We start from the raw sequence: 448567 nt of genomic DNA on the forward strand, positions 1-448567 counted from the left end.
AACCAGGCCAGCGAAGCGGCGCCGGTCGCCTGCGGGGCGGCCTGTGCGAGAAGGACGGTCACCAGCGCGCTCCTAGTACTTCAAGAGGTTCGCGTCGTCCACCGACGACGACTGGCGGGTGCGGAAGATGGCCGTGATGATCGCGAGCCCGACGACGACCTCACAGGCCGCGACGACCATCACGAACAGGGCCATCACCTGGCCGTCGAGGTTGCCGTTGATGCGCGAGAACGTGACCAGGGTCAGGTTCACCGCGTTCAGCATGAGCTCGATGCACATGAACACGACCACGGCGTTGCGCCGCACCAGGACGCCGACGGCGCCGATGGTGAACAGCAGCGCCGAGAGCAGCAGGTAGTACTCGGGCCTCATCGGTGCTCCCCGGTGTCGGCGGCCTCACCGGAGGCGGCGGTCCGGTCGGGTGCGGGGCGGCCGGTCAGCGCGTGCGCGTCCGGGGTCGTCGTGTCCGGCACGTCGACCGCGACCGACTCGATGATCTCCGACAGCGACTCCGGGGCGATCGAGCCGTCGGGCAGGATCGCCGGGACCGCGACCGAGTTCGCCGTCGCGTAGACGCCGGGGCCGGGCAGCGGGGAGATGCGGGCGTGCTCGCCGCGCAGCCGTTTCAGCACCGTCGCGCGCTGGCCGATCTTGGTGTGCTGGCTGCTCTGCGAGCCGGACAGCACCATCGCGCCGAGCGCGGCGACCATCAGCAGGGCCGCGGTCAGCTCGAACGCCAGCAGGTAGTCGGTGAAGATCAGCCGGCCGAGGCCGGGGACGTTGCCGTTCCACCCGAGCCCGCCCTGCGCCAGCCCCGCGGGGGTGACGCTGGTCAGGCCGCGGGCCAGCCCGCCGACCAGGAGCGCGGCCAGCGCCACGCCGAACACCAGCGCCGCGGCCCGCTGCCCGCGCAGGACCTCGATCACCGAGTCCTTGGAGTCCCGTCCGACCAGCATGAGGACGAACAGGAACAGCATCATCACGGCGCCGGTGTAGACGATGATCTGCACGAACCCGAGGAACGGGGCGGACTGCACCAGGTACAGCACCGCGATCGAGAACATCGTCAGGACCAGCAGCAGCGCGGCGTGCACCGCGTGCCGGGCGAAGACCAGGCCGAGCGCACCGGCCAGCGCAACCGGTCCGAGGATCCAGAACGCGACCGCCTCGCCGGTGCTCACCTCCCCGGCCGCCTGGGCCAGGACCGCGGCGGCCGTGGTCATCGGGCCTGCTCCTTGGTCTGGTCCTGGGCGGCGGCCCCGGAAGGCGATGGCACAGCGAGCGTCGGGCCGGAGACGTAGTAGTCCTGCTCGTCCTCGCCGAGGCGCATGGGGTGCGGCGGCTGCTCCATGCCCGGCAGCAGCGGGGCCATCAGCTGCTCCTTGGTGTAGATGAGGTCCTGCCGGTTGTCGTCGGCCAGCTCGTAGAAGTTCGTCATCGTGAGCGAGCGCGTCGGGCAGGCCTCGATGCACAGGCCGCAGCCGATGCACCGCAGGTAGTTGATCTGGTAGATCGCGCCGTAGCGCTCACCCGGCGAGTACCGCGCCTCCTCGGTGTTGTCCCCGCCCTCGACGTAGATGGCGTCGGCCGGGCAGGCCCAGGCGCACAGCTCGCAGCCGACGCACTTCTCCAGCCCGTCCGGGTGCCGGTTGAGCTGGTGGCGCCCGTGGTAGCGCGGTGCCGCCGGCGGGAAGTCCTCGGGGTACTCCTCGGTGACGACCTTCTTGAACATCGTCGAGAAGGTGACGCCGAAACCCTTGAAGAAGTCGAACATCTAGCGCGCGTCCTTTCCGGCCGTGACGGCCTTCCGACGCTTCGGGGGTGAGTCGGGGACCACCAGGTCCAGCGGCGGGACGGGGTAGTCCGACGCCGGTTCGACCGGCGGTGCCTCGGTCTGCCGGTCGGGCAGCAGGAACGCCACCGCCAGCACGACGGCCAGCACGAAGCCGATCAGCGACAGCAGCAGCACGTAGTTGTCCGAGCCGGTGTTGACGAAGGCCCGGATGCCGAAGATCGCGACGATCCAGACCAGCATGACCGGGACCAGGACCTTCCAGCCCAGCTTCATGAACTGGTCGTAGCGGAACCGCGGCAGCGTCCCGCGCAGCCAGATGAACACGAACAGGAACAGCAGCACCTTGATGATGAAGGCGACGAACTGCATCCAGCCGTAGGCGTTGAGGAAGCTCAGCGGCCAGGGCCACATGCCGCCGCCGAGGAACAGCGTCACCGCCATCGCCGAGACGGTCACCATGTTCACGTACTCGGCGAGGAAGAACAGTGCGAACTTCAGCGACGAGTACTCGGTGTGGAACCCGCCGACCAGCTCCGACTCGGCCTCGGGGAGGTCGAACGGGGCCCGGTTGGTCTCGCCGACCATCGCGATCACGAAGACCACGAAGCTCGGCAGCAGCAGCCAGAAGTACCAGCCCGACGCCTGCGCCCCGACGATCGTCGCGGTGGACAGCGAGCCGGAGTAGAGGACGACGCCGACCACGGCCAGGCCCAGCGCGATCTCGTAGGAGATGACCTGGGCGGCCGAGCGCAGCGCGCCCAGCAGCGAGTACGGCGAGCCCGATGCCCAGCCGCCGAGCACGATGCCGTAGACGCCGATCGAGGAACAGGCCAGCACCACGAGCACGCCGACCGGGACGTCGACGAGCTGGAGCACCGTCGGCTCGCCGAAGATCGTGACCTCGCCGCCGAACGGGATCACCGAGAAGGCGACGAACGCGGGGATCGTCGAGATGACCGGGGCGATGAAGTAGACCTTCTTGTCGGCCATCGCCGGCATGATGTCTTCCTTGAACGCCAGCTTCAGACCGTCGGCGAGGCTCTGCAGCCAGCCGCCGGGGCCGGTCCGGTTCGGGCCCGGACGGTGCTGCATCCGGCCGACGACCTTGCGCTCCCAGTTGATCATGAACAGGGTCAGCACGACGCCGAGCGCGAACAGCCCGACGACCTTGATCAGGATCAGCCAGATCGGGTCGTCGGCGAGCAGCGCCTGGGTGTGCGTCAGCTGGTCCACCGGGGTGGGCGGCACCTGGGACAGGTTCACGACGCGCTTCCGTTCCCGGCCGGACCGACCGTCACGAGGTCACCGTGGCCCACCCCGAGCGTGGGGCGGACGTGCGAGCCGGGCGAGCAGGCCGGCAGCCAGACGACGCCGTCGGGCAGGTCGGTCAGCGCGACCGGCAGGGTGATCGCCCCGTGGTCGGTGCGGACCGTCGCCTCGGCACCCTCGACCAGCGCGAGCCGCTCCGCGGTGGCCGCGTTGACCTTGACGTAGGGCCGCCGCGCCGTGCCGGCGAGCGCGGGCTCGTCGATCTGGAGGCTGCCGTCGTCGATCATCTGGCGGGAGGTGGCGAGGACCGCCTGGCCGTAGCCGGGACGCCGGGGCCGGCCCGCCGTGTGGTCCGGCGCGGCGGCGCCGGGGCGGCGCGAACCGAGCCGCTCCAGCTCCCCCGCCGCGGCGGCCGGGGTCTGGGTGAACAGGTCCGCGTCCATCTCGACGCCGAGGGTGTCGAGCACCCGGCAGTCCGGCAGCACGCCGGTCGCGTCCAGTGCGACGGCGAACTCGCGGCGGCGGCCCTCCCAGTTGACGTAGGCACCGGAGCGCTGGGCGTCCGGGGCGACCGGGAGGACGACGTCGGCGAGCTCGGTGACCGCCGAGGTGTGGATCTCCAGGCTGACCAGGAAACCGACCTCCCGCAGCGCGGTGATCGCCGCCGTCGGGTCGGCCATGTCCTGCGGGTCGACCCCGCCCACCACCAGGGCCGCGAGCGCCCCGCTCGCCGCGGCGGCGAGGATCGCGTCGCCGTCGCGGCCGGGCGTGGCCGGCACGGGGGCACCCCAGACCTGCTCCAGCTCGGCGCGGGCGGCGGCGTCGGTGACGAGCCGGCCGCCGGGCAGCAGGGTGGGCAGCGCGCCCGCCTCGACCGCACCGCGGTCCCCGGCCCGGCGCGGCAGCCAGCCGATCGCCGCGCCGGTGCGGGCGGCGAGCGCGGACACCGCCGAGTACAGGCCCGGCGACTCCGCGGCCCGGTCCCCGACCAGGATCACCGCACCCGGCTGCTCCAGCGCGGCGACGACGTCGGCGCCCGGGTCGGCGACGACCGCGGCCTCCGCGCCGGGCACCGCGTGCAGCACGGTGGCGCCGGTCTTCTCCGCGCCGTAGCTGGTGAACGGACCGACCTGGAAGTGACGCAGGCCCTTCTTCCGGTACGCCTTGCGCAGGCGGAGGAAGACGATGCCCGACTCCTCCTCCGGGTCGGTGCCGACGGTGAGCACGGCCGGGGCGTTCTCGATCGCGGTGAACGTGACCGAGTCCTCGGGCGTCCCACCGACGACGTGCGCGGCGAGGAACTCCAGCTCCTCGTCCGAGTGCGGCCGGGCACGGAAGTCGATGTCGTTGGTGCCGGCGACGACGCGGGCGAACTTGGCGTAGGCGTAGGCGTCCTCGACGGTCAGCCGTCCCCCGGGCAGGACGCCGATCCCACCGGCCGAGCGGGCCGCGAGCAGCCCCTCCGCGGCGACGGCCAGCGCCTCGGTCCAGGAGGCCTCGGTCAGGGTGCCGTCCGCGCGCCGGACCAGCGGCCGGGTGATGCGGCCCTGGCTACCGGTGTAGCGGAAGGCGAACCGGCCCTTGTCGCAGAGCCACTCCTCGTTGACCTCCGGGTCGTTGCCGGCGAGGCGGCGCAGCACGGTCCCGCGCCGGGAGTCGGTGCGCATCGAGCAGCCGGAGCTGCAGTGCTCGCAGGTCCCCGCGGTCGAGCGCAGGTCGAACGGGCGCGACCGGAACCGGTAGGCGGCACTGGTCAGCGCGCCGACCGGGCAGATCTGGATCGTGTTGCCCGAGAAGTAGGACTGGAACGGCTGGTCCTCGGCGATCCCGATCTGCTGCTTCGCCCCGCGCTCGAGCAGGTCGATGAACGGGTCGCCGGCGATCTCCTCGGAGAAGCGCGTGCAGCGCTGACAGAGCACGCAGCGCTCGCGGTCGAGCAGCACCTGGCTGGAGATCGGCAGCGGCTTCGGGAAGGTCCGCTTCTTCTCCACGAACCGCGAGTCCGCCCGACCGTGCGCCATCGCCTGGTTCTGCAGCGGGCACTCGCCGCCCTTGTCGCAGATCGGACAGTCCAGCGGGTGGTTGATGAGCAGCAGCTCCATCACACCCTGCTGCGCCTTGTCCGCCCGCTCGGAGGTGGCTTGCGTCTTCACCACCATCCCGTCGGCGACGGTCATGGTGCAGCTGGCCTGCGGCTTCGGCATCGGCCGGCCGCCCATCTCCACCTCGACCAGGCACTGGCGGCAGGCGCCGGCCGGATCGAGGAGCGGGTGGTCGCAGAACCGCGGGATCACGATGCCGAGGCGCTCGCAGGTGCGGATCAGCAGCTCGCCCTTGGGGGCGTCGACGACCTGGCCGTCGATGGTGAGGCGGACGTGGCCCTCGGGGACGGGTGTCTCCGTCGTCTTCTCGGGAGAGAGGGTCATGCGGTGGCTCCCGTGAGCTCGGCCAGCTGCTCCGGGCGGTCCACATCGGGCTGCTCCGCGATGAGGTCCAGGAACTCCTGGCGGAAGTACTTGATGGCGCTGGTGATGGGGCTCGTCGCGCCGTCGCCGAGGGCGCAGAAGGAGCGGCCGAGGATGTTGTCGCAGACGTCGAGCAGGGTGTCGATGTCGGTCGAGGTGCCCTCGCCACGCACCATCCGCTGCAGCACCTGGACCAGCCAGTAGGTGCCCTCGCGGCACGGGGTGCACTTGCCGCAACTCTCGTGCTTGTAGAACTCGGTCCACTTCATGACCGCCCACGGCACCGAGACGGTCTCGTTGAAGACCTGCACCGCGGTCGTCCCCAGCATGGAGCCGGCCTCGGCGGCGCCCTCGAAGTCCAGCGGGACGTCGAGGTGCTCGGCGGTGAACAGCGGTGTCGACGAGCCGCCCGGGGTCCAGAACTTCAGCGGGACCCCGTCCTTCATCCCGCCGGCGAGCTCGAGGAGCTCTCGCAGCGTGATGCCGAGCGGCGCCTCGTACTGGCCGGGCCGCTCGACGTGCCCGGAGACCGAGTAGATCTTCGGGCCGGGCGACTTCTCCCGGCCCATCGAGCGGAACCAGGCCGCGCCGCCGTTGACGATGGCGGGGACGCTGGCGATGGTCTCGACGTTGTTGACGACGGTCGGGCAGGCGTAGAGCCCGGCGGTCGCCGGGAACGGCGGCTTGAGCCGGGGCTGTCCGCGACGACCCTCGAGCGAGTCGAGCAGCGCCGTCTCCTCGCCGCAGATGTAGGCGCCCGCGCCGGCGTGCACCACGATCTCCAGGTCGAACCCGGAGCCGAGGATGTCGCGCCCGAGGTAGCCCTTCGCCTTCGCCTCGCGGACGGCGGCGCGCAGCCTGCGGATGCAGTGCAGCGCCTCGCCGCGGACGTAGATCGCGCAGAAGTTCGCGCGGATCGCGTAGCTGGTGACGATGCAGCCCTCGATGAGGGCGTGCGGGTCGGCCATCATCGTCGGGATGTCCTTGCAGGTACCCGGCTCGCCCTCGTCGGCGTTGATGACCAGGTACTTCGGCTTCGCGCCGGGCCCCTTGCCGCTGCCGTCGTCCTGCGGGATGAACCCCCACTTCATGCCGGTGGGGAACCCGGCACCGCCGCGGCCGCGCAGCCCGGAGTCCTTGACCAGCTGGATGAGCTGGTCGGGGTGGGCGGCGAACGCGGTCCGCAGGGAGGTGTAGCCCTCCAGCTGCTCGTAGGTGTCGATCGACCAGGACCGCGGCGACAGCCAGCGCCTGGTCAGGACGGGTGTGATCGGGTCCGGCTTGCGCACGGGCTCGGTGGTGCTCATGCGATCACTTCTTCTCCGGTAGCGCGGGCATCGCCGGCGGCTCGTCGGGCAGCGCCGGAGCGGTCCAGCCGTTCTCCTGGGCCATCCGGGCCCCGCGCACCGACTCGATCGCGCCGGACGGACCCTCGACACGGGCCGTCGTGTCGACGCCTCCGGCGTCGTCGGTGAAACCGGCCAGCTCCAGCTCGACGGTCCGCAGGTCGGTCAGCGGCGCGCCGCGGGTGGGCTGCGGGCGCTCACCGCGACGCAGTGCCTCGACGAGCTCCACAGCGGACTCGACGGTCTGGTTGTCGAAGTACTCGTAGTTGACCTGCAGCACCGGGGCGAGGTCGCAGGCCGCGAGGCACTCGGCGTGCTCGAGGGTGATCGATCCGGTGGTGCCGGGCTCCCCCGCGGTCTCCTCGTGGCCCAGCGGGCGGTCCTCGGTGCCCAGCTGCGTGCGCAGGCGGGCGTAGATGTCGTCGCCGCCCAGCGCCGCGCACAGGGTGTTGGTGCAGACGCTGACCAGGTGCTCGCCGCAGGGGGAGCGCTTGTACATCGTGTAGAACGTCGCGACCGCGGACACCTCGGCCGTGGTGAGCCCGAGGGCCTCGGCGCAGTAGCGGACGCCGTCCGGGCTGACGTAGCCCTCGACCGACTGCACCAGGTGCAGCAGCGGTAGCAGCGCCGACCGGGACTCCGGGTAGAGGGAGATGATCTCCGCCGTGCGCTGCCGGGTCAGCTCGTCGAAGACCGGCGAGACCGGGCTCTTCTCCTGCGGGGGGACCGTCATCGGTCGCAACCTCCCATCACGGGGTCGATCGAGGCGACGGCCGCGATGACGTCGGCGACCTGGCCGCCCTCGCTCATCGCGGGCATCGTCTGCAGGTTCACGAAGCTGGGGTCGCGGACGTGGATGCGGACCGGGCGGGTGCCGCCGTCGGACACCGCGTGCACCGCGAGCTCGCCGCGCGGGGACTCGACGGCCGCGTAGGCCTGCCCCGGCGGGACGTGGAACCCCTCGGTGACCAGCTTGAAGTGGTGGATCAACGACTCCATCGACTGACCCATGATCTTGCGGACGTGCTCGAGGGTGTTGCCCATGCCGTCGCTGCCGATCGACAGCTGCGCGGGCCAGGCGACCTTCGGGTCGTCGACCATGACGCGGCCCGGCCCCAGCTCGTCGAGCTTGGTCACCGCCTGCTCCATGATCTTGAGCGACTCGTGGATCTCGGCGACGCGCATCCGGTAGCGGGCGAAGCAGTCGGCCTCGATGGCCGTCGGGACCTCGAAGTCGTACTGGTCGTACACCGAGTACGGCATGTGCTTGCGCAGGTCCCAGGCGAGCCCGGCCGAACGCAGGATCGGGCCGGACGCGCCGAGGGCCAGACAGCCGTCGACGGGCAGATAGCCCACGCCCTCCAGGCGCTGGCGCCAGATCGGCTGCCCGGTGAGCAGCCGGTCGTAGTCGGGCAGCCGGGAGTTCATGACCTTCAGGAAGTCGCGGACCTTGTCCTGCCAGCCCTCGGGCATGTCCTGGGCCAGCCCGCCGGGCCGGATGAACGCGTGGTTCATCCGCAGGCCGGTGAGGAACTCCAGCAGGTGGAGCACCTCCTCGCGCTCCCGGAAGCCGGAGGTCATACCGGTCAGCGCGCCCAGCTCCATGCCGCCGGTGGCCAGCGCGACGAGGTGCGAGCCGATCCGGTTCAGCTCCCAGAGCAGCACCCGCAGGTGCTCGGCCCGCTGCGGGACCTCGACGCCCAGCAGCTTCTCGACGGCCATGCAGTAGGCGCCCTCGTTGAACAGCGGGGACAGGTAGTCCGCGCGGGTCACGAAGGTGACGCCCTGGGTCCAGGTCCGGTACTCGCAGTTCTTCTCGATACCGGTGTGCAGGTAGCCGATGACCGCGCGGCCCTGGGTGACGGTCTCGCCCTCCAGCTCCAGGACCAGGCGCAGCACCCCGTGCGTCGACGGGTGCTGCGGGCCCATGTTGATGACGATCCGGTCGTCGTGCTCGACCTCGAGCAGGTCGTCCCAGTCGCCGCCGGTGACGGTGTAGACCGTGCCCTCGGTGGTCTCCCGGACGGGCGCGGCGTACGGGTCGGTGCCCGTGGTGGGGTCCGCGTCGGTGCCGATGCTCGTTCCGCGTGCGCTGCTCTCGGTGGTCACGAGTAGGCCCTCCGCTCGTCGGGCGGGGGGATCTCCGCGCCCTTGTACTCCACGGGGATGCCGCCCAGCGGGTAGCTCTTGCGCTGGGGGTGGCCGTCCCAGTCGTCCGGCATGAGGATCCGGGTCAGCGCGGGGTGGCCGTCGAAGACGACGCCGTACATGTCCCAGGTCTCGCGCTCGTGCCAGTCGGCCGTCGGGTAGACGTCGACGACGCTGGACACGGTGGGCGGGTTCGCAGCGTCTCCGATGTCGAGGGCGACCTCCAGGCGCACCCGGCGCCGGTAGGTCATCGACAGCAGGTGGTAGACGACGTGCAGCGGTCGGTCGACCGGCGCACCGTCCGGCGCCGAGTAGTCCACACCGGACACCCCGGAGCAGAACTCGAAGCGCAGGCCCGGGTCGTCGCGCAGGGTGCGGGCGACCTCGTGCAGCCGGGCGGGCTCGACGTAGAGGGTCATCTCGTCGCGGTCGATCGTGACCTGCTCGATCGCCGAACGCGGGATGCTGCGTTCGTCGAGGGCCGCGCCGAGCTCGTCGGCGAACTCGTCGAACCAGCCGCCGAAGGGCCGCTCGGCCGGTGCCGGGGCCCAGCCGGGCAGGCGCAGTCCGCCGTAGCCGGAGGTGTCGCCGGAGCCGCGGACGCCGAACATGCCCGAGCGCGTGCGGGTCTCGGTCATCTTCTGGGCGGGGCGGGCCCCGCCCAGCGCGTCGGACGGGGTGGCCGCGTCCTCGGGGCCGGCCAGGTCGCCGGGGGCCTCGCCGCCCGCCGCCCGCTGCTGCTCGGCCGCGGCGCCGCTCTCCTGCGACGACGAGTGCGCGCCGCCGGTGGGCTCGGTCCCGTCCTTGGAGGTGCCGGTCGGCTCGGTCACGTCGCGTCACCTCCGCGGGCGGCGTCGGCCAGCGACGGCAGCTCCATGGTCTCCCCCGGCGCGAGCGCGTTCGGGGCCGGCTTGGGCTGCGAGCCCGGCTCCAGGTAGTTCGGGACGTCGGGGGTGTGCGTGGTCTTCAGCGCGCCGAGCCGCTTGTGCTTCGGCGCGTACTTGACCGACGACGGCACCATCGGCGTCCGGTACCCGGACTCGGCGAGCTCGGCGGCCCGCTTCGGGCCGAGCGGCTCGTCCATGATCTTGGCGTGGATCTTGAGGATCGCGTCGATCAGCATCTCCGGCCGCGGCGGACAGCCGGGCAGGTACATGTCGACCGGCACGACGTGGTCCACGCCCTGGACGATCGCGTAGTTGTTGAACATGCCGCCGGAGCTGGCGCAGACGCCCATGGCCAGGACCCAGCGCGGCTCGGGCATCTGGTCGTAGATCTGGCGCAGGACCGGCGCCATCTTGTTGCTCACCCGGCCCGCGACGATCATCAGGTCCGCCTGGCGCGGCGAGGCCCGGAAGACCTCCATGCCGAAGCGGGCGAGGTCGTAGCGCGGGGCGCCGGTGGTCATCATCTCGATGGCGCAGCAGGCCAGGCCGAACGTGGCGGGCCAGAGCGACGACTTCCGGGTCCAGTTGACCAGCTTCTCGACATTGGTCAGCAGGACGCCGCTGGGCAGGTTCTCCTCGAGTCCCATGACGGCCTCAGCTCCACTCGAGCCCGCCGCGACGCCACTCATAGGCGTACGCGAAGGCGATCGTGGCGATGTAGAGCGTGATGGCCACGAACCCGAAGACGCCGACCGCATCGGCGACGACGGCGTACGGGTACATGAACACCAGCTCGATGTCGAACAGGATGAACAGCATCGCCGTGAGGTAGTAGGCGACCGGCACCCGACCGCCACCGACGACCGGCTGCGGCGAGGGCTCGATACCGCACTCGTAGGAGTCCAGCTTGGCCCGGTTGAACCGGCGCGGACCGATCAGCGGCGCGGACGCGACCGAGAACAGCGCGAAGCCCGCCGCCAACACGAACAGCAGGACGAGCGGGAGATAGGGATCGAGCATTCCTACACCTTCGTTGTCGCGGCGCCACCGTCGTTGGTGGTGATCGACGAGCCGGTCGCGGCGACCCTATGTCCGGCCCCCTGTGACCAAGAACCCAGGCGAGCCTTACCTGGCACGGGGTGCAGGTCACATGTGATCCGCATCCGTGCAGGTCGGCGCGCTGCGGGCCGCGTGACCCCCACCACCCTTGTGAAAAAGTTCACGAACTGCGCGAGCAGTGTAGGACGGTGCCGCGGTGATCGCGTGGGCGGATCGGGCGATGCTCGGGGAGTCCTTGCGGCGCAACGGGGCTCGACACGGTGTCACCGGGTGGTGACGATCGGTCCGCCCGGCCCGACAAGCCCCGGGGCGCCCCGCCGCGGCCCGGACCCGGACCCGGCCCCGGCCCCGGCCCCGGCCCCGACGCCCTACTACCGCGGTATTCGCTTACCCGGTAAGCGAATACCGGTCCCCTCCCCTGCCGGGTTCCTCGTCGCGGCTCCTCGTCGGGAGGGCGGATCGAGCACGTCCGTCCCACGAGGTCCAGGGGAGATCCGGGGGGCGCGATTCCGTGACGCGGCGCGGTGGAGAGTCGGCCTACCTCGGACCGGGCCCTGGAGCCAAGGGAGTGTCGGGAGAACTCGCTTACCTGGTAAGCGAATCCGTAGGTCCCGGTCCTCAGAACCCGGCGTCCAGGGGGGATCCCAGCTCCAGGGGCCGGCCTGCAGAGGGCCGGCCTGCAGAGGGCGGGACGGCAGAGCGCGGGACGGCAGAGCGCGGGACGGCGAGGCGGAGCGGGAACGGCGCGGCGGGGCGGGGCGGGGCGAGACGGGGCGAAACGGCGGGGCGGGGCGGGGCGAAACGGCGGGCAGGACCGGCGGGGTCAGGCCGGCTTGTACGCCCGGTGCAGCGCGACGGCTCCGAAGGTCAGGTTCCGCCAGGCGGGGCGCTCCCAGCCTGCGTCGGCGATCTTGGCGGCGAGCGAGGGCTGGTCGGGCCAGTCCCGGATCGACTCGGCCAGGTACAGGTAGGCCTCGGGGTTCGACGAGACCGTCCGGGCGATCGCCGGGAGGGCGTGACCGAGGACCGCGTTCTGGTAGAGCACGCGGAAGGGGGCCCAGGTCGGCGTCGAGAACTCGCAGACGACCAGGCGGCCTCCGGGGCGGGTCACGCGGGCCATCTCGTGCAGGCCGGCGACGGTGTCGTTCACGTTGCGCAGGCCGAAAGAGATGGTCACGGCGTCGAAGCTGCCGTCGGCGAAGGGCAGGTGCAGCGCGTCGGCGGCGGCCTTCGGGACGTCCCGGCGGGCACCGGCCCGCAGCATGCCGAGGGAGAAGTCCGCGGCGACGCACCAGGCACCGTCCTTCGCCAGCTCGACGGTCGAGACCGCGGTGCCCGCGGCGAGGTCGAGGACCTTCTCTCCCGGGCGGAGCCCGAGGGCACGGCGGGTCTGGATCCGCCAGTAGCGGTCCTGGCCGCCCGACAGCGCGGTGTTGGTCAGGTCGTAGCGCCGGGCGACGCCGTCGAACATGCGGGCGACGTCGGTCGGGTTCTTGTCGAGCTCGGCGCGGGACACGGACACAGCTTAGAGGTCGCGCGGATTGATCACAGCTGGGTCGCGGCCGGGTGTCGATGGTGAGGGGCGGGCACGGGCCTGTCGATCATGAAGTTGTTGACTCTTCGTGATCGTCTGGAGGCCGCGTGCCCGCCCTGCCATCATGGTTGACCGAGCCGTTGTGGGACCAGTTCGCCGCGCTGCTGCCGCCCCGGGTCGAGTTCGATCCCACTCATCCGTGGGGCTGTCACCGCCGCCGGATCGCGGATCGGGTCGTGTTCGACAAGCTCCTGCAGGTGCTGCGGTTCGGCTGCCCGTATCAGGGCGTCTCCGACAGCACCTGCTCGGCGACCACCATCCGCGATCGCCGTGACGAGTGGATCCGGCTCGGGGTCTTCGCCCAGCTACGCCGGATCGCCCTGGACGCCTACGACCGCATCGTCGGCCTGTTGCTTGACGACGTTGCCGTCGACGGCGCCATCACCAAGGCCCCCGGCGGCGGTGAGGTCGCCGGACCGTCACCGGTTGACCGGCGTAAACAGGGCATGAAGCGATCGGTGCTCGTCGAGGGCCATGGCATCCCACTGGGCCGGGTCCTGGCCGGGGCACACCGCCACGACTCCCCGCTACTGGGCCCCACTCTCGACCACCTCGACGCTCTCGGCCCGCTGCCCGACGACATCACCGTGCACCTCGACGCCGGCTATGACTCCGGTAAGACCCGCGACACACTCACCGAACGGGGCCTGCACAGCGAGATCGCGCGCAAGGGCGAGAAAGCACCGATCCAGGCCACCCAACGCTGGCACATCGAGCGCACCAACGCCTGGCACAACAGCTTCAACCGGCTGCAGCGCTGCTACGAACGCCGCGAAACCGTCGTCGACGCGTTCTTCGACCTCGCCGACACCATCATCACACTCCGTAGCCTGATCCGGCAGGCCTGGACCACGCACCGCTGGGACAGCCGACCACACCGCCGCCCATGATCATCCATCAATCCGCGCGACCTCTAAGAACGATCAGGCTGAGAACGATCAGGCCGCGACGATCAGGCCGCGACGCGCTCCGGCGCCGCAGCGCGGAGCACCTCGCCGTAGTGGGCGAGCAGCTCGTCGCCGACCGCGGTCCAGGTGCGGCGCAGCACCGACTGGCGGGCGGCCAGGCCGAACTCCCGGTTGCGCTGCGGCTCGCACAGCGCCGCGACCGCGGCGACCAGCTCACGGTCGGCGGCGTCGGTGGCCGGGTCGCCGGGCGCTCCGCCGTCCGGACGGGGCGCCACGAGGTAGCCGGTGCGGTCGGGCAGCACGAGGTCGCGCGGGCCGCCCGCGTCGGGTGCCACGACCGGGACGCCCGAGGCGAGCGCCTCCTGCACGGCCTGGCAGAACGTCTCGGCCTGTCCGGTGTGGACGAATACGTCGAGGCTCGCGTAGATCTGCGCGAGCTCGTCGCCGCCGCGGTGCCCGAGGAACGCCGCCGACGGCAGCCGCTCGCGCAACCCGTCGGCGCTGGGGCCGTCGCCGACGACGACCAGCCGCGTCCCGGGCAGCTCACCCAGCACGGCGAGCCGCTCGACCTGCTTCTCCGGGGCGAGGCGGCCGACGAACCCGATGAGCCGCTCGCCGTTCGGGGCCAGCCGGCCGCGCAGTGCGTCGCTGCGCCGCGACGGGGTGAACCGGCGGGTGTCGACGCCGCGCGCCCACTGGTGCACCCGCGGGACACCGCGCTCGCGCAGCGCCCCGGTCGCCCAGCTCGACGGTGCGAGGGTCCGGTCGGCCATGCCGTGCAGCCGGCAGGTCCAGCGCCACGCGGCCCGCGCGGTCAGCCCGAGCCCGTAGGCGGAGGCGAACCCGGCGACGTCGGTCTGGTAGATCGCGACCGTCGGCACGCCGAGGCGCCGCGCCGCCGCCAGCCCCCGCGCCCCGACGACGAACGGCGCCGCCAGGTGCACCACGTCGGGCCGGAACCGGCGCAGCGCGGTCAGGATCCGCCTGCTGGGCACACCGACCGGCATCGAGTTCACCACCGGCAGCTCGACGGCCGGGATCCGCACGACCGGGATCCCCTCGTGGGAGTCCGGCTCGCCGGTACCCGGCGCGATCACCACGACGTCGTGACCCCCTGCCCGCAGGTGCTCGCACACCCGCAGCACCGAGTTGGTGACGCCGTTGACCACCGGCAGGAAGCATTCCGAGACGATTGCGACGCGCACGGCCGGAACGGTGACGGGGTCGGGACAGCGGGTCGGGTCCCTGGCGTGATCAACCACCCAACCCTGGGAGAACATCGGGTGGGCGGGTCACGAGTTGGCGCGTCCGGCACAAGGTGGACACCCGCGCGTCGTCGCCGGGACATCACCCGCCCGGACACTCGGGTCGCATGACGGCCGTGCCCCACACCCCGCCACACACGGTGCCACCCCTGGTGCCGTCCCCCCGGCCGGTGGACCCGGCACTGCTCTCCCGTGCCCTCGAGACCGCGGGCCGGCTGGCCAACGACGCCGCCGAGGTGATCACCGCGACGCTGGGTCGCGAGCACACCGGTTCCCTCGACGCCTCCGCCAAGGCCAACCCCTTCGACTGGGTCACCGACACCGACCGCACCCTGGAGCGGCACACCCGCCGGGTGCTGGCCGCGGAGTTCCCCGGCTGCCCGGTCGTCGGCGAGGAGTTCGGCGCCGACGCCGGTGCCGACACCGCGCCGCTGCGCTGGGTCGTCGACCCGGTCGACGGGACCGCGAACTACGTCGCGGGCCTGCCCTGGTGCGCCTACAGCCTGGCCCTGGTCGACCGCGACGGCCCGGCCGTGGGCGTCGTCGCCGACCCTGGCCGGGGGCAGATCTACGCCGCCGCCCGCGGGCGCGGCTTCCGGGCCAACGGCGTGCCGGTGCCGGAGCGGCGCACCGCCCGGGTCGCCGGGTCGCTCATCTGCGCCGAGGATCCCGAGCCCGGGTTCGTCGAGCGCGCCCGCGCCGCGCACGTCGGCGTGCGGGTGCTCGGCTCCGCCGCGCTGGCGATCACCCAGGTCGCGCTCGGCAACGCCGTCGCCGCGGTGCTGACCCGCTACCACGAGTGGGACATCGCCGGGGCGCTCTGCCTGGCCACCGAGGCCGGCGCGCTGGTGCTGGGCCGCGACGGCCGGTCGACGCCGCTGCCCGAGGGCGGGCTGCTCGTCGTGGCGCCGCAGGTCGTCGCCGAGGTCGGGGCGCTCTGGCGGGGCTGAAGCACGACATCGCCGCCCACCGCCCGACACAGTCGGGCGGCGCGGGCCGGGTCGGGCCGGCGGCCTCAGACGGTGCCGGTGCGGGCCCGGCGGCGGCGCAGCCACACGTACAGCGGCCCGAGGAGGACCCAGCCGCCCGCGATCAGCCCGGCGATCGGGAGGATCCCGTCGACGGCGGTGCGACCCGCGACACGCACGTGCGTCGGGTCGGCGGTGTCGTACTCCACGTAGATGTTCTCGCCCGGGGTGAGCCCGACCGGGTAGGAGATGCCCGCGGCCGGGGTCTGCAGCCGGCCCTCGTCGTCGACGAAGCTGACCAGGGTGCGCCAGTAGTCCGAGCCCGGCAGGACGGTCGCGGCGGTGGTGCCGCGGTTGCCGTCGATCGCCGCGTCCTCCAGGAACGCGCCGCCCAGCGCCACCAGCGCGACCAGCGTCCACACCAGCGCGACGACCAGGACGATCTCGGGCAGGTGGTACCGCGTCCGGCGGAGCAGCCGGGCCGCGACGGCCGAGGTCTCGGTCAGCACATCGCCGGTGGGACGGCCGCTCGGACTGGTCACGGGACCCGATTCTAGGAGCGCCCCGGCACTCGGGTGTGTCCGGTGCCTCGCCCCCTCACGCCAGCCTCCCGGGCGGAGGTTGCCTACTCTCGAAGGGTGACCGTCGCACCGGCCAGCACCGCGTTGCGCGTCCGGACACGCCCCCTGCGACTCGACGGGCGGCTGCTGGACGCGCTGCCCGCCGACGCCGGGGCGCTGTCCTGGGTGCGCGACGGCGAGGGCGTGGTCGGCTGGGGCGAGGTCGCCCGGTTCACCGCGTCGGGGCCCGAGCGCTTCGCCGAGGCCGACCGCTGGTGGCGCCGTGTGGTCGACCGGCTCGACGCCGGCGCCGGCTACGACGACGTCCGCCTCCCCGGCACCGGCGCCCTCGCGTTCGCCTCGTTCACCTTCGCCGACGGCTGCCCGGGCTCGGTGCTCGTCGTCCCGCGGGTGATCGTGGGACGGCGCGGGCACCGCGCCTGGATCACCGAGATCACCACCGCCGACGCCCCGGAGACTCCCGGCAGGCTGCCGGTCCCGTCGCCGGTGCGTCCCAGCGGACGGCTGCGCTACGCCGACGGCCAGGTCTCCGCGCACCGGTACCGGGCCGCCGTCGCCTCGGCGGTCGGGCGGATGCGCGACGGGGAGCTGGAGAAGGTGGTGCTCGCGCACGACCTGCTCGCCGTCGCCGACCGCCCGCTGGATCCACGGTTCCTGCTCCGCGGGCTGGCCCGGCGCTACCCGACGTGCTGGAGCTACGCGGTCGACGGCCTGGTCGGTGCCACCCCCGAGCTGCTGCTGCGGCTGCGCGGGCGCACCGTGGAGTCGCGGGTGCTGGCCGGCACGATGTGGCCCGGGTCCGGACCGGACGCCGACACCGCGGGCGCGCTGATCGGCTCGTCGAAGGACCGCCGCGAGCACACCTACGCCGTGGACTCCCTCGCCGAGTCGCTGCGCCCGCTGGTGGCCGAGCTGCACGTACCGGACGCGCCGACGGTGCTCACCCTCCCGAACGTCTCGCACCTGTCCAGCGACGTGCACGCCCGCCTCGACCCGTCCCGGCCCGCGTCGCTGCTGACACTGGTCGGCGCCGTGCACCCGACCGCCGCCGTCGGCGGCACCCCGACCCCGGACGCGACGGCGCTGATCTCCGAGATCGAGGGTCTCGACCGCGGCCGCTACGCGGGCCCGGTCGGCTGGGTCGACGCCGAGGGCACCGGCGAGATGGGCATCGCGCTGCGCTGCGCGGAGCTGCAGGGACGCACGGCACGGCTGTTCGCCGGGTGCGGGATCGTCGCCGACTCCGATCCCGACGGCGAGGTGCGCGAGGCCGCCGCCAAGATGCGCGCGGTCCGCGAGTCCCTGGAGGGCTGAGCCCCGACCGGCCGCAACCGCGGGCCCGGAGGGCTCAGTCGAGCGCTGCGGCGAGCGTGCGGCGGAGCCCGGCGTGCGCGTCGCGCAGCCCGTCGCGGCGCGCCGCGACCCGGACCAGCCGCCGTCCCGAACCCGGCCGGGCCGCGAGTTCGCATGCGTCGCCGCCCCAGTCGGTCGCCGCCCAGCCCGCCGCCCGGGCCAGCGCGACGACGTCCACCCCGGTCGGCGTGCCGAAGACCCGCTCGAAGGCGTGGGCGTGCGCCGGGCCGCCCTGTTCGAGCAGGTGGAAGATGCCGCCGCCGTCGTCGTCGAGGACGGTGACGGTCAGGTCCGGGGACGGCTCCCCCGGTCCGACGACCAGCCCGGTGGTGTCGTGCAGCAGCGTGAGGTCGCCGAGCAGCAGCGCCGTCGGGCCCGGGTGCGCGAGCGCGGCGCCGAGGGCCGTCGACACCGTCCCGTCGATGCCCGCGACGCCGCGGTTGGACCGCACGGTGAGCCCGGGGCGGGGCACGGCGGCCAACGCGACGTCGCGCACCGGGTTCGACGAGCCGAGGACGAGCTGCCCGCCGTCGGGCTGGGCGGCGACCAGGTCGCGGGCCAGCCGCAGGCCGGGCGCACCCGCGGCGGTGCCGTCGTCGAGCGCGGCGTCGAGGGACGTGGCCGCGACCTGGTCCGCGTCGCGCCAGGACCGCACCCAGTCCTCGGGCGGGGACAGCGCGGGCAGCGCGCCGACGGCCCGGACCGTGCCGGCGACGTCGGTCCAGGGAGCGCCGTCCGGGCCGGGGTCGGCGAACACCGCCACCGACGGGTCGGCCAGCAGCGCGGCGACCCCCCGGTGCAGGGTGGGCCTGCCGAGCACGACGACCTGGGCGGGGCGCAGCCCGGGGCGGCCGAGCAGCCACGGGCCGGTGCGCAGCGCGTGCGGCCACCAGCGCGAGGACGGCTCCGCGACCAGCGGGGCCCCGCCGAGCAGCGCGGGGTCCGGCGCGGGCCCGCCCGCCCCGGCGACGACGAGCGTGCGCGCCCCAGGGTCCAGTTCCAGCGGCGGCAGCGTGCGGACCGGGCGGGACACCGCGGTCCACGGCGCGCCACCGGGGCGCCCGGCGGGCAGGTCCGCGCCCGGCGGACCGGCGTCGTGCTGCCCGGTGCCCGGCCCGGCCGGGTCGTCGTCGGGCACGAGCGGGTCGGTGTAGGGCAGGTCCAGGTGCACCGGGCCGGGGGCACCCGCGCCGGCACCGGTGGCCGCGGCGAGCATCCGCGCGACGACCGCGCGCCAGCGCCGCGCCTCCGGCTCGGTGCTGCCCAGCGGCACCGGCAGCGCGCCGGCCCAGCGCACCGCACCGCCGTACAGACCGGACTGGTCCACGGTCTGGCTGGCGCCGGTGCCGACCAGCTCCGGCGGCCGGTCCGCGGTCAGGACCAGCAGCGGGACCCCCGAGTGCGACGCCTCCAGCACCGCGGGGTGCAGGTTCGCCACCGCCGTCCCGGACGTGACGACGACCGGGACCGGGCGGCCCGACGCCAGCGACAGGCCGAGCGCGAGGAAGCCCGCGGCACGCTCGTCGATGCGCACGTGCAGCCGGACCGTGCCGCACGCGTCGGCCCGGGCCAGCGCGAACGCGGGTGGTGCGTTGCGGGATCCGGGGCACAGGACCGCGTCGGTGACACCGGCTCGCGCCAGCTCGTCGACGAGGACGCGCGCCTGCGCGGTCGAGCCGTTCACCCCATCACCCCTCGCGACGACGGTACCGGCGCGGTGACCGCGGTCCGCACCAGGCCGGTACCGATCCGGCCGGAACCGGTGAAATCGCCCCACGAGGGCCCTACCGTGACGCAGGCGCAGAAGTCCGTCGATGGGGAGGGACCGTGTCCGAGCCCGGCAGGCCGGAACACCGCGGGTCCCGGGCGACCAGGACCGCGCCGCCCGGGGACCTGATCCGGTACGTACCGCCCGAACCGCGTCGCGCCCCGGCGGGACGCGGTTCGCCGGGCGTAGAACGGGGGCGTAGAACGGGGTCGACCCGTCGCTCACCCCCGGGAGGCCGGAGACGTGCCACGCACCGACTTCACGATCAGCACCCCCGACGGCGACGCCGCCGCCGTCCTGCACACCCCCGACGGCGACGGCCCGTGGCCGGGCGTGCTCCTCTACCCCGACGCCGGCGGTGTCCGGCCGGCCATCCACGACATGGCCGCACACCTGGCGTCGCTGGGCTACGCGGTGCTGCTGCCCGACGTCTACCACCGGCACGGCGACTGGGCCCCGTTCGACTTCGCCACCGTGTTCTCCGACCAGCCCGAGCGGGAACGGCTGATGGGCATGGTGCGGTCGCTGACGCCCGAGCTCGTGGCGGTCGACGCCGAGGCCTGGGTGACCGCGCTGCTGGCGCGCCCCGAGGTCCACGGCAGGGCGGTCGGCACCACCGGCTACTGCATGGGCGGGGTGATGAGCCTGCGCACCGCGGCGACCCAGCCGGAGCGGGTCGCGGCCGCGGCGTCGTTCCACGGCGGCAACCTCGCCACCGACGACCCGACCAGCGTGCACCGACTCGCCGACCGCATCCGGGCCGAGGTGTACGTGGCCGGCGCGACCGACGACTCCTCCTTCCCCGACGAGCAGAAGCAGCGCCTCGCCGACGCGTTCTCCGCCGCCGGGGTGTCGGCGACCCTGGAGACCTACCCGGCCGCGCACGGTTTCGCGGTGCCGGACGCCCCCACCCACGACGACGACGCCGAGCAGCGGCACTGGGAGGCCCTGCACCGCCTCTTCGGGGCGAACCTGTAGGGGTAGCGTCTGCGCTCGACATGAGCGCGACCCTTCACGTGACGGGCCTGGCCGCGGGCCACGGCGACCGCCCCCTGTTCTCCGGGCTGGACCTCGTCGTCGCACCCGGCGACGTCATCGGGCTGGTCGGTGCCAACGGCGCCGGCAAGTCCACCCTGCTGACGGTGCTGGCCGGCTCGCGGCCCGCGGACGACGGGTCGCTGACGCTGGCCCCGCCCGACGCGACCGTCGGGCACCTGCCGCAGGAGCCCGACCGGCGTCCTGGGGAGACGGTCGCCGGGTTCCTGGCGCGCCGGACCGGCGTCGCCGACGCGCAGGCGACGATGGACGCCGAGGCGGAGGGGCTGGCGTCGGGCACCCCCGGCGCCGACGACCGCTACGCCGCCGCGCTGGACCGCTGGCTGGCCCTCGGTGGCGCCGACCTCGACGAGCGCTCCGGGGAGGTGCTGCGCGAGGTGGGCCTGGCCGTCGGTCCGGACGCCCCGATGACCGGGCTGTCCGGTGGGCAGGCGGCGCGGGCGAACCTCGCCGCGCTGCTGCTGTCCCGCTACGACCTGCTGCTCCTCGACGAGCCCACCAACGACCTCGACCTCGACGGCCTGGAGCGGCTGGAGCGGTTCGTGGGCGGCCTCGCCCGGCAGGGCACGCCGACCGTGCTGGTCAGCCACGACCGGGAGTTCCTGGCACGCACGGTGAACCGGATCGTCGAGCTGGACCTGGTCCAGCAGCGGATCGACGTCTACGACGGCGGTTACGAGTCCTACCTCGCCGAGCGCGAGGTGGCCCGGCGGCACGCCCGCGAGGACTACGAGGAGTACGCAGGGAAGCTCGGGTCCCTCCAGCAGCGCGCCGTCATGCAGCGCAACTGGATGGCCCAGGGCGTGCGCAACGCCCGGCGCAAGACGAAGGACCCGGACAAGAACGTCCGCGCGCAGCGCCAGGAGTCCAGCGAGAAGCAGGCCGCGAAGGCCCGGCAGACCGAGCGGGCGATCGAGCGGCTGGAGGTGGTGGAGGAGCCCCGCAAGGAGTGGGAGCTGCGGATGGAGATCGCCTCCGCGCCCCGGTCCGGGTCGGTCGTCGCGCGGGCCGACGCCGCCGCCGTGCGCCGCGGTGACTTCGCGTTCGGCCCGGCCACCGTGCAGGTGGGCTGGGCGGACCGGGTCGTCGTCACCGGTGCGAACGGGGCGGGCAAGTCGACGCTGCTCGGGCTGTTGCTGGGGCGGATCACCCCGGACTCGGGTTCGGCCGGTCTCGGCTCGGGGGTGCTGGTCGGCGAGATCGACCAGGCCCGCGGGGCCTTCCTCGGGGAGGCGACGCTGCTGCGCGCCTTCGGCGAGCAGGTGCCGGACTGGCCGGAGTCCGAGGTGCGGACGCTGCTCGCGAAGTTCTCCCTGGGCGCCGACCAGGTGCTGCGGACGGCGGCGTCGCTGTCGCCCGGTGAGCGGACCCGCGCCGCGCTGGCGCTGCTCCAGGCACGCGGGGTGAACCTGCTGGTGCTCGACGAGCCGACCAACCACCTCGACCTGCCCGCCATCGAGCAGCTGGAACGGGCGGTCGAGGAGTTCGACGGGACCGTCCTGCTGGTGACCCACGACCGGCGGATGCTCGACACGGTGCGCGCCACCCGCCGCTGGGACGTGCGCGACGGGACCGTCACCGAACTCTGAGTCGCTCCGGGACGACCGTGGCCCCACCGGTGTCCGGTGGGGCCACGACGCGCGGTCGGGGTGGGGTCAGGCCTGCGGGGCGTCCGCAGCATCGGGCTGCTCGACGATTGCGAAGCGCAGCTCCTGCTCGCCCTGCTCGGTCGCCACGGGCTGGACGTCGAGGACCTTGTCGTCCAGCAGCTGGGCCGCGGCCGGCTCGAGGAAGACGGTGATGCCCTCCCCTCGCAGCACGGTGTCCTGCGCGTCGCCCGCCTGCGCGAGGGCCAGCTCCAGCCCCTGCGCCGGGTCCGGCGCGGAGATGCGCAGGCCCCCGTCCTCGGGCAGCTCGGCGTCGGTGCTCAGGGTCTTGATCGCCTCGGCGGCGTTCTCGGTGATCGCCAACATCGTCCCCACCGTACGGACGTGTGCGCCCACGTCCACCGGGTCGCCCCGGGGCGGGCCCCCGTCGGGTGACGACCGGCGCCGTGCCCACCGGAAACATCCGGAGTGACACGCGTCACCCTCCCCGTCACGACGACGGCCCGGCGCCCCTGCGCGAGGGTGCCGGGCCGTGGTGTCGCGGGGCGCGGATCAGCCGAAGTCGTCGGGGTCCGGGCCGATGCGCTTGCCGGTGTGGAGCTTCTCCACCGCGGCGATGTCGTCCTCGCTCAGCGCGAAGTCGAAGATCTCGAAGTTCTCCTTGATGCGCTCCGGGTTGTTCGACTTCGGGAACACGATGTTCCCGAGCTGGATGTGCCAGCGGAGCACGACCTGCGCGGCCGACTTGCCGACCCGCTGGGCGATCTCCGTCAGCTCGGGCGCCTCGAGCAGTCCCTTGCCCTGGCCGATCGGGCTCCACGCCTCCAGCGCGATGTCGTGCTGCTGGAGGTACTCGCGCAGCTCGCGCTGCACCAGGCGCGGGTGGAACTCGATCTGGTTGACCGCCGGGACCGTGGAGGTCTCCTTCGCCAGCCGGTCGAGGTGGTCGGTCTGGAAGTTCGAGACGCCGATGGACAGCGCCTTGCCCGCCTTCTGCGCGTCCTCGAGGCCCTGCCAGGTCTCGACGTAGCGGTCCTGCTTCGGCTGCGGCCAGTGGATCAGGTAGAGGTCCACGTGGTCGAGGCCGAGCTTGGTGAGGCTCTCGTCGAGCTTGCGGACCGCGGCCTCGCGGCTGTGCCCGTCGTTGTTCAGCTTGGTGGTGATCCACAGCTCGTCGCGCGGGATGCCAGAGTCGGCGACGGCCTTGCTGACGCCCTCCTCGTTGCCGTACATCTGCGCGGTGTCGATGTGCCGGTAGCCGAGGTCCAGGGCCGCCTTGACCTTGTCCGCGGTGTCACCGGGCTCGATCTGGAAGACACCGAAACCCAGCTGCGAGATCTGCCGGCCGTCGTTCAGCTTGATCGTGGGAACAGTCATGTCCGTCGGCTACCCGCACCGGCGCACGCTCATACCGGCCCGTGGGATCCGTCTCTGGCGGGAATGCGGGCCCGGCTCAGCGCCAGACCCGTGCGACCTCGGCGGCGACGTCCGCCGCCTGCGCCCGGCCGGCCCGCGCCGACGCGGGGCGGCGGGCCGGGTCGAGGGGGTTGCGCCCGAACGCCCGGCGCGAACGCCGGTCGGGCTCGACGACGGCGACCCGGGCCAGCGCGCCGAGCGCCTCGGCCTGCACCCGCGGTGTCCCGGCCCCACCGAGCCCCAGGGAGAGCGGCGCGATGACGACGACCCGGCCGTACCCGGCGGCGAGGTCGGCGTTGGCGGCCGAGCGGGCCCCGCCGTCGATCCAGCGGGTGCCCGCGGCCGTGACCGGCGGCCAGACGCCGGGCACCGCGCAGCTGGCGGCGACCGCGGTGGCGAGCTCGACGCCGTCGTCACGGCCGAAGGCCCGGAACGCGCCGGTGTGGGCGTCGACGGCGGTCACCCGCAGGTCCCGGTCGGCAGGCCAGTCGGCGCCGTCCAGCCGGGACCGGATCACCGCGATCCGATCCGCCTCCGGCACCGTCTCGGCGTCGAGGGCGAGGCGGCCGATCCGGGCCCGCACCCGGGTCGCGTCGCGCGGGCCGGCGAGCGCGGCGAGACCGTAGCGGACCGCGAGCCGCAGCCCGAGGGTCGCGGCGATCTCCCCGGACGGCGGGGCGAGCTGGGTCTGCGCGAGCGCGGCCGGGTCACGCCCGACCGCCAGGTTGGCGCCCACCACCGACCCCGCCGAGGTCCCGACGACGAGGTCGGCGTCCCGCAGGTCGACGCCGTCGGCGAGGAGCCCGGCCAGCAGCCCGTACATCCAGGCGATGCCGGTCAGCCCGCCGCCGCCCAGCACCAGCGCCCGTCGGTCGTCGGACATGGGTCCTCCTCGTCGGCGCCCTGCATGATCACCACGGGTGAGGGGTCCGGTTCCGGATCCGGCACCGGGCCCCTCACTCCCGACGATCACCCTCGCAGGGCGCGGTACGCGATCTGGGCCAGGTGCACCGGCTCCCGTTCGCCGGCCTGGCGGACCTGGGTGCGGCAGGAGTAGCCGTCGGCCAGCAGGGCCACGGACTCGTCGGCGGCCCGGACCGCGGGCAGCAGGGCCCGCTCGGCACACGCCATCGAGACGTCGTAGTGGCCGTCCTCGAAGCCGAAGTTGCCGGCCAGACCGCAGCAGCCGGAGTCGAGCACGGTGGCGTCGACGCCGAGTGCCGCGAGCACCGCGCGGTCGGGCTGGGAGCCCAGCTCGGCGTGCTGGTGGCAGTGGATCTGCACCAGCGCCGCGCCGTTGCCCTCGCCCGCGACGGCGGACAGCTCGTCGGCATGCCGGGCCAGCAGCTCGGCGAAGGTCGACACCTGGTTCTTCAGGGCCTTCACCCGGGGCTCGTCGGGCAGGAGCTCGGCGGCGTCGCTGCGCAGCGCCGCGGTGCAGGACGGCTCCAGCCCGACGACCGGGATCCCGGCGTCGAGCGCCGGGCCGATCGCGCGCAGGCTGCGCGCCAGCACCCGGCGGGCCGCGGTGACCTGGCCGGTGGAGGTCCAGGTCAGGCCGCAGCAGACGTTGCGCGGGGGCAGCTCCACCCGGTACCCGAGCCCGGTCAGCACCGCGACGGCATCGGCGGCGATCTCCGGGTCGAAGTGGTCGGTGAAGGTGTCGGTCCACAGCAGCAGCGGGCCGCGGCTGCCGGGCGGAACACCGAGGTCCGGCACCGTCGACATGGGCAGCCCGCGGGCGGCCTGGGCGGTGTAGGTCTCCCGGGCGATCGGCGGGATGGCGCGGCGGGCGTCGATGCCACCCGCCTTCTTCGCGACCTTCGCCAGGAACGGGACCTGCGCGAGCCGGTTCAGCCCGTCGACGGCCGCGGCCGGCAGCACCCCGACCGCGCGCAGCCAGCGCGGGAGCGCACCCATCGAGTAGTGCGTGCGCGGGCGCAGCTTCCGGTGGTAGCGGTTCGCGAGGAACTCGGTCTTGTACGAGGCCATGTCGACCCCGACCGGGCAGTCGGACTTGCAGCCCTTGCAGGACAGGCACAGGTCGAGCGACTCGGCGACCTCGTCGGACTGCCAGCCGTCGGTGATGATCTCGCCGTTCGCCATCTCGAACAGCAGCCGGGCGCGGCCGCGGGTGGAGTGCTTCTCCTCCTTGGTCACGTTCCAGCTGGGGCACATCACCCCGGAGCCGGTGTCGACGGCGCACTTGCCGACACCCAGGCAGCGCCGGGTCGCCCGGTGGAAGCTGCCGCGGTCGTGGCCGAAGGCCAGCTTCGGCTCGTCCGGCATGGTGGGCATGCCGAGCTGGACGCGCAGGTTCTCGTCCATCGTCGCCGGGCGCACGACGCGACCCGGGTTCATCCGGTCGTCCGGGTCCCAGATCCCCTTGAAGTCCTCGAAGGCGGTGATGATCTGCGGCGGGTACATCCGCGGGAGAAGCTCGGCGCGGGCCTGGCCGTCGCCGTGCTCGCCGGACAGCGACCCGCCGTGCGCGACGACGAGGTCCGCGGCCGCGATCATGAAGTCGCGGAAGTTCTGCACACCGGGCTTGGTGAGCAGGTCGAAGTCGATCCGCACGTGCAGGCAGCCGTCGCCGAAGTGGCCGTAGTAGATGCCCTTGCGGCCGTGGGACTCCAGGACCTTGTCGAACTCGCGCAGGTAGGCGCCGAAGCGCTCCGGCGGGACGGCGGCGTCCTCCCAGCCGGGCCAGGCCTCGCCGCCCTCGGGCGAGCGGGTCAGCAGCCCGGCGCCCTCCTCTCGGACCTTCCACAGCGCGGCCATCTGCTTCGGCTCACCGACGACGACGGCGCCGGTCGTGTAGGCCTTCATCGCGTCGACGACGGCCTGCGCGGCGGCCTCGGCCTCGGCGCGGGTGGCGCCGCCGGTCTCGACGTAGAGCCAGCCCTTGCCCTCGGGCAGCATCCGGCTGGTCGTCTCGTCGGGGCGCAGCGCCCGCAGCGAGGCGATCAGCCCGGCGTCCATGCCCTCGATGGTCAGCGGCTTCTGCTCGCGGACGATCATCACGTTGTCCGCGGCATGGTAGGCGTCCGGGAAGCCGAGCACGGCCAGCGCACGGGCGGGCGGGGACTCGACCAGGTCGACGGTCGCGGACAGGATCGTCGCGCAGGTCCCCTCGGTGCCGACCAGTGCCTTCGCCAGGTTCACGTTCCCCGGCACGAGCTGGTCGAGGTTGTAGCCCGACACCCGCCGGGTCAGCTCGGGCACGTGCTTCTCGACGTCGCCGGCGACCCTCGTCCCGAGTGCGCGCAGCGCGTCCGGGATCGCGCCGGTCTCGGTGCCCTCGCCGCCGAGGACGATCCGCTCACCGCGGTAGGTGAGGACCTCCAGCTCGCGGACGTTGTCGACGGTCTTGCCCCAGGCCACCGAGTGCGAGCCGCAGGCGTTGTTGCCGATCATGCCGCCGATCGAGCAGCGGTTGTGCGTCGACGGGTCCGGGCCGAACGTCAGCCCGTGCGGCTTGCCGGCGTCGCGCACGGCGTCGCAGACGGCGCCGGGCTGCACGGTCGCGGTGCGGGCGTCGGGGTCCACGGACAGGATCGCGTCCATGTGCGTGCGGAAGTCCATCGCGACCGCGGTGTTGACGGCCTGGCCCGCGATGGAGGTGCGGGACCCGACCGGCATGACCGGGACGTCGTGCGCGCGGCACACGGCCATGGCGGCCTCGACGTCGGCGGCGTCGCGCGGGGCGATCACGCCGATCGGGACGCCCCGGTAGTTCGAGGCGTCCGCCGACCACATCGCACGGCTGCCCGCGTCGAACCGGACCTCCCCGCCGATGGCGGCACGCAGGTCGTTCTCCAGGGCGCGGTACGCGGTGGTCGAACGCGATCCGCCTTCGCTCCTCGCGGTGGTGGGACGCGCGGCGCTGTCGGTGGTCACGGGGCTCCTCTCGGCACGGGCTCCGATCCACGGGAACTGCTCGTGGCCGGCGCCGTCACGACGCTACCCGGGTCACCGACAACTACCGCTCCCGCCGGCGGCGAGCCGAGACCGGGAACTCTGGGCCTGGGCTGTACCTCACCGCGTTTCCCCGAGTCTGCTCGGAGGTACGGATGACGACGCCTCGCTCCACGAGCTCTCGAAGGATCGCGGAGCCGCGGTGGACGTCCACGTCGAACAGGTTCTGCACCGTTCTGTTGTTGATCGACCCGTACTCTTGGACGTGCTCGACGATCTTGCGGTCCCGCTCGTCACTCGGGGCTCGGTGGTACGCGACGGCGGATCCCAGCTCAGCAAGCACGGGGCCGCGGAGCCGGTAGTTGGGCTGCCTCCGATGAGCGGTCCCCTGAGTCGGTTCCAGAACGGCGGCCTCTCCCTCCGCCAGCCGGCGCAGCAAAGCCTGCGTGTCGTCGAGCGAACGCTGGATGACAGATGCCACGGCGGAGGCCGCGACGCTGCGCCTGCGGCGAAGGACGGCGAGGATCAGCAGGACATCCAGGTCGTCCCGCCGCTCCGGACCGAGTTGGTTCACATACCGTGCGACCCTCATATTCGGCTGATCGGAGACGAAAGTCACCGAGACCTGGTCGCGGTCCTCCGTGATTCTCGGGGGATTGCGGCCCACCCTGAGCATCTCCCGGTACATGCGGTCCACCCCGAGCCCCACCTGCTCCACCAGCCCGAGATGGCGGAGCGCTCCGAACAACGATCGGAACCGGGCCCGGTGAGGGTGACGCAGGATGTTCTCCGGAGTCACGCCCGCCACAAGGGGACCGGGCGAGGTGATCGTCAACCAGTCCGGCGAATGTTCGACCTGGATGGGTCGGCCGGTCCGGTGGTCTCCGTGAGCCACTGCGTTCATGACGGCTTCACGCACGGCGGCCATCGGAAAGTCCTGGACCTGCAGCTGTTGTCCACCGGTGAGATTGAGCGGTGTAGCTGTGAGCCGCAGCTCGATGGCCTCGAGCAACCGTTGCATGGCCACCAACAGCGGTCCGTGCAGGTGCAAGATCGTGTCAGCCTCGCCGGAGGCGGCCTTGCGGTGCTGATAGACGATCTCCGGCTGCGCAGAGGCCTCCCGCCTGCCGAGGAGTACGACTCCGGCGTTTGACAGTCGTCCGCGAGCAGTCAGCAGACCAAGTCCAGACAACAGCTCGCGGTCGTCGGACGCGCGCAATGCGGTGGCGCCGTCGGTCGGCACTGCCTGCAACAACTCTCGCACCCGGACCAGGGCCGACGGATCCGCCACCCCTGCGGCCACCCTGCTGGAGCGGGATGACCAGTCCTCCCCTCGGCGTTCCTCCCGTAACCGGCCGACGTCCTCAGCCGTCATCGGCGGGCAGTCCGTTCCTCGGCGCCAGCAGTAGCGTCCCGTCGATGTACTGACGACCTCGATGCCCTCGGGCACGTCGACCCGAAGCAGGTCGACGCCCTCGAACGTCAGACGAGTCACCACGACGTCCAACGAGGGCGTTGTCCGTTCGTAGATTCCGTGCCGGACCGTGTCCGGGTCCATACTCGTTCCCACGATCCCGGCTGGGCCGGCGATGTCGTCAGCCACTCCGAGGACCAGAGTCCCGCCGGTGGCGTTTGCGAAGCAGACAGCTGCCTCGGACAAGTTCACCAGGGTGTCCTTCAGCTTCCCGGACGCCTGCTTGAAGTCCAGGGTCGAGGTCTCGAGCTTGCGAGCAGTCGTTCCGGACCGCACTCGTCGGAGGGCTTGCTCTACCTCGTCCGCCACTTTCGTCTCCCTTTTGGTGAACCACCCATGGGTAGTTCACCAAAAGTAGCAGCAAAAGTGGAGCGGCTCGCTGTCGACGAGCTCCCGTCGGAGCCCCTCCCGCCGTCGACGGGAACCCGGTTGCGTGATCCGGATCGCCTCGGCACGCTGCGCCGATGCCCCGTGACGAGCTCGCCGACACCGTGGTGCGTACCTGGGGCCCGGCGGGCGCGACCTGGCTGGCCGCCCGGGACCGGCTGCTCGGCGACCTCGCGGGCGAGCTGGACCTGGAGCTCGGCGCGACGCTGCCGCAGACCTTCCACGCGGTGCGCGCGGTGACCTGCGCGGACGGCACCCCGGCCGTGCTGAAGGCCGGCGTGCCCGACGGCCACCTCGACGCCGAGACCGCCACGCTGCGCGCCTGGGACGGCGACGGCGCGGTCCGGCTGCTGTGGGCCGACCCGGCCCGCGGGGCGCTGCTGCTGGAGCGCGCCGAGCCCGGCACCGAGCTCACGGCCGTGCCCGACGACCGGGCCGTCGAGGTGATCGGCGGGCTGCTCGCCCGGCTGCACCGCGCACCCGTCCCGGCGGGGCTCGACCACGTCGCGGTCGAGCGGGCGGCGTTCGACGCGCACCTGGCCCGCCCCGACGCGGTCCTGCCCCGGCCGCTGGTGGAACGGGCGGCGGCGGTGTGGACGCAGCTGTGCGGCTCCGCGGAGCGCGAGGTGCTGCTGCACGGGGACCTGCACCAGCACAACGTCCTGGCCGCGACCCGCGAGCCGTGGCTGGCGATCGACCCGCACGGCCGGGTCGGCGACCCGGGCTACGACTGCGGGCAGCTGCTGTACAACCCCCTGGACGCCGACCCGGCCGAGCTGGCCCGCCGCGCCCCGGGCCGGCTGGAGCGGCTCGCCGACGCCGTCGGGATCGGGTGGGACCGCGCGGTGGCGTGGGGGTTCGCGGTGTGCGTGCTGTCGGAGGTCTGGGACGCCGACGGCGACGCCGGGTGGGCCGGCCCCGGCCCCGCGCTCGCCGTCGCACGGCGGCTGGCGCCGCTCGTCGCGGACTGAGTCCTTACAGTGCGGCCATGACCGTCTCCGAGACCTTCGATCCGGACGCGTGGACGCCGGTCGACGGGTTCGACTTCCGCGACATCACCTACCACCGCGCCCGGGGCACCGGCGCGGTCCGGATCGCGTTCGACCGCCCCGAGGTCCTCAACGCCTTCCGGCCGGGCACCGTCGACGAGCTGTACCGCGCCCTGGAGCACGCCCGGACCAGCTCCGACGTCGGCGCGGTCCTGCTGACCGGCAACGGCCCCTCCCCCAAGGACGGCAAGCGCGCCTTCTGCTCCGGCGGCGACCAGCGCATCCGTGGCCGCACCGGCTACCAGTACGCCTCCGGGGACACCGCGGACACCGTCGAGCAGGGTCGGGCGGGGCGGCTGCACATCCTGGAGTGCCAGCGGCTGATCCGCTTCATGCCCAAGGTCGTCATCGCCGTGGTCAACGGCTGGGCCGCCGGGGGCGGGCACTCGCTGCACGCCGTCGCCGACCTCACGATCGCCTCCCGCGAGCACGCCCGCTTCAAGCAGACCGACGCCGACGTCGGCTCCTTCGACGGCGGCTACGGCTCGGCCTACCTCGCCCGCCAGGTCGGCCAGAAGTTCGCCCGGGAGATCTTCTTCCTCGGCCGGACCTACAGCGCCGAGCAGATGCACCACATGGGCGCGGTCAACGCCGTGGTCGACCACGCCGAGCTGGAGACCGAGGCCCTGCAGTGGGCCCGGGAGATCAACGGCAAGTCGCCGCAGGCCCAGCGGATGCTGAAGTACGCGTTCAACCTCGCCGACGACGGCCTGGTCGGCCAGCAGCTCTTCGCCGGCGAGGCGACCCGGCTGGCCTACATGACCGACGAGGCGGTGGAGGGCCGGGACTCGTTCCTGGAGAAGCGCGACCCGGACTGGTCGCCCTTCCCCTGGCACTACTAGGTCCTCACTCCGCGGTCGGGCGCGGCCGGGGCACGGGGACCGGCCGCGCCGCGGCGCCCCGCGGGCCGCTCTGCTGCGGGACCGCGACCGCCGGGTGCTGCGGCACCGGGGCCGGGGCGGGGGCCGGCACCGGGGCCGGAGCGCCGACCGGGCCGGACGGCAGCTCGAAGGCCAGTGCCGCGAGTTCACCGGCGTCCGCACGGTGCCCGGAGCCGGCGGGCCGACGGCAGCGCAGCGAGCGCGGGCTCCCGGTCGGGGACGCGTCGGCGGAGGCGGTGTACGGCATGGTGAGCTCCTTCGAACCCGTGACCGGCGGGCGGGTGCGCCGCCGCTCTCACCCCCTGAGTCGGGCGGGAGGCCGTCCGCGTTGCACGTGCCCTACACCGTTCCCCGAATCTGATGAAAGAGGCCGTTCGGACGCTGCTTCCGGTTGCGTGCGTCACGGCAGACAGGGTTGACAGCATGACTGTGCGCGCACTTCCGGTGGACGGCTCCGCGGAGTCGGTGACCCGGCTGGCCGCCGCGCTGCGGGCCGCCCTCCACGGCACGGGGCCCGCGGTGCTGCCCGTGCGATCCGGGCCCGGTCCGGATGTGGGCGCCGGGCAGGCCGACATTGGGCACGCCGCCGCGCTGCCGGGGCCGGTGGCGCGGGCAGCAGCCGCCGGGGAGCTGCCCGACGGGCTGGTCGCCGTCGTCGCCACGTCGGGATCGACCGGGGAGCCCAAGTACGTCGCGCTCACCGCGGACGCGCTGCGGGCCTCGGCCGCGGCAACGCACGCCCGTCTCGGCGGCCCGGGGTCGTGGCTGCTCACGCTGCCCGCCGAGCACGTCGCCGGGGTCCAGGTGGTGCTGCGGGCCCTGCTCGCGGACACGGCCTGTGTGGTCCAGGACGTCCGCGACGGCTTCCGGCCCGACGGCCTGGCCCGTGCGACCGGGCGGATGGCGCACGGCACCCGGCGCTACACCAGCCTCGTCCCGACCCAGCTGGCACGGGTCCTCGACCACGGCGCCGCCCCGCTGTACGCCCTGGCCGGGTACGACGCCGTGCTCGTCGGCGGGGCGGCGCTGGACCCGCGGCTGCGCGAGCGCGCGCTCGCCGCGGGGGTGCGGGTGGTCACCACCTACGGGATGAGCGAGACCTGCGGCGGCTGCGTCTACGACGGCGTCTCGCTCGACGGCGTCGAGGTCACCCTCGACCCGGCCGACGGTCGGGTGGTGCTGGGCGGGCCGGTCGTCGCCGGCGGGTACCTGGGGGCACCGGAGGCGACCGCGGAGGCCTTCGTGTCCGACGGAGGCGTCCGCCGGTTCCGGACGGGGGACCTCGGCGCGCTCGCGCCGGACGGGACGCTGACCGTCCTGGGCCGGGCCGACGACGTCGTCAACACCGGGGGCGAGAAGGTCGCGCCGGCCGCGGTGGAGCGGGCGCTCCTGGCGGTCGACGGCGTCCGCGCGGCGTGTGTCGTCGGCCTTCCCGACGACGAGTGGGGTCAGATCGTGGCCGCACTCGTGGTGCCCGCCGCGGCCGCCCCGGACGATCACGCCCTGCGCGCCGCGGTCCGCGCGGCCTGCGGTCGTGCCGCCGTACCGCGGCTGCTGCTGCGGGCCGACACCGTGCCCGAGCGCGGGATCGGCAAGCCCGACCGCACCGCCGTCGCGGATCTCCTGATGCGGGCACGCTCCGCCTGACCGCTCACCCAGCGGAGTTGTCGGTCACGTTCAGCAGTGGGATCGCGCCGTTGCGTCACGGTCTCCACCACCCGATCCGCGTACACACCTTGGAGTTGGTTCACACAGAGTGCGTTGCGTGCGCCCGTGAAATCGAGTGTGCTACGACCACTGGCGACTCAGAACCCACACCCATCACAGGGTTCCCCGTCGTCACACGAGTCACAGCTATCAGCGGGGGTTGTCCATGCGCAGCATCACGCGGGCCGGGCTGCGGGCCATCGGTCTGCTCGCCGCGACCGGCGCGCTCTGTGCCGCCGCCACGGTCCCGGCGATGGCCGACGAGCCGGGCACGACGTGGCAGCCGGAGCTGAGCGAGGGCACCGGCAACGGTGTCGTCGTCTCGCCCGACGGGGCCCGGTTCGACCGGTCGACGGCCTTCGGGGCCCCGGCGGACGAGGGGGACACGGAGTCCTCCGCGGACCCGGCCGAGGTCGTCCCCACCGGGCTGCTGACCCTCGCTCCGCACACCCTGGACACCCCGACCCGCGAGGTCGACTCCCGGCTGGTCGCGGACACCCCTCACGGTTCGACGGCGTCGGTCGACGTCCGGGGCAAGCGGGCAGGCGGCGGCTGGACCGAGTGGATCCCCGCCGAGGGCTCCCGCACCGAGCTGCCGGAGGCCGTCACCGAGGTGCAGGGACGCCTGGTCCTCACCGCCACCGGCGCGGCCGATCCGACCGTCCGGGAGGTCACCCTCACCGCGACGCCGAGCGCCGGCGCCGAGGGCGAGCCGCTCACCGAGGCCGCTCCGCGCAGCTACTCGGTGTTCGCGACCCGCGAGGGGCTCGTCGGCGGCACCACCGCGAACGGCCACAAGATCGTCAACCGGGACCGCTTCGTCGCGCTGCCGTCGCGTCGGGCGCTCTCGGCCAACGGCAAGACCGACTACTCGGTGAAGGTCTGCGCCCCCAACGGCCGCTGCGCGATCGCCCCGGTGTGGGACATCGGCCCGTGGAACACCAAGGACGACTACTGGAACCCGTCGAACGAGCGCCAGATGTGGAAGGACCTGCCCCAGGGCGTGCCGCAGGCCGCGGCCGCGCGCAACGGGCACAACGGCGGCAAGGACCAGTTCGGCCGCAAGGTCGCCAACCCGGCGAGCATCGACCTGGGCGACGGCATCTTCTGGGACGTCCTGGGACTGAAGGACAACTCGCAGGTCCAGGTCGACTACCTGTGGACCGGGTCGCAGCGGCTGTCCGCGATCCGCACCGAGGGCGCCCCGGACGTGCAGATCCTCGCCCGGCCCGAGACCGGCGCGGAGTCGGTCGGGATCGCCGTCGACGCCACCGAGGTGCCGGTGCAGTGCACCTCCGGCGCGTTCGTCCGGATCGGCGACGGCCAGTACCTCCCGACGACGGCGTTCGCCGGGCTGCCGGGCGACGTCCCGGCCTGCGACGCCCCGGCCGCGCCCACTCCGTCCGACGCCTCTGCCGCCGGGCCCACGCCCGCTGCGCCGTCCGCGCCCGGCGCCTCGGCTGCGCCTGGTGGGTCTGCTGCGCCCGCCGCGTCGGGTGGTTCCACTTCTCCCGCCGCGTCCGGCGGCACCGCTGCTCCCGCGGCGTCCGGCGGCACCGCCGCTCAGGCGGCCGCCGGCTCCGCTGCTCCGGCGGCGCCCGCCGGGCCCGCGGCCTCCCCCGCGCCCGGCGGGTCCGCGACCTCCCCGGCACCCGGCGGGTCCGCCGGGGCAGCCGGCTCACCGGCTCCGGCCGCTCCCTCCGCCCCGGCAGGCGCCGCACCGGCCTCCCCCGCACCGTCGCCCTCCGGGGCGGACCGGCCGGGCACCGGGGCTCCGGCCGCCGGCGGGTCCACGGCGGGCACCCCCTCGCCCGGGCCCACCCCCACGCCAGCGCCCACGAGCGACGTCCCCGACGGCGCCAGCCAGGCCGCCCGCGTGATGCCCGGCTCGGCCCAACGGGCGCCCTCCGGCACCCCCTGACCTCCCGGGTCCGCAGCCACCCCCCTGGGCCGGTCCTCACACCCGTTGCAACGGGTGTGAGGACCGGCCCAGGGGTGTGGCTGTGAGGTGGGACGGTTCCGGCGGGACGGCGGCGCGGCGGGATAGGTTTCCGGGGTGGCCACCACGGCAGAGTGGGTCGAGGGCGCGCGGCCGCGCACCCTTCCCACCGCGATCTCCCCCGTCCTCGTCGGGACCGGCGCCGCGCTCGGCGCGGGCGCCGTCGCTCCCGGCTCCGCACTGCTCGCCCTCCTGGTGGCGGTCGCGCTGGTGATCGGGGTGAACTTCGCCAACGACTACTCCGACGGCATCCGCGGCACCGACGACGAGCGCGTCGGCCCCCAGCGCCTGGTCGGCTCCCGGGCCGCCGACCCGGCCACCGTGAAGACCGCGGCGTTCGCCTGCTTCGGGATCGCGGCCGTCGCCGGTCTGGTGCTCACGGCGGTCTCGGGCCAGTGGTGGCTGCTGCTCGTCGGGGCCCTGTGCATCGTCGGGGCCTGGTACTACACCGGCGGATCGCGGCCCTACGGCTACGCCGGGCTCGGCGAGGTCGCGGTGTTCGTGTTCTTCGGCCCGGTCGCGGTGCTGGGAACCATGGTGACCCAGGCCGGGCGCGTCGACGCCGCCGCCGTCGGGGCCGCGGTCGGTGCCGGGCTGCTGACCTGCGCCGTGCTGGTCGCGAACAACCTGCGGGACATCCCGGGCGACCGGGTCGTCGGCAAGCGCACCCTCGCGGTGCGGCTCGGGGACCGCGGCACCCGGATGCTCTATCTCGCGCTGGTGCTGGTGCCGTTCGTCGTCGCGGTCGGTGCCGCGTTCGACCGGCCCGGCGTGCTGCTGGCGCTCCTCGCACTGCCCGCGGCCGTGCGGCCGGTGCGGATCGTGCTCGGCGGGGCACAGGGCCCCGCGCTCATCCCCGTCCTCAAGGACACCGGCCTGCTCCTGCTGGCCTGGGGCGTGGCCGTGGCGGTCGGGCTCGCGTTCGGCTGAGACCGGTCCCGGCACCGCCGGCGGATCGATCCGTCCCCGGACCGAGGCGCGCCGTCCGCACGTCGGAGTACGGCCGTCGGCCGTGCCGGGTCGATCCGTCCCGGGGGGCCCGCGGGCCCACACGCCGGAGCGCGACCGGCAGGCGGGCCGGGGCGTCCGACCGTCAGCGGGCCGGGCCGTCGGCCGCCGACGGGGCCGGGTCGGACCCGGCGGACGCCTCAGCGCCGTCAGCGCCGTCAGCGACCGACTGCGACGCGGCAGACGGGAAAGCGCCCGACGGAGACGCGGTGGACGGAGACGCGGTGGAGGGTGCTCCGGTCGCCGACGGGGACGTGTCGGCCGACGGAGAGGCCGGCTCGGCGGGTGTGACCGGGGTCGGCGGCGGGCCGACGTCGCCGCGCAGCTGGGCACGCAGCGACGCCCGCTCGGACGACCGGCGGGCCGTCGACGCGGCGATCGCCCGGTCCAGCCGCTCCCGCAGCCCGCGGAACAGCACCATCGACAGCGGCAGCGCGACGACGAGCGCCACGAGCAGCGCGACGAGCCACGGCACGCCGATCAGCGCGAGGACGACCGTCATCACGGCGAGCAGACCGAGCCGCGCGAGCGTGTAGAGCGCCACCGTGGTGGCCAGCCCGGGCTCACCGGCACGCTCCCGCGCCGCGGCCTGCGGCGGGGTCGGAGACGTCATGGCCACCAGGGTACGGGCCGGACCGGCCGGGCCGCGGCTGCCCGGTTCCGCCCGGGCCCGGCACGGACGTCCGGATCGCCGCCACCCCACCGGGTGGCGGTCCCTCCCCGGATGCCCCCGGCTGTCCGGTTCGACTCGTTCACCGGCTTTGCCCTTTAAGAACCCTTTACCCACACAACACCGTTCGAGTACCCGGGGTCTGTGGTGTCACGATGGCCCGGAAAGAGAGAGCGGTACCCGGCCGGATGCCTCCGGCGAGCACCGTGACACATACTCCACGTGCACTTCGGGAGGATCCCCATGGCAGCTCCGACTCAGGCACCCGAGCGACTTCTCACCCCGGGTGAGGTGGCCACGCTCTTCCGCGTCGACCCCAAGACCGTGACCCGCTGGGCGTCGGCCGGGCGGATCGGCTCGATCCGTACGCCGGGCGGACACCGCCGGTTCCGCGAGTCCGAGGTCCGTGGCCTGCTGGCCGACCTCACCAGCGAGGCGAACAGCGGCTTGCGCTGATCCGGACCACGCACATGGGGTGAGGGTCTCGACTTCACCCGTACGTCAGGCCACCTTCGCTAGGCTGGACAGCGGAGGTGGCCTGATGTTGTTCTTCCTGATCCTTCTCGTCGGCGCGGCCGTGGTCGCGGTGCTGCTCGTGCGGACCCTGCGGTCCGAACAGGTGGTCTCCGACCGCATCCCGCGCGCGGAGTTCCCCTGGTCATCGGGCCAGCGACCCGAGAAGCCACGGGCGACCGGCCCCGACGACGACCCCGACTTCCTGCGTGAGCTCGACGAGAAGGTCCGCAACCAGGAGGACCCGCCCGAGCGTCCCTGAGCGGGTTCGCACGGCCGGCACCTCCACCAAGACGCCTTTACCGAAGGGCGGTCCCCCTGACCGGGCGGACCGCCCTTCGGTGTCTCCGCTCACATATCGGGCGTCGCCAGGCCCGTCCGTGGCCCGGGATCAGACCGGGAAGCCGTCGGCGACGGCCGCCGCCAGCTCCAGCAACGCCGTGCGGGTCGCCTCCTCCAGGCGGTCCAGGTCGATCTCCGCGCCCTCCTCCAGGTGCGGGTCGAACGGCACCTTGACCACGGCCCGGCACCGTCCCGAGAAGTGCTCGGCGACGCGGTCGAGGTCCACCCCGCCACCGGTACCCCGCCGGTAGACGGTGTTGATGACGACGACGGCGTTGCGTACCAGCGCCCCGTAGCCGTGCGCGTCGAGCCAGTCCAGGGTCGCCGAGGCGCTGCGGGCCCCGTCGATCGAGCCCGACGACACGACGACGATCTGGTCGGCCATCCCCAGCACGCCGTACATCGCGGAGTGCATCAGGCCGGTGCCGCAGTCGGTCAGGACGAGGTTGTAGAAGTGCTCCAGCAGGTCGACCGCGCGCCGGTAGTCGTCCTCGCTGAACGCCTCCGACACCGCCGGGTCCTGCTCGCTGGCGAGCACCTCGAGCCGGGACACACCCTGTGAGGTGTAGGCCCGGACGTCGCTGTAGCGGCGGACGCGGTCGGCGTCGCGCAGCAGGTGGCGGACGGTCGCGGTGGTCTCCAACGGGATCTTCTGGCTCAGCGTCCCGCGGTCGGGGTTGGCGTCGACGGCCACCACCCGGTCGCCACGGTGCGACGCGAACGTCGCCCCGAGGGTCGCGGTGACCGTCGTCTTCCCGACCCCGCCCTTGAGACTCAGCATCGCGATCTTGTGCGAGCTGATCAGCGGGCGGTTCGCGCGGGCCACGAGGTCGCGCCGGTGCAGCTCCGCGGGGCTCTCCCCCGGGTTCACCAGGCCGCCGGTGAGCACGTAGACCCAGCGCCGCCATCCGCTCGTCGGCGGACGCCCCGCGCCGCCGTGCCCCATGCGCGACGGCGCGAGGTCCAGCCCGCCGTGCGGCTCGTCGCCGCGGCGGTGCTGCGCGGCCCGGGCCTCGATCGCCTCGGGGGCCGTCCAGCGAGGCCGCTTCACCCCCGTCTGCGGGCGGCCGCGCGGCGGGGTCAGGGTGCGCTGGGGTCCGGTCTCCGCGGACTCGTCGTCCCACGCCGCGCGCCAGGGACGGTCCGTCTGACGGGGGCGGCGGTCGTCGCGGGACCGGTCGTCACGGGACCGGTCGTCACGGGAACGATCCGTCCGTGGGGTCCCGGGCCGGGCGGGGGGCGTCGGGGCGGCTCCGGCGGGCTCCCGTGTCCCCTCGGTGGGAGCCGCGGCACCACGTCCGGGTGCTGCCGGCTCGGCGTACGGCTGATACCCGCCCCGCGCCGCGCGGCCACCGCTCTCCGTGGGGTCCGCGGGCCCCGGACCCGCAGGATCCGCGGGCGCCGGACCCGCGGGATCCGGGAGCGACCGAGCCGTGGGATCCGGGTGCGACCGCCCTGTGGGATCCGGGTGCGCCACGGCGGTGGGCACGACCGGTCCGTCGTACCCGGCGGGCGCGGAGCGGTCCGAGGAGTCGTATGCAGCGACCGAGGAGCGGTCCCGGGAGTCGGCTGCAGCAGCCGAGGAGCGGTCCGGGGAGTCCGGGTCGGCCGCCGAGGAGCGGACCGGGGAGTCGGGCGCGGCCGCCGGGGAGTCGTCCCCGGACGTCGTGGCACGGTCGCCGGCGTCGGCGGCCGTGCGCCCCCCGGACCGGTCGGCACGCCAGATGAGGTCCGCGTCGGGGTCGTCGTCGGGCACCGCGGAGGCGGGCACCGCCCACCACGGCTCGGAGTCGGTGCCCCCGGCCCGGTAGAGGCCGGTGTCGTCGGGGCCGTGGTCGTGCACGCCCGGGTCCGGGGAGGCGTCGTCGCGCCGGTGCCGGGGGTCGCCCGCGGAGGCCTGGGCGGGCTCCTCCTCGGCATCCGCGGCCGCCGAGGAGCCGGCGGGGGAGGTCGGGCGCGGGGTCTCTCGCAGGGCGGACAGGTCCATCCCGTGCGGCGGGGTGGACGGGTCGATCTCGTCGACCAGGTCGTCGTCGATCTCGGGCAGCTCGCTGCCCCACGCCGAGCCCGCCGGCGGGGTCTGCGTGCCGATGGCCGCGCGGCCCGGGGCGGGCGCCGACGCGGCGCGCTCGGCGGCCGTCGGGGTCCGCGGCGGCGTGTCACCGGGCTCGGCGGCCGGCTCCGCAGCGTCGTCACCGCCGGTCCGCCTGCGCCGTCCGAAGGACCGGCCGGGGGACTCCGTCGTGGCCCAGCGCTCCCGCACGTAGCGGCCCACCGACCCGTCGGGCTGCTCGCCGGAACCGTTCTCACTCACGGGAAACGACGGTAGCCGGGCGGAACCCGGTGGTCGAGGCGCCTCACACCCCCGCGTACGAGTGCAACCCGGCGACCACCATGTTGATGAAGAACAGGTTGAACACGATCGTGGCGAAGCCCGCCGTGTTGATCCACGCCGCGGCGCCGGAGTTCTTCCACCCCGCGGTGGCCCGGGCGTGCAGGTAGGCGGCGTAGAGCACCCAGGCGACGAAGGCGACGGTCTCCTTCGGGTCCCAGCCCCAGAACCGGCCCCAGGCCGCCTCGGCCCACACCGCGCCGGTGATGATCCCGAAGGTGTAGAGCGGGAACGCGAGCACCGTCACGCGGTACGCCAGCCGGTCGAGCGACTCCGCCGACGGCAGCTTCGCGGCCCACGACGCCGGCTTCCCGTTCCGCTTGACCAGGAACAGCAGGCTCGCCACACCGGGGACGAGCAGCAGGCCGGAGGCCAGCGTGATCGTCGTGACGTGGATGATGATCCAGTACGACTGCAGGGCCGGGACGACCGGCGCCGCGTCGAGGTAGAGCACGGTGCCGGTGACGAACATCAGCAGCACGACCGGCGTCAGCACGAACACCCCGGCCGGGCGCAGCCCCGGGTGCCGGCGCACGAGCACCAGCCACGCCCCGACGGCCATCAGGCACAGCGCCGAGGTGAACTCGTACATGTTGCCCAGCGGCCACCGGTAGGCGGCGAAGCCGCGCAGCACGATCGACCCGAGGTGGGTCAGGAACGCCAGCACCATCAGCGAGATGCCGATCCGGCCGTAGCGGTCGGCGCGGGAGCGGCGGCCGTCGTCGGAGGGGGGCTCCTCGGGCGCGGCGACCGCCGTGGACCCGGCCCCGACCGGGGCGGGCTCCGACTGCCGGGCGGAGGCCCTGGCGACGCGGCGGGCCGCGTACTCCAGCGACGCGAACACCAGCGCCAGCAGCAGCACGACGAGCGTCGCCTGGAACAGGCGGTCGCTCCACATCGCGGTGATCGGGTCGACGAGCATCTCCGGTTAACCGTCCTTCTTGTCCGTCGGGTCGAGCAGCTCGGTCGCGAGCCGGTCGAACTCCTCGCCGTAGCCTGCCCGGTCGGTCCGGGCCAGACCACCGAGGGTGATGCGCGCGCCCCCACCGTCGCGCGGGGTCACCCGCACCCAGAACCGGCGACGCGTGACCGACAGCGACAGCGCGAGGCCGCCGACCATCAGCACCGCCGCGGCCAGCACCCAGGACTGGCCGGGGTCGTGGCCCACCTGCAGGTTCACCCACGGGGTGACGCCGTCGAACCGGACGACCGTGCCGTCCGGCAGCCGGGTGGTGTCGCCGATCCCGAGCCGCGCGGTGGCGACGGAGCGCAGCTCGCCGTCGTCGATCTTGCTCTGGTCGACGCTGAAGATCGACTGGCCGCGGCCGTCGTCGATGCCGAGGTCGCCGAGGAGCACGTCGATGTCGGCGGTCGGCGACCGCAGGTCCGGGTGCACCGACACCAGCCTGCCCTCGGGGTCGACCGCGCCGGTCGGCGCGAACGTCCCGGTGACGGCGATCTGCGTGGTGCGCCGCTGCTCCGGGTCGGTGATGCCGGGGCGCTCGAACTTCGTCGCCCCCTCCGACAGCTGGGTGCCGGACTGGTCGACCGGACGCCACTGGACCTCGCCGGTGCGGCTCTGCCCGTCCGGCCAGGTCACCGTGAACTCCGGGGCGTAGCCGTATCCGGTCAGGTAGACGCGGTCGCCGTCGGTGCGCAGCGGGTGGTTGACCGCGATCTCGTAGGGACGCCAGGTGCTGACGCCGTCACGGACGTCCTGCCCGGTCTGGTACCCGACCGAGGCGCCGAAGGTCGACGGCTGGCCGTTCGGCAGCCAGGTGCCGTCGAACCGGTCGACCTTCACGCAGAAGTCGTTGAGGTCGGTGCCGTCGACGCGCAGCCCGGCGCGGAAGCTGTCGTAGCCGAGGATCGAGCTGTTGCAGAACTCGCTGCCGTCGGCGCGCACGATGACGTCGCCCTCGTAGCCGTACATCTTCCCGCCGGCCAGGCCGAGCAGGATGCCGATCAGGCTGAGGTGGAACACGAGGTTGCCGGTCTCGCGCAGGAACCCCTTCTCCGCCGAGATCGTGCGGGAGCCGTCGTCCTCGGTGCGCTCGACGGTGCGCCAGCCGCGCAGCAGCCGCCGGGCCCTGGCCAGCTCGTCGTCGACGCCGGCGGTGGTGTCGCCCTCGGCGTGGTGCGGCAGCCGCGCCAGGTTGCGCGGGGTCATCACCGGGGGCTGGCGGACCGAGCGCAGGTACTCGCCGGTGCGCGGGAACACGCAGCCGACCAGCGAGATCATCAGCAGCAGGTAGATGGCGGCGAACCACGGGCTCGCGAACACCTCGAACCCACCGACCGCGTCGATCACCGGCGCGATGGTCGGGTTGTCGCGGTAGAAGTCGTCCACGAGGAACGCGTTCAGCGAGCGCTGCGGCAGCAGGGCCCCCGGCATCGCCGCCAGCGCGAGCAGGAACAGCAGCACCAGCGCGGTGCGCATGCTGGTCAGCCCGCGCCAGGTGTTGCGCAGGAACGCCAGCGCGCGGACCAGCGGCCCGGGCCGCTGCGACGACGGCGGTCCGCCGTCCGGTGTCGACACGGACGGCTGCGGTGGGGCCTGCGGCGGGGAGCTCATCAGATCGGCGGGGTGAATCCGGCGATCGAGACCTGCAGCGCGACCAGCCACTGGGACCACAGACCGGACACCAGCAGCGCCCCGACCGCGACCAGCAGCGCTCCCCCGGCGATCTGCACCACCCGGGTGTGGCGGCGCAGCCAGCCCAGCGCGCGCACCGCCCGGGTCGCGCCCAGCGCGATCAGCACGAACGGGATCCCGAGCCCGGCGCAGTAGGCCAGGATCAGCACGATCCCGCGCACCGAGCCGCCCCCGGTGCCCGCGGCGACGGCGACGACCCCGGCCAGCGTCGGTCCGATGCAGGGCACCCAGCCCAGGCCGAAGACCGCTCCCAGCAGCGGGGCGCCCGCGAGGCCGACCCGCGGCGTCCAGTGCGAGCGGTACTCGCGCTGCAGCGCGGGGATGGCCCCGGCGAACGCCAGCCCCATCACGATCATCACGACGCCGCCGATGCGCTGCAGCAGCGCCTCGTTGTCAATGAGGACGTCGGACAGCCACACGACGCCGACCATGATCGCGCCGAACACGACGGTGAACCCGCCGACGAACAGCAGCGCGGCCCCGGCGACCCGCCAGCGGCCGTCGTCCCGGGCCGGTGCGACGGCGGCGGCCACGGCGCCGTCCTGCCCGCCGTCCCGGGGCACGGTCGCGGCCCCGCCCCGGCGGGCGGCGGCGCGGTCGCCCGCCTCGGCCGGGGTGACCGGCGGGGACTGCGCTCCGACGAGCCCGGCGAGGTAGGCGAGGTAGCCCGGGACCAGCGGGACGACGCACGGCGAGGCGAAGCTCACCAGGCCCGCGGCGACCGAGACCAGCACTGCGAGCAGCAGCGGCCCCGAGATCGCCAGCGTCGTCGTCGCGTCCATCGCATCCCAGGGTAGAAGCCCTGCTCGGGGTGCCGCGCGGCGGGTTCTACAGCGTGTAGTTCACCGCGCGGCGCGCGACCGGCCGGTCACCAGGGGTCAGCGGGACGAACCGGCCCGCGGCTCGGCGGCCAGCCGCGTGATGAGCGGCAGCAGGTCGGAGCTGCCGACCGGGACCAGGAACACCGCGGCCACCCGGGAGTCGCGGTCGAGCACGATCGTCGAGGGGACGACGTTGCGCGGGTAGCCGTCGAGCCGGGCCAGGGTGCGGCCGGGCGCGTCGTAGATCGAGTCGTAGGTGATGCCGCGGTCGGTGACGAAGTCCAGGGCGGCCTGTCGGTCGTCGCGGACGTCGATCCCGAGGACGACGGCCTTGCCCTTCGCCGCCTCGGCCACCGCCTGCAGCTCGGGGGCCTCGGTCCGGCACGGGCCGCACCAGGAACCCCAGATGTTGATGACCCGCACCGTGTCGGGGAAGTCGCCGATGCCGACCTGGGTGCCCTCCCGCAGCAGGCTCTCGCCACGCAGGTCGGTGATCGTCTGACGGCTCTCCGGCGGGTCGTAGGTGATGCGCACCTGGCCGCCCGGGGCGACGAACTGGAAGTCCTGGCCCGGTCCCCCGCCCGCGGCGTCGCGGCCCACACCGCAGCCGGCGACGAGCAGCAGCAGCCCGAGCAGGGCGGGCAGCAGGCGGCTCATGCGCCGGTCACCATCGCGCCGCTCGGGCCGGCCGGCTCGGCGTAGCGCAGCCCGGTCATCCGGGTGCCGATGAACTCGATGCTGGTCAACGAGGCGAGCGCGCACTGGCGGCGGCGCGGGTCGTGCCAGAGCCGCTGGCCCATCAGGTAGCGGCGCAGCGTCCAGATCGGCAGCTGGTGCGACACGCACACGACCTCGCGGCCGGGGGCGAGCGCCCGTGCGGCGTGCACGGCGCCGAGCATCCGGTGTGCGATCGCGATGTAGGGCTCGCCCCAGGACGGGGTGAACGGGTCGCGCAGCTGCCGCCACACCTGCGGGCGCTTGAGCGCGCCGTCGCCGACGCCGAACCGCTTGCCCTCGAAGAGGTTGCCGGACTCGATCAGTCCCTCGTCGGTGTGGATGTCGACGCCGTGGGCGTCCGCGATCGGGCGGGCGGTCTCCTGCGCGCGCTGCAGCGGCGACGCGACGACGGCCGCGACGTCGTTGCCGTCCAGGTACGCGGCGACGGTCTTGGCCTGGGCCCGGCCGTGGTCGGACAGGTGGTAGCCGGGGATGCGGCCGTAGAGGACGCCCTCGGGGTTGTGCACCTCGCCGTGGCGCAGCACGTGCACCACGGTCACCGGTCCCGACGCGGGCGGGCTGGTCCGGTCACCCATGGTCAGACCCCGTCCGGTCGGGTGGCGGCGGCCGCGGCGCCCGCGGCGGCGGCGAGGCCGGTCTCGATCCGCTCGAAGGCCTCGTCGTCCAGCGCGGTGGAGACGAACCAGCCCTCGAAGGCGCTGGGCGGCAGGTAGACCCCGTGGTCGAGCATGGCGTGGAAGAACGCCGGGTAACGCCAGGTCTCGGCGGCCTTGGCACCCGCGTAGTCGGTGACCGGATCGGCGGTGAAGAACGGGGAGAACATGGTGCCCGCGTACTGGATCGTGTGGGCGACGCCCTCCCGGTCCAGCGCCGCGGTCACCATCGCGCCGATCCGGTCGGCGTTGGCCGCCAGGGTGGCGTAGACGGCCTCGTCGGCGTGGCGCAGCGTGGTGAGCCCGGCGGCGACGGCGACGGGGTTCCCGGCGAGCGTGCCCGCCTGGTAGACTGGCCCGGCCGGGGCCAGGTACGACATGTGCTCGGCGGACCCGCCGAACGCGGCGGCGGGCAGGCCGCCGGACATGACCTTGCCGAAGGTGTAGAGGTCCCCGGCGACGCCGTCGCAGCCGAACCAGCCCTGACGCGAGGCCCGGAAGCCGGTCATGACCTCGTCGATCACCAGCAGCGCGCCGTGCTCGTGCGCGAGGTCGCGCAGCGCGGCGTTGAACCCGGGGACCGGCGGGACGACCCCCATGTTCCCGGCGGCGGCCTCGGTGATCACGCAGGCGATCTCCGGGCCGCGCTGCTCGAACACGGTGCGGACGGCGTCGAGGTCGTTGTAGGGCAGCACCACGGTGTCGGCGGCCTGGGCGCCGGTGACACCCGGGCTGGTCGGCAGGCCGAGGGTGGCGATGCCGGAGCCCGCGTCGGCGAGCAGCGCGTCCACGTGGCCGTGGTAGCAGCCGGAGAACTTCACGATCCCCGTGCGACCGGTGATGCCGCGGGCGAGCCGGATGGCGCTCATCGTCGCCTCGGTGCCCGAGTTGACCAGGCGGACCTGCTCGACAGGGGTGCGGTCGACGATCTCGGCGGCGAGATCGATCTCGCCCGGGGTCGGGGTGCCGAACGACAGCCCCTGCGACGCCGCGGACCGCACCGCCTCGACGACGGCCGGGTGCGCGTGCCCCAGGATCATCGGCCCCCAGGAGGAGACGAGGTCGACGTAGGTGGCGCCGTCGGCGTCGGTGAGGCGGCAGCCCTCGCCCGAGACCATGAACCGCGGGGTGCCGCCGACCGAGTTGAACGCCCGCACCGGGGAGTTCACCCCGCCGGGGATCAGCTCGGTCGCCCGCTCGAAGAGGCGGGCCGACTCCTTCGGTTCCGGGTTGCTCACGGTGGTCCCTGCGCTTCCGGTGCTCACGGGCCCAGTCTCGCAGCCGGTGTCAGGACCGGCTCGCGGCCCCGAGCTTGCGGGCGGCGTACCACTCCTTCGCCGGGCGACCGAACAGCAGCGCGACCCCGGCAGCGGCGACGCCGACGACCAGCACCGCGAACACGGGCTGTCCGCCGATCAACATGATCAGCAGTAGTGGGATCCCGTAGAGCACGAGCAGCACGATCAGCGCGATCCGCGCCCCGGCAGCACCGAGGAACGCGGCGACCGCCAGCGCGATCCAGACCAGTGCCAGCACCAGGAAGACCACGCCCATGACCCGCACCGCCTGGCCGAACTGGGCCATCGTCATCCCGGACGCGGCCAGCGCGGCGTCGAACTCCCCGCGCGGGATACCGGAGTCGTTCAGCAGCGACTCGTTGACGGTCACGAACAACGAACCGATTCCGGTGACCACGAACGGCACCGCCGCTGCGATCAACGCGACGAGCGCGGTCACGACCTGACGAGGCCGGGCCGGACGGCCCTGTGGCCCGCTGCCGAGACCCGCCGGGGGCGGTCCCCAGCCCGACGCGGTGTTCGCCGGCGCGGCGGGTGCCTGCTGCGGCGACGGCGGCGGCATGGAGCCGCCGTGCCAGCCGTTCGGGTACGGGTTCTGCGGGTACTGCGGGTAGCGCCCCGTCGACGGCCCGGGCCGGTAGTACTGCGGGGCGTCGTGCTGTCCGGGGTCGCTGCTCACGTCGTCCACGGTAGCCGTGCCGGTGTCCGGTTTGCCACGTTCGGCGGTACCCGACGGCGCGATTCACTCTTCGCCGGACGCCCGGCGCCGGGGCCGAGCTCGGGATCGGGGCCCAGGGTCTGCGAACTCGCTTACCGGGTAAGCGAATTCGGAGAAAGGTGGCCTCGCCGGCGCTTCCCCGGGCCGCCCACGGCGGACACGCTCTCCACCGCGCGAACAGAAGATCGTCCCGACGGTGGCGGGATCAGCCCCGGTCGAGCCAGGACGCGACCTCGGTGGCCCAGTAGGTCAGGATCACGTCCGCGCCGGCGCGGCGGATCGAGGTCAGCGTCTCCATGATGGTCCGCTCGCGCTCGAGCCAGCCCCGGGCGACGGCGGCCTCGACCATCGCGTACTCACCGGAGATCTGGTACGCCGCGACGGGCACGTCGGCGACGTCGGCCACCCGGGCCAGGATGTCGAGGTAGGCCAGGGCGGGCTTGACCATCACCATGTCGGCGCCCTCGTCGAGGTCGAGCGCGAGCTCGCGCAGGGCCTCGCGCGCGTTGCCGCCGTCCTGTTGGTAGGTCTTGCGGTCGCCCGTGAGCTGCGAGTTCACCGCCTCGCGGAACGGGCCGTAGAACGCCGAGGCGTACTTCGCGGTGTAGGCGAGGATGCCGGTGTCGGTGAACCCGGCCTCGTCGAGCGCGGCGCGGATGACGCCGACCTGGCCGTCCATCATGCCGCTGGGCCCGACCAGGTGAGCGCCCGCGCGGGCCTGCTCGACACCCAACCGCGCGTAGATGTCCAGCGTCGCGTCGTTGTCGACGCCGCCGTCGGCGTCCAGCACGCCGCAGTGGCCGTGGTCGGTGAACTCGTCGAGGCACAGGTCGGACATCACGACCAGGTCGTCGCCGACCTCGGAGCGCACGTCGCGCAGGCCGACGTTGAGGATGCCGTCCGGGTCGACGGCGCCGGAGCCGGTCGCGTCGTGGTGCTCGGGGACGCCGAACAGCATCACGCCGCCGACGCCCGCGGCCGCCGCCTCCGCGGCCGCCTTGCGCAGCGAGTCGCGGGTGTGCTGCACGACCCCGGGCATCGAGCCGATCGGGACCGGCTCCGTCGCGCCCTCACGGACGAACATCGGCAGCACCAGCTGCCGCGGACGGACCTCGGTCTCGGAGACCAGCCGCCGCATCGCGGGGGTGGTCCGCAACCGTCGGGGACGCTGCGCCGGAAAACCCATGCGGACCAGGCTACGACCGCCCCGGACACACGTCGGCCCCGCACCACCTCGGAGAGGCGGTACGGGGCCGGACGGGGACGGCTCAGCGGCAGTGCCGATGCGCCCTTCGCACGCTCAGCGGCGGCGAGCCTTCACCTTCTTCGGCGGCGGCAGGTTGCCCTCGGCGCGCAGCTTCGCGGTGTGGCTGGCCAGCGCGTCGACCAGGGTCGGGACGCGGGACTCCTCGGGCTGCACGTCGACCCGCAGGCCGAACTCGCGCGCGGTCTCCGCGGTGGCCGGGCCGATGCAGGCGACCAGGGTCCTGGCGTGCGGCTTGCCGGCGATGCCGACCAGGTTCCGCACCGTCGACGACGAGGTGAAGCACACCGCGTCGAAGCCGCCGGTCTTGATCGCCTCACGGATCGGCGCGGGCGGCGGGGCGGCCCGGACGGTCCGGTAGGCCGTCACGTCGTCGACCTCCCAGCCGCGCTCCTGCAGCCCGGCCGACAGCGTCTCGGTGGCGATGTCGGCGCGCGGGAGCAGCACCCGGTCGACCGGGTCGAGGACGTCGTCGTGCGGCGGGAAGATGTCCAGCAGGCCCTCGGACGTCGAGGACTGGGCCTCGTCGATGTCGGGGACGAGCTCGGGCTCGATGCCGAACTCGCGGACCTTCTCCGCGGTCGAGCGGCCGACACAGGCGATCTTCACGCCGGAGAAGGCGCGGGCGTCGAGGCCGAACTCACCGAACTTCTCCCAGACGGCCTTGACCGCGTTGGTCGAGGTGAACACGACCCACTGGTAGCGGCCGTCGACCAGGCCTTTGACCGAGCGCTCCATCTGCGCGGGCGACCGGGGCGGCTCGACGGCGATCGTCGGCACCTCCTCCGGGATGGCGCCGTGCATCCGCAGCCGCTCGCTCATCACGCCGGCCTGGTCCTTGGTGCGCGGAACCAGGACCCGCCAGCCGTAGAGCGCGCGCGACTCCCACCAGGACAGCTCGCCACGGCGACCGGCGGCCTCGCCGACGGTGAGGACGAGCGCGCCCTCCAGGTCACCGCCGTCGGCGGCGATCCGCCCGACCGACGACGAGATGGTCCGCTGGGTGGAGGTGGTGCCGCCCGCGGTGATCGCGACCGGCGTCTCGTCCGGGACACCCTGAGCGGTCAGACCGGCGGCGACGTCGCCGAGCAGCGCGCTCGTCGCGTGCAGCACGACCGGACCCGGGCTCGCGGCCAGCGCGGCCCAGTCGACGCCCGCGCGGACGTCGGCCTCGACGTGCGCCGACCCGAGCGCGACACCGGCGTAGGCCGGGACCGCGGTCGAGGACGGGACGCCCGGAACCACGTCGAACGGCGTGCCCGAGGCGGACACGGCCATCGCCTCGGCGACGACGGCGTCGTTGGTCAGCGGGTCACCGGAGACCAACCGGGCCACCGAGCGGCCCTGGCCGGCCTCGCTGAGCAGGTCGCTCGCGATGTCGGCGGGCTGCCCGACGGCCGGGCGCACCTCGGCGCCGTCCGCGGCCAGGGCGAGGATGCCCTCGGGCACGTCCGGGTCGGTGATGACCAGCGGCGAGCCGGCGAGCACGTCCCGGGCACGCACGGTGAGCAGCGCCGGGTCCCCCGGTCCGCTGCCCACGAAGGCGATCCGCCCCGAGGTGTTGGCAGGTCCTGTCATTGAAGAAACTCCCGAATCAGCGGTTGGCGGGACCACCGGGACCTGCGGGGCGCAGGTCCTCGGCTCCCAGGTCGAGAAGCTCGAGGGCGACCGCGGCCCCGATCTTCTCTGCGTCGTCCATGTCTCCGGTGGCGGAGGCGCGCACCACGTCGCCCCCCGCGATGTCCCCGATCCCCAGCGCGCCGCGCAGCGACAGCCGGTCGACCGCGCGGCCGTCGTCGTCGAGGTCGGAGACGACCTCGGCGAGCGCGCCGACGGGGGTCGTGCACTCGGCCTCCAGCCCCGCCAGCACCGCACGCTCGGCGGTGACGGCGAAGCGCACACCGCTGTCGTCCAGCACCGCGGCCAGCACCGCCGCCAGGTCGGTGTCGGCGGTGCGGCACTCGATCGCCAGCGCGCCCTGGGCCGGGGCGGGCAGCATCTGCAGCGGGTCGATCAGCTCGTCCGCCTCGTCGACGCGGCCCAGCCTGCGCAGTCCCGCGGCGGCCACGACCACCGCGTCCAGCTCGCCGGACCGCACCTTCCCGATCCGGGTGTCCACGTTCCCGCGGATCGGCAGCACCTCCAGCCCCAGGCCGAGCGCGTGCAGCTGCACGGTCCGGCGCGGGGACCCCGTCCCGACCCGGGCACCACGGCCCAGCTCGCCGAGCACCCGACCGCCGGTGACCAGCGCGTCGCGGACGTCCTCGCGCTCGGGGACCGCCGCGATCGTCAGCCCCTCGGGCTGCGCGCTCGGCAGGTCCTTGTACGAGTGCACGGCCACGTCGATCTCGCCGGCGTAGAGCGCGTCGCGCAGCTGCGAGACGAACACCCCCACCCCGATCTGCGGGATCGGCGCCGACGAGCGGTCACCGCTGGTCGAGATGGTGACCAGCTCGCACGGGTGGCCGGCGGCGACGAGCCGGTCGGCCACGGTGGTGGACTGCGCGACCGCCAGCTTCGACGGCCGGGTGCCGATCTTCAGGACGCTCACGAGATCTGCTCCGGGGGACGGGACCCGATCGACGGGGTGACGTCGAACGGCACGGTGGGGTCGCTGAAGCGCAGGGCGGCGGCGACGTCGCCGCCGTCGACGCTGGCGTCGGCGCCACGGACCGGGGCAGCGACCGCGGCGGCGGCCTGCGGGTCGAGTTCGAACAGGGTGCGCAGCGCCGCGGCGTAGCTGTCCCCGTCCGGGCCCTCGGCCAGGCGCTTCACCTGGACGGTGGGGGTGTGCAGCAGCTTGTCGACGACCCGGCGCACGGTGCGGGAGAGCTCCTCGCGGACCCGGGCGTCCAGATCGGGCAGCCGCGAGTCGAGGCGCAGCAGCTCGGCGTCGACGACCTCCGAGGCGCGCCGGCGCAGCGCGGTGACCGTCGGCGTGACCTCGGCCGAGCGCTGCCCGGCCAGGTACTGCTGGGCCTCGGCGTCGACCATCTTCTGGGCCACGGCGACCGAACCGCCGTCGGCGACGTCGAGCAGCCGACGCTGCAGGGTGATCAGGTCGACCATGCGCACGCCGGCCAGCTCTCCGACGGCCGGGTCGACGTCGCGCGGCAGGCCCAGGTCGCACACGACCAGGGGGGAGGTGCGGCCGTTCAGTGCCTGCGCGACCGGCTCGACGTCGACGACGTGGCCGATCGCGCCGGTACAGGCCAGCAGCAGGTCCGCGTCGCGCAGCTCGGCGGCCAGGTCGTCCATCACCGCGAAGCGCGCCGTGGTGCCCGGGTCCGCGTGCTCCAGGATCTTCTCGACGAGCCGCTCGCCGCGCTCGGCCGACCGGTTCAGCACGACGATCTCGCCTGCCCCGGCGCGACGCAGGTGGGCCGCGGCCAGCGCGCCCATCGCGCCCGCCCCGACGATGACGGCGCGGCGCCCGGCCAGACCGTCCCCGCCGAGCTCGCGGTCGGCGTCGCGCAGGGCCTCCGACACGACCGAGGCACCCGCCTCGTCGATACCGGTCCCGGCGTGCACCCGCTTGCCGACCCGCAGCGCCTGCTGCACCAGCTCGTGCAGGACCTTGCCGACGGCGCCCGCGCTGTCCGCGGCGGCGTAGGCCCCGCGCAGCTGGCCGAGGATCTGCGACTCGCCGACCACCATCGAGTCCAGGCCCGCCGCGAGCGCGAACAGGTGCTGGACCGCCGAGCCCGCGTAGTGCACGAACAGGTGCTCGGACAGCTCGCCGATCGGGAACCCGGCATGGGCACCGAGCACGTCGGTGACGTCGCCGAGGCCGCCGTGGAACGCGTCCACGACCGCGCAGATCTCGATCCGGTTGCACGTGGAGAGGACGACCGCCTCCTCCACGTGCGAGCGGTCGAGCATCTCCTCGAGCAGCTTGGGCACGTCACCCGGAGCGACCGCGAGGCGCTCCAGCACCTCGACCGGAGCGCTGCGGTGCGACAGGCCGACCACGAGGACGCTCATGGCTCTACGACACCACCGATTCGTTCGTCTTGTCCGTCACCGCGGCGGCACCGGTGTGCCGTCGCGCCACGTGGAACGCGAGGACCTGCAGCTCGACCGACAGGTCGACCTTGCGGACCTCGACGTCGTCCGGGACCGTGAGCAGCACCGGAGCGAAGTTGAGGATGGACTGCACACCCGCCGCCACGAGCAGGTCGCAGACCTTCTGGGCAGCCGGCCCCGGCGTCGCGATCATCCCGATGGTGACGCCGTCACCGGCGCACACCTCCGGGATCTCGCGCGCGTGCCGCACCCGGATGCCGTTGATCTCACTGCCGACGAGGTCGTCGTCGACGTCGAACAGGGAGCTGACCGGGAAGCCCCGGCCCGCGAAGCCGGAGTAGCCGGCCAGGGCGTGGCCCAGGTTGCCGACGCCGACCAGCGCGACCGACTGCCGCTGGTCCATGCCCAGCTCGCCCTGCAGCCGACCCTGCAGCGAGGCGACGTCGTAACCGACGCCGCGCACGCCGTAGGAACCCAGGTAGGACAGGTCCTTGCGGAGCTTGGCCGAGTTGACCCCGGAGGCACCGGCGAGCTCCTCGGACGACACCGTCTCGACGCCCGCGTCGCGCAGCTCACCGAGCACGCGCAGGTACACCGCGAGCCGGGACACGGTCGCCTCGGGCACCGGGCGCGCGGGGCGCTCGCCGGTGCTGTCGGGCGCGGCGACGCCGGACTCGGGCGGCAGGGTCACGGGCCGTCCTCCTCGGGCGTCGGTCGGCGGGCGGCCGGGGTCCCGGTGGCCGTCCTGCTCACGGGGGCTTGTCCGCGGGCGGTCGGTCATCGAGACTGGGCGTGCTCCGTTCGGGGATGTGCAGGGGCCGGTCGTCGGCGTGCTCGCGGCACGCCCGCGAACCGGCCGGGCGGGCCGGACGGGCTGCGGACGGACGAGACCCGGCGTCCTCGGCGCCGCAGGGGCACCGTGCCACCGGGACCGGCGACGGGAACCCACGGTAGCCGCTTGTGAAGGCACGCACAAAGTTGCGATCTTGGTCCTCTCCGTGCTCGACCCCGCCCCTGACCTGGAGCTACCGGTGATCGACGGGCAGGAACCGCTCGTCGTGCGACGACCGCCACGTCGTTCCCCACGACACCACCGTCACGCAGTCCTGACGACCGCTCGTGACACAGCTCTCCGCGCGGAGGGGGCCCACCGGGATCCAGGTCGGCGCCGCCCTTCGCCGTCTCTCAGGTCACGGTGACCGTGCGGGTCGGCCAGCCGGTCGCCGCCCCCGGCAGCGGGGAGCGGCGCTCGGCGGTCTGGACGACGCCGTCGCCGTCGGTGGCCCGGCACACCAGGGTGTACCCGCCCGGCGGCAGCTCCAGCTCGGCGCGCCACTGCCGCCAGGTCGCCCCGCCGGCGGGCACCGGCGCGAGCTCGGCGGTCACCCAGGACCCGGACCCGCCGCCGTCCTGCACCCCGACCTCGACCCGGCGGATCCCCCGGGGCACCGCCCAGGCGGTGCCGGTGACCACGACCCGGCCGGCGGGCACGCTCGCGTACGAGGCGGGCGACTCGATCCGCGCGGCCGTCTCCATCGGTCCGGGCGGGGCCCACCCGCGGGCGCGCCAGTAGTCGGCGCGCGCGCCGAACGTCGTGAACTCGATGTCGGTGACCCACTTGGTGGCCGAGACGTAGCCGTAGAGCCCGGGGACGACGATCCGCACCGGGAAGCCGTGCTCGGGCGGGAGCGCGACCGGGCCGTCGGGGCCGGCCATCGCGACCGCGAGCAGCGCGCCGCGGGCGGGGTCGAGCAGCAGCGACGACGGGCTGCCCGCCGTCCAGCCGTCGGTGGAGGTGGACAGCGCCTGGTCCGCGGCCGGGTCGGGCTCCGCGGCCGCGAGCAGCGGCGCGAGCTCGACGCCGGTGAACCGGGTGGTGGAGACGAGGTCGCCGCCGACCTCGTTGGAGACGCACGCCATCGTCACCCAGCGTTCGACGAGCGGGCGGGCCAGCAGGTCGTCGAGGGTGAGGGTGAGCTCGCGCCCGACCCGCCCGTGCACCCGCAGGCTCCACGACGCCGGGTCGACCGACGGGACCCGCAGCGCGGTGTCGATCCGGTAGAAGTCGTCGACGGCGGTGGTGAACGCGGCCGCGCCGGGCACCTGTGCCCCCGCGGGCAGCGCCGGTGCGGCCGCGATGCGGCCCTGCGCGGCGAGCGTCCGGATCCGGGCGGTGAGCGCCTCGCGTGCGGGCCCGATCCGGCCCGAGGGCAGCAGCGGCGCGGCGGCCGTGGCCCCGGTGCCCAGCACGACCCCGCCCGCCCCCGCCAGCGCGGTGGTGCGCAGGAACCGCCGCCGGGTCAGCGACGACCGGACCGGCCGCCCGTCGGGCAGCGTCCCGTCCGCGGTCGGGGCGGGGATCCGGGCCGCCAGCGCGTGCAGCTTCCGGAACACCGTCACCGCGACGACCGCGGCGGCACCCGCCGGGACCATGTCGAGCTGACCGGCGCCCGACGCCGTCGCCGCGGCGACCACGCCCGCCAGCCCGAGCACCGCGAGCCCCCACGCACCGGGCCACGGTGAGCGGCGCGACAGCGCCCCGAGCCCGGCCGCGGCGAGCGCCAGGACGACGAGCACCCCGGCGACGACGGTGTGGCGGCTGCCGATCCCGGCCCCGACCGTCGCCGCACCGGCCAGCGCGGGCGGGGTGAGCGCCACGACCTGCTCGGCGACGGCGTTCACCGGCCCGGCGGCCGGGGCGACCAGCAGCGCGAGCGCCTGCCCGGCGCCGACGCCCAGCGCGGCCGCGGCGAGCCCGGCCAGGGCGGTGCGGGCGGGCGGCGCGGGACGGGCCGGCCGCGTCCCCCTGCCGGCCGGGCCTCCGTCGGGGAAGGCCCGACCGTCGACGGTGGAGGCCGGACCGCCCGGGGCCGGGCTCACCGCCGGGCCAGGTCCGCGCGCAGGCGCTCCTCGTCGACCCGGAACGAGTCGTGCTCACGGCCGTCGAGCAGCACCACCGGCACCTGGTCGCCGTACTCGGCGCGCAGCTCGTCGTCGGAGTCGACGTCGACGGTGTCCCAGCCGGTGTCCGTCTCGGCGCACACCCGGGCCAGCACCTCGGCGGCGTCGTCGCACAGGTGGCAGCCCACCCGGGTCAGCAGTCGTACCCGCATCTCACATCCTCGCCAGTGTCCTCCGGGCGATCTTGCCCGTCGGGGTGCGGGGCAGCTCGTCGACGAACGCGACGACGGCGGGCCGCTTGAACCGGGCGAGCCGGGCCGCGCAGTGCTCGGCGACCGTCTCCTCGGTGAGCTCGGCGCCCGCGACGGGCACGACGACCGCCTTGACCGCGGCGCCGGTCCGGTCGTCGGGCACCCCGACGACGGCGACCTCGGCCACCGCGTCCAGCTCGGCGACGACCTGTTCCACCTCGCGCGGGTAGACGTTGAAGCCGTTGACGATGACCAGGTCCGAGGACCGGTCGACGAGGTGCAGGTCGCCGTCGGCGTCGAGGTAGCCGACGTCGGCGGTGACGAACCAGCCGTCCTCACCGGGGCCGCCGCAGCCGTCGGGCCAGTAGCCGGAGAACAGGTTGGGGCCGCGCAGCGCGATCAGGCCGGTGTCGTCGGCGGGGTCGGAGTCGTCGTCGTAGTCGAGGTCGTCGAGCGGGTCCTCGCCGCGCGGGGCCGGCTCCGGGTCGCGCCGCGGCAGCGGCTGCCCCGCGGGGTCGACCAGACGCAGCTCCACCCCGGGCAGCGGCCGGCCGACCGAGCCCGGCTTGGCCGGGCGGCCCAGGTCGTTGCTGGTGACGACGGGCCCGCCCTCGGTGAGGCCGTAGCCCTCGTGCAGGTCCAGCCCGCTCGCCGCGCGGAAGTCCGTGAGCCAGCTCGCGGGCAGCGGGGCGCCGCCGGAGGTGCACAGCCGCACCCCCGCCATCGCGGCGCGCAGCCGCTCGGGCCCGAGGTCGAGCAGCATCCGGAACATCGACGGCACCCCGGCCACGACGCTGACCCGCTCCTGCACGACCGCCTCGGCCAGCCGGTCCGGGGAGAACCGGCCGGGCAGCACGACGGTCGCGCCGGTCCAGCAGACCTGCAGCAACCCGGCGGCGAGCCCGTAGACGTGGAACAGCGGCAGCGCCAGCAGGACCCGGTCGACCGCGTTGACCGGTGCCGGGCGGAGCTCCCCCGCCTGCTCGCGGTTGGCCAGCAGCGCGCGGTGCGACAGCCGCACCCCGCGCGGACGCCCGGTGGTGCCGGAGGTGAACACGACCAGCGCGATCCGCTCGGGGTCGGCGGGGGCCCGGTCGACCGGGGCGTCCGGGACCGGGGCGGCCAGGTCCGGCGGGCCCAGCAGCGTCGCGCCGACGCCCTCGGCGCAGCCGGCCGCGACGGCGTCGTCGGGGCGGGCGACGACCGCGACCGGCCGGGCCTGGTCGAGCACGACCTCCAGCTCGCGGGTCACCGCGTCTGCGCCGAACGGTACGACGACCGCGTCGGCCCGCAGCGCTCCGAACAACGCCACGCAGTAGTCGGCCCCGTCGGGCAGGCCGATCGCGACCCGGTCGCCGTGGCGGACGCCCGCCGCACGCAGCCGGGCGGCCTCGGCGGAGACCGCCGCGTCGAACGCCGACCAGGTCAGGGTGAGCGGTGCCGCGCCGGACAGGTCGCGGACGGCGTCGTGCCCGGGGCGCTCGGAGGCGTTGCGCGCCACCAGGTCGGCGAGGTGGGTGGGCCGCTCGGGACGGTGGCCCGGCGCGGGGTCGGAACTCGGCACGGCGGTCTCCATCCTCGGACCCCGCCGGGGCGGGGTCGGCTCGTCGGCACGCGTCACGGCCAGTGTTCCAAACCCGGCCGGGACCGTCGCGCCCCGAGGGACCGCTCACCGCTGTGTACGCCACGTGTCGATTCGGACACGCTTCGCGCACGGTTCGTCCACCGCGCGTATCGGGCCGCTCGCCGGAACGGCACGCGACGAGAGGCGGCGAGTGCGCTGCGCCACTCGACAGACGTCTATGCTCCGCCGCTACATGTAGTTCAACGCGTGAACCGCCGGTTCGTCGCGCGACTCACCCGAGGGAGTGGCATGCAGCTCGACGCCAGCGCGCCACGGTGCACACCGTGCCGCGCCGCGCGGGACGCGCCGGCGGTCCCCGCCCGCCGGGTCGCCCGCCGAGCCGTACCCCGTCCGACCCCCCGGGATCCATGACCCGGCCGACGCGACCGCACCGGCTGCTCCGACAGCAGCGCTCCGAGACCATCCCCGAGACCGTCCGTCCGCCCCGGGCCCCCGAACCCGGCGAGGACAGACCCGACACCGTCCGCCCCCAGCCGGACGGGGAGGTGTCCATGACTTCAGCGACCTCTGCGCCGTCCCAGCCGACGGGGCCGATCGCGTCCGCTCCCCTGGTCGACGCTCCCCCCACGTACCCCGCAGGCCCTGCGCTACACCGCCCGGACGGCCGGACCACCCGGTCGGGTCCGCCGGGCCGTACCGAGCAGGACATGCCGATGCCACGACGGGCACCGCAGATCTCGCAGGAGCTGCAGCGACCGGAGGCCGACCCGGCCGACGAGGCCGCCCGCGCCGTCGAGGACGCGAACAGCTCCTGGGCACTGGTCGAGGCCTGCCAGGCCGGCGACGTGGCCGCGTTCGGCGAGCTCTACGAGCGCTACCACGACGTCGTCTACCGGTACGTGCTGTTCCGGATGGGCGACCGGTCCTTCGCCGAGGACGTGACCCAGGAGACCTTCGTCCGGGCCCTGCGCCGGATCTCCTCGGTCAGCTACCAGGGCCGCGACATCGGGGCCTGGTTCGTCACCATCGCCCGGAACCTGATCTTCGACTACGTCAAGTCCAGCCGCTTCCGGCTGGAGCAGACGACCTCGGAGATCGTCGAGCTGTCGCCCAGCACCGGTGGCCCCGAGCAGCAGGTGCTCGACATGGCCACCAACGACGAGCTGCTGGCCTCGATCGCCAAGCTCAACTCCGACCAGCGCGAATGCATCCAGTACCGGTTCCTCAAGGGCCTCTCGGTCGCCGAGACCGCCGAGCTGATGGACCGCAACGAGGGTGCGGTCAAGGCGCTGCAGCACCGCGCGGTGCGTCGCCTCGCACAGCTCCTCCCGGACGGCCTGCGGTGAGCGGGTCTCCCGCCGGAACAGCCGGAACGCGAGAGGGTGTGTCGATCACTGCGCCGAACGCACTACTCGATGCGGTGAACGGTTGGAAGGCCGTAACCTCGTCCGCAGTCGGTCGTTGTACCGACCGGCGCGCACTGACGGCGCCACACGCGCCGACGAGCAGCGCGAGACTGCAGTGAGGACGGACGGCATGCCCAGGGCATGGGACGACGGGTATCCCGGCGACGACGGTTTCGACCGCGCGCCGGCGGGTGCCCCTGCATCGGAGGAGCTGGCGCACGAGATCGCGCTGGCCGCCGCGCTGGACCGTTCGCGGCGTGACCTCTCGCCCGATCCGCACGCCTCGGCCCGGATGCGGGCACGGCTGTTCGAGGTGCTGGCCCAGGAGGGCGTCGGGCAGCAGTCCGGCGGGCCCTCGTTCGGCGGCCGGTTCGACCGCGTCGACCCGGCCGACCTCACCGCGCCGATCGGCCCGCCGATCGCCGACGACCTCGACTGGGACGCGGTGTCCAACCGCCGCGCCGCCGGCGAGCACGCCCCGGCCGCGGACGACCCGACCGGTCGCGGCGGCCGTCCGCGGCGTGGCCGCCACGTGCTGCCGTCGGACCACCCGGACCACCCCGAGCAGGTGAGTGCCCCGGCCGGACCGGCCCGCGACGCCGAGGCGGGGCCCGGCCGCGACGACTCCGCCCGTCCGGCGTCGTCCGGCGCCCGGATGCTGGACCGCCGTCGCCCGAGCGTGCGCAAGCGCTTCGGCGTCGTCGTCGGCGGGTTCGCCGCGCTCGCGGTGATCGCCGGTGTGACCTCGACCGTCAGCCGCGACGCCCTGCCCGGCGACGCGATGTACGGCATGAAGCGCGCCAGCGAGAGCGTCGGCGGGGTGTTCACCGTCGGCCAGCAGGCCGAGGCCGCCCGCCAGCTCGACCTGGCTCGCTCCCGGGTCGACGAGCTGGAGAGCCTGGTCGCGCGGTCCACGCCGCCGTCGCCGGACGCGGTGGCGTCCGCGATGGGCGACTTCGACCGGGCCACCAGCACCGGCAGCAGGCTGATGCTGGCCGGCGCGGGCACCGACGGCGCGGACACCTCGCGTCTGGCCGAGCTGCGGACCTGGGCGGCCGCCCAGTCCGGGCGCATCACCCGTCTGCAGTCCGACCTGCCCGCCGAGAGCCGCGGGGAGACCTCGGAGGCCATCCGCCTGCTGGACCGGGTGCTGACCCGGGCCGAGGCGCTGCGGGCCGGCACCGGCTGCGCCGCGGACAGCGGCGGCACGGTCGACGACCTCGGCCCGGTGCCCGGCGAGTGCCGCACCGCGGGTGGGCCCTCCGCGGCCCAGGCCGTCGAGCAGTCCGCACCGGTGACGCCGTCGGAGTCCGCGACCGGCACGCCGTCGCCGACCTCCGGTCCGGCCACCTCGACCTCCCAGACCCCGACCACCTCGGGGTCCTCGCAGGACGGCGGTGGGCTGCCGCTGCTGGACGGCGGTGGCTCGGCCACCTCCGAGAGCGGGTCGAGCAGCTCGTCGGAGCCGTCGGCGGAGCAGAACCGCCTGCTGCCGCCGATCACGATCCCGCCGCTGCTGCCGGGCCTCGGCCCGGTCACCCTCGGCTGATCCAGCCCGGAGACCACGGGGACGGGCCCGGCGCCCGGTACGTCGACACGTGTCACGTACCGGAGGCCGGGCCCGCTCCCGCGTTCCGGCAGTAGGCTGGGGCCGCGCCCCGATCCCCTCGGGACGCGAGACGCCGTCGCACCAGGAAGGCCGCCGTGGTGAGTGATCCCGGGTCCGTCCCCCCTCTCGACCAGAGCGGGACCCGCGAGTCTCACCCGCCCATCGACACCGGGCTCTCCGAGGAGCCGGGGGTGCTGGAGCGGGCGACCGCGCTCGACTCCGCGCAGCGGGCGGGGCAGGCCTCCGCCGCTGCGGCCGTCGCCGCCGAGGCCGACGACCACCCCGACGGCCCGGAGGGCGGGGACGGCGCCCCGCCGGACCTCACCGCCGCCGCGTTCTTCGACTGCGACAACACGATGATGGTCGGCGCGTCGATCTTCCACTTCGCCCGTGGGCTGGCCGCGCGCAAGTTCTTCACCACCTCCGACCTGGCCGGGTTCGCCTGGCAGCAGATCAAGTTCCGGGTCGGCGGCCGGGAGGACAAGGGCGGCATCGCGGGGCACCGCGACACCGCGCTGTCGTTCGTCGCGGGCCGTCCGGTCGACGAGGTCGTCGCGCTCGGCGAGGAGATCTACGACGAGCTGATGTCGGACCGGATCTGGGCCGGGACCCGGGCGCTGGCCCAGATGCACCTCGACGCCGGCCAGCGGGTGTGGCTGGTCACCGCGACGCCGATCGAGCTGGCCCGCATCATCGCGCGGCGGCTCGGGCTGACCGGGGCGCTGGGCACTGTCGCGGAGTCCGTCGACGGGCTCTACACCGGGCGGCTGGTCGGCGAGATCCTGCACGGTCCGGCGAAGGCGCACGCGGTCCGCGCGCTGGCCGCGTCGGAGGGTCTGGACCTGCGTCGCTGCACCGCGTACTCGGACTCGGTGAACGACGTCCCGATGCTGTCGGCGGTCGGGACCGCGGTCGCGGTGAACCCGGACTCGGAGCTGCGCGACGTCGCGAAGGCCCGCAACTGGCAGATCCGCGACTTCCGGACCGGCCGCAAGGCCGCCAGGATCGGGGTGCCCTCGGTGCTCGGTGCGGGCGCCGTCGCCGGTGCGGTCGCGGCCGGGATGGCCTACCGCAAGCGCTGACCCGCCCGGCCGCTCAGGGTGGCGGGGCCCCGCGATAGCGCTCGGCGTAGCGGCGGGCGGCCTCGGCCCGCTCGTCGGCGGTGGCCTCCAGCCGCGTCGCGCGGGCGGTGCCCGCGGGGTAGCCGGCCTTCACCACCCGGTGCTCGACGGACTCCTCCATCACGAACAGCGCGTACTGCAGCGACACCAGCCAGCCGAGCAGCAGGGCGCTGAGCCGCAGCCACAGCGGGCCGGGGATCACCAGGGCCAGCGGCACCGACAGCAGCGTCAGCACCGCCGCGGTGCGCGCGAAGTGGCGCAGGTGCCAGGTCCGGCAGGTCGTGTCGTGCAGCACCCACTCGCGGTACCGCGCGGGCAGCCGCCCGCCGGCGGCGTACCACAGCCACCGCAGCGGGTCCGGCCGTCGGATCATCCCAGGAACACGTTGCGGCGCTGGGACAGCAGCCGGTACAGCGTGTGCTGGATCGTCTCCCGGACCTGGTCGGTCAGGTTGAACACGAGCATCGGGTCGTCGGCGTCGGACGGCGCGTGGTCGTCGGTGCGGATCGGCTCGCCGAACTCGATGTACCACTTCGACGGCAGCGGGATCAGCCCCGCCGGGCCGAGCAGCGGGAAGGTCGGCGTGACCGGGAAGTACGGCGCGCCGAACAGCCGGGCCAGCGGCGCCAGGTCACCGATCTTGGGGTAGATCTCCTCGGCGCCGACGATCGAGCACGGGATGATCGGGACCCCGGTCCGCAACGCGGCGGAGACGAACCCGCCGCGGCCGAACCGCTGCAGCTTGTAGCGGTCCCGGAACGGCTTGCCGATGCCCTTGAACCCCTCGGGGAACACCCCGACGAGCTCGCCGGAGGTCATGAGCCGCTCGGCGTCGGGGTTGCAGGCCAGCGTCGCGCCGGCCTTGCGGGCCAGCGAGCCGGACACCGGCATGGTGAACATGAGGTCGGCGCCGAGCAGCCGCAGGTGCCGGTGCGACGGGTGGTCGTCGTGCACCGCGACGGTGGTCATGACCGCGTCGAGCGGCAGCGTCCCGGAGTGGTTGGCGACGATCAGCGCGCCACCGGTCTCGGGGATGTGGTGGGTGCCGATGGTCTCGACCCGGAACCAGCGCTTGTAGAGCGGGCGCAGGGCGGGCAGCACCATCGCGTCGGTGAGCTCGCGGTCGAAGCCGAACTCGTCGATCGGGTAGTCGCCCGCGAGCCTGCGGCGCAGGAACTCCAGGACCTGCTCCAGCGCGGCCTCCCAGGCCGGGCCCTCGGTCTCCTCGGGCTCGGCCGCGGAGGGGACCGGCGCGGGTCGTGACGGCTCCTCCGCCCGCGCAGGCCGGGCAGGCCCCCGGTTGCCCCGGATCGGGATCACCCGCGCCTCGGCCATGCCGTCGCCCTTCCTCGTGCCACCGCGGCCGCCCGGCCGTCCCTGCTCGTGTGCCCGCATGCCGCCGTCCCGGCCCGTCACCGCAGCGCCCGGGCCAGGCCGAGCACGCCCCGTTCGATGGAGGCGATCCGCTCCGGGCCGAGGACCGGCGCCAGCGCCTTGCCGCGCACGAAGTCGTCGAACGCCTGGGTGGTGGTCCACCGTGGTTCGAAGCCGAAGTCGTTGATCAGCCGGGTGAGGTCCACGACCCGGCCGAAGTTGAGGAAGCGCATCTGCTCCGGGGAGAAGTCCACGACGCGCGCGCCCCGCAGCACCCGGCTGACCGGCCCGACCGCACCGCTCGGCACCGGGACGGCGATCTTGCCGGCACGGCGGATGGCCTGGGACAGCATCAGCACCCCGTGCGCGGCGACGTTGAACACGCCCGGCAGCTCGTGGGTGGCGGCACGCTCCAGCACGGCGAGGCCGTCCTCCTCGTGCAGCAGCTGGATCCGCGCGTCGTAGCCCAGCACGGTGGGGACGACCGGCAGCGCGAAGTAGCGCGACAGCACGGTGTCCATCCGCGGGCCGATGAAGTTGGCGAACCGCAGGACCGTGGTGGTGACGTCCGGGCGGCGACGGCTGAACCCGCGCAGGTAGCCCTCGATCTCGGCGGCGTCCTTGGCGTAGCCGCCCGACGGCAGGTCCTTGGCCCCGATGGCCTCGTCGAACACGGCGGGGTCGCGCGGGCTGGAGCCGTACACCGCGGTCGTCGACTTGAGCACGACGCGGCGGACGCTCGGCGCCTTCTGGCACGCGGCGAGGAGCTGCATCGTGCCGATGACGTTCATCTCCTTCATCGTCGCGCGGCCGCCCGACGATGCGGGGCTGGCCGAGAGCGACGCGTGCACGACCGTGTCGACGCCTCCGGAGGAGATGACCTTCGCGATGAGCGGGTTGCGGATGTCGGCGCGCACGAACTCGGCGCGGCCCATCCGCTTCAGCAGGTCCCGGGGCGGCGGGACGGTGTCCACACCGAGCACCCGGTCGATGGACGGGTCGGCCGCCAGCCGGGCCGCGAGGTGCCCGCCGAGGAAGCCGCTGACCCCGGTGACCAGCACGACGTTCGGGGTCGGCCGGTCCATGGGCGCTCCGTTCACCGGGGGCTGACGCGAGATCGTCCGATCGTAGACCCGCCCCGTCACACCGGGCAGGTACGCGGACACGTGAGGTGCGCGACGCGTCCGACCGGGGTACGGACCGCCACAACGACACCGGCCGCGCACCCGCCGGAGGGCGGGCACGCGGCCGGTGCGCGAGTCACTTGCCGAGCTTGCGGCGCTGCACCCGGGTCTTGCGCAGCAGCTTGCGGTGCTTCTTCTTCGACATCCGCTTGCGGCGCTTCTTGATGACCGAGCCCATGTGGGTGCTCCTCCTGTGTCGACGCAGATCGTCAGCGACCGCTCCACCGGGTGACCTCGGAGTGGGCCGCCCGCACGATCCGTGCACGTGGACACGAGGCGCGGGCCGGGCGACGCCCGCCGGAGCGGGCGACGACGCGATGCGACCGGTGGGGGTCGGCAGCCGGTTCACCAGTCTACCCGGGCGTACCGGCCGTCACCCCACGGGGGATCAGCCCGCGTCGAAGTAGGCGTTGCGCAGGTAGTCCTCCACCGCGCGCTGCGGCACACGGAACGAGCGACCGACCCGCGCAGCGGGCAGCTCGCCCGAGTGGACGAGCCGGTACACGGTCATCTTGGAGACGCGCATCATCGACGCGACCTCGGCCACCGTCAGGAACTGGACCTGGGACGACCGCAGGGGCTCGGGTCGTTCCGCCGCCATGGGGCACCGCCTTCCTCCCCCGAGAGGGGTTCCCCGGTTCGCCCGGTGGTGGGGGATGCAGGTGCAGTCTACCGGGGCGGATGTGACGATCGGTCCGCCAGAGGGGGGCTCGATCGTGCTACGGCACGGCGCGTCCGAGTGACTTTGCGTCATACGATGCGCTGAACGAGGTACCGCTGGTCCGGTCAGCCGCGACCGAGCGCCACCGAGCGGTCGTACGCTGCGGTGACCGCGTCGGCCAGTGCCGTGCGCAGCCCGTGCCGCTCCAGCTCGCGCAGGGCGGCGGCCGTGGTCCCGGCGGGCGAGGTGACGTTCTCCCGCAGCACCGCGGGGTGCTCGCCGGTCTCGCGCAGCATCCGCGCGGCGCCGAGCGCGGTCTGCACGGTCAGCTCGGTCGCGTCCGGGCGGGTCAGGCCCAGCCGGACCCCGGCCTCGATCATCGCCTCGGCGACGAGGAAGAAGTACGCGGGCCCGGAGCCGGACAGGGCGGTCGCGGCGTCCTGCTTCGCCTCGTCCAGGCGCAGCACCGCGCCGACGGTGGACAGCAGCGTCTCGGTCTCGTCGAGGTGCGCGGGGGTCGCGTGCGCACCCGGGGAGATCGCGCACATCGCCGCGCCCAGCAGCATCGGGGTGTTCGGCATGACCCGCACGACCGGCGTGCCCTCGGGCAGGGCGCCCTCGAACAGCGAGGTCGGCAGGCCCGCGCACAGCGACACGACGAGCGCGCCAGGCTCCAGCACTCCGGCGACCTCGCCGAGCAGCGTGACGACGTCCTGCGGCTTGACGGCGACGACCACCGTCCCGGCCCCGCGCACCGCCTCGTCGACCGGGGCCGCGGTCACCCCCAGCGACGCGGTCAGCTCCTGCGCCCGGGCCGGGGACCGCTCGGCCACCACCAGGTCACCGGCGTACCGCCCGGCCGCCAGCAGCCCGCCGAGCAGCGCCTCGCCGATCCGTCCCCCACCCAGTACCGCGATCCTCGTCATGGGAGGAGCGTAGGAACCCCTCAGCCGGCCTGTGGGGCCAGGGCGAGCTGGCGGGCCTGGCAGACGGTGCGGCCGTGCGCGTCGACGACGGTGACGTCCTCGTCGAACTGCGCGCTCGACACCCCGCCACCGGCGGACGGGCTCGCCACGGCGCCGGAGCGGGACTCGACCCGCAGCCAGCCCGGAGCCGGGCGGGCCCGCAGCAGCGCGGTGAGCTGCACCGTCGGCGCCCAGCCGAGGGAGCCGCCGAGGTTGAACACCGTCGGGGGCAGGATGTCGCCGGACATCAGCGCGAACAGCACGTCGGGCTCCTCCCCGCGCGGGCGGACCCAGCCGGCCATCTCCGGCGGCCCGGTCTCGCCGCGCAGGAACGGCAGGGCACCGCGCGGGTAGCGCAGCTCGCAGGCGGCGGCGAGGCCGCGCGCGCCACCCTCGGCCGAGGCCGGGTCGAGCGCGTCCGGGTCCGGTTCGACGGCGAGCGCAGAGCCGTCGTCCAGGCGCGGGGCGTCGGTCGGGAGCACACCCGCGGTGACCGTGGAGTGCAGCATGAGCCGGCCCTGCTGGTGCAGGCGGACGGCGACCGTGGACACCGTCCGCCCGATCTTGAGCGGGTCGGTCGTGATCTCGACCGGCCCCAGGTCGGGCGCGCGCAGGAAGTCCACGGCGACGGCGAGCGGGTCGGGTGCGGGGGCCTCGTCGGCCGCGAGGCGGGCCAGCCCGGACTTCGCCATGAGCACCATCAGCAGGCCGCCGAACGCCTTGTCCCCGATCGCCCAGGTCCCGTCGAGCCGGGCGCGGAACCGGCCGTCCCCGAGGTGCTCGATGTCGTGCGCGTCGGCGAACGGCCGGACCGTCGTACTGCTCATGCGAGCATGTTACCCACGGGTAGGAGCGATGGCGGACATCGTCGGCGTGAGGTGCAGCCGGGCGAACAGCAGCGACTCGGCGAGCAGCCCGGTGCGTTCCTGGCGGGTCCGGCAGCGCCGGGTCGACACCTCCAGCACGACGGTGCCGCCGTCCGCGGCGAACCGGGAGTCGGCCAGGCGCTCGCACACCTCGGCGCACGGCTGCGTCCCGCGGCCGGGGACCAGGTGTTCGTCGCGCGGGGCTCCGGAGCCGTCGGTGAGGTGCAGGTGGGTGGGCCGGTCGCCCATCCGCTCGGCGAGGTCGAGCGCGTCGACCCCGGCCGCGGCGGTGTGCGACAGGTCCAGGGTGTACGCACCGAACCCGATCTCCGTCGGGTCGTGGCCCAGCGCGTAGGGCACGGTGCTGATCGCGCCGCGGGTCACCGGGAACATGTTCTCCACCGGCAGCGTGACGTCGTGGACCTCGTGGGCGCGGGCGACCTCGTCGGCGAAGACCCCGGCGTAGCGGCGCTGCCAGCGGAACGGCGGGTGCACCACCACGGTGCGCGCGCCCAGCCGGGCGGCGACCTCGACGGTGCGCCGCAGCCGGTGCACCGGGTCGGCGCCCCAGACCCGCTGGGTGACGGCCAGACAGGGCGCGTGCACCGCGAGGATCGGCACCCCGTGTCGGTGGGCGAGACGCTCGACCGCTCGGGGGTCCTGGCTGACCGGGTCGGTCCAGATCATGAGCTCGACGCCGTCGTAGCCCAGCTCGGCGGCGATCTCGAACCCGGCGGCGACTCCCTCCGGGTAGACCGAGGCCGTGGACAGCGCGACGGGTGCCGACCCGGTCGGGTCGGCGACGGGCGGGCGCGACGGTGTCACGAAGCGTGGAGTCGTCGCGCCGTCGCTCATCGTTACCGGTCCAGCAACACCAGGATCGCCGGGGACACGGTCAGCAGCAGTCCGACGAGAACCGCGAACAACGTGGTCTTCAGGTCGTCCTGCCGCAACAGGGCCCGCACACCGAGGACGAGGCCCACGGTGATCAGGACCGACGCGGCGATGGCGACGAAGGCGAGCGAACTCCACAGGTAGCGGAACAGCACCCAGATCGCCGCACCGGCGACGGCGCCGCCGATCCACTGGGCGATGACGACCGCCCAGGCCTGGCCGGTCCCCGCCGCACCGGCCGGGGCGTCGTCGTCGAGGCCCGCGGGCGGCTGCGCACCGCTGTCGGTGACGGCGTCGCGGCGCCCGGAGCGGCGGCGCGGGGGCTCGTCGTCCTCGACCGCGCCGGCGGCGAGCTCGCCGTGGTCCTCGTAGTCGTCGTAGTTCTCGTAGTCGTCGTGGTCGGTGTAGTCGTCGTGGTCGGTGTAGTCGTCGTGGTCGGTGTAGTCGTCGTGGTCGGTGTAGTCGTCGTGGTCGGTGTAGTCGTCGTGGTCGCGGTCGTCCTGGGGGCGCTCGGGGGCCAGCACACCGGTGCGACCGCCGTCGGCGGAGCCGGGCCCGTCGTCGTACCCGGCGGGGCCGTGCCGGCCGTCGTAGCGGGGGTCGGCGTCGTAGCCCCGGTCGTCGTGGCCCTGGTCCCGGTCCTGATAGCCCTGCCGGACGTCGTAGCCCCGGTCGTCGTAGCCCCGGTCGTCGTAGCCCCGGTCGTCGTAGCCCCGGTCGTCGTAGCCCTGCCGGTCGTCGTAGCCCTGCCGGTCGTCGTAGTCGTCGGCGAACGGGTCGTAGGCGCCGGTGGGCGGGCCCGCGTCGGCCGGACGCGCACGTCCGGTGGGGCCGTCGTGCTCGTCCTCCAGCGGCGGGGCGCCGAACTGGGTGGGCGGGCCACCGTCGTCGTCGGCCGTGGGCGCCGGGCGGCGGGTGCCGAGCCGGCTGGTCGGGATCTCGTCGGCGACGCCGTCGGCCGTGCCGGGCGGGGGGCCGTACGGAGCGGACGGGCGCGGGGCGTCGCCGCGGGGTCCCCAGTCCTGGGTGGCGGGGCCGTCGTCGCGGCCGTAGGGGCGGCCGTTCGGCGGGCCCTGCGGCTCGGGGGCGAACGGACGGGCCTGCGTGGCCGGTCCGGGGCCCGCGGCCCACTGCCCGGGGGGTGGGCCCTGTGGCCTGCGGGGCGGGGCGCCGCCGAAGACCGCGGCCCCGTTCGGGCCGCTGCCGTTCGGAGTGCCACCGTGGGCGGCACCGCCGTTCGGCGCGTTGCCGTTCGGCACGAACGGCTCCGGCGCGCGCCCGGTCGAGCCCTCGGAGGGGTCGGGGCGGCGCGCGGGCGGGAACGAGGGGTGGTCGAGGGGCGGCGGACCGTCGCCGCCGCGCGGGGCGAACCCGCCCGCGCCCTCGGGCGGGCGGACACGGTCGGCGGCCGCCGGGCGTCGCGGCGGGGCCGCCACGTCGGTCCGCGCGGGTGCCGCGGACGACGGGGCGCCGGGGCCCTCGTCGTCCTCCGCGGCGCGACGACGGCGGCGTCGTCCGGGCTGCTGGCCGCCGTTGGCGGCCAGGAGCTCCGCGACCGTCCGCTGGCGAGGCTCTCCGCTGTCCACACTCATCACGACCACCGTGCCCTGTGCGTTGTCAAGGGTCCAAGCCCGTCCGGGGTTGTCTGCGCCGAGCGGTCGTCCCCGTTCGTCCCATCGAGCATGTCGAAGCGCCGGAGGATCACTCCCTCGCGCAACGCCCACGGACAGATCTCGAGTTCGGTCACGCCGAGGGCGTCCATCGCCGCCTGGGCGACGACCGCCCCGGCGACGAGCTGGTGCGCCCGGCTGGCGCTCACGCCGTCGAGCTCGGCGAGGTCGGGGCCCGACATCCGGGTGATGAACGCCGACAGCTGGCGCAGACCCTGCGCGGTCAGCGTGCGGCGGGCCCCCGGCCCGGCGCTGGACGGCGCGGCGCCGGCCAGCCGGGCCAGCGTCCGGAAGGTCTTGGAGGTGCCCACGGCCCGGTCCGGGCGGCCCGCGGCACGCAGCCGTCCGGCGATGGGGGCGATCTCGTCGCGGACCCGTTCGGTCAGCGCGGCGACCTCCGCCCGCGACGGCGGGTCGGAGGTGAACGCGTCGCGGGTCAGCCGCCCCGCGCCGAGCGGCACCGACGCGGCGACGTCGGGAGTCTCGTCCCGCCCGACGGCCAGCTCCAGCGAGCCGCCGCCGATGTCGAGCACGAGCAGCCGCCCGGCCGACCAGCCGCACCAGCGGCGGACGGCGAGGAAGGTCCAGCGGGCCTCGTCCTCGCCGGGCAGGACCTCCAGCGCCACCCCGGTCTCGCGCTGCACCCGGGCGAGCACCTCGGCGGAGTTCGTCGCGTCGCGCAGCGCGGAGGTGGCGAACGCCAGGAGGTCGTCGCAGCCGGCGGCCCGGGCGGTGTCCCGGGCCCGGTGCACGCTCTCCAGCAGCGCCTTCACCCCGTCGCGGCTCAGGGCGCCCTTGCGGTCGAGGTGCTCGGCCAGACGCAGCTGGTCCTTCTCCGACGACATGGGCTTCGGATGGGCACCCCGGTGGGCGTCCACCACCAGCAGATGGACGGTGTTGGACCCCACGTCGAGAACGGCCAGGCGCACCCGGTCAGGTTACCGAGCCGTTATCGACCGTCGGGCAACCCCTGGCTCACACGTCGAACTTGTAGCCGAGCCCGCGCACCGTGACCAGGTGCTTGGGCGCCGAGGGGTCGCCCTCGACCTTGGACCGCAGCCGCTTGACGTGCACGTCGAGGGTCTTGGTGTCGCCGACGTAGTCCGCGCCCCACACCCGGTCGATCAGCTGGGCCCGGGTGAGCACCCGCCCGACGTTGCGCAGCAGGTACTCCAGCAGGTCGAACTCCTTGAGCGGGAGCGCGACCTCGTCGCCGTTGACCGACACGACGTGCCGCTCGACGTCCATCCGCACCGGGCCGGCCTCCAGGACGCCGGTGCCGCCCTCGGCCTCGCCGCCGGCCTCGCCGCCGCGGCGCAGCACCGCGCGGACGCGGGCGATGAGCTCGCGCGCCGAGTAGGGCTTGGTGACGTAGTCGTCGGCGCCGAGCTCCAGCCCGACCACCTTGTCGATCTCGCTGTCCCTGGCGGTCACCATGATCACCGGCACGGCGGAGCGGGAGCGCAGCGCCTTGCAGACGTCGGTGCCGCTCATACCGGGCAGCATCAGGTCCAGCAGCACGATGTCGGCACCGTTGCGCTCGAACTCGCTCAGCGCGTCGTTGCCGTTGGCCGCGACGGCGGTGGTGAACCCCTCCTTGCGCAGCATGAACGCGAGCGGGTCGGCGAAGGACTCCTCGTCCTCGACGATCAGCACCCTGGTCATCTCATCCTCCGGTTCCGGCGGTCTGGGGGGAGCTGCCGACGGCAGCCTCACCGTGCGGGGCGCCGCCGATGCCCATCCGGGCGGGCAGGCGCATGGTGAAGGTCGATCCGGTGCCGGGGCGGCTCCACAGCCACACCTCGCCACCGTGGTTGGCGCAGACGTGCTTGACGATCGCCAGGCCGAGCCCGGTGCCGCCGGTGGCCCGCGAGCGGGCGGGGTCGACCCGGAAGAAGCGCTCGAAGACCCGCTGCTGGTGCTCGGGGGCGATGCCGATGCCGCGGTCGGTCACGGCGATCTCGATCGAGCCGTCGACCGCGCGCCGGCTGACCGACACCGACGAGTCCGCCGCGGAGTAGGCGATCGCGTTCTCCAGCAGGTTCGTCAGCGCGGTGACCAGCAGCGTGCGGTCGCCGTCGACGACCAGCCCCGAGTTCTCGTCGGCGGTGATCTCGACGGCGTGCGACTCGGCGGAGTTGCGGCTGCGGGCCAGCGCCTCGGAGACGACCTCGTCGACGTCGACGGCGGCCAGCGCGGGCAGCCGTTCGGCACCGGTGAGCCGGGACAGCGCGATCAGCTCCGAGACCAGGTTGCCCATCCGGGTCGCCTCGCGCAGCAGCTTGTCGCCGAACCGGCGGACCTCGCCGACCGCGTCCGGGTCGGGCTCGCCGCCGTCGGCGCGCTCCAGGCCGTCGAGGCTGTCGAGCAGGGCCTCGGCCAGCAGCGCGACCGCGCCGACGGGGGTCTTGAGCTCGTGCGAGACGTTGGCGACGAAGTCGCGTCGGGTCGCCTCCAGCCGGGCCACCTCGGAGGTGTCGACAGCCTCGACGAGCGCGAAGCCGTCGCCGAGGGAGCGGATCCGGGCCTGCACCGCGACCGGGCCGCGGGGCGTGCGGTCCAGCGGCGAGAGGTCGACGGTGTAGTCGCCGGAGGCGAGCAGCCGGTCCCCGCCCTGCACCCGTCGGCAGGCGGCGAGCGCGCGCGGGTCGAGCCGCTCGCCGGTGACGGCGCCGAGCGCGGCGGCCCGCCGGTTGTGCAGGAGCACCTCACCCCCGGCCCCGACGACGGCGAGCCCGGAGCTCGACTGCCGGAACGTGCGGTGCAGCAGCTCGCCGAGGGTCGGGCCGTCGACGGCAACGGGGTCCGCCGGAGGGCGGCCGGTGCCGGGGCTGGTCCGGCCGTGCGACGACCGTCGCGCCAGTGCCACCCCGGCGGCGAGACCGAGGAGCAGGGCGAGGGCCGAGATCAGCCACGCGAGCGTGGTCACGGGTGCATGGTAGGCAGCCGGGGGTACCCCCTGACCAGCGCCGGACACCGGATGGTGACGCCCGCGACCCCTTCGCGCGACACTGTTCGGTCCCCGTTCACCGTGGGTTCAGCGAACCCCGCCCCGACACCCCCAGGGTCACCTTGGAGGCTGAGAGCGCCACGAGGGTGACCCTGGGAGCACGACGGGATAGGCGCGGTCAGCGCCCCTGGTTCGCCACCCCGGCGATGGCCTCCTGCGCCGCGGCCGGGTCGAGGTAGCGCCCGCCCGGGTTCGTCGGCGCCAGGTCGTCGTCGAGGTCGTAGACGAGCGGGATGCCGGTGGGGATGTTGAGGCCGGCGATGTCGGCGTCGGAGATCCCGTCGAGGTACTTCACCAGCGCGCGCAGCGAGTTGCCGTGCGCGGCGAGCAGCACGACCTTCCCGTCGCGCAGGTCCGGCACCACGGCCTCGGTCCAGTACGGCAGGAACCGGTCGACGACGTCGGCCAGGCACTCGGTCAGCGGCGCGTCGACACCGGCGTAGCGCGGGTCGGCGTCCTGGGAGAACTCCGAGCCCTTCTCGATGGGCGGCGGCGGGGTGTCGTAGGAGCGGCGCCAGAGCATGAACTGCTCCTCGCCGTACTGCTCCAGGGTCTGCTTCTTGTCCTTGCCCTGCAGGGCGCCGTAGTGGCGCTCGTTGAGGCGCCAGTCGCGCCTGACCGGGATCCAGTGCCGGTCGGCGGCGTCGAGGGCGATGTTCGCGGTGGAGATGGCACGACGCAGCAGGGAGGTGTGCACGACGTCCGGCGCGACGCCCGCCTCGGCCAGCAGCTCGCCGCCGCGGCGGGCCTCGGCCTCGCCCTGGGAGGAGAGCGGCACGTCCACCCAGCCGGTGAACAGGTTCTTCGCGTTCCAGTCGCTCTGACCGTGACGCAGCAGTACGAGGGTCGGCATGGCGGACAGCCTGCCACCTACCCGCGGGAAAGGTCTCCGAGCACGTCCCCGAACGTGTCCACCAGCACGTCGACCTCGTCGTGGGTGACCACCAGCGGCGGGGACAGCCGCACCGTCACGCCGTGGGTCTCCTTGGCCAGCACCCCACGCCGGGCGAGCGCGACGCACACGTCGCGGCCGGTGCCGATCCGCGGGTCGACGTCGACGCCGAACCACAGCCCCACCCCGCGCACGGCGGTGATCCCGGGCAGCGCGCGCAGCCGCGTGTCCAGGTGCGCACCGAGCTCGCGGGCCCGGGCCTGGTACTCCCCCGTCGCCAGCAGTGCGCACACCGCGGACCCGACGGCGGCGGCGAGCGGGTTGCCGCCGAAGGTGGAGCCGTGCTCGCCGGGGCGCAGCACGCCCAGCACGTCGCGCCGCCCGACGACGGCGCTGACCGGCACGATCCCGCCGCCGAGCGCCTTGCCGAGGGTGTAGAGGTCGGCGCGCACCCCGGACAGGTCGGTGCACAGCGTCGCCCCGGCCCGGCCGAGCCCGGACTGGATCTCGTCGCAGACCAGCAGCACGTCCCGCCGCTCGGTGAGCTCGCGGACCGTGCGCAGGTAGCCCGGCGGCGGCACCAGGACCCCGGCCTCGCCCTGCACCGGTTCGAGCAGCACCGCGACGGTGTCGTCGGTGAGCGCGGCGGCGAGCGCGTCGGCGTCGCCGTAGGGGACGCGGTCGAAGCCGGGGGTGAACGGGCCGAAGTCGTCGCGGGCGACCGGGTCGTCGGAGAAGGAGACCACCGTCGTCGTGCGCCCGTGGAAGTTCCCCGCGGCGACGACGATCCGGGCCGCCCCCGGTGCCACGCCCTTCACCCGGTAGCCCCAGGCGCGGGCGATCTTGACCGCGGACTCGACGGCCTCGGCGCCGGTGTTCATCGGCAGCACGGCCTCGGTGCCGGTCAGGGCGGCGAGGTCGCGCTGGAACCCGGGCAGGCGGTCGTTGTGGAACGCCCGCGCGGTCAGGGTCAGCGTGTCCAGCTGGGCGTGCGCGGCCGCGGTGAGCGCGGGGTGGCGGTGCCCGAAGTTGAGCGCGGAGTAGCCGGCGAGCGCGTCGAGGTAGCGGACGCCGTCGACGTCGGTGACCCAGGCGCCGTCGCCGCGGGACAGCACCACCGGCAACGGCGCGTAGTTCGCCGTGCCGAACTCCTCGGCGAGGGCGATCTGCCGGTCGGTGCCCGCGACCACGGCGGTCACGACCGCAGCTCCAGCGTGGCGCACTTGATCCCGCCGCCGCCGCGGCGCAGCTCCGAGGTGTCGACGCCGACGGTGCCGAACCCGCGCTCGGCGAGGTCGGCGGCGAACTTCTCGGCCTGCGGCGCGTGGACGACGGTGCGGCCGTCGGAGAAGCAGTTCAGACCCAGCACCGACGCGTCCTCGTCGGAGACGATCACCGCGTCCGGGAAGCGGAACCGCAGCACCTCCTGGGATGCGTCGTCGAAGGCCGCCGGGAGGTAGGCGACCGCGCCCGGCCCGCCGGCCGGGTCGAGCACCGCGAACGCCGTGTCGAGGTGGTAGTAGCGCGGGTCGACGAGCTGCAGGGACACGACCTCGCGGCCGAACACCTCCGCGGCCTCGGCGTGCGCACGCGGGTCGGTGCGGAACCCGGTGCCGGCGTAGACGGTGTCGCCGACGAGCAGCAGGTCGCCCTCGCCCTCGTTGACGTGGCGGGCCTCGTGCACGGCGAACCCTGCGGCGCGGAACCACGCGCCGTACGCGGGCCCCTCGGCGGCGCGCTCGGTGTGCCGGAACCGGGCGGTCAGCGCGGTCCCGTCGATCACGGTGCCGCCGTTGGCGGCGTAGACCATGTCCGGGTAGCCGGGCAGCGGGTCGACGAGCCGGACGTCGAACCCGAGGTCCCGGTAGACCGCGTGGAGGGTCTCCCACTGGGCCAGCGCGAGCCGGGTGTCGGTCGCCTGCTCCGGACGCATCCAGGGGTTGATCCGGTAGCTCACCGTGAAGTGCTCGGGGCGGCACATCAGCACAGAGGTCATGTGCACAGCATGGCGCGCACACCCCGTGCGTTTCCCGGCATGGAGCGCACGATCCGCGCGTGCTGCATCGGTTCTGAGCCGGATCCGGGCGCACCGGGCTAGCATCCGGCGTCGTGGACGGGATCGACGCGATCGACCGCAGGCTGCTGGACCTCCTGCGGGTCGACGGCCGGGCGAGCTGGGCGGACCTGGGCGGGCGGGTGGGCCTGTCGGCGTCGGCGGTGCGGCGCCGGGTGGACCGGCTGACCGCCCGCGGCGTGGTGCAGGGCTTCACCGTGCAGGTGGACCCGGACGCCGAACGGACCCCGGGCGTGGCGGCCTACGTCGAGCTGTTCTGCCGCGGCACGGTCGCACCGGCCGAGCTGCAGCGGATGCTCTCCGCAGTGCCCGAGGTCGTCACGGCGGGCACGGTGACCGGGGAGGCCGACGCACTGGTCCTGCTGCGCTCGCGCGACGTGCAGTCCCTGGAGGACGCCCTGGAACGGCTGCGACTGGCGGCGAACGTCGACCACACCCGCTCGGCCGTCGTCCTCACGTGGCTGGTCACCCGTTGAACTCGCCGGGGCACGGGCGTACCGTATGAGTTGAGAGTTCAACTTCTTTCGATGGAGACCGGGATGCCCGTCCAGCGCCTCAACCACGCCGTCCTCTACGTCCGCGACGTCGCACGCAGCGTCGACTTCTACCGCGACACGCTCGGCTTCCGCCCCGTCGTCGAGCTCCCCGGTGGCCGTGGCGCGTTCCTGCAGGCCGAGGGGTCGACCAACGACCACGACCTGGCCCTGTTCGGGATCGGCGCGCAGGCCGGGGCCTCGCAGGCGGGTCGCGGCACCGTCGGGCTCTACCACCTGGCGTGGGAGGTCGACACGCTCGGCGAGCTCGCCAGGATCGGTGAGCAGCTCCAGGCGGCCGGGGCGCTGGTCGGCGCCTCGGACCACGGCACCACCAAGGCGCTCTACGCGCGGGACCCCGACGGGCTGGAGTTCGAGGTCTGCTGGCTGGTCCCGGCCGCCCTGGTCGACGGCGCCGACGACCACGACATGCGCATCGAGCCGCTCGACCTCGCGGCCGAGATCGCCCGCTACGGCGCGGACACCCGCGGCGGGATCGGCGTCTCGGTCCCGGCCTGAGGCCCTCCGACCCCGGCCCGGGTCACTCCGGTTCCGGCGTGCGGCGTTCCGATCCCGGCCCACGGCGCTCCGGTTCCGGGTGCGGCGTTCCGGCCCCGGTCCGAGGCGCCCTGGTCAGTTCGGCTCGTTGAGGTCCACCCGGTAGCCCGAGCGGGCCGAGAACTGGGCGGTGACCGAGAACCGGTCGCCGCGGACCAGGGTGTGCCGCCACTCCACGGGACGCCCGGCGGACAGGCCGAGCCGCTCGATCGACAGCGCGGCGACGCCCTCGTCGATGCCGAGCAGCTCCCGCTCGCCGCGCCCGGGCAGCACCGCCCGGATGTTCTCCATGCCCCCGTCGACACGGATCCCGCAGCGGCGCCGGTACTCGGGGTAGATGCCGGTGTGGGTGAAGTCGACGTCGAGCAGGGGCGCCGCCAGCTCCTCGGGCAACCACACCCGGTCGACGGCGAGCGGCTCGGCGTCGGCGAGCCGCAGCCGCTCCAGGTGCACCAGCGGCGTGGACTCCTCCAGTCCCAACCGGGCCGCGACCACGCCGTCCGCGCGGACCTCGAAGGTCCGCACCACGCTGCGCTGGGTGCGCCCGGCCGACTCGACCGCCACGTAGAGCGAGTACGGCTCGTCGAGCGGCTGCTCGATCTCCGAGCGCACCGTCGGGCGGGCGACCCGCCCCCGCCCGGCGACGACGGCGCCGTCCTCCCGCAGCCGGCGCAGCGCCTCCCGCACGGTGTGCCTGCTGACCGCGTAGTCGGCGGCCAGCGCGAACTCGCCGGGCAGTGCCTCGTCGAACTCGCCGTCGGACAGCCGGCGGCGCAGGTCCGCCAGCAGCTGCTGCCACAGCGGCATCGCGCCGTTGCGGACCAGTGCTCGCGCCGTCATCGCCCACCCCCTTCGCGCGTGATCACCGTAGGCGAGCGCCGCGGGCTCACCGCACGGCGGCCCGCGTGTGACGCCGGGTGAGCAGCACGCCGACACCCACGACGACGGCCGCGATGAGCCCGGTCATGCCCAGTTCGAAGCGCGAGCCCTCGCGGGCGGCCATGTAGACGAGCACCACCGGGATCACGACGATCACCGCCCAGGTGAGCACCGGGTAGGCCCACATCCGCACCGGCATCGCGACGCCGTCGCGCTCCAGGACCCGGCGCATCCGCAGCTGGGACACCGCGATGACCAGGTAGACCAACAGCGCGATCGCGCCGGAGGTCGCGAGCAGGGTCGTGAAGACCTCCTCGGGGAAGGCGTAGTTCGCGATCACCGCGACGAACCCGACCAGCGTCGACCCGAGCACCGCGAACCGCGGCACACCCTGCGAGGTGGTCCGGTTGACCAGGCCAGGGGCCTGCCCGCGGCGGCCGAGCGAGAACAGCATCCGCGAGGCGGTGTACAGCGCCGAGTTCAGGCAGCTCGCGACGGCGACGAGCACCACCACGTCGACGATGAGCTTGGCCGACGGCACGTCCAGCGCCTCCAGCGCCGCCTGGTACGACCCGACCGCGGGCAGCCGCGGGTCGTTCCACGGCACGATCGCGACCACGAGCAGGATCGAGGCCAGGTAGAACACCGCGATCCGCCAGATCACCGAGCGGGTGGCCCGGCCGATCCCGCGCGCCGGGTCGCCGGACTCCGCCGCCGCGATCGTGACGATCTCGGTGCCCATGAAGCTGAACATCGTCACCAGCACCGCGGCGACCACCGCGCCCGGCCCGTTCGGCAGGAACCCGCCCTCGGACACCAGCCGGGACAGCCCCGACACCGACGAGTCGTCGCCGACGAACCCGGGCAGCAGGCCCAGCACCGCGAGCACCCCGACGACGATGAACGCGATGATCGCGACCACCTTGAGCAGGGCGAACCAGAACTCGAACTCGCCGTAGTTGGCGACGGAGAACAGGTTGGTCACCGTCAGCAGCACGGTGACGGCCAGCGCCCAGCCCCACTGCGGCACCCCGGGCAGCCACGAGTTGAGGATGAGTGCGGCGGCCGTCGCCTCGACCGGGATGACGAGGACCCAGAACCACCAGTACAGCCAGCCGACGGTGAACCCGGCCCACGGCCCGATCGCCCGGTCGGCGTAGGTGGAGAACGAGCCGGAGTCCGGCTGCGCGGCCGCCATCTCGCCGAGCATCCGCATCACCAGCACGACCAGCGTCCCGGCGAAGAGGTAGGCCAGCAGCACCGCGGGGCCCGCGGTGGCGATCGCGCTGCCGGAGCCGATGAACAACCCGGCGCCGATCACCCCGGCGATGCTGATCATGGTGACGTGCCGGTCGCGCAGCCCCGCCCTCAGCTCGCCACCGGCCTCCGGCCGGTGCGCGGTCTCCGTCATGGCGCCTCCCCCTCCTCGGTGCCACAGCCGGCGGTGGCCGGTGCGATGCGCAATGGTCACCCGGGCGTCGCCCGTTGTCACACCCCGGGGAGGTCTCCGGGGGTGACGCCTAGCCTGGGCGGCATGGGATTCAGCGCGCAGCTGCGGGAGTCGACGGCCGCGACCTGGGACGCGGCGGTGGGGCACCGGTTCGTCGAGGAGCTGTGGTCCGGCGCCCTGGACCGCGGCGTGCTCCGGCACTACCTGGAGCAGGACCTGCAGTTCGTGGACTCGTTCCTCGCGCTGCTCGGCGCCGCCGTCGCGACGGCCGACCGGCCCGGTCCGCGGGTCCGGCTGGCCCGTCAGCTCGGGCTGGTCGCGGGCCCGGAGAACGACTACTTCGAGCGCTCGCTCGGTGAGCTCGACGGGAACGCCGAACCGGAGCGGGCCGCGCCGACCGTCGGGTTCGTCGACCTGATGGGCGAGGCCCGCGACGCCGGGTACGCCGAGACCCTGGCGGTGCTGGTCGTCGCCGAGTGGCTGTACCTGGACTGGGCGACCCGGCCGGGCGCGGCCACCCCCGACGACCGGATCTCCCGCGAGTGGATCGAGCTGCACCGCGGTGTCGAGTTCGAGGAGTGGGTCGCGTTCCTGCGCGACGAGCTCGACCGTGCCGCCGACCGGCTCGACCCCGCCCACCGCGAGCGGGTCGCGGCGCTGTTCGTGCGCGCGGTCGACCTGGAACTGGCGTTCTTCGACGCCGCCTACGCCGGCTGAACGCGGACGACGGCCTTCACGATCTGCGCCCTGGCGACGACGACGCCGGCGCAGACGGCGGTCACCGAGGTGAACGCGGACCGGCCGGTGCGCCGGTCGAGCGTTCCGCGGAACGCGACCTCCCCGCCCCGCGGGGCCTGAGCGGGCAGCGTGACCGCGGTGGACACCGACACCGCGTGCTCGGCCTCGGTGAGGTGCGGCAGGACGGCGAGCAACGCCCCCACCTCCAGCCCGACGGCCAGCGCACCGGCGTGCGCACCGCCCGCGCCGCCGTCGGCGAGCTCACCGATCTCGAACGCGACCCCGGCAGCCGGGTCGGCGTCGTCGACCGGCCGGGCGCCGAGCGCGGCCTGCAGCGGGACGGCGAGGACGAGTGCGACCCGGTGGGCCAGGGCCGGGCCGGTCAGCAGCGGTGCGGTCACCGGTCCGAGTCTGCGCGCCGGGGGTGATCGGGCGTCGACGTCCGGATGACGATCCGGGGAGAGCGGCTGCGAGGATCGCCGGCATGGGAGGCAACCGACGGGCCGTGGTGGTCGGCGCCGGGATCGCGGGCCTGAGCTGCGCGCTCCGGCTCCGGGAGCGGGGCTGGTCGGTCCGGGTGCTGGCCGACGTGCCGGTGGAGGCGTCGACGTCGCACCTGGCCGCGGCCGTGTGGTTCCCGACCCGGGCCGGGCCGCGGGACAAGGTCCTCGACTGGGGACGGCGCACCTTCGCCGAGCTGGCCCGTCAGGCGGCCGACGGCGTCCCCGGCGTCGTGATGCGGGAGTCGCTGACCCTCTACCGGGCGGAGCCGGAGCCGCAGTGGTGGGCCGACGCCGTCGGCGAGGTCCGGCCGGCCCGGCCCGACGAGCTGCCGCCCGGCTACGCCCACGGCCTGCGCTTCGCGGTGCCACTGGTCGAGATGCCGGTGCACCTGCCATGGCTGGCCGCCGAGGCGGGGCGGCGCGGGATCGCCCTGGAACGCCGGCGCGTCACCGCGCTCGACGAGGCCGGGCGGGACGCCGACCTCGTCGTGCACTGTTCCGGGCTGGGCGCGCGCACCCTGGTCGGCGACACCACGGTGACCCCGGTGCGCGGGCAGATCGTGCGCGTCACCAACCCCGGGCTGACGATGTCGGTCCGCGACGAGATGCACCCCGGCGGCCGCGCGTACGTGCACCCCCGCGCGCACGACTGCGTCCTCGGCGGCACGCTCGACGACGGCGTCTGGGACGCGACACCCGACCCGGCCGCCGGCGAGGCGATCCTGCGGCGCTGCCGCGACATCGTCCCGGCCCTGCGCGACGCCGAGGTCCTGGAGCATCTCGCGGGCCTGCGCCCGGCCCGCCCCGAGGTGCGGCTGGAGGCCGAGCCCGCCACCGCGACCCGCCCGCGGGTGATCCACGACTACGGGCACGGCGGCTCCGGCATCACCCTGTCCTGGGGCTGCGCCGACGACGTCGCGGATCTCGCCGACGCCGCCTGACCCCGGTCCGGACGTCCGCGGACGCCCGCTCGAGGCGGACGACCCGCCGTCGACGGGCAGGCCGCGGCGAACCGGCACGGAACCGGCGCCCGAGCCCGCCGGGTGATGATCGGGGGCCCTCACACGATGCAGAAGTCGTTGCCCTCCGGGTCGGCCATCCACAGGTGGTCCACATGGGGAGAACCTGGGGACAGGTGCTCCTCGACGACCCGCGCGCCCAGCGCACAGAGCCGCCTCGCCTCCGCGCCCAGCCGCTCGCCGCGCAGCTCGTCCGGCAGGTGCCGGCCCCCGGAGACCTGCAGGTCCAGGTGCAGTCGGTTCTTCACCGTGCGGGGCTCGTCGACCCGCAGGAACGAGATCCGCGGGCCCGCGCCCTCCAGGTCGCTGATCGCGGCGACGTCGCCCCACTCGTCGGCGGGCACCTCGTGGTGGGCCAGCCACGCCTCCCAGGTCGCGAACCCGGTCGGTGGCGGGGCGGGGGCGTAGCCGAGCGCAGCGCTCCAGAACTCCGCGAGCAGGTGTGCGTCGGCACAGTCGACGGTGATCGTCCAGGGAGTCGCCATGGGTGGAGGCTACGGCCGGACCCCGACGGTTCCGCGGCCGCGCGAGTCGCGCCGATGCCCGGTCACGGGGTAGCTTTCCGCTTCCGATCACCCGGTGCACCGGTGGAGGGCGAGTGAACGGTCAGCCTCCCGGCAACGGGGTGCGACGCCTGAGCTTCCGCATGGAGTCGGCGGCCGACGTCGAACGGTTCGTCGCGGAGTTCTACGGGGGCGCGGTGGTGCTGCCGGCGGGCGACGGCCGCGACTTCGAGGTGGGGAACGAGACCGTCGCCGCCCCGGGGTTCTCACTGAGCGACCTGTGGGTCACCGCCGAGATCGACGCGATGGTCGACCCGGTCGAGAACGAGTTCGTCGTCGATCTGGTGCAGGGCGGACGCATGCGCCTGGACACCGAGGCGTACGGCACCGTGCTGCTGCAGCCCGGTGACGTCGGGGTGCTCCCGCCCGAGGGCCGTTTCCGCGACCTCGCCGAGGACATCGACCTCGACGTCGTGGGCCTCGACCCGGCGGCCCTGGCCCGCTGGGCGGGGCAGGTGCACGGCGTCGCGACCGACCGGGTGCGGCTGACCGGGATCACCCCGCTGAGTGAGGAACACGCGCGCCGCTGGGCCGCCACCGTGGTGCACGTGCGGGACCGGGTGCTCGGCAACCCGATGCTGCTGGACGGGTCCGTCGCGCTGGACGAGGCGTTCGGACTGCTGGCGTCCCGGTTCCTGGAGACGTTCCCGAACACCGTGCTCGACGAGGTCACCCGCCGCGGGCCGGCCCGCACCCCGGCGCTGCCCGCCCGCCTGGTCCGCCGCGTCACCGAGCACCTGCGCGCGCACGCGCACCGTCCCGTCGACCCGACGGAGCTGGCCCGGCTGACCGGGGCCCCGGCCCGGACCGTGCTGGCCGGGCTGCGCCGGGCCGGGACCGACCCGGCCACCGTGCTGTGGCGCGCCCGGCTCCACGGCGTGCGCGACGACCTGCGCGCGACGGGCGACGCGACGGCGGTGGAGCGCATCGCGGGCCGGTGGGGCTTCGTCCGGCCCGGCGGGTTCCGGGTGGCATACACCCGCGCCTTCGGCGAGACCCCGGAGGAGACCGCGGGCCGCTGACCCGCCCCGTCGCACCGGTACGGTCGCCGGGTGTGGATCGAGCTGGCGCAGCGGCTGTTCGACGTCGTCGAGCCTGCCCGGCCGGCCTCCCCGGACGACGTTGATGCCATCGGCACCGAGCTGGGCCACGAGGTGCCCCCGGACCTGCGGGCACTGCTCCTCGAGACCGACGGACTGCACGGCCGCCACGGCGCCGCCCTGGTCCATCCGGCCCGTCGGATCGTCGACGACAACCTGGCCCTGCGCCGCGACCCCGGCCTCGCCGAACTCTACCTGCCCTTCGACCAGCTGATCTTCTTCGCCGACAACGGCGGGGGCGACCTGTTCGGCTTCCCGGCACTGCCGAACCGCCCGGAGGTGGTCGTGTGGGACCACGAGACCGACTCGCGCCACCGGGTCGCCGGATCGCTGCGGGACTACCTCACCCGTCGGGCGGGCGGCGACGGCGACGACTGGTACCGCCGCTGACCCACCACCCCTCGGAGAAGTGGTCACCCGCCGCCCCGACCGCCCGGACGACGTCGATCAGTACATGAGCGCTGTCCGGGCAGCCCTCGACAGCACTAAGAGGTCGCGCGGATTGATCACAGCTGGGTCGCGGCCGGGTGTCGATGGTGAGGGGCGGGCACGGGCCTGTCGATCATGAAGTTGTTGACTCTTCGTGATCGTCTGGAGGCCGCGTGCCCGCCCTGCCATCATGGTTGACCGAGCCGTTGTGGGACCAGTTCGCCGCGCTGCTGCCGCCCCGGGTCGAGTTCGATCCCACTCATCCGTGGGGCTGTCACCGCCGCCGGATCGCGGATCGGGTCGTGTTCGACAAGCTCCTGCAGGTGCTGCGGTTCGGCTGCCCGTATCAGGGCGTCTCCGACAGCACCTGCTCGGCGACCACCATCCGCGATCGCCGTGACGAGTGGATCCGGCTCGGGGTCTTCGCCCAGCTACGCCGGATCGCCCTGGACGCCTACGACCGCATCGTCGGCCTGTTGCTTGACGACGTTGCCGTCGACGGCGCCATCACCAAGGCCCCCGGCGGCGGTGAGGTCGCCGGACCGTCACCGGTTGACCGGCGTAAACAGGGCATGAAGCGATCGGTGCTCGTCGAGGGCCATGGCATCCCACTGGGCCGGGTCCTGGCCGGGGCACACCGCCACGACTCCCCGCTACTGGGCCCCACTCTCGACCACCTCGACGCTCTCGGCCCGCTGCCCGACGACATCACCGTGCACCTCGACGCCGGCTATGACTCCGGTAAGACCCGCGACACACTCACCGAACGGGGCCTGCACAGCGAGATCGCGCGCAAGGGCGAGAAAGCACCGATCCAGGCCACCCAACGCTGGCACATCGAGCGCACCAACGCCTGGCACAACAGCTTCAACCGGCTGCAGCGCTGCTACGAACGCCGCGAAACCGTCGTCGACGCGTTCTTCGACCTCGCCGACACCATCATCACACTCCGTAGCCTGATCCGGCAGGCCTGGACCACGCACCGCTGGGACAGCCGACCACACCGCCGCCCATGATCATCCATCAATCCGCGCGACCTCTAAGGTACTTCTCGACGTGCCGGATCACGGCCGTCAGTAGGAGAACAACTGGATCAGGTTCCCGCAGGTGTCGTCCACGACCGCGATCGTCACCTCACCGGCGGGAGTAGGTCGTTGGACGACGGTCGTGGCGTGCTCCGAGACGAGCCGGTCCACCTCGGTCTGCACGTCGTCGACCTCGAAGGCCGCCAGCGGGATGCCGTCCTCGACCAGCGCCGTCTTGTAGGTCTTCACGGCCGGGTGCACATCGGGCTCGAGCAGCAGCTGCGGCCCCTCCGGGTCACCGGGGGCGGTGACGGTGAGCCAGCGATGCTCCCCGATCGGAATGTCGTGCTTGATCTCAAATCCCATCACATCGCAGTAGAACCGCTTCGCCTGGTCTTGGTCGTCGACATAGACATTGCAGTAGGACACCTTCGCCATCACGTCGCTCCTGGAGGCTCTGGCCAACGCTGCGCTATCTCACGCAGCGGGCGGGTATCGATGTCGTGGAACTTGTAGCGGCCCTGCCGTCGGACGGTGACCAGTCCGGCGTCCTCCAGAACTGCGAGATGCTGGGAGACGGCCTGCCGGGTCGGAGAAAAGCCCCGTTCGAGTAGCGCGCCACAGAGCGCGAACAACGTCTGTCCATCGGTCGCCGTGAGTGCATCGAGCAGCGCGCGCCGAGTGGGATCGGCGAGAGCCCGGTAGATGTCACCCACGTCCGGGACTATAGGCAAGTAGCAACTTGCCTGTCTAGAGCGGCGGCGGGCCATGCCCGGCGACTCCACCCACGTCGAGCACGGCGGCGGCGTCCTATCGTGGCGGCGGTGCCCGACCTGCAGCCCAAGCTGTACTACGGCCAGCCCGGCTACGCCCGTGGCGGCCCGGTCCTGGTGTTCTTCCGGAACGACGAGGGTCTGATCTCGTTCGCATTCACCGAGAAGGCGGCGTTCTCGACGTCGTCGCCGCTGGTCGGGTCGGGGTGGTTCGTGAACGGGATCTCCGCCGACGCGGAGAAGACGATTACCGCGATCGTGCAGGAGGCGACCGCCTGAGCCGGTCGGGAGCGCGCCGCACAGGCACGGCCGGATCTCAGGAGCGCCGGATCGGTGAAGCGCTACTCGATGTCGGCCCAGACGACGAAACCGCTCGTGCCGAAGACGACGTTGATGCGGTCGAACCGGCAGTCGTCCTCCCGCCACGCGTCCCGGGTGACGTCGCGGAACGCCCACCCGAGCGCCCCGGCCCACGCCCGTGCCTCACGAGGCGTGAGCCCCAGGAACTCGTCCGCGGTGTGCGTGGCCACCGTGAGAGTGTGGAGCGCGAGCGGCGGAACGGCCAGCGGTTTCGTCCGTCCACACCAGACTGCACCGTTCTGGACACCCCCGGGGCGCCCCGCACCGCCACAGACGACGGGACGGCGCCGTCCCCGCGTCCCCGCAGGTGACAACGCCGTCCCGGCCGTTCAGAAGGGTCAGGCCTGCTCGGTCTCCCGAGCCCGCAGGTCCTTCCGCAGGATCTTCCCCGCGGCCGACTTCGGGATCTGGTCGATGAACTCGACCACGCGCACCTTCTTGTGCGGCGCGACCCTCTCCGCGACGAAGGTCATGACCTCGTCCTCGGTCAGGTCCCCACCCGAGGACTGCTTCACCACGAACGCCTTCGGGACCTCCTCGCCGTCGGCGTCCTTGACCCCGATGACCGCGGTGTCGGCGATCTTGTCGTGGGTCAGCAGCAGCGCCTCCAGCTCGGCGGGCGGCACCTGGTAGCCCTTGTACTTGATGAGCTCCTTGACCCGGTCGACGATCGAGTAGACGCCCTCGTCGTCGACGACGGCGATGTCGCCGGTGTGCAGGTAGCCGTCGGCGTCCTTGGTGGCGTCGGTCGCGGAGTCGTTGTTGAGGTACCCGACCATCACGTTCGGGCCCTTCACCCACAGCTCGCCGCGCTCGCCGACACCGACCTCCTCGCCGGACTCCGGGTCGACCAGCTTGCACTCGATGTTCGGCAGCGCGAAACCGGACGAGTTCAGGTCGAGGTCGCCGCGGTCGTCGGGCATGCAGTGGCTGACCGGGGACAGCTCGGTCATGCCGTAGCCCTGCAGCACGGTGCAGTTCAGCCGCTTGGCGACGGCGCGGCCGAGCTCGCCGTCCAGCGGGGCGGCACCGGAGAAGATCGTCTTCACGCAGGACAGGTCGAACTTCTCGACGATCGGGTGCTTGGCCAGCGCGACGGCGACCGGCGGGGCGATGTAGAGCCGGTCGACCTGCAGGTCCTGGGTGATGGTCAGGAACTGTTCGAGGTCGAACTTCGGCATGGTGACGACGGTGGCGCGCGCGTGCAGCCCCTGGTTCATCATCACGGTCATGCCGTAGATGTGGAAGAACGGCAGGAACGCCATGATCTTGGTCTCGCTGGTCACGTTGCCCATGACCTGGATCTGGAGCAGGTTCGCCACCAGGTTGCGGTGGGTCAGCACCACGCCCTTGGCCAGGCCGGTGGTGCCGGAGGAGTAGGGCAGCACCGCGGTGTCGGTCGCGGAGGTCGTCAGCTCGGGCGCCGGGGCGCCGGAGCTCACGAGGTCGCGCAGCGAGTCGTGGCCCTCGGTGGCGTCGATGGTGAGGACGACGTCCTCGGACAGCCCGGCCTCCTTCGCCCCCACCACGGCGCGGTCGAGGAACGGCGAGACGGTGATCACCATCTTCGCGCCAGAGTCCTTGAGCTGGTGGGCCAGCTCGCCGCCGGTGTACATCGAGTTCGCGCTGGTCACGATCCCGTTGGCACGCAGGATGCCGTGGAACAGTGCCGCCCACTGCGGCAGGTTGGGCGCGAACAGCGCGACGACGTCGCCCTTCCCGATGCCGCGGGCGGCGAGCCCACCGGCGATCTTCTCGACCAGGCCGTGGAACTCGGTGTAGGTCAGCTGGTCGCCGGTGGTGCCGTCGACGATCGCCGGCGCATCCGCCCGGTCGCCGAAGCCGTCGGCGAACAAGAACTCGGTGAGCGAGACGTCGGGGATCTCGACGTCCGGGTACGGGCTGCGCAACGACAAGGGTCGCTCCTTCGCGAGGTCCTACGGAACAGAGGCGACGCCGATCATCGCCCATGAGGGGCGGCCGTGCCAGGACCGCACCGCGGGACCGGCCGGGGCGGTCCGGTCCCGCGGAACGGGCCGGGACCGCTGCCGGACCGGAAGGCCGGTGGCGAGGTGCCGTGCGGGGCCCCGTCGGGCCGGGTGACCCCGCCGCTCACCCCTCCGGTCGTGGCTCCGTCCGTGGCTCCGCCTGCGCCTCCGGCCGCGTCTCCGGCCGTGGCTCCGTGCGACGCAGCAGGTGGTGGGCCAGGGCTCCGACCAGCGCGGCCATCGTCACGCCGCTGCCCAGGACGAGCCGCAGCGTGACCGGGAGCGCCTGGTAGACCGTCGGCATCAGGACCGGCAGCAGCCCGGCCGCCAGCGCGAGCGTCGCCGTCATCAGCGCCCGGTCGTCGCCGAGCCCGCTCCGGGCGACCATGCCGACGCCGAGCGCGGCGACCATCGCGAAGACCACCACACCCGCGGCGCCGACCACCGCGCTCGGCACGGCCGCGACCCAGCGGGCGACCGGGGCACACACGGACAGCACCACGAGCAGCACGGCCGTGCCGACGGTGACGTACCGGCTGCGCACCCGCGACAGCCGGACGATGCCGATGTTCTCGCCGCTGGTGACCATCAGCGGTCCTCCGAGGAGCCCGGCGAGCACCGAGGTGACCCCGTCGCCCCGCACGGTCCGGGTGACGTCGTGCCGGCCCACCGGCCGGTCCACCGCCTCGGCGGTGAGCACCGTCTGTCCGGCCGCCTCGGCCATCGCGCCGATCGAGAACAACAGCAGCGGCACCATCGCGGGCAGCAGGAGCTCCGGCGCGCCGAACGGGAACGGCTCGGGCAGCGCCAGCAGCGGACCGGGCGCCGGCGGGGTGATCCGCCCCGCGACCGCGGCCACCACGGCCCCGGCGAGGATGCCGAGCAGGACCGCGAGCCGGCTCAGGCCACCGGGCAAGACCCGATGGGCGACGACGATCGTGCCCACCGTGACCGCGACCAGCGCGAGCGCCCACGGCGACGGCCCCGTCGGGGTGTCCGACACGAGCCCAGCGTTGATCTTCACCAGGTTGACGCCGACGACGACGATCATCGTCCCCAGCACCACCGGCGGGAAGAACCGCATGAGCCGGGTGAACACCGGCGCCAGCACGACGACGGCCAGCCCGGTGACCACGACCGCGCCACTCGCCGCGGCCGGTCCCGCTTCCCGCGCGATCTGCGCGAACAGGGCCACCGCCGCCCCACCGGGCAGCATCACGAAGGGCAGCCGGGCCCCGATCCCGAACGGACCGATGGACTGCAGTGCCGTGCCGATCCCCGACACCAGCAGCAGCGCGGCGAGCAACCGGGCCCCGGCGGCGGCGTCGAGCTCCAGCGCGGCGGACAGCAGGAAGGCCGACGAGACCGGCCCGGCCACCATCACCAGCAGGTGCTGCACGGACAGCGGCGCCAGCACCCGCAGCGGCACCCGCTGCCCGGTCGGGTCGACCGTCGGCGCGCTCACCGGTCCAGCCAGGGCAGCTCGTCGGGGGCGTACCGGTAGGCCCGGAACAACGCGTTCGACGGCCCGGGGAAGTTCCGCCGGACCCGTTCGTCGGCGTAGGTGCCGATCTCGGGGAGCACGTACTCCCAGCAGACCCGGCCCTCCCCCGTCACCTCGAACAGCCTGCCGAACCCGGACTCGGTGATCAGGGTGTTGCCGCCCGGCAGCCGCTGGACGGCTCCCATGAACGGGGTGAAGAACGCCTCGGGCTGCGGGTCCCGCCAGCTCCACACGACCTCGTGCAGCTCGGGGTCCAGCTCGACCACCCTGCTGAAGGGGACGCTCTCCCCCGGCCGGAACACGCCATTGTCGAAGACCAGGACGTTGCCGTCCGGGAGCTCCTGGGCGTGGTGCTGCTGGGACACCGTCCCGGGCGCCGACCGGCGCAGGACCTTCCCGCTGGCCCGGTCGATCACGATCACCGCGGAGACCGACCGCAGGCTGGCGAGCACGGTGCCGTCGGCCATCGGCACGACGCTGTTGATCAAGGGCCAGTGCTCGCGCGGGTAGTGCGCCCCGAGCGGGTACTCGTCGGGGTCGAGGTGCTCGGCGGCGTGCCAGCGCCACGTCTCGGTCCCGTCGGCGTCGACCTCGGTGATCACGTCGGCGTACACCGCGCCCGCGTGCTCGGTGCCGGGGACGCCCCCGCGGACCGCCGCCGAGGCGGCCGGCCCGAGCTCCTCCAGCACCGTGTAGAGCACGCGGCCGTCGCCGAGGTGGTGCGCGTCGTGGTGGGCGAGCGGGTCGCGGTGCTCGCGCACGACGGTGCCGTCGGGGGCGAGCTCGGCCATCACCCCGCCGCGGTACTTCTCCCAGAACGGGAAGAGCTCCGGGCCGTCGGGATGCACACCGTTGTACGCCAGGTTCCCGTTCGGGAGGATCCGCGCGTGTCTGCCCGCCCGCCACGGTGGCCGCCACTCGTGAACGACGGTGCCCGCCATGTCCACCAGCCGCACCAGGCCGGTCTCCGCGCCACCCGCCGCCAGCGGCGTGTACAGGGTGTACCCGGGGAACGCGTGCTCCGGGTCGTGCTCGATCAGTCCGGTGCGCCGCCGTGCCAGCGTCCGCTGGTCCATGAGAACCTCCATCAGGGATCAAACTTTTGACATCAAAAGTTTGATCCAGTCCGAGCCGGGAGACCAGGCCCGTGTGTGAAAGGTGTGTGACATGTCAGGGCCTCAGGTGGGCGCCGTCGTCCGCGCGCTGCGCAGGGAGCGCCGTGCCACCCTCGCCGACGTGGCCGCGGCCAGCGGCCTGTCCGTCCCCTTCCTGTCCCAGGTGGAGAACGGCAGGGCCGCGCCCAGCATGCGGTCGCTGCAGGCACTGGCCGCGGCCCTGGACACCACCGCCGTCGCGCTGCTCTCGGCCGCGGAGGAGGCGGGCCGGGTCGACGTCGTCGCACCGGAGGACAACGCCATCGCCGACGGGGCGGGCCGGGTCCGCACCCTCGTCCGCGGGGATCGGCACCTGCACGCGCTGGAGTTCACCGGCAGCACGGGCCGCGCCGGGGACTCCTTCCGCCACCCGCACGACGAGCTGCTCTACGTCGTGCGCGGGACCGCGCGGGTCTGGGCCGGCGACGAGGAGTTCGAGCTCGCCGCGGGCGCCGCGTTGTACTGCTCCGCCGGTGTGGACCACCGCTGGACCGCCCTGACCGATGAGACCACCGTGCTGCTCGTGGGCATCAACGATCGGGCCAGGGTGTCGCTGCCGGCCGGCCCGCCGCGGGCGACGGACCGCCCGTGAGGGTCAGTCGTCGAACAGGTGCTCGAACGCCGTGAGGTTCGCCGTGGACTCGCCGTGTTCGGTACGCCAGGCGTACTCGCGGCGGATGGAGGAGGCGAAGCCCAGCTCCAGGAAGGTGTTGAAGTCGCCGTCGGCGGCCTCCAGCACCGATCCGAGGACGCGGTCGAGCTCGTCCGCGGTGACGGCGTGCCGCGCCAGCCGCCCGACGAGGTGGATGTCCCCGACCCGGTCCAGGCAGTAGTGCACGCCGTAGAGCTTGGCGTTGCGCAGCAGCATGAACCGGTAGACGCCCTCGTGGTTCTCGTCGGGCCTGCGGCACACGAACGCCTGCACCGCGAGGGTCTGTTCGCGCAGGATCAGCCAGGTCTGGGTCTGGAGCCGGGCCTCGCCGGGGAGGGTGACCAGCCACTGCCCTGGTCCACGGTGGACGTACTCGGCCCCGGAGTCGGCGAGCGCGGCCCCGATCCGCTGCTCCAGCTCGCTCATGCGTCCCCCCGTCGCCGCGCCGCGAACTCGGTGCGGGCCTCGTCGTAGGCGCCCAGCAGGGCGTCGGTCGTCCGGTCCCAGGAGAAGCGGTGCGCGTGCGTCGCCGCGGTCCGCCCCATCTGCTCGCGACGGCCCGGGTCGAGCGCGAGCTCGCCCAGCGCGTCGGCCCAGTCGGAGATGTCGTGCCCGGTGACGAGCAGCCCGGACCGGCCCTCGGCGACGGCGACCGGCAGCCCGCCCACCCGGGTCGCCACCACCGGCGTCCCGCAGGCCTGGGCCTCCAGCGCGACCAGCCCGAACGACTCGTTGTGGCTCGGGACGGCGACGACGTCGGCCGCCCGGTAGACCGTCACCAGCTCGTCGCCGGCCCGCGGCGGCAGGAACCGGACCAGATCGGTGATCCCCAGCTCGGCGGCCAGCTCGTGCAGCGAGGTCGGCTCGGCCAGCCCGGACCCCGACGGCCCGCCCGCGACGAGCACGACGAGGCGTTCACGCAGCCCCGGTACCCGCGCGACCAGCTCGGCGGCGGCGCGCAACAGCACGTCGGGGGCCTTCAGGCGCTGGATGCGCCCGACGAACGCCAGCACCACGGCCCCGGCCGGGAGTCCCAGCTCGGCGCGGGCCGCGGCCCGGTCGCCGGGCCGGAAACGGTCGGTGTCCACCCCCGGCGGGATGGTGACGGTGCGGTGGGGGTCGGCGTCGTAGAGGTCGAGCAGCTGCTTGGACTCGATCTCGGTGTTCGCCACCAGCCGGTCCGCCTCCGCGACGACCTGGTCCTCGCCGATCACCCGGACCCGCGGCTCGGGGGTGTCCCCGGCGGCGAGCGCGGCGTTCTTGACCTTGGCCAGGGTGTGCGCGGAGTGCACCAGCGGCACCCCCCAGCGGTCCCGGGCCAGCCACCCGACCTGGCCGGACAGCCAGTAGTGGGAGTGCACGACGTCGTACCAGCCCGGGTCGTGGCGGGCCTCTGCCCGCAGCACCCCGGCGGTGAACGCGCACAGCTGGCTCGGCAGGTCGTCCTTGCCGAGCCCCTCGAAGGGGCCCGCGGCGACGAACCGGACCGTCGCGCCCGGCTCCAGCTCGACCGTCGACGGCTGCTCCGACGACGTGGCGCGGGTGAAGATCTCCGCCTCGACGCCGCGGCGGGCCATCCGGATCGCCGTCTGTGCGACGTAGACGTTCATCCCGCCGGCGTCGCCGGTGCCGGGCTGCTCGGTCGGGGAGGTGTGCACCGACAGCACCGCGACACGTCGGGGCAGTCGTTCACTCACCCGAGCATCCTGACACGGCGCCGGAGCGCCAGCGCAGCCACCAGCGCCCGCAGCGGGTCGGCGGCGTGCCAGTCGTCGCCGCGGCCGGGCCACGCCGGGACGGTCACCGTCCCGCCGTCGTGGAGGTCGACGACCAGCTCCTCGTGCCGGTGCAGCCGCCCCGGGGGCGCGGGTTCCCCCAGCGCGGCCAGCGCCGCGGCGACCTCGGGGTCGGCCGTCCACGGGCCGGAGGTGCCGGTGCCGCGGGCCGTCCCGGCGACCCGGTCCGAGGCCAGCGGCACGTCGAGCAGCTCCGCGAGCGCGGCCGGATCGGGCCCGCCGGGGACCGCGGGCACCGCGTCCAGCGCGGGCAGCACCCAGGGCGCGTCGAGGACGACGGCGCGGTCGGTCGGCGCGACCTGCCCGGTCACCGTGCGGACCCGGTCCGGCGGGTCGACGTCGTCGAGGTCCACCCGCCCGTCGGCGACGGCCGCGGCGAGCGCGGCGTAGGCGGCCGCGGCGACCTCCCCGCTCACCGTGCGGGCCGGGTCGGCCAGCCGGTCGAGCAGTTCGACGACCTCGTCCGGCCCGTCGACGACGACCCGGTCCCGGACCCCGACCGCGGTGAGCACCGCGTCGTCGACGCCGGGCAGGGCCGCGACCTCGTCGTAGAGCCCGGCCAGGCCGGTCGCCGAGCGCAGCCGCCACGTGCTGGGGAGCCGGCCGTCGAGGCGGACGTGGCGCGACAGCCACCAGGCGGTGTAGCCGGTGAGCAGCGCAGCCCGGGTGTCGCGGTCGGCGGCGAGCAGGGCCAGCGCCGCGGGCCAGCGGTCGTCGGCGACGAGGTCGAGGTCGCGCACGGCGGGCGGGGTGTCACCGTCGTCGGGGTAGTGCTCGCCGTCGTGCAGTACGTCGGGGTCGAACGGGACGACCGTGAACCGGTCCAGCACGCCCGCGGCGACCAGGGCGTCGCGGGACACGTCGGCCCACTCCGGCCCCAGCACGCCGACCGGGGCGTCCGGGTCGAGCAGGTCCCGGACGGCGGCGTCGGGCAGGACGAGCTCGTCGGCGCGGGCGGGGCGGCCGTCGTCGTCGGTGAGCGCCAGGGACCCGAACCGGGGGTCCGGCGCGGCGGCGGGGGTGTCGAGCAGAGCGAGGACGGCACGGGCCGCCGCGGTGGTGTCCAGGCCGGCCTCGGCGTCGTCGACGGACCGCTCGACGGCCGCGTGCAGGGCTGGGGCGTCGAGCAGGGTGTCGCGGTCGGCGTCGGCGGCACCGAGACGGCGCAGCAGCGGGTGGACGGCGTCGGGGTGGGCGATCCGCAGCTCGGGGAGCGCCGTCACGGCGGCCGGGGCGTCGCCGTCGGGGAGCAGCACCGAGGCGGGCCCGGGCACCAGACGACCGTCGACGAGCGGGACGGGCAGCGCGCCCAGCTCGGCCGCCAGCCCCGGGACGGTGTCGACGGCCGGGGCGAGGGCCGCGTACAGCTCCCGCCACCAGCCGGGAGCCGCTTCGACGCCGGTCAGCCGCTCGGCCAGCGCGGCCGCGCCGATCCGGTCCACGCCGAGCGCGGCGGGCGGGACGACCCCGGACGCGACGAGCCGGGAGAACGCCGGGTCGCACGCGGCGAGCAGCTCCGCCACGCCGTCGCCCGGGACGTCGAGCCACTCCGCCCGACTCGGCGCGAACAGTCCCGCGTCGTCCTCCCCCACCCCCGGTGCGGTGCCGGTGGGGGATGCGGCGGCGGGGAGCCACGGGGTGTGGGTGAGGGTGGTGAGGAGGGCGTCGCGGAGTCGGCCGTCGAGCGGCGAGCGCGGGAAGCCCGGCTCCGGCACCAGCCCGGCGCGCTCGGCGGGGTCGACCCGCCGGACGAGGTCGGCGTAGGCGGCCGCCGCGGCGTCGACCAGCACGTCGACGGCCGGGTCGTCGGCACGGATCCGGCGGCGGTCCGGGTCGAGCGGGAACGGCGCGATCAGCCGGGCGGGCAGCGACAGCTGCTCGGCGCTGCGGGTGGGGGCGTGCAGGACCTCGCCGTCGTCGGGTCCGTACGGGGCGGGCCGGTCGCCGCGCAGTCGCAGCGCCCAGCGGACGCCCGCGTCCCCGGTGACCAGCAGGTACCCGGTGTCCCCGACCCGCACCCGGCCGTCGCCGAGGTCGGTGCGGGCGACGGTCACCGGGCCCGCGGTCACCGACTCCAGCCCCGGGAGCGCCAGCAGCAGGTCACCGGCGGTGCGGGCGAGTTCGTCGAGCAGGTCGCGCGGGTCGATGCCGGGTACCGGACGCAGCCGGACCTCGGTGGCGAACCCGGGCGGCGGCGGCTCCTCCTCCGGCGCGGGCCAGGCCAGCCGCAGCACCGGCACCCGGGCGTCGCGGGCCAGCTCGGCGGCCGCCTCACCGCCCAGTGCGGCCACCTCGACCGCGGTCCGGGCGGCGGAGAACGCGACGCCGCCCGCGGCGGTCACCAGGCGCGGCGCGGTGCAGACGGCGAGGACCGCGGCGAACCCGACGCCGAAGCGGCCGGTGGTGCCGGCGGTGTCCCGCTTGGCCGAGGCCCGCAGCGCGGCGAGCGCGGCGACCCCGGCGGCGTCGAGCGGGGCCCCGGTGTTGGCGACGCGCAGCTCACCGTCCACCACGACCGCCCGGACCCGGCCGGGCAGGTCCGCGGCGAGCGCGGCGTCGGCGGCGTTCTGGAGCAGCTCGGCGACCCAGGTGTCGGCGTAGCCACCGCGGCGCAGGTCGTCCTCGGCGTTGACGTCCTCCCGGAACCGGGTCGGCGACGACGACCAGGCCGTCAGGACCCCGTCCCGCAGCGCCGCCGTGCCGAACGGGTCGGTGCCGCCCGCGACGCCGGTGGAGCTCAGGACCCGACCGGCTCGAGGTCGACGCCGTCGTCGTAGACCAGCGCCGAGACGTGGACCGGGGAGCCGGACGGCTCGGTGACCGAGGAGTGCGCGCCACAGCCGAACTCGACGGCGACGACCTGGGCGTCGGCCGGGGAGGAGCCGTTCGCGCAGACCCCGAACACGCCGTGCAGCGACCCGGCGAGCGGCACCAGGAACCCGCAGGTCCCGCAGGACGCGGGCGCGGACCGGGCGAGGTCGGCGCCCGGGCCGCGCTCCCCGTCCTGCCAGCGTTCGGCGGCGGCGATGCGGCCCTCGTAGGACAGCACCCGTTCGCGGCCGAGCCCGACCTCGCGGGCGAGCGCGTCGACGGCCGGGTCCCCGGAGTCGACGTAGCCCGGCACCAGGCGCGGGTCGTCGGCCGGGGTGGGCAGCAGGTCACCGGGCTTGAGGTCGCCGGGACGCACGCGCTGGTCCCACGGCACCCAGTCGGGGGCGACGAGCGCGGTCGAGCCGGGCAGCAGCACCGACTCCGAGACCGTCACCGGCCCGTCGTCGGCCGCGGCGGCGACGGTGACCGCCCAGCGCCAGCCGCGGTAGCCGGGCAGGTGCGCGGCGAAGGAGTGGGTGACCGAGCCGTCGTCCTCGACGGTCGTGCCCAGGTGCGCGCCGACGGCGGCCACGGCCGCGTCGGCCCCCAGCTCGTCGGCCGCCTCCTCGACGGCCGCGGCCCGCGCCTCGTCCACCGCGTCGAACAGGTGCGACGGCGCGGGAGTCACCCTGGGCTGCGGCGTCTCCGCCCGCTCGTCACCGCAGTCGCCGACCTCGACACCCACCTCACCAGTGCTCACCTCACCAGTGTGCCACCCGCGCCCGGGCATCCTGGGCGGGTGCCCGCCCGCGCGCTGCTCCGCCGCCCGTCCGTGACGGGCCTGCTCACCCTCCTGCCGGCCCTCGTGCTGGCCCTGGTGGCATGCGGCGCCGCCGCCCCGGCGCCCGGGCTGCCCGCCCCGGGCCCGGTACCGGTGGTCCGCCCGCAGGTCCTGGCCGAGATCCCGCACGACCCGCAGGCGTTCACCCAGGGCCTGGAGCTGCGCGACGGCACGCTCTACGAGGGGACCGGCCGGGTGGGGCGCTCGCAGCTGCGCGCGCTGGACCCGGCGACGGGTGCGGTGCGGGCGGCCAGCCCGCTGCCGCCGGCCTACTTCGGGGAGGGCATCACCGTCGTCGGGGATCGGATCTGGCAGCTGACCTGGCAGGACGGGGTGGCGGTCGAGTGGGACCGCGCGACGCTGCGGCCGCTGCGCGAGGTGCCCGTCGACGGCGAGGGCTGGGGGCTGTGCCTGCTCGGCGACCGGGTGGTGCGCTCGGACGGCGGTGACCGCCTGTTCTTCCACGATCCGGCCGACCTGGCGCCGACCGGCTCGGTGGCCGTCACCCTGGACGGCGTCCCGGTGACCCGGCTCAACGAGCTGGAGTGCGTCGGGGACCGGGTGTGGGCCAACGTCTGGCAGACCGACGACATCGTGCGGATCGACCCGGCGACCGGGGTCGTCGACGCCGTCGTCGACGCGACCGGGCTGCTGCCGGCCGGGCAGCGGGCCGGGGCCGACGTGCTCAACGGCATCGCCCACGTCGACGGCGACGAGTACCTGCTCACCGGCAAGCTGTGGCCGACGACGTTCCGGGTGCGGCTCCCGGTGCCCCCGGCCTGACGCACGCTGCGCCGGCCGGGTGACACCACCCGCCGGGATCGCCTGAACCGTCGGTGCCCGCCTGCACAATGACCGGGTGGCACCGAACCCGTTCCGCAGCCGCCGCCGGGCGGCCGCGTCGAGACGTGGCCGGGATCCGCGCACCACCCCGGTCAGGGCTCCGGCCACGACCCCGATCGCCTCGGACCCGGCGCTGCGCCGCGGGCGCCCCGCCGGTGCCGCCACCGACGAGCTGCCCCGCCCCGGCCCGGCCTCCGTCCCCCGCAGGCCGACGGTCACCCGGGTCGCCGTGCACCGCACCCGCGAGCTGGGCGGGCGCGCGGTCGCGCTGTTCCGGCGCGCCGCGACCGCCGACGGCGCCGACCGGTCCGGGCTGACCGCGCTCACCTACGCCACGATGCTGACCTACGCGCTCGACGCCGCGGTCGCCGTCGCGCTGGCGAACACGCTGTTCTTCGCGGCGGCGACGGCGGAGTCCACCGCGAACGTCGCGCTCTACCTGGCGATCACCGTCGCACCGTTCGCGCTGGTGGCGCCGGTGATCGGTCCCGCGCTGGACCGGTTGCAGCGGGGCAGGCGGATCGCGATGGCGGTGTCCTGCGCCGGGCGCGCGGTGCTCGCCGTGGTGCTGGTGTTCCACCTCGACGACTGGCTGCTCTACCCGGCCGCGCTGGGGATCATGGTGCTGTCCAAGTCGTTCCTGGTGCTCAAGGCGGCCGTGACCCCGCGGGTGCTGCCCTCGACGATCACCCTGGCGACGACGAACTCCCGGCTCACCACGTTCGGGATGGCCGCGGGCGGGGTCGCCGGGGCCGTCGCCGGCGGGGCTGCGCTGGTCGCGGGCGGGGCCGGGCCGCTGTGGTGGACGGCGCTGCTCGGGGTCGCCGGCGCGGTGCTCTGCCTGCGGATCCCCCGGTGGGTCGAGTCGACCGCGGGCGAGGTGACAGCCGCGGTGCCCGCCGCCCGCCCGGGCTCGCGCCGCTCCCGCGTCCCCGCCACCCGGGCGGTGCTCGTCGCGCTGTGGGGCACGAGCACGGTGCGGGTGCTGACCGGGTTCCTCACGCTGTTCGTCGCCTTCGTGGTGAAGGCCGGGGCCGAACGGTCACCCGACGGCGACCCCGCCGGCCAGCTGATGGTGATCGGGATGGTCGGTGCGGCCGCCGGCGTCGGGCTGTTCGTCGGCAACGCGGTGGGCGCGCGCAGCCGCTTCTCCCGGGTCGAGCCGGTGGTGCTGGCCGCGGCCGCGGCGGCGGTACTGGCCGCGGCGACGGTGGCGCTGCTGCCGGGCGTGCCGACGGCGGTGGTCGCGGCGCTGGTCGCGTCCACGGCGAGCGCGCTGGCGAAGGTCTGCCTCGACGCGGTGGTGCAGCGCGACCTGCCCGAGCACGCGCGGGCGTCGGCGTTCGGGCGGTCGGAGACCGTGTTGCAGCTGGCCTGGGTGCTGGGCGGCGCGATCGGGGTGCTCGCCCCGCACGACACGTTCCGCACCGGGTTCGTGATCGTGACCGGGGTGGTGGCGGTGTTCGCGCTGCAGGCCGCCCTGGTGCGCCGCGGCACCTCGCTGGTGCCGGGGCTGGGTCCGCGCCCGGCCGCCGTCGCCCGCTGAGGGCCGGCCCGCCCGCCGGGCCCCGGTCCGTACGCTGGTCGGCGTGATCACCCGCCCCCGACCGCGCCCCCGCCGGTCCGCCGGTGTGCTGGCCGGGACCCTGGCCGCGGCCACCCTCGTCCTCGCCGGGTGCGGTGGCGCGGCCCCGACCGTCACGTTCGACGTCGGCGGCACCGCGCTGGTCGCCGCACCCACCCAGTTCTGCGACACCAGCCTGCAGAACTGCCAGGACGCCCCGAACGCCCGGGTGACCGCGCCGGTCCCGCCTGGGACGGAGGTCCGCATCACGGTGCCCGAGGAGGTCTCCTCCGCGCCCTGGCAGGTCGCCTACGCGTTCACCCGCGGCACCGACCCGACCCCGGTCCAGCAGCGCAGCGCGATCGCCGCGCCGGGCACCCGCACCGACTTCACGCTGTCCCTGCCCGAGCCGGGCGACCGGCTCGTCACCGCGCAGGTGCAGGTGTTCGGGGCGCCGCCGTCGATCGACCCGGAGAGCACCGACATCCAGTTCCCGGTCCGCGCGACCTGGGTCCTGGTCGGCGAGCAGGGCTGAGCGGGCACGGACACCGGTCCCAGCGGCACCGATCCGGGTCTCAGCGGCCCGCGCCGAGCAGCCGGGCCAACGCGGCGTCGGAGTCGGCCTGCGCGTCGCGGTCGTGGGTCGAGGAGAACACCAACAGCTCGTCGGCGCCGGTGCGGGTCACCAGGTCGTCGAGGCGCTCGGCGACCGTGTCCTCGTCGCCGACGACGGAGCGGGCCAGCGCCCGGTCCACGGTCTCCCGCTGGCGCCGGGTCGTCACCCGCCGCGGGTCCGGCGGTTCCAGCGGCGGGAACTCGCCGGTGGTGCGGGCCGCGGCGTGCGCCCACGCCTCGGACAGCGCCAGCTGCGGGTCCCCGACGAGCACGTCGACGGACACCACGAGGTGCGCCGCGTCCCCGGCCCGCTCGCGGTAGTCCGCCAGCGTCGCCGGGTCGTCGAGCACCGGGCCGCCGACGACGACGGGCAGGCCCAGGTCACCGGCCATGGCCAGGCCCGCCCCGGTCGCGAGCAGGAACAGCGGCACGGCGTGCTCCAGCCGCGGCCGGGCGGTGACCGGGCCGCTGCCGTCGAGGTAGGCGCGCAGCTCGTCGAGGGCGGCGCGGAACGCGGCGTCGTCCGCGGCCCCGGCACGCAGGGCACGGCGCACCGGCTCGGTGAACCCGGGCGAGCGCCCGATCCCGAGGTCGATCCGCCCGGGGTGCAGCGCCTCCAGCAACGCGACCTGCTCCGCGACGACGAGCGGCTGGTGGTTGGGCAGCATGATCCCGCCCGAGCCGACCCGGATCCGCGACGTCGCCGCGCCCACCGCGGCCATCAGGACCGGCGGGCTGCCCGACGCGATCCCGGGCACGGCGTGGTGCTCGGCCACCCAGAACCGGTGGTAGCCGAGCTGCTCGGCGCGCACCGCGCGCGCCACCGTCCCGCGGACCGCGGCGGCGTCGGGCTCCCCGGCCCGCGTCCGCGAGCGGTCCAACATCGACAGGCGCACACCCGCCCCAACACCGCCCGCCCCCGCGACCATTCCGCCCCGCCCCGCCCCGCTGCGGCCCGGCGGGGCGGGTGGGTCAGCCGTCCAGGTCGCGGGCCACGGCCCGCACGGCCTCGGCGGCCAGCTTGCAGGTCTTGCGGTCGGGGTAGCGCCCGTGCCGCAGCGCCGGCTGGATCTTGTTCTCCAGCAGCCCCATCATGTCCTCGATGAGGCCGTGCAGCTCCTCGGCCGGGCGGCGGGTGTTCTCCACCGCGGACGCCTGCTTCTCGACGATGCGCACGGACAGCGCCTGCGGACCGCGGCGGCCCTCGGCCATCCCGAACTCGACCCGCTGACCGGACTTGAGCGCCTCCACGCCGGACGGCAGCGCCGCCTTGCGCACGTAGACGTCCTCACCGCCGTCCTGGGAGAGGAACCCGAAGCCCTTCTCCGCGTCGTACCACTTCACCCTGCCGGTGGGCACCGTCGTCCTCGATTCCTGCTTGCTGTGTTGCTGCGTGCACGACAAACGCGCCCGGGCTCCCCGGACGCGCCGTCCCCGATGGTACGCCTGGGAACCCGTCCGGGGTCAGGCGTTTCGGACGTTCGCCGCACCCTCCAGGTCCAGCAGCCCCACCGACTTCTCGCGCATCTCGACCTTGCGGACCTTGCCGGTGACCGTCATCGGGAACTCGTCGACGACGAGCACGTAGCGCGGGATCTTGTAGTGCGCCAGCTTCCCCGTGGCGAACTCGCGCAGCGTGTCGGCGGTCATGGTCGCCGCACCGTCGCGCAGCACCACCCAGGCGCAGAGCTCCTCGCCGTAGCGCTCGTCGGGGACCCCGATGACCTGGGCGTCGACGACGTCGGGGTGGGTGTAGAGGAACTCCTCGATCTCGCGCGGGTACACGTTCTCCCCGCCGCGGATGACCATGTCCTTGATCCGGCCGGTGATGTTGAGGTAGCCCTCGTCGTCCATCACGGCGAGATCGCCGGTGTGCATCCAGCGGGCGCGGTCGATGACCTCGGCGGTCTTCTCCGGCTGCTCCCAGTAGCCCAGCATCACCGAGTAGCCGCGGGTGCACAGCTCGCCGGGCTCGCCGCGCGGCAGTGTCCGGCCCGTCTCCGGGTCGACGACCTTGACCTCCAGGTGCGGGTGCACCCGCCCGACCGTGGACACCCGCCGTTCGAGGGTGTCGTCGGCGCGGGTCTGGGTCGACACCGGGCTGGTCTCGGTCATGCCGTAGGCGATGGTCACCTCGGTCATGCCCATCCGGTCGACGACCTGCTTCATCACCTCGACCGGGCACGGCGAGCCGGCCATGATCCCGGTGCGCAGGGTGGACAGGTCGTAGGAGCCGAAGTCCGGGTCGTTGAGCTCGGCGATGAACATCGTCGGCACCCCGTAGAGCGAGGTGCAGCGCTCCTGCTGCACGGCGTGCAGGGTCGCCTTCGGGTCGAAGCCCTGCGCCGGGACGACCATCGTCGCGCCGCTGGTGGAGCAGGCGAGGTTGCCCATGACCATGCCGAAGCAGTGGTAGAAGGGCACCGGGATGGCGACCCGGTCGGCCTCGGTGTAGCCGCAGGTCCGGCCGACGTAGTAGCCGTTGTTGAGGATGTTGTGGTGCGACAGCGTCGCGCCCTTCGGGAACCCGGTCGTCCCGGACGTGTACTGGATGTTGATCGGGTCGTCGGCCGTCAGCGACGCCTGGACCTGCGCCAGCTCGTCGCGGCGGGAGGCGTCGCCCGCGGCCAACGCGTCCCACTCGGGCGATCCGGTGATCACGACCTGCGTCAGCTCGGGGCAGTCCGGCCGGACCTCGGCGATCATCTTCTCGTAGTCGGAGGTCTTGAACGACGACGCTGACACCAGCGTCGAGATCCCGGCCTGCTTGAGCACGAACTCCAGCTCGTGGGTCCGGTAGGACGGGTTGATGTTGACCAGGACGACGCCGATCTTGGCCGTCGCGAACTGGGTCAGCGTCCACTCCGCGGTGTTCGGCGACCAGATCCCGAGCCGGTCCCCCACGGTGAGCCCGGTCGCGAGCAGGCCGGTGGCCAGGTCGTCGACGGCGGCCCGCAGCTCGCGGTAGGTCCAGCGGCGCCCGGTCTGCACCTCGACGAGCGCGTCGTTGTCCGGGACCCGGGCGACCGTGCGGTCGAGGTTGTCGCCGATGGTGTCGCCGAGCAGCGGGGTGTCCGAGATCCCGGACGCATAGGACGGGACGGCGGGGGTTCCGGCGGGGATCACGACGTCGTACTCCTCGGGTGGCTCAGTGCTGGTCGTCACATCCTCACCCCGGACGACGCGGTTGCCAACACCCGTCGGCATCACGCGACGTCACGACGAGGACAGGCGGCGCCTCCCGGACTCGGCGACCTTCGCCGCCCCGCGCCGTGCCCCGTGGGCCGCGCGGCGCAGCGGCCGCGGGGAGGGCTCGGGCCAGGGCCCGACCGGCACCAGTACCCGTTCGGCCGGGGCGAACCCGGCGGGGTAGCCGGGCACCCGCCAGGTCCCGGCCGGCGCGTCCGGCGGCAGCCACTCCGGCCGCCACATGCCCAGGGCGAGGTCCAGGTCGGCCAGCCGGGGGGCGAGCTCGTCGGTCAGCTCGGTGCGCAGGTGCTCGGCCCACAGCCGTACCCGCAGGTCACGCACCTGGTGGCCGGAGGTGACGAACGCCGTCGACAGCTCGGTGTCGGTGCCGCGCATCGAGCGGGAGAAGAAGTTGGCCGACCCGATGGAGGCGAAGACGTCGTCGACCAGCGCGAGCTTGGTGTGGACGGTGAGGTCCTCGATCCGGTGCATGATCACGTTGCCGCGGTCGCCCGGGGCGAGCTGGTCGATCACGCCGCGCTGGACGTCGCCGGTGACGCGGCGGCGGAACTTGTTCACCCCGGCGTCGACCGGGTCCTTGCGTCCCGAGCAGACGAGCACGACCTTCACCCCGCGGGCGGCGGCGTCGCGCAGCAGCCCGTAGAGCCGGAACGCCCGTCGCCCGCCCGGGACCTCGAAGAAGTACTGGTCCTCCAGGTAGACGTAGCGCCGGGCGCCGCGGATCGCCGCGGACAGCGTGTGGAAGACCTCCTGCACGCCGTGCCGCGGGAGCACCGTCCAGTGCCGCCGGTAGAGCATCCCGAAGTGGTCGATCTTCCACGGCCGCAGCGAGCGCAGGACCTGCACCGCGGTGCCCGGGGAGGGGTACGGCGGGGCCGGCGGCGACGGCGGCAGGTCGGCGACGAACGGCTCGGGGTTCATCGGCTCCCAGTCGGTGGGGCCGACCATGAACCGGCGCGGCGGGAGCGTGGCGGCCTCGGTCCACCGGCCGCGGTAGACCTCCCACACCCGGGCGGCACCGGGCCCGCGCAGCACGGCGGCACCGTCGTGCCAGCCCCAGCGCTCCTCGCCGATGGACAGCCGGTCGTGCGGCTCGGCGTCGAACCGGTTGGCGGACAAATCCAGCCCGCCGACGAACGCCGTCAGCTCGCCGCCGACGTGGGTGAGCACCACCTTCTGGTGGTGGCAGCCGATCCCGGAGCCCGACCAGTCGAGCAGCACCCGTCCGGCCAGCTGCGGGCGGCGGCGCAGCTCCAGCGCGGCGAACGCGTTCGCCCGGAACGGCCCGATCGCCACCCCGGGCACCGAGCCGGAGAACACCGCCGCGGTGAGCAGCACGCGCAGGTCGACCCCGGCGTCGACGAGGCGCGCGAAGCGGTCGGCGAGCGCTTCGTAGCCCTCCTCGTCCGGAGCCAGGCCGCGCAGGTCCATGTCGGGTTCGAGGTTCAGGCCGGTGACCAGCACCGTGTCGCCGGGCCCCGCCCGGTCGAACAGGTCCCGCAGCCGGGCGAAGTAGTCCACGCCGTCGACGATCGGCTCCCACTCGGTGTCCTCGACGAACGTGGGGCACTCGGCGGTGGCGGGGGCGAGGTAGCGACGAGCGAGGGACGCGAGGTCGGCGGGGGGCGTGCCGGGCATGCGCCGGACGCTATCGGGGTCACCGGGGGTCGCGCCTATCCTGCGGACATGGCACGCCCTGGCACGGTCGACCGGGTCTCCGCAGCGATCTCGGCGGCGGGGGCGGTGGTGGTCGGCGGCTGGTTCGTCGTGGCCGGCGTGCAGGCCGGGCGGGCGATCCCGTTCGTGGCGGCCGCGGTGGCCGTCACGGTGTTCGGGTTCCTGGCCCGGCGGTCGTGGCGGCTCGCGCGACAGGCCGAGTTCGCGCCCGCGGTGCCGGCGACGGAGGTCGTGGTACCCGGCGCGGGTGGTGCGGCCTCGACGCTGCCGGACGCGGTGCGGGTGGTGCCCGCGCTGTCGGCGGAGGGCCGGGAGCGGCTGGACCGGGTGGTGGACGTACTGGTCGCGGCCGCGGTGCTGCCGGCCGGGGTGGTGGACCCGGACCGGATCGCGGCGTCGGTCGCCGACCGGGGCGAGCCGGTGACCAGCGGGACCGTGCTCGACGCACTCGACGAGGCGGGCCCGGACGGCTGGGACGGGTTGCTGGACCGCCGTCCGGCGCGGGACGGCGCGCCCGACCTCTCCGGAAACCGCGGACCTCGCCTCGCGTGGCTGTGGACCGACCGGACGGTGTGGGTCGCGGCCCCGTCGAACGACCCGGCCGAGCTGAACGACCTGCTCGACCAGCCCGCGTACGAGCTGTGGGAGTGGGCCGACGAGGCCCGGATCGACGGGGCCCGGAGCTAGAGCCCGCCGGTCTGCAGCAGCCGGTTCGGGGTGCCGCCGGTGTCGCCGCCGTCGATCTTCCCCGGGACCGCGTTGTCGACGATCCACTTCTTGACGGTGGTGGCCGGGGCGTCCCCGCGGGCCTGCTTGTAGAGCGCCGCGACACCGGCCGCGAACGGCGCGGCCATCGAGGTCCCGCTGTAGGAGGCGGTGCCGCCACCGGGGACCGGCGCGACGATCCGGGTGCCCGGCGCGTAGAGCGCGACACAGCGGCCGGTCGAGGAGTTCGAGGCGCGCTTGTCGTCGATCGTCGAGTTCGCGACGACCAGCACGTCGTCGATCGCGCGGGGCAGCGCGGTGCAGTCGTCGCCGCCGGTGTTGCCCGCCGAGGACGCCGCGAACACCCCGGAGTCGATCATGCGCTGGACGGCCTGCTGGAGCATCGGCGAGCCGCCGTAGCTCCACGACATCACCGCGACCGCGGGGCCGCGCTTGTTCTTCGACACCCAGTCCAGACCGGCGATCAGCGACGACAGCGTCCCGGTGCCGTTGCAGTCGAGCACCTTCACCGCGCGCACGTTCGCGCCCGGTGCCACGCCGTAGTCCGTCGACGCGGCGATCCCCGCGACGACCGTGCCGTGCCCGTCGCAGTCGGTGTCGGTCCGGTCGATGGTGTTGAGCTCGAGCTTCGCCCGGCCGCCGAACTGCGGGTGGCTCGCGTCGACACCGGTGTCGAGGACGAAGACGTCCACCCCGGCGCCGGTCGCGGTGTGCCGGTACTGCCCGTCCAACGGCAGGTTCGGCTGGTCGATGCGGTCGAGCCCCCAGTTGCCCGGCGCCTGCTCGGCAGTGGCGAGCGGGACGACCGGCGCGTCCTGGTGGACGGCCTGCGGGTCGAGCGGGGAGATCGTGCGGTCCTCCTCCACCCCGACGACGCCGGGCCGGTCGCGCAGCTCGGTCGCCTGGGCGGGGGTGAGGTCCGCGGCGAAGCCGTGCACCACGCTGTCGAAGGTGGCCGTGGGTTCGACGCCGACGGACTCGGCGGCGGCCCGGGTCTGTCCGTCGGTCGCCGTCTGCACCAGGTATCCGGCAGGCGCCGACGCCGCCGTCTCGGTGGCGGACGCCGTCGGTGCGAGAGGAACACCGAGCGCGACCGCCAGGACACCGGCAGTGACCAGTCGGGCGGCGCGGGGACGCAGGGGACTCACAGACAGCGACGGTATGCGCCTGTGACGCCTGATGCGAGAGACACGATGGTGGTCCGGGTGACACATGGGACCACCCGGGTGACGGAGTGTTTCGGCACCGGGGGTGCCGGGCACGCCTGCCGACCGGGGTCCGGCAGGGCACCGAGCTGCGCGATCAGCGGATCGGTCGCTGCTCTCAGGCGTGCCGGCCGTGCACGGCGACCTCGGTCGCCTTCACCGCGAACCACACCTCGTGACCGGGTTCGACACCCAGTTCGGCGACGGCGGCCGGGGTGACGTCGGCGGCCAGCCCGGCCACCCAGTCCGGCCCCCCGGCGACCGGTGCGGCCCGCAGCCGCACGGTGTCCCCGCGCGGCTCCAGCGCGGCGATCCGGACCGGGAAGACGTTGCGCGGACTGCCCCCGGGCCTGCTGCCGTGCACCGCCACCGCCGACGGCGGGAACACCGCGACCGCGGGCTCGCCCGCGGTGACCTCGACCGCGCGGCCCTGGATCTCGGTCCCGTCGGCGGTGCGCACCCCCGAGCCCTCGGCGGTGCCCGGCACCAGGTCCAGCCCCGCGATCCGGGCGGAGAACGCGCTCCGCGGACGGGCCAGGACGTCCCGGGCGGGACCGGACTCGACGATCCGGCCCCGGTCCAGCACGACGACGCGGTCGGCGAGCACGAGCGCGTCGAGCGCGTCGTGGGTGACCAGCAGGGCGGTCTGCTTGCCGTCGGCGATGACCCGGCGCAGCAGGGTGCGCATGGCGGGGGTGGCGTCGACGTCGAGAGCGGCGAGCGGCTCGTCGAGCAGCAGCAGCCCCGGGCGGGGGGCCAGCGCACGGGCCAGCGCGACCCGCTGCTGCTGCCCGCCGGAGAGCTGCGCGGGCCGGCGAGCGGCGAGCCCGCCGACACCGACGGCGTCGAGCAGGTCACGGGCCCGGGACTCGGCCGCGGCACGGGGCGTGCCCTGGGCCCGCGGCCCGAACGCGACGTTCGCCAGCGCCGACAGGTGCGGGAACAGCAGCGGTTCCTGGGCCAGCAGCCCGACGCCGCGCCGGTGCGGCGGCACGAAGGTCCCGTCGGCGGTGTCGAGCAGCGTCCGGCCGTCGACGCGCAGGTGCCCGGCGTCCGGACGCAGCAGCCCGGACAGGATGCCGAGCATCGTGGACTTGCCCGCCCCGTTCGGGCCGAGCACCGCGAGCACCTCGCCCGCGGCGACCGACAGCTCCAGGTCCAGGGCGAACCCGTCCCGGTCCAGCCGCGCCCTCATGTCCACACCGGGCTCCACCGTGTCGCCGCCGCTGCTCATCCGCGGCCGTCCAGACCCCGCGGTCGCCCGACGACGATCACCACCAGCGACACGACCACCAGCAGCAGCGACAGCGCGACGGCCCCCGCGACGTCGGTCTCGCCCTGCAGGTAGACCAGCAGCGGCAGGGTCCGGGTGGTGCCCTCCAGACTGCCGGCGAACGCGATCGTCGCACCGAACTCACCCATGCAGCGGGCGAAGGCCAGGACCAGCCCGGACGCCAGGCCGGGCAGCACCAGCGGCACGGTGACCCGGCGGAACGCCAGCCCCGGCGACGCGCCGAGGGTGGCCGCCGTCGCCTCGTAGCGCTCCCCCGCGGTCCGCAGCGCACCCTCCAGCGACACGATCAGGAACGGCATCGCGACGAAGGTCTGGGCCAGGACCACGGCGGCCGTCGAGAACGGGATGAAGATCCCGAACGCGGTGTCCAGACCCTGCCCGACCAGGCCGTTGGCGCCGAGCAGGAACAGCAGCGAGAGTCCGCCGACGACCGGCGGCAGCACCAGCGGGAGCAGCACGACCGAGCGGATCCCGCGCATCAGGCGGGGCAGCCGGTTGATCCGGCCGCGGGCCAGGACCACCGCGAGCGGCCCGCCGAGCAGCAGGCACAGCGTCGTGGAGATCGCCGCGGTCAGCAGCGACAGGCGCAGCGCCGACAGCGCGGCCTCGCTGGTGAGCAGGCGGGGGGTCTCGGCCCAGTCGGCCTCCCAGAGCAGGCCGAGCACGGGCAGCGCGATCACGGCGAAGCCGATGCCGGCCGGGATCCACATCCAGACCGGCAGGCCGACGCCGGTGCCGTGGCGGTCGGCTGCGCCCTCGCGTCGCCGGGTCGGGGCCGGCGCGGCGGCGGTGCCGGCCCCCGGGATCACAGGTGTCCGCCCGGCGTCTCCACCACCACGTTCGTCGACTTGATCACCGCCACGGCGAGCGCACCGGGCTCGAGACCGAGCTCGCGCACGGCCTCGCTGCTCATCAGCGACACCACGCGGTGCGGCCCGCACTGCATCTCCACCTGGGCCATCACCGTGTCGGCCAGCACCGAGGTGACCAGACCGACCATCCGGTTGCGGGCCGAGCGCTGCACCACCGAGGGGTCCGGCGGGGCGGTCGCGTGGTCGCGGGCGAACGCGGCGAGCGCGGCACCGTCGATGACCTTGCGGTTCGACGCGTCGGCCTGCACCGGCAGCGTCCCCGCGTCCACCCAGCGGCGGACGGTGTCGTCGCTGACGCCGAGCAGTCGGGCGGCCTCGGAGATCCTGAAGTGCGGCACGGTCGCGATACTAGGGTCGCGCCTGCGGCGAGGCCACGGCGGACCGTCGACGCACGACCTGCCACCCGACGACGGCGTGTGGTCTGATCCTCGGCGTGGACTTCGCACCCAGCGCCGTGGCCGCCGACTACACCGGGCGCATGCGCGCCTTCCTCGACGAGCGCATCCTGCCGTCCGAGGCCGCCTACGACGCCTTCCGTGCGCAGCGGCGCGGCACGCCGCAGGAGTGGGACCTGCCACCGGTGGTGGAGGAGCTGAAGGCCGAGGCCCGCGAGCGGGGCCTGTGGAACCTGTTCCTGCCCGACGTCTCGGGCCTGTCCAACGTGGACTACGCCGCGGTGGCCGAGGTGTCCGGCTGGTCTCCGGTGATCGCCCCCGAGGTCATCAACTGCCAGGCCCCCGACACCGGGAACATGGAGACCCTGCACCTGTTCGGCACCCCCGCGCAGAAGCAGGAGTGGCTGGAACCGCTGCTGGCGGGCGAGATCCGCTCGGCGTTCGCGATGACCGAGCCGGACGTCGCCTCCTCCGACGCCACCAACATCCAGACCCGGATCCGGCGCGACGGCGACGACTACGTCATCGACGGCCGCAAGTGGTGGATCTCCGGTGCCGCCGACGAGCGCTGCCGGATCTTCATCGTCATGGGCAAGACCGCCGCGGACGACGACACCGTGTCGAACCACCGCCGCCAGTCGATGATCCTGGTCCCGCGCGACACGCCGGGCCTCACCATCGAGCGGCACCTGCCGACCTTCGGCTACCAGGACCAGCACGGGCACTCCGAGCTGCGGTTCGACGGCGTGCGGGTGCCCGCGTCGAACCTGCTCGGCGAGGAGGGCGGCGGCTTCGCGATCGCCCAGGCCCGCCTGGGCCCCGGCCGGATCCACCACTGCATGCGGCTGATCGGCATGGCCGAGCGTGCCCTGCACCTGATGACCGAGCGCGCACGGTCCCGGGTGGCCTTCGGCGGGCCGCTGGCCGACCAGGGCGTGGTGCGCGAGCAGATCGCGCTGTCCCGGATGGAGATCGAGCAGGCCCGGCTGCTCACCCTGAAGACGGCCTGGCTGATCGACGCGCACGGCGCCAAGGGCGCGGCGACCGAGATCGCCTCGATCAAGGTCGTGGTGCCCCGGATGGCCTGCACGGTGATCGACCGGGCGATGCAGGTGCACGGCGGCGCGGCGATGAGCGACGACACCCCGCTGGCCTACTTCTACGCGTGGGCGCGCGCCCTGCGCTTCGCCGACGGACCGGACGAGGTGCACGTCCGCTCCGTCGCCCGGCAGGAGCTGAAGGCCCACCGGACGTAACTATGTGACTAGTTCTTCGACTAGGTACACGGTGACTAGTTCCGCACCTGCGACGACGTGGCCGCAGCCACGTCCGCGGGTGCGGAATACCGGTCTGAGCTGCGGAAACCCGCTCTGGGCGAGCGTCGCCGTCGGCGGCTAGCCTCGGCCCCATGACCACCCAGCTCGGCCTGCCGTCGCTGCGGGGCGGCACGTCCCGGGACCCGTCCCGCCCGGCCGACCCCCGTCTCGTCGACGGGTTCGGACGGGTCGCGACCGACCTGCGGATCTCGCTCACCGACCGCTGCAACCTGCGCTGCACCTACTGCATGCCCGCCGAGGGCCTGGACTGGATGCCTCGCTCCGAGCAGCTGACCGACGCGGAGCTGAACCGGCTGATCGCGCTCGCCGTGCGGGACCTCGGTGTCGAGGAGCTGCGGTTCACCGGCGGCGAGCCGCTGCTGCGCAAGGGCCTGGAGGACATCTTCGCCGCCGCGTCGGCGCTGGAGCCCCGTCCGGACATCTCGCTGACGACCAACGGCATCGGACTCGCCCGTCGTGCCGAGGCCCTCGCGGCGGCCGGGGTGAACCGGCTCAACGTCTCGATGGACACCCTGCGCCCGGAGCGGTTCGCGCAGATCACCCGGCGCGACCGGCTGTCGGACGTCATCGACGGGATGGCCGCCGCGCAGGCCGCGGGCCTGGCCCCGGTGAAGATCAACGCGGTGCTGCTGCGCGGCGTCAACGACGACGAGGCCGCGGACCTGCTGGAGTTCGCGCTGGCCCACGGCTACCAGCTGCGGTTCATCGAGCAGATGCCGCTGGACGCCCAGCACGGCTGGCGTCGCACCGAGATGATCACCGCCGACGAGATCCTGGCGCGGCTCGAGGAGCGCTTCGTGCTCACCCCGTCCGACGAGGACCGCGGCGGGGCACCCGCCGAGAAGTTCGTGGTCGAGAGCAGGCTGGACGGAACGAGCATCGGCACCGAGAGCAGGCTCGACGGAACGAGCATCGGCACCGCCGGGGGCCCGGCCACCGTCGGTGTGATCGCCTCGGTGACCCGCCCGTTCTGCGGGGCCTGCGACCGGACCCGGCTCACCGCCGACGGCCAGGTCCGCACCTGTCTGTTCGCCACCGGCGAGACCGACCTGCGCGCCATGCTCCGCGGCGGCGCGACCGATGCCGAGATCGCCGACGTCTGGCGCGACGCGATGTGGGGCAAGAAGGCCGGCCACGGCATCGACGACCCCGGATTCCTGCAGCCTGCGCGCCCGATGAGCGCGATCGGAGGATGACCATGACTCTGTCCCTGGAGACCAGGACCCTCACCGTCCGGTACTTCGCCGCGGCCAAGGCCGCCGCGGGGACCGGCGAGGAGACCGTGGAGCTCCCCGCCGGCGCGACGGTGGCCGACGCCGTCGCCGCGCTCGGCACCGCGCACGGCCCGGAGCTGGAGCGGGTCCTGCTGCGCTGCAGCTTCCTGCTCGACGAGGTGGCGGTGCGCGACCGCTCCGCCGTGGTGGGCGGGGCGGCCACCCTCGACGTGCTCCCGCCGTTCGCCGGCGGCTGAGCCCGACGCGTCCCGCCGCGGTGTCCCCCGAGGGCGTTCGCCCGGGCCGCTCAGTCCTCGGGGACGGTCGCGACCCGTCCGGTCGGAACCCCGCCGGCGCAGCTCAGGGTGACCCGGACGTCCGGTACGTCGTCGCCGTCGAAGACGACCTCGGCCGGGCCGATGTCCTTGTCGTCCTCGCGCTCCCAGCCCTGCGCGGGGTTGACCGAGACGATCCGCGGGGTCGCGCCGTCGCAGCGGGCCAGGACGTTCCCCGCGGCCCCGGCCTGCACCACCGCGGGCGGGGCCGCCACCGGCGCCGTCGTCGGGGCCGGTACGGGTGCCGGTGCAGCAGGCGCGGTGGGGGTGGCTGCGGCGGTGGCGGAGTGCTGGGCCAGCCGGGCGTCCACCTGCTCGGCGCTCAGCGGCTGTGTCTGGGTGCCCGCGAGGTCGCTGCCGATGCTCCCGACGGCCGTCAGGCCCAGGAGCAGGGCGCCGGCGGCCGCGGCGGTCCAGAGCGCGATCTGCAGGACGGGGCGGGTCGGTCGTTCCACGCGCACAGCATGCCCCGGACCCCGGTTAACGGATCCCTAAACGGGACACAAGCGACGGCTGGGACCCACCGCGGGCGCGGTCACGGCGGATAGGTTCTCCCCCCGTGGCCCAGATCCTGATCGTCGAGGACGACCCCGGCATCCGCGGTGCCCTCATCCGCGGGCTGACCGAGCGGGGGCACGCCGTCGACTCCGCGCCGACCGCGATGGCGGGGTTGGAGCACGCCGTCGGGAAGCGGCCCGACCTCGTGGTGCTCGACCTCGGCCTGCCCGACATGGACGGCACCACCATGCTGCGCATGCTTCGCGGTGCCAGCACGGTGCCGGTGATCGTCGCGACCGCCCGCGACGACGAGACCGAGATCGTCTCCGTGCTCGACGCGGGCGCCGACGACTACCTGGTCAAGCCGTTCGCGGCCGCCCAGCTCGACGCCCGGATCCGGGCGGTGCTGCGCCGGCTCGGCGACGGGGCCGGCGACCCGACGGTCGTCGTCGGCGGGCTGTCGGTGGACCCGCGGTCGCGGCGCGCGGTGCTCGACGGCGCCGAGCTGGAGCTGACCCCGCGCGAGTTCGACCTGCTGCACCACCTCGCCGCCCGCGCCGACCAGGTCGTCGGCAAGCGGGAGCTGATGACCGAGGTGTGGCAGCAGCCCTACGGCGGCGCCGACAAGACCGTCGACGTGCACCTGTCGTGGCTGCGCCGCAAGCTCGGCGAGACCGCGCAGGCCCCGCGCTACCTGCACTCGGTGCGCGGCGTCGGGGTCCGGCTGTCCGCGCCGTCGGCGCCGTCGGGAACCGGGCCGGGCACCGCCTGATGCGGCGGCGCATCCTCGTCCTCGTCGGGGCGACCGTGCTGCTGGTGCTGGTCGCGTTCGCGATCCCGCTCGCGACGCTGATCCGCTCGGTCGCGGAGAGCTCGGCGGTGTCCGCCGCGACCGTCCAGGCCCAGGTGCTGACCCCGGCCGTCGCGGGCGGCGACCGGTCGGTGCTGGCCCCCGCCGTCCAGAACGCCGACGGCCGCGACGCCTCCGACGTGTCGGTGTTCCTGCCCGACGGCACCGTCCTCGGCGCGCCGGCACCGCGCAGCCCGGTGGTCCGGCTGGGGCTGCTCGGGACGAGCGCGTCGACCGAGGCGCCCGGCGGGCGCGAGCTGGTGTTCGCGGTGACCGGTGCCGCCGGCGGCAACGCCGCGATCCGGGTGTTCGTCCCCGACGCCGAGCTCACCCGCGGTGTGACCCGCTCCTGGCTGCTGCTGGGCGGGCTCTCGCTGGTGCTGCTCGCCGGCGGGCTGCTGGTCGCGGACCGGCTGGCCCGCACCCTCGTCGACGCCGCCACCGACCTGTCCGGGGTGTCGGAGCGGCTCGCGGCCGGGGACCTGTCCGCGCGCGCCGACCCCGGTGCCCCGGCCGAGCTCGGCGTCGTTGCGGGGGCGTTGAACGGGCTGGCCGGGCGGATCTCGGAGCTGCTGCGCGAGGAGCGGGAGAACGTCGCGGACCTCGCGCACCGGGTCCGCACCCCACTCACCGCGCTGCGCCTGGACGCCGAGGCCCTGCGCGACCCGGACGACGTCGCCCGCATCTCGGCCGGGGTCGACGGCGTCGCGCGGGCGGTCACCGGCGCGATCGAGCAGGCCCGGCGACGCGGCGGCGGCACGACCCGCAGCACGGACGCGGCGGCCGTCGTCCGGGAGCGGGTGGAGTTCTGGCGGGTGCTGGCCGAGGACACCGACCGCTCGGTGACCCTGCACCTGGCCGACGGCCCGCTGCCCGTGGCCTGCGCGCCGGGTGACCTGGAGGCGTGTGTGGACGCGCTGCTGGGCAACGTGTTCGCGCACACCCCGGACGGGACGGCCTTCGGCGTGGAGCTGACGGCGCGCCCGGGCGGGGGCGCCCGGATCGTCGTGCACGACGACGGTCCCGGCCTGCCACCGGGCACCGACCCCACCTCGCGCGGGGTCAGCGGAGGCGGCTCGACGGGCCTGGGCCTCGACATCGCCCGACGCACCGCCGAACAGGCCGGCGGATCCCTGACCGTGACCTCACCCCCCACCAACGGCCTCCGAGTAGACCTGACCCTCGCCCCACCACCACCCCCCTGACGACGAAGTCACCCGCTCCCACAGGGGGTCGTGCGTCCCACACGGGTTCGGGTCCCGTGTGGGACACCGGAACCCGTGTGGGAGCGCTCAGTCGGGGGCGAGCCCGGCGCGCCAGGTCGGGGTGGCGGCCAGGTGGGTGGCGCCGACGGCTTCCTGGGCCAGGCGTGCACCTGACGCGAACAGGTCGCGGACGGGGCCGCGCAGCGCGGGATCGAGCCACTCGACGTCGGCGTGGTCGACGCTCGACGCGGCCGCCGGACGGCCGTGCTCCAGCAGCGCCCGGTACAGCCCGGTCGCTGGCCACACCGGCGGCAACCCCTCGGCGACGGCCAGCTCGCCCGCGCGGCGCGGGATCCGCAGCCCCGCCGCGTCGAGGTCGCCGAAGTACCGGATCGCGGAGTACCGGACCTCCGACGGCGGGGCCTCCCGCAGCGCGAGCACCGACGCGGTGAACGCGTCCCCGGCGCCCCAGGCGACCCCGCCGACCGCACCCGGCTCGGGTCGCAGCGCCCGGAGCAGCGAGTCCATCGTGTCGGCGTTCTCGACGACGAGCAGCACCGGCCCACCCCCGGGCAGCGGCTCGCGGTGCAGCGGCGGGACGACCCGGCGCGCCCGCAGGATCGCCAGGGAGAGCGCGCCGGGCAGGCGGCCGTCGAACGCCTTCTCGTCGCCGGTGATCTCCAGTGCGCGCTCCCGCAGCGGGACCTCGACCGCCCGCGCCGCGTGCCGGAACAGCCACTCGTTGACCTGCAGCAGCGTCGGCGACGGCCGGGGCAGGTCCGCCGCCCAGGACAGCTCGGCGTGCCACGGGGTGCGGTCCTGCGGCGCCGGGGCCGGGGCGGTACGCAGCAGCCGGACCGAGTTCGGCAGCGGCGGGCTGCCGTCGTCGGCGCGGTCGGTCGGCTCGATCACCCCGGCGGCGGTCAGCTCGGCCAGGACCGCGGCCAGGTTCCGCCGGGTGTCGACGCTGCCGACCATCGTGGGGTCGGCCCGCAGGAAGGCCGCGCGCACCGCCGAGCGCGGGATCCGGGTCCGCCCGGAGGCCCGCAGCAGCTCCGCGAGCCGTTCCGCGACCGGCCCGAGCGCAGCCCCTGCGTCCCCGGGCACGGTCATCCTGCCGATCCCGCGCCGTCGCCTGCGCCGGCGCGGCCTGCCCCGCCGTTGCGTGCGCCGGCGGGGACCACGGCCTCGGGGCGCCGGTAGACCCGCGCCGCGGTGATCCGGCCGCCGGGGGCGTCGGCGTCGGGCACCGACCGGGTGACCCGCTCGTCGACGGACAGGTACTTGCGTCCCGCGCGCAGGTCGGCGTCGTTGCGGAGCCGCACGAGCAGCGGGAACGACGACAGCGCGCCCGCGTCGAACAGCCCGGTCGTGTAGACCAGCTGCACCCCGAGTGCCTGCGCGACGCCGAACTGCAGCTCCAGCAGGTAGCCCGCCGACGCGCGCCCGATCGGGTTGTCGAGGAACAGCACGCCCGCGTGCGCCCGCCTGCCCTGCCCGCGCTGGTGCGCCCGCAGCGCCGCCATCGTGCAGTACAGGACGATCGCCGCGGTCAGCTGCTGCCCGCCGGAGAACACGTCCTTGATCGCGGAGACGCGCAGCCGCTCGGTTCGCAGCACGGCGTCGGGCTTGAGCATCTCGACCCGGACACCCTTCGGCATCGCCGCCCTGACCCCGCGCAGCAGCATGGACATGCCGTCGCGCCGGTCCTTGGCCTTGCCGCCCGCCATGCCGGTCGCGGTGCGGTCGACGACGGCGCCGAGCTCGTGGCGCAGCGCCGCGTCGGGCAGCTCCTCGAACCGGATCCGCAGGAACTGCTGGCCCGACCAGTCGCCGAGGCCCTCGGGCAGCTGGGACAGCCGCTGGGCGAGGCGCACCGTGCGCAGCGCCTCGCCGACCATCCCGGACAGCCGGGTGACGATCCCGGAGCGGTGCCGCTCGATGTTGCCGAGGTCGTCGTCGAGGGACCGCAGCCGCGGGCGCAGCGCCGCGATCCACTCCGCGGCGAGGCCCGGCATCTCCGACCGGTCGACGCCGGCGATGTGACGGTGCACCGGGGAGGTGAGGGTCGCGAACCGCGGGTCCTGCGCGAAGCGGGCGACGGCGTCGACCCCCTCGCGGACCTTCTTCTCGGCCCGCGTCCGCTCCCCCGCCGCGTCCCGGACGGCGTTCTGGTGGCGCTTGAGCGCGGCCTGCGCGGCTTCGACGTCGCCGTCGAACGGCACCCCGGACGGCTCGGGCGTCTCGTCCAACGAGGACACGACCAGCCCGAACCCGCGGGCGAGGTCGGTGGCGGTGCGGTGGGCGTCCTCGGCGGCGGCCCGGGCCCGACGACGGCGTTCCAGCTCCGTGCCCGCCGCGTCCAGGTCCGCCGCGGCGCGGGCGACCAGCTCACGGCCGTGCTCGGCGTCGCGGGGCGCGTCGTAGGGCGCGCAGTCCGCGGAGCGCCCCTCGGCACCGTGGTCGATCGGCCGCTCGCCGCCGGTGAACCGCTCCAGCTCGCGACGGGCGACGGCCAGCTCCGTCGCGGCGTCGGCGCGGCGGCGTTCGGCCTCGTCGTAGGCGGCCCTGGCCTGCTCCGCGGCGGCGCGACGGCTGGCGGCGTCGGCGCCGTCGGGGGTGTGCAGGAACGCCGTCGCGGCCTCGACGACGGTGCGCGGCAGCCCGTCGACGGCGATCCGGCGCTCCCGCGCGTCGGCCTCGGCCCGCTCCAGCGCACCGTGCAGGTCGGTGTCGACGGCGGCCGAGGCGTAGGCGTCGCGGGCCCGCTGGAACTCCTCGCGCAGCTCGGCCAGCGATCCCTCGGGGGCCCCGTCCGGCTCCGCGGTCGGGTCGCCGATCTCCTCGGGGGAGACCGGGAGCGCCGCGGCCTCGTCGCGCAGGGTGGTGCCGATGCCGCGCTGCCGATCGCGGGTCTGCTGGGCGTCGGCGGCCTCGCGAGCGGCGCGGTCGGCGGTGGTCCCGGCGGCGTCGGCCTCCTCGCGGGCCCGCGGGGCGTCGGCCTCCCCGGTGCGGATCCGCTCCTCGTGCGTCGCCCGGCGGGAGAGCTCGGTGCGCAGCGCGGCCAGCGCGTCCGCCCGGCGACGCGTGTCCCCGGCGGTCCGTTCCAGGCCGGGCCGGTCGGCGGCGAGCCGGTCGGCGCGCTCGTCGAGGTCCTCGACCGCGGCGCGGGTCGCCTCGTGCTCGGCGACGGCCGCGGCCCGTGCGGCCTCGGCGATCTCGGCGGCCTCGGTGAGGTCGGCGAGGGTGGGACGACGGTCGCGCAGCGCGGCGAACCGGTCCCGCAGCCTGCGGTCGTCGTCGAGGACGGTCTCCAGCTCGGCGAGCCGGGCGGCGCGCTCGGTGGTCTCGGCGACGAGGCGGACCCGGACCTGCTCGGCGGCCTCCTCGTCGTGCAGGGCCGGGTTGGGCGGCACGACGAAGTCGATCCCGGGCGCCGGGTCGGCGTCGGCGCGCAGCGCGGCGGTGGTGCCGACCGCGACCAGGCAGGCCGGCAGCAGCCGCGCGGAGTCCAGCCGGGTGCGGGCCCGCTCGGCGTCGCGCGCGTCGTTGAGCAGTACTCCGCCGGCCAGGTGCGGCAGCCGCGCCAGCACGGTCTCCCGGTCGGGGGCGGGCAGCTTCGCCAGGTAGCGACGCCCGGACCAGGCCGTGATCCCGGCGGACTCCAGCACCGCGAGGACGTCCTCGATCTCGGGCGGGTCGGGCAGCAGGCCGCCGTCGCCGAGCGCGGCGAGCGCGCGTTCGTCGCGGCGCTGGTCGCCGTGCAGGGTCGTCCGTTCCCGCTCGGCGCCGCGGATCGCGGTGGTCAGGGTGTCGACGACGAGGCCCGCGTCGGTGTCCGGACGGATCTCGTCGAGCCCGAGCAGCTCCGCGGGTCGGGTCTCCCCGGCGAGCGCGACGGCCTCGGCCTCCGCCGCGGATCGTGCGGCCTCGGCGGTCGCGGCGTCGGCGCGGGCGGCGGCCGCCGCGTCCTGTGCCGCGGTGCGGCGGGTCTCGGCGGCCCGGCGCTCCTCGCGGATCGCCGCGGCGGCGGTGTCGGCCTCGGCGAGCGCGGCGGCGCACCGCTCGGCGTCGATCCGGGCAGCCGCCGCCTCGTCCTCGACGTCGGCGGCGGTCGAGCCCGCCTTCAGGTGCCCCGCCTCGACGGCGGCCGCGACCCGGGTCTCGAGCTCGTCGAGGGCCTCGCGGGCGGCGCCGGCCGCGCTCTCGGCACGGGCGGCGTCCGCGGTGCGGGTGACCTGCTCGCGACGGGCGGCCGCCGCGCGCTCCTCGGCGTCGGCGCGGCGGGTCTCCGCGGCGTCCGCGGCGGCGTCGGCCTCCGCGGCGACGCGGGCCAGCGCGGCCGCGAGGGCACGGGCCGCGTCCTGCCGGGCCGCGAGCGCGGGCCGGGACTTCTGCTCCTCCTCCTCGACGCGGGCGCGCAGCCGCGCGGCCTCGGCGGCGGCGACGCGGTGCGCCAGCACCGGTTCGACGGCGTCGCGGGCCATCGACACGGCCGACGCGTCGTCGCGCTCGCGGGTCGCCTCGGCCGCGATCCGCTCCGCGGCCTCGACGGTGAGCACCGCGGTGAGTCTGCGCAGCTCACCGACGGTGTCCTGCAGCCGCTCCGCCGCACGGGCCGCGGACTGCTCGGCCTCGACGGCGCCGGCGGCCTCCTCGGCGGCGGTCACCGAGCGGGCCTCCTCGGCGACCCGGCGGGCCGCGATCCGCGACGCGGTCGCCGCCAGCTCGGCGCGCGCTGCGGTCTCGGTGTCGCGGGCCGCGGTCGCGGTGGCCTCGGCCTCGACCATCGGCTCCAGCCGGGACAGCGTGCCGTCGACGAACTCCCGCTCGGTCTCCAGCTCCTCGCGCTGGGCGAGCCGGTCGGCGTACCCGGCGACGAGCTCGGCGACGTTCTGCGGCTCCGCCGGGTCGAGCACCGCCCGCAGGAGGAAGTCGACGAACGCCTCGTCGGAGGAGAACGAGAACGCCTCAGCGGCCTCGCCCTCGCCGGCGTTCATGGCGCGCTGGTAGCGGAACAGCTCCGGGTCCAGCCCGACGTCGACGAGGTGACGCGTCCAGTCCCGGTGCCCGGTCTCCCAGGCGAGCTCGGCGTCGGGGTACTCGCGGTGCGCGGTCTGCAGACGCTCCCGGAACGCGGCCAGGGTGACCCGGCGGCCGTCGTGGGTGAACGGCAGGTCGTCGAGCCCCATCCCGGGGACCGGCCGGAAGGAGTACCACGCGTCGGCCAGCTTCTCCGGATCGGTGGAGGCGACGTGCCCGCGCCACTCCGACACCTTCCCGGTGACCAGGAGCCGCCCGGTGCCGACGTGCATCCACTCGCAGACGACGTGCGCCACGTCCTCGGCGAGCACGAAGTTCTCCAGCACCGTGGTGCTGGTGGTGCCGACGACCTGACGCCGCCCCGGCAGCAGCACCGAGAAGATCAGCTTGAGCAGGACGGACTTGCCGCCACCGTTCTCCAGGAACAGCACCGACGCCGGCGACGGCCGCCGCGGTGTCGTGCGGTCCAGCGCGTCCGGGGCGAACAGGTCCTCCTGCACGGCGACCTTCACCGGGGCTCCGACGCCCCGCAGGTCGAGCGCGACGTCCTGGTAGCGCGCGGCGGTCGGCCCGACGGAGAACAGGCGGACGCGGGTCAGCTCATACATCGCGTTCCTCCGTGGGTTCGTCGGTCGCCGGAGGGTCCGCCCGATCCGTCGGGCCGGGCTCGTCCGTCGCGCCGGCATGCGCTGTCGGGCCGGCATCCGTGTCCCCGACCGGGACCCCCTCCTGTGCGGAGTCGCTTACCGGGTAAGCGAGTTCCGCACCGGCACCTCCCGCATCGGCACCTCCCGGTGCGCCATCCGCCACCACTCCGTCTCCCCCGGCACCCTCCCGGCCGAATTCGCTTACCCGGTAAGCGAATTCCTGCGGGACACCCGTTCCGTCGAAGCCGTCGGGATCACCGGCGCCGTCGAGGACACCGGCCCGTTCGGCGCCACCGGCGCGTTCGGGGCCACCGGCGCCGTCGAAGGCACCGGCCGGGCCGCCACCCCGTGCAGCGGGCGACGGTTCGGCGGACTCCGCCGGCCCGGACGGCCCGGCCGTGCCCTCCGCACCGGCGCCCGGCGGGTCGAACACCCCGTCGTGCTCGGTCACCAGGGTCCCGGCGGCGGTCGCGGCGGGCAGGACGTTCAGGGCCAGCAGCTCGTCGAAGGCCCGCTGGGCGGCGAGCTCCCGCACCTGCACCTGGTAGCGCGGCGTCGTCCGGTAGGCGCCCTCCGCCCCGACCGGCACGAGGAAGCCCTGGTCGGCGAGGAACCGCAGGGCCTTGCCGACGATCCCGCGGGTGGTGGACTCCCCGACCCGGCCGTCCTTGGTCGCGGTGGCCTCCGGACGGCGCTGCCAGACCCGCCAGACCTCCTCGAGCTGCGGGGCGTCGGACTCGGGGTCGGCGGGACCCGCGGCACGCTCGTTCAGCACCCGGCAGGCCTCGCGGACGGCGCCGTCGACGAGCTCCACCGAGACCCGGCCGACGTAGGAGTCGTCGCCGAGGTCGTCGGGGCGGGGGAAGGCCAGCGCGGCGACGGCGAGGTGCGCGATGCCGTGCAGGACCTTGTCCGCGCCGCGGTTGGCCAGGGCGGTGCGGCGGGCGTACTCGTCCATCCGGATCTCGAAGACCGAGCCCTCGGTCGCGGCGAGGACGATGCCCGGTCCGGTGTCGACGGCGAGCACGACCAGGCCGAGGCCGGAGGCTACGCGCTGCACGGTCGTGCGGAACTCGTCGTCCTCCCGGTAGCGGCGGACCAGGTCGGCGTAGTCGGGGTCGCGTCCGGGCAGCGCCTTGGGTCGCATGCCGTAGCCGACCAGGCGGGCCGCGGTCTCGGTGTCACTCATGTCTGCGCCGTCCGTCGGTTCGTCTGTCCACCCAGCACACCGGCCCGCGCCAGCAGCAGGTCGGCGCCGCCGAACTCGGGGTCGTCGAGGACCGTCCCGTCGTCGACGGCGACCAGCACCGACGGGTCGCCCTGGGTCCGGGCCGTGGCCACCGCCGTCCCGACGGCGTGCACCGCCCGCAGCGCGACCAGCTGCGGCAGGTCCGCCCCGGCGGCGCGGGCCGCCGCGAGCGCCGCGGACAGCCGCACCGGGTGCTCGATCTCGTCGGGCAGCACGGCGTCGGCGGCAGCCCACGTCTCCACCCCGAACCGCTCGCGCGGCTGCGGGGCGAGCTCCGGCTCGGGCACCTCGGCGCCGAACGGGTCCCGGTCGCTCGGCGGCGTCAGCAACGTCTCGACCAGCCCGCCCAGGCTCGGCACCGACGGGTTGCGCACACCGGCCCCGGCCGCGAAGTAGCCGGTCACCGGGTCGTGCGCCGCCTCGACGGTCAGCGCCAACGACGGCCGCAGGAGCTGCCCGAACACGTCGACGGCGGCCCGCTTCGGCTTCCCGGAGAACTGCTGGCGATCCTGCTCGGCGCGGAACGCGGCCCCCGCCTCCTGCAACCGCGCCTGCAGCTGGGTGTGCCGCTGGATGCAGTCGTCGACGACGGTCACCAGCTCCGCGGCCTGCCGGCGGCGCCCCGGCTCGGTGGCCTCGTCGCGGGCGTCGGCGATGTTCGCCTTGATCATCGTCTCGGCGCGGTAGCGGGACTCGATGTGGGTCAGTGCCTCGTCGAGCAGCTGCGGGACCGCGTCCAGCCAGTCCACCGACCGGACGTCGCGGCGGGTGGCCTCCAGCTTGCGCCGCAACGACTCCGCGTACTGCACGGTCCGGTAGCGGGCCTGCTCGGCCGCCAGCCGGGCGTCGCCGAGACGACCGCGGACGATCAGCGTCTCCAGCTTCGTCTCGGCCGCCTCCTGGGCCGACTCGACGTCGGTGTCCAGCGCCCCGACCAGCACGTTGATCGCCTCGTCCGAGGCACGCAGGTAGATCCCGCCGTCCGGGGCGGCGACCTCGACGAGCAGCTTGAAGTCGAACCGGCGACGCACGTAGTGCCCCTCGTCGTCGGTCGTTCCGTACTCCACGGCGAACCCGCGGTCGATCGACCCCACGTTGATCAGGTTGTCGATCACCCACTGTGCGACGCGGACGTACTCCGACCGCGGGGCCCCCGGCACCTGCGCGCCGACGAACGGCAGCAGCCGCCGGACGACCTCCGCGTGGTCCGCACCGTGGTCGAAGTCCATGGCCAGGGTGACCTGGTCGATCGCCTGCAGCCCGATCTCGGCCATCTGGTAGCCGGTCGCGTCCCAGTCGAGCCGCCCCTTGCGGGCGTCGAGGTCGTGCAGCGGCGCCGTGCAGGCCAGGGCCTTCAGCCGGCGCGCCACTCCCTCGTCCGGGCTGATGGTCGACACCCCGACGACTGTAGTTCGACCGCTCCGGGCCCTAACGCCGCCTTAGGGCTCACGCAGCGCGACCTTGGGGACGGCGACGGCACAGTTCCCACCGTCACCGGGTCGCACCGACCCGGACCAGCCGAAACCCCCGGAGGAAGATCATCGTGCGTACCCCGCTCACCGTTGCCGCCGTCGCCGCCACCGGCCTCCTGCTCGTCGGCGGGGGCACCGCCCTCGCATTCGGGGCGGGTGGTGCCCCCGACGAGCTCGCCGTCGTCCCGACCGGCGCCGCGATCGCGCGCACCGCCGACCTGCTGCCCCCGGAGCTGCCCCGCACCGACGCCACCGCGCCGACGACCGCCGCTCCTGCGCCCCCCGCGCCAGCGGTCGACCGCGCCGCCGCCGAGCGTGCCGCCCTGGCCGCCGCGGGCGGGGGCCGTGTCACGAAGGTCGAGTTCGACAGCGACGACCGGGACGACCGGGACGACCGGGACGACCGGGACGACCGGGACGACGACCGCGACGCCGGCGACGACGACCGGGACCACTGGGAGGTCGAGGTCCTGAACGGCACCATCGAGCACGACATCGACATCGACGCCGCCACCGGCCAGGTCCTCGACCACGACCGCGACGACCAGTCCGACGACCACCGGAACGACGACCGCGACGACGACTGACCCGACCGCACCCGGCGCGGCACGGTGCCGCCGTCCCGACCGCACCGCCGGCCGGGGTGGCGGCGTCCGAGCGCCGGGCCGGTCAGTCCCGGCCCGCGCTCCCGTCGGCCGCGGCCAGCACGGTCGACCGCAGCAGCTCCCGCTCCCCGGACGGGGCGACGGCGTCGAGCAGCTCGTCGAGGGTGTGGCACAGCGTGTAGTAGCCGCTGAGGAACGACACGGTCCAGCCTTCGCCGAACGCGCGCACGTCCACGCCCCGCACCACGTCGTTCACCGCCCGGGCCGCGGCCCGCCGCCGGGGCAGCCCCACCAGACGCACCGCGTCCGGGTCCGGCGCGGGAGGCGGGCGCGGCGCACGCGGGCGGCCCAGCCACGGGTTCGGCGCGCTCACCGACCCGCCACGAGCGACGAGTACGACGGCCGGTCCGGCGCCGCCTCCGCCGCGAGCAGGGCGTGCGCCACGGCCCGCGCCGTCACCTCCGCCGCGGCCGCCTGCAACGCGAACACCCCGGTCGCGTCCGGCGCGGACCGCGTTCCCGTGGCCAGCGCGAACGCGCAGTCGCCGTCGCGGATCGTGTGCACCGGGGAGATCGACCGGGCCAGGCCGTCGTGCGCCATCGTGGCCAGCCGGGTGCAGCCGACCTTGTCCAGGGCGGCGTCGGTGCCGACGACGACCAACGTCGTCGCCGTCCCCAGCGGGCTCTCGTGCCCCGCGTACAGCTCCGCGAGCCGCTCCGGCGGAGCGAGGGCCGGAGCCACCCCGACGGTGAACTCGCCGGGAAGACCGTGCCGGGCGCCGTACACCGCACCGGTGGCCGGGTCCGCAGCCGCACCGCCCGAGTTGAGCACGACCAGGGCCGCGATCGTCGTCCCGGCGGCGGAGCCCTCGGTCAGCACCGCCGACGCCGAGCCGACGCCGCCGCGCAGCCCGCCGGACACCGCGCCGGTGCCCGCCCCGACCGAGCCCTGGACGACCGGCCCGGCGTGCGCATCGTCGTAGGCGGCCGCACCGGTGTCGGCGGTCGGGCGGACGCGGACGTCGCCACCGCGGCCGAGGTCGAACACCACCGCGGCCGGCACGATCGGCACGACGGCGCCGGGCACGGGGAAGCCCTCGCCGTCGCGCTCCAGCCGGGCCATCACCCCGGAGGCGGCGTCGAGACCGAACGCGCTGCCCCCGGACAGGGTGACGGCGTGCACCCGCTGGACCGTCGCGACCGGGTCGAGCAGGTCGGTCTCCCGGGTGCCGGGCGCGGCGCCGCGCACGTCGACACCCGCGACCGCGCCGCCCGGCGGGGCCAGCACCACCGTCGTCCCGCTGCGGGCGCCCGGCCCGCTCACCGCCGCGTGCCCGACCCGCAGGCCCTCGACGTCGGTCAGCCCGTTCCGCTCACCCGCTCGCACGGCACCATCCTGCCCCGCAACGCCACGGGCCGGCACCGCGGAACGCGGCACCGGCCCGGAAGAACCTGCGGAGGACTCAGCCCTTCGAGTCGCCGCGCAGGCGCTTGACCAGCACGAACAGCAGCACGAGCGCACCGATGCCGCCCAGCACGGGCGCGAGGCGCTTGAGCACCGGGGCACCCGCCGAGTCGAGCAGGTCGATGGCCTCGACCGGGCTGCTCTGCGGCTGGTAGGGGCGCTTCACCGGTGTGGGAGCGGCCTGCTCACCCGGAGCCGGCGGGACCGCCGGGATCGGGCTGGTCTCGTCGGCCGCGTGCTTCGGGCCGGCACCGTTGGACGACGCCCCGCCGGGCCCGGTCAGCTTGTCCGCGACGCAGCTCGAGAACTGGCCGATGATCTTGTCGGCGACGTCGGAGATGACACCCCGGCCGAACTGCGCCGGACGACCGGTGACGGTCATGTCGGTGACCATCGTGACCGAGGTCTTGTCCGGGCCGTCGGCGACCATCGTGCCGGTCACGATGGCCTTGGCCGTGCCGTTGCCGCGGGCGTCGCGGCCGGACGCGTCGATGACGACCTTGTGGTTGGCGTCGTCCCGCTCGATGTAGGTGCCCTTGCCCTTGTAGGTGAGCGAGATCGGGCCGAGCTTGACCTTGACGGTGCCCTGGAACGAGTCGCCCTCGTACTCGGTGAGGGTCGCCCCGGGGAAGCACGGCGCGATGAGCTCCGGGTCGTTGAGCGCCTTCCAGGCGTCCTCGATCGGCGCGGCGATCGTGAACTTGTTCTCCAGCTGCATGTGTCTTCCAAGCCTCCTCGAACGAACACCGGCGCCGGTCCGGGAACCCCGGAACCGGCGCCGGCGTCGGCGTGCTTCTGGTTCGTCAGCCGGCGGCGGCCAGCACCGCACGACCGGTGAGCACCTTCGCCAGGTGCTCACGGTAGTCGGCGGCGGCGTCGGCGTCACTCGGAGCGGAGGTGCCCTCCAGGGCGTGCTCCGCCGCGGCCTTCGCGACGTCCGGACCGGCGGACTTGCCCACCAGGGCCTGCTCGACACCGGTCGCCCGGATCGGCGTGCTGCCCATGTTGGTGAGTCCGACGCGGGCCTCGGTGATGGTCCCGCCGTCCACCTTCAGCGCGACGGCGACGGCCACCATCGACCACGCCTGGGCGACCCGGTTGAACTTCTCGTAGTGGCTCTTCCAGCCGGTGTACTTCGGGAACCGGATCATGGTGAGGATCTCGCCCTCGCCGATGGCGGTCGTGAAGTAGTCCTGGAAGAAGTCCTTCGCCGTGACCAGGCGGGTCCCGCCGGAGCCGAGGATGACGAACTCGGCGTCCAGGGCCAGCGCGGCCGCACCGAGGTCACCGGCCGGGTCGGCGTGCGCGAGCGCACCGCCCAGCGTGCCGCGGTGGCGGACCTGCGGGTCCGCGACGGTCTCGGTGGCCCGGGCGATCAGCTCGACGTGGGTGTTCACCAGGTCGTTGCGCATGACCTCGTGGTGGGTGGCCATCGCGCCGACCATGACGTACTGGTCGTCCTCGCCGATCCGCTTGAGCTCGGGGATGCCCCCGAGGTCGATGATCGTGCTCGGCGCGGCCATCCGCAGACGCAGCACCGGCAGCAGGCTCTGGCCGCCCGCGAGGATCTTGGCGTCCTCACCGGCCGACTGCAGGGCCGTCACGGCCTCCTCGACCGAGGAGGGCCGGACGTAGTCGAACTTCGCCGGGATCACTGGACCTCTCCCTTGGGGTTGTTCGGGTCGATGGAGCCGAGGCCGGCGCCGGGGGCGTGGACGTCGCTCGGGGTCTCCTGCGGGTTCCTGCCCTTGGCGACCTGCAGGGCCCGCCATACGCGCTGCGAGGTGGTCGGCATCTCGATCTCGTCGACGCCGAGGTGGCGCACCGCGTCCAGCACACCGTTTAGGATGGCCGGGGTCGAGGCGATGGTGCCCGCCTCGCCGACGCCCTTCACACCGAGCGGGTTGGACGTCGCCGGGGTGGAGACCGTCTCGGTGGTGAAGCTCGGCAGGTCCGCCGCGGACGGGATCGTGTAGTCGACGAACGTGGCGTTGACCAGGGTGCCCTGGTCGTCGTAGTTCGCCTCCTCGAACAGGGCCTGCGCGATGCCCTGGGCGAGACCGCCGTGCACCTGCCCCTCGACGATCAGCGGGTTGATGACGTTGCCGATGTCGTCGACGCAGACGTACTTGCGCAGCGTGACCCGGCCGGTGTCGGTGTCGACCTCGATGGCCGCCAGGTGCGTGCCGTGCGGGTAGGAGAAGTTCTCCGGGTCGAACACGGCGTCGGAGTCCAGCGACGGCTCCATGCCCTCCGGGTAGTCGTGCGCCATGAACGCGGCGAACGCGATCTCCTGGATGGCCTTGCCCTTGTCGGTGCCCTTGACCGTGAACTGGCCGTTCGCGAACTCCAGGTCGTCCTCGGAGGCCTCGAGCAGGTGCGCGGCGATCTTCTTCGCCTTCTCGATGACCTTGTCCGCGGCGTTGACGATCGCGACACCGCCGACGACCAGCGAGCGCGAGCCGTAGGTGTCGAGGCCCTTCGGCGCCACCTGGGTGTCGCCGTGCAGGATCTCGACGTCCTCGAACGCGACGCCCAGCTTGTCCGCGACGATCTGCGAGAACGCCGTCTCGTGGCCCTGGCCGTGGGCGGAGGCACCGGTGGTGACCTCGACCTTGCCGGTGGCGAGCATCCGGATGCTCGCGGCCTCCCAGCCGCCGGCGCCGTAGTCCAGCGAGCCGAGCACCCGGGACGGGGCGAGACCGCACATCTCGGTGAAGGTCGAGATGCCGATGCCCAGCTGGACCGGGTCGTTGTTCTTCCGGCGCTCCTCCTGCTCACGGCGCAGACCGGCGTAGTCGAACAGCTCCATCGCGCGCTGGGTGGCCTGCTCGTAGTTGCCGGTGTCGTAGGTCAGGCCCACGACCGTCGTGAACGGGAACTCCTCGTGCTTGATCCAGTTCTGCTCGCGCAGCTCCATCGGGTCGCGGCCGAGCTCGACGGCCAGCTCGTCGAGCATGCGCTCGACGGCGAAGGTCGCCTCGGGACGGCCGGCACCGCGGTAGGCGTCGGTCAGCGTCTTGTTGGTGAAGACGTTGGAGCAGGTGAACTTCAGCGCGGGGATCTTGTAGATCGCGTTGAACATGAACGCGCCGAGGATCGGCACACCCGGCCCGACCAGGCCCAGGTAGGCACCCATGTCGGCGTAGAGGTGGACGTCGAACCCGGTGATGGTGCCGTCCTTCTTGGCAGTCATCACGAGGTCCTGGATCTGGTCCCGGGCGTGGTGCGCGGTGAGCATGCACTCGCTGCGGGTCTCGGTCCACTTGACCGGCTTGCCCAGCTTCTGCGCCAGCAGGACGCAGAGCATCTCCTCGGGCAGCACACCGATCTTGCCGCCGAAGCCGCCGCCCACGTCGGGGGCGATGACGCGCAGCTTGGACTCCGGCACCCCGAGGGTCACCGTGGTCATGGTGCGCAGGATGTGCGGCACCTGGGTCGCAGCCCAGATCGTCAGCTGCTCGCCGGTCGGGTCCACGACGCAGGAGCGGGGCTCCATGAACGCGGGGATCAGGCGCTGCTGACGGAAGCGGCGACGGACGACGACGGAGTCGCTGTCGGCCTCGGCGGCCTTGATGGCCTCGGCCACGTCGGCACCGGTGCCGGCCGCGGCGGAGTCGAACACCCAGGTCGCGGAGACGTTGGTGCCGAGGTCCGGGTGGACCAGCTCGGCGCCGTCCTGCGCGGCGGTCTCCATGTCGAGGACCGGCTCGAGCGGCTCGTAGTCGACCTCGACGAGTTCGGCGGCGTCGCGCGCGGCGGCGGCCGACCGGGCGACGACGACGGCGACGCCCTCACCGGAGAAGTTGACGCGGCCGACGGCGAGCACCGGGCGCTGCGGGGCCTTCTGGTCCGGGGTGATCGGCCACGCGCAGGGCATGCCGACCTCCTCCGCACCGAGGTCGGCCGCGGTGTAGACGCCGAACACACCCGGGGCCTTCTCGGCCTCGGACTTGTCGATCGAGGTGATGGTCGCCCGCGCGATCGTCGAGCGGACGACGGCGATGTGGACGGTGCCCGGAGGGGTGATGGAGTCGGTGTAGCGGGACCGGCCGGTGATGAGGCGCTGGTCCTCCTTGCGGACCCGGGCCTTGCCGATCTCGCCGGTCGTGGTGGGTTCGGCGGTCGTCGTCACGTCAGTTACCTCCCGCGACCGGGGCGGCCTGGCCGGAGGGCGCAGCGGCGACTCCCGGCTTCATGTTCTTCGCCGCGGTCTGCACGGCGCGCACGATGTTCTGGTAGCCCGTGCAGCGGCAGAGGTTGCCCTCGATGCCCTCGCGGACCTCCTGCTCGGACGGGTCGGGGTTGTCCCCGAGCAGGTCCACCGCAGCCATGATCATTCCCGGCGTGCAGTACCCGCACTGCAGACCGTGACACTCGCGGAAGGCCTCCTGCACCGGGTGCAGCTGACCGTCGCGGGCGAGGCCCTCGATGGTGGTGACCTCGGCGCCGTCGGCCTGGACCGCGAGCACCGAACAGGACTTCACGCTCTGTCCGTTGAGATGAACCGTGCAGGCACCGCAGTTGCTGGTGTCGCAGCCGATCAGCGTCCCCGTCTTGCCCAGCGTCTCCCTCAGGTACTGCGCGAACAACATGCGGGGCTCGACGTCGTCGGCGTAGTTCACGCCGTCGACGGTGACCCGGACCTCTGTCATGAACTCTCACTCCTCGTACGCGACCACGCACGCTCCGAAGCGCGGGGGTCTGACCGGGGACTCCGTCCGAGGAACGCCGTTCGCCGTCGCCTGACTCGCGACCACGCCGGCGCACCCGGAAAAGTTGCCGCACGTCTCGTGTGGCGGCGCCCACATCACACTCCCGATCTTCCTGGGGTGCAAGGAGCCCGGAGCGGGAGGAGCGGAGGTCGGATGGCGTGTCGCCGACGTCACGGCGACAGCCTGTCGCGCGCAACCGCAGGCGCGGAGAACGCAGGCGAGAGCCGCCCGCAGAAACGGATCCGTGACGCAACACGAATCACCCGTTCAGACCAGCCCGGACGGAGTGGTTCCACGTCGCAGGTCAGGGAAGCCTAACCTGTGTCAACGTCGGGCGCCAGGGCCGGCCGGACGCAGCGGGGCGGCGGTCCGGTGCTCGACCGCCCCCCACCACAGACCCGCCCCGTAGGCGAGGTCGTCGAGTCGGTGCGCCAGCAGGTGCAGCAGCGGTCCGGTGCGGACCCGCGGGTCACGGTCGCGGTGGCGCCACCAGTCGGCCAGCCCCTCCGCCAGCGCCGCCACGACGACCGCGCGGCGGGCCCGGCGCGACACCAGGCAGCCGAGGGCGGCGACCGGCCAGAAGTGCCGGGTCAGCGCCGACGCCGTCTGCCACAGCGCCCCGGACAGGCCGAGCGCGGTGAGCAGCGCCGCACCGCGCCGCGGCCGCTCGAGCCGGGGCAGCGCGCGGGACAGCCGTTCGGTCGCGACGCCGGTGACGACGGCGGCGAGCGCCGTCGCCCCCCGCCGCTGGACGAGCAGGAGCAGGCAGACCGCCGCCGTCCACGGCGAGAGGATCAGCGGCGGGACCGCGCCGGGGTGCCTGCATGCCAGCGGCGCCGCCCCGGTGCCGTAGAACGCCTTGCGCCGCAACCACTCCCCGGGGTGCGTGCGGTGGTCGTGGGCGACGCGGGAGACGGGCTCGAAGCGCATCGCCCAGCCGGCGTCGTGCAGGCGCAGGACGAGGTCGACGTCCTCGGCGACGTGCATCCGCGGGTCGAACGCGACCGGTCCGACCGCCGACACCCGCACGAGCATCGCCGCGCTCGGCACGTAGGCGACCCGGGACCGCGGCACGACCAGCGCCGCGTCGGGGCCCAGGTCCAGCGACGACCGCACCGCCTCGTAGCGCCCGACGGCCCCGCGCAGCCCACCGCCCCGCTCCGGGTCCAGCGCCACGATCCGCGGTGCGACGAGGCCGACCGCGGGGTCGGCGAGGTGGGCGAGCAGTGGGGGCAGCCAGCCGGGTTCGGGGACGACGTCGGAGTCGAGGAACACCACGAACGGGGTGGTCGCGGCGGCCAGGCCGGCGTTGCGGGCGGCTGCCGGGCCGCGCGGGGTGGCGTGCCGCAGCACGGTCCCCCCGACCCGCTCGACGGCGCGGCGCAGCGGTGCCGGGTCGGCGGACCCGTCGTCGACGACGATCGGGCCGGCCACCCCGGTCCCGGCCAGCGCGGCGAGGAGCCGGTCCAGCGGGCGGTCCTTCACCGGGACGACGACGGTGACCTCGGCCGCGGTGACCCCGGCCGGTGCGTCGGTGAGGGGGTGGGCGAGCCCGGCGTCGAGCAGGGTGCGGGCCAGGGACCGCTCGGTGGGGCCGGTGACGACCAGCGGGCGCCCGGGGGCGGGCAGCAGCGCGCGGGCCCGCGCGGACAGGTGCACCAGCCGGGGCGGGGCGCCGCCGAGCAGGGCCGCCCCGCCGTCGAGCCGTCGGGTGCGCCGGTCGAGCACGACCCGGAAGCCGTCCGGGAGCCTGCGGTCCGCCGGGCCGGCCGGTTCCCCGGTGGACGGGCGGTCGGGGTCGGTCCGGGCGACGGTCACCTGCGGGAGCCTTCCATCCCCGGGCGTGGCCGGTCGACACCCGCACCTGCCCGATCGGCGTGGTCCGCCCGGGCCCGGCCGGGGCAGACTCCCGGACATGTCCGAGGTCCTCCCCCGCTACGGCTCGGCGACGCTGGCCGACGTCCTGCCCGCCCTGACGCACGCGATCGGCGCCCCGCTCGACCAGCGGCCGCCCGCGTTCGTGCTGCCGCAGGCCCGGGCCGCGGTGCTGCTGCTGGTCGACGGCCTCGGCCACGAGCCGCTGCGCGCCCACGCCGACGACGCGCCGGTGCTGGCCGGGCTCGCCGATGCCGGGCCGCTGACCGTCGGCTTCCCCTCGACGACGCCGATCAGCCTGACCTCGCTCGGCACCGGGCTGCCCCCGGGCGCGCACGGCACCCTGGGCCTGCGGTTCCGCGTCGACGGGGAGCTGCTCGACGCGCTGGGCTGGTCCTCGGGCCGCCGGGACCTGCGGGAGACGCTCGTCCCGGAGCGGGTGCAGCCGGAACCGACGGTGCTGGAGCGCGCCGCGGCGGCGGGCGTCGCGGTGCGGTCGGTGTCACCGCTGGAGTTCCGGACGTCCGGGCTGACCCGGTCCGGGCTGCGCGGCGGCGAGTACCGCGGGGTCGCCGCGCTCGGCGACCTGGCCGTCGAGATCCTCGCCGGCGTCGAGGGGCCGGGACCCCGGCTGGTCTACGGCTACCACGCCGACCTCGACAAGGTCGGCCACCTGTACGGCCCCGGGACGCCGGCGTGGCGCTGGCAGCTGCGCCAGGTCGACGCGCTGCTCGGGATGCTCCTGGCCGAGCTGCCCGCGGGCACGCTGCTGGCCGTCACCGGTGACCACGGCATGGTCACCGTCGACCGGACCGTCGACGCCGACACCACCCCGGCGCTGACCGACGGAGTGGCGCTGCTCGGCGGGGACCCGCGCGCCCGCCACGTCTACACCGGACCCGGGGCGACGGCCGACGTGCTCGCCGCCTGGCGGGCCGTGCTCGGCGACGACGCGTCCGTCGTCACCCGGGAGGAGGCGGTGGCCCGGGGCTGGTTCGGCCCGGTCGCCGACCGGGTGCTCGACCGGATCGGCGACGTCGTCGTCGCGATGCACGGGACGGCAGCGGTGGTCCGGACCGAGGCCGAGCCGTTCCTGTCGACGTTCCCCGGCCAGCACGGCTCGTTCACCACCGCCGAGCAGCTCGTGCCCCTGCTCTCCCACGCGAGCTGAGCGGCACCGCGCTCACCCGCCCGCGCGCACCGCCGGTTCCCAGTCCCGCTCGACGACCCGCACCAGCCCCCGGTCGGTGATCTTCACCTGCGGCGAGACCGGCAGCGTCATGGTCGTCAGGCTCATGAACGGGTTGGCGTGGTCCCAGCCCCACTCGCGCACCGCGGAGCGGATCTCCCGGGCCGCCGCGGCGACCTCGTCCGCGGGGAGGTCGGACATGACGCCCCCGATCGGCAGCCTCAGCTCCACTGGCGCGGAGTCCTCTCGCACCAGGGCGATCCCGCCGCCGGCCGCACGAACCCGGCCGGCGGCCTCGGCGAGTGCCCCGGCGGACGTGGCGACGACGGTGAGGTTGTGACTGTCGTGTGCGTAGGTCGTCGCGAAGGCTCCGGGCGTGGGGGCGAACCCCAGCACCGGTGCAGTCTGCCGCGACGCGGCCCCGGTGTGCCGTTCGACCACCGTCACCACTGCGCAGCGGCCCTCCCACTCGACGACACCGTCGCGCACCGGCAGGACGATCTCGTCCGGCTCGGTGTAGGTGTCGACCGGGTTGACCCGCAACGCGCGGAACGGGTACTCGCCGTCGGGCAGGTCGGTCCGCCACCGTCCGTCCGGGGCCTCGGGCAGCCGGACCGTCCCGCCGAACGGGTGCGACGGCGTCGGGCGCGGGGTGGGCTCACCGACCGGCACACCACCGCACACCACGTGCTCGGGGACGAAGGAGGTCAGGTCGCGCAGCACGACGAGGTCTGCCCGCCGGCCGGGGGCGACGACGCCACGATCGTCGAGGCCGAGCCGGCGTGCCGGGTGCAGGGTCAGCGCGCGCAGAGCCGCCAGGGCCGGGAGCCCGCAGTCCAGGGCGACGCCCGCCAGGTGGTCGAGATGCCCGTGGTCGACCGCCGCGTCCGGGGCGACGTCGTCGCTGACCAGGCAGAAGTCCGGCAGCACCGGCAGCGCGAGCAACGCCTCGACGAGCTCGGGCCGCAGGCACTTCTCCTGCAGCATCATGACCATCCCGAGCCGGGCCTTCTCCACGGTGACCTCGGGCGAGTTCTTCGTGTGGTCGGAGTCGACGCCCGCCCACAGGTACTCGTTCAGGTCTGCCCCACTGATGTGCGGGCAGTGACCGTCCAGGCGCACCCCGGCCCGGCACGCCGCGTCGATGATCGCCAGGGTCCGTGGGTCCCCGCCGATCACGGCCCGGTAGTCCATGACCTCGCCGAGCGTCGTGACGCCGCCCCAGCCGAGCATCTCGGCGATGTCGTCGGCGTCGAGGTCGGCCCCGGCGGTCTCGAACCCGTGCAGCGACGGCACGCAGGACGGCACCGCCCACCGGATGTCCTGTCGCAGGCCACGGCCCTGCTCGATCATCCAGGCCATGCCCTCGCGACCGGCGACGTTGACGATCTCGTGCGGGTCGGCCAGCACGGTTGTCGTGCCCCGGTGCAGGGTGAGCGCCTCGAACTCGGCCGGCGGCACCAGCGAGCTCTCCACGTGCATGTGCGCGTCGATGTAGCCGGGCACGACGAGCCGCCCGGTCACGTCCAGCTCTTCCGCGGCGGTCAGCTCCGCCCGGTCCGGGGCGAGCACGGCTCGGATCCGGTCCCCCTCGACCAGCACGTCCGCGCGGAACGTCTCGCCGGTGTGGACGGAGACGACGGATCCGCCGCGCAGCAGCAGCGTTCCGGTGATCGCACGCATCATCGGGCGTCCTCCAGGACGGCGAGCAGGCGGTGACGGACGGGGTCCGGGTCGAGGTCCAGGGCGAGCTCGACCGTGGCGGGCCGCCCGGTGCGGCCGTACACGTCGGTCACCAGCGCCCCCCGGGTGAGCTCGCCGACGCACTCGACGTCGACGGGGTGGCGCCGCCAGCAGAACCGTTCCGGATCGAGCAGCGCGACGACGGCCGTCGCGTCGTGCACCCGGCACTCGCGGACCCCGTGCCGGCGGGCGTGTCCCTCCACCAGACCCTGCAGCATTGCGCCTGCGGTGGCGGTGACCGGGTCCGCGGAGCCGGCGAGCCGGTCGGCGACGGCGCCCGGCAGCACGACCCGGCGGGTCACGTCGAGTGGCACCAGCCGGACGGGCAGACCGCTGGTGAGCACCACCCGGGCCGCCTCCGGGTCGCAGTAGGTGTTGAACTCCGCGGCGGGGGTGACGTTGCCCGGGGCGAAGGCGGCGCCTCCCATGTGGACGACGCCGGCGAGCATGCCTGCCGCCTCGGGGTCGCGCTCGAGGAGCCGGGCCACGTTCGTCAGCGGTCCGAGCGCGAGCAGCACGAGCTCGCCCGGGTGCGTCCGGGCCAGGCGGGCGATCAGGTCGACCGCGGCCGTCCCGTCGCCACGGCCGTCCGGGCCGTGGCCCCCGGTACCGGGCGTGCCGGCGACCAAACGGGCGCCCGGCGGCAGGACGACCCCGCCGAGGGCGCCCGGGCCGTGCACCGGCTCGTCGGGCACCCGGGGGCCACCGGCGAGCGGCCCGGCCGCCCCCATCGCGACCGGCAGGTCCGCCGGCCAGGTCCAGCACGGCGGTGGCGTTGGCCGTCACCTGCTCGATCCCTGCGTTGCCCGCCACCGTCGTCACCCCGGCCACCCGCAGTGCGGAGGAGCCCAGAGCCAGGAGCAGCGCAATCGCGTCGTCGACCCCGGGATCGGTGTCGATCACGACCGGGAGCGGCGGTGTCGGCTCCGGCACTAGCCCGACACCTCGCGGGCGAACCGGTCGATCCACGCGCCGCGGTTCGCGCCGACGAAGTCGAGGTCCAGCGGGACGTAGCCGGCTGCACCCGGGTCGGTCGCGGCGCCGCCGGACACCTCGGTCATGATCGGCGGGACGGTCGCGGCCCGGTTCACCGGCTTGTCGGAGAACGCCGTGGCGGTGCGGGTCTGCACCTCCGGCGACAGCAGGTAGTTCACGAACCGCTGGGCGCCGTCGGTGTTCGCGGCCCCCTCGACGATCTCCGCCTTGTTGTAGGACAGCACTCGTCCCCGGTCGAACGGGGCCCAGGCGACCGGCCGGCCGGCCTCGACGGCGTCGTAGGCGAACAGGTCCAGGCCCGGCGCGGCGACGACCTCGCCCCGCTCGAGCAGGCTGAGCAGCTCGGTGGTGCTCGAGTAGAACTGCAGCACGTTCGGCTTGAGCTCGGCCAGCTTCGCGAACGCGGTGTCGACGTCCTGCGGCCCGCTGCCGAAGGTCTCTGCGACCGCGATGAGGAACGGGATCCCCGCCGTCGCCGAGATGTCGGGGACCGCGATCCGGCCCGCCAGCTCCGGGTCCCAGAGCGACGCGACCGTCGGCGGTCCGTCGGGGAAGGCGTCGGTCGAGTAGAGGACGCCCGGCAGCGTGAAGGTGTACGGGATTCCCTGGCCCGGGGCGTCCCGGGCGAACTCGACGGTGTCCGCCCGGTTCGGCACCGACCCCGGGTCGATGTCGGTGAACAGCCCCTCCCGCTCCCCGTCGGCGGCGAACAGGTCGGAGATCAGCACGACGTCGACGTCCGGACGGGCCCGGTCGACCAGCAGCCGGTTGTACCGGTCGGAGTTCGAGCCCGGGTCGAAGGTGACCCGGATGCCGGTCTCCTCCTCGAACGGGGCGACGACGGTCTTCTCGAACTCCTCCGCCCCGAAGCTGAACCCGGACACGACGAGCTCGTCGGAACCCCCGCCCGAGCCGCCGGGTCCGCCGCAGCCGGCGAGCAACACCGCCGTCACGGCCCCGAAGACCCACACGGCGTTCCTCTTCATGACGGGCCTGGCCATCACAGGACCTCCTCGGGGTCGGCTTCCAGACTCACGATCGCGGACACCCGCAGCTCCACCCGGACCCGGTCACCAGGGGCCGGTTCGGGCGTGCCGGTGACGCCCTGCACCTCGGCCTCGCCCCCGTGCGTCGGGACGACGGCGGTGGCGGTGCTGTAGGTCCCGCGGTAGGTCGACGAGCGCATCGTCCCGTCGAGGACGACGACGTCGCGGGCGTCGCCGGGGGCCGCGTCGGTGGCTCCGCCATCGGGGTGCACCCGCACGTGCTCGGGCCGGATCGCGACGCGACCGCGCCCGGGGAGGTCGAGGACGTTGCGGTAGCCGAGGAACTCGGCGACGAACCGGGTGCGGGGCCGCTCGAAGACCTCCCGTGGCGTGCCCTCCTGCGCGACCCGGCCGCGGTCCAGCAGCACGATGCGGTCGGCGACGGCCAGCGCCTCCTCCTGGTCGTGCGTGACCAGCACGGTGGTCAGGCCGGTCTCGCGCTGCACCCTGGCGAGTTCGTCGCGCAGCTGCACCCGCAGCCGGGCGTCGAGGTTGGACAGCGGCTCGTCGAGCAGCAGCACGTCCGGGCGCACGACGACGGCGCGGGCGAGCGCGACCCGCTGCTGCTGGCCACCGGACAGCTCGGCCGGGCGGCGCGCGCCGAGGTGCGCGAGTCCGACCAGGTCCAGCGCCTCGTGCACCCGCCGGTCCCGTTCGACGCGGCCGACCTTGCGCATCCGCAGCCCGAACGCGACGTTCTCCGCCACGCTCAGGTGCGGGAACAGCGCGTAGGACTGGAAGACCATGCCGATGTTGCGACGGCGGACCGGCATCCGGGTGGCGTCCGTACCGTTGATCGTCACCCGACCCGCGGTGGGCTCCAGGTAGCCGGCGATCATGCGCAGCAGGGTGGTCTTGCCACAGCCGCTGGGTCCGAGCAGCGCCAGGAACTCGCCCCGTCGCACCGACAGGTCGAGGTCGTCCACGACCGGGCCCGCTCCGAAGTCGCGACTGACGCCGGACAGTCCCACCACGTCGTCGTCGGTGGCGGTCGGGGGACGCACCGGGGCGGGGGTCGTCATGAGGAACTCCGTCCGAAGACCTTCTGGAATCCGACCAGCCGTTCGGTCACCAGCGCGACGGCCACCGCGAACACCAGCAACAGGGTGCTGGCGGCGGCGACCATCGGGGTGAAGGACGTCTGGACGTAGGACAGCATCGCCACCGGCAGCGTCTCCACGCGTCGGGAGGTGAGCATCAGCGACAGCGGCACGTTGTTGAACGAGGTGAGCACCGACAGGATCGACGCGGCCACCACACCGGGAGCGATCACCGGGAGGGTGATCCGGAAGAACGTGGTCAGCGGGCCCGCACCGAGCCCGGTCGCGGCCTCCTCGAGCGCCGGGTCGGCGGCGAGCAGCGACGCGCCGGTCACGCGCACCGTGTAGGGCAGCAGGAGCACCGCGTGCCCGACGACCAGCGCGGACAACGTGTCGATCCCGGCCTGCACGACGAAGAACTGGAACAGCGCGAAGCTGAGGACCAGTTCGGGCACGATCAGCGGCGACAGGAACAGCGTCTGCAGCAGGGTGCGCCCGCGCGGTGAGCGCCGGTGGATCGCGTAGGTGGCCGGGACGCCGACGACGAGCGCGAGCACCGTCGCGAACACCGCGACGACCAGGCTCGTGCCGAGCGCCGAGCGGAACGGCTCGTAGGACACCGCCTCGGTGAACCACCGCAGCGACAGCCCTTCCGGCGGGAAGGCCAGCGCCGTCCCGGCCGTGACCGCGATGCCGACGACGACGACGATCGGGAACAGCAGGAAGAACACGGCGACCGCGGCGAGCACCGTCAGCACGGGACGACGGGTCACCGGCGGGCCCCGATCGCCGGGACCCGGGCGAGCACCAGCGTCACGACCAGCAGGATCGCGGTCATGATGATGGCGACCGCGCTGGCGGCACTCCAGTTCACCGAGGTGTTCGCCTCCTGGTAGAGCAGGGTGGCCAGGGTCCGGTTGCGGGTGCCGCCCAGCAGCGACGGCGTGGTGAACGCGGTGACCGAGCCGGCGAACACGAGGATCGCGCCGACGGCCGTCCCGGGCAGGGCGAGCGGGAACACCACCCGGGTGAACACCGCCGCGTTGCCGGCTCCCATGCCGCGGGCGGCGTCCTCGAGGGCCGGGTCGACCGAGGCCAGCGAGCTGTAGGCGGTGAGGATCAGCAGCGGCATGAACAGCTGGGTGAGGCCGAGCACCATCGCGGTCTCGGTGTAGAGCAGCTGGACCGGTCCCGACGCCAGCCCGACGCCCTGCAGGGCACGGCTGACCAGCCCCTCCCCGCCGAGCAGCACGATCCAGGCGAAGGTCCGCACGACGGTGGACAGCAGCAGGGGGAACGTGACCGCGAGCAGCAGCAGCGCCCGCCACCGCGGCGCGACCCGGCTGATCAGCCACGCCACCGGGAACCCGAGCAGCACGCTGGCCAGGGTCGCGAGCCCGGCCACCCGGGCGGTGCGGGCCACGATCTCGATCACGTAGGGATCGGTCACCGCCGCGAGCAACGCGCCGGGTACGTCCGGGGCGGGGTCGGCGGCCGGGGCCAGCAGCATCGTCACGTACGGATAGCCGAAGCCCACGACGAGCAGCACCACCGCGGGCAGCACCAACGCCGCGGTCGCCAGTCGTCGCATCGGGTCTCCGTTCGCTCACCAACTGCAACCGGTTGCAGCAACCGGTTGCAGCGGACGCTACAGTTGGCCGTGGGAGAGCCGCAATCCGATCCATCCCGGATTCATCAGGACGAAACACACCGCGGCACGAGAGGAACGACGCGTGATCAGGCTCGAGGATGTCGCCCGTGCGGCCGGCGTCTCGAAGTCCACTGCTTCCCGCGCGCTCAGCCGGCCCGATCTCGTCGCCGCGGGCACCCGCGAACGCGTCCAGCGCCTCGCCACGGAGATGGGGCTCAGCCTCAACCCGGCGGCACGGGCCCTGTTCACCGGGCGTACCGGGACCATCGCGATGGTCGTCCCGTCGCTCACCAACCCCTACTTCGGCCCGATCCTGGCCGGGGCGCAGCGAGAGCTGTCCACGGCCGGCGGCCACTCGTTGATCTCCTCGGCCGTCGACGGTGACCAGGAGATCGAGCTGGCGGGCGGACTCCTCGGGCACGCCGACGGTGTACTGCTGGTCGCCCCCCGCGCCCCCGAGGACGGGCTGCGCGAGCTCGCGTCCCGGATCCCGCTCGCCGTGATCGACCGACCCGTCCGTGGACTGCCCGCGTTCCTCGCCGACACCCCACGCGGGGTCGGCCGGCTGACCGAGCACCTGCTCGGGCTCGGACACCGGCGCATCGGCTACGTCGGCGGCCCGCACGGCTCGTCGCTGGACCGGCTGCGGGTAGCCGCCGCGACCCGCCGGGTACGGACGGTCGGCGGGCGGCTCGACGTGGTCGGCTCGGAGAGCCCTGATCTGGACACCGGCCTCCGCCTGGCCGCCCGGTGGCCGTTTGCCGACGAGGTCACCGCGGTCGTGGCCTACTCGAGCTACATCGCGCTCGGGCTGCTGATCGGGCTGCGCGAGCAGGGTGTCGACGTCCCGGGCCGGATGAGCGTCGCAGCGGTCGACCACCTGGCCGCGGTTGGGGGCGACGACGGCTCGGACCCGCTGTTGACCGCGCTCCGGGTGCCACTGGAGGAGCTCGGCCGGGCCGCCGCGGCCGCACTGGCCGCGGTGCCGCACGCCCCGCCCGGCGTCACCCGGATCGGCACGGACCTCGTGCCCGGCCGCAGTACCGGCCCGCCCCACTGAGCACCGGGCGCCGGGTGGTGTGCGGAGCGCCGGCGCCGGCTCACCGGGCGGCGTGACCCCGCGCTACGCCGCCGGCGGGCGGAGACGCCCGGTGCCGGGGTCGGGGTCCCAGGCGGTGACCGCCGCCGACGCCGTCGCCGTGATCGCCGCGAGCAGGCGCCGGCCCTCCTCGGCCGACGCCCCGGCCGGGTCGCCGAGCACGCCGTTCGGGCTGACCGCGGCGATCCCCCCGGCCCGCAGCTCCGCGATGACCTCGCGCAGCGGCCGGGTGTCGCCCATCTCGGCGCGGTCGGCGCGAACCGCCCCGGGGTGCAGGTGGGTGAGCAGCGAGGTCTCGTAGCGCCCGGCGTGGGCGTCCAGCGGTACGCCGGGGACGTCGGCGACGCAGGACAGCCAGCCGGCGTCGCGGCCCTCGTGGCGCAGCAGGGTCACCGCGGACCGCAGCGCGGCGACGTTGCCGCCGTGCCCGTTGAGCAGCACCAGCCTCGACGCCCACCGGCACGCCGAGCGGCCGTACTCGACGAGCACGGTGCGCAGTGCGTCCTCCCCGATCGACACGGTGCCGGGGAAGCCCTCGTGCTCGCCCGCGGCGCCGTAGGGCAGCGCGGGGGCGAGGACCAGTCCCGGGTCGGCGTCGTGCAGCGCCGCGGCGACCGCCGAGGCGACGGCGGTGTCGGTGCCCAGCGGCAGGTGCGGGCCGTGCTGCTCGGTGGAGCCGACCGGCACGAGCAGCGTGTACACCGCGGCCGGGTCGAGGTCGGGCCAGGTGAGATCCGCGAGCAGCACGGTCCCAGCCTGCCCGGTCGGGTCCCGGTCCGGCGCGGCGCGGTCACCGCGGGGACGACGACGCCACCCGGCAGCGACGACGCCACCCCGCAGCACGGAGGCCGGTGGGCCGGCGCGCCCGGGGCGGTGGTCACGGCGCGACAGCAGGGACCGGGGCCGGACGCAGGTCGAGCAGCGTCCCCTCGCGGATCGCGGCGTCGAACCGGCGCGGGGCCAGGGCGTCGCCGATGCGGTGCACCGGCCACGGCCCGTCGGCCAGTGCGGTCCAGAGGCGGGTGGCGGGCACGGTGGCCGTCGCGGCGACGACGGCGCCGACCTCGCGACGCTCGGCGCGACCGGTCGGGTGGTGCAGCAGCTCCACCGTGCAGCCCGGTCCTCCTGCGCAGCCCGGCCCCCCTGCGCTCTGCTCACCCCCGCGCTCGCCCCTGCGCAGCACCCCGAGCACGGCCCGGTCGGTGCTGCAGCGGATCCCGGCGGCGTGCGCGCGGCGGCGGAACCCCTCGCGGTCCAGGGTGAGTCCGAGGTCCTGCCCGACGACCAGCGCCGGTGTGACGATCTCGACGGCGTGCCCGCGGGCGGCGAGCAGCTCGGCGACCGAGGTGGCCTGGTGGAACCCGAGTTCGTCGACGACGAGCACCGGGCCCGCGGGCAGGCGCACCCCGGCCAGCACGTCGTCCACGGCGACGGTCAGCCGCTCGGGGTCCCACGGCGGGGTGGCGGGCACCGACCCGGTGGCGACGACGACCGCCGCGGGGTCCAGCTCGTCGACGAGACCGCGGTCGACGGTCGTGCCGTACCGGACCTCGACCCCGGCCGTGTGCACCTCGCGCAGCAGGTCGGCGACGACGTGGCCGAGTTCGGCCCGCCCGGGCGCGGTCGCCGCGAGGGCGAGCCGCCCACCGGGGGTGCCCGCGCGTTCGGCGAGCAGCACCCGGTGCCCGCGTCCGGCGAGGGACGCGGCCGCGGCGAGCCCGGCGGGCCCGGCCCCGACGACGAGCACCCGCCCCGGCGCGGGGTCGGCGGACCGGGCGAGCGGGACGAGCCGCTCGCGTCCCGCGGCCGGGTTGACCGCGCAGCCCAGCGGCAGGTTCAGCCCGACCCGGCCGATGCAGTCCTGGTTGCATCCGACGCAGCGGCGCACCGGGCGTCCGGTGAGGGCCTTGGTCGCGAAGCCGGGGTCGGCGATCTGCCCGCGGGCGACGCCGACGAGGTCGCACTCGCCGCGCGCGAGGGCCGCGGCGGCCTGCTCGGGTGTGGTGAACCGGCCGACCCCGATCACCGGGAGGTCTGCCCCGGCTGCCCGGACGGTGCGGCGCAGGGTCGCGGCGAGGTGCCCGGCGTAGCCCGGCGGGGTGTGCATGGAGGGCTCGATGAGGTGCAGCGTCGAGGTGGCGACCCCGATCGAGGTGTTGAGGTGGTCGACCTGCCCGGTCGCGGCGAGCCGGCGGGCGAGGTCGGCGCCGTCGGCGGGGGTGATGCCGCCCTCGATGCGCTCGTCGACACCGATCCGCAGACCCAGCACCGGGTCCGGGCCGATCGCGGCACGGACGGCGGCGACGATGTCGAGCACCAGCTTCGCCCGGTCGCGGCCCCAGGCGTCGGTGCGGTGGTTGGTGGCCGGGGAGAGGAACAGCCGCAGCAGCGAGGCGTGCGAGCACTGGAGCTCGACGCCGTCGAACCCGCCGGCGACGCAGCGCGCGGCGACGTCGGCGAACGCGGCGACGATCTCCCCGATCCCGGCGGCGTCGAGCTCGGCGGGGACCTCCCGGAACATCGGGTCGGGCAGCGCCGACGGCCCGACGACGGCCGCACGCGAGTACATCCCCGACCCTTGCGCACCGTTGTGGTTGAGCTGGGCGAGCACGCGCGCGCCATGGGCGTGCACCGCGTCGGTGAGGGCGCGGTAGCCGGGCAGCACGGCCGGGTCGTGACCGCGGATCAGCCGCTCGTACGGCCGGTCCGACGGGTGGACGGCGTGCTCCTCGGTGATCACCAGTCCGGCGCCGCCCGCGGCTCGGGCCGCGTAGTAGGCGGTGTGCCGGTCGGTCGGCATGCCGCCCTCGGCGAAGCCGGTGAGGTGGGCGGTGAAGACGATCCGGTTGCGCATTGTGGTGCGGCCGAGGCGCAGGGGGTCGCCGAGCCGGGGCCGCGGGAGCTCCCCGTCCGCGGACTCCGGCGGCGCGGCCCCACCGGCCCCGGTCGTGTCACGTGCCCCGGCGCGGGTCGTGCCGCCCGCCGTCGCGTCTGCCTCTGCGTCTGCCTCCGCCTCCGCCTCCGCCTCCGCGAGAGCGAACGCGGCCCGCCGCCCCTCCCGCACCGCCTCGGCGAGCGTCCGCGGCGCGACCCGGTCCCCCGCGGGGTGACAGCCGGGCAGCGCCGGGAGCGCGTTCTGCGGGAGCCGCGGTCCGCAGTCGACGACGGCCGCGCACGGCACGGTCGTCACCGCAGCGGTGTGGACGTCCACCAGCTCCGCGACCCCGCCTCGCACCGCTCCCGGCCGGGTGAACAGCGCCCGCCGGACACCGGCCCGTTCCAGCCGCACGTTCGCCGCGGCCATGTCCCCGCAGCGGCCGAGCTGGTGCCCGGCGACGACGTCCGGGGTGGACAGCACCACCCGGTACCCGGCCCCGGCGAGCAGCTCCGCGACCCCCGGCCCGGTCCAGTCCCCGAGCGGGTCGACGACGAGCACCGGTGCGTTCCGCGGAACGCGCGCGGAGGCGAGCACCGCGACGACACCGACTGATCGCGCCACCCCCGCGCAGAGCTCCGCCGCGGCGAGCACCGGGACGTCCGCGTCGACCACCGGTGGCGGAGGCCGGGACCCGGTCGCGAGCACCACCGCCACACCCCGCTCCCGGGCGGCGGCGAGCGTCGCGGCGTCCACCTCGGACCCCAGCCGGACGTCGACGCCGAGCCGGTCGAGCTCCGCGGCCCACCACGGTGCAGCGAGCGCGAGCCGGTCCCGGCCGGGCAGTACCGCCGCCGCGGGCAGCAGGCCGCCGAGCCGGTCGGCGCGCTCGTGCAGCGTGACCGGATGTCCGCGCAGTGCCAGCGTCCGGGCCGCTTCGAGCCCCGCGGGCCCTCCCCCGACGACGAGCACCGCCCGCCGAGGCGCCACGCCGCGTTCCGCGGAACGCGGCTCACCGCCCGCGGCCGTGTCCCCGCGCTGTTCCCCCGGGGCATCCGGACCCCGTTCCGCGGAACGGTCCACCGGACCCTCGACGGTGTCCGAACCGCGTTCCGCGGAACGCACCCGTTGACCGGCGACGCCCTCCGGACCGCGTTCAGCGGAACGCTCCGGCAGCCCGGTGTCCCCTTCCGAACCGCGTTCCGCGGAACGCGCCCGAGGACCGGCGACACCCTCAGGAGCGCGTTCCGCGGAACGCGACGGGACCGTGTGCGGCTCCGGGTCCGGGTCGGTCCGTTCGTGCCCCGACCGGGGCTCCAGCTCGTCGCCGACCACCGGGTTGCGCGGGTCCCGAGCCGCGGCGAGGGAGTTGGTGAGCAGGCACGGCCGGATCCGCTCCGGTGTCCCGGCCCGGGCCAGCGCGACGAGCCGCGGGTCCGCGATCTGCGCTCTCGTCATCTCGACGATATCGGCGTCGCCGCTGGTCAGCGCCCCCTCGGCGAGGGCGTGGGTGGCGACGCTGCCGGCCAGGACGACCGTCGTCGCACCGGCGATGGCGCGCCGCAGGCCGCCGCACCGGCCCCGGAGGAACGCCTCGGGCGTGTGCAGGTCCGGCCGGGTCGCGGCGACCGACAACGCGCTCCCGACGACAGGGACGAGCAGGTCCACCCGGTCGGCGACGGCCCGGGCGATGGCGAGGCCGTCGTCACCGGTGACACCGGCCCAGGGTGCGAGCTCATCCACACACAGGCGCACCGCCAGCAGGGGGTCCGGTCCGATCGCGGCCCGCACGGCGTCGAGGACCTCGCGCAGCAGCAGGGCACGGTCGCGGCCGTACGCGTCGTCGCGGTGGTTGGTCAGGCCGGAGCAGAACTGGCGCAGCAGCGAGTGCTGTCCGGCGGAGATCTCCACACCGTCCACACCGCTGTCCACAGCCGCGCGGGCCGCGTCGGCGAAGCCGCGGACCACCGCGTCGATCTCCGCGGCCCCCATCGCGACCGGGACCTCACGGGACACGACGTCGGGCACCGACGAGGGCGCCCACAGCGGGTGCCCGGAGTGCGCGGAGCTGCCCTGCCCACCGGCGTGCGCGAGCCCGGCCAGCACGAGCGTCCCGTACGGCCGGCACGCCGCGACGACCGCCGCCCACCCGGCCGCGGCGGGCACCCGCGCACCGTCCCGGTCACCGTCCCGGTCACCGAGATGCAGCTCAGCGGGCCCGAAAGATCCACAGTTCCCGCTGAGCTGCATCTCGACGCGCGCCGCCGCGGCAGGGCCGGGCCGTGCGGCAGGGCCGGGCCGTGCAGCAGGGCCGGGCCGTGCAGCTTGGCCACGCGGTTCAGCAGGGCCCTGCGGCGCGGCGGTGGGGAAGGCGGCAGGGAAGGCGGCGGGGGCGTAGGCGTAGGGATGGTCCGAGGCGTGCACCGACGCCGGCTCGGTCACGACGATCCCGGCGCCCCCCGCGGCCCGGGCGGCGTAGTAGGCGACGTGCCGGTCGGTGATCTCCCGGGCCGCGTTCCCGAGGTTGGTCTCGTGCGGCCCGAACAGCACACGCGAGGGGGCCCGCCGACCACGCAGGTCGACGGGCCCCGTCAGCAGCAGGTCCGTGGTCAGCGGGTCGCGACCGGCTGCGCCGCGGGCACGGCGTCCGGCGCGAACCCGGCGAGCGGGTTCTCGTCGCACGCCCGGTCCGGCCGGCGCGGCGGCGGGGCGAGCGAGAGCATCGTCGGCTGCTTCGGCGCACGGGAGTTGCGCGGCGCGGAGCGCGAGTGGTCCACGTCGGACTTCGGGATCACCGCGTCGGAGGAGCGCGCGGCCAGCATCGCCTCGCCGTAGCCCTGCACGCACTCCGGGTCCGGGCCGTCGAGCGGCAGGCCGGTGAAGAACTTCGCCGCCATGCAGCCGCCCTGGCAGGAGTCGTAGTGCGAGCACGAGGCGCAGGCCCCGCCGGTCTGCGGCTGGCGCAGCTCGGTGAACAGCTCGGAGTGCTCCCACACCTCCTTGAAGCCGCCCTCGTCGCGGACGTTGCCCGCCAGGAAGTTCTCGTGGATCGCGAACGGGCAGGCGTAGACGTCGCCCACCGGGTCGATCAGGCAGACCACGCGGCCCGCGCCGCACAGGTTCAGCCCGGGCAGGGCCTCGCCGTAGGCCGACAGGTGGAAGAACGAGTCACCGGTCAGGACCTGGTCGCCGTTCGCGACCAGCCAGTCGTAGAGCTGCTTCTGCTGGGCCTGGGTCGGGTGCAGCTCGTCCCAGACGTCGGCGCCGCGGCCGGACGGGCGGAGACGGGTGATGCGCAGCTGGGCGCCGTACTTGTCGGCGATGGCCTTGAACTCGTCGAGCTGGTCGACGTTCTCCCGGGTCATCACGACCGAGATCTTGGGGTGCTTGAAGCCCGCCTCGGCGAGGTTCTCCAGCGCGGTGATCGCGGTGTCGAACGAGCCGGGGCCCCGCACGTAGTCGTTGACCTCGGCCGTCGCGCCGTCCATCGAGATCTGGATGTCGACGTAGTCGGTCGCGGCGAGCTGCGCGGCACGGGCCTTGTCGAGCTTGACGCCGTTGGTGGAGAACTTGACGCCGACGTCGTGGGCGATGGCGTAGTCCAGCAGCTCCCAGAAGTCCGGGCGCACGGTCGGCTCGCCGCCACCGATGTTGATGTAGAAGACCTGCATGCGCTGCAGCTCGTCGATGACGGCCTTGGCCTCGGCGGTGCTCAGCTCGCGCGGGTCGCGCCGCCCCGAGCTGGACAGGCAGTGCACGCACGCGAGGTTGCACGCGTAGGTGAGCTCCCAGGTCAGGCAGATGGGCGAGTTCAGGCCGTACTGGAAGTGGTCGACCAGCTTCACGGGCACCTCACTGTGGTGGTCGGCGGGGCGGGCGGGACTAGCGGGCGACGATCGTGCGGGACTTCAGCAGTCCGGCGAGGGCACGCAGGTAGGCGTCGTGCTGGGCCTCGGGGACGTCGGCGGCCACGACGGCCGACCGGGCGTCCGGCTGGTTCTCCAGGTCGCGCACGACCGAGACCAGCTGGGGCGTCTTGAGGAAGGACAGCTTGCGGGTCACGAAGTCGTACACCAGGGCGCCGAAGGGCTCCGGACGCAGCGAGACGCTCTCGCTGAGCCGGTACGGTGCCGCGGGGTCGAAAGCCCCCGCGGCACCGTCCGGAACCGTGGTGTCGAGGGGCTTAGTAGACACCGCACATGCCGTCGATGGAGACCTCCTCGACGAGGGTCTCCTCGGTCAGGGCGTCCTCGTTCTGGTGCTCACTCATGCGCAACCTCCGCTGGATCCGACTCTCGGCGAGAGAGGTGGTGAACCGCCCCGCCGGCCGGCGGTGGCAGCGGATCGGACGCTATTGGCACCCGGTGCCGGAAATCAATACTCGACATCCACGCCCGTCCGTTCGGACGGGCGGGCAGGCTGTCTCCCATGACGGTCGGGACGGTCCTGCTGCACCTCTGCACCCCGGGTGAGTGGCGGAGGTGGCTCGACACCGGAGCCGTGGCTCCCCCCTCCCTCGACGAGGTCGGGTTCGTGCACCTGTCGACGCCCGACCAGGTCGCCCTGCCCGCGCAGCGCCTGTTCGCCGGCCGGTCGGACCTGGTCCTGCTCGTCCTCGACCCGGCCCGGATCGACGGCGCCGGGATCGACGTCCGGTGGGAGCCGGGCGTGCCGACCGACCCGGCGTCGATGCGGTTCCCGCACGCCTACGGGGCGGTGCCGGCGTCGGCGGTGCTGATGGTGCTGCCCTACCGGCCCGGCCCGGACGGCTTCGCCGCCCCGGAGGTCCCCGAACCCGGCGCAGCGGCGCGGGCGATGGGGTTCGAGCCGTCGATGCTGCGCCGCGGCGCGAGCGCGGAGGAGCCCGTGACCGGCGGCGTCGCGGTCCGGACCGACGCCTGGCCGGTGTCGCGGATGCACAACCGGCTGCTGCTCGACCGTCCTGACCGGACCGATCCGGCCACCGTGCTCGCCGAGGCCGACCGGGCGCTCACCGCGCACGGCCTGCACCCGAACGCGCTGCTGTGGGGACCGGGCGCGGACGAGCTGGCCGACGGCCTGCGCGCCGCCGGGTGGTCGGTCGCGGCGAACGAGGCCATGACCGCCCCCACCACGACCGGCGCGACCCCGGACACGGCGACGGTCACCGAGCTGGACCACCACGAGCTCCGCGGGTTCCGGCGCGCCTCCTGGGCCCGGGACCTGCCCGGCACCGGACCCGAGGACCTCGGCCAGCTGGTCGACCGCGACACCGGCGACGACCGGGTGCTGGCCCTGCACCGCCTCGCCGTCGTCGTCGACGACCGGGTGGTGGCGGCCGCGACGCTGCGCCGCGACGGTGCGACGGCCTGGCTCGACGCCCTGGAGACCGACCGGGCCCACCGCGGCCGGGGGCACGGCCGGGCGCTGCTGGCCCGCTCCCGCGAGCTCGCCGCCGAGCACGGCTGCGACCTGCTCGCACTGGGCGCCGGCGTCGACGACTGGCCACGGGACTGGTACCGGCGCAGCGGGTTCACGCCGGTCGGCACCCACCTCGAGGCCGCCGGCCCGCGCCGGTGATCTCTCCGGGTCGGGCACGCCCTGTCCTGAGCCCGCCCGGCACCCGCGGAGGTCCCTCCCCGCCGCCTCGGCCGTGACCGCACCGGGCACCCTGTGGTCGTGCAGTTGAGCCGTCGATCGTTCCTGCGGGCCGCCGGTGCGACCGCGGCGCTGGCGGGGATTCCGGCGCTGGCCGCGTGCGGGGCCCCGGCCGACACCACCGCCCCTCGGCTGGTGGCCGCGTTCGCCGGTGACGGCCCGCTCGGCGTCCCGGACCCGCACGTGGTGTGGCGGCCGGTGGACCGGGCGCGGGCGGCGGCCGTCGCGGACACGCTGCTGGTCTGGGACCAGGACATGACCCCACGGCCGCACCTGGCCGCGTCGGCGGCGCCGGACCGGACGGGGACGAGATGGCGGATCCGGCTGCGCGACGCCCCCGCCCACGACGGGCGCCCGCTGACCTCGGCCGACGTGCTGGCGTCGCTGCGCCGGATCACCGATCCCGCCACCGGGGCGACGGCGGCACCGTTGCTGGCCGGGCTCGACCTCGCCGCCAGCCGGGCGGTCTCGGCGTCGGAGGTGGAGCTGGTGCTCGGCGCCCCGGACTTCCTGTTCGGCCTCGTCCTGGGCTCGCCGGGCACCGGCATCGTGCGCGACGGCCGCGGCACCCCGCCGGTGGGCACCGGAGCGTTCCGCTGGCTGCCCGGGTCCCCGGACGCGCTCTACCGGCACGACGGCCACTGGCTGGGCGCGGCGCGCTCGCCCGCCGTGGAGTTCGTGGTGGACGACGACGAGGAGAACCGCTACCAGTCCCTCGTGGACGGTCACGTGCACTGGGCGCACGACCTGTTCCCGCACAGCGCGCGCCGGCTGCTCGGGCGGGTCGGCACGACGGTGGTGTCCGCGCCGGGCTCGGCGACCCGCTTCCTCGACGTCGGCCCGGCCGGGTCGGCCCCCGGCACCGGTACGGCGGGCGGCACGACCGCCGGGGCGTCCGGCGACGTGCTCGGCGATCCCCGGCTGGCCGAGGCGGTCCGGCTCGGCATCGACCGGACCGAGCTCGTCCGCGAGGTGCTGCTCGACCTCGCCGAGCCGGGCGACGACCTGTTCGGCCCGGGCCTGGCGTATCACCCGGCCGGGTTCGCGCCGGTGGAGCGCGACGTCGCCCGCGCGCGGGAGCTCGTCGCGGCGGCGGGCGCGGACCGGCTGGAGGTGCCGCTGCTGTTCGACCCGTTCGACCCGATGTCGCGCCCGGCCGCCGACACCGTCGTGGAACAGCTCGCCGAGATCGGGCTGACCTGCACGCCGCGCGAGCCGGACCCGCCCGACGCCGTCCCGACCCCGGGCATCCGGTTCCGCCGGGCCGCGGCGACCCCGCTCCCGCTGTACCTGCGCGCGACCGCGGGCCCGGACCCCGCCGACGACGCCCCGCCCGCCGCGACCGCGGGCGACGACGGCGCGCCGGCCGCACCGGCCGCGGCGGGACGGGCCGACGTGCGTGCCCTGCTCGCCACCGCGCGCGGGGTGCCCGACGAGGCGCGCCGGGTCGAGGCCCTGCGACGCGCCCAGCTCCTGCTGCGCGACCGCTCGACCGTCTGGTCCTCGGGCGACGAGCACGTCGGCGTCTCCGCCGACCTGACCGGCGTCGAGCCCGCCCGGCCCGACACCGCCACCTGGGCCCGGTTCCACCGGCTGCGGATGGGGTGACCCGCTGCGGGCGGGGCTCGGAACCGCTCCCGGCCGCAGGACGGGCGTGCGCAGCCGGGCCAGGGGCCCGGCCGCGCACGCCCCGCCGGGCCTCAGGCGCCGGCGTGCTCGCGCAGCAGCGCCGCCGTCTCGCGGGTGACCTCGGCGTGCAGCCGACAGTGCTCGTGGTGGTCGGCGTGGGCGCCGCAGGCCGCGGCGGACGCCTCGCAGGCCAGCGCGGCGGCCGAGGCGGCGGCCTCGCCGACGGCCTTGTCCCCGGTGCGGCGGCCGAGCACGGCCGCGGCGGCGGTGCAGAGGTCGGCGGCGTCGAGCGCCAGCAGGACCTCGGTCTCCATCCCGCCGGAGGCGACCATCGCCGAGGCGCAGGCGGTGCTCGCGCGGGCGGCGTCGTGCAGCTTCTCGACGACGACGGCCGGGGTGGTGACGCCGGCGGCGTCCAGGACGTGGTGGCTCACGGGATCTCCCTGTCGATGGTGGAACGGTCGGCGGCGGAGTACCCCACGGCGGGCCCTGCCTACCCGCCGCGCCTCGTCGACCACGACCGTCCGCCGGGCCGGTGCCGCCGGACACCCGTCGTCGCCGTGATCACCTGAACAGTTCGTCAGGTGTCACGTAGGGTCGGGGCGTGTCCGCCCTCCCCGCCGTCACCGCCTGCCGGGGGTGCTGCTGCGGCTCCGGCCGCAAGCACCCCGGCCTCGACCGCGACCACCACGACCGGCTGCTCGACCGGCTGACCGACGGCCTGGCCGGGCACGCCCGGCTGCGCACCAGCGAGTGCCTGGGCCCGTGCGCGGACTCCGACGTCCTGGTGGTCGCCCCGGCGCCCGGGGCCCGCCGGGCGGGCGCCCGCCCGGTCTGGCTCCGTGCGGTCCTGGACGCCGCGACCACGGACGCGGTCGCGGCCTGGGTGCGCGCCGGCGGGCCGGGCCTCGCCGCCGTCCCGCCCGCACTCGCGGGGCACGTGTTCACCCCCGGCCCCCGGGCGACGGCCGAGGGACGGGCGGCGGGCTGACCCCGGACCGCCGGTCACCGAGGGGGGTCGCATCCGCACCGATGGGGGGATGGAGTAGCTCTGCCCACAAGATGTAGTGTCCGGATCACTGGTGGTTCACCGGCCCGCCCGGGCCGGTGAGGCAAGAGGGAACCCGGTGGGAATCCGGGACTGCCCCGCAGCGGTGAACGGGAACGACCGCCGTCAACAGCACTGGGAGTGATCCCGGGAAGCGACGGCCAGTAGGTGTGAGCAGTGCGCCCGTGAGTCCGAAGACCTGCCACCGGTGCGCGTACCGACCGGTGCGCGCTGCTCCGGGGCCTCGTGGGACGGCGCCAGGGTGCGGTGGGCCGCCGACGGCACGGGACCCGCCGCCTCCTCGCACCGCGCCCGCCCCCGGAGGCGACGGCGACTCGCGAGGAGAGAGCCCGTGACGGCTTCCACCGCTGCACCGGCAACAGCACCCCCGGCCCTGCGCGTCATCCGGCGCGACGGCTCCGAGACCGGGTTCGACGCCACGAAGATCTCGGTGGCGACGACCAAGGCGTTCCTGGCGGTCGAGGGGGACTCGGGCGCGACGTCGTCGCGGCTGCACCACCTCGTGGCCGGGCTGACCGACCAGGTCGTCGCGGCGCTGACCCGGCACCCGGCGCACGCCGTGCACGTCGAGCAGATCCAGGACCAGGTCGAGCTCGCCCTGATGCGCGGCGGCCACCACAAGGTCGCCCGTTCCTACGTGCTCTACCGCGAGCAGCAGGCACGGGCCCGGGAACGCGACGGCGGGGACAGCGTGTCGGACGCACCGGTCGTGCACGTCACCGGGCCCGACGGCAGCCGGACCCCACTGGACCGTGACCGGGTCGCCGCGGTGCTCGGCGAGGCGTGCGACGGCATCGACGACGTCGCGCCGGAGCCGGTGCTCGCCGAGCTGGACCGCACCGTCTACGACGGCATCACCGCCGACGAGCTGGCCCAGGCCCTGGTCCTGGCCGCCCGCACCCTGGTGGAGCGCGAGCCCGCCTACTCCCTGGTGGCGTCCCGACTGCTGCTGGACCGGCTCCGCGCCGAGGCCGTCTCGCACCTGGCGGGCACCCGGGAGACCCCGGACCACGCGACGATGACCGAGCGGTACGCGTCCTACACGAAGGACTACCTGCGCCACGCCATCGCGATCGGCCTGGTCGACCCCGAGCTCGCGACCTTCGACCTGGACCGGGTCACCGCCGCCCTCCGCCCGGACCGTGACCTGCAGATCGGCTTCCTCGGCCTGCAGACCCTCTACGACCGCTACTTCCTGCACGAGCGCGGCGTGCGCTTCGAGCTGCCGCAGGCGTTCTTCCTGCGGGTCGCGATGGGGCTGGCGGTGCGCGAGATCGACCGCGAGGCCCGGGCGATCGAGTTCTACGAGGTCCTGTCCAGCTTCGACTTCATGGCCTCGACCCCGACGCTGTTCAACTCCGGCACCACCCGGCCGCAGCTGTCGTCGTGCTTCCTCACCACCGTCGACGACGACCTGGAGTCGATCTTCGGCGGGTACCGGAACAACGCGCTGCTGGCCAAGTACTCCGGTGGGCTCGGCAACGACTGGACCCCGGTCCGCGGCCTCGGCGCGCACATCCGCGGCACCAACGGCGTCTCCCAGGGGGTGGTGCCGTTCCTCAAGATCGCCGGGGACACGGCCGTCGCGGTGAACCAGGGCGGCAAGCGCAAGGGCGCGGCGTGCGCCTACCTGGAGACCTGGCACGTCGACATCGAGGAGTTCCTCGACCTGCGCAAGAACACCGGCGACGACCGCCGCCGGACCCACGACATGAACACCGCGAACTGGGTGCCCGACGAGTTCCTGCGCCGCGTGCAGGCCGACGCCGAGTGGACACTGTTCTCCCCGGACGAGGTGCCCGACCTGCACGACCTCTACGGCACCGCGTTCGCCCAGCGGTACCGCGAGTACGAGGCGGCCGCGGCGCGCGGCGAGATCCGGGTGCACCGCACGGTGCGCGCGGTCGAGCTGTGGCGGCGGATGCTGACCATGCTGTTCGAGACCGGGCACCCGTGGATCACGTTCAAGGACCCGTGCAACCTGCGCAGCCCGCAGCAGCACGCGGGGGTGGTGCACTCGTCGAACCTGTGCACCGAGATCACCCTGAACACCCGCGCCAGCGACGAGGGCGAGGTCGCGGTCTGCAACCTCGGCTCGGTGAACCTCGCCGCGCACGTCACGCGCGACGGGCTCGACGCGGACAAGCTCCGTCGCACGGTGACGACCGCGGTGCGGATGCTCGACAACGTCGTGGACATCAACTTCTACACGATCCCCGAGGCCCGCCGGTCCAACCTGCGCCACCGCCCGGTCGGCCTGGGCATGATGGGCTTCTCCGACGCGCTGTTCGTCCAGCGCATCGCCCCCGCGAGCGACGCGGCCGTCGAGTTCGCCGACACCTCGGCCGAGCTCCTGAGCTTCCACGCGATCACCGCGTCGTCGGACCTGGCGGTCGAGCGCGGCCGCTACGCCAGCTTCGACGGGTCGCTGTGGAGCCGCGGGATCCTGCCGCTGGACTCGCTCGACCTGCTGGCCGCGGCCCGCGGCGACGGCGAGCTCGAGATCGACCGGTCGTCCACGCTGGACTGGGACACACTGCGGGAGAAGGTCCGCACCCAGGGGATGCGCAACTCCAACGTGCTCGCGATCGCCCCGACGGCGACGATCTCGAACATCTGCGGGGTCGGGCAGTCGATCGAGCCGATCCACCTCAACCTGTACGTGAAGTCCAACATGTCCGGCGACTTCACCGTGATCAACCCGCACCTGGTCCGCGACCTCAAGGAGCGCGGGCTGTGGGACGAGGTGATGGTCGCCGACCTGAAGTACTTCGACGGGTCGCTGGCCGAGATCGACCGGGTCCCCGCCGACCTGAAGGAGCTCTACGCGACCGCGTTCGAGATCGAGCCGAGCCGGCTCGTGGCCGCGGCGTCGCGCCGGCAGAAGTGGCTCGACCAGGCCCAGTCGTTGAACCTCTACCTGGCCTCCCCCAGCGGCCGTGCCCTGGACGAGCTCTACCGCCTGGCCTGGCGTTCGGGCCTCAAGACCACCTACTACCTGCGCACCCGCGCGGCGACGGCCGTCGAGAAGTCCACCCTCACCGGCACCGACGGCCGACTGACCGGCGTGCCCAGCACCCCCGCGGCCGCCCCGGCCCCGGCGGCCCCGGCGCCGTCGCCCGCGGCGACCGTGCCCGCGGTCCCCGTCACCGCCCCCGATCTCGACCCGGGCGCCGCCTGCTCGGTCGACGACCCCGACTGCGAGGCCTGCCAGTGAGCACCCCGACCACCGACCGCCACACGGGCGCCGACACCAGCGGGCTCGGCGAGATCGCCCGCGGCGCCGCCCCGATCGACGCCGACGACAAGCGCATGATCAACGCGCGGGCCGACGTCAACCAGCTCCTGCCGCTCAAGTACACCTGGGCCTGGGAGAAGTACCTGGCCGGCTGCGCCAACCACTGGATGCCGACCGAGGTCGCCATGCAGGCCGACATCGCGCTGTGGCGCTCCCCCGGCGGCCTCACCGACGACGAGCGCCTGATGCTCACCCGCAACCTCGGCTTCTTCGCCACCGCCGAGTCGCTGGTCGCGAACAACATCGTGCTCGCCGTCTACCGCCACCTCACCAACCCCGAGTGCCGGCAGTACCTGCTGCGGCAGTCGTTCGAGGAGGCGGTGCACACCCACACGTTCCAGTACGTGTGCGAGTCCCTCGGGCTCGACGAGGGCGAGCTGTTCAACGCCTACCGGACCGTCCCGTCGATCACCGAGAAGGACGCCTGGGCGCTGCGCTACACCCAGGCGCTGTCCGACCCGGACTTCCGCACCGGCACCCCGGAGAACGACCGCGCGTTCCTGCGCGACCTGGTCGCCTTCTACGTGGTGTTCGAGGGCATGTGGTTCTACACCGGGTTCGCCCAGATCCTCGCGCTCGGCCGGCGCAACAAGATGGTGGGCATCGCCGAGCAGTACCAGTACATCCTGCGCGACGAGTCGATCCACCTGAACTTCGGCATCGACTGCATCAACCAGATCAAGATCGAGAACCCGCACCTGTGGACCGCGGGGTTCGTCGCGGAGATCCGGACGATGCTGCGGGAGGCGTGCGAGCTGGAGGTCGCCTACGCCCGCGACACCATGCCCCGCGGGATGCTCGGGCTCACCGCCGAGTCCTGCGAGCGGTACCTGCGGTTCATCACCGACCGGCGCGCCGAGCAGATCGGGCTCGCCCCGCTGTTCGGAGAACCGGAGAACCCGTTCCCGTGGATGAGCGAGGCGATGGACCTGCGCAAGGAGAAGAACTTCTTCGAGACGCGGGTGACCGAGTACCGCACCGGGGGCTCGCTGGACTGGGACTGACGGCGGAGCGGACGGGCCGGCCGACGTCGGTCCGTCCGCTCATGCGTTCAGGCCGACCTACCCGAAAGGTGAGGGATCTTCCGGGCACCGCCGCAGCAGCGTCGCCAATCACCGGCAGCAGCCATGACACCGCGGCTGCGGTGGGCGCACGGTGGCCGCGATCGCGCCGCCCGCTCCGGGCGGCCCCGACGCCGGGAGTCCGTCGATGTCCGCCCCCCAGCCCGTCCCCACCGGGGCCCCCTCCCCCGCCCGCCGGTGGCGTGCCGCCCTCGACCGCCACGACCGCCGGTCGCTCGCCGGCATGTTCGGGTTCATCGCGCTGCTGCACGTCCTGGGGTTCGGCGTGCTCGTCGTCCTCGTCGCGCCGGCGCACTACGACCTCGGCTCCTCCGGGGTGTTCGGCATCGGGATCGGTGTGCTCGCCTACACCCTCGGCCTGCGGCACGCCTTCGACGCCGACCACATCGCCGCGATCGACAACACCACCCGCAAGCTGCTCGCCGACGGCGGCCGCCGACCGCTGTCGGTCGGGTTCTGGTTCTCCCTCGGCCACTCGACGGTGGTGTTCGCCCTGACCTTCCTGCTCGGGCTCGGGGTCCGGGCACTCGCCGGGCAGGTCGGCGACGACGACTCCACCCTGCACGCCGTCACCGGGATCATCGGGTCGTCGGTGTCCGGGGTGTTCCTGTGGATCATCGGGCTGCTCAACCTGGTCGTGCTGGTCGGGATCGTCGGGGTGTTCCGGCGGATGCGGCGCGGCGAGTACAGCGAGGCCGAGCTGGAGGAGCACCTCGCCAAGCGGGGCCTGATGAACCGCTTCCTCGGTGGGCTGGCCCGGTCGGTGCGCAAGCCATGGCACATCTACCCGATCGGCTTCCTGTTCGGACTCGGCTTCGACACCGCGACCGAGGTGACGCTGCTCGTGCTGGCCGGCGGTGCCGCCGCGTTCGCCCTGCCGTTCTACGCGATCCTCGTGCTGCCGGTGCTGTTCGCGGCCGGGATGAGCCTGCTCGACACCGTCGACGGCGTCTTCATGAACGTCGCCTACGGCTGGGCCTTCGCCCGGCCGGTGCGCAAGGTCTACTACAACATCACCATCACGGCGCTGTCCGTCGCCGTCGCGCTGGTCATCGGCACCATCGAGCTCGTGAGCGTGCTGGTGCAGGAGACCGGAACCACCTCCGCGCCGCTGGTCGCGGTCGCCGGCATCCCGCTCGACGACGCCGGCTACGGCATCGTCGGCCTCTTCGTCGTCGCCTGGCTGGTGGCGCTCGCGGTCTGGCGGTTCGGCCGGGTCGAGCAGCGGTGGGCCGCCGCGCCCACGGAGGGCCCGACGGAGGCCGTCAGGAGGTGACGGGCATCTGCTCGGCCACGTCCGCCATGTCCTGCTCGGTCGGCGCGTCGTCCTGGGTCAGGTCGCGCCGCCAGTACCCGGTGAACGCGACCCGGGCCTTGTCGAGCCCGCGCTCGCCGACCAGGTGGCGGCGGACCGCCCGCACCGCGGACGCCTCCCCGGCGACCCAGGCGAACACCGGCTCCGCCGGGGTCGCCGGGAGCTCCACCGCGCGCACCGCGTCGAGCAGGGTTCCCGCGCCGCGGTGCACCCAGTGCACGTCGGCGCCGGGGAGCTCCTGCTCCTCCTCCGGTCCGGCGACCTCGACGACCGCGACCGCCCGGGTCCCGGCCGGGAGCTGCTCCACGATCGCCCCGATCGCGGGCAGCGCGGTCTCGTCGCCGACCAGCAGCCGCACCGGCTCGCCGTCCGGGCTGCGGTACCCCGCGACGGCCGGGCCCAGCACCCCGACCGGGTCGCCGATGGCGGCCCGCGCCGCCCAGCGGCTCGCCGGGCCGGCGTGCCCGCCCCCCCGGCTCCCCCTCCCCGTGCAGCACGAAGTCGACGACCATCCGGCCGGCGTCGGGGTCCAGGGCGCGCACGGTGTAGGAACGCATCCACGGCCGTCGCTGTTCGGGCACGGCCAGGTAGCGGGCGTACCAGCCGGCGACACTGCCGTCGTCGGGGGCCGGCGGGATCTCGGGGACGCCGCCGTCGCGGGCGAAGAACAGCTTCACCTGCTGGTCGGGGGCGATCTGCTCGACGCCGACAAGGTCGTCGGAGTCGAGGGTGATCCGGCGCATCCGCGGGGTCAGCGGCTCGATGCCGCTCACCCGGGCGATCGCGCAGGACGGCAGTGGTGCGGTCATGAGGGCTCCCCGGTTCCGACGAGCCGCCAGCCGCGGGCGCGGCGGCGGGAGTTCCAGAAGGCGGCGTACCGGCCCTGCTGGGCCCGCAGCTCGGCGTGCGTGCCGACCTCGGCGACCCGGCCGTCGTCGAGCACGACGATCCGGTCCGCGCCGACCACCGTGGGCAGCCGGTGGGCGATCACCAGGACGGTGCTGCGCTGCGCCAGGACCCGCATCGACTCCGTGAAGAACCGCTCGTTCTCCGGGTCGAGCGCGGCGGTGGCCTCGTCGAGCAGCACGATGTCGGCGTTCTTGAGCAGCGCGCGGGCGACCGACACCCGCTGGCGCTCCCCGCCCGACAGCGACGTGCCGCCCTCCCCGACCCGGGTGTCCCAGCCGTCGGGGAGCCGCTCGACGATCTCGGTCACCCCGGCCAGCCGGGCGGCCTCGGCGACCTCGGCGTCGGTGGCGGCCGGGCGGCCGAGACGGACGTTGGCCTCCAGCGTCCCGTCGAACAGGTAGACGTCCTGGAAGACCAGCGCCAGCTGGGCCATCAGGTCCTCGGTGGTCTGGTCCCGGACGTCGGCACCGCCCACCCGCACGGTGCCGGTGTCGACGTCCCAGAAGCGCGCGACCAGCCGGGTCACCGTGGTCTTGCCCGACCCGGACGCGCCGACCAGCGCGACCGTCTCGCGCGGCGCGATCCGCAGCGTGACGTCGCGCAGCACCGGCGTCGACGGCTCGTAGCCGAACCCGACCCCGTCGAGCTCGACGGCCCCGGGATCGTGCCGCTCCGCCGACCAGTGCGGCTCGGGCAGCGGCTCCTCGCCCAGCACCGCCACCAGCCGGCCCAGGTCGTTGCGGGCGATCCGGACGACGCCGGCGTAGTCGCCGACCTCGGCCAGCGGGCCGGTGAACCGGGCGGCCAGCGCGAGCAGCGCCACCATCCGGAGGGCGTCGAGCGTGCCGCCGAGCACCAGGTACACGCCGGTCAGCAGGATCGCGCTGAACGTCAGCTGCACCGCGAACCCCCCGGTCACGATGCCCGCCGTCGCCAGCCACATCGAGCGCCGCCCCGCGCGGTACTGGGCGTCGATCGCGTCCTCCAACGGCCGGTGCCCGGCGGCACCGCGGCCGAACGCCCGCAGCACCCGCTGGGTCCGGGCGAACTCCACGACCCGGTTGCCCGCGGCCACCGCGGCGGCGTCGTCGAGCGCGTCGCCGCGCCCCACCCAGGACGCCGACGCCCGGAACGCCAGCCAGAGCACCGGCACGCACACCAGGGCGGCCAGCGCGAGCCGCACGTCGAACAGCAGCATCGCCAGCACGATCGTCGCCGGCGTCACCACCGCGACGACCAGCGGTGTCAGCAGGTGCGCGAACAGCCCCGCGATCATCGTGGTGCCGCCGGTGGCGATCCGCGACAGCCGGCCGACCCGCTCCGAGGAGAACCAGCCCAGCGGCAGCGCGGACACGTGGTCCCCGAGCCGTTCGTGCAGCGTCGTCAGCACGACCAGGGCGACGCCGAAGCCCGCCATCGCCTGCACGTAGTAGAGGACGCAGGCGGCCACGACGGCCACCGCCAGCACCCCCACCCAGGTCAGGGCGGCACCGGTGTCCCCGGCGAACAGCGCCTCCAGGAACGGCACGAGCAGGACCGTCGCGACGCCCTGGAGGACACCGAACGCGCTCACCCACCCCAGGTAGGCGTAGAGCCTGCGCCGGTGTTCCGGCCCCAGGATCAGCAACAGGTCGCCGATCACGACAGCTCCTCCCCCACCCGGTGGGCGGTCCACATCGCGGCGTAGCGGCCGCCGCGGGCCAGCAGCTCGGTGTGCGTGCCGGTCTCGCGCACGACCCCGCCGTCGACGACGGCGATCCGGTCGGCCCCGGTGACCGTCGAGAGCCGGTGCGCGACGACGATCACCGTCCGCCCGCGGGCCAGCTCCGACAGCGCGTCCTGGATGTCGGCCTCGGACTCCGGGTCGGCGAACGCGGTCGCCTCGTCGAGGACCAGGACCGGGGTGTCGGCGAGCAGGGCCCTGGCGATCGACACGCGCTGTGCCTCGCCACCGGAGAGCAGCGCGTCCTCGCCGACGACGGAGTCGTAGCCGTGGGGCAGCGCCAGGACCCGCTCGTGGATCCGGGCGGCCCGGCAGGCGGCGTGCAGCTCCTCGTCGGGGGCGTCGGGTCGGCCCAGCCGCACGTTGTCCGCGATGCTCCCGTGCACGAGCTGCACGTCCTGCAGGACGAAGCCGACGTGGCGGTAGAGCACCTCGGGCGCGATCTCCCGGACGTCGACGCCGCCGATCCGGACCGCGCCGCCGGTGACGTCGTGGAACCGGGCGACCAGGGTGGCCAGCGTCGACTTGCCCGCCCCGGACGGCCCGACCAGTGCGGTCACCGTCCCCTCCGGACAGTCCAGGTCGATCCCGCGCAGCACCTCGCCGCCGCCGGGGTAGGCGAACCGCACCCCGTCGAACTCGACCCGGTGCCCGGACGACACCCGCGGCGCGTCGGGGACCGGCAGCACCGGGGTGTCGAGCAGCTCGTGGATGCGGCGCGCGGCCGCGGCGGCGGTGCGCCGGTTCGACGCCCCGAAGCCGAGCGCGGTGATCGTGGTCGGGACGACGAGCGACACCAGGATCCCGGTCATCGCCTCGACCGGGGTGACCCAGCCGGCGTCGACGAACCACAGCACGCCCGCGCAGGACACGAGCAGCACCACCGGGGCGGAGAGCGCCATCGCGGCGAACGCCTCGACCCGCAGCATCGGCCCGACCCACTCGGCGTAGAAGCGGCCGAAGTCGCGGGCGGCCTCGGCGTAGCCGCGGTGCGCGCGCCGGGCCTGGCCGAAGGTCTTGACGACCGCGATGCCGGACACGAACTCGACGACCGCGCTGCTGATCCGGGCGTTCCCGGCGGCCATCTGGTCGACCTTCGCGGCGTAGCCGCGCATCATCCAGGCGTAGGCGGCCGCGTAGAACGGCACCGTGACCAGCGCGAGCAGTGCGAGACGCCAGTCCAGCCAGGCGAGGTAGCCGACCCCGGCGAGCGGCAGGACCCAGGCCGCGACCCACTCGACGGGATGGTGGGCGACGACCTGGTGCAGGTCGTGCACGTCGTCCTGGGCCGCCTTGCGCACCAGTCCCGAGGAGCGCTCGGAGAACCAGCCCAGCGGCACCCGCCCCAGGTGGGCGGTCATCCGGCGGCGCAGCACCGCCTGCAGCCGGACGTCGGCGACGTGGGTGATCGCGAGCGCCAGCCCGGTCAGCCCGGCCCGGGCGCCGAGCCCGGCGAGGACCAGCCACACCGCGGCCTCGACGGCGGACCGGTCCACCGGGCCGGGTGCGAGCAGCGCGTCGGCGAGCCCGGCCAGAGCCACGAAAGGGACGAGCCCGGCTGCGGCGCCGAGTGCGCCGAGCACCTGCGCGACCCGGATCCGGCCGGCGACGGGTCGCAACAGCTCGGTCAGCGCGGCGGCCTCGGCCCGCTGCCGCGACGGCGGGGCGTCGGGTTCGGCCGCCGGCGCGGCGACCTGGTCGGTTGTTGCCGTCACGACGTCTCCAGCAGCGGTCGCAGGGTCTCGATCAGGGCGGGGGTGGACGCCGGGTTCGGCGTCAGCAGCAGTGCGGAGTCGGCGACGGACAGCAGGTGCAGGCGGCCCTCGCGGACCAGCGGGCCGCGCGCCACCAGCGGTCGGGTGGTGAACTCCCGGCCCTCGCCGTCGGTGGGCACGCCGATCAGCACGACGTCGGCGTCGTCGAGCAGGCCGAGCTGCTCGTCGGGGAGCTGCACGATGCCGGCCTGCCACGGCGGCAGCGCGGCCACCGCCGGTGGGACGGTGAGGCCGATCCGCTCGAAGAACCGGACCGACGGGCCGTCCGGGGCGGTCACCAGATAGGTGGTCCCGGCCGCGTACTGGCCGAAGACGTAGCGCCGGTCCGGTCCCAGCTCCGCTCGGAACCGGGCGAGGGCGGCGTCGGACCGGGCGATCAGCGCCTCGGCGGCGTCGGCACGGCCGAGTGCGGCACCGATCATCCGCGTGAGGTCCTCGCCGGCGTCCTGCAGCAGCGCGTGACGGTACGACACCGTCGGGGCGATCGTCGCCAGCCGCGGATAGGCCGCCGCGTAGCCCGGCTGCGCGGTCGTCATCAGGATGAGGTCCGGCCGCAGCGCCGCGACGGCCTCGATGTCGGGCGCGAGGGGATCGAGTGTCGACACCCCGGCCGGCAGCGGCGGGTCGACCCCGCGCCAGGACCCGTCCGGCGCGGCGGGGTTGCGCACCGCCCCGACGACCGGGGCACCCAGCGCGCTCGCGATCTGCGCGTCGCCCGCCCCCAGGACGACGACCCGCTGCGGGGGCGCGGGCACCACGGCCTCCCCCTGCCCGTGCGGGACCGTCACCGGGAACGCCGCACCCGCGGGCCCGGCCGGGTCACTCGTTCCGGTGACCCCGGGCGCGCACCCGGACAGCGCGACCAACCCGGCCAGGACCAGCACCGACCATGGGATCCGCACGCCACCTCCTCTATGATGATTAGGCAAACCTTAGCTATCTCTGAATCGCGTTCGCAATCCCCTCCGACGTACGGTCCCGGGGTGAGCCCCACCACCGGCGCACGGGCGGGCAACCGTCCGGGCCCCAAGCCACGCCTGACCCGCGAGGAGATCGTCGAGGCGGCCGTCGAGGTCGGCGTCGACCGGCTGACCGTCGCCGCCGTGGCCGACCGGCTCGGCGTCGCGGCCGGCACCCTCTACCGCTACGTCGACGGCCTGGAAGAGATCGCCGGCGCGGCACTGGCCCTGGTGCTCGCCCGCACCCCGCTGCCCGACGCGTCGGCCGGCTGGCGGGCGTTCCTCGAGGCCGAGGCCGCACTCGCGTTCGACCTGCTGCTGCGCTACGCCGCACTCGCCCAGGACGTGGGGGCCGACCTCGGCGCGGTCGCCGGCGACCGGCTGGACCGGATCGTCGGCACGCTGCGGGACACCGGCGGCTTCGACACCGCGGCCGCGGTGCGGATCGCCGACGCCGTGCTCGACATCGTCGCCGACGGGGCGACCCAGACCCGCTGGGTGCGCGGCCCGGACGGCGGCCCCGGCGACCTGTCCGAGGCCGCGCGGGCCTACCTCGGGTCGGTCACGGAGGGGATCCGCCCGAGCCTGGAGGCGATCATGGCCGACCCGCACGAGCACGTGCTGGACAAGGTCGCCCTGGTCCTCGACGGCGTCGAGCTGCGCCGGGCCGCCGGGCGGCCCGGGTACGGCGGGGCCGGCTGAGCGGCCTCACCCGCCGTTGCGGTCGCCCTCCGGGTCGAGCAGGTCCCGGGCCGAGGTCCGGCCGCGCCAGGCGTCGAGCACGGCCGCGTCGGCCCCGCCGGCGACGGCCAGCACCCGCAGCGCGACGGCCTGCGCAGCGCGCGCCGGCGCCGTCGCGGGGCGGGGCGGGGGCCCGGCGGCTCACCAGCGGCGACCGAGCGGACGACCTCGGCCGTGACCGCCTGCTGCTCCGGGTCGCCGAAGCGCTCCAGCAGCCGGTCGAAGCAGGCCGCGCGGGTCGGGTCGAACGGGATCGGCCGCCCGGTCAGGTCGGTGAGCGGGTGTGCCGGGTAGAGGTGCGCGCAGGGCAGGTGACCGGCGGGCACGGGAACGGTCGCCGCGTGCGTGCGGCCCTCGCGCAGCACGTGCGGGAGCAGGTGGGTGTGCGGCCCGTCCGGGGAGCGGCCCTCCGGCGGCGGGATCGCGGCGTACACCTCGACCCGGCCGAGCGCGGTGGTGAACACCCGGTGCGGGCCCGCCGCGACCAGGGCGGCGGTCAGCGCGCCGTCGAGCGGGCTACCCTCGGCGCGGCGCAGCAGCCCGAGCAGGTCGGGATCGGCCGTGCGCACGCAGGCGTCCACGGTGGCCGTACCGAGCCCGAGGTCGACGAGCACGGCGTCGCGGTCGGCCGGTCGCAGCGCGCAGCGGTCGGGACCGAGCACGGTGACCGAGGTCCGCGCGGCCCTGCGTGCCGCGGCCGCGGGCAGGCAGAACGCGACCGCGTGGTTCCAGTGCTCGTGCGGGCCGACCGGCGTCCGGTAGGCCAGCGGCCGGGTCGCCGGGTGCGCCGCAATCCGGATCCCGCCGCGGGCGGTGACGACCGCACCCGGCCCGGACGGCACGACGGCCTCGTCGGGGGTCCGGACGAACTCGGCGATCGCGCCGGGCGCACCCATGCTCCAGCCCGCGTACGGGTCGGCCAGGTACGCACCCAGCAGCCCGGCCACGGTGTCCCCGACCACAGCGTCCCCGGCCACGTCGTCCACGTCCACGCCTCTCACCCTGCCCCTCCGACGGGAGGGTTCACACCCCGACACGGTCTGTCGCACAGTGATGGCAACAACGATAGGGAGGCATCGTGGACGGGCACCCGCACGACGGCCAGGAGTGCGCCGGCTGCGACTGGGAGGGCAGACCGGAGGCGTTCCGGTGGTTCCCCGAGCTGGGCAGGCCCCTCGACCCGGCGGGCGGGCGCGGCCAGGGTCACGCGGCCTGAGCTCACCGGGCGCCCACCCGTTCCCATCGGCGTCCCCACCACAGGGCCGTCCCGGCCGTCAGCACGACCGCCAGCGAGGGCACGAGCACCACCTGCGGCGCGCCGAACAGGTACTCGCGGCCCTCGGCCACCATCGCGCCCCACTCCGCGGTCGGCGGCTGCACGCCGAGCCCGAGGAACGACAGCCCGGAGACGGTGAGCAGGGTGCTCGCGAACCGGACGCAGGCGTGCGCGGCCAGCGGCGGGACGAGGTTCCGGGCGACGTGCCGGGTCAGGACCCGCCCGGGCCCGGCGCCGAGGGCGACCGCCGCCGTCACGTACTCCCGCTGGCGCTCGGCGAGGGCGAGCAGGTAGGTCTGCCGGGCGAACGGCGTCCAGGCGATCACCGTGACCGCCACCAGCAGGGATCCGACGCCCGGACCCAGCGCGACCGCGGCGAGCAGCCCGAACAGCACCACCGGGATCGCGGCCAGGACGTCGACCACCCGCATCACCGCCCGCCCGACCGGGCCCGCGACCGCGGCGAGCGCCCCGACGGCGACCCCGACCACCCCGGTGACCAGCACCGCGGACAGCGCCAGCCCGACCGTCAGCCGTCCGCCGTGGACGGTGCGCGCGAGCAGGTCCCGGCCCAGCTGGTCGGTGCCCAGCGGGTGGGCCGCGGACGGGCCGGCGAGCATCCCGGCGAAGTCGACGGCGTCCGGGTCGGGCAGCGGCACCCAGAGCAGGCCTGCCGGAACGAGCATCGGCACCGGCCCCACCACGAGCAGGGCGGCCACCCCGGCCGCGACCCACCACGCGGTCCGCGCCCGGGCCCTCACCGCGACCCCGCCGAGCGCAGCACCGGGTCCAGCGCCGTCGCCAGCACCTCCACCAGCACCCCCGCGACCACCGCGACCGCGACGACGAGCAGCGTGCCCGCCTGCACCACCGGCAGGTCCTGCGCGACGACGGCCCGGTGCAGCAGGCGGCCCAGCCCCGGGATCCCGAACACGACCTCGACCACCACCGAGCCGCCCAGCAGCCCGGCGACGAACATCCCGGCCAGCGCGGTCACCGAGGTCGTCGCGAGCCGGGCGCCGTGCCGCCACAGGACCCGGTGCTCACCGAGCCCCTTGGCCCGCGCGACGAGCACGTGCGGCCGGCTCAGCACCCCGGCGGTCTCGGCGCGGACGAGCTGGGCGGCGAGCGCCCCCGGGTAGGCGGCCAGGGTCAGCACCGGCAGGACCAGGTGGGCGGGGTCGCCCCAGCCGAGCGCGGGCAGCGCCCCGGCCCACACCGCGAACACCAGCACCAGCCAGGGGGCGAGCACGAACTCCGGCACCGCGACCCCGGCGACGGTGCCCAGCCCGAGGAACCGGTCGAGCGCCCCGCCGGGACGGCGCGCCGCGTACACCCCGGCGGGGATGCCGACGACCGCCGCCAGGGCGAGGGCGAGCACGGCGAGCAGCCCGGAGACAGTCGCGGCGTCGGCGATCTGGTCGGCGACCGGGGTCCGCGCGACGTAGCCGTAGCCGAGGTCGCCGCGCAGCACCCCGCCCAGCCAGCGCAGGTACTGCTCGGTGACCGGTGCGTCCAGCCCGAGCGAGGACCGCAGCCGCGCCTCGGTCGCCGGGTCCGGCACGGCCTCGGCGCTGCGGGCCCGCAGGACCGCCCGCGCCGGGTCGACGCCGACCAGCCGCGGCAGCGCGAACACCAGCACCGACGCGGCCAGCAGCACCGGCCCGACGACCAGGAGCCGGCGCAGCAGGAGCCCGATCACCCCGTGGTCGGGGTGAGCTGCGGCAGCACCGGGCGGATCTGCAGCGGGTCGGGGACGAAGCCGGTCGCCCCGCGCAGCACGGCGGTGTTGAGCGGGTGCACGACCATGACGCCGACGGCGTCGCGGGTCAGCATCGCCGCGGCCTCGCGGAACATCTGCTGGCGGGCCGCCGGGTCGACGGTGGAGTTGAGCCGGTCGACCAGCGCGTCGTAGGAGGGGCTGCAGTACTGGTCGATCGCGTAGCTGCCGTCGCAGGTGTAGTCCGAGGTCAGCGTGCTCGCCGCGTCCGGGAAGTCGGACAGGTAGCTGCGCGAGTTGAGGAACATGTCGTAGTCACCGGCGAGGACCTTCGGCTCCTGGGCGTCGTAGTTCCCGACGGTGATCTCGACGCGCACCCCGGCGGAGGCGAGCATCGCCTGGATCGCGTTCGCCAGCGCGGGCAGCTCGGGCCGGTTCGGGAAGGTCCACAGCCGCACGGTCAGCGGGTTCTGCTCGGTGTAGCCGGCCTCGGCGAGCAGCTGCCGGGCCCGGGCGACGTCGGCGCCCGGCGGCGGAGCTGTCTCGCCCCAGGGGACGGCCCCGCCGAACAGGTCGGCCGCGGGCGCGGCCCCACCGGCGAGCACCTGCCGGGCCAGCACCGGGCGGTCGATCGCCGCGGTGACGGCCTGGCGCACCCGCAGGTCGTCGAACGGCTTGGCGAACTGGTTGAGCTGCAGCGGCACGGTGCGCGCGTTCGGGTACTCGACGACCTCGGCCCCGGCCGAGCGGACCTGGTCGAGCTGGGCCTGCGGCAGGCCCTCGGCGAACTGGACGTCACCGGACTGGATCGCGAGCGCCCTGGCCTGCGGGTCCTCGACGTAGCGGACGGTGACCCGGGCGGCGCCCGCCGGCTCGCCCCAGTAGTCGTCGTTGCGGACCAGCTGCGCGGAGTCGGTGCCGCTGACGGACTCCAGCACGAAGGGACCGGTCGCGGTGCGCAGGTACTCCGGCGCCCCGCCGCCGGTGTACGCGGCGGGCGCGAGGATGCCGAGGTTGCCGCTGGACAGACGCAGCGGCATGACCGGGTCGGGCTCGGTGGTGGTGATGCGCACGGCGTCCGGGCCGTCGGGGGCGACGGCGAAGCCGATGCCGCGGATCGCCCGCGGCGGGGCCTCGACGCCCGCGACGTAGCGCAGCGCGGTGACGACGGCGTCCGGGGTGAGCGGGGAGCCGTCGTGGAACCGCACGCCCTGGCGCAGGGTGAACCGCCAGGCGTTGCCCTGCTGCTGCCACGCGGTCGCGAGCATCGGCGCCGACCGGGCGTCGGCGTCGACGGTGGTCAGGGTCTCCGCGACGCCGAGGGACTGCAGCCGGGCGCCGTCGTCGGCGTCGAAGGCGTAGTCGGAGCGCGGCGGGAACTGCAGGGCCACGGTCAGCTCGCCGGACGGGTCCGGGGTCGCGGTACCGCCGCCCCCGCCGGCGCCGCATCCGGCGAGCAGCAGGGCGGCGGCCGCGAGCAGTGCGGCCATCTGTCGTGCGATCACCCCGTATGCCTACATCTGAGCACCTATTCAATCAATGCGGCGTGAGCAACGCCCTCGTCCCGCACGACTCCCGGCACGAGTCCCCGCACGGGCGGGCCGTCCGTACCGAACCTCCGTACGGACGGCCCGCTCGTCACCCGCGACGGGTGGCCGGCGCGGACCGGGCTCAGCCGGTCGCGGTCGCCTCACGGACGCGACGGGCCGCGGCGACCAGGTTGGTCAGCGCCGCGACCGTCTCGGGTTCCGCGCGGGTCTTGAGCCCGCAGTCCGGGTTGGCCCACAGCCGGTCCGGGCCGATGTGGCGCAGGGCCGCGCGGAGCTGGTCGACCAGCTCGTCGGTGGCGGGGACCTCGGGCGAGTGGACGTCGTAGACGCCCGGGCCGAGCCCACGCGGGACCCCCGGGCCGAGGTCGGCCAGCACCTCCATCCGCGACCGGGCCGCCTCGACCGTGGTGACGTCGGCGTCGAGCCCGTCGATCGCCCCCACCACCTCGCCGAACTCGGAGTAGCAGAGGTGGGTGTGGATCTGGGTGGTGTCGGCGACGGCACCGACGGCCAGCCGGAACGCGTCCACCGCCCAGTCCAGGTAGGCGGCCCGGTCGCGCTCGTGCAGCGGCAGCAGCTCGCGCAGCGCGGGCTCGTCGACCTGGACGATCCGGATCCCGGCCGCCTCCAGGTCGACGACCTCGTCGCGCAGGGCCAGCCCGACCTGCCGGGCGGTGTCGCCCAGCGGCTGGTCGTCGCGCACGAACGACCAGGCGAGGATGGTGACCGGCCCGGTGAGCATCCCCTTCACCGGCGCCTCGGACAGCGACTGCGCGAACTCCGCCCAGCCGACGGTGATCGGCCGGGGCCGGGACACGTCGGAGTGCAGGATCGGCGGGCGCACGCAGCGCGAGCCGTAGGACTGCACCCAGCCGTGGTCGGTGGTGGCGAAGCCGTCGAGGTTCTCGGCGAAGTACTGGACCATGTCGTTGCGCTCGGGCTCGCCGTGCACCAGGACGTCGAGCCCGATGTCCTCCTGCAGCCGCACCACCCGGACGATCTCCTGGCGCATCCGCTCGGTGTAGGTGCCGGTGTCGATCACGCCGGAGCGGTGCGCGGCCCGGTCGCGCCGGATCTGCGCGGTCTGCGGGAAGGAGCCGATCGTCGTCGTGGGGACGACGGGCAGGCCGAGCGCCTCGCGCTGGACCTTCGCCCGCACGTCGCCGTGGCTGCGCCGGTAGTGGTCGGGGCCGAGAGCGGCGAGCCGGGAGCGCACCCGCTCGTCGCGGCGCGCGGTGGCCGCGACCCGCTCTCTGGTGGCTCGTGCGGCGTCGAACTCCGCCGCGACCGCGTCCGGGCCCTCGTGCAGGGCGCGCCCGAGGAGCACGACCTCCTCGACCTTCTGCCGGGCGAACGCCAGCATGTCGACGACGTCGCCGGGCAGGGCCGTCTCGACGGTCAGGTCGTAGGGAACGTGCAGCAGCGAGCACGACGTGGAGACCTCGACCCGCCCCGCGACGCCGACCAGCCGCTGCGCCGTCGCCAGCGCCCGGTCCAGGTCGGTGCGCCACACGTTGCGCCCGTCGACGACGCCGGCCAGCACCACCTTCCGGTCCAGCCCGGGGACCGCCGGGTCGAGGGCATCGAGGTCGGCACCCCCCGCGACGAGGTCGAGCGCCAGCCCCTCGACGGCCGTGGCGGCGAGCGCGGGCAGCGCCGGGCCCAGCTCCCCGAAGTACGACGCGACGAGGATCTTCGGCCGCCGGGTCGCCGAGGCGAGCCGGTCGTAGGCCCGGCGCAGCGCCGCGATCTCCTCCGGCGTCCGGTCGGCGGCGAAGGCGGGCTCGTCGAGCTGCACCCATTCCGCGCCCGCCTCGGCGAGCTCGGCGAGCAGGTCGCGGTAGACCTCGACGAGCGGCCCGAGCAGGTCCAGCGGGCGGAAGCCCTCCGGTGCGCCGTCGGCCGGTTTCGACAGCAGCAGGAAGGTCACCGGTCCGACCAGCACCGGGCGGGTGGTGATCCCGATGCGCAGGGCCTCTCGGAACTCGTCGAGGGCCTTGCGGCTGCCCGGCGCGAGCCGGGTGGCCGGGCCGACCTCGGGGACCAGGTAGTGGTAGTTCGTGTCGAACCACTTGGTCATCTCGCAGGCCGGGGCACCGGTGCGGCCGCGCGCCATCGCGAACAGCCGCTCCAGCGGGTCGGTGATGCCGGCGAAGCGCTCCGGCACCGCCCCGACCGCCAGCGCGGTGTCTCCGACGTGGTCGTAGAACGAGAACGTGTTGCCCGGCACCGAGCCGAGCCCGGCGTCGCGCAACCCGGTCCAGGTGTCGCGGCGCAGTCCGGCGGCGACGTCGTGCAGTGCCGACGCGTCGCTCCGCCCGGCCCAGTACGCCTCGGTCGCCCGCTTGAGCTCCCGGTCCGGCCCGATCCGGGGGTACCCCAGGACGGTGCTGCCGATGGTGCTGCTGGAAGGAATGCTCACGGCCCTCTCTCCTCGCGAGTGCGGTGGAGGACCCGTCGCCGGCAGGGGGCGCCCGCGACCGCCGGGCACGACGGTGCCCGGTCGTCCGCCCGGCCCTCCCGCGAGGCCACGGATCCGCGCACGCCGGACGGCGCACGCACCGGCGGCAGGTCTTCGGACTCACGGGCGCACTGCTCACACCTACTGGCCGTCGCTTCCCGGGATCACTCCCAGTGCTGTTGACGGCGGTCGTTCCCGTTCACCGCTGCGGGGCAGTCCCGGATTCCCACCGGGTTCCCTCTTGCCTCGTGACGCCCCGTTCCCGGGATGACACGAACCGTCGGCGGACCGACCCTAACCCAGGACGAGCCCGGCGAACTGTTGCCGAACTCTCCCTGTTGCAATATGTTTGCAGTACTCAGCCCTCTCCACACGGATCGACGGGCGACCTCACCCTGCCCCCCTCCGTTCGGAGGGGTTTCCTGCCCGGTCTCCCGAGGGGTAATGCCGATCACCCCTGTGCGCGCGGCCACAGGGGTCCTAGCGTTCGGCCCCGACCCCATCCGCCTGCCTCAGAAAGGGCTGACATGCAGGTAGACGAGCTGCTCAAGCCGTTCCCCATCAAGGAGTTCCACCCGTTCCCTCGCGCGCTCATGGGCCCGGGGTCGCACGAGCTGATCGGCCCCGAGGCGCTCAAGCTGGGCTTCAAGAAGACCCTGGTGATGACGTCGGGCCTGCGCGGCACCGACATCGTCCACAAGATCGTCGAGTCGATGAAGTACCACGGCCTCGAGGTCGTGCTGTACGACAAGGTCGAGTCGAACCCCAAGGACTACAACGTCATGGACGCTGTGGGCCTCTACCAGCAGAACAACTGCGACTCCTTCGTCTCCATCGGCGGCGGCTCCTCGCACGACGCCTGCAAGGGCGCGCGCGTCTCGGTCGCCCACGACGGTCGCAACGTCAACGAGTTCGAGGGCTTCAACAAGTCCGAGAACCCGGCCAACCCGCCGCACATCGCGGTCTCCACCACGGCCGGTACCGGCTCGGAGACCTCGTGGGCCTACGTCATCACCGACACCACGACCGACCCCGACAACCCGCACAAGTACGTCGCCTTCGACGACGCGTCGGTCACCACCCTCGCGATCGACGACCCGGTGCTCTACTACGACTGCCCGATCGACTACACCGCGCAGTGCGGGTTCGACGTGCTCGCCCACGCCTCGGAGCCCTACGTCTCGCGGCTGGACTTCCAGCCGTCGCTGGGCAACGCCCTGCACGCCATCAAGCTGACCTCCCAGAACCTGCGCAAGGCCGTCTGGAACGGCCAGGAGCTCTCCGGCCGCGAGGGCATGATGTACGCGCAGTACATCGCCGCCCAGGCGTTCAACTCCGGTGGTCTCGGCATCATCCACTCGATCAGCCACGCTGTGTCGGCGTTCTACGACACCCACCACGGCCTGAACAACGCCATCGCGCTGCCCCGCGTGTGGGCGTTCAACATGCCGGTGGTCTACGAGCGCTTCGCCGACATCGCCGAGGCCATGGGTGTCGACACCCGCGGCATGACCAAGCCGCAGGCCGCCGACGCGGCGCTCGCCGCGTCCATCCGGCTGCTGCGCGACGTGGGCATCCCGGAGAAGTTCGCCGACGTCAAGCAGGACACCTACTCGAAGAACCGGCTCGGGGTCGGCCCGACCAAGTTCTACGAGAACGCGCCCACCATCATCGGCGACGCGGCCGACGTCGACCGGATCACCAACCACGTCCTCGGCGACGCCTGCACCCCGGGCAACCCGAAGGAGTGCACGTTCGAGACCGTCCGCCCGGTCGTCGACCACTCCATCAACGGTGACCTGGACGACCTGCTGACCTGATCCGCAGGTCAGGAGGTCCACCGTCGCACCGGCGGGCCCAGCCGTCCGAGGCGATACTCGGGTGGGTGGGCCCGCCGGCCGCGGCCCCGCTCGTCCCCGCACCAGAGCCGGTGCGGTCCGCGAAGGAGATACCCGAGTGTCCGAGGCTGTCGTCCCCACGGTGACCGAGGCGGCGGAGGCCGTCGCCTCGACCGGCCCCTTCGAGTCCGTCGACCAGGTGGTCGAGACCCTGCGGGAGCAGGGCTACATCGCCGACACCCGCCTGGCGACGACGGTGTTCCTGCTGACCCGCCTGGACAAGCCGCTGCTGCTGGAGGGACCCGCCGGGGTCGGCAAGACCGAGCTGGCCAAGATGCTCGCCGTCGCCACCGGGCGCCGACTGCTGCGTCTGCAGTGCTACGAGGGCCAGGACGAGACCAAGGCCCTGTACGAGTGGGACTACGGCAAGCAGCTGATGTACACCCAGATCCTCCGCGAGAAGATCGGGCAGCTCGTCTCCGACGCCCCGGACCTCGCCTCCGCGGTCGACCGCATCGGGTCCCAGGAGAGCGTGTTCTTCTCCGAACGCTTCCTCGCGCCGCGTCCGCTGCTGGAGGCCATCCGCTCCGAGCAGCCCGTCGTGCTGCTGATCGACGAGGTCGACCGCGCCGACGAGGCGCTGGAGGCCGTACTGCTGGAGACCCTGGGCGAGTTCCAGATCTCCGTCCCCGAGATCGGGACCTTCGTCGCGACGCAGCGCCCGTACGTGCTGCTGACCTCGAACAACACCCGGGACCTCGCCGCCGCGCTCAAGCGTCGCTGCCTGCACCTGTTCCTCGACTACCCGTCGGCCTCCCGCGAGCTGGAGATCGTGAAGTCGAAGAAGACCGGGCTGTCGGACCAGCTGGCCGAGGAGCTCGTCAACGTCGTGCGCGGACTGCGCGAGCTGGAGCTGCGCAAGTCGCCGTCGATCTCGGAGACCATCGACTGGGCCCGCACGCTGGCCGTCCTGGGCGTCGGCGAGCTGAGCTCGCAGGTCCTCTCCGACACCGTCTCGGTCGTGGTCAAGTACGACAAGGACGTCACGAAGGCCCTGGACGCGCTGCCGCGGCTGGTCGACCCGAACGCGGTCGTCGCCGAGCACGGCCACGGACACGGGCACGGCCATGGGCATGGACACGGCCACGACGGCGACCACGACCACGACGAGCCCGCCGCCCCGCCGGCGCGCACCGCGGGCGCCCGTGGCGACGACCCGGACGACGGCGACGTCGACGGCCGCGCCAAGCGCGCGGCGAAGGACCAGGCGGGCCGGCACGGCGGCATCTACGGCGGCCTCCCGGGCGGCGTGGCCCCGCCGCCGTCGGCGATCCGGAAGGTCTCGCCCGGCCAGGGCACCCGCTCCTTCGGCGGCTCCCGCAAGCGCCCGGTCTGATCGGGCGTCGGCATGGAAGCGAGCATCCACCGCTTCGTCCGGCTCCTGCGGATCCGGTCGGTGCGCATCTCGGTCTCCGAGGCGCTCGACGCGATGGCCTGTGCCGCCCAGCCGGGAGTGCTGTCCGACAGGTCGGTGCTGAAGGAGGCGCTGCGCATCGCGCTGATCAAGGACCGCCGCGACGAGGCGACCTTCGACGAGGTCTTCGACCTGTTCTTCTCCCTGGTCAGGGTGGGCGAGGCCGAAACGGGTCACGGCCACGGGCACGGGCACGGCGACATGTCCGACGACACCCCGCTGGAGAACTTCACGCTGTCCGAGGAACCGTCGGAGACCCCCCAGGAGGGCCACGACCACGGCTCCCCGGTCGACATCAAGGAGTTCTTCGACCCGGAGGACCTGGCCGAGCAGTACAACCTGCACCAGGAGGCCAACAAGATCGACATGGCCTCGATGACGGACGAGATCGTGCTCTCCAAGGAGCAGGCAGGCGACGTCGCCGACGGCCAGCGCGTCCAGATCGAGACCGACCGGTTCTCCGGCGGTGGCCGGCCCGGTGACATCTCCCAGCAGCAGGGCACGAAGGTCGACGCCGACCTGTCGGTCGCCCAGCAGGACGCGCTGCTGGGCTGGCTGAACTCCGAGGAGGACCGGCTCTCGGAGTCCGAGCAGGGGACCGAGGACGACGCGGCCGCCCTGCGCCGGCGTCTCACCGGGGTGCTCGACAACCTCCCCGAGCTGCTCAAGGCCCACCTGGAGAAGCTGCTCGCGATCGAGCAGCGGATCGTCGAGGGCCACGACGACGCCGAACGCGTCGCCGAGGTCGACCGGGCGAACGAGTCCGAGCGCATGCAGCTGGAGGAGTCGCTGCGGCGGCTCGCGAAGTCACTGCACGGCGCGCTCACCCACCGCAGAAGGGTCTCGCCGCGGGGCCGGATCGACTCGGCCCGGACCATGCGCAGGAACATGCGCTACGACGGCGTCCCCTTCTCCCCGGTCACCGTGCAGCGCCAGGAGGACAAGCCGCGCTTGGTGGTGCTGACCGACGTCTCGCTGTCGGTCCGGGCCACCGCACGGTTCACCCTGCACCTGGTGCACGGTCTGCAGGACCTGTTCGGCCAGGTGCGCTCGTTCGCGTTCGTCGCCGACCTGGTCGAGGTGACCGACCTGTTCGCCGACCACCCCGTCGAGCACGCCCTCGGGCTGATCTTCGGCGGCGACCAGCTCGACGTCGACGCGAACTCCCACTACGGCCTGGCCTTCGGCCAGTTCCTGGAGGACCACGGCTCGGCGGTCACCCGGCGCACCACGGTGCTGGTGCTCGGCGACGGCCGGGGCAACGGCAACGATCCCAACATGGAGGCGTTCGTCGAGATCACCCGGCGGGCCAGGGAGACGATCTGGCTGACCCCGGAACCGCGGTACTCCTGGGGGCTGGGTCGCTGCGACCTGCCCGCCTACGCCGAGTACTGCGACCGCGTCCGCGTGGTCCGGGACCTGTCCGGCTTCGAGGCCACGACCAACGAGATGGCCGGCGAGCTGATCGGCCGCTGACCCCGGCCCCGTCCCCCGATGGCGCACGAACCCCCGGGGTCAGCGCTCGACGACGATCTTCCCGACGGTGCTGCCGGACTCGATGAGCCGGTGCGCCTCGCGGACCGACTCGGCGGTCAGTCCCTGCAGCCGCCGCGTCTCGGTGCTGCGCAGCTCGCCGGCGTCGACCAGGCGGGCGACCTCGTCCAGGATCTCCCGCTGCACCGTCGAGGTCGGCTCGGACAGCGGCCGGGTGAACATCAGCTCCCAGTGCCAGGCCTGCGACTTCGTCTTCAGCGGCAGGGTGTCCAGCCCCTCCGGCTCGTCGATGGCGACGACGATGCCGCGCGGGGTCATGAGCTCGGCGTAGGCCTCGACGTTGCCCTCCGAGACCGGTGAGAACACGTACTGGACGCCGTCCGGAGCGGCCGCACGGACGGTCGTGACGAGGTCGTGGTGGTCGGCGATCGCGTGCGCGCCCATCGCGCGGGCCCAGTCCGCGGACTCCGCCCGCGACGCGGTGCCGACCAGGGTCAGCCCGGTGCGGCGGCCGAGCTGCAGGACCATCGAGCCGACGCCGCCCGCGGCGGACACCACGAGCAGGGTGCCGGTGGACTCGGCGGTGACCCGCAGGTGGTCGTGCAGGCACTCCCAGGCCGTGAGCGAGGTCAGCGGCAGCGCGGCAGCGGCGGCGAAGTCCAGGCTCGAGGGCTTGCGGCCGACGATGCGCGAGTCGACGAGCTGACGGTGGGCGTTGCTGCCGGGCCGGTCGATCGCGCCGGCGTAGTAGACCTCGTCGCCGGGGGTGTACCCCTGCACCGACGCCCCCACCCCGACGACGACGCCCGCCGCGTCGTACCCGAGGACCTTCGGCCCGTCGGCCGGGTCGAAGGAGGCACGGACCTTGCGGTCGACCGGGTTCACCGAGACGGCGCGGACGTCGACGAGCAGGTCGTACGGTCCGGGGTCGCCGACCTCGATCTCCGAGTCCACCAGGGCCCCGGGATCCTCGATCGGCAGCGGGCGGGGTGCGACGACGGCGGGGACGAGAGCCATGACCGAACGCTAACCGCGCGAGCGTCCGGCCGCGCACCGCGCCGGCCCCCGGGATGGGCCGTTCGGCCCATTTCGGACCGCGCGGCGGCCGCCCCACGTATCATCGGGGGTCCCTTCGGAAGGCGGGCCGTGTGGTGGGTGAGGGTGGGCTGGTCGTCCGGGCCGTCGGGCGGGTGTGCACGGCGCTGTGGGGCTACACGCCCGGGGTGATCCCCGCGATGGTCGCCACGATGGGCAGCGGTCCCGCGCTGCGCTGGTTCGCCGCGAACTTCCCGCGTTTCCTGGTCACCCTGCGTGTGCTGGGCCCCGTCCGCACCCACCTGGCCGGGCTCACGATCTCCCTGGTGAACGGGTGCACGTACTGCGCCTACGGCCGCGCGCACGCCCTGGAGCTGATCCACCTGCGCGACCGGGGCCGGTTGTTCCCGCTCGACGCCCGCACCCTGGAGAGCTGGAACGGGCTGTCCCGCCGCGAGATCGGGCTGCGGTTGCGCGGTGTGCTCGAACAGGCCGGGATGCACGCCGAGGTGATCTGGGTGGACCGGACCCTGGCCCTGCTGGACGGCGCCCCGCCCGTCGACGCCGACGAGCGCCGCATCGCCCACCTGTGCCGGATGGTCGGCACCATGAACGCGATCGCGGTCGCCGCGGGGACCGTCCCGGACGGCGCCCACGACCCGGTCAACAAGGACACCGCGCTGAAGGCCCGGCTGCTCGCCGCGCAGACGGTCTGAGCCCCCGGACGCCGGCACTCGCCCCCCACCGTCCGGACGGGGAGGACCGGGCCGTCGGACGTGGTGCGGCGTACCGGTGACCGCCTAGCGTGGCGTGGGTCCCCCGCACGCACAGGAGCGATCCATGATCGGAACCGACCGGCTCTCCAACGACCTCGCCGGCTGGCTGGACCGCACCCTGGTGCAGCCCGGGATCCTGCCGGCCGAGCGCTTCGAGGAGGCGTTCGTCGCCTGCGTCGCGAGCGCCGCGAAGGACCCCGAGCTCCCGGACGACGCGTGGCTCGCCTTCTACCGCAACACCCTCGACGCGCTGGTCGGAGAGCCCGAGCCGGGCGGCACCAACGCCGAGATGGCGCCGGTGCACGCCCGCGCCCGGTCCCTCGTGCTGGGCGAGGAGGTGCTGGAGCTCGGCTGCTGCTTCGGCTTCCTGTCGCTCCAGCTGGCCCGCGACGGCCACCGCGTCACCGCCACCGACCTCACCGGCGGCACCGTCGAGCTGCTGACCCGGATGGCGCCGCAGCTCGGCGCCGACCTGGAGACCCACGTCGCCGACGCGCGTGCCGTCGCGCTGCCCGACGGGTGCGCGGACACCGTGTTCGCCGTGCACCTCGTCGAGCACCTGTCCGAGTCCGACGGCGACGAGGTCGTCGCCGAGATGCTGCGCCTCGCCCGGCGACGGGTGGTCGTCGCCGTCCCGTTCGAGGACGAGCCGAACCCCGCCTGGGGTCACGTCCGGGTCTTCGACGAGCGCGTCCTGACCCGGATCGGGGAGCGCACCGGCCGGTCGTTCACGGTGTCCGAGCACCACGGCGGCTGGCTGGTGATCGACCTCTGAGCAGGGCGTGGGTGAGCGCCTCCAGCGGGCCGCGGTCGTGGCCGCGCAACCACCACCCCGCCGCCGCGGCCGAGCCGGCGACGACGAGGGCCCACACCGCGACGACCACCCCGGTCCGCAGCGGCGCCGGCACGCCGACGAGCGCCCCGGCCAGGCCGAGCCCCCAGGCGCCGAACAGGACCGCGGCCACGACGTTCTGGCCGACGTAGCAGGTCATCGCGGTCCGGCCGAGCGCGGTGAGCCCGCGCCGCACCGGGCCGGCCGGACCACGCAGTCGCGCCAGGACCTCCGGCACCAGGCCGAGCAGCCCCAGCGCGACCAGCGGTGCCACCAGGTAGCGCTCGACGAGGAACCACGGGGCGCCGCCGAGCGTGGTGAGCAGGGTGAGCACCACCCCGACGGCCCCGGTGCCGATCAGCCGCCGGCGCAGGGTGACGGCGGCGGTGTCGAACAGGCCGGCGCGCAGCAGGGCCGACCCGGCCAGGAACAGCGCCACCGCCGACGGGACGATCAGCACGAGCTCGACCCGGTAGAGCAGCGGGTCGGTCAGCCGGGCGGCGACCTGTCCGGTCCAGGTCGCCGGGTACGGCGGGAGCGGCACGTCGGCCCCGGTGCTGCCGGCCGTCGCGACGGACGCGCCGACCACGAGCAGCACCGTGACCGCCCCGGCGACGCAGGCCGCCGCCGTCCGCACCCGCGCCGACCGGCCCACCAGCCACGCGACCAGCACCGAGGCGATCGCGTAGCCCATCAGCACGTCGAACTCGAAGACCAGCACGTAGTGCAGCAGTCCCTCGGTGAACAGGATCCCGGCCCGGGCGAGGTAGCGGCCGGGCCACCGCAGCCCGCGGCGCACCGCGGAGCGGTACTGCAGCTCCATCCCGATGCCGAACAGCAGGGTGAGAAGTGCGAGGAACTTGCCGTTCGCGACGGCGCGGAGCGCGGTGTCGAGCCACCACCCCGCGGAGAACCCGGCGAACACCGCACCCGGCCCGCGCGGGTCGGCGAACACCCAGACGTTCGTCGCGAAGGTCCCGGCGATCGCGAGGCCGCGCAGCACGTCCGGCGCGGCGAGGCGGTCACCGGGCACCGGAGCGCTCCCGGTCGTCGGTACCGGGGAACACCGTCGCCCACAGCGGCCCCGCGACGAACCAGATCCCGGCGATCAGCGACGCCGTCGCCAGCCAGGACCACATCGGGTCCCCCGACCAGGCACCCGGCGCCGGGACCGCGCGGCCGCCGACCACCGACAGCAGCACCAGCACCGCCGCCGTGATCACCCAGGCGGCGACGACCTTGCCGTACTCGCGCCACTCGTACCGCATCCGGGCGGCCCCGCCCCGGGGCGGGCGTACCGGTGCCGGGCCGCCCGCGAAGCGGTGGGCGAACCGGACGTCGGCCCAGCGCACCAGCGAGTGTCCGAACGCGACGGTGATCCCGAGGTAGAGCGCGGCCAGCCCGTGCACCCGCGACGGTTCGCCGCCGGTCGCCAGGTCCACCGTCGAGGCGGTGACCAGCACGAGGTCCATCAGCGGCACCCCCAGCAGCAACACCGCACCCAGGCCCCGGCGACGCAGCACGTAGCGCGCCCCCAGCCCGGCCAGCAGGAACACCCAGAACCCGATCTCGGCGCCGACGATCAGCCACAGCAGCGGCTCGGCGAACAACGACTCCCCCATGGCCGGCGATCGTGCCGCCCCGCCCGCGGTGGCGCGTCCGGCGTGCGACCGATCCGCGCGTACCACCTTCGACGGACGCGGCGCGGGCGCCGGGCGTGCTGGGATGAGGTGTGATCACGTACCTGGTGAACCGCGACGGCGGCGCACCCTCGGTGCTCCGCGACGCCGGGACGGGCGTCGTGTGGTTCGTGGTCGGGCTGCTGCTGATCTGGGCGCTGCCCGACGCGGGGATCGCCTGGTCCGGCGCGGGGTCAGGAGGGGCGACACCGGCGTCGCTGCTGTTCATGGGGGTGGGCTGCGCCGCGTCGGTGCTGCGCCGGATCGCGGTGCCCGCCGGGCTGCTGGTCGGCACGGCGGCCGTGGTCGCGGGCCCCGTCCTGGAAGGCCGGACCGAGATCGGGACCGTGCTCGTGTTCACCGACCTGCTCTACTGCGCCGTGGTGTTCCCGCCGTGGCGCACCGCACGGGCGGTCGCCGTCGCTGCCGGTGGGGTCGCCACCGTCCTGGGCGTCGTGGCACTGCTGACCACGGGCATGCGCACCGGCACCTACGCGGTGCTCAACCTGACGCTCGTCGTCGGGCTCCCACTGGTCTGGGGGCTGGAGGTGCGCCGGTTCCGGGACCTGGCGGCCGTCGAGCGGGAGCGGGCCGCCGCGGTGGAGCAGACAGCGGCCCGGGAGCGGGACGCCGCCGTCGCCGCGGAGCGGGCCCGGATGGCCCGCGACCTGCACGACGTCGTCGCCGGTCGGCTGTCGGCGATCGCGCTGCAGTCCGAGGCGGCGCTGCAGCCCGGCGCCGACCCGGCGTTGGTCCGGCAGGTGCTGGGGACGGTGCGGTCCTCCGGTGTCGCCGCGCTCGGGGAGATGCGCACGATGATCGGGCTGCTGCGCGACGGCGACACGGCCGACCCGCCCGGGGCGCCCGCCCGGCTGTCCGAGGTCGACGCGCTGCTCGACGAGGCCCGCGCCGCCGGCCTGTCCCCCGTCCTGCACGACGAGCGCGGCGCGGACCCGCTGCCCGCCCCGGTCGACCTCGCCGGGTACCGCATCGTGCAGGAGTCGCTGACCAACGCCGCGAAGCACGCACCCGGCTCGCAGGTGACGGTGCGCCTGAGCCTCCACTCCGATGCCCCGGGCCGGCTGCTCGTCGAGGTCCGCAACGGCCCCGGGCGGCGCCCCGCGGCGGCTCCGGGGCTGCACGGCGGCACCGGCCTCGACGGCCTGCGCGAGCGCGCCCGTGCCGTCGGAGGGACCCTGCACGCTGGCCCCGACGGCGACGGCTGGCTGGTCCGGGCCGATCTGCCACTGGCCGCCGTCGCCCCGGACACCGACGTGGTGGCGCGATGACCGTGCGGGTGGTCGTCGCCGACGACCAGGAGGCGGTCCGCACGGGGCTGGTGCTGATCCTGGGCTCGGCCCCGGACATCGACGTCGTCGCCGAAGTGGCCGACGGGCTCTCGGCCGTGCGGGCGGCCGCGGAGCACCGGCCCGACGTGGTGCTGATGGACATCCGGATGCCCGGCATCGACGGCATCGAGGCGACGCGGCGGATCCTCGCCGGGGGCGGGCCGACCCAGGTCCTGGTGCTGACCACGTTCGACCTCGACGAGCTCGTCGACGGCGCGCTCGCGGCCGGGGCTGCCGGGTTCCTGCTGAAGTCGGTCGACGCGACCCGGCTGACCGACGGCGTGCGGGCCGTGGCCCGCGGCGAGGGAGTGCTGGCACCGGAGGTGACCCGGCGGGTGATCCGCCGCTACGCGGGGGCGCCGCGGCCGTCGTCGGTACCGGGGCTGGAGACGCTCACCGCGCGCGAGACCGACGTGCTCGCCGGGCTGGGCCGCGGGCTGTCCAACGCCGAGCTGTCCGCGGAGCTGGTCATCTCGGAGGGGACGACGAAGACGCACGTGTCCCGGGTCCTGGCGAAGCTGGGCCTGCGCTCCCGCACCCAGGCCGCGATCGCCGCCCAGGAGGCCGGGCTCGTGTGAGCCCGGCCCCCGGTGCTCGGTCGGCGGGGTGGCTCAGCCCTGGCCGCGCGCCGTCTCGAGCGCGCGCCGGGTCAGCACCTGCACCAGGTGGGTGCGGTACGCGACCGACCCGTGGGTGTCGGCCGGCGGCTCGGTGCCCTCGGCGGCCAGCGCGGCCGCCTCGGCGACCGAGCGCCCGTCGGCGAGGGCCTGCTCGGTCGCGGACGCCCGCAGCGCGGTCGACCCCATGTTGACCAGGCCTATCCGGTCACCGGACACCGCGACGGCGACGATGGCCCAGTCGTTGCTGCGCCGGGTGAACTTCTCGTACGCCCAGCCCTGGTCACCGCAGCGCGGGATCCGGATCTCGACGATCAGCTCGTCGGGCTCGCGGACGGTGGTGAACACGCCGGTGTAGAACTCGCCGATCGGCACCGAGCGCTTCCCGCGCGGCCCCTGCAGGACGACGGTGGCGTCCAGCGCGAGCAGCGCGGCGGGCAGGTCCGCGGCCGGGTCGGCGTGCGCGACGGTGCCGCCGAGCGTGCCGCGGGCCCGGATCTGCGGGTCACCGACGGTGCGGGCGACCGCTCCGAGCAGCGGCACCTCGGCCGCGACCTCGGCGGAGTCGACCACGTCGCGGTGCTTGGTGCCCGCACCGACGGCGAGCTCGTCGCCCTCGACACGGATGTAGGACAGCTCCGGGAGCCTGCCGATGTCGATCAGGAACTCCGGCGCGCCGAGGCGCACCTTCATGACCGGGATCAGCGAGTGGCCGCCGGCCAGGACGCTGGCGTCCTCGCCCTTCTCGGCGAGCAGCGCGATGGCGTCGTCGAGGGTGTCCGGGCGGGCGTAGTCGAACGCGAGGGGGATCATGCGCCGGCCTCCCCGCGGGAGAAGCCGGGCGCGGTACGCAGCGCGTCGGACTCGGCCTCGGCCTTCTGCGCGGCGTCCGGGTCCTTCCCCGCGGCGACGAGCACCGCGCGCACGATGTTGTGGTAGCCCGTGCAGCGGCAGAGGTTGCCCTCCAGGCCCTCGCGGACCTTCCGCTCGTCCAGGTCGTCGTCGTGGCTGATCAGCGACACCGCGGACATGACCATGCCCGGGGTGCAGAAGCCGCACTGCAGCCCGTGCTCGGACCGGAACGCCGCGGTGACCGGGTGCTCGGGGCGGCCCTCGGCGGCGCCGTCGAGCCCCTCCATGGTGGTGACCGACTGCTGGTCGGCCTGCACCGACAGCACGGTGCACGACTTGACCGCGTCCCCGTCGAGCAGCACGGTGCACGCGCCGCACGACGTGGTGTCGCAGCCGATGTTGGTGGCCTTCAGCCCGACGGTCTCCCGCAGGTAGTGCGCGAGCAGCTGACGGGGCTCCACGTCGGCACTGGTGGGCTCACCGTTGACGGTGATCTCGACCTTCACTTGGAGGCCTCCTGGATGGCTTCCCAGACCCGCATCGGGGTCAGGGGCATGTCGATGTGCGTGACGCCGAGGTGGGACAGGGCGTCGATGACCGCGCTCTGGGTGGCGGGGGTGGAGCCGATCGTCCCGGCCTCGCCGATGCCCTTGTAGCCCATCGGGTTGACCGGCGTCGGGGTCGTCATCTCGACCAGGTCGAAGCTGGGCAGCTCGGCGGCCGACGGGATGCCGTAGTCGGCGAAGGTGCCGGTGAGCGGCTGCCCCTCCTCGTCGTAGATGACCTCCTCGAGCAGCGCCTGCGCGATGCCCTGGGCGATCCCGCCGTGCCGCTGACCGTCGCAGAGCAGCGGGTTGAGGATGGGTCCGGCGTCGTCGACGGCGACGATCTTCTCGACCGTCACCTTGCCGGACTCGGTGTCCACCTCGACGACGCAGACGTGCGCGCCGAACGGGAAGGTCGGCTTCTTGCCGTCCCAGGTCGTGTCGACCTTGAGCTGCTCGGAGGCGGCCAGCTCGGCCAGGGTCACCGACTTCGCGCCGGGGACGCCCCTGACGGTGATCGCGGCGTGCTCGGGGTCGAGCTCCAGGTCGTCCACGCCCGCCTCGAGCAGCTCCGCGGCGCGCTGCTTGGCCAGGTCGACCAGCTCGGCCGAGGCCTGGTGCACCGCGACGCCACCGGTCTGCAGCGAGCGCGACCCCATGGTGCCGCCGCCGCGCGGGACGAGGTCGGTGTCGCCGTGCTTGACGGTGATCTTCTCGATCGGGACGCCGAGCTGGTCGGACGCGAGCATCGCCCACGCCGTGGCGTGGCCCTGCCCGTGCGGGGACGTGCCGGTCAGCACGGTCACCGAGCCGTCCGGGTGCACCTCCACCGACGCGTCCTCGGCGAACGCACCGCCACCGGTGATCTCGACGTAGGAGGAGACGCCGATGCCGAGCTGGCGGGCGTCGCCGGACTCCCGGCGGGCCTTCTGCTCGGCGCGCAGCCCGGCGTAGCCGGACTTCTCCAGGGCCAGGTCGATGGCCTTGGCGTACTCGCCGGAGTCGTACTCGACCCCGCCCTTGGTCTGGAACGGGAACTTGTCCGGGGCGACCACGTTCAGCTTGCGGACCTCCGCCGGGTCCTTGCCGATCTCGGCGGCGAACAGGTCCATCGCCCGCTCGATCGCCGCGGTCGCCTCCGGTCGCCCGGCGCCGCGGTAGGCGGCGATCGAGGTCGTGTTGGTGACGACGGTGCGCGCGCGGGAGTCGACGTTCGCGATGTCGTAGGTGCCGGGCGCCATCATGCGGGTGAACATCGGCAGGAAGGTCCCGAGGCGCGGGTAGGCGCCCAGGTCCTGCACGACGTCGATCCGGTAGTGGGTGACCCGGCCCTCACGGGTGCCGCCGATCGTGACGGTCTGGCGCTGGGCGCGGCCCTGCACCATGCCGGTCATGTTCTCCGAGCGGGACTCGTTCCAGCGGACCGGGCGGCCCTGCCGGCGTGCGAGCCAGGCGACGAGACCGAACTCCGGGTCCGAGCCGATCTTCGCGCCGAAGCCGCCGCCGACGTCGGGGAGCACGACCCGCACCTTGTCCTTGTCCAGGCCCAGCCAGCCGGCGATCTCGTCGCGGCCGCCCTGGGCGTTCTGGTTGGACATGTAGACGGTGACGTGGTCGCCGTCCCAGACGGCACTGGCGGCGCGGGTCTCCAGCGGGGCCGCGGCCAGCCGCTGGTTCACCAGGTCCCGGGAGACGACGACCTCGCAGCCGTCGAAGAACGTGGCGTCCTGCTCCTCGTCGTGCCCGTAGGCGGCCGCGGTGTTGGTCCCGGCCTCGGGGAACAGCAGGGTCTCGTCACGGACCGCGGCCAGCGGGTCGATCACGACGTCGAGGGGCTCGTACTCGACGTCGACCAGCTCGGCCGCGTCCTCACCCTGGTAGAACTCCTCGGTGAGGACCGCCGCGACCGGCTCGCCGACGAACCGCACGCGGTCGGTGGCGAGGAACGGGCGGGTCATGGCCTTGTTGGCGCCCGGGAACAGCAGCGCCGGGGCGATGTCGAGGTCGGCCCCGGTGACGACGGCGACGACGCCGGGCGACGCGAGCGCCGCCGAGGTGTCGATCGAGGTGATCGTCGCGTGGGCCAGCGGGGAGCGGACGAGCGTCAGGTGCAACGCCCCGGTCAGCCGCTCCTCGGTCAGGTCGTCGGTGTAGGTCGCGCCGCGCGTGAGGAAGACCGGATCCTCGGTGCGGACGACGCGGGTGCCCAAGATGCTCATCGCGCGGAAGCGTATACACCTCCACCGGCAAGTGCGATGCAGACCACAGCGACCGATCCCCAGGTCAGGGCACCCTTCGCGGAGCGACGCGCGAGCCGGGATCCGCATCTGCGGCCCGCCGGGGCCCGGTCGTTCCCGACCTCGGATTTGTTGAGATCGCATCCATCTCGCATCCAAGGGGGTGCGCAGGGTCAGTCGTCCTCCTCCCACCACGGCCGCACGGCCCACAGCGGGGACACCGGGCCGTGCCCGGCGCCCAGCGGGTAGGCGTGCCGGACCGCCTCGACGATGTAGCGCTTCCCGAAGCGCACCGCCGCCTCCAGCTCCATCCCGCGGGCGAGCCCGGACGCGATCGCGGCGGCCAGGGAGTCCCCGCCGCCGTGGGTGTGGCCGGTGTCGAAACGCGGGCCGGGCAGCTCGACGACCGTGTCGCCGTCGTAGAGGAGGTCCAGGCAGCCGTCGGTGTCCTCGGCGAGGTGGCCGCCCTTCACCAGGACCGCGCGCGGGCCGAGCGCGTGCAGCGCCTTCGCCGCGGCGTACTGGCCCGCGCGGTCGTGGACGTCGTGCTCGACGAGCAGCCGGATCTCGTCGAGGTTCGGTGTGACCAGCGTGGCCCGCGGGAACAGCGTGTGCCGGTAGGCGTCCAGCGCCTCGGCGGCCAGCAGCGGGTCCCCGTGCATCGAGGCCGCGACCGGGTCGACGACCAGCGGCGTGGCCCGACCGGCGCCGATGTCGCATCCGTCGCAGGCCCGCGCGACGGTCTCGATGATCTCGGCGTTCGCGAGCATCCCGGTCTTCGCGGCCTGCAGCCCGATGTCGGAGGCGACCGTGGCGATCTGCCCGGCGATCGTCTCGACCGGGACGGTGTGCACGCCGGTGACCCCGACCGAGTTCTGCACGGTCACCGCACAGACGGCGAGGCAGCCGTGCACCCCGCAGGCGGCGAAGGTGCGCAGGTCCGCGGCGATGCCCGCGCCACCGCCCGAGTCGGTGCCCGCGATCGTCATGACCCGGGGCGGGGTGGTGCCGACGGTGGGCTCCATGGACGTGTCCTCCCTGGCCGGCATTACCCGGCCGGTACGCGGTCGGCGACGCCGGTCCCGGTGGGACCCGGCCGCCCTCTCAGCCCGCCTGTTCCGCGAGCTCCCGCGTCGTGCGTGGTCGCCGACGACGGTAGACGGTGCCGGGGCCGCGGGTGGGATCCCGCGGCCCCGGCGGGGCACGCCCCGGTCCGGTGCCTCAGTCCGCGGTGGCGATCGGCAGGTACACCCGGCCGCCCTCGTCGCGGAACTCCCCGGACTTCTCCGCCATCCCGGCCTCGATCGCCTCGACGCTGGTCAGCCCGTGCGCCTCGGCGTAGTCGCGGACGTCCTGGGTGATCCGCATCGAGCAGAACTTCGGCCCGCACATCGAGCAGAAGTGCGCCGTCTTCGCGGGCTCGGCCGGCAGCGTCTCGTCGTGGTAGGCGGTCGCGGTGTCCGGGTCGAGCGAGAGCGCGAACTGGTCGCGCCAGCGGAACTCGAACCGCGCCGCCGACAGCGCGTCGTCGCGGGCCTGGGCGTGCGGGTGGCCCTTGGCCAGGTCCGCGGCGTGCGCGGCGATCTTGTAGCTGATCACCCCGACCTTGACGTCGTCGCGGTTCGGCAGCCCCAGGTGTTCCTTGGGCGTGACGTAGCAGAGCATCGCGGTCCCGGCCTCGGCGATGCGGGCGGCGCCGATCGCGGAGGTGATGTGGTCGTAGCCGGGCGCGATGTCGGTGGCCAGCGGGCCGAGGGTGTAGAACGGCGCCTCGTCGCACCACTCCTCCTCCAGCCGCACGTTCTCGACGATCTTGTCCATCGGGACGTGGCCGGGGCCCTCGATCATGACCTGCACGTCGTACCCGCGCGCGATCCGCGTCAGCTCGCCGAGGGTGGCGAGCTCGGCGAGCTGGGCCTCGTCGTTGGCGTCGGCGATCGAGCCGGGGCGCAGGCCGTCGCCGAGGGAGAACGTGACGTCGTAGCGGCGGAGGATCTCGCACAGCTCGGCGAAGTGGGTGTACAGGAACGACTCGGTGTGGTGCGCCAGGCACCACGCCGCCATGATCGAGCCGCCGCGGGAGACGATCCCGGTGACCCGCTTGGCGGTCAGCGGGACGTGCCGCAGCAGCACCCCGGCGTGCACGGTCATGTAGTCCACGCCCTGCTCGCACTGCTCGAGCACGGTGTCGCGGTAGATCTCCCAGCTCAGCGCGGCCGGGTCCCCGTTGCACTTCTCCAGGGCCTGGTAGATCGGCACGGTGCCGATCGGGACCGGGGAGTTGCGCAGGATCCACTCGCGCGTCTCGTGGATGTCCTTGCCGGTGGACAGGTCCATCACGGTGTCGGCGCCCCACCGGGTCGCCCACACCATCTTCTCCACCTCCTCGGCGATCGAGGAGCTCACCGCGGAGTTGCCGATGTTGGCGTTGACCTTGGTGAGGAACCGCTTGCCGATGATCATCGGCTCGCACTCGGGGTGGTTGCGGTTGGCCGGGATCACCGCGCGGCCGCGGGCGACCTCGGCGCGGACGAGCTCCGCGTCGCACCGCTCACGGACGGCGATGTAGGCCATCTCGGGGGTGACGATCCCGGCCCGTGCCCAGGACATCTGGGTCCCCGGCTCCCGCGACCCGACCCACGGCTCCCGCAGCCGGGGCAGCCCGGCGTGCAGGTCGACGGTCGCGTCGGAGTCGGTGTACGGGCCGGAGGTGTCGTAGACGTCGTGGTGCTCGCCGTTGGAGAGCGAGATCCGCCGGACCGGGACGGTGATGCCGTCCGGGCCCTCGATCCAGGCCTTGGCCGAGCCCTGGATCGGGCCGGTGGTGACCTGCTGCGGACGCACTGGTGCCGTTGTCATGACGGTCCTCCCTGGCCGGCATTACCCGGCCGGTTCTGCGGTCGGCGACCGGCGAGTCGCCCTCTCAGCCCCGCGCGACGGAGCTCCCGCGTGTTCAGTTGGTCGTGCACCGGCACCGTAGGCACCGTCCGGCGACGAACACCAGCCCCTCACCCGGCTGCGAGGAATGATCACCGGTGGTATCGGGTTCTCCACCGGTATGACGCAGAACGCTGAGCTCTCCCCGACCGACTGGGTCCGCGAGCAGACCGAGAAGATCCTCGAGAACGGCACCACCGAGGGCGTCACCGTCATGGACCGCCCGATCGTGCTGGTCACGACCACCGGCGCGAAGTCCGGCAAGAAGCGCTACGTGCCGGTGATGCGCGTCGAGCACGACGGTTCGTACGCGATGATCGCCTCCAAGGGCGGCACCCCGGAGCACCCGGCCTGGTACCACAACGTGGTCGCGAACCCGCAGGTCCAGGTCCAGGACGGCACGCAGACCGGCACGTTCGTGGCCCGCGAGGTCACCGGCGACGAGCGCCAGGAGTGGTGGGACCGCTCCGTCGAGGCCTACCCGCCCTACGCCGAGTACCAGGAGAAGACCTCCCGGGTCATCCCGGTGTTCGTGCTGGAGCCCGCGAACTGACCCACCGGGGCCACCCGCGCGCCCGACCCCCCGGTCCGGGCGCGCGGGTACGCGCTCACGCCGCGACGACGCCGTGCGCGGGCTCGATCCGCCCGGCGCGGCGCAACGGCCCCACCGACGCGAGCACCGCGACCGCGACCACCGCGACCGCCAGCCCGGCGAGCTGCCCCAGCGGCGGCACCGTGAGCGATCCGAGGCCGGACGCCGTCAGCGCCAGCAGGCCGTAAACACCTCCCAGCACGACGCCGAGCACCGCCGCGACCGCGCCGGCGAGCGCCGCCTCGATCGCGACCGCGCGCCGTGACGCGGCCCGCGACAGCCCGAGCGTGCGCAGCAACGCGATCTCCCGGGTCCGTTCGCTGACCGACAGCGCCAGGGTCACCCCGATCCCGACGACCGCCACCAGCAGCGTCACTCCGACCAGGCCCAGTCCGACCCCGCGGACGGCGCCGACCGTGGTCTCGGCCTGTTCGCGCAGCTCCGCGGTGAACGCGACCGGTGCGTCGCCCGCGGCCCGCACCACCGCGGTCCGCACGGCCACCGGGTCGACCCCCGGCGCCGGGTCGACGAGCACGAGGCCGTCGGCCTCCCGGGCGGTCAGCTCGGGCACGGCGTCGAGCCGGGCCGCGAGCGACGCGGCCTCGCCGGCGTCGGCGTACACGACGATGTCGGCCGGGTAGTCCCGTTCGAGGGACGCCGTGACGTCCGCCGAGGCGCCTGCCGCGGCGACGAGCATCGCTGCGGTCAGCCCCACGCCCAGCGACAGCACCGTCGTCATCGCCGCGGTACGCCGCGACATCCGTCGCGCGTTGCCCACCGCGATCCGCCCCGGCGCCCACCGCGCGACGACCGGCGCCACCAGCGCCGCGGCGCCGGACACCACGAACGGCCCGGTCGCCACGAGCGCCGCGAACACCAGCATCCCGGACAGCGCAGCCAGCACCAGCCCGCCCAGCGGGCTCCCCATGGCGACGCCGGCGACGGCGAGCAGCACCGCCAGGACGAGCGAGACCGCGGCGAGCGACAGCCGCACCCGGGCCCGCGGCGCGCGTGCACCGCTCGCGTCCGCCGCGCCGAGCGCCACCACCGGCGGGGTCCGGCCGGCGGCGAGCGCCGGGGCCAGCGCTGCCAGCACCGTCACGACGACGGCGAGCAGCACGCATCCCGCGATCCGCCCCCACGGCACCACGAGCGCCGGGGCGTTCATCCCGGCCGCGCCCGCCGCCGCCAGGGCGACCCACCCGCCCGCGACGGCGACGGCTGCCCCGGCGACCCCCGCGACCAGCCCGGTGAGCGCCGCCTCGGCCAGCACCGACCGCACCACCTGCCCGCGGCCCGCACCGACGCAGCGCAGCAGCGCCAGCTCACGGGTGCGGCGGGCCAGCACGATCCGGAACGTCGAGGCGACCACCACGGCCGCGGCGACCAGCGCCAGCCCGACGAACACCGACAGCCCGGCCAGCAGCGCGTCCGCCGACGCCGAGGCCGACGCCAGGTCCTCGGTGCGCTGGTCGTCGGCGGTCCGGACCCCGGTGACGCCCGGGACGGCGGCGAGCGCGGTCGGGTCCGGCTTCCCGGCAACCGCGGTGCGGTAGGCGGACAGCCCGGCGGCGGCCGGGTCGTCGTCGCGGACGACGAGCGAGTCGATGCCCTCGGAACGGACCGGCACCACCCCGGTGACCGTCAGCGTGCGGTCGCCGAGGCCGACCGTGGCGCCGGGGGCGAGCCCGGTGCGCTCCGCGGTGCTCGCCCCGACCAGCGCCTCCCCCGGGCCGGCGGGCAGGCGACCGGCCGTCAGCGGCTCCAGCCCCTGCAGCGGCCCGGTCATCGGGTCGGTGCTCAGCAACCAGGTGCCGCTCGCGCCGCCCGCGACGACGGCGACCGCACCCGACCGGGAGGTCGACACCGCGGTCACCCCCGACAGCGCGCGCAGCCGGCCCTCCAGCTCCGTCGTGGCGGCCCCCGACGAGGTGTCGGTCTCCAGGGCGAACGTCGCGCCCGCGGGCACCGACGACGTGTTCCCCAGGAGGTCGGCGCGCAGGCTCGCCGTCAGCAGCACCGCCGCGGCGGCGAACACCGTCGCCACCAGCACGGCGAGCCCGGTCAGCAGCAGCTGACGCGGGCTGCGCCGGGCCCCGGCGACGGCCGCGCGGGTCGCCGGGTTCACCGGGCCACCGGACCGGTGATCGTGGCGTCGGCGATCGCGGGGGCGCCGGTGCCGGTGAGCGCGCCCATCGCGGACAGCACCCGGTCCGGGGTGGGCCGGTCCAGCCGGCCCGCGGCACGACCGTCGCGCAGCAGCAGCACCTGGTCCGACGCCGCGGCCGCCAGCGGGTCGTGGGTGACCATGACGACGGTCTGGCCGTAGTCGTCCACGCAGGCCCGCAGCAGGCCCAGCAGCTCACGCCCGGAACGGGTGTCGAGTGCGCCGGTCGGCTCGTCGGCGACGACGATCTCCGGGCGGCCCAGCAGCGCCCTGGCCACCGCGACGCGCTGGCGCTGCCCGCCGGACAGCTCCGAGGGCAGGTGGGTGAGCCGGTCACCGATGCCCAGCCGCTCGACGAGCTCGGCCCGCCACGCGTGGTTCGGCCGGCGCCCGGCCAGCGAGGCCGCGAGGTCGATGTTCTCGCCCGCGGTCAGGTGTGGCAGCAGGTTGCCGTCCTGGAAGACGAATCCCATCCGGTCACGCCGGACGCGGGCCAGCGCGGACTCGTTCAGGGCCCCCAGGTCGGTCTCGCCCAGCAGCACCTGCCCCGACGTCGGCCGGTCCAGACCGGCCAGGCAGTGCAGCAGCGTGGACTTGCCCGAGCCGCTCGGCCCCATCACCGCGGTGAACCGGCCCGCGGGCAGCCACAGCGTGACCCCGTCCAGCGCGCGGACCGCGGCCCGGCCGCTCCCGTAGGTGCGGACCAGGTTCACCGTCGCGGCGGCGATCCGCTCGGGCACGTCGGCCGGATTCCTCGAACCATGGATCATGGCGCTCACGGTGCCGTCGGGAGGGCGCCGGGGCATCAGCCCGTGGTACGGAGTTCACCGAGGGGTCGTCGTACTTCCGACCGAGGGCGACGGGCCACGGCGCGCCCTACCGTGATCACCATGAACGCCGGAACACGCCGCGGCCGGAACATCCTGGTCGGGCTCGAGCTGCTCGCCTACCTGTTCTGGGCGCTGTGCGACGCCGCCCTGGGCCTGAGCTCGGGCGTCCAGGTACCGAGCGGCGCGGTGTACGGCCTGCTCGTGGCGGGCGTCGTGCTCCTCCGGTACCGGACGGGCACCCGCCCGCTCCCCGTCGCGGCGATCGCGTTCGGGCTGTCCGTGTGCGGCTCGGTCGGGGCCCTGCTGACCGGCGGGATCCCGTTCCTGTCGCTGACCGAGCTGTTCGCACTGGCCGTGGTCACGGTGTCGACGGTGCGGACCGCACCGGTCCGGGCGGTGATCGTGACGGCGGCGGTGTCGCTGTGCGTCATCGTGAGCATGCCGCTGCTGCGCGTGCCGGGCATCGACCGCGAGGTGTTCGCCAGCCTGACCGTGGTCGGCTGGGCCGGCACGATGGTCGTCGCGACCGCGGCGCGCGAGCTGTGGCAGCGCCGCTCGGCCCGGCTCGCCCAGACCCGCAACGAGGAGCGGCTCGAGCTGGCCCGCGAGCTGCACGACACCGTCGCCCACCACGTCACCGCGATCGTGGTGGCGGCGCAGGCCGGCGTGGTGGTCGCGGGCAGCCGCCCGGAGGAGGCCGGCCGGGCCCTGGAGGCGATCGAGCGGGCCGGTGCCGAGGCCCTCGACGGGATGCGCCGCATGGTCGGCGTGCTGCGCTCGGGCGCCGGGGACGACACCGGGGACGGGGCCGTGCGCACCCCCGGACACGGCCTCGACGACATCGAGGACGTCGTCGCCCGCTTCGACCCCGACGGCGGCCGGGCCCGGCTGGAGATCGCACCCGAGGTGCGGACGGCCCGGCTCGGCCCGGCCGTCGCGGCGACCGCGTTCCGGGTGGTGCGCGAGGCACTGACCAACGTGCACCGGCACGCGCCCGGCGCGAGCAGGGTGTCGGTCGGCCTCCATCTGCAGGCGGGCAGGCTGGTGACCGTGGTGCACAACGACGGGACCGGGACGGAGAACCCGCTGCGCGACCCGGGCGGGTACGGGCTGGCGGGGATGCGGGAGCGGGTGGAGGCCCTCGGCGGGTCGCTGCACGCCGGGGCGGACGGCCCCGGCCGGTGGATCGTCGTCGCCGAGGTGCCGGCCGGGGACGGCCGGTGAACGCGATCCGGGTCCTGCTCGCCGACGACCAGGAGATGGTGCGCACCGGGTTCGGGCTGATCCTGTCCGCCGAGGACGGCATCGAGGTCGTCGGGGAGGCCGCCACCGGCACCGACGCCGTCGCCATGGCCCGCGAGCTGCGCCCGGACGTCGTGCTCATGGACGTCCGGATGCCGGGGATGGACGGGATCGCCGCGACCCGCGCGCTGACCGCGGACCCGGACCCGCCGCGGATCGTGGTGGTCACGACGTTCGACCTGGACGAGTACGTCTACGGTGCGCTGCGCTCGGGCGCCTGCGGGTTCCTGCTGAAGACGGCGGGCCCGCGGCTGCTCGTCGAGTCGGTCCGCGCCGCCGCGGCGGGCGACGCGCTGGTGTCGCCGTCGGTCACCGTGCGGCTGCTGGAGCGGCTGACCGAGCCGGAGCCGGCCCGCGCCGACGTCCACGCCACGCTCTCACCGCGCGAGCTGGAGGTCGTGAAGGCGGTCGCCCGCGGCCGGACGAATTCCGAGATCGCCGGGGACCTGTTCGTGTCGCTGTCGACGGTGAAGACCCACATCGCCAACATCGGGTCCAAGCTCGACGCCCGCAACCGGGTGGAGATCGCGGCGTGGGCCTGGGAGAACCGTCTGGTCGAGTAGCGCCGTTCAGACCCGGGCGGCGTTCCGGCCGACCGGGGTGAGCGGGCGGCGCTGCGCCGGGATCCGCAGCGGGGCGACGACGTCGCCGAGCGCCTCCGGGTACGCGGTGGGCGCGGCCGACAGCAGCGCGGGCACGTCGTCGTCGGGCAGCGGGACCTGCGCACCGAGCTGGGCGGCGCCGCGCTCGGACGCGCGGGCGTCCCACAGCTCGAACAGCGGCTGCGCGGCCATGACGAGCAGCACGGCGAGGACGGGGAGGACTGCGAGGATCGTGAGCACCATGGCGTCCACGATGCCCCCGGGGAGCACCCCGCCACATCGGTCGTGGGGCCGGTTCTCCCAGGTCGACCCCTAGTACCGGGGTATGACTCCCGGGGTCGACCCCGGGGTCATCCCCGGGGGACGTCCTCCGCCTCGACGGCCGACGGGTCCCAGGAGTCCGACGGCGAGCCCCAGCCGTTGCGCTTGAGCATCTTCTTCGCCGCGCGCTGGTGGCGGCCCATCAGCCGGTCCAGGTACAGACGCCCGTCGAGGTGGTCGGTCTCGTGCTGCATGCAGCGGGCGAAGAAGCCGCGCCCCTCGTACGACACGGGCTCGCCGTCGAGATCGGTGCCGGTCACCCGGGCCCACTCCGCCCGGCCGGTCGCGAAGTTCTCGCCGGGCACCGACAGGCAGCCCTCCTGGTCGTCGTCCGGGTCCGGCATGATCTCCGGGATCTCCGAGGTCTCCAGCACCGGGTTGACGACGAGCCCGCGGCGCATGGTGCGGGTCTCCTCGTCGGGGCAGTCGAAGACGAACAGCCGCAGGTCCACGCCCACCTGGTTGGCCGCGAGGCCGACGCCGTTCGCGGCCGCCATCGTCTCGAACATGTCCTCGACCAGCGTCCGGACCGAGTCGTCGACCGTGACGACGGGGCGGGTGGGGGTGTGGAGCACGGGGTCGCCGACCATGCGGATGCGCAGAACCGTCACCGGAGCAGCCTACGGTCGCCGCCGGAGGTGACCCGGCCGGGCGGTTTCGTTGTGGACCGACCCGCTCTCCAGGCGCGTCGCGGCCGGGGACCGTCGGTCCCCTGTGGTTGAATCCGCACCGCGAATGACAGACGTGTCGTTCGTCGTCGCGGTGCCCGGGCGGGGCCGCCGCAGTACGAGATCGTCGTCCGCTCGAGGAGCGTGATGGAGTCCGCCGGGTCCCTGCCGGAACGCCGCGGAGCGCACCGGCGCACCGCTGCCGTGTCCTCCCGCGAGCTCGACCGCCGCGAACGCGAGATCCTCGCGTTCGAGGCCCAGTGGTGGAAGTACGCGGGTGCCAAGGAGCAGGCGATCCGCGAGCTGTTCGACATGTCGGCCACCCGCTACTACCAGGTGCTGAACGCCCTGGTCGACAAGCCGGAGGCGCTGGCGGTGGACCCGCTGCTGGTCAAGCGCCTGCGCCGGCTGCGCTCCAGCAGGCAGCGCACCCGCGCCGCCCGTCGCCTCGGCCTCGAGCCCTGACAGCCAGGAGGTCACGATGACCGCACCCGCGTCCGGTGGGCAGTCACCGCTGAAGATCGCCGGTATCGCGCTGGTCGGCGTCGGTGTGGTCGCCGCTGTCGTCGGCCTGATCGGCCTCACCGGCGGCGGTGAGGACGGCGGCAACCAGGCCGCGCCTCCGTCGGCGTCGGCCGAGCCCGCCCCGGCCCCCGCTCCGGGGGACGGCACCGGCGACGGCGCCGTGCCCGGCACCGGCGCCACCCCCGCCCCGGGCACGCCCGGGGAGACCTCACCGTTCACCCCCGGAGCGCCCGGCACGCCGGGCTCCCCCGGGTACGAGGGCGCCGGCCCGGCCGTCGCCGCGCCGCCGCCCGCCGCGGGCTCCGGCCCCGGCTCCGCGGGCCAGGGCGGCTCCGGCTCCGCCGCCGGAGAGGGGTCCGCGGTCGTGGCCCGTCCGGTCGTGCGGATCTACAACAACTCGACCATCCGCGGTCTCGCCGAGAAGGCGGCCGGGGAGTTCCGTACCAACGGTTGGACCGTGTCCCAGGTGCAGAACTACTCCCAGGGCGTCATCCCGACCACGACCGTCTACTACCGGCAGGGCACCACCGAGAAGGCCGCGGCCGAGGAGATCGCGAAGAAGTTCGGCATCCGTTCTGAGCCCCGCTTCGACGGCATCCAGGACGCGACGCCCGGCGTCATCGTCATCGTGACGCGGGACTTCTCCGCCGCCTGACCCGACCGACCGCAGCGGCCCCGGACGATCCGTCCGGGGCCGCTGCGCTGTTCAGGGGCCCGCTGTGCTGTTCCGAGGGTGCTGCGTCGATCCGGGGCGCAGCGCCGTTCCCGGGGTGCTGCGCCGTTCCAGGGGCGCTGCGCCGCCCCGGGCCGCGGCGACTCAGCCGTCGCTGCGGCGGCGGGCGTAGGCCTCCAGCTCGGCGACCTGCGCCGGGTCCAGCGACGCCCGCACGGTGCGACGTGCCGTCGCCAGGTGCGCCGCAGTCACCTCGCCCGCGTCGAGGGACTCCCGCATCGCGGTCAGTGCCGCCTCACGCAGCAGCGCCGCACAGTCCGCCGCCGAGTAACCGTCCAGTTCGGAGGCGAGCGCGTCGAGGTCGACGTCGTCGGCCAGCGGCACGTCGCGGCCCGCCGCGCGCAGGATGTCCGCCCGCGCGTCGGCATCCGGCGGCGGGACGAACACCAGCCGCTCCAGCCGGCCCGGGCGCAGCATCGCCGGGTCGATCAGCTCGGGCCGGTTGGTCGCCCCGACCACGACGACCTCGCGCAGCGGTGTGGCCCCGTCCAGCTCGGTCAGCAGCGCGGCGACGACGCGGTCGGCCACCCCGGCGTCGGTGGAGCCCCCGCGGCGCGGGGCGAGCGCGTCGACCTCGTCGAGGAAGATCAGTGCCGGAGCGGCCTCGGCCGCGCGGCGGAACAGCTCGCGGACCGCCCGCTCGGACTCGCCGACGTACTTGTCGAGCAGCTCGGCGCCCTTCACCGCGAACACGTTGAGGTCACCGGAGCCGGCGAGCGCACGCAGCAGGAACGTCTTGCCGCCGCCCGGCGGGCCGTAGAGCAGCACCCCGCGCGGGGCGTCGACCCCGAGCCGGGCGAACGAGTCCGGGTGGCGCAGCGGCCACAGCACCGCCTCGGTCAGGGCCGCCTTGACCTCGGTCATGTCGCCGACGTCGTCGAGGGTGAGCCCGCCGCTGCCGAGGGTGCCACCACCGGACAGCGAGATCTGGCGGACCGAGCCGACGGCGTCGAGCAGGTCGGACTGGTGGACCTGTTCGGTGGGCTCGGCGCCGCTGCCGCGCAGCGCCGCGCTCACCGCGGCCTCCCGGCGGACCGCGGCCAGGTCCGCGACGACGAAGCCGGGGGTGCGGGCGGCGACCGCGCCCAGGTCGACGTCGTCGGCACGGGGGACGTCGGCCAGCAGCCGCTCCAGCAGCGCACGCCGGGTCGCGGTGTCGGGCAGGCCGACCGACAGCTCGCGGTCCACCAGGTCGGGGGCCCGCAGCCGCGGGTCCAGCGCCTCCGGCTCGGCGCTGGTGACCACGAGCGCCGGCCCGCCGGGCGCGGTCGCCGCGCGCAGCTCGTCGAGGACCAGGGTGGCCAGCGGCGGCGGGTCGGCGGCGGGGAGCAGGGCGTGCGCGTCGTGCACCAGCAGCACCGCGGGGCCGTCGGCACCCGTCGCGCCGGACCCACCGGTGCGGGCCCGGGCGATCGCCGCCCGGACCCGCTCGGCCGCGGCGGCCGGCTCGACGGCGGCGACGGCCGGGGCGACGAGCTCCACGCAGCGCGCGCCCGCCGCCGCGGCCGCGCTGCGCACCAGGGTCGCCTTGCCCGCGCCCTCCGGCCCGGAGACGAGCACGCCGAGCCGGGCGTCGCCGCCGAGCCGGGTCAGCAGCTCCGGGCGGCGGAACATGAGCTCGAACCAGTCCAGCAGCCGGCGCGCGACGGCCTCGTTCGCGGCGAGGTCCTCCAGCGGCACCACCGGCTCGGTGGATCCGGCGGGCCCACCGGGCCCCTCCACGGCCCCCGGAGCGGCTCCCGCGGCAGCGGCCGAGGCTGTGGCGGTGGCCAGGGACGCAGGGGACCTGACGGGCCCGCCAGGGCCGGGGCCCCCGAGCGCAGCCGGGGCGGTGCCGCCGGTGTCCCCGGAATCCCCCGTGTCCCCGGTGTCCCGACCGCCCTGCCAGCCCACCACCGTCGACGGCGTCACCACCACCGGTCCGGCCGGATCGGCGACGGCGACGGTCAGCAGCTCAGAGGTCCACGTCCCGCCGACGGCCGCGGCCAGCGCACGACGCACCGAGCGGACGTCGGACCCGGCCGCCGGGGCGATGTCCTGCGGGAGCAGGGACACGGCGTCACCGCGTACCAGGACCTTCCCCATCAGGGCGAGTCGCAGCGTCGCCGGGGCGACCGTGGCGGTGGTCAGCGCGGACCCGACCAGGCGCACCTCCCGGGCCGCGGTGACCGGCGCCGGCGCGACGACGACGGTCGCACCGTCGGTCAGCCCGGCGTTGGAGAGGGTGACGTCGTCGAGCCGGGCCTGCCCGTGCGGGTCGCCCGGCGCACCGGCGACGGCGAGCGCCGCGGTGACCCGGGCCCCGGTGAGGGTCACCGCGTCCCAGGAGCGCAGGCCGAGCGCGGCGAGCACCTCGGGGTGCAGCCGGACGACACCACGGCGGGCGTCGGCGGCCGCGGGGGCCAGTCGGGCGACGAGCTCCAGCACGGGCGGTCCTCCGGAGGGTCGGGGTCAGCGACGGCGCAGGCCGAGGCGGCGGCCGGAACCGCGGGGCGCGGCGGCGACGCCCGGACCGCGCGGGTCCCGGACGGCGCGGGTGTCGCGCAGGCCGTCGCGGCGGGCCTCGCCCTCCGGGTCGAGCCGTCGCCGGACACCCCTGGCCACCGCCCCGGCCCGGCCGGCGACCCGGCGGCGCAGCGGCGGTCGCAGACCGAGCCGACGGGCGGACCGGGCCGCGCGGGCGACGGCGCGGCGCTGGCGGGTCGGCACGTCCCACGCCTCGGGGTGGCGCGAGAGCCAGCGGTAGCGGTAGGCCGTCCAGGGCAGGAGCAGCAGATAGGCGACCCCGGCGACGGCGATGCCGAGGAACGGGATCGTGATCAGGATCGCGACGACCGCGGCCACGCCGACCAGCAGCCAGCGGGTGGCGCGGGGCGAGACCCGGACCGTCTTGAGCGACAGCGTCGGGATGCGGCTGACCATGAGCCCGGCCGTGACCAGCGCCCAGACCCCGACCAGCGGCCGCTCCGACCACCAGCCCTGGCCGAAGTGCAGCCAGAGGTAGAGCGGGATGCCCGCGGTCAGCGCGGCCGCGGGGGCCGGGACGCCGACGAAGAACTCGCGGGCGAACGGCGGGGCGCTGTCGTCGTCGATCAGGGTGTTGAAACGTGCCAGGCGCAGCGCCATGCACACCGCGAACACCAGGGCCACGATCCAGCCGGCCCGGGTCCCCTCGAACGCCCAGATGTAGATGACCAGGGCGGGGGCGACGCCGAAGGACACCAGGTCGGCCAGCGAGTCGAGCTCGGCGCCGATCCGGCTGGACGCGTCGAGCAGCCGGGCCAGGCCACCGTCGAGGGCGTCGCAGAGCGCGGCCACGAGGATGGCGACGATCGCGAAGTCGAAGCGCGACTGGAGCGCGAAGTAGACCGCGGTCAGGCCCGCGCAGAGGTTGAGGACGGTGACCGCGTTGGGCAGCAGCCGCACGCCGGCCGGGTATCCGCCGGCGGGGCGGGACATCCCCACGACCTCAGCGCTCCGCCGCCTCGGCCACCAGGCCGAGCACGGTCTCCCCGCCCACGGTCCGCTGGCCGGGGCGGACCAGCGCGGTCGTCCCTGGCGGGAGGTAGGTGTCCACCCGCGACCCGAACCGGATGAGACCGAACCGCTCGCCCGCGGCGACCTCGTCGCCGTCGCGCAGGGCGCAGACGATCCGGCGGGCCAGCAGGCCGGCGATCTGCACGACCCCGACCCCGACACCGTCGGCGCGGACCACGGTGATCGCGTTGCGCTCGTTGTCCTCGCTGGCCTTGTCCAGGTCCGCCGACAGGAACGTGCCGGGCGTGTACTGGACCCGCGCGACGCGGCCGTGCACCGGCACCCACTGGACGTGCACGTCCAGCACGGTCAGGAAGATCGAGACCCGGGCGTGCGGGACGCGCGGCAGGTCGAGCTCGGCGGGCGGGACCGTCTCGGTCACGGTGGCGACCGTGCCGTCGGCGGGGGCCAGCACGGCGTCGGTGCGCAGCGGCGGGGTGCGGACGGGGTCGCGGAAGAACAGCGCGGTGGCCGCGGTGGCGAGCAGGCCCGGCAGGGTGCCGCGGCCGGTGAGGGCGCGCACTCCCGCCGCGGCGAGCGCCACACCGGCGACGATCGGACGGCCACCCGGGTGCATCGGGGGGATCGCGTCCCGGACCAGCCGGGCGATGTGGGTCGGGGAGGTCCCGGTTCCTTCGGCCATGGTGGGTCGTCGGCTCCTGATGCTCCGGTAGGGGATCACCAACGCTACGCGGGCACCACGGACGCCCGTCCGGCGGGACGACCGGGACACGCCGAGGATCCGGGGGTCCCCGTGCCGGGGTGCGACCGGTGGAACGATTGGCCGTTCGTGCCCGACGCCGTCCGCATGCGGTGCGCGATCCCGCGGGCCCGGTCGACGGCACAAAAAGGGCCGGGGCCGTCGTCCCCCGAGACGACGACCCCGGCCGTGGAACCGCTCGTCCGCTCCCCAGCGACGGGCGGTGGGTCTTGTGCTGTAAAGGGTCTACCCCTCCACAGCGGAAAGTATTCCTCTCCGACGACCGGCAGTCCAGATCACGACGGATGTCCGCCGTGATCTACCTCTTTCGGCCGAACGGACACCCTCCACGACGTCGCGCGCGGTGAGATCGTTGCCCCGGCTGCCCATGAAACAGCTCACACTTTCGGCGCAGCCGCACATCCGCGTGAGTGGCAGGCCCGTTGCACAGCGCAGTCCTGCTGGCGACACCCGGACGCCATGCCGGCCCGCTCGGCTCCGCAGGTCACCGTTCGGCGCGGCACACGCACGACCACCGACGTCGGGTCACGGGGCGTCGAGCAGCCAGACCGCGACCTGCTCGCCGTCGGCGACGGCGGTCGTGTCGGCGGGCAGGTCGATCAGGCAGTCGGCCCTGGCGAGCGCCGCGATCAGGTGCGACCCGGTGGATCCCACCTCCGACACGGTCCCGGCTGCGGCGTCGAGCAGGCCGCGCCGGAACTGGCGGCGCCCGGCGGGCGAGGAGAGCGCCCCGGACAGCCGCGCGGTCACCACCGGCCGCGCCGGCGCGGGATGGCCGACCGCCGCCCGGAGCGCGGGCCGGACGAACACCTCGAACGACACCTGCGAGCTCACCGGGTTCCCGGGCAGGGTGACCGTGGCGACCTCGACCCCGCCCAGCTCCAGCCGTCCGCAGCCCTGCGGGCCGCCGGGCTGCATCGCGACCTTGCCGAACTCCACGCCGTGGCCGGTCATGGCGTCCTTGACGACCTCGTAGGCGCCCGCGCTCACCCCGCCGGAGGTGAGGACCAGGTCCACGCCCTCGCCGACCCGCTCCGCGAGCACCGCCCGGAACCGCTCGACGTCGTCGGGGACGAAGGACAGCTGCTCGGCGGTCCCGCCGGCCTCCCGGACCGCGACGGCGAGCATCGTGCCGTTGGACTCGTAGATCTGCCCCGGCTCCAGCGCGCCGCCCGGGGCGACGAGCTCCGAGCCGGTGGACAGCACCAGCACGTGCGGGCGGCGGCGCACCGGCAGCTCAGCCCGGCCGACGGCGGCGGCGAGCCCGATCTGGGGGGCGGCCAGCACGGTCCCGGCCCGCAGCACGACGGCGCCGGCCGCCGCGTCCTCCCCCGCCCGGCGCACGAACGCGCCCACCTCGGGGGCCTCGGTGATCCGGACCCGCTCGACGCCGGCGTCGGTCCGCTCCACCGGCACGATCGCGTCGGCACCCGCGGGCACCGGGGCGCCCGTCATGATCCGGGCGACCGTGCCCGGCGCCAGCGCGGGGACGTCGGTGCGCCCGGCCGGGATGTCGGTCGACACCGCGAACTCCAGCGGCGCCCCGGGGGACGCGCCGGCCAGCTCGGCGGCGCGCACCGCGTAGCCGTCCATCGCGGAGTTGTCGAAGGGCGGCAGCGCGACGCCCGCCGTCAGGTCCTCGGCCAGCACCCGGCCGCTCGCCTCGGCCAGCGCGACCTGCTCGGTCCCGGTCGGCGGGAGCAGGGCCGCGACCGCCGCGGCATGCTCGGAGACGGTGCGCGGACCGGCCTGCGACCAGGTGCTCATGACCCCATCCTGCCCGCCCCCGCGCGAGGCCCGCAGCCGGGCGGGCCCGCTTGCACTCTCCACGGGCGAGTGCTAGAAACGGGCTCAGCATCCACTGGCACTCGTGTCCGTGGAGTGCCAAGGTCGGGTCGGTGAGTCCGGCGCAGGGTTGCCGGGCGTCCGTCGCGGGCACCGCATCCGATCACTCGACTCACCTCTATCGGAGGGCAACACCCCCATGGCGAAGCAGATCGCGTTCGACGAGGAGGCCCGTCGCGGCCTCGAGCGGGGCATGAACACCCTCGCCGACGCCGTCAAGGTGACGCTGGGCCCGAAGGGCCGCAACGTCGTGCTCGAGAAGAAGTGGGGCGCGCCGACCATCACCAACGATGGTGTGTCGATCGCCAAGGAGATCGAGCTCGAGGACTCCTGGGAGAAGATCGGCGCCGAGCTGGTGAAGGAGGTCGCCAAGAAGACCGACGACATCGCCGGTGACGGCACCACCACCGCCACCGTGCTGGCCCAGGCGCTGGTCCGTGAGGGCCTGCGCAACGTGGCCGCCGGCGCGAACCCGATGTCGCTCAAGCGCGGGATCGAGAAGGCCACCGAGGCCGTCTCCCAGGCGCTGCTGAAGTCGGCCAAGGAGATCGAGACCAAGGAGCAGATCGCTGCCACGGCCTCCATCTCGGCCGCCGACCCGCAGATCGGCGAGCTCATCGCCGAGGCGATGGACAAGGTCGGCAAGGAAGGCGTCATCACGGTCGAGGAGTCGCAGACCTTCGGGCTCGGGCTCGAGCTCACCGAGGGCATGCGCTTCGACAAGGGCTACATCTCGCCCTACTTCGTGACCGACGCCGAGCGCATGGAGGTCGAGCTCGAGGACCCGTACGTCCTCCTCGTCTCCTCCAAGATCTCGACCGTCAAGGACCTGCTCCCGCTGCTGGAGAAGGTCATGCAGTCGGGCAAGCCGCTGGCCATCATCGCCGAGGACGTCGAGGGCGAGGCCCTGGCCACCCTGGTCGTCAACAAGATCCGTGGCACCTTCAAGTCCGTCGCCGTCAAGGCCCCGGGCTTCGGTGACCGCCGCGAGGCGATGCTCGCCGACATGGCCATCCTGACCGGTGGCGAGGTCATCTCGGAGAAGGTCGGTCTCAAGCTCGACACCGCCGACCTGTCCCTGCTGGGCACCGCCCGCAAGGTCGTCGTGACCAAGGACGAGACGACCATCGTCGACGGCGCCGGTGACGCCGACCAGATCGCCGGCCGGGTCAACCAGATCCGCGCCGAGATCGACCGCACCGACTCCGACTACGACCGCGAGAAGCTCCAGGAGCGCCTCGCCAAGCTGGCCGGCGGCGTCGCCGTCATCAAGGCCGGCGCGGCGACCGAGGTCGAGCTCAAGGAGCGCAAGCACCGCATCGAGGACGCCGTCCGCAACGCGAAGGCGGCCGTCGAGGAGGGCATCGTCGCCGGCGGCGGCGTGGCGCTCATCCAGGCCGGTGCCGGCCTGTTCGAGGGCCTCGGCCTGGACGGTGACGAGGCCACCGGCGCGAACATCGTCAAGGTCGCGCTGGAGGCCCCGCTCAAGCAGATCGCGGTCAACGCCGGCCTCGAGGGCGGCGTCGTCGCGGAGAAGGTCCGCAACCTGCCCACCGGTGAGGGCCTCGACGCCGCCACCGGCGAGTACAAGGACCTCATCAAGGCCGGGATCATCGACCCCGCCAAGGTGACCCGCTCGGCGCTGCAGAACGCGGCCTCCATCGCGGCCCTGTTCCTCACCACCGAGGCGGTCATCGCCGACAAGCCGGAGAAGGGCGGCGGCGCCCCCGCCGACCCGACCGGTGGCATGGGCGGCATGGACTTCTGATCGGTCCTGCCTCACCAGGCACACAGCACCACCCCGCGGGGCGGTACCGGTTCGCCGGTGCCGCCCCGCGACGCGTCCGGGGGGCGCCCGTCGGGGGTCGCGGTCGGGGGTCGCGGTCACCCCAGCGCGGCGACGGCCGCGCGGGCCCGCTCCCGCAACGCCGTCAGCAGCTCCGGCGGGTCCAGCACCCGCACGTCCGGCAGGAGCGGCCACAGCGCCCGTCCGGCGTGGGCGAGGTCCCCGAACGCGGCGACCACCTCGGTCGTCCCGTCCCGGGTCCGCTCCTCCTCGACCGTGACGGCGGACAGCGCCTCCCGGCGGTCGGCGGGCAGCGCGAGCCGGACCCGGAGCCCGGGCCGCCGCGCCCGGAAGTTTTCGCGACGGCGCAGCCACAGCTCCTCCAGGTCGACGCCCTCGGGCCGGTGCGCGGCCTCGGCCAGCGGCTCGGCCTCCTCGATCCGCGACACCCGGTAGGTGCGGTCCTCCCCGTCGCGCAGCGCCAGCAGGTACCAGCGCCCCGCCGCCTGGACGAGCCCGACCGGGTCGACGACGCGCTCGGCGGCGGGCCCGGGCTCCGCCCCCGGCCGGGTCCCGGCCCGGTAGCGGATGCGGAGCCGGACCCCGCCGAACACCGCGCGCTGGACGGCGGTGAGCACGTCGGTGGTCGCGCCGTCGTCGGTGTCGCGCAGCCAGCCACCGCGCCGGACGAGTACCCGTCCGGCGGCGTCGGTGGCCTGCTCCCGGGCCGCGTCCGGCAGCGCGGCGACGATCTTGCGCATGGCCGAGGCGAACTCCGTGCCCAGCCCGAGCGCGCCGGGCGTCGACGTCGCGCCGGAGCCGAGCAGCGCGACCGCCTCCGCCGGGGTCAGGCCGGTGAGGTCGGTGGTAAAGCCCGGCAGCAGCGCGAAGCCGCCGTGCCTGCCGCGTTCGGCGTAGACGGGGATGCCCGCGGCGGACAGGGCCTCGACGTCGCGCAGCACGGTGCGCTCGGAGACCTCCAGCTCGCGGGCGAGCACGGCGGCGGTCGCCCGGCCGCGGTGACGCAGCAGGAGCACGAGGGACAGGAGCCGGTCGGCGCGCACGTCCCGGAGAGTGCCACGGAATCATGACAGGAGATGTCAGGTATCGCGGGCACGCTGACGCCCATGACGAACGCGACGCTCACCACCGACCCCCGTCCCGCCTACCTGGCCGCCCTCGACTGGGTCGCCGACCTCGCGAGGGCCGTCCCCGCGGACCGGATGGCCGACCCCACCCCCTGCGACGGCTTCGACGTCCGCACCCTGCTCGCGCACCTGGTCACGACGCTGCGCCGACCGGCGTCGATCGCCGCCGGGACCGACCCGCTGGCCCATCCGGTGGTCAGCGAGGACGTGCTCGACGACCCGGCGACCGCCTACGTCGCCGAGGCGGCGGCGCTGAAGGCCGTCTGGGCAGGCCCCGAGGGCGAGGCGCTGCTCGATCGGGTCGCGCGGCTGGCGTTCGGCGAGGTCCCGGCGCGGACCGCGCTGACCGTGTTCCTGAACGAGACGCTCGTGCACGGCTGGGACCTGGCCGTCGCGACCGGGCAGGACCCGGAGGCCGACCCGGACCTGGCGACGACGGCGCTCGCCACCGCCCGCGCGTTCCTGCCCGCCGAGCCGCGTGGCGGCCCGGTGCCGTTCGGGCCGGTCGTGGAGCACCGTCCGGAGGCGGGACCGACCGAACGGCTGGCCAACTGGTCGGGCCGGGTGTCGACGGGCTGGGTGACGACGGCCGGGTGACGACGGGCCGGGCGGGCCGACGGAGGGACTGAGCTCCCGGCACTGGCTCAGGCGGCGGGCGCGATCAGCCAGACGGCGAGGTACACCAGCGCTGCCGCGCCGCCGGTGAACAGGGTGAGGACGAGGACCGCGATGCGCAGCAGCGCGGGATCCACACCCAGGTCGGCGGCGAGACCACCGCAGACACCGCCGAGCATCCGGTCGGTGCTGCTGCGCCGGAGCCGGAACGCGGCGACGCGGTCGCCGATCCCGGGCGTCGCGGGCCGGGGCCCGGCGCCGGAGGGGCCTCCGGCAGGCGTGCCGGGGTGCGCGGACGGCCCGGGAGCGCCGGCCCCGAGGTCCCCGAACGGGCCGGGCCCGGCCGCGTCGGGGCCGGAGGCGGCGGGAGCGGCGGTGGGAGCGGGGGCAGGGGTCGCGCTCTCCTCGACCATCGGCACCCGGTCGGTGACCGGATCGGTCTCGGTGCGTCCGGTACCTCCGGCGTCGGGATCCGCGGCGATCCGGGCGGTCGGCTGCTCGTCGAACCCGGTGATCCCCGTGATCTCGGTGTTGCTCTCGGTGCTGATCTCGGTGCCGTTCTCGATGATCCCGGTGCCGCGCTCGGCGCTCTCGAAGGCGTCGGTCCCGGTCGACGCGGTACCGGTCGTGCTCGTGTTGTTCTCCATGGCTCCACGGTGTCGCCCGGGCGCCCGCCGGGACTCGGGACGAGCCCGGAGACCGACCCGGAACCGCACCGCCCCGTCTCAGGGCCCGGCACCGCCTGTCTCAGGGCCCGGCACCGCCCGGCCCGGGGTCACGGCGGCGCTCAGCCGGGCGGGCGGGGCCTCTGCGGACGGCCGCACGGCGGCGGCTCGACCGGACGACGCCGCACCGGCGGCACCGCGGACGGCGGACCCGGCCGGGGCGGCGGCTCGGGCACCTGCCGGTCCCGCATGCGCAGCACGCGCCCGAGCACCAGCGCGACGACGACCGACACGACCAGCCACGCCGCGACCCCGACGAGGACCCAGAGGGCGGTCGGCATGCGCCCTCCTCCGGCGTCGTGGACTCGACTCAGTGTGCCCCTGATCAGCGACGCGCGGAGGTCGCGCGTCCGGGTGAGCGTGCTCAGCCGGCGTCGGGCAGGGCGGGCCCGAGGAGGTCGTCGGCGTCGACGATCCGGTAGGCGTAGCCCTGCTCGGCGAGGAACCGCTGCCGGTGCGCGGCGTAGTCGGTGTCCACGGTGTCGCGGGACACCACCGAGTAGAAGTGCGCCTGGCGACCGTCGTTCTTCGGGCGCAGCAGCCGGCCGAGCCGCTGGGCCTCCTCCTGCCGGGACCCGAACGTCCCGCTGACCTGCACCGCGATCGTCGCCTCCGGCAGGTCGATGGAGAAGTTCGCGACCTTGGAGACGACCAGGGTCGTGATCTCGCCGCGGCGGAAGGCGTCGAACAGCTTCTCGCGCTCCCGGTTGCGGGTGGAGCCCTGGATGACCGGGGCGCCGAGCTTCTCCCCCAGCGCGTCGAGCTGCTCCAGGTAGGCCCCGATGACCAGCGTCTGCTCCCCCTTGTGCCGGTCCAGGATCGCCTGCACGACGTTGAGCTTGGTGTCCGCCGTCGACGCCGTCCGGTAGCGCTCCTCGGCGTCGGCCGTCGCGTACGACATGCGCTCGGCCTCGGTCAGCGTGACCCGCACCTCGATGCACTCGGCCGGCGCGATCCAGCCCTGGGCCTCGATGTCGCGCCACGGGGCGTCGTAGCGCTTGGGGCCGATCAGGGAGAACACGTCGCCCTCACGGCCGTCCTCGCGGACCAGGGTCGCGGTGAGGCCGAGCCTGCGACGGGACTGCAGGTCCGCCGTCATCCGGAAGACCGGGGCCGGCAGGAGGTGCACCTCGTCGTAGACGACCAGGCCCCAGTCGCGGGAGTCGAACAGCTCCAGGTGCTTGTACTCGCCCTTGGTCTTGCGGGTGACGACCTGGTAGGTGGCGATGGTGACCGGGCGGATCTCCTTCTTCTCGCCCGAGTACTCGCCGATCTCCTCCTCGGTCAGCGACGTCCGCGCGACGAGTTCGCGCTTCCACTGCCGCCCGGACACGGTGTTGGTGACCAGGATCAGGGTGGTCGCGCCGGCCTTGGCCATCGCGGCCGCACCGACCAGGGTCTTGCCCGCGCCGCAGGGCAGCACGACCACGCCCGAGCCGCCCTCCCAGAACCCGTCGACGGCGTGGCGCTGGTAGTCGCGCAGCGTCCAGCCGTCCTGCTCCAGGGCGATCGGGTGGGCCTCGCCGTCGACGTAGCCCGCGAGGTCCTCGGCGGGCCAGCCGACCTTGAGCAGCGCCTGCTTCAGGTGCCCCCGCTCGGACGGGTGGACCACGACGGTGTCGTCGTCCACCCGGGCGCCCAGCATCGGGCTGATCTTCTTCTGCCGGAGGATCTCCTCCAGCACGGCACGGTCCAGCGCGGTGAGGACGAGGCCGTGCGCGGGGTGGTTGGACAGCTGCAGCCGCCCGTAGCGCCCCATCGTGTCGACGACGTCGACCAGCAGCGGCTGGGGGACCGGGTAGCGGGCCCAGCGGACCAGCGCGTCGACGACCTGCTCGGCGTCGTGCCCGGCGGCACGCGCGTTCCACAGGGCCAACGGGGTGACGCGGTAGGTGTGGACGTGCTCGGGTGCCCGCTCCAGCTCGGCGAAGGGCGCGATGGCCGCACGGGCCGCCGCGGAGTCGGGGTGGTCGACCTCGAGCAACAGCGTCTTGTCGGACTGCACGATCAGGGGGCCGTCGGTCACGGAACGAATCCTCTCGAGGCCGGAGAACGGGGCGTGGCGGGTCCGCCGGACGCCGAGCGGAGACGAACGGTCGGCGTGTGTCACGTCACGTGACGACGAAGCAACCGGCCATACGCCACTCGGGAGACGAGGGTTCCGGGGGCTAGACTCGGCAGCCGTCCGTCACGCACAGACGGGACCCGACACGACCCTATCCGTCCGACTCCCCCGGGACGCGGCAACCGCCGCCCCGTGTCGGTCGCGATGCGGTCGAGCGGTCCCGTCGTGACCCCGAAAGGCGCACCGGACCAGCTGATGCTCCCCGACCTCGTGCCCGCCGCGCCGCCCGTCCCCGGACCGGAGACCGACAGGGAGATCTCGCCGTGACCACCGTGACCAGCACGGAACGCCCGAGCACGTGGTCGGAGCGACTCGACCCGCGGAACTGGAGCCTGGTCGCCAAGCTGGCGGTCGTCGGCCTGGTCCCCACGGTCCTCGCCCTGTCCATCGGCGCCATCCGCGTCGTCGACCAGGCCAACGTGGCCGAGGAGCTCAGCCGCGGCAGCGGACTGGTCGACGTGCACCGCCAGATCGAGACGCTGACCGGCGCGCTGCAGAACGAGCGCGACGCCGCGGTCCGCTTCGTGGCGGGCAACCGGCTCGGTGACCGGGCCGTCGTCGAACGGGCGCAGGCCACGACCGACCAGGCGCTGCAGGCCACGACGGCAGGGCTCGACACCGCCGAGCAGCAGGCCCCCGACCTGGCCACGGCCCGCCGGCAGGCGGACACCACACTGGGCCAGCTGCCGGTCATCCGGTCGCAGGTCGCCGAGGGCCCGACCCCGGCCGCCGACCTCACCGGCCGCTACACCGCGGTCGTCCAGCGCACGCTGGGACTCGACCGGGCCCTGGTGGGGCGGCTGCAGACCGCCGACACCGCGGGTCTGACCACGGCGATCACCGCCGGGGCGAGCGCCCGCGAGGCCCTGCAGCTCGAGCGCACCGTGATCGGTGGCGCGCTCGCCGCGGGGACGCTGGAGGAGCAGCAGCGCGCACAGGCCACCGGCGCCGAGGCCTCGTTCCAGGCCGCGGCCGGTGACTTCCAGTCGTCGCTGACGCCGGAGCAGGCCCAGTCCTTCGGGAATTTCGCCGCGGGCCAGGCGAACGCCGAGCGCAACGCCCTGCGCGACCAGGCGCTGTCGGTCCCGCCGGGCGTCGCACCGCCGGTCGACCCGAACGCGTGGAACACCGCCGTCGACCGGTCGGTCGCCGCGGTCGACCAGTCCACGGCGGCCGCCCAGCAGGCGTTCGTCGACGGCCGGGCCAGGGCCGCCGAACAGGCGGGCAACACCGCGGGCCTCAACTCCGTGCTGCTGATGCTCACGATCCTGCTGACCGCGGGGATCATCCTGCTGCTGGGCCGGCAGATGGTCCGTTCGCTGCGCCTGCTGCGCAGCTCGGCGCTCGAGGTCGCGGAGCAGAAGCTGCCCGCGGCGGTTCAGGGCATGCGCTCCGGTCAGGCACCGAACGCGCTCGTCGAGCCGGTCCCGCTGGACAGCCGCGACGAGATCGGCCAGGTGGCGCGGGCCTTCGACGCCGTGCACGGCCAGGCCATCCGCCTCGCCGCCGACCAGGCCGCGCTGCAGCAGAACGTCAACTCGATGTTCGTCAACCTCTCCCGCCGGTCGCAGGCACTGGTCGAGCGCCAGCTGCAGCTGATCGAGCAGCTGGAGAGCAACGAGCAGGACCCGGACCAGCTGTCGAACCTGTTCCAGCTGGACCACCTCGCGACCCGTATGCGCCGCAACAGCGAGAACCTGCTGGTCCTCGCGGGCACCGACCTGGCGAAGCGGAACGTGGCGCCGGTGCAGGTCGTGGACGTCCTGCGGGCCGCGGTGTCGGAGGTCGAGCAGTACCAGCGGGTCGTCGTGCAGACCCCGCCGAACGCGACGATCGCCGGTCGTGCCGCGAACGACCTCGTGCACCTGCTGGCCGAGCTGCTGGACAACGCGACGAACTTCTCGCCGCCGGACTCGCAGGTCGTCATGACGACGACCCGCACCGCCGACGAGTCGCTGCTGATCGAGATCTCCGACCGCGGCGTCGGCATGACCGACTCCGAGCTGGTCGACGCCAACCAGCGTCTGTCCGGCCCGGCCGAGGTCGACGTGTCGGCGTCGCGGCGGATGGGTCTGTTCGTGGTCGGTCGGCTGGCCGCCCGGCACCGCGTCGGCGTCCGGCTCGCCTCGGCCGCCGTCGGCGGCGGCTCCGGTGGGCTGAGCGCCTCGGTGACCGTGCCGCCGCAGCTGGTGCCCTCGGCGCAGCTGCCCGAGCAGCGCCGCGACGGCGATCCGGGCGGCTGGGGCGGCGTGCCGCCCCAGGGTGGCGACCAGCACGCCCCGCAGGTGCCCGCCCCGGCGCTGACCGGTGGCGGAGCACCCGACGGGCCCCCGTCGGCCGCCCCGACCGCGGTGAACGGGAACGGTCGCGGTGGTCCGCTGCCATCGATGGTCGCGGGCTCCGACGGCCCGATGACCCCGACCTTCGAGGCCGGTGCGTCCTCGTCCACGACGCCGCGCAACGGCTCGGGCTCGAGCCTGCCGACGCGCCGTCCGGGGTCGTCGCTGACGAAGAACGCGGCCCCCGGCGACGCCGGTGGGCAGACCGCCGACGGACCGGCCCCGACCCTGAACGGGTCCGCCCCGCAGGGTCTGTCGGCCTTCGCGCCGTCGCAGGACGGGGGGCGCGACGCGCGTACCCCGGCCGACGTCTTCACCCCGGCCGACGAGGCAGGCCCTGGTCCCGCCGACGGCGACTCCCCGCGCGGCGCCGAGGCGTTCCGGGGCACCGGCCCCGCGCCGCACGGCGCCGACGACCGCCCGTCCGGCGACGCCGGCCCCGGCGCCGAGGCCCTCGCCGACACAGAGGACGGCACCGAGGGCACCGAGTCGACCGCGGCCCTGGCCGACGGCACCGACAGCACCGACGGCACCGACAAGGCCGACAGCACCGAACGCGCCGGCACCGAGGCGGACCGCTCCGGCGGCACCGCTGCCCCGTCGGCGGCGGCCGCACTCGGGCTGGTGGGCGCCGCTGCGGCGGCCACCGCGGCCCGGGCACGCGGTGACCGCGACATGGACGACACCGTCGTCCTGGACCGGGCGATCGGCGACGGTCCCGAGGACCACCGGCAGGCCCCGGCCGACGACGAGCGCTCCGAGGCGACCGACGCCGGATCCGACGACCGGGACGGGGCCGGTCAGGACAGTGCCGATCAGGACCGTGCCGCCCCGGGCACCGACGGGACCCCGGACCACCGGATCACCGGCACGGTCGCCGACCGGGACACCGACGGCGCCGCCGAGGACTCCACCGACGGGACCACCCCGCAGGAGACCCCGGTCGCGGCCCGCACGAACGGCATCGCGCCGTTCCCCCCGGCCCCCGCCGACCGCGCGGACGTCCCCGGCACCGACGGTGACGCCCAGGACAAGGCCGGCGCCGCGGACACTGCCGACACCGAGGTGAGCGCCCCGTCCGGCGACACCGACCACGCCGACACCTCCGGGGTCGCCGAGGTCGAGGCGGGCCACACCGGGCCCGACCTCGCCGAGGACGACGCCACCGGTGCCGCCGGTGCCGCCGGCTCGACGGACACTCCCGGAACCGGTGCCGACGGCGCCCGCCCCGCGGACACCGCAGCCGAGGACGGCGCCGCCCGGAGCACCGGGCCCGGAGACAGCGGCACCGGGGACAGCAGCACCGGCGATGGCAGGACCGGGGACACCGGCCCGACGCGCAGCGACCCCGAGACCGCGGGATTCCCGACGGTCCGCACGTCCGGCCGCACGCCGATGGGCGGACCGCTCCCGGCCCGCACCAACGGGACCCGCCCCTCGCCGTCGCGCCGCCCGGTCATGCCGGTCCGCGGCGCCGGGCCGGCGCTGCCCACCCGCGGTCCGGGCCGCCAGGGCCCGCCCCCGGCACCGGCCCGCGGCCCGCAGCAGCCCGCACCCCAGCAGGCTCAGCCGGTCCAGCAGCAGGCGCGTCCGGGTCAGCAGGTCCAGCCGGCGACGGGCCGGCAGGAGCCCGCACCGCTGCCGAAGCGCGAGGGTGGCCGGGCCGGCGGTCCGGCGAGCCTCGCCGCGGCCTCCGCCGGCTCCTCGCAGGACGAGCTGTTCGCGCCGAAGGTGGCCGTCGAGGGCGATCGGGGTCAGCTCCGGCGCCCCGGGGCGGTCGAGTCGGCCCGGGCCCAGACCGGGTTCGACATGGGTCAGACCACCCCGATCTTCGACGACATCGCCTCGGCCTGGTTCCGCTCGAACCGGTCGGTGCCGGTCCGCTGGCAGGACGCCGCCGGCCCGAACGGTGGCGCCCCGGCCGGTGCCCCGGCCCCTGCCACGGCCGACGCCCCGGCGCCCCCGGCGGCCTTCGCCTCCCCCGACGACGACGTCTGGCGGCAGGCCCGCGAGGCCACCGACGGCGACGAGTCGGAGACCGCCGGTGACGAGCTGACGACCGCCGGACTGCCCAAGCGACGCCCGCGGGCGCGACTGCTCCCGGGCAGTGCGGCAGGATCGACCGTGCTCAGCCCCGCTCCGGCGGAGCCGAGGGACGCCGAGAGCGTCCGTGGCCGTCTCGCCAGCTACCAGCAGGGCGTGCGTCAGGGCCGGGAGAGCGCTTCCGGTGTCCGTCGCAACGCACTCACCGGCACGACCGAGACGGTCGACGGCGACTCCGATCCGCAGGACCAGCACGACCCGCAGGACCAGCACGACCGGCAGGGCCCCCGGGCCCCGCAGGACACCACCGCGACCGGCACCCCCGAGCCCGCCGCGGACCGACCGAACTCGTCCGACCCCGAGGAGAACCAGTGAGGGCACCGCAGGCACAGCCGAGCCAGAGCCGTTTCGGCTGGCTGGTCACCAACTTCGCGGAGCGCGTCCCGGGTGTCGCGCACGCCATCGTGGTGTCGACCGACGGACTGCTGCTGACCGCCTCCGACCGGCTGCCGCGCGACCGGGCCGACCAGCTCGCCGCCGTCGCATCCGGTCTGGTCAGCCTGACCCAGGGCGCCGCGCGCTGCTTCGACGCCGGTGGCGTCGTGCAGACCGTCGTCGAGATGGACCGCGGGATCGTGCTGCTGATGTCGATCAGCGACGGGTCCTGCCTGGCCGTGCTCGCCTCGCCGAGCTGCGACATCGGCCTCGTCGGCTACGAGATGACGCTGCTGGTCGACCGGGTCGGCCAGCTGCTCACCCCGGAGCTGCGCGCCGAGCTGCAGGGCTCGTTCGGGCCCTGAGGCCACGACTCCGGACCCGAGGACGCGTTACCGTCATGCACCCCATCCGAGGATCGACCAGAGCGGGTGAGATCCGATGACCCAGGACCCGGGCGGACACGGCCCCGAGCCGACGTTCGCCGACGTCATGAACGGGTTCAGCCTGGACTCCAAGCGCACGCCCAAGAAGCGCCGATGGGGGCGCAACCGTCCGGAGGACGACGTCGAGCCGGAGGGTGCCGCCCCCGCGCGCCGGGTCCCGCCGCCGAACCCGGGCGAGGTGACCGGCCCCATCGGCGGGTCGGCGGCCTACGGGCTGCCGCCCACCCCGGCCGAGCTGGAGGCCCAGCGGGGCGGTGACCGGCCGGACCGGCCGGCGCCGCAACCGGCCCAGAACACGGGGCAGAACCCCACGTACGACCCAGTGGCAGCGCCGCCGCCGGTGCCCCCGTCCGCGGGTGGTGCCGCCTTCGTCCGGCCCTACGCCTGGACGCGGGGACGGACCAAGTCGGGCTACGAGCTGGCCATCGAGACCCTGGTCTCGGTCAGCAACCGGGCCCGCAGCCAGCTGGAACGGCTGCCGATGGAGCACCGCTCCGTCGCCGACCTGCTGCTCGAGCAGACCCGCTCGGTGGCCGAGGTCGCGGCGCTGTTGTCGCTCCCCCTGGGCGTGGCCCGGGTGCTGCTCGGGGACATGGCCTCGAACGGCACGGTGACCGTTCACCAGACCGCGAGCACCCCCGGCAACGCGCCGGACCTCGCGCTGATGGAAAGGGTGTTGAGTGGACTCCGTCGGCTCTAGGCCACAGCCGCCCCAGCCCGCGGCCGGGATGGCCCGTGCCGCGACGATGTCGGCCAAGATCGTGGTGGCCGGTGGGTTCGGCGTCGGGAAGACCACCTTCGTCGGGTCGGTCTCGGAGATCATGCCGCTGACCACCGAGGCGGTGATGACCGAGGCGAGTGCGTCGCACGACGACCTCTCCGCCACCCCCAACAAGCGGTCGACGACCGTCGCGATGGACTTCGGTCGTGTCTCGCTGGACGCCGACCTGGTGCTCTACCTGTTCGGCACGCCCGGCCAGCAGCGGTTCTGGTTCATGTGGGACGACCTGGTCCGCGGCGCGATCGGCGCCGTCGTCCTCGTCGACACCCGGCGCCTGGCCGACTCCTTCGCCGCGATCGACTTCTTCGAGGACCGCGGACTGCCCTACGTCGTGGGTGTCAACGCCTTCGACGGGCAGCTGCAGCACAGCCTCGACGACGTGCGCGAGGCGATGTCGATCGACCCGGCCGTCCCGATGGTCGTGTGCGACGCCCGGCACCGGCAGTCGACCAAGGAGACCCTGATCGCGCTGGTGCAGCACGCGATGCACCAGCGGATGGCCGCCGGCGCCCGCTGACCCGTACCCGACGGCGGCGCCGGCACATCCCGTGCCGGCGCCGTCGCGGTAGCGCGTCCCTCCCGCGAGGGGACCCGTTCAGCCCCGGGCCTGGTCGCGCCCGGCAGGCTGCTCCGCCCCGGCGTCGACCGGGGCGATCGAGGTGATGCGGTGCAGCTGGATCCGGCGCAGCTCGCCGTCGAGCGCGTCGCGGCCCTCGACGTAGCCGCCGCCGACCGAGACCGGCGCGAGCACCCGGTCCCCGGCGACCCCGTGGGCGTCGACGTAGCCGATCCACACGGTCCGGCCCTCGCGCACGGCCTCCTGCAACGACGCCAGGTTCCCGGTCGCGCCGGTGAGCTCACGCCGCCCGGCGACGCTGTCGCGCACCCCGGCCAGGCGGTCCCCCGCCCGCAGTCGCTCGACCAGCTCCTCGGCCCGGTTCGTCGGGGACCGGTCGACGACCCGGCCGGCGTCGCGGGTGCCGCGCCGCAGCCGCGGCTCGGTGCGCCGCCCCTTCGGCCCGAGGTCGACGACGGCACCGCCCGCGTCCTCGGCGGCCGGGCTGAACCCGGCGGCCCGCAGCCCGTCGAGCACCTCGGCCAGCGGCAGCGAGCTGACCATGACGGTCGGGGCGATCCGGCGCAGCCCCAACTCCTCGGCCGCGGAGTGCGCGAGCACCTCGGACAGGAGCACCTCGTCGTCCGAGCGCAGGAAGCAGCTGACCGCCCCGCCGCGCAGCCTGCCGTGCCGGCGGGCGACGTCGTCCACCAGATAGGTCAGGGTCTGCGGGACCGGGGTGCGGGAGCGGGCCTCGAGGATCGCGCGGACGTCGTCGGCGGTACGGCCGGTGTCCAGTGCCCGGCGCAGGCTGCGCTCGGTGAAGCGGTACACCGTGGCGCCGCCCGCGGACTCGACCTCGGCCAGGATCGCGAGCTCGTGCGCGAGGTTCGCCGACAGCCGCCCGGGTGCGACGGCGGTCAGGTCGGCCTGCAGCAGGATCTCCTCCACCGGGGCGGGCAGCGCCGCGTGCAGTGCGGCGGCCAGCTCGGTGGGGTGCCGGGTGGGGTGCGCCGGGTCCGGGCGCAGGGCCGGGTCGAGCAGCACCCGTCCGGCCGTGGTGAGCGCGTCGAGGGCGACCACGCCGATCGCGGTGGCCTCGGCGACGGTCCAGCCGACCGTCTCGTCGCGCAGCCGGCCGCCGCGGCGCGGGGCGTGCCAGGCCAGCAGCCGCGCCAGGTCCTCCGGTGACCCGACCGAGGTGCCGGGTGCGAGATCGGCGAGCGCGTCCAGGACGCGACGGCGGTCCCGCGCGGCGGGGGGACGGCGCGGCCCGTCGGACAGGGCGGTGATCGGCTTGCCGGTCTCGTCGCGGCGCCCCACCAGCCCGGGCAGCCGCGGCAGCTCCAGCCAGGCCTGGGCCAGCACCGCCCAGCGGGACTCCTCCGGGCCGGTGCCCCAGACGTCCCAGGTGGTGGTCGGCAGCCACTCCGGGGTCACCGACTCGGTCGCCCCGACGAGGTCCGCGGCGTACAGGACCTCCAGAATCAGCGCCGCGGTCGGCTCGTCGGTGTCGGCCGCCTTCGCCGCCCGCTTGAGCTCGCGGACGCCGAACCCGCCCGACCGCAGCACCGGCACCGACTCCCGCGCCAGCCACTCCAGGAGCAGGTCGGTGCGGCGCAGGAACTCCAGTGCGGCCCCGGCGCCGGTGCCGTCGACCACCGAGGTCTCCCTGGCGCGCAGCGGGACGTCCGGCCGGGACAGGTCCAGCGGCCCCATCGGACGGTCGCCGCGCAGGGCCAGCGCGACCTGGCGGGGCAGCTCGACGGTGTCGGCGTCGCGGCGCACGAGCAGCCCCTTGTCGAGGAGCGACCCGACCGGTCCGGTGGAGCCGTTCGCGTTGCGGGAGCGGCCGACCGGCGGGCCCTGGGCGAGGACGTCGAGGACCTTGCGTTCGTCCTCGCCCACCCCGGCGAGCAGGGTGTCGAGCTCCGAGCTCGCGGCCGGACCGGTGGCGGGGGCGCCGAGCCCGGCGGGCCACGGCCCGACGACGTCGGCGGCCGCGGGGACCAGCGACACCGCGTCGTCCGGGCCCCAGGCCAGCGCGCGGTCGCGCAGCGCGGTGAGTCCCTCGGCGACGGTGGCCTCGTCCACGTCGGGGCCGAGCCAGCCGCGCAGGCCGGCGCCGGGGGTCGTCGCGTCGACCGGGGTCCGCCACGCCGTCGCCAGCACCAGCGCGTCCAGCACGGTCAGCGCCACGGTGCCGAGGTCCTCGCAGGCGCGCTGCACCGACGCCCGGATCGAGGCGCGGGTCGCGAGCACGGTGAGGTCGCCGGGAGGTGGGACGGCGAGGTCCGGACGTGCGCGCAGCAGCGCGGCGAGGAACCCGTCGTCCTGCCCGCGCAACCACTCGACCAGGGACGTCTGCATCGTCGCCAGGGTAGTCGGACGATCGCGGGCGCACCGGGGCGGACAGCCGCGCCCGCGTCCGCGATACTGGACACAGGACACTGCCGCGGTCCCGCTCGGGACCGGACGACGACGCTGGAGGACGCGATGGCCGCCAAGCCCGCGAAGCAGGACCGGATCCACCCGGAGTGGCCGCACTCCGAGGACGGCGACCACCCGGTCACCGAGCTCCTGGGCAGCGTCCAGGGAAACATGTCGCCGTTCGGTGACATCGAGTTCCCGGTCGCCAGCGTGCCCTACGAGCACCCGGTCACCGAGATCAACCGCTGACCGTGGTCGCCGGTCTGTTGCTCGCGGGCGGCGCCGGACGCCGCATGGGCACCCCGAAGGCGCTGGTCCGTCTGCACGGCGAGCCGCTCGCGGTGCGGGCGGTCAAGGCGCTGCAGGCGGGTGGGTGCGGCCCGGTCACCGTCGTGCTCGGCGCCCGAGCCGACGACGTCACCGACGTGCTGCGCAGCGCGGGCCTGGGCACCGACGGCAGTGACGTCGGTGTCGTGGTCGCCGAGGACTGGGACGAGGGCATGGGCGCGTCGCTGCGGCGCGGGCTGGGGTCGCTGACCCACCTGCCCGGCACCGGCGCGGCGCTGGTGCACCTGGTCGACCTGCCGGGCATCGGGCCGGAGGCGATCCGCCGGGTCGCCGAGGGTGCGGGACCGTCGTCGCTGCGGCGGGCCGCGTTCGACGGCGTCCCCGGACATCCCGTCCTGATCGGCCGGGACCACTGGTCGGGCGTCGTCGCACTGTCCTCCGGGGACTCCGGCGCCCGCGACTACCTGGCCGGCCGCTCCGATGTGGAGCTGGTCGAGTGCGGCGACGTCGCCGTCCCCGACGACGTCGACACCCCGGGGCAGCTGCGCCGCCTCGCCGGGACCTGAGCCGCCGCACCGGCCCCGACACACCCGTGCCCCGGTCCCTCCGCGAGGGGCCGGGGCATCGTCGTGCCGGGGTCAGATGTTGATGACCTGGCCGGGGGTGATCAGGTGCCCGGCACCGAGGCCCGGGTTCTTGGACAGCAGGTTCTTCCAGTTCGCGATGCCGTGCGCGGCCGCGATCTTGCCCAGGGTGTCGCCGGACTTCACCGTGTAGGTGCCGCCGGACGACGCCGCGGGGGCGCTGGCCTTCACCCGCTCCGGGGCCCGGGTGCCGGCGTCGGTCTCCAGGGTCCGCGGCGTGGCGGACCCGGATGCGCCGGTCTTGGACGAGCAGGACGGCCAGGCGTTCCAGCCCTGGGCGGCCAGGACCTTCTCGGCGACGGCGATCTGCTCGGCCCGAGTGGCCTGGTGCGCCGACGCGGCGTACTCGCCACCGCCGTAGGCCTTCCAGGTGCTCGGGCTGAACTGCAGGCCGCCGTAGTAGCCGTTGCCGGTGTTCGCGGCCCAGTTCCCGGTGCTCTCGCAGTGCGCGAGCGAGTCCCAGGTGGAGTCGGAGGCGGCGTTCGCGGTGCCCACGACGGTCAGCATCGGGGCGCCGAGGACGGCACCGGCGACGGCGGTCCGGACGATCGTGCGGCCGGCGGTGCTCGGTTTACGGTGTTTCCCACGGTAACGAGGCATGGCAGGTCTCCCGCGTGACGCCACCCGAACCGCACCCGGGGAGTGGGTGCCCGTACCGGCAGCCGGGGGAGCGGCCACCGATCCGTCTGACGATCGGCCCTGTCCCACACCGATACCTCGGGGGCCGGTGACCGCCGGACAGGGAGCGTTGCGGCACCGGAGCCCGGCCGCATGGGGGAGTCGGCCGAGCCGGGGCCGAAGGTAGGTCACGTCAGAGCGACGCGAAAGTCGACGGCGACACGGCGTGGCGTCGGACGTACCGGACACCCGATGGCCAGGTCTCGCGTTTGCGCAGATGACAAGCCCCGATCACGAACCGGAAACGTTCGCGCAAACGGTTCGATCAGTTCCACAAACGTGATACAGATCACATCCATTGCTCCATCCGGAGGCCCCTCCTCGGGCACGCGGAGTGGCGAGGGCCACCCCGCCGAGACCCCCGTACTGTCGGGGCGTGACCACCGAGCACCGCCGGCCCGACCCCGCGCTCAGCCACGTCGACGACGCCGGGGCGGCCCGGATGGTCGACGTGTCGGACAAGCAGCCCGGCCGCCGCGCCGCCGTCGCCACCGGGACGGTGCACACCACGGCCGAGGTCGTGCGCCTGCTGGAGACCGACGGCCTCCCCAAGGGCGACGCACTCGCCACCGCCCGCATCGCCGGGATCATGGGAGCCAAGCGCACCCCGGACCTCGTGCCGCTCTGCCACCCCATCGCGATCAGCGGGGTGACACTGGACCTGGCGCCGGCCACCGACGGCGACGCCGGCCGGGTCGCCATCCGCGCCGAGGTCCGCACCACCGACCGCACCGGGGTGGAGATGGAGGCCCTGACCGCGGTCGCCGTCGCCGGGCTCACCCTGCACGACATGATCAAGGCCGTGGACCCGGGCGCCGTGCTCGACGCCGTGCGCGTCGAACGCAAGGAGGGCGGCAAGACCGGCCCGTGGGAGCGCGGGGCATGACCGCCGCACGCGCCGCCCGGGTGGTCACCGCCTCCAACCGCGCCGCGGCGGGCGTCTACACCGACCGCGGCGGGCCACCGATCGTCGCCTGGCTGCGCGAACGCGGCTACGACACCCCGGACCCGGTCGTCGTACCGGACGGGGAGCCGGTCGGGCAGGCGCTGCGGGCCGCCGTCGCCGACGGCGTCGCGGTCGTCGTCACGACCGGGGGCACCGGCATCTCCCCCACCGACGCCACCCCCGAGGTCACCCGGGCCGTGCTCGACCACGAGATCCCGGGCCTGGCCGACGCGATCCGCCGCGCCGGGGAGGAGAAGGTCCCCACCGCCGTGCTCTCCCGTGGCCTGGCCGGGGTCGCGGGCCGCACCCTGATCGTCAACCTGCCCGGCTCCCCGGGCGGGGTGAAGGACGGCCTCGGCGTGCTCGCCGGGGTCCTCGACCACGCGGTCGACCAGCTGCACGGAGGAGACCACCGATGACCGATCCCGCGACCACGCGGACCGCGACGGTCCTGCGTGCGGCCGTCGGCGAGGAGCCGCTCGACGTCGAGGAGCACGCCCGCCTGGTCGAGCACGCCGCCGCCGGCGCGGTCGTCACCTTCGCCGGTGTCGTCCGCGACCACGACGGCGGGAAGTCGGTGCACGGGCTGGAGTACAGCGCGCACCCGACGGCCGCCCGGATCGTCGCCGAGGTCGCCGAGCAGGTGGCCGCGCACTCCCCCGGCGTCCGGGCGCTCGCGGTGAGCCATCGCGTCGGCCCGCTCGACATCGGCGAGGTGGCCCTCGCCTGCGCCGTCGCCGCCGAGCACCGCCGGGAGGCGTTCACCGCCTGCGCCGAGCTCGTCGACGAGGTGAAGCGCCTGCTGCCGGTCTGGAAGCACCAGCGGTTCGCCGACGGTTCCGACGAGTGGGTCAACTCCACCTGAGCCCGGCTGCGCGCCCCGGAACAACGGCGCACCCCCGGAACGACGGAACGGCCCGGGTCCGCCTCCCCACGAGGGGAAGGGGACCCCGGGCCGTCGTCCGCCGGGGCGGGTGCTGGGGACACCGCGCGCCCCGTGCCGTCCGTCCCGGATGGCGGTCCGGGGACGGTCGGCGGGATCAGCCGAGGTTCAGGACCTGACCGACGCTGATCACGTTCACGTTGCCGATGCCGTTCGCGGCGGCCAGCTTCGCCACCGAGGTGCCGTGCGCGGCCGCGATCCGGCTCAGCGTGTCGCCAGCCTTGACGGTGTACCCACCGGCGGCCGGGGCGGCGGCCTTCTTCGGCGCGGACGCGGCGGGGGCCGACGCCTTCACGCGCTTGCTCGTGTCGGCCGAGTAGCCGGTGATGCCCAGCTTCTTCGAGCAGGACGGCCAGGCGCCCCAGCCCTGCGCGGCCAGCACCCGCTCGGCGACCGCGATCTGCTCGGCGCGGCTGGCGTTGGCCGCCGAACCCGAACCACCGAAGGCGGCCCAGGTGGACGGGGAGAACTGCAGCCCGCCGTGGTACCCGTTGCCCGTGTTGATCGACCAGTTGCCGCCGCTCTCGCACTGGGCGAGCTGGTCCCAGACGCTGTCCGGGGCAGCGTTGGCGGTGCCGGCGATCGCAGCCGTCGCACCGACCGCGACGACACCCGCCGCAGCCATGCGCAGGAGACTTCGGCCCTTGGGTCCCTTGGTCATCGTTTCGCTCCCACCGCGCCGGCCCGAGGACACACACACTCCGCACAGGAGGTCCCCTGGGCACAGGTGTGCCCGCCGTGTCGTCGCGGGTGCGTCGATCGGGACCGGGGAGCGACGTCCATGACGTCCGCGGAGGTGGTCTCTCTCGTCCCCGTCCCGTTCCGTTCCTCGACGGACCGGACAGCCGCGGGACGGGGGTGGTTCGGCGCGGCGGGTCCGGATGTGTTGCTCGTTCAGGTGGCCGATCCGGTGGACCGACCGACAGAAAGGTGAATGGGCGGAAAGAATTCGTCAACGAAGGGGCCCGTGAGCGGAATCACTGTAACAAGCGTGTAATTATCAGATTCTCCCTAAACGCACTGGTCAACGACGTCACATCACGGACCTATCACGCGGTCATGAACATTTCTGATTCGGAAGCAACTCGAACCTTCCGGGCCGCTCGTTCGTCCTCAGGGCGAGGTGCTCGACCCGCCCGCGCGGGGAGGAGGGCCCTCCTGCTGTGGCCTCGTTCACCGCTCGTCCTGCATGCTGGTTCGGTGAACGACACCGCACCCGGCCCCGGGAGCCCGGCCGAGCTCGCCGACGCGTTGCGCGCGACCGGCTATCTCGCCGACGACGGTCTCGCGACGGCGGCCTTCCTCGCCCTGCGCATGAACCGTCCGCTCTTCTGCGAGGGCGAGCCGGGGACCGGTAAGACCGCGCTGGCCCAGGCACTGGCCGCCACGCTGAACGCACCGCTCATCCGTCTGCAGTGCCACGACGGCATCGACTCCGGTCAGGCCCTCTACGACTGGGACTTCCCCCGTCAGCTGCTGCACCTGCGCACCCTGGAGGCCGCGAGCGGCCGCGACGGGTTCGACCCCGACACGGTGGAGGCAGGTCTCTACGACGAGCGCTTCCTGCTGGCCCGCCCGATCCTGCAGGCGCTGCGCACCAGCCCGTCGGTGCTGCTCATCGACGAGATCGACCGCGCCGACGACGAGTTCGAGGCCTTCCTGCTGGAGGTCCTCACCGAGCACGCGGTGACCATCCCGGAGCTCGGGGAGGTGCGCGCCGCGACACCGCCGGTCGTCGTCCTCACCTCGAACCGGACCCGGGAGGTGCACGACGCGCTCAAGCGCCGCTGCCTCTACCTCTGGCTGGAGCACCCGAACATCGAACGCGAGATCGAGATCCTGCACAGCAGGCTGCCCGAGGTGCCCGAGCGGCTCGCCGCGTCGGTCGCGCGGGCGGTGCAGAAGCTGCGCCACACCGACCTGATCAAGCCGCCGGGCGTCGCGGAGACCCTGGACTGGGCGCGGGCGCTGCAGCTGATCGGCGCCCGGCACCTGGACCCGGAGTCGGCGGCGCGCACCCTCGGCGCCGTCCTCAAGTACCGGGAGGACGCCGACCGGGTCCACAAGCAGCTCGACACCCTGCTGGCGTCCTGACCCGGCCGCGATGACCGTTCCCCCGAGCCCGTCCCCGGCGGCCCCGCCCCGGCCGCCCGCGGCGGAGCCCACCGGCACCACCGACGAGCTGCTGACCGGATTCGTCGGGTTCACCGAGGTCCTGCGCGCGGCCGGGGTGCCGGTCACCCAGGACCGGGTGACCGCCTACCTGGAGGCGCTCGACACCCTGGACGTGACCGACCGGGACCAGGCGTACTGGGCCGGCCGGCTGACGCTGTGCGCCGACCCCGACGACATCGTCCGGTACGACCTGGCGTTCCCGTCCTGGTTCGAGCCGACCAGCAACCGTCCGTCGAGCAACCGCGACGACCGCCCGCCCGCACCGCCGAAGCTGGCCGCACTGCTGCCGGGCCGCGAGGGCGGGGAGGACGACTCCGACGACGCCGACGGCCCGCAGATCAAGGCCGCCGCGACCGGTGCGGAGATCCTGCGCAACCGCGACGTCGGGGAGCTCTCCCCCGCCGAACGCGAGCACCTGCGCCGGCTGATGACCCTGCTCAGACCGGAGCCGCCGACCCGGGCGTCGCGGCGGCGCAGACGGAACCGGCACGGTGAGGCCGACCCGCAGCGCACGTTGCGCGCGGCGCTGCGCAACCAGGGCGAGATCTTCCGGCTCGCCCGGCGCGACACCTCGCGCCGGCCGCGCAAGGTCGTGCTGCTGATCGACGTGTCCGGCTCGATGGAGCCCTACGCGGACGCGCTCGTGCGCTTCGCCCACGTCGTCGTCCGTCGTTCGCCGCGCTCGGTCGAGGCGTTCACCCTGGGCACCCGGCTCACCCGGATCACCCGTGAGCTGCGGCTGCGCGACCCCGAGCACGCACTGCGCGCCGCGGGAAGAGCCATCCCGGACTGGTCGGGCGGCACCCGGCTGGGCGAGGTGCTGCAGGCCTTCGTCGACCGCTGGGGACGCCGCGGGGCGGCCCGCCGGGCGGTCGTGGTCGTGTTCTCCGACGGCTGGGAGCGCGGTGGCACCGAGCTGCTCGGCACCCAGGCCGAGCAGCTGTCCCGGCTGGCCCATCGGCTCGTCTGGGTCAACCCGCACGCGGGCAAGGACGGCTACGCCCCGGTCCAGGGGGGAATAGTCGCGGCCCTTCCGCACTTGGACGACCTGCTGGCCGGGCACAGCCTGGACACGCTGGAGAAACTGCTCGAGGTGGTGCGCAATGCGTGACGTGATCGACCAGCTCGAAGGCTGGTGGCGCAAGGGTGAGCCGGCCGCGCTCGCGACGGTGGTCGGGACCTTCCGGTCCGCACCGCGCCAGCCGGGGGCCTCGATGCTCGTCGGCCCGGCGGGCGAGGCCGTCGGCTCGGTCTCGGGCGGCTGCGTCGAGGGCGCGGTCTACGAGCTCGGGCAGCAGGTGCTGTCCGAGGAACGACCGGTCCTGCAGCGCTACGGCGTCTCGGACGACGACGCGTTCGCCGTCGGCCTGACCTGCGGCGGCATCCTCGACATCTTCGTTGAGAAGGTGACCCCGGAGACCTACGAGCAGCTCGGCCGCATCGCCGAGGCGATCCGCGACGAGGACCCGGTCGCGGTGGCCACGGTCGTCGCGGGCCCCTCGGAGCTGCTCGGCAAGCGGCTGATCGTCTGGCCGGACAAGACCGAGGGCGGCACCGGATCGGACCGGATCGACGACGCGGTGCGCGACGACGTCCGCGGCCTGCTCGACTCCGGCCGCAACGCGACGCTGACCTACGGCGTCCACGGCGAGCGTCGTGGGGAGGGGCTGCAGATCTTCGTCGAGTCGTTCGCGCCGCCGCCCCGCATGATCGTGTTCGGGGCGATCGACTTCGCCGCCGCGGTGGCGCGGATGGGCAGCTTCCTCGGCTTCCGGGTGACCGTCTGCGACGCCCGGCCGGTGTTCGCGACCGCGAGCCGCTTCCCGGGGGCCAACGAGGTCGTCGTCGAGTGGCCGCACCGCTACCTGCAGACCGAGGCGGACGCGGGCCGGATCGACCAGCGCACCGCACTGTGCGTGCTCACCCACGACCCGAAGTTCGACGTGCCGCTGCTGGAGGTGGCGCTGCGGCTGCCCGAGGTCGGCTACATCGGGGCGATGGGCTCGCGACGCACCCACGACGACCGGCTCGAGCGCCTGCGCGAGCGGGGCGTGACCGAGGCCGAGATCGCGAAGATGTCGTCGCCGATCGGGCTGGATCTGGGCGCCCGCACCCCGGAGGAGACCGCGGTGTCGATCGCCGCGGAGATGATCGCCCAGCACTGGGGCGGCGAGGGCATCCGGCTGGCCGAGCGCGAGGGGCCCATCCACGCCTCCTGACATCCCCCCGCTTTCGGCCAGGTCCGCGGCGTGACGTGCTCGCCGCCGACCTGCGGCTCCGCGCGCCGCCCGCCGATCGAGAGGCCGGGAAAGAGGGGTGTCCCTGTACCGTGGGACACACGCTCGTGACCGAGCCGCCCGCCGTCCGGGGCGGGCCGTCGACCATCACGGAGCAGGAGGAGGGCAGCGTGGTCCTCACCGGTCAGGCAGGCACCGTCGTCCCCGGGCACGGGGCGGACCGCGCCGTGCCGCGGGAGACGGTGCTGGTGCTCGACGGCGAGACCGGCGGCGCCGGTGCCGAGGAGGGGTACACGGTCCGCGCGGCGCAGTGCCCGCGGGAGCCGCGACCGCGGCTGTCGAAGTTCCACGCGCCGGAGATCGTGTTCGGGCCCGACTCGCTGCCCGAGACCGCCCACGCCGCGCTGCGTCTCGGGGCGCGGCGCCCGTTCGTCGTCACCGACCCGGGGGTGACCGAGGCCGGGTGGCCCGCCGAGCTCCTGCGCCACCTGCGCGCCGCCGGTCTGCGGCCCCAGCTGTGGAACGAGATCACCCCGAACCCGAAGGACCACGAGATCCAGGCCGGGTTCGAGCGCTACGAGAGTTCCGGCTGTGACGTGGTGATCGGCATCGGCGGGGGCTCGGTGATCGACGCCGCGAAGGGCGTCGCCCTGCTCGCGGCCAACGGCGGCACGATCCTCGACTACGAGGGCATCGACCGCATCGCCAACCCGATCCCTCCACTGGTGATGGTGCCGTCGACCTCGGGCACCGGCGCCGACGTCTCCCAGTTCTGCATCATCACCGACACCGAGCGCCTCACCAAGATCACGATCATGGGCCGCGCCCTGGTCCCGGACGTCTCGGTGATCGACCCGCGGCTGCTCGTCACCATGCCGGACTGGCTCAACGCCGCGACCGGCCTGGACGCGCTGACCCACGGCATCGAGGCGTTCGTGTCGCTGGCCCACGGCCCGCTGACCGACACCCACGCGCTGCACGCCGTCGCACTCGTCCACGCCAACCTGCCGACCACGATGATCCGCCGCCACGACGACGGCCCCCGCTCCGCGATGGCGCAGGCCGCGCTCGAGGCGGGCCTGGCGTTCACGAACGCGATCCTCGGCGCCACGCACGCCATGAGCCATCAGGTCGGCGGCATGCTCGACCTGCCGCACGGCCTGATCAACGGCGTGCTGCTGCCGCACGTGATCCGGTTCAACGGCTCGGCCTCCGACGCCGACGCGGCGCGCTTCGTCCCGATCGCCCAGGCCATGGGGCTGCCCGCCCGGCCCGGGATGCCCGGCGACGAGGCCGTGGACATGGTCGCGACCGAGGTCCGCAAGCTGGCCGACGAGGTCGGCGTCCCGACCGGGCTCGCCGCCATCGGGGTGCGCGAGGCCGACGTCCCGCGACTGTCCCGGCTCACCCTCGGCGACGCCTGTCTGACCACCAACCCGCGCACGGCGAGCGTGGAGCAGATCGAGGACCTGTTCCGGGAGGCGCTGTGACGCCGTCGCGGAGGCCCACGCGGTGACCGCCGCCGCCCGCTTCCCGCGCCGCCGCACACCCGCCCCGTCCTCGTCGCCGGCCGCCGCGGGTCGGGCCCGGCCCGACCTCGACCAGCTCACCGGCCTGCGGACGGGCAAGCCGTCGTTCTACTCGGAGTACCGCGAGGGGGCCGAACGGCTGCGCCGGGTCATCGTCGCGCTGGACCGGATCTCCGCCGCGCTGGTCCGCACTATGGAGGGCTCCGAGGCGCTGGTCCGCGCGGTCGCCGACGCGGCGGCCGACCACCTGTCCGCGGACTGGGTGGTGCTCGGGCTCGTCGACGGCGAGCTGCCCGACGCCGCGCCGCGGCACGTCGTCCTCGGGCCGGACGGCGTCGAGTGGGCCGACCTGGCGTCGGTGCCCGAGCGCGTGCGCCGGCACGTGGAACGGCTGCACGCCGGCGACGGCCACCACGACCACGACGACCACCAGCACCACGACGACCGGCATCACGACGACCAGCGCCCCCGGCACCTGCACGTCCCGATCCGGCTCGACGGCCGCACCGTGGGCGGGTTCGTCGCGTGGACGCCGCCGGAACGCCACATCGACGACACCGACCATTCGGTGCTGCGCATCCTGGCCGGTCAGACGGCGTCGGCGCTGCAGAACTGCGCGCTGCTGGAGCGGGCCGAGCGACTGCACGCGCGCACCGCGGCCCAGGCCGAGGACCTGCGTGTCCGCAACGACGAGCTGATGCTCACCCAGCAGGCGCTCGGCGCGGCACGCCAGCGGGAGGTCCTCGACAACGAGCGGCACCGCATCGCCCGCGAGCTGCACGACAGCGTCACCCAGTACGCGCTGTCGGCCGGGATGCACATCGAGCTGTGCCGGTCGGAGATCACCGATCCGGACCTGCTCCAGCACCTCGACACCGCCAAGGACCTGACCCGGCGGGCCGTCGAGCAGCTGCGGTCGGCGATCTACGCGCTCAACGACGACGACCACGCCGACAAGGACCTGCCGTCGATGCTGCGCCAGCTGTCCACCGTGCACATGCCCGACGAGCTGCGGGTGGAGGTGACGATCGGCGGGGCCCCGGTGCCGCTGCCGCACGAGCACGAGCAGTCGCTGTTCCGGATCGCCGGCGAGGCGCTGTTCAACACGGCGATGCACGCCTCGGCGTCGCGGGCGGTGGTGCGGCTGGCCTACGCCGGCGGTCGCGTCCGCCTGTCGATCTCCGACGACGGCGGCGCCTCCCCCGAGCAGATCCGCCGCACGCTGCGTGCGGCGTCGGTCCGCGGCCCCTCCGGGGAGCACCGCGGCCTCGTGAACATGGACGCCCGCGCCCGCGAGATGGGTGGGACCCTGCGGTTCCGCCGCTCGCGGATCGGTGGGCTGCAGGTGCAGGTGGACGTCCCGATCGGGACGCCGGGGCAGGAGGAGCTCGGATGAGCAGCGGCACACGGACCGCCCCGGGAGGCCCCGGGGCCGCACCGGCACCCACCGCGCCCGCCGACGGCAGGGCGGGACTCGGCACCCGTCGCGGCCCCGGCCACGACGGTGTGCCTCCTGGCCCCGGGCAAGGCGGTTCCGGACTCGGCCGCTCCGGGCAGGGCGGCTCCGCGGGTAGCGCTGTCGTGCCCGGGCAGGGCGGCTCCGTCGGCAGCGCTGTCGCGCCCGGGCAGGGCGGATCCGGACAGGGCGCTGGGAATCCGCCGGGTGGTGGGGTGCACGGGGCCGGCGGGACCGCCGCGACCCGCACCGGCCCTGGTCCCGGCTCCGGCTCCGGCTCCGGCTCCACGAGCGTCGCGGCACCGCCGATCCGGATCGTGCTGGTCGATGACCACTCGATCATGCGGCAGGGGCTGCGCGCGGTTCTGGAGCGCGAGGACGACCTGCGCATCGTCGGCGAAGCCGGCAGCGCTCCGGAGGCGTTCGCCGCCGTCGCGGCCGGCCGGCCTCAGGTGGTGCTGCTCGACCTCAAGCTGGCGTCCGGCCCGCAGACCGACGGTCTCGAGGTCTGCCGCAGGCTGTGCGCCGACCACCCCGGCATCGGGGTGCTGGTGCTGACGACCTTCGCCGAGGACCGTCTCGTCGTCGAGTCGGTGCAGGCGGGTGCCCGCGGCTACGTGGTGAAGGACGTCGACACCACCGAACTCGTCCGCGCCATCCGCGCGGTGTCCCGCGGGGAGAGCGCGTTCGACGCCCGGTCGGCATCGGCGATGGTGCGGTCGCTCTCCGGCGGGATGCCCGACCGGGAACGACTGACCGACCGCGAGCTCGACGTGCTGCGCCTGCTGGCTCGGGGGCTGTCCAACCGCGCGATCGGCGCCGAGCTGTTCATCTCCGAGACGACGGTCAAGTTCCACGTCGGCAACCTGATGCGCAAGCTGATGGTGTCGCGCCGCGCCGAGGCGGTCTACGCAGCCACCAAGCTCGGCCTCCTCTGACACCACCCACCCCCCGCCGCCGCCCCTCGCCCGACACCGCGGCACGGCGGCACCGCGGCACGGCGGCACGGCGGCACGGCGGCACGGCGGCACGGCGCGAGGATGTGCGTTCCGCGGAACGCGGTCTGACTTTTCGACGGCCGTCACGGGGCGGTCGGCAGCGCGATCGGTCAAGATCGGAGCGCCGGTCGGACCGGTCGACCACCGCCCCGATCGCGTTCCGCGGAACGCGGTCCTGGTCCTGGCCCTGGCCCTGGCCCTGGCCCTGGCCCTGGTCGACCGTTGGGTCGGCAGGGCCGACGGGTCCCGTTCCGCTTCGTCGACCTCTCGGCATCCCGACCAGCAGCCGCGTTCCGCGGAACGCGATCGTCCCAGGCCCCGTCCTCCGCCGGGCTCGAAACTGTCGGACCCACCCGGCACACTCGTCTCGAACACACGTTCGACGAAGGAGAGTGTCGTGCCCCTGCCCGCCTCGACGACCACGACCACGCCGGCCGGTGAGCTGAGCCTGCCGGACCTCGAGTCCGAGCTCCTCGGTCTCGCCGGCCACATCGCCGCCGCCGAGTGCCGCTTCCTGCGACTGCTCGCCGAGTTCGACGACCGCGGCGGCTGGTGCGGGGTCGGCGTCCGGTCCTGCGCCCACTGGCTGACCTGGCGGGCAGGGATGAGCCTGCGCACCGCGACCGAGCACCTGCGCGTCGCGCACGCGCTGACCCGGCTGCCCCGGATCACCGAGGCGTTCGCGGCCGGCCGGATCTCCTACTCCAAGGTCCGGGCCGTCACCCGCCTCGTCGGCGCGGAGGACGCGGTCCTCGACCGCGTCACCGCCCCGTCCCCGATGGGTCCCGCCACAGAGCCGCTCCGGGACCCCGGCAGCGACCCCGACGCCGACGCCGACCCGGGAGTGCATGCCGGCTCCGGCGTGCCGGACGCCGAGAGGGCGGAGGAGACCACCACGCCGCCCGCCGACAGCGGCGACACGGTTACGCACGACGACACGGCGAGCGAAGCGGCGGTCGTCGTTGTCGCTCCGGAGCCGCAGGGTGACGCCGGGGCTGTCGCCCTTCTCGGTGCCGCGGCCGGGCCCGACGCCGAGCAGGTGCTCCTGGACCTCGCCCTGGGCGGGACCGCGAGCCATGTCGAGACCGTCGTCCGCGCGGTGCGTCGACGCTGCGCGCCGCCGAGCGACGTCGCCGCCCGGCGCGGGTGAGCTGGCACCACGACGTCGACGGATCCCTGGTCGTACGAGCCCGGCTCACTCCCGAGAACGGCGCCCTCCTGATCGCCGCGATCGAGGCCGGGGTCGCCGCAGCGCTCCCGACTCCCGCCGGCCCGACCGACAGCGACAGCGACGATCCGGCCGCACGCGAGGGGCGGCGGGCGGGATGGGGCGGGGTCGATCCCCACGAACAGGCCCGCCGCACGGAAGAGCAGGCACCGGGCGCGGTCGTCGACTCGCTGGCGGCCCGGCGGGCCGACGCTCTGGTGGACCTGGTCGTCCGCGGGCCCGGCGCGGCCGGCGCCGCGGTGGTGGAGCGGGGCTCGGCGCGGGTGACGGTCGTCGTCGACGCAGGGACCGGCACCGCACGCCTCGCCGGTGGGCCTGAGATCGCCGCGAGCACCGCCGAGCGCCTTGCCTGCGACGCCCGGGCCCAGGTGCTGCTGAGCGATCGCACCGGGAACCGGATGTACCTCGGTCGGAGCAGGCGGCTGGCGAGCCCGGCACAGATCGCCGCCCTGACCGCCGACGGTGGCGGCTCCTGCCGGTTCCCGGGGTGCCACCACACCCGTCACCTCCATGCTCACCACGTCCGTCACTGGCTGCGGGGCGGGCCGACGGACGTCGACAACCTGGTCCTGCTCTGCTCGTTCCACCACCGTCTCGTGCACGACGACGGGTACCTGGTCCTGCGCCCGCCCGGTGAGGGCTGGTTGTTCCACCGGCCCGACGGCAGCCCTGTCGAGGCGACGGGCAGACCGCTGGACGGCAGCGCCGAGTCCCTCGTCGAACGGAACACGCGGGCCCGACTGCGGATCGATCGCAGCACCCTCACCCCTGACTGGTACGGCGATCGCCTCGACCCCGAGCCGATCCTCGACGCCCTGCTCCCGCCCGGCACGACGGCCACCGCCGTGGCCTGAACCCGCAGGCACTCCGCCGGACAACCGGAGAGGAATACAGACACAGGTACGGCCGGGGAGCCGACCCGGACCGCGGCGCACCGAGCCTGCGGGAGCCCGGTGCAGACACCGGCGCGCGAGGGCGCGGAAGCCGCATGTGCGAGGGGCTGGACGGCGGCCGCACAAAGTTGTCGCCGGACCGCGTTCCGCGGAACGCGGCGCCGGAAGCCACGCCCGGTCGAGGAGCGCGGTGACGATCTCGCCGAGGCCGTGGTTCCACTCGGGGGTCACGGTCGCGGTCGGGGGCGTCGGGGCTCCGGGCGTGCAGCGGGGCACGTCGTCCCAGGAGGCGCGGCCGAGGGCGAGCGAGCGGTCCACCGGCCCGGCGGCGCACGGGCAGGCCGCGACGACGACCGGTTTCCGGCCTCGGGGGACAGGGCCGGCGGGCAGGACCGGTAGACAGGACCGATGCGCTGGTACGCCGAACGCCCCGACCGGATCGCCCGACAGGTCGTCGCCGACCTCGTCGCCGTGCTGTGGACGGTCCTCGCCGTCACCGCCGGCGTGGCCGTGCACGACGGGTTGTCCGCGCTGCGTGGGCCCGGTGACTCGCTGGTCGTCGCGGGCGGTCGGGTCTCCGACGCCTTCACCGGGGTCGCCGGAGCGGTCGGTGCGGTCCCGTTCATCGGGTCCGACCTGGCCCGCGCGCTGGATCCGGCCGCGGGGGCGGGCACAGAGCTCGTCGCCGCGGGGCGGCAGTTCGGGGGCGCCGTCGACGCTCTCGCGACCGGGGCGCTGGTCGTCGTCCCGCTGGTGATGCTGCTGCCGGTGCTGCTCGGCTGGCTCCCGCTGCGACTGCGCTACGCCCGGCGGGCCGGCGCCGCCGTCGCCGCGCGCGCCGCCGCCCCGGATCTACTGGCCCTGCGGGCGCTGTCGCGGGTGCCGGTGTCGCGGCTGGTCCGGGTCGCGCCGGACCCGGCGGCTGCGTGGCGGTCCGGGGACCCCGCCGTCGTGGCGGCGTTGGCCGCGCTGGAACTGTCCGACCTCGGCCTGCACACCCGCGTCCACGACCGGCCGACGACAGGGCGATGACCGGCGGCTGAAGAAGCGGGGACAGAGCTGGCGACACGCCGGCAGATCGACGGCAGCGTGACGAGACGGCGGCGTGGCGAGACCGGCCGTGTCGAGGCGGCAGGACGGCGGGCGACACGGCAGGGCGGCGACACGGCTGCGGTGCCGGCCGCGGCGCCGGGAGAACCACGGAGCGGGGTGCGACGCTGTCGACCATGCCGCTGTTCGCCCTGGAGGGCCTCTCCCCCACCGTGCACCCGGACGCCTTCGTCGCCCCGACCGCGACGCTCGTCGGGGACGTGCGCGTCGAGGAGGGTGCCTCGATCTGGTACAACGCCGTGCTGCGCGCCGACCTGGGGCCCATCGTCGTGCGTGCCGGCGCCAACGTGCAGGACGGGTCGGTGCTCCACGGCGGCGACGACCCGGTCACCGAGATCGGCGAGGGCGCCACGATCGGGCACCTGTGCGTGGTGCACGGTGCCGTGATCGGGGCGCGGGCGGTCGTCGGGAACGGCAGCACCGTGCAGGACGGTGCCCGGATCGGCGAGGGTGCGATGGTCGCCGCCGGGTCGACGGTCACGCCGAACTCCGAGCTGCCCGCCGACCGGCTGATGCTCGGCTCCGCGGCGAAGGAGCGCGGCGAGCTGACCGAGCAGGCCCGCTGGTGGGTGCGGACCAACCCGGACTTCTACCGCGCCCTGGCCCGGCGGCACGCCGACGGCGTCACCCCCGCCTGAGCCGCCCCCGCGCGTTCCGCGGAACGCTCCGGGCCCTCAGCCCTCGACGTCGGGCGAGCTCGCCTGGGCCCGGTAGCGGCGCGGGATCCGGCCGGCGTGCCGGGCGTCCCACCCCGCCTCCACGCCCCGTCGCATCGCGCGCGCCATCCGCTCCGGGTCGGCGGCGCGGGTGACGGCGGTGGCGAGCAGGACGGCGTCGCAGCCCAGCTCCATCGCCAGCGCGGCCTCCGAGGCGGTGCCGATCCCGGCGTCGAGCACGACCGGCACGCCCGCGGCGGCCACGATCATCTCGATGTTGTGCGGGTTGCGGATGCCGAGCCCGGTGCCGATCGGGGAGCCGAGCGGCATCACCGCGGCGCACCCGACCTGCTCCAGGCGACGGGCGAGGATCGGGTCGTCGTTGGTGTAGGGCAGCACGGTGAAGCCGTCGTCGACGAGCTGCTCGGCGGCGTCGAGGAGCTCGACCGGGTCGGGCAGCAGGGTCGTGTCGTCCGCGACGACCTCCAGCTTCACCAGGTCGGTCTCCAGCGCCTCGCGGGCCATCCGCGCCGTGAGCACCGCCTCGGCCGCGGTGCGGCAGCCCGCGGTGTTCGGCAGCACCGCGATCCCGAGGCGGCGCAGCAGGTCCAGCAGCCCGGTCCCGCCCGCGACGTCGACCCGGCGCAGCGCCACCGTGGTCAGCTCGGTGCCGGACGCGACCAGCGCCCGCTCCAGGATCTCCAGGTTCGCCGCCCCGCCGGTGCCCATCACCAGCCGCGAGTCGAAGAGGTGGTCGCCGAAGGCGAGCTTGTCGGTCTGCACAGCCATGCTCATCCTCCTTGCACCGCGGTCAGGACCTCCACGCGCGCGCCGACGCCGGGACGGTGCCCGGCCCACGACGTGCGCGGCACGACCTCCCCGTCGACGGCGACGGCGATCCCCCGCTCCGGCAGCCCGGCCTCGGCCAGGATCCGGGCGAGGTCGGCGTCGGCGTCGACCTCGCGGTGCTCGCCGTTCAGCACGATCAACATCAGTGGTTCCCCTCCTCGCGCGCCCCGGCGGCGGCCGGGACGAACCGTCGCGGGTCCGCGGCGCGGACCGCTTCGGGCACGTCGTCGCCGCGCAGCAGCGCCGCCACGGCCACCGCGGTCACCGGCACCAGCAGCATCCCGTTGCGGCCGTGCCCGGTGGCGACGATCAGCCCGTCGGGCCCGGTCCGCCCGATCAGCGGCAGGTTGTCCCGGCTGCCGGGCCGCAGCCCGGCGGCGGTCTCGGTGAGCGCGTACTCGGCGATCCCGGGCAGGATCCGCTCGGCGTCGCGCAGCAGGTCGCGCACCCCGCCGACGGTGACGTCGGTGTCGAAGCCGTTCTCCGCCGTCGTCGCGCCGACGACGAGGTCGCCGTACCCGGGCAGCGTCCGCGGCACGGCGTAGACCGCCCGCCCGTCGACGAGCGCCCGCACCGTCCGCGACGGCGGCGGCAGCGCCCCGGCGCGCCGGGTCAGCCGCAGGATCTCGCCCTTCACCGGGCGCACCAGCCCGTCGAGCACCGGGTGCAGCGACGACGAGTGCGCCCCCGCGGCGACGACGACCGCGTCCGCCGCGACCGTGGCCCCGTCCGCGAGGCGCACGCCGGTGACGCGGGCGCCGTCGTCGAGCACGCGCGCGACCCCCCGGTCGGAGACCACGACCCCGGCCCGCTCCGCCGCGGTCGCCAGTGCGGCGAGCAACCGCCGGTTGTCCACCGAGGGGTCGTCGGGCACCGACAGGCCGCCGCGGACCTCGGGGCCCAGCGCGGGTTCGAGCCGGCGCAGCTCGCGGCCGGTCAGCCGGCGCACGTCGCGGCCGAGGGACTCCAGGTAGTCCGCGAGCGCGGTCAGCTCGGCGCGGTCGCCCGACCCGGTCGCGGCGACGACGGTGCCCTCCGGGTGCAGCCCGGCGTCGGTGCCGGCGTCGGCGGACAGGGCCGCGGCGAACTCCGGCCAGCGGGCGACCGAGTCCAGCCCGAGGGCGAGCAGGTCCTCCTCACCGGGCCAGGCCTCGGTGACCGGGGCGAGCATCCCGCCGGCCACCCAGGACGCGCCGCGACCGGGGGCCGGGTCGAACACGGTCACCGACCAGCCGTCGCGGGCCGCCGCGCGGGCGAGGGACAGGCCGACCGCGCCCGCCCCCGCGACGACCAGCCGTCCGGCACTCGCGCTCATCGGATCCACCTCACTCCCTGCGCCGGCATGACCCGGATCAGGTTCGACGGTCGGGACCGCGTCGCGGGTCCCCTCTCAGCCCGCTGCCCGGGCTCCCGTGGTTCGTCGTCGTCCGGGGCACAGGCTACGCCGTAGCCTGCGAGCCGTGTCCGACACTGATACCCGCCCCGGCACCCGCGACACCCGTCGCGCCCGGCTCGACGCCCTCACCGACGCCCGCCTCTACCTGTGCACCGACGCCCGCACTGCGCGTGGTGACCTGGCGGAGTTCGCCGACGCCGCGCTCGCCGGCGGGGTCGACATCGTCCAGCTGCGGGACAAGGGCGGGCCCGACGGACCGCTGGAGGCACGCGCCGAGCTCGCCGCCCTGGAGGTGCTCGCCGACGCCTGCCGCCGGCACGGCGCGCTGCTCGCGGTGAACGACCGCGCCGACGTCGCGCTCGCCGCGGGCGCCGACGTGCTCCACCTCGGCCAGGACGACCTGCCGGTACCGTGGGCACGCCGGGTCGTCGGCGACGACGTGCTCGTCGGCCGGTCCTCGCACAGCCCCGAGGAGACCCTGACCGCCGCCGACGAGGACGGCGTGGACTACTTCTGCGTCGGTCCCTGCTGGCCCACCCCGACCAAGCCGGGACGCCCGGCGCCCGGCCTGGACCTGGTCCGCACGGTCGCCGGGCGCGCCCCGGCGCGGCCGTGGTTCGCGATCGGGGGCATCGACGGCGACCGACTGGACGAGGTCCTCGACGCCGGCGCCGACCGGATCGTCGTGGTCCGGGCGATCACCGAGGCCGAGGACCCGCGTGCGGCCGCGGCGGCGCTGCGGGCCCGGCTGGTCTGAGGCCCGACCGCGTCGATCCCGCGACGCCGGCTGACGGCGCCGCGGGACGCCGGTCAGTTCTGCGTGCCCGAGCCCTGGTCGCCCGAGTTCTGGCCGCCGGAGTTCTGGCCGCCGGAGTTCTGGCCGCCGGAATCCTGCCCGGAGCCCGGCTGCTGGGTCGGCAGGACCCGGTTCAGCCCGTCCTGCAGCGGGTTCGACGAGCCCGAGCCGTCCTGACCGGAGTCCCGGTCGCGGGTGCTGGTCGTCGACTCCGACGTGCTGGTCCCCGACTCCTCGGTGGAGGTCGAGCTCGACGACGACGTCGACGAGTCGCCCCCGGAGCCCTCGCCCCGGTCGTTCTCCTGCTGGGCCGGAGGCGCACCGCCGCGGACGACGTTGCTCACCGAGGTGCCGGAGGAGCCGGACAGCGACGAGCCCTTCACGAACTCGATGCCGGAGATCAGGAACATCGACACGGCGAAGGTGACGACGCCGAGCACCGCGGACACGACGACCGTCTTGCGGGTGACCCGCACCCGGCGGAACCGGCCGTGGCCCGTTCCGGCGGCGCGGGTGGTGCCGCCGGGCGTCTGCCACGGGTCCAGGAGCACCGTCTCCTCGCCGGTGGGCCCGGCGATGCTGCGGCCGGCGCCGTCCTGCGCGGCGGCCGCGGTGCCCTCGGCGACGCCCTTGCCCCGCCGGGTCGCCTTCTCCTTCAGCTCGAGGGCCTTGTCCTTGCTGACCTCAAGCGAGCGCGTGAACAGCGTGGTGGCCAGCGTCGAGATGATCGAGCCGAGCGCCGCGCCGATCACCGTGCCGACCGCGCCGAGGAACGAGCCGAGCACTGCCGTGACGATCGCAGCCCCGGCGCCGGCCGCGATCTTCGTCGGGCTGAGGTCGGCCTTGAGCCCGCTCGCCTTCGTGGTGTCCGACGAAGCGTCCCCGGAGCCGTCACCGGACCCGCCGGAGCCCCCGGACCCACCGGGACCGTTCGGTCCGCCCCCGACCGGCCCCACCGGACCGCCGGGACCGGCCGCGCGGGTCGTGTCCGACGCGGGCGGCAGCACCCGGGTGCGCGGACGCCCGCCGGGCGGCGTCCCGACAGGCACGCCCGGCCCTGGCACGACCGGGCTCACCGGACGGGCGCCGGGCGGGGTCTGCGTGGTCCGGCCGCGGGTGATGTCCGACGGCGGCTGCGGGCCCCGTCCACCGTGCGTACGGGACGGGTGCGCCGTGCGCTGCCGGGGCAGCCGCGGGGCGTCGGGAGAGGCCACCGGACGACCGGTGCCGGGTCGGGGAGCGGACGACTGGGCGGGGGGACGGGCCGGGCCGGGGACGCCACGGGGGGGCGTCGCCGGAGCCGGGCTCCGGGGGGGGCGCTGGTGTGGCATGGCTCCTTGCAGTGATCGTCGGTGCAGGCGGATCGCCGCCGGGGGAACGTCCGGGGACGCAGCGACTGCGCCGGACGATCACCCGATGTGGTGACCTTCACACGATCGCGCAAAGATCACGGGAAGATCACGATTCTACCGTCACCGGTTGTCGGACAGCGTCACCGGGGGTGACGAATGCCCGGGTGATCGGCCGGCAGCGCCGTACGCAGCAACGGCCACGACACGAGCACGCTCAGCCCGACCAGCAGCGGGCTCAGCACCGTCCGCGCGACGCCCAGCAGCACCACCTGGTCGGCCGCCCACAACGGGAGGAACACCGACAGCCGCACGACGTACTGCGCTACCCACGCCCAGGACGCCCGCTGGTACCCGCGCAGCAGGTCCGGGTCGCGCCGCCACCGGGTCCGCTGCCCCAGCAGTCCGCCGACCACCACCCCCAGCAGCGGCCAGCGCACCACGATCGAGATCGCCCAGGCCAGGGCGCTGCCGACGTTGGACACGATCTGGACCAGGAAGAAGTCCGACGCGCGCCCGGTGATCAGCGCGATCGCGGCCGCGACGACGACCCCGGCCAGCCCGAACAGCACCGCGCGCGGCCGCCGCCCCCGGTACAGCCGCCATGCGGCCACCCCGGCCCCGGCGACGATCGCCGCGCCGGCGCCCCAGTTGATCGGGAACAGCGACCCCGCGGCGTTCGCCGCCACCCAGGCGAGCACGAACGCGACGACCGGGACCGAGGCGTCGACGGCACCGGCCCGGCCGCCGAGCAGCTCGGCCAGCCGCGGGTCCTCCCGGGGCGCGGTGCGGGAAGCGGGATCGGGTGTCACCTGACTAAGGGTGCCCTATCTCGGGCCGCAGGTCGACGGATCCGATTGGCGTACGGGCCCGGAGAGGGTGATCATCGCTGTAACGCCGCACGTCGTTGCGGTGAACAACAGATGGGCACGGATCAGGATCACGGAACCGGGAGGGGGCGGTGTCGATGGCCACGCAGCGACACGATCAGGGGCGCGCACGGCACCGGAGCTTCGTCGCGATCGGGGACAGCTTCACCGAGGGCCTCGACGACCTGACCCCGGACGGCAGGGCACGCGGCTGGGCCGACCGCGTCGCCGAGATCCTCGCCGAGCGCCGCCCCGGCTTCGGCTACGCCAACCTGGCGGTGCGCGGGAAGGTGCTGGACCAGATCGTCGACGAGCAGATCCCGGTCGCCGAGGCGATGCGCCCCGACCTGATCACCTTCTGCGCCGGCGGCAACGACATCATCGGCTGGAGCTGCGACGTCGACGACCTCGCCGCCCGCTTCGACGCCGCGCTCGGCAGGCTGGTCGCCACCGGGGCCGAGGTGCTCATCTTCACCGGCTTCGACCTACGCCGGATGCACCCGCTCATCCGCAGGCTGCGGGGCCGGATCGCCTGCTACAACGAGGACATGCGGGCCGCCGCCGAGCGGCACGGCTGCCGCGTCGTCGACCTGTGGGCCATGGACTGCCTCGCCGACCCGCGGGCCTGGGGCCCGGACCGGCTGCACCTGGTGCCGCACGCGCACGAGCGGGTCGCCTGGCGGGTGCTGGAGACGCTCGGCGAGGACGCGCCGGACTGGCGCGGCCCGTGGCCGGAGCCGGCCGTCGAGCCCGCGCCGTGGACCGCCCGGCAGGCCGAGGACCTGCGGTGGGTCACCCAGCACGTGATGCCGTTCCTGCGCCGGCGCCTGCGCGGCACCAGCACCTGGGACGACTACCACGCCAAGCGTCCTCAGCTGGCTCCGCTGCAGGACGCCTGAGCCGTACGTCGTCGTCCCGCGGTGCTCCCGCGGGACGACGACGTCGCGGTGCGCGGTGGGCCGCTCAGCGGACCGGGGTGTGGTCCCGGGCCGCGATGTAGGACGGCCGCGGCCGCGGTGCCGAGAACGGCGCGACGCACGCGTTCTCGACGCTGTTGAACACCAGGAAGATGTTCGACCGCGGGTACGGCGTGATGTTGTCGCCGGAGCCGTGCATGCAGTTGGAGTCGAAGAACGTCGCCCCGCCCGCGTCGCCGGTCATCATCGTGATGCCGTGCCGCTCGGCGAGCTTGGCGATCGACCGTGCGTCGGGCGTGCCGATCTTCTGCTCCTTCAGCGACGTCCGGTAGTAGTCCTCCGGCGTCTCGCCCACGCAGGACACGAAGGTCCGGTGCGATCCGGGCATGATCATGAGGCAGCCGTTGAACGGGTGATTGTCGGTCAGCGAGATCGAGCAGCTGACCGCACGCGGGCCCGGCATGCCGTCCTCGGCGTGCCAGGTCTCGAAGTCCGAGTGCCAGTAGAACCCACCGCCGCCGAAGCCGGGCTTGTAGTTGATCCGGCTCTGGTGGACGTAGACGTCGGAGCCGAGGATCTGGCGGGCCCGCGAGAGCACCCGCTCGTCGCGCACCAGCCGGCCGATCGCCTCCGAGATCCGGTGGACCTCGAAGATCGAGCGGACCTCGTCGGAGGACTTCTCGACGATGCAGCGCTCGTCGGCGCGCACCTGTGGGTCGGCGGCGAGCCGGTCCAGCTCGGCCTGGTACTCCGCGACCTCCTCGGCCGTCAGCAGGCCCGGCACCTGCACGAAACCGTCGCGCTCGTGCGCCTCCAGCTCCTGGGCGCCGAACATGCCCGCGCTCGCCCGGTCGCTCCAGACGGTGGGCTCGGCGCGGTCGATGAAGACCGGTGTGTTCGAGACGCGCGTCGGGTAGCGGTCACCCGCGGCGCGCACGAGACGCGGTTCGTTGCCGACCAGTGCGGTCATGGACCCTCCTGTGAGTCGCTGTCGGTTCGGTTCCCTTCGAACGGGTGTCGTATGAACGACCGCGAGGGGCGTTCCCGCTGTAACACAGCGGAAACACCCCTCGCGGTGTGATCTCGGAACGGAGGTTCAGTCCTCCGTGACCAGCGGGTACACGCCGTTCTCGTCGTGCACCTCCCGGCCGGTGACCGGCGGGTTGAAGACGCACACGCACTTGATGGTGGTCTTCGGACGGAGCTGGTGCTTCTCGTGGCCGCTCAGCACGTAGATCGAGCCCGGCTTGAGCTGGTACGTGACGTCGTTGTCCTTGTCGTACAGCTCGCCCTCGCCCTCGGTGATGAAGACGGCCTCGATGTGGTTCGCGTACCAGAAGTCGTTGATCGTCCCGGCCTGCAGGGTGGTCTCGTGGACCGAGAAACCGACCTTGTCGTTGGCCAGCACGATCCGCTTGCTGCGCCACTGGCCGTTCTCGGACTCGACGTCCCGATCGGTTCCGGTGATCTCGTCGATGGTGCGGACGATCATGTGGGTATCAGCTCCCGATGACGGTGCGGACGGACTCGCCGATGATCGCAAGACCCTCGTCGAGCTCGTCGTCGGTGGTCGTGAGCGGCGCCAGCAGCTTGAGGACCTCGTCGTTCGGACCGGCGGTCTCCAGCAGCAGGCGGTGCTCGAAGGCCTTCGAGGCCACCTTCTCGGCGAGCCCCTCCCCCTCGAACTGGATGCCCCGCGCCATCCCACGGCCCTTGGTGAACATCTCGGTGCCCTGGTTGTCACCGATGATCTTGTTGAAGGCCTCCTCGACCTTCTCGCCCTTGCGCAGCGTCTCCTTCTCCAGCGTGTCGTCGGTCCACCAGTTGCGCAGCGTGTGCGTGGCGGTGACGAACGCGGGGTTGTTGCCGCGGAAGGTGCCGTTGTGCTCGCCGGGGCCCCACTGGTCGTACTCCGGCTTGATCAGCACGAGTGCCATCGGCAGGCCGTAGCCGGAGATGGACTTGGAGATCGTGACGATGTCGGGCTGGATGCCGGCGATCTCGAACGAGAAGAACGGACCGGTCCGGCCGCAGCCCATCTGCACGTCGTCGACGATCATCAGGATGCCCTTGCGGGTGCACAGGTCGCGCAGCCCCTGCAGCCACTCGATACGGGCCGGGTTGAGCCCGCCCTCGCCCTGCACGGTCTCGACGATGACCGCGGCCGGCTCGTTGAGGCTGGATCCCGTGTCGTCGAGGACCTTCTCGAACCACAGGAAGTCGGGCATCTTGCCGTCGAAGTAGTTGTCGAACGGCATCGGCGTCGAGTGGACCAGCGGGATGCCCGCGCCACCGCGCTTCATCGAGTTGCCGGTCACCGACAGCGCGCCCAGCGTCATGCCGTGGAACGCGTTGGTGAAGTTGATCAGTGCCTCGCGACCGCTGATCTTGCGGGCGAGCTTCAGCGCGGACTCGACGGCGTTGGCGCCGGTCGGGCCGGGGAACTGCACCTTGTACTGCAGGTTCCGCGGCTTGAGGATGATCTCCTCGAAGGTGGTGAGGAACTCGCCCTTGGCCGAGGTGTACATGTCCAGGCCGTGGGTGATGCCGTCGCGCGTCAGGTACTCGATGAGCGGCTTCTTCAGCACCTCGGGGTTGTGCCCGTAGTTCAGCGCGCCCGCGCCGCCGAAGAAGTCGAGGTAGGAGTTGCCGTCGACGTCGGTCAGACGGCTCCCCTTCGCCGTGTCGAAGACGACGGGCCAGTTGCGGCAGTAGCTGCGGACCTGGGACTCGAGATCCTCGAAAACGGTCATGTGTTCTCACCCTTGTCTGCTGCGATCGGGCCGATGAGATAGAGGTTCTCCGGCTCGTGGGAGTCACCGAGCAGATCGGGACCGAACAGGTCCTCCCGCTCGATGGTGGTGTCGTGGCGCTCGGCGAACTTGGTGAACAGCCGGATCGACGAGGCGTTGTCCGGCGTGATGGTGGTCTCCATCCGCTCGGTGCCGCCCACGGCGACCGCCTGCTCCCAGACGGCGTCCAGCATCCGACCGGCGAGGCCCGCCCCGCGTGCCACCGGGTCGACGCACACCTGCCAGATGAACAGGGCGCCGTTCTCCGGGCGCAGGTAGCCGGTCACGTATCCGACGGCACGGCCGTCGTCGCGCCGGGCGATGACCGAGGTGCGCGCGAAGTCGCGACACCACAGGATGTAGGCGTAGCGGGAGTTCACGTCCAGCGTCCGCGACTCCACCGCCAGCCGCCACATGTCCACCCCGTCCGCCGGGACCGGGGAGCCGATCTCGTACGTATGGTCACCGTCGGCGTCGGCCGCCGGGCCGGATGCGCCGGTCGCGGCGTCTCCGTCCGGAACCGTGGACGCCCGAGGAGGAGCCTGTTCGGGAGCGGTCATGACTGGCGAGGTTAGTGCCGTCGGGCGCTCGATGCAGCCGCTGACGACGGGCGGCGACCCCCGGAGCCGTGATCCACGTGATTGGTGCCACAATGGGCGCTGACGCCGCGACACCCGGTGTCCGCCCTGGAAGACACCGTGATCACCGGTCCGTCCGATCGGTTTCGGGACCCGGCCCGGGGCGGCCGGAGGTCTCGGACGTGGCGCTCACCACGCTGCGCCACCACCCGGCCGCGCGTTCGGCCAATCGTGCGGATGCACTTGCATCTGCACCGCTGTGGGGTGACGATGGCTACTCCGTCGAACCGTGCCCGGAGGAGCTGTCGTGTCAGTGACACCCGCCAGTACGCGCCCCGTGGCCGTGGTGACCGCACCGGACGAGAGGCAGACCGTCACGGTCACCTGCGCCCGGGACAGCCGCAGCCACGTCGTGGCGCAGGCGGTCCTGGCCGACTCGCTCGCCGCCGGGACCGGCCACTGCACCGCGCTCTGCGGGCACGTGGTGCTGCCGGCGTCGCTGGCCTCACCGCCCGGGGACGGATGCCTGCTGTGCGCCGAGACCTCCGGGGCCGGGCGTCGTGCCCGCCGCCGCGGACGGATCGGCTTCGGGCGCTCGGCCCGCGCCGCCTCCTGAGCGCCGCCGCCGACCGCCGTCCACAGCCGGTCCGTTCCCCTACCGCCGGCCGGGCCCCGACCCGCGCCGGTGGACCCGCCGACGCCGGGCCGACGCGGGGTTCCCGGCCCGCCGGTCAGCGCCCGCCGGACACGTCCAGCACCGCGCCGGTGACGTAGCTGGCCTCGTCGGACAGGAGCCAGGCGATCGCCGTCGCCACCTCGTCGGGGTGACCGGCCCGGCCCATCGGGATCGACGGCGCCATGCGCTCGATCCGCCCCGGCTCGCCGGCCCTGGCGTGGAAGTCGGTGTCGAGCAGGCCCGGCCGGACGGCCGCCACCCGGATCCCGTCCGCGGCGACCTCCTTCGCGAGCCCGACGACGAGCGCCTCGACCCCGGCCTTCGCGGCCGCGTAGTCGTTCCACTCGCCGGGCGAGCCGAGCACCGCCGCGCGGGAGGTGACGTGCACGAGCACCCCGCCGGCCCCGCCGTAGCGGGTGGACATGCGGTGCACCGCCTCGCGCGAGCAGAGCAGTGCCGCGCGCAGGTTCAGCGCGACGACCTCGTCGATCCGGGCGTCGCTCATGTCCTCCAGGCGCTGCCGCGAGGGGGCACCGCCGGCGTTCGCGACCACCCCGGTCAGCGGCGACGGCAGGGCCGCCGCCGCGTCGAACAGCTGCTCGACGCCCTCGGTGCGGGTGACGTCCGCGGCGACCGCGGCAGCGTTCACCCCGGCCGCCCGGCACTCCGCGACGACGGCCGCGGCGTCCTCCGGCGAGGCCCGGTGCCCGACCAGGACGTCCTGGCCGCGTGCGGCCAGCAGCCGGGCGGTGGCCGCGCCGACCCCCCGGCTGGCCCCCGTCACGAGCACCGTCATGCGTCGTCCGTCCTGCGGCGTCAGGCCCGGTGGGTCTCGGGGCCGGGCTCGGGACGGGCGGTGGCCTCCGCCGCCCCCGGCTGCCGGTTGCCGGGGTCACGGACCTCGGTGTCGGCCCGGGTCGCGCCGCCGGGGCCGATCTCCCCCGGGCGCTCGTCGTCGTCGCGCAGGCCGCGCATCTCGCTCTTCAGGATCCGGCTGGACCGACCGACCGACCGCGCCATCTCCGGGAGCTTCTTCGCGCCGAACAGCAGGACCAGCACGACCAGCACGATCAACCAGTGGGTGGGGCTCATAGCTCCCATGACAGCCTCCTCGCTCGCCGACGGAATCAACGAACCATCCTCCGCCGGGGTTCCCTCTCGCAAGGACAGCCTCCCACGGCACACGGAATCTGATCATTCGGTCACTCACCGTTGATCCGTCGACACCGATCGGGTTTGGATGACGGTGACACCGCGGGCGGCACCGGTGCTGCCCGGGCACGAAGGAGCTGATCCGTGCAGCCGTCCGCACTCGCGGCCCCGCAGGAGCTCGACCCGGTCGACCTGACGCGCTACCCGGTGCACGAACCGGGCTCGTCCGGCTGGGAGGACGCGGTCCGCCGTGCCCGTGCCCAGCTCGCCGCCGACGGCTGCGCGGTGCTCCCCGGGTTCGTCCGGGCGTCGTGGCGGGACCGGCTGCGGACCGAGGGCGAGGCGGTCGCCCCGCTGGCGCACCACGAGACCGCCGTGGTGAACGTCTACAACACCGACCCGGACCCCACACTGCCCGCCGACCACCCGGCGCGGGTGCGGATGGAGCGGGGCAACGCCTTCGTCGCGCGGGACCGGATCCCGGCCGCCGCCCTGATCCACCGCCTCTACCCGCAGCCCGCGTTCCGCGCGTTCCTCGCCGCCTGCACCGGCGTGCCCGAGCTGCACGAGCTGGCGGACCCGCTGGCCGGGCTGTGCCTCAACGTCGTCGGCGACGGCCGGTCGCACCCGTGGCACTTCGACACCAACGAGATCGCGATCAGCCTGCTCACCCGCGCGCCGGAGGCCGGCGGGGTCTTCGAGTACTGCCCCGACATCCGCGACACCACCTCGGAGAACACCGCCGACGTCGCCGAAGTCCTTCACGGGAGGGGCGGCGCCCGGGTCCGACGGCTGGTGCTGCGCCCCGGTGACCTGCAACTGTTCCGCGGCCGGTACTCACTGCACCGGGTGACCGAGGTGCGCGGCGAGACCGCCCGGCACACGGCGATCTTCTCCTACAGCACCCGCCCGGGGGTGGTCGGCAGCGCGGCCCGCACCCGCCAGCTGTTCGGGAGGACACTGTCCGAACACGGGGGGTCGCGCGCCGTGCGCGTCGACGGGCTGCTGGACTGATGGGCGTGACCACCACGTTCGCGGCCGACGACGACCTGCCGAAGGTGCCGCTCCCGACGCTGTCCGCCTCGGCCGAACGCTTCCTCGAGTGGTGCGCCCCGCTGCTCACCCCGGACGAGTACGCCCGCACCGAGACCGCCGCCCACGAGCTGCTCGTCGAGGGCGGCCCGGCGTCGGTGCTGCAGGCCGACCTCGAACGCTTCGACGCCGGCGCCCACAGCTGGCTGGACGCGTTCTGGCCGTCGCGCTACCTGGGCCGGCGTGACCGGATCGCGCTCAACGCGAACTTCTTCTTCCTGTTCGGGCCGGGCACCACCACCGACCCCTGCGAGCGGGCCGCGCAGCTCACCGTGGCCGCCCTCGGACACAAGGCCGACCTCGATGCCGGGACGTTCCCACCGCTGGTCAACCGGGGCGTGGCGCAGTCGATGGACCAGAGCCGCCACATCTTCTCCACCACCCGCATCCCGGGCGACCCGCAGGACACCGTCCGCACCCCCTACAGCGACGACTGGCCGGGTCCGTCCACCGAGCGGCACGTCGTGGTGCTGCACCGCGGCCGGATCCACCGCCTCGACGTGATCGGCGAGAACGGGGCGGCGCACACCGCCGGGGAGATCGCGGACGCGCTGCGGGAGATCCGCGAGGCCCACCCCGAGCGGGCCGCCACCGGCGACGCGGTCGGCGCGCTGACCACCCTGGCCCGGGCCGAGTGGGCCGCGGTGCGGGACCGGCTGACCGGGCTGGACCCGGCCAACGCCGAGGCCGTCGACCTGGTGGAGCGGGCGCTGCTCGCGGTCTGCCTGGACGAGACCGACCCCGCCGACGAGGAGTCCGCCGCGCGGACCCTGCTGGCGGGGGACTCCGGCGACCGCTGGTTCGACAAGGCGCTGTCGATCGTCGTGCTCGCCGACGGCACCGCCGGGGTCAACATCGAGCACTGCGAGCTCGACGGCACGACCGTGCTCACCCTGGTCGACGCCATGTTCGCCGACCCGGTCGAGGTGCACGCCGAGCGGATCGGGACCCGCCCGCAGGGCACTGCGCCGCACGGCGAGCTGCGGTTCGTCCTCGACGACGACCTGCGCGCCACCGTCTCCCGCGCGCACGACGAGTTCGCCGCGTTCCTCGACGCCACCGCCACCGAGCTCGTCGCCTTCGACGACTTCGGCGCGGACGACGCGAAGGCCCTCAAGTGCTCCCCGGACGCCTTCGTGCAGGCCTGCTACCAGGTCGCGCACCGGCGGGCCAAGGGCGTCACCGGCGCCACCTACGAGTCGATCGCGACCCGGCAGTTCCGGCGCGGCCGCACCGAGGCGATGCGGGTCGTCACCCCCGAGATGGTCGCGTTCGTCGACACGATGGGCGACCCGCAGGCGTCCGACGCCGACAAGGTCGAGACCTTCCGGGCCGCCGCCGCGGCCCACGGGGCCCGCGCGAAGCAGTGCCAGCAGGGCGACGCACCCGAGCAGCACCTGTGGGAGCTGGACTGGATCCGGCGTCGCCGCGGGGCGGAGCTGGGCGTCACCGAGCAGCTCGCGGTGTTCGACTCCCCCGGCTGGACGATCATGCGCGACGACTGGCTGTCGACCAGCTCGGCGCCGTCGGACAACATCCGGTACTTCGGGTTCGGCTCGACCAGCTCGCGCTGCATCGGGGTCGCCTACGTGCTGCTGCCCGACCGCTTCCACGTGCACCTGTCCACCCCGGCCGACCAGGCCGAGGGGATGCACGCGTTCGCCAGGGAGCTGCGGGCGGCGGTGACCGAGCTGCGGAACCTGCTTGCCTGAGCGGGTTCACTGGTGGGGTGGAACGTGTTCTCGTCACCGGCAGTTCCGGCCACCTCGGTGAGGCGCTGGTCCGCACCCTGACCGGTGACGGGGTGCCCGTCGTCGGCCTGGACCGGCGGCCCTCGCCGTGGACCGCGGTCGTCGCGTCGCTGACCGACCGCGACGCCCTGCGGTCGGCGTTGCGGGGGGTCACCCACGTCCTGCACACCGCGACGCTGCACAAGCCGCACGTCGGCTCGCACAGCAGGCAGGACTTCGTCGACACGAACGTGTCGGGCACCCTCGCGGTGCTGGAGGAGTCCGCCGCCGCGGGGGTGCGGGGCGTGGTGTTCACGTCCTCGACCAGCGCGTTCGGCCGTGCGCTGGCCCCGGCACCGGGCGGGCCCGCGACCTGGATCGACGAGACCGTGGTGCCGCGGGTCCGCAACGTCTACGGAGCCACCAAGACCGCCGCCGAGGACCTGTGCGAGCTGGCCGCGCTGGACCCGGGGCTGCCGGTGGTGGTGCTGCGGACCTCGCGGTTCTTCCCCGAGGCCGACGACCGCGACGACGTCCGCGCCGCCCACGACGACACCACGCTCAAGCTGGTGGAGTTCTGCCACCGGCGGGTCGACGTCGCCGACGTCGTGTCCGCGCACCTGGCCGCGGCCCGGCGGGCGCCCGAGCTCGGGTTCGCCCGCTACGTGGTCAGCGCGCCGTCGCCGTTCCGCCGGTCCGACCTCGCCGAGCTGGGCAACGACCCGGCCGCGGTGCTGGAGCGGCGGGCCCCGGCGCTCGCCGCGCTGCTGGCCGAACGCGGCCGGCCGGTCCCGCCGGTGGACCGCGTGTACTGCCCGGACCGGGCGGTCGCCGAGCTCGGCTGGACCCCGATCTGGGACGTCGACGCTGTCGTCGCGCGGGTGCGAGAGGGCGGGCCGCCCCGCAGTCCGCTGGCCGACGTCGTCGGGGCGAAGGGATACCACGATTCCCCGACCGGGGTGTACACCCGGTGATTTCACCTCGCCGGACCGGGTGACTGTAGGTCGACAGGGCTAACGCCGTGGGTACATCCGGCGGTAGACGTGACACAGCACGTGTCGCCGACCGTGACGCCGTACCCCGGAGGTCCTGCCATGACCGGCCCGCAGCACCGACCCAGCCCCGGCCCACGCGGTGCCGACGCCGACCGCGCACGGCCGTCGCCGCGGCCGCGGCACGGGTTCGACGACCACGAGTTCCCCGAGGACTCCTACCAGGGGGACTCCTACCGGGAGGACTCCTACCAGGGCGGCGGCTACCCGGACCTGCGGTCCTCGCGGCCGGTGGAACGGGCGACACCCACCGACCCGGAGGGCTTCGGCGAGCTGTACGGCGGGACCGGGCCGCAGCCGACCGTCGGGCGCGGCGGGTACGCCGCACCGATGCGTTACGAGGGCTACGGCGCCCCCGTGCAGGCCGGCGGGTCGCAGACGAGCGGTGACGGCCCCGATGACGGCGGGTACGACGGCGGGTACGACGCGTACGCCCGGGCCGCGCACCGCATGCCCGAGGAGCCGGCCACCCCGGCCCGGGCCGCCTACGGCGAGTACGGCGACCCCGAGTCCCGCGGCGGGACCTCGATCGACGGCGGCCCGCCCTACCCGGCCGCCTCGGAGCAGGACGACACCGCCCGGCACGATGCGGACCGCCACGATGCGGGCCCGCACGACACGAACTGGGACGACACGAACTGGGACGACGCCGCGCCGACCGCGGCGCCAACCGCTGCCTCGGCCGCCGCGTACGGCGGGGACGAGCGCCCCGTCCACGGGGAGACGGGCGGCACCGCGGTCGCCGAGCGCACCGCCGTCGGGACCGGGGCAGGGACGGGGGCCGGGGCCGTTCCGGTGCCGCGGTCCCCGTCGGAGTCCGGCGGGCGTCGTCCGGCGACGGTGGCCGAGGCCGCCGCGGCCCGCTTCGGCGCGTCCGCCCGGACCGCCGACCCGGCCCGGGCCGGGCTCGCCGAGCGGACCGGTCCCCCGGCCCGGGCGGCCGCACCGGCGGGACCGGGCGTCGAGGCGACCGGTCCGGTCACCACGACGCGCCGCCCGGCGACCGCGGCGGCCGTGCCGGCCCCGGTGACCGTGGCCCGGGACGGGACCGCGCTCACCGTGCTGCGGGTCGTCACCTACGTGCTGGTGTCGCTGTCCTGTCTGGTGTTCCTGGCCGGTGCGGTCTACGGGCTCGTGGCGTTCCTGGAGCTCCGCGGGGCGCTGGGCACCTCGCCGCTGTTCGGGGGCGGCACCCCGTTCGGGAACTGAGGTCGTCCGTCGTGCCCGACCGTGGGTCGACGGCGGTGGGGTCGGTGCAAGCGACGTAGCCGCTGTCAGGCGCGGGACAGGACCTCCCACAGCCGTCGCGCGAACGCCGACGCGTCCTCGACGAACCCGACGTGTCCGCCCGGGAACGCCTCCGGTGGGCGGCCCAGCCCGGCCGCGAGGGCCCGCGAGGTCAGGTCGCACAGCTGCCCGGCCGAGGCGTCGCCGATCCCGACGGCGATCCGGGCGTGGCGCAGCCGGTCCAGGTCGGGGGCCCACCGCACGGTCTCGCGCATCTCGTGCAGGAAGAAGTGCCGCTCGTCGGCGGTCTGCCGGGCGGTCGCGTCGTCGCCCGCCGCGGGCAGGGCGGTGCGTTCGGGCACCTCCTCGGGTGCCACGGCCGGCAGTCCGGCGGAGGCCAGGAAGAGCCCCCAGGCCGCGGCAGGGCCGTGTTCCCGGTAGGTGCGGACGATCTCGTCGGTGGCGGTCCGGCGCTCGTCGGCGTCGGGCAGCAGCTCCTCCAGCGGCGGTTCGTGCGCGACGACGGTCCCGACGAGATCCGGGCGCTCCTGGGCGAGCGCGAGTGCCACGACCGCCCCTCCGCTGGACCCGAACACCGTCGCCGGGCCTCCGCCGAGGTGCTCGACGAGCGCGGCGAGGTCGGCGGCGCGCACCGCCACCGGGGAGTCGGCGTCCGGGTCCTCGACGACGCTGCGACCGGTACCGCGCGGATCGAACGTGACGACGGTGTGGTCGTCGGCGAACAGCGACGCCAGCGGCCCGAACGGTCCGGCGCCCATCGGCGACCCGGCCAGGACGAGCAGCGGGCCGGAGCCGCGCACGTCGAAGGTGATGCGGGCACCCGGCCGGTCGAGCAGGTCGGTGCTGACGGCGGTCGACATGGCGGCTCCCCTGCTCGGTGGACGTGCCCCGCCGATCCTGGCCGCCGCACGGGCCGGTGTCACCGCCGTAGGCTGGAACCGACTCCGACGGAACGGACGAAACCCCCTGTGAAGACCCGCATCGCCCCCGCTCTGGGTGTGCTCCTCGTGCTGGCCCTGCTCGTCGGCGGGCTCGTGTGGTTCGCCGGGAGCCGCGGGTTCACCGCCGACGACCTGCGCGACCTGGTCGACCCGCCCCCGCCGGAGCAGTGCGACCAACCCGACCCGACGACGTCGGGCTGCCTCACCCCGTCCGCGCTGCGCCTGCACGACGCCCTCGTCGAGCGGTTCGGCGAGCCCGGCCCGTCGGCACCGGTACGGGCGATCACCTGCTGGTCGGAGCATGCGTGGAACCCGTCGAGCGACCACCCCGCCGGACGGGCGTGCGACGCGTTCCCGGCCGGCTACGGCGACTTCCCCGCCGGGCAGGACCTGGAGGACGGCTGGGCGGTCGCGACCTGGCTGCGCGAGAACGCCTCCGAGCTGCGGGTCCGGTACGTGATCTGGCAGGGCCGGATCTGGTACCGCGGCACCGGGGACTCCGGCGAGGGCCGGGAGAACTGGGGCAGGCCCTACGACGGCGGCGGGGTCTACGACCCCGCCGACGCCACCGGCGGGCACTTCGACCACGTCCACGTCAGCGTGCGCCGGTGACGCGACCCGCCCGCGCACGCGACTGAGCAGGTGTCGGAGCAGGTGTCAGAGCACGTGCTGGCCGTACATCTCCCCCAGCGGGTCGGCGATGAGTTCGATGCGGGCGCCGTCGGGGTCGCGGAAGTAGACCGAGACGCCCGAGTGCACCTCGTGCTCCACCCCGGCCTCGGTGAGCCGGGCGACCAGCTCGTCCCAGCGCTGCGGCTCGACGCTGATCGCCATGTGGTGCAGCCCGCCGAGGACCTCGGCGTAGGGGCCGACGTCGAGGCCCGGGAAGTCGAAGAACGCGAGCAGGTTCCCGTTGCCGATGTCGAAGAAGAAGTGCGAGGAGCCGGGGTAGTCCCGGTTCTCGATCAGCTCGGTGAGCGGGAAGCCCAGCACGTCCTGGTAGAAGCGCACGGTCCGCTCGACGTCCGAGCTGACCAGGGCGGTGTGGTGCAGTCCGCGGGCGGTCGAGGTCGGCCGCTGTCCCGCCGGCTTCAGGTGGGCGGCGCGGATCCGGTCGCGTGCGGCGTCGAGGGCCGCGGTGTCGGTGCCGGTCGGGGTGCCGGTCGGGGTCGAGGTGTCGGTGGAGGTGCTGGTCTCGGTCATCGTGGTCAACCCTTCAGCAGTGCGGTGAAGTCGGGGACGTCGTCGAAGACGTCGGTGCGGGTGGCGGCGGGCCGGGCCGCGACGGCGGCCGCCAGCTCACCGGCGGCCCGCTCGACGCGGCTCTCCAGTGTGGTGCCCACCTCGGTCGCACCCCAGTCCTCGGGCGCGGCGAACACCGCGGTCGGCACGGTCGCCGCCCGCAGGTACGCGAACAGCGGGCGCATCGCGTGCTCGAGTGCCAGCGAGTGCCGCGCCGTGCCGCCGGTCGCGGCGAGCAGCACCGGGGTGCCGGTGAGCGCGTCGCGGTCCAGCACGTCGACGAAGGTCTTGAACAGGCCGCTGTAGGACGCCGAGAAGATCGGCGTCACGGCGACGACCGCGTCCGCGGCGGCCACGGACTCCAGCACCGGCGCCAGCGCGGTGTTCGGGAAGCCGGCGACCAGGTGGTCGGCGAGGTCGCGGGCGTGCTCGCGCAGCTCCACGACCTGCACCTCGGTCTGCTCGCCCCGGTCGGCCAGGGCGGTCGTGACCGCGGCGGCGAGCCGGTCGGCCAGCAGCCGGGTCGACGACGGCGTCGACAACCCGGCGCTGAGCACGACGATCCTGCGTGTGGTCATCACGCGACCTCCTGCTTCTCCTGCGTGCTCTTCTCCTGCGTGCGGGCGGCGGCGTCGCGGGCGGCGACCAGCGAGGCGTGGGTCGGCGCGTCCGGGACCCCGGGCGCACGCAGCGCGGCGAACTCCTTGCGCAGCACCGGCACGACCTCCTCGCCCAGCAGGTCGAGCTGCTCCAGCACGGTCTTCAGCGGCAGGCCCGCGTGGTCGATGAGGAACAGCTGGCGCTGGTAGTCGCCGACGTACTCGCGGAAACCGAGGGTGCGCTCGATGACCTGCTGCGGGCTGCCGACGGTCAGCGGGGTCTCACGGGTGAAGTCCTCCAGCGAGGGCCCGTGCCCGTAGACCGGGGCGTTGTCGAAGTAGGGCCGGAACTCCCGCACCGCGTCCTGGCTGTTGCGACGCATGAACACCTGTCCACCGAGGCCGACGATCGCGCGGTCGGCCGGTCCGTGACCGTGGTGCTCCCAGCGCTTCCGGTAGAACTCGACCATCCGCTTGGTGTGCGACGCGGGCCAGAAGATGTGGTTGTGGAAGAAGCCGTCGCCGTAGTACGCGGCCTGCTCGGCGATCTCGGGGCTGCGGATCGAGCCGTGCCAGACGAACGGCGCGACGCCGTCGAGCGGGCGCGGGGTCGAGGTGAAGCCCTGCAGCGGGGTGCGGAAGCGCCCCTCCCAGTCGACGACCTCGGTGTCCCAGAGCTTCCGGAGCAGTGCGTAGTTCTCGATCGCGAGGTTGATCCCCTGCCGGATGTCCTGGCCGAACCACGGGTAGACCGGGCCGGTGTTGCCGCGCCCGAGCGTCAGGTCGACGCGCCCGCCGGCCACGTGCTGCAACATCGCGAAGTCCTCGGCGATCTTCACCGGGTCGTTCGTGGTGATCAGCGTGGTCGCGGTGGACAGCTGCAGGGTGCTGGTGACACCCGCGAGGTAGCCGAGCGTGGTCGTCGGCGACGAGGAGAAGAACGGCGGGTTGTGGTGCTCGCCGAGGGCGAAGACGTCGAGACCGACCTGCTCGGCGCGCCGGGCGATGGTCAGGACGTCCTGAATGCGCTGCGCCTCGGTCGGGGTGGCGCCGGTCGTCGGGTCCGGCGTGATGTCGCTGACCGAGAAGACTCCGAACTGCACGGCTTCCTCCAGTAGTTGATTCGTCATCTACATCCTGCACCAACATGGATGACGCGTCAACTATTCCGGTACCCTGCAGCCGTGACACGGTGGCTGGACGAGCGCGAACAGGCGGCCTGGCGAGGGCTGCTCCGGATGCAGGCGCGGTTGCACGCCGAGCTGCACCGGCGGCTGCAGGCGGACTCGGGGCTCTCGCTCGCGGACTTCGACGTGCTCGTCGCGCTGACCGACCGGCCCGACGAGCGGTGCCGCGCGATGGAGCTGGCGGGCCTGCTGGACTGGGAGAAGAGCCGGCTGTCGCACCACCTCGCGCGGATGCAGAAGCGCGGCCTGGTCGCCCGCGAGGAGTGCGACGACGACGGCCGCGGCAACTACGTCGTGCTCACCGGGGCGGGCCGGGCGGCGATCGAGGCCGCGGCGCCCGGGCACGTGGAGACCGTGCGGGAGCTGGTCTTCGACGCCCTCTCCGACGACGACGTGACCGCGCTCGCCCGGATCACCGCCGCCGTGCAGGCCCGGCTCGACGGCCGGGCCCCCGCCTGACCGGCCCGCGACACCGGCCGGTCCCGGTCCGCGGCCGCGCCCCCGGGACATCCGCCCACCGCGTTCCGCGGAACGCGGACCGAGGGCGTGACACCGCGTTCCGCGGAACGCACGACGGCCCGCACCGGCGTCACCGGTACGGGCCGTCGTGAACGGGACCGCGGGCGGACCAGCAGGTCAGGGCACCAGGATGGCGCGTCCCCTGACCTTCCCCGCGTCGAGGTCGTCGAGCGCGGACTGGAAGTCGTCCAGCGCGTACTTCGTGGTGTGCAGCGTGACCCGCCCGCGCCCGGCCAGCTCCATCAGGTCGCACAGGTCGTTGTAGGAGCCGACCAGGTTGCCGACCACGTTCACCTCGGCCGAGATCAGGTCGATCGTCGGGACGTCGACGTTCTCGCCGTAGCCGACGACGTGGTAGTCCCCGGCGCGCCGCGTCATCGCCAGGCCCTGCGCGGTGGAGCCGCCCTCGCCGACGAAGTCGATGACGGCCTCGGCGCCGTTCCCACCGGTGCGTGACAGGACCTCGTCGACCTGGCCGCCGTCGGCGACGATGCCGTCGTCGGCGCCGATCTCCAGCGCCAGCTTCACCGCGTCCGCGTTGCGGTCGAGCACGACCAGCCGGGCCGGGGTCAGCGCCTTGAGCACCTGGATGCCGATGTGACCGAGCCCGCCCGCACCGATGACGACGCACGTGTCGCGCGGACCGAGACGCCGCGAGGCCTTGGCGGCCGCGTGGTAGGCGGTGAGCCCGGCGTCGGCGAGCGCGGCGACGTCGGCCGGCTGCAGCGACGGGTCGAGCTTGACCACGCTGCGCGCCGAGGTGCGCAGGTACTCCGCGTACCCGCCGTGGGTGTCGATGCCCGGGAACGCCGAGGCGGTGCAGTGCACGTCGTCGCCGGAGCGGCAGGCGCGGCACAGCCCGCAGGTGGCGAGCGGGTGCAGGATGACCCCGTCGCCCTCGCGGACGTGGGTCACCGCGGAGCCGACGGACTCGACCCAGCCCGCGTTCTCGTGGCCGATCGTGTACGGCAGCGCGACCTGCGACTTCTCCGCCCACTGACCCTCGAGGACGTGGAGGTCGGTGCGGCAGACGCCCGCTCCGCCGATCCGCACGACGACGTCGAACGGGTCGGCGACCTCCGGCTTCGCGACCTCGGTCAGCTCCATCGGCCGGTGGTAGCCGACGACCTGTACTGCTCTCACGGACGGGTTCCCTTCGTGGTGTCCCCGGAGACGGACTCCGGGTAGCGGGTCTTCAGCAGCCCCCGGCAGAAGTGGGCGTTGCCCTCGATCGAGATCCGCACCGACCGGGCCATCCGCAGCTTCAGCGGGACCTGCTCGGCCGGGTACGGGACGCCGTCGTGCCCGACCAGGACCGGCAGGTGCCCCGCGGTGCCCAGTCCGAGCGTGACGCGGCGACGCAGCAGCGCGTCGGTGGTCGGGCCCGCGGGCAGGTCGGCCAGGGTGACTCCGTGCAGCGTCTCCGGCGCCCGGTCCGGGTCGCGGCGCAGCAGCCCGGTCAGCGAGCGCTCCATCGCGGCGGCGTGCGCCTTGCGCCGGAAGGTGACCCGCAGCTCGTCGAGGTCGGACTCGGCCTCGTGGCGGAAGGTGCCCTTGTAGCCGGCGTCGGCGGCCAGCCCGGCGTTGATGAGGTCGGAGTCGTGGTGGTCGTCGAGCTCGACGGTCACCGCGGTCGTCCAGTCCAGCGCCGTCAGCACGTCCTTGGCGTCGGAGCACATCAGGTAGGCGAAGTTCGGCGCGCAGAACGCGGTGGGCAGCCGCAGGTGCACGGTGACCCGGCCGCCGTCGACGTCGAGGGTCCGCACGAACTCCAGGTCGGTGATCGGCTCGTCCAGCTCCGGGTCGACGACGGCGTCGAGCGCCCGCCAGGCCTGCTCGGCCCGCGTCGCGTGCGCGGTCAGGGCCGGCGCGCTCACGAGGCCACCGGCACTTCCTGCGGGGTCTCGTCGCGGAGCGCCAGCTCGGCGGGGACCTCGATGTCGTAGATCTTCGCGGCGTTGAGGCCCAGGATCTTCTTCTTCTGGGCGGTGGTCAGCGGCGCGTACTCGGACAGCTCCTCGGGGATCTGGAAGTCCACGAAGCGCTCGACCAGCCAGCGCGGGGTCCAGATGGCGTAGTCGCTGGAGAACTGGATGCGGTCCTCGCCCAGCCAGTACAGGAGCTCACCCAGGATTTGGCCGAAGTACTTGGGCCGGGTGTGGATGAACGGCATCGCGACGGCCAGACCGGCGTGCACGTTCGGCTCCTGGGTGGCGATCCAGCAGAAGTCCTCCAGCCGCGGCAGGCCGCAGTGCTCGACGACGAAGTTCAGGTCGGTGAAGTCGGTGGCGACCTTGTCCACGTCCGCGACGTCGAACGCGTCGCGGTCCAGCGGGCGGATGGTGGGGCCCTTGTGGATGTGGATGTTGCGGATGCCCAGCTCCTGGGCCGCCTCGAGGTACTTGTAGGACCAGTGGTCGTCGAGCTTCCAGCCGCGGGACTCGCCGTGCCACTCCGCGGTGTAGAGCTTCACGCCCTTGAGCCCGAAGCGCTTCGCGTCCTCGCGCAGCTGCCGCAGGCCCTGCTCGCCGTTGCGCGGGTCCCAGTGGTGGTTGTAGGTCAGCTTGTCCGGGTGGGCCTGGGCGAGGGCGAAGGCCTCCTCGGTCTGGCCGAACCCGTTGGCGTAGAACTCGCCCAGGTACGCGGGCTGGAAGACGGCGTGGTCGACGTGGCCGTCGGCGAACAGGTCCTTCATCAGCCGCTCGCCGCCCTGGTAGAGGTAGTCCTCGTAGGGCCACACCTCGGACTCCGGGCTGAGGTTGCGGTGGTAGTCGTAGAAGCAGTCGATGAACTGCTTGCCGTGGATGTTGCGCTGGTTCTCCGGGCGCGCGTCCCACAGCGCCACGTGGGCGTCCACGATGAAGTAGGACTCACCGTTCTTCGAGTACATCGTCGTCCCTCTCAGGTCGCGGCGAGGTGGTGGGCACCCCGCGACTGCGCGGGCCGGTGGGGTCCCGCGTCGGCACCGAAGGTAGGAACCGGCGGGCGGCGGCAGTGGTGACCGCCGTCTCAACCTGAGACGAGACGGTGTCGCGTCGGCGTCGCAGGTGTGACACCGTCGTGAGCAGCAGGTACGAGGAGGTACGCGCGATGGGGCAGTCCTTGGCTCCGGCCCGCATCTCGGCGTCCTGGGCACGCAGCGAGACCTACGGCGCCCCCACCGAGGTGGTCGACCCGGCGTACACCGGCACCGTCGACGACGAGTCGCTGTTCGCCCGCTGCGGCGGCGAGGTGCTCGCCGGGCTGCACGAGGGACTGCCCGGCGAACCGATCTCGCTGATGCTCACCGACGCCGACGGGATCGTCGTCTCCCGGCTCTGCGACGAACGGGCCCTGGTCGACGCGCTCGACCGCACCTACCTCGCCCCCGGCTTCGCCTTCGGCGAGCGGGAGGCGGGGACCACCGGGCTCGGCCTGGCCCTGGCCGACCGGGTCCCGTCGCTGGTCCGCGGCGACGAGCACTACTGCACCGGGCTCTGGGGCTACACCTGCGCGGCCGCCCCGGTGCTCGACCCCGTCGACGGGTCTCTGCTCGGCAGCATCAACCTCACCACCTGGTCGCAACGCTCCGACGGGCTGCTCCTGGCGCTCGCCCGCACCGCGGCCGGGCAGACCTCCGCGCTGATGCTGGCCCACGGGCGGGGCGCGAGCCCGCGGCCGGCGCCCCGCGGCGAGGTGTTCCGGGTCGCCCCGCAGCCCACCGGCGGCACCGCCGAGCTGGGCCGCAGCTGGACCACCGCGCTGGACGAGGTGCGGGCGGCGCTGCGCGACGGCGCCCGGGTCGGGGTCGTCGGCGAGCCAGGCGTGGGGAAGTCCGCGCTGCTCGCGGCGGCCCTGCGCACCGTCGCGCCGCGGCACCGGGTGCTGCACGCCCGCCCACCGGCGGCCGAGGACGCGGTGTCCTGGCTGTCGCTGTGGTCCCCGGAGCTGGGCAAGGCCGACACCGCGGTGATCGCGGGCCGGGTGCACGAGCTGCCCGCGCCCGTCGCGACCCGGCTGGCGGCGCTGGTGCGGTCGCTGCCGCACGCGGCGCTCAGCGTCACCGCGCGCGACGTCGGGACGGTCCCGGAGCCGCTGTCCCGGATGCTCGACGTCGTGGTCGAGCTGCCGCCGCTGCGGCACCGGGCCGAGGACGTCCCGGCACTGGCCGCACACTTCACCCGCGACGGCGTCACCTTCACCGACGCCGCCGCCCGCGCGCTGCGGACCTACAGCTGGCCGGGCAACGTCGAGCAGCTGCGCCGCACGGTCCGCGACGCCGCGGCCCGCAGCAGCGTGGTCGACGTCCGGCACCTGCCCCCCGAGCTGCTCGCCACCCGCTCCGGCTCGCTCACCCGGATCGAGTCGCTGGAACGCGACGAGCTGGTCCGCTGCCTCACCGAGCACGGCATGAGCGTCACCCGGGCCGCGGAGACGCTGGGGATCAGCCGGGCGACGGCGTACCGGCGGGTGCAGCGCTACGGGATCGCCACCCTGCGCTGAGCGGCCGCGGCACCATCGGTGCCGTCATCCGAACAGGTGACGCGCTCACCGGACCGGTGCTACCGGTGGCCGTGCTCACGGCCGCCGCGGGTCCTTCGGACCTGCCGATCCCGGCCGGCGGTGGGACCATCGGTGTGCCGGGCAACGACGCCCCGGGAGACCCGGCGGCCGGCCCGGCCACGGGACTCGACACCGCCACCCGACGACGCCGTCACACCCGGTGACGAGGAGCCCGCGTCGCGCGACGACGGCGGGGCGCCCGCCGCCCGGTGCGGCAGACAGGGCACCATTCGGTGGAGGACCTGATGGGAGGCGTTCGTGTTCGGACTCACGGACACCGTGGCCGCACTGCTGGCCGCGATCCCTGCTGCGCCCGTTCGGTCGCTCCTCGTGATCGGGGTCGGGGCATTCCTCGAAGGTCCGATCGTCACCGTCGCCGCGGCCGCGCTCGCCGGGGCCGGGCAGCTCCCCTGGTGGGGTGTGTGGCTGGCCGCGCTCGTCGCCGACGTCGTCGGGGACACGGCGCTCTACGCGCTCGGCCGCAACGGCGACCGGCCGGCCGTCGCCCGGGTGCTGAACCGGCTGGGCCTGACCGAGGAGCGTCGCGAGGTCCTGACCCGCGAGGTCCACACGCACCTGCCGCGGATCGTCATCGGCGCCAAGCTCGTCGACATCGGCGCGATCCCGGCCTACCTGGCCGCCGGGCTGTCCAAGGTCGGCTACCGCCGCTTCCTGGCCTGGATCGTCCCCACCACCGCGGTGCGCGCCGCGGTGCTCGTCGGGATCGGCTACGCGGCCGGGGACCGGCTCGCCACCGACCTGGAGTCGCGGCCCTGGCTGCTCGTCGTCGGCGGGATCGCCGTCGGGCTGTCCCTGGTGCTCGGGCGCACCGCGATCGTGCGGGCCACCGGCTCGCGACGCCGCGCCGACGCCCGGTCCTGACCGGGTCGCCCCCCTCGCGCCGAACGTCCCCGACGTCCCGGGCCGCCTCCGGCGTGTCACCGCGCCTCGGCGGCCCGCGGCGAGCACCGTCCGGAGCGGACGGCCGGACCACGGGGAGGACCACGCGGTGAGCACGTTGACCTGGGCCGAGGCGATCGTGATCGGGGCGATGCAGGGCGTCGCCGAGCTGTTCCCGGTCTCCAGCCTCGGTCACAGCATCCTGCTGCCCGCCGTCATCGGCGGGCAGCAGGGCGGCCGACCTCGACGTGAGCGCGCCGCGGTCGCCGTACCTGGCGTTCGTCGTGGGCCTGCACGTGGCGACCGCACTGGCCCTGATCGTGGCATTCCGCGCGGACTGGGTGCGGATCGTGCGCGGGCTGGTGACGTCGGTGGCCCGCCGCGAGGTCCGCGACCCCGACCAGCGCCTGGCCTGGCTGCTGGTGCTCGCGACCGTCCCCGTCGGGCTGGCCGGGCTCGCACTCGACCGGGTCTTCCGCACCTACCTGGCGCTGCCCGTCCCGACCGCGCTGTTCCTCGTGCTCAACGGCGCCGTCCTGCTGGTCGTCGAGCACCTGCGCCGGCGCCCCGCTCCGGTCGCGCCGACGGCCGTCGGCGGCGAGCCGGGCACCGTGCTGCTCGCCACCGAGGTCGCCTCCGACCACCGCATCGCGCGGCTCCGGGTGCGTGACGTGGTGACCGTCGGCGCGGCCCAGATCGCCGCGCTCGCCCCGGGGATCAGCCGGTCGGGGTCCGCGATGACGGCCGGGCTGCTGAAGGGCCTCCCGCACGTCGACGCGGCACGGCTGTCGTTCCTGCTCGCGACGCCGGTCATCCTGGCCGCGGGCGTGCTGAAGCTGGGTGACCTCGCCGGTCCGCTCGGGGACGGCATCCGACCGCAGATCCTGGTGGGGAGCCTGCTGTCCGGGCTCGGCGCGTACCTGTCGGTGCGGTTCCTGTCCCGGTACTTCGAGACCCGCTCGCTGCGCCCGTTCGGGATCTACTGCGTGGTCGCCGGGCTCGCGTGCCTGCTGTGGTTCACCCTCCGCTGACGAGGAGCGGGGTCAGCCACGAGCAGGATCGACGAGGAGCAGGATCACGGTCATGAGCGACCCGTCGGCCGACCCGCACCGGCACGCCCTGGACGCCATCCGCCGCGAGCTCGACCGGCTCGGCGACGGCGGGCGCCGCATCGTGCCCGCCTGGAAGCGGGTCACCCCCGGCGAGCACCGGTGGCCCGCCGCAGCGGCGATCGTCGTCGCGATCGGGCTGCAGCTGCTGCTGCCCGACCAGCTCACCCTGGTGTCGCGGTGGCTGCTGCCGTCGCTGGAGCTGGTGGTGCTGGTCGTGCTCGCGGTGGCCGGCCCGGCCCGGATGGACCGCGAGTCGGCGCTGCTGCGCGGCCTCGGGCTGACCCTGGTCGGGCTGCTGAGCCTCGCGAACGCGGTGTCGGCGGGGCTGCTGGTCACCGCGATCCTCGACGGCTCCTCCGGCGGCTCGGCCGCCCCGCTGCTGGCCAGCGGGGCGGCGATCTGGCTGACCAACATCATCGCGTTCGCGGTCTGGTACTGGCAGCTCGACCGCGGCGGGCCGGCGGCACGGGCGCACGGGCGCCGTCCCACCGCGGACTTCCTGTTCGTGCAGATGCAGAGCACCGACCCGCACGACGCCGACTGGGAGCCCCGCTTCGCCGACTACCTGTACCTGTCGTTCACCAACGCCACCGCGTTCAGCCCCACCGACGTGATGCCGCTGAGCCGGTGGGCGAAGATGCTGATGCTCGTCCAGGCGCTGGTGTCGCTGGTGACGATCGCGCTCGTCGTCTCCCGGGCCGTGAACGTGCTGGGCGGCTGAGTCCCGGGCGGGGCTCAGCCACCCAGGAGGGACCGCAGCACCCCCGGTGCGTCCGACGGGCCGGCGACCGGCGCCCACCGCGCGTTGCTGCGCGCGGCCAGCTCGGCGGCCTGCTCGTGGTCGGACTCCGGGGCCAGGATCAGCAGCTCCGGGACCTGCCGCGCCGCCGGGACCGGGTCGTGGTCGTCGGTGGCCCGGCAGTCCGAGAGCAGCACGACGATCCGCCGCTCCGCGCGCGTCCGTTCCAGCTGCGCGGTGGCCGCCCGCAACGCACCGGACAGCGCGGTCACCCCGTGCCCGCGCAGGCCCAGCACCCGGTCGACGACCGCCGACGGCGGACGGGTGGACCCGATGTCGCGCAGGACCCGGGTCTCGGCGGCGAACGACAGCACCGCGTGGTCACCGGGTGCCCGGAACGCGCAGGCCGCGGCGGTCAGCGCCGCCGCGGCGAGCCGGTCCCCGCCCATCGACCCGGACGCGTCCACCACCAGGCACAACGCGAGCGCGGGCCGCGCCCAGGTGCGCGCGGTCAGCTCGTCGAGCCCGACCGGGCGCCGCGCCGCGCGGGCCTCGGCGACCGCGCCCAGCGAGGCGTCCAGGTCCAGGTCGCCGCCGCGGTCGGCCGGGACAGCACGCAGCCTGCCGATCCCGCGCCGGGTGACCCGGCCGGACCGGCCGATCTCCAGCACGACCCGGCCGGCGAGCCTGCGGGCCGCCGCCCGCAGCTTCTCGTCGGTGGCCCTGCCCATGTCGACGAGCAGCGTCAGCGTCTCGTCGGGACGCTCGGCGAGCGCGGCGTCGAACGCGTCGGGGTCGAGCACCCCGACCTCGGGCGAGATCTCGGTGAACCCGGGGTGGCCCGCCAGGGAGCTGCGGGCCACCGTGCGGTCCTCCGGGCGCGCACGCGGCCGGGACGGACGGGTGGAGCCGTCCGCGGGCCGGGGACCGCCCGCCGGTGGCGGGCTCAGGCTCCCCCCGACGCATCACCGCCGTCCGGGGCCCCGTCGGCGTCGTCGGCGGGTTCCTGGCCGAACTCGGCCGTGTACAGCTCGCGGACGATGTCCTCGGCGCTGCGGGAGCCGGACTCGGCGAGCCGGATGCGGCCGGACAGCGCGACCAGCGCCGCGTCCAGCCCGGCCCGCCAGTCGGTGGTCTCCCGGCCGCGCCGGGCCGCCAGCGCCGCGGTGATGCGGACGATGTCGATCGCCCCGCGCACCGAGGAGCCCACGTGCACGTCCGGGTGCTCCCGGGTCCGGCGGACCAGGGAGACGACCTTGGCCCGCCACTGCTCGTCGACCTCGGGGCCGCGCAGCGCGACGACCGCGGTCTCGTCCCCGGCGGTCTGGTAGCCCATCGCGATCCGGCAGACCCGGTCGTAGACGGCGGAGGAGATCCGGGCGGTGCCGACGGCGTCGAACGGGTTCATCGCGGCGACCAGCCGGAATCCCTCGTGCGCGGTGATCCGGCCCAGCCGGGGCACGTGCAGCTCGCCCTCGCTCATCACGGTGATGAGGACGTTGAGGGTCTCCTCCGGGATCCGATTGATCTCCTCGACGTAGAGCAGGGCCCCGGAGCGCAGCGCCTCGGCCAGCGGGCCGTCGACGAAGGTATCGGGGTTGTAGCCCCGCTCCAGGACCTGGGCCGGGTCGAAGTGCCCGACCAGCCGGGCCGGGGTGAGCTCGGCGTTGCCCTCGACGAACACGAACGGGAGCTCGGCCTCCTCGGCCACCGACCGCAGCAGCGTCGTCTTCCCGGTGCCCGGCGGGCCCTCCAGGACGACGTGGGCGCCGGCCTCCAGCGCCGCGACGAGCAGCTCGACCTCCCGGCCGCGGCCGACGACGGGGGTCACCACAGGGGTCACGGCGGGGGTCAGCACGGGGCGGCTGCCTCGGTCTTCACGGGCGTGCTCCTCGGCGCTGGTGACGTCGGTGTCGTCCTGCATCCTGCCCCACCCGCGGGGGTGTGGCGTCCTCCACGTGGGGACCGTGCGCACTGTTCCACACCCGACGCCACCGTGGTGGCGGAGGCGACACCACCCGCGCCGGGCCTCCCCGTCGTACGCGGACGGGCGGGGTGCAGGATCGTCCGACATGGACCGACGCGTGCACGCGTTCACCGACGACGCCCTGGGCGACGACGACGCCGTCACCCTCGCCGGGAGGCTGCGCCGCCGTGAGGTCGCGCCCGCCGAGCTGCACGCGGCCGTCGCCGCGCGTGCCGCCCGGGTCGAGCCGCACCTGCACGGCCTCGCCCTGGACCGCACCGCCGATCCCGTCACCGGCGCCGTCGACGGCCCGCTGGCCGGGGTGCCGACGCTGGTCAAGGACAACGTCGAGGTCCGGGGCTGGCCCGCGGGCCACGGCACCCAGGCGTTCGTCCCGGCGCCCTCGCGCGAGCACGCCGAGGTGACCCGGCAGCTGCTCGGCTGCGGGCTGGACCTGCTGGGCACGACCCGGATGCCGGAGTACGGGCTGAACGCCTCCACCGAGTTCGCCGACGCCGAGCCGACCCGCAACCCGTGGGACCCGCGCTTCTCGGCCGGCGCGTCGTCGGGCGGGGCGGCCGCGCTCGTCGCCGCCGGGGTGGTGCCGCTGGCCCACGCCAACGACGGCGGCGGCTCGATCCGCATCCCGGCCGCGGCCTGCGGGCTGGTCGGGCTCAAGCCCTCGCGGGGCCGGCTCGCGCCGAACGCGACCGGCGCCCGGATGCCGATCGACCTCGTCGCCGACGGCGTGGTGTCCCGCTCGGTCCGCGACACCGCGGTGTTCCTGGGCGCCGCCGACCGCGGGCGCCGCAACCCGGCGCTGCCACCGCTGGGCCTGGTCGAGGGCCCCGCCCGGCGACGCCTGCGGGTCGGCCTGCTGCTGGAGTCCCCCACCGGGGCGGCGGTCGACGCCGACACCCGCGAGACCGTCACCGCCGTCGCCCAGCTGCTCGCGAAGCAGGGTCACGAGGTGTCCGAGGCCCACAGCGGGGTGGGGACCCGGTTCGTCGACGACTTCCTCGACTACTGGGGGTTGCTGGCGTTCTCCGTGGTCACCGGCGGGCGGCTGCTGCACGGGCGCACCTTCGACCCGCACCGTCTCGACGGCCTGACCCACGGTCTGGCCGACCACTACCGTCGCGCGCTGGCCCGCACCCCGGTGTTCCTGCACCGGCTGCGCCGGGTCGCGGCGACCCACGCCGAGCTGTTCACCCGGCACGACGTACTGCTCTCCCCGGTGCTCGCGCACACCCCGCCGGAGATCGGGTGGCTCGCGCCGACGGTGCCGATCGAGCAGCTCACCGCCCGGCTGCTGGACTACGTCGCGTTCACCCCGCTCGCCAACGTCGCCGGGGCTCCCGCGGTCGCGCTGCCCGCCGGTGCGACGGCGGGCGGGCTGCCGGTGGGGGTGCACCTGCAGACCCCGGTCGGCGACGAGCGGACGCTGCTGGAGCTCGCGTACGCGATCGAGGCCGACCGCCCCTGGCGGCGGATCCAGGACTGATCCGAACCGGTCCAGAACTGCTCCGCCGCCGGGGCAGCGCCCGCTCAGACGTTGCCGCGGCGCTCCTGCTCCCGCTCGATCGCCTCGAACAGCGCCTTGAAGTTGCCCTTGCCGAAGCCGAGCGAGCCGTGCCGCTCGATGAGCTCGAAGAACACCGTGGGCCGGTCCCCGATCGGCTTGGTGAAGATCTGCAGCAGGTAGCCGTCCTCGTCGCGGTCGACGAGGATCCCGCGGGACTGCAGCTCGGCGATCGGCACCCGCACGGACCCGATGCGGGCCCGCAGCTCCGGGTCCTCGTAGTAGGCGGCCGGGGTGTCGAGGAACTCCACGCCGCGGGAGCGCAGCACGTCGACGGCGCCGAGGATGTCGTTCGTCGCGAGCGCGAGGTGCTGGGCGCCGGGGCCGCGGTGGAAGTCCAGGTACTCGTCGATCTGGGACTTCCGCCGGCCCGGGCTGGGCTCGTTGAGCGGGAACTTCACCCGGTGGTTCCCCGACGCGACGACCTTGCTCATCAGCGCCGAGTAGTCGGTGGCGATGTCGTCGCCGATGAACTCGGCCATGTTCGTGAAGCCCATGATCCGGTGGTAGAAGTCCACCCAGTGGTCCATCCGTCCGTACTCCACGTTCCCGACGACGTGGTCGAGCGCCTGGAACACCCGCCGCGGCGCGTCCGCGGGCCGGGCCACCGACGAGCCGCGGGCGACGTGGCCGGGCAGGTACGGGCCGGTGTAGCGGGACCGGTCGACCAGGGTGTGCCGGGTGTCGCCGTAGGTGGCGATCGCGGCGGTGCGCACGGTGCCGTGCTCGTCGGTCGTGTTGTGCGGCTCGACGAGCACGGTGGCGCCCTGGGCGCGGGCGTGGGCGATGCAGCGGTCGACGTCGGGGACCTCGAGGGCGATGTCGACGACGGAGTCGCCGTGCCGGCGGTGGTGGTCGGCGAGCGGGCTGTCCGGGTCGACGGCGCCGCGCAGCTCGAACCGGACCGCGCCCGAGCGCAGCACGTAGGAGTGGTGGTCGCGGTTGCCCGTCTCCGGTCCGGAGTACGCGACGAGCTCCATGCCGTAGACGACCTGGTAGAGCTGCGCGGCCTGGGTGGCGTTGCCGACGGCCCAGACCACGGCGTCCCAGCCGGTGACCGGGAACGGGTCGGCGGAGTCGTCGTGTTCGACGAGGCCGACCAGCCGGCGCAGGGCGGCGGCGTCGAGGTCGGCGAGCTTCTCGGAGTCGGTGAGGATGTCCATCAGTGCTCTCCCGTCAACGTGCGTGCTGCCAGGTTCTCCGCCGCGGTGACCGTGGTGGTGCCGTGTGCGCGGGCGTCGGCGAAGATCCCGGCCAGGGTGTCGCCGATGGCACGGGTCCGGTCCGCGACGGCGGCAGCACTCCAGCCGAGCACCTCGCGGCCGACCAGGTGGATGGCCCCACCGGCGTTCGCGACGAAGTCCGGGGCGTAGGTGATCCCGCGCCGGCGCAGGACATCGGCAGCGTACGGGTCGGCGAGCAGGTTGTTCGCCGCACCCGCGATCACCGCGGTGGGGACGGTCGCGGCGACCTCGGCGGTGATCAGCCCGCCGGTGGCGCACGGGACCAGCACGTCGCACGCGCGGGTGGTCACCGCTGCGGTGTCGACCACCTCGGCACCCAGCTCGTCGGCGGCCGCGGCGCAGCGGGCCGGATCGACGTCGGTGACGATCAGCTTGGCCCCCGCGTCGGCGGCGAGCCGGGCGACGTCGGCGCCGACCGCCCCGAGCCCCTGGACCAGCACCCGCAGCCCGTCGACGCCGTCGAACCCGGCTTCCGCGGCTCCGGCGCGGATCGCGGCGAACACCCCGAGGGCGGTCATCGGGCCGGACGAGCCGGGCTCGCCCGCCGCGACCGAGCGGCCGAACACGTGCGGGGTCAGACCGGCGAGCACGTCCATGTCGGCCGAGCAGGTCCCGACGTCCGGGCCGGTGGTGTAGTTCCCGCCGAGCAGCTCCAGGTTGGCGGCGTGGATCTCCAGGATGCGCCGCCAGGTCGCGTCGTCGAGCTCGGTGCGCGGGGCCGGGAGCGCGATCACCGACTTGCCACCGCCCATCGGGAGGCCCGCGGCGGCCATCTTCAGCGTCATCGCCCCGGCGAGGCGGCGGGCGTCGGCGACGGCGTCGTCGGGCGAGGGGTAGACCATCGCGCGGGTCCCGCCGGACGCCGGGCCGAGCGGGGTCGAATGCACCCCGATCACGAACCACGCGCCCGTCTCCCGATCGTACCGGACCGAGGTCAGTTCGCCGTCCCACTCGGGCAGAGCCATCCCGCGCCTCCATCTCCTCGCTGGTGTGCAGCGAGGACACCGCGGGCCGTGGCATCTGCGCAACCGGCCCAGAACCAGCTACGCAGTCACCGCAGATCGGCGGGGCAGCCCGCCGGGGCAGCTGGGCTGATCGTCCAGGAGACCGGCGTCACCCCGGGGACCCGCCGTCGGCGTCCGTAGCCTGGACCGGTGACGACCAGCGACGCCACGACGCCCGCCGACCTGCGTGGCAGGCCGCGACCGCCGGCCCACCCGCGGACCGCGCCGTCGGACCCGGCCGGGCTCGATCCCGAGCGCGCCGCGCTGCACGCCCGCATCGCGACCGGCCCGCGCCGCGCGCAGGCCAGGGTCCCGCTGGTCGACGACGCCGACCGGCTGCTCGGCCCGTTCGCGACGATGCTCTTCTCGCCGCGCATCGGCGACGCCGTCCAGCAGGTCGGCGCGGCCCTGCGCACCGACGACGACCTTCCGCCGCGGCTGCGCGAGCTGGCCGTGCTCGCCGTCGCCGTGCACCACGGATCGGCGTTCGAGTGGTCCGCGCACGAGGGCCTCGCCCGCGACACCGGGCTGACCGGCCCGCAGCTGCAGGCCCTGCTCGACGGCGGTGTCCCCGACGGTCTCGACGAGGCCGAGCGGGTCGCGCTGACCACCGTCCGCGCCCTGCTCACGCAGCACGACCTGGGCGACGGCGCCTACGCGACCGCGCTGGACGCGCTCGGCCGTGACACGCTCGCGGCGCTGGTGTGGCTGACCGGGTACTACTCGATGCTGGCCACCGCCCTGGCCGTGTTCCGGCCGGAGTGAGTCCGGGTAACCCGTGCGGGAGGGGAGGTCCGCCATGAACACCGCGCCGAACGGGGTGTGTGTGGCAGCGGCCATGCACACGTTCCCCAAGACCTGCGGACCCGCGACGACCGTCGCGCAGGCGTGGGCGGCGTTCGAGCGGCCCAAGGTGCACTCGCTGCTGGTCCTCGACGCCGGGCGACTGCTCGCCGTCGTCGACCGGGCCGACCTGACCGGGGCGGTCCCCGACCGGCCCGTCGCGCCCCTCGGGACGCTCGACGGGCGGGTGGCCCGCGCCGGCGACGACCTGGCCTCGACCTGGGCGGCGATGGCCGACGCCGGACGGCGACGGGTCGCCGTGGTCGACGGCTCCGGACGCCTGCTCGGGCTGCTCTGTCTCAAGCGCCACGGTCGCGGCTTCTGCTCCGACGCCGGCATCCAGGCCCGGATCGACGAACGCGCGGCTGCCCCGGGCCGGTCGTGAGGGCGCATTTCCGGTGTCCTGTGTCACATGCCCGTGAGGACCGGCAGGCGCGCGCCCTCCTACGCACAGTCCACCGAGGAGGTAGTCATGTCGTTCACCGACAAGGTCAAGAACAAGGCCGAGAACGCCGTGGGCGTCGCCCAGGAGAAGACCGGCGAGGCCACCGGCGACCGCGAGCTGCAGGTCGAGGGCAAGGCCGAGCAGTCGAAGGCGTCGCTGAAGGACGCCGGCGAGAAGCTGAAGGACGCGGCGGGCAACGTCAAGGACGCGCTGGGCGGCTCGACGAGCTGACCCGGCGTCACCGTGACGGGGGCGACCGGCAGGCATGCCGGTCGCCCCGAACGGGAAGGCCGTCGGCGTACCGAGCCGGGTCCGACGCCGTACCGGGCTCCTCCTCGAACCCCACGGAGGAACCATGAGCACCGTGAAGCTCGCCATCGTCTACTACTCCGCCACCGGCACCGTCGACGCGATGGCCCACCGGGCCGCCGCGGCCGGTGAGAAGGCGGGCGCCGAGGTGCGCCTGCGTCGCGTCGCCCGCGAGGCGACCAGCGGTGAGCGCCAGGCCACCGAGGCGCAGGCCGCGCACGCCGAGGCCGCACCCGAGGTCCCCGCCGCGACCGCCGACGACATCGTGTGGGCCGACGCCGTCCTGTTCGGCTCCCCCACCCGCTACGGCAACATCGCCGGGCAGCTGAAGACCTTCATCGACTCGCTCGGCCCGCAGTGGGGCCAGGGCCTGCTCGCCGACAAGGTCTACGCCGGGTTCACCTCCAGCCAGACCCTGCACGGCGGCCAGGAGTCGACCCTGCTCGCCCTGTACAACACGATCCACCACTTCGGCGGGATCGTCGTCGCGCCCGGCTACACCGACCCGACCAAGTTCGTCGACGGCAACCCCTACGGCGCCTCGCACGTGACCGGGGCGAACAACGACGCCCCGCTCGGCGACGCCGAGAACGCCGCGCTCGACCACCTCGCCACCCGCGTGGTCACCGTCGCCGGAAAGCTCGCGGGCTGACCCCGATCGCGGCGGCGCCGAACCGGCCACCGCACGTACGCACGGGTTAACCTCGACGGATGTACTTCCGGATCACCCCGGGCGACGTCGAGCTCGTCGACCCGGGTGACGTGCGCGCGTTCCACGTCGTCGCCGCCGAGGGACTGGCCGACGGGGAGCTCGCCGACACCGTGTGCCGCACCGGGCTCGGCGAGGTCTCCGACGACGGCGAGCACGTCCTGGTCCGGGTGGACGCCGTCCGCAGGCTCGCCGCCGGTCGGGTCGGCCCGGGCTGGGAGGACGACCTGGCCGGCATGCTCGGCTACGCCCGGAGCAAGGGCTGGATCTCCGACGACGGCACCGCGGTGCGCGCACACGTCGAACGGGCCTGAGACCGGCACCGGCCCGGGTCCGACGCGGCGCTACGCCAGCAGCGCCCGGACCCGCTCCGGGTCCGGCCCGTCCGGCTCGATGACCACGACGGCGTCGTCGAACCCCGCGTCGGCATAGCGGTGCAGCGTCTCGCCCAGGCGCCCGAGGTCGGTCCCCGCGGGGACCGGTAGGGCGTAGGCGACGGCGCGGCGCCCGCCGGCGGCCCGGTAGCGCCCCAGCGCCTCGATCATCTCCGCGGGGGTGGTGCGGTAGCCCGAGGCGAGCCAGCCGTCGAAGCGCCGGGCCGCCTTCTCGACGTTCGCGCCCCAGGAGCCGAGCAGCAGCGGCGGGCGGGCGGCCGGCGGGTCGGCGAGCCGGGCGTGGTCGTCGTGGCCGTGTTCCAGCAGGTCGCGGAGCCGGGCCGCGTTCTCGTCGAAGGTCCGGAAACGGGTGCGGTGGTCGCGGTCGAGGGTGGCGTAGTCGTCGCGGGTGGAGCCGGGGCTGATGCCCAGGGCCAGCCGGTCCCCGCACACGGCCTGCAACGACAGCATCCGGTGCGCCAGCTCCGCGGGGTGGTGCAGCGGGACCTGCACGGTGCCCGTCGCCAGCCCGACTCCGTCGGTGGCCCCGGCCGCGGCGGCGAGCGCGACGAACGGGTCCGGCACGAGCCGGCCGCGGCCGATGATCTCCGGCGCCCAGAGGTGGGCGAATCCCGCGCCGGCCAGGCGCCGTGCCCACGGCACCACCGGGTGGGGCGGCGCGTCGGACAGGTGCGCGAGCGTCGCGCCCAGGCGCACGGTCAGGCCCGCCGTTCGGCGGCGAACCGGGCGTACCAGCGCAGCACGTCGGGGTCGTCGACCGAGGCGATGTTCGCCGCCTTCTCCAGCGGACGCCCGGCCATCAGCTTCTTGACCGGCACCTCCAGCCGCTTGCCGGACAGGGTGTGCGGCACCGCGGGCGCCTCGACGATCTCGTCGGGCACGTGCCGGGGGGTCAACCGGGTCCGCAGCGTGGTCACGATCCTCGCCCGGAGGTCGTCGTCGAGCGGATGCCCCGCGGCGGGGACGACGAACAGGCCCAGCCAGTACCCGTCGTCGGGGAGGTCCACGCCGACGACGAGGGCCTCGGTGACCTCCTCCATCGTCTCCAGGACGTCGTAGAAGTCGCCGGTGCCCAGGCGCACGCCCTGGCGGTTGAGGGTGGAGTCCGAGCGGCCGTGGATGGAGACGCTGCCGTCGCCGTGCACGGTCACCCAGTCACCGTGGCGCCAGACGCCGGGCCAGGTGTCGAAGTAGGAGTCGGTGTAGCGGCGCGCGTCGGGGTCGTTCCACAGGTGCACCGGCATGGACGGCATCGGCTGGGTGACCACCAGGTCCCCGACCTCGTCGACGACCGGGTTCCCGTCGTCGTCCCAGGCGGCGCAGTCGACCCCGGCCAGGCGCCCGCCGATCCGCCCGGCCCGCACCGGGGAGTACTCGTTCGCCCCGACGAAGGAGCCGGAGATGTCGGTACCGCCACTGGTGGAGTCGACCCGCAGGTCCGGCGAGACGTGGGAGTACAGCCAGTCGTAGCCAGCGGGCGGCAGCGCCGAGCCGCTGACCATGACGTGCCGCACCCGGGACAGGTCGTGGTCGGCGCGCGGGGAGACGCCGCTGTTCGCCGTCGCGGTGACCACCGCCGCCCCCAGGAGGACGACGTCGGCGCCGGTCCGGGCGGCGACCTCCCAGACCGCGCCCGGCGGGTGGCCGGGGCTGCCCTCGTAGAGCACGATCGACGCGCCCTGGCTGAGCGCGCCGAGCTGCATGTTCCACAGCGCCCAGCCGGTGGAGGTGTAGGTGAACATCCGCTCGCCCGCACGCAGCCCGCAGTACAGCCCGGACCACTTGAGCCCTTCGAGGGTGATGCCGCCGTGGCCGTGGACCAGCCCCTTGGGCAGGCCGGTGGTGCCGGAGGTGAACAGCACCCACAGCGGGTGCGAGAACTCCACCTGCGCGAACTCCGGCTCCGCGTCGACGGCCAGCAGCTCCGCCCACGGCGTGGTGCCGTCCGGGGCGGGCCGGTCGACCGCGTGGCCGACGTGCACGACGTGCCGCACGCTCGGCAGGTTCTCCCGCAGCCGGGCGACGACGTCGCCGCGGTCGACGACCGTGCCGTTCCAGTGGTAGCCGTCGGCGGCGATCAGGACGGTCGGTTCGAGCTGGGCGAGCCGGCCGATGGTGCCCTCGGCGCCGAAGTCGGGCGAGCAGCAGGACCACACCGCGCCGACCGCGGCCGCGGCGAGCAGGCCGATCACCGCGTGCTCGGTGTTGGACAGGTAGGCGCAGACCCGGTCCCCGGGCTCGACGCCGGCGCGGCGCAGCCAGGCCGCAGCGGCGGCGACCGACCGGCGCAGCCGTGACCAGGTGATCTCCCGGGCGGGGGTGCCGCCCTCCTGCACGCACACCAGGGCCGTGTCGTCGTCGCCGCCGTGGCGCAGCACGTGCTCGGCCCAGTTCAGCCGCGCGCCGGTGAACCAGCGGGTGTGCGGCATCGGGTCGGTGGTGCGGACCTGCGTGAACGGCGTGGAGAACGCGACGCCGTAGTGGTCGACGACCGAGCACCAGAACCGGTCCACGTCGGCGACCGACCAGGCGTGCAGGGCGTCGTGGTCGTCGAACGGGCGCCCCTCCCGCTCGGCCAGCCGGTCGAGGTAGGCACGCAGCGCGGACCGCTCGATGCGCTCCGCCGACGGGGTCCAGAGGACGTCGGTCATCGGTGTCTCCTCCGTACGGGCGTCCCGCGTGCCGGCGGGCCCACCCGGGGAGGTGGGCCCGCCGACACGGCGCTGCGCTGCGGTGCTGCGGTGCGGCCCGGGAGCCTCAGGAGGCGAGCACCTTCGGCATGATGTCGTTCTTGATCCGCTTCAGGTCGTCGAGCGTCTTCGCCACCGGCACGTCGGCGAACGGCGGCCAGATCAGCGGCATGGTCATCCCCGCCTCCTTGTACGCCTTGAGTCGGTCGGTGAGCTGCTTCTCCGTCCCCACCAGCAGGTTCGAGGCGACACCGTTGACGGTCTGGTCGACCTCCTCGTCGGTGATGACCGTCCAGATCATCGAGCAGATCTCCAGGTCCTTGGCCCGCTTGGGGCTGCCGATCTCCTCGAACTGCTCGTCGATCGCGGTGATCCACTGGGCGAGGCGCTCGGGCGAGTCCTGGATGCCGATCCAGCCGTCGAGGTCGTACTTGGTGATCCGGCGCGCCGACCGCAGCGGGTCCTTGAGGCCACTCATGAAGATCGGCGGGCGCGGGTCCTGCAGCGGCTTGTGCCCGAAGCCGCAGGCGTCGAAGTCGGCGAACTCGCCGTGGAACTCGTAGTGGTCGGCGCTCTTGTCCCAGATGCCCTGCATGATCTCGATCGACTCGCGCACGTGCTTGTGCCGCTTGGGGAAGATGTGTGCGGCGCTCGCCGCGGCGAACTCCTCGGGCATCCAGCCGGACCCGACACCGACGTTCAGGCGGCCGCCGGAGAGGTGGTCGATGGTCGCCAGCTCCGCGGCGAGAACGCCGGGCGAGCGGAACGGGGTGTCGATGATGCTCATGCCGATGCGGACCTTGGTGGTCTTCGCGGCGAGCCACGGGATCAGCGGGTAGCCCTGGAACCACTTGCCGCGCGAGGACACGGGCAGGGCGTTCGGCAGCCCGTCCATCATGCCGAAGGAGTACTGCAGCTCCTGGCGGTCGGACTTCTCGGGGACGACGATCCGGTCGAGCGTCCAGACCGAGTCGAAGTCGAGCTCCTCGGCCAGGGCGGTGAGGTCCTCCAGCTCCTTGACCGTGACCAGGTCACGGAAGTTGGGGAGGTACAGAGCGAGCTTCATGTGATGCTGCCTCCTTGCGGCATGACAGTGTCGCCAACGACGTCGCCGACGATGTCGTCGGTGGCGTCACTGACGGAGAGTGTGACGCGGATCTCGTTCTTGAGAACCTTACCCACGGTCGAGCGCGGGAGATCGCTCCAGATCTCGATCTGCTTGGGGGCCTTCACGGAACCGATGCGCGCCTTGACGAACGCGACCAGCTCCTCGGTGTCGATCTCGGCACCGGGCTGGGGCTGGACCACCGCGGTGACCCGTTCGCCCCACTTCTCGTCGGGCAGGCCGACCACGGCGCAGTCCTGGACGGCGTCGTGCGCCATCAGGGCCTGCTCCACCTCGGCGGAGTACACGTTGAACCCGCCGGAGATGACCATGTCCTTGGCGCGGTCGACGATGTGGAGGAACCCGTCGTCGTCGAGCCGGCCGATGTCGCCGGTGTGGTGCCAGCCGTGCGCCGACACCTCCGCCGTCGCCTCGGGGTTGCGGTAGTAGCCCGCCATGACCAGCGACCCGCGCACGCAGATCTCGCCACGCTCGCCGCGCGGGACCGGCCTGCCCTGCTCGTCGAGGATCGCCACGACGACCAGCGGTGACGGCCGTCCGGCCGAGGCCAGCCGCTCGGTGGCGATGCTCCCGTCGGGACGGCGGTGCTCGGCGGGCGACATCGTCGAGATCATCATGGGCGCCTCGGACTGGCCGAACAGCTGAGCCATCGGCCCGATCCGGTCCAGCGCCTCGGCCAGCCGGGCCACCGACATCGGGGCCGCGCCGTACCAGAAGCACTGCAGCGACGACAGGTCCGTCGTGTCGAGAGCCTCGTGGCCCAGCACCATGTAGATCAGCGTCGGCGGCAGGAACGTGTGCGTGACCCGGTGCGTCTCGATCAGCTCCAGGAACCGGCCGACGTCGGGCTTCGGCATGATCACGACCTCGCCGCCGCGGGCCATCACCGGGAAGCAGAGCACGCCCGCGGCGTGCGTGAGCGGGGCCAGCGCGAGGTAGACCGGGCGCTCGTCGAAGGGGTAGCTCATCAGCGTGATCGCCGACATCGTCTCGACGTTGCGGTCGGTCAGCAGCACGCCCTTGGGACGCCCGGTGGTGCCGCCGGTGCCGACCAGCGCCACGATCTCCTCGGGCGGCGCGGCCTCGGCGGACGCGTCGTCGCGGGCGGCGTCGAGCCAGGCGTCGAAGGCCTGCGCGCGGTCGGTGCCCGTGCCGAGACGGACCAGTGTCCGCAGCTGCGGGAGATCCGGGGCGATCGTGGAGACGAGGTCGTCGAAGGACGGCTGGAAGATCAGCGTGGTGCAGTCGAACAGGTCCAGGAGCTCGGCGGTCTCCCCGGCCGCGTTGCGCGGGTTGATCGGGCACCAGACCGCCCCGGCCCGGGCGATGCCGAACACGCAGGAGAACGCGGTCGGGTCGTTCGCCGACAGGATGCCGACCTTGTCACCGGGGGCGACGCCCGAGCGCCGCAGGGCCCGCGCGACGGCGTGCGAAAGGTCGACGACCTCGCCGTAGGACAGCGAGGTGCCATCGAGCGTCAGGCAGGGCGCGGCGGGGTCCAGCGAGGCGCCCTTGTCGAGATAGAAGGTCAACGACATCGCAGCTCCCCGGACTCGCACCGTTGCGGACAGCGATGACCGTGGCGAGTTTCTGGACAGTTGTCAAGATTCTGGTGCGGGCTGCGACCCGGTCGTGCCCGTCCGACGCGTCGGGACGACGGCCCCGGGGACGACGACGGGCCGGGAGCGCGGTGCGCTCCCGGCCCGTGCGGCGCGGGTGGGGACGGCTGCCCCCGGAGTCAGTTCTGGCCGGTCAGCGCCCCGGCGAGCGGACCCAGCGGGGGCGCCCACTCGCGGATGTCGGCGCGGGCGACGACGCCGGCGGCGGTGAACGGGTCGTTGTCGACGATGCGCTGCACCGCGGCCCGGTCCTCGACCCGGAAGATCAGCAGCCCGCCCGGATCCTCCCCCGGCGCCCAGGCGCCCGCGGCGAGCATCGTGCCGTCCTCGCCGAAGGGGCGCAGGTAGTCCCGGTGCGCGGAGCGGGTGGCGTCCCGCAGCTCGGTGTCGTCGGTGTAGGTGTAGATCAGCGCGAAGGTGGTGGCCACGGTGCGATCGTCGCACGGGCTCGGGGCGGTGCGCCGGGGCCGGCCGGGCTGTGACCGGTCCCGGCGCGCCGCGGTCAGACCTCGATCACGGTGACCGTGGCGGCGGTCCCGTCGACCTCGATCAGCGCGCCGTTCGGGATCCGGCCGGTCGCTTCGGTCGCCGACACGACACACGGGATGCCGAGCTCACGGCTCACGATCGCGGCGTGCGAGAACGGCGCCCCGACGTCGACGACCACCGCGGACGCCGCGACGAACAGCGGCGTCCACGACGGGTCGGTGATGGGCGCGACGAGGATCTCGTCCGGCTCCAGCGCCGAGGGGTCGTTCGGGTCGAGCAGCACCCGCGCCCGACCCCGGGTGACCCCGGTGCAACCGGACACTCCCTGGATGGTCTCCCCGGCGACGGCCGCGGTGTGCGTCCGACCCGAGCGGCGCACCCACTCGCTGGTCGGCGGTGGGTCACCGACCACGACGAACGGCGGCTCGAGGTCGAACATCTCCAGGTAGACGCGCTCGCGCTCGCGGACGGTGGCGGTGAACGAGCCCGGATCGGCGAGGTAGGCGGGCAGCTCCTCGGCGAACAGCATGAAGATCTGCTTCGCCGCGTCCAGGTGACCGGCCTCGGCGCCGCGCCGGCCCAGCTCCAGCGCGGGCAGCCGCAGCTCGTGGATCAGCATCGCGGCCGTGGTGCGGGAACGCTCCCGCCCGCGCAGCCAGAGCGCCGCCGCGTGCAGCGCAGCCTCGAACTGGCCGCCGGCCTCCGCGTCACCGGCCAGCAGCTCCCGCACGGTCGCGGTGGCCTCCTCCCGCTGCCGGACCCGCTCGGCGTTCTTGATCTGCGGGGACTCCTCGTCCGAGACGCCGCGCATCCGGTCGACCGTGTGCAGCGCGAGCTCGGGCCGCAGGCTCCAGGTCAGCGCCCGCAGCTCCCACTCGGCCGGGCCACGGAAGTCCCACTCGCCGAGGAAGGCGTCGAGCCCTGCGACGAACTCCGCGACCCGCGGGTCGCCGGAGGACCGCAGCCGGGCGTCCAGGCCCTCGACACCACCGTCGAACAGCTCCGCGACCGGGCCGGTGCGCGCGAGGCGACTCAGTGTCCACATCCCGTGCGACGGACCCGCGGAGTCGACGTCGCCGATGCCGGCGACCAGGGTCAGGGCCAGCTCCGGGCGCCCGACCGCCGCGGCGATCTGCGAGATGGCCCCGAGACCGACGCCGGACTTGAGGCTGGACTCGATGTGGCGCTGGAACAGGCCACGCAGGACGTCGTTGAACGAGGTGATGCGCTCGGCGAGCGCGGCGTCCGACAACGTCGCGACGTCCGGTCGCTGCGACCGGATGTCCAGCACCGTCCGCCGGTCGGCGTCGTAGGCGGCGAGGTCCTTCGCGAGCAGGACCTCGTTCATCAGCCAGGCGCCGGCCTTCTCCGAGTACGCCGGGTCGTCGTCGAAGTCGCGCTTCTCGCTCTCGTAGCTCGGGATGCCCGGCATGTCGCCGAAGTACTGCAGGTCGACGGCCTCGGCGCCCATCCCCGGCACTCGCACGCCGAACAGGCGCATCAGCGACATGTTGATGTAGAGGTAGCTCCCGAAGGCGGGCAGGACGTTGCGCTCGACCGAGGCGTCGTAGAGGTCGTGGTCCCAGACGCCGCAGGCGACGAAGGCGTCCCGCCAGCCCGGCTCGAGGTTGGCCTGGAAGCCGGTCGAGGCGTTCAGCGGCGAGATCGGGTCGGGAAAGATCTCGCCGACGTTCGCCCGGGAGTAGAGCGGGAAGGTCTTCGACGTGCGGTCGAAGATGGGCCAGTCGGTCACGGAGCTGGTCTCCTCGTCATCGAGGTCCGCACACGGGCGGAGGTCCGGGCACCCGGGCGTCGGCGCGACGCTCGATGTGCGACTTCTCCGTCGCATTCTGGCGAGCGACGGGCGGCGTGTCAACCGTCACTCCGCCGTGCTCGGGCGGCGTCGCCCACGACCTCGGGCGATCTCGACGCGACAGACCGGTCATGTCGAGCGTCGCGCCGTCGGGCGTTGACCTGGCAGGACCCGCACGTCTCGCCCTTCGGGCACCCCGGGTGCGACTCATCCCTCGCATTCCTCGCCGTCGAGGCGGAGACCGCACGCACGCGAGCTCGGTGCGCCGGCCCGGTCGCGGTCCTCCGTTCCGGACTCAGCCGGCGGCGGCCCAGCCGTCCAGCACGGCGAGCGCGGGAAGCAACCGGGCGACGACCTCGGCGTCCGAGGCGCCGTCGTCGGCACCCGCGGTCACGTCGCCGAGCCACACCTCGCCGGTCGCGCCGTCGACGGTCACGACGTCGCCGGGCCCGAACAGCCGGGTCCCATCGGCGGCGTGCACCGCGTCGGTGCCCACGTGCAGCTCCTCCGCCCCGACGACGGCCGGGATGCCCCAGCCGCGCGCGACGACGGCGGCGTGGCTGACCAGCCCACCGGTGCTGGTCAGGATGCCGACGGCGACCGACATGCCGTGCACGTCCTCCGGGCTGGTCTCCGGCCGGACCAGCACGACGTCGCCCTCGGCGTCGGCGGCCGCGTCGGCGCTCAGCACGACGGCTCCGCTGACCCGGCCCGGCGAGGCGCCGAGACCGGTGGTGAGCGCCGCCGGGGTCGACGCGGCCCCGCGGCCCGCGGCGAGCACCTCGGCCCGCGCCCGCTCCCGCACCTGCTCGGGCGCCCGGGCGAGCGCCTCGGCCCGGGACAGCCCGATCGCCGGGTCGTCCACCATCTCCACCGCCGCACGCACCGCGGCGACGGCGCCGCGCTTGCCGACCCGGGTCTGGAGCACCCAGAGCCGCCCGCTCTCGACGGTGAACTCCACGTCGCAGATGTCGCGGTAGTGGCGCTCCAGACGGTCGAGGAGCCCGGTCAGCTCGGCGTGCGCCCGCGGCAGGGACGTCGCCATCCCCGCGATCGGGGTGGTGCGGGCGGTGCCGGCGACGACGTCCTCGCCCTGGGCCCGGAGCAGGAAGTCGCCGTAGGGGACGTTCTCGCCGGTGGACGGGTCGCGGGTGAACACGACACCGGTCCCGGAGGAGTCGTCGCGGTTGCCGAACACCATGGCCTGCACGTTCACCGCGGTGCCGAGGTCGTCCGGGATGCCCTCGCGCTCGCGGTAGGCGCGGGCGCGTGGGCTGTCCCAGCTGCGGAACACCGCCTCGACCGCGGCGCGCAGCTGGGCGCGCGGGTCGGTCGGTACCGGGGTCCCCGCGGCGCCGAGGACCGCGCGGACGCGGTCGACCGCGGCGCGCAGCGCGGCCTCGGTGCGCTCGGCGGGGGCGGGCCCGATCAGGGCGTGGTCGACCCCGAGCACCGTGGTCGCGAACATGGCGAGGAACCGCCGGTAGCTCTCCCAGGCGAACACCGGGTCACCGGAGACCTCGGCGAGGCCCGCCGTGGTGGCCTCGTCGAGCCCCAGGTTGAGGACGGTGTCGAGCATCCCCGGCATGGACCGTGGGGCGCCGCTGCGCACCGCGAGGAGCAGCGGGTCGGCCGGGTCGCCGAAGCGGCGACCCAGGCGTTCCTCCAGGGCGGCCAGCTGGGTGGTGATGGCCTCGTCGAGCCCGGCGGGCCATCCTCCGGCGCGGTGGGCGGCGCACACGGGCAGCCCCAGGGTGAAGCCCGGGGGCACCGGCAGGCCGAGCACCGAGGTCATCTCGGCGAGCCCGGCGCCCTTGCCACCGAGCAGGTCGGCCAGCTCGCGCGGGGGCCGCTCGTGCGGGTGGTCGAAGGCGAACACGGCGGTGGACGCCGCGGTGGCCGTGCTGGTCATCGTCGTCCTCACGGTCTGCGGTGCGGCTCAGTGGCCGTCGGCGGCGCCGCGCTCGCGGCCCAGCGTGCTCATCAGGTCCTGGTGGAGCTCCATCCACACGTCGTGGTAGCTCTCCCGCAGCGGCGCGGCGAACGCCGTCGTCTCGCCGCCGTCGACCCGCTCCCAGGCCGCGGCGAGGTCGCGCGGGTAGCGGCCGAACCGCGGCAGCACCCCCGCGAGCTCGGCGGTCACCTCGACCGCACGCGGGTGCAGGGCACCGAGCTCGTCGACGACACCACGGTCGTAGGCGGGGTCGGAGTGGTCGTTCGGGGTGCCGTCGGGACGGACCTGCCAGCGCGAGCAGATCTCCTTGAACGGCTGGTTGAGCTCCAGGAACCGCGCCTCCGCCCGCTCCACGGCCGCGCGCGCCCCGGACGCGTCCAGCTCGGCGGCCAGCAACCGGGCGTGCTCGGTGCGGCCCTCGGCGGTGAGCGTCCAGCCCGCGACGCGTCCGGTGCGCTCCTTCACCCGGCCGGCCTCCGCGGCCGCGGCGAGGGCGGCGTCGACGGTCACGTGGTCGAGCTCCGTCCGGCGGGCGATCACCGGGGCGGCGACGAAGCCGGACAGTCGCAGCGTGTGCAGGACGAGCAGGTCGGGCGACGTGGTGGTGTCGGCGGTCACGGCGCTTCCTCCGGTTCGTGGTGACGACGGTGTCAAAACGGTGTCGACGGGGTCATGGTGGGGTTCAGGCGGACCGGCTGTGCAGCCCCGGCCCGGTGGCCGGGAGGAGCAGGTGCGGGGTCTCGTTGATGCTGCGCAGCTGGCGGACGCCCCCGCTCGAGGCGAGCAACCTGCTGAACGAGGTGTAGTCGAGCTGGACGAACATGCTGCGTCGGCGACCGAGCAGACGGGACAGGAACGCGTTGATCACACCGCCGTGGCAGACGACGGCGACCCGCTGCCCGGGGTTCGCCGCGATGACGTCCTCGAACGCGGCGAGCACGCGCTGCTCGAAGGCCTCCGGGTCGAACCGGTGCTCGCCCCAGACGCCGGACTCGAGCGCCCGCCACTGGGCGGCCCGGTCGGTGCCACTGAGCTCCACGGGCACGTAGGTGTGCGCGCCGCGGTCGAACTCGGCGAGCCGGTCGTCGACGGCGACCGGCAGCCCGGTGCGCTCGGCGAGCGGGTGTGCCGTCTGCAGCGCTCGGCGCATCGGGCTGGACACGATGCGGTCGGGGGTCAGCCCGGCCGCCCCGGTCAGCAGTGCGGCCAGCAGGTCCGCCTGGTGGCGGCCCTCCTCGGTGAGACCGGGGTCGGCGCCGGCGACGTGCCCCTGCACGGTCTCCGGACGCCCGTGCCGGACGACGATCAGCTCCACGGTCTGCTCCCGGCGGGCTCCGGGACGAGCGACGCGCGCAGCTCGCCCATCCTGACCTTCCCGGCGTCGCTGCGCGGCAGGGACTCGACGAGACGGACCTCGCGGGGGGTCTTGAACCCGGCGAGGCGGGCGCGGCAGTGCGCGACGAGCCGATCGGCGAGCCCCGTCCGGTCGGCGTCGGCGGCGGGCACGACGACGGCGACGACCCGCTCCCCGAACTCCGGGTCGGGCAGCCCGACGACGGCGGCGTCGGCGACCTCCGGGTGCGGGAGCAGCACGTCCTCGACCTCCCGGGGGTACACGTTGACCCCGCCGGTGATGATCGTGTGGCCGCTGCGGCCGTCGAGGTAGAGGTAGCCGTCGGCGTCGACGTGGCCGAGGTCGCCCGCGGTCCCCCAGCCCGGTGTCGCGGCCAGGTCGGCGGCGCCGTCCGGACGTCGCTGCGGCTCGGCGGCACCGGGCCGGGCGAACCACACCGCGCCGACCTCGCCCGGGCCGAGCGGGCGGCCGTCCGCGTCGGCGACGTGCACGGTGCTCCCGGCAGGACGCCCGACCGACCCGGGGCGTTCGCGCCACTCGTGCGGGCCGATGGTGGTGCGCCCGTAGCCCTCCGACGAGCCGTAGTACTCGTGCACGATGGGCCCCCACCAGTCGAGGACCGCACGCTTGGTCTCCGGCGGGCACGGCGCGGCGCCGTGCACCGCGACCCGGTGCGACGACAGGTCGTAGCGGTTCCGGACCTCGTCGGGCAGGCGGAGCAGGCGCACGAACATCGTCGGGACCCACTGGCTGTGGGTGACCCGGTAGCGCTCGATCGCGGCGAGCGCGGCCTCGGGCTCGAAGCGCTCCATGAGCACGACGGTGCCGCCGACCTCCTGGACCGACTGCAGGAAGCCGAGCGGGCCCGCGTGGTAGGCCGGCCCGGCGACGAGCAGCACGTCGGGGGCCTCACCCGGGCCGGTGGGCTCGGTACGGAACCCGAGGCTGCGCATGAGGGCGGCCGAGCGGACCGGTCCGTCGGCCGGGTGACCGCCCGTGGGGGCCACCCGGAAGGGCTTGGGACGGCCGGTGGTGCCCGAGCTCCAGAGGATCCGGCCGCCGGTGGTCTCGGCGTCGCGCGGGAGCCGGGGTGCGGCGGCCACCGCGGCGTCGTGGCCGGTCCAGCCCGACGGCACGTCCGGGCCGATGACCAGCCGGACCGCGGGCACCGGGACGCCCGCGCGGGCCAGCGCGTCGTCCAGCGCCTTCGCGATCCCGGCCCCGCCCGCGACGACGGCGGCGGGGCGGGCGTCCTCGGTCATCGGGACGAGCTCTGCGGCGGACAGGTGCCGGTTGACCGCGGCGAGGTGGAGCCCGCTGCGCCGGGCTGCCCAGAACACCTCGCCCCAGCGGACGTCGTTGCCACAGGCGATCAGCAGGGTGTCGCCCGGGCGCAGGCCGGCCGCGTGCAGGAGACCCGCGAGCCGGGCGCTGCGGTCATCGAGCGCGGCGTAGGTGACCGCGTCACCGCGGCCCGCCACGACGAGGGCGGTCCGGTCGGGCACCGTGACCGCGAACGATGCGGGGTACACGCTTCCTCCGCTCAGTTTTGCAATGTTCGTTCACATTACGACGAGCCGAAGGTACCGCGTGGGGCGTGCCCGGACAAGGTTCGGGCCGGTCCGGACACGCGTCGGCGCCCGGCCATGTGCGACCCGGCAGTCATCGGGTCGACCGGGGTGGGTCAGGACCCGGCGGGCGGACCCTCGTCGAGGATCGGGATGGAGCGGTGCCAGACCTCGGCGACGCCGCGGGCGAGCCGCTGCAGCTCCTCGGGGCGCGGGGCCCGTTCGGCCAGGCCGATGTGCACGTAGGCCATCTGCTCGACGGCCGAGCCGAGCACGTCGGCCAGCAGCCCGAAGTCGGTCTCCGCGATGCGTCCGGCGGCGTGCAGGCGACGCAGCCAGCCCGCGGTCCGTTCGACGAACGACGCGCGCTGGCGCAGCCAGAGCTCGGTGAAGCCCTCGTCGGACCGGATGGCCGCGGCCTCCCGCATGACCCGCAGCAGGTGCCGGTTGCGGGTGTAGGAGACCAGGTAGGCCGAGGTGAGCTCCTCCATCGTCGCCAGGTCCAGGCGGTCGCCGACGGTGCTGCGCCGGCTGGACTCGACGAGCGAGTCCAGGCCCGGCCGCAGCGCCTCCAGGAAGATCTCGTCCTTGCTGGTGAAGTGCCGGTAGAAGTTCCCCTGCGAGACCCCGGCCCGGTAGACGATGTCGGAGATCCGGGTACTGGTGTAGCCGTACTCGGCGAAGCAGTCGGCGGCGGCATCGATGAGCTGCCGGCGGGTCCGCATGCCCCGGGCGTTCTTGCCCCGGACCTGGCGCTGCGGGGCCTCCGGCGCGTCCTGCTGCGCGCTGTCCTGCTCGGCCACCCGACCTCCGGCCCCCTGTCGCGCCGCCCTGTACGCGGGCGCGAATGCGATAGTCGCGTCACTGTACCCACCGGGGCGGAGCCCCGGGCCGTGCGGCGGTCACCCGAGCAGGGAGACGAGCTCCACGTACTCGTCGATCCCGAACCGGCCCAGCTCCCGGCCCAGACCGGACCGACCCAGACCGCCGAAGGGCGCGTCGAGGCCGTCGCGGGTGCGGACGCCGTTGACCTTGACCTGGCCGGCCCGGATGCGACGCCCGACCGCGCGGGCCCGGTCCGGGTCGCCCGACCAGACGCCCGCGGCCAGGCCGTACTCGGTGTCGTTGGCCAGGCGGACCGCGTCGTCGTCGCCGCTGTGGGTGAGCACCGCGAGGACCGGGCCGAACACCTCCTCCCTGGCCAGCGCGGACCCCGGGTCGACGCCGGTGAACACGGTCGGGCGGTGGTAGTGCCCCTCGGGCAGGTCGGGGTCGGGCTCACTGCCGCCGACGAGCAGGCGGGCACCGTCGGCACGCGCCCGGTCGACGTGCCCGCGCACCGACCGCAGCTGCCGTTCGCTCACCAGCGGGCCGAGATCGGTCCCGGCGTCCCAGGGGTCGCCGACCGTCAGCGCCCGGACCGCGGTGACGAGCAGGTCGCAGACCTCGTCGTGCCGGTGTGCGGGCACGAGCAGCCGGGTGAGGGCGTTGCAGGCCTGCCCGGAGTTGAAGAACGCCTGCGCCACGGCCGCAGGCACTGCCCGGTCGAACGGGGCGTCGTCGAGGAGCACGTTGGCCGACTTGCCTCCGAGCTCGAGACAGACCCGGGTGATGCCGGGCGCGGCGAGCTCGGCGACCCGGGCACCGGACGGGCCGCTGCCGGTCAGCGAGACGACCGCGACCCGTGGATCGCGCACCAACGCCTCGCCGACCACCGGCCCCGTGCCGGTGACGAGGTTCAGCACACCCGGCGGGACTCCCGCCTCCTCGGCCAGCCCGACCAGGGCGAACGCGGTCAGGGGCGCCACCTCGCTGGGCTTGAGCACCACGGTGCAGCCCGCGACCAGTGCGGGCCCGACCTTCGCCGCGATCTGGTGCAGGGGCATGTTCCACGGCGTGATGGCGACGACCACCCCGGCCGGCACCCGCAGCACCTCGCCCGCGGCGACCGGCTCGGACCACGGGTGGGACAGCGCCGCGTCGGCGGTCAGGTGCAGCACCCTGGCGGGCACCGCGACCTGCGCGGGCCCGGCCAGGTGGTACGGCATCCCGACCTCGGTGGTGACGACACCGGCCAGGTCGTCGGTGTGCGCGGCGAGCAGGTCCCCGAGGGCGCGGACGATCTCCGCGCGGCGGGCCACCGGGGTGTCGGCCCACGCGGGGCCCGCCGCAACGGCGGCGGTCACGGCGCGCCCCGCGTCCTCGGCGGTGCCCCCGCCGACGTGGGCGACGGTCGCGCCGGTGGCGGGGGACCCGACAGCGATCGGCGCCCCGCCGGCCTCGACCCACTTGCCACCGATGCGGTGGGAGAGCCGGTCGACGACCAGGTGCGCACCCGGCCGGATGCCCGGGGCCGCGGTCATCCCTGCGTCACCCGCACGGGCAGCCGCTTGATCCCGTGGAACCAGTTGGACAGCAGGCGGTCGGGCTCGGCGAGCGGCTCGATCCGGATCCCGCGGGCCAGGACCTGCTCGTAGAAGACCCTGGTCTCCATCCGCGCCAGGTGGGCCCCGAGGCAGTAGTGCGGGCCCGCGCCGAACCCGAGGTGCCGGTTCGGCTTGCGGTCCAGGCGGAACTCCTCCGGTGCGTCGAACACGCGCTCGTCGCGGTTGGCGGCGGCGAACCACAGCACGAGCTTCTCCCCGGCCCGCACGGTCTGCCCGTGCAGCTCGACGTCCTCGGTGGCGGTGCGGCGCATGTGCACCACCGGGGACACCCAGCGGACCATCTCCTCGATGCCCGACCGCAGCAGCGGTGCGCCGCCGACACGCAGCTCGTCCCACCGCCCGTGTTCCGACAGCGCCGCGACCGAGCCGGAGAGCAGGTTGCGGGTGGTCTCGTTCCCGGCGACGGTCAGCACCATGTAGTACGGGTTGAGCCACTCCTGGGTGAGCGGCTCCCCCTTCGGCGTGGCCCGGGTCAGCGTGCTGACGATGTCGTCGGCCGGGCAGGCCCGTCGCTGCTCGGTGAGGTCGGCGTAGTACGCGAACAGCTCGTCGCGCGCCCGCGCCGCCGTCTCCGGGCCCGCGGAGTACTCCGGGTCCTCGCTGGAGGACTCGTTGGTCCAGCGCAGCAGCAGGTCCGCGTCCTCGACCGGCACCCCCAGCATCGGCGCGAACACCAGCAGGGGCAGCCGCGAGGCGATGACCTCGACGAAGTCGAACTCGCCGAGCTCGAGCGCCTCGTCGAGCAGCGCGCCGGTGACCTCCTCGACGCGCGCCGCCAGCCGCTCCACCGCCCGCGGGGTGAAGGTGGAGGTCAGGACCCGGCGGAACGGCACGTGGTCGGGGGCGTCCATGTTGTGGATCTGGCGCGGGCCGTTCCCCTCGGCACGCCGGTCCGGGATCTGGGTGCCCTGGCCGTTGCCGAAACGGTCGGCGTCCTTGGCGACGGCCTCGACGTCGGCGTACCGGGTCACCGACCAGAACCCCTCCCCCTCGCCGGGGCCGGGGTTCCAGTGCAGCGGGGCCCCGTCGCGCAGGACGCGGAACATCTCCGGGTCCCGTCCGGCGGCGAACACGCCCGCGTCGAGCAGGTCGACGCCGCGCACCCCACCGACGGGGCACTCTGTCGAGGCGGCCATGGCGATCTCCATCCCGTACCGACGTCCGGTCCGACTGTGGACCAGTTTTGCGAACGAGACTATACATAAACTCCGAGCCCGCGGAAGCCCGCCGATCGCATCCGCCACGACCTCGAGGAGCCCCATGACCACCGACCCAGCCGGTGTCCGCCGGTTCGTCGTCACCGGTGCCGGATCGGGCATCGGCGCGGCGCTCACCGACCGGCTCGTCACGTCCGGGCACCAGGTCGTCGCCCTCGACCGCGCGGTCTCCGGGGTCCCGGACGGAGCCGAGCCGCTCGTCTGCGACCTCACCGACCCGGCCGCGGTCGAGGCGGCGGTGGCGGCGGTCCGCGCCACGGGCCCGCTGCACGGGGTGGCCGCCGTCGCGGGGGTGCCCGGGAGCGTCCCGCCGCCGGTCGTGCACGCGGTCAACGTGGTCGGGCTCCGCCGGGTGGTCGGGGCACTGACCCCGCTGCTGGCCCCCGGCTCCGCGGTGGTGCTGCTGTCGTCGATGGCCGGGTACCGGGGCACCGCGACCCCGGACGAGCTCGACCGCTACCTCGCGCTCGACGACGACGACCTGCAGGCCGCGCTGGAGGCCACCGCACTCGACGGTCCCGGCGCGTACCAGCTGTCCAAGCAGGTGGTCCACGCCCTCGCCGTCGACCTGGCGGCGACGCTGCACCCACGCGGTGTCCGGGCGGTGAGCGTCAGCCCCGGCCCGGTCGAGACCCCGATCCTGGTCGACTTCCGGGCGACGATGCCCACCCTCGACGAGGCGAGCCGGCTGGTCGGGCGCAACGCGCGCGCCGAGGAGGTGGCCGCCGTGGTCGAGTTCGTGCTGTCGCCCGCGGCCTCCTGGCTGAACGGGATCGACCTGCGCCTCGACGGCGGGCTCACCGCCCTGCGGGCGCGCGCCGTCCGCTGAGGTGACGCGCCGTCTGCGAACGCGATGCACCTGGGAGTGGGACGCCGCTCAGCCCGCCGGCCGCGGCTCACGGCCGAGCCGCAGGCGCACCCGCGCCGCGTCGAGCAGCGGCGAGGCGAGCCCTCGGCGTCGGGCGAGGGCCGCGAGCTCGTCGAGAACCTCGACCTCCACCGGTCGCCCGGCCCACAGCTCGCGGGTCATCGACGGCACGAACCCCGAGCTCGGATCGGAGAGACCGCGCACGAGCGCTGCGGGGTCGCCGGCGTGGCCGTCGGCCCCGGCGACGGCGGAGAGCTCGGTGACCACGGCGTCGACGAGGCCCGGTCCACCCGGGGCCGCCGCGACGTCCCCCACCCGGGCGCCGCCCAGACACGTCAGCACCGTGCTCGCGGCGATGAAGACCCACTTCGCCCACATCGCGGAACGGATGTCCTCGACGACGCGCACCGCGATCCCGTCCACGGAGAGTTCGCGGCGGACCGCCTCGACCGCGGGGTCCTCGCCCGGGGCTCCCGGACGTCCGAGCTCCAGCGTGGCGCCGACCGCCTGTTCGACGATCACGCCGTGCGGCAACAGGGTGGCCGCCAGCCGGGCGGTCGCCCCGAGCACCGCTCCGGCACCGAAGGCATCGACCAGCGTGTCCAGGTGCGCCATCCCGTTGAGCAGCGGCACGATCTGGGTGTGCGGTCCCACCGCGGCGGCGACGTCCTTCACCGCGTCCGGCAGCGCGTTGCCGCGCACCGCCACGACGACCAGGTCGTACGGGGAGCGCAGCTCGTCGGCGGTCACCACGGACGGGAGCAGGTGGGAGTGGGTCGCCCCGTCGACCCCGCGGATCTGCAGCCCCTCGAGGGACAGCCGGTCGGCGGTGGCCGGGCGGGTCAGGAAGGTGACCTCGCGGCCCGCGGCGAGCAGACGCGCACCGAGGTAGCCGCCGGTCGCACCGGCGCCGAGCACCAGGGTCCTCATCGGCGTCGTCACGCCCGGGACGGAGCGACGGCGGAGCCCCGCTCGTCGCCGGTCTGGACGGGCACCCCGACGAGCGAGCCGTATTCGGTCCAGGACCCGTCGTAGTTCTTCACCCCGGGGTGGTCGAGGAGCTCGTGCAGGGCGAACCAGGTGTGCGAGGAGCGCTCGCCGATGCGGCAGTAGGTGATGACCCTGGTGTCGCGGTCGATGCCCGCACCCCCGTAGAGCGCCCGCAGGTCGTCGTCGGACCTGAACGTGCCGTCCTCGGCGACCGCGCGGCTCCACGGGATGTTCACCGCCCCCGGGATGTGCCCGCCACGCTGGGCCTGCTCCTGGGGGAGGTGCGCGGGGGCCAGCAGACGACCGGCGTACTCCTCGAGCGAACGGATGTCGATCAGCGACGCCGTTCCGATCGCGTCGACGACCTCGTCGCGGAAGGCTCGGATCGAGCGGTCCTGTTCACCCGCGGTGTAGGTCGTCCGCGGGCGCGCCGACACGGAGGTGTCGAGCCTGCGCCCGTCGAGCTCCCACTTCTTGCGGCCGCCGTCGAGCAGTCTCACCGCCGGGTGGCCGTAGAGCGTGAAGTACCAGTAGGCGTAGGCGGCGAACCAGTTGTTGTTGCCGCCGTAGAGCACCACCGTGTCGTCGTTCGCGATTCCCTTGGCCGAGAGCAGCGCCTCGAAGCCGGCCCGGTCGACGACGTCGCGACGGACCTGGTCCTGCAGCTCGGTCCTCCAGTCGATCCGGACGGCACCGGGGATGTGCCCGCCGTCGTAGACGGTGGTGTCCTCGTCGACCTCGACGAACACCACACCGGGCGTGCCGAGGTTCTCCTCCGCCCGGTCGGCGGTGATCAGGGCGTCCTGGCGGCTCATGGCTCAGCTCCACTCGTATCGACTTAAACAAACAGCTTTAGCTTACGTCTGTGTTGAGACAACCTTAAGCCCATGACAGCTAGTTCTGCCCCTCGAATGCGAGGATGACGATGCACGCGTTCCCTACTCGCCTACGTCGTAGTGGGCGCGCTGCGCTAGACTCGTGCCATGCCCTGGACCGCCACGTCGCGTTACGACACCGCCGTCGCCGACGGCGGCCTGGCCCTGGTGCAGGACCTGCTGAACACCATCCCGGCAGGACGCCCTCGTCAGCCGGATCTGCTCGGGGAGCTCGACAGCGCGCGGACCTGGCTCGACTCGGCGCTGTCGGACTGGACCGCGACCACCGGCCGGTCCCTGCCGTCGGCGGTGCTCGACGACCGGGGCCTGGAGGAGCTGCAGGCACTGCGCGCCGACCTGCGGGCCGTGGTCTCCGCACCGGATCGGGGTCAGGGCGCGGCCGAGGACGAGTACCTGCGCAGCGCCTCGGTCGGCCTGGTGCTGGCCGCCGACGGCTCGGTGGTCCTGCGCCCGCGCGGGCAGGGGTGGCGCACCGTGGTGGGCCAGTTCCTCATCGAGGTGCTCGAGGCCCAGCGCGCCGACAGCTGGCGCCGGCTCAAGACCTGCCGCAACGAACGGTGTGCGGTCGTGTTCTACGACCGGTCCCGCAACAACAGCGGCGCCTGGCACGACGTGCGGGTCTGCGGGAACGCGGTGAACCTGCGCGCTTCCAGGGCACGGCGGCGCGCGGCGCTGGAGGCGGCCGACGCCGAGCGCGGCTGACGGCACGCCCCGGCCGTCGGCACCCGCGCGGCATCCGGGCCGCCGGCTCCCGGTGGCCCGTCAGCCCTCGGTGCGCACCGAGCCCGACGGTGACCAGGCGTCGGTCCCGATCGGGCTGAAGGTGGTGTCGTGCTCGTCGAGCCGGCGCATCCGTCCGCCGCGGCCGCGGAGCACGGCGTCGTCGAGCGGCGTGGTGAAGACGTTCTCGACCAGCGTGTACTCGGCGGCGAGGCGGCCCACGGGCGCCAGCGCCGCGGTGTCGACCCGGCCGCGGTCGAGGTACAGGTCGTCACGCAGGTGCACCCGTTCGACGACACCCCACACGACGTGGTCGTCGAGGTCGCCGACCGGGATGATCCGGTCGACTCGACATTCGAAGTGGATGGGGGCGTCGCGGACCCGGGGGGCCGCCACGACCTCCGAGGGCGCCTTGGCGAGTCCGACGGCCTCGAACTCGTCCACCTCGGGAGCGAACTCGTGGGCGGTGCGGTGCATCTGGTGGGCCTGGGGCAGGGAGACCAGGTTGGTGACGAACTCGCCGGTGTCACGGATGTTGGTGAAGGTGTCCTTGAGCTCACCGGTGCTGCGGGGCTGCATGGTCAGCGACACCATCGGCGGCCTGCGCCCGACCGCGGTGAAGAAGGAGATGGGCGCGAGGTTGGCGACGCCGTCGGTCGAGACGGTGCTGACCCACGCGATCGCCCGGGGCACGATGCTGCCGATGAGCAGCTTGTAGGCCTCGGTGGCGTCCAGCTCGGCGGTGTCGATGATCATGTACGGGTCTCCGTCGGGAATGCGGCGCGGGCGGAGCCCCGGAGCGCGCCGGGGTTGATCCGGTCCGGGTGCCGGGTGCGCATGGCCTGGTAGAGCTCGAGCGCGCTGCCGATGAGCGTGATCGCGATGGGTGACCAGACCCGGACGTCGAGGTCGGGCGGCAGGTCGGTGATCGCGGTGGGGATCGACGGGCTGACGTGGACGTCGACGTGCAGGAGATCGGTCATCGTCAGCGTCCCTCGAACGACATCACCGGGCGCGGGCGGCCGGCGTGCAGGGCCTCGACGGCGGTGGGGATCGCCATCCGGGTGTCGGCGCTGTCGAACAGCGGGATCGCGACGTCGAAGATCGCCTCGTCGGCCGCGGCGACGCCGCCGACGGCCCAGGTCCGCAGGAGGCTCTTGTGCGCCGCATGGGCGAGCGTGGGACCGGCGGCGAACCGGGCGGCGAGCGCGGCGGCCTCGTCGTGGAGGGTCTCGTCGTCCACCACCCGGTCGACGACGCCGAACCGCTCCATCTCCGCGGCGGGGACCTGCTCGGAGGTCAGCGCCCAGCGCATCGCCCGGGAGCGGCCGGCCCGCTCGGCGATCCGGTAGACCCCGCCGAGCAGGGTGACGATGGCGATCGACTGTTCCGGGTGGCCGAACCGGGCGGAGCGGCCGGCGACGATCAGGTCGGCGCGGACGGCGAGCTCGAGCCCGCCGCCGAAGCACAGGCCCTGCACCGCGGCGACCGTGGGGAGCGGAAGGCGTTCGAAGCGGTTGAACGTCTGCAGGAAGTGCTCGAAGTGCGCGCGCATCTCACGGCGGCCCCAGTGGGGCCAGGGCTCGATGTCGCCACCGAAGCTGAAGTCGGGACCGTCGGCGCGCAGGACCACGGCGCGGGCGTCGCCGGCGGCGATCTCGGTGAGCGCGGCGTCGAGCTCGTCGACCATGGTGGTGCCGATGCGGTTCTGTGGCGGGTTGTGCAGCACCAGCGTCGCGACGCCGTCGGCGATGGTGACGGACACGTGGGACATCGTCAGTCCTTCCGGGGAGCGAGATGGTCGGCGAACCAGGTGCGGGCGGCGCCGCACGCGGCGTCGAACCCGGCGAGGTAGGGGTCGAAGTGGCCGCCGGGGACCAGCACCAGACGCTTGGGTTCCCGCGCGCGTTCGTAGGCCGCCAGCGCCGTGTCGGTGAGGGTGACGGTGTCGTCGGTGGCGACGACCATCAGCAGGGGCGTCGGGCTGACCCGGTCGACGTACACGCCGGGCTCGTAGGTGGTCGCGGCGAGCGTGGAGCGGACCGTCACCTCGTTGGCCCAGACCCCGGCGGGCACGTCCTGCAGGTAGAACGCCACGGCGTCGGGGGCGCGGTAGGAGGCCGGCGTGTCGGGGTCGGTCGAGACGATCGCGCGGCGCGCCACCGGCCGGCCTGCCGCACGGGCGCGTTCGTCGTCGAGCAGGCCGGCGTGGAAGGCGGGGAGGTCCTCCGGCCGGACCCGGCGACGGGTCTGCTCGGCCCCGCTGATGGTGGGGACCTGCGCGACCACCGCGCGGAGCCGGGGGTCGGTCGCCCCGAGGACCAGGGCGTGCCCGCCGGCGTAGCTGGTGCCCCAGAGTCCGAGGCGGCCGGCGTCGACCTCGGGGCGGGACTCGAGGAAGGACAGGGCCCGTCGCCAGTCGGCGATCTGGGTCCAGGGGTCGACGTCCTGGCGGGGCACCCCGCCGCTGGCACCGAACCCGCGGTGGTCGTGGAGCAGGACGGCGTGGCCGTCGGCGGCGAAGGCCTCGGCGAACCGCTCGATGCCGTGGTGGCGGGTGCCGGCGTAGCCGTGGGCCATCGAGATCGCCGAGTGCGGCCCGGGTCCGTCGGGCAGGTGGAGCCAGGCCCGCAGCACGGTGCCGTCGTCGGCGACGAACTCGACGTCCTCGCGCCGGAACCCGTTGCCGGTGCTCATGCGCGGTGGAAACGGTCGCGCTCGATGCGGCCCTCGATGCGCCGGCCGAGCTCGTCGGAGAACCGCAGTGCGCCGTCGAGGGGCCGGTGGTGGATGGCGATCTCGACGTGTCGGCCGTCCTCGTCGGCCACCAGCCGGGTGACGCCGCTGACCTCGGTCCCGTCGTGCAGCGTGGCGTCCCACTCGAGGTAGGTCCGCGCACCGTGGCGTGCCTCGTGGGTGAACACCAGGGACGTGTAGATGCCGCTCGCCGCACCCATCACCGCCGCGACGTCGTCGCGGCCCTCCACCGGTGTCCGCAGCACCGAGGCACGCAACACCACGTCCGGTGCGAGCGCCTCGGTGAAGGCGGTCGTGCTGTGCCGCGCGAAAGCCCTCGTCCAGCCCTGCTCGGACACGCCGTGGGCGGTGTTGCCGCCCCCGCTCCCCCGGGTCGGGCCGGAGACGCGGTCCACGAGCTCGTCGAGGTAGGCCGCCACCGTCCCGGGGCGCTCGACGTGGGGCCAGTGGCCCGCGTCGGCCACGGTGGCCGCCGACGCGTGCGGGAACCGCGCCAGGACGTGGGTGTCGAGGAGCTCGGCGGTGATGAACGGATCCCGTCCGCCGCGCAGGACGACGACGGGAGCGGTGACCTCCGACGGTGCCGTACCCGCAGGGTCCCCGTCGTTCCACGCGTCGACGGTGGCCGAGCACGCCTCGGCGGTGATCCGCTTCCCGGCCGCGGCGAGCCGGTCGAGCTCCGCCGGGGGAAACGCGTCGGAGAGCCGGCTGCGCACGGCGCGCTGCGCGTCGGCGTCGCCGCCGAGGGCCGTGAACGGCGCCAGGGCGTCGGCCGGGAGCCGGGTACCGGCGAGCGGGACCGGTGCGACGAGGAGCAACCCGGCGACACGGTCCGGCCGCTGCCTCGCGACGAGCTCGACGATCTGGGCCCCGAGGCTCTGGCCCACCAGGACCAGGGGCCCGGTCGTGCTGTCGACGAGGTCGACGACGTCGGACGTGTGCCGGGCGAGTGTGTAGGGGCCGGCCGCGTCAGGACGTCCGGCCATGCCTGCCAGCTCGGCGACGACGGTGGGCGATCGGCGCGTCCGGGAGTCGAGCACGGGATCCCACACCGCGCCGTCGTCGAGGAAGCCGTGCACGACGAGCGTGGTCACGGACGTGCTCTGCGTCATCGCCGAACCTCGTTCCGATGGTGGGGGTGGTCCGGACCGACCACCCTCGTCCGTTCAGCATAGTCGTTTTTGTTTCGACTATGTCAAATGTCCTCACCCATCACGCTCCCCAGCGAACGCGAGCGATGGAGGAGCGGACAGACGGGTCCAATCGCCGCCCCTCCCCGTCGACCGAGGTCGCCGACACCGACCACCACCCGCGGCTGCTGGCAGAAGCACCTCACCGTCCGCCGCACAGACGCTGCTTGACCCGGCCGGTACGACGGGGCACGATACGGACCGATCGGTCCAGGACCGATCGGTCCACCGGAGGAGAGCCATGAGAGACGCAGTCATCATCGAAACGGTCAGAACACCTCTGGCCAAGGGCAAGGCCGACGGCGCCTACGCCGGGGTGCACCCGGTGGAGCTGCATGCACACGTACTACGGGCGCTGGTCGATCGCGCACAGCTCGATCCGGCGGAGATCGACGACGTCATCGGTGGAGCCGTCGGGCAGGTGGGCGAGCAGAGCGGCAACACGACCAGGTTCGCCACGCTCGCCGCGGGGTTCCCCGAATCGGTGCCGGGCACCACCGTGGACCGGCAGTGCGGGTCGAGCCAGCAGGCCCTGTCGTTCGCCGCACAGGGTGTCGTCGCCGGTGCGTACGACATCGCGATCGCGTCCGGGGTGGAGTCGATGTCCCGCATCCCGATCGGCAGCCAGACCCGCGTCGACGGAGTCGCCCAGGACGTGTCCGGGCCGTCGGTCGCCGCCCGCTACGCACCGGGACTGATCCCTCAGGGCGTGAGTGCCGAACTCATCGCCCGCCGGTGGGGGTTCTCGCGCAGCCAGCTCGACGAGTTCGCCCTGACCAGCCACCAGCGGGCCGCCGCGGCCTGGGCCGACGGGCGATTCGCCCGCGAGGTCGTCCCGCTCAAGACCACCGGCCCCGACGGGACCGTCGGTCAGCTGGAGACCGACGAGACGATCCGGCCGGGCACGACGGCCGAGGCGCTCGCCGCGCTGCGCACCCCCTTCGCCGACCCGCGGTGGACCGAGCGCTTCGGCGCCATCGACTGGACCGTCACCGCCGGCAACGCCAGCCCGTACAACGACGGCGCCGCCGCACTGCTCGTGACCACCTCCGAGATCGCCGCCGCGCACGGCTGGACCCCGCGGGCCCGCGTCCACACCGCGACCGTCACCGGCGACGACCCTGTCCACATGCTCACCGGCATCATCCCGGCGACGGCGAAGGTGCTCGCGCGCGCCGGGCTCTCGCTGGACGACATCGACGCCTTCGAGGTCAACGAGGCGTTCGCCTCGGTCGTGCTGGCCTGGCTCGCCGAGACCGGCGCGGACCCCGCGAAGGTCAACGTGAACGGCGGCGCGATCTCCATCGGCCACCCGCTCGGGGCCAGCGGCGCCCGACTGGCCACGACCCTGGTCGGGGTGCTCGAGCAGACCGGCGGGCGCTACGGCCTGCAGACCATGTGCGAAGCCGGTGGCACCGCGAACGCCACCATCGTCGAGCGGATCGTCCGATGATCGTCTCCGGGGCCAACGCGCTGGTCACCGGCGCCAACCGTGGCCTGGGCGCGGCGCTGGTCACCGAGCTGCTCGCCCGCGGAGCGGGCACGGTCTACGCCGCCACCCGCGACCCGCGCAGCCTGCGGCACGAGGATCCCCGGATGGTCCCGCTGCGCCTCGACGTCACCGACTCCGTGACGATCCACGAGGCCGCGCAACGCGCCGGTGACGTGGACCTGGTCATCAACAACGCCGGGGTCAGCGGGGCGGGATCGCTGCTGCACGCCGATCCCGAACGCGCCCGGGCCGAGATGGAGACCAACTTCTGGGGGCCGGTGGCAGTGACCCGGGCCTTCGCGCCGGTGCTGGCACGCCGGGGTGGCGGCGCCCTGGTGACCGTCCTCTCCGCCCTGTCCTGGGCTGCTCTGCCGTTCGCAGGGTCCTACGCGGCGACCAAGGCGGCCGCGTGGTCGTTCACCAACGGCGCACGGGCCGAGCTGCGGAGCCAGGGCACACAGGTGGTCGGAGTGCACCTGGGGTTCATGGACACGGACATGGTCGCCGACCTCGACGTCGCGAAGGTCGCCGCACCCGAGGTCGCCCGCGCCATCCTCGACGGCGTCGCAGCCGGTGACGAGGAAGTGCTGGTCGACGACCCCAGCCGCGCCCTGAAGGCGGCGCTCGCCGGCTCGCCGGCCGGCCTGGAGATCACTGCCGGGTGACCGCAGGTGCCCGGGCGGCGGACGACACACGACCGCCGCCCGGGCGCCGAGCCCGCCCGAGCGGCCGGGGTGGCGACCGGCCAGCGCCCGGCCGCCTGCGGCACCGTGGGCGGGTCGCCGGCCCCTGTTCACCAGGAGCGCAGCCATCAGGGACTGTTCCAGCGGCGGACCGAGCCGGAGTCTGCCGTCGCCATCTGGGTCCGGGAATTGCCGAGCATCTCCGCCCAGATCATGATCGGACCCGGCGTACTGATCGAAGGTCAGGATCGATCGCGTCGGCGTTGCACCACCACGACGCTCCCCACAACCGCGGACACCACCACAATGATGATTACTCGGTTCAGGACGTCGTTCGTCAGGGTGGTGAGAACCACACAAGCGGTCACCCACACGACCAGAAGCGCGGTCCGATTCGGATCTCGCGGCGCATCGGGCATCGGGGCCCCCTTCGGAGATGCTGACACCGCTGGCACACCGGCAGATCGGTCGTGCCAGCGTACTCCGGCGGCATCGACCGCAAAGAACGTTCCTTCCCGCAGCCGCGGTTCGGTCACGATGATCCCGGCCGGCCGACGGGCGCTGAACGGCCTGTTCTCGACACGGCCTGCTCTCGATCCGTACTGCGGAGAACAGAGCTCCGCACTGGCGAGCACCCCGCCCGCGACGGTCGGCGTCGTGGCGATGACCATGCCGGCGAGGTCGTGCGGACGATTCTCGTCGTCGATGTCGGCATTCGTCGCGGCTGGACCCACGCCCGGGGTTCTTCCTCGTTGCGTCGCGAATGGGATGAAAGCGTCGACCCGTCCGCCGCGAGCCGGACCCGCTCGCACCACGCATGACTCCACGTCGCGCGCCGCAGGATCGAGGATCCGAGCGTTTCCGCTGTTCGGACCTGGAGCCGGAGGTCGGGATCGAACCGACGACCTACCGCTTACAAGTTGGTCTCGCCGCTGAACGCGAGCCTCCTACCTGCAGCAGCAGCCACGGATCAGAGTGCCTCGGCAACCCCCAGCAACGCCGCCCGACCGTGGTTCGCACCTCCGGTGATGCCATGCGTCGTCGCGGCCTCGCCCCCGGGTCAGCCCCTGCGATGACATCGCTCATTCAGGCGCGGCACCACCGACTCACGTTGGCGCGATCATCAACAGTGATGATCGACGTTAACGCCCAGCTGCTCTCGATCGTCTTCACCGGTGCCATCGACACGGGGGCGCGAAACCCGGGAGAGACCGTGAAGAAGATCAGCAGCCGCACCGCCGTCCTCGTCGGGGTTCCCCTCGGCCTCCTGCTCGCAGGCGGGATCGCCTTCGCGATCGTCGTTCTCACCACGGTCATCGGCGGCACGACCGGATTCGCAGACTCCACCGCCTCCGCCCGCGTCGCGAGTGCCACCGGCACCAAGTCCTCGGCGGACTGCTCCAACGTCACCGTCGACGGCTCCACCGTGACCGTCAACCCCTTGGTGTCACGCACACTCGTCGAGGGCAAGACCGCCGAGGTGCTCCCGGGCTACTGCACCGTCACCATCCGACTCGAGAACACCGGACAGGTGCCGCTCACCTCCTCGCGCTGGGTGTCGGAGAAGACCCCGACCGGCTGGTCCATCACCCAGCCCTACAGCTCCGCCGTCACCATCGACCCCGGCCAGTCCGCGGCTGTCCAGCTGTCCGTGAGCGCGGACTCCACGGCCGCCGCCGGGATCATCGCGGGCCGCATCGTCTCGGCAACCTGATACAGCGAGCCGGTTCGACGACGACGTGCGTGGCCTGCTGCGCGACATCGATCCCGCAGTATCGGTGGCCCCGCTTGATGCTGAGCGTCGCTGGCGGCAGTCTGCGCGAGGCCCAAGGTCCCGCCGACCAGGCGGCCTGCCGACTCGCGCCGGCCGCAGGCCGACGGCACCCGCCCTCGACGCAGACACATAGCCGCAGGCTTGACCGGTGCGGCCGCGGCCGCGATCGCCGCGGTCGTCGTCGGTGTCACGACCCGCACCACCACCCACCAGGCCCGTCGCGGCCGTGTGCAGCCCACCCACCCCCGCGCAGTTCGCTGCTCCGGCCACCATCGCGCTACGCGGCACCGTCGTCGAGGTCGGAACCGACCGGGTCACTGTCGACGGCGACGACATCCTGCGCGGAGACCCACCGTCACAGATCACCGTTACCGGCCCCGCCGACGGATCCAGCGAGCTCGGCATCGGACAACTACGACCCGGGCGAGTCCTGTTGCTGGCCGCGAACGCCACCGGCACCCTGATCACCTGCACCGCCAGCGGCCCGTCCACCCCTGAGCTCGAGACGCTCTACATTGCGGCATTCCCCAGCGCTGACATCACCAGCGCTGGGGCAACAGAGTTCGCTGGCGGCCCGTCTCGAGCTGCGGTCACGTCCGGGGGCCCGGGAGCAGACCCGAGGCCCGGAGGCTGCCCCGGCTCTGAACCGGGTCGCCCTACGTCGCGAAATCTGTACATATGTACGCAAATACTGTACAAGTGAACTCATAGTGGCGAATGCAGCTGGAGGAACACGGATGAAGGACCTGTACATCGACGGAACCTGGGTCGAGCCAGCCCAGCCGAACGAGCTCGAGGTTCTCGACCCGTCCGACGCCTCACTGCTGCGCACCGTAGCCGTCGCCGGCCCCGAGGACGTCGAGGCGGCCGTGACCGCCGCCCGGCGCGCATTCGACACGGGTCCATGGCGTTCCACCGCCGCCCGCGAGCGCGGCGAGATCCTGCGCCGCATCGCCGGCCTGCTGCAGCGCGACCGCGAGGAGTTCGCCCGCGTCGAGTCACTCGACACCGGCAAGACCCTGGAGGAGGGCCGGATCGACGTCGACGACGTCACCGCCGTCTTCCGGTACTACGCCGACGTCGCCGCCCAGGACCACGGCCGACTGGTCGACGCCGGGAGCGGCGACATCGTCAGCCGGATCGTGCACGAGCCGGTCGGCGTCTGCGCACTGATCGCCCCGTGGAACTACCCGCTGCTGCAGATGTCGTGGAAGATCGCTCCCGCGCTCGCCGCCGGGAACACGATCGTCATGAAGCCCAGCGAGGTCACCCCGCTCACCACCCTGCTGTTCACCGGCCTGGTCGACGAGCTCGGGCTCCCGCCCGGCGTGGTCAACCTGCTGCTCGGCCCCGGGGCGACGGGTGCGGCGATGGTCGAGCACCCCGGCGTCGACCTGATCTCCTTCACCGGCGGGCTCGCCACCGGCGAGAAGATCATGGCCGCCGCGGCGACGGGTGTCCGGCGGGTCGCCCTCGAGCTGGGCGGCAAGAACCCGAACGTCGTGTTCGCCGACGCCGACTTCGAGGCCGCGGTCGACAACGCGATCGCCGCCGCGTTCTTCCACTCCGGCCAGGTGTGCTCGGCCGGCGCCCGGCTCGTCGTCCAGGACACGATCCACGACGAGTTCGTCGCCGAGCTCGCGCGCCGCGCGGAGCGGGTGCGACTGGGCAACGGTCTGACCGAAGGCACCGAGGTCGGCCCGTTGGTCTCGGCCGCGCATCGAGAGAAGGTGGAGGGCTTCGTCGCGGCCACCCTCGCCGAAGGAGCGGTACTGCACGCCGGGGGCCGTCGCCCGGAGGACCCCGACCTGGACCGCGGGTTCTTCTACCGCCCCACCGTGCTGGACGGCTGCGACCGCACGATGACCGCCGTGCGCCACGAGGTCTTCGGCCCGGTCGTCACGGTCGAGACCTTCTCCACCGAGGACGAGGCGGTCGCGATCGCCAACGACACCGACTACGGCCTGGCCGGCGCGGTGTGGACCTCCGACGCGTCGCGGGCCCAGCGGGTAGCGGGACAACTGCGCCACGGCACGATCTGGATCAACGACTACCACCCCTACCTGCCGCAGGCCGAGTGGGGCGGCTTCGGGAAGTCCGGTGTCGGCCGGGAGCTCGGCACTGCCGGGCTCGACGAGTACCGCGAGGCCAAGCACATCTACCAGAACCTCAGGCCCGCCCCAACCGGCTGGTTCCACGGCTGAACCGCCCGGGCCCCGCCCGTCGCACGACATCCGGAGCGGTGCCTGATCACGATGAGTAGTTCTTACGGACATCAGTCCACATTCGGTCTACATATGTCCCAACACAGGTGTGGTCGGCGCCACCGTCACGGACGCCGACCGCCCGTCGGGACCCGAGGAGTCGTCGTGCGACCATCCGTCCGCTCCACTCTCACCGCAGCCGCCGCAGCGCTCCTGACCCTCCTGGCCGGGTGCTCCAACGGCACCGGCGGCCAGGCCGCACCGGCCCAGGACCGCCCGGCGGCCACGGCCTGGGGGGCCGAGCTCGACGCTGTCGTCGACGCGGCCCCGCCCGGGTCGTTCGCAGTGTTCGACGCCGACAACACCCTGTGGGACAACGACCTCACGGAGGCACTCCTCGCCCGGCTGGACCAGAAGCGGGTCCTCGTCTTCGACCGGCTGGACCCGGTCCTCCGGCCGATCCCGCTCGCGCCGGACGAGAGCCTCTACGGCTACTACCTCCGCGTCTGCGTCACCCTCGGCGACGACGCCTGTTACTACTGGATCGCCGCGGCGTTCTCGGGTGTCCCGATCGCGACGCTGCGGTCCGAGGCCGCGGCGATGATGGCCGAGCAGAAGCCGATCCCGGTGACCTACACCGAGGACGGGAAGCTCACCAAGGGCACGGTGGCACCGCCGAGGATCATGCCCGCCCAGCGGGCACTGCTGACCTCGCTACGCCAGCGCGGCATCAAGGTCTGGGCCGTCACGGCCGCCAACGAGGAGATCGCCCGTGCGGTGCTGACCGATCCGCGCAACGGGCTCGGGTTCGCCCCGACCGACGTGTTCGGTGTCGAGTTCCTGGTCCGGGACCCGAAGTCCGGCGCGGTGGTCAATACCCACCAGCTGATGGACGAGGGCAAGTACCTGACCGGCGCCTACCCGCAGGAAGTGCACGACCGCAGCGTCATCACCCCGCTGCTGGTCGAGAACCCGTGGTACGTCGGCAAGCAGGCCACGATCGAGCGGCACATCTCGGCCTACCGCAAGCCGATCCTCGTCGCCGGGGACGCCCGCAGCGACTGGTCCATGCTGTTCCACGTCAACACCTCCACCGCGACCTCCGGGATCCGGCTGTGGGTCGACAAGGGCTCGCCGGGAGTGGAGGAGCTGCAGGCCGAGCAGCAGGATCGCGCCCGGCAGCAGCGCGAGGCGGGCGTACCCGTGGACGCCGACCGCGGCTGGGTCGTCCGCACCCAGGAACAGCTCCTCGGCGGCTGACTTCGGCAGGCCTCAGCCAGCCCCCGGCCCCTCGATCGCCCGGCGGGCCACCGCCAGGACCTGCGAGCGTGACGGGGCCGGATCGGCTAGCGAGCCCTGCAGGACGTAGCCGCAGAACAGCGCGGCGAGCATTCGGCCGGTGAGGCCGTCGGTCCGCGATGCGAATATCCCCACCAGCGCCTCGTCCCAGTCGGCGCTGGCCGAGCGCAGGTGCGGATGGTGCAGGGCCGCGACGTAGAGGTCGTACTCCGCGACCGTCGCCCGGTGGGCCTCGTCGATCTGGCGGGAGACCAGCTCGGCCCACTCGGCGGCGAAGTCCACGTCACCGGGGAGCGCGAGCACCCAGTCACGCAGCTGCTCGACGTTGCGACGCGACGCCTCGTGCAGAGCGGCCTCGAGAAGGTCGTCGAGGGTCTTGAAGTGGTACGTCGTGGACCCGACCGGCACCTCGGCCGCCGCGGCCACCGCCCGATGAGTGAGCCCGGACAGCCCCCGCTCGGCCACCACCCACATCGCTGCCTCGGCGATCCGGTCACGCCGGCCCGGATCGTTCGGACCCCGCTTCCCGGCCCGCGTCCTCGCCGTCACCATCCGCTCTCCCTGTCCGTGTTCGTCACACGATCGTGATCTGCGCGACCACCACGGCGCCTCACCCTAGTCCACCTTATGCGTACAAGCGTCCACAAAAACGAGACGAAAGATCCGAATTCGCTCCACATCACCCCGCCACACCTCCGAATGACAGGGAGTTCTCCACGTGAGCACCACGGAACCGGGGCGGCCCGCCGCCTCCGCCGCGCAGGGCTCGTCGGGGACCGAGTCCGACGACGCACTCGCCGAGTTCGGCTACCAGGCGACCCTCGAGCGCAGCATCGGCAAGTTCGCCAGCTTCGCCGCCGGGGTCAGCTACATCTCGATCCTCACCGGCACCTTCCAGCTGTTCTACTTCGGCTTCGCCAACGGCGGGCCCGCCTACTGGTGGTCCTGGCCGATGGTCTTCATCGGTCAGCTGATGGTGGCGCTCTGCTTCGCCGAGCTCGCCGGCCGCTATCCGGTCGCGGGTTCGGTCTACAACTGGTCCAAGCGCCTCGCGCCACAGGCCGTGTCCTGGCTGGCCGGCTGGATGATGTTCACCGCCTCGGTGGTCACCCTGGCCGCGGTCGCCCTCGCGATGCAGGTGACGCTGCCGCAGATCTGGTCGGGCTTCCAGCTGTGGGGCGACGGGAACGGCCCGTACGACTTCGGCGTGAGCGCCGTGCTGTGGGGCGCGGTGCTGATCCTGTTCACCACGTTGGTGAACGCGTTCGGGGTGAAGCTGATGGCGCGGATCAACTCCACCGGGGTGTTCATCGAGCTGGTCGCGGCGGTGCTGATCGTGATCGTGCTGGCGTTCAACGTCGTCAACCCGCCGAGCGTGCTGCTCGACACCAGCGGATTCGGCGACGGCGTCCCCGGCGGCTACGTCGGGTCCTTCCTGCTCGCGGCGATCGCCTCGGCCTATGTCATGTACGGCTTCGACACCGCGAGCTCGCTGGGCGAGGAGACCGTCGACCCGCGCCGCACCGCGCCGTCAGCGATCCTGCGGGCGGTCATCGCGTCGTTCGTCATCGGTGGGCTCATCCTGCTGTTCGGCATCCTCGCCGCACGCGACCTGCACGACCCGGCCCTGGGCGAGAGCTCCGGCGGCCTTCAGCTGATCATCCTGCAGACCCTCGGCGGCCCGCTGGGCGTCGTGTTCCTGGGTGCCATCGTCGTCGCGATCCTGGTCTGCTCGCTGGCGGTGCACACTGCCGCGATCCGTCTGATGTTCGCCATGGCCCGCGACAACGCGCTGCCCGGCGGCACGAGCCTGGCCCGTATCCACCCGCGGTTCCGGACCCCTGTGCTGCCCGCGGTGCTGATCGGGGTCGGCTCGGTGCTGATCCTCGTGCTCAACATCGGCACCCCGGAGATCTTCACCGCCGTCACCAGCGTCGCGATCATCATGATCTATCTGGCCTACCTGCTGGTGACCGTCCCGATGCTGGTCCGGCGCGTGCGCGGGGGCTGGCCGGGTCCCGGCGCGCGGACCTCGGGCTACTTCACCCTCGGCCGATTCGGCTTGCCGGTGAATCTGCTTGCCGTCCTGTGGGGGGCCGGGATGGCGGTCAATCTCGCCTGGCCGCGCGCGGAGGTCTACGGCGAAGGCGTGCTGCGCTTTGTCGCGTTCCTGTTCATCGGCGCCGTCGCCGGGCTCGGCCTGCTCTGGTACAGCCTGAGGGGGCGGCACCGGATCGGCACACTGCCAGAGCACGCGGCCCGCCTCACGCCGGACGAGGCCTCCTGAGCCTCCGGCGCCACCCCATGACGACGCCCCGCACCGCTCCGGTGCAGGGCGTCGTCGCAGTTCAGGACAGCGCCTCTTTTTACCCGGACGCAACCCATGTACACACGTACATAGTTAGTGTACTTCTGTACTCATAACCGGATCGGTCGAAGGAGCCCGGAGCGTGACGCCAGCGTCCGCCGGCCCGCCCCGACGGCCCGGCCCCCTGCGAGCGCACCTGGAGCACCTCGTGAGCAGCCAGCAGCACTACGACTTCGTGATCGTCGGCGGCGGCTCGGCCGGCAGCGCCCTGGCCCACCGACTGTCGGCGGACCCGTCGAACTCGGTCCTGGTCCTTGAGGCCGGGCGCCCGGACTACCCGTGGGACGTGTTCATCCACATGCCCGCCGCGCTGACCTTCCCGATCGGCAGCCGCTTCTATGACTGGGGCTACCGCAGCGAGCCCGAACCTCACATGCACCGCCGGCGCGTCTACCACGCCCGCGGCAAGGTCCTCGGCGGCAGCTCCAGCATCAACGGCATGATCTTCCAGCGGGGCAACCCGATGGACTACGAGCGCTGGGCCGCCGACCCGGGCATGCAGGACTGGGACTACGCGCACTGCCTGCCCTACTTCCAGCGCATGGAGAACTGCCTCGCCGACGCACCTGACGGGCAGTGGCGCGGCCACAGCGGCCCACTGGAGCTGGAGCGTGGCCCGGCCACCAACCCGCTGTTCCAGGCGTTCTTCGCCGCCGCTGACGAGGCGGGCTACGGACGCACCGACGACGTCAACGGCTACCGCCAGGAGGGCTTCGGGCCCTTCGACCGCAACGTCCGCCGCGGCCGCAGGCTCTCCGCCGCCGGCGCCTACCTGCGGCCCGCCATGCGCCGGCCCAACCTCACCGTCATGACCCGCGCGCACGTCAACCAGGTGCTGTTCGATGGCGACCGCGCGATCGGTGTCGAGTACCAACGCGGCCGCAAGGCCCCGCAGGAGGTCTACGGCTCAGAGATCATCCTGTGCGGCGGCGCGATCAACACCCCGCAGCTGTTGCAGCTGTCCGGCGTCGGCAACGCCGCCGAGCTGTCCCAGCTGGGCATCGACGTCGTCGCCGACCTTCCCGGCGTCGGCGAGAACTTGCAGGACCATCTCGAGGTCTACATCCAGTACGCCTGTACGCAGCCAGTGTCGATGATGCCGTCCCTGGCCACCTGGAAGCGGCCGTGGATCGGCGCGCAGTGGCTGTTCGGCCGCACCGGCCCGGCCGCGACCAACCACTTCGAGGGCGGCGGGTTCGCCCGCAGCAACGACCGGGTCGAGTACCCGAACCTGATGTTCCACTTCCTGCCCGTCGCGATCCGCTACGACGGCAGCGCCGCCGCCGCGAAGCACGGTTACCAGGTCCACGTCGGCCCGATGTACGCCGACACCCGCGGCACCGTGAAGGTCACCTCGCGCGACCCTCAGGTGCACCCCGCGATCAAGTTCAACTACCTGTCCACCGAGACCGACCGCCGCGAGTGGGTCGAGGCCGTGCGGGTGGCCCGAGAGATCCTCAACCAGCCCGCAATGGCGCCGTTCAACGGAGGAGAACTCTCCCCCGGCCCGTCGGTCAGCACCGACGAGGAGATCCTCGACTGGGTCGCGAAGGACGCCGAGACCGCCCTTCACCCCTCCTGCACCGCGAAGATGGGCACCGACCCGCTGTCGGTCGTCGACCCCAGCTCGATGCGAGTGCACGGCCTACAGGGCCTGCGCGTCGTCGACGCCTCGGTCATGCCCTACGTCACCAACGGCAACATCTACGCCCCGGTGATGATGACGGCCGAGAAGTCGGCCGACCTGATCCTCGGCAACACGCCGCTCGCGCCGATCACGACGCCGTTCTACCGCCACGAGCCGTCCCCGGCGGCCGAGCACTCCTGACGACCCGTCCCCACCACCACCCGGGAGTTCCCGTGTTCCGTGTCTGCTCCGTGGACGACATCCCCGACGGCGAGGGCTTGCGGGTCCTCGGCCCCGTCCCGCTCGCGGTCTTCGCGGTCGACGGTGAGGTGTTCGTTCTCGACGACACCTGCAGCCACCAGGCCGCCTCTCTGTCCGACGGCTACCTCGAGGGCTGCTGGATCGAGTGCCCGCTGCACGAAGCGGCGTTCTCCCTGCGCACCGGCGAGCCGAGCGGCCCACCGGCCAAGCGACCGGTGCGGACCTACCCAGCGATGGTGTCCGACGGCGTCGTGTACGCCGAGGTTGCCGTAGCGGTCACCGAGGACGAGCTCGTCTGAACGCACGGTGTCGGGGTCGAGCTGCGCCACCTTCACCGTGCCCGACCAGGGGTCGGATGTGGTTCCTCACCCACCCGCTGTACAGCGTCTTCCTGGACCGGCCGGGCGCGCACGGCCTCGGCTCTCGCCTCGGCATCGGGCCCGGCCGGTACGACCTCCACCAACCGGTGCTTCTTCTTCGTGACCGGGTCGGTACCGGCGCGCACCCGTCGCGCGCCGCCGGGTAGGACGTCGATCACTCCCGAAGGCTCCGTCTGGGCTGGTCGCGAGAGATCGGCACAGGGTCACGACAGGCGCTCGGTGGGTCATCACAGGGGTCGCGCGGGCAACTCGATCGAGAGCTTCCCGAGAGAACTCCCTGGTCGGACCTGGAGCCGGAGGTCGGGATCGAACCGACGACCTACCGCTTACAAGGCGGTTGCTCTACCACTGAGCTACACCGGCGAGGGACCACAGCCTAACGCCCCGGCACCGTCACGACCCTCCCGCCCGCCCCCGCCGACGCCGGGTGTGGGGCCGGGCAGGGCGCCGTCGGCCCGCCCCTAGCCTGGTGCGGACAGCACCGACGGAGGGAGGGACCCGTGGCCGAGGGAACGCCGCCGGCGGACCGGTTCGCGCGGCGGTTGCGCGGCGCGCTGCGGCGTGACGCGAGACGGCTGCTCACCCCGGGTCCGTCGACGGTGCCGATGCTCATGCTCGGCCCGCAGGTCCCCGACGACGCCCGCGTGCAGGAGGTCCTGGACCTCTGCATGCGGATCGGTGAGATCGCGCTGTCCTCCGGCGAGTCGGTCGACGAAGTCACGGCGACCATGCTGCGGCTGGCCAACCTGGCGGGTCTGCCCGCCGTCGACGTGGACATCACGTTCACCTCGATCACCATGTGCTGCCACCGGGGCAACGCCGCGCAGCCGGTGACGACGATGCGGCTGGTCCGCTACCGGACGCTCGACCTCTCCCGGCTGGCCGAGACCGAGGAGATCATCCGCGAGGTCGAGGCGGGCCGGCTCGACGTGCGGGCGGCGTCGTCGAAGGTGTCGGAGGTGGTGCGGCATCCGCACCCGTACCCGCGCTGGGTGGCGACGTTCGGCTGGGCCGCGCTGGCCGCGTCGATCGCCCTGCTGCTCGGCGGCGGCCCGCTGACCGCGACGACGGCGTTCGTCACCACCGCGATCATCGACCGGATCGGACGGGTGCTGGCGCGGCGCGGGGTCGCGGCGTTCTTCCAGCAGGTGGTCGGCGGGTTCCTCGTCACCGCCTCGACGGTGGCCCTGGTGCAGCTGGAGGTGTTCCCGCCGGGCACCCGGGCGTCCTACGTCGTCGCGGCCGGCATCACGGTGCTGCTGTCCGGGCTGAGTGTGGTCTCGACCGTGCAGGACGCGCTGACCGGCTACTACCTGACCGCGGCCGCGCGCATGGTGGAGATCTCGTTGCTGTCGGCGGGGCTGCTGACCGGCGTCGTGCTGGGGCTGCAGCTGGGGCTCGCGATGGGCACCCAGATCGAGGTGTCCGGGGACCTGCCGTCCGGTCCCGGCCAGTTCGGGCTGTCGCTGGTCTCCGGTGCGCTGGCGGCGGCGTTCTACGCGCTCGCCGGGTACGCGCCACTGCGGTCGTTGCCGATCGCGGGCGCGGTCGGCGCGTCGAGCTGGCTCGTCTACGGCCTGCTCACGCAGAACGCCGGGCTCGGACAGGTACCGGCGACCGGGGCCGCTGCGCTCGTCGTCGGCCTGGCGGCGGGCCTGCTGCGCCGGGGCACCCAGACCCCGCCGATGGTCGTCACCCTGGCCGGGGTCACACCGCTGCTGCCCGGTCTGGCCGCCTACCGCGGCTTCTACCAGCTGGCGATCGAGGGGCCGTCCGAGGGACTGGTGACGATCACGATCGCGCTGGCCGTCGGGCTGGCGCTGGCCGCGGGCGTCGCCCTGGGGCAGTTCGTGGCCAGCCCGCGCCGCCGCCCGGAGGACCGGCCCGGCGGGGCCGAGAACTCCCCCACCGGCGGCGCGGCCGTCGGCTCCCCGGTGTCGGACGGCACGGCCGACGGCGCCGATCCGAAGTAGGGTCGGCGCGAGGGTCGAGCGTCGAGGAGGGCGTGTGTCCACAGGGGAACCGGTGTCGGCGGCGGATCTGGTGGTGGTGGCCAACAGGCTCCCCGTGGACCTGGAGCGGCACCCGGACGGAAGCACCACCTGGCGACGCAGCCCGGGCGGCCTGGTCACGGCGCTGGAGCCGACCCTGCGGGCCCGGGAGGGCGCCTGGGTCGGCTGGCCCGGCGTCCCCGACGCCGAGGTCGAGCCCTTCGCCGAGGACGGTCTGTCGCTGTTCCCGGTGACGCTCACCGCGAGCGAGGTCACCGACTACTACGAGGGCTTCTCCAACGGCACGCTGTGGCCGCTCTACCACGACGTCGTCGCACCCCCGCAGTTCCACCGGCACTGGTGGCGCGCCTACACCGCGGTGAACCAGCGCTTCGCCGAGGAGGTCGCGAAGATCGCCGCGCACGGCGCGACGGTCTGGGTGCAGGACTACCAGCTCCAGCTCGACCCGGGGAAGCTGCGCGAGCTGCGCCCGGACCTGCGGATCGGCTTCTTCCTGCACATCCCGTTCCCGCCGGTCGAGCTGTTCCGCCAGCTGCCGTGGCGGACCCGGATCATGGAGGGGCTGCTCGGCGCGGACCTGGTCGGCTTCCACACCGACGGCGGCGTCCGCAACTTCCACTGGCTCGCCCAGGAGCTCGCCGGGGCCGTCTCCGAGCGCGACCCCGAGGTGCTCCGCCACGGCGGCCGGCGCATCCGGCTCGGCGCCTTCCCGATCTCGATCGACTCGCACCGGCTCGACGAGCTGGCCCGCACCCCCGAGGTGGAGAAGCGCGCCGCGCAGATCCGCGAGGAGCTGGGCAGCCCGCGCAAGATCGTCCTGGGCGTCGACCGGCTCGACTACACCAAGGGCATCGACGTCCGGCTGCGCGCCTTCCACGAGCTCCTGGAGGAGCAGCGGGTGACCGTGGACGACGCCGTCATGATCCAGCTGGCGGCGCCGTCGCGCGAGCGGGTCGAGCACTACCAGCAGATGCGCGCCGACATCGAGCAGGCCGTCGGGCGGATCAACGGCGAGTTCGCCCGCGTCGGGCACCCGGCGGTGCACTACCTGCACCGCTCGCTGCCGCGCGAGGAGCTGGCCGCGTTCTTCCTCGCCGCCGACGTCATGCTCGTGACCCCGCTGCGCGACGGCATGAACCTCGTCGCCAAGGAGTACGTCGCCTGCCGCCCGGACGACGGCGGCTGTCTCGTGCTGTCCGAGTTCGCCGGCGCCGCGATCGAGCTGACCAGTGCCCTGCTGGTGAACCCGCACGACACCGACGGGGTCAAGGAGGCGCTGTACGCGGCGCTGACCATGAACGCCGAGGAGGGCAGGAAACGGATGCGCACCCTGCGCAGACAGGTCCTCGACCACGACGTCGACCGCTGGGCGACCTCGTTCCTGGAGGCGCTCGGGATCCGGGTGGAGCAGTGAGCCTCGACGACGCGCTGACCCGCCTCGCCCGGGTGCCGCGGCTACTCGTCGCGCTCGACTTCGACGGCGTGCTGGCCCCGCTGGTGGACGACCCGTCGGCGTCCCGGCCGCTGCCGGCCGCCGCCGACGCCGTCCGCCGTCTCGCCGCGCTCGACGACACGACCGTGGTGATGCTGTCCGGGCGTGGCCGCGACGACCTCGCGGCCGTCTCCGGGTTCGGCCCGCCGGTCGGGCTGGTGGGCAGCCACGGCGCCGAGTACGACGACGAGCTCGGCGCGTTGCTCGGCCGCGGCGGCCTGCTCACCGCCGAGCAGGAGCAGCGGCGCGCGACGCTGCTCGACGGCCTGCGCGCCGTGGTCGACGGGACTCCCGGGGCGCGGCTGGAGACCAAGCCCGCGGGCGGTGCGGTGCACGTGCGCGGGATGGACCCGGCCGCCGGGACGGCCCTGCTGGAACGGGTCCGCGCCGACTGGGTCCGGGACGGGGTGGACGCCACCGCCGGCAAGGACGTGCTGGACCTGGCGGTCGTCGAGACGACGAAGGGGGCCGCGGTCGACGTGCTGCGGGCCGCGCTGGGCGTCGACGCGGTGCTGTTCGCCGGCGACGACGTGACCGACGAGACCGCGTTCCGGGTGCTGGACGACGGCGACGTCGGGCTCAAGGTCGGCGACGGCGACACCGCGGCCCGGTACCGGGTCGCGGACCCGCAGGAGGTGGCCGCGGTCCTGCAACGCCTCGCCGCGCTGCGCACCGGGGCGTGACGGGGCCTGGTCAGTCGAGGTCGGCCAGCGCGGCCGGGGGCTCGCGGCACGGGTCGTCGGCGGCGGGCAGGTCCGAGGCGTTGCCCGCGATGCCGATGCCCTCGGTCGCGGCGAGCCCGCCCATCTGGGCGTACCAGCGCGGGGCGCGCTCGCGGGCGTGCCAGTAGCCCTTCGCACTGATCCAGCCGCGCTCGCCGGGGTCGGCGACGCCGTTGCCGTTGGCGTCGCCGAGGAAGCGCATGCCGCCACCAGGGGCGCGCTCGACGTGCAGCGGGGACGGCAGCAGCCCGACGAGCTGGGCGGACTCGTCGACGCTGAGCGAGCGACTGGACTTGCCGAAGTAGTACCAGGACGCGGCGCAGACGCCGTAGACGCGCGGCGCGAACTGCGCGACGTTGACGTAGATCTCCAGGATCCGCCGCTTGGACATGACGATCTCCATCGTCTCGGCCGGCGGGATCTCCAGTGCCTTGCGGAGCGGTTCGAGCGGCGGGTAACGACCGGCCCACAGGAACAGGTTCTTCGAGGTCTGCTGGGTGATCGTCGACCCGGACGGGTCGTCGGTGCCGTCCAGGTACGCCTGGACGCGCGCCCACTGCATCCCGTAGTCGACGGCGAGCGTCCGCTCCGGGAACTGCTGGTCCTCCTGCCCCATCACCACGACCAGGAAGTTGCGCGACACGTGCTCGGCGTCGGTCCACTGCGCGACGGTCGGCCCGAAGTTCCACAGCCGGAACATCGTGTACGGCGGGTTGACCAGTGTGAACAGCAGTACCAGGACCAGCGGGACGGTCTGGGCGACCAGCGCCCAGCGCAGCACCCTGCGCAGCCGGACCCGGGTCGACTGCGGTGGGGTCCCCGGTGGCCGCTGCGGTCGCAGCCGGCGCAGCCGTTCCCGCAGCGCCGCGACCTGCGGCCCGATCGGGCGGCGCGAGGGGCGGCCGACCTCCGGCCGGGGTTCCGGGACCGCCGCTCCGCGTCGCGGGGGCGGGCCGCTCCGGCGGACGCCGCGGCGGGAGGGCAGGGGTCGCTGGGCGGGGTGGAGCACCTCCGGCGCCTGCGACGCCTCGTCCCGGCGACGGTCGGCGTCCACGCGGTCGTCGGCCGGTGGGACCGGCCGTGGGGCGGCCGGGGGGAAAGCCGGGCCGCGGCGGGGCGGGACGACGCGCGGTGCGGGCGGCGCGGAACGCCCGTCGGGCGGGGCCGGCGGCACGGGCGGCGACCCGGGACCCCGGCCGGCGACACGCGGGGGTCCGCCCCGTCCCGGGCCGCGCTGGTCCGACGGGGCGGGCCGGGCGCCGCCCGGTCCCGGGGCTCGCGCGGGGTCCGGGCCGGCAGGGCGCGGCGGACCCGACGGCGGGCGCGGTGCGGCGGGCGGAGACGCCGGCGGCACGGCGGAGCGTCCGTGCGGCGGGCCGCGGCGCGGGCGTCGGGGCGGGCCGGCGTCGTTCAACCCAGCCTCCCCCTCGCCCGGTCCGGCCACCCGGACGGGCGACCCGAACCCGACGATACCGACGGGCCGGGACGATCCGTGGGCGGTCGGAGTCAGCGCGGCGGGCCGCAGGCCGGGTCGACGGCGTCGAGCACCTCGACCGGGTCACCGACGGTGATCTCCGCGCCCGGGTCGTCCGGGATCAGGTTGACCCCGAACCACACCTTGCCGTCGAACCGCCGGTGCCGGGCCAGGGTCGCCATCGGCTCGCGGCCCTTGGCCGCCGTCTCCGGGTCGACGGTGGTGAGCACGCAGCGGGCGCAGCCCTTCGCCACCCGGAACTCCGCGGCGCCGATCCGGATGCGCCGCCAGCCGTCCTCGGCCCACGCGGGTGCGCCCTCGACGACGGCGTTCGGTCGGAACCGGGTCATCGGCAGCGGCGCCTCCGCCGCGTGCCTGCCCTCGGCGACCAGTGCGTTCAGCGCGTCGAGCGAGGCGGCGGAGGTGAGCAGCAGCGGGTAGCCGTCGGCGAAGGAGACGCGGTCGTCGTCGTGGGAGAAGGCCGGGTCGGGGCGGCGCCGGGCCGGGTCGTCGAGGTGGAGCAGCCGCACCGGGGAGCCGAGCAGGTCCGAGAACCAGCCGTCGGCCTCGGGGCCGGCCGGGACGCCCGCGGTGTCCCAGCGGTGCACACGGGCCGGCAGCGGCTCGCCGTCGGGCACCGGGACGGTCAGCGGCGGCATCCCCGGCCCGGTCAGGCGGAGCCCGTCGGCGGCGGGGGTGGGTGCGACGAGCACGAGCCGGGGATGGGTGCGCGCGGTGACCACGGCGCCGTCGTCGCGGACGAGCATCCACCGCCGGTCCCCGGCGAGACCGGCCCGTTCGACGACGGCGCGCGCCACCTCGGCACCCCGGCAGGACTTCACCGGGTAGCGCCGCAGCCCGGACAGACTCACCATCCGGAGAAGAACTCCCCGGACTGACGCAGTTCCCGGGTGGTCGACCCGACGATCAGCTCGGTCGGGAGGGTGACGTACTCGGGGACGTGGCGGTCGCCGCGCTCGAGCAGCAGCCGCCCGGTCTCGAGGCCCTTCTCCCGGAACGGCTGGCGGACCGTGGTCAGGCCGAGGCGCTCGGCCTCGGGCACGCCGTCGAACCCGGCGACCGAGAGGTCCTCGGGGACCCGCACGCCGCGGTCACGGGCCTCGCGCAGCGCGCCGAGGGCGAGGATGTCGGAGGTGCACACCAGCGCGGTGATGCCGGGGTGCGACGCCAGGAGGATGGCCGCACCGTCCGCGCCGGCGTCCAGGGAGTGCTCGAACCGCTCGATGACCGGGACGTCGGCCCAGTCGACACCGGCCTCGGTGAACGCCGCGCGCAGCCCGGCGAGGCGCTCGCGCTGCACGGCGTAGGAGCTCCCCTCCTGGCGTGCGATGTCGGCCGGGCCGTCGTGCCGGTGCGACGACAGGCGCATGCAGAGCACGCCGACGCGGCGGTGGCCGAGCTCGACGAGGTGCCGGCCGAGCGCGAGGGTGCCGGCGCGGTCGTCGACGCCGACCCGGTCCACGCCGGTGATCCCGGTGGGCTGGTCGCAGACCACCGTCGGCACCGGGCGCTGCAGGACGGCCCGGAAGTGCGGGTCGTCCTCGCTGACCGAGTAGACGACGAACCCGTCGACTCCGGCCTGGTAGACCGCGTCGACGTCGGAGTGCTCCGGGCTGACCGGGATCAGCAGCAGCCCGGTGCCCGCCTTCTCGCAGGCCAGGGCGAGCCCCTCCAGGAAGCCGGTGGCGCCCGGGTCGCGGAAGGCGTAGCTGAGCGCCTCGGTGAGCAGCAGGCCGACCGCACCGGCGCGCCGGGTGCGCAGTGAGCGGGCGACCGGGTCCGGGCCCGGGTAGCCGAGCCGGCGGGCCGCCTCCAGGACGCGCTCGCGCAGCGGCGCGGACAGCTGGTCGGGCCGGTTGTAGGCGTTCGACACGGTCGTCCGCGAGACCCCGAGCTCGGCGGCCAGCGACGCCAGCGTCGCCGGGCGCCGCGGGTGCTGGGGTCCGGTCATTCCCCGAACGGTAGCGGCGCGGTCACGCACGTGAAAGTCGGCCCCGACCGGCCGTGACGGGATCACACGGCGGGCGCGGGCCCGGCGCGCCGTGCAACGGTAGAGTGAATCTGAGAATGATTTCCAATAAATGTATGCCGATGTGTTGATGGGAGTTCCGTCCGTGTCCCGATCCCCGCTCCGCCCGGCCGCGCTCGTGGCCGGGCTGGCCGCACTCGCCCTGGGGCTGACCGCCTGCGGCTCCGGCCAGGTCGACGCCCCCACCAGCGCCGACACCCCGCAGGTGAAGATCGTCGCCTCCACCGACGCCTGGGGCGCCGTCGCCCGCGCCGTGGGCGGCAACTACGCCCAGGTCCAGTCGATCATCAGCTCCCCCGACGTCGACCCGCACGGCTACGAGCCCACCCCGCAGAACGCGGCCACCGTCGGCGAGGCCCAGCTGCTGCTCATGAACGGCGGCGGGTACGACGCCTTCATGACCGACCTCGTCTCCGCCTCCGGCAACAAGGCCCCGCTGATCGACGCCGTCGAGGTCTCCGGCATCGAGGGGGCCCAGGAGGCCGCCGCGGACGACCACGGCCACGACCACGCCGCCGAGCCGACCACCGGCGCCGACCACGACCACGCCGGTGAGGCCGGGGCCGAGCCCGCCGCGGGCGCCGAGCACGAGCACGAGCACGGCTCGTTCAACGAGCACGTCTGGTACGACCCGGCCGCGGTCGGCCGGGTCGCCGACCAGCTCGCCGAGCAGCTCGGCCGGATCGACCCGAGCGCCGCGGAGTACTTCCGCACCAACGCCCAGACCCTCCGGGGCGGCGTCGCCCAGCTGACGTCGAAGGCCACCGAGATCGGCCGTGCGCACCCGGGGGCCCGGGTCGCCGTCACCGAGCCGGTGCCCGACTACCTGCTGCAGGCCGCCGGGATCGCGAACGCCACCCCGCAGGCGTTCTCCTCGGCCGTCGAGGAGGGCACCGACCCGCCGGCCGCCGTCGTCGCGCAGATGCTGGGGCTGTTCACCGCCCAGCCGCCGGTCGACGCGCTGATCCTGAACAGCCAGACGACCTCGCCGACCACCGACCAGGTCCGCGACGCGGCCCAGAAGGGAGGCGTCCCGGTGATCCAGATGTCGGAGACCCTGCCCGCGGGCACCACCGACTGGGTGCAGTGGATGAACGCCAACCTGGACGAGCTGTCCGCGGCGCTGAACCGCTGACATGGGATTCCCGGAACGGTCCGCGCTGTCGCTGCGCGGGGCAGGCCTGCGGTTCGGGGACCGGACCCTGTGGTCCGGCCTCGACCTGGACGTCGCACCCGGCGAGTTCGTCGCCGTCCTCGGCCCGAACGGCTCCGGCAAGACGACGCTGATGCGCGTCCTGCTGGGGCTGCTCCCGCTGTCCGAGGGCACCGTGACCGTCGGTGGGCACACCCCGCGACGCGGCAGCCCCGAGATCGGCTACGTCCCGCAGCAGCAGCCGCTGGACCCGGACCTGCCGCTGCGCGGGCGCGACCTCGTCGGTCTCGGCCTCGACGGGCACCGCTTCGGCCTCGGTCTGGGGCGGCGACGCGAGCGGCGCGAGCGGGTCGACCGCGCGCTGTCCCAGGTCGGCGGCACCGGGTACGCCGACGCCCCGGTCGGGCGGCTGTCCGGCGGCGAGCAGCAACGGCTGCGGGTCGCGCAGGCACTCGTCGGGGACCCGGCGGTGCTGCTGTGCGACGAGCCCCTGCTCAGCCTGGACCTGTCCCACCAGCGGATCGTGACCCGGCTGATCGACGAGCGCCGCCGCGCCGCGGACACCGCGGTGCTGTTCGTGACCCACGAGATCAACCCGGTGCTGCCGCTGGTGGACCGGGTCCTCTACCTCGTCGACGGCCGGTTCTCGATCGGCACCACCGACGAGGTCATGACCTCGGAGACGCTGTCGCGGCTCTACCGCACCGACGTCGACGTGCTGCGGGTCCGGGACCGGCTGGTCGTGGTCGGGGCCGACGACTCGCCGGTCACCCGCGACGAGCACGCCGAGCACGGCGTCACCACGGTCGGGGGTGGCGCGTGACCGAGTTCCTGGCCCGCATCCTCGATCTGTCCGGCACCGGCGCACTGCTGGGCTACCCGTTCGTCCGCAACGCGCTCATCGCCTGCGCGGTGCTCGGGCTGGTCGCCGGGCTGCTCGCCCCGCTGATCGTCAGCCGCGGGATGGCCTTCGCCGTGCACGGCACCGCCGAGCTGGCCTTCACCGGCGCCGCGGCCGGGCTGCTGCTCGGCGTCGCCGTCGGGGTGGGAGCGGTGGTGGGCGCCGTCGTCGCCGCGGTGATCTTCGGTGTGCTGGGGCTGCGGCAACGCGAGCGGGACTCCGCGATCGGCGTGGTGATGGCGTTCGGGCTCGGCCTGGGCGTGCTGTTCCTGGCCCTCTACGACGGCCGCTCCTCCAACCGCTTCGGCCTGCTCACCGGCTCGATCGTCTCGGTCGACCAGCAGAACCTGTGGGTGCTGGGGGTCGTCGCGGCCGTCGTGCTCGCGACGCTGGCGGTGCTCTACCGGCCGCTGCTGTTCGCCAGCACCGACCCCGACGTCGCAGTGGCGCGCGGCGTGCCCGTCCGCGCGCTGACCCTGGTGTTCAGCGTGCTGATCGGGCTGGTGACGGCGCTGGCCGTGCCGATCGTCGGCGCGATCCTGGTGCTGTCGGTGCTGATCGTGCCCGGCGCCGCGGCGAACCGGGTGACCGCGAACCCGCTGCTGGCGACCGTCATCGCGATCGTCATCGCGGAGGTCGCACTGGTCGGCGGGACGATCCTGTCGCTGGCGCCGGGGCTGCCGATCTCGGCCTACGTGGCGACCATCGGGTTCGTCGCCTACCTGCTGTGCCGCCTGGTGGGCCGGCTGCGCGGCCGGGGCCCGGTCCGCGCCTGATCCGCACGGCGCGCGGTGATCCGCTGTTCGCGCGCGTCCGGACGCGCGCGGGGAACGGATCACCGCGCGTCGCGGCGATCATGGGATCGGGTCAGCGGTGGGTGCGACGGCGGCGGGCCACCTCGGCCAGCACGACGCCGGTGGCGACGGAGGCGTTCAGCGACTCCACCCGGCCGGCCAGGGGGATCGAGACGGTCACGTCGCAGGTCTCGCGGACCAGCCGGGACAGCCCCTTGCCCTCCGACCCGGTGACGATCACCAGCGGCCCGGTGGCCAGGTCGAAGTCGTCGAGGGAGACGTCGCCGTCGGCGGCCAGGCCCGCGACCATCAGCCCGGCGGAGGCGTACTCCTGCAGGGTGCGGGTCAGGTTCGTGGCGCGTGCGACCGGGACCCGGGCCGCGGTGCCCGCCGAGGTCCGCCAGGCGACCGCGGTCATGCCGGCGGCGCGCCGCTGCGGCACGACGACGCCGTGCCCGCCGAACGCCCCCACCGACCGGACGACCGCACCCAGGTTGCGCGGGTCGGTCACCCCGTCCAGGGCCACGGCCAGTGCCGGGCGCCCGGAGTGCGACGCGGCCTCCAGCACGTCGTCGGGGTGGGCGTAGGAGTACGGCGGCACCTGCAGGGCGAGGCCCTGGTGCAGCGCTCCGCCGCTGATCCGGTCGAGGTCGTTGCGCGGCACCTCCAGGATGGAGATGCCCCGCTCCGCCGCCAGTGCGACGGCCTCGGTGACCCGGTCGTCGGCGGACATGCCGGTGGCCACCTGCAGCGCCGTCGCCGGGACGCCCGCCCGCAGGCACTCGACGACCGGGTTGCGCCCGAGCACGGTCTCCGGGGTCTCCCCGTCACCGCGACGGCCCGCGACCGGGCGTCGGCGCTGCTGCTGGTCCTGGGCGGCACGCCGCGCGGCCGCCCTCGCCTTCGGGTGGCCGGGGCGCATCTCGGCGGGCGGGGTCGGCCCCTTGCCCTTCAGTGCGCGCCGGGCCTGACCGCCGGAACCGACGACCATGCCCTTCTTGGTGCCTTCCTTGCGGATCGCACCGCGGCGCTTGGAATTGCCTGCCATGAGTTCTACGAGTCCTAAGCGTCTTTGAGAGTCCAGGTGGAGCCGTCGGCACCGTCCTCGACGGCGATCCCGGCGGCGAGCAGCTCGTCGCGGAGCCGGTCCGCGGTGGCGAAGTCGCGCTCGGCGCGCGCGGCCCGGCGGCGCTCGAGCATCGACTCCACCAGGGTGCCCAGTGCCTGCCGGGCGGCGTCGCCCGACTCCTCGGCCGCACCGCCGGCTGCCAGCGGGTCCAGGCCGAGCACCTCGGTCGTCGCACGGACCGCGGACGCGGTCCGCAGGGCGCCCGCGACGTCCCCGGCGTCGAGGGCGGTGTTGCCCTCGCGCACCAGGGTGTGCACGGTGCCGAGGGCGAGCGGGGTCCCCAGGTCGTCGTCGAGTGCGGCGGTGAACGCGCCGGGCAGCTCCGTCGCGACCTCGGGCAGGCCGTGCCGCTCGCGCACCCGGTGCACGAACGACTCGATCCGCCGGTACGCGGCGACGGCCTCGTCCAGCGCGGCGTCGGAGTACTCGATCGCCGACCGGTAGTGCGGGCCGACCAGGTAGTAGCGCAGCTCGGCCGGGCGGACCCGCTCGAGCAGGTTCTCGATCGCCAGGGTGTTCCCCAGCGACTTCGACATCTTCTCCCCGCCCATGGTGACCCAGGCGTTGTGCAGCCAGTAGCGGGCGAAGCCGTCGCCGGCGGCGTGGCTCTGGGCGCGCTCGTTCTCGTGGTGCGGGAAGACCAGGTCCAGGCCGCCGCCGTGGATGTCGAACTCCGGGCCGAGGTAGGCCGTCGCCATCGCCGAGCACTCCAGGTGCCAGCCGGGGCGCCCGTTGCCCCAGGGGGTGGGCCAGCTGGGCTCGCCGGGCTTGGCCGCCTTCCACAGCGTGAAGTCCAGCGCGTCGCGCTTGGCGCCGCCCTCGCCCTCACCCTGGTGGACGTCGTCGACGCGCTGACCGGACAGCGCGCCGTAGTCGGGCAGGGTGCGCACGGCGAAGTACACGTCGCCACCCGCGGCGTAGGCATGACCGCGCTCGATCAGCCGCTCGATCAGCTCGACCATCTGCGTGATGTGCCCGGTCGCCCGGGGCTCCACCGACGGCGGCAGGCAGCCCAGCGCGTCGTACGCGGCGGTGAAGGCCCGCTCGTGGGTGGCCGCCCACTCCCACCACGGACGGCCCGCGGCCTGTGCCTTGCGCAGGATCTTGTCGTCGATGTCGGTGACGTTGCGGACCAGCGTGACGTCGTAGCCGGACCGGGCCAGCCAGCGACGCAGCACGTCGTAGTTCAGCCCCGAGCGGACGTGGCCTATGTGCGGCAGGCCCTGCACCGTCGCCCCACAGACGTACATCGACACGGCTCCGGTCCGCAGCGGCGTGAAGGCGCGCTGCTCCCTGGTCGCTGAGTCGAGAAGTCTGAGGCTCACGTCACCAGGGTACGGGCCTCCGATTCGTCCACTACACGCGCGGTGGGGCTGGGGCAAGGTGTCCGGCATGGCTGTTGAGCGGATGTACCCGCGGCTGGTCGTGCACGACGCCGACGCCGCGATCGACTTCTACCTCGCCGCGTTCGGCGCGGAGCTCGTGGAGCGCTACACCGACGGCTCCGGTGCCGTGGTGCACGCCCTGCTGCGGGCCGGTCGCGCCGAGTGGGCCCTCAAGGACGGCGACGCCGTCGACCCGGCTCCGTCGGGGCCCGGATCGGTGATCATGGCCCTGGAGGTCGACGACCCGGACGCGGTCGCCGCGGCGATGGTGGCCCACGGCGGCCGCGTGCTGTTCCCGGTGACCGACCACGACTACGGGCAGCGCGCCGGGCGGATCGCCGACCCGTTCGGCCACGCCTGGATGGTGGCGGCCCACACCGGCGACCTGACGCCCGAGCAGATCCAGGAGCGGACCGGGCGTCTCTAGCCCGCAGCCCTGGCCCGCAGCTCTGGCCCGCAGCTCTAACCCGCAGCGAGCAGCAGCGCCGTCGCGACGGCGGCGCGCCCCTCACCGCGTCCGGTCAGCCCCAGCCCGTCGGTGGTCGTGCCGGACACCGACACCGGGCCGCCGACCACCTCCGACAGCACCCGTTCGGCCTCGGTCCGGCGTGTGCCGATCTTGGGGTCGTTCCCGATCACCTGGACGGCGGCGTTGCCGACGGTCCAGCCGTCGCGGGCGAGCAGGCGGCGGACCTCGGCGAGCAGGGCCGCCCCGCTCGCGCCCGTCCACTCCGGACGGCCGGTGCCGAACACCGCGCCCAGGTCGCCCAGCCCGGCCGCGGACAGCAGGGCGTCGCACAGGGCGTGCGCGGCGACGTCGCCGTCGGAGTGTCCGGCGCACCCGTCGGTGCCGGTCCACAGCAGACCCGCGACCCAGCAGTCGCGGCCCGGCTCGACCGGGTGCACGTCGGTTCCGATCCCGACCCTCATGCGTGTTCCTCGTGCTCGGTGACGCGGCCCGCCCCGGCGAGCAGCAGTTCGGCGATGCGCAGGTCCCACGCGGTGGTGACCTTGAACGCGAGCGGGTCCCCGGCGACGGTGGCGACCGGGTCGCCGAGCGCCTCGACCAGCCCGGCGTCGTCGGTGCGGGGGTCGGGCGTGTCCGCGTGCGCGCGACGCAGGTCGGCCGCGCGGAATCCCTGCGGGGTCTGCACCGCGCGCAGCTCCGAGCGGTCCACGGTGGACACGACGGTGCCGTCGGCGTCGACCCGCTTGACCGTGTCGGCCACGGGGAGCACCGGGATGACGGCGGGAGCGCCCGCGCGTATGGCGTCGACCACCCGACGGACGACGTCGGGTGGCGTGAGGGGGCGCGCGGCGTCGTGCACCAGCACGACCTCGGCGTCCGGACCGGTAGCGGCGAGGCCCGCCGCGACGGAGGCGGTGCGGTCGGCACCGCCGGCGACGACGGTCGCCGGGCGACCGGGCAGCATCGCCGCGGCGTCGTCCACCTGGTCCGCGGGGACGACGACCACCACGTGCCCGACGACGTCGGACGCGAGAAGGCCGTCGACCGCGCGCACCAGCATGGGAACCCCGGCCAGTCCGACGAACGCCTTGGGCACACCTGCACCCAGCCGCACCCCGGAACCGGCCGCGGGAAGCACCGCGACGACACCCGCCCCGGAGGACGGTCCGTGCACGCCGGTCAGGCGTTCGCGGTGGCGAGCACCTCGTCGAGCAGGACCTCGGCCCGCTCCTCGTCGGTGCCCTCGGCCAGCGCGAGTTCACTGACCAGTATCTGCCTCGCCTTGGCCAGCATCCGCTTCTCACCGGCGGACAGGCCCCGGTCCTTCTCTCGCCGCCACAGGTCGCGGACGACCTCGGCGACCTTGTTCACGTCGCCGGACGTGAGCTTCTCCCAGTTCGCCTTGTACCGGCGCGACCAGTTCGTGGGCTCCTCGGTGTGCGGCGCGCGCAACACCTCGAAGACCCGATCCAATCCCTCCTGGCCCACGACGTCACGAACACCGACCACCTCGACGTTGTCGGCGGGGATGCGCACCGTCAGATCACCCTGCTGGACCTTCAGGACGAGGTACTGCACTTCCTCGCCCTTGATCGTCCGGGTCTCGATCGCCTCGATGAGCGCGGCACCGTGGTGCGGGTAGACGACGGTCTCTCCGACCTTGAAAACCATGTGTCCTCTGGCCCCTTTCGCTGCGTCCAGATTAACACGTCGTCAGAGCGGGACGGCGACCGGCTTTTACCGTCGTCGCAGGTCAGGGGGTTGACAACGGCGGAGGAACGTGTTCCCCGCGGGCGTGGCGCCCGTCGGGGGCCGTCCGGCCACGTGCCGGTCGCCGCCGCGTCACGTCCCGGACCACCGGGTCTTCCGTCCCCGCCGTCCAGTGGGGACGCGGTCGTCACACCCGGGTGCCCGACCGCGCAACCTGTCGGAGCGCGCGACTAGGCTGCCCCCCGACAGACCCAGCACGTGCGCCGGGGGCACTTCGGGGCACCGGCAAGGAAGGACACGACGACCGTGAGCCGCACCCGCCGTTCCGCCCGGACCCTGGCCGGGGTCGCCGGCGCCGCCGCCCTGACCGGCCTGCTGCTCAGCGGCTGCGGGACCGGGCAGATCTCGCAGACCTCCCGCCAGGTCGCCGCCGTGAACGGCGCCAACGTCACGGTCGGCTCGGTCGACCTGCGCGACGTGCAGATCGCCTACCCGACCACGCCCGCCGGTCCGGACGCGCTGTACCGCCAGGGCGGCGCCGCACCGCTCGTCGCGACCCTGGTCAACACCGCTCCGGTCGCCGACCGCCTGCTGTCGGTCACCTCCCCCGCCGCGGCGTCGGTGCAGATCCAGGGCGACCCGACCATGCCGCAGGACATCGCGCTGGTCTCGCCGGGCAACCTGCAGCTCTCCCCGACCAACGCCAAGCGGGTCCAGCTCGTCGCCGAAGGTCTGACCCGTCCGGTCCCGGCCGGGGCGCAGATCCCGATGACCTTCGTGTTCGAGAGGGCCGGCTCGGTGACCGTCACCGTCCCGACCGGCGTGCCGCACACCGCGGGCTCGCCGGGGCACGCCCCGGAGCGGGCGTCGTTCGACTCCGAGGAGTCCGGCACCAACGGCGCCGAGACCGGCGTGAACTCCGAGACCGGCGGCCAGGCCGAGGCCCCGCCGGTCGACCGGCCGAACCCGGTCCCGGCCGGTGAGGGCGCCCCCGTCGCGCCCGGCAACGAGGGCAGCGGCGCCGGCGGCGCCGCCGGCAACTGACCCCCCGGTCCCGCGCCGCCCGCTCGGGCGGCTACCGCTGCACCGAGTGCGACCACCGCACGGCGCAGTGGGTGGGGCGTTGTCCGGGCTGCCAGGCCTGGGGCTCGCTGGAGCAGGTCGAGCCGGTGCGCACCGGCGGGGGCGGCCGGACCGTCGTCGCCGGAGCACCCAGCACCCCGGCCCGGCGGATCGCCGAGGTGGAGCTGGACTCCGCCAGGGCCCGGCCGACCGGCGTCGACGAGCTGGACCGGGTGCTCGGTGGCGGGCTCGTCCCGGGCGCGGTGGTCCTGCTGGCCGGTGAGCCGGGCGTCGGCAAGTCGACGCTGCTCCTGGAGGTCGCCGCGCAGGCCGCGGCCCGGTCCCGGGTCCTGTACGTCTCGGGTGAGGAGTCCGCGGGCCAGGTGCGGCTGCGCGCCGAGCGGACCGGCGGCGTCCACGACGAGCTCTACCTCGCCGCCGAGTCCGATCTGGAGTCGGTGCTGGGCCACGTCGACGCGCTGCGGCCGTCGCTGCTGGTGGTGGACTCGATCCAGACCATGTCCACCGCCTCGGTCGACGGCAGCCCCGGCGGGGTGACCCAGACCCGCGCCGTGACCGTGGGACTGACCGCGCTGGCGAAGGAGCGCGGCCTGGCCGTGCTCCTCGTCGGCCACGTCACCAAGGACGGCGGCATCGCGGGCCCGCGGGTGCTGGAGCACCTGGTCGACGTGGTGCTGCACTTCGAGGGCGACAAGCACTCGGCGCTGCGGATGGTCCGCGGGGTGAAGAACCGGTTCGGCCCGGCCGACGAGGTCGGCTGCTTCGAGCTGCGCGACTCGGGCATCGTCGGCCTCGCCGACCCCTCGGGGCTGTTCCTCGGCCGGTTCGGCCAGGGCGCCGACGCGGTGCAGCCGGGGACCGCGGTGACCGTCGTGATGGACGGGCGACGCCCGCTGCTCGCCGAGGTTCAGGCGCTGGTGGCGGGAGCGAACATCCCGAGCCCGCGCCGGGCGGTGACCGGGCTGGACTCGTCGCGGGTGCCGATGCTGCTCGCCGTCGTCGAGCGGCGGGGCGGGCTCAAGCTGCACGACGCCGAGGTCTACACCGCGACCGTCGGCGGGATGCGGATCACCGAGCCCGCGGCCGACCTCGCGATCGCGCTCGCGGTCGTCTCGGCGAAGCGGGACGCGGCCCTGCCCGCGGACCTCGTCGTGCTGGGCGAGCTCGGGCTGGCCGGCGAGCTGCGCCGGGTGCACGGGGTGGACCGGCGCCTCGCGGAGGCCGCGCGGCTGGGCTTCACCCGGGCGATCGTCCCGACCGGGGCCGAGGTCGGCCGCACCGGCATGCAGATCACCGAGGCCTCGTCGCTGCGCGAGATCATGGCCCGCATCCGCTGAGCCTCAGCTCATGAGCAGCGGGACGGGCTCGCTCACGACCTGGTCGAGCCGGGCCAGGACCCGGTAGCCGCCGGGGCCCACCCGGGTGCGCTCGCCCGCGCAGCCGGGCTCGGAGCCGAGCCCGGTCCAGGTCACGGCGAAGGCCACCGGCTGGCCGGGCACCAGGGTCCGCAGATCGTCCGACGACGGGTTGGAGCAGTCGTTGGACGACCAGAGCTTGGTCGCCCCGTCGCCGCTCCACACCGCGATCTCCTGCTGGGCGCCGTCGAGGTCGCGCACGCAGGGCTGGCCGGAGACGTTGGTGACGACCAGCCGGAGCTCGGGTCGCGCGCCGGCGGGATAGGTCGGCTGCCCCGTCTCGGCGCGCACCTCGATCATCGCGTCGGTGCAGGGCACCGGGCCGGTCGGCGGGGACGGTGCCGCCTGCGGCACCTGCACGGACGGGCGTGGCGTGTCGTCGGGGCGGACCGTCTCGTCCGCCGGGCCCGCGTTCGGGGTCACGGGCCCGGCGGACGTCCCCGCCGCGGCGGCCGGAGGCGCTCCGGGCGCGGCGGGGGCGGGGAGCGGCACGGACGGGGGCGTCCCCGTCCCCGGGGCTGGGGATGCCGGGGACGGGGACGCCGGGGACGGCGCGGGGGCCGCCGTCCCGGTGTCCGATGTGGTCTGCGACGACTGGGGGCTCGTCTGTGCGGCCGTCCCGGTGGGCTCGTCGGAACCCCGCGGGACCAGCACCCAGGTGGTGAGCCACAGCAACGCGAAGAGCGCGAGCAGCGCGACGCCGACCGCGCACGCGCGCCGACGCCAGTAGACCGACGCCGGCAGGGGACCCACCGGGTGCATGTCACTGACGGTAGATCTCCGGTTACGCGAAGTCGCCAACGCCGCGCCGGGACCGGACATGTCCGGCGAGGTCCACCCGGCGGGGCGACCCGCGCGTCCCGACCGGGTGAGCACACCGGCGGAACGGTCGCCCGCGCACTCCTCGGACCGACCCGGACGGGGTCGCCGAACCGGATCGCCCGACCCCCGTGCAGGTGACTCGTCGACCTGGGGTGACCGCCGTCGTCAGGCGACACCGTCCCGACCGGTCCGGCGCGGCGGGGAACCGCCCCGGTCGTGGCGCGCGCCCCGGTGGCGGACGCGGTAGTGCACGTGATCCACATGCCGGGCCCGCGTCGGCCTCCCGCGACGCCGACGCACCCGACCCGTTCCCCCGGTGGGGTCGTCGCCGGGGCCCGGCCCGGGGCACGCGACACTGGGGTGGTGGTGGCCGATCTGATCTCCCCGTGGTTCCGGGCGCACGCCCGCGACCTGCCGTGGCGGCGCCCCGAGACCACCCCGTGGGGCGTGCTCGTCAGCGAGTTCATGCTCCAGCAGACCCCGGTCGCGCGGGTCGAGCCGGTCTGGCGGGCCTGGATGGAGCGCTGGCCCGCGCCGTCGTCGCTGGCGGCCGCGCCGCGCGCGGACGTGCTGCGGACCTGGGGCAAGCTCGGCTACCCGCGCCGCGCGATCCGGCTGCACGACGCGGCCGCGGCGATCGCGGAGCAGCACGGCGACGCCGTCCCCTCCGACGTCGAGGCGCTCGAGGCCCTGCCGGGCGTCGGCTCCTACACCGCGCGGGCGGTGGCGGCGTTCGGCTTCGGCCTGCGTGCCGCCGTCGTCGACACCAACGTCCGGAGGGTGGTGGCCCGCGCGGTGCACGGACAGGGCGACGCCGGGCCGGCCCGCACCCGGGCCGACCTGGCCGACGTCGACGCGCTGCTGCCCGACGACGACGCCGAGGCCGCCGTCGTCTCCGCCGGCCTGATGGAGCTGGGCGCGGTGGTCTGCACCGCCCGCTCGCCGCACTGCGCGGACTGCCCGGTCGCGGCCCGCTGCGCCTGGGTGGCGGCAGGCCGCCCCGCCTACGACGGCCCGCGCAAACCGGTCCAGGGCTTCGCCGGCACCGACCGCCAGGTGCGCGGCAGGCTCATGGACGTGTTGCGCGCCGCGCACGGGCCGGTCGAGCGGGCCGCGCTGGACGCCGTCTGGTCCGATGCGGGCCAGCGCGACCGGTGCCTGCACTCGCTGCTCGTCGACGGGCTGGCCGAGCAGACCGACGACGGCCGCTTCGCCCTCCCCGTCTGAGCGGCGGCCCCGATGCCCAGCACCGTCCGGTTCCGGCTCGACGACGACGGCGCCGCCGCACTCACCGCGCTGCGCGACCGGCTCGCCGGGGCCGGGATCCCGGTCCCGGCCGGGACGCCGCACGTGACCGTCGCCGCGGCGGGCACGATCCCGCCGACCGCCGTGCGGGAGCTGACCGCCCAGCTGCGGCTGGTCGCGCTGCCGGTGCTGTGGCTGGCCGGTCTCGGTTCGGTCGGCCCGGACGCACCGGAGGTGCTGGCGCTGACCGCCGTCACCGACCCCGAGGTGCTGGCCGTGCACACCGCCGTGCACGACGCGCTGGCCGGACGGGTGCGAGGAGCGCACGCCGCGCACCTGCCGGGCTCCTGGCTGCCGCACGTGGTGCTGGCGACCGGGCGGCCCGCCGCGGCCTTCGCGCTGCTGCACCCGGTCTCCCCGGTGCGGGCGCGGATCACCGCCGTCGAGCTGCACGACTCACGCACCGGGGAGACGGCGGTCCTCGGAGCGCGGCCGGAGGGCCCCGCCCGTCGCCCCTAGGCTTGCCCCGTGGGGGACGAACAGGACGTGCGGCGGATCGCGCTCGCCCTCGACGGTGTCGTCGAGAACCCGAGCGAGGGGTTCGACTTCCGGGTGCGCGGCAAGGGCTTCGTGTGGTCGTGGCCGGAGCGGGTGCCCGGCAGACGACGGGTGATCAGGACCGACGTCGCGGTGCTGTACGTCGGCGACGAGGCGGAGAAGCAGGCCCTGCTGCTCGGCGAGCCCGACCTGTTCTTCACCGACCCCGGGCACGCACCGTGGCCGCTGGTGCTCGTCCGCCTGGAGCAGGTGGACACCGGCCGGCTGGCCGAGCTGATCGGTGACGCGTGGCGCATGCGCGTCGACGAGGCCGGGCGGGGATAACGTGGCGGGCATGGCCATTGTGAAGATCAACGCGATCGAGGTCCCGGAGAACGCGGGCCCCGAGCTGGAGAAGCGGTTCGCGAACCGCCTGCACGCCGTCGACGGGCAGCCCGGCTTCCTCGGGTTCGAGCTGCTGCGCCCGGTCTCCGGCGACGACCGGTACTTCGTCGTGACCCGCTGGGAGACCGAGGAGGACTTCCAGGCCTGGCGCGCGGGGCCGGCCGCCGAGGCGCACGCCGGTGAGCGCTCGCCGCAGCCGGTCGCCAAGGGCGCGTCACTGCTGGAGTTCGAGGTCGTCGACCTGCAGCAGATCGCGGCGGGGTCCTGATCGACCCTCACCCCGACCCCGGCGAGGTCGCCGCGGCCTTCTCCACCGAGATCGCCGCGGCGGCGCGCCTGGTCCGTGACGCGGACGCCCTGCTGATCACCGCGGGCGCGGGGATGGGCGTGGACTCCGGGCTGCCGGACTTCCGCGGCGGCGAGGGCTTCTGGCGGGCCTACCCGCCCTACGCGCGCCTCGGGCTGCGTTTCGAGGAGCTGGCCGACCCGGAGCACTTCGCCGACGACCCGGAGCTGGCCTGGGGCTTCTACGGCCACCGCCTGCACCTCTACCGGGACACCGTGCCGCACCCCGGGTTCGCGGTGCTGCGCCGCTGGGCCGACCGGATGCCGTCGAACGTGTTCACCTCGAACGTCGACGGCCAGTTCCAGCGGGCGGGCTTCGCCCCGGAGGACGTCGCCGAGGTCCACGGCTCCATCCACCACCTGCAGTGCCTGCGGCTCTGCGGCCACGGCGTGTGGCCCGCCGACGGCGTCGAGGTGCCGGTCGACGAGGCCACCATGCGCGCCGTCGGTGAGCTGCCCCGCTGCCCGGGCTGCGGCGGGCTCGCCCGTCCGGCGATCCTGATGTTCGGCGACGGCGGCTGGGACGACTCCCACGCCGCGACGGCGCTGCAGCGTCACGTGGACTGGCTGGCGGCGCACCGGGCCGGGGTGGTCGTCGTCGAGCTGGGGGCGGGCGGGGCCCTGCCCACGGTGCGTCGCCGCTCGGAGCTGGCCTCGGCCGCGACCGGCGCGCTGGTGCGGATCAACGTCCGCGAGCCGCAGGTGCGCCACGGCCGCGGTGTCGGCATCCCGGCCCCCGCCGCCGCGACCCTCGCCGCGATCGACGCCGTCCTCTGACGACACCGCCCTCTGACCGGCCCGCCCGAGCCCGTCCGGGCCCGGGCGGGTGCGGCTCAGGAGGGGACGGCCTTCTGGTCCGGGACGACGATCGCGGGCAGGTCGGCGAGGCCGGCCAGCGCCGCGTCGTGGACCTCGGCCGCCGCGACGGTGCCGTGCACGCCGGGCAGGGCCCGGGTGGCCGTGGCCGCCGCGACGACGGTCGGCACGTAGCCGCCCGAGAACGCGCTGCGCGCGGTGGAGTTCACGCACATGTGCGTCATGAACCCGGCGAGCACGAGGTCCTGGTAGCCCTCCAGCAGCTCCGCCAGCCCGGTGTGGACGAACGCGCTGGGGAAGTTCTTGGTCACCACCGCCTCGCCGTCGCGCGGGGCCACCGAGTCGTGGATGGCACCGATCGGCACGGTGACGTCGTACGGGCTGCCCGCACCGGCGTCGTGCCGGACGTGGATGATCCGGGACCCGGCGGAGCGGGCGCGGTCGAGCAGCTCGGCCGCCTCGCCGAGGGCCGGCTCGACGTTCTCGAGCCGCATCACGCCCTCGGTGTAGGTGTTCTGCAGGTCGATCATGATGAGTGCGGAGCGGGACAGCGGCGCCGGGTCCGCCGGCAGGCCCATCAGTCCGCGCAGGGTGTGCGTCATCGGTGCTCCTCGCCCCGGGTACGACCACGGCCCGGGGCGGGGTGCCCCGGGCCGTGGTGGGTCAGTCCTGCATCGCCCGCCACTCGTCGTCGGTGAACAGCCGCGAGCGGATCAGGAACCGGACGCCCTCCGGCGCCTCGACTGAGAACCCGCTGCCGCGTCCCTTCACGACGTCGACGGTGAGATGCGTGTGCTTCCAGTACTCGTACTGCGACGCCGACATCCAGAAGCCGATCGGCTTCTCCAGTCCCTCGACCCGCAGGTCGCCCAGGTGGACGTCCGAGTTGCCGGTCTTGAAGTCACCGTCCGGGTAGCACATCGGGGCGCTGCCGTCGCAGCACCCACCGGACTGGTGGAACATCAGCGGACCGTGCAGGTCGGTGAGTCTGACCAGCAGATCGGCGGCGGCCGGCGTCAGCGTCACCCGCTCGGTCGGGGTGACACCGACGTCCGGCTCACCCATCAGAAGAAGCCCAGCGCGTTCGGCGAGTAGCTCTGCAGGATGTTCTTGGTCTGCTGGTAGTGGTCCAGCATCATCTTGTGGTTCTCGCGCCCGATGCCGGACTGCTTGTAGCCGCCGAAGGCCGCGTGCGCCGGGTAGGCGTGGTAGTTGTTCACCCACACCCGGCCGGCCTGGATCTCGCGGCCCGCCCGGTAGGCGGTGTTCGCGTCGCGGCTCCACACGCCGGCGCCGAGGCCGTAGAGCGTGTCGTTGGCGATCTTCATGGCGTCGTCGTAGTCGGTGAAGCGGGCCACCGAGACGACCGGGCCGAAGATCTCCTCCTGGAAGATCCGCATCTGGTTGTTGCCCTCGAACACGGTCGGCTTGATGTAGTAGCCGCCGGCGAGGTCACCGCCCATCTCGGCCTTCTCGCCACCGGCGAGGACCTTGGCGCCCTCCTGCCGGCCGATGTCGATGTAGGACAGGATCTTCTCGAACTGGTCGTTCGAGGCCTGCGCACCGATCATGGTCTCGGTGTCGAGCGGGTTGCCCTGCTTGATCTGCTCGACCCGCTTGACGGCCTGCTGGAGGAACTCGTCGTAGATGCCGCCCTGGATGAGCGCGCGCGACGGGCAGGTGCAGACCTCGCCCTGGTTGAGGGCGAACATCGCGAAGCCCTCGAGCGCCTTGTCGTAGAAGGCGTCCTGCTGCGAGGCGACGTCGTCGAAGAAGATGTTGGGGCTCTTGCCGCCGAGCTCCAGGGTGACCGGGATCAGGTTCTCCGAGGCGTACTGCATGATCAGCCGGCCGGTCGTGGTCTCACCGGTGAAGGCGATCTTGCGGATGCGCTTGTTCGACGCCAGCGGCTTGCCCGCCTCGACGCCGAAGCCGTTGACGACGTTCAGCACACCCGGCGGGAGCAGGTCGGCGACCAGCTCGAGCAGCACGTGGATCGAGACCGGGGTCTGCTCGGCCGGCTTCAGGACGATCGCGTTGCCGGCGGCGAGCGCGGGGGCCAGCTTCCAGATCGCCATCAGGATCGGGAAGTTCCACGGGATGATCTGACCGACGACGCCCAGCGGCTCGTGGAAGTGGTAGGCGATGGTGTCGGCGTCGATCTCCGACGACGTGCCCTCCTGCGCCCGGATCGCACCGGCGAAGTAGCGCAGGTGGTCGACGGCGAGCGGGATGTCGGCGGCCAGGGTCTCGCGGCAGGCCTTGCCGTTGTCCCAGGACTCGGCGATCGCGATCAGCTCGAGGTTCGCCTCGACCCGGTCGGCGATCTTGTTCAGGATGTTCGCCCGCTCGCCGGCGGAGGTCTTCCCCCACGCCGGGGCGGCGGCGTGCGCGGCGTCGAGCGCCTTCTCGATGTCCTCGGCGGTGCCCCGGGCGACCTCGGTGAAGTTCTGACCGGTGATCGGGGTCGGGTTCTCGAAGTACTGGCCCTTCACCGGAGCGACGTACTCGCCGCCGATGAAGTGCTCGTAGCGCGGCTTGAAGGAGACGACGCTGCCCGGCTGACCGGGGTTGGCGTAGACGGCCATGAATGGTCCTTCCCTGAGGTGCTTCGTCGAACCGAGGGCGCGGTGCGGAACGCACGTTGCGCGTGACCGCCGACACTAGGAAGGTGGGGGTTGCACAGAAGTTGCACGCAGATGCGGAACCTGACCCTCCGGTGAGTGCCGATCACGCGGATTCGATTCAGGTAAGGCAAAGCTGACCGTAAGGTGAGGACGTGGCAGCGGAGCACGCGGATCGCCGGGTGTACGAGCGGGCGCGCGACGCCCTGCTCGGCGGCACCCCCGGCACGCACCCCGCCGGGGTCCGGCCCGAGGTCCGCGCCTCCTGGGCCCGCTCGCTGGCAGCGGCGGTCGACCCGGAACGCGCCCGTCCCCCGCACGACTACGACCGTGCCGAGCTCACCGACCGGCGGGCGGCGCACCCCCTCGCGTCCGTGCTGCCGGTGCTGCGCGAGACGCTGACCGACGCCGCCGAACAGGCCCGGCACATGATGGTCGTGACCGACGGGCGCGGGCGGGTCCTGTGGCGCGAGGGGGCCCGTGCGGTGCTGACCCGTGCCGAGCGGGTCGACCTGGTGGAGGGCACCCGGTGGAGCGAGGACGCCGTCGGCACCAACGCGATGGGCACCGCGCTGGCCGGCGCCGCCCCGGTCCGCATCCACTCCGCCGAGCACCTGGTCAGCGCCTACCACCCGTGGACCTGCGCGGCCGCGCCGGTGCGCGACCCCGCGACCGGGCAGGTGGTGGGCACCGTCGACGTCACCGGTCCGGAGGAGAGCTTCCACCCGACGACGCTGGCGCTGGTCACCGCGGCCGCGCGGCTGGCCGAGCACCGGTTGCTGGCCATCGCCGAGGCCCACGACCGGCGGCTGCGCGAGGAGTACTGGCCGCACCTGACCCGGCTCGGGGGCACCCCGGGCGCGCTGCTGTCCGCGCACGGGCGGGTGCTGGCCGCGTCGCCGGGCAGTGAGTTCCCGGAGCGGATCGCCCTGCCCGACGGCGGGGACCGGGTCGTCGTCGACGGCGTCGTGGTCGGCGGGGCGCCGGTGGGCGGCGGGTCCGTCGCGGGGGTGCTGGAGCCGCTGGGCGAGGGCTGGCTGCTGCGGCTGTCCGTGGGAGGGCCCGCGCGGACGGCACTGACCCTGCCGCTGCTCGGGGCGCGGACCCCCGTCGTCGCCCGCCGGGACGGGCGCCCGGTGCGCCTGGGCCTGCGCCACGCCGAGGTCCTCGCGCTGCTGGCGCTGCACCCGGAGGGGCTGACCGCCGACCAGCTCGCGGCTGCCCTCTACGGCGACGGCGGCCGCGCCATCACCGTGCGCGCCGAGGTGCACCGGCTGCGGCGCGCCGTCGGCGAGGACACGGTGCGGACCCAGCCCTACCGGCTCGTCGCCGACGTCGACGCCGACTTCCTCCGGCTGCGCGCGGCGCTGCGGGAGGGTCGGGTCCGCGACGCCGCGGCCGAGGCCGCCCGTGGGCCGCTGCTGCCGACCTCCGACGCACCGGAGATCCGCCGGGCCCGCGAGCAGCTCGCCGTCGCGGTCCGGTCGGCGCTGCTGCGGGCCGACGACCCGGACGCGCTGTGGACCCTGGTCCGGGCCGGTCGGACAGCGGGCACCGACGACGAGGAGCTGCGCCACCGGCTGCGGGGTCTGCTGCCGTCGTCGGACCCGCGGCGCGACGAGCTCGGCTGAGGGCTCATCCCGGGTCGGTGTGGTCGGGGATGCCGTCGTCGTCGGAGTCGGGCAGTCGCGGGTCCTCCTCGCCGGCCCGCACCGCCTCCAGCTGCGCGGACAGCGCCACCCCGGCCAGCAGCGCGACCCCGGTGACGTTCGCCCAGATCAGCAGGGCCATCACCGCCGTCAGCGGGCCGTAGGTCTCGCCGAAGGTGTCGGCGACCGCGACGTAGAGCCCCAGCAGCCCGGACGCGACCAGCCACATCAGGACCGTCGCCGCCGCCCCGACGCCGAGCCAGGACAGCCCCGGCTGACGGCGGCGTGGCGCGAACCGCAGCAGCACCGTCACCGCGACGACGAGCAGCGCCAGCCCGACCGGCCAGCGCACGACGTCCCACACCGTCTCGGCGACCGCGCCCCACCGGTACACCTCGCGCACCGCGTCCCCGAACGGCTCCCCCGCCACGATCAGCAGCAACCCGGCCGCCATCGCGACGCCCGCCGTGGCGGTGAGCGCTGCGGCACGCGCGTACTTGGCGAGCGCGGGCCGGTCCCGCTCGGTGCCGTAGATCCGGTTCGCGCCCCGCTCCAGCTGCGCGAACGCCGAGGTGGCCGCGGCGAACGCGGTGAGCAGGCCGAGCACGAGCACCAGCTCACCGCGTTCCCCGGTGGGGGTGTCGTCGCGTTCCGGCTGCTCGCCGGGGTCCTCCGGGCCGCCGGTGCCGGTGCCCGTCGCGCCCGGGTCGCCGACCGCGTCCGCGACCAGCTCGTCGCTGGTGCCCGGGGACAGTGCCAGCACCGTCCGGGCGACGACCTCCGAGGCCCCCTCGGCGCCCGCCGCGGCGGACAGTCCGACCCCGGCGATGATCAGCGGGACGGCGGCGAGCGCGAGCTGCAGGCCGAACGCGCGGGCGTGGGAGAAGCCGTCGCCGTAGCGGAAGCGCAGGAAACCCGCGGACAGCAGGTGCCCCAGGCCGTAACGGCGCAGGGTGTGGGCGGCGTCGTCGGCGGAGAGCTCCTCGCCGGTCATCAGCCGGGTCTCCGGGACCGGGCGCACCGAGCTCATGCGCAGAACCTAGCCGCAGGAGGACGCCGCCACCGTGCACCTCGGCGAGCTCCTGCCCACCTCGGAGGACCCGGCGGTGCGGGTCGAACCGGAGCAGGCCCGTGACCGCGACGACGAGTGCCTGCGGACCGCCCGGACGGAGCTCAGGACACCTGGACGGCGTCCACGACGAAGACGAGGGTCTCGTTCGGTGCGATGCCGCGACCGCCCGCCCCGTACGCCTTGTCCGGCGGGATCACCAGCAGTCGGCGGCCGCCCTCGCGCATGCCGACCACACCCTCGTTCCAGCCGTCGATGACCGGGGCGTCGCCCACCTTCTCCAGGGGGAAGGTCTCGCCGCGGAACCAGGAGGCGTCGAGCTCCCGCTTGTCCGACCAGGTCACGAGGTCGTAGTGGGTCTGCACGGTGGAGCCGAGGACGACCTCGGGACCGGTGCCGACCACGAGGTCCTTGCTCAGGAGCTGTGCGGGCGGGGTGCAGGTGTCCGGCACGGTGATCGTCGGCTTGCTGCCGGGGTCCCCCGCCACCCCGATGTCGTCCACCGTGCAGACGGGCGGCGGCGCGGGGGCGGCCGCCGGTGCCGGGGCCGGTTCGGGGGCCGGGGAGGAACAGCCCGCCAGAGTGACGAGCAGGCCGAGGACGGCGAGGGAGCGCATGGAGTCGACCTTAGGGACGCCGTCACCCCGCGTCGTGGCGGGCTCGGCCTCAGGCCGTCGCGAGGAGCGCGCCCACCCGGGCGTCGAGCGCGTCGATGGGGTGCACGTGCCCGGCGCGCACCACGGTGCAGACCGTGGCGAGGTTCTCGACCGACTGCAGCAGGTCGGCGGCGAGCAGGAGGAGATCCGCGTCGGCCCCCGGGACGATGCGGCCCATCCGGTCGCCGCGGCCGAGGTACTCGGCCGGCGCCGTGGTGGTGCTGCGGAGCACCTCGAGCGGGCTCAGGCCCGCCCGACCGAGCTCCCGGAACTCCTCGTGGATCGAGCGCGCGACACCGCGGCCGCTGGTGTCGGTTCCGCTCATGATCCGCGTGCCTGCCGCGGCGATCCGACCGACCGTCCGTACACAGCGCTCGTAGTACTCGTGCAGCACGTCGCGGTCGGCCTGCGGGGCCGCGCGGAACGCCTCGGCGTCGGCCTGCTGACGTTCGCGCTGGTCGGCGGGCGCGCGCTGCAGCCAGGGATCCTCCCGGAACTCCGGGCCATCGGGGCGGTACTTGCCACGCAGGCCGACGAGGGTCGGGCAGTGCCAGACCCCGTTGTCCGCGAAGGAGCGACCCAGCGCGTCGGTGCGCTCCTCGGAGTAGGTCTCGAAGGCCCGTCGGAGCAGGGCGATCTGTGCCTCGTCCGTGGTGCTCGTGGCGGGGCCGAGGAAGCTCTCCTTCAGGAACGCGTCGAAGAACTCGGCCGCGAACGGCAGCCGGGCCACCCAGGCCGGGAACGGCAGGCCGGTCGGCTCCTGGGCCCACAGCGCCTGCGACTCCGACGACAGGGTCAGGAACACGCTCTGGCCCGTCCCGAGGTGCTCGATCGAGTCGAAGCCCGCCGCGGCCGCGTCCTCGATGTGGACCGCCGGTGGCAGGTGACCCGCGATCCGCAGCCCGCGCCGGTGCGCCTCGTCCACCGCGGCGAAGAAGACCTCCGGTTCCGTGAGGATCATCTTGATGAAGTCCGCGCCCTGGTCCCACTGCCGGGCGATCTCCTCGCGGACGCCCTCGACCGAGGCCGCGTTGAAGGGCAGCAGCAGGTCGCCGGGCATCCCGAGCAGCTGCGGGGCGTACTCGTCGAGGCCGAGCCGCTGCTGCGCGCGGTCGGCGAGCAGCTCGGGCGATCCCTCCATCTGCCGCATCCCGGTGATGCCCTGGGCCAGCATCAGGGTGAGGCCCAGCTCGGTGTCCGGGAGCTGGAGCACGTGGGTGTGCATCTCGTTGTAGCCCGGCACCGCGAAACGGCCCGTCCCGTCGATCACCCGGGCGCCCGACGACGGGGCGTCCGCCGTGGCCGTGACCGCGCGGACGCGGCCACCGTCGACCAGGATGGACCGGCCGGCGACCCGGCTCCCGTCCGCGGGGTCGACGACGGTCACACCGTCGATCCGGACGGCGCTGGACGGCGCGACGACGGCCCGCGGGCGAGGCTCGGACACGGTCGCCGCCCGGATGGCCTCCGCACCCGCCGCGCCGAGCCCTACGAGTGCCACCCCCACGCCCGCTCGTGCGAGGAACCGCCGTCTGCTGCTCACCCGGGAGGGGCCCTCCACCTCGAGCTCCGCCGCCTCGTCGCCGTCGGCCGGCATCGGGTTCACCCCTCTCGCCTTTCCGATGGAAGCATCATTACTGATGATATCATCAGATTTGGCGTCGGTGCTACGTTCCGGGGCATGCCGGACACCCCGGAGGAGCCGCGCGGCGGGCGTCGGGAGCGCCGCAAGGAACGCACTCGCACGGCGCTCGTCGGGGCTGCTCGACGCCTCCTCCTCGAGCGGGACGGCAGGCAGGCGAGCATCCAGACCATCACCGAGCTCGCGGACGTGGGGTTCGGCTCGTTCTACAACCACTTCGCTTCGAAGGAAGACCTCTTCGAGGCGGCGAGGGACGAGACCGTCGCGGACTACTTCGCCTGGCTGGACGCGCGTCTCGAGGCCGATGCCGACCCGGTGCGGCGGCTCACCGAGAGCATCCGGCTCACCGGCAGGCTCATCGTCGAACGACCCGAACTGGCGCAGGCCCTGAGCCGCGCAGACCGGCCCGCGGGCACGGACGCCCTGTCGCGACGGATGGAGGCGGACGTGCGCGCCGCCCTGGCCGCGGCCGACATCGTCGTGGGTGCGGCCGAGTTCGAGACGCTCCTGGTGGCGACGCTGGGGGCCATCCGCGCCGTCGTCGAGCGCGCGGCCGACTGGACGCCGACGGAGACCGCCGCGAACGCCGAGGTCCTCGCCCCCGCCGTCACCCGGCTGTTGGGCCTGCCCGAGAACGCCGGTCGGCCCGGATCCCGTGCGGGCTCCGGGCCGTCGTCTGGATGAGCGGTCAGCCGGTCAGGCGTACTCCTCGGAGGAGGTGCTGCCACGGGCGGAACCCGGCCGCAGGGGGGCGAGAATGACGGCCGTGGACACCCCGGCACGGATCGACCGCTTCGACGAGCTGGTGGAGCGCGCGCGGGCACTCACCGCCGGACGACGACGGGCGCTGCTGGGCATCGCGGGCCCGCCCGGGGCCGGGAAGACGACCGTCGCACTGGCCCTGGTCCGCGCGCTCGCCGCCGCGCCCCCGGCCGGGCTCGGCCCGGGCCGGGTCGCCCACGTCCCGATGGACGGCTACCACCTCGCCGACGTCGAGCTGGACCGGCTGGGCCGCCGTCACCGCAAGGGCGCTCCGGACACCTTCGACGCCGACGGCTACGCCGCACTGATCGCCCGCCTGCGGGCCACCCCCACCGACGGCGCGGGCCCCGTGTACGCCCCGGCGTTCGACCGGGAGATCGAGCAGCCCGTGGCCGGGTCGATCCCGGTGCACCCGGAGTGCCGCCTCGTGGTCAGCGAGGGCAACTACCTGCTCCTCGACACCCCCACCTGGCGGGCGGTGCGGGCCGGGTTCGACGCGGTGTGGTTCCACGAGACCGACGAGGCGCTCCGGCTGGAACGCCTGGTCGCCCGGCACGTGCACTTCGGCAAGACCCCGGAGGCGGCGCGGGCCTGGGTGGAACGGACCGACGAGCCGAACGCCCGCCTGGTCGAGGCCTCCCGGGGCCGGGCCGACCTGGTCGTCGCGCTGCGCTCGGCGTAGAGCCCGCACACGACGGCGGGCCGCCCCGGAACTCCCGGGACGGCCCGCCGTCGTCGTGCGTGGGTCCTGCTACTCCTCGCCGGCCAGCGCGGTCGGCGGGGAGTCCGGCACCGGCTCGGACGGCTTGCGCTCACCACGGAAGGTGAACTTGGCCTTGTCCGACCAGGCGTTGGAGCCCTCCTCCGCGGAGGTGTCGAGGCCCTCGACGTCGACGATGACGATCTGCCCGGCCTCGATCTCGCCGAACAGGATCTTCTCCGACAGCTGGTCCTCGATCTCCCGCTGGATCGTCCGGCGCAGCGGCCGGGCGCCCAGGACGGGGTCGAACCCGCGGTGGGCCAGCAGCTTCTTGGCGTTGTCGGTGAGCTCGATGCCCATGTCCTTGTTCGCCAGCTGCTTCTCCACCCGCCCGATCATCAGGTCGACCATCTGGATGATCTGTTCCTGGTTGAGCTGGTGGAAGACGATGATGTCGTCGATGCGGTTGAGGAACTCCGGCCTGAAGTGCTTCTTCAGCTCGTCGTTGACCTTCGTCTTCATCCGCTCGTAGTTCGACTTCTCGTCGCCGCCGGAGGAGAAGCCCAGCCCCACGGCCTTCGAGATGTCCTGGGTGCCCAGGTTCGAGGTGAAGATCAGCACGGTGTTCTTGAAGTCGACCGTGCGGCCCTGGCCGTCGGTGAGACGGCCGTCCTCGAGCACCTGCAGGAGCGTGTTGTAGATCTCCTGGTGCGCCTTCTCGATCTCGTCGAACAGCACCACCGAGAACGGCTTGCGCCGCACCTTCTCGGTGAGCTGGCCGCCCTCCTCGTAGCCGACGTACCCGGGAGGGGCGCCGAACAGCCGCGAGGCGGTGTAGCGGTCGTGGAACTCACCCATGTCGATCTGGATGAGGGCGTCGTCCTCGCCGAACAGGAAGTTCGCGAGCGCCTTGGACAGCTCGGTCTTACCGACACCGGACGGGCCGGCGAAGATGAACGAGCCGGACGGGCGCTTCGGGTCCTTCAGACCGGCGCGGGTACGACGGATCGCCTGCGAGACGGAGCGGACCGCGTCCTCCTGGCCGATGATCCGCTTGTGGACCTCGTCCTCCATCTTGAGCAGACGGGTCGTCTCCTCCTCGGTCAGCTTGAACACCGGGATGCCGGTCCAGTTCCCCAGCACCTCGGCGATCTGCTCGCCGTCGACCTCCGCGACGACGTCGAGGTCGCCCGACTTCCACTGCTTCTCGCGCTCGGCCTTCTCGCCGAGCAGGGTCTTCTCCTGGTCGCGCAGGTGCGCGGCCCGCTCGAAGTCCTGCGCGTCGATCGCCGACTCCTTGTCCCGGCGGACGTTCGCGATCTTCTCGTCGAACTCCCGCAGGTCCGGCGGAGCGGTCATCCGGCGGATGCGCATCCGGGCGCCGGCCTCGTCGATCAGGTCGATCGCCTTGTCCGGCAGGAAGCGGTCGTTGATGTAGCGGTCGGCCAGCGTCGCCGCCGAGGTCAGCGCGTCGTCGGTGATCGTGACGCGGTGGTGCGCCTCGTACCGGTCACGCAGCCCGCGCAGGATCTCGATCGTGTGCTCGACCGACGGCTCGGACACCTGGATCGGCTGGAAGCGGCGCTCCAGCGCGGGGTCCTTCTCGACGTACTTGCGGTACTCGTCGAGCGTCGTCGCACCGATGGTCTGCAGCTCGCCGCGGGCCAGCATCGGCTTGAGGATCGAGGCGGCGTCGATCGCGCCCTCGGCGGCACCCGCACCCACCAGGGTGTGGATCTCGTCGATGAACAGGATGATGTCGCCGCGGGTGCGGATCTCCTTGAGCACCTTCTTGAGGCGCTCCTCGAAGTCACCGCGGTAGCGGGAACCGGCGACCAGCGAGCCCAGGTCGAGGGTGTAGAGCTGCTTGTCCTTCAGCGTCTCCGGGACCTCGCCCTTGACGATCGCCTGGCCGAGGCCCTCGACGGCGGCGGTCTTGCCGACGCCGGCCTCACCGATCAGCACCGGGTTGTTCTTGGTCCTCCGCGAGAGGACCTGCATGATCCGCTCGATCTCCTTCTCCCGGCCGATGACCGGGTCCAGCTTGCCCTCACGGGCCTGCTGGGTGAGGTTGCGACCGAACTGGTCCAGCACCAGCGACGAGGACGGGGTGCCCTCGCCACGGCCACCGGTGCCGCTCTCCTGCGGCTCCTTGCCCTGGTAGCCGGACAGCAGCTGGAGCACCTGCTGACGGACACGGTTGAGGTCGGCGCCCAGCTTGACCAGCACCTGGGCCGCGACGCCCTCGCCCTCACGGATGAGCCCGAGCAGGATGTGCTCGGTCCCGATGTAGTTGTGGCCGAGCTGCAGCGCCTCGCGCAGCGATAGCTCCAGCACCTTCTTCGCCCGGGGCGTGAAGGGGATGTGGCCGGACGGGGCCTGCTGCCCCTGGCCGATGATCTCCTCGACCTGCTGTCGCACGCCCTCCAGAGCGATACCGAGGGACTCGAGCGCCTTCGCGGCGACGCCCTCTCCCTCGTGGATCAGGCCAAGGAGGATGTGCTCGGTCCCGATGTAGTTGTGGTTGAGCATCCGGGCCTCTTCTTGGGCCAGGACGACAACACGTCGCGCTCGGTCGGTGAACCTCTCGAACAATTCGCACTCCTTGCCTGCTGCGCCTCACTGACGGCGCGACCAGCATCTGTCGTACGGTCCGGGGCTCGCCCGAACCGACACTGCGCCCTCGCGTGACACCGCGCCAGGCCACCCTCGCGGGAGACCTCATACCACTGTATCGGTCGAAGGGGCCCCGGCGCCTCCACCTGACGTGCACCGGGGTACGTGCCGGCGGTAACACGGGGGACACCTGCCGTGTTCCCGGCGACTGTCAGCCGGTCGTGGCGGCGGCCTCCTCGCGTTCCCGCTCGGCCGCCTTGAACTGCCGGAACCCTTCCTCGTCGCGCCCGCGACGCCAGTAGCCGGAGATCGACAGGTCGTCCTTGGCGACGCCGCGCTCGCGGGTGAGATGCCTGCGGAGTTCGCGCACGGCGATCGCCTCGCCGTGCACGAAGGCGTGGACACGGCCGGGGAGGAACTCCAGATCCGCGACGACGGCGGGCAGCTGCTCCGAGTCCGGGTCGCCCCCGGCGTCGCTGCGGTACAGCCACCGCACGTCCACGTCGGGGCCGGTCGGCACGGCGATCTCGTCGCCGGGGGCCTCCACCTGCAGGACGGCGACGACCGGCCGGCCGGCCGGGATCCGCTCGAGCGCGGCGCAGATCGCGGGCAGTGCGGCCTCGTCGCCCACGAGCAGGTGCCAGTCGGCGTCCGGGTCCGGGGCGTAGGCACCGCCAGGGCCGACCATCCGCAGCCGGTCACCCGGGCGGGCGGCGGCCGCCCACGGGCCGGCGAGACCGGTGTCGCCGTGGTGGACGAAGTCGATGACGAGCTCGCCGGCGGCGTGGTCGAGCGAGCGGACGGTGTAGGTCCGCTGGGCGGGCCACTGGTCACGCGGCAGCTCGGCGTGCACCCGGTCCATGTCCAGCGGCTCGGGGTACTCGACGCCGGGGAGCGGGAAGAGGATCTTGACGTAGCGGTCGGTGTACTCCGTGTCGGGGAACGCCGCCAGGCCGTCGCCACCGGCGACGACGCGCACCATGTGCGGGCTCAGGCGTTCGGTGCGGAGCACCCGGAGATCGGTGACGGGGCGGGCCATCGGGCTGCCTCCCAACGACGAAGGGGAAGGGGCCGTCGCGACGGTACCCCTCCCCCGACCCGTTCGGTGAGGTAGACCTTAGATCTCCTGGTGGTAGGCCTCGAGGACCTCGGCCGGGATGCGGCCGCGGTCGGAGACCTTCATCCCGCGGTTGCGGGCCCACTCGCGGATCGCCTGGTTCTGCTCGCGGTCGACCGACGGACGGCGGGCCGCCGTGCTCGCCGAGCCGCTGCCGCGACGCCGGGTCGCGCCCCCGGCCCGGCGGGCCGCGGCGACGTAGTCGGCGAGCACGTCGCGCAGCTTCTTCGCGTTCCCGTCCGACAGGTCGATCTCGTAGTTGCGCCCGTCGATACCGAACTCGATCGTCTCGTCCGCCGCGTCACCGGTCAGATCGTCGACGAGCCGGACTTCCTTGATCTGCGCCATCTCCGCAGCCTCCTTGAATGGCCGAACACGTTCATGATGAGGGACCGGGGCCGACATCGGCGACTGCGCGACGCAATAGCAGGACGCAATACGACACCACCGGGTACCGGTTCCGACTCGAATCAGAGAGTATCCGAGAAATGATCGTGGCGTCGACCCGGGTCGGGAGAATGCGGCGAAACGAGCCCCACACCACTCGTACGGGTCCGACAAACACGACGTCCCCGGTCGCCGTTCGCGGCCGGGGACGTCGTCGGATGTGCGTTCGGAACCGGTTCAGGACTCCCCGCGGACCAGCGGGAACAGGATCGTCTCGCGGATTCCGAGGCCGGTCAGCGTCATCAGCAGACGGTCGATACCCATTCCCATGCCGCCGGTGGGCGGCATGCCGTACTCCATGGCACGCAGGAAGTCCTCGTCGAGCTGCATGGCCTCCGGGTCGCCCGCCGCGGCCTTGAGCGACTGGGCGTACAGGCGTTCCCGCTGCTCGACGGGGTCCACCAGCTCGGAGTAGGCCGTGGCCAGCTCCACCCCGAAGACGATGAGGTCCCAGGACTCCGACAGCCGGGGGTCGTCGCGGTGCGCACGGGTCAGCGGCCGCACCTCGACCGGGAAGTCCCGCACGAAGGTCGGCTCGAGCAGGGTGTGCTCGACCAGCTTCTCGAACAACTCGAGCACGATCTGGGCAGCCGTCGGATAATCGGTGATGTCGACGTCGTGCTCGTGCGCGATCCGTTGCAGTTCAGTCAGTTCGGTGTCCGGCGTCACATCCTGGCCGACGGCCTCGGACACCGATCCGTAGATGGTCACCGAACGCCACTCGCCACCGAGATCGTGCTCCGTGCCGTCGTGGTGGCGCACCGTGGTGGAACCGAACAGCGCCCGTGCCGAGGCCTGGATCAGCTCACGGGTCAGGACCGCCATGTCGTCGTAGGTCGCGTAGGCCTGGTAGGCCTCCAGCATCGCGAACTCCGGGGAATGCGTGGAGTCGATGCCCTCGTTCCGGAACACCCGGTTCAGCTCGAAGACGCGCTCGATACCGCCGACCACGCAACGCTTCAGGAACAGCTCCGGGGCGATCCGCAGATACAGATCGGAGTCGAGTGCGTTCGCGTGCGTGACGAACGGGCGCGCGGTGGCGCCGCCGTGCAGGTTCTGCAGCATCGGCGTCTCGACCTCGATGAAGTCGCGGCCGGTGAGCGACTCGCGGACGGTCCGCAGCACGGTGGACCGCGCGCGCACGGTCTCGCGGGCCTGCGGACGCAGGATGAGGTCGATGTAGCGCTGCCGGACCCGGTTCTCCTCGGAGAGCTCCTTGTGCGCGGTCGGCAGCGGCCGGACCGACTTCGCGGCGACCGACCACTCGTCGACCATCACCGAGAGCTCGCCCCGCCGCGAGGTGATGACCTCGCCGCGCACCGCGACGAAGTCACCCATGTCCACGACGGCCTTCCAGCCGGCCAGCGCGTCGGCGCCGACCCGGTCGAGGGAGAGCATGGCCTGCAGCTCGGTGCCGTCGCCCTCGCGCAGCGTCGCGAAGCAGAGCTTGCCGGTGTTCCGCACGAAGATCACCCGGCCGGCGACGGCGACGGTCTCGCCCGTCGCGGTGTCCGCGGGCAGGTCCGGGTGGGCCTCGCGGACCTGGCGCAGCGAGTGCGTGCGGGGGACCTCGACGGGGTACGGGTCGGTGCCCGCGGCGATCAGCTCCGCGCGCTTGGCCCGGCGCACCCGCATCTGCTCGGGGAGGTCGGCCTCGGTCGCCGGGTCGGTCGGGGTGCCGGGAGTGTTCACGGCAGGTCAGGCTATCGGCGGTACCCGGGAGCGCCCGTCGTCACCCCCCCTGCCCGGCGACCGGCGCACGCGGCGGGGCGTCGGGACATCGCGCGGCGGCCGATCACCGGCCTACCGTGGGACGGTGCCCGACGACGAGGTGGACCGCGGCCGCACGTTCGGCGCCGTCGCCCCTGCCTACGACGACCACCGGCCCTCCTACCCCGACGCCGCCGTCGACCTGGCGCTGGCCGGGACCGGCCCGGGGCGGGTGCGGGTCCTCGACCTGGGCGCGGGGACCGGCAAGCTGACCCGGTCACTGGTGGCGCGCGGGCTCGACGTCGTGGCGGTGGAACCGGACCCGGAGATGCTCGCGGTGCTGCGGGCGCGCACCCCCGGCGCCGACGCCAGGGCCGGGTCCGCGGAGACGATCCCGCTGCCCGACGGCGACGTCGACGCCGTGCTGGTCGGGCAGGCCCTGCACTGGTTCGACCTGGACCGGGCCGTACCGGAGATCGCCAGGGTGCTGCGCCCCGGCGGGGTGCTGGCCGGGCTGTGGAACAGCGGCGACCCCGACGTCGGCTGGGTCCGCGAGCTGGGCGAGGTGGGTGAGCGTGGACGGCGGGTCCCCGGGAACGCGGCCGGGGGCGGCACCCCGCCCCGGATGCCCGGCGAGCCCTGGTTCACCGACGCGCACCAGGAGCAGGTCACCTGGCCGCGGGCGACCGGCGTCGAGCAGCACGTCGCCGACATCGCCACCCACTCCTGGGCACTCCTGAGCACCCCCGACGAGCGCGACGCGGTGTTCTCCGCCGTGCGTGGCTTCCTGCGCGAGCGGGTCGCCGACGCCGACGGCCGGTTCACGATGCCGATGCGCACCATCGTGTGGCGGGCCCGGCGCGCCTGAGCCCCGTCGGCAGCCCGTCAGCGGGTCCGGTGGTGGCGCAGGTGGGTCAGCCGCAGCCCGTGCAGGGTCAGGTCCGGGACATGGTGGGTGACGGTGTCGGCGCGCCCGTGGACGAGTTCCGCGAGCCCGCCGGTGACGATCACGCTGACCGGCAGCGCGTCCGGCCCCAGCTCGGCCAGGATCCGGCGGACCAGCCCGTCGACCTGACCTGCCGCCCCGTAGAGCACCCCGGCCTGGACCGCCTCGACCGTCGTGCGGCCGATCACCGAGCGCGGCTCGACCAGGTCCACCGGCCGCAGCGACGACGCCCGCTCGGCCAGCGCCTGCATCGCGATGTCGACGCCCGGGGCCAGCGCGCCGCCGAGGAACTCGCCCTTCGCGGTGACCACGTCGATGTTCGTGCAGGTCCCGAGGTCGACGCAGATGCAGGTGGTACCGAACAGGTGGTGCGCGGCGAGCGAGTTCACCACTCGGTCCGCGCCCACCTCGCGCGGGTGGTCCACCAGCAGCGGCACGCCCGTCCGCACCCCCGGCCCGACGACGAGCGTCCGCATCCGGTCCGACCAGCGCGCGAGCAGGGTGCGCAGCTCCCGCGACGGCCCGGGCACCGTGGACAGCGCGGCGACCGCGGTGACCTCGGGGAAGTGCGCGCCGAGCATCCCGGAGACGGTGAGGTCCAGCTCGTCGGCGGTGGCGGAGGTGTCGGTGCGCAGCCGCCAGCGCCGCTCCGGCACCGGGTCGAGCCCCTCCGCATCGGTCCCGGTGTCGGGGTAGAGCCCCAGCGAGACGTGGGTGTTCCCGACGTCGATGCAGAGCAGCACCGCGTCGTCCCTACCGGGCCGCGCTGGTCAGCAGACCCGAGCCTGCCGGGGCGTGCCCCGGGTCGGCGCCCAGGTCCGCGATCCGGTTGTCGGCGTCGACGAAGACGACGCGCGGGCTGTAGTCGCGCAGCTCGGCCTCGTCGTAGGAGCCGTAGGAGATCAGGATGACCAGGTCACCGGGGTGCACCAGGTGCGCGGCGGCGCCGTTGATGCCGATCACCCCGGAGCCGGGCTCACCGGTGATCACGTAGGTCTCCAGGCGGGCGCCGTTGGTGATGTCGACGATGCTGACCTGCTCGCCCTCGAGGAGGTCGGCGGCCGCCATCAGGTCGGCGTCGACGGTGACCGAGCCGACGTAGTGCAGGTCGGCCTGCGTCACGGTGGCGCGGTGGATCTTGGACTTCATCATCGTGCGGTTCACGGCGGTTCTCCTCGGAGGCGGTCAGAACGCGATGGGGGCGTTGTCGATGAGCCGGGTGGTGCCGACCCGGGCGGCGACGAGCAGGCGGCCGTCCCCGCCGCCCGGAGCGGGAGCGGGGCCGAGGTCGGCGTCGCGCAGCTCCAGGTAGTCGACGTCGACCTCCGGCTCGGTCGCCAGCTCGGCGCGGGCGGCCTCCAGCACCGCGTCGTGCCCGCGGACCGACACCGCGGCACCGGCGGCCAGCGCCCGCGACAGCACGGCGGCAGCGCGGCGCTGACCGGGGTCGAGGTAGACGTTGCGCGAGGACAGGGCCAGCCCGTCGTCCTCGCGGACGGTCGGGACGCCGACGACCCGGGTCGGGAAGTCCAGGTCGCGCACCATCCGCCGGATCAGCGTGAGCTGCTGGTAGTCCTTCTCGCCGAACAGCGCGACGTCCGGGCCGACGATGTGGAACAGCTTCGACACGACGGTGAGGACGCCGTCGAAGTGGCCCGTGCGGGAGGCGCCCTCCAGCTCGTCGCCGAGCGGTCCTGCGGTGACCCGGGTCTGCGAGCCCGGCGGGTACATGTGCTCGACCTGCGGGGTGAACACCAGCTCGACTCCCTCGTCGCGGCAGGCGTCGAGGTCGGCCTCGATCGGGCGCGGGTAGCGGTCGAGGTCCTCGTCCGCACCGAACTGCAGCGGGTTCACGAAGATCGACACGACCGGGACGACGGCGCCGGGGATCCGCTTGGCGTGCCGGATCAGCTCGCGGTGGCCCTCGTGCAGCGCGCCCATCGTGGGGACGAGGACGACCTTGCGGCCGGCGCCGCGCAGCGCACGGGTGACCGCGGCGAGCTTCGCCGGGTCGCTGTGCACGGTCAGCCGGCCGGTGCCGTACCCGTTCCGGGTGGAGCCGGGGGTGCTCACTTCTCCTCCAGTGCGGTCTCGATGTCGCGGACGCCGTCGGGGCCGAGGAGCCCGGCGGCGGCGGCGCGGTGGGCGGTCCGCCCGGCCAGCGCGCGGTAGACGGCGGCCAGGTCGGGGTCGGCGTCGCCGATGCGGGCCAGATGGGTCCGGACGGTGCCGGCGTCGCCGCGGGCGACCGGTCCGGTCAGCGCGCGGTCGCCGTGACGCAGCGCGTTGTCCAGCGCGGCCGACAGCAGCGGCGCGACCAGACGCTCCGCGGGCGCGATGCCCGCGGTCTCCAGCAGCTGCACGCAGTCCCCGACCAGCGTGGTCAGGTGGTTGGCGCCGTGGGCGAGTGCGGCGTGGTACAGCGGACGCATCGCCTCCGGGATGCGGACGGGCTCGGCCGACATCTCCAGCACGAGCGCCTCGGCGACGCTCCAGCCGACGGCGTCGCGCGGGTCGCCGTGCTCCGGGTCGCCGGGTGCGGTGACGCCGATGCAGCAGGCGGCGAGCCGCTCGACGTCCTCGGGGCGGCCGGTCACGGTCATCGCCGGGTGCAGCGCCAGCGGCAGTACGCCCTGCTCCGTCGCCGGGTCCAGCACCGCGACGCCGCGCGACCCCGCCGTGTGGACGGCGATCTGGCCCGGGCGGAAGCAGCCGGCGGCGGCGAGGCCGCGGACCAGGCCGGGCAGGACGTCGTCGGGGACGGCGAGCAGGACCAGGTCGGCGCGGGAGCAGACCTCGTCGGGCGGGAGCAGGGGGACGTCGGGGAGCAGGGTCTCCGCCCGGCGCACCGAGGCCTGGGAGACCCCCGAGGCCGCGACGACGACGTGGCCCGCGCGGGCGAGCGCCGCACCGAGCACCGCGCCGACCCGACCGGCCGAGACCACCCCGACCGCGAGCCGCGCGGGGCGACCGCCATCGATCGCAGAGTCCATCACGAGAATCCGTTTCCTCCCGTTCCGGTCCTGGTGGGGTACCGGTCGGGCAATCCGCGGTCGGCGCGACCTCCGGTGGCCGCGCGCCGGAGGCGAGGGTAGACGGGCCCCGGGTCCGGGGCGCGCTCCTGAGACCGGCCTCACCCCGGCCCCGCCCGTGATCGACGGTTGTGGAGCGGAGCGTTCGCGAGGCGGACGCAGGGCTCCACGACCGGTGATCACCGGCTGGTGGTCAGCGGGGGCGGTCCGGCTCGTCGTCCGGGCGGCGCATCGGGCGGGTCGGGCCGGGGTCGGACGGGTCGTCGTGGTGGCGGCCCCGGTGCTCGGTGGCCGGGGACTCGGGGCGGCCGACGGGCCGGGTGACGCCGTCTCCCGTCCCCGGTCCGGTGCCCGCCGAGACCGGCCCGCTACCTGGCCCGGGCACGGGGCCGGGGCTGGGAACGGGGCCGGGGCCGGAAGGCCCGGACGTGCCGGGGCGGAACCCGCGGGCAGCGCCGTCGTGCCCGGCGGAGCGGGCCGTGGTGGGACCGGATCCTCCCGAGCCAGGCCCCCCTGAGCCAGGCCCACCTGAGCCAGGCCCACCTGAGCCGGGCCCTCCCGAGCCGGGCACTCCGGAGCCCGAGGCCGGGGAGGCCGGGGCCGGGGAGCCGGACTGCGCGGACCGAGCGCCCGGGGAGCCGGGGGCCCGGAAACCGGGTCCGGTGCTGGAGCTGGATCCGGTGCCGGTGCTGGGGCGCGCGGTCGGGTCCTGTGGGCGACCGGGAGCCCCCGGGCCACCGGCGGGCCGGGTGTCCGGCGCCGGCGGGGTGGGGCTCCGCCGGGCCTCCGCCCACCGGGGCGGGCGCAGCTCGTCGGGCCGTCCCCACGGCGCGGCGGCCGCCAGCGTGACGGGGCCGGGCGGGAGCGGCGGTACGGGCGGGCCGGCGGCGGCCGAGCCGCCGCCGTCGGGGAAGGTCGGGATGCGGAACTGGCCCGAGAAGCTGCCGTCCGGCGCGGCCGGGGGCGGCGGCTCCCAGTCCGACGGACGCTGCCGCGCCCAGGCCGCGACCAGCGCCTCCGGCACCCCGACGGCGACGGCGCGGGCCCGCAGCAGCGCGGCCAGCTTCTCGTCGTGCAGGGCGTGGGCGCTCTCCCGCACCGCGCCGCGCGCGATCCGGTTCCGCATGAACGCCAGCTCGGTGACCGCGGACTGGTAGTCGGCGACGGCCTTCGCCGCGGCCGGGCCGGAGCGGCGCCGCACCAGCGTGCGCCAGCCCCTCCGCCGGGACAGCCGGGCCAGCAGGGGCACCTCGCTGGGCGCGATCCACCCCGCGGCGGCGAACCCGGGCAGCTGGGCGGCGACGATCCGCGCCTCGCGGCGACGGGCGAACACCACGAGCAGGATCAGCCCCACGAAGATCGGGACCATCACGAACAGGTAGATCTGGTAGAAGCCGCCGGGCGTCGCGGCCAGCACCGACGCGCCGTTCCAGAGCGCGTGCAGCACCACCGCGGCGATGTAGCCGGCGATCATCGCCAGCGCCCGGACCCCGATGCTGCGGCTGGCCGCCGCGATCCCGGCAGCGATGCCGATCATGCAGGTGAACAGCGGGTGCGCGAACGGCGAGGCGACGCCGCGGACGAACAGCGTCGCGAGGACCCCGGCCGACTCCGGCTCGGACACCGCGCGGCCCAGGTAGAGGATGTTCTCGCTGAACGCGAACCCGGCGGCGACGATCCCGGCGTAGACGACGCCGTCGACGATCCCGTCGAACTCACGGCGCCGGAACAGCAGCAGCCCGATCAGGAACAGTCCCTTGGTGAACTCCTCGACGACCGGGGCGACCACGACCGGGCCGAACAGGTCACCCGCGCCGCGGCCGGCGGCCGCGTCGAGCACCGCCGAGGCGCTGGTGTTGATCAGCAGGGCGACCAGTGCGGCGAACCCGGCGCCCCAGAGGAACGCACCCATCAGCATCCGCGGCGGCTCGGGCTCCCAGCGGTCCACCCAGAGGAACGCCGCCACCACCGGCACGACCGGCAGCAGCGCGGCCAGGGTCCCGACGACCACTCCCGGCGTCCCGATCGCGCGTTGCAGCACCCCGAGCGTGATCACCGCGAGCAGGGCCAGCACCACCAGGCCCACGACCGGCAGCAGCACGCCCCGTCGCTTGGCCGACGGCGCCGGCACCGGGGCGTACGGGCGGCCGAGCGTCGGGGACGTCATGACCCTCCAGCGTAGAGAACCGCCCCCCGCCGCGCGGGGGGACGCGCCTCAGCCGGCACGGATCCCACCGTCGGTGTCGTCCGGGTCGTCGGGGGAACGGCAGCAGTACTCCAGCCAGAACGCGGCACCGACCAGCAGCAGCGCGCTGACCAGGCCGACCCCGGCGACGACGCTGTCCCGGAACGCGGCCACCACGACCGCGGCCCGCGGCAACGTGTGCATCAGCACGCCCACCCACAACCCGGCGACGACCGCGCCCCCGACCGCGGAGGCCTTCGCGAGCAGCACCGCCCGGGCCGCGACGAGCGGCGGCACCGGCGCGGCCCCGTTCCGGCGGTCGATCCGGCGCCGCAGCACGACCCCGCCCGCGGCCTCGGCGGCGGCGAGCACCGCGACGACGACCGCCGCGGCGACCGGCAACGTCGGCAGCATCCCGTAGGTCAGCTGGACGAGAATGTTGCCGAGCAGGGCCGCGACCACCGCGATGGCGGCGACGTCGCGGACCCGGGTCGGGCGCACGGTCGGGCGCGGGTCGTCGTCCGGGCCGCGCCCGGGGCGCTGACCGCCCGGTCCGGGCGCGGTCATGCCGGGTCCCGCAGCACGACGTCGTCGCGGCGGTGCACGCCCGCGCAGCCGTCCGGGCCGAGCCGGTCCAGCAGGTCGGCGACCGGGCCGTGCCCGTGCAGGACGGCGCCGGGCTCGGCGAGCAGCCACGGCAGCAGCACGGTGGCCCGGTCGGGGGTGCCGGGGTGCGGCAGGAGCAGCTCCGGGTCGTCCGAGGTCACCGGGGCGCCGTCGTCGGTCACCTGCACGATGTCGACGTCGAGGGTGCGCGGCCCCCACCGCTGCTCGCGGACCCGGCCCGAGGCGTCCTCGAGTGCCTGCCCGCGGCGCAGCCAGCCCCGGGCGTCGAGTGCCGGGTCGTCGGCGACGAGCACCGCGTTGAGGAAGTCCGGTTGGTCGGTCACGCCCCAGGGCGCCGTCTCGAACACCGGCGACACCGCCACGACGGCCGACCCCAGGTCCGCGACGACCGTACGCAGGTGCGCGGCCCGGTCACCCAGGTTGGAGCCGAGGGACAGGACCGCGCGGGTCACGCCCGGCTCCGGGTCAGGACCACCGCGACGTCGTCGAAGGTCAGCGGGATCGGCGCCGACGGCTTGTGCAGCGTCACCTCGACGGCGGCGATCCGGGCGTCGAAGTCCAGCACGGCCTGCGCGATCTCCCCGGCGACGGCCTCGATCAGGTCGCGGGCCGGGCCGCCGACGATGCCCGCGGCCAGCTCGGCGAGCTCGCCGTAGTGCAGCGTGTCGGCCAGGTCGTCCGAGGCGGCGGCGGGCGCGAGGTCGGCGTGCACCACCAGGTCGACGACGAACTCCTGGCCGTCGCGGCGCTCGTGGTCGAACACGCCGTGGTGGCCGCGGACCCGCAGCCCCCGCAGCTCGATCCGGTCGCTCACCGCCCGGTCTCCCGCGGGGAGCGGGCGCGCGAGGCGCCGAGCCGGCAGGCGGCCGCGACCGCGATGGCGTCCATCGTGGACTCGACGTCGTGCACCCGCACACCCCAGGCGCCCGCGTTCGCCGCGAGCGCGCTGATCGCGGCGGTCGCGATGTCGCGGCCCGCCGGCGTGCGCGGCTCGCCGTCGGCCGAGGCCAGCAGCTCGCCGAGGAACCGCTTGCGCGAGGCCCCGACCAGCACCGGGAAGCCCAGGTCGACGAACACGTCCAGCCGCCGCAGCAGCGCCCAGTTGTGCGAGGCGTTCTTGGCGAACCCGAGCCCGGGGTCGAGCACGATCCGGCCGGGGTCGACCCCGGACATCACGGCGTGGTCGACCCGGGCGACGAGCTCGGACCGGACCTCGCCGATCACGTCCTCGTAGCCCGCGAGCTGGGCCATCCCGGCGCTGTGCCCGCGCCAGTGCATGATCACCCAGGGCGTCCGGGACTCGGCGACGACCGCGGCCATCCGCGGGTCGGCGAGGCCGCCGGAGACGTCGTTGACCATCGCCGCACCGGCCTCGACGCAGGCCAGGGCGACCTCGGACCGGGTCGTGTCGACGCTGACCCGCACGCCCGCGGCGACGAGCTCGCGCACCACGGGCAGCACGCGCTCCCGCTCGGTCTCCGCGTCGATCCGCTGCGCGCCGGGCCGGGTCGACTCCCCACCGACGTCGACGAGGTCGGCGCCGGCGTCGCGCATCGCGACGCCGTGCGCGACGGCGTGCGACCGGTCGACGTAGCGGCCGCCGTCGGAGAACGAGTCGGGGGTGACGTTCAGGATCCCCATGACCGCGCAGCGGCCGAGCTCGGGCAGCGCCCCGCCGGGGGCGACCACGTCAGCGCCCCCTGATCAGCGACAACGCCTCCGCGCGGGAGGACGCCGAGCTCTTGAACAGCCCGCGCACCGCCGAGGTGGTGGTGCGCGACCCCGGCTTGCGGATGCCGCGCATGGCCATGCACAGGTGCTCGGCCTCCAGCACGACGATCACCGCGCGCGGGTTCAGCTTGCGCACCAGGGCGTCGGCGATCTGCGCGGTCAGCCGCTCCTGCACCTGCGGGCGCTTGGCGTACAGGTCGACCACCCGGGCCAGCTTGGACAGGCCGGTGACCTGCCCGTCGACGGCCGGGATGTAGCCGACGTGGGCCACCCCGTGGAAGGGCACCAGGTGGTGCTCGCAGGTGGAGAACATCGGGATGTCCTTGACCAGCACGAGCTCGCCGTGGCCCTCGTCGAACGTCTTCTCCAGCACCGAGTCCGGGTCGACGAACAGCCCGGCGAAGATCTCGCCGTAGGCGCGCGCGACCCGGGCCGGGGTCTCCTTGAGGCCCTCGCGGTCCGGGTCCTCCCCGACCGCGATCAGCAGCTCGCGGACGGCGCGCTCCGCACGGTCCAGGTCGATCCCGCCGGGCACGGCCTGGGTCACCCCGGCCGCCACCGCGGCGGACTCCACCGGACCGAGGCGTCCGTCCGTCGTCGACGTGCTCAGTGTCCTGCCTCCGGGTCGTGTCCGCGCCGCTGCTCGCCGGCGCCGGAGTCGTCCGCACCACCCGGCGCGCCGTTGCCGTGCGCACCGTTGCCAGTGCCGTTACCAGTGCTGTTACCACTGCTGTTGCCACTGCCGTTGCCGCCGTTGCCCGGCCCGGACCACGGACCGCCCTGGGCCGGCCCCTGCGGGCCGCCCTGCTGCGGCGGCTGCGCCCAGTTCGGCGGCGGCCAGCTCTGCCCCTGCGGGGTCGTCGCGGGCCGCCAGTCCGGCGGGGCACCGTAGTTCGGGGCGACGGCGGGCGGCGGGGGCTGCCCCGGGCCGCCGTAGGAACCGGCCCGGCCGTAGCCGTGTGCCGGGGCGCCGTGCCCGTTGCCGGGCGCGCCGTAGCCGTTGCCGTTCCCGTTGCCGGCACCGTTCCCGGATCCGTACCCGCCGTCGTTCGGGGCGTCCGGGCGGCTCGGGACCGGGCCGCCGGCCGGGAACGGGGAGGCACCGGGGGTGCCGGGCGCGTCGCCGTAGCCGTTCGCGGAGCCCGAGCCGACCTCGGCCGGGGTGCGCTCCTCCTCCTCGGGAGGCAGCACCTCGCCGCGCTCGTACGCCAGCTCGCGCCGGGTCTTGATCGGCGGCTTCTCCGACGGCGTGCGCACGCCGAAGTCGTCGAACGCGGTGATCCGCGGCCGCTTCTCCACCGACCCGAAGATCCGCTCGAGGTCCTTGCGGTTCAGGGTCTCCTTGTCCAGGAGCTCCAGCACCAGGTCGTCGAGCACGTCGCGGTAGGTGTTGAGGATCTCCCACGCCTCGGTGTGCGCGGCCTCGATGAGCTTGCGCACCTCCTCGTCGATCTCGTGGGCGACCTCGAGCGAGTAGTCGGCCTGGTTGCCCATCGAGCGGCCGAGGAACGGGTCGCCCTGCTCACGGCCGTAGCGGACGGCGCCGAGCTTGGCGCTCATGCCGTACTCGGTCACCATCGCGCGGGCGATCTTGGTGGCCTGGTCGATGTCGGAGGACGCACCGGTCGTGGGCTCGTGGAAGACGAGCTCCTCGGCCGAGCGGCCGCCCATCGCGAACACCAGCCGCGCGATCATCTCGGCGCGGGTCATGAGGCCCTTGTCGTCCTCGGGGACGACGAGCGCGTGCCCACCGGTGCGACCGCGCGGCAGGATCGTGAGCTTGTAGACCGGCTCCAGGTCCGGCATGGCCCACGCGGCCAGCGCGTGCCCGCCCTCGTGGTAGGCGGTGATCTTCTTCTCGCGCTCGGAGACGATCTTCGACTTGCGCCGGGGGCCGCCGACGACCCGGTCGACCGACTCCTCCAGCGCGGCGCCGTTGATCAGCGTCCCGTGCTCGCGGGCGGTCAGCAGCGCGGCCTCGTTGATCACGTTGGCCAGGTCGGCGCCGGACATGCCCACGGTGCGCTTGGCCAGCGACTCGAGGTCGACGTCGTCGGCGAAGGGCTTGCCCTTGGAGTGCACGGCCAGGATCGCGCGACGGCCCGCCAGGTCGGGGGCACCGACCGGGATCTGCCGGTCGAACCGGCCGGGACGCAGCAGCGCCGGGTCCAGGATGTCGGGCCGGTTCGTCGCGGCGATCAGGATGATCCCGCCGCGGGCGTCGAAGCCGTCCATCTCGACGAGCAGCTGGTTCAGGGTCTGCTCGCGCTCGTCGTGACCGCCGCCGAGACCGGCGCCGCGCTGGCGGCCGACCGCGTCGATCTCGTCGACGAAGATGATGCAGGGCGCGTTCTGCTTGGCCTGCTCGAACAGGTCACGCACGCGGGAGGCACCGACGCCGACGAACATCTCGACGAAGTCGGAGCCCGAGATCGTGTAGAACGGCACGCCCGCCTCGCCGGCGACCGCACGGGCCAGCAGCGTCTTGCCGGTGCCGGGCGGGCCGTAGAGCAGGACGCCCTTGGGGATCTTCGCGCCCAGGGCCTGGTAGCGGCCCGGGTTCTGCAGGAAGTCCTTGATCTCGTAGAGCTCCTCGACCGCCTCGTCAGCGCCCGCCACGTCCGCGAACGTGTTCTTCGGCATGTCCTTGTTCAGCTGCTTGGCCTTGGACTTGCCGAAGCTCATGACCCGGTTCCCGCCGCCCTGGGCGTTGTTCAGGAACCAGAACAGCAGGATCAGCACCAGCGCCAGCGGGATCATCGTGATCAGCAGCGTGGACAGGAAGGAGTCCTGGCGCACGACGGTGTCGTACTCGGCGATCCCCGGGACCTGGCGGATCTGGTCGAAGATCTGGCCGGAGATCTGCGCCGGGTACTGGGTGAGGATCTGGGTGGTCTCGTTGCCGTTGACCTCGATCGGGCGGTCCAGCGTCAGGCGGAGCTGTTGCTCACGGTCCTCGACGAGGGCGTCCTTGACATTGCCCGACTGCACCTGGGAGAGCGCGACCGACGTCGTGACCTCGGTGTATCCACGGGTGTCGTCGAACAGCTGGCTGAACCCGAGATAGATCAGGAGCGCGACGAGGATCCAGATCAGCGGGTTGCGGAGCAGGCGCTTGCGGTCCATGCAACGTCGGCCTGGGTGGCCTTCACCTTCCCGGGAGTGGTTCTCGGCAGCGGCGGCGGACGGTGTACCGCCCCGCCGGAGGGCCCTGACCCGTCAGGATAGCCCCACGGTGGGTGGAGTGCTCCGGACGGACCTGGCCGGACCGCCCGGTGTGCGGGCGGACGTCCGGTGAACGAACCGGCGAGCTGCCCGGTTCCCCCACAGGGGTGTCCCGGCGCACACGTCGGCACCGTCGTGTGGGACAACTGTGCAGCACGCTCGGTACCCGGACGGCGGCGGAGGGCAGCGGCGCCCTGCTCCGTCCGGACCAGCGGCGACGATCTGCGGGCCGGGAGGGACGATCGGATGGCGCTCGACACGGTGGCCGGACCTCGGCGGACGGTGTCGCTGCTCGCCACCGGACTCGCCGCCGCGGCGGCACTGGCGGTCTTCACCGCGCCGGCCGGGGCGGCCGTCGCCGTGCCCGTGACCGCGCCGCCCGCGGCCGCCGCACCGGCGCCGCCGGTGGTCACCGCGCCGCCGGCGACCACCGCCCGGGCCGACGCCGGCCCGCTCGCGTCGCGCCCGGCCGTCGTCGCGGGGCCGGGGTCGATCGGGCCGGGCACCGTCACCGAGACCACCGGCGCGGGCCTGTGCACGGCCGGGTTCGTGTTCACCGCGGGCGAGCGCACCTTCCTCGGCCAGGCCGCGCACTGCGGCGGCACCGGCGACGAGACCGAGACCGACGGCTGCACCTCCGACGCGGTGCCGCTGGGCACCCCGGTGCTGGTGCACGGCCGCGGCGGGACCGTCACCGGGACGCTGGCCTGGAGCTCGTGGAACACCATGCAGGCCCGGGGCGAGCGCAACCCCGACGTCTGCGCCTACAACGACCTCGCGCTCGTCGAGCTGCCCGCGGGCGCCGGCCCCTCGGTGGGTGCCGCGGTGCCGTTCTTCGGCGGCCCCGGCGCGGTCCGCACCGCGCCGCTGCCCGCAGGAACCCCGGTCTTCGGCCTCACCAACCCGCCCGACGCCGACGGCGTCCGCACGGTCGGGGTGCGCGCCGGTGCGGCCGCCGCCGAGGTCGGCGGCGGCTGGGGGCACGCGATCTTCGCCGTGCAGGACGGTGTGGCCGGGGAGTCGGGCAGCCCGCTGCTCGACGCGCAGGGCCGCGCGATCGGCGTGCTGTCCAGCCTCACCACCACCGACGACCTGCCCAGCATCGAGTACACCGACCTGGCGAAGGCGCTGGACTACGCCGCCCGCACCGACGGCCCGGCCGGTCTCGCGCTCGCCGGCGGGCACGCGTTCACCGCCACCCCGCCCGGGGTGGACCCGCGGGCGCTGGCCACCCCCGCCGGGCCCGGGCTCGGCTGAGCCGCCCTCAGGCGTAGACCGACGGGTCGAGCGTGCCGATGTAGGGCAGGTCGCGGTAGCGCTCGGCGTAGTCGAGGCCGTAGCCGACGACGAACTCGTTCGGGATGTCGAAGCCGACGTAGCGGACCGGGACGTCGACCTTCACCGCGTCCGGCTTGCGCAGCAGCGTCACGACCTCCAGCGACGCGGGCGAGCGGGTCTGCAGGTTGCCCAGCAGCCAGTTCAGGGTCAGCCCCGAGTCGATGATGTCCTCGACGATCAGCACGTGCCGCCCGGCGATGTCGCGGTCGAGGTCCTTGAGGATCCGCACGACGCCCGACGACGACGTCGACGAGCCGTAGGAGCTGACCGCCATGAACTCCAGCTGGGCCGGGATGGGCAGCGCGCGGGCGAAGTCGGTCATGAACATGACGGCGCCCTTGAGGACGCCGATCAGCACGAGGTCGGACTCGCGGCCGTCACGCACGAGGTCGGCGTAGTCACCGGCGATCTGCTGCGCCAGCTCCGCGGTCTTCTCGCGCACCTGCTCCTCGGTGACCAGCACCGAGGAGATGTCCCCGTCGTACACCCGACCCCCTCGCACGGACCGTGTGTCGGTCCGGTCGACGCCTCCACCGGGTCCGCGGTCACGCCCGGTCACGCGGCCGACTGTGGCGGCGCAGCACGAGCCTGCCACGGGCGCGGGTCAGCACCAAGCCGCCGCCCAGCGCCGGCCCGCCCTGTCCGCGCCACGCCCCGACGAGGTCGTCGGCGGCCCGCAGCTGCGCGTCGGTGAGTGCCCGCGCGCCGGCTCCGGCGAGCCATTCCCGCAGGACCCGGCGTCGTACGGCGGGCTCGGCACCGGCCAGGACCCCGGCGTCGAGGGGGGTGCCGACGGCCTCACCGGCCCCCGCCCCGGGCCCGGCCGGCTCCGTCACGGCGGCACCCGGCGGTGGGCCGTTGTCACCGGAATCACCCGGCCCCGGCTCCCCCGCCCGCGCGGCCCGCTCACCGTCCGTGGCCACGCGGGCCGCGGACAGCAACCGGGCAGCGGCGGCGGAGAGGGCGGCGTCGTCGTCGTGGAGCTGGTCCGCGGTGCGCGCCAGCGCAGCCGCGACCCCGCCGCCCAGCACGTCCTCCAGCAGCGGCAGCACCTCGTGCCGCAGCCGGGAGCGGGCGAAGCGGGGGTCGGCGTTGTGCGGGTCGGCCCACACCTCGACGCCCGCGGCCGCACAGGCCGCGACCGTGTCGGCCCGGCGCACCCCGAGCAGCGGGCGCAGCCACGGCTCGGACCACTCGCGCATCCCGGACAGCGACCGGGCCCCGGAGCCCCGGCCGAGGCCCAGCAGCACGGTCTCGGCCTGGTCGTCGAGGGTGTGTCCGAGCAGCACCGGGGACGACGGCGACGGCCGCGCGGCCCGCAGCGCCGCGTACCGGGCGGTCCGGGCCGCACCCTCGGGGCCGCCCTCGTCACCGACGACGACCGGGCACACCGACGCCGTCACGCCGAGCCCGCGCAGCCACGCCGCGAGCGCGGCCGACCGCCCGGCGGACCCGTCCTGCAGCCCGTGGTCGACGACGACGGCGTGCACCGGCCCCGCGACGACCTCCCGGACCGCGAGCAGCAACGCGGTGGAGTCGGCACCGCCGGAGCAGCCGACCAGCGGCGGGGCGGCGGCCACAGCGGCGGGCAGCCGGGTCAGTGCCGCCCGCACCGCCCGCCGGACCCGGGCCGCCGCGGCGGACTCATGATCCGTCAGGCTACGCGGCGCAGCCACGCGGGCGGGTCGTCCAGCTCGGCGCGGGTCGGGAGCGTCTCCGGCGACTCCCAGGCCCGGTTGATCCCGGCCATCCCGGCCTCGCGCTCGACGGCCCGGCAGAACGCGGCGCCGACGGCGTACTGGCGCATCTTCGCCTCGACCCCGAGCAGCGCGCGCAGGATCCGGTCGATCAGCCCGCCGCCGCGGCGGCGCTCGGTGAACCGGCGCCGGATGAGCGCGACGTCGGGGACCACGTCCGGCCCGACGGCGTCCATGACGTGGTCCGCGTGTCCCTCCAGCAGCGTCGACAGGGCCAGCAGCCGGTCGAGCACGGCCCGCTGCTCGGGGCCCTGCAGCAGCTCGACCAGGGCGAGCACGTCGGCCTTGCGGCCGTCCTCGCCGCGCAGCGCGCGGATCGCGTCGGGCAGCCGGGCGAGCCGCGCGGTGTCGGGCTCCTGCAGCGACAGCAGCTCGGTGACCAGCCCGGCGAAGTGGTCGCGCAGCCAGGGCACCGCGGTGAACTGGAGCCGGTGGGTGGCCTCGTGCAGGCAGACCCAGAGGCCGAACTGGTCGCCGTCGACGTCGAGCGAGCGGGAGGCGGCGTAGACGTTCGGGGCGACGACGACGAGCCGGCCCGCCCCGCCGGGCCCGCCGAACGGGTCGTACTGGCCGAGCACGCGGGCGCCCATGTAGGCGAGCAGCGCGCCGAGCTGGACCCCGGAGCCAGCGGCGGTGACCGTGCGCAGCGGCCACGGTGAGTCGGGCAGCCGGGCGCCGGAGGTCAGCGCCTCCATCCCCCCGACGGCGGCACGTGCCCAGGCGGGCCGGTCCAGCACGTCGGCGGGCAGCAGCGGCAGGTCCGCCCCGAGGCCGGTGACCTCGCGGACGTGCCCCTCGGCGCGGGCTGAGTCGGCGCGCAGGCGCTCCACCAGCGCACCCGCCACCGCGGGGGTGGTGCGGGGCCCGGCGGGCATCAGCGAGGCCGCCGTCGACGCGGCCAGGGACCAGTTCACCGGCAGCCCGGCGCCGGGACGGGCGGGGCTGCGGCCGGTGACCGGGCCGGTCGTGTCGGTCTCCATGCGGCCCACGCTACCCGCGACGACGGGTGCGCGAGACCGGGTCAGCCGCGGCAGCCGCAGCGCGACAGCGTCGCCGCGATGCGGTCCAGCGCGGGCCGGGCGTCGGCCGGCGAGGTGCCGTTGGACAGCAGCGCGAACACCAGCAGCCTGCCGTCGACGTCGGTGACGACCCCGGCGAGGCTGGAGGCGCCGGACAGCGTGCCGGTCTTCGCTCGCACGACGCCGCGCCCGGCGACCGACCGCGGGTCGCCGAACCGGTCGGCGAGCGTGCCGCCACCGCCGGCGACGGGGAGCCCGGTGAGGATCGGGCGCAGGAACTGCACGTCGGTGGGGCTGTCGGACTGGGCCGCGGCCGAGGCCAGCACCGCGCCGAGCAGCCGGGCCGGGATCAGGTTGTCCCGGGACAGGCCGCTGCCGTCGGCGAGCCGGAGCCCGGACACGTCGTAGCCGGCCTGGACCAGGGCCTCGGTGACGGCCTTCGAGGCGCCGTCGAAGGACGCCTCGGCGTCCTTCGACACCGCGACCTGGCGGGCCATCGCCTCGGCGGTGACGTTGTCCGAGGCGGTGAGCATGTACTCGATGAGGCTCGCGACCGGCGGGGAGGACACGCTGCCGAGCACCGGCGCGTTCGCCGCGGCGACGCCCTCGCGGACGTCGGAGGCGCCGAGCGCGCGGGCCAGCGCCCTCCCGGCGGCCGCGGCGGGGTCGGTGCTGCGCGGGCCGTCCTGCTGCAGCGGGTCGGTGCGGCCGCCGTCGAGCATCAGCGCCGACATCGGGGGGACGTAGCCGTCCGCGACGTCGGTGGGCCCCCAGCCCGGGGACTCGGCCGGGCCCTTCCAGAGGCTCGCGTCGGTGTAGACCGTGGTGATCGGCCGGCCGACGGCCTTCTTCACCTGCTCGGCGAGGTCGGCGATCCGTGCGGGCTCCGGGTAGAGCCCGTCCTGGCCGTCGGGCAGCGCGGTCAGCGACGGGTCGCCGGACCCGACGAGGACCACCGAGTCCGGGGTCGGGCCGGGCACGACCCGGGTCGCGAGCCGGTCGGTCGGGTTCAGCGACAGCAGCGCGGCCGCGGCGGTGAGCAGCTTCGTCGTCGAGCCGGGGACCATCCCGCGGTTGCCGTCGCGCTCCCAGATCGGCTTCACCCCGCGCGGGGCCGCGGAGTCCATGACGACCCCGGTGACCTCGCCGAGCTCGGGCGCGTCGAGCTGGGAGGACAGGGCCTGGGTGATCCCGGCGGCGCTCGGCACCGGCGCCGTCGGCGTGAGCGGGCGCAGGGCGGGCATCGGGACCGGCGGGTACTGGGCCGCGGCGGTGCCGAGCCCGAACGAGCTGCGGGCGTCCGGCCCAGCGAGTGCGACGGCACCGAACAGCGAGGCCAGTGCCATCACCGCGACGGCGACCACGGCGAACCGCCGGTAGCTGCGCTCCGGCCGGCGATGCCTGCGTCCCACGGACCCTCCTGTACCTGCTCGTCCGGCGGCCGACCTGCCCGCACGGGGGTGCGACGCGGGCCACATCGGCCCGCTCCGCCCTCACCGGCGTGCACCCGTGCCCACCCGGTCCCTCACACTAGGGGGCAGCACCGACACCGCCGGAGCGGGCGGGCCAGCGGCCCCGCCCCGGATCCGGTGGAGCCGTGACACAAGACCGCTGACCCTCTTCAAGGAGCAACGAACCGTGGACTTCGACGTCACCATCGAAATCCCCAAGGGCGGCCGGAACAAGTACGAGGTCGATCACGAGACCGGACGCATCCGGCTCGACCGCACCCTGTTCACCGCCACCCAGTACCCCGCCGACTACGGGTTCATCGACGACACCCTGGGCGAGGACGGGGATCCGCTGGACGCCCTGGTCCTGGTCCAGGAGCCGACCTTCCCGGGGTGCGTCATCCGCTCCCGCGCGATCGGCATGTTCCGGATGAAGGACGAGAAGGGCGGCGACGACAAGGTCCTCTGCGTCCCCTCGGACGACCCCCGTCAGGAGCACCTGCGCGACATCCACCACCTGGCCGAGTTCGACCGGGCGGAGATCCAGCACTTCTTCGAGATCTACAAGACCCTGGAGCCGGGCAAGAGCGTCGAGGGCGCGTCCTGGGTCGGCCGGGCCGACGCCGAGCGCGAGATCAAGGCGTCCTACGAGCGCGCGAAGAGCGCCGGGCACTGATCGGTCGCCGGGGCGGCCGTCACCGGCCGCCCCGGGCACCGGGTCACACCTTCTCGAACACCGCGGCGAGGCCCTGGCCACCGCCGATGCACATCGTCTCCAGCCCGTAGCGGGCGTCGCGGCGCTGCATCTCGCGGGTGAGGGTCGCCAGGATGCGGCCGCCGGTCGCGCCGACCGGGTGGCCCATCGAGATCCCCGAGCCGTGCACGTTGGTGCGCTCGAAGTCGGCGTCGGTGAACTTCCACTCCCGCGTGCAGGCGAGCACCTGCGCCGCGAACGCCTCGTTCAGCTCGATCAGGTCGATGTCGGCCAGGGTCAGCCCGGCCTCGTCCAGGGCCTTGGCCGTCGCCGGGACCGGGCCGATGCCCATCGTCTTGGGCGGGACCCCGCCCAGGCCCCAGGACACGACCCTCGCCAGCGGGCGCAGCCCCAGCTCGGCGGCCTTCTCCGGGCTGGTCACCACGCAGATCGCGGCGCCGTCGTTCTGGCCCGAGGCGTTGCCCGCGGTCACCGTGGCGTCCGGGTCGTCCTTGCCCAGGATCGGGCGCAGCGTCGCCAGCTTCTCGACCGTCGAGTCGGGGCGGACGTGCTCGTCGCGCTCGACGACGGTGTCGCCCTTGCGGCCCGGCACGGTCACCGGGACGATCTCCTCGCCGAACACCCCGGACTCCTGGGCCGCGGCAGCCCGCCGGTGCGAGCGGACGGCGTACTCGTCCTGCTCGGCGCGCGGGATCGCGTACTCACGGCGCAGGTTCTCCGCGGTCTCCAGCATCCCGCCCGGCACCGGGAAGTTCTTCCCGCCCGCGGTGACGCGGCCGCGGGCCAGCGAGTCGTTCAGCATGACCCCGCCGCCCTTGACCCCCCACCGCATCCCGGTGGAGTAGAACGACGCGCCCGACATCGACTCGGCACCGCCGGCCAGCACGACCTCCGCCGCGCCGGTCCGCACCTGGGCGGCCGCGTAGAGCACCGCCTGCAGACCCGAGCCGCAGCGACGGTCGATCTGGATGCCGCCCGCGGTCACCGGCAGGCCCGCGTCGAGCGCGGCGACCCGACCGATCGCCGGGGCGTCCATCGTCGGGTAGCAGTGGCCCAGCACGACGTCCTCGACCAGGTCGGGGTCCAGCCCGGTCCGGTCCATCACCGCGCGGATCACCGTCGCGGCCAGGGTGTGCGCCGGGACGTCGCGCAGCGCCCCCCCGAACCCGCCGACCGGGGTCCGCAGCGGTTCACAGATCACCGCATCACGCATGGGGTCTCTCCTCCTAGACGAACTGCCGGGTCAGCCACTCGGCGACCAGGGCGGGCTTCTCGGATCCCTCGACCTCGACGGTCACGCCGATGGTGAGCTGGACACCGCCGGGAACGTCGCTGACGTCGGTCAGCTCGACCCTGGCGCGGATCCGGCTGCCCACCGGCAGCGGGCTGGTGAACCGGACCTTGTTCAGGCCGTAGTTCACGCCCATCTTGACCCCGTCCACCTTGTAGACGGACTGGACCAGCTTGGGCAGCAGCGACAGGGACAGGAAGCCGTGGGCGATCGTGGTCCCGAACGGGCCGGACGCGGCCCGCTCGGCGTCGACGTGGATCCACTGGTGGTCGTCCGTGGCGTCGGCGAAGCCGTCGATCCGCTCCTGCGTGACGGTCAGCCAGGGCGAGGTCCCGATCTCGGTCCCCTTGGCCGCCCGCAGCTCGTCCACTCCGTCGAAGACGCGCATCTGTCACTCCGTTCGTGGTGCGTGGTCGGTGATCTGTCTCCCGCTCTCCCTACCGCACCGGGGGCCGTCCGGGGTGCGCCACGTCGTCGAACACACATGCCCCGGACCACACGAGGCGTGCAGCTTGGTTATGGTCACCTCGTCAGGAGCCGCCTGGAGCAGACGGGCACCGCTTCGACGTGGAAGGCCGACCCCCATGACCCCGACCGCCCGCCACCGCCGATGACCAGCACCACCGCCCCGCCTCCCGGCCCGGACGGTCTCGTCCACCGGGCCGTGCCCTACCGGGACCCCGAGCACCAGGCCGTCGCGATCGCCGGGCCGGTGACCGAGGCGCTGGAGACCGGCCGCCGTGCGCTGGTGATCGTCGACCCGCGGTGCGCGGCGGTGCTGCGCCACTCCCTCGGCCACGACGCCGGGGTGGAGTTCCGCTCGCCGGACCGGATGCACTCGGCCCCGCCGTTCACGGTCGCGGGGCGCTGGAGCCGCGCGGTGCGCGAGGCACTGGCCGACGGCGCGTCCGGGGTCTGCACGGTCGGCCAGCCGGTCGAGCTGCCCCATGCGGACCCCGCCTACTGGACCCGCCTCGATCTCGCCCTCTCTCACGCCCTGCGCGCGCTGCCCGTCGAGCTGCTGTGCTGCTTCCCCGACGCCGAGGCCGACCGGGCGCGCGCCGGGGCCCTGCACGACGAGTTCCTCGTCGACGGCGTCCCGGTCCCGAGCGACTGCCGGCGCGACGACCACGAGCTGCTGGCGGAGAACCCGCAGCGCCCGCCGGACGAGCTGGGGCCGCCGATCATGACGCTCCCGGTGACCCTGGACGACCTCGGGTCGATGCGGCGCATCGTCGAGCGGCAGGCCGAGCTGTCCGGGCTGGGGCCCACCCGTGTCTCCGACCTCGTGCTGGCGGTCAACGAGCTGATCAGCAACGGCGTCGAGCACGGGTCGGGCCACCCGGTCCTGCGGATGTGGCGCACCGAGGCGGGGCTGGTCTCGGAGATGAGCGACGCCGCGACGTGCCGGCTCGCGTTCCCCGGGCTGGCCGCGCCGCCGGTCTCCGGGGAGCGTGGCCGCGGGATGTGGCTGGCCTCGGAGCTGTCGGACGTGCTGCAGGTGTGGACCGCGGAGGACGATCCCGGTCAGGTGACGGGCACGGTCGTGCGCGTCACGATGTCGCCCCCGTGAATCCCGGTACGGTCCCGGGGTGACCCGGCACGACCGCGCCGACCCGGTGACCCGCTTCCTGCGGATGGTGACCGGGCCGGAACCGCCGCTCGACGAGGCCGCACTGGCGATCGCCGCCGGCGGCGCCCCGGACCCGGAGGTCGCGGCGCTGTCCACCGCCCGGGCCCGCGCGACGCTCGACGAGCTCGCCGACGGCGTGACCGGGTTCGAGTCGCTGCTGCACCGGCTGTTCACCGAGGCCGGGTTCCGCGGCAACTCCACCGACTACGCCGACCCGCGCAACTCCTTCCTGCCCGACGTCCTCGAACGCCGCACCGGCATCCCGATCACGCTGTCGGTCGTCGCGATCGAGGTCGGCCGCCGGGCCGGGGTGCCGCTGGAGGGCGTCGGCATGCCCGGGCACTTCCTCGTGCGGGTCCCCGGCACCCAGCGCCTCGTCGACACCTTCGACGGCGGCAGACGCCTCGACCCGGCGGGCTGCGAGGAGCTCTTCCGCGCGACGACGGGCGCCGGCCCGGAGGTGCCCTTCGACGCCGGCATGCTGCCGCGCAGCTCGACCCGCCAGATCCTCGCCCGGATGCTGGAGAACCTGCGGGCGACCTACGGCCGCGCCCGTGACCACGACGGCCTGGAGTGGGTGCTCCGGATGCGGCTGGGCCTGCGGCACCAGGGCCCGGAGCTCATCCGCGAGCTCGGCGAGGTGCTCGCCGCGCAGGCCAGGTGGGACGAGGCGGCCCGACTGATGGAGTCCTGGGTGGACGGTCCGGGGCGCGGGTCGCGCTCGGGCGCCGAGGTGCTGGACGAGGTGCGCACCGAGGCGATGCGGCACCGGGCCCACCTGAACTGATCAGGTGTGCGGGGCCCGGGTCGGCGCGCCGGAGTCCTCGCCGAAGCGCCACGGCTGCCCGGTCGACTCCAGCACGGCCATCCACAGGTCGCCGTGCGGGTCGACCTGGTTGCGACGGCTGACGGCCAGGCTCATCGGGATGTGCACGAACCGGCGTCGCACCCGTCCGACGACCATCGCGGTGCGCCCGGACATGGCCGCGTGCACCGCGGCCTGGGACAGCCGGACGGTGTAGACGCTGTCGTAGGGGTTCGCGGGGACGCTGCGGATGATGTAGCTGGGGTCGACGTAGCGGACGGTGGTCTCCATCCCGGCCTCGGCGAAGGAGTCGGCGATGCGCTCCTTGAGCCACGGGCCGACGTCGGAGAGCTTGGCGTTGCCGGAGGCGTCGGTGCGCCCCACCGGCGGCAGCATCTCCTGCCCCGCCCCCTCCGCGACGACGACGACCGCGTGCCCGCGCTGGGACACCCGTCGTCGCAGGTGGTGGAGCAGGCCGGTCTCGCCGTCCAGCTCGAAGGGCACCTCGGGGATCAGGACGGCGTCGGCGTCGGAGCGCACGAGCGATGCATAGCAGGCGATGAAGCCGGAGTGGCGGCCCATGAGCTTGACCAGCCCGACCCCGCCGGGGGTGGACTTGGCCTCCACGGTGACCGACCGGATGGCCTCGCTGGCCTGGGAGAACGCCGTCTGGAAACCGAAGGACTGGTCGATGAACGGGATGTCGTTGTCGATCGTCTTCGGGATCCCGACGACGGCGATCCGCAGTCCCCGCTCCCCCACCACGCGCGCGATCTCCATCGCACCGCGCATGGTGCCGTCGCCGCCGATCACGAACAGCACGTTGAGGTGCATCTGCTCGAGGCAGTCGACGATCTCCTCGGGGTCCTGCGGACCGCGCGAGGTGCCGAGGAAGGTGCCGCCGTCGACCGGGATGTCGCGCACCGACTCCGGGGAGAGCTCGACGACGTCGTGGCCGTAGGAGGAGACGAAGCCGCGGTAGCCGTTGCGGAACCCGACCACCCGGCGCACGCCGTAGTGGTAGGTGAGGGTGCGGACCAGGCCGGAGATGACGTCGTTCAGGCCCGGGCACAGGCCACCGCAGGTGACGATCCCGGCCCGGGTCTTCGACGGGTCGAAGTAGATCTGCCGGCGGGGCCCGCACGGCTCCAGCCCCGGCAGCTCCTCCGGTTCGACGCCCCGGGCGCGGATCCCGGCGGCGGTGTCGTCGAGCAGGACCCGGTCGCCGGCGTCGACGTAGTGCTCGGTGGTGCGGCGGGCGTCGAGCAGCGGCGCCAGAGGTGAGGTGATGCGGGCCGGACCGAGCGTGTCGATGGCCAGGTCCCCGGGGGTGATGCTGCTGTACTCCGAGGTGGTCACGCGCACGCTCCGTCTGGATCGATTCGCCCGGGGGCCGGGCGATCATCGTGACGCACACCGGCCCGCTCGTCGATCCGACCCTCCGGGGACTCCGCGGCGGGACCACCCGCGGGTGCGCCGGATCCGGCCGATCGGACCACCGTCGTCGCCGCAGGGTCATCGGCCGGTGCGCGGACCGCCCACATCGTTGCGTCGAGCATCGTCAGAGGTCACCGGTTTCGCCCACCCGATCGCACACGCGCTGTGAACGGTTCGAGCACCCGGGGTGAACACCGCAGGTCGCATAGGGCAAAATTCGTCCATGCGGAGCAACGACCCCCGTCACACCTGGTCCACCGGATTCGCCCGCACCATCGCCGAGGAGCTGCGTCACGGCGTCGCGACCGGCGCGGTCACCTGGAGCGAGGCCGACGAGCTGCTCAACCGCCTGCGCACGGTCATCGACCAGGCGCTGGACGTGCATCCGCAGCCGCTGTGACGGCGTCGGAGTCCCCGACGGGGACGGCGCGGTAGGACCGGCCGACCCACACCAGCGGACGGCCGCGGCGGCGCAGCCCGAGCAGCTCGACGACCTCGGCCGCGACCAGCAACGACGCGCCGACCTCGGTGACCGACAGGACCCGGCAGCGCAGCGCGGTGCCCACCTCGACCAGCCACGGCTCCCCGGTCGGCAGGGTCACCCACCGGACACCGGAGCCGAACCGCTGCGCGCCCGGGACGGCGAACGCCGCGGCGAGCCCGGTGTCGGCGTCGTCGAGCAGGTGTACGACGACCGTCCCGCCCCCGGCGAGCGCACGGGCCAACCGTGAGTCGCGGGCGGTCGAGAACGACACCGCCGGCGGGTCCACCCCGACCGAGGCGACCGACGAGGCCGTCATCCCGACCGGCCCGTCGGGCCCGGTCGCGGTGAGCACCGCGACCCCGGCGGGGTGCCCGCGGAACGCCGTCCGCAGGCCCCCCGCCGGATCCGCGACGGTCACGCCCGCGCCAGGGCGAAGCGCTGGGCGGCGTCGGCCCAGTTCACGACGTTCCACCAGGCCTTGACGTAGTCGGGCTTCACGTTCTTGTACTGCAGGTAGAAGGCGTGTTCCCACATGTCGAGCAGGACGATCGGGGTCTGTCCGGCGGGGAGCTGGGACTGCTGGTCGTAGAGCTGGTGGATCAGCAGGCGGTCGCCGAGCTGGTCGTAGCCGAGGATGGCCCAGCCGGAGCCCTGGATGGTGGTGGCGGCGGTGAAGTGGGCCTGGAATCCGTCGAAGGAGCCGAAGTCCTCGTCGATGGCGGCGGCGAGGTCGCCGGTGGGCTTGTCGCCGCCGTCGGGGGAGAGGTTGTTCCAGAAGGCGGAGTGGTTGACGTGGCCGCCGAGGTTGAACGCGAGGGTCTTCTCGAGTCCGACGATGGCGCCGAAGTCGTTGCGGTCCCGGGCCTCGGCGAGCTTGTCGAGGGTGGTGTTGAGGCCCTGGACGTAGGTGTTGTGGTGCTTGGAGTGGTGCAGCTCCATGATCTCGGGCGCGATGTGCGGGGCGAGCGCGGAGTAGTCGTAGGGCAGGTCCGGAAACGTGTAGTCGGCCATGCCAGGAGCCTGGTAGCTGAACCCCACTTCAGGTCAAGTGTGACGGCGGCCGCAGCCGTCAGCCGAGCCGTCCCGCGGCGATGATGCGGGCGAGGAACCGGCGGGTGCGCTCCTCGACCGGTTCCCCGAGCACCTGCTCCGGCGGGCCCGACTCCAGGACGACGCCCTCGTCGAGGAAGCAGACCCGGTCCGCGACCTGGCGGGCGAACCCCATCTCGTGGGTGGCCATCAGGATCGTCACCCCGTCCCGGGCGAGCTCGCGCACGATCTCCAGGACCTCACCGACCAGCTCCGGGTCGAGCGCGGAGGTGATCTCGTCGAGCAGCAGCAGCCGCGGCTGCACCGCCAGCGCCCGCGCGATCGCGACCCGCTGCTGCTGACCGCCGGAGAGACGGTCCGGGTACGCGTCCGCGAAGTCGCCGAGCCCGACCCGCTGCAGGAGCTCCCGGGCACGCCCGTCGGCCTCGTCCGACCCGACGCCGTGCACGACGTGCGGGGCCAGCGCGACGTTCTGCAGCGCCGTCATGTGCGGGAACAGGTTGTAGGACTGGAAGACCACCCCCATCCGCCTGCGGGCCGCGGCGTCGTCGGCGCGGGGGTCGGACACGTCGGTGCCGTCGAGCAGGATGCGGCCGTCGTCGATGTCCTCCAGCAGGTCGACGCAGCGCAGCAGGGTGGACTTGCCCGAGCCGGAGGCCCCGATCAGGGTGACCACCTCGTGTTCGGCGACGGTCAGGTCGATGCCGCGGAGCACGACGCGGTCGCCGTAGGTCTTCACCAGACCCGACACCTCGAGCACCGGGGTCACGAGCCGCTCCGGGCGCGGGTGGCGCGGCGGGCGAACGCGTCGGCGATCCGCCCGGTCGGGGCGGCGAGGGCCACGAACAGCAGCGCGGCGACCACGTAGGGGGTGAAGTTGAACGTGCGGGCGGACTCGATCTGGGCGGCCCGGATCGCGTCCACCGCACCGAGCACGGAGATCAGACCCACGTCCTTCTGCAGCGCGACGAAGTCGTTGAGCAGCGGCGGCAGCACGTTGCGCACCGCCTGCGGGAGCACCACCAGACGCAGCGACTGCCGGTGGGTCAGCCCGAGCGAGCGGGCGGCGGCACGCTGGGAGGGGTGCACCGACTCGATGCCGGCGCGGAACACCTCCGCCACGTAGGCGGAGTAGACCAGCACGAGCGTGAGGGTGCCGAGCACGGCGGCGTCGGTGGGGACCCCCTGCAGACGCAGGGCCGGGAGCCCGAACCCGATGAGGTAGAGGGCCACGAGCAGCGGGACACCGCGGAACAGGTCGACGTAGCCGGTCGCGAGCAGCCGCACCGGGAGGAAGACCGGACCGCGCAGGGTCCGCAGCACCGCGATCAGCAGGCCGAGGACGAGCACCCCGATCTCGGCGACGACCAGGACCCGCAGGTTCAGCCACAGACCGGACAGCACGGTGGGCAGCGATTCCCAGGCGATCTGCGGGTCCAGGAAGGTCTCCCGGACCCGTGGCCAGCCGGGTGATCCGGCCACCGCGGCGACGAGCAGTCCCGCGAAGACCAGGGTCGACGCCAGTGCGATCAGCGTGGACCGGCGGGACCGGGAACGGCGGTACGCGGCGCGTTCCCGGGCCAGCGGGCTCGGGGGCGGCGGCCCGGCGGCCGCGGCGGATGCGCTCATCGCAGCTCGGGAGCCGCCCCGTCGGCCTGGATCCACTGCTGCTCCAGCGCCGCGAGGGTGCCCCGTTCGCGGAGCCGGTCGACGGCGGCGGAGACGCACCCGGTCAGCGGGCTGTCCTTGTCCAGCACCGCACCGAACTGCTCGGGGGTCCACCCGGCGGGGAGCTGCCCGACGATCGTCGCCTCGGGCAGGTCACTGCCGACGATCTGGAACGCGGTGGGCAGGTCGACGACGAGCCCGTCGATCTGTCCGTTGGACAGCGCGAGCTTGCCGTCGTCGTTGGTGTTGTAGACCGCGGCCGGGGTGGTCGGGGCGACGGAGGCGTTCAGCTGCTCCAGGCTCGTCGTACCGATCTGGGCGCCGAGCCGGGCGCCCTTCAGCTGGGCGACGGTCGTGGATCGGGCCAGCGGCGAGGTCTTCAGTGCGACGACGGCCTGCCGCACGTCGTAGTACGGGCTGGAGAAGTCGACCGCCCGCCTGCGCTCCTCGGTGATGGAGAACTCGGTGAGGTTCAGGTCGTAGGTCTTGGGGCCCGGTGCGATGGCGGCGTTGAACGGGACGCGCACCCAGGTGACCCGGTCGCGCGGGTACCCGAGATCATCGGCGACGGCGTAGGCCACGGCGGACTCGAAACCGCGGCCGGACGTCGGGTCGTCGTCGAGGTACCACGGTGGGTAGACCGGCTGGTCGGTGCCGATCGTCAGGGTGCCCTGCGCCAGGGTCGGCAGGGCACCGGGCGCGCAGTCCGCCGCGGCGCCTCCACCCGTCGCGGCCGGGTCGGGCTGTGGCGCACACCCGGCGATCGTGGCCGCGAGCAGCGCTGCGAGCAGGATCGTCGTCGTCCGGGCGCGCGTCATCCCCACATCCTTCACAGGGCGGCGGCCCCGGTCTTCGTGAACCGGGTCACGACACGGTGACGTCAGTGGTCGTCGCGCCCGGTGAGCGCGTGCTCCAGCTCGTCGGCGAGGTGGACGACCTGGCGGAACGGGAACTCGAACCCGTCGAGCGCGGCCGGGCCGAGCGGGATGGAGTGCCGGAACACCACGACGCCCTCCTCCGCGGCCAGCCCGCCGACCACCGACGGCCCGGCCAGCTCCAGGGCACGGCCGAGGTCGACCTCGCCGAGCCGGGCGACCGGGGACTCGATCTGCACCCACTCCTGGTCCGGGTCCGCGACGGCGGCCGCCGCGTCGGTGACCTCGACGCCGGGCCGGCCCGCGCCCTCCCGCACCCGCTTCACGACGACGAGCTGGTCCCGGTCCTCGGTCGTCGGCAGCCGGAAGCGCAGCTCGTCCGCACCCTGGCGCACGATCTCGTACCGGACCACGACGTAGGCCTTCAGGTCCTCCCAGGTCGCCACGCCCGTCTCCCCCTCGATCGTCCGACGGGGCCCACCGGACCCCGTCGCCGACCCTAGCGTGATCCGGCCCCCGCACGGCCGGCCTCAGCTTCCCCGGTGGTGCGCCTCGCCCCGGTGGGCCCCCGCCGCACCCGAGGCTGCTCGGCAACTGCACCGAATCGTCCGAGCCCGGACTGATTCCACCGAGACGAACGGCCGGCAGGCCGACGGATCGTCCGTGCTCGGATCACCGGTGCCGAGATGCAGCTCAGCGGGCACTGAAGATCCACAATTCCCGCTGAGCTGCATCTCGGCGGGTGTGGTCGCGGGGTGTGGCGGGACGCGGTGTGGCGGGACGCGGTGTGGCGGGACGCGGTGTGGCGGGGCGCCCGGCCGGCCGGCGACGGAGGCGCGGCACAGCGGGCCCCGGCGTGCAGCCGAGCGGGGCGGGGGCGGGCCACGCGGGACAGGGCGAGCGGGGGCACAGCACCCCGGGGCACGGAGGGGTCGGCGTCCTACCCCGCCAGACCGGTGGTGATCAGCTGGTCCACCGGGGCGCGGTCGTCGGTCAGGACCGGCATCCCCTCGGTGAACGCGGCGGTGCGGGCCGGGTCGAGGACCGCGCCCGCTTCGCCGGAGCGGGCGACGGCGGCGTCGAGCGCGGCCGGGTCGAGCGGCCGGTCCGAGGCGACGACCACGACGTTCCCGCCCCCGCCGGGGGCGAACTCGTCGGGGCGGGCGAGGAGCATCGTCGTCGCGAACCGGGACTCGACGGTCGCGGTGGCGGCCCGGACCAGGTCGAGCGGGTACCGGTCGATCACGTTGAGCACGTACACCCCGCCCGGGCGCAGCACCCGCGCCACCTCGTCGAGGAACTCCGCGGTGGACAGGTGCCAGGGCACCGAGCGGGCACCGAAGGCGTCGCCCACGACGAGGTCGGCGGAGTCGTCGGGCAGCGCGGCGAGGTTCACCCGGGCGTCGCCGGTCCGGACGGTCGTGCCGGGGATCGCGCCGGCTTCGAGCGACCGGACCCCGAGGTCGATCACGCCGGGGTCCAGCTCCAGCACGGTCGAGGTGCTGCCGGGGCGGGTCGCGGCGAGCCAGCGCGGCATGGTCAGCGCGCCGCCGCCGACGTGCACCGCGTCGACCGGGCGCGGCTGCGGGAACGCGGTGTCGATCGCGGCGGCGAACCGCTTCGTGTAGGCGAACTCCAGGTGCGCGGGATCGCCGAGGCGGACGTAGGAGTGACGCAGGTCGTCGAGCACCAGGTAGCGACCGGCCGGGTCCGCGGGGTCGGTCCGGACGGCGGCGCAGTAGTAGGTGGTGTCGGCGTCGCAGCGTCCCGAGAGCGCGACGAGCGCGACGGCCAGCAGGAGCGCCGCGGCGCCGCCCTTCGCGATGTCCGAGCGCCGCCGACGGGGCGCGAGGACGAGCCCGAGCACGAGGCAGGCGGCGGCGGTGACCAGCAGGATCGCGCTCACCGGCAACAGTGCGACCAGCACGAACCCGGTGAGGAAGGTGCCGGCGAGCGACCCGAGGGTGCCCGCGGCAGACAGCCCGCCGACGACCTCGCCGGAGCGGTCCAGCCCGGTCAGCCGGGCCTTGGTGACGGCCGGGGTGACCGCGGCCAGCGCCGTCACCGAGACCAGGGTGGACGCGGCGACGAGCACGACCGCGGCGTACGGCCCGGCGCCGAGCAGCGGCCCGAGGAGCCGGACCACCGGCCGTACGGCCAGGGTGCCCAGCCCGCCGACGACCAGCATCAGCGCGGCGACGGCGACCGGGTCGCGCTCGTCGGCCCACCGCCCGCCGAGCGAGGCCCCCGCCGCGATCCCGGCGAGGGCCACCCCGATCACGGCGGTGGTCGACTCGAGGGTCAGTCCGACGTAGGGCGCGACGAGCCGGGTCGCGAGGGTCTCGACGACGAGGATCGCCGCCCCCGAGACGACGACGGCGGTCCGGGCCATGGCGAGGCGCACCCCGCCATGGTGCCGGTCGGGGTCAGCCCTGCTTCAGCCGGAGCACGAGCTTGCCCGTGTTCTCGCCGCGGAACAGCTTTCCGAAGACCTCCGGGAAGTCGTCGACGGTGCCGTCGACGACGTCCTCGCGGCTGTGCAGGCGGCCCTCGGCGAGCCAGCCGGCGAGCTCCTTGCCGGCCTCGCCCCAGCGGGGGACGTAGTCCCCGACCAGGAAGCCCTCCATCCGGGCCCGGCTGACCAGCAGGTTCATGTAGTTCTTCGGGCCGGTCATGCCGCCCTCGGCGTTGTACTGGCTGATCGCGCCGCAGAGGACGACGCGGGCGTGCATCGCGAGCCTGCCGAGCACGGCGTCGAGGATCTCCCCGCCGACGTTGTCGAAGTAGACGTCCACGCCGTCGGGGGCGAGTTCCTTCAGCCGCTGCGACACGTTCTCCGAGCGGTAGTCGATCGCGGCGTCGAACCCGAGCTCGTCGGTGATCCACGCGCACTTCTCCGGACCGCCCGCGATGCCGATGACCCGGGCGCCCTTGACCTTCGCGAGCTGCCCGACCACCGACCCGACGGCACCGGCCGCACCGGAGACGACGACCGTCTCCCCCTCTGAGAGGGCACCGACGTCGAACAGCCCGAAGTAGGCGGTCATGCCGGTCATGCCGAGCAGCGCGAGGTAGCGCTCCGGCGGCACGTCCGCGGTCGGGGAGACCTTCTGGAGGCCGCGGCCGTCGCTCTCGGTGTACTCCTGGACGCCGAGCACGCCGGTGACGGTGTCGCCGACGGCGAAGTCCGGGTTCTTCGAGGCGACGACCTCACCGAGGCCGAGCGCGCGCATCACCTCGCCGATCCCGACCGGGGGCGCGTACGAGCGACCCTCGTTCATCCAGCCGCGCATCGCCGGGTCCAGCGAGATGTGGCTGACCCGGACGACGATGCGGCCCTCGCCGGGCTCGGGCACCGGCTCGGTGGTGTGGTCCCACACCTCCGGGCCGGGGGTGCCCTGCGGGCGCGCGGCGAGCCGTACCTGGTGGTTGACCTCGTTGCTCATGACACCGGTCTACCCCGGACACGGGCGCGGCACCGCATCACGGTCGTCACGCGCGTGACGGGAATGTCGTTCGGTGACCGAACGGATCGTCGTCACAGGCCCAGGTGGCGCGCGATCAGCATCTTCTGCACCTCGGAGGTGCCCTCGCCGACCTCGAGGATCTTCGCGTCGCGGTAGAACCGCCCGACCGGGTACTCGTTCATGAAGCCGTAGCCGCCGAAGATCTGGGTGGCGTCGCGCGCGTTGTCCATCGCGGCGTTCGACGACACGAGCTTGGCGATCGCCGCCTCCTTCTTGAACGGCGCGCCCGCGACGAGCAGCCGCGCCGCGTGCTGCCAGGCCAGCCGGGCAGTGTGCGCGCGGGCCTCCATCTCGGCGATCTTGAACTGGATCGCCTGGTAGGACCCGATGGTGTTCCCGAACGCCTCGCGCTCACCGGCGTAGCGCACGGACTCGTCGACGCAGCCCTGGGCCAGCCCGGTCGCCAGCGCCGCGATCGCGACCCGGCCCTCGTCGAGGATGGACAGGAACTGGGCGTAGCCGCGACCGCGCTCGCCGAGCAGGTTCGCCTCGGGGACGCGGACGTCGTCGAAGAAGAGCTCGCGGGTGTCGGAGCAGTTCCAGCCGACCTTGGAGTACTTCTCGCTCACCGTGAACCCGGGGGTGCCGGCCGGGACGAGGATCGCCGAGATCTCCTTGCGGCCGTCCGGCTTCTCACCGGTGACGGCGGTGACGGTGACCACCGAGGTGATGTCGGTGCCGGAGTTGGTGATGAAGCACTTCGATCCGTTGATCACCCATTCGCCGCCGTCGAGCCGGGCGGTGGTGCGGGTGGCGCCGGCGTCGGAGCCGCCGCCGGGCTCGGTGAGCCCGAAGGCGCCCAGCGCGCGGCCCGCGGCGAGGTCGGGCAGCCAGCGCGACTTCTGCTCGTCGGTGCCGAACCGCAGGATCGGCATGGCACCGAGCCCGACGCCGGCCTCGACGGTGATCGCGACCGAGGAGTCGACCCGCGCCAGCTCCTCCAGGGCCAGGCAGAGGGCGTGGTAGTCGCCGCCCTGCCCGCCGTACTCCTCCGGGACGGGCAGGCCGAACAGGCCCATCTCGCCCATCTTCGCGGTGATCGCGTACGGGAACTCCTCGCGGATGTAGAGGTCCCCGATGACCGGGGCCACCTCGGTGCGCGCGAACTCCTCGACCGCGGCGCGCAGCGCCTCGTACTCCTCGGCGGTGGTGGTGTCCTGGGCGACGGTCATGCCTGCTCCTCCGATACGGGCTCGACCACGAGCAGCACCGCGTCCTTCGCGACGGTGGCTCCGGCCCGGGCCCTCAGCTCGCGCACCGTCCCGTCGACGGGGGCGGTGAGCACGTGTTCCATCTTCATGGCCTCGACGACGACCAGCTTCTGACCTGCGACGACGGCGTCCCCGTCGGTGACCTCGACGACGGTGACCGTCCCCGGCATCGGCGAGACGACCGGCCCGCCCGCGCCGCCGGCGATCGCGGCGGCCTCCGTCGGCGCCTGCTCCCGCAGGCTCCAGGCGTGCCCGTCGCGGCCGATCCAGACGACCCCGTCGGCACCCTCGGCGACGGCGAACCGGCGGGTGCGCCCGTCCTGGGTGTGCTCCACGACCCCCGGTGCGACGGCGGCGGTGCGGCACCGGACGACGGCCGCGGCGGGTGATACCGACGCCGGGACGGCGATGTCCCCCGGAACCCCGTCCGCCGGCCCGTCCGCGGCGGGCAGCGCCAGGTCGAACCCGGCCGCCCGGCCGCGGGCGCGCACCTCGGCGGCACCGTCGGCGCCCCCGGTGACCAGGCGGCTCACCGTCCAGGCGGGCTCCCCGACCCGCCAGCCACCGGGGACGTCGAAGGGGTCCACCACGGGCCCGGCCGGCTCCCGGCGCAGCAGCCCGAGACCGGCGAGGGCACCGAGGACGTCGGCGGGCACCGTGTCGTCGACGAGTGCGGCGCCGCGCCGGGCGATCAGCCCGGTGTCGAGGCGCCCGGCGCGGACGTCGTCGTCGGCGAGCAGGGCCCGCAGGAACCCGATGTTGGAGTCGAGCCCGAGCAGCACCGTGTCGCGCAGCGCGGCGTCGAGCCGGCGCAGCGCCTCGTCGCGGGTGGCGCCGTGGGCGATCACCTTGGCCAGCATCGGGTCGTAGTCCGACCCGACCACGGTGCCGGTCTCGATCCCGGCGTCGACCCGCACCCCGGGCGGCGGCGTCCAGTCCAGCACCGGCCCGCCGGACGGGAGGAAGGTGAGCGCGTCACCAGAGACCGCGGCGGCCTCGGCGTACACCCGGGCCTCCACCGCGTGCCCGGTGAGGACCACGTCGTCCTGGGTGATCGGCAGCGGCTCTCCGGCGGCGACGCGCAGCTGCAGCTCGACCAGGTCCAGGCCGGTGACCTCCTCGGTGACCGGGTGCTCGACCTGCAGACGGGTGTTCATCTCCAGGAAGAAGAACTCCTCGGGCCGGTCGGAGCTCACGATGAACTCGACGGTGCCCGCGCCGGTGTAGCCGACCGAGCGCGCCGCCTCGCAGGCGGCGCGGCCCATCTCCGCGCGCTGCGCGGGGGTGAGCAGAGCGGACGGCGCCTCCTCGATGATCTTCTGGTGGCGGCGCTGCAGCGAGCACTCGCGCTCGCCGAGGTGCACGACGGTGCCGTGCGCGTCGGCCATCACCTGGATCTCGATGTGCCGCGGCGTGGTGACCAGCCGCTCGACGAGCAGGGTGTCGTCGCCGAAGGAACCGCGGGCCTCGCGACGCGCACCGGCGATCGCGTCGGCCAGCTGATCGGGGGTGTGGACCTCGCGCATGCCCTTGCCACCGCCGCCGGCCGACGGCTTGAGCAGCACCGGGTACCCGATGTCGGCGACGACGGCGGCCAGGTCGTCGTCGGTGAGGCCGGCGCCGTCGGACCCGGGCACGACCGGCACCCCGGCCTTCGCGACGGTCTGCTTGGCGCGGATCTTGTCGCCCATCGCCTCGATCGCCGACGACGGCGGCCCGACGAAGGCGATCCCCGCCCGTTCGCAGGCGGCGGCGAACGCGGTGTTCTCGGACAGGAAGCCGTAACCGGGGTGGATCGCCTGCGCACCGGTCGCCCGGGCGGCGGCGATCACGTTCTCCACCGACAGGTAGGACTCGCCCGCGGCGGCCGGGCCGATCCGGACGGCCTCGTCGGCGGCGCGGACGTGCGGGGCCGCGGCGTCGGCGTCGGAGTACACGGCGACCGACCGGACGCCCAGCGCACGCAGGGTGCGGATGACGCGGACCGCGATCTCACCGCGGTTCGCGACCAGGACGGTGTCGAACAGTGCCGATCCCATGGGGGGCCTCACATCCGGAAGACGCCGAAGGCCGGGTCGGCCAGGGGCGCGTTGGCGGCGACGGACAGCGACAGCCCGAGGACGGTGCGGGTGTCGGCGGGGTCGATGACGCCGTCGTCCCACAGCCGGGCGGTGGAGTAGTAGGGGTGTCCCTGCTCCTCGTACTGGGCGCGGATCGCGTCCGGATCGGCGTTGCCGACGGTGCCGAGCACGGTGGCCGCCTGCTCGCCGCCCATGACCGAGATGCGGGCATTGGGCCACATGAACAGGAACCGGGGCGAGTACGCCCGCCCGCACATCGCGTAGTTGCCGGCGCCGAAGGACCCGCCGATGACGACGGTCAGCTTCGGCACCCGGGTGGAGGCGACGGCGGTGACCATCTTCGCGCCGTTGCGGGCGATGCCGCCCGCCTCGTACTCGCGGCCGACCATGAACCCGGAGATGTTCTGCAGGAACACCAGCGGGATGCCGCGCTGGTCGCACAGCTCGACGAAGTGCGCGCCCTTGGTCGCGGACTCGGAGAACAGGATCCCGTTGTTGGCGACGATCCCGACCGGGTGGCCGTGGATCCGGGCGAACCCGGTCACCAGGGTGGTGCCGTACTCGGACTTGAACTCCGCGAACCGGGAGCCGTCGACGACGCGGGCGATCACCTCGCGCACGTCGTAGGGAGTGCGGGTGTCGGTGGGCACCGCGGCGTAGAGCCCGGCGGGGTCGACGGCGGGCTCCTCGGTGGGGCGCACCTCCCACGGCCGCGGGGCACGCGGGCCGAGCGTCGCGACGATCGCGCGGACCCGGGCGAGCGCGTCCGCGTCGTCGACGGCGAGGTGGTCGGTGACGCCGGAGACCTTCGCGTGCAGGTCCCCGCCGCCCAGCTCCTCGGCGGTGACGACCTCACCGGTCGCGGCCTTCACCAGCGGCGGGCCGCCCAGGAAGATCGTGCCCTGGTTGCGGACGATCACGGCCTCGTCGCTCATCGCGGGGACGTAGGCGCCACCCGCGGTGCAGGACCCGAGGACGGCGGCGATCTGCGGGATGCCCCGGCCCGACATCTGCGCCTGGTTGTAGAAGATGCGGCCGAAGTGCTCGCGGTCGGGGAACACCTCGTCCTGCTCGGGCAGGTACGCGCCCCCGGAGTCGACCAGGTACACACACGGCAGCCGGTTGTGCAGCGCCACCTCCTGCGCGCGCAGGTGCTTCTTGACCGTCATCGGGTAGTAGGTGCCGCCCTTGACGGTCGCGTCGTTGGCGACGACCACGACCTCCCGGCCGGCGACCCGCCCGACCCCGGTGATCATCCCGGCGCCGGGGGCCTGGTCGTCGTACATGCCGTGGGCGGCCAGCGGGGACAACTCCAGGAACGGCGACGACGGGTCGACCAGCGCGTCCACCCGGTCGCGCGGCAGCAGCTTCCCGCGTTCGACGTGCCGGGCCCGCGAGCGCTCCGGCCCGCCGAGCCGGGTCCGCTCCAGCCGGTCGCGCAGGTCGGCGACCAGGGCGCGGTGCGCGGCGTCGTTCTCTACGGCGCGCGGGTCGGCCGGGTCCACCGCCGTGCCGAGCCGCGGGGCCTCCGGGGCCGGCGCGGGTGGGGCCTGCGGTGCCGTCATCGGACCTCCCGGGGAACGCTGTCTGTTAATAACTGTTAACAGGTTAGCGGTTGTTAACACGCGTCGTCCAGGGCGGGCAGCGGCGACCTCTACTCTGGGAGACGTGCGCCTGCTGCTGGTCGAGGACGAGAAGCCGCTCGCCGAACTGGTCCGCCGGGGCCTGACCGGGGAGGGGCACGAGGTGGAGGTCGCACACGACGGCCCCACCGGGCTGCAGCTCGCGCTGACCGGCCGGCACGACGTGGTCATCCTCGACATCATGCTGCCGGGCCTGTCGGGCTACCGGATCCTGCAGCACCTGCGCGACCGGGGCGTGTGGACGCCGGTGCTCATGCTGACCGCCAAGGACGGCGAGTACGACGAGGCCGACGCCTTCGACCTCGGCGCGGACGACTACCTGACCAAGCCGTTCTCGTTCGTCGTGCTGCAGGCCCGGCTGCGCGCGCTGTTGCGCCGGGCCGGGGAGGCCGCACCGACCGTCCTGCGGGTCGGGGACCTCACGCTGGACCCGGGGACCCACCGGGTGCACCGCGGCGAGACCGAGATCCCGCTGACCCCGCGCGAGTTCGGCGTGCTCGAGCACCTGATGCAGAACACCGGGCAGGTCGTGACCAAGACCGACATCCTGCGCTCGGTCTGGGACGCCCACTACGACGGCGAGGTCAACGTCGTCGAGGTCTACGTCGGCTACCTGCGCCGCAAGATCGACGCTCCGTTCGGGACGCACAGCATCGAGACGCTGCGCGGCGTCGGCTACCGGATGTCCGAGCCCGCGCCCGCGACGCCCCGCTGACCTGCGGGGACCCGCTCAGCGACGACGGTCGGACGGCCGCCGCGGCGACGGCGTGACGACCGGCTCGCGCCCGGCCAGGGCGGGCTGGCGCCCGGCGTCCCGGGTGTCACGTGCCTCGCGGGTCGTCTCCCGGCCGGCGACGGCGGTGCCGGCGCGGCCCCGCTGCTCCCGCGGCGTGACGACCGGCAACGGCCGGGTGGCGTTCTCGTCGAACGGGCTGCCGACGGTGTTCGGCCGGATCGGCAGCGGGCCGGTCGGCGGGTCGAGACGACTGTGGGCGGGCGGTGCGGACACGTCGTCCTCCGGGTCGGGCGGGGCCGTCCCCTGAGCGCTGTCCGAGGGCCGACCGTCCGTGCCCGAGCCGTGGGTGACGGCCGGGTCACCGGGCGTGCGCATCATGCCACCCGGACCGGCGGTCCCGCGCGGCGACGCACCCTGCACCGCCCCGGCCTGCACCGCCCCGGCCTGCACCGCGACATGCTCGGGCGCCCCGCGGTCGGCATCGTCCTGCCCGCCGTGCCCCACCCAGGCGTCCGGGCCGAAGTCGGCGGGCTCCTCCTCCCGCGCCCACCGGGACCTGGTGGTCACCCGCGGGATCGGACCGGAGGGCCGGTCGTCGCACAGCTCCGCGGAGGGCCCGGCGTCGGCGCCGGCGTGCTCGGCACCGACCGGCTCGGGGGTCTCCTCCTCGGGCAGCGGCGCCGGCGCGGCGGGCACGGTGACCCGGAACCGGGCCCCGCCCAGCTCCGGCGACGAGGTCGCCTCCACCGTCCCGCCGTGCGCCGCGACCAGTTCGGCGACGATCGCGAGGCCGAGCCCGGAGCCGCCGTCGCCGCGGGCGCGGGCCTCGTCGAGCCGGACGAAGCGCTCGAAGACCCGGGCGCGGTCGGCCTCGGGGACGCCGTTGCCGTCGTCGTCGACCTCGATCACGGCGACGCCGCCCTCGGCGCGGACCGACACCGCGACCATCGACGACGCGTGCCGCTTGGCGTTGTCGACCAGGTTGCGCAGCACCCGGACCAGCTGCCCGCGGTCACCGACCACCCGGACGGGCTCGCTCGTCACCCGGACCGCGACGGCGGTCTCGGCCGACGGACGCTCCCGCTCGGCGTCGGCGATCTCGTCGAGGTCGACCTCCTCGCGGCGCGGAGCGATGCCGCGCTCGTCCGCGCGGGCGAGGAACAGCAGGTTCTCGACCAGGCCGGTCAGCCGGGAGGCCTCCCCGCGCAGCACGTCGACGGTGGCCCGGTCCGCGGAGGACTCCGGCATCCCGGAGCCGAGCAGCTCCAGCCCGGTCGACACGGTCGCGAGCGGGCTGCGCAGCTCGTGGCTGGCGTCGGCGACGAAGCGGTGCTGGGTGGCCTGGGAGGACTCGAGCCGCCCGAGCATCTGGTTCATGGTGCGGGCGAGGCGGCCGACCTCGTCGCGCGCGACGGGTTCGTCGACACGCTGGGACAGATCCTTGTCCCCCATGCCCGCGACCCGGGCGCGCATGTCCTCCACCGGGCGCAGCGCGCGACCGGCGAACAGGTAGGTGAAGCCGCCGGCGACCAGCACCAGCAGCGGCACACCGCCCGCGACGAGCCAGGTGACCAGGTCGACGGCCCGGTGCATCTGGTCGGTCGGCTGGGCGGAGTAGATCGTGATCGGCCGGTCGAAGGCCCGCACACCGAGCCCGACGACCATCATGTCCTCGGTCTCCAGCGGGCCGGACCGGGGGTCGAGCCCCGGGCCCCCGGCGTCGTGGTAGGTGACCGGCACGTCCATCTGGGACCGCGTCTCGTGCGGGGCCAGGACCCAGTCCACCAGCTGCGGCCGGTCGTCCAGCGGCTCGGAGGCGGCGAACACCTCGATGTTGCGCCCCTGGCCGTTCGACCCGACGCGGTCGTCCGGGGCACCGGTCCGGTCGCTCCAGGCGGTCACGACCTGCACGAAGTCGGTCCGGCGGGCGGTGGTGACCACCGCGTTCTCCTTGGCCGGGTCACCGGGGCGGTAGTCGGCGAAGTTCGCCTGGATCCGCTCGGCGACCTGCTGGGCGTTCGCCAGCAGCGCCTCCTCGGTGTTGCGCTTGAGCTGGCCCTCCAGGATCAGCACCAGCGACACACCGGCGACGACGAGCACCATCGCGACCGCCGCGGCCGCCGCCAGGGCGGACGCCGCGCGCACGCCGAGACGCTCACGCATCCGGCGCAGGGTCCTCATCACGCCCACGAGGGTATCGCCGTCGACCTGTGCGCAACCTGAGACGGACCGCACCAGGCGTTAACATCCGTTAACCGACGACGCTACGATCACCCGATGGCCGCAGCAGGAGCCTCTCCCCCGGACGGCGCGGGCACGCGCACGGAGGCCCCGTCGCGGCGCGAGCAGATCCTCACCGAGGCGGCCCGACTGTTCGCCCGGCACGGCTTCCACGGGGTGAGCATCGCCGACCTGGGCGCCGCGGTCGGCGTCAGCGGCCCCGCGCTCTACCGGCACTTCCCCGGCAAGGAGGCGCTGCTCGCGGAGCTGCTCATCGACATCTCCGAGCGGCTGCTCGACGGCGGGCGGGCCCGCGTGCACCACGACGACCCGCGGGCCGCGCTGGCCGACCTCGTCGACTTCCACGTCGCGTTCGCGACCCGCGAGCCGGAGCTGATCGTCGTGCAGGACCGGGACCTCGCGAACCTGCCCGAGGAGCCGCGCCGCACCGTGCGACGGCTGCAGCGCACCTACGTCGAGCTGTGGGTGGACACCCTGCGCCGGGTGCACCCCGACGTCGCCCCGGCCGAGGCCCGCACCGTCGCACACGGGGTGTTCGGCCTGCTCAACTCCACGCCGTACGCACCGCGGGCCGAGCAGCCGTCCGCGCGCGGGGCGGACGCCCGGGCCGCGGTGCTGCGCCGGATGGCGCTGGCCGCGCTGGACGCCGCCCCCGCGTGAGGGGCGGGCCTCAGACGCCGACGCGCTCCCGCTCGACCGGCACGGCCGGCGCGACGGCGGACCGGGCCCGCCGGTCCTCCCGGCGCGCGACGACGAGCAGCCGCAGCCCGTTCAGGCACACCAGCACCGTGGACAGCTCGTGCCCGGCGACGCCGACGACCAGGGGCAACGTCCCCACCAGGTCCCACCCGACCAGGACGACGATCACCGTGGCGGCGAAGGCCAGGTTCGCCCGCGCGATCCGCCGTGCCCGCCGGGCCAGCACCACCAGCGGCGCGAGCGAGCCGAGCGGATCCCGGGTGAGCACGCCGTCGGCGGCCTCCAGGGACAGCGCCCCCGCCCCCTCGGAGACGACGAGCCCGACGTCGGCCGAGGCGAGCAGCGGTGCGTCGTTGATGCCGTCACCCGCGGCGAGCACTCGGCGACCCTTCGCCTGCTCGGCGCGGACGACCTCGACCTTGCCGTCGGGCAGCAGCCCGGCCCGGACCCGGGTCAGGCCGAGCCGGCCGGCGAGCACCCGGGCCGGGCGCTCGGCGTCGCCGGTGAGCACCTGCGGCTCGCCGCCGACCTCCCGGCGCAGCGCGGCCAGCGCGTCCGCGGCACCCGGGCGCGGCTCGTCGGACAGCCCGAGCACCCCGGCGGGCTCGCCGTCCACCAGCACCACGACGGCGGTCCGCCCCGCCTCCTGCAGCGCCGCGACCCCCGGGACCTCGACGTCGCCGGCCAGCTCCGGGCGCCCGACGGCGATGCTCCGCCCGTCGACGACCGCCCGCACCCCCTCGCCCGGGACCGCGGTGAACCCTTCGGCCCGTGGCAGCCGCAGGCCGCGTTCCATGGCGTGCGCGCGGACCGCCCGGCCCAGCACGTGCTCACTGCCGGCCTCGGCGGCCCCGGCCAGGGCGAGCAGCTCGTCGGCGGACCGGGACCCCAGCGGGGTCACCGACACCACCTGCGGGCGGCCGGAGGTCAGCGTGCCGGTCTTGTCCAGCACCACGGTGTCGACCTCGGCGAGCGCCTCCAGCACGGTGACGTCCTTGACCAGCGTTCCGCGCCGGCCGGACACCGCGACCGCGGCGAGCAGCGGCGGCATCGTCGCGAGCACGATCGCGCACGGCGAGGCCACGATCATGAAGACGATCGCGCGGAGCAGTGTCTCGGTGAACGGGGCACCGAGCAGCAGCGGCACGGTGAGCAGCAGCACCGTCCCCGCGACGACCAGCACCGAGTAGCGCTGCTCGACGCGCTCGATGAACAGCTGGCGGCCCGCCTTGGTCTCCGCGGCCCGCTCGACCTGCGCCGCGACCCCCGCGACGACGGTGTCCGCCGCGTCCCGCGAGACCCGCACCCGCAGCACGCCGGTGCCGTTCACGGTGCCAGCGAGCACCGCGTCGCCGGGGCCGGTGCGGGCCGGGACCGGCTCCCCGGTCAGCGCGGAGGTGTCGACCTCCGACACACCGTCGAGCACGGTGCCGTCGCCGGGGATCCGCTCCCCGGGACGGACGACGACGACCTGTCCCGCGACGAGCCCGGCCGCCGGGACGGTGTGCTCGGCACCGTCGTCGTCGACGACGACGGCCTTCTCCGGGGCGAGGTCGAGCAGCGCGTCGATGCTGGCCCGGGTACGGGCGGTCATGACCGACTCCAGCGCCCCGGACGTCGCGAAGATGACGATGAGCAGGCCGCCGTCGAACCACTGTCCGATCGCCGCCGCCGCGACCGCGGCGACGATCATCAGCAGGTCGACGTCGAGCCGCTTCTCCCCGAGCGCACACAGGCCCTCGAGCGCGGGCTCCCAGCCGCCGAGGACGTAGCAGGCCAGGTACAGGCCGACGACCACCGCGGACGGAGCGCCGAGCAGGTCGGCCCCGAGCGCGGCCAGGAAGGCCAGCAGGGCGGCCCCGGCCCAGCGGACCTCGGGAAGGGTGAGAGCGGATCGCATGCGTGGAACCGTATCTGCGCATACACGAAGATACGCAGTCAGCCATCCAGATGCTGAGACGGTGGACCATCCGCGCAGTCACGCAGGTATTCTCGGCGGCGTGCACGAGTCCATTCCCGGCTTCGCGATGCCGCCCGAGGACGAGGTCCGCCGGGTGGCGGACGCGATGCGCATGCTCTCCGACCCGACCCGGGTCAAGATCCTCTGGGCACTGATGCAGGGCGAGTCCTCGGTGGCCTGCCTGGCCGACCTGGTCGGCGCCGCCCCCACCGCGGTGAGCCAGCACCTGTCGAAGCTGCGGCTCTCGGGCCTGGTGGAGAACCGGCGCGAGGGGACCTACGTCTACTACACGGTGGAGGACGCGACGGTCCGCGCCGTGCTGGAGCGCGTGCTCGGGCAGGTCGACACCGTCGAGTGATGACTCCTCGCCGGGGAGGCGTAGGCTTTCGGTTGCACACAACCGATCTCCCAGGGAGGGCCCCATGCCCCAGCTCAGCATCGGCACCGAGAGCGGCAGCCCGCTCGAGCTGCACTACACCGACCAGGGGTCCGGTGCGCCCGTCGTGCTGATCCACGGCTGGCCGCTCTCCGGCCGCTCCTGGGAGAAGCAGGTCCCGGCCCTGGTCGAGGCCGGCCATCGGGTCGTCACCTACGACCGTCGCGGCTTCGGGCAGTCCTCGCAGCCCTGGGACGGCTACGACTACGACACCTTCGCCGACGACCTGCACGCCCTGCTCGTGCACCTCGACCTGCGCGAGGCCACCCTCGTCGGGTTCTCCATGGGCGGCGGCGAGGTCGTCCGCTACATCGCGAAGCACGGCACCGACCGGGTCGCCCGCGCCGTGCTGGCCGCGGCCGTCCCGCCGTACCTGTACAAGTCCGACGACAACCCCGACGGCGGCCTCGACGACGCCACCATCGAGCAGTTCCAGGGTGGTGTGACCGGCGACCGGATCGCCTTCCTGGACGGGTTCACGACGAACTTCTTCGCCGCGGGTGACCGCACCGACCTGATCAGCGAGCCGAGCCGGGTCCACCACCGCACGATCGCCGAGTTCGCGTCGCCGAAGGGCACCCTGGACTGCATCGCCGCGTTCGGGCGCACCGACTTCCGCGGCGACGTGCAGAAGGTCTCCGACGCCGGCATCCCGACCCTGGTCATCCACGGCGACGCCGACGCGATCGTCCCGTTCGAGGTGTCCGGCAAGCGCTCCCACGAGTCGATCAAGGGCGCGCAGCTCGTGCTGATCGAGGGTGGCCCGCACGGCCTCAACGCCACCCACCCCGAGGAGTTCAACGCCGCCCTGCTCGACTTCCTGAAGGCCTGACCGCCCGTCCCCGGGTTCCGCTGTGGGCGGAACCCGGGGACGACGGGGACCGTCCGGCCCTACCGTGCCCCCATGAGCGAACCCCTCTGGCGGCACGCACTCGGCCGCGAGCTGCGACGACGCCGGCACGTCCGCGGCGAGACCCTGCACGCGACGGCCGGGCGCGCCGGGGTGTCACCGCAGTACCTCTCGGAGGTGGAGCGGGGCCGCAAGGAGCCCTCCAGCGAGATGATCGCCGCCGTCGCCGGGGCGCTCGGGACCGACCTGGCCGGGCTGACCCGCGGCGTCGCCGACGGTCTGGCGGCCGCGCCGCGACCCCGCGGGCCGCAGTGCGCCTACGCGCTCGCCGCCTGACCCTCACCGGCGTTCCCGGGTCCGCGGCGGCTGCGGCTCGAGCACCGTGTCGAGCAGGCCGTAGTCGCGCGCCGCAGCCGCGGTGAACACCCGGTCGTGGTCGGTGTCGGCACGCAGCCGTTCCACGGTCTGCCCGGTGTGGCGGGCCAGGATCTCCTCGATGTCGGCGCGGATCCGGACCAGCTCGTCGGCCTGCAGGATGAGGTCCGGGATGGACCCGCGGCCCTGCGCCGCGGGCTGGTGCAGCACGACCCGGGCGTGCGGCAACGCGCCCCGGCGGCCCTCGGTCCCGGCGGCGAGCAGCACCGCGCCCACCGACACGGCCTGGCCGACGCACGTCGTCGCGACCGGGCAGCGGACGTGGCGCAGCGTGTCGTAGATGCCGAGCATCGCGCTGGGGTCCCCGCCCCCGCAGTTGACGTAGAGCTGCACCTCGCGGTCGGGGTCGTCGGCCTCGAGGAACAGCAGCTGGGCGATCAACGCGTTCGCGACGCCCGCGTCGATCTCGGTGCCCAGGTAGACGACACGCTCGGTGAGCAGGTGGGAGTAGACGTCGAGGACCCGCTCGCCGCTCGGGGTGCGGGCGATGACGTTCGGGATCGTGTAGGTGCTCATCGCCGTCACCGCCCCACGCCGAAGCCGGTCGGGACCGCACCACGGCGCGGCACCACCTGGTCGAAGGAGTCCACGACGGCGTCGACGAAGCCGTAGTCGAGCGCCTCGGTCGCCGAGTACCAGCGGTCGTGCAGCGAGTCGGTGAAGATCCGGTCGACCGGCTGTCCGGTGTCCTGAGCGATCAGGCCGAGCACCGTGTCCCGGGTGTGGCGCAGGTCGTCGGCCTGCAGCTCGATGTCGACGGCGGTCCCGCCGATCCCCGACGAGCCCTGGTGCATCAGCACCCGCGAGTGCGGCAGCGCGCGCCGCTTGCCCGGCGTGCCCGCCGAGAGCAGGAACTGCCCGGCGCTGTAGGCGATGCCGAGCACGAGCGTCGACACGTCGCAGGGCACCAGCCGGAACAGGTCCCGCAGCGCCAGCATCGCCGGCACCGACCCGCCGGGCGAGTGGATCCAGAAGGCGATGTCGGCGTCCGGGTCGCGGGCGGCCAGTGCCACGACCTGGGTGGCGAGCAGAGTGCCGTTGTCGTCGTCGAGGGGGCCGTCGAGCACGACGACCCGCTGGTCGTAGAGGTCACGGCGGGCCCGGTCGTCGAAGCGTGGGGTGCGTGGTGAGTCGCTCATGACCCCACCGTGGCCGGAGGACGGCCCGGTCCGCGCCCGGTTCTGCCCTGGGCAGCTCCGCCCAGGGCGAACGGGGACCTCAGCCGTCGAGGGCGGCGACGGCCCGGCGGGCCGCGATCGGGTCGGCCGCGGCGCAGGCCGCCCTGGCCCGCTCCCGGCACTGCTCCACCGTCAGCCCGGCGAGGGTCGCCCCGACCGCGGCGAGCGCCCCCGAGCCCATCGACAGGCTCGCGACGCCGAGCCCCACCAGCACCGCGGCGAGTCCCGGGTCGGCCGCGGCCTCGCCGCACACCCCGACCGGGGTACCGGTGCGCGCCGAGGCCTCGCCGAGCAGCCCGATCAGCCGCAGCAGCGCCGGCTGCCACGGGTCGTTGAGCGCGGCCACCGGACCGGACTGGCGGTCCGCGGCGAACAGGTACTGGGCCAGGTCGTTGGTGCCGACCGAGACGAAGTCGACCTCGGCCATGATCTCGTCGGCGGTGAGCACCGCGGCCGGGATCTCGATCATCACGCCGGCCTGGGTGATCCCGTGCGCCCGGCAGCGCTCCACGAACCAGCGCGCCTCCTCGGCGGTGGCGACCATCGGTGCCATCACCTTGAGCTCGACGTCGGTCTCCTTCGCCGCGGCGGCGAGCGCGGCGAGCTGGCGATCCAGCACGCCGTCGCCGTTGCCGGGGACGCGGGCGATCCGCAGACCACGCACGCCGAGGGCGGGGTTGGGCTCGCCGTCGAGCGACAGGAACGGCAGCGGCTTGTCCGCGCCGGCGTCGAGGGTGCGGGCGGTGACCGGCCTGCCGGCGAACGCGGACAGCACCGCGGTGTAGACCTCGCGCTGGGCGGCCTCGGTCGGCTCGTCGGCCGCGGAGAGGAACGCGAGCTCGGTGCGGAACAGACCGACGCCCTCGGCGCGGGCGTCCGCGGCCTTCACCGCGCCGGGGCCGTCGCCGACGTTGGCCAGGACCGGCACGACCATGCCGTCGGCGGTGCGGCCGACGCCGTCCCACTCGGCAGTGACCGAGGCGGCGGCGGCGAACGCGGTCGCCTCGTCCAGGGTGGCGACCTCGACGACCTCGCCGGTCCCGCCGTCGACGGTCAGTGCGGCGCCCTCGGCGATCCCGGCCGCGCCCGCGCAGCCGACGACCGCGGGGATCCCCAGCGAGCGCGCGAGGATCGCGGTGTGGCTGGTCGGGCCGCCCTGCTCGGTGACCAGGGCGAGCGCGACTCCTGGCTTCAGCCCGGCGGTGTCGGCCGGGGCCAGGTCGGTCGCGACGAGCACGGCGGGCGCGTCCAGGTCGGCCACGCCCGGTGCGGGCAGCCCCAGCAGCTCGGCGACGATGCGGTCCCGCACGTCGTGGATGTCGCGGGCGCGCTCGGCCATGTAGCCGCCCATCGACGACAGCATCTCGGCGAAGGCGTTCGCCGCCTCCCACACCGCACGCGCGGCGGGCCGGCCCTGCCCGGTCACCAGGTTCTCCGCGTTCTCCAGCAACGTGGGGTCCCCGACCATCGACACGGTCGCCTCCAGCACCTCCTTCGCGTCGCCGGTGACGGTCGCGGCGCGTGCGGTCAGGCGCTGCGAGACCAGCTCGACGGCCGGCGCGATCCGCGCGGCCTCGGCGGCGGCGTCGGCCGGGGCGGGACCGGCGGCCGGCTCACCCGGCGGCTCGGCGACGCGGACGACGCGGCCGCCGGCGCGGCCGGGGCTGGCAGGGATTCCGGTGAGGGCGGTCGTGCTCGGCATGGAGTGGCTCCCGGGGTTACGTCGGCGTGACCCGTTGACAAACACAGTAAAACCCACATACTCAGACACAAGCAAGCATCGAAGCGGGAGCGAACAAAGATGTACGCAGCGGAGCGTCAGCAGTGGCTGCTCGACCAGACCCGGGACCGGGGCCGGGTCGACGTGGCCGCCGTCGCCGAGGAGCTCGATGTCACCCCCGAGACGATCCGCCGGGACCTCGGGGCCCTGGAGCGCCAGGGGCTCGTCCGCCGGGTGCACGGCGGGGCGATCCCGTCGGACCTGCTGAACTTCGAGCCCGGGGTCGGCCAGCGCGACAGCCAGTTCGGCGCGGAGAAGGAGCGGATCGCCAAGGCCGCACTCGCCGAACTGGGCACCGCCGCGACCGTCCTGCTCGACGCCGGGACCACGACCTCCCGGCTCGCGAGCACGCTGCCCCGCGAACGCGACGTCACCGTCGTCACCAACTCGCTGCCGATCGCGTCCTCGCTGGCCGGACGTCCGAACGTGGACCTGCGGCTGCTCGGCGGCCGGGTCCGCGGGACGACGCTGGCCACCGTCGACGACTGGGGCACGGAGGTGCTGGCCGGTCTGACGATCGACGTCGCCTTCCTCGGGACCAACGGCTTCTCCGTGGCCCGCGGCCTCACCACACCCGACACGGGCGAGGGCGCGACCAAGCGGGCGATGCTGCGCGCCGCGCGCCGCACCGTCGTCCTCGCCGACGCCAGCAAGTTCGGCTCCGACCAGTTCGTCCGCTTCGGCACGCTGGCCGAGGTCGACACGCTGATCACCGACACCGGCCTCGCCGCGGCGGACGCCGCCGTGCTCGAGGCCGCCGGCCCCAAGGTGGTACGCGCATGACACCCCGTTCCGTCCCCGCTCCGCGGATGTTCGTGACGGTCACCCCGAACCCGAGCCTGGACCGGACCATCGCGCTGCCGCACCTGGTGCGCGGCGAGGTCCACCGGGCCGGATCGGTCCGGATCGACCCCGGTGGCAAGGGCGTCAACGTCGCCCGCGCCCTGGCCTCGGCCGGGCACCGCACGGTGGCCCTGATGCCGTCGGGTGCCACGCCCGGCGAGCGGCTGGCCGCGCTGCTGGAGCCGACCGACGTCACGACCGTCGCGGTGCCGATCACCGAGGCCACCCGGGTGAACATCACCCTGGTCGAGCCGGACGGCGTCACCACGAAGATCAACGAGCGGGGTCCGCACCTGTCCGCCGACGAGGTCGAGGCCCTGATGGACCGGGCCTGCGCGCTCGGCGCGGGCGCGACCTGGCTGGTGGGCTGCGGCTCGCTGCCCTCCGGTGTGCGCGACGACTTCTACGCGGAGCTGGTCCGGCGCTGCCGCCGGCCCGGCCTGCGGATCGCCGTCGACACCTCGGACGCGCCGCTGCACCACGCCGTCACGGCGGCCCCCGACCTCGTGAAGCCCAACCACGCCGAGCTGGCCGAGCTCGTCGGGCGCCCGCTGGGCAGCCTCGGCGACGTGCTGCTGGCCGCCCGCGAGCTGCGTGCCCGCGGGATCGGCGCGGTCCTGGTCAGCCTGGGCGCCGGTGGCGCCCTGCTGGTCGACCGGTCCGGCGAGTACCACGCCCGGACCCCTCCGATCACCGTGCTCAGCACGGTGGGCGCCGGTGACTCCACCCTGGCCGGGTTCCTGGCTGCGGGCGGGGAGGGACCCGACGCCCTGCGCCACGCCGTGGCCTACGGCGCCGCCGCCTGCCGACTGCCCGGCTCCGCCACGCCGGGTCCGGCCGACATCCGAATCGACGACGTCGAACTGGCACCCACGCCGGACGTCACCCTCGCTCTCACCGGAGATGCCGCATGACCGCACTGATCACCGCTGATCTGGTCGACCTCGACGTGCCGTCGGCCGACAGGAAGACCGCCGTCACCGCCCTCGCCGAGCGCCTCGTGCGGGCGGGCCGGGTCACCGACCTGGACACCTTCCTCGCCGACATCGAGGCCCGCGAGGCACAGATGCCGACCGGCCTGGAGGGCGGCATCGGCATCCCGCACTGCCGCTCCGCGGCCGTCACCGAGCCGACCCTGGCCTTCGGCCGGGCTCCGTCGGGTGTCGACTTCGGCGCCGAGGACGGCCCCGCCGACCTCATCTTCATGATCGCCGCCCCGGAGGGCGGGAACACCGACCACATGACGGTGCTCGCCGCGCTGGCCCGTCGCCTGGTCCGTGCCTCGTTCAAGAACGAGCTCCGCAACGCCACCGACCCGGCCGCCGTCGCGACCTTCATCCAGCAGGAGGTGGGAGCATGAAGCTCCTCGCCGTCACCGCGTGCCCGACGGGCATCGCCCACACCTACATGGCCGCCGAAGCCCTCGATGTCGCCGCCGAGGAGGCGGGGCACGAGATCGTCGTCGAGACCCAGGGTTCGGCGGGCTCGACACCCTTCACCCAGGCCCAGCTCGACGAGGCCGAGGCGATCATCCTCGCCGCCGACGTCGAGGTGCGGGACAAGGAGCGCTTCGCGCACCTGCCGACGGTCACCTCCCCGGTCAAGAAGGCCATCGGCGGCGCGCCGGGCCTGATCGAGCAGGCCGTCGCGAAGGCCACCGCGCAGCCGAAGGGCTCGGCCGCGGCCGCCGTCCCGGCCCAGCGCGACGGGTCCGACCTGGACACCAAGAACTTCGGCTCGGGCTTCGGTTCCAAGCTCCGCGGCTGGCTGATGACCGGTGTCTCCTACGTCATCCCGTTCGTCGCGGCCGGCGGTCTGCTGATCGCGCTGGGCTTCGCGCTCGGCGGCTACCAGATCAACGAGGCCCCCGACGTCGTCTCCTTCGACGACAACGGCGTCGCCTCGGTCGTGTTCGACCCGGGTGCGGTGCAGTCCTGGGCCGCGCTGTTCTTCCAGGTCGGCGGCCTGGCGTTCGGCTTCCTCGTCCCGGTCCTGGCCGGCTTCATCGCCTACGCCATCGCCGACCGCCCGGCACTGGTGCCCGGCTTCGTCGGCGGCATGATCGCCGTCCAGACCCATGCCGGGTTCCTCGGCGGCCTGGTCGCCGGCCTGCTCGCCGGTGCGGTCGTCTACGGCCTCAAGCTGTGGCAGCCGCCGCGCGCCCTGGCCGGGATCATGCCGGTGCTGGTGCTGCCGCTGATCGGCACCGCCGTCGTCGGCGCGATCATGTTCCTGGTCGTCGGCACGCCGCTCGCGGCCGCCACGACCGGCCTGACCAACTGGCTCAACGGTCTGTCGGGCACCAACGCGATCCTGCTCGGCGCCCTGCTCGGCCTGATGATGGCCTTCGACATGGGTGGTCCGGTCAACAAGGCCGCCTACGCCTTCGCCGTCGCCGGGCTGTCCACCGGGTCGGAGACCGCGCTGATGATCATGGCCGCGGTGATGGCGGCCGGCATGACCCCGCCGCTGGCGCTGGCCCTGGCCACGACCGTCCGCAAGAACCTGTTCACGAAGGTCGAGCAGGAGAACGGCCGCGCCGCCTGGCTGCTGGGCGCCTCGTTCATCACCGAGGGCGCGATCCCGTTCGCCGCGGGCGACCCGCTGCGGGTCATCCCGTCGCTGATGGCCGGGTCCGCGGTCGCGGGCTCGCTGTCGATGGCCTTCGGCGCGACGCTGCGCGCCCCGCACGGCGGCATCTTCGTGGTCCCGCTGATCGGCAACCCGTTCGCCTACCTGCTGGCGATCGTCGCGGGCACCCTGGTCTCCGCCGCCCTGGTCGTCGGCCTGAAGTCGGCCCGCCGCACCCCGGCCCCGGCCGCCGTCGAGCAGCCCGCCGCCGCCCCGGCCGCCGCGCCGGTCGCCGGCTGACACCCACCACCCACATCGAGAGGAACACCGACATGGCCGAGCGCCGCGTGAAGGTGGGGTCGTCCGTCGGGCTGCACGCCCGCCCCGCCAACCTGTTCGTCACCGCCGCCAAGGAGCAGGGGGTGAAGGTGCAGATCGGGACCGCCGACGGTGAGCGTGGACCGGTCGACGCCGCCTCCATCCTGTCCGTGATGGGCCTGGGCGTGCAGTCCGGCGAGGAGGTCGTGCTGACCTCCTCCGACGACGAGCAGGGCGAGGCCGCCGTCGCCGCCCTGGCCGAGCTGCTGGAGCAGGACCTCGACGCGAGCTGACCCCGCGTCACCTCGTACGACCCGGACGCCCCGCCACGCCTCCCGCGCGGCGGGGCGTCCGGTCGTCCGCGGCCTGCTCCTGCCGCTGACGCTGCCGCCGAGAGGCACGTTTCCGCCCTCCCAGGGGCAGGAACGTGCGGTTCAGTCCCGGAGGACGGTCACCCCGCGCGGAGGCAGGGTTCCGGCCGGGCCGGCGAGCACCTCCGCCGCGCCGAGCGGCCCCAGGTCGACGGGGGCGTCGGTCCGGTTGACGACGAACCGGAACCCCTCGCGGCGGACCAGCTCCACCCGTCCCACCAGCTCGCCGGGCAGCTCGGACCCGATCCCGGCGGCGGCCAGCAGGCGTCGCAGCAGCGGGGCGCGGTCGGCGAGCCGGGTCGGGACGTAGGTCGCCGACCCGTCCCCGACCGGACGACGGGTCACCGCGGGCAGCCCGGCCAGGTCACCCGCGGCCGGGTCGGTGCCACCGCCGGTCCAGCGGGCGAGCACCTCGACGGCCGGGTCCACCACCTGCACGGCCTCGCTCCACAGGTCGCCGGTGGTGCCGTCGTCGAGCTCGACGACGGCGCCCGGGTCGAGCGGGGCGAACTCCTCGACCCGGATGCCCAGCAGGTCGCGCAGCGCGCCCGGGTAGCCGCCGAGGACGGCGTGCGCGTCGTCGTCGACGGTGCCCGAGAAGTAGGTGGCGACCAGGTGCCCGCCGGCCTCGACGTAGGCGGTCAGCGCGGCCGCGCGGTCCGGGCCGACCACGTGCAGCACCGGGGCGACGACCAGCCCGTAGCCGGACAGGTCGGCGTCGGCCGGCACGACGTCGGCGCGGACCCCGGCGTCGAGGAACGCCCGGTACCAGCCGAGCGCCTCGGCCTTGTAGCGCAGCTCGGTGGTCGGGGTGAACGGCTGCTCGGCGGCCCACCACGACGGCCAGTCCCACAGCACCGCGGCCGGCGCCGGGATCCGCCGCGCTCCGGCGACCGGGGCCAGCTCACGCAGTGTCGCCCCGAGCGCGGTGACGTCGCGGAACAGCGCCGAGGCCGGCCCGGCGTGCGGCACCATCGCCGAGTGGAACTTCTCCGCGCCCGCCGCGGACTGGCGCCACTGGAAGAAGCAGAGCGCGTCGGCGCCGTGCGCGAGGTGGGTCAGCGCGTCGCGGGCGAGCTCCCCGGGGCGCTTCGCGCGGTTGACCGGCTGCCAGTTCACCGCCGACGTCGAGTGCTCCATCAGCCACCACGGGTGTCCGCCGGCGAGGTTGCCGGTGAGGTTGGCCGAGAACGACAGCTCGTCGCGGGCCTCCGGGCCGGGGAACACGTAGTGGTCGTTGGCGACGACGTCGACGTGCGGCGCCCACGTCGCGTAGTCCATGCCGTTCGTCTCGCCCATCACCATGAAGTTGGTCGTCACGGGCACATCCGGGGTGAGCTCGCGCAGCAGGTCCCGCTCGGCACGCAGGTGGTCGAGCAGGGCGTCGGAGGAGAAGCGGGCGAAGTCGAGCTGCTGGGTCGGGTTCGGGTGGGTGCCCGGGCCGGTGCGGCGCGGGGTGCCGATCTCGTCCCACTCGCCGTAGTGCTGGGACCAGAACGCGGTGCCCCAGGCCTGGTTGAGCCGGTCGAGGTCGTCGTAGCGGCGCTGCAGCCAGGCCCGGAACGCGCGCTGCGCGTCCTCGGAGTGGTCGTGGACGTCGTGGCAGCCCAGCTCGTTGGACACGTGCCAGGCGGCGAGCGCGGGATGGTCGCCGTAGCGGCGGGCGAGGCGCTGGACCAGGGCGAGTGCGTGGCGGCGGAACACCGGGGAGGTCGGGCGGTGGTGCTGGCGCCCGCCCGGGGCGAGGATCCGGCCATCGGCGTCGACAGCAAGGATCTCCGGGTGCCGGTGGTGCAGCCACGGCGGAGGTGAGGCCGTCGCCGTCGCGAGGTCGACGGCGATCCCGCCCGCGTGCAGCAGGTCCAGCACGTCGTCGAACCAGTCGAGGTCCCAGCGGTCCGGTGCGGGCTGCAGCAGCGCCCAGGAGAAGACGCCGACGGTCACGATCGTCACCCCGGCCTCGCGCATGAGCGCGACGTCGGACTCCCACACCGCGCGCGGCCACTGCTCGGGGTTGTAGTCGGCCCCGAACTCGATGCGAGGACGGGAGGCACCGGGGGTGCGACGCAGCCAGCGGGTCATGCACACAGTGTGTCCGTGGCGATGTGCGATGTCGTGCGGATGTGTCCGACTTCGTGCAGATCAGGTTTCCCCGCGGTTACGGGCGGCGCCAGAGATGGCCCCGCCCCACGACGGCGGGGGACGATGCCGGGGCCCGACCCCCGTTCCCGACGACGCGAGCGGCCCGTCCCGAACCGCGTCACCGCGCGGAGAACCGGAGAGCCTGCGTGAGCCCCTCGGAGACCACCGCACTCGCCCCCGACTCGCTGGCCGCGCACTCGGGCGTCGTCAGCGAGAGTGAGCAGAAGGCGCTGCGCGCCGACATCCGGCGGTTGTCCACGATGCTCGGTCGGACGCTGTCCGACGAGGCCGGTCCCGAGGTCCTGGAGCTGGTCGAGAAGGTGCGACGGGCGGCCCGGGACTCCGCACGCGGCGAGGCGGGGCCGGACGTCGTCGCGGCCCTGCTCGACGGGATCGACACCGGCACCGCGGTGCTGCTGGCGCGGGCGTTCTCCCAGTACTTCCAGCTGGCCAACGTCGCCGAGCAGCTGCACCGGTCACGGGAGCTGCGGGAGCTGCGGCCGGCCGACGCGCGGCCGCTGCGGGCGGTGCTGCGCCGCCTGGCGACCGAGGCCGACCCGGACGAGGTCGCCGACGTGCTGGCCAGGGCCGAGCTGCGCCCGGTGTTCACCGCGCACCCGACCGAGTCGACCCGGCAGTCGGTGCTGGGCATCCTGCGCCGGGTCGTGGACGCGCTCGACGCCCGGGCGCCCGACGAGGAGCTCGCCGCCCTGGTCGACCTGCTGTGGCAGACCGACGACATCCGCCCCGGCAAGCCGATGGTGATCGACGAGGCACGCAACGTCGCCTGGTTCGCGGCCCGGCTCGGCGAGCGGACCGTCCCGGACCTGCTGGGCGAGTTCGCCAGGGAGGCCGCCGACGCCGGGCTGGAGATCCCCGCCGACGCGCGTCCGCTCGTGCTGGGGTCGTGGGTCGGCGGCGACCGCGACGGCAACCCCAACGTCACCCCGGCGGTGACCCGTGAGGTGCTGGAGCTCAACGCCGACCGGGCGATCCGGATCCACACCGCGCTGGTGGAGAAGCTGGTCTTCGAGCTGTCGGTGTCGACGCGGGTGATGGGGGTGTCGGAGGAGCTGCGCGGCTCGCTGGCCCGGGACCGGCGCGCGCTGCCCGCGGTGCACGACCGCTTCATCCGGCTCAACGCGCACGAGCCGTACCGGCTCAAGCTGTCCTACGTCGCGGCCCGGTTGGAGAACACCCGCCGGCGGATCGCGACCGGCGCCGCGCACGAGGCGGGCGTCGACTACCTGGGGTCGGCCGGCTACCTGGAGGACCTGCTGGTCGTGGACCGGTCGCTGCGCGGCCACCACGGGGCCCGGATCGCCGGTGGCACCCTGGCCAGGGCGATCCGCTCGGCCCGCGCGCTGGGCCTGCACCTGGTCGAGCTGGACGTGCGCGAGCACTCGCAGAAGCACCACGACGCGCTCGGAGCGGTGTTCGACGGACTCGGCGAGCTGGACCGGCCCTACGCCGAGCTGACCCGCGACGAGCGGCGGGAGCTCCTGTCGGCGGAGCTGCGGAACAAGCGGCCGCTGTTCCGTCGCCACTACGGCGTGCCCGAGGCCGCCGCACCGGTGCTGGACCTGTTCGACACGGTGCACGCGCTGCAGCACGAGTTCGGCGAGGAGGTCGTGCGGACCTACATCGTCTCGATGGCCCGCGACGTCGACGACCTGCTCGCCGTCGCCGTGCTGGCCCGCGAGGCGTACATGGTCGAGATCGGCGACGACCCGCGCTCCTCGATCGACCTCGTGCCGCTGTTCGAGACGGTCGAGGAGCTGTCCCGGGCCGGGGAGCTGCTGGAGGGGCTGCTGTCGGACCCGGGGTACCGCCAGCAGGTCCGCAACCGCGGTGACCTGCAGGAGATCATGCTGGGGTACTCCGACTCCAACAAGGGCGCAGGGATCACCGCGTCGCAGTGGCAGATCCACCGGGCCCAGCGCCAGCTGCGTGACGTGGCCGCCGAGCACGGGGTGCGGCTGCGGCTGTTCCACGGCCGCGGCGGGTCGGTCGGGCGCGGTGGCGGTCCGGCCGGCGAGGCGATCGCGTCGGCGCCGTTCGGGTCGGTCGACGCCACGATGAAGCTCACCGAGCAGGGCGAGGTCATCTCCGACAAGTACTCGCTGCCCAGCCTGGCGCACGACAACCTGGAGATCCTGCTGGCGTCGATGCTGGACGCGTCGCTGCTGCACCAGGCGTCCCGCTGGCCCGCCGAGACCCTGAAGCGCTGGGACGAGGTCATGGACTGCGTGTCGGAGGCCGCCACCGCCACCTACCGGACCCTCGTCGACGACCCGGCCCTGCCGCTGTTCTTCACCGCGGCGACGCCGGTGGAGGAGCTGGGGCGGCTCAACGTCGGGTCGCGGCCGTCGAAGCGGCCGGGGCAGGGCGAGCCGACGCTCGACGACCTGCGCGCGATCCCGTGGGTGTTCGGCTGGACGCAGACCCGGATGGTGGTGCCCGGCTGGTACGGCCTGGGCTCGGGCCTGCGGGCGGCCCGCGAGGCGGGCTACGCCGAGGAGCTGGCCGAGATGCGGGAGTGGGCGTTCTTCCGGAACCTGATCGGCAACGTGGAGATGACGCTGGCCAAGACCGACCTGCGGATCGCGTCGAACTACGTCGCGACGCTGGTCGACCCGGAGCAGCAGGGACTGTTCGCGCAGATCCGCGCCGAGCACGAGCTGACCCGCCGCGAGCTGCTCGCGGTGACCGGCGAGGACCAGCTGCTCGCCCGGCACCCGGTGCTGCGCGGCACGCTGTCGGTGCGCGACGCCTACCTGGAGCCGCTGCACCACCTGCAGGTCGAGCTGCTCGCCCAGCGCCGGGCCGCGGGGAACGACCCGGACCCCGACCTGGAGCGCGCCCTGCTCCTGACCATCAACGGGATCGCGGCCGGGATGAAGAACACCGGCTGAGCCGCATCCCGCAGCACCGGAGGTGGCCGGGTACGTTCCGGACATGGAGCACGATCGGAACACACCCGGCCCCGAGGGCCCCGCGACCCGCCGGGTGGTGGCGTGGGTGCTGATCATCGCGCTGGCCGGGCTCCCGCTCAGCTACCTGGCCGGGACTGCCGGACCGCAGGTCGTCGGCGCGCTGGTGGTCGTCGCGCTGCTGGTCGGCGGCGTGGCGTTCTGGCTGCACCGCCGCACCCGCTGACCGGCCACCCGCCGGAACCGGTGCGGCCGCGGGCTGCTGGACTTCCCGGGTGCAGTACCGCCACGCCCCGGCCGCGAACCATGCGGCGCTCGACGCGGTGCTGGCGTCGGCACCGGGCCGCCCGACCCTCCCGGTCCGCCTGACCGTCGAGCTCGCCGGTCGCGCCCGCGCCCATCTGCCCGCCGACGCGCCGCTCACCGTGTGGGACCCGTGCTGCGGCGCCGGGGTGACCCTCACCGTGCTGGGCCTGCTCGTGCCCGGCATCACGCGTCTGGTGGGCACCGACGCCGACCCCGAGCCGCTCGACCTGGCCCGCCGCAACCTCGCCCTGCTCGACCCCGGCGGTCTCGCCGCCCGCGCCGCGGACCTCGACGCCCTCGCCGCCCGGCACGACAAGCCGTCCTACGCCGACGCCGCGACCGCCGCCCGGACCCTGGTCCCGGCGAGCACCCCGGCCTGGTCGGTCGCCGTCGCCGACGCCAGGGACACCGCCGCCGTCCGCGGTGTCCTCGCCGAGGCGTCCCCGGACGACGCCGGCCCGGACCTCGTCCTGGCCGACCTGCCGCACGGGATCCGGACGACCTGGGCCGCCGCCCCCACCCGGCCCGCCGGCGCGGCCGCCGACACCCCGGCCCCCGACGCCGGGCCCGCCCGCGCCGCCGCCGCCGACCAGGCCCAGGACCAGGCCCCCGGGGTCGAGTTCCTGCGCGCGGTCGCGACCGTGCTCCGCCCGGACGCCGTGGTCGTGGCCGTCGGACGTGGACGGACGGTGGCGTTGCCGCCGGGGGTCCGTCCTCTCGAACGGGTCCGTGTGGGACACCGGGCCGCCGTCCTGGTGCGGGCGGGCGCGCTGCGGGACGACTGAGCTGGACAGGGGCTGCTCGCCACCCTCGCGCCGGGGCCGGGCCGCACGACAGGGGTGCCGGCGGGGCGACGCGTCTCCGTGCCGGCGCGAACCGGTCCGCCGGCACCCTCCTTTCGAACTCGCTTACCGGGTAAGCGAGTTCGGAGAACCAGCACCCCGCGCGGCGCCGAGCGGGGCCACCGCCCCGCAGGCTCGGAGGCCGCCGGCGCGTGCCCGTCCGGGGCGCGCCCCGGACGGCGGCGGTCCGGGCGTGGCGACCCGATCCCGGTCACACTGGACCCCGACCCGACCCGACCCGAGGACGCATCCGTGAGCACGATCGACCTGAACGCCGACCTCGGCGAGTCCTGGGGCCGGTGGACCCTCGGCGACGACGAGGCGATGCTCGGGCTCGTCACCTCGGCGAACGTCGCGTGCGGGTTCCACGCCGGGGATCCCTCGACGCTGCGGGGCACGACCGCGGGGGCTGCCGGGGCGGGGGTCGTCGTCGGGGCGCAGGTGTCCTATCCGGACCTGCGCGGGTTCGGGCGCCGGTTCCTCGACATCGAGCCCGACGCGCTGACCGACGACGTGCTCTACCAGATCGGCGGGCTCGAGGCGCTGTGCCGGGCCGCGGGCACCCGGGTCCGCTACGTCAAGCCGCACGGCGCGCTCTACAACGCCACGCGGACGCACACCGCGCAGGCTCGCGCGGTCGTCCGGGCGGTGCTGGCGTACGACCCGTCGCTGCCGGTGCTCGGCCTGCCCGGGTCCGCGCTGCTCGCGGAGGCCGAGCGCGCCGGGCTGCGCGCGGTGGGCGAGTTCTTCGTCGACCGCGGCTACACCCCCGAGGGCGGGCTCGTCCCGCGTGGCGAGCCGGGCGCACTGCTCGACGACGCCACGGAGGCGGCCGAACGACTCGTCCGCATGGTCGGGACGGGGACGGTGCGCGCGGTCGACGGCAGCGAGGTCGCCGTCCGCGCCGAGTCCGCCTGCCTGCACGGCGACTCCCCCGGTGCCGTCGCGACCGCCCGGCGGGTCCGTGACGAGCTCGCCCGGACCGGGATCGCCGTCGCACCGTTCGTGTGAGCGATGATCGGGCCATGACGAACGACCCGCACGCCTGGCTCGAGGACGTCACCGGCACCGAGGCCCTGGAGTGGGTGGCCCGGCGCAACGCCCGCACCGAGGCGCGACTGACCGGCACCCCGCTGTTCACCGAGCTGGAGTCGGGGATCCGCGAGGTCCTCGACTCCCGCGACCGGATCCCGTTCGTCACCGCCCGCGGCGGGTACTACTACAACTTCTGGACCGACGAGCAGCACCCGCGCGGCCTGTGGCGGCGCACCACACCGGAGTCCTACCGGAGCGCCGACACCGAGTGGGAGGTGCTGCTCGACGTCGACGCGCTCAACGAGGCCGAGGGCGAGAACTGGGTCTGGCACGGCGCCCGGTTCCTGCGCCCGGACCTCGACCGCGCCCTGGTCGACCTGTCCCGCGGCGGCGCCGACGCCGACGTCACCCGCGAGTTCGACCTGCCGACCCGCACCTTCGTCGAGGACGGGTTCTCCCGCCCCGAGGCGAAGGGCGGGATGAGCTGGATCGACCGCGACACCGTCTACCTGTCCACCGACCTCGGTCCGGGCACCATGACGACGTCGGGCTACCCGCGCACGGTGCGCCGGCTGCGCCGCGGCGAGGCCCTGGAGTCCGCCGAGCTGGTCTACGCCGGCGAGGAGACCGACCTCAGCATCTCGGCGTTCCGCGACCACACCCCGGGCTTCGAGCGGGACTTCCTGCGCCGGGCCCTGGCCTTCTACGCCGACGAGCTGCACCTGATCGGCGCGGACGGGAGCCTCACCAAGATCGACGTCCCGGACTCCGCGACGACCGACGTGCACCGCGAGTGGTGCACCGTCGAGCTGCGCGAGGACTGGGGGTCGTTCACCGCGGGCTCGCTGCTCGCCGCCCGCTTCGACGACGTCCTGACCGGCACCCCGGACTGGGAGGTGCTGTTCGAACCCACCGACTCCTCCTCGCTGGCCGGGTACACCTGGACCCGCCACCACCTCGTGCTCGACGTGCTGGAACACGTCGTCGACCGGCTCGTCGTGCTCACTCCCGGCGAGCAGGGCTGGGAGCGGTCACCGTTCGTCGGGGCGCCGGAGTTCGGGAGCGTCACGGTCGCCGCGGTCGACGCCGACGAGAGCGACGACGTCTGGCTGATCGTCACCGACTACCTGACCCCCTCGACGCTGTCGATCGCCACGGTCGGCGAGGCACCCCGGCCGCTGCGCAGCGCGCCCGCGTTCTTCGACGCGTCCCGCCACGTCATCGAGCAGCACTTCGTGACCAGCGACGACGGCACCCGCGTCCCCTACTTCCTGGTCCGGCCCACGGACCTGCCCTTCGACGGCTCCGCCCCGACCCTGCTCTACGGCTACGGCGGCTTCGAGATCCCCCTGACACCCGGCTACTCCGGCGCGACCGGCCGGTCCTGGCTGGAGCGCGGCGGTGTGTACGCGGTCGCGAACCTGCGCGGCGGCGGCGAGTACGGGCCGCGCTGGCACCGGGCGGCGCTGCGGGAGAAGCGCCCGCGCGCCTACGAGGACATGGCCGCCGTCGCACGGGACCTGATCGACCGCGGCATCACCTCACGCGCGCACCTCGCCGTGCAGGGCGGCAGCAACGGCGGACTGATGGCGGGGAACATGCTGGTCCGCTACCCCGAGCTGTTCGGTGCGGTGGTGATCCAGGTGCCGCTGCTGGACATGAAGCGCTACAGCCACCTGCTCGCCGGCGCCTCCTGGATGGCCGAGTACGGCGATCCGGACACCGACGACTGGGAGTTCATCCGGACGCTCTCGCCGTACCACCTGATCGACCCGGACGCCGACTACCCACCGACGATCCTGCTGACCTCCACCCGCGACGACCGGGTGCACCCCGGCCACGCCCGCAAGTTCACCGCCGCGCTGGAGGCCGCCGGCCACGACGTCACCTACTACGAGAACATCGAGGGCGGGCACGGCGGCGCCGCGGACAACGCGCAGGCCGCGAGGATGGCCGCACTGGCCTACGGATTCCTGTGGGAGAAGCTGGCATGAGCGACGTCGTGATCCGGGTGCGGGGCGAGCACGAGCGGCAGGTCCCCGCCGAGCGGGGTACCGCGCAGGTCGTCGTGGAGGCGCAGGGGCCCGAGGCCGCGGCGGTGCGGTCCGAGGTCGAGCAGGGCACCGCGGCGCTCGTCGCCGACGTGCGCACCCTGCACGACCCCGGCGCGGGTCCGGTCCGGCGCTACGTCGTCGACCAGGCCCGCAGCTGGGTCGAGCAGCCGTCGTTCGAGGGCCGGCCGCAGCCGCCGGTGCACCACGCGTCGGTGTCGGTGTCGGTGGAGTTCGACGACGTCGCCCGGCTCGGCGCCTGGCTGTCCGGGGTGGGCCGGTTCGCCGGCGCGCAGGTGCAGGGGATCTCCTGGGACCTGGCTCGGGAGCACCGCCGCGAGATCGAGCGGTCGGCCCGCCAGGACGCGCTGCGCCAGGCCGTCGAGCGCGCCCAGGACTACGCCGACGCCCTCGACCTGGGCCCCGTCGCGCCGCGCTCGGTCGCCGACACGGGCATGCTCGGCGCGCACCAGCCGGTGGGGGTGAGCTTCAGTGCCCGCGCGATGTCCGCGCCGGGCGGGTTCGCCGAGGCCGACGGTGCTCTCGGCACGCTCCTCGCCCCGGACGACATCACCGTCCGGGCCGAGGTCGAGGCCGAGTTCGTCGTGCGCCGGGAGGGCTGAGCCCCGCTCAGCCCTCCCGGGCCGCGATCTCGCCGTGCTCGGTGCGCAGCTCCCGCTTGAGGATCTTGCCGCTGGGGTTCTTCGGCAGCGCGTCGGCGAACACCACGTACTTGGGCCGCTTGTAGCCGGCGAGCTTCTCGCGGGCGTGCGCGTCGACCTGCTCGCGGGTCAGCGTCACGCCCTGCTTCGGCACCACGACCGCGGTGACGGCCTCGATCCAGTGCGGGTGGCTGACGCCGAACACGGCGACCTCGGCGACACCCTCGAGCAGGTAGAGCGCTTCCTCCACCTCGCGGGAGGCGACGTTCTCCCCACCGGTCTTGATCATGTCCTTCTTGCGGTCGACGACGGACAGGTACCCGTCGGCGGTCATCACGCCCAGGTCACCGGAGTGGAACCAGCCACCGGCGAACGCCTCGGCGGTCTTCTCCTCGTTCTCGTAGTACCCCAACGTCACGTGCGGGCTGCGGTGCACGATCTCGCCGACCTCTCCCGGACCGACCTCGTTGCCCTCGTCGTCGACGACGCGCGTCTCGACGTTCAGCGACGCCCGCCCGGCCGACCCAGCGTGGCTGAGCTGCTCGTCCGGGCCGAGCAGGGTGGCCAGCGGGGAGGTCTCGGTCTGGCCGTAGAAGTTCCACAGCCGCACCTCGGGGAGCCGCCGGGACAGCTCCTGCAGCACCTCGACCGGCATCGCCGCGGCACCGTAGTAGCCCTTGCGCAGGCTCGACAGGTCCCGGGTGTCGAAGTCCGGGTGGCGCAGCAGCGAGATCCAGACCGTCGGCGGGCAGAAGAGCTTGGTGACCTTCTCCCGCTCGATCGTCTCCAGCAGCCGGGCCGGGTCCGGTGCCGGGAGGATGATGCTGGTGGCGCCGAGGTAGACGTCGACGGACAGGAAGCAGTCCAGCTGCGCGCAGTGGTAGAGCGGCAGCGAGTGCAGCTCGACGTCGTCGTGCTCCATGCCGCCGTCGACGACGCACGACACGTACTGGGCGATCAGCGATCGGCTGGGCAGCATGACGCCCTTGGGCCGCGACTCGGTGCCGGAGGTGTACATGAGGCGCAGCGGGTCGTCGTCGGCGATGTGCACGTCCGGCTCGCCGGGGTCGCCGTCACCGTCGATCCAGGCGTCCAGGTCGGCCCAGTCCCCGGTCGGCGCCTGCCCGGACAGCCCGATCCAGGCCCGGACCGACGCCGGCTCCGAGGACTGCGCGAGCGCCTTCTCCCCGGTCGCGGCCAGCGCGTCCTCGACGACGAACGCCGTCGCCCCGGAGTGGTCGAGGATGAACGCGATCTCCTCGGCGTTCAGCATGAAGTTGATCGGCACGAGCACGACGCCGAGCCGCGCGGTGGCGTAGACGAGCACCGCGAACTGGCGGCAGTTGTGCGACAGCAGCGCGAGCCGGTCGCCCTTGACCAGGCCCTGCCCGGCCAGTGCGGCGGCGCAGCGGTTCACCGCGGCGTCGAACTCGGCGAAGGTCCAGCGGGTCTCACCGTCGACGACCGCGGTCTTGCCCGGGTACCGGACGGCCGTCCGGTGCAGCAGGTCCCCGAGCGTGTGCCGGCGCACCCGCCGGATCGACGCCGCGGTCAGCTCACTGAACTCGGTAGCACCGTTGCCCATGGGCGCATCCTGCCCGAGGACACCCCCGTCGTCACCTACGACCGTTCTCCGCGGACCCGACGACGTCGGCGGGGTCCGTGGCTTCCGCGCTGTCTTTGCCGTCCGCGCTGTCTGTGCCGTCCGCGGCGTCCCGATCGTGCCCGGCCGGGACCCAGATCCCGGTCGGCTCGTCCCGCCCGCGCAGCGTCACCGACTCCGATGCCCGCCACCGCGCGGCCTCGCTCCCGGCGGCGTCGACGGCCCGGGCGGCCGCGACGACCCGCCCCGGCACCGACTTCGCCAGCTCGGTGAGCCGCGCCGCCTCGTTCACCGGGTCGCCGATCACGGTGTACTCGAAACGGCGCGGGTCGCCGATGTTGCCGGCCACCGCGTCGCCCGCGGAGACACCGATGCCGGCCTCGATCTCAGGCATCTCCTCGGCGAGGCGGGCGCCCAGGCAGCGGGCGGCGCTGAGCGCGGCGCCGGGGGCGTCGTCGAGGTCGAGCGGGGCGCCGAACACGGCGAGCGCGGCGTCGCCCTCGAACTTGTTGATCCACCCGCCGGCCTGCTCGACGCACTCGACGACCACCCCGAAGAAGCGGTTCAGCACCGCCACGACCTCCTCCGGCGGTCGGCGGGCGGCCATCGTCGTCGAACCGACGAGATCGACGAACAGCACCGCGACTGGCCGCACCTCGCCGCCGAGCCGGATGCCGTCACCGCGCGCCGACGCGGCCTCGGCGACGTCGCGGCCGACGTGGCGGCCGAACAGGTCACGGATCCGCTCCCGCTCGCGCAGCCCCTCGACCATGCTGTTCGTCCCGGCCTGGAGCTGCCCGAGCTCGGTGTTGTCGTAGACGGGCAGGCTCACGTCGAGATCACCGTCCTGCACACGGGCCAGTGCACGGCGCACGGCCAGCACCGGGTCGGCGATGGCGCGGGCGGCCCCGAGCGTCGTGATCAGTCCGACCCCGATCGCCGTGCCCCCCAGCGCGAGCATGGTGACCGCGAGCTGGGTGGGCGAGGAGTCCCCGAACACCAGGGCGACGAGCCCTGCCAGCATGATCCCGGAGATCGGGACCGCGGTGCCGAGCGCCCAGAACCCGACCGAGCGCAGCATGACCCCGGTGATCAGGCGACGCCGCTTCGGCGGCCGCCCGGACAGCACTCGGGCCGCGGCGCGGCGCAGGATCCGCTCGACCAGCAGGTAGGACAGGGCCGAGGTGGTCACGCCGCCGATCAGCACGGTGGCGGTGACCGAGAAGCCCAGCCGCCCGGAGTAGCGCAGGTTGAGGAAGCAGAACAGGACCGCGCCGACCACCCACAGCAGGGCGACCATCGACGAGATGCGGGCGGGTGCCCGCAGCACCAGCTGCCGCTCGTCGGCCTGGGGGTCCCGCGAGGAGCGACGCACGGTCAGCTTCCGGCGGCCGAACCAGATCCCGACCGGGACCGCGACGAGCAGGTAGATCGCGAGCACGACGAGGTTGACCAGCCGGATCTCGACGGCGTCGAGCAGCTGTTCCCGGGGCAGCACGAAGGCCGCGATGACCAGCACCACGGCCGCGCCGATGACGTTCGCCGACGCCACGACGAGGGCCAGCAGCGCTCGTACCGGCAGGCCGACGACCTGGCGGCCCGGCCGCGTCGCGGGTCGCTGCGCATCCATGCGGCGAGTCTAGGCCGATCGAGTGAGCCCGGTCGCCGGAGACGGGAGGACGCCCGCCACCACGGTGCTGCGCAACAGGATGGCCGCCCACCCTCCGCACTCCTCCCACTGGGCCGAACATGCGACATCCCCTCCCCGATCGCGTGCTCCCGCCGGGCCGACGTTGTGGCCCGCACCTCACGGGTACTGGCTCCGGGTAGGACGCACGTCACCGACGGCCCGGCTCGCGCCGGGTCGTCACACAGAGGGGAACACCGGATGACCAGCACGTACGGCAGGACCGCGGGCGGACCGGCGGAGCACGCGGGCGCGGTCGCCCCCGGGCACGCCGACCCCGCGCACACCGACACCCTGCACACCGAGCACCGGCACGAGCACTCGACCGTGGACCCCCGTACGGGCGGTGTCCACCACGCGGGCGGTGTCCCGATCGCCGGCGGCCCGCGGCTGGACCGCATCCGCTGGGGCGCGGTGTGGATCGGCGCGCTGACCACGTTCGCGGTCAACATCGTCCTGCAGCTGCTGTTCTTCGCCTTCGGCTGGCTCACCATCGGTGGCGCCCCCGGCACGACGACGGCGGCCGTGGTCTCGGTGGTGATCGGCCTGCTCGCGTTCTTCCTCGGCGGGATGGCGACCGGCTCGTCGACGGTCTGGGACAACCCGGCCGACGGCGTGGTCAACGCCCTGGCCGTCTGGGTCCTGACCACGATGCTGCTGGTCGGGCTGGCCCTGGCCGGGGGCGGCGCGCTCGCCGGCTACGCCGGTTCGGCGTTCCCCGGCCTCGGCGCGGGTGGCGCGGGTGTCGTCGGCCTCGCCCGTGAGGCCGCGGGCTGGTCGGTCCTGGCGATGGGCGTCTCGGCCGTCGCCGCGGCGATCGGTGGCGCCGTCGGTGCCCGCATGTGGCCGGGCGCCGCGCAGCGGACCGCCCGCGTCTGACCCGCCGGTCGCCCTCCGCGGCGGCCCAGGCACGTCGACCGCCCCCGCCACCGTCGCACCGCGACGGGGACGGGGGCGTCGTCGTGTCCGGGCGGCGAGGTGGAGCCCGGATCTCCACCCGGGGTCGATCCCGGGGTGGATCCGGCGGGGGCCCTCGCGCGGGAGTGTCGGAGAGGTCCGACCCCCGCGACGGCAGGAGCCATCCGATGACCACGACCACTCCCCCGACCGCGCCTGCGCCCGCCGCGGGCCGTGGCACCGTGCTGCGGCAGACGGCGATCTCGCTGCTGGTGGACGCGGGGCTGCCGTACCTGGTCTACGTGGTGCTGACCGGACAGGGCATGTCCGACGTCGCCGCGCTGGCCTGGTCCGCGCTGCCGCCCGCGCTGAACGTCCTGGTGCAGGCGGTGCGGCACCGCCGGCTCAACCCGGTCGGGGTGATCGTGCTAATCACCATCGCGGCCGGGCTGGTGACGTCGCTGCTCAGCGGCGACGCCCGGTTCGCCGTCGCCCGCGACGCGATCCAGAGCGTCGCGTTCGGACTCCTGCTCGCCGGGTCGCTGGTGGTCGGGCGTCGCCCGCTGATGTTCCACGTGTGCCGGTTCTTCGGCGGCGCCCAGCGCCCCGACCTGCCCGCGCTGATGGAGCGCCAGTGGGACGCCAACCCGGTGTTCCGCCGGACGCTGCGCCGCGCGACGGGGGCCGGCGCCCTGGTCATGGCGCTGGAGGCGGCCCTGCGGATCACGCTGGCCTACACACTGGCGCCGGTGGTGGCGCTGCCGATCCTGTCGGTGCAGTCGGTCGTGGTGTGGACGGCGCTGTCGGCGCTGCTGGTCCTCAGCGTGAAGCGGGCGGTGCGGGCGGGTCGCTGACCGGCCGAGCGGGCAGCTCACCGCCGGAGACGGCGGCGCTCACGGCCGGAGCCCCGCGAGCCGCTCGGCGGCCTGCTCCAGCACCTCGTCGCGCTTGCAGAAGGCGAACCGCACGTACGGCCGGTGCGCCGCGGCGGCCTGCGGCGACGGGCAGAACACCGACACCGGGACGGCCGCGACCCCGCACAGGCCGGGGAGCTTCCAGGCCAGGTCGACGCCGTCGTCGTAGCCGAGCGGGCGCGGGTCCGCGGTCACGAAGTAGGTGCCGCGCGGGGTGAGCACGTCGAACCCGGCCGCCCGCAGCCCGTCGGCCAGCAGGTCGCGCTTGCGGGTGAGATCGGCCGCGAGGCCGGTGTAGAAGTCGTCACCGAGGCCGAGGGCGTGCGCGACGGCCGGCTGGAACGGCGCCCCGCCGTGGAAGGTGAGGAACTGCTTGACCGCGCGCGGGGCGGCGACCAGCTCGGACGGGCCGTGCACCCAGCCGACCTTCCAGCCGGTCACCGAGAAGGTCTTCCCGGCCGAGGAGATCGTGAGGGTGCGGTCGGCGAGGCCGGGCAGCGACGCCATCGGGACGTGCTGCGCGTCGTCGAAGACCATGTGCTCGTACACCTCGTCGGTGACGACCACCGCGTCGTGGGCGACCGCGAGCTCCCCTACCCGGGTCAGCTGGTCGCGGGTGAGCACCGCGCCGGTCGGGTTGTGCGGGGTGTTGACCAGCACCACCCGGGTGCGGTCGGAGAACGCGGCGGCCAGCGCGTCGTCGTCGAAGCCGAACCCGGGCGGGAGCAGCGGCACGGTGCGCAGCGTGGCGCCGGCCAGCGCGACGGCCGCGGCGTAGGAGTCGTAGGCCGGCTCGAACGCGACGACCTCGTCGCCGGGTCCGCAGAGTCCGAGCAGGGTCGCGGCGATCGCCTCGGTCGCACCCGTGGTGACGACGACGTCGGCCGGGTCGACCTCGATGCCGTACCAGCGGTGCTGGTGCGCCGCGACGGCCTCGCGCAGCGCGGGTACGCCCGGACCGGGCGGGTACTGGTTGCGGCCGCGCTCGGTGATGTTGGCGGCCGCGTCGGCGAGCAGCGATGCCGGACCGTCGGTGTCCGGGAAGCCCTGGCCGAGGTTGATCGCACCGGTCTCGACCGCGAGGCGGGAGATCTCGGTGAAGATCGTCGAGGTGAACGGGCGCATGCGCTCGACCAGCATGGGCCCGACACTATCCGGGTGTGCGGGTGGCGCAGCTCCTGATCGAGGTTCTGCGCGAACCCGTGCCGGTCCACGGACGCCGGTGGGTTCCACCGCGCCGGGAGGAGCTCCTCCGGTGACCCGGTCGAGTCCGGCTCAGTCGAGTCCGCGGACGATGTGGGACTCGTCGTCGTGCTGCTCGTCGTTCTCGATCGAGATGTCGTCGTTCATCGCATGGCCTCCTCACGGATGTCGGGTGAAGAATGATGGACACACGGGGAGACGTTCGTCATCGGGGAGACGTTGCTGAACCGGCCTGTGGACCGATCCAGAGCCACCCGATCGGGTGAGCAGACCTGCCCACCCGATCGGGTCGTCCCGCGTCGTCGTCCCGCGTCCATGCCTCCGGTCTACCCGCTGATGCGGCCGACCAGGTGCAGCTTTTCCGCGTCCTTGGCGCTGCGCAGCGCCAGACCCCACGCCCCCTTGGCGTCGGACCCGGTCACGAGCTCGACCTTCGCCGGGAGCAGCACCGGCTTGCGGAACACGACGTCGTAGGTGCAGGCGTCGGGGATCCGGCCCTCCAGCGCGGCGACGGCGTGCGCCGCGGTCCACATGCCGTGCGCGATCGCCCGCGGGAAGCCCATCGCCTTCGCGGTGAGCGAGTGCAGGTGGATCGGGTTCACGTCACCGGAGACGGCCGCGTAGCGGCGTCCGATGTCGCCCGGGACCCGCCACAGCGCGTTCGCCGGCCCGGTGGGCACCGGCGGCTCGGCGATGTCCGCCGTGCCGGCCGTGTCGGCCGTGTCGTTGCCGCCCGCCGGGCCGTCCGGGGCCTTCGCCCCGCGGGCCAGATAGGTGCTGCGGCCGGACCAGACGGTCTCCCCGTCCGCGGAGACCTCACCGACCAGGTCGACCTGCGCCCCCTTGGGGTGCCGGGTGAACCGCTGCGCCCACACCCGGACGTCGAGGGTCTCGGTCGGGGCGATCGCCCGGTGCACGGTGATCCGGTTGGCGATGTGCACCAGACCGGGCAGCGGCAGCGGGAACGACCGGCCGGCCATCAGCACGACCTGCAGCGGGAACGTCAGCATGTGCGGGTAGGTCACCGGCAGGGCGTTGCCGACCCGGAACCCGCAGACCCGGGCGTAGTCGGCGAGGTGTCCCTGCTCGACCGTGACGCCGCGGCGGACCAGCTCGGTCGCGGGCAGCGACCGGCCGGAGCCGCCGGGGAGCGCCGCCCGGGCGGCCGCGGAGGCGTAGTACTGCCCCAGCGACGGCGGCCCGGGCAGCTCCGTGACCTTCCGATCCTCGGTCACGGTCATCAGGCCCCCAGCATCGACTGGCCGCAGACCCGCACGGTCTGCCCGTTGAGCCCGCCGGACTCGGCGCGGCCGAACCAGCCGATGGCCTCGGCGACGTCCACCGGCAGCCCGCCCTGCTTGAGGGAGTTGATCCGGCGGCCGCCCTCGCGGGTGGCGACGGGCATCTTCGCGGTCATGTCGGTCTCGATGAACCCGGGTGCGACGGCGTTGATCGTCGCGCCGCGCTCGGCGAAGCGCGGGGCGAGCGCCCGGACCATGCCGATCACACCGGCCTTGGAGGCGGCGTAGTTGGTCTGGCCGCGGTTGCCCGCGATGCCCGACTGCGAGGACACGCAGACCACGCGGCCCGACTCGTGCAGCGGGGAGCCCTCGGCCAGCAGCGCCTCGTTGATCGTCAGCTGGGCGCCCAGGTTGACCGCGAGCACCGAGTTCCAGCGGTCGGCGGTCATGTTCGCGAGCAGCTTGTCGCGGGTGATGCCCGCGTTGTGCACCACGATGTCGACGCCGTCGTGCCGGTCGGCGAGGTGGCCGAGCAGCCGGTCGGCCGCGTCGGGGGCGGTGATGTCCAGCTGCAGCGCGGTGCCGCCGGTGCGGTTCGCGGTGCGGGCCAGTCCCTCACCGGCCGCCGGGATGTCGACGGCGACGATCGTCGCGCCGTCGCGGGCCAGGGTGTCGGCGATGGCCGCGCCGATGCCGCGTGCCGCGCCGGTGACCACCGCGATGCGCCCGGCGAGCGGCTGCTCCTCGGCACGCGGGTCGTCGACCTCGGCCGGCTCCTGCGGGGTCCCGACCGGCGCCGCGACGTGCGCGACCTGGCCGTCGACGTAGGCGGAGCGGGCCGACAGGAAGAACCGGACCGACGAGTCGATCGCGGCCGGGGTCACGTCGGAGGCCACGACGAGCAGGTTCGCCGTCGCGCCGAAGCGCAGCTCCTTGCCGATCGAGCGGACCAGGCCGTCGAGCGCCTGGGCGACGGCGGCCGCCTCCGCACCGGACGCCTCGCCCGGCTCGGCACCGATCAGCAGCACCCGGCCCGACGGGCCGAGCTTCTTCACCGCGGGGGTGAGGATCTGCTGGGCGGCGGCGAGGTCGGCCAGCGTCGTGGCACCGGACAGGTCCAGGACGACCCCGTACAGCCGGTCCTCGCCGGCCGCCGCGAGCGCGGGGACACCGTGGCTCTCGACGAACGCGGTGAGCGCCTTGGCGAACCGGCCCTCGCCGACGGCCGCGACGAGCACCGGGCCGGCCAGCAGCGGGTCCCCGGGGCGGTGCCGGCGCAGCGTCGGCACCGTGGGCAGCCCGAGCTGCTTGGCGATCGGGGTGTTGGACAGGGGCGCGAGCAGGTCGCTCATGCCGTTGCCTCCAGGATCGCGACGACGCCCTGGCCGCCGGCGGCGCAGATCGAGATCAGGCCGCGCTGGTTCTTCTTCTCGGTGTCGGCCTTCTCCCGCAGGAGCTTGGCCAGGGTCGCGACGATCCGGCCGCCGGTCGCGGCGAACGGGTGCCCCGCGGCGAGCGAGGAGCCCGCGACGTTGAGCTTGTCGTCGTCGATCGCGCCCAGCGGCGCGTCGAGGCCCAGGCGCTCCTTGCAGAAGCGGGGGTCCTCCCAGGCCTTGCGCTGCACGAGGACGACCGAGGCGAAGGCCTCGTGGATCTCGTACAGGTCGAAGTCCTGCAGGGACAGCCCGTTGCGCTCCAGCAGCCGCGGCACGGCGAACACCGGCGCGGTGAGCAGCCCGTCCGGGCCGTGGACGTAGTCGACGCCCGCGGTCTCGGCGTCCACGACGTGCGCCAGCACCGGCAGCCTGTGCTCGGCGGCCCACTCGTCGGAGCCGAGCAGGACCAGGGCGGCACCGTCGGTGAGCGGGGTCGAGTTGCCCGCGGTCATCGTGGCGTCGGGGCCCTTGCCGAAGACCGGCTTGAGCTTCGCGAGCTTCTCCACCGAGGAGTCGGCGCGCAGGTTGTTGTCCCGGGTCAGCTTCAGGTACGGCGTGACCAGGTCGTCGAAGAAGCCGCGGTCGTAAGCGGCGGCCAGGTTGTGGTGGCTGCGCACGGTGAGCTCGTCCTGCTCGGTGCGGCCGATGCCCCACTCCAGGGCGGTGCGCGCGGCGTGCTCGCCCATCGACAGGCCGGTGCGCGGCTCGGAGTTCTCCGGGATGTCCGGCACGATCTGCCCCGGGCGCAGCTGCCCCACCAGCTTGAGCCGGTCCACCGTGGTCTTCGCCGCGTTGAGCTTGACCAGCACGCGCCGCAGGTCGTCGTTCAGGGCGATCGGCGCGTCGGACGCGGTGTCCACGCCACCGGCGACACCGGACTCGATCTGGCCGAGCGCGATCTTGTTGGCGACGGCGATGGTCGCCTCCAGACCGGTGCCGCAGGCCTGCTGCACGTCGTAGGCCGCGGTGGCGGGGCTCAGCCGGGAGCCGAGGACCGCCTCGCGGGTCAGGTTGAAGTCGCGGGAGTGCTTGAGCACGGCGCCGGCCACGACCTCACCCAGGCGCTCGCCGGCCAGCCCGAAGCGGGCCACCAGACCGTCGAGCGTCGTGGTGAGCATGTCGAGGTTCGAGGCGCCGGCGTAGGCACCGTTGGCCCGCGCGAACGGGATGCGGTTGCCACCGATGACGGCGGCGCGCCGGGTGCTGGCTGGCATGGGGATCGTCCCTCCTGGGTTCGGGTCCCGCCCCACCCGATCGGGGTGACCACGCTGCGCGCGGGCCCCGGTGGGCGGAGCATCGGGTCGTGGTTCGTCGTTACCACGGGGTAGCCGGTACTCAAGGTACACGGTACTATGGGTTTCGTGAAGGCCGGACGGGACAAGCGCGACAGCCGATGGGACGCCCACCGCGAGCAGCGGCGGGCCGCACTCGTGGGCTCTGCGATCGGTGCCATCCGCCGGCACGGCGCCGGCATCGGGATGGACGAGATCGCCGCGTCCGCCGCCACCAGCAAGACCGTGATCTACCGGCACTTCGGCGACCGGACCGGCCTCTACACCGCGATCTGCGAGTCGGTGGCCGGGGTCCTGCTCGCCGAGGTCCGCCGGGCCACCGCCGCGGCCCTGGCCGACTCCGGCCGTGGGCCGCGCGCCGCCGTCGCCGCCGGCATCGACGCCTACCTGAGACTCATCGAGATCGACCCGGAGCTGTACCGGTTCGTGGTACAGCGCCCGCTGCTCACCCAGGGAACCGCACGCCGCAGCCCCGCCACCGACGGCGGGCACGACCCGGTCAACGACCTCGTGACCGTGATCGGGGACGAGGTGGCCGCGGTCATCGCCGGCCACCTCGGCGACCCGGCCCCCGGGGAGACCGACCGGCGGGCCGCGGCCCGCATCTGGGGCCACGCGATCGTCGGACTGGTGCGCGGCGCCGCCGACGACTGGCTCGCCCGCCCCGACGGCACCCCGCGCGAGCAGCTCGCCACCCATCTCACCGACCTGGCCTGGTCCGGACTCTCCGGCCTGGCATCGCACGTGCAGGAGGTTCACCCGTGAACGCCCAGACCAGCACCCTGCCCACGCCCGACCGGATCCCCGCGGAGACCCTCCGCACGGTCGTCGACGGACGGTGGGCGCACGTCCGGCAGCAGACCCGCGAGCAGCTCGCGGCCAACGCCGACATGCGCGCGGACCCCGACCTGTCCTCGGCCGACTACCGCGGGCGCATCACCGACTCGCTCAAGTTCCTGACCTCCTCCGGCCGCCCACACACCGGCTTCGACCCGTCCGTCGGCGGCGAGGGCGACGTCGGCGGCGTGGTCACCGCGTTCGCCATGCTGGCCTACGGCGACCTGTCGCTGCTGGTCAAGGCCGGTGTCCAGTGGGGACTGTTCGGCGGCGCGGTCCAGGTACTCGGCACCGAGCGCCACCACGAGCAGTACCTCCGCAAGATCATCGACGGGGAGCTGCTCGGCTGCTTCGCGATGACCGAGTCCGGCCACGGCTCGGACGTGCAGCACCTGCACACCACGGCCACCTACGACGCCGCGGCGGGCGAGTTCGTCGTCCACACCCCGTACCCGCAGGCACGCAAGGAGTACATCGGCAACGCCGCGCGCGACGGCCGGATGGCCGTGGTGTTCGCCCAGCTGGTCACCGGCGACGAGAAGCCCGGCGTGCACGCCTTCCTCGTGCCGCTGCGCGACTCCGACGGCAACGCCCTGCCCGGCGTGACCATCGGCGACGACGGGCGCAAGGCCGGCCTGAACGGCGTCGACAACGGGCGGCTGACCTTCGACCACGTGCGCATCCCGCGCGAGAACCTGCTCAACCGCTTCGCCGACGTCGCCCCGGACGGGACGTACTCGTCGTCGATCGAGAACGAGACCGCCCGCTTCTTCACCATGCTCGGCACGCTGGTCCGCGGCCGGATCTCGGTCGCCGGCGGTGCCGGCGGGGCCGCGCAGAAGGCGCTCGCCCTGGCCGTGCGCTTCGGCGAGCGCCGCCGCCAGTTCGCCGACCCGGCGACCGGCGAGGAGATCGCCGTCCTCGACTACCTGGCCCACCAGCAGAAGCTGCTGCCCGCGCTGGCGACCACGTACGCGCTGCACTTCACCCAGGACGACCTGGTGAAGCGGATGCACGACATCCAGGCACCCGGTGCGGGCCCGGTCGGCGCGCGCGAGCAGCGCACCCTGGAGCAGTCCGCGGCGGGCATCAAGGCGATCGCCACCTGGCACGCCACGCACACCATCCAGACCTGCCGCGAGGCCTGCGGCGGCGCGGGCTACCTGGAGGAGAACCTGCTGCCCGCGCTCAAGGCGGACACCGACGTGTTCACCACCTTCGAGGGCGACAACACGGTCCTGCTGCAGCTGCTGGCCAAGGAGCTGCTGTCGGACTACGGCCGCACGATCAAGAAGGGCAACCCTCTCGAGATCGCGCCGCTGCTCGGGCGTCAGCTCGCCGGGGTGCTCGCCGAGCGGACCGGCGCCGCGTCGCTGACCCGGCGGATCCCGTTCCGCGGGATCGACCTGACCGACCGCAGGCGCCGCCGGGAGCTGTTGGAGATCCGCCGCGCGGACACCCTGGCCGCCGCGATCCGCAACCTCGCCCCCGCGATGCGCAAGGGCAACGACGAGTTCACCGTCTTCAACTCCGCGCAGGACCTGCTGCTCGTCGCCGCGCGGGCGCACGTGGACACCCTCGTCGAGCGCTCCTTCGCCGACAAGCTCGCCACGATCGACGACCCGGCGGTGCGGGCGCTGCTGGAGCGGGTCTACGACCTGCACGTGCTGAGCGTGATCGACCGCGAGCGCGCCTGGTACCTGGAGACTGGGCGGCTCACCGCCGCCGAGTCGCGCTCGATCCGGCCGCTGGTCAACGGCCTGTGCCAGGAGCTGCGGCCGTACGCCCGCACGCTGGTCGACGGCTTCGGCATCCCGGACGAGTGGCTGGCCTGCCCGATGCTGGACGACGAGGCCTGGGCCCCGGCCCCCGGGCGACCGGCCGAGCCGCTGACCGAGCAGGTCGAGGCGGGCTGACCCGCCCCCGACCCGACACGACGACGGCCGGCCCCGGTGACCCGGGGCCGGCCGTCCGTCGTCGGGCCTGGGTCAGGCCGCGAGGCCCAGGGCGTCGAGGACCGCGCCGAGGGTCGACGACAGGTCGGCGACGGTGCTGTCGACGACCTCGGCGATCGGGGTGATCTCGGCCGCGCTGGCGGTGCCGGTGAGACCCAGCATCAGCAGCGGGGCGGCGACGGCAGCAGCGGCCAGACCGGCGATACGACGCTTGTCCATGGTGGTTCCTTCCTTCGGGGGGCTTTCGTACGGACCGACTGTGAAAGACCGGTGCACCCGATTTCCAGGTTCGGGCGGTACCTGTAACTGACCGCTTACATCGATGCGTTTGCCGTCATCTGTCGGACACACTCGCCGAGACCATGATCACGTCGATTCCTGGACATCTCATATCCAGGATGTGTAGTGTCCAGATCATGCGGATGGGACAGGGCGTCGAATGGGCGCTGCACTGCTGCCTGAACCTGGCCTGGGTCGGCGACGCGGTGCCCGGCGCCCGGCTCGCCGGGTTCTACGACCTCCCGGCCGCGTACCTGAACAAGCAGCTGCAGACGCTGGTCCGGGCCGGGATCTGCGAGTCCGTCCCGGGCCCGCGCGGCGGCTTCCGGCTCGCCCGACCGACGGAGCAGGTGTCACTGCTCGACGTCGTCGTCGCGGTCGAGGGACCGGAGGACGCGTTCCGCTGCACCTCGATCCTCGGAGCGGCACCGGGCGGCGACCCGGCGCTCGACTACTCCGGCCACTGCGCGATCTCGCTGTCCATGCGCTCGGCCGAGCTGGCCTGGCGCCGGGAGCTGGCCGGCCGCTCGCTCGCCGACGTCGCCGCGGACGTCGTCCGCACCACCCCGGAGGCGCCGCAGCGCGTCCGGGCCGCACTCGCACCGTGACCGCACCGGCCACGGCCACCACCCACCCGGAGGAGACCCTCATGGAACCGCGCATCACCCGGCCCTACCGCCACGTCCCGGACGGCTACCGCGCGCTGCTCGCGCTGGAGTCCTCCACCCGCGACGACACCGTCCTCCCCCGCGCCCTGCAGGAGCTCGTGCGGCTGCGCGCCTCGCAGGTCAACGGCTGCGGGTTCTGCGTGGACATGCACTCCCACGACGCGCTCGACGCCGGGGAGAGCGTGGAGCGCCTGCTCTCCGTCGCCGCCTGGCGGGAGGCCCCGTGGTTCAGCAGGGCCGAGCGCGCCGCGCTCGCCCTGACCGAGGAGCTCACCCGGCTCGCCGACCGCACCGACGCCGTGCCGGACCCGGTGTGGGACGAGGCCGCCGCCGTCTTCGACGAGAAGGCCCTGACCCAGCTGGTCCTCTCCGTCGCGACCATCAACGCCTGGAACCGGATCAGCGTCGCCACCCGGCAGGTGGCGGGGAGCCACCGCCGCGCCGCGGCCGCGGCGCGGCCCTGACCTTTCCCGCGCATCCGCGGACCGGCTGGTCGTCACGTCCCACGGCGGGGCAGCATCGTTTCCCTGCCCCGCCTCCGTGGGTAATCTGGCCCGTTCCGCCGTCGTTGTGTTCCAGATGAGGTGCCCGTGTCCCCCACCCCGGTCAACAGCGCCCCGATCCACCCCCCGGTCGACACCGAGGAGTCCGATCTGCGCGTCTCGGAGCGGAAGACCTCCGCCGCCGGGGCGAAGGCCGTTGCCATCTCCATGAAGCGCTCCCTCGCCGAACAGGGCGTCGTGAAGTCCGCCAAGAACCTGCTCACGATGAACCAGGTCGACGGCTTCGACTGCATGAGCTGCGCCTGGCCGGACCCGGCTCCCGGCGAGCGGCACACCGCCGAGTTCTGCGAGAACGGCGCGAAGGCCGTGGCCTGGGAGGGCGACAACCGTCGCGTCACCCCGGAGTTCTTCGCCGAGCACTCCATCGCCGACCTGCGGGAGCGCAGCGCGCACTGGCTGGAGAGCCAGGGCAGGCTGACCCATCCGATGGTCCGCCGGGCCGGCGGCACGCACTACGAGCCCATCTCGTGGGACGACGCGTTCGACCTGGTGGGGACGCACCTGCGCGGCCTGTCGAGCCCGGACGAGGCGCTGTTCTACACCTCCGGCCGGGCCTCGAACGAGGCCGCGTTCGTCTACCAGCTGTTCGCCCGTGCCTACGGCACGAACAACCTGCCCGACTGCTCGAACATGTGCCACGAGTCGACCTCGGTCGGGCTGGCCGAGGCGATCGGCATCGGGAAGGGCTCGGTCTCGCTGCAGGACCTGCACGACGCCGACCTGATCGTCATCTCCGGGCAGAACCCGGGCACCAACCACCCGCGCATGCTCTCGGCACTGGAGATCGCCAAGAAGAACGGCGCGCGGATCCTCGCCGTCAACCCGCTGCCCGAGGCCGGGCTGTTCAAGTTCGACAACCCGCAGACCGTGCGGGGCATGAGCGGCATCGGCACCCACCTGGCCGACGAGTTCCTGCAGATCCGCTCGGGCGGCGACCTCGCGCTGTGGCAGGCGTTCGGGCACCTGCTCCTCGCCGCCGAGGACCGCAACCCGGGCAGCGTGCTGGACCGCGACTTCATCGAGCGCCACACCCACGGCTTCGAGGCCTACGCCGCGCACGTGAAGGACCTGGACCGCGACGCCGTCGTCGCCGCGACCGGGCTCACCTGGGGCGAGATCGAGAAGGCCGCGGAGATGCTCGCGACCTCGAAGCGGATCGTGAACTGCTGGGCCATGGGCATCACCCAGCACCGCAACGCCGTGGCCACCATCAAGGAGTTGGTGAACGTCGCCCTGCTCCAGGGCATGATCGGCAAGCCGGGCGCGGGCCTGTGCCCGGTCCGCGGCCACTCCAACGTGCAGGGCGACCGCACGATGGGCATCTGGGAACGGGTCGCGGACAGCTTCCTCGACGCGATCCGCGACGAGTTCGGCTTCGAGCCGCCCCGCGAGCACGGCTACGACTCGGTCGCCGCGGTGCAGGCGATGGCGGACGGGCGGGCGAGCGTCTTCGTCGGGCTGGGCGGCAACTTCTCCCAGGCGATGTCGGACACCGGCGTCACCGAGCCCGCGCTGGAGCGCTGCGCGCTGACCGTGCAGATCTCCACCAAGCTGAACCGGTCGCACGTCGTCGCCGGGACCGACGCGCTGATCCTGCCCACCCTCGGCCGCACCGAGAAGGACCTGACCGGCGGCCGGGCGCAGCGGGTCACCGTCGAGGACTCGATGTCGGCGGTGCACGCCTCGCACGGCCGCTCGGAGCCGGCCGGTGAGCTGCTGCGGTCCGAGGTCGACATCCTGTGCGGGATCGCGCGGGCCACCCTCGGCGCGGACCACCTCGTCCCGTGGGCCGACTTCGCCGCCGACTACGACCGCATCCGCGACCGGATCGGCCGGGTCGTCCCGGGCTGCGAGGCCTACACCGAGAAGGTCGCCCGCTCCGGCGGGTTCACCCTCCCCCACCCGCCCCGGGACAGCCGCACCTTCCCGACGGCGTCGGGCAAGGCGGAGTTCACCGTCAGCCCGCTGGAGGTGGTGACCCTGCCCGAGGGCCGCCTGGTCCTGCAGAGCCTGCGCAGCCACGACCAGTTCAACACCACGATCTACGGCCTGGACGACCGCTACCGCGGCATCCACTCCGGTCGCCGGGTCGTGTTCATCTCCGACGCCGACCTGCGCGAGCTGGGCTTCGCCGACGGTGACCGGGTGAACCTGGTCAGCGAGTGGACCGACGGCAGCGAGCGGCGCGCGGACGACTTCCGGCTGGTGTCCTACTCGACGCCGAAGGGCTGCATCGCCGCGTACTACCCGGAGACGAACCCGCTGATCCCGCTGGAGTCCTACGCGGAGTCGTCGCGGTGCCCGACGTCGAAGTGGGTCCAGGTCCGGCTGGAGCCCGCCACCCGGTGATCGACGTGTGAGCGCGCTCACCCGCCCGGTGACGCCCGGGCGGAATCGGCGTCACCCCTCGCGAGGTTGCACCGTGCGGCCACACGAGGGGGGACACACCGGTGACCACGACCGCAGTCACGGCGCCGAGCCGGTTACGGATCGCGCTGATCCTGGGTGCGTTGATCGCACTCGGCCCGCTCACGATCGACACCTACCTGCCCGCACTGCCCGACGTCGGGCGCGACCTCGTCGCGTCCGAGCCGGTCGTGCAGCTGACGCTGACCGGCACGCTCGCCGGGCTGGCGCTCGGCCAGCTGGTGATCGGCCCGCTGTCCGACGCCTACGGCCGCCGCAGGCTCCTGCTTGCCGGCACCGCCGTGCACGTGCTGGCCTCGGCGCTGGTCGCCCTCGCCCCGAGCATCGAGGTGCTGGCGGTGCTGCGGGTCCTGCAGGGCGTCGGCGCCTCGGCCGGCGCGGTGATCGGCCTCGCCGTGGTGCGCGACCTGTTCACCGGCCGGGCCGCGGCGACCATGCTCTCGCGGCTGATCCTGGTGATGGGCGCCTTCCCGGTGCTCGCCCCGACCCTCGGCGCGGCCCTGCTCAACTGGGTCTCCTGGCGCGGGGTGTTCCTGTTCCTGGCCGGCTACGGCCTGGTCATGCTGGCCGTGGTCACCTCGGGGCTGCCCGAGACCCTCCCCGTCTCCCGACGCCGGTCGGCCCGGTTCGGCGCCACCGTGGCGACCTACGGCGGGCTGCTGCGCGACCGGACCTTCGTCGGGCTGGTGCTCGTCGCCGGGCTCGCGATGGGCGCGCTGTTCAGCTACGTCTCCGGCGCCGCGTACGTCTACCAGCAGCAGTTCGGGATGGACCAGCAGACGTTCGGCATCGCCTTCGGCGCCGGTGCGATCTGGCTGGTCGTCGGCACCCAGCTCAACCCGGTGGTGCTGCGCCGGGTCGAGCCCCGCCGGGTGATGTCGATCGCCGTCGCCGCCGGGGTGCTCGTCGGGCTCGTGCTGGCCGTGCTCACCGCGACCGGCACCGGCGGGCTGCCCGCCGTGCTCGCCGGCGTGTGGGCACTGCTGCTGGCCTGCGGCTTCGTCCTGCCGAACGCGCCCGCGCTGGCGCTGGCCCGGCACGGCGAGTCCGCCGGGACGGCGTCGGCACTGCTGGGGTCGCTGCAGTTCGGGATCGGCGCGGCGACGTCCCCGGTCGTCGGGCTGCTCGGCAACGACGCGGCCGCGATGGGCACCGCGATGTTCGGCGCGATCGCGCTCGCCGGGATCGCGCTGGTCGCCGTCGCGCGGCCGTGGACGCTGCCGGACCTGAACGAGGAGCCCGAGCTCGCGACCGCCTGACGGCCGACTCTTGGCCTGAAGTCAGCTTCAGATCATAGCGTCCCGCACCATGGACGCGAGCACCTGGACGGCCCTGCGCACCGCGAGCACCGAACCTGGCAGGCGCACCCGCCCTGCGGGGGAGACGGCCCGCCGGATCCTGGACTTCGCCCGGCCGCACCGGCGGCGGATCGCGGCGTTCCTCGCCGTGAGCACCGCCGCCGCGGTGCTGACGGTGGCGGTGCCGCTGCTCGCCGGGCGGGCCACCGACGCGGTGACCCGCGGCGAGCCGCTGTCGGTGCTCGCGCTGCTGGCCGGTCTGATGGCGGCCGTCGCGCTGGTCGAGGCGGCGCTGTCGATGCTGACCCGCTGGTACTCGGCGAACCTCGGCGAGAGCCTGATCCACCAGCTGCGGACCACCGTGTTCGACCACGTGCAACGGATGCCGGTCGCGTTCTTCACCCGCACCCGCACCGGCGCCCTGGTGGCCCGGCTGAACTCCGACGTCCTCGGGGCGCAGCGGGCGTTCTCCGACACCCTCGCCGGGGTGGTGTCCAACGTCGTCGTGCTGGCGCTGACGCTCGCCGCGATGCTGGTGATCTCCTGGCCGGTGACCCTGCTGGTGACGCTGCTGCTGCCGGCGTTCCTGGTCCCGGCCCGGCTGATGGGACGGCGGCTGGCCGCGCTGGAACGGGCGGCCGCGGACCACAACGCGGCGATGAGCACCCGGATGACCGAGCGGTTCTCCGCGCCCGGCGCCACCCTGATCACGTTGTTCGGCCGCCCGGAGCAGGAGTCCGCGGAGTTCGCCGAGCGGGCCGACCGGGTCCGCGCGATCGGGGTGCGCTCGGCGATGCTGCAGTGGACGTTCGTGACGGCGCTGACGCTCGCGTCGTCGCTGGCCGTGGCCGTCGTCTACGGCGTCGGGGGCGGGTTCGCGCTGGCCGGGGCGCTGTCCGCGGGGAACGTCGTGGCGCTCGCGCTGCTGCTGACCCGGCTCTACCAGCCGCTGACCGCGCTGGCCGGGGCCCGGATGGAGATCATGACGGTGCTCGTGAGCTTCGAGCGGGTGCTCGAGGTCCTCGACCTGGAGCCGATGATCACCGACGCGCCGGGCGCGCGCCCGGTGCCCGACGGGCCGGTCGGCGTCGAGTTCGACCGGGTGTCGTTCGCCTACCCGAGGGCCGACCAGGTGTCGCTGGCGTCGCTGGAGGAGGTCGCGACGCTCGACACCCGCGGCGGTGAGCAGGTGCTGCACGACGTGTCGTTCACCGCGGCACCCGGGGCGATGGTGGCGGTCGTCGGGTCGTCGGGGGCCGGGAAGTCCACCGTCGCCCAGCTGCTCGCCCGGCTCTACGACGTCACCTCCGGGGCGGTCCGGATCGGCGGCGTCGACGTGCGGGAGCTGACCGCGGCGTCGGTGCACCGCGCGGTCGGGTTCGTGACCCAGGACGGGCACCTGCTGCACGACACGGTGGCGGCGAACCTGCGGATCGGGGCACCGGAGGCGACGGACGCCGAGCTGTGGGCGGCGCTGCGCCGGGCCCGGCTCGACGGCCTGGTCGCGTCGCTGCCCGACGGGCTCGCGACGGTCGTCGGGGAGCGGGGGTACCGGCTCTCCGGCGGGGAGCGCCAGCGGATGACGATCGCCCGGGTGCTGCTGGCACGCCCGCGGATCGTGGTGCTGGACGAGGCCACGGCGAGCCTGGACACGACGTCGGAGGCCGCGGTGCAGGCGGCGCTGGCCGAGGCGCTGGACGGGCGGACCGCGCTCGTCATCGCGCACCGGCTGTCCACCGTCCGCGACGCCGACGAGATCCTCGTGCTCGAACAGGGCCGGATCGTCGAGCGCGGGGGCCACACCGCGCTGCTGGCCCGGGGCGGGCGCTACGCCGAGCTGTGGGCCGAGGCGCCGGCATCGGCCGTCCAGGTGTGATGGCCGGGGTTGGACCACCCGGACCGTGGCCGTCCCGGTGACGGCAGGTGGGTCGGGCGGCGGAGGCGGTCGTGGTTCGTCCCGCCCCGGACCGAGCAGCTCACCCGGTGCGGGGAGGCGAGCCCCCCGCAGCCGCCGACCCGACCGCGGACGGGATGGCGGGCAGCACGATCTCGGTCCCGGCGAGGCCGGCGAGCACCTCTTCGAGCGAGTCCGAGGCGGACGGCGCGTAGCCGCGCGACCGGCGCAGATCGTCGCTGATGACGAGCACCTCCAGCGCGAACGCCGCCGTGAGCCGCACCGAGAGGTCGCTCGCGGGACGCCCCATCCGGGTCGCCAGGGCGGCCTCCAGCTGTGTCCGCGCGCTCAGCTGGAAGTCCCAGAGCCGCGCCCGGGGAACCGGGGCCACGTCCACCAGCTGCCGGATCTCCGGTATACGCAGGTCCGGCGCATCGAAGTCGGCCGCGGCCTCGCGCAGCACCGCGGTCAACGCCTCGCCGACCGGCTCGCCGGGGGGCCGTTCCCGCAGGCGCTCCCCGAGGTCCATGCCGCGCACGACCCGGTCGAGCAGCAGCAGGTCCTTGGTCGGGAAGTACCGGTAGAGCGTCGTGGTGCCGACCTCGGCACGCTCGGCGATCTGTTCCATCGTCGTGTCGTCGTAGCCCTGTTCGAGGAACAGCTCCACGGCGACGTCGATCATCCGCTGCCGGGCGCGCGCCGCCTTGATCTCCCGCAGACCCATGGTGCGATCGTACCCGGTTCGACTTCCGATCGGGCTTGACACCTGACAGGGTGTCACCACAATATGGTAGTTACTACCAATCAGTTCTCACTACTCATAGCTCGGCTCTGCACGGGGACTCGCCTGCAGCGAGCAGGCCGGCATGACGGGCCCCCACGAGAGGAAACCCGATGAGCATCCTGTCCGTGTCGTCCTTCAGCCTGCGTGAGCAGCTCGGACCGATCGACCTCACCGTCGTCGCTCCCGAGGGGCGCGAGATCCGGTTCAGCACCGACTTCCCGGCGCTGTTCGACATCGCCGAGTTCCCCCGTCTGGCGGCCGCCCGGTTCGGCGTCGCGGGGGTGGAGACGGTGGCGTTCCAGTTCACCGGCCCGGAGGACCCCCGGCTCGACCGGTTCGCCGCGGAGGCGGCGGCCGCCGGCACGCGGTTGCTCAACGTGGCCGTCGACGTCGGCGACCTGCTCACCGAGGACCCCGTCCGGCGTGCCGACGACGTCGCGACCCTGACGACCTGGATCGACCGGTGCGCGGCACTGGGCTCGACCTTCGTCCGGGTGAACCCCGGCTCGCCGCTGAGCCCGAACCACGGGATCACCCCGCCGGAGCACCTGGTCGACGCGCTGTCCGTGCTCGGCGCCCACGCCCGTGACCGGGGCGTGCGGCTGCTCGTGGAGAACCACGGCGGACCGTCCAGCAACGCCGTCTGGATGACCCGGCTGCTCGACGCCGTCGGGCAGGAGAACCTGGGCCTGCTGCTCGACCTGGGGAACTTCGACGTGATCACGGGGCCGATGACGGCCGCGCTCACCGGTGACCCGGACAGCCCGCCGCTGCCGCTGCGCGGGAGCGCCGCGCTCGAACCCGTGTACCGGGGGATCGAGGCGCTCGCCGGGCGTGCCGAGCTCGTCCACGTCAAGGCCCACGCCGTCGACGACGACGGGTCCGTCGGGCTCGTCGACCTCCCGCGGGCGTTCGCGATCCTCGCCCGGCACGGCTACCGGGGCCCGTTGACGGTCGAGTACGAGGGCACCGGCGGCGACCCGTGGGCCAGGACCCGGCAGGTGCTCGACCTGACCGCCGCGGCGTTCGCCACCACCCGCTGACCCGCACCGGCCCACCCCACCGACCTCGCAGAGGACCGAGATGACCTCCATCGACGCCGACGACCCCCGGGTCGACGTGCTCGTGATCGGGAGCGGCCCTGCCGGCTCCACCTACGCCCGGACCATCGGGGACGCCGTCCCCACGGCTCGGATCCTGATGGTCGAGGTCGGACCGGCCGTCCCCGGCGCCCGCGGCGACCACACCCAGAACATGTCCGACGACGACCGGGCCGCGGCCCAGCTGCTCACCCAGGGCCCGGACACCGGCGTCGAGCGGGCGGCGGCGTTGTCCGACGTCGCCGACGGCATCGACCCCAGCCTGGAGTTCCGGCACACCATCCTGCCGGGCCTGTTCTTCGCCGACCCACGGCCGTCCCCCGCCCCGGGCGAGGTCGGGCTGCCCGCGGCCAGCATGGCCAGCGGGGTCGGGGGGATGGGGATCCACTGGGGCACCTCGAGCCCCCGCCCGCAGCAGTCCGAACGCATCCCGTTCGTGCCCGCCGCCGAGATGGACGCCGCCCTCGACCACGCCGAGCGGCTGCTGGGCGCCACGACCCCGCCGACGCCGGGCCACGGGCTGCCCGAAGCGGTCCGGTCGGCGCTGGCCGAGGAGTTCGACGGGCCAGGGCTGACCCCGACCGGGTTCATGCCGACCGCCACCCATTGGGAGGGCGACACGCTGCGGTTCAGCGGGACCGGCAGCATCCTGGGCGACCTCGAGGCCACGGTGCCCGGCTTCGAGCTGCGGACCGAGACCCTGGCTCGGCGGGTGCTCGTGGAGAACGGCACCGCGGTGGGCGCGGTGCTGGAGGACCGACGGTCGGGACGGACCTACGAGGTCCGGGCCCGGCACGTCGTCGTGTGTGCCGACGGGCTGCGCACGCCGCAGGTCCTGTACGCCTCGGGCATCCGCCCGGCCGCCCTCGGGCGCTACCTCAACGAGCACTTCCAGGTGACCTCGTTCGTGTCCCTGGCCGACGAGTTCGACCCGGCGCTGTTCCCGCCCGAGCCCCGCAACGTCCGCTCGGTGCTGACGCCGTTCTCCGACGCCCGCCCCATGCAGGGCGGGGTGATGCTGCTCGCGAACTCCGCCTACCGGATGAGCCTGGGCGGCGGCGACCCGACCGACGGCGCCGGCGCCTCCGCCCGGCTCGCGGTCCTGGCCTGGTACGGGGCGAAGGACCTCCGCGCCACCGACGCCGTCGAGTTCAGCGACACCGAGACCGACTTCTACGGCATGCCGCGGATGCGGATCCGCTACTCCCACACCGACCGGGACCGGGCGACGATCGAGCAGATGACGACCAACTCGGTCCGCGCGGCACGCCGGATCGGCACGCTGCACGAACCCCCGGCGCTCGCCGCCGGCGGGTCCTCACTGCACTACCAGGGGACCGTCCGGATGGGCGAGGCCGACGACGGCTCGTCGGTCTGCGACCCGTGGCTGCGGGTCTGGGGCGTCGACAACCTCCACGTCGGCGGCAACGGCGTCATCCCCACCTCGACCGCGTCCAACCCGACGCTGACGACGGTGGCGCTGGCGTGGCGGGCCGCGACCGCGATCGCCCGGAGCCTGACCTCGACCCGCAGCGCCACCCCCGCGGCCACGGCGTAGACCGGGCGACCCCGAACCACGAAGGAGCACGTCATGGCCACCCGTACGACACTGGGCGTCGGCATCGTCGGCGCCGGATTCATCGGCCGCTTCCACGTCCGGTCGTGGCAGGGCGTCCGCGACGGCGACGTCGTCGCCACCGCCTCACGCAGCCTCACCTCGGCCGAGGCGCTCGCCCGGGAGGCCGAGGTGCTCGGCGTCGGGTCCGCCGTCACCGCCTACGACGACGTCGCCGCACTCGTCCGGGACCCCCGGGTCGACGCAGTCTGGGTGCTGGTACCCAACCACGCCCGGCTCGAGGTCGTCCGCGCGATCTGCGAGGAGGTGAGCGCGGGGCGGGCGCAGCTGCGTGGGATCGCGATCGAGAAGCCGCTCGGGCGCACGGTGGCCGAGGCAGCCGAGGTGCTGGCGCTCGTGACCGGCGCCGGTCTGCTGCACGGCTACCTGGAGAACCAGGTGTTCGCACCGGCCATCGTCCGCTCGCACGCGCTGGTCTGGGGCCGGGCGGTCCCGGCGGCGGGGACGCCCTACCTGGCACGCGCGGCCGAGGAGCACTCCGGCCCGCACAGCACCTGGTTCTGGAACGGCGAGCAGGAGGGGGGCGGCGTGCTCAGCGACATGATGTGCCACTCCGTCGAGGCCGGCCGCTACCTGCTCACCCCGCCCGGGACCGACCCGGCGACATGGCTCACCCCGGTCTCGGTGTCGGCCTCGATCGCCTCCCTCAAGTGGGGCCGCGCCCGCTACGCCACCGAGCTGCTGGAGCGGTACCCGGGCGTCCCCGACTACCGGCATACGCCGTCGGAGGACTACGCGCACGCCGTCTTCGAGTTCCGCAACGGTGACGGCGAGCCCGTGGTCGTCGAGGCCACCACCTCGTGGAGCTACGTCGGCGCGGGGCTGCGGCTGTCGTTCGAGATGCTCGGCCCCGAGTACTCGATGTCCGCCGACACCCTCGACACCGAGGCCAAGGTCTTCCTGTCCCGCAGGCTGGAGCAGGACCGCGGCGAGGACCTGCTGGAGAAGCAGAACGCTGAGCAGGGTCTCATGCCGATCGTCCCCGACGAGTCGGCGAGCTACGGCTACACCGCGGAGAACGCGACCTTCGCGACGGCGTTCCTGCGCGGCGAGCAGCCCCCGGAGTCCCTCGCCAACGGACTGGAGGTCGTGCGACTGCTGATGGCGGCCTACGCCTCGGCCGAACAGGGCCGCACCGTCTCGCTGGAGGACGACCTCGCGGACTTCGTCCCCGCCGTCGCCCGCGGGGCATGGAACCCGCGGGCCGCCGCGTCCCGGGACGCGGGATCGTGAGCCCGGCCTGGACCGCGAGCTGGACGCAGGCCGTCACCGACGTGGGGGTGGCCGACCTCGAGCTCCGCGACGTGACGGTGCGGATCGTGGTGGAGGCGGGCGTCGGTGGTGACCGGCTTCGGGTGAGCCTGAGCAACCGCTTCGGGACGGCCCCCCTGCACATCGGCCGGGCCGCGGTGCGGGTGGCCGGGCGCGCCGGCCCGATGCGTTTCGGCGGGCAGCCCGCGGTGGAGGTCCCCGCCGGGGAGGACCTCACCTGCGATCCCGTGGATCTCGCGGTCCTCGCCGGCGACACGGTCGAGGTGGACCTGTACCTGCCGGACACCTGGCGGTACGCGACCGCGAACGTGTCCACCGCGACGTGGCGTCCGTCCGCGCCCGGCAACCACGCGGGGGCCGACGAGTTCCCCGGCCGGGACACCCCGGTGCTGGCGCTGCCCGACGGTTCCGAGATGGACCTGCCCGCGCCGTTGCTGCGCGGCGTCGACGTGCTCCGCACCGTCCCCGCACCGGTCGTGGTCTGTCTGGGGGACTCGATCACCGCCGCGGGATGGCCCGAGCGCACGGCACGACGGCTGCGGGACCGGCAGGTCGCGGTCGTCAACCGGGGCATCGCCGGGAACCGGCTCCGGCTCGACGGGGCCGGTCCCTTCGGGCCGCTCTTCGGGGCGGCCGGCCGGACCCGGTTCGACCGGGACGTGCTCGCGACCGCCGGCCGGACCCACCTCGTCGTCGCACTCGGGGTCAACGATCTCGGCCATCCGGGGACGATGGCCCCCGCGGACCAGCTGCCGACCGCCGGGCAGCTGATCCGGGCGCTGGACGGGATCGCGAGCCGCGCCGACGACGCGGGCCTGCCGGTGGTGCTGGCGACACTGACGCCGTTCGACGGCGCCGAGGGTTTCGACCGCCGGCGTGAGCTGTGCCGTGCCGAGGTGAACGCGTGGATCCGTGGCCCCGGCAGCGGGCGCACCGTGGTCGACTTCGACGCCGCACTGAGCGCCGGGCCGGGTTCGGTCGCGCTCGACCCGCGCTTCGACAGCGGGGACCACCTGCACCCCGGCGACGAGGGCCTGGACCGTATGGCGGTGGCCGCGGCCGAGGTACTCGGCCGGCTCGTGTGACGCCCGCCCCGCAGGTGTCGCGCCGCATCGTCACCCGACCACGCGCGCGGTGACGCGCCCTAGCGGAAGTCCTCCGGAGACACCTCGTCGATGAACTCCCGGAACTCCTGCATCTGCTGCTCCGGTGGGGCGTCCGCCGGACCGGCGGTGGCGGCGCGGGCCTGTGCGGCGGCGCCGGTGGTGTCGTCGCCGTCGGGGGGCAGGACGTCGTCGACGGCCTGGCCGACCTCGTCGAGGACGTGCTCGGCCATCCCGATCGGCAGCCCCTCGCGCACGGCCAGCGCCAACGCGTCCGAGGGGCGCACCACCAGCCTGGTGTCGCCGTCGAAGACCAGCTCGGCGGTGTAGACGCCGTCGACGAGGTCGGAGATCTCCACCCGTTCCAGGGTGCGCCCGAGCGCCTCGACGACCGGGAGCAGCACGTCCTGGGTGAGGGGGGTGCCCTCGTCGTCCCGCGGACCGACGGCGATGACCTCGGCCTGCGGCGGCCGCAGGAACACCGGCACGCAGCGGTCGCCGTCGGCCTCGCCGAGCAGCAGCACCGGCTGGCGTGATCTGGCGTGCACGATCAGGCGCAGGACGTGCATCGTCCGGGTCATCTGCCCAGTGTCCCCCGCGACACGGGGTGACGGAAGTCTCAGAACGAGACGATCCTCAGCCGCGGGCGAGCCAGGGCATCGTCGTCGCGGCGATCGTCAGGAACTGCACGTTCGCCTCCAGGGGGAGGCCGGCCATGGAGACCACGGCGTCGGCGACGTGCCGGACGTCGAAGGTGGGCTCGGGCCGGACCGAGCCGTCGGCCTGCTTCGCGCCGGTGGCGATGCCCGCGGTCATCTCGGTGGCCGCGTTGCCGATGTCGATCTGCCCGCAGGCGATGCCGAACGGACGGCCGTCGAGGGAGAGCGACTTGGTCAGCCCGGTGATCGCGTGCTTGGTGGCGGTGTAGGGCGCGCTGCCCGGCCGGGGGACGTGCGCGGAGATCGAGCCGTTGTTGATGATCCGGCCGCCCTGCGGGTCCTGTCCGCGCATCGCCCCGAACGCCGCCCGGGCGCAGAGGAACGAGCCGGTGAGGTTGACCGCGACGGCCGCGTTCCAGTCGTCGACGGAGATCTCGTCGACGGTGCCGCCCGCGCCGAACGTGCCGGCGTTGTTGACCAGCAGGTCGACCCGACCCCAGCGCTCGTGCACCGCCGCGAACAGGGCCTCGACCGACCGGGGGTCGGTGACGTCGGTGGGGACGACGAGCGTCCCGTCGCGGCCCGCCGCGACCTCGGTCAGTGCCTCGCGCCGACGACCGGCCAGCGCGACCCGCCAGCCGGCGTCGAGCAGACCGCGGGTCACCGCCTTGCCGATGCCCGACCCGGCCCCGGTCACCACCGCCACACCGCTCATGGGCCCACCCTGCCACGGCCCCGGCCGGTGCCCCCGGACGCAGATCGTCACGCGGCCGGCTCGGTCGACGGCACCTCGGGCTCTCTCCGGTCGTCTCGCGCCCGCACTAGAGAGCCGCAGACGACCCGAGCGCGCGGGCACACGTAGCGCCCTCTAGCCCTGTCTCGGATCAGTCCGAGAGAAGCGCAGACGAGCACATCGACCGTCGATCCAACTCTGTACCGCTCTCTCGTCCATGAGCTAGACAGCCCCATACGGCGGCATCGACACGCGCACATGCCACCGCATACCGCCGTCTAGGACGGTCGCGAGAGATCCGGATACGAGACGATCGACTCGATGCACTGCTCCTCTCCTGGCGGCGTCGTCGCAGCGTAGCAGGCCTGTGTCGAACGTGTGTGCGAGGGTCCGGGGTCAGGTTCGGAAAGCGGCCAGGGCATCGGCCGTGCCTGCGAGCCCGTGTCGGCGCACCCGTCCGGCGGGTTCCCCCACGACGCGGGCGAAGGCCCGCGCGAACGCCGCCTCGGAGCGGTAGCCGAACCGGTGGGCCGCCTGCGCCACCGTCCCACTCCCCCCTGACAGGAATTCGGCGGCCGCGTGCATCCGCCACCGGGTCACGTAGCTCATCGCGGGCTCGCCGACGAGCTCGGTGAACCGGGCGGAGAACGCCGAGCGCGACATGGCCGCCGTCGCGGCGAGCGCGGCGACGGTCCAGTCCCGCTCCGGCTCGCGGTGCACCGCGGCGAGCGCGCGACCGATCCGGTCGTCGGCGAGCGCCCCGAGCCAGCCGGTGCGGGTGGCCGCGTCGGCCTGCAGCCGGCCGCGCACCGCCTGCAGGACCAGGACGTCGGCCAGCCGGGTGATCACCGCGTCGCTGCCGGGGCCACCGTGCTCGACCTCCGCGGCCAGCAGCCGCAGCGTGTCCTGCACCCGGTCCCCGATCGGCGACGGCTCGACCCGGACGAGGTCGGGCAGGCTCGCGACGAGGTCGCCCGCGGCGGGGTGGGAGAACCGGACCGCGCCGCACACCATCCGGGTCACCGGACCGTCGCCGCCGTGCCGGAGCAGGGCGTAGCGCCCGTCGAGCATCGGGTGCGGGATCGACCGGATGTCCGGAGCGAGCACGCCGGGCGCGCTGCGCAGCGCGTGCCCGGTCCCCCGCGGCACGACGACGAGCTCACCGGGCCGCAGCTCGCGGTCGGTCCCGCCCGCCGTCCCGCCGGCAGCGCCGTCGGCAGCGCCGTCGACGGTCAGCCGGCATCCGCCGGAGGTGACGACGTGGAACCAGAGACAGCCCGGCGTCGCCGGCAGCGTCATCCCCCACGGTTCGCCGAGCTCGGAGCGGCAGTAGAAGACGCCGTCCATGCGCAGCACGTGCAGCGCCTCCCCGAGCGGGTCGGCGGCCGGGAACGGCGGCGCGGTGGACACGGTGCACAGCATGACAGTTCGTCCACAGCTCATCCCCAGCTGTGGACGGATGAGCATCATCTGTGGACACACAGCCATTCTGCGTCCGCTCGTCGGCGGTAATCGTGGACGGACACCGACGAGAGGAGTTCGACATGATCACCGTGCTGGGGGCGACCGGGAACGTGGGAGCACAGGTCGTCCGGGAGCTGACCGCGGCCGGGGTGGACGTCCGTGCCGTCGCCCGCCGCCCGGCCGTCGCCGCGCCGGGGGTGCGGCCGTGGCCGGGCGACCTCGGCGACCGGGCGTTCCTGCGCCGGGCGTTCGACGGAGCGGCCGCCGCCTTCGTGCTGCTGCCCTTCGAGGTCACCGCGCCCGACCACGCCGCCCACCAGGCCCGGCTCGGGGAGTCCGTCGTCGCCGCGCTGCGCGACGCGGCCGTGCCCCGGGTCGTCGCGCTGAGCTCGCTCGGGGCGGAGGTCCCGGGCGGCCCGGACCTCGCCGTGACCGGCTACCTGGGCAGCCTGCACGACCAGGAGGCCCGGGTGGCGACGCTCGACGCCCACGTCACCCGGGTCCGGCCGGGCCTGTTCCTGGAGTCGTTCCTGTGGTCGCTCGCCGCCATGCGGGCGCACGGGGTGCACGCGGACTCCGTGGACCCCGACGTCGCGCTGCCGATGGTCGCCACCCGCGACGTCGGACGGGCCACCGCCGCGGCGCTGCTCGCCCCGGACGCACCGGAGGTCGTCGAAGTGCAGGGCGCGGCGGACCGGACGGTGCCCGAGGTCGTCGCCGCGCTCGGGCCCGCGCTGGGCCTGCCCGACCTGACCTACGTGCGCGTCCCGGACGAGGAGATGGAGCAGCTGCTGCGCGGGGCCGGGATGCCGGCGGACGGGGCGCGGCTGCACGTCGCGATGAACCGGGCGTTCAACCGCGGGGAGATCCGCGCGCACGAGCCGCGGGGCGCCGTCGACGACGTGCTGACCGTCGAGCAGTGGGCGGCGGGGGTGGCGGGATGACCGGGTTCCTCGACGGCGCCGCCGCCACCGGGGCGGGTCTGCTCGGCGGGATCTACCTGGCGTTCTCGGTCGCGGTGCTGCCCGCCCTGCGCCGTCGTCCCGCGGCGGAGGCGGTCGCGGTGATGCGCGGGGTGAACCGGGCGATCGTGAATCCGCTGTTCGGGACACTGTTCGCCGGCACAGCGCTGCTCGCCTGCGCGGTGACGGTGGCCGGGGTGCTCGGCGGGCAGCCGCTGCGGATCGCCGGCGGGGTCGCGGTGCTGGCCGGCTTCGTCGTGACCGCCGCGGTGAACATCCCGCTCAACAACGCCCTGGAGCGCGACGGCGACTGGGCCGCCTTCGCCCCGCGCTGGAGCGCCGCGAACCACCTCCGGGGAGCGGTCTCGACACTCGGCGTGGCCCTGCTGCTGCTCTGAGTCGAACGTGTGTGCGACATCTCGGGGACCCGCCTGGCGCCGGCCGGGGAGGGCGGGGCACGCTGGTCGCCGCGCCCGCTCCCCCGGGTGCGGACCGGCCGTCGTCCGCGACGGCTCCGCGACGACGACCGGGGGAGCATGAACATCCACGAACGACAGCGACTGGCCGCCCTGCGCACCGACCGCGAGACGGTGCTCGCCGCCGCGGCGGCCCTGCGACACGAGGCCGTGCAGGCGCACTACGCCGGGCTCAGCCGTCCCGAGATCGCGTTCGGGCTGGCCTCGGTGCTGGAGAGGCTGGCGCTGCGGATCGCCGACCAGCCCCCGGACATCCGCGCGCACGTCGTGCGGATCGCCCGGGAGATGGCCGGCGACACGATGGACTCACCGACGGTCCGGCGCACCCGTCGTCGGTGACCCACCGGAGTTGTCCACAGGGCTGTGCACAGCTGGGGACGGATCGAACCGGTGTTCGATCAGGACCTAGCGGACGCCCTCCATCAGCACCTTCAGCTTCGGCACGAGCGCGACGACGACGAGGCCGACCACGATCGCCGTCACGCCGGTGATGCCGAAGTAGGCCGCCTCGGCGGCCTCGCTGTAGAGCTCGGCCAGCAGGCCGGAGAGCACCGTGCCCATCGAGACCGACAGGAAGAACAGCGCCACCATCTGGGTCTGGAACGCCTGCGGCGCCAGCTTGGTCGACAGCGACTGCCCGACCGGGGAGGTGAACAGCTCCGCCAGGCAGAACACCAGCAGGATCCCGACGAGCGCGAGCAGCGGCGTGCCGTTCGCCCCGGTGCCCGCGAACGGCACGAACAGCAGGACCGCGAAGCCGATGACGACGGTGCCGATCGCCATCTTCATCGGCGACGACGGCTGGCGCGGCCCGAGCACGGTCCACACCGTCGCGTAGACACCGGCGAGCAGGATCACGAAGACCGGCTCGATCGACTGGGCCCAGGTCACCGGCATCTCCCAGCCGAGGATCGTGCGGTCCAGACGCTTGTCGGCGTAGATGGTGAGCACGGTGAAGATCTGCTGGAAGATCGCCCAGAACATCACCGAGGCGAGCCACATCGGCACGAACGCCAGCACCCTGCGGCGCTCGACGCGGTCCACCTTGGGACTGGTCAGCATCAACGTGAAGTAGGAGACGGTCGCGACCAGGACGATTCCGAACACGATCCACTTCAGCCGGTCGGCGGTGATCACGTCGGTGGCGATCAGGACACCGATGACGACCAGCAGCACGACCGCGCCGATCCCGGCCCGGGTCCGGGTGGCGGCCGGGAGCGGGTTCGGGACGACCCAGCCCGACGCCGGGAGCGCGCGCCGGGTGAACCAGTACTGGACCAGTCCGATCGCCATGCCGATCGCGGCGGCGCCGAAGCCGATGTGGAAGCCCCACGTCGACTGCAGCACGCCGGTGAGCAGCGGCCCGCTGAAGGCGCCAATGTTGACGCCCAGGTAGAAGATCGAGAACCCGGCGTCGCGACGGTCGTCGCCCGGGCCGTAGAGCGAGGCCAGGATCGTCGAGGCGTTCGCCTTGATCCCGCCGCTGCCGAACGCGACCAGCACCAGGCCGACCGCGAGCCCGGCCGCACCGGGGACCAGGACCAGCGCGATGTGTCCCGCCATCACCGAGACGGCGCTGCCGAACAGCACCCGCTCGGGCCCGAAGAGCCGGTCGGCGGACCAGGCCGCGAGGATCGTCGAGAGGTAGACGGTGCCGCCGTAGGCGCCGACGATGCCCGCCGCCACCCCTTCGTCCAGCCCCAGGCCGCCCTGGGTGGCCGAGTAGTACATGTAGATGAGCAGGATCCCCTGCATGCCGTAGAAGGAGAACCGCTCGAACATCTCGACGCCGAAGAGCGTCGCGAGCTGGACGGGGTGGCCGAGAAAGGTCCTCTCCCGGCGCTGGGGGGTGGTCGTGGTGTCGGACACGCCGTTCGGTCTACTCCGCGGCGCAACGATCGTAAAGCGCGTGACCGGTGACCGTCACCGCATCGCGACCCGTCAGAGGGACGCCGGCCCCTCTTCCGGGATCATCCCGATCCGGTCCGCCACGGCGGCCATGACGTCCTGGACGGCGACGGTGTCCGCCAGCGGCATGACCGGGCTCTCCGTCTCCCCCGCCGCGACCCGCCGGGTCACCTCCTCGATCTCGTGGCTGTAGCCACGCCCGGTGGCCGGCAGCACGAGCTCCTCCGGCTCGGCGCCGTGCCGGTGCACCACGATCCGGTCCGGGTGGTGGAACCGCGGCGGCACCTCGATCCAGCCCTCGGTGCCGATCACCCGGGCCGAGCCGGGCATCGCGCACTGCAGGCTGACCTGCAGCGCGGCGCTGCGGCCGTCGGGCCAGCCGAGCAGGATCGACTCCTCCAGGTCCACACCGGACGGGGTGAGCGCGCCGCTCGCGGCGACCGTGCTCGGGCTGCCGAGCATCATCTGGGCGAAGGAGACCACGTAGACGCCGAGGTCGAACAGGGCACCGCCGCCCAGCTCCGGGGAGAAGAAGCGGTCGTCGTCGGCGGTGCGGTTGCGCACCCCGAGGTCGGCCTGCACGGAGCGGACCTCACCGATCGCGCCCTCGGCGACGAGCTCACGCAGCCGGACGACGGCGGGGAAGAACCGCGTCCACATCGCCTCCATCACGAACACCCCCCGGTTGCGGGCGGCCGCGGCGATCTCGCGGGTCGCGACGGAGCTGACGGTGAACGCCTTCTCCACCATCAGCGCCTTGCCCGCCTCGATCGCGGCCAGGGCGATCGCCCGGTGCTGCGGGTGCGGGGTCGCGACGTAGAGGACGTCGACGTCCGGGTCGTCGAGGATCGCCCGGTACCCGGTGTGCACCCGCTCGATCCCGTGCCGGCGGGCGAACTCCGCGCCGCGTTCCGCGGAACGTGACGCGACGGCGACGAGCTCGGCGCCGGGCACGTGCGCGAAGTCCGGCGCGACGGCGTCGGCGATGCGGCCCGGACCGATGATTCCCCACTTCACGCTCATGGCCCCGATCCTGCCCGGCCCCGGCGGGAAGTTCCCGGCGGCCGACCGATGAGTCCGGTCACCGCGCGCGGTCCACCCCTTCGAACGGCACCGGAACCCCCGGAGCCAGATCCACACAGGAGCCCGCGATGCCGAACATGATCTTCGTCAACCTGCCGGTCGCCGACCTCGCCGCGGCGAAGGCCTTCTACTCCGCGCTCGGTTTCGGGCTGAACGAGCAGTTCTCCGACGAGCGCACCGCCTCGTTCGTCGTCAGCGACGCCATCGTCGTGATGGTGATGACCCAGGACCGGTTCCGGGAGTTCACCGAGCAGCCCGGCGTCGCCGACCCGCGGACCGCCCGTGAGGTCATCAACGCCTTCGGCGTGGACAGCCGCGACGAGGTCGACCGGCTGATCGAGGCCGGTCTGGCCGCCGGCGGCACCCTGTCCGGCAAGACCGAGGACCACGGCTTCATGTACGGCCGCGGCATCGACGACCCGGACGGCCACCACCTCGAGTTCGTGTGGATGGACCCGTCGGCCGTCGCCGGGGAGTGAGCCCGGTCGGTCCTCCGCCGCGCGCGGGGTGCGGCGGCAGACCGACCAGCACGAGTCAGACCGCGCGCAGCGGGCGCACCTTGCGGACGAGTCCGTCGATCGCGAGCGCGTAGCCGTCGATGCCGAACCCGACGACGATCCCGGCCGCCACCGGCGAGACGAACGAGTGGTGCCGGAAGGTCTCACGACCGTGCACGTTGGAGATGTGCACCTCGACCGTGGGGAGCTCGGCGCCCTCGATCGCGTCGTGCAGCGCGACCGAGGTGTGGGTGTAGGCGGCGGCGTTGAGGACCAGGCCGATCGCGTCGCCGCGCTTCACCGCGGTACCGGCCTCGTGGATCCAGTCGACGAGGACGCCCTCGTGGTTGGTCTGGCGGAAGTCCAGCTCGAGGTGGTGCGCGGCGGCCGACTCCCGGCACAGCGCCTCGACGTCGGTGAGCACGGTCGTCCCGTACACCTCCGGCTTGCGGGTCCCGAGCAGGTTGAGGTTCGGGCCGTTGAACACGAAGACGGTGGTCACACCCGTGATCCTCTCAGCCGCGCCAGCCGGGGCGGACCAGGCCCGACTCGTAGGCCAGGACGACCAGCTGCGCGCGGTCCCGCGCACCCAGCTTGGTCATCGTGCGGCTGACGTGGGTCTTCGCCGTCGTCGGACTCATGTGCAGGCGGGCGGCGATCTCGTCGTTGGACAGCCCGGCCGCGACCTCGGCGAGGACCTCCCGCTCGCGGTCGGTGAGCTCGTCGAGCCGGACGGTGCCGTCGGGGCCGCCCCGCGAGCGCGCCGCGAACTCGGCGATCAGGGTGCGGGTGACCGCCGGGGCGAGCAGGGCATCCCCGCTGTGGACGACCCGGATGGCGTGGATGAGGTCGGCCGGTTCGGAGTCCTTGACCAGGAAGCCGCTGGCACCGCCGCGGATCGCGTCGAAGACGTAGGAGTCGTCGGTGAACGTGGTCAGGACGACGACCCGGGTGCCGGCGAGGTCCGGGTCGCCGGTGATCTCCCGGGTCGCGGTGATGCCGTCGGTGCCGGGCATCCGGATGTCCATGAGCACGACGTCCGGGTGGTGGTCGCGGACCGCGGCGACGGCCTGCGCGCCGTCGGCGGCCTCGGCGACCACGTCCAGATCGGGCTGGGAGCCGAGCAGCGCGCGGAACCCGGAGCGGACGAGCGCCTGGTCGTCGGCGAGCAGGACACGGATCACCTGTCGGCTCCCGGGGTCGTGGGGTGGTCGGCGGCGGGGCCGGCCGGGGGTGCGGGCAGGTGGGCGTGCACCCGGAACCCCTGCTCCGGGCCCGGCCCCGCCGCCAACGCCCCGCCGACCGAACGCGCACGCTCGCGCATGCCGGTCAGCCCCGTGCCGTCCACTGCGCCGGGGGCGGGGCCGGCACCGTCGTCGTCGACGGTCAGGTCCAGCGCGTCGTCGCCGAACCGCAGCGTGACCACCGCGGTGCCCGCCCCCGCGTGCCGACGCGTGTTGGTCAGCGACTCCTGCACGATCCGGTACGCGGCCAGGTCGACCCCCGTGGGCAACGGCCGCGGGGTCCCCTCGGTGGCGCGCCGCACCGGCAGCCCCGCGGCACGCACCTCGTCGAGCAGCGCGTCGAGCCGGTCCAGACCGGGGGTGGGCGCACGCGGGGCCTGCTCGTCGACCCCACGCAGCACCCCGAGGGTGGAGCGCATCTCGCGCAGCAGGTCGCGGCTGGCCCGCTTGATCTCGGTGAGCGCGGTGCGGGCCTGCTCCGGATCGTCGTCCATCAGGTAGAGCGCGACCCCGGCCTGCACGTTGATCAGGGAGACGTGGTGGCCCAGCACGTCGTGCAGCTCCTGGGCGATGCGCAGCCGTTCGGCGTCGGCGTTGCGCCGACGTTCGGCCTCGGCGGCCCGCCGGGCCTGCGCCGTGCGCTCGCGCCGCACCCGCCACAGGGCACCGGCCGCGACGAGCGCCGCCAGCCAGGCCAGCACCGGGGCGGTCGCCGGCCACGGGATCGGCCGCCCGGTCACGAGCAGCCACCCGGCCAGCACCGCCGCCGCGACGACCACCACCGCGAGGGCCCGATGGTGGTGCCCCGCGGCGACCGCGGACACCAGCGCCACGGCGAACGCGAACCCCAGCGGCCCGATCAGCGGGTACCCCAGACCCAGGTAGACGACGACGGCGGCCGCGCACACCGCGAGCGCCACGACCCGGTCCAGGTGCCGCAACAGCAGCGCGACCGGCCCCGCCGCGAGGAGCACGACGGCGAGCACGTCGAGCGGGAGCGCCGTCGTGCCCGGGTCCGGGTACCGCGCGTTGCGGGCGACGGTGAACGCCGTCCCGCCCGCGGTGAGCAGGCCGACGACCAGGGCAGGGACGAGGACCCGCGCGATCGGACCCCACCTCGGACGTCGGTCGGCGGGCACGCGGGACACCGTAGACCGGGGAACCGACAGCGGGCGTCGTCCGGACGATGACCGGTGCCCTACCCCCGAGGGAGTACGCGGAGGGGCGCTCCTCCCCCTGTGGGGGCAGCGGGATCGGCGACCGCGGGGGGACGCGCGCGCCCCCCGGCACGGCGACGCTGGCCGTCATGACAGCGACTCCGGACACCCGTCCCGCACCCGGACCGGACACCACCCCGGCACCGGCCACACCGCTCCCGGCCACACCGGCCACGCAGGGCCCGGCGACTCCGCTCCGGTCGGACGCCGTGCTCGCCTCCGACTCCGAGCGCGAGCACGTCACCGCCCGGCTGCGGACCGCCGCCGCCGAGGGGCGGCTGACCCTCGCCGAGTCCGACGAGCGGCAGGCCGCCGCCTACGCCGCCCGCACCCGCGACGAGCTCGTCCCGCTGCTCGCCGGGCTGCCCCGCCCGCCGCGGCCGCGGCACCCCCGGCGTGGTCCGCTCACCCCCCGCGCACGGCGCAACCTGCGAATCCACGCCGGGGTGACCGTCGTCGTGCTGCTCCTGCTGGTCCTGGGCGCGGTGCTCGGGCCGGCGCCGCTGTTCGCGCCGATCGGGCCGGCGTTCTGGCTGGGACTGATCCTGTTCGTGCACTCCCGGCGGGCCGAGCGGGAGGTCTCACCGGACGAGGAGCTGCCCGAGGAACTGCGGTGACCGCCGTCGCCGAGCAGGCCGGGCGGGCGGTGCACGTACTGCTCGCGGTCGCCTGGACCGACGACGATTGACAGGCAACCAAATAGTTGCATAATTGGTCGCGTGGCCGACCTGGACGCCGTCTTCCGCGCACTCGCGGACCCGACGCGACGGCGCATCCTCGACCGGTTGCACGAGCAGGGTGAGTCGACGCTCGGCGCGCTGTGCGAGGGGTTGGACATGAGCCGGCAGGCCGTGTCCAAGCACCTCGCGCAGCTGGAGGCCGCCGGACTGGTGACGACCCTGCGGCGCGGCCGGGAGAAGCTCCACCACCTCGACCCGGTCCCCATCCAGGAGATCCACGACCGGTGGATCGGGAAGTTCGAGCGCAGCCGGGTGCAGGCGGTCACCGCCCTGCGCGCGGCGCTGGAGGAGAACGATGAGTGAGCGTCGCTACGTCTACACGACCTACATCCGCAGCACCGCCGAGCAGGTGTTCCGGGCGCTGACCACGCCGGAGTTCACCATGCAGTACTGGGGCGGCGCGGAGCTGACCTCGGACTGGCGCGTCGGGAGCCCGCTGGAGGCGGTCCACCCCGACCACGACGACTTCATCGGCGAGATCCTCGCCGTCGAGCCGCCGCACCGGCTGTCCTACACCTTCACCGGCCGCGCCGAACGGGCCGCGGGGCGGCCGCCGACCGTCGTCGAGTTCGCGCTCTCCCCGTTCGGCGACGAGGCGGTGAAGCTGCAGGTCGTCCACACCGGTTTCACCGACGACGAGCAGGGCGCACGGGACGCCCGCGACGTCGGCGAGGGCTGGCCCGCGATCCTGTCCGCGCTCAAGACGCTGCTGGAGACCGGCCGTCCGCTGGCCTCCCCCGGCCACTTCGCACCACGGACACCGGCGGCGCCTGCCCGGTGAGGCCGCGCCCGGACCTGCTCACCGTCGGCCCGGACCGCCGACCGGGCCCGGCGACGGCCCGGTCCCGGTGGCCGACGGGCGCCGTGAGCGACGGTCTCAGCGGCCGAACAGGCGGGCCCACCAGCCGCGGGACCGTCTTCCGGGCTCCGACCCGGTGCCGGGCCCCACCGTGGCGGGCCGGGCGGCGGCGCGGCGGCGCTCCCGGGCCGCGTGCCACCGCGCGACGACCTCGTCGGCGTCGAGCCTGCGGATCGGGACGCGCGGGCCCATCGGGTGGCGCATGTGGTCGACGACCCGGGAGTTGACCTCCTCGACGTGCTCGCGCACGCGGCGCTCGTCGACGAAGCGGGTGACGGTCTCGTCGATCCGGTCCAGCTCCTTGCGCAGCTGGAGCGACGGCGGGAGCAGCGCGTCACCCGGGACGCCCTCCCGCTCCAGGTAGCCGCGGATCCACCAGTTCTCGTCGACCGGGCCGATCCGTCCCGCGCCGGGCAACGGCTTGCCCTTGCCGGGCAGGTCGTCGAAGTCGCCCCGCTCGACGGCCTCCCGGATCGCCCGGTCGACCGGCGACTCGAACCGCGGGTCCACACCGTTCATGGCTGCACCACCCCACCGCGACGGTACCGGCGGGCACCAATTCCTGTCGGTGCCCGGGTGCACACTCCCGGCCATGACGACGACCTCCTCGACGACACCCACCACCGATCGTTCCCGCGCCCTCGACCTGGCGCGCCACTACCCCGGCCGGCGGGCCGGGCACGTCGCGGCGCAGCAGCGGAGCGCGGGGTTCCCCGACCGCAACTGGCGCCTCGGAGCCGACGGGGAGCAGCGCACCGCGCACCTGCTGACCGCGCTGACCGGGCGGACCCGACGGGACCGGCTGCTCGGCAGGCCCGCGGCGTGGCAGGTCCTGCACTCGGTCCCGCTCGACGGCGGCGCCGCCGATCTCGACCACGTCCTGATCGGACCGCCCGGCATCTGCGTCATCGACACCCGCCACCACCGGGGCCGCTCCCTGCTGCTCGACGGCGAGCGGCTGGTCGTCGCCGGGACGGCCACGGACGCCGTCCCGCGGGCCCGGGCCGAGGCGCAGCGGGTCCGTGAGCTGCTGCTCCCCCGTCTCGGGCCTGCCGCCGCCTCGACGCCGGTCCGCCCGGTGGTCGCGCTGGTCGGGGCGCCGATCCGGGTGCGCCGCTGGCCCGACGACGTCGTGGTCGCCACCGAGGGCGCGCTGGTGCACGCCCTGCGCGGGCTGACACCGGTCCTCGACCCGTGGGAGGTGGACCGGATCCACGCCGTGGCACGGCGCCCGGAGAGCTGGGGGTGAGGCGTGCGCCGGGTCACGGCACCTTCCCCGCGCGGGGGCGGATCAGCATGCTCTCCCGGTGACCTCGACCGCACCGGCCCGGACCGGGCTGCACCGTGTCCCGATCCCGGCGGACGTCGCGCCGTCCGGGGTGGCGGCGGCGGTGCGCCGGCTCGCCCACCGGCCGCGGCTGGTGGCCTTCGGCGGGAGCTGGTCCTGGGGGGCGCTCGTCGCCACCGACCCCGTGCTCACCGCGCCGGCCGGGGCCGACCCGTTCGCCGTGCTCGACGCGCCGCCGCGGTCCGCGAGTCCGCAGGCGACCCCGGGCGCGCCCCGGGACGCGGGGGCGGACACCGGAACCGGCACCGGGACCGACGCAGGGATCGACGCAAGCATCGACACGGCTGTCGGGGGCGGCTGGTTCGGGCTGGTGGACCACGCCCCGCCCGGCGTGCGACCGACGGCGGCGCTGTCCTGGTACCGCGACGTGCTGCGCCACGACGGCGAGCGCTGGTGGTTCGAGGCGCTGGTCGCCTGCGGCGCCCCGCTGCCGGGCCTGCCCGACCACCCGCGCGCGGTGCACCCCGACACCTGCTCGGCCGAGCGCCGGTACGCGCGGCTGTGCGCCGACCTCGCCCGACCGGCGCCGGAACGGACGGCCCGGATCGCGGTCACCCGGTGGCCCGACCGGGACGCGCACCTGGCCGCGGTCGAGCGGTGCGTCACCGAGATCCGGCGCGGCGAGATCTTCCAGGCCAACATCGCGACCCGGCTGGAGGTCCGGCTCGACGGCGACCCGCACGAGGCGTGGGCCCGGCTCGTCGAGCCGGTCGCGCCCGCCCGCGCCGCGCTCGTCGTGACGCCGGAGCGGGCGGCGGTGGGCGCGAGCCCGGAGCTGTTCCTGCGCCGTGCCCGCGGCCGGGTCACCACCGCACCGATCAAGGGCACCCGACCGCGCACCGGCGGCGACGCCGACGACGCCGAACGTGCCCGGCTCGGCGCCTCGGTGAAGGACGCGGCGGAGAACGTCATGATCGTCGACCTGATGCGCAACGACCTCGCCCGGGTGGCGCGGCCCGGCGGGGTGCGGCCGGGGCGGCTGCTCGCCGTCGAACCGCACCCGGGGGTGTGGCACCTGGTGTCGCGGGTGCACGCGACCCTGCGCGAGGACGTCACCGACGCCGACCTGCTCACCGCCACGTTCCCGCCGGGTTCGGTCACCGGGGCGCCGAAGATCCGGGCCTGCGAGGTGATCGCCGACTGCGAGGACGGCGACCGCGGACTGTTCACCGGCGCCGTCGGCGGGGTGAGCCCGCTGGCCGGACTGGAGCTGAACGTCGCGATCCGCACCCTCGACCTCGGCCCCGCCGGGCCCGACGGCAGCCGCACCGGCCGGCTCGGGGTCGGTGGGGGCATCACCGTCGACTCCGACCCGGCGGAGGAGTTCGGCGAGGTCCTGACCAAGGCCGCCCCGGTCCTGGCCGCGCTCGACGGCCCGCCACGGCCGGTCCGGCCGCACGTCGGACGGCCCGCCGACCGGGCCGCGGGCCTGTTCGAGACGCTGGCCTGCGTCGACGGCCGGGCCCACCGGGTCGGCGAGCACGCGGCCCGGCTGCGTCGCTCCTACCTCGCGGTCACCGGCCGCCCCCTCGACGCGCGGGTCGAGGCCGAGGTCGCCGCGGCCGTCGCGGGGGCTGCCGGGCACCACCGGGTCCGGGTCGAGGCGGCGCCGGACGACCCGTCGCGGGTCACGGTGCGCGCGGTCCCCTGGCCCGGGCCGGTCCCGCTCGACGCGCAGGGCGGTGTGGTCGCCGTCGTCGGGCGCAGCGCCGACGGCGAGTCCCACAAGTTCGCCGACCGGCGGTGGCTCGACGCCCACGAGGCCACGACGGCGGGTGGGGACGGCACGCCGCTGCTGTGCGACCCGACGGGGCTGGTGCTGGAGACGACGCGGTCCGCCGTCGCCGCCGTACACCGGGGGCGGCTGTGGGTCCCCCCGCTCGACGGCCGCATCCTCCCGGGCACCGGCCGACGCGCGTTGCTCGACCTGGTGGGCCCCGACGCCGTGCGCATCGCGCGGCTGCCCCTGGCCGCGCTCGCCGAGGCCGACGGGTTCCTGCTGGTCAACGCGCTGCGCGGGGTGCAGTGGGTGCGCCGGGTCGACGGCGACGGCCGCACCGTCGCGCGCTGGGACGGCCCGGACCCGCTGACCCGCCGCCTCGCCGAGGCCCTGCCGGGCTGACCGCCCCGCCCGACCTCGCACGCGTTCCGGACACCTCGTAGCCCCGCGGACCGTGCGAGTCACCACGAGGTGTGCGAGGCCGGCCCGCACCGGCAGGATCGGGTCGTGAGCACCGACCGGATCGCCACCGAGCTGCGCCGCCCCCTGCGCTGGGTCCCGCCGCTCCCGCTGCACCGCCCCCGGTTCCTGCGCCTGCTGCAGCGACTGTCCCGGCGCGGCAGGCCCGCCGCCGTCGACGGGGTCCGGTCGACCACGCATCCGGGCCCGCCGCTGCTGCGCGTGCACGTCCCCGACCACCGCACGACGCCCGCGGCGCTGCTGTGGTTCCACGGCGGCGGCCTCGTGCTGGGCTCCCCCATGATCGACGACGAGCGGTGCGGCGAGCTCGCCGCGGAGCTGGGGATCGTCGTCGTCTCGGTGGACTACCGGCTCGCCCCCGGTGACCCGTTCCCGGCCGCGCTCGACGACTGCCACGCCGGCTGGACCTGGTTGCGCGACGCCGCCGGCCGGCTGGGGATCGACCCGGCGCGGATCGCCGTCGGCGGGGCGAGCGCCGGGGGCTGCCTGGCCGCCGCGCTGGTCCAGCGCCTGCACGACGAGGGCGGCCCGCAGCCGGTCGCGCAGTGGCTGGTCTACCCGATGCTCGACGATCGCACCGCCGCCCGCCGCGAGCTCGACCGGCCCCCGCACCGGGTGTGGAACAACCGCAACAACGAGGTCGGCTGGCACGCCTACCTGGGGCGCCCACCCGGGACCGGCGAGCCCGCCCCGTACGCGGTGCCCGCCCGTCGCCCCGACCTGTCGGGGCTGCCGCCCGGTTGGATCGGCGTCGGCGACGTCGACCTGTTCCACGACGAGGACGTCACCTACGCGCGACGGCTGCGCGAGGCCGGGGTGCCGGTCGAGCTCGACGTCGTCCCCGGCGCCCCGCACGGCTTCGACGGCTGGGGCAAGGGCATCGCGATCGCCGACGACTTCACGGCGCGCTCGGTCGCCTGGCTGCGTGGCGCGCGCGGCGGCTGACCACCCGGCCAGGTCCGGCAGCAGCGCGACCGGCTCGCGGACCGGTTCCGCGGGACCAGACGCCTACCGGCCGAGGAACTCGCCCAGCGCCCGGGCGAACTCCGCAGGACGCTCCATGTTCGGGTAGTGGGCGGTGCCCGGCACCGTCACGAGCCGCCCGTCGGGGACCCGTTCGACGGTGTCGGTGACGATCCGCAGGTGGTCGTCGGAGTCCAGCTCGCCGACGACGCCGAGCAGCGGCACGGCCAGGGCCGGGGCCCGGTCCAGGGCGTCGTCGAGGAAGCCGATCGGCGGCGGCGCGGCCGGGTCCGTGGGCAGGTGGTGGGCGAGCATGTCGACGGCCATCAGCCGGACCTCGGCGAGCACCTCCGGGTCGACCTCGGCCGCCGTCCGGTGCGGTCCGGGCACGAACTCCAGGAAGACCGAGATCCAGCGCTCGGCGTCGAGGTCGAGGCGGGCCTGCTCCCAGCGGGCCAGCCTGTCGAGCATCCAGGGGCCGGTCCAGGTGGGCGCACCGGCACCGGCGCCGCTGAGCACGACCCGGTCGACGAGGTCGGGCCGCTCCAGCGCGGTGTCGAAGGCGGTCCGCGCGCCCATCGAGAGCCCGACCAGCACCACCGGACCGGTACCGAGGTGCTCCACCAGCGCGACGACGTCGTCGTGCGGGCGGTACCCGTCGGGTCCCGGGTCCGACGAGGCGCCGTGCCCGCGCGCGTCCGGGACGACGACCCGGTGCCGGGCCGACAGCGCTTCGCCCTGCCGGGCCCACATGCGGCCGTCGAGCGCTCCGCCGTGCAGCAGGACCAGCGGCGGCCGCCCGTCGGGATGCGGACCGGTGTCGCGGTAGGCGATGCGACCGCCCGGTACGGGCAGGAACCCCGGGACGGTACTCCGGGCGAGAGCGAGGGTCATGACACCTAAGGTGTCATGATTCGGCCGGATTGACAACTAAGGTGTCATACTTGCCGGGTGACCGACATCGACCGGACCGCCGAGAAGCTCGCCGAGGTGTACGTCCTGGTGGGCCCGCTCTACCGGCGGGTGCTGCACGAGGTGGAGGGGATGGCGCCGGAGAACCGGGTGTCCGCCGGGGTGCGGGCGGTCCTCGACCAGCTCCGGCGGCACGGCCCGATGACCGTGCCCGAGATCGGTCGGTCGCAGTCGCTGAGCCGCCAGTTCGTGCAGCGCATGGTGGACGAGGCCCTCGCCGCGGGGCTGGTCGAGCGGATCGACAACCCGCGGCACCGCAGATCCAAGCTCGTCGCCACGACCGCGGCCGGCCGTGCGGTGATCGACGACGTCGTCGGGCGCGAGCACGCCCGACTGCGGGCGGTCGCGGAGCGCCTCCCGGCCGCCGACGTCGACGCCACCCTGCGCGTCCTCGCGACGATGGTCGCCGACCTCGCCGAGGTCGAACCCGGCGGCGGGCATTGACCCCCTCGGCCCCGTGACGCACGATCCGACCGAGATCGACCCCTCACCACTGGCGGTGCCCACGCATGTCCGACACGTTCACCTTCTCCGGCCGCGACGGCACCGCCGTCACCGCCTACCGCTGGCTCCCCGGCGAGGCGGGCGACCCGGTGCGCGGGATCGTCCAGATCACCCACGGCATGGGTGAGCACGCCCTGCGCTACCTCCCCCTGGCCGAGGCGCTGACCGCGCGCGGCTTCGCCGTCTACGCCCAGGACCACCGCGGCCACGGCGCCACCGCGGGCGGGCCCGAGAACTTCGGCCTCCTCGGCGACGACGGCTGGGCCCAGCTCGTCACCGACATCGGGCTGCTGTCCGCGCACGCCCGCACCGAGCACCCCGGCGCCCCGCTGGTGCTGCTCGGCCACAGCATGGGCTCGTTCGCCGTGCAGCAGTTCCTGGTCGCGGACGGGACCCCGCCAGACGCGGTGGTGCTGTCCGGCACCGCGCTGCTCGACCTCATGGAGCAGGGGCTGGACCTGTCGGCGCCGCTGGACCTCTCGTCGTTCAACGCGCCGTTCGAGCAGCGCACCGGCTTCGAGTGGCTCAGCCGCGACCCCGCGCAGGTCGACGCCTACGTGGCCGACGCCCGCTGCGGCTTCGGCATCGACCTGCCCGGCACGCAGGCGATGTTCGCCGCGGGCCGGCCGCTCGGCGACGTCGCCACCCTGAAGCGGATCCCGGGCGGGTTGCCGGTCTACGTCGTCGTCGGGGACGAGGACCCGGTCAACGCCGGGCTGGCCCTGGTGCGGCCGTTGGTCGAGCGCTACGCCGAGGCCGGGCTGCACGACGTCACGCTGAAGGTGTGGCCGGGCGCCCGGCACGAGGTGTTCAACGAGACCAACCGCGACGAGGTCGTCGCGGACCTGCTGTCCTGGCTCGACCGCGTCGTCCCCGGGAAGCGGGACGCCTGAGGTGCGCGTCGACACCACCGGCGGTTTCTCCGCCTCCCCGCTCGAGACCGAGGCGGCCGCGGTCGCCGCGGAGGCCGCGGGCTACGACGCCCTGTCGGTCCCCGAGACCGCGCACGACGCGTTCGTGTCGCTGGCGCTGGCCGCCCGGGCCACCAGCCGGATCCGGCTGCAGTCCGCGATCGCGGTGGCCTTCGCCCGCACTCCGATGACGCTGGCCTACCAGGCCAACGACGTGCAGCTGCTCTCCGGCGGCCGGTTCGATCTCGGGCTGGGCTCGCAGGTCCGCCCGCACATCGAGCGCCGGTTCGGGATGCCGTGGAGCCGGCCCGCCGCCCGGATGGAGGACTTCGTCTCCGCGCTGCGGGCGATCTTCCACGCCTGGGCCACCGGCGACCGGCTGCACCACCGCGGCGAGTTCTACTCCCACACCCTGATGACCGAGTTCTTCTCGCCGGGGCCGAACCCGCACGGGATGCCGCCGGTGATGCTGGCCGCGGTGGGCGAGCGGATGACCGAGGTCGCGGGCCGAGTGACCGACGGTCTGCTGGCGCACTCGCTGACCTCGCCGTCGTACCTGGCGGAGGTGACGCTGCCCGCGCTGCGCCGCGGGCGGGGCCGGGACGACCTCACCGGCTTCGACGTCTGCCTGCCGGTCTTCACCGTCCTGGGCGCCGATGCCGACGCCCGGGCCGTGGCCGAGGCCGGGGTGCGCCGTCAGATCGCCTTCTACGCCTCCACCCCGCCGTACCGCCCGGTGCTGGAGCACCACGGCCGCGGGGCGCTCGCCGACGAGCTCAACGGGCTGTCGCGCCGGCAGGCCTGGGACGAGATGGCCGGCCTCGTCGACGACGACCTGCTGGGCCTGTTCGCCGTCTCCGGGGACCCGGCCACGGTCGTCTCCGGGATCGCGGACCGCTACCGGGACCTCGTCGACCGGGTGTCGCTCAACACCCCCTACGACGCCGACCCCGCCCTGGTGCTCGACGTCGTCACCCGGCTGCGGGCGGCCTGAGCACGCACGACGGCGGCCGGTGACCCAGTCGGGTCACCGGCCGCCGGTCGTGCTGCGTACTACCGCAGGCCCAGCTTCTTGGAGCAGGCCGGCCACGCCTTCCAGCCCTGGGCCTCCAGGACGTTCTCGGCGACGCGGATCTGCTCGGACTTGCTGGCGTTGTGCGCCTTGCCCGACCCACCGAAGGCCTTCCAGGTGGACTGCGTGAACTGCAGGCCGCCGGAGAAGCCGTTGCCGGTGTTGGTGTTCCAGTTCCCGCTGGACTCGCACTCGGCGAGCTTGTCCCACGTCGAGGTGGAGACGGACTGCGTCGGCGCCACGACCGCCGCGGGAGCGACCTGGGCCGAGGTCTCGGGGGCGGCCGTCGCGGGCCCGGCCAGGGCGAGCGGAGCGCCGAACGCCAGGACACCGGCGACGAGAGTTCCGACGAAACGCCCACGGATGGACATGCGAGTGCTGCTCATTGTTGATCACCTGAGGTCCGGACCCACGGCTTTCCGGGCGGGCCGGTCGCGCGGGGAGCGCAGTGCCGGTGTCGACGCGAGGGGACTCGCGGCCCGCGGCCCCGTCCCGGTCCGTGCAGATCGACTGGCCGGGGACCGCGGGACGGGGCCGTGGTGGCGTGGGCGGTTCCGGCGCTTCGGTGCAGCCCGGTCCAACGGACCGGAGCGACCACGAAGGTCGCCGACCGGCCGAGATCAGGTCAAGCGGATGACCGGTGACGTATCACACGACGATAACGGCGCAGCACGTCATCGCAGCTCAGAGGCACTTTCTGCCGATCACGGAACCGACCGGAAAGGCATCGATACTTTCGATCCGGAGATGTTCCACCGGTCTCAACGGCGCTGTACGCCCTCGGCCCGGCGCAGGGTGAACACCGCGATCCGCACGACCATCGCGTCGAGCAGCAGACCGCCGAACGACCACGCGTCGAGCCAGGCGGTCCAGTTCGCCCCCTGCGCGACGGCGAGGAGCCCGGGCACGAGGAACAGCGCGACACCGAGCCCGCCGGCGACGGCACAGGCGAGCAGCGCCGGACCGTCGGTCCGGCGCAGCAGCAGGAGCAGCGACACGACGGCGGCCGCGGCGACGAGCCCGTCGAGCCCGGCCAGGACCGGCCCGGTGGCGCCGAACGCGAGCCGGACGTGCACGGCCGCCGAGAGCACCAGCAGCACGGTCAGGATCCGGCGTCCGGTCACCAGGCCGCGGTCGTCGCTCATGGGGCCATCCTCGCCTACCGCACCCGCAGCACCAGGAGGCGGCAGTCGACCTGCTGCCCTGACCGGTAGGGCGCGACCTCGATCGAGACGGCCTCGAAGACGTCGGCGGCGGCGAGCCGGTCGACCTCGGCACGGTAGCCACCGGACTCCCAGACGTCGTCGAGGACGGTCGCGACCAGGTACCCGCCCGGCCGCACGACCCGGGTGAACTCGGCGAGCGCCGAGGGTCCGACGTGGGCGTGGGTGAGCGTCCCGACGCAGACGACGACGTCGTAGGAGTCGTCGGGCAGTGCCAGCGCGGCGGTCAGGTCGGCCTCGCGCAGGTCCCGGTACGCCCCGGT

At 74.3% G+C, this 448567-nt stretch carries 418 protein-coding genes, 1 tRNA gene, 4 pseudogenes and 3 riboswitches (2 of these 426 running past the window's edge); of the genes and pseudogenes, 171 read left to right on the forward strand and 252 right to left on the reverse strand.

Annotated elements, in window-relative coordinates:
• The 13 genes from nuoL to Ae717Ps2_RS23720 all read right to left on the reverse strand — a co-directional run.
• Positions 1-65, reverse strand: the 5' portion of a protein-coding gene (gene nuoL, locus Ae717Ps2_RS23660; protein ID WP_369804881.1) for an NADH-quinone oxidoreductase subunit L. 1888 nt of this gene lie to the left of the window's left edge; the window shows 65 of its 1953 coding nt (coding positions 1-65); its start codon is at positions 63-65; its stop codon lies beyond the left edge, outside the window.
• Positions 66-72: 7 nt separating this feature from the next.
• On the reverse strand, positions 73-372 hold the full coding sequence (gene nuoK, locus Ae717Ps2_RS23665) for an NADH-quinone oxidoreductase subunit NuoK (RefSeq protein ID WP_060710483.1): 300 nt from the start codon (positions 370-372) through the stop codon (positions 73-75).
• A complete protein-coding gene (locus Ae717Ps2_RS23670) occupies positions 369-1223 on the reverse strand; it encodes an NADH-quinone oxidoreductase subunit J (protein ID WP_075310040.1) in 855 nt (284 codons plus the stop codon). Before Ae717Ps2_RS23670 ends, nuoK begins: the two co-directional genes overlap by 4 nt.
• Positions 1220-1774 carry an NADH-quinone oxidoreductase subunit NuoI gene (nuoI, locus tag Ae717Ps2_RS23675; protein ID WP_075310038.1) on the reverse strand — a complete coding sequence of 185 codons (555 nt, stop codon included), beginning with the start codon at positions 1772-1774 and terminating at the stop codon, positions 1220-1222. Before nuoI ends, Ae717Ps2_RS23670 begins: the two co-directional genes overlap by 4 nt.
• Positions 1775-3019 (reverse strand): NADH-quinone oxidoreductase subunit NuoH, encoded by a 1245-nt coding sequence (gene nuoH / locus Ae717Ps2_RS23680; protein ID WP_043277392.1) that lies wholly within the window; start codon positions 3017-3019, stop codon positions 1775-1777. It lies immediately after the preceding gene.
• A gap of 35 nt (positions 3020-3054) precedes the next feature.
• Complete coding sequence (locus Ae717Ps2_RS23685; protein ID WP_075310036.1) at positions 3055-5490, reverse strand: NADH-quinone oxidoreductase subunit G; 2436 nt, start codon at positions 5488-5490, stop codon at positions 3055-3057.
• Positions 5487-6836, reverse strand: coding sequence for an NADH-quinone oxidoreductase subunit NuoF (nuoF, locus tag Ae717Ps2_RS23690; RefSeq protein ID WP_020628047.1), 1350 nt, complete (start codon positions 6834-6836; stop codon positions 5487-5489). Before nuoF ends, Ae717Ps2_RS23685 begins: the two co-directional genes overlap by 4 nt.
• 4 nt (positions 6837-6840) lie before the next feature.
• Entirely contained in the window at positions 6841-7608 is a 768-nt protein-coding gene (gene nuoE / locus Ae717Ps2_RS23695; protein WP_020628046.1) for an NADH-quinone oxidoreductase subunit NuoE, read from the reverse strand.
• Complete coding sequence (locus tag Ae717Ps2_RS23700) at positions 7605-8951, reverse strand: NADH-quinone oxidoreductase subunit D (protein WP_075334361.1); 1347 nt, start codon at positions 8949-8951, stop codon at positions 7605-7607. The genes nuoE and Ae717Ps2_RS23700 overlap by 4 nt, the downstream gene beginning before the upstream one ends.
• Positions 8952-8980: 29 nt before the next feature.
• On the reverse strand, positions 8981-9727 hold the full coding sequence (locus Ae717Ps2_RS23705) for an NADH-quinone oxidoreductase subunit C (RefSeq protein ID WP_233147804.1): 747 nt from the start codon (positions 9725-9727) through the stop codon (positions 8981-8983).
• A 122-nt stretch (positions 9728-9849) separates the two neighbouring features.
• Positions 9850-10557, reverse strand: coding sequence for an NADH-quinone oxidoreductase subunit B family protein (locus tag Ae717Ps2_RS23710; protein ID WP_083695297.1), 708 nt, complete (start codon positions 10555-10557; stop codon positions 9850-9852).
• 7 nt (positions 10558-10564) lie between these two features.
• Positions 10565-10930, reverse strand: a complete 366-nt coding sequence (locus Ae717Ps2_RS23715) for an NADH-quinone oxidoreductase subunit A (protein ID WP_020622119.1) — start codon at positions 10928-10930, stop codon at positions 10565-10567.
• 862 nt (positions 10931-11792) lie between these two features.
• Positions 11793-12485, reverse strand: coding sequence for a demethylmenaquinone methyltransferase (locus Ae717Ps2_RS23720; protein ID WP_075312763.1), 693 nt, complete (start codon positions 12483-12485; stop codon positions 11793-11795).
• Between the two features lie 125 nt (positions 12486-12610).
• On the opposite strand from Ae717Ps2_RS23720, the gene Ae717Ps2_RS23725 reads away from it, so the two are divergent.
• Positions 12611-13453 carry an IS5 family transposase gene (locus Ae717Ps2_RS23725; RefSeq protein WP_075329730.1) on the forward strand — a complete coding sequence of 281 codons (843 nt, stop codon included), beginning with the start codon at positions 12611-12613 and terminating at the stop codon, positions 13451-13453.
• Positions 13454-13515: 62 nt separating this feature from the next.
• On the opposite strand, the gene Ae717Ps2_RS23730 is transcribed toward Ae717Ps2_RS23725, so the two are convergent.
• The gene (locus Ae717Ps2_RS23730) at positions 13516-14676 is read right to left on the reverse strand and encodes a glycosyltransferase family 1 protein (RefSeq protein ID WP_020622122.1); all 1161 of its coding nucleotides are present in this window, start codon (positions 14674-14676) and stop codon (positions 13516-13518) included.
• Positions 14677-14843: 167 nt separating this feature from the next.
• Here Ae717Ps2_RS23730 and Ae717Ps2_RS23735 point away from each other — a divergent pair, with 167 nt between their 5' ends.
• Positions 14844-15686 (forward strand): inositol monophosphatase family protein, encoded by an 843-nt coding sequence (locus Ae717Ps2_RS23735; RefSeq protein ID WP_075310028.1) that lies wholly within the window; start codon positions 14844-14846, stop codon positions 15684-15686.
• Positions 15687-15751: 65 nt separating this feature from the next.
• Here Ae717Ps2_RS23735 and Ae717Ps2_RS23740 read toward each other — a convergent pair whose 3' ends face one another.
• Complete coding sequence (locus tag Ae717Ps2_RS23740; protein WP_139318916.1) at positions 15752-16246, reverse strand: DUF3592 domain-containing protein; 495 nt, start codon at positions 16244-16246, stop codon at positions 15752-15754.
• Between the two features lie 96 nt (positions 16247-16342).
• Between Ae717Ps2_RS23740 and Ae717Ps2_RS23745 the strand changes: the two genes are divergently transcribed.
• Positions 16343-17599: an isochorismate synthase MenF gene (locus tag Ae717Ps2_RS23745; RefSeq protein ID WP_083695299.1), complete on the forward strand. Its 1257-nt coding sequence runs from the start codon at positions 16343-16345 to the stop codon at positions 17597-17599.
• A gap of 34 nt (positions 17600-17633) precedes the next feature.
• Here the strand turns inward: Ae717Ps2_RS23745 and menD are convergent, their stop codons facing one another.
• Positions 17634-19322 carry a 2-succinyl-5-enolpyruvyl-6-hydroxy-3-cyclohexene-1-carboxylic-acid synthase gene (gene menD / locus Ae717Ps2_RS23750; RefSeq protein ID WP_075310026.1) on the reverse strand — a complete coding sequence of 563 codons (1689 nt, stop codon included), beginning with the start codon at positions 19320-19322 and terminating at the stop codon, positions 17634-17636.
• 327 nt (positions 19323-19649) lie between these two features.
• Here menD and Ae717Ps2_RS23755 point away from each other — a divergent pair, with 327 nt between their 5' ends.
• Both Ae717Ps2_RS23755 and Ae717Ps2_RS23760 read left to right on the forward strand, forming a co-directional pair.
• Positions 19650-20384, forward strand: a complete 735-nt coding sequence (locus tag Ae717Ps2_RS23755) for a dienelactone hydrolase family protein (protein ID WP_075333914.1) — start codon at positions 19650-19652, stop codon at positions 20382-20384.
• A gap of 20 nt (positions 20385-20404) precedes the next feature.
• Positions 20405-22051 (forward strand): ABC-F family ATP-binding cassette domain-containing protein, encoded by a 1647-nt coding sequence (locus Ae717Ps2_RS23760; protein ID WP_075310022.1) that lies wholly within the window; start codon positions 20405-20407, stop codon positions 22049-22051.
• Positions 22052-22117: 66 nt separating this feature from the next.
• Here the strand turns inward: Ae717Ps2_RS23760 and Ae717Ps2_RS23765 are convergent, their stop codons facing one another.
• From Ae717Ps2_RS23765 to Ae717Ps2_RS23785, 5 genes are all read right to left on the reverse strand, one after another.
• Positions 22118-22435, reverse strand: coding sequence for an adhesin (locus Ae717Ps2_RS23765; protein ID WP_043279789.1), 318 nt, complete (start codon positions 22433-22435; stop codon positions 22118-22120).
• A 186-nt stretch (positions 22436-22621) separates the two neighbouring features.
• Positions 22622-23446 carry an aldo/keto reductase gene (locus Ae717Ps2_RS23770; RefSeq protein ID WP_075333915.1) on the reverse strand — a complete coding sequence of 275 codons (825 nt, stop codon included), beginning with the start codon at positions 23444-23446 and terminating at the stop codon, positions 22622-22624.
• Between the two features lie 76 nt (positions 23447-23522).
• Positions 23523-24368 carry a patatin-like phospholipase family protein gene (locus Ae717Ps2_RS23775; protein ID WP_075310018.1) on the reverse strand — a complete coding sequence of 282 codons (846 nt, stop codon included), beginning with the start codon at positions 24366-24368 and terminating at the stop codon, positions 23523-23525.
• Positions 24369-24454: 86 nt separating this feature from the next.
• A complete protein-coding gene (locus tag Ae717Ps2_RS23780; protein ID WP_233147669.1) occupies positions 24455-27385 on the reverse strand; it encodes an FAD-binding and (Fe-S)-binding domain-containing protein in 2931 nt (976 codons plus the stop codon).
• A gap of 82 nt (positions 27386-27467) precedes the next feature.
• Positions 27468-29186, reverse strand: a complete 1719-nt coding sequence (locus Ae717Ps2_RS23785) for an RNA-binding domain-containing protein (RefSeq protein WP_075333916.1) — start codon at positions 29184-29186, stop codon at positions 27468-27470.
• A 155-nt stretch (positions 29187-29341) separates the two neighbouring features.
• Here Ae717Ps2_RS23785 and Ae717Ps2_RS23790 point away from each other — a divergent pair, with 155 nt between their 5' ends.
• On the forward strand, positions 29342-30235 hold the full coding sequence (locus Ae717Ps2_RS23790; RefSeq protein ID WP_075333917.1) for an aminoglycoside phosphotransferase family protein: 894 nt from the start codon (positions 29342-29344) through the stop codon (positions 30233-30235).
• A gap of 17 nt (positions 30236-30252) precedes the next feature.
• Positions 30253-31155, forward strand: a complete 903-nt coding sequence (locus Ae717Ps2_RS23795) for a 1,4-dihydroxy-2-naphthoyl-CoA synthase (protein ID WP_075333918.1) — start codon at positions 30253-30255, stop codon at positions 31153-31155.
• Between the two features lie 4 nt (positions 31156-31159).
• Here the strand turns inward: Ae717Ps2_RS23795 and Ae717Ps2_RS23800 are convergent, their stop codons facing one another.
• Positions 31160-31441 (reverse strand): hypothetical protein, encoded by a 282-nt coding sequence (locus tag Ae717Ps2_RS23800; RefSeq protein WP_075310014.1) that lies wholly within the window; start codon positions 31439-31441, stop codon positions 31160-31162.
• Positions 31442-31617: 176 nt separating this feature from the next.
• Here Ae717Ps2_RS23800 and menE point away from each other — a divergent pair, with 176 nt between their 5' ends.
• The 3 genes from menE (at position 31618) to Ae717Ps2_RS23815 (ending at position 35830) form a co-directional block, all read left to right on the forward strand.
• Positions 31618-32841 (forward strand): o-succinylbenzoate--CoA ligase, encoded by a 1224-nt coding sequence (gene menE, locus Ae717Ps2_RS23805; protein ID WP_170917009.1) that lies wholly within the window; start codon positions 31618-31620, stop codon positions 32839-32841.
• Between the two features lie 226 nt (positions 32842-33067).
• The gene (locus tag Ae717Ps2_RS23810) at positions 33068-34822 is read left to right on the forward strand and encodes a hypothetical protein (protein WP_075333919.1); all 1755 of its coding nucleotides are present in this window, start codon (positions 33068-33070) and stop codon (positions 34820-34822) included.
• A 135-nt stretch (positions 34823-34957) separates the two neighbouring features.
• Positions 34958-35830: a 1,4-dihydroxy-2-naphthoate polyprenyltransferase gene (locus Ae717Ps2_RS23815; protein ID WP_075310008.1), complete on the forward strand. Its 873-nt coding sequence runs from the start codon at positions 34958-34960 to the stop codon at positions 35828-35830.
• A gap of 163 nt (positions 35831-35993) precedes the next feature.
• Here the strand turns inward: Ae717Ps2_RS23815 and Ae717Ps2_RS23820 are convergent, their stop codons facing one another.
• Positions 35994-36521, reverse strand: coding sequence for a DUF4229 domain-containing protein (locus tag Ae717Ps2_RS23820; protein WP_075310006.1), 528 nt, complete (start codon positions 36519-36521; stop codon positions 35994-35996).
• Positions 36522-36821: 300 nt separating this feature from the next.
• Here Ae717Ps2_RS23820 and Ae717Ps2_RS23825 point away from each other — a divergent pair, with 300 nt between their 5' ends.
• Together Ae717Ps2_RS23825 and Ae717Ps2_RS23830 are read left to right on the forward strand one after the other, a co-directional pair.
• Positions 36822-37034, forward strand: a complete 213-nt coding sequence (locus Ae717Ps2_RS23825) for a BldC family transcriptional regulator (protein ID WP_043276768.1) — start codon at positions 36822-36824, stop codon at positions 37032-37034.
• A gap of 85 nt (positions 37035-37119) precedes the next feature.
• Positions 37120-37353, forward strand: coding sequence for a hypothetical protein (locus tag Ae717Ps2_RS23830; protein ID WP_020622554.1), 234 nt, complete (start codon positions 37120-37122; stop codon positions 37351-37353).
• A gap of 129 nt (positions 37354-37482) precedes the next feature.
• On the opposite strand, the gene Ae717Ps2_RS38415 is transcribed toward Ae717Ps2_RS23830, so the two are convergent.
• From Ae717Ps2_RS38415 to Ae717Ps2_RS23910, 16 genes are all read right to left on the reverse strand, one after another.
• On the reverse strand, positions 37483-38922 hold the full coding sequence (locus tag Ae717Ps2_RS38415; RefSeq protein WP_075334363.1) for a MinD/ParA family protein: 1440 nt from the start codon (positions 38920-38922) through the stop codon (positions 37483-37485).
• A gap of 868 nt (positions 38923-39790) precedes the next feature.
• The gene (gene ccsB / locus Ae717Ps2_RS23840) at positions 39791-40747 is read right to left on the reverse strand and encodes a c-type cytochrome biogenesis protein CcsB (protein ID WP_020625495.1); all 957 of its coding nucleotides are present in this window, start codon (positions 40745-40747) and stop codon (positions 39791-39793) included.
• A gap of 6 nt (positions 40748-40753) precedes the next feature.
• A complete protein-coding gene (locus tag Ae717Ps2_RS23845) occupies positions 40754-42400 on the reverse strand; it encodes a cytochrome c biogenesis protein ResB (RefSeq protein WP_075310002.1) in 1647 nt (548 codons plus the stop codon).
• Entirely contained in the window at positions 42400-43263 is an 864-nt protein-coding gene (locus Ae717Ps2_RS23850) for a cytochrome c biogenesis CcdA family protein (protein ID WP_075310000.1), read from the reverse strand. Before Ae717Ps2_RS23850 ends, Ae717Ps2_RS23845 begins: the two co-directional genes overlap by 1 nt.
• Before the next feature lie 96 nt (positions 43264-43359).
• Positions 43360-43959, reverse strand: a complete 600-nt coding sequence (locus tag Ae717Ps2_RS23855) for a TlpA disulfide reductase family protein (protein ID WP_075309998.1) — start codon at positions 43957-43959, stop codon at positions 43360-43362.
• A complete protein-coding gene (locus Ae717Ps2_RS23860; RefSeq protein WP_075309996.1) occupies positions 43956-44615 on the reverse strand; it encodes a histidine phosphatase family protein in 660 nt (219 codons plus the stop codon). The genes Ae717Ps2_RS23855 and Ae717Ps2_RS23860 overlap by 4 nt, the downstream gene beginning before the upstream one ends.
• Positions 44616-44617: 2 nt before the next feature.
• On the reverse strand, positions 44618-45958 hold the full coding sequence (gene hemL, locus Ae717Ps2_RS23865; protein ID WP_369804854.1) for a glutamate-1-semialdehyde 2,1-aminomutase: 1341 nt from the start codon (positions 45956-45958) through the stop codon (positions 44618-44620).
• A gap of 22 nt (positions 45959-45980) precedes the next feature.
• Positions 45981-46670, reverse strand: coding sequence for a hypothetical protein (locus Ae717Ps2_RS23870; protein WP_139318915.1), 690 nt, complete (start codon positions 46668-46670; stop codon positions 45981-45983).
• Between the two features lie 244 nt (positions 46671-46914).
• Positions 46915-47895, reverse strand: coding sequence for a porphobilinogen synthase (gene hemB, locus Ae717Ps2_RS23875; protein WP_075309990.1), 981 nt, complete (start codon positions 47893-47895; stop codon positions 46915-46917).
• Between the two features lie 114 nt (positions 47896-48009).
• On the reverse strand, positions 48010-49551 hold the full coding sequence (locus Ae717Ps2_RS23880; RefSeq protein ID WP_075309988.1) for a uroporphyrinogen-III synthase: 1542 nt from the start codon (positions 49549-49551) through the stop codon (positions 48010-48012).
• 16 nt (positions 49552-49567) lie between these two features.
• Positions 49568-50524 (reverse strand): hydroxymethylbilane synthase, encoded by a 957-nt coding sequence (gene hemC, locus Ae717Ps2_RS23885; protein ID WP_020626099.1) that lies wholly within the window; start codon positions 50522-50524, stop codon positions 49568-49570.
• Entirely contained in the window at positions 50521-51957 is a 1437-nt protein-coding gene (locus Ae717Ps2_RS23890; RefSeq protein WP_075309986.1) for a glutamyl-tRNA reductase, read from the reverse strand. Before Ae717Ps2_RS23890 ends, hemC begins: the two co-directional genes overlap by 4 nt.
• 4 nt (positions 51958-51961) lie before the next feature.
• The gene (locus Ae717Ps2_RS23895; RefSeq protein ID WP_075333920.1) at positions 51962-52690 is read right to left on the reverse strand and encodes a redox-sensing transcriptional repressor Rex; all 729 of its coding nucleotides are present in this window, start codon (positions 52688-52690) and stop codon (positions 51962-51964) included.
• A 494-nt stretch (positions 52691-53184) separates the two neighbouring features.
• A complete protein-coding gene (locus Ae717Ps2_RS23900) occupies positions 53185-54879 on the reverse strand; it encodes a molybdopterin-dependent oxidoreductase (protein ID WP_083695305.1) in 1695 nt (564 codons plus the stop codon).
• Positions 54876-55112: a glutaredoxin family protein gene (locus tag Ae717Ps2_RS23905; RefSeq protein ID WP_060710448.1), complete on the reverse strand. Its 237-nt coding sequence runs from the start codon at positions 55110-55112 to the stop codon at positions 54876-54878. The genes Ae717Ps2_RS23900 and Ae717Ps2_RS23905 overlap by 4 nt, the downstream gene beginning before the upstream one ends.
• 1 nt (position 55113) lies before the next feature.
• Entirely contained in the window at positions 55114-56715 is a 1602-nt protein-coding gene (locus Ae717Ps2_RS23910; RefSeq protein WP_369804855.1) for a class I adenylate-forming enzyme family protein, read from the reverse strand.
• Positions 56716-57443: 728 nt separating this feature from the next.
• Between Ae717Ps2_RS23910 and Ae717Ps2_RS23915 the strand changes: the two genes are divergently transcribed.
• From Ae717Ps2_RS23915 to Ae717Ps2_RS23925, 3 genes are all read left to right on the forward strand, one after another.
• Positions 57444-58082 carry a sigma-70 family RNA polymerase sigma factor gene (locus Ae717Ps2_RS23915; protein WP_043280249.1) on the forward strand — a complete coding sequence of 213 codons (639 nt, stop codon included), beginning with the start codon at positions 57444-57446 and terminating at the stop codon, positions 58080-58082.
• 190 nt (positions 58083-58272) lie between these two features.
• Positions 58273-59691: a DUF5667 domain-containing protein gene (locus Ae717Ps2_RS23920; RefSeq protein WP_075309980.1), complete on the forward strand. Its 1419-nt coding sequence runs from the start codon at positions 58273-58275 to the stop codon at positions 59689-59691.
• A gap of 221 nt (positions 59692-59912) precedes the next feature.
• On the forward strand, positions 59913-60833 hold the full coding sequence (locus Ae717Ps2_RS23925) for an HAD family phosphatase (protein ID WP_139319081.1): 921 nt from the start codon (positions 59913-59915) through the stop codon (positions 60831-60833).
• A gap of 13 nt (positions 60834-60846) precedes the next feature.
• Here the strand turns inward: Ae717Ps2_RS23925 and Ae717Ps2_RS23930 are convergent, their stop codons facing one another.
• The 15 genes from Ae717Ps2_RS23930 to ddaH form a co-directional block, all read right to left on the reverse strand.
• Complete coding sequence (locus Ae717Ps2_RS23930) at positions 60847-61245, reverse strand: DUF5313 family protein (protein ID WP_075309976.1); 399 nt, start codon at positions 61243-61245, stop codon at positions 60847-60849.
• Complete coding sequence (locus tag Ae717Ps2_RS23935) at positions 61242-62207, reverse strand: lysophospholipid acyltransferase family protein (RefSeq protein ID WP_020625774.1); 966 nt, start codon at positions 62205-62207, stop codon at positions 61242-61244. The genes Ae717Ps2_RS23930 and Ae717Ps2_RS23935 overlap by 4 nt, the downstream gene beginning before the upstream one ends.
• Before the next feature lie 77 nt (positions 62208-62284).
• Entirely contained in the window at positions 62285-63331 is a 1047-nt protein-coding gene (locus Ae717Ps2_RS23940) for an NAD-dependent epimerase/dehydratase family protein (protein ID WP_060710443.1), read from the reverse strand.
• 175 nt (positions 63332-63506) lie between these two features.
• The gene (locus Ae717Ps2_RS23945) at positions 63507-63608 is read right to left on the reverse strand and encodes a 30S ribosomal protein bS22 (RefSeq protein WP_010241351.1); all 102 of its coding nucleotides are present in this window, start codon (positions 63606-63608) and stop codon (positions 63507-63509) included.
• Positions 63609-63818: 210 nt separating this feature from the next.
• Positions 63819-64031 carry a helix-turn-helix domain-containing protein gene (locus Ae717Ps2_RS23950; protein ID WP_020625776.1) on the reverse strand — a complete coding sequence of 71 codons (213 nt, stop codon included), beginning with the start codon at positions 64029-64031 and terminating at the stop codon, positions 63819-63821.
• 185 nt (positions 64032-64216) lie between these two features.
• On the reverse strand, positions 64217-65017 hold the full coding sequence (gene proC / locus Ae717Ps2_RS23955; protein WP_075309974.1) for a pyrroline-5-carboxylate reductase: 801 nt from the start codon (positions 65015-65017) through the stop codon (positions 64217-64219).
• 20 nt (positions 65018-65037) lie between these two features.
• A complete protein-coding gene (locus tag Ae717Ps2_RS23960) occupies positions 65038-65883 on the reverse strand; it encodes a thioesterase family protein (RefSeq protein ID WP_075333922.1) in 846 nt (281 codons plus the stop codon).
• A gap of 9 nt (positions 65884-65892) precedes the next feature.
• A complete protein-coding gene (locus Ae717Ps2_RS23965) occupies positions 65893-66777 on the reverse strand; it encodes a sugar phosphate isomerase/epimerase (protein WP_143510455.1) in 885 nt (294 codons plus the stop codon).
• Positions 66778-66779: 2 nt separating this feature from the next.
• Complete coding sequence (locus tag Ae717Ps2_RS23970; protein ID WP_143510458.1) at positions 66780-68408, reverse strand: hypothetical protein; 1629 nt, start codon at positions 68406-68408, stop codon at positions 66780-66782.
• Positions 68408-69415, reverse strand: coding sequence for a Ppx/GppA phosphatase family protein (locus tag Ae717Ps2_RS23975; RefSeq protein ID WP_075309968.1), 1008 nt, complete (start codon positions 69413-69415; stop codon positions 68408-68410). The genes Ae717Ps2_RS23970 and Ae717Ps2_RS23975 overlap by 1 nt, the downstream gene beginning before the upstream one ends.
• Positions 69416-69461: 46 nt before the next feature.
• Complete coding sequence (locus Ae717Ps2_RS23980) at positions 69462-70151, reverse strand: response regulator transcription factor (protein ID WP_075309966.1); 690 nt, start codon at positions 70149-70151, stop codon at positions 69462-69464.
• A 1-nt stretch (position 70152) separates the two neighbouring features.
• Entirely contained in the window at positions 70153-71415 is a 1263-nt protein-coding gene (locus tag Ae717Ps2_RS23985; protein ID WP_083702481.1) for a cell wall metabolism sensor histidine kinase WalK, read from the reverse strand.
• Positions 71416-71614: 199 nt separating this feature from the next.
• A complete protein-coding gene (locus Ae717Ps2_RS23990; protein WP_020624973.1) occupies positions 71615-72349 on the reverse strand; it encodes a phosphoglyceromutase in 735 nt (244 codons plus the stop codon).
• Between the two features lie 17 nt (positions 72350-72366).
• The gene (gene rocD / locus Ae717Ps2_RS23995) at positions 72367-73587 is read right to left on the reverse strand and encodes an ornithine--oxo-acid transaminase (protein ID WP_075309962.1); all 1221 of its coding nucleotides are present in this window, start codon (positions 73585-73587) and stop codon (positions 72367-72369) included.
• A complete protein-coding gene (gene ddaH, locus Ae717Ps2_RS24000; protein WP_369804882.1) occupies positions 73584-74468 on the reverse strand; it encodes a dimethylargininase in 885 nt (294 codons plus the stop codon). Before ddaH ends, rocD begins: the two co-directional genes overlap by 4 nt.
• Before the next feature lie 29 nt (positions 74469-74497).
• Between ddaH and Ae717Ps2_RS24005 the strand changes: the two genes are divergently transcribed.
• Positions 74498-74938 carry an Lrp/AsnC family transcriptional regulator gene (locus Ae717Ps2_RS24005; protein WP_020624976.1) on the forward strand — a complete coding sequence of 147 codons (441 nt, stop codon included), beginning with the start codon at positions 74498-74500 and terminating at the stop codon, positions 74936-74938.
• Positions 74939-75001: 63 nt separating this feature from the next.
• Positions 75002-75514 (forward strand): VOC family protein, encoded by a 513-nt coding sequence (locus Ae717Ps2_RS24010; RefSeq protein WP_075312749.1) that lies wholly within the window; start codon positions 75002-75004, stop codon positions 75512-75514.
• Positions 75515-75628: 114 nt separating this feature from the next.
• On the opposite strand, the gene Ae717Ps2_RS24015 is transcribed toward Ae717Ps2_RS24010, so the two are convergent.
• Together Ae717Ps2_RS24015 and gabP are read right to left on the reverse strand one after the other, a co-directional pair.
• Entirely contained in the window at positions 75629-76393 is a 765-nt protein-coding gene (locus tag Ae717Ps2_RS24015; protein WP_060710434.1) for a GntR family transcriptional regulator, read from the reverse strand.
• Between the two features lie 46 nt (positions 76394-76439).
• Complete coding sequence (gene gabP, locus Ae717Ps2_RS24020) at positions 76440-77843, reverse strand: GABA permease (RefSeq protein WP_075309960.1); 1404 nt, start codon at positions 77841-77843, stop codon at positions 76440-76442.
• Between the two features lie 123 nt (positions 77844-77966).
• On the opposite strand from gabP, the gene Ae717Ps2_RS24025 reads away from it, so the two are divergent.
• Positions 77967-78599 carry a TenA family protein gene (locus Ae717Ps2_RS24025; RefSeq protein ID WP_020626639.1) on the forward strand — a complete coding sequence of 211 codons (633 nt, stop codon included), beginning with the start codon at positions 77967-77969 and terminating at the stop codon, positions 78597-78599.
• Here the strand turns inward: Ae717Ps2_RS24025 and Ae717Ps2_RS24030 are convergent.
• Positions 78587-79021, reverse strand: coding sequence for a hypothetical protein (locus Ae717Ps2_RS24030; protein ID WP_075309958.1), 435 nt, complete (start codon positions 79019-79021; stop codon positions 78587-78589). The two genes, Ae717Ps2_RS24025 and Ae717Ps2_RS24030, sit on opposite strands and share 13 nt — an antisense overlap.
• 83 nt (positions 79022-79104) lie before the next feature.
• Here Ae717Ps2_RS24030 and Ae717Ps2_RS24035 point away from each other — a divergent pair, with 83 nt between their 5' ends.
• Positions 79105-80064 carry an FAD-dependent oxidoreductase gene (locus Ae717Ps2_RS24035; protein WP_075309956.1) on the forward strand — a complete coding sequence of 320 codons (960 nt, stop codon included), beginning with the start codon at positions 79105-79107 and terminating at the stop codon, positions 80062-80064.
• 119 nt (positions 80065-80183) lie between these two features.
• On the opposite strand, the gene Ae717Ps2_RS24040 is transcribed toward Ae717Ps2_RS24035, so the two are convergent.
• Complete coding sequence (locus Ae717Ps2_RS24040; RefSeq protein WP_075333924.1) at positions 80184-80627, reverse strand: VOC family protein; 444 nt, start codon at positions 80625-80627, stop codon at positions 80184-80186.
• Between the two features lie 113 nt (positions 80628-80740).
• Here Ae717Ps2_RS24040 and Ae717Ps2_RS24045 point away from each other — a divergent pair, with 113 nt between their 5' ends.
• From Ae717Ps2_RS24045 to Ae717Ps2_RS24055, 3 genes are all read left to right on the forward strand, one after another.
• Positions 80741-81727 (forward strand): AraC family transcriptional regulator, encoded by a 987-nt coding sequence (locus Ae717Ps2_RS24045; RefSeq protein ID WP_075333925.1) that lies wholly within the window; start codon positions 80741-80743, stop codon positions 81725-81727.
• Between the two features lie 30 nt (positions 81728-81757).
• Positions 81758-82195 (forward strand): SMI1/KNR4 family protein, encoded by a 438-nt coding sequence (locus Ae717Ps2_RS24050; RefSeq protein WP_075309950.1) that lies wholly within the window; start codon positions 81758-81760, stop codon positions 82193-82195.
• 212 nt (positions 82196-82407) lie between these two features.
• Positions 82408-83250 carry an IS5 family transposase gene (locus tag Ae717Ps2_RS24055; protein WP_075329730.1) on the forward strand — a complete coding sequence of 281 codons (843 nt, stop codon included), beginning with the start codon at positions 82408-82410 and terminating at the stop codon, positions 83248-83250.
• 57 nt (positions 83251-83307) lie between these two features.
• Here Ae717Ps2_RS24055 and Ae717Ps2_RS24060 read toward each other — a convergent pair whose 3' ends face one another.
• The gene (locus Ae717Ps2_RS24060; protein ID WP_075312747.1) at positions 83308-83697 is read right to left on the reverse strand and encodes a VOC family protein; all 390 of its coding nucleotides are present in this window, start codon (positions 83695-83697) and stop codon (positions 83308-83310) included.
• Positions 83697-83975 carry a metalloregulator ArsR/SmtB family transcription factor gene (locus Ae717Ps2_RS24065; protein WP_020621658.1) on the reverse strand — a complete coding sequence of 93 codons (279 nt, stop codon included), beginning with the start codon at positions 83973-83975 and terminating at the stop codon, positions 83697-83699. Before Ae717Ps2_RS24065 ends, Ae717Ps2_RS24060 begins: the two co-directional genes overlap by 1 nt.
• A 108-nt stretch (positions 83976-84083) precedes the next feature.
• On the opposite strand from Ae717Ps2_RS24065, the gene Ae717Ps2_RS24070 reads away from it, so the two are divergent.
• Positions 84084-84311 (forward strand): hypothetical protein, encoded by a 228-nt coding sequence (locus Ae717Ps2_RS24070; protein WP_139318911.1) that lies wholly within the window; start codon positions 84084-84086, stop codon positions 84309-84311.
• Between the two features lie 62 nt (positions 84312-84373).
• On the opposite strand, the gene Ae717Ps2_RS24075 is transcribed toward Ae717Ps2_RS24070, so the two are convergent.
• The 4 genes from Ae717Ps2_RS24075 to Ae717Ps2_RS24090 all read right to left on the reverse strand — a co-directional run bounded on the left by Ae717Ps2_RS24075 (position 84374) and on the right by Ae717Ps2_RS24090 (position 88960).
• A complete protein-coding gene (locus Ae717Ps2_RS24075; protein WP_075309946.1) occupies positions 84374-84562 on the reverse strand; it encodes a hypothetical protein in 189 nt (62 codons plus the stop codon).
• A 168-nt stretch (positions 84563-84730) separates the two neighbouring features.
• Entirely contained in the window at positions 84731-86308 is a 1578-nt protein-coding gene (locus tag Ae717Ps2_RS24080) for an AMP-binding protein (protein WP_075333926.1), read from the reverse strand.
• A gap of 196 nt (positions 86309-86504) precedes the next feature.
• A complete protein-coding gene (locus tag Ae717Ps2_RS24085; protein WP_075309942.1) occupies positions 86505-87845 on the reverse strand; it encodes a uracil-xanthine permease family protein in 1341 nt (446 codons plus the stop codon).
• Positions 87842-88960 carry an aryl-sulfate sulfotransferase gene (locus tag Ae717Ps2_RS24090; RefSeq protein ID WP_075333927.1) on the reverse strand — a complete coding sequence of 373 codons (1119 nt, stop codon included), beginning with the start codon at positions 88958-88960 and terminating at the stop codon, positions 87842-87844. The genes Ae717Ps2_RS24085 and Ae717Ps2_RS24090 overlap by 4 nt, the downstream gene beginning before the upstream one ends.
• A 91-nt stretch (positions 88961-89051) precedes the next feature.
• On the opposite strand from Ae717Ps2_RS24090, the gene Ae717Ps2_RS24095 reads away from it, so the two are divergent.
• Positions 89052-89630 (forward strand): helix-turn-helix domain-containing protein, encoded by a 579-nt coding sequence (locus Ae717Ps2_RS24095; protein ID WP_075309938.1) that lies wholly within the window; start codon positions 89052-89054, stop codon positions 89628-89630.
• Between the two features lie 3 nt (positions 89631-89633).
• On the opposite strand, the gene Ae717Ps2_RS24100 is transcribed toward Ae717Ps2_RS24095, so the two are convergent.
• Genes Ae717Ps2_RS24100 through Ae717Ps2_RS24115 form a run of 4 tightly spaced genes read right to left on the reverse strand, consistent with a single transcriptional unit; the run spans position 89634 to position 95057 of the window.
• Complete coding sequence (locus Ae717Ps2_RS24100) at positions 89634-90116, reverse strand: YbjN domain-containing protein (RefSeq protein WP_020625459.1); 483 nt, start codon at positions 90114-90116, stop codon at positions 89634-89636.
• On the reverse strand, positions 90113-91387 hold the full coding sequence (mshA, locus tag Ae717Ps2_RS24105) for a D-inositol-3-phosphate glycosyltransferase (RefSeq protein ID WP_075309936.1): 1275 nt from the start codon (positions 91385-91387) through the stop codon (positions 90113-90115). The genes Ae717Ps2_RS24100 and mshA overlap by 4 nt, the downstream gene beginning before the upstream one ends.
• Complete coding sequence (locus Ae717Ps2_RS24110) at positions 91384-94326, reverse strand: sacsin N-terminal ATP-binding-like domain-containing protein (RefSeq protein WP_369804883.1); 2943 nt, start codon at positions 94324-94326, stop codon at positions 91384-91386. The genes mshA and Ae717Ps2_RS24110 overlap by 4 nt, the downstream gene beginning before the upstream one ends.
• Positions 94224-95057: a DUF3027 domain-containing protein gene (locus Ae717Ps2_RS24115; protein WP_349289818.1), complete on the reverse strand. Its 834-nt coding sequence runs from the start codon at positions 95055-95057 to the stop codon at positions 94224-94226. Before Ae717Ps2_RS24115 ends, Ae717Ps2_RS24110 begins: the two co-directional genes overlap by 103 nt.
• A gap of 39 nt (positions 95058-95096) precedes the next feature.
• Here Ae717Ps2_RS24115 and Ae717Ps2_RS24120 point away from each other — a divergent pair, with 39 nt between their 5' ends.
• The 3 genes from Ae717Ps2_RS24120 to Ae717Ps2_RS24130 all read left to right on the forward strand — a co-directional run bounded on the left by Ae717Ps2_RS24120 (position 95097) and on the right by Ae717Ps2_RS24130 (position 98080).
• Positions 95097-95921 carry a glutaminyl-peptide cyclotransferase gene (locus Ae717Ps2_RS24120; RefSeq protein WP_233147671.1) on the forward strand — a complete coding sequence of 275 codons (825 nt, stop codon included), beginning with the start codon at positions 95097-95099 and terminating at the stop codon, positions 95919-95921.
• A gap of 76 nt (positions 95922-95997) precedes the next feature.
• Positions 95998-97527 carry an MFS transporter gene (locus tag Ae717Ps2_RS24125; RefSeq protein ID WP_075309932.1) on the forward strand — a complete coding sequence of 510 codons (1530 nt, stop codon included), beginning with the start codon at positions 95998-96000 and terminating at the stop codon, positions 97525-97527.
• A 43-nt stretch (positions 97528-97570) separates the two neighbouring features.
• Positions 97571-98080, forward strand: a complete 510-nt coding sequence (locus Ae717Ps2_RS24130) for a DUF2771 family protein (protein ID WP_075309930.1) — start codon at positions 97571-97573, stop codon at positions 98078-98080.
• 40 nt (positions 98081-98120) lie between these two features.
• Here Ae717Ps2_RS24130 and Ae717Ps2_RS24135 read toward each other — a convergent pair whose 3' ends face one another.
• The 4 genes from Ae717Ps2_RS24135 to Ae717Ps2_RS24150 form a co-directional block, all read right to left on the reverse strand.
• On the reverse strand, positions 98121-99044 hold the full coding sequence (locus tag Ae717Ps2_RS24135; RefSeq protein ID WP_233147672.1) for an MsnO8 family LLM class oxidoreductase: 924 nt from the start codon (positions 99042-99044) through the stop codon (positions 98121-98123).
• Positions 99045-99132: 88 nt separating this feature from the next.
• Positions 99133-99519, reverse strand: a complete 387-nt coding sequence (locus Ae717Ps2_RS24140) for a cold-shock protein (RefSeq protein WP_043281879.1) — start codon at positions 99517-99519, stop codon at positions 99133-99135.
• A gap of 105 nt (positions 99520-99624) precedes the next feature.
• Complete coding sequence (locus Ae717Ps2_RS24145) at positions 99625-101286, reverse strand: AMP-binding protein (RefSeq protein WP_233147805.1); 1662 nt, start codon at positions 101284-101286, stop codon at positions 99625-99627.
• A 90-nt stretch (positions 101287-101376) separates the two neighbouring features.
• Positions 101377-103008, reverse strand: a complete 1632-nt coding sequence (locus Ae717Ps2_RS24150) for a phosphatidylserine/phosphatidylglycerophosphate/cardiolipin synthase family protein (RefSeq protein ID WP_075333929.1) — start codon at positions 103006-103008, stop codon at positions 101377-101379.
• Between the two features lie 48 nt (positions 103009-103056).
• Between Ae717Ps2_RS24150 and Ae717Ps2_RS24155 the strand changes: the two genes are divergently transcribed.
• Entirely contained in the window at positions 103057-103734 is a 678-nt protein-coding gene (locus Ae717Ps2_RS24155) for a hypothetical protein (protein WP_075309924.1), read from the forward strand.
• Here the strand turns inward: Ae717Ps2_RS24155 and Ae717Ps2_RS24160 are convergent.
• The 4 genes from Ae717Ps2_RS24160 to Ae717Ps2_RS24175 all read right to left on the reverse strand — a co-directional run bounded on the left by Ae717Ps2_RS24160 (position 103731) and on the right by Ae717Ps2_RS24175 (position 107482).
• Positions 103731-104921 (reverse strand): S8 family peptidase, encoded by a 1191-nt coding sequence (locus Ae717Ps2_RS24160; protein ID WP_083702483.1) that lies wholly within the window; start codon positions 104919-104921, stop codon positions 103731-103733. The two genes, Ae717Ps2_RS24155 and Ae717Ps2_RS24160, sit on opposite strands and share 4 nt — an antisense overlap.
• A gap of 175 nt (positions 104922-105096) precedes the next feature.
• Complete coding sequence (locus Ae717Ps2_RS24165) at positions 105097-106212, reverse strand: sulfate/molybdate ABC transporter ATP-binding protein (protein ID WP_369804856.1); 1116 nt, start codon at positions 106210-106212, stop codon at positions 105097-105099.
• Entirely contained in the window at positions 106209-106982 is a 774-nt protein-coding gene (locus tag Ae717Ps2_RS24170) for an ABC transporter permease (RefSeq protein WP_075312735.1), read from the reverse strand. The genes Ae717Ps2_RS24165 and Ae717Ps2_RS24170 overlap by 4 nt, the downstream gene beginning before the upstream one ends.
• 95 nt (positions 106983-107077) lie before the next feature.
• Positions 107078-107482, reverse strand: coding sequence for a molybdopterin-binding protein (locus Ae717Ps2_RS24175; protein ID WP_020627631.1), 405 nt, complete (start codon positions 107480-107482; stop codon positions 107078-107080).
• Positions 107483-107577: 95 nt separating this feature from the next.
• On the opposite strand from Ae717Ps2_RS24175, the gene Ae717Ps2_RS24180 reads away from it, so the two are divergent.
• The 3 genes from Ae717Ps2_RS24180 (at position 107578) to Ae717Ps2_RS24190 (ending at position 110347) form a co-directional block, all read left to right on the forward strand.
• Positions 107578-108795 (forward strand): acyl-CoA dehydrogenase family protein, encoded by a 1218-nt coding sequence (locus Ae717Ps2_RS24180; protein ID WP_075309922.1) that lies wholly within the window; start codon positions 107578-107580, stop codon positions 108793-108795.
• Between the two features lie 152 nt (positions 108796-108947).
• A complete protein-coding gene (gene moaA, locus Ae717Ps2_RS24185; protein ID WP_020627633.1) occupies positions 108948-110072 on the forward strand; it encodes a GTP 3',8-cyclase MoaA in 1125 nt (374 codons plus the stop codon).
• A 2-nt stretch (positions 110073-110074) separates the two neighbouring features.
• Positions 110075-110347, forward strand: a complete 273-nt coding sequence (locus tag Ae717Ps2_RS24190; RefSeq protein WP_043281880.1) for a MoaD/ThiS family protein — start codon at positions 110075-110077, stop codon at positions 110345-110347.
• A 50-nt stretch (positions 110348-110397) separates the two neighbouring features.
• Here the strand turns inward: Ae717Ps2_RS24190 and Ae717Ps2_RS24195 are convergent, their stop codons facing one another.
• Positions 110398-110880 carry a hypothetical protein gene (locus Ae717Ps2_RS24195; protein WP_075309920.1) on the reverse strand — a complete coding sequence of 161 codons (483 nt, stop codon included), beginning with the start codon at positions 110878-110880 and terminating at the stop codon, positions 110398-110400.
• A 104-nt stretch (positions 110881-110984) separates the two neighbouring features.
• On the opposite strand from Ae717Ps2_RS24195, the gene Ae717Ps2_RS24200 reads away from it, so the two are divergent.
• On the forward strand, positions 110985-111695 hold the full coding sequence (locus tag Ae717Ps2_RS24200) for a response regulator transcription factor (protein ID WP_020627636.1): 711 nt from the start codon (positions 110985-110987) through the stop codon (positions 111693-111695).
• On the forward strand, positions 111695-112978 hold the full coding sequence (locus Ae717Ps2_RS24205) for a HAMP domain-containing sensor histidine kinase (RefSeq protein WP_075333930.1): 1284 nt from the start codon (positions 111695-111697) through the stop codon (positions 112976-112978). Before Ae717Ps2_RS24200 ends, Ae717Ps2_RS24205 begins: the two co-directional genes overlap by 1 nt.
• 87 nt (positions 112979-113065) lie before the next feature.
• On the opposite strand, the gene Ae717Ps2_RS24210 is transcribed toward Ae717Ps2_RS24205, so the two are convergent.
• The 4 genes and pseudogenes from Ae717Ps2_RS24210 to Ae717Ps2_RS24225 form a co-directional block, all read right to left on the reverse strand.
• On the reverse strand, positions 113066-114091 hold the full coding sequence (locus Ae717Ps2_RS24210) for a hypothetical protein (protein ID WP_139320126.1): 1026 nt from the start codon (positions 114089-114091) through the stop codon (positions 113066-113068).
• Positions 114088-118629, reverse strand: a complete 4542-nt coding sequence (locus Ae717Ps2_RS24215; protein ID WP_075333931.1) for a hypothetical protein — start codon at positions 118627-118629, stop codon at positions 114088-114090. The genes Ae717Ps2_RS24210 and Ae717Ps2_RS24215 overlap by 4 nt, the downstream gene beginning before the upstream one ends.
• 490 nt (positions 118630-119119) lie before the next feature.
• A pseudogene (locus tag Ae717Ps2_RS35420) lies at positions 119120-119857 on the reverse strand (hypothetical protein); the annotation flags it as partial.
• The gene (locus Ae717Ps2_RS24225) at positions 119854-121314 is read right to left on the reverse strand and encodes a hypothetical protein (protein ID WP_075309908.1); all 1461 of its coding nucleotides are present in this window, start codon (positions 121312-121314) and stop codon (positions 119854-119856) included. The pseudogene Ae717Ps2_RS35420 and the gene Ae717Ps2_RS24225, both read right to left, overlap by 4 nt.
• Positions 121315-121460: 146 nt before the next feature.
• On the opposite strand from Ae717Ps2_RS24225, the gene Ae717Ps2_RS24230 reads away from it, so the two are divergent.
• Positions 121461-121976, forward strand: coding sequence for a PepSY domain-containing protein (locus Ae717Ps2_RS24230; protein ID WP_075333933.1), 516 nt, complete (start codon positions 121461-121463; stop codon positions 121974-121976).
• 82 nt (positions 121977-122058) lie between these two features.
• On the opposite strand, the gene Ae717Ps2_RS24235 is transcribed toward Ae717Ps2_RS24230, so the two are convergent.
• The 7 genes from Ae717Ps2_RS24235 to mftF all read right to left on the reverse strand — a co-directional run bounded on the left by Ae717Ps2_RS24235 (position 122059) and on the right by mftF (position 129991).
• A complete protein-coding gene (locus tag Ae717Ps2_RS24235) occupies positions 122059-122367 on the reverse strand; it encodes a hypothetical protein (RefSeq protein WP_020626515.1) in 309 nt (102 codons plus the stop codon).
• Complete coding sequence (locus Ae717Ps2_RS24240; protein ID WP_020626514.1) at positions 122364-123380, reverse strand: P1 family peptidase; 1017 nt, start codon at positions 123378-123380, stop codon at positions 122364-122366. Before Ae717Ps2_RS24240 ends, Ae717Ps2_RS24235 begins: the two co-directional genes overlap by 4 nt.
• 76 nt (positions 123381-123456) lie before the next feature.
• The gene (locus Ae717Ps2_RS24245) at positions 123457-124176 is read right to left on the reverse strand and encodes an SRPBCC family protein (RefSeq protein WP_075309904.1); all 720 of its coding nucleotides are present in this window, start codon (positions 124174-124176) and stop codon (positions 123457-123459) included.
• Positions 124177-124261: 85 nt separating this feature from the next.
• The gene (locus tag Ae717Ps2_RS24250) at positions 124262-125113 is read right to left on the reverse strand and encodes a xanthine dehydrogenase family protein subunit M (RefSeq protein ID WP_075309902.1); all 852 of its coding nucleotides are present in this window, start codon (positions 125111-125113) and stop codon (positions 124262-124264) included.
• On the reverse strand, positions 125110-127593 hold the full coding sequence (locus Ae717Ps2_RS24255; RefSeq protein ID WP_075309900.1) for a xanthine dehydrogenase family protein molybdopterin-binding subunit: 2484 nt from the start codon (positions 127591-127593) through the stop codon (positions 125110-125112). Before Ae717Ps2_RS24255 ends, Ae717Ps2_RS24250 begins: the two co-directional genes overlap by 4 nt.
• Before the next feature lies 1 nt (position 127594).
• Positions 127595-128113 carry a (2Fe-2S)-binding protein gene (locus Ae717Ps2_RS24260; RefSeq protein ID WP_075333934.1) on the reverse strand — a complete coding sequence of 173 codons (519 nt, stop codon included), beginning with the start codon at positions 128111-128113 and terminating at the stop codon, positions 127595-127597.
• A 384-nt stretch (positions 128114-128497) separates the two neighbouring features.
• Complete coding sequence (gene mftF / locus Ae717Ps2_RS24265) at positions 128498-129991, reverse strand: mycofactocin biosynthesis glycosyltransferase MftF (RefSeq protein WP_075309898.1); 1494 nt, start codon at positions 129989-129991, stop codon at positions 128498-128500.
• A 97-nt stretch (positions 129992-130088) separates the two neighbouring features.
• On the opposite strand from mftF, the gene Ae717Ps2_RS24270 reads away from it, so the two are divergent.
• Complete coding sequence (locus tag Ae717Ps2_RS24270) at positions 130089-131219, forward strand: alkaline phosphatase family protein (RefSeq protein ID WP_075309896.1); 1131 nt, start codon at positions 130089-130091, stop codon at positions 131217-131219.
• A 12-nt stretch (positions 131220-131231) separates the two neighbouring features.
• Here the strand turns inward: Ae717Ps2_RS24270 and Ae717Ps2_RS39310 are convergent, their stop codons facing one another.
• The 6 genes and pseudogenes from Ae717Ps2_RS39310 to Ae717Ps2_RS24300 all read right to left on the reverse strand — a co-directional run bounded on the left by Ae717Ps2_RS39310 (position 131232) and on the right by Ae717Ps2_RS24300 (position 137653).
• Positions 131232-132923: an adenine deaminase C-terminal domain-containing protein gene (locus Ae717Ps2_RS39310; RefSeq protein WP_075309894.1), complete on the reverse strand. Its 1692-nt coding sequence runs from the start codon at positions 132921-132923 to the stop codon at positions 131232-131234.
• Positions 132920-133949 (reverse strand): annotated as a pseudogene (locus tag Ae717Ps2_RS24280) (nucleoside hydrolase). Before Ae717Ps2_RS24280 ends, Ae717Ps2_RS39310 begins: the two are co-directional and overlap by 4 nt.
• Positions 133913-134977, reverse strand: coding sequence for an ABC transporter substrate-binding protein (locus Ae717Ps2_RS24285; RefSeq protein WP_075309892.1), 1065 nt, complete (start codon positions 134975-134977; stop codon positions 133913-133915). Before Ae717Ps2_RS24285 ends, Ae717Ps2_RS24280 begins: the two are co-directional and overlap by 37 nt.
• On the reverse strand, positions 134977-136044 hold the full coding sequence (locus tag Ae717Ps2_RS24290) for an ABC transporter ATP-binding protein (protein WP_139318907.1): 1068 nt from the start codon (positions 136042-136044) through the stop codon (positions 134977-134979). The genes Ae717Ps2_RS24285 and Ae717Ps2_RS24290 overlap by 1 nt, the downstream gene beginning before the upstream one ends.
• Positions 136041-136835 carry an ABC transporter permease gene (locus Ae717Ps2_RS24295; protein WP_075309891.1) on the reverse strand — a complete coding sequence of 265 codons (795 nt, stop codon included), beginning with the start codon at positions 136833-136835 and terminating at the stop codon, positions 136041-136043. Before Ae717Ps2_RS24295 ends, Ae717Ps2_RS24290 begins: the two co-directional genes overlap by 4 nt.
• On the reverse strand, positions 136832-137653 hold the full coding sequence (locus tag Ae717Ps2_RS24300; RefSeq protein ID WP_075309889.1) for an ABC transporter permease: 822 nt from the start codon (positions 137651-137653) through the stop codon (positions 136832-136834). The genes Ae717Ps2_RS24295 and Ae717Ps2_RS24300 overlap by 4 nt, the downstream gene beginning before the upstream one ends.
• A 142-nt stretch (positions 137654-137795) precedes the next feature.
• On the opposite strand from Ae717Ps2_RS24300, the gene Ae717Ps2_RS24305 reads away from it, so the two are divergent.
• A complete protein-coding gene (locus tag Ae717Ps2_RS24305; RefSeq protein ID WP_075309887.1) occupies positions 137796-138773 on the forward strand; it encodes a LacI family DNA-binding transcriptional regulator in 978 nt (325 codons plus the stop codon).
• Positions 138774-138836: 63 nt separating this feature from the next.
• Here the strand turns inward: Ae717Ps2_RS24305 and mftE are convergent, their stop codons facing one another.
• The 5 genes from mftE to mftA form a co-directional block, all read right to left on the reverse strand.
• Entirely contained in the window at positions 138837-139559 is a 723-nt protein-coding gene (gene mftE / locus Ae717Ps2_RS24310; protein WP_075309885.1) for a mycofactocin biosynthesis peptidyl-dipeptidase MftE, read from the reverse strand.
• 130 nt (positions 139560-139689) lie between these two features.
• Positions 139690-144288, reverse strand: a complete 4599-nt coding sequence (locus tag Ae717Ps2_RS39315) for a mycofactocin system FadH/OYE family oxidoreductase 2 (protein ID WP_233147806.1) — start codon at positions 144286-144288, stop codon at positions 139690-139692.
• An 8-nt stretch (positions 144289-144296) separates the two neighbouring features.
• Positions 144297-145532 carry a mycofactocin radical SAM maturase gene (gene mftC / locus Ae717Ps2_RS24330; RefSeq protein ID WP_020626287.1) on the reverse strand — a complete coding sequence of 412 codons (1236 nt, stop codon included), beginning with the start codon at positions 145530-145532 and terminating at the stop codon, positions 144297-144299.
• Between the two features lie 37 nt (positions 145533-145569).
• Positions 145570-145881 carry a mycofactocin biosynthesis chaperone MftB gene (gene mftB, locus Ae717Ps2_RS24335; protein WP_043280690.1) on the reverse strand — a complete coding sequence of 104 codons (312 nt, stop codon included), beginning with the start codon at positions 145879-145881 and terminating at the stop codon, positions 145570-145572.
• On the reverse strand, positions 145871-145957 hold the full coding sequence (gene mftA, locus Ae717Ps2_RS24340; protein WP_060710386.1) for a mycofactocin precursor MftA: 87 nt from the start codon (positions 145955-145957) through the stop codon (positions 145871-145873). The genes mftB and mftA overlap by 11 nt, the downstream gene beginning before the upstream one ends.
• 158 nt (positions 145958-146115) lie before the next feature.
• Here mftA and Ae717Ps2_RS24345 point away from each other — a divergent pair, with 158 nt between their 5' ends.
• Positions 146116-147246, forward strand: coding sequence for a GNAT family N-acetyltransferase (locus tag Ae717Ps2_RS24345; protein ID WP_075309884.1), 1131 nt, complete (start codon positions 146116-146118; stop codon positions 147244-147246).
• A 99-nt stretch (positions 147247-147345) separates the two neighbouring features.
• Entirely contained in the window at positions 147346-148932 is a 1587-nt protein-coding gene (locus tag Ae717Ps2_RS24350) for an ABC transporter substrate-binding protein (protein WP_158071540.1), read from the forward strand.
• Between the two features lie 92 nt (positions 148933-149024).
• On the opposite strand, the gene Ae717Ps2_RS24355 is transcribed toward Ae717Ps2_RS24350, so the two are convergent.
• Positions 149025-149387 (reverse strand): hypothetical protein, encoded by a 363-nt coding sequence (locus Ae717Ps2_RS24355; protein ID WP_075309882.1) that lies wholly within the window; start codon positions 149385-149387, stop codon positions 149025-149027.
• A 170-nt stretch (positions 149388-149557) separates the two neighbouring features.
• On the opposite strand from Ae717Ps2_RS24355, the gene Ae717Ps2_RS24360 reads away from it, so the two are divergent.
• The 4 genes from Ae717Ps2_RS24360 to Ae717Ps2_RS24375 all read left to right on the forward strand — a co-directional run bounded on the left by Ae717Ps2_RS24360 (position 149558) and on the right by Ae717Ps2_RS24375 (position 155678).
• Positions 149558-149944 carry a hypothetical protein gene (locus Ae717Ps2_RS24360; protein WP_075333935.1) on the forward strand — a complete coding sequence of 129 codons (387 nt, stop codon included), beginning with the start codon at positions 149558-149560 and terminating at the stop codon, positions 149942-149944.
• Between the two features lie 75 nt (positions 149945-150019).
• A riboswitch (cobalamin riboswitch) is annotated at positions 150020-150223 on the forward strand.
• A gap of 130 nt (positions 150224-150353) precedes the next feature.
• Positions 150354-153239, forward strand: a complete 2886-nt coding sequence (locus tag Ae717Ps2_RS24365; RefSeq protein ID WP_075333936.1) for a ribonucleoside-diphosphate reductase subunit alpha — start codon at positions 150354-150356, stop codon at positions 153237-153239.
• A complete protein-coding gene (locus Ae717Ps2_RS24370) occupies positions 153236-154324 on the forward strand; it encodes a ribonucleotide-diphosphate reductase subunit beta (RefSeq protein ID WP_020624607.1) in 1089 nt (362 codons plus the stop codon). The genes Ae717Ps2_RS24365 and Ae717Ps2_RS24370 overlap by 4 nt, the downstream gene beginning before the upstream one ends.
• A gap of 205 nt (positions 154325-154529) precedes the next feature.
• Positions 154530-155678 (forward strand): HoxN/HupN/NixA family nickel/cobalt transporter, encoded by a 1149-nt coding sequence (locus Ae717Ps2_RS24375; protein WP_075312727.1) that lies wholly within the window; start codon positions 154530-154532, stop codon positions 155676-155678.
• On the opposite strand, the gene Ae717Ps2_RS40510 is transcribed toward Ae717Ps2_RS24375, so the two are convergent.
• The 5 genes and pseudogenes from Ae717Ps2_RS40510 to Ae717Ps2_RS24395 form a co-directional block, all read right to left on the reverse strand.
• On the reverse strand, positions 155668-156123 hold the full coding sequence (locus Ae717Ps2_RS40510; protein ID WP_369804857.1) for a siderophore-interacting protein: 456 nt from the start codon (positions 156121-156123) through the stop codon (positions 155668-155670). The two genes, Ae717Ps2_RS24375 and Ae717Ps2_RS40510, sit on opposite strands and share 11 nt — an antisense overlap.
• A 121-nt stretch (positions 156124-156244) precedes the next feature.
• Positions 156245-156526 (reverse strand): annotated as a pseudogene (locus Ae717Ps2_RS40515) (siderophore-interacting protein); the annotation flags it as partial.
• The gene (locus Ae717Ps2_RS24385) at positions 156523-158268 is read right to left on the reverse strand and encodes an ABC transporter ATP-binding protein (RefSeq protein WP_075309878.1); all 1746 of its coding nucleotides are present in this window, start codon (positions 158266-158268) and stop codon (positions 156523-156525) included. The pseudogene Ae717Ps2_RS40515 and the gene Ae717Ps2_RS24385, both read right to left, overlap by 4 nt.
• Positions 158265-160064 (reverse strand): ABC transporter ATP-binding protein, encoded by a 1800-nt coding sequence (locus Ae717Ps2_RS24390; RefSeq protein ID WP_075309877.1) that lies wholly within the window; start codon positions 160062-160064, stop codon positions 158265-158267. The genes Ae717Ps2_RS24385 and Ae717Ps2_RS24390 overlap by 4 nt, the downstream gene beginning before the upstream one ends.
• Entirely contained in the window at positions 160061-161026 is a 966-nt protein-coding gene (locus Ae717Ps2_RS24395; RefSeq protein WP_075309876.1) for an ABC transporter substrate-binding protein, read from the reverse strand. Before Ae717Ps2_RS24395 ends, Ae717Ps2_RS24390 begins: the two co-directional genes overlap by 4 nt.
• Before the next feature lie 81 nt (positions 161027-161107).
• On the opposite strand from Ae717Ps2_RS24395, the gene Ae717Ps2_RS24400 reads away from it, so the two are divergent.
• Positions 161108-161785, forward strand: a complete 678-nt coding sequence (locus Ae717Ps2_RS24400; protein ID WP_020626904.1) for a TetR/AcrR family transcriptional regulator — start codon at positions 161108-161110, stop codon at positions 161783-161785.
• A gap of 1117 nt (positions 161786-162902) precedes the next feature.
• Positions 162903-163040, forward strand: coding sequence for a hypothetical protein (locus Ae717Ps2_RS37450; RefSeq protein WP_158071541.1), 138 nt, complete (start codon positions 162903-162905; stop codon positions 163038-163040).
• Positions 163041-163042: 2 nt separating this feature from the next.
• Here Ae717Ps2_RS37450 and Ae717Ps2_RS24410 read toward each other — a convergent pair whose 3' ends face one another.
• The 4 genes from Ae717Ps2_RS24410 to metE all read right to left on the reverse strand — a co-directional run bounded on the left by Ae717Ps2_RS24410 (position 163043) and on the right by metE (position 168792).
• Positions 163043-163861, reverse strand: coding sequence for an ABC transporter permease (locus tag Ae717Ps2_RS24410; RefSeq protein ID WP_075309873.1), 819 nt, complete (start codon positions 163859-163861; stop codon positions 163043-163045).
• Entirely contained in the window at positions 163858-164802 is a 945-nt protein-coding gene (locus tag Ae717Ps2_RS24415) for an ABC transporter permease (RefSeq protein WP_075309871.1), read from the reverse strand. Before Ae717Ps2_RS24415 ends, Ae717Ps2_RS24410 begins: the two co-directional genes overlap by 4 nt.
• Positions 164799-166325: an ABC transporter substrate-binding protein gene (locus Ae717Ps2_RS24420; RefSeq protein ID WP_075333938.1), complete on the reverse strand. Its 1527-nt coding sequence runs from the start codon at positions 166323-166325 to the stop codon at positions 164799-164801. Before Ae717Ps2_RS24420 ends, Ae717Ps2_RS24415 begins: the two co-directional genes overlap by 4 nt.
• 166 nt (positions 166326-166491) lie before the next feature.
• Positions 166492-168792: a 5-methyltetrahydropteroyltriglutamate--homocysteine S-methyltransferase gene (metE, locus tag Ae717Ps2_RS24425; protein WP_083702487.1), complete on the reverse strand. Its 2301-nt coding sequence runs from the start codon at positions 168790-168792 to the stop codon at positions 166492-166494.
• A gap of 126 nt (positions 168793-168918) precedes the next feature.
• Positions 168919-169128: riboswitch (cobalamin riboswitch) on the reverse strand.
• 230 nt (positions 169129-169358) lie between these two features.
• Between metE and mdo the strand changes: the two genes are divergently transcribed.
• The 3 genes from mdo to Ae717Ps2_RS24440 all read left to right on the forward strand — a co-directional run bounded on the left by mdo (position 169359) and on the right by Ae717Ps2_RS24440 (position 173619).
• Positions 169359-170651: an NDMA-dependent methanol dehydrogenase gene (mdo, locus tag Ae717Ps2_RS24430; RefSeq protein WP_020626210.1), complete on the forward strand. Its 1293-nt coding sequence runs from the start codon at positions 169359-169361 to the stop codon at positions 170649-170651.
• Positions 170652-170787: 136 nt separating this feature from the next.
• Positions 170788-172065, forward strand: coding sequence for a MoxR family ATPase (locus Ae717Ps2_RS24435; RefSeq protein ID WP_075309867.1), 1278 nt, complete (start codon positions 170788-170790; stop codon positions 172063-172065).
• Between the two features lie 12 nt (positions 172066-172077).
• Positions 172078-173619 (forward strand): VWA domain-containing protein, encoded by a 1542-nt coding sequence (locus Ae717Ps2_RS24440; protein ID WP_075309865.1) that lies wholly within the window; start codon positions 172078-172080, stop codon positions 173617-173619.
• A gap of 39 nt (positions 173620-173658) precedes the next feature.
• Here the strand turns inward: Ae717Ps2_RS24440 and Ae717Ps2_RS24445 are convergent, their stop codons facing one another.
• Positions 173659-174654 (reverse strand): zinc-binding alcohol dehydrogenase family protein, encoded by a 996-nt coding sequence (locus tag Ae717Ps2_RS24445; protein WP_075333939.1) that lies wholly within the window; start codon positions 174652-174654, stop codon positions 173659-173661.
• A 134-nt stretch (positions 174655-174788) separates the two neighbouring features.
• Here Ae717Ps2_RS24445 and Ae717Ps2_RS24450 point away from each other — a divergent pair, with 134 nt between their 5' ends.
• The gene (locus tag Ae717Ps2_RS24450) at positions 174789-175388 is read left to right on the forward strand and encodes a hypothetical protein (RefSeq protein WP_075309861.1); all 600 of its coding nucleotides are present in this window, start codon (positions 174789-174791) and stop codon (positions 175386-175388) included.
• A gap of 124 nt (positions 175389-175512) precedes the next feature.
• Entirely contained in the window at positions 175513-176223 is a 711-nt protein-coding gene (gene mftM, locus Ae717Ps2_RS24455) for a mycofactocin oligosaccharide methyltransferase MftM (RefSeq protein ID WP_075309859.1), read from the forward strand.
• On the opposite strand, the gene Ae717Ps2_RS24460 is transcribed toward mftM, so the two are convergent.
• Together Ae717Ps2_RS24460 and Ae717Ps2_RS24465 are read right to left on the reverse strand one after the other, a co-directional pair.
• Positions 176177-177313 (reverse strand): DUF418 domain-containing protein, encoded by a 1137-nt coding sequence (locus Ae717Ps2_RS24460; protein WP_075309857.1) that lies wholly within the window; start codon positions 177311-177313, stop codon positions 176177-176179. The two genes, mftM and Ae717Ps2_RS24460, sit on opposite strands and share 47 nt — an antisense overlap.
• Positions 177303-177902 (reverse strand): hypothetical protein, encoded by a 600-nt coding sequence (locus Ae717Ps2_RS24465; RefSeq protein WP_020626203.1) that lies wholly within the window; start codon positions 177900-177902, stop codon positions 177303-177305. Before Ae717Ps2_RS24465 ends, Ae717Ps2_RS24460 begins: the two co-directional genes overlap by 11 nt.
• A 110-nt stretch (positions 177903-178012) precedes the next feature.
• Here Ae717Ps2_RS24465 and Ae717Ps2_RS24470 point away from each other — a divergent pair, with 110 nt between their 5' ends.
• Together Ae717Ps2_RS24470 and Ae717Ps2_RS24475 are read left to right on the forward strand one after the other, a co-directional pair.
• Positions 178013-179248 carry a sensor histidine kinase gene (locus Ae717Ps2_RS24470; RefSeq protein WP_083695323.1) on the forward strand — a complete coding sequence of 412 codons (1236 nt, stop codon included), beginning with the start codon at positions 178013-178015 and terminating at the stop codon, positions 179246-179248.
• Positions 179245-179886, forward strand: coding sequence for a response regulator transcription factor (locus Ae717Ps2_RS24475; RefSeq protein ID WP_075309853.1), 642 nt, complete (start codon positions 179245-179247; stop codon positions 179884-179886). Before Ae717Ps2_RS24470 ends, Ae717Ps2_RS24475 begins: the two co-directional genes overlap by 4 nt.
• Before the next feature lie 33 nt (positions 179887-179919).
• Here Ae717Ps2_RS24475 and Ae717Ps2_RS24480 read toward each other — a convergent pair whose 3' ends face one another.
• The 5 genes from Ae717Ps2_RS24480 to thiC form a co-directional block, all read right to left on the reverse strand.
• Positions 179920-180738 carry a xanthine dehydrogenase family protein subunit M gene (locus Ae717Ps2_RS24480; protein WP_075309851.1) on the reverse strand — a complete coding sequence of 273 codons (819 nt, stop codon included), beginning with the start codon at positions 180736-180738 and terminating at the stop codon, positions 179920-179922.
• Positions 180735-181283, reverse strand: coding sequence for a (2Fe-2S)-binding protein (locus Ae717Ps2_RS24485; RefSeq protein ID WP_075309849.1), 549 nt, complete (start codon positions 181281-181283; stop codon positions 180735-180737). Before Ae717Ps2_RS24485 ends, Ae717Ps2_RS24480 begins: the two co-directional genes overlap by 4 nt.
• Complete coding sequence (locus tag Ae717Ps2_RS24490) at positions 181280-183541, reverse strand: xanthine dehydrogenase family protein molybdopterin-binding subunit (protein ID WP_075309847.1); 2262 nt, start codon at positions 183539-183541, stop codon at positions 181280-181282. The genes Ae717Ps2_RS24485 and Ae717Ps2_RS24490 overlap by 4 nt, the downstream gene beginning before the upstream one ends.
• Before the next feature lie 191 nt (positions 183542-183732).
• Positions 183733-184584 (reverse strand): bifunctional hydroxymethylpyrimidine kinase/phosphomethylpyrimidine kinase, encoded by an 852-nt coding sequence (thiD, locus tag Ae717Ps2_RS24495; RefSeq protein ID WP_139318905.1) that lies wholly within the window; start codon positions 184582-184584, stop codon positions 183733-183735.
• 196 nt (positions 184585-184780) lie between these two features.
• On the reverse strand, positions 184781-186418 hold the full coding sequence (thiC, locus tag Ae717Ps2_RS24500; protein WP_075309843.1) for a phosphomethylpyrimidine synthase ThiC: 1638 nt from the start codon (positions 186416-186418) through the stop codon (positions 184781-184783).
• Positions 186419-186617: 199 nt separating this feature from the next.
• Between thiC and Ae717Ps2_RS24505 the strand changes: the two genes are divergently transcribed.
• Complete coding sequence (locus Ae717Ps2_RS24505) at positions 186618-187049, forward strand: nitroreductase family deazaflavin-dependent oxidoreductase (protein ID WP_075309841.1); 432 nt, start codon at positions 186618-186620, stop codon at positions 187047-187049.
• 55 nt (positions 187050-187104) lie between these two features.
• Here the strand turns inward: Ae717Ps2_RS24505 and Ae717Ps2_RS24510 are convergent, their stop codons facing one another.
• Together Ae717Ps2_RS24510 and Ae717Ps2_RS24515 are read right to left on the reverse strand one after the other, a co-directional pair.
• Entirely contained in the window at positions 187105-189216 is a 2112-nt protein-coding gene (locus Ae717Ps2_RS24510; RefSeq protein ID WP_075333940.1) for an FtsX-like permease family protein, read from the reverse strand.
• Positions 189213-190025: an ABC transporter ATP-binding protein gene (locus Ae717Ps2_RS24515; RefSeq protein ID WP_075334368.1), complete on the reverse strand. Its 813-nt coding sequence runs from the start codon at positions 190023-190025 to the stop codon at positions 189213-189215. Before Ae717Ps2_RS24515 ends, Ae717Ps2_RS24510 begins: the two co-directional genes overlap by 4 nt.
• A gap of 120 nt (positions 190026-190145) precedes the next feature.
• On the opposite strand from Ae717Ps2_RS24515, the gene Ae717Ps2_RS24520 reads away from it, so the two are divergent.
• Positions 190146-191309: a sensor histidine kinase gene (locus tag Ae717Ps2_RS24520; RefSeq protein WP_158071542.1), complete on the forward strand. Its 1164-nt coding sequence runs from the start codon at positions 190146-190148 to the stop codon at positions 191307-191309.
• Positions 191306-191950 (forward strand): response regulator transcription factor, encoded by a 645-nt coding sequence (locus Ae717Ps2_RS24525; RefSeq protein WP_226361709.1) that lies wholly within the window; start codon positions 191306-191308, stop codon positions 191948-191950. Before Ae717Ps2_RS24520 ends, Ae717Ps2_RS24525 begins: the two co-directional genes overlap by 4 nt.
• A gap of 6 nt (positions 191951-191956) precedes the next feature.
• Here Ae717Ps2_RS24525 and Ae717Ps2_RS24530 read toward each other — a convergent pair whose 3' ends face one another.
• Together Ae717Ps2_RS24530 and Ae717Ps2_RS24535 are read right to left on the reverse strand one after the other, a co-directional pair.
• Entirely contained in the window at positions 191957-192232 is a 276-nt protein-coding gene (locus Ae717Ps2_RS24530; protein WP_139318904.1) for a hypothetical protein, read from the reverse strand.
• A 107-nt stretch (positions 192233-192339) separates the two neighbouring features.
• Positions 192340-192921, reverse strand: coding sequence for a peptide deformylase (locus Ae717Ps2_RS24535; RefSeq protein WP_075309834.1), 582 nt, complete (start codon positions 192919-192921; stop codon positions 192340-192342).
• Positions 192922-193125: 204 nt separating this feature from the next.
• On the opposite strand from Ae717Ps2_RS24535, the gene Ae717Ps2_RS24540 reads away from it, so the two are divergent.
• Together Ae717Ps2_RS24540 and Ae717Ps2_RS24545 are read left to right on the forward strand one after the other, a co-directional pair.
• Positions 193126-193443: a DUF3263 domain-containing protein gene (locus Ae717Ps2_RS24540; protein ID WP_020622870.1), complete on the forward strand. Its 318-nt coding sequence runs from the start codon at positions 193126-193128 to the stop codon at positions 193441-193443.
• 16 nt (positions 193444-193459) lie between these two features.
• Positions 193460-194158, forward strand: a complete 699-nt coding sequence (locus tag Ae717Ps2_RS24545) for a LytR C-terminal domain-containing protein (RefSeq protein WP_075309832.1) — start codon at positions 193460-193462, stop codon at positions 194156-194158.
• Between the two features lie 162 nt (positions 194159-194320).
• Here Ae717Ps2_RS24545 and Ae717Ps2_RS24550 read toward each other — a convergent pair whose 3' ends face one another.
• From Ae717Ps2_RS24550 to glp, 4 genes are all read right to left on the reverse strand, one after another.
• On the reverse strand, positions 194321-196663 hold the full coding sequence (locus Ae717Ps2_RS24550; RefSeq protein ID WP_075333941.1) for an AAA family ATPase: 2343 nt from the start codon (positions 196661-196663) through the stop codon (positions 194321-194323).
• 24 nt (positions 196664-196687) lie between these two features.
• A complete protein-coding gene (gene pssA / locus Ae717Ps2_RS24555; RefSeq protein ID WP_075309828.1) occupies positions 196688-197695 on the reverse strand; it encodes a CDP-diacylglycerol--serine O-phosphatidyltransferase in 1008 nt (335 codons plus the stop codon).
• Positions 197696-197705: 10 nt separating this feature from the next.
• The gene (locus Ae717Ps2_RS24560) at positions 197706-198416 is read right to left on the reverse strand and encodes a phosphatidylserine decarboxylase (protein WP_075333942.1); all 711 of its coding nucleotides are present in this window, start codon (positions 198414-198416) and stop codon (positions 197706-197708) included.
• A gap of 603 nt (positions 198417-199019) precedes the next feature.
• Positions 199020-200261 carry a gephyrin-like molybdotransferase Glp gene (gene glp, locus Ae717Ps2_RS24565; RefSeq protein ID WP_020622656.1) on the reverse strand — a complete coding sequence of 414 codons (1242 nt, stop codon included), beginning with the start codon at positions 200259-200261 and terminating at the stop codon, positions 199020-199022.
• Between the two features lie 217 nt (positions 200262-200478).
• Between glp and groL the strand changes: the two genes are divergently transcribed.
• Positions 200479-202107 carry a chaperonin GroEL gene (gene groL, locus Ae717Ps2_RS24570; protein ID WP_075309826.1) on the forward strand — a complete coding sequence of 543 codons (1629 nt, stop codon included), beginning with the start codon at positions 200479-200481 and terminating at the stop codon, positions 202105-202107.
• 116 nt (positions 202108-202223) lie between these two features.
• Here the strand turns inward: groL and Ae717Ps2_RS24575 are convergent, their stop codons facing one another.
• Positions 202224-203189, reverse strand: a complete 966-nt coding sequence (locus Ae717Ps2_RS24575; protein WP_075309824.1) for a YafY family protein — start codon at positions 203187-203189, stop codon at positions 202224-202226.
• A gap of 63 nt (positions 203190-203252) precedes the next feature.
• On the opposite strand from Ae717Ps2_RS24575, the gene Ae717Ps2_RS24580 reads away from it, so the two are divergent.
• Positions 203253-203870, forward strand: coding sequence for a TIGR03086 family metal-binding protein (locus tag Ae717Ps2_RS24580; protein WP_075309822.1), 618 nt, complete (start codon positions 203253-203255; stop codon positions 203868-203870).
• A gap of 47 nt (positions 203871-203917) precedes the next feature.
• Here the strand turns inward: Ae717Ps2_RS24580 and Ae717Ps2_RS39320 are convergent, their stop codons facing one another.
• From Ae717Ps2_RS39320 to Ae717Ps2_RS24595, 3 genes are all read right to left on the reverse strand, one after another.
• A complete protein-coding gene (locus tag Ae717Ps2_RS39320) occupies positions 203918-204535 on the reverse strand; it encodes a PspC domain-containing protein (RefSeq protein ID WP_233147673.1) in 618 nt (205 codons plus the stop codon).
• Positions 204536-204675: 140 nt separating this feature from the next.
• Positions 204676-204894, reverse strand: a complete 219-nt coding sequence (locus Ae717Ps2_RS24590) for a hypothetical protein (RefSeq protein ID WP_075309820.1) — start codon at positions 204892-204894, stop codon at positions 204676-204678.
• An 83-nt stretch (positions 204895-204977) separates the two neighbouring features.
• A complete protein-coding gene (locus Ae717Ps2_RS24595; protein ID WP_075333943.1) occupies positions 204978-206639 on the reverse strand; it encodes a DNA repair helicase XPB in 1662 nt (553 codons plus the stop codon).
• A gap of 362 nt (positions 206640-207001) precedes the next feature.
• Between Ae717Ps2_RS24595 and Ae717Ps2_RS24600 the strand changes: the two genes are divergently transcribed.
• From Ae717Ps2_RS24600 to Ae717Ps2_RS24615, 4 genes are all read left to right on the forward strand, one after another.
• Positions 207002-211495: a nitrate- and nitrite sensing domain-containing protein gene (locus Ae717Ps2_RS24600; RefSeq protein ID WP_075333944.1), complete on the forward strand. Its 4494-nt coding sequence runs from the start codon at positions 207002-207004 to the stop codon at positions 211493-211495.
• The gene (locus tag Ae717Ps2_RS24605) at positions 211492-211920 is read left to right on the forward strand and encodes a roadblock/LC7 domain-containing protein (RefSeq protein ID WP_020623626.1); all 429 of its coding nucleotides are present in this window, start codon (positions 211492-211494) and stop codon (positions 211918-211920) included. Before Ae717Ps2_RS24600 ends, Ae717Ps2_RS24605 begins: the two co-directional genes overlap by 4 nt.
• A 76-nt stretch (positions 211921-211996) precedes the next feature.
• Positions 211997-212701 (forward strand): DUF742 domain-containing protein, encoded by a 705-nt coding sequence (locus Ae717Ps2_RS24610; RefSeq protein WP_198932229.1) that lies wholly within the window; start codon positions 211997-211999, stop codon positions 212699-212701.
• A gap of 28 nt (positions 212702-212729) precedes the next feature.
• Positions 212730-213299: an ATP/GTP-binding protein gene (locus Ae717Ps2_RS24615; RefSeq protein ID WP_086002304.1), complete on the forward strand. Its 570-nt coding sequence runs from the start codon at positions 212730-212732 to the stop codon at positions 213297-213299.
• Positions 213300-213377: 78 nt separating this feature from the next.
• Here Ae717Ps2_RS24615 and Ae717Ps2_RS24620 read toward each other — a convergent pair whose 3' ends face one another.
• A complete protein-coding gene (locus tag Ae717Ps2_RS24620) occupies positions 213378-215708 on the reverse strand; it encodes a helicase-associated domain-containing protein (RefSeq protein WP_075309814.1) in 2331 nt (776 codons plus the stop codon).
• Positions 215709-215834: 126 nt separating this feature from the next.
• On the opposite strand from Ae717Ps2_RS24620, the gene Ae717Ps2_RS24625 reads away from it, so the two are divergent.
• Together Ae717Ps2_RS24625 and Ae717Ps2_RS24630 are read left to right on the forward strand one after the other, a co-directional pair.
• Positions 215835-216017, forward strand: coding sequence for a hypothetical protein (locus tag Ae717Ps2_RS24625; RefSeq protein ID WP_020623622.1), 183 nt, complete (start codon positions 215835-215837; stop codon positions 216015-216017).
• Positions 216018-216019: 2 nt separating this feature from the next.
• Positions 216020-216622 carry an NTP transferase domain-containing protein gene (locus Ae717Ps2_RS24630; RefSeq protein WP_020623621.1) on the forward strand — a complete coding sequence of 201 codons (603 nt, stop codon included), beginning with the start codon at positions 216020-216022 and terminating at the stop codon, positions 216620-216622.
• 72 nt (positions 216623-216694) lie between these two features.
• On the opposite strand, the gene Ae717Ps2_RS24635 is transcribed toward Ae717Ps2_RS24630, so the two are convergent.
• Positions 216695-217300, reverse strand: coding sequence for a transglycosylase family protein (locus Ae717Ps2_RS24635; protein ID WP_020623620.1), 606 nt, complete (start codon positions 217298-217300; stop codon positions 216695-216697).
• A gap of 454 nt (positions 217301-217754) precedes the next feature.
• On the opposite strand from Ae717Ps2_RS24635, the gene moaC reads away from it, so the two are divergent.
• Genes moaC through Ae717Ps2_RS24650 form a run of 3 tightly spaced genes read left to right on the forward strand, consistent with a single transcriptional unit; the run spans position 217755 to position 219189 of the window.
• Positions 217755-218264 carry a cyclic pyranopterin monophosphate synthase MoaC gene (gene moaC, locus Ae717Ps2_RS24640; RefSeq protein WP_075309812.1) on the forward strand — a complete coding sequence of 170 codons (510 nt, stop codon included), beginning with the start codon at positions 217755-217757 and terminating at the stop codon, positions 218262-218264.
• A complete protein-coding gene (locus Ae717Ps2_RS24645) occupies positions 218261-218743 on the forward strand; it encodes a molybdenum cofactor biosynthesis protein B (protein WP_075309810.1) in 483 nt (160 codons plus the stop codon). Before moaC ends, Ae717Ps2_RS24645 begins: the two co-directional genes overlap by 4 nt.
• Positions 218740-219189 carry a molybdenum cofactor biosynthesis protein MoaE gene (locus Ae717Ps2_RS24650; protein WP_020623617.1) on the forward strand — a complete coding sequence of 150 codons (450 nt, stop codon included), beginning with the start codon at positions 218740-218742 and terminating at the stop codon, positions 219187-219189. Before Ae717Ps2_RS24645 ends, Ae717Ps2_RS24650 begins: the two co-directional genes overlap by 4 nt.
• Positions 219190-219364: 175 nt before the next feature.
• Here the strand turns inward: Ae717Ps2_RS24650 and Ae717Ps2_RS24655 are convergent, their stop codons facing one another.
• Positions 219365-219928 carry a transglycosylase family protein gene (locus Ae717Ps2_RS24655; protein WP_075309808.1) on the reverse strand — a complete coding sequence of 188 codons (564 nt, stop codon included), beginning with the start codon at positions 219926-219928 and terminating at the stop codon, positions 219365-219367.
• Positions 219929-220467: 539 nt separating this feature from the next.
• Between Ae717Ps2_RS24655 and Ae717Ps2_RS24660 the strand changes: the two genes are divergently transcribed.
• The 10 genes from Ae717Ps2_RS24660 (at position 220468) to Ae717Ps2_RS24705 (ending at position 231531) form a co-directional block, all read left to right on the forward strand.
• A complete protein-coding gene (locus tag Ae717Ps2_RS24660; RefSeq protein ID WP_020623615.1) occupies positions 220468-221361 on the forward strand; it encodes a MoxR family ATPase in 894 nt (297 codons plus the stop codon).
• 10 nt (positions 221362-221371) lie between these two features.
• On the forward strand, positions 221372-222553 hold the full coding sequence (locus tag Ae717Ps2_RS24665) for a VWA domain-containing protein (protein ID WP_083695329.1): 1182 nt from the start codon (positions 221372-221374) through the stop codon (positions 222551-222553).
• Complete coding sequence (locus Ae717Ps2_RS24670; protein WP_020623613.1) at positions 222546-223661, forward strand: XdhC/CoxI family protein; 1116 nt, start codon at positions 222546-222548, stop codon at positions 223659-223661. The genes Ae717Ps2_RS24665 and Ae717Ps2_RS24670 overlap by 8 nt, the downstream gene beginning before the upstream one ends.
• A gap of 125 nt (positions 223662-223786) precedes the next feature.
• Positions 223787-225169: an iron-containing alcohol dehydrogenase gene (locus tag Ae717Ps2_RS24675; RefSeq protein WP_233147674.1), complete on the forward strand. Its 1383-nt coding sequence runs from the start codon at positions 223787-223789 to the stop codon at positions 225167-225169.
• 22 nt (positions 225170-225191) lie between these two features.
• The gene (locus Ae717Ps2_RS24680) at positions 225192-226604 is read left to right on the forward strand and encodes a GAF domain-containing sensor histidine kinase (protein ID WP_083702490.1); all 1413 of its coding nucleotides are present in this window, start codon (positions 225192-225194) and stop codon (positions 226602-226604) included.
• Positions 226601-227602 (forward strand): response regulator transcription factor, encoded by a 1002-nt coding sequence (locus Ae717Ps2_RS40520; RefSeq protein ID WP_337819454.1) that lies wholly within the window; start codon positions 226601-226603, stop codon positions 227600-227602. The genes Ae717Ps2_RS24680 and Ae717Ps2_RS40520 overlap by 4 nt, the downstream gene beginning before the upstream one ends.
• Before the next feature lie 457 nt (positions 227603-228059).
• Positions 228060-228812, forward strand: a complete 753-nt coding sequence (locus Ae717Ps2_RS24690; RefSeq protein ID WP_075309804.1) for a DUF222 domain-containing protein — start codon at positions 228060-228062, stop codon at positions 228810-228812.
• On the forward strand, positions 228809-229744 hold the full coding sequence (locus Ae717Ps2_RS39325; protein ID WP_075309802.1) for an HNH endonuclease signature motif containing protein: 936 nt from the start codon (positions 228809-228811) through the stop codon (positions 229742-229744). Before Ae717Ps2_RS24690 ends, Ae717Ps2_RS39325 begins: the two co-directional genes overlap by 4 nt.
• Positions 229745-230191: 447 nt before the next feature.
• On the forward strand, positions 230192-230815 hold the full coding sequence (locus Ae717Ps2_RS24700; protein ID WP_075309800.1) for a hypothetical protein: 624 nt from the start codon (positions 230192-230194) through the stop codon (positions 230813-230815).
• A 194-nt stretch (positions 230816-231009) separates the two neighbouring features.
• Entirely contained in the window at positions 231010-231531 is a 522-nt protein-coding gene (locus Ae717Ps2_RS24705; protein WP_075309798.1) for a gamma carbonic anhydrase family protein, read from the forward strand.
• A gap of 36 nt (positions 231532-231567) precedes the next feature.
• Here Ae717Ps2_RS24705 and Ae717Ps2_RS24710 read toward each other — a convergent pair whose 3' ends face one another.
• The 3 genes from Ae717Ps2_RS24710 to thiO all read right to left on the reverse strand — a co-directional run bounded on the left by Ae717Ps2_RS24710 (position 231568) and on the right by thiO (position 233713).
• The gene (locus Ae717Ps2_RS24710) at positions 231568-232338 is read right to left on the reverse strand and encodes a thiazole synthase (protein WP_043277356.1); all 771 of its coding nucleotides are present in this window, start codon (positions 232336-232338) and stop codon (positions 231568-231570) included.
• 2 nt (positions 232339-232340) lie between these two features.
• Entirely contained in the window at positions 232341-232541 is a 201-nt protein-coding gene (gene thiS, locus Ae717Ps2_RS24715; RefSeq protein WP_075309794.1) for a sulfur carrier protein ThiS, read from the reverse strand.
• The gene (gene thiO, locus Ae717Ps2_RS24720) at positions 232541-233713 is read right to left on the reverse strand and encodes a glycine oxidase ThiO (RefSeq protein WP_075334370.1); all 1173 of its coding nucleotides are present in this window, start codon (positions 233711-233713) and stop codon (positions 232541-232543) included. Before thiO ends, thiS begins: the two co-directional genes overlap by 1 nt.
• Positions 233710-233819: riboswitch (TPP riboswitch) on the reverse strand. It overlaps the preceding gene by 4 nt.
• Before the next feature lie 39 nt (positions 233820-233858).
• Here thiO and thiE point away from each other — a divergent pair.
• The gene (gene thiE / locus Ae717Ps2_RS24725) at positions 233859-234551 is read left to right on the forward strand and encodes a thiamine phosphate synthase (protein WP_075309790.1); all 693 of its coding nucleotides are present in this window, start codon (positions 233859-233861) and stop codon (positions 234549-234551) included.
• A gap of 53 nt (positions 234552-234604) precedes the next feature.
• On the opposite strand, the gene Ae717Ps2_RS38450 is transcribed toward thiE, so the two are convergent.
• Together Ae717Ps2_RS38450 and Ae717Ps2_RS24735 are read right to left on the reverse strand one after the other, a co-directional pair.
• Positions 234605-235639, reverse strand: a complete 1035-nt coding sequence (locus Ae717Ps2_RS38450; RefSeq protein ID WP_175581820.1) for a hypothetical protein — start codon at positions 235637-235639, stop codon at positions 234605-234607.
• A 443-nt stretch (positions 235640-236082) separates the two neighbouring features.
• Complete coding sequence (locus Ae717Ps2_RS24735; RefSeq protein ID WP_020625163.1) at positions 236083-236751, reverse strand: DUF3159 domain-containing protein; 669 nt, start codon at positions 236749-236751, stop codon at positions 236083-236085.
• Positions 236752-236906: 155 nt separating this feature from the next.
• Between Ae717Ps2_RS24735 and Ae717Ps2_RS24740 the strand changes: the two genes are divergently transcribed.
• Positions 236907-237707, forward strand: a complete 801-nt coding sequence (locus tag Ae717Ps2_RS24740) for an SGNH/GDSL hydrolase family protein (protein WP_075309786.1) — start codon at positions 236907-236909, stop codon at positions 237705-237707.
• Positions 237708-237771: 64 nt separating this feature from the next.
• On the opposite strand, the gene thpD is transcribed toward Ae717Ps2_RS24740, so the two are convergent.
• From thpD to ectA, 4 genes are all read right to left on the reverse strand, one after another.
• Positions 237772-238695: an ectoine hydroxylase gene (gene thpD / locus Ae717Ps2_RS24745; RefSeq protein WP_075309784.1), complete on the reverse strand. Its 924-nt coding sequence runs from the start codon at positions 238693-238695 to the stop codon at positions 237772-237774.
• 126 nt (positions 238696-238821) lie between these two features.
• Positions 238822-239217 carry an ectoine synthase gene (locus Ae717Ps2_RS24750; protein ID WP_020625166.1) on the reverse strand — a complete coding sequence of 132 codons (396 nt, stop codon included), beginning with the start codon at positions 239215-239217 and terminating at the stop codon, positions 238822-238824.
• Between the two features lie 7 nt (positions 239218-239224).
• Positions 239225-240478: a diaminobutyrate--2-oxoglutarate transaminase gene (gene ectB / locus Ae717Ps2_RS24755; protein WP_020625167.1), complete on the reverse strand. Its 1254-nt coding sequence runs from the start codon at positions 240476-240478 to the stop codon at positions 239225-239227.
• On the reverse strand, positions 240475-241077 hold the full coding sequence (gene ectA / locus Ae717Ps2_RS24760) for a diaminobutyrate acetyltransferase (RefSeq protein ID WP_083695334.1): 603 nt from the start codon (positions 241075-241077) through the stop codon (positions 240475-240477). Before ectA ends, ectB begins: the two co-directional genes overlap by 4 nt.
• Positions 241078-241441: 364 nt before the next feature.
• On the opposite strand from ectA, the gene Ae717Ps2_RS24765 reads away from it, so the two are divergent.
• Positions 241442-241711 carry a hypothetical protein gene (locus tag Ae717Ps2_RS24765; protein ID WP_143510462.1) on the forward strand — a complete coding sequence of 90 codons (270 nt, stop codon included), beginning with the start codon at positions 241442-241444 and terminating at the stop codon, positions 241709-241711.
• A 115-nt stretch (positions 241712-241826) separates the two neighbouring features.
• Here Ae717Ps2_RS24765 and Ae717Ps2_RS24770 read toward each other — a convergent pair whose 3' ends face one another.
• Together Ae717Ps2_RS24770 and tatA are read right to left on the reverse strand one after the other, a co-directional pair.
• Positions 241827-242567: an SDR family oxidoreductase gene (locus tag Ae717Ps2_RS24770; RefSeq protein ID WP_075333946.1), complete on the reverse strand. Its 741-nt coding sequence runs from the start codon at positions 242565-242567 to the stop codon at positions 241827-241829.
• Between the two features lie 20 nt (positions 242568-242587).
• Complete coding sequence (gene tatA, locus Ae717Ps2_RS24775) at positions 242588-242863, reverse strand: Sec-independent protein translocase subunit TatA (protein WP_233147675.1); 276 nt, start codon at positions 242861-242863, stop codon at positions 242588-242590.
• A gap of 204 nt (positions 242864-243067) precedes the next feature.
• On the opposite strand from tatA, the gene Ae717Ps2_RS24780 reads away from it, so the two are divergent.
• The 4 genes from Ae717Ps2_RS24780 to Ae717Ps2_RS24795 all read left to right on the forward strand — a co-directional run bounded on the left by Ae717Ps2_RS24780 (position 243068) and on the right by Ae717Ps2_RS24795 (position 248006).
• The gene (locus Ae717Ps2_RS24780) at positions 243068-243937 is read left to right on the forward strand and encodes an arpA protein (protein WP_075309778.1); all 870 of its coding nucleotides are present in this window, start codon (positions 243068-243070) and stop codon (positions 243935-243937) included.
• Complete coding sequence (locus Ae717Ps2_RS24785; RefSeq protein ID WP_075309776.1) at positions 243937-245727, forward strand: choline/carnitine O-acyltransferase; 1791 nt, start codon at positions 243937-243939, stop codon at positions 245725-245727. Before Ae717Ps2_RS24780 ends, Ae717Ps2_RS24785 begins: the two co-directional genes overlap by 1 nt.
• Positions 245728-245744: 17 nt before the next feature.
• Positions 245745-246719: an NAD(P)-dependent oxidoreductase gene (locus Ae717Ps2_RS24790; protein WP_075309774.1), complete on the forward strand. Its 975-nt coding sequence runs from the start codon at positions 245745-245747 to the stop codon at positions 246717-246719.
• Between the two features lie 120 nt (positions 246720-246839).
• Positions 246840-248006 (forward strand): hypothetical protein, encoded by a 1167-nt coding sequence (locus tag Ae717Ps2_RS24795; protein WP_075309772.1) that lies wholly within the window; start codon positions 246840-246842, stop codon positions 248004-248006.
• Between the two features lie 65 nt (positions 248007-248071).
• On the opposite strand, the gene Ae717Ps2_RS24800 is transcribed toward Ae717Ps2_RS24795, so the two are convergent.
• Positions 248072-248905, reverse strand: coding sequence for an alpha/beta fold hydrolase (locus Ae717Ps2_RS24800; protein WP_075333947.1), 834 nt, complete (start codon positions 248903-248905; stop codon positions 248072-248074).
• A gap of 108 nt (positions 248906-249013) precedes the next feature.
• Here Ae717Ps2_RS24800 and Ae717Ps2_RS24805 point away from each other — a divergent pair, with 108 nt between their 5' ends.
• Positions 249014-249598 (forward strand): hypothetical protein, encoded by a 585-nt coding sequence (locus Ae717Ps2_RS24805; protein WP_051050082.1) that lies wholly within the window; start codon positions 249014-249016, stop codon positions 249596-249598.
• A 45-nt stretch (positions 249599-249643) separates the two neighbouring features.
• On the opposite strand, the gene Ae717Ps2_RS24810 is transcribed toward Ae717Ps2_RS24805, so the two are convergent.
• From Ae717Ps2_RS24810 to Ae717Ps2_RS24820, 3 genes are read right to left on the reverse strand one after another with little or no spacing between them, the layout of a single operon-like run.
• Positions 249644-250189, reverse strand: coding sequence for a VOC family protein (locus Ae717Ps2_RS24810; protein ID WP_020622880.1), 546 nt, complete (start codon positions 250187-250189; stop codon positions 249644-249646).
• A gap of 5 nt (positions 250190-250194) precedes the next feature.
• Positions 250195-250806, reverse strand: a complete 612-nt coding sequence (locus Ae717Ps2_RS24815; protein WP_075309768.1) for a CE1759 family FMN reductase — start codon at positions 250804-250806, stop codon at positions 250195-250197.
• Positions 250806-251930, reverse strand: a complete 1125-nt coding sequence (locus Ae717Ps2_RS24820; protein WP_075333948.1) for an LLM class flavin-dependent oxidoreductase — start codon at positions 251928-251930, stop codon at positions 250806-250808. The genes Ae717Ps2_RS24815 and Ae717Ps2_RS24820 overlap by 1 nt, the downstream gene beginning before the upstream one ends.
• A gap of 81 nt (positions 251931-252011) precedes the next feature.
• Between Ae717Ps2_RS24820 and Ae717Ps2_RS24825 the strand changes: the two genes are divergently transcribed.
• Positions 252012-252473, forward strand: coding sequence for a MarR family winged helix-turn-helix transcriptional regulator (locus Ae717Ps2_RS24825; RefSeq protein ID WP_043277153.1), 462 nt, complete (start codon positions 252012-252014; stop codon positions 252471-252473).
• 177 nt (positions 252474-252650) lie between these two features.
• Here the strand turns inward: Ae717Ps2_RS24825 and Ae717Ps2_RS24830 are convergent, their stop codons facing one another.
• The 3 genes from Ae717Ps2_RS24830 to Ae717Ps2_RS24840 are packed head-to-tail and all read right to left on the reverse strand — an operon-like array spanning position 252651 to position 255423.
• Positions 252651-253676 (reverse strand): NAD(P)-dependent alcohol dehydrogenase, encoded by a 1026-nt coding sequence (locus Ae717Ps2_RS24830; RefSeq protein ID WP_075309766.1) that lies wholly within the window; start codon positions 253674-253676, stop codon positions 252651-252653.
• Positions 253673-254410, reverse strand: a complete 738-nt coding sequence (locus Ae717Ps2_RS24835; RefSeq protein ID WP_083695336.1) for an iron-sulfur cluster assembly protein — start codon at positions 254408-254410, stop codon at positions 253673-253675. The genes Ae717Ps2_RS24830 and Ae717Ps2_RS24835 overlap by 4 nt, the downstream gene beginning before the upstream one ends.
• Complete coding sequence (locus Ae717Ps2_RS24840) at positions 254407-255423, reverse strand: amidohydrolase family protein (protein ID WP_075309764.1); 1017 nt, start codon at positions 255421-255423, stop codon at positions 254407-254409. Before Ae717Ps2_RS24840 ends, Ae717Ps2_RS24835 begins: the two co-directional genes overlap by 4 nt.
• A 170-nt stretch (positions 255424-255593) precedes the next feature.
• Here Ae717Ps2_RS24840 and Ae717Ps2_RS24845 point away from each other — a divergent pair, with 170 nt between their 5' ends.
• From Ae717Ps2_RS24845 to Ae717Ps2_RS24860, 4 genes and pseudogenes are all read left to right on the forward strand, one after another.
• Entirely contained in the window at positions 255594-257015 is a 1422-nt protein-coding gene (locus tag Ae717Ps2_RS24845) for a helix-turn-helix domain-containing protein (RefSeq protein WP_233147676.1), read from the forward strand.
• A 318-nt stretch (positions 257016-257333) separates the two neighbouring features.
• Complete coding sequence (locus Ae717Ps2_RS24850; RefSeq protein WP_020622889.1) at positions 257334-257957, forward strand: DedA family protein; 624 nt, start codon at positions 257334-257336, stop codon at positions 257955-257957.
• Positions 257958-258084: 127 nt separating this feature from the next.
• Positions 258085-259006, forward strand: a pseudogene (locus tag Ae717Ps2_RS24855) (undecaprenyl-diphosphate phosphatase).
• 52 nt (positions 259007-259058) lie between these two features.
• On the forward strand, positions 259059-259808 hold the full coding sequence (locus Ae717Ps2_RS24860) for a DUF1345 domain-containing protein (protein ID WP_075309760.1): 750 nt from the start codon (positions 259059-259061) through the stop codon (positions 259806-259808).
• Positions 259809-259822: 14 nt separating this feature from the next.
• On the opposite strand, the gene Ae717Ps2_RS24865 is transcribed toward Ae717Ps2_RS24860, so the two are convergent.
• A complete protein-coding gene (locus Ae717Ps2_RS24865) occupies positions 259823-260689 on the reverse strand; it encodes a VWA domain-containing protein (RefSeq protein WP_233147677.1) in 867 nt (288 codons plus the stop codon).
• An 83-nt stretch (positions 260690-260772) separates the two neighbouring features.
• Positions 260773-261750, reverse strand: a complete 978-nt coding sequence (locus tag Ae717Ps2_RS24870) for a MoxR family ATPase (RefSeq protein WP_083695338.1) — start codon at positions 261748-261750, stop codon at positions 260773-260775.
• Positions 261751-261898: 148 nt separating this feature from the next.
• Here Ae717Ps2_RS24870 and Ae717Ps2_RS24875 point away from each other — a divergent pair, with 148 nt between their 5' ends.
• The gene (locus Ae717Ps2_RS24875) at positions 261899-263296 is read left to right on the forward strand and encodes an amidase (protein ID WP_075309758.1); all 1398 of its coding nucleotides are present in this window, start codon (positions 261899-261901) and stop codon (positions 263294-263296) included.
• A gap of 44 nt (positions 263297-263340) precedes the next feature.
• Here Ae717Ps2_RS24875 and hppD read toward each other — a convergent pair whose 3' ends face one another.
• Complete coding sequence (hppD, locus tag Ae717Ps2_RS24880; RefSeq protein WP_075309756.1) at positions 263341-264537, reverse strand: 4-hydroxyphenylpyruvate dioxygenase; 1197 nt, start codon at positions 264535-264537, stop codon at positions 263341-263343.
• Positions 264537-265583, reverse strand: a complete 1047-nt coding sequence (locus Ae717Ps2_RS24885) for a Glu/Leu/Phe/Val dehydrogenase dimerization domain-containing protein (RefSeq protein WP_075309754.1) — start codon at positions 265581-265583, stop codon at positions 264537-264539. The genes hppD and Ae717Ps2_RS24885 overlap by 1 nt, the downstream gene beginning before the upstream one ends.
• A 189-nt stretch (positions 265584-265772) precedes the next feature.
• Between Ae717Ps2_RS24885 and Ae717Ps2_RS24890 the strand changes: the two genes are divergently transcribed.
• The 5 genes from Ae717Ps2_RS24890 (at position 265773) to Ae717Ps2_RS24910 (ending at position 268242) form a co-directional block, all read left to right on the forward strand.
• Entirely contained in the window at positions 265773-266387 is a 615-nt protein-coding gene (locus Ae717Ps2_RS24890; protein WP_083695339.1) for a carboxymuconolactone decarboxylase family protein, read from the forward strand.
• A 34-nt stretch (positions 266388-266421) separates the two neighbouring features.
• The gene (locus Ae717Ps2_RS24895) at positions 266422-266850 is read left to right on the forward strand and encodes a CBS domain-containing protein (protein ID WP_020621564.1); all 429 of its coding nucleotides are present in this window, start codon (positions 266422-266424) and stop codon (positions 266848-266850) included.
• Between the two features lie 87 nt (positions 266851-266937).
• Positions 266938-267141, forward strand: a complete 204-nt coding sequence (locus Ae717Ps2_RS24900) for a CsbD family protein (RefSeq protein WP_075333949.1) — start codon at positions 266938-266940, stop codon at positions 267139-267141.
• Positions 267142-267265: 124 nt separating this feature from the next.
• Positions 267266-267871 (forward strand): NAD(P)H-dependent oxidoreductase, encoded by a 606-nt coding sequence (locus tag Ae717Ps2_RS24905; protein ID WP_020621566.1) that lies wholly within the window; start codon positions 267266-267268, stop codon positions 267869-267871.
• Positions 267872-267930: 59 nt separating this feature from the next.
• Entirely contained in the window at positions 267931-268242 is a 312-nt protein-coding gene (locus tag Ae717Ps2_RS24910; RefSeq protein WP_075309752.1) for a hypothetical protein, read from the forward strand.
• 30 nt (positions 268243-268272) lie between these two features.
• Here the strand turns inward: Ae717Ps2_RS24910 and Ae717Ps2_RS24915 are convergent, their stop codons facing one another.
• The 13 genes from Ae717Ps2_RS24915 to Ae717Ps2_RS24975 form a co-directional block, all read right to left on the reverse strand.
• A complete protein-coding gene (locus tag Ae717Ps2_RS24915) occupies positions 268273-269019 on the reverse strand; it encodes an LLM class flavin-dependent oxidoreductase (protein WP_075309750.1) in 747 nt (248 codons plus the stop codon).
• Positions 269020-269021: 2 nt separating this feature from the next.
• Complete coding sequence (locus tag Ae717Ps2_RS24920; RefSeq protein ID WP_075309748.1) at positions 269022-270974, reverse strand: acetoacetate--CoA ligase; 1953 nt, start codon at positions 270972-270974, stop codon at positions 269022-269024.
• A 106-nt stretch (positions 270975-271080) separates the two neighbouring features.
• Complete coding sequence (locus Ae717Ps2_RS24925) at positions 271081-272079, reverse strand: LLM class flavin-dependent oxidoreductase (protein ID WP_075309746.1); 999 nt, start codon at positions 272077-272079, stop codon at positions 271081-271083.
• Positions 272076-273677, reverse strand: a complete 1602-nt coding sequence (locus Ae717Ps2_RS24930; RefSeq protein WP_075333950.1) for a long-chain fatty acid--CoA ligase — start codon at positions 273675-273677, stop codon at positions 272076-272078. The genes Ae717Ps2_RS24925 and Ae717Ps2_RS24930 overlap by 4 nt, the downstream gene beginning before the upstream one ends.
• Positions 273678-273877: 200 nt before the next feature.
• Entirely contained in the window at positions 273878-274186 is a 309-nt protein-coding gene (locus Ae717Ps2_RS24935; protein ID WP_075333951.1) for a YciI family protein, read from the reverse strand.
• A gap of 74 nt (positions 274187-274260) precedes the next feature.
• Entirely contained in the window at positions 274261-276000 is a 1740-nt protein-coding gene (locus Ae717Ps2_RS24940; protein ID WP_075333952.1) for a PEP-utilizing enzyme, read from the reverse strand.
• Between the two features lie 355 nt (positions 276001-276355).
• On the reverse strand, positions 276356-277972 hold the full coding sequence (locus tag Ae717Ps2_RS24945) for a pyruvate, phosphate dikinase (RefSeq protein ID WP_075309738.1): 1617 nt from the start codon (positions 277970-277972) through the stop codon (positions 276356-276358).
• A 27-nt stretch (positions 277973-277999) separates the two neighbouring features.
• Positions 278000-278632: a hypothetical protein gene (locus tag Ae717Ps2_RS24950; protein ID WP_020623976.1), complete on the reverse strand. Its 633-nt coding sequence runs from the start codon at positions 278630-278632 to the stop codon at positions 278000-278002.
• Between the two features lie 64 nt (positions 278633-278696).
• Entirely contained in the window at positions 278697-279329 is a 633-nt protein-coding gene (locus Ae717Ps2_RS24955) for a histidine phosphatase family protein (RefSeq protein ID WP_020623975.1), read from the reverse strand.
• Positions 279320-280900 carry an AMP-binding protein gene (locus Ae717Ps2_RS24960; protein ID WP_075309736.1) on the reverse strand — a complete coding sequence of 527 codons (1581 nt, stop codon included), beginning with the start codon at positions 280898-280900 and terminating at the stop codon, positions 279320-279322. The genes Ae717Ps2_RS24955 and Ae717Ps2_RS24960 overlap by 10 nt, the downstream gene beginning before the upstream one ends.
• Positions 280901-281052: 152 nt before the next feature.
• On the reverse strand, positions 281053-281739 hold the full coding sequence (locus Ae717Ps2_RS24965; RefSeq protein WP_020627127.1) for a TetR/AcrR family transcriptional regulator: 687 nt from the start codon (positions 281737-281739) through the stop codon (positions 281053-281055).
• 99 nt (positions 281740-281838) lie between these two features.
• Complete coding sequence (locus tag Ae717Ps2_RS24970) at positions 281839-283299, reverse strand: aldehyde dehydrogenase family protein (RefSeq protein ID WP_083695341.1); 1461 nt, start codon at positions 283297-283299, stop codon at positions 281839-281841.
• Positions 283296-284519, reverse strand: a complete 1224-nt coding sequence (locus tag Ae717Ps2_RS24975; protein ID WP_075312699.1) for a cytochrome P450 — start codon at positions 284517-284519, stop codon at positions 283296-283298. Before Ae717Ps2_RS24975 ends, Ae717Ps2_RS24970 begins: the two co-directional genes overlap by 4 nt.
• 124 nt (positions 284520-284643) lie before the next feature.
• Here Ae717Ps2_RS24975 and Ae717Ps2_RS24980 point away from each other — a divergent pair, with 124 nt between their 5' ends.
• Positions 284644-285429 carry an SDR family oxidoreductase gene (locus tag Ae717Ps2_RS24980; protein WP_075309734.1) on the forward strand — a complete coding sequence of 262 codons (786 nt, stop codon included), beginning with the start codon at positions 284644-284646 and terminating at the stop codon, positions 285427-285429.
• A 48-nt stretch (positions 285430-285477) separates the two neighbouring features.
• Here Ae717Ps2_RS24980 and Ae717Ps2_RS24985 read toward each other — a convergent pair whose 3' ends face one another.
• Positions 285478-286410, reverse strand: coding sequence for a ketopantoate reductase family protein (locus Ae717Ps2_RS24985; RefSeq protein ID WP_083702491.1), 933 nt, complete (start codon positions 286408-286410; stop codon positions 285478-285480).
• Positions 286407-287273 (reverse strand): sulfurtransferase, encoded by an 867-nt coding sequence (locus Ae717Ps2_RS24990; protein ID WP_075333953.1) that lies wholly within the window; start codon positions 287271-287273, stop codon positions 286407-286409. The genes Ae717Ps2_RS24985 and Ae717Ps2_RS24990 overlap by 4 nt, the downstream gene beginning before the upstream one ends.
• 168 nt (positions 287274-287441) lie before the next feature.
• Here Ae717Ps2_RS24990 and Ae717Ps2_RS24995 point away from each other — a divergent pair, with 168 nt between their 5' ends.
• Positions 287442-288056: a CGNR zinc finger domain-containing protein gene (locus Ae717Ps2_RS24995; protein ID WP_075333954.1), complete on the forward strand. Its 615-nt coding sequence runs from the start codon at positions 287442-287444 to the stop codon at positions 288054-288056.
• 60 nt (positions 288057-288116) lie between these two features.
• On the opposite strand, the gene Ae717Ps2_RS25000 is transcribed toward Ae717Ps2_RS24995, so the two are convergent.
• From Ae717Ps2_RS25000 to Ae717Ps2_RS35440, 5 genes are read right to left on the reverse strand one after another with little or no spacing between them, the layout of a single operon-like run.
• Positions 288117-288830, reverse strand: a complete 714-nt coding sequence (locus Ae717Ps2_RS25000) for a flavin reductase family protein (protein WP_075309728.1) — start codon at positions 288828-288830, stop codon at positions 288117-288119.
• Entirely contained in the window at positions 288827-289057 is a 231-nt protein-coding gene (locus Ae717Ps2_RS25005; protein WP_075309726.1) for a hypothetical protein, read from the reverse strand. The genes Ae717Ps2_RS25000 and Ae717Ps2_RS25005 overlap by 4 nt, the downstream gene beginning before the upstream one ends.
• Positions 289058-289059: 2 nt before the next feature.
• Entirely contained in the window at positions 289060-289848 is a 789-nt protein-coding gene (locus Ae717Ps2_RS25010) for an enoyl-CoA hydratase/isomerase family protein (RefSeq protein WP_075329709.1), read from the reverse strand.
• Between the two features lie 2 nt (positions 289849-289850).
• The gene (locus Ae717Ps2_RS25015) at positions 289851-290771 is read right to left on the reverse strand and encodes an alpha/beta hydrolase (protein ID WP_075309722.1); all 921 of its coding nucleotides are present in this window, start codon (positions 290769-290771) and stop codon (positions 289851-289853) included.
• The gene (locus tag Ae717Ps2_RS35440; protein WP_083702492.1) at positions 290768-291943 is read right to left on the reverse strand and encodes an alpha/beta fold hydrolase; all 1176 of its coding nucleotides are present in this window, start codon (positions 291941-291943) and stop codon (positions 290768-290770) included. The genes Ae717Ps2_RS25015 and Ae717Ps2_RS35440 overlap by 4 nt, the downstream gene beginning before the upstream one ends.
• A gap of 319 nt (positions 291944-292262) precedes the next feature.
• Here Ae717Ps2_RS35440 and Ae717Ps2_RS25030 point away from each other — a divergent pair, with 319 nt between their 5' ends.
• Together Ae717Ps2_RS25030 and Ae717Ps2_RS25035 are read left to right on the forward strand one after the other, a co-directional pair.
• Positions 292263-293474, forward strand: a complete 1212-nt coding sequence (locus Ae717Ps2_RS25030) for a thiolase family protein (RefSeq protein WP_075333955.1) — start codon at positions 292263-292265, stop codon at positions 293472-293474.
• On the forward strand, positions 293471-294178 hold the full coding sequence (locus Ae717Ps2_RS25035; RefSeq protein ID WP_075333956.1) for an SDR family oxidoreductase: 708 nt from the start codon (positions 293471-293473) through the stop codon (positions 294176-294178). Before Ae717Ps2_RS25030 ends, Ae717Ps2_RS25035 begins: the two co-directional genes overlap by 4 nt.
• A 260-nt stretch (positions 294179-294438) precedes the next feature.
• On the opposite strand, the gene Ae717Ps2_RS36375 is transcribed toward Ae717Ps2_RS25035, so the two are convergent.
• Entirely contained in the window at positions 294439-294930 is a 492-nt protein-coding gene (locus tag Ae717Ps2_RS36375; RefSeq protein ID WP_139320129.1) for a hypothetical protein, read from the reverse strand.
• Between the two features lie 398 nt (positions 294931-295328).
• Here Ae717Ps2_RS36375 and Ae717Ps2_RS25045 point away from each other — a divergent pair, with 398 nt between their 5' ends.
• The 3 genes from Ae717Ps2_RS25045 (at position 295329) to Ae717Ps2_RS25055 (ending at position 299434) form a co-directional block, all read left to right on the forward strand.
• On the forward strand, positions 295329-295910 hold the full coding sequence (locus tag Ae717Ps2_RS25045) for a hypothetical protein (protein WP_075333957.1): 582 nt from the start codon (positions 295329-295331) through the stop codon (positions 295908-295910).
• A gap of 797 nt (positions 295911-296707) precedes the next feature.
• Positions 296708-298174, forward strand: coding sequence for an aldehyde dehydrogenase family protein (locus Ae717Ps2_RS25050; RefSeq protein WP_075333958.1), 1467 nt, complete (start codon positions 296708-296710; stop codon positions 298172-298174).
• 165 nt (positions 298175-298339) lie between these two features.
• On the forward strand, positions 298340-299434 hold the full coding sequence (locus Ae717Ps2_RS25055) for a haloacid dehalogenase-like hydrolase (RefSeq protein WP_020627136.1): 1095 nt from the start codon (positions 298340-298342) through the stop codon (positions 299432-299434).
• 12 nt (positions 299435-299446) lie between these two features.
• Here the strand turns inward: Ae717Ps2_RS25055 and Ae717Ps2_RS25060 are convergent, their stop codons facing one another.
• Positions 299447-300025 carry a TetR/AcrR family transcriptional regulator gene (locus tag Ae717Ps2_RS25060; RefSeq protein ID WP_020627137.1) on the reverse strand — a complete coding sequence of 193 codons (579 nt, stop codon included), beginning with the start codon at positions 300023-300025 and terminating at the stop codon, positions 299447-299449.
• Positions 300026-300191: 166 nt separating this feature from the next.
• On the opposite strand from Ae717Ps2_RS25060, the gene Ae717Ps2_RS25065 reads away from it, so the two are divergent.
• From Ae717Ps2_RS25065 to Ae717Ps2_RS25075, 3 genes are all read left to right on the forward strand, one after another.
• Positions 300192-301760, forward strand: a complete 1569-nt coding sequence (locus Ae717Ps2_RS25065; RefSeq protein WP_075333959.1) for an APC family permease — start codon at positions 300192-300194, stop codon at positions 301758-301760.
• 229 nt (positions 301761-301989) lie between these two features.
• Complete coding sequence (gene betA, locus Ae717Ps2_RS25070; protein WP_020627139.1) at positions 301990-303669, forward strand: choline dehydrogenase; 1680 nt, start codon at positions 301990-301992, stop codon at positions 303667-303669.
• Between the two features lie 32 nt (positions 303670-303701).
• Entirely contained in the window at positions 303702-304028 is a 327-nt protein-coding gene (locus Ae717Ps2_RS25075; protein WP_075333960.1) for a bifunctional 3-phenylpropionate/cinnamic acid dioxygenase ferredoxin subunit, read from the forward strand.
• 369 nt (positions 304029-304397) lie between these two features.
• Here Ae717Ps2_RS25075 and Ae717Ps2_RS25080 read toward each other — a convergent pair.
• Positions 304398-304472, reverse strand: a tRNA-Thr gene (locus tag Ae717Ps2_RS25080).
• Between the two features lie 137 nt (positions 304473-304609).
• On the opposite strand from Ae717Ps2_RS25080, the gene Ae717Ps2_RS25085 reads away from it, so the two are divergent.
• From Ae717Ps2_RS25085 to otsB, 3 genes are read left to right on the forward strand one after another with little or no spacing between them, the layout of a single operon-like run.
• A complete protein-coding gene (locus Ae717Ps2_RS25085; RefSeq protein WP_075309711.1) occupies positions 304610-306082 on the forward strand; it encodes a threonine/serine exporter ThrE family protein in 1473 nt (490 codons plus the stop codon).
• A 34-nt stretch (positions 306083-306116) separates the two neighbouring features.
• Positions 306117-307535 (forward strand): trehalose-6-phosphate synthase, encoded by a 1419-nt coding sequence (locus Ae717Ps2_RS25090; RefSeq protein ID WP_075333961.1) that lies wholly within the window; start codon positions 306117-306119, stop codon positions 307533-307535.
• Positions 307532-308296, forward strand: a complete 765-nt coding sequence (gene otsB / locus Ae717Ps2_RS25095) for a trehalose-phosphatase (protein ID WP_075309710.1) — start codon at positions 307532-307534, stop codon at positions 308294-308296. The genes Ae717Ps2_RS25090 and otsB overlap by 4 nt, the downstream gene beginning before the upstream one ends.
• Positions 308297-308306: 10 nt before the next feature.
• On the opposite strand, the gene Ae717Ps2_RS25100 is transcribed toward otsB, so the two are convergent.
• The 3 genes from Ae717Ps2_RS25100 to Ae717Ps2_RS25110 all read right to left on the reverse strand — a co-directional run bounded on the left by Ae717Ps2_RS25100 (position 308307) and on the right by Ae717Ps2_RS25110 (position 311781).
• Positions 308307-309389, reverse strand: a complete 1083-nt coding sequence (locus tag Ae717Ps2_RS25100; protein ID WP_083695352.1) for a transglycosylase domain-containing protein — start codon at positions 309387-309389, stop codon at positions 308307-308309.
• Positions 309390-309841: 452 nt separating this feature from the next.
• Positions 309842-310684 carry an MOSC domain-containing protein gene (locus Ae717Ps2_RS25105; protein WP_075309709.1) on the reverse strand — a complete coding sequence of 281 codons (843 nt, stop codon included), beginning with the start codon at positions 310682-310684 and terminating at the stop codon, positions 309842-309844.
• The gene (locus Ae717Ps2_RS25110; protein ID WP_075333962.1) at positions 310678-311781 is read right to left on the reverse strand and encodes a LacI family DNA-binding transcriptional regulator; all 1104 of its coding nucleotides are present in this window, start codon (positions 311779-311781) and stop codon (positions 310678-310680) included. Before Ae717Ps2_RS25110 ends, Ae717Ps2_RS25105 begins: the two co-directional genes overlap by 7 nt.
• A 163-nt stretch (positions 311782-311944) precedes the next feature.
• Here Ae717Ps2_RS25110 and Ae717Ps2_RS25115 point away from each other — a divergent pair, with 163 nt between their 5' ends.
• The 3 genes from Ae717Ps2_RS25115 to Ae717Ps2_RS25125 are packed head-to-tail and all read left to right on the forward strand — an operon-like array spanning position 311945 to position 314689.
• On the forward strand, positions 311945-312994 hold the full coding sequence (locus Ae717Ps2_RS25115) for a metal ABC transporter solute-binding protein, Zn/Mn family (RefSeq protein ID WP_158071543.1): 1050 nt from the start codon (positions 311945-311947) through the stop codon (positions 312992-312994).
• A gap of 1 nt (position 312995) precedes the next feature.
• Positions 312996-313835, forward strand: a complete 840-nt coding sequence (locus Ae717Ps2_RS25120; protein ID WP_075333963.1) for a metal ABC transporter ATP-binding protein — start codon at positions 312996-312998, stop codon at positions 313833-313835.
• A gap of 8 nt (positions 313836-313843) precedes the next feature.
• Complete coding sequence (locus tag Ae717Ps2_RS25125) at positions 313844-314689, forward strand: metal ABC transporter permease (RefSeq protein WP_075312693.1); 846 nt, start codon at positions 313844-313846, stop codon at positions 314687-314689.
• A gap of 91 nt (positions 314690-314780) precedes the next feature.
• On the opposite strand, the gene rlmB is transcribed toward Ae717Ps2_RS25125, so the two are convergent.
• Both rlmB and cysS read right to left on the reverse strand, forming a co-directional pair.
• Complete coding sequence (rlmB, locus tag Ae717Ps2_RS25130) at positions 314781-315755, reverse strand: 23S rRNA (guanosine(2251)-2'-O)-methyltransferase RlmB (protein ID WP_043280415.1); 975 nt, start codon at positions 315753-315755, stop codon at positions 314781-314783.
• Between the two features lie 14 nt (positions 315756-315769).
• Positions 315770-317161, reverse strand: coding sequence for a cysteine--tRNA ligase (cysS, locus tag Ae717Ps2_RS25135; protein ID WP_075309703.1), 1392 nt, complete (start codon positions 317159-317161; stop codon positions 315770-315772).
• Between the two features lie 67 nt (positions 317162-317228).
• Here cysS and Ae717Ps2_RS25140 point away from each other — a divergent pair, with 67 nt between their 5' ends.
• Positions 317229-317648, forward strand: coding sequence for a glyoxalase/bleomycin resistance/extradiol dioxygenase family protein (locus Ae717Ps2_RS25140; RefSeq protein WP_043280414.1), 420 nt, complete (start codon positions 317229-317231; stop codon positions 317646-317648).
• Positions 317649-317683: 35 nt separating this feature from the next.
• On the opposite strand, the gene ispF is transcribed toward Ae717Ps2_RS25140, so the two are convergent.
• From ispF to Ae717Ps2_RS25155, 3 genes are read right to left on the reverse strand one after another with little or no spacing between them, the layout of a single operon-like run.
• Complete coding sequence (ispF, locus tag Ae717Ps2_RS25145; RefSeq protein ID WP_075309701.1) at positions 317684-318151, reverse strand: 2-C-methyl-D-erythritol 2,4-cyclodiphosphate synthase; 468 nt, start codon at positions 318149-318151, stop codon at positions 317684-317686.
• Positions 318148-318864, reverse strand: a complete 717-nt coding sequence (gene ispD, locus Ae717Ps2_RS25150; protein ID WP_075309699.1) for a 2-C-methyl-D-erythritol 4-phosphate cytidylyltransferase — start codon at positions 318862-318864, stop codon at positions 318148-318150. The genes ispF and ispD overlap by 4 nt, the downstream gene beginning before the upstream one ends.
• A 5-nt stretch (positions 318865-318869) precedes the next feature.
• On the reverse strand, positions 318870-319361 hold the full coding sequence (locus Ae717Ps2_RS25155) for a CarD family transcriptional regulator (RefSeq protein WP_020625956.1): 492 nt from the start codon (positions 319359-319361) through the stop codon (positions 318870-318872).
• Positions 319362-319706: 345 nt separating this feature from the next.
• On the opposite strand from Ae717Ps2_RS25155, the gene Ae717Ps2_RS25160 reads away from it, so the two are divergent.
• Positions 319707-320444 carry a copper chaperone PCu(A)C gene (locus Ae717Ps2_RS25160; protein ID WP_075309697.1) on the forward strand — a complete coding sequence of 246 codons (738 nt, stop codon included), beginning with the start codon at positions 319707-319709 and terminating at the stop codon, positions 320442-320444.
• A gap of 71 nt (positions 320445-320515) precedes the next feature.
• Positions 320516-321820: a DNA repair protein RadA gene (gene radA, locus Ae717Ps2_RS25165; RefSeq protein ID WP_060714059.1), complete on the forward strand. Its 1305-nt coding sequence runs from the start codon at positions 320516-320518 to the stop codon at positions 321818-321820.
• A gap of 3 nt (positions 321821-321823) precedes the next feature.
• On the opposite strand, the gene Ae717Ps2_RS37460 is transcribed toward radA, so the two are convergent.
• Positions 321824-322660 carry a hypothetical protein gene (locus Ae717Ps2_RS37460; RefSeq protein WP_075333964.1) on the reverse strand — a complete coding sequence of 279 codons (837 nt, stop codon included), beginning with the start codon at positions 322658-322660 and terminating at the stop codon, positions 321824-321826.
• A 423-nt stretch (positions 322661-323083) separates the two neighbouring features.
• On the opposite strand from Ae717Ps2_RS37460, the gene Ae717Ps2_RS25175 reads away from it, so the two are divergent.
• The 5 genes from Ae717Ps2_RS25175 (at position 323084) to Ae717Ps2_RS25195 (ending at position 326029) form a co-directional block, all read left to right on the forward strand.
• Positions 323084-323947: an A/G-specific adenine glycosylase gene (locus Ae717Ps2_RS25175; RefSeq protein WP_075312691.1), complete on the forward strand. Its 864-nt coding sequence runs from the start codon at positions 323084-323086 to the stop codon at positions 323945-323947.
• Between the two features lie 12 nt (positions 323948-323959).
• Positions 323960-324484, forward strand: coding sequence for a 2'-5' RNA ligase family protein (locus tag Ae717Ps2_RS25180; protein ID WP_075309689.1), 525 nt, complete (start codon positions 323960-323962; stop codon positions 324482-324484).
• A gap of 9 nt (positions 324485-324493) precedes the next feature.
• Positions 324494-324847: an MmcQ/YjbR family DNA-binding protein gene (locus Ae717Ps2_RS25185; protein WP_075309687.1), complete on the forward strand. Its 354-nt coding sequence runs from the start codon at positions 324494-324496 to the stop codon at positions 324845-324847.
• Between the two features lie 10 nt (positions 324848-324857).
• On the forward strand, positions 324858-325175 hold the full coding sequence (locus Ae717Ps2_RS25190) for an antibiotic biosynthesis monooxygenase (protein ID WP_075312689.1): 318 nt from the start codon (positions 324858-324860) through the stop codon (positions 325173-325175).
• Between the two features lie 113 nt (positions 325176-325288).
• The gene (locus Ae717Ps2_RS25195; RefSeq protein ID WP_020626795.1) at positions 325289-326029 is read left to right on the forward strand and encodes a Sir2 family NAD-dependent protein deacetylase; all 741 of its coding nucleotides are present in this window, start codon (positions 325289-325291) and stop codon (positions 326027-326029) included.
• 56 nt (positions 326030-326085) lie between these two features.
• Here the strand turns inward: Ae717Ps2_RS25195 and Ae717Ps2_RS25200 are convergent, their stop codons facing one another.
• From Ae717Ps2_RS25200 to Ae717Ps2_RS25210, 3 genes are all read right to left on the reverse strand, one after another.
• Positions 326086-326670: a cysteine hydrolase family protein gene (locus tag Ae717Ps2_RS25200; RefSeq protein WP_075309685.1), complete on the reverse strand. Its 585-nt coding sequence runs from the start codon at positions 326668-326670 to the stop codon at positions 326086-326088.
• A gap of 61 nt (positions 326671-326731) precedes the next feature.
• Positions 326732-327133, reverse strand: a complete 402-nt coding sequence (locus tag Ae717Ps2_RS25205; protein ID WP_020626793.1) for a DUF779 domain-containing protein — start codon at positions 327131-327133, stop codon at positions 326732-326734.
• On the reverse strand, positions 327133-328656 hold the full coding sequence (locus tag Ae717Ps2_RS25210; protein WP_075309683.1) for an aldehyde dehydrogenase family protein: 1524 nt from the start codon (positions 328654-328656) through the stop codon (positions 327133-327135). The genes Ae717Ps2_RS25205 and Ae717Ps2_RS25210 overlap by 1 nt, the downstream gene beginning before the upstream one ends.
• Positions 328657-328847: 191 nt before the next feature.
• Between Ae717Ps2_RS25210 and Ae717Ps2_RS25215 the strand changes: the two genes are divergently transcribed.
• Positions 328848-330323, forward strand: coding sequence for a helix-turn-helix domain-containing protein (locus Ae717Ps2_RS25215; RefSeq protein ID WP_075309681.1), 1476 nt, complete (start codon positions 328848-328850; stop codon positions 330321-330323).
• Positions 330324-330327: 4 nt separating this feature from the next.
• On the opposite strand, the gene Ae717Ps2_RS25220 is transcribed toward Ae717Ps2_RS25215, so the two are convergent.
• The 3 genes from Ae717Ps2_RS25220 to Ae717Ps2_RS25230 all read right to left on the reverse strand — a co-directional run bounded on the left by Ae717Ps2_RS25220 (position 330328) and on the right by Ae717Ps2_RS25230 (position 333663).
• Positions 330328-331371: a YihY/virulence factor BrkB family protein gene (locus Ae717Ps2_RS25220; RefSeq protein ID WP_075309679.1), complete on the reverse strand. Its 1044-nt coding sequence runs from the start codon at positions 331369-331371 to the stop codon at positions 330328-330330.
• Positions 331372-331514: 143 nt separating this feature from the next.
• Entirely contained in the window at positions 331515-332027 is a 513-nt protein-coding gene (locus tag Ae717Ps2_RS25225) for an FKBP-type peptidyl-prolyl cis-trans isomerase (protein ID WP_075309677.1), read from the reverse strand.
• 49 nt (positions 332028-332076) lie between these two features.
• Positions 332077-333663, reverse strand: coding sequence for an amidohydrolase family protein (locus Ae717Ps2_RS25230; RefSeq protein WP_233147809.1), 1587 nt, complete (start codon positions 333661-333663; stop codon positions 332077-332079).
• An 84-nt stretch (positions 333664-333747) separates the two neighbouring features.
• Between Ae717Ps2_RS25230 and Ae717Ps2_RS25235 the strand changes: the two genes are divergently transcribed.
• Both Ae717Ps2_RS25235 and Ae717Ps2_RS25240 read left to right on the forward strand, forming a co-directional pair.
• Positions 333748-334392: a TetR/AcrR family transcriptional regulator gene (locus Ae717Ps2_RS25235; protein ID WP_075309673.1), complete on the forward strand. Its 645-nt coding sequence runs from the start codon at positions 333748-333750 to the stop codon at positions 334390-334392.
• Positions 334393-334492: 100 nt separating this feature from the next.
• Positions 334493-335152, forward strand: a complete 660-nt coding sequence (locus tag Ae717Ps2_RS25240; RefSeq protein ID WP_198932350.1) for a nucleoside/nucleotide kinase family protein — start codon at positions 334493-334495, stop codon at positions 335150-335152.
• Positions 335153-335221: 69 nt separating this feature from the next.
• Here Ae717Ps2_RS25240 and Ae717Ps2_RS25245 read toward each other — a convergent pair whose 3' ends face one another.
• From Ae717Ps2_RS25245 to lysS, 4 genes are all read right to left on the reverse strand, one after another.
• Positions 335222-337765, reverse strand: a complete 2544-nt coding sequence (locus Ae717Ps2_RS25245; protein ID WP_060714044.1) for an ATP-dependent Clp protease ATP-binding subunit — start codon at positions 337763-337765, stop codon at positions 335222-335224.
• A gap of 232 nt (positions 337766-337997) precedes the next feature.
• The gene (locus tag Ae717Ps2_RS25250) at positions 337998-338825 is read right to left on the reverse strand and encodes a siderophore-interacting protein (RefSeq protein ID WP_075309669.1); all 828 of its coding nucleotides are present in this window, start codon (positions 338823-338825) and stop codon (positions 337998-338000) included.
• Positions 338826-338903: 78 nt separating this feature from the next.
• Positions 338904-339251 carry an Lsr2 family protein gene (locus Ae717Ps2_RS25255; RefSeq protein ID WP_075333966.1) on the reverse strand — a complete coding sequence of 116 codons (348 nt, stop codon included), beginning with the start codon at positions 339249-339251 and terminating at the stop codon, positions 338904-338906.
• A gap of 276 nt (positions 339252-339527) precedes the next feature.
• Positions 339528-340985, reverse strand: a complete 1458-nt coding sequence (lysS, locus tag Ae717Ps2_RS25260) for a lysine--tRNA ligase (protein WP_075334374.1) — start codon at positions 340983-340985, stop codon at positions 339528-339530.
• A gap of 181 nt (positions 340986-341166) precedes the next feature.
• Here lysS and Ae717Ps2_RS25265 point away from each other — a divergent pair, with 181 nt between their 5' ends.
• On the forward strand, positions 341167-341928 hold the full coding sequence (locus tag Ae717Ps2_RS25265; RefSeq protein WP_075333967.1) for a class I SAM-dependent methyltransferase: 762 nt from the start codon (positions 341167-341169) through the stop codon (positions 341926-341928).
• Between the two features lie 17 nt (positions 341929-341945).
• Here Ae717Ps2_RS25265 and Ae717Ps2_RS25270 read toward each other — a convergent pair whose 3' ends face one another.
• The 11 genes from Ae717Ps2_RS25270 to ftsH form a co-directional block, all read right to left on the reverse strand.
• Positions 341946-342749 carry a type III pantothenate kinase gene (locus Ae717Ps2_RS25270; RefSeq protein ID WP_075309665.1) on the reverse strand — a complete coding sequence of 268 codons (804 nt, stop codon included), beginning with the start codon at positions 342747-342749 and terminating at the stop codon, positions 341946-341948.
• Positions 342750-342759: 10 nt separating this feature from the next.
• Positions 342760-343170, reverse strand: a complete 411-nt coding sequence (gene panD, locus Ae717Ps2_RS25275; protein WP_020622271.1) for an aspartate 1-decarboxylase — start codon at positions 343168-343170, stop codon at positions 342760-342762.
• Between the two features lie 21 nt (positions 343171-343191).
• Positions 343192-344079, reverse strand: coding sequence for a pantoate--beta-alanine ligase (gene panC, locus Ae717Ps2_RS25280; RefSeq protein ID WP_075309663.1), 888 nt, complete (start codon positions 344077-344079; stop codon positions 343192-343194).
• Positions 344076-344999 (reverse strand): Rossmann-like and DUF2520 domain-containing protein, encoded by a 924-nt coding sequence (locus Ae717Ps2_RS25285; RefSeq protein WP_020622273.1) that lies wholly within the window; start codon positions 344997-344999, stop codon positions 344076-344078. The genes panC and Ae717Ps2_RS25285 overlap by 4 nt, the downstream gene beginning before the upstream one ends.
• Before the next feature lie 232 nt (positions 345000-345231).
• Entirely contained in the window at positions 345232-347205 is a 1974-nt protein-coding gene (locus Ae717Ps2_RS38455) for a PrsW family intramembrane metalloprotease (RefSeq protein WP_075333968.1), read from the reverse strand.
• Between the two features lie 48 nt (positions 347206-347253).
• Entirely contained in the window at positions 347254-347790 is a 537-nt protein-coding gene (locus Ae717Ps2_RS25295) for a DUF3180 domain-containing protein (RefSeq protein ID WP_075309659.1), read from the reverse strand.
• Positions 347787-348302, reverse strand: coding sequence for a 2-amino-4-hydroxy-6-hydroxymethyldihydropteridine diphosphokinase (gene folK / locus Ae717Ps2_RS25300; protein WP_075309657.1), 516 nt, complete (start codon positions 348300-348302; stop codon positions 347787-347789). The genes Ae717Ps2_RS25295 and folK overlap by 4 nt, the downstream gene beginning before the upstream one ends.
• The gene (gene folB / locus Ae717Ps2_RS25305; RefSeq protein ID WP_020626240.1) at positions 348299-348664 is read right to left on the reverse strand and encodes a dihydroneopterin aldolase; all 366 of its coding nucleotides are present in this window, start codon (positions 348662-348664) and stop codon (positions 348299-348301) included. Before folB ends, folK begins: the two co-directional genes overlap by 4 nt.
• Positions 348661-349491 (reverse strand): dihydropteroate synthase, encoded by an 831-nt coding sequence (gene folP, locus Ae717Ps2_RS25310; RefSeq protein ID WP_075312685.1) that lies wholly within the window; start codon positions 349489-349491, stop codon positions 348661-348663. Before folP ends, folB begins: the two co-directional genes overlap by 4 nt.
• Positions 349492-349540: 49 nt before the next feature.
• Positions 349541-350155, reverse strand: a complete 615-nt coding sequence (gene folE, locus Ae717Ps2_RS25315) for a GTP cyclohydrolase I FolE (protein ID WP_020626238.1) — start codon at positions 350153-350155, stop codon at positions 349541-349543.
• Between the two features lie 32 nt (positions 350156-350187).
• Positions 350188-352707, reverse strand: a complete 2520-nt coding sequence (gene ftsH / locus Ae717Ps2_RS25320; protein WP_075333969.1) for an ATP-dependent zinc metalloprotease FtsH — start codon at positions 352705-352707, stop codon at positions 350188-350190.
• A gap of 345 nt (positions 352708-353052) precedes the next feature.
• Between ftsH and Ae717Ps2_RS25325 the strand changes: the two genes are divergently transcribed.
• Entirely contained in the window at positions 353053-354063 is a 1011-nt protein-coding gene (locus tag Ae717Ps2_RS25325) for a hypothetical protein (protein WP_083702494.1), read from the forward strand.
• Between the two features lie 7 nt (positions 354064-354070).
• Here the strand turns inward: Ae717Ps2_RS25325 and hpt are convergent, their stop codons facing one another.
• Genes hpt through dacB form a run of 4 tightly spaced genes read right to left on the reverse strand, consistent with a single transcriptional unit; the run spans position 354071 to position 358332 of the window.
• Entirely contained in the window at positions 354071-354631 is a 561-nt protein-coding gene (gene hpt, locus Ae717Ps2_RS25330; protein ID WP_020623080.1) for a hypoxanthine phosphoribosyltransferase, read from the reverse strand.
• Positions 354632-354689: 58 nt separating this feature from the next.
• The gene (gene tilS, locus Ae717Ps2_RS39335; protein WP_083695361.1) at positions 354690-355820 is read right to left on the reverse strand and encodes a tRNA lysidine(34) synthetase TilS; all 1131 of its coding nucleotides are present in this window, start codon (positions 355818-355820) and stop codon (positions 354690-354692) included.
• The gene (locus Ae717Ps2_RS25340) at positions 355799-356881 is read right to left on the reverse strand and encodes a zinc-dependent metalloprotease (RefSeq protein ID WP_020628415.1); all 1083 of its coding nucleotides are present in this window, start codon (positions 356879-356881) and stop codon (positions 355799-355801) included. The genes tilS and Ae717Ps2_RS25340 overlap by 22 nt, the downstream gene beginning before the upstream one ends.
• Positions 356882-356922: 41 nt before the next feature.
• A complete protein-coding gene (dacB, locus tag Ae717Ps2_RS25345) occupies positions 356923-358332 on the reverse strand; it encodes a D-alanyl-D-alanine carboxypeptidase/D-alanyl-D-alanine-endopeptidase (protein WP_020628414.1) in 1410 nt (469 codons plus the stop codon).
• A gap of 226 nt (positions 358333-358558) precedes the next feature.
• Between dacB and Ae717Ps2_RS25350 the strand changes: the two genes are divergently transcribed.
• Positions 358559-359047, forward strand: coding sequence for an inorganic diphosphatase (locus Ae717Ps2_RS25350; RefSeq protein WP_020628413.1), 489 nt, complete (start codon positions 358559-358561; stop codon positions 359045-359047).
• A 43-nt stretch (positions 359048-359090) separates the two neighbouring features.
• Here the strand turns inward: Ae717Ps2_RS25350 and Ae717Ps2_RS25355 are convergent, their stop codons facing one another.
• Both Ae717Ps2_RS25355 and Ae717Ps2_RS25360 read right to left on the reverse strand, forming a co-directional pair.
• Positions 359091-360299, reverse strand: a complete 1209-nt coding sequence (locus Ae717Ps2_RS25355) for an acetyl-CoA C-acetyltransferase (protein ID WP_075333970.1) — start codon at positions 360297-360299, stop codon at positions 359091-359093.
• A gap of 13 nt (positions 360300-360312) precedes the next feature.
• A complete protein-coding gene (locus Ae717Ps2_RS25360) occupies positions 360313-360765 on the reverse strand; it encodes a MaoC family dehydratase (protein ID WP_075309653.1) in 453 nt (150 codons plus the stop codon).
• 222 nt (positions 360766-360987) lie between these two features.
• Between Ae717Ps2_RS25360 and Ae717Ps2_RS25365 the strand changes: the two genes are divergently transcribed.
• Together Ae717Ps2_RS25365 and Ae717Ps2_RS25370 are read left to right on the forward strand one after the other, a co-directional pair.
• Positions 360988-361950 carry an ATP-binding protein gene (locus tag Ae717Ps2_RS25365; protein ID WP_075309651.1) on the forward strand — a complete coding sequence of 321 codons (963 nt, stop codon included), beginning with the start codon at positions 360988-360990 and terminating at the stop codon, positions 361948-361950.
• 19 nt (positions 361951-361969) lie between these two features.
• Complete coding sequence (locus tag Ae717Ps2_RS25370; protein ID WP_075333971.1) at positions 361970-362797, forward strand: SirB1 family protein; 828 nt, start codon at positions 361970-361972, stop codon at positions 362795-362797.
• Here the strand turns inward: Ae717Ps2_RS25370 and Ae717Ps2_RS25375 are convergent, their stop codons facing one another.
• Complete coding sequence (locus tag Ae717Ps2_RS25375) at positions 362798-364174, reverse strand: ATP-dependent 6-phosphofructokinase (protein WP_020624791.1); 1377 nt, start codon at positions 364172-364174, stop codon at positions 362798-362800. It lies immediately after the preceding gene.
• Positions 364175-364475: 301 nt separating this feature from the next.
• Between Ae717Ps2_RS25375 and Ae717Ps2_RS37465 the strand changes: the two genes are divergently transcribed.
• Positions 364476-364652 carry a hypothetical protein gene (locus tag Ae717Ps2_RS37465; RefSeq protein WP_020624792.1) on the forward strand — a complete coding sequence of 59 codons (177 nt, stop codon included), beginning with the start codon at positions 364476-364478 and terminating at the stop codon, positions 364650-364652.
• Here Ae717Ps2_RS37465 and Ae717Ps2_RS25380 read toward each other — a convergent pair.
• The 11 genes from Ae717Ps2_RS25380 to Ae717Ps2_RS25430 all read right to left on the reverse strand — a co-directional run bounded on the left by Ae717Ps2_RS25380 (position 364612) and on the right by Ae717Ps2_RS25430 (position 376713).
• Positions 364612-365154, reverse strand: coding sequence for a flavin reductase family protein (locus Ae717Ps2_RS25380; RefSeq protein ID WP_051050218.1), 543 nt, complete (start codon positions 365152-365154; stop codon positions 364612-364614). The two genes, Ae717Ps2_RS37465 and Ae717Ps2_RS25380, sit on opposite strands and share 41 nt — an antisense overlap.
• A complete protein-coding gene (locus Ae717Ps2_RS25385) occupies positions 365151-365747 on the reverse strand; it encodes a superoxide dismutase (protein WP_075333972.1) in 597 nt (198 codons plus the stop codon). The genes Ae717Ps2_RS25380 and Ae717Ps2_RS25385 overlap by 4 nt, the downstream gene beginning before the upstream one ends.
• Positions 365748-365805: 58 nt before the next feature.
• Complete coding sequence (locus tag Ae717Ps2_RS25390; RefSeq protein ID WP_075309645.1) at positions 365806-366555, reverse strand: amino acid ABC transporter ATP-binding protein; 750 nt, start codon at positions 366553-366555, stop codon at positions 365806-365808.
• On the reverse strand, positions 366552-367415 hold the full coding sequence (locus Ae717Ps2_RS25395; protein WP_020627017.1) for an amino acid ABC transporter permease: 864 nt from the start codon (positions 367413-367415) through the stop codon (positions 366552-366554). The genes Ae717Ps2_RS25390 and Ae717Ps2_RS25395 overlap by 4 nt, the downstream gene beginning before the upstream one ends.
• The gene (locus Ae717Ps2_RS25400; RefSeq protein WP_075309643.1) at positions 367412-368272 is read right to left on the reverse strand and encodes an ABC transporter substrate-binding protein; all 861 of its coding nucleotides are present in this window, start codon (positions 368270-368272) and stop codon (positions 367412-367414) included. The genes Ae717Ps2_RS25395 and Ae717Ps2_RS25400 overlap by 4 nt, the downstream gene beginning before the upstream one ends.
• 62 nt (positions 368273-368334) lie before the next feature.
• The gene (locus Ae717Ps2_RS25405; RefSeq protein WP_020627019.1) at positions 368335-368775 is read right to left on the reverse strand and encodes a hypothetical protein; all 441 of its coding nucleotides are present in this window, start codon (positions 368773-368775) and stop codon (positions 368335-368337) included.
• A 494-nt stretch (positions 368776-369269) separates the two neighbouring features.
• On the reverse strand, positions 369270-370733 hold the full coding sequence (locus tag Ae717Ps2_RS25410) for a fused MFS/spermidine synthase (RefSeq protein WP_198932230.1): 1464 nt from the start codon (positions 370731-370733) through the stop codon (positions 369270-369272).
• 22 nt (positions 370734-370755) lie between these two features.
• Positions 370756-371775, reverse strand: coding sequence for an NADP-dependent oxidoreductase (locus Ae717Ps2_RS25415; protein WP_075309639.1), 1020 nt, complete (start codon positions 371773-371775; stop codon positions 370756-370758).
• 92 nt (positions 371776-371867) lie between these two features.
• Positions 371868-373028 carry an acyl-CoA dehydrogenase family protein gene (locus Ae717Ps2_RS25420; protein ID WP_020627022.1) on the reverse strand — a complete coding sequence of 387 codons (1161 nt, stop codon included), beginning with the start codon at positions 373026-373028 and terminating at the stop codon, positions 371868-371870.
• Entirely contained in the window at positions 373025-375106 is a 2082-nt protein-coding gene (locus tag Ae717Ps2_RS25425; protein ID WP_075309637.1) for a biotin carboxylase N-terminal domain-containing protein, read from the reverse strand. The genes Ae717Ps2_RS25420 and Ae717Ps2_RS25425 overlap by 4 nt, the downstream gene beginning before the upstream one ends.
• Before the next feature lie 8 nt (positions 375107-375114).
• The gene (locus tag Ae717Ps2_RS25430) at positions 375115-376713 is read right to left on the reverse strand and encodes a carboxyl transferase domain-containing protein (RefSeq protein ID WP_139318899.1); all 1599 of its coding nucleotides are present in this window, start codon (positions 376711-376713) and stop codon (positions 375115-375117) included.
• A gap of 103 nt (positions 376714-376816) precedes the next feature.
• Here Ae717Ps2_RS25430 and Ae717Ps2_RS25435 point away from each other — a divergent pair, with 103 nt between their 5' ends.
• Positions 376817-377506 (forward strand): response regulator transcription factor, encoded by a 690-nt coding sequence (locus tag Ae717Ps2_RS25435; RefSeq protein ID WP_075309635.1) that lies wholly within the window; start codon positions 376817-376819, stop codon positions 377504-377506.
• 15 nt (positions 377507-377521) lie between these two features.
• Here the strand turns inward: Ae717Ps2_RS25435 and Ae717Ps2_RS25440 are convergent, their stop codons facing one another.
• On the reverse strand, positions 377522-379708 hold the full coding sequence (locus Ae717Ps2_RS25440) for an ATP-binding protein (protein WP_233147813.1): 2187 nt from the start codon (positions 379706-379708) through the stop codon (positions 377522-377524).
• A gap of 96 nt (positions 379709-379804) precedes the next feature.
• Between Ae717Ps2_RS25440 and Ae717Ps2_RS25445 the strand changes: the two genes are divergently transcribed.
• Positions 379805-380428 (forward strand): TetR/AcrR family transcriptional regulator, encoded by a 624-nt coding sequence (locus Ae717Ps2_RS25445; RefSeq protein ID WP_075309631.1) that lies wholly within the window; start codon positions 379805-379807, stop codon positions 380426-380428.
• A 10-nt stretch (positions 380429-380438) separates the two neighbouring features.
• Here the strand turns inward: Ae717Ps2_RS25445 and Ae717Ps2_RS25450 are convergent, their stop codons facing one another.
• Positions 380439-382367, reverse strand: coding sequence for a heavy metal translocating P-type ATPase (locus tag Ae717Ps2_RS25450; protein WP_083695364.1), 1929 nt, complete (start codon positions 382365-382367; stop codon positions 380439-380441).
• Between the two features lie 100 nt (positions 382368-382467).
• Between Ae717Ps2_RS25450 and Ae717Ps2_RS25455 the strand changes: the two genes are divergently transcribed.
• From Ae717Ps2_RS25455 to Ae717Ps2_RS25465, 3 genes are all read left to right on the forward strand, one after another.
• The gene (locus Ae717Ps2_RS25455) at positions 382468-382785 is read left to right on the forward strand and encodes a metalloregulator ArsR/SmtB family transcription factor (protein ID WP_020623405.1); all 318 of its coding nucleotides are present in this window, start codon (positions 382468-382470) and stop codon (positions 382783-382785) included.
• Positions 382786-382849: 64 nt separating this feature from the next.
• On the forward strand, positions 382850-383695 hold the full coding sequence (locus Ae717Ps2_RS25460) for an alpha/beta fold hydrolase (RefSeq protein ID WP_020623406.1): 846 nt from the start codon (positions 382850-382852) through the stop codon (positions 383693-383695).
• Positions 383696-383767: 72 nt separating this feature from the next.
• Complete coding sequence (locus Ae717Ps2_RS25465) at positions 383768-384049, forward strand: helix-turn-helix domain-containing protein (RefSeq protein ID WP_075309627.1); 282 nt, start codon at positions 383768-383770, stop codon at positions 384047-384049.
• A gap of 3 nt (positions 384050-384052) precedes the next feature.
• Here the strand turns inward: Ae717Ps2_RS25465 and Ae717Ps2_RS25470 are convergent, their stop codons facing one another.
• The 3 genes from Ae717Ps2_RS25470 to Ae717Ps2_RS25480 form a co-directional block, all read right to left on the reverse strand.
• Positions 384053-384664, reverse strand: a complete 612-nt coding sequence (locus Ae717Ps2_RS25470; RefSeq protein ID WP_075312677.1) for a ClpP family protease — start codon at positions 384662-384664, stop codon at positions 384053-384055.
• 5 nt (positions 384665-384669) lie between these two features.
• Complete coding sequence (locus Ae717Ps2_RS25475) at positions 384670-385287, reverse strand: ClpP family protease (RefSeq protein WP_075309625.1); 618 nt, start codon at positions 385285-385287, stop codon at positions 384670-384672.
• Between the two features lie 79 nt (positions 385288-385366).
• On the reverse strand, positions 385367-387028 hold the full coding sequence (locus Ae717Ps2_RS25480; protein WP_075309623.1) for a putative PEP-binding protein: 1662 nt from the start codon (positions 387026-387028) through the stop codon (positions 385367-385369).
• 99 nt (positions 387029-387127) lie between these two features.
• On the opposite strand from Ae717Ps2_RS25480, the gene Ae717Ps2_RS25485 reads away from it, so the two are divergent.
• From Ae717Ps2_RS25485 to Ae717Ps2_RS25505, 5 genes are read left to right on the forward strand one after another with little or no spacing between them, the layout of a single operon-like run.
• Positions 387128-387889 carry a DeoR/GlpR family DNA-binding transcription regulator gene (locus Ae717Ps2_RS25485; protein ID WP_075333974.1) on the forward strand — a complete coding sequence of 254 codons (762 nt, stop codon included), beginning with the start codon at positions 387128-387130 and terminating at the stop codon, positions 387887-387889.
• Between the two features lie 26 nt (positions 387890-387915).
• On the forward strand, positions 387916-388863 hold the full coding sequence (pfkB, locus tag Ae717Ps2_RS25490; protein WP_020621687.1) for a 1-phosphofructokinase: 948 nt from the start codon (positions 387916-387918) through the stop codon (positions 388861-388863).
• Positions 388860-389309 (forward strand): PTS sugar transporter subunit IIA, encoded by a 450-nt coding sequence (locus tag Ae717Ps2_RS25495; protein ID WP_060714010.1) that lies wholly within the window; start codon positions 388860-388862, stop codon positions 389307-389309. The genes pfkB and Ae717Ps2_RS25495 overlap by 4 nt, the downstream gene beginning before the upstream one ends.
• Positions 389306-390820 (forward strand): PTS fructose transporter subunit IIC, encoded by a 1515-nt coding sequence (locus Ae717Ps2_RS25500; RefSeq protein WP_075333975.1) that lies wholly within the window; start codon positions 389306-389308, stop codon positions 390818-390820. Before Ae717Ps2_RS25495 ends, Ae717Ps2_RS25500 begins: the two co-directional genes overlap by 4 nt.
• Before the next feature lie 32 nt (positions 390821-390852).
• Positions 390853-391131 carry an HPr family phosphocarrier protein gene (locus Ae717Ps2_RS25505; protein ID WP_020621690.1) on the forward strand — a complete coding sequence of 93 codons (279 nt, stop codon included), beginning with the start codon at positions 390853-390855 and terminating at the stop codon, positions 391129-391131.
• Between the two features lie 141 nt (positions 391132-391272).
• On the opposite strand, the gene Ae717Ps2_RS25510 is transcribed toward Ae717Ps2_RS25505, so the two are convergent.
• Positions 391273-393291, reverse strand: a complete 2019-nt coding sequence (locus Ae717Ps2_RS25510; protein WP_075309621.1) for a beta-galactosidase — start codon at positions 393289-393291, stop codon at positions 391273-391275.
• A gap of 206 nt (positions 393292-393497) precedes the next feature.
• Between Ae717Ps2_RS25510 and ppc the strand changes: the two genes are divergently transcribed.
• The 6 genes from ppc to Ae717Ps2_RS25540 all read left to right on the forward strand — a co-directional run bounded on the left by ppc (position 393498) and on the right by Ae717Ps2_RS25540 (position 401141).
• The gene (gene ppc / locus Ae717Ps2_RS25515; protein WP_083702496.1) at positions 393498-396266 is read left to right on the forward strand and encodes a phosphoenolpyruvate carboxylase; all 2769 of its coding nucleotides are present in this window, start codon (positions 393498-393500) and stop codon (positions 396264-396266) included.
• Between the two features lie 43 nt (positions 396267-396309).
• On the forward strand, positions 396310-396510 hold the full coding sequence (locus tag Ae717Ps2_RS25520) for a hypothetical protein (protein WP_075309619.1): 201 nt from the start codon (positions 396310-396312) through the stop codon (positions 396508-396510).
• A 49-nt stretch (positions 396511-396559) separates the two neighbouring features.
• The gene (locus Ae717Ps2_RS39900; protein ID WP_075333976.1) at positions 396560-397375 is read left to right on the forward strand and encodes a hypothetical protein; all 816 of its coding nucleotides are present in this window, start codon (positions 396560-396562) and stop codon (positions 397373-397375) included.
• A 309-nt stretch (positions 397376-397684) separates the two neighbouring features.
• On the forward strand, positions 397685-398443 hold the full coding sequence (locus tag Ae717Ps2_RS25530; protein ID WP_075309615.1) for a LamB/YcsF family protein: 759 nt from the start codon (positions 397685-397687) through the stop codon (positions 398441-398443).
• Positions 398444-398457: 14 nt separating this feature from the next.
• The gene (locus Ae717Ps2_RS25535) at positions 398458-400461 is read left to right on the forward strand and encodes a prolyl oligopeptidase family protein (protein WP_083702497.1); all 2004 of its coding nucleotides are present in this window, start codon (positions 398458-398460) and stop codon (positions 400459-400461) included.
• Complete coding sequence (locus tag Ae717Ps2_RS25540) at positions 400458-401141, forward strand: SIMPL domain-containing protein (protein WP_075309613.1); 684 nt, start codon at positions 400458-400460, stop codon at positions 401139-401141. Before Ae717Ps2_RS25535 ends, Ae717Ps2_RS25540 begins: the two co-directional genes overlap by 4 nt.
• Positions 401142-401148: 7 nt before the next feature.
• Here the strand turns inward: Ae717Ps2_RS25540 and Ae717Ps2_RS25545 are convergent, their stop codons facing one another.
• Positions 401149-402765 carry an acyl-CoA synthetase gene (locus Ae717Ps2_RS25545; RefSeq protein ID WP_075309611.1) on the reverse strand — a complete coding sequence of 539 codons (1617 nt, stop codon included), beginning with the start codon at positions 402763-402765 and terminating at the stop codon, positions 401149-401151.
• 31 nt (positions 402766-402796) lie between these two features.
• On the reverse strand, positions 402797-404413 hold the full coding sequence (locus tag Ae717Ps2_RS25550; RefSeq protein WP_083695366.1) for a mononucleotidyl cyclase: 1617 nt from the start codon (positions 404411-404413) through the stop codon (positions 402797-402799).
• A 258-nt stretch (positions 404414-404671) separates the two neighbouring features.
• Between Ae717Ps2_RS25550 and Ae717Ps2_RS25555 the strand changes: the two genes are divergently transcribed.
• Positions 404672-405349, forward strand: a complete 678-nt coding sequence (locus tag Ae717Ps2_RS25555; protein ID WP_020622294.1) for a hypothetical protein — start codon at positions 404672-404674, stop codon at positions 405347-405349.
• A gap of 206 nt (positions 405350-405555) precedes the next feature.
• The gene (locus Ae717Ps2_RS25560) at positions 405556-406221 is read left to right on the forward strand and encodes a VC0807 family protein (RefSeq protein WP_075309609.1); all 666 of its coding nucleotides are present in this window, start codon (positions 405556-405558) and stop codon (positions 406219-406221) included.
• Between the two features lie 39 nt (positions 406222-406260).
• Here the strand turns inward: Ae717Ps2_RS25560 and Ae717Ps2_RS25565 are convergent, their stop codons facing one another.
• The 4 genes from Ae717Ps2_RS25565 to Ae717Ps2_RS25580 all read right to left on the reverse strand — a co-directional run bounded on the left by Ae717Ps2_RS25565 (position 406261) and on the right by Ae717Ps2_RS25580 (position 411375).
• Positions 406261-407421, reverse strand: a complete 1161-nt coding sequence (locus tag Ae717Ps2_RS25565; RefSeq protein WP_075333978.1) for a pyridoxal phosphate-dependent aminotransferase — start codon at positions 407419-407421, stop codon at positions 406261-406263.
• A 389-nt stretch (positions 407422-407810) separates the two neighbouring features.
• Positions 407811-408719 carry a MaoC family dehydratase gene (locus tag Ae717Ps2_RS25570; RefSeq protein ID WP_233147678.1) on the reverse strand — a complete coding sequence of 303 codons (909 nt, stop codon included), beginning with the start codon at positions 408717-408719 and terminating at the stop codon, positions 407811-407813.
• A gap of 5 nt (positions 408720-408724) precedes the next feature.
• Positions 408725-410077: a 3-oxoacyl-ACP reductase gene (locus Ae717Ps2_RS25575; protein WP_075333979.1), complete on the reverse strand. Its 1353-nt coding sequence runs from the start codon at positions 410075-410077 to the stop codon at positions 408725-408727.
• Positions 410074-411375, reverse strand: a complete 1302-nt coding sequence (locus Ae717Ps2_RS25580) for an acetyl-CoA C-acetyltransferase (RefSeq protein WP_075333980.1) — start codon at positions 411373-411375, stop codon at positions 410074-410076. The genes Ae717Ps2_RS25575 and Ae717Ps2_RS25580 overlap by 4 nt, the downstream gene beginning before the upstream one ends.
• A gap of 138 nt (positions 411376-411513) precedes the next feature.
• On the opposite strand from Ae717Ps2_RS25580, the gene Ae717Ps2_RS25585 reads away from it, so the two are divergent.
• Entirely contained in the window at positions 411514-412218 is a 705-nt protein-coding gene (locus tag Ae717Ps2_RS25585; protein ID WP_075309599.1) for a TetR family transcriptional regulator, read from the forward strand.
• Positions 412215-414206 (forward strand): acyl-CoA dehydrogenase, encoded by a 1992-nt coding sequence (locus Ae717Ps2_RS25590; RefSeq protein WP_075309597.1) that lies wholly within the window; start codon positions 412215-412217, stop codon positions 414204-414206. The genes Ae717Ps2_RS25585 and Ae717Ps2_RS25590 overlap by 4 nt, the downstream gene beginning before the upstream one ends.
• A gap of 72 nt (positions 414207-414278) precedes the next feature.
• Here the strand turns inward: Ae717Ps2_RS25590 and Ae717Ps2_RS25595 are convergent, their stop codons facing one another.
• The gene (locus Ae717Ps2_RS25595; RefSeq protein WP_020622302.1) at positions 414279-414464 is read right to left on the reverse strand and encodes a hypothetical protein; all 186 of its coding nucleotides are present in this window, start codon (positions 414462-414464) and stop codon (positions 414279-414281) included.
• 197 nt (positions 414465-414661) lie between these two features.
• Here Ae717Ps2_RS25595 and Ae717Ps2_RS25600 point away from each other — a divergent pair, with 197 nt between their 5' ends.
• The 5 genes from Ae717Ps2_RS25600 to Ae717Ps2_RS25620 all read left to right on the forward strand — a co-directional run bounded on the left by Ae717Ps2_RS25600 (position 414662) and on the right by Ae717Ps2_RS25620 (position 421356).
• Positions 414662-415132 (forward strand): Rrf2 family transcriptional regulator, encoded by a 471-nt coding sequence (locus tag Ae717Ps2_RS25600; RefSeq protein WP_075333981.1) that lies wholly within the window; start codon positions 414662-414664, stop codon positions 415130-415132.
• Positions 415133-415173: 41 nt separating this feature from the next.
• Positions 415174-415656 carry a carboxymuconolactone decarboxylase family protein gene (locus Ae717Ps2_RS25605; protein ID WP_043276520.1) on the forward strand — a complete coding sequence of 161 codons (483 nt, stop codon included), beginning with the start codon at positions 415174-415176 and terminating at the stop codon, positions 415654-415656.
• Between the two features lie 126 nt (positions 415657-415782).
• Positions 415783-418104 carry an FdhF/YdeP family oxidoreductase gene (locus tag Ae717Ps2_RS25610; RefSeq protein ID WP_020622305.1) on the forward strand — a complete coding sequence of 774 codons (2322 nt, stop codon included), beginning with the start codon at positions 415783-415785 and terminating at the stop codon, positions 418102-418104.
• A 101-nt stretch (positions 418105-418205) separates the two neighbouring features.
• On the forward strand, positions 418206-419441 hold the full coding sequence (locus Ae717Ps2_RS25615; protein WP_075309593.1) for a multidrug effflux MFS transporter: 1236 nt from the start codon (positions 418206-418208) through the stop codon (positions 419439-419441).
• Between the two features lie 49 nt (positions 419442-419490).
• Positions 419491-421356 carry an ABC transporter ATP-binding protein gene (locus Ae717Ps2_RS25620; protein ID WP_075333982.1) on the forward strand — a complete coding sequence of 622 codons (1866 nt, stop codon included), beginning with the start codon at positions 419491-419493 and terminating at the stop codon, positions 421354-421356.
• 100 nt (positions 421357-421456) lie between these two features.
• On the opposite strand, the gene Ae717Ps2_RS38465 is transcribed toward Ae717Ps2_RS25620, so the two are convergent.
• Positions 421457-422098, reverse strand: coding sequence for a TetR/AcrR family transcriptional regulator (locus Ae717Ps2_RS38465; RefSeq protein ID WP_020622308.1), 642 nt, complete (start codon positions 422096-422098; stop codon positions 421457-421459).
• Between the two features lie 170 nt (positions 422099-422268).
• Between Ae717Ps2_RS38465 and Ae717Ps2_RS25630 the strand changes: the two genes are divergently transcribed.
• From Ae717Ps2_RS25630 to Ae717Ps2_RS25645, 4 genes are read left to right on the forward strand one after another with little or no spacing between them, the layout of a single operon-like run.
• Positions 422269-423201 carry a sugar phosphate isomerase/epimerase gene (locus Ae717Ps2_RS25630; protein ID WP_075309589.1) on the forward strand — a complete coding sequence of 311 codons (933 nt, stop codon included), beginning with the start codon at positions 422269-422271 and terminating at the stop codon, positions 423199-423201.
• 40 nt (positions 423202-423241) lie between these two features.
• Positions 423242-424816 (forward strand): GMC oxidoreductase, encoded by a 1575-nt coding sequence (locus Ae717Ps2_RS25635; RefSeq protein WP_075333983.1) that lies wholly within the window; start codon positions 423242-423244, stop codon positions 424814-424816.
• 33 nt (positions 424817-424849) lie between these two features.
• Complete coding sequence (locus Ae717Ps2_RS25640; protein ID WP_075309585.1) at positions 424850-426127, forward strand: Gfo/Idh/MocA family protein; 1278 nt, start codon at positions 424850-424852, stop codon at positions 426125-426127.
• Positions 426124-427251 carry a GDSL-type esterase/lipase family protein gene (locus Ae717Ps2_RS25645; RefSeq protein ID WP_075312675.1) on the forward strand — a complete coding sequence of 376 codons (1128 nt, stop codon included), beginning with the start codon at positions 426124-426126 and terminating at the stop codon, positions 427249-427251. The genes Ae717Ps2_RS25640 and Ae717Ps2_RS25645 overlap by 4 nt, the downstream gene beginning before the upstream one ends.
• 59 nt (positions 427252-427310) lie before the next feature.
• Here the strand turns inward: Ae717Ps2_RS25645 and Ae717Ps2_RS25650 are convergent, their stop codons facing one another.
• The 3 genes from Ae717Ps2_RS25650 to Ae717Ps2_RS25660 all read right to left on the reverse strand — a co-directional run bounded on the left by Ae717Ps2_RS25650 (position 427311) and on the right by Ae717Ps2_RS25660 (position 430083).
• Entirely contained in the window at positions 427311-427850 is a 540-nt protein-coding gene (locus Ae717Ps2_RS25650) for a bifunctional nuclease family protein (protein ID WP_060713990.1), read from the reverse strand.
• A 55-nt stretch (positions 427851-427905) separates the two neighbouring features.
• Positions 427906-428643: an SDR family oxidoreductase gene (locus Ae717Ps2_RS25655; RefSeq protein ID WP_075309583.1), complete on the reverse strand. Its 738-nt coding sequence runs from the start codon at positions 428641-428643 to the stop codon at positions 427906-427908.
• A gap of 414 nt (positions 428644-429057) precedes the next feature.
• A complete protein-coding gene (locus tag Ae717Ps2_RS25660) occupies positions 429058-430083 on the reverse strand; it encodes a cupin domain-containing protein (RefSeq protein ID WP_075309581.1) in 1026 nt (341 codons plus the stop codon).
• 122 nt (positions 430084-430205) lie between these two features.
• On the opposite strand from Ae717Ps2_RS25660, the gene Ae717Ps2_RS25665 reads away from it, so the two are divergent.
• From Ae717Ps2_RS25665 to Ae717Ps2_RS25675, 3 genes are read left to right on the forward strand one after another with little or no spacing between them, the layout of a single operon-like run.
• Positions 430206-431069, forward strand: a complete 864-nt coding sequence (locus tag Ae717Ps2_RS25665) for an NmrA family NAD(P)-binding protein (RefSeq protein ID WP_075309579.1) — start codon at positions 430206-430208, stop codon at positions 431067-431069.
• Complete coding sequence (locus Ae717Ps2_RS25670; protein WP_075312671.1) at positions 431066-431485, forward strand: DUF1772 domain-containing protein; 420 nt, start codon at positions 431066-431068, stop codon at positions 431483-431485. The genes Ae717Ps2_RS25665 and Ae717Ps2_RS25670 overlap by 4 nt, the downstream gene beginning before the upstream one ends.
• A gap of 9 nt (positions 431486-431494) precedes the next feature.
• Positions 431495-431902, forward strand: coding sequence for a hypothetical protein (locus Ae717Ps2_RS25675; protein ID WP_075333984.1), 408 nt, complete (start codon positions 431495-431497; stop codon positions 431900-431902).
• A gap of 66 nt (positions 431903-431968) precedes the next feature.
• Here Ae717Ps2_RS25675 and Ae717Ps2_RS25680 read toward each other — a convergent pair whose 3' ends face one another.
• Together Ae717Ps2_RS25680 and Ae717Ps2_RS25685 are read right to left on the reverse strand one after the other, a co-directional pair.
• On the reverse strand, positions 431969-433432 hold the full coding sequence (locus tag Ae717Ps2_RS25680) for a peptide MFS transporter (RefSeq protein ID WP_075333985.1): 1464 nt from the start codon (positions 433430-433432) through the stop codon (positions 431969-431971).
• Between the two features lie 72 nt (positions 433433-433504).
• Positions 433505-434494, reverse strand: a complete 990-nt coding sequence (locus tag Ae717Ps2_RS25685; RefSeq protein ID WP_075309577.1) for a Gfo/Idh/MocA family protein — start codon at positions 434492-434494, stop codon at positions 433505-433507.
• 128 nt (positions 434495-434622) lie between these two features.
• Here Ae717Ps2_RS25685 and Ae717Ps2_RS25690 point away from each other — a divergent pair, with 128 nt between their 5' ends.
• The gene (locus Ae717Ps2_RS25690) at positions 434623-435033 is read left to right on the forward strand and encodes a VOC family protein (RefSeq protein WP_020622320.1); all 411 of its coding nucleotides are present in this window, start codon (positions 434623-434625) and stop codon (positions 435031-435033) included.
• Between the two features lie 55 nt (positions 435034-435088).
• Here Ae717Ps2_RS25690 and aroQ read toward each other — a convergent pair whose 3' ends face one another.
• The 3 genes from aroQ to Ae717Ps2_RS25705 are packed head-to-tail and all read right to left on the reverse strand — an operon-like array spanning position 435089 to position 437434.
• A complete protein-coding gene (aroQ, locus tag Ae717Ps2_RS25695; RefSeq protein ID WP_198932352.1) occupies positions 435089-435562 on the reverse strand; it encodes a type II 3-dehydroquinate dehydratase in 474 nt (157 codons plus the stop codon).
• Positions 435563-435566: 4 nt separating this feature from the next.
• Positions 435567-436235, reverse strand: a complete 669-nt coding sequence (locus Ae717Ps2_RS25700; protein WP_075309575.1) for a response regulator transcription factor — start codon at positions 436233-436235, stop codon at positions 435567-435569.
• The gene (locus Ae717Ps2_RS25705) at positions 436232-437434 is read right to left on the reverse strand and encodes a sensor histidine kinase (RefSeq protein ID WP_158071544.1); all 1203 of its coding nucleotides are present in this window, start codon (positions 437432-437434) and stop codon (positions 436232-436234) included. The genes Ae717Ps2_RS25700 and Ae717Ps2_RS25705 overlap by 4 nt, the downstream gene beginning before the upstream one ends.
• Before the next feature lie 167 nt (positions 437435-437601).
• On the opposite strand from Ae717Ps2_RS25705, the gene Ae717Ps2_RS25710 reads away from it, so the two are divergent.
• The 3 genes from Ae717Ps2_RS25710 to Ae717Ps2_RS40530 all read left to right on the forward strand — a co-directional run bounded on the left by Ae717Ps2_RS25710 (position 437602) and on the right by Ae717Ps2_RS40530 (position 439033).
• The gene (locus tag Ae717Ps2_RS25710) at positions 437602-438129 is read left to right on the forward strand and encodes a DUF1707 domain-containing protein (protein WP_083702498.1); all 528 of its coding nucleotides are present in this window, start codon (positions 437602-437604) and stop codon (positions 438127-438129) included.
• A 102-nt stretch (positions 438130-438231) separates the two neighbouring features.
• Positions 438232-438555: a helix-turn-helix transcriptional regulator gene (locus Ae717Ps2_RS40525; RefSeq protein WP_075309571.1), complete on the forward strand. Its 324-nt coding sequence runs from the start codon at positions 438232-438234 to the stop codon at positions 438553-438555.
• Positions 438548-439033, forward strand: coding sequence for an SRPBCC family protein (locus Ae717Ps2_RS40530; RefSeq protein ID WP_075309569.1), 486 nt, complete (start codon positions 438548-438550; stop codon positions 439031-439033). Before Ae717Ps2_RS40525 ends, Ae717Ps2_RS40530 begins: the two co-directional genes overlap by 8 nt.
• A 96-nt stretch (positions 439034-439129) precedes the next feature.
• On the opposite strand, the gene Ae717Ps2_RS25725 is transcribed toward Ae717Ps2_RS40530, so the two are convergent.
• The gene (locus tag Ae717Ps2_RS25725) at positions 439130-439630 is read right to left on the reverse strand and encodes a DUF1992 domain-containing protein (RefSeq protein ID WP_075309567.1); all 501 of its coding nucleotides are present in this window, start codon (positions 439628-439630) and stop codon (positions 439130-439132) included.
• A 73-nt stretch (positions 439631-439703) separates the two neighbouring features.
• On the opposite strand from Ae717Ps2_RS25725, the gene Ae717Ps2_RS25730 reads away from it, so the two are divergent.
• The 3 genes from Ae717Ps2_RS25730 to Ae717Ps2_RS25740 all read left to right on the forward strand — a co-directional run bounded on the left by Ae717Ps2_RS25730 (position 439704) and on the right by Ae717Ps2_RS25740 (position 443604).
• A complete protein-coding gene (locus tag Ae717Ps2_RS25730; protein WP_075309565.1) occupies positions 439704-440360 on the forward strand; it encodes a nuclease-related domain-containing protein in 657 nt (218 codons plus the stop codon).
• Positions 440361-440418: 58 nt separating this feature from the next.
• Positions 440419-442581 (forward strand): chorismate-binding protein, encoded by a 2163-nt coding sequence (locus tag Ae717Ps2_RS25735; protein ID WP_083695373.1) that lies wholly within the window; start codon positions 440419-440421, stop codon positions 442579-442581.
• Between the two features lie 105 nt (positions 442582-442686).
• The gene (locus tag Ae717Ps2_RS25740; RefSeq protein WP_075334377.1) at positions 442687-443604 is read left to right on the forward strand and encodes an alpha/beta hydrolase; all 918 of its coding nucleotides are present in this window, start codon (positions 442687-442689) and stop codon (positions 443602-443604) included.
• Between the two features lie 63 nt (positions 443605-443667).
• On the opposite strand, the gene Ae717Ps2_RS25745 is transcribed toward Ae717Ps2_RS25740, so the two are convergent.
• Positions 443668-444516, reverse strand: coding sequence for an alpha/beta fold hydrolase (locus tag Ae717Ps2_RS25745; RefSeq protein WP_075309563.1), 849 nt, complete (start codon positions 444514-444516; stop codon positions 443668-443670).
• 57 nt (positions 444517-444573) lie between these two features.
• Here Ae717Ps2_RS25745 and Ae717Ps2_RS25750 point away from each other — a divergent pair, with 57 nt between their 5' ends.
• From Ae717Ps2_RS25750 to Ae717Ps2_RS25760, 3 genes are all read left to right on the forward strand, one after another.
• Entirely contained in the window at positions 444574-445038 is a 465-nt protein-coding gene (locus Ae717Ps2_RS25750; protein ID WP_075309561.1) for a MarR family winged helix-turn-helix transcriptional regulator, read from the forward strand.
• Positions 445039-445103: 65 nt separating this feature from the next.
• A complete protein-coding gene (locus Ae717Ps2_RS25755) occupies positions 445104-445991 on the forward strand; it encodes an alpha/beta fold hydrolase (protein WP_075309559.1) in 888 nt (295 codons plus the stop codon).
• Between the two features lies 1 nt (position 445992).
• Positions 445993-447003 (forward strand): TIGR03617 family F420-dependent LLM class oxidoreductase, encoded by a 1011-nt coding sequence (locus Ae717Ps2_RS25760; protein WP_020627416.1) that lies wholly within the window; start codon positions 445993-445995, stop codon positions 447001-447003.
• 59 nt (positions 447004-447062) lie between these two features.
• Here the strand turns inward: Ae717Ps2_RS25760 and Ae717Ps2_RS25765 are convergent, their stop codons facing one another.
• The 3 genes from Ae717Ps2_RS25765 to Ae717Ps2_RS25775 all read right to left on the reverse strand — a co-directional run.
• Positions 447063-447467 carry a transglycosylase family protein gene (locus Ae717Ps2_RS25765; protein WP_283160294.1) on the reverse strand — a complete coding sequence of 135 codons (405 nt, stop codon included), beginning with the start codon at positions 447465-447467 and terminating at the stop codon, positions 447063-447065.
• A gap of 375 nt (positions 447468-447842) precedes the next feature.
• On the reverse strand, positions 447843-448226 hold the full coding sequence (locus Ae717Ps2_RS25770; RefSeq protein WP_020627419.1) for a hypothetical protein: 384 nt from the start codon (positions 448224-448226) through the stop codon (positions 447843-447845).
• 14 nt (positions 448227-448240) lie between these two features.
• Positions 448241-448567 carry the 3' portion of a class I SAM-dependent methyltransferase gene (locus Ae717Ps2_RS25775; protein ID WP_020627420.1) on the reverse strand. 306 nt of this gene lie beyond the right edge of the window, so the window shows 327 of its 633 coding nt (coding positions 307-633); the start codon falls outside the window, past its right edge; it ends in the stop codon at positions 448241-448243.

The organism is Pseudonocardia sp. Ae717_Ps2, assembly GCF_001932475.1.
GTDB lineage: Bacteria > Actinomycetota > Actinomycetes > Mycobacteriales > Pseudonocardiaceae > Pseudonocardia.

Excerpts from the sequence above, each read along its gene's own strand:
- Ae717Ps2_RS24290 (WP_139318907.1), bottom strand. The coding sequence starts at position 136,044 with ATGACGACCCCCGCCCCGGTGCGTCCCCCGACCGCCACCGACGACGAC.
- Ae717Ps2_RS38465 (WP_020622308.1), bottom strand. The coding sequence starts at position 422,098 with ATGGGTCTGCGGGAGATCAAGGCGGCGCGCGCCCGGCAGCGGATGATC.
- Ae717Ps2_RS24205 (WP_075333930.1), top strand. The coding sequence starts at position 111,695 with ATGCGGCGGCGCATCCTCGTCCTCGTCGGGGCGACCGTGCTGCTGGTG.
- nuoK (WP_060710483.1), bottom strand. The coding sequence starts at position 372 with ATGAGGCCCGAGTACTACCTGCTGCTCTCGGCGCTGCTGTTCACCATC.
- Ae717Ps2_RS24530 (WP_139318904.1), bottom strand. The coding sequence starts at position 192,232 with ATGGTGCTCACGATCCTCGCAGTCCTCCCCGTCCTCGCCGTGCTGCTC.
- Ae717Ps2_RS23960 (WP_075333922.1), bottom strand. The coding sequence starts at position 65,883 with ATGAGCAGTACGACGGTCCGGCCGTTCGCCGACGCGCACGACATCGAG.
- Ae717Ps2_RS23800 (WP_075310014.1), bottom strand. The coding sequence starts at position 31,441 with ATGCCGTACACCGCCTCCGCCGACGCGTCCCCGACCGGGAGCCCGCGC.
- nuoF (WP_020628047.1), bottom strand. The coding sequence starts at position 6,836 with ATGAGCACCACCGAGCCCGTGCGCAAGCCGGACCCGATCACACCCGTC.
- Ae717Ps2_RS24260 (WP_075333934.1), bottom strand. The coding sequence starts at position 128,113 with ATGACAGAGGTCCGGGTCACCGTCGACGGCGTGAACTACGCCGACGAC.
- Ae717Ps2_RS23935 (WP_020625774.1), bottom strand. The coding sequence starts at position 62,207 with ATGGCCGAGGCGCGGGTGATCCCGATCCGGGGCAACCGGGGGCCTGCC.
- menE (WP_170917009.1), top strand. The coding sequence starts at position 31,618 with ATGACTGTGCGCGCACTTCCGGTGGACGGCTCCGCGGAGTCGGTGACC.
- Ae717Ps2_RS25670 (WP_075312671.1), top strand. The coding sequence starts at position 431,066 with ATGACCGGGTTCCTCGACGGCGCCGCCGCCACCGGGGCGGGTCTGCTC.
- Ae717Ps2_RS24465 (WP_020626203.1), bottom strand. The coding sequence starts at position 177,902 with ATGGGGGAGTCGTTGTTCGCCGAGCCGCTGCTGTGGCTGATCGTCGGC.
- lysS (WP_075334374.1), bottom strand. The coding sequence starts at position 340,985 with ATGCGGGTGCGCCGGGCCAAGCGCGCGGAGCTGATCGCCGCGGGCACC.
- ccsB (WP_020625495.1), bottom strand. The coding sequence starts at position 40,747 with ATGCTCGTCGACCCGATCACCGCGATGTGGAGCGACCGCCTGTTCCAG.
- Ae717Ps2_RS23930 (WP_075309976.1), bottom strand. The coding sequence starts at position 61,245 with ATGATCCGACGGCCGGACCCGCTGCGGTGGCTGTGGTACGCCGCCGGC.
- Ae717Ps2_RS25200 (WP_075309685.1), bottom strand. The coding sequence starts at position 326,670 with ATGACGCACACCCTGCGCGGACTGATGGGCCTGCCGGCGGACCCGGCG.
- Ae717Ps2_RS25755 (WP_075309559.1), top strand. The coding sequence starts at position 445,104 with ATGTCCGACACGTTCACCTTCTCCGGCCGCGACGGCACCGCCGTCACC.
- Ae717Ps2_RS24705 (WP_075309798.1), top strand. The coding sequence starts at position 231,010 with ATGCCGCTGTTCGCCCTGGAGGGCCTCTCCCCCACCGTGCACCCGGAC.
- Ae717Ps2_RS25480 (WP_075309623.1), bottom strand. The coding sequence starts at position 387,028 with ATGCCGAGCACGACCGCCCTCACCGGAATCCCTGCCAGCCCCGGCCGC.
- Ae717Ps2_RS39320 (WP_233147673.1), bottom strand. The coding sequence starts at position 204,535 with ATGGAGAACAACACGAGCACGACCGGTACCGCGTCGACCGGGACCGAC.
- Ae717Ps2_RS24375 (WP_075312727.1), top strand. The coding sequence starts at position 154,530 with ATGTCCGCCCCCCAGCCCGTCCCCACCGGGGCCCCCTCCCCCGCCCGC.
- nuoE (WP_020628046.1), bottom strand. The coding sequence starts at position 7,608 with ATGACGGTCCCCCCGCAGGAGAAGAGCCCGGTCTCGCCGGTCTTCGAC.
- Ae717Ps2_RS23820 (WP_075310006.1), bottom strand. The coding sequence starts at position 36,521 with ATGACGTCTCCGACCCCGCCGCAGGCCGCGGCGCGGGAGCGTGCCGGT.
- Ae717Ps2_RS25230 (WP_233147809.1), bottom strand. The coding sequence starts at position 333,663 with ATGCCGGCCGACGGCGACGAGGCGGCGGAGCTCGAGGTGGAGGGCCCC.
- Ae717Ps2_RS24875 (WP_075309758.1), top strand. The coding sequence starts at position 261,899 with ATGGACCGACGCGTGCACGCGTTCACCGACGACGCCCTGGGCGACGAC.
- Ae717Ps2_RS25005 (WP_075309726.1), bottom strand. The coding sequence starts at position 289,057 with ATGACCGATCTCCTGCACGTCGACGTCCACGTCAGCCCGTCGATCCCC.
- Ae717Ps2_RS24800 (WP_075333947.1), bottom strand. The coding sequence starts at position 248,905 with ATGTCGACCGCCGTCAGCACCGACCTGCTCGACCGGCCGGGTGCCCGC.
- Ae717Ps2_RS25180 (WP_075309689.1), top strand. The coding sequence starts at position 323,960 with ATGCCCAGCACCGTCCGGTTCCGGCTCGACGACGACGGCGCCGCCGCA.
- Ae717Ps2_RS24945 (WP_075309738.1), bottom strand. The coding sequence starts at position 277,972 with ATGACCAGCACGGCCACCGCGGCGTCCACCGCCGTGTTCGCCTTCGAC.
- nuoI (WP_075310038.1), bottom strand. The coding sequence starts at position 1,774 with ATGTTCGACTTCTTCAAGGGTTTCGGCGTCACCTTCTCGACGATGTTC.
- Ae717Ps2_RS25395 (WP_020627017.1), bottom strand. The coding sequence starts at position 367,415 with ATGAGCGCATCCGCCGCGGCCGCCGGGCCGCCGCCCCCGAGCCCGCTG.
- Ae717Ps2_RS39310 (WP_075309894.1), bottom strand. The coding sequence starts at position 132,923 with ATGATGCGTGCGATCACCGGAACGCTGCTGCTGCGCGGCGGATCCGTC.
- Ae717Ps2_RS25445 (WP_075309631.1), top strand. The coding sequence starts at position 379,805 with ATGGCCGCAGCAGGAGCCTCTCCCCCGGACGGCGCGGGCACGCGCACG.
- Ae717Ps2_RS25460 (WP_020623406.1), top strand. The coding sequence starts at position 382,850 with ATGCCCCAGCTCAGCATCGGCACCGAGAGCGGCAGCCCGCTCGAGCTG.
- Ae717Ps2_RS23710 (WP_083695297.1), bottom strand. The coding sequence starts at position 10,557 with ATGGGACTCGAGGAGAACCTGCCCAGCGGCGTCCTGCTGACCAATGTC.
- Ae717Ps2_RS24515 (WP_075334368.1), bottom strand. The coding sequence starts at position 190,025 with ATGATCCATGGTTCGAGGAATCCGGCCGACGTGCCCGAGCGGATCGCC.
- Ae717Ps2_RS24520 (WP_158071542.1), top strand. The coding sequence starts at position 190,146 with ATGAACGCCGGAACACGCCGCGGCCGGAACATCCTGGTCGGGCTCGAG.
- Ae717Ps2_RS25710 (WP_083702498.1), top strand. The coding sequence starts at position 437,602 with ATGACAGCGACTCCGGACACCCGTCCCGCACCCGGACCGGACACCACC.
- Ae717Ps2_RS24810 (WP_020622880.1), bottom strand. The coding sequence starts at position 250,189 with ATGACCGAGACCAGCACCTCCACCGACACCTCGACCCCGACCGGCACC.
- Ae717Ps2_RS25120 (WP_075333963.1), top strand. The coding sequence starts at position 312,996 with ATGGGATTCCCGGAACGGTCCGCGCTGTCGCTGCGCGGGGCAGGCCTG.
- pssA (WP_075309828.1), bottom strand. The coding sequence starts at position 197,695 with ATGTCCCGCCCCGCCGGCGGATACCCGGCCGGCGTGCGGCTGCTGCCC.
- Ae717Ps2_RS25235 (WP_075309673.1), top strand. The coding sequence starts at position 333,748 with ATGCCGGACACCCCGGAGGAGCCGCGCGGCGGGCGTCGGGAGCGCCGC.
- Ae717Ps2_RS24975 (WP_075312699.1), bottom strand. The coding sequence starts at position 284,519 with ATGGCCGCCTCGACAGAGTGCCCCGTCGGTGGGGTGCGCGGCGTCGAC.
- Ae717Ps2_RS24445 (WP_075333939.1), bottom strand. The coding sequence starts at position 174,654 with ATGGCTCTCGTCCCCGCCGTCGTCGCACCCCGCCCGCTGCCGATCGAG.
- Ae717Ps2_RS24190 (WP_043281880.1), top strand. The coding sequence starts at position 110,075 with ATGACTCTGTCCCTGGAGACCAGGACCCTCACCGTCCGGTACTTCGCC.
- Ae717Ps2_RS24905 (WP_020621566.1), top strand. The coding sequence starts at position 267,266 with ATGAGCACCGTGAAGCTCGCCATCGTCTACTACTCCGCCACCGGCACC.
- Ae717Ps2_RS24770 (WP_075333946.1), bottom strand. The coding sequence starts at position 242,567 with ATGACGGTGCTCGTGACGGGGGCCAGCCGGGGGGTCGGCGCGGCCACC.
- Ae717Ps2_RS24245 (WP_075309904.1), bottom strand. The coding sequence starts at position 124,176 with ATGCAGCTGGAGAACAAGTTCACGATCGCCGCGCCGATCGAGGACGCC.
- Ae717Ps2_RS23765 (WP_043279789.1), bottom strand. The coding sequence starts at position 22,435 with ATGTTGGCGATCACCGAGAACGCCGCCGAGGCGATCAAGACCCTGAGC.
- Ae717Ps2_RS25655 (WP_075309583.1), bottom strand. The coding sequence starts at position 428,643 with ATGAGCGGTGTGGCGGTGGTGACCGGGGCCGGGTCGGGCATCGGCAAG.
- Ae717Ps2_RS24300 (WP_075309889.1), bottom strand. The coding sequence starts at position 137,653 with ATGCGACGACTGGCGACCGCGGCGTTGGTGCTGCCCGCGGTGGTGCTG.
- Ae717Ps2_RS25035 (WP_075333956.1), top strand. The coding sequence starts at position 293,471 with ATGATCGTCTCCGGGGCCAACGCGCTGGTCACCGGCGCCAACCGTGGC.
- Ae717Ps2_RS23825 (WP_043276768.1), top strand. The coding sequence starts at position 36,822 with ATGGCAGCTCCGACTCAGGCACCCGAGCGACTTCTCACCCCGGGTGAG.
- Ae717Ps2_RS24665 (WP_083695329.1), top strand. The coding sequence starts at position 221,372 with ATGACCGTTCCCCCGAGCCCGTCCCCGGCGGCCCCGCCCCGGCCGCCC.
- Ae717Ps2_RS23880 (WP_075309988.1), bottom strand. The coding sequence starts at position 49,551 with ATGACAGGACCTGCCAACACCTCGGGGCGGATCGCCTTCGTGGGCAGC.
- Ae717Ps2_RS25295 (WP_075309659.1), bottom strand. The coding sequence starts at position 347,790 with ATGACCGCGCCCGGACCGGGCGGTCAGCGCCCCGGGCGCGGCCCGGAC.
- Ae717Ps2_RS24925 (WP_075309746.1), bottom strand. The coding sequence starts at position 272,079 with ATGAAGCTCGCTCTGTACCTCCCCAACTTCCGTGACCTGGTCACGGTC.
- hemB (WP_075309990.1), bottom strand. The coding sequence starts at position 47,895 with ATGGGTTTTCCGGCGCAGCGTCCCCGACGGTTGCGGACCACCCCCGCG.
- Ae717Ps2_RS24840 (WP_075309764.1), bottom strand. The coding sequence starts at position 255,423 with ATGTACTCGAAGAACGGTGAGTCCTACTTCATCGTGGACGCCCACGTG.
- Ae717Ps2_RS25205 (WP_020626793.1), bottom strand. The coding sequence starts at position 327,133 with ATGGGTGAGCCGGACGTCGGTGTCACCCCGACCGAGCGGGTGACGCTG.
- Ae717Ps2_RS24650 (WP_020623617.1), top strand. The coding sequence starts at position 218,740 with ATGACCGATCCCGCGACCACGCGGACCGCGACGGTCCTGCGTGCGGCC.
- Ae717Ps2_RS23775 (WP_075310018.1), bottom strand. The coding sequence starts at position 24,368 with ATGTCCGACGACCGACGGGCGCTGGTGCTGGGCGGCGGCGGGCTGACC.
- Ae717Ps2_RS25535 (WP_083702497.1), top strand. The coding sequence starts at position 398,458 with ATGACGAACGACCCGCACGCCTGGCTCGAGGACGTCACCGGCACCGAG.
- Ae717Ps2_RS25255 (WP_075333966.1), bottom strand. The coding sequence starts at position 339,251 with ATGGCGCAGATCAAGGAAGTCCGGCTCGTCGACGATCTGACCGGTGAC.
- Ae717Ps2_RS24990 (WP_075333953.1), bottom strand. The coding sequence starts at position 287,273 with ATGAGCCGCCAGGACGCCCTGATCACCGCCGACCGGGCGGAGGAGAAC.
- Ae717Ps2_RS25540 (WP_075309613.1), top strand. The coding sequence starts at position 400,458 with ATGAGCGACGTCGTGATCCGGGTGCGGGGCGAGCACGAGCGGCAGGTC.
- Ae717Ps2_RS25285 (WP_020622273.1), bottom strand. The coding sequence starts at position 344,999 with ATGGACTCTGCGATCGATGGCGGTCGCCCCGCGCGGCTCGCGGTCGGG.
- Ae717Ps2_RS24060 (WP_075312747.1), bottom strand. The coding sequence starts at position 83,697 with ATGGCGAAGGTGTCCTACTGCAATGTCTATGTCGACGACCAAGACCAG.
- Ae717Ps2_RS24010 (WP_075312749.1), top strand. The coding sequence starts at position 75,002 with ATGCCCGTCCAGCGCCTCAACCACGCCGTCCTCTACGTCCGCGACGTC.
- Ae717Ps2_RS24670 (WP_020623613.1), top strand. The coding sequence starts at position 222,546 with ATGCGTGACGTGATCGACCAGCTCGAAGGCTGGTGGCGCAAGGGTGAG.
- Ae717Ps2_RS24345 (WP_075309884.1), top strand. The coding sequence starts at position 146,116 with ATGACGGTCGGGACGGTCCTGCTGCACCTCTGCACCCCGGGTGAGTGG.
- Ae717Ps2_RS23860 (WP_075309996.1), bottom strand. The coding sequence starts at position 44,615 with ATGGGTGACCGGACCAGCCCGCCCGCGTCGGGACCGGTGACCGTGGTG.
- glp (WP_020622656.1), bottom strand. The coding sequence starts at position 200,261 with ATGAGCACCTGGTCGCAGGCCGGTCCGCGCACCGTCTCCGAGCATGCC.
- Ae717Ps2_RS23845 (WP_075310002.1), bottom strand. The coding sequence starts at position 42,400 with ATGAGCTCCCCGCCGCAGGCCCCACCGCAGCCGTCCGTGTCGACACCG.
- Ae717Ps2_RS40520 (WP_337819454.1), top strand. The coding sequence starts at position 226,601 with ATGAGCAGCGGCACACGGACCGCCCCGGGAGGCCCCGGGGCCGCACCG.
- Ae717Ps2_RS24440 (WP_075309865.1), top strand. The coding sequence starts at position 172,078 with ATGGAAGCGAGCATCCACCGCTTCGTCCGGCTCCTGCGGATCCGGTCG.
- rlmB (WP_043280415.1), bottom strand. The coding sequence starts at position 315,755 with ATGGCAGGCAATTCCAAGCGCCGCGGTGCGATCCGCAAGGAAGGCACC.
- ectA (WP_083695334.1), bottom strand. The coding sequence starts at position 241,077 with ATGACCGCTCCCGAACAGGCTCCTCCTCGGGCGTCCACGGTTCCGGAC.
- Ae717Ps2_RS23945 (WP_010241351.1), bottom strand. The coding sequence starts at position 63,608 with ATGGGCTCGGTCATCAAGAAGCGCCGCAAGCGGATGTCGAAGAAGAAG.
- Ae717Ps2_RS25575 (WP_075333979.1), bottom strand. The coding sequence starts at position 410,077 with ATGAGCGACCTGCTCGCGCCCCTGTCCAACACCCCGATCGCCAAGCAG.
- Ae717Ps2_RS23890 (WP_075309986.1), bottom strand. The coding sequence starts at position 51,957 with ATGAGCGTCCTCGTGGTCGGCCTGTCGCACCGCAGCGCTCCGGTCGAG.
- thiC (WP_075309843.1), bottom strand. The coding sequence starts at position 186,418 with ATGACAACGGCACCAGTGCGTCCGCAGCAGGTCACCACCGGCCCGATC.
- Ae717Ps2_RS23670 (WP_075310040.1), bottom strand. The coding sequence starts at position 1,223 with ATGACCACGGCCGCCGCGGTCCTGGCCCAGGCGGCCGGGGAGGTGAGC.
- Ae717Ps2_RS24870 (WP_083695338.1), bottom strand. The coding sequence starts at position 261,750 with ATGCAGGACGACACCGACGTCACCAGCGCCGAGGAGCACGCCCGTGAA.
- Ae717Ps2_RS25250 (WP_075309669.1), bottom strand. The coding sequence starts at position 338,825 with ATGGCCCGCCCCGTCACCGATCTCCGGGTGCTCCGCACCGAACGCCTG.
- Ae717Ps2_RS25140 (WP_043280414.1), top strand. The coding sequence starts at position 317,229 with ATGGCTGTTGAGCGGATGTACCCGCGGCTGGTCGTGCACGACGCCGAC.
- Ae717Ps2_RS24970 (WP_083695341.1), bottom strand. The coding sequence starts at position 283,299 with ATGACCGCGGCCCCGGGCATCCGGCCGGGTGCGCACCTGGTCGTCGAC.
- Ae717Ps2_RS24655 (WP_075309808.1), bottom strand. The coding sequence starts at position 219,928 with ATGACCAAGGGACCCAAGGGCCGAAGTCTCCTGCGCATGGCTGCGGCG.
- Ae717Ps2_RS24580 (WP_075309822.1), top strand. The coding sequence starts at position 203,253 with ATGACGAACGCGACGCTCACCACCGACCCCCGTCCCGCCTACCTGGCC.
- Ae717Ps2_RS25505 (WP_020621690.1), top strand. The coding sequence starts at position 390,853 with ATGGCCGAGCGCCGCGTGAAGGTGGGGTCGTCCGTCGGGCTGCACGCC.
- Ae717Ps2_RS35440 (WP_083702492.1), bottom strand. The coding sequence starts at position 291,943 with ATGACGCAGAGCACGTCCGTGACCACGCTCGTCGTGCACGGCTTCCTC.
- thiO (WP_075334370.1), bottom strand. The coding sequence starts at position 233,713 with ATGAGCGCGAGTGCCGGACGGCTGGTCGTCGCGGGGGCGGGCGCGGTC.
- Ae717Ps2_RS25730 (WP_075309565.1), top strand. The coding sequence starts at position 439,704 with ATGACGACGACCTCCTCGACGACACCCACCACCGATCGTTCCCGCGCC.
- Ae717Ps2_RS24980 (WP_075309734.1), top strand. The coding sequence starts at position 284,644 with ATGACCACCGACCCAGCCGGTGTCCGCCGGTTCGTCGTCACCGGTGCC.
- Ae717Ps2_RS25465 (WP_075309627.1), top strand. The coding sequence starts at position 383,768 with ATGAGCGAACCCCTCTGGCGGCACGCACTCGGCCGCGAGCTGCGACGA.
- Ae717Ps2_RS25500 (WP_075333975.1), top strand. The coding sequence starts at position 389,306 with ATGAAGCTCCTCGCCGTCACCGCGTGCCCGACGGGCATCGCCCACACC.
- Ae717Ps2_RS24860 (WP_075309760.1), top strand. The coding sequence starts at position 259,059 with ATGAGCGACCCGTCGGCCGACCCGCACCGGCACGCCCTGGACGCCATC.
- Ae717Ps2_RS25225 (WP_075309677.1), bottom strand. The coding sequence starts at position 332,027 with ATGCGCTCCCTCGCCGTCCTCGGCCTGCTCGTCACTCTGGCGGGCTGT.
- Ae717Ps2_RS25630 (WP_075309589.1), top strand. The coding sequence starts at position 422,269 with ATGAGCATCCTGTCCGTGTCGTCCTTCAGCCTGCGTGAGCAGCTCGGA.
- Ae717Ps2_RS23795 (WP_075333918.1), top strand. The coding sequence starts at position 30,253 with ATGACCGTCTCCGAGACCTTCGATCCGGACGCGTGGACGCCGGTCGAC.
- Ae717Ps2_RS25155 (WP_020625956.1), bottom strand. The coding sequence starts at position 319,361 with ATGGTTTTCAAGGTCGGAGAGACCGTCGTCTACCCGCACCACGGTGCC.
- Ae717Ps2_RS24155 (WP_075309924.1), top strand. The coding sequence starts at position 103,057 with ATGGCACGCCCTGGCACGGTCGACCGGGTCTCCGCAGCGATCTCGGCG.
- Ae717Ps2_RS25650 (WP_060713990.1), bottom strand. The coding sequence starts at position 427,850 with ATGACCCGGACGATGCACGTCCTGCGCCTGATCGTGCACGCCAGATCA.
- Ae717Ps2_RS25415 (WP_075309639.1), bottom strand. The coding sequence starts at position 371,775 with ATGAGCAACGAGGTCAACCACCAGGTACGGCTCGCCGCGCGCCCGCAG.
- Ae717Ps2_RS23920 (WP_075309980.1), top strand. The coding sequence starts at position 58,273 with ATGCCCAGGGCATGGGACGACGGGTATCCCGGCGACGACGGTTTCGAC.
- Ae717Ps2_RS24540 (WP_020622870.1), top strand. The coding sequence starts at position 193,126 with ATGGAGTCCGCCGGGTCCCTGCCGGAACGCCGCGGAGCGCACCGGCGC.
- Ae717Ps2_RS24545 (WP_075309832.1), top strand. The coding sequence starts at position 193,460 with ATGACCGCACCCGCGTCCGGTGGGCAGTCACCGCTGAAGATCGCCGGT.
- Ae717Ps2_RS25015 (WP_075309722.1), bottom strand. The coding sequence starts at position 290,771 with ATGAGCACCGGCAACGGGTTCCGGCGCGAGGACGTCGAGTTCGTCGCC.
- Ae717Ps2_RS24615 (WP_086002304.1), top strand. The coding sequence starts at position 212,730 with ATGGCCCGTGCCGCGACGATGTCGGCCAAGATCGTGGTGGCCGGTGGG.
- Ae717Ps2_RS25555 (WP_020622294.1), top strand. The coding sequence starts at position 404,672 with ATGACCAGCACGTACGGCAGGACCGCGGGCGGACCGGCGGAGCACGCG.
- Ae717Ps2_RS25690 (WP_020622320.1), top strand. The coding sequence starts at position 434,623 with ATGCCGAACATGATCTTCGTCAACCTGCCGGTCGCCGACCTCGCCGCG.
- ispF (WP_075309701.1), bottom strand. The coding sequence starts at position 318,151 with ATGAGGGTCGGGATCGGAACCGACGTGCACCCGGTCGAGCCGGGCCGC.
- Ae717Ps2_RS24900 (WP_075333949.1), top strand. The coding sequence starts at position 266,938 with ATGTCGTTCACCGACAAGGTCAAGAACAAGGCCGAGAACGCCGTGGGC.
- Ae717Ps2_RS24015 (WP_060710434.1), bottom strand. The coding sequence starts at position 76,393 with ATGACGGCGCGAGCACTGGTCCGCAACGGCGCGATGCCGCTGTGGCAG.
- Ae717Ps2_RS24490 (WP_075309847.1), bottom strand. The coding sequence starts at position 183,541 with ATGAGCATCTTGGGCACCCGCGTCGTCCGCACCGAGGATCCGGTCTTC.
- Ae717Ps2_RS25470 (WP_075312677.1), bottom strand. The coding sequence starts at position 384,664 with ATGAGCACCTACACGATCCCGAACGTCATCGCCCGCACCCCGAGCGGC.
- Ae717Ps2_RS24910 (WP_075309752.1), top strand. The coding sequence starts at position 267,931 with ATGTACTTCCGGATCACCCCGGGCGACGTCGAGCTCGTCGACCCGGGT.
- Ae717Ps2_RS25400 (WP_075309643.1), bottom strand. The coding sequence starts at position 368,272 with ATGACGCGCGCCCGGACGACGACGATCCTGCTCGCAGCGCTGCTCGCG.
- Ae717Ps2_RS24785 (WP_075309776.1), top strand. The coding sequence starts at position 243,937 with ATGGGCGTGACCACCACGTTCGCGGCCGACGACGACCTGCCGAAGGTG.
- pfkB (WP_020621687.1), top strand. The coding sequence starts at position 387,916 with ATGTTCGTGACGGTCACCCCGAACCCGAGCCTGGACCGGACCATCGCG.
- Ae717Ps2_RS23770 (WP_075333915.1), bottom strand. The coding sequence starts at position 23,446 with ATGACTGTTCCCACGATCAAGCTGAACGACGGCCGGCAGATCTCGCAG.
- moaA (WP_020627633.1), top strand. The coding sequence starts at position 108,948 with ATGACCACCCAGCTCGGCCTGCCGTCGCTGCGGGGCGGCACGTCCCGG.
- Ae717Ps2_RS24135 (WP_233147672.1), bottom strand. The coding sequence starts at position 99,044 with ATGTTGGACCGCTCGCGGACGCGGGCCGGGGAGCCCGACGCCGCCGCG.
- Ae717Ps2_RS25190 (WP_075312689.1), top strand. The coding sequence starts at position 324,858 with ATGGCCATTGTGAAGATCAACGCGATCGAGGTCCCGGAGAACGCGGGC.
- Ae717Ps2_RS25450 (WP_083695364.1), bottom strand. The coding sequence starts at position 382,367 with ATGCGATCCGCTCTCACCCTTCCCGAGGTCCGCTGGGCCGGGGCCGCC.
- mftM (WP_075309859.1), top strand. The coding sequence starts at position 175,513 with ATGATCGGAACCGACCGGCTCTCCAACGACCTCGCCGGCTGGCTGGAC.
- ectB (WP_020625167.1), bottom strand. The coding sequence starts at position 240,478 with ATGACCGTTTTCGAGGATCTCGAGTCCCAGGTCCGCAGCTACTGCCGC.
- Ae717Ps2_RS24270 (WP_075309896.1), top strand. The coding sequence starts at position 130,089 with ATGTCCGAGGTCCTCCCCCGCTACGGCTCGGCGACGCTGGCCGACGTC.
- Ae717Ps2_RS24165 (WP_369804856.1), bottom strand. The coding sequence starts at position 106,212 with ATGAGCAGCGGCGGCGACACGGTGGAGCCCGGTGTGGACATGAGGGCG.
- folP (WP_075312685.1), bottom strand. The coding sequence starts at position 349,491 with ATGGGGATCCTGAACGTCACCCCCGACTCGTTCTCCGACGGCGGCCGC.
- Ae717Ps2_RS25495 (WP_060714010.1), top strand. The coding sequence starts at position 388,860 with ATGACCGCACTGATCACCGCTGATCTGGTCGACCTCGACGTGCCGTCG.
- Ae717Ps2_RS23735 (WP_075310028.1), top strand. The coding sequence starts at position 14,844 with ATGACGGCCGTGCCCCACACCCCGCCACACACGGTGCCACCCCTGGTG.
- Ae717Ps2_RS25685 (WP_075309577.1), bottom strand. The coding sequence starts at position 434,494 with ATGAGCGTGAAGTGGGGAATCATCGGTCCGGGCCGCATCGCCGACGCC.
- Ae717Ps2_RS25635 (WP_075333983.1), top strand. The coding sequence starts at position 423,242 with ATGACCTCCATCGACGCCGACGACCCCCGGGTCGACGTGCTCGTGATC.
- Ae717Ps2_RS23715 (WP_020622119.1), bottom strand. The coding sequence starts at position 10,930 with ATGCTCGATCCCTATCTCCCGCTCGTCCTGCTGTTCGTGTTGGCGGCG.
- Ae717Ps2_RS25425 (WP_075309637.1), bottom strand. The coding sequence starts at position 375,106 with ATGGGATCGGCACTGTTCGACACCGTCCTGGTCGCGAACCGCGGTGAG.
- Ae717Ps2_RS25195 (WP_020626795.1), top strand. The coding sequence starts at position 325,289 with ATGGGCGTGGACTCCGGGCTGCCGGACTTCCGCGGCGGCGAGGGCTTC.
- Ae717Ps2_RS25600 (WP_075333981.1), top strand. The coding sequence starts at position 414,662 with ATGCGGATGGGACAGGGCGTCGAATGGGCGCTGCACTGCTGCCTGAAC.
- Ae717Ps2_RS25045 (WP_075333957.1), top strand. The coding sequence starts at position 295,329 with ATGATCGACGTTAACGCCCAGCTGCTCTCGATCGTCTTCACCGGTGCC.
- Ae717Ps2_RS24710 (WP_043277356.1), bottom strand. The coding sequence starts at position 232,338 with ATGGCTGTGCAGACCGACAAGCTCGCCTTCGGCGACCACCTCTTCGAC.
- Ae717Ps2_RS25325 (WP_083702494.1), top strand. The coding sequence starts at position 353,053 with ATGGCGCTCGACACGGTGGCCGGACCTCGGCGGACGGTGTCGCTGCTC.
- Ae717Ps2_RS23830 (WP_020622554.1), top strand. The coding sequence starts at position 37,120 with ATGTTGTTCTTCCTGATCCTTCTCGTCGGCGCGGCCGTGGTCGCGGTG.
- Ae717Ps2_RS25050 (WP_075333958.1), top strand. The coding sequence starts at position 296,708 with ATGAAGGACCTGTACATCGACGGAACCTGGGTCGAGCCAGCCCAGCCG.
- Ae717Ps2_RS25765 (WP_283160294.1), bottom strand. The coding sequence starts at position 447,467 with ATGAGCAGCACTCGCATGTCCATCCGTGGGCGTTTCGTCGGAACTCTC.
- Ae717Ps2_RS25580 (WP_075333980.1), bottom strand. The coding sequence starts at position 411,375 with ATGCCAGCCAGCACCCGGCGCGCCGCCGTCATCGGTGGCAACCGCATC.
- Ae717Ps2_RS25485 (WP_075333974.1), top strand. The coding sequence starts at position 387,128 with ATGTACGCAGCGGAGCGTCAGCAGTGGCTGCTCGACCAGACCCGGGAC.
- Ae717Ps2_RS24645 (WP_075309810.1), top strand. The coding sequence starts at position 218,261 with ATGACCGCCGCACGCGCCGCCCGGGTGGTCACCGCCTCCAACCGCGCC.
- proC (WP_075309974.1), bottom strand. The coding sequence starts at position 65,017 with ATGACGAGGATCGCGGTACTGGGTGGGGGACGGATCGGCGAGGCGCTG.
- Ae717Ps2_RS25605 (WP_043276520.1), top strand. The coding sequence starts at position 415,174 with ATGGAACCGCGCATCACCCGGCCCTACCGCCACGTCCCGGACGGCTAC.
- Ae717Ps2_RS25210 (WP_075309683.1), bottom strand. The coding sequence starts at position 328,656 with ATGGCCGTCTACGCCAACCCCGGTCAGCCGGGCAGCGTCGTCTCCTTC.
- Ae717Ps2_RS25550 (WP_083695366.1), bottom strand. The coding sequence starts at position 404,413 with ATGGATGCGCAGCGACCCGCGACGCGGCCGGGCCGCCAGGTCGTCGGC.
- Ae717Ps2_RS24475 (WP_075309853.1), top strand. The coding sequence starts at position 179,245 with ATGACCGTGCGGGTGGTCGTCGCCGACGACCAGGAGGCGGTCCGCACG.
- Ae717Ps2_RS24885 (WP_075309754.1), bottom strand. The coding sequence starts at position 265,583 with ATGGCTCTGCCCGAGTGGGACGGCGAACTGACCTCGGTCCGGTACGAT.
- Ae717Ps2_RS25725 (WP_075309567.1), bottom strand. The coding sequence starts at position 439,630 with ATGAACGGTGTGGACCCGCGGTTCGAGTCGCCGGTCGACCGGGCGATC.
- Ae717Ps2_RS23980 (WP_075309966.1), bottom strand. The coding sequence starts at position 70,151 with ATGACCAGGGTGCTGATCGTCGAGGACGAGGAGTCCTTCGCCGACCCG.
- Ae717Ps2_RS23990 (WP_020624973.1), bottom strand. The coding sequence starts at position 72,349 with ATGCCGACCCTCGTACTGCTGCGTCACGGTCAGAGCGACTGGAACGCG.
- Ae717Ps2_RS24750 (WP_020625166.1), bottom strand. The coding sequence starts at position 239,217 with ATGATCGTCCGCACCATCGACGAGATCACCGGAACCGATCGGGACGTC.
- Ae717Ps2_RS37460 (WP_075333964.1), bottom strand. The coding sequence starts at position 322,660 with ATGCACCCGGTGGGTCCCCTGCCGGCGTCGGTCTACTGGCGTCGGCGC.
- Ae717Ps2_RS23810 (WP_075333919.1), top strand. The coding sequence starts at position 33,068 with ATGCGCAGCATCACGCGGGCCGGGCTGCGGGCCATCGGTCTGCTCGCC.
- thpD (WP_075309784.1), bottom strand. The coding sequence starts at position 238,695 with ATGACCGCACTGGTCGGCAACGAACCGCGTCTCGTGCGCGCCGCGGGT.
- Ae717Ps2_RS25030 (WP_075333955.1), top strand. The coding sequence starts at position 292,263 with ATGAGAGACGCAGTCATCATCGAAACGGTCAGAACACCTCTGGCCAAG.
- Ae717Ps2_RS24930 (WP_075333950.1), bottom strand. The coding sequence starts at position 273,677 with ATGTCGTTGACCTTCTATCTCGACAAGGGCGCCTCGCTGGACCCCGCC.
- Ae717Ps2_RS24740 (WP_075309786.1), top strand. The coding sequence starts at position 236,907 with ATGGCCACGCAGCGACACGATCAGGGGCGCGCACGGCACCGGAGCTTC.
- Ae717Ps2_RS25770 (WP_020627419.1), bottom strand. The coding sequence starts at position 448,226 with ATGAGCGACGACCGCGGCCTGGTGACCGGACGCCGGATCCTGACCGTG.
- Ae717Ps2_RS25745 (WP_075309563.1), bottom strand. The coding sequence starts at position 444,516 with ATGACCCTCGCTCTCGCCCGGAGTACCGTCCCGGGGTTCCTGCCCGTA.
- Ae717Ps2_RS25105 (WP_075309709.1), bottom strand. The coding sequence starts at position 310,684 with ATGGTGAGTCTGTCCGGGCTGCGGCGCTACCCGGTGAAGTCCTGCCGG.
- Ae717Ps2_RS25110 (WP_075333962.1), bottom strand. The coding sequence starts at position 311,781 with ATGACCGGACCCCAGCACCCGCGGCGCCCGGCGACGCTGGCGTCGCTG.
- groL (WP_075309826.1), top strand. The coding sequence starts at position 200,479 with ATGGCGAAGCAGATCGCGTTCGACGAGGAGGCCCGTCGCGGCCTCGAG.
- Ae717Ps2_RS25440 (WP_233147813.1), bottom strand. The coding sequence starts at position 379,708 with ATGAGGACCCTGCGCCGGATGCGTGAGCGTCTCGGCGTGCGCGCGGCG.
- thiD (WP_139318905.1), bottom strand. The coding sequence starts at position 184,584 with ATGGAGCCCACCGTCGGCACCACCCCGCCCCGGGTCATGACGATCGCG.
- gabP (WP_075309960.1), bottom strand. The coding sequence starts at position 77,843 with ATGACGGAGACCGCGCACCGGCCGGAGGCCGGTGGCGAGCTGAGGGCG.
- Ae717Ps2_RS25475 (WP_075309625.1), bottom strand. The coding sequence starts at position 385,287 with ATGAGCGACTCACCACGCACCCCACGCTTCGACGACCGGGCCCGCCGT.
- ftsH (WP_075333969.1), bottom strand. The coding sequence starts at position 352,707 with ATGGACCGCAAGCGCCTGCTCCGCAACCCGCTGATCTGGATCCTCGTC.
- Ae717Ps2_RS23970 (WP_143510458.1), bottom strand. The coding sequence starts at position 68,408 with ATGAGTGTGGACAGCGGAGAGCCTCGCCAGCGGACGGTCGCGGAGCTC.
- Ae717Ps2_RS25660 (WP_075309581.1), bottom strand. The coding sequence starts at position 430,083 with ATGCTGTGCACCGTGTCCACCGCGCCGCCGTTCCCGGCCGCCGACCCG.
- Ae717Ps2_RS25355 (WP_075333970.1), bottom strand. The coding sequence starts at position 360,299 with ATGCGTGATGCGGTGATCTGTGAACCGCTGCGGACCCCGGTCGGCGGG.
- Ae717Ps2_RS24480 (WP_075309851.1), bottom strand. The coding sequence starts at position 180,738 with ATGATCCCCCTCGCGTTCGACTACGCCCGCCCGGACACCCTCGACGAC.
- Ae717Ps2_RS25665 (WP_075309579.1), top strand. The coding sequence starts at position 430,206 with ATGATCACCGTGCTGGGGGCGACCGGGAACGTGGGAGCACAGGTCGTC.
- Ae717Ps2_RS24920 (WP_075309748.1), bottom strand. The coding sequence starts at position 270,974 with ATGACCGACGTCCTCTGGACCCCGTCGGCGGAGCGCATCGAGCGGTCC.
- Ae717Ps2_RS24095 (WP_075309938.1), top strand. The coding sequence starts at position 89,052 with ATGTCAGGGCCTCAGGTGGGCGCCGTCGTCCGCGCGCTGCGCAGGGAG.
- Ae717Ps2_RS24215 (WP_075333931.1), bottom strand. The coding sequence starts at position 118,629 with ATGTATGAGCTGACCCGCGTCCGCCTGTTCTCCGTCGGGCCGACCGCC.
- Ae717Ps2_RS23790 (WP_075333917.1), top strand. The coding sequence starts at position 29,342 with ATGCCCCGTGACGAGCTCGCCGACACCGTGGTGCGTACCTGGGGCCCG.
- Ae717Ps2_RS38455 (WP_075333968.1), bottom strand. The coding sequence starts at position 347,205 with ATGACGTCCCCGACGCTCGGCCGCCCGTACGCCCCGGTGCCGGCGCCG.
- Ae717Ps2_RS24620 (WP_075309814.1), bottom strand. The coding sequence starts at position 215,708 with ATGCAGACGTCCCTGGTCGAGTGGTTGCGCGGGCAGGACGACGGGTTC.
- Ae717Ps2_RS25430 (WP_139318899.1), bottom strand. The coding sequence starts at position 376,713 with ATGACGGCACCGCAGGCCCCACCCGCGCCGGCCCCGGAGGCCCCGCGG.
- Ae717Ps2_RS23905 (WP_060710448.1), bottom strand. The coding sequence starts at position 55,112 with ATGCGGGTACGACTGCTGACCCGGGTGGGCTGCCACCTGTGCGACGAC.
- Ae717Ps2_RS23915 (WP_043280249.1), top strand. The coding sequence starts at position 57,444 with ATGCCGATGCCACGACGGGCACCGCAGATCTCGCAGGAGCTGCAGCGA.
- Ae717Ps2_RS23965 (WP_143510455.1), bottom strand. The coding sequence starts at position 66,777 with ATGAGCGACGGCGCGACGACTCCACGCTTCGTGACACCGTCGCGCCCG.
- Ae717Ps2_RS24700 (WP_075309800.1), top strand. The coding sequence starts at position 230,192 with ATGCGCTGGTACGCCGAACGCCCCGACCGGATCGCCCGACAGGTCGTC.
- Ae717Ps2_RS24560 (WP_075333942.1), bottom strand. The coding sequence starts at position 198,416 with ATGGCCGAAGGAACCGGGACCTCCCCGACCCACATCGCCCGGCTGGTC.
- Ae717Ps2_RS23760 (WP_075310022.1), top strand. The coding sequence starts at position 20,405 with ATGAGCGCGACCCTTCACGTGACGGGCCTGGCCGCGGGCCACGGCGAC.
- Ae717Ps2_RS23855 (WP_075309998.1), bottom strand. The coding sequence starts at position 43,959 with ATGAGCCGCCTGCTGCCCGCCCTGCTCGGGCTGCTGCTGCTCGTCGCC.
- Ae717Ps2_RS24170 (WP_075312735.1), bottom strand. The coding sequence starts at position 106,982 with ATGTGGATCCCGGCCGGCATCGGCTTCGCCGTGATCGCGCTGCCCGTG.
- Ae717Ps2_RS25000 (WP_075309728.1), bottom strand. The coding sequence starts at position 288,830 with ATGATCATCGACACCGCCGAGCTGGACGCCACCGAGGCCTACAAGCTG.
- Ae717Ps2_RS24210 (WP_139320126.1), bottom strand. The coding sequence starts at position 114,091 with ATGACCGTGCCCGGGGACGCAGGGGCTGCGCTCGGGCCGGTCGCGGAA.
- Ae717Ps2_RS25565 (WP_075333978.1), bottom strand. The coding sequence starts at position 407,421 with ATGCTGGTCGAGCGCATGCGCCCGTTCACCTCGACGATCTTCACCGAG.
- Ae717Ps2_RS25365 (WP_075309651.1), top strand. The coding sequence starts at position 360,988 with ATGACCAGCACCACCGCCCCGCCTCCCGGCCCGGACGGTCTCGTCCAC.
- tatA (WP_233147675.1), bottom strand. The coding sequence starts at position 242,863 with ATGAGCCCCACCCACTGGTTGATCGTGCTGGTCGTGCTGGTCCTGCTG.
- thiS (WP_075309794.1), bottom strand. The coding sequence starts at position 232,541 with ATGTTGATCGTGCTGAACGGCGAGCACCGCGAGGTCGACGCCGACGCC.
- Ae717Ps2_RS24100 (WP_020625459.1), bottom strand. The coding sequence starts at position 90,116 with ATGAGCGAGCTGGAGCAGCGGATCGGGGCCGCGCTCGCCGACTCCGGG.
- Ae717Ps2_RS25595 (WP_020622302.1), bottom strand. The coding sequence starts at position 414,464 with ATGGACAAGCGTCGTATCGCCGGTCTGGCCGCTGCTGCCGTCGCCGCC.
- Ae717Ps2_RS37465 (WP_020624792.1), top strand. The coding sequence starts at position 364,476 with ATGCGGAGCAACGACCCCCGTCACACCTGGTCCACCGGATTCGCCCGC.
- Ae717Ps2_RS23850 (WP_075310000.1), bottom strand. The coding sequence starts at position 43,263 with ATGGACGCGACGACGACGCTGGCGATCTCGGGGCCGCTGCTGCTCGCA.
- Ae717Ps2_RS25385 (WP_075333972.1), bottom strand. The coding sequence starts at position 365,747 with ATGGCCGACTACACGTTTCCGGACCTGCCCTACGACTACTCCGCGCTC.
- Ae717Ps2_RS25360 (WP_075309653.1), bottom strand. The coding sequence starts at position 360,765 with ATGCGCGTCTTCGACGGAGTGGACGAGCTGCGGGCGGCCAAGGGGACC.
- Ae717Ps2_RS24815 (WP_075309768.1), bottom strand. The coding sequence starts at position 250,806 with ATGACCACACGCAGGATCGTCGTGCTCAGCGCCGGGTTGTCGACGCCG.
- Ae717Ps2_RS25510 (WP_075309621.1), bottom strand. The coding sequence starts at position 393,291 with ATGACCCGCTGGCTGCGTCGCACCCCCGGTGCCTCCCGTCCTCGCATC.
- Ae717Ps2_RS24025 (WP_020626639.1), top strand. The coding sequence starts at position 77,967 with ATGGGATTCAGCGCGCAGCTGCGGGAGTCGACGGCCGCGACCTGGGAC.
- Ae717Ps2_RS24995 (WP_075333954.1), top strand. The coding sequence starts at position 287,442 with ATGCCCTGGACCGCCACGTCGCGTTACGACACCGCCGTCGCCGACGGC.
- Ae717Ps2_RS23940 (WP_060710443.1), bottom strand. The coding sequence starts at position 63,331 with ATGGACCGGCCGACCCCGAACGTCGTGCTGGTCACCGGGGTCAGCGGC.
- Ae717Ps2_RS24590 (WP_075309820.1), bottom strand. The coding sequence starts at position 204,894 with ATGCCGACCGCCCTCTGGGTCCTCGTCGGGGTCGCGGCGTGGCTGGTC.
- Ae717Ps2_RS24505 (WP_075309841.1), top strand. The coding sequence starts at position 186,618 with ATGACGCAGAACGCTGAGCTCTCCCCGACCGACTGGGTCCGCGAGCAG.
- Ae717Ps2_RS24895 (WP_020621564.1), top strand. The coding sequence starts at position 266,422 with ATGAACACCGCGCCGAACGGGGTGTGTGTGGCAGCGGCCATGCACACG.
- Ae717Ps2_RS25545 (WP_075309611.1), bottom strand. The coding sequence starts at position 402,765 with ATGGGCAACGGTGCTACCGAGTTCAGTGAGCTGACCGCGGCGTCGATC.
- Ae717Ps2_RS24090 (WP_075333927.1), bottom strand. The coding sequence starts at position 88,960 with ATGGACCAGCGGACGCTGGCACGGCGGCGCACCGGACTGATCGAGCAC.
- Ae717Ps2_RS25010 (WP_075329709.1), bottom strand. The coding sequence starts at position 289,848 with ATGTCCCACGTGTCCGTCACCATCGCCGACGGCGTCGCGACGCTGGTG.
- Ae717Ps2_RS23685 (WP_075310036.1), bottom strand. The coding sequence starts at position 5,490 with ATGACCCTCTCTCCCGAGAAGACGACGGAGACACCCGTCCCCGAGGGC.
- Ae717Ps2_RS40530 (WP_075309569.1), top strand. The coding sequence starts at position 438,548 with ATGAGTGAGCGTCGCTACGTCTACACGACCTACATCCGCAGCACCGCC.
- Ae717Ps2_RS24795 (WP_075309772.1), top strand. The coding sequence starts at position 246,840 with ATGACCGGCCCGCAGCACCGACCCAGCCCCGGCCCACGCGGTGCCGAC.
- Ae717Ps2_RS25640 (WP_075309585.1), top strand. The coding sequence starts at position 424,850 with ATGGCCACCCGTACGACACTGGGCGTCGGCATCGTCGGCGCCGGATTC.
- Ae717Ps2_RS25220 (WP_075309679.1), bottom strand. The coding sequence starts at position 331,371 with ATGAGCTCGGTGCGCCCGGTCCCGGAGACCCGGCTGATGACCGGCGAG.
- mdo (WP_020626210.1), top strand. The coding sequence starts at position 169,359 with ATGCAGGTAGACGAGCTGCTCAAGCCGTTCCCCATCAAGGAGTTCCAC.
- mftA (WP_060710386.1), bottom strand. The coding sequence starts at position 145,957 with ATGAGTGAGCACCAGAACGAGGACGCCCTGACCGAGGAGACCCTCGTC.
- Ae717Ps2_RS25620 (WP_075333982.1), top strand. The coding sequence starts at position 419,491 with ATGGACGCGAGCACCTGGACGGCCCTGCGCACCGCGAGCACCGAACCT.
- Ae717Ps2_RS25585 (WP_075309599.1), top strand. The coding sequence starts at position 411,514 with ATGGGTTTCGTGAAGGCCGGACGGGACAAGCGCGACAGCCGATGGGAC.
- Ae717Ps2_RS23950 (WP_020625776.1), bottom strand. The coding sequence starts at position 64,031 with ATGGCGGCGGAACGACCCGAGCCCCTGCGGTCGTCCCAGGTCCAGTTC.
- Ae717Ps2_RS24625 (WP_020623622.1), top strand. The coding sequence starts at position 215,835 with ATGGCCGCCAAGCCCGCGAAGCAGGACCGGATCCACCCGGAGTGGCCG.
- Ae717Ps2_RS24035 (WP_075309956.1), top strand. The coding sequence starts at position 79,105 with ATGGGAGGCAACCGACGGGCCGTGGTGGTCGGCGCCGGGATCGCGGGC.
- Ae717Ps2_RS25520 (WP_075309619.1), top strand. The coding sequence starts at position 396,310 with ATGGAGCACGATCGGAACACACCCGGCCCCGAGGGCCCCGCGACCCGC.
- Ae717Ps2_RS25340 (WP_020628415.1), bottom strand. The coding sequence starts at position 356,881 with ATGGAGACCGACACGACCGGCCCGGTCACCGGCCGCAGCCCCGCCCGT.
- Ae717Ps2_RS24610 (WP_198932229.1), top strand. The coding sequence starts at position 211,997 with ATGACCCAGGACCCGGGCGGACACGGCCCCGAGCCGACGTTCGCCGAC.
- Ae717Ps2_RS24150 (WP_075333929.1), bottom strand. The coding sequence starts at position 103,008 with ATGCCCGGCACGCCCCCCGCCGACCTCGCGTCCCTCGCTCGTCGCTAC.
- Ae717Ps2_RS25420 (WP_020627022.1), bottom strand. The coding sequence starts at position 373,028 with ATGACCGTCGCCCAGGACACCACCACCGCCGAGGAGTACGAGGCGCTG.
- Ae717Ps2_RS25060 (WP_020627137.1), bottom strand. The coding sequence starts at position 300,025 with ATGGTGACGGCGAGGACGCGGGCCGGGAAGCGGGGTCCGAACGATCCG.
- Ae717Ps2_RS24635 (WP_020623620.1), bottom strand. The coding sequence starts at position 217,300 with ATGCCTCGTTACCGTGGGAAACACCGTAAACCGAGCACCGCCGGCCGC.
- Ae717Ps2_RS24040 (WP_075333924.1), bottom strand. The coding sequence starts at position 80,627 with ATGGCGACTCCCTGGACGATCACCGTCGACTGTGCCGACGCACACCTG.
- Ae717Ps2_RS24285 (WP_075309892.1), bottom strand. The coding sequence starts at position 134,977 with ATGGCCAGGCCCGTCATGAAGAGGAACGCCGTGTGGGTCTTCGGGGCC.
- hppD (WP_075309756.1), bottom strand. The coding sequence starts at position 264,537 with ATGGACATCCTCACCGACTCCGAGAAGCTCGCCGACCTCGACGCCGCC.
- Ae717Ps2_RS25560 (WP_075309609.1), top strand. The coding sequence starts at position 405,556 with ATGACCACGACCACTCCCCCGACCGCGCCTGCGCCCGCCGCGGGCCGT.